The organism is Pseudomonas sp. GW822-FHT04H02, from assembly GCF_058800645.1.
In genome coordinates this window covers 1-330,381 of the sequence record NZ_JBXAMM010000007.1, presented here as the reverse complement: position 1 = coordinate 330,381, position 330,381 = coordinate 1, and the positions used below count along the sequence as shown (strand labels likewise).

At 61.3% G+C, this 330,381-nt stretch carries 301 protein-coding genes, 4 tRNA genes, 1 other RNA gene and 3 pseudogenes; 186 read left to right on the top strand and 123 right to left on the bottom strand.

Annotated elements, in window-relative coordinates; translation table 11 throughout:
- Positions 1 to 196: 196 nt before the first annotated feature.
- Together AC1RMG_RS28145 and AC1RMG_RS28140 are read right to left on the bottom strand one after the other, a co-directional pair.
- Positions 197 to 829, bottom strand: coding sequence for a LysE family translocator (locus tag AC1RMG_RS28145; protein WP_011060089.1), 633 nt, complete (start codon positions 827 to 829; stop codon positions 197 to 199).
- Positions 830 to 870: 41 nt separating this feature from the next.
- Positions 871 to 1,497 (bottom strand): alanyl-tRNA editing protein, encoded by a 627-nt coding sequence (locus AC1RMG_RS28140; protein WP_194237970.1) that lies wholly within the window; start codon positions 1,495 to 1,497, stop codon positions 871 to 873.
- An 89-nt stretch (positions 1,498 to 1,586) separates the two neighbouring features.
- On the opposite strand from AC1RMG_RS28140, the gene AC1RMG_RS28135 reads away from it, so the two are divergent.
- Positions 1,587 to 2,540 (top strand): LysR family transcriptional regulator, encoded by a 954-nt coding sequence (locus AC1RMG_RS28135; RefSeq protein ID WP_011060091.1) that lies wholly within the window; start codon positions 1,587 to 1,589, stop codon positions 2,538 to 2,540.
- A gap of 106 nt (positions 2,541 to 2,646) precedes the next feature.
- Here the strand turns inward: AC1RMG_RS28135 and AC1RMG_RS28130 are convergent, their stop codons facing one another.
- A complete protein-coding gene (locus AC1RMG_RS28130) occupies positions 2,647 to 3,054 on the bottom strand; it encodes a PA2817 family protein (protein ID WP_011060092.1) in 408 nt (135 codons plus the stop codon).
- Positions 3,055 to 3,140: 86 nt separating this feature from the next.
- Positions 3,141 to 5,588 carry an acyl-CoA dehydrogenase gene (locus AC1RMG_RS28125; RefSeq protein ID WP_493170786.1) on the bottom strand — a complete coding sequence of 816 codons (2,448 nt, stop codon included), beginning with the start codon at positions 5,586 to 5,588 and terminating at the stop codon, positions 3,141 to 3,143.
- Positions 5,589 to 5,802: 214 nt separating this feature from the next.
- Between AC1RMG_RS28125 and AC1RMG_RS28120 the strand changes: the two genes are divergently transcribed.
- From AC1RMG_RS28120 to AC1RMG_RS28105, 4 genes are all read left to right on the top strand, one after another.
- Positions 5,803 to 6,462 (top strand): transglutaminase-like domain-containing protein, encoded by a 660-nt coding sequence (locus AC1RMG_RS28120; RefSeq protein ID WP_011060094.1) that lies wholly within the window; start codon positions 5,803 to 5,805, stop codon positions 6,460 to 6,462.
- Between the two features lie 42 nt (positions 6,463 to 6,504).
- Entirely contained in the window at positions 6,505 to 7,128 is a 624-nt protein-coding gene (locus tag AC1RMG_RS28115) for a glutathione S-transferase family protein (protein WP_011060095.1), read from the top strand.
- Positions 7,129 to 7,260: 132 nt separating this feature from the next.
- Positions 7,261 to 8,193: an ABC transporter ATP-binding protein gene (locus AC1RMG_RS28110; protein WP_011060096.1), complete on the top strand. Its 933-nt coding sequence runs from the start codon at positions 7,261 to 7,263 to the stop codon at positions 8,191 to 8,193.
- Positions 8,190 to 8,969: an ABC transporter permease gene (locus AC1RMG_RS28105; RefSeq protein WP_011060097.1), complete on the top strand. Its 780-nt coding sequence runs from the start codon at positions 8,190 to 8,192 to the stop codon at positions 8,967 to 8,969. Before AC1RMG_RS28110 ends, AC1RMG_RS28105 begins: the two co-directional genes overlap by 4 nt.
- A gap of 53 nt (positions 8,970 to 9,022) precedes the next feature.
- Here AC1RMG_RS28105 and AC1RMG_RS28100 read toward each other — a convergent pair whose 3' ends face one another.
- Positions 9,023 to 9,538: a DUF2062 domain-containing protein gene (locus tag AC1RMG_RS28100; RefSeq protein WP_015634695.1), complete on the bottom strand. Its 516-nt coding sequence runs from the start codon at positions 9,536 to 9,538 to the stop codon at positions 9,023 to 9,025.
- A gap of 139 nt (positions 9,539 to 9,677) precedes the next feature.
- On the opposite strand from AC1RMG_RS28100, the gene AC1RMG_RS28095 reads away from it, so the two are divergent.
- The 12 genes from AC1RMG_RS28095 (at position 9,678) to AC1RMG_RS28040 (ending at position 21,161) form a co-directional block, all read left to right on the top strand.
- A complete protein-coding gene (locus AC1RMG_RS28095; protein ID WP_401156734.1) occupies positions 9,678 to 11,909 on the top strand; it encodes a DNA internalization-related competence protein ComEC/Rec2 in 2,232 nt (743 codons plus the stop codon).
- A 102-nt stretch (positions 11,910 to 12,011) separates the two neighbouring features.
- Positions 12,012 to 12,647, top strand: coding sequence for a MotA/TolQ/ExbB proton channel family protein (locus AC1RMG_RS28090; RefSeq protein ID WP_011060100.1), 636 nt, complete (start codon positions 12,012 to 12,014; stop codon positions 12,645 to 12,647).
- Complete coding sequence (locus AC1RMG_RS28085; RefSeq protein ID WP_152686047.1) at positions 12,644 to 13,072, top strand: ExbD/TolR family protein; 429 nt, start codon at positions 12,644 to 12,646, stop codon at positions 13,070 to 13,072. Before AC1RMG_RS28090 ends, AC1RMG_RS28085 begins: the two co-directional genes overlap by 4 nt.
- A complete protein-coding gene (gene lpxK, locus AC1RMG_RS28080) occupies positions 13,072 to 14,082 on the top strand; it encodes a tetraacyldisaccharide 4'-kinase (protein ID WP_015634697.1) in 1,011 nt (336 codons plus the stop codon). The genes AC1RMG_RS28085 and lpxK overlap by 1 nt, the downstream gene beginning before the upstream one ends.
- A 24-nt stretch (positions 14,083 to 14,106) precedes the next feature.
- Positions 14,107 to 14,292: a Trm112 family protein gene (locus AC1RMG_RS28075; RefSeq protein WP_011060103.1), complete on the top strand. Its 186-nt coding sequence runs from the start codon at positions 14,107 to 14,109 to the stop codon at positions 14,290 to 14,292.
- Complete coding sequence (gene kdsB / locus AC1RMG_RS28070; RefSeq protein WP_011060104.1) at positions 14,289 to 15,053, top strand: 3-deoxy-manno-octulosonate cytidylyltransferase; 765 nt, start codon at positions 14,289 to 14,291, stop codon at positions 15,051 to 15,053. Before AC1RMG_RS28075 ends, kdsB begins: the two co-directional genes overlap by 4 nt.
- Complete coding sequence (locus AC1RMG_RS28065) at positions 15,053 to 15,517, top strand: low molecular weight protein-tyrosine-phosphatase (RefSeq protein ID WP_041116777.1); 465 nt, start codon at positions 15,053 to 15,055, stop codon at positions 15,515 to 15,517. The genes kdsB and AC1RMG_RS28065 overlap by 1 nt, the downstream gene beginning before the upstream one ends.
- Positions 15,514 to 16,533: a UDP-N-acetylmuramate dehydrogenase gene (gene murB, locus AC1RMG_RS28060; RefSeq protein WP_011060106.1), complete on the top strand. Its 1,020-nt coding sequence runs from the start codon at positions 15,514 to 15,516 to the stop codon at positions 16,531 to 16,533. The genes AC1RMG_RS28065 and murB overlap by 4 nt, the downstream gene beginning before the upstream one ends.
- Before the next feature lie 242 nt (positions 16,534 to 16,775).
- Positions 16,776 to 17,246 carry a (2Fe-2S)-binding protein gene (locus AC1RMG_RS28055; protein WP_011060107.1) on the top strand — a complete coding sequence of 157 codons (471 nt, stop codon included), beginning with the start codon at positions 16,776 to 16,778 and terminating at the stop codon, positions 17,244 to 17,246.
- Entirely contained in the window at positions 17,243 to 19,558 is a 2,316-nt protein-coding gene (locus AC1RMG_RS28050) for a xanthine dehydrogenase family protein molybdopterin-binding subunit (protein ID WP_493170783.1), read from the top strand. The genes AC1RMG_RS28055 and AC1RMG_RS28050 overlap by 4 nt, the downstream gene beginning before the upstream one ends.
- Positions 19,558 to 20,553: an XdhC family protein gene (locus tag AC1RMG_RS28045; protein WP_019092974.1), complete on the top strand. Its 996-nt coding sequence runs from the start codon at positions 19,558 to 19,560 to the stop codon at positions 20,551 to 20,553. Before AC1RMG_RS28050 ends, AC1RMG_RS28045 begins: the two co-directional genes overlap by 1 nt.
- A complete protein-coding gene (locus AC1RMG_RS28040) occupies positions 20,550 to 21,161 on the top strand; it encodes a nucleotidyltransferase family protein (protein ID WP_125062682.1) in 612 nt (203 codons plus the stop codon). The genes AC1RMG_RS28045 and AC1RMG_RS28040 overlap by 4 nt, the downstream gene beginning before the upstream one ends.
- Before the next feature lie 50 nt (positions 21,162 to 21,211).
- On the opposite strand, the gene rne is transcribed toward AC1RMG_RS28040, so the two are convergent.
- On the bottom strand, positions 21,212 to 24,430 hold the full coding sequence (gene rne / locus AC1RMG_RS28035; protein ID WP_493170781.1) for a ribonuclease E: 3,219 nt from the start codon (positions 24,428 to 24,430) through the stop codon (positions 21,212 to 21,214).
- A 714-nt stretch (positions 24,431 to 25,144) separates the two neighbouring features.
- On the opposite strand from rne, the gene rluC reads away from it, so the two are divergent.
- The 3 genes from rluC to sppA are packed head-to-tail and all read left to right on the top strand — an operon-like array spanning position 25,145 to position 27,764.
- Positions 25,145 to 26,101, top strand: a complete 957-nt coding sequence (rluC, locus tag AC1RMG_RS28030) for a 23S rRNA pseudouridine(955/2504/2580) synthase RluC (RefSeq protein ID WP_011060111.1) — start codon at positions 25,145 to 25,147, stop codon at positions 26,099 to 26,101.
- Positions 26,091 to 26,753, top strand: coding sequence for an HAD-IA family hydrolase (locus tag AC1RMG_RS28025; protein WP_047284721.1), 663 nt, complete (start codon positions 26,091 to 26,093; stop codon positions 26,751 to 26,753). Before rluC ends, AC1RMG_RS28025 begins: the two co-directional genes overlap by 11 nt.
- Positions 26,754 to 26,774: 21 nt before the next feature.
- Positions 26,775 to 27,764, top strand: a complete 990-nt coding sequence (gene sppA, locus AC1RMG_RS28020) for a signal peptide peptidase SppA (RefSeq protein ID WP_368994754.1) — start codon at positions 26,775 to 26,777, stop codon at positions 27,762 to 27,764.
- A gap of 53 nt (positions 27,765 to 27,817) precedes the next feature.
- Here sppA and AC1RMG_RS28015 read toward each other — a convergent pair whose 3' ends face one another.
- A complete protein-coding gene (locus AC1RMG_RS28015; protein WP_053157011.1) occupies positions 27,818 to 28,396 on the bottom strand; it encodes a Maf family protein in 579 nt (192 codons plus the stop codon).
- Positions 28,397 to 28,501: 105 nt separating this feature from the next.
- Here AC1RMG_RS28015 and AC1RMG_RS28010 point away from each other — a divergent pair, with 105 nt between their 5' ends.
- The 20 genes from AC1RMG_RS28010 to AC1RMG_RS27915 all read left to right on the top strand — a co-directional run bounded on the left by AC1RMG_RS28010 (position 28,502) and on the right by AC1RMG_RS27915 (position 46,516).
- Positions 28,502 to 29,029 carry a YceD family protein gene (locus tag AC1RMG_RS28010; RefSeq protein ID WP_011060115.1) on the top strand — a complete coding sequence of 176 codons (528 nt, stop codon included), beginning with the start codon at positions 28,502 to 28,504 and terminating at the stop codon, positions 29,027 to 29,029.
- Positions 29,030 to 29,042: 13 nt separating this feature from the next.
- On the top strand, positions 29,043 to 29,225 hold the full coding sequence (gene rpmF / locus AC1RMG_RS28005; RefSeq protein ID WP_003179396.1) for a 50S ribosomal protein L32: 183 nt from the start codon (positions 29,043 to 29,045) through the stop codon (positions 29,223 to 29,225).
- Positions 29,226 to 29,228: 3 nt separating this feature from the next.
- Positions 29,229 to 30,239 carry a phosphate acyltransferase PlsX gene (gene plsX / locus AC1RMG_RS28000; protein ID WP_072451636.1) on the top strand — a complete coding sequence of 337 codons (1,011 nt, stop codon included), beginning with the start codon at positions 29,229 to 29,231 and terminating at the stop codon, positions 30,237 to 30,239.
- A gap of 126 nt (positions 30,240 to 30,365) precedes the next feature.
- On the top strand, positions 30,366 to 31,304 hold the full coding sequence (gene fabD / locus AC1RMG_RS27995; RefSeq protein ID WP_493170778.1) for an ACP S-malonyltransferase: 939 nt from the start codon (positions 30,366 to 30,368) through the stop codon (positions 31,302 to 31,304).
- A gap of 16 nt (positions 31,305 to 31,320) precedes the next feature.
- A complete protein-coding gene (gene fabG, locus AC1RMG_RS27990) occupies positions 31,321 to 32,061 on the top strand; it encodes a 3-oxoacyl-ACP reductase FabG (protein ID WP_232644436.1) in 741 nt (246 codons plus the stop codon).
- Between the two features lie 196 nt (positions 32,062 to 32,257).
- Positions 32,258 to 32,494, top strand: a complete 237-nt coding sequence (gene acpP / locus AC1RMG_RS27985) for an acyl carrier protein (protein WP_003175607.1) — start codon at positions 32,258 to 32,260, stop codon at positions 32,492 to 32,494.
- Positions 32,495 to 32,604: 110 nt separating this feature from the next.
- On the top strand, positions 32,605 to 33,849 hold the full coding sequence (fabF, locus tag AC1RMG_RS27980; RefSeq protein WP_011060119.1) for a beta-ketoacyl-ACP synthase II: 1,245 nt from the start codon (positions 32,605 to 32,607) through the stop codon (positions 33,847 to 33,849).
- A complete protein-coding gene (gene pabC / locus AC1RMG_RS27975; RefSeq protein ID WP_053149865.1) occupies positions 33,849 to 34,664 on the top strand; it encodes an aminodeoxychorismate lyase in 816 nt (271 codons plus the stop codon). The genes fabF and pabC overlap by 1 nt, the downstream gene beginning before the upstream one ends.
- A gap of 3 nt (positions 34,665 to 34,667) precedes the next feature.
- Positions 34,668 to 35,867, top strand: coding sequence for an endolytic transglycosylase MltG (mltG, locus tag AC1RMG_RS27970; RefSeq protein WP_493170776.1), 1,200 nt, complete (start codon positions 34,668 to 34,670; stop codon positions 35,865 to 35,867).
- Positions 35,868 to 35,886: 19 nt separating this feature from the next.
- Complete coding sequence (gene tmk / locus AC1RMG_RS27965; protein WP_011060122.1) at positions 35,887 to 36,519, top strand: dTMP kinase; 633 nt, start codon at positions 35,887 to 35,889, stop codon at positions 36,517 to 36,519.
- Positions 36,512 to 37,498: a DNA polymerase III subunit delta' gene (locus AC1RMG_RS27960; RefSeq protein ID WP_011060123.1), complete on the top strand. Its 987-nt coding sequence runs from the start codon at positions 36,512 to 36,514 to the stop codon at positions 37,496 to 37,498. The genes tmk and AC1RMG_RS27960 overlap by 8 nt, the downstream gene beginning before the upstream one ends.
- An 84-nt stretch (positions 37,499 to 37,582) precedes the next feature.
- Positions 37,583 to 38,368 carry a TatD family hydrolase gene (locus tag AC1RMG_RS27955; RefSeq protein WP_011060124.1) on the top strand — a complete coding sequence of 262 codons (786 nt, stop codon included), beginning with the start codon at positions 37,583 to 37,585 and terminating at the stop codon, positions 38,366 to 38,368.
- An 812-nt stretch (positions 38,369 to 39,180) separates the two neighbouring features.
- A complete protein-coding gene (locus tag AC1RMG_RS27950) occupies positions 39,181 to 39,819 on the top strand; it encodes a TetR/AcrR family transcriptional regulator (protein ID WP_011060125.1) in 639 nt (212 codons plus the stop codon).
- Between the two features lie 139 nt (positions 39,820 to 39,958).
- Positions 39,959 to 40,927 (top strand): GTP 3',8-cyclase MoaA, encoded by a 969-nt coding sequence (locus tag AC1RMG_RS27945; RefSeq protein ID WP_011060126.1) that lies wholly within the window; start codon positions 39,959 to 39,961, stop codon positions 40,925 to 40,927.
- Positions 40,928 to 41,027: 100 nt separating this feature from the next.
- A complete protein-coding gene (locus tag AC1RMG_RS27940) occupies positions 41,028 to 41,630 on the top strand; it encodes a DUF4823 domain-containing protein (protein WP_011060127.1) in 603 nt (200 codons plus the stop codon).
- 22 nt (positions 41,631 to 41,652) lie between these two features.
- Positions 41,653 to 42,216 (top strand): DUF1285 domain-containing protein, encoded by a 564-nt coding sequence (locus AC1RMG_RS27935; RefSeq protein ID WP_047284758.1) that lies wholly within the window; start codon positions 41,653 to 41,655, stop codon positions 42,214 to 42,216.
- Positions 42,217 to 42,286: 70 nt separating this feature from the next.
- Positions 42,287 to 43,000 (top strand): GntR family transcriptional regulator, encoded by a 714-nt coding sequence (locus AC1RMG_RS27930; RefSeq protein WP_410036368.1) that lies wholly within the window; start codon positions 42,287 to 42,289, stop codon positions 42,998 to 43,000.
- The gene (locus AC1RMG_RS27925) at positions 42,997 to 43,995 is read left to right on the top strand and encodes an ADP-ribosylglycohydrolase family protein (RefSeq protein WP_011060130.1); all 999 of its coding nucleotides are present in this window, start codon (positions 42,997 to 42,999) and stop codon (positions 43,993 to 43,995) included. The genes AC1RMG_RS27930 and AC1RMG_RS27925 overlap by 4 nt, the downstream gene beginning before the upstream one ends.
- Before the next feature lie 141 nt (positions 43,996 to 44,136).
- Complete coding sequence (locus tag AC1RMG_RS27920) at positions 44,137 to 45,603, top strand: purine-cytosine permease family protein (RefSeq protein WP_019094644.1); 1,467 nt, start codon at positions 44,137 to 44,139, stop codon at positions 45,601 to 45,603.
- The gene (locus AC1RMG_RS27915) at positions 45,596 to 46,516 is read left to right on the top strand and encodes a PfkB family carbohydrate kinase (RefSeq protein WP_493170773.1); all 921 of its coding nucleotides are present in this window, start codon (positions 45,596 to 45,598) and stop codon (positions 46,514 to 46,516) included. Before AC1RMG_RS27920 ends, AC1RMG_RS27915 begins: the two co-directional genes overlap by 8 nt.
- 26 nt (positions 46,517 to 46,542) lie before the next feature.
- Here AC1RMG_RS27915 and AC1RMG_RS27910 read toward each other — a convergent pair whose 3' ends face one another.
- The 3 genes from AC1RMG_RS27910 to AC1RMG_RS27900 all read right to left on the bottom strand — a co-directional run bounded on the left by AC1RMG_RS27910 (position 46,543) and on the right by AC1RMG_RS27900 (position 48,605).
- Positions 46,543 to 46,923 carry a Rho termination factor N-terminal domain-containing protein gene (locus tag AC1RMG_RS27910; RefSeq protein ID WP_493170771.1) on the bottom strand — a complete coding sequence of 127 codons (381 nt, stop codon included), beginning with the start codon at positions 46,921 to 46,923 and terminating at the stop codon, positions 46,543 to 46,545.
- Positions 46,924 to 46,976: 53 nt separating this feature from the next.
- Positions 46,977 to 47,303, bottom strand: coding sequence for a hypothetical protein (locus AC1RMG_RS27905; protein WP_011060134.1), 327 nt, complete (start codon positions 47,301 to 47,303; stop codon positions 46,977 to 46,979).
- Positions 47,304 to 47,387: 84 nt separating this feature from the next.
- Positions 47,388 to 48,605: an MFS transporter gene (locus AC1RMG_RS27900; RefSeq protein WP_493170769.1), complete on the bottom strand. Its 1,218-nt coding sequence runs from the start codon at positions 48,603 to 48,605 to the stop codon at positions 47,388 to 47,390.
- 211 nt (positions 48,606 to 48,816) lie between these two features.
- Here AC1RMG_RS27900 and AC1RMG_RS27895 point away from each other — a divergent pair, with 211 nt between their 5' ends.
- Complete coding sequence (locus tag AC1RMG_RS27895) at positions 48,817 to 49,296, top strand: GNAT family N-acetyltransferase (protein ID WP_011060136.1); 480 nt, start codon at positions 48,817 to 48,819, stop codon at positions 49,294 to 49,296.
- Positions 49,297 to 49,388: 92 nt separating this feature from the next.
- Here AC1RMG_RS27895 and AC1RMG_RS27890 read toward each other — a convergent pair whose 3' ends face one another.
- Complete coding sequence (locus tag AC1RMG_RS27890) at positions 49,389 to 50,441, bottom strand: NAD(P)-dependent alcohol dehydrogenase (RefSeq protein WP_011060137.1); 1,053 nt, start codon at positions 50,439 to 50,441, stop codon at positions 49,389 to 49,391.
- 180 nt (positions 50,442 to 50,621) lie between these two features.
- Between AC1RMG_RS27890 and AC1RMG_RS27885 the strand changes: the two genes are divergently transcribed.
- The gene (locus AC1RMG_RS27885) at positions 50,622 to 51,512 is read left to right on the top strand and encodes an AraC family transcriptional regulator (RefSeq protein WP_011060138.1); all 891 of its coding nucleotides are present in this window, start codon (positions 50,622 to 50,624) and stop codon (positions 51,510 to 51,512) included.
- A 169-nt stretch (positions 51,513 to 51,681) separates the two neighbouring features.
- Here the strand turns inward: AC1RMG_RS27885 and AC1RMG_RS27880 are convergent, their stop codons facing one another.
- Positions 51,682 to 53,346: an electron transfer flavoprotein-ubiquinone oxidoreductase gene (locus tag AC1RMG_RS27880; protein WP_011060139.1), complete on the bottom strand. Its 1,665-nt coding sequence runs from the start codon at positions 53,344 to 53,346 to the stop codon at positions 51,682 to 51,684.
- Between the two features lie 548 nt (positions 53,347 to 53,894).
- Between AC1RMG_RS27880 and AC1RMG_RS27875 the strand changes: the two genes are divergently transcribed.
- The 14 genes from AC1RMG_RS27875 to AC1RMG_RS27810 all read left to right on the top strand — a co-directional run bounded on the left by AC1RMG_RS27875 (position 53,895) and on the right by AC1RMG_RS27810 (position 65,470).
- Entirely contained in the window at positions 53,895 to 54,644 is a 750-nt protein-coding gene (locus AC1RMG_RS27875) for an electron transfer flavoprotein subunit beta/FixA family protein (protein ID WP_015634720.1), read from the top strand.
- A gap of 2 nt (positions 54,645 to 54,646) precedes the next feature.
- Positions 54,647 to 55,576 carry an electron transfer flavoprotein subunit alpha/FixB family protein gene (locus AC1RMG_RS27870; protein ID WP_011060141.1) on the top strand — a complete coding sequence of 310 codons (930 nt, stop codon included), beginning with the start codon at positions 54,647 to 54,649 and terminating at the stop codon, positions 55,574 to 55,576.
- A gap of 81 nt (positions 55,577 to 55,657) precedes the next feature.
- Positions 55,658 to 56,482, top strand: coding sequence for a substrate-binding periplasmic protein (locus AC1RMG_RS27865; RefSeq protein ID WP_053157134.1), 825 nt, complete (start codon positions 55,658 to 55,660; stop codon positions 56,480 to 56,482).
- A gap of 9 nt (positions 56,483 to 56,491) precedes the next feature.
- Positions 56,492 to 56,848 (top strand): DUF4398 domain-containing protein, encoded by a 357-nt coding sequence (locus tag AC1RMG_RS27860; protein ID WP_011060143.1) that lies wholly within the window; start codon positions 56,492 to 56,494, stop codon positions 56,846 to 56,848.
- Positions 56,845 to 57,657, top strand: a complete 813-nt coding sequence (locus tag AC1RMG_RS27855) for an OmpA family protein (RefSeq protein WP_011060144.1) — start codon at positions 56,845 to 56,847, stop codon at positions 57,655 to 57,657. Before AC1RMG_RS27860 ends, AC1RMG_RS27855 begins: the two co-directional genes overlap by 4 nt.
- A gap of 205 nt (positions 57,658 to 57,862) precedes the next feature.
- Positions 57,863 to 59,302 (top strand): aminotransferase-like domain-containing protein, encoded by a 1,440-nt coding sequence (locus tag AC1RMG_RS27850; protein ID WP_011060145.1) that lies wholly within the window; start codon positions 57,863 to 57,865, stop codon positions 59,300 to 59,302.
- Positions 59,303 to 59,379: 77 nt separating this feature from the next.
- Positions 59,380 to 59,880, top strand: coding sequence for a translation initiation factor 2 (locus AC1RMG_RS27845; RefSeq protein ID WP_174824061.1), 501 nt, complete (start codon positions 59,380 to 59,382; stop codon positions 59,878 to 59,880).
- 170 nt (positions 59,881 to 60,050) lie between these two features.
- Positions 60,051 to 60,305 (top strand): YkgJ family cysteine cluster protein, encoded by a 255-nt coding sequence (locus tag AC1RMG_RS27840; RefSeq protein WP_011060147.1) that lies wholly within the window; start codon positions 60,051 to 60,053, stop codon positions 60,303 to 60,305.
- A 43-nt stretch (positions 60,306 to 60,348) separates the two neighbouring features.
- Positions 60,349 to 60,957 (top strand): START domain-containing protein, encoded by a 609-nt coding sequence (locus AC1RMG_RS27835; protein WP_011060148.1) that lies wholly within the window; start codon positions 60,349 to 60,351, stop codon positions 60,955 to 60,957.
- Between the two features lie 143 nt (positions 60,958 to 61,100).
- Positions 61,101 to 61,334, top strand: a complete 234-nt coding sequence (locus tag AC1RMG_RS27830) for a hypothetical protein (protein WP_015634724.1) — start codon at positions 61,101 to 61,103, stop codon at positions 61,332 to 61,334.
- Between the two features lie 212 nt (positions 61,335 to 61,546).
- Positions 61,547 to 61,888, top strand: a complete 342-nt coding sequence (locus tag AC1RMG_RS27825) for a ribonuclease E inhibitor RraB (RefSeq protein ID WP_011060150.1) — start codon at positions 61,547 to 61,549, stop codon at positions 61,886 to 61,888.
- 440 nt (positions 61,889 to 62,328) lie between these two features.
- Positions 62,329 to 63,738: a circularly permuted type 2 ATP-grasp protein gene (locus AC1RMG_RS27820; protein ID WP_011060151.1), complete on the top strand. Its 1,410-nt coding sequence runs from the start codon at positions 62,329 to 62,331 to the stop codon at positions 63,736 to 63,738.
- A gap of 11 nt (positions 63,739 to 63,749) precedes the next feature.
- The gene (locus AC1RMG_RS27815; protein WP_011060152.1) at positions 63,750 to 64,700 is read left to right on the top strand and encodes an alpha-E domain-containing protein; all 951 of its coding nucleotides are present in this window, start codon (positions 63,750 to 63,752) and stop codon (positions 64,698 to 64,700) included.
- Positions 64,697 to 65,470 (top strand): transglutaminase family protein, encoded by a 774-nt coding sequence (locus tag AC1RMG_RS27810; protein ID WP_103289734.1) that lies wholly within the window; start codon positions 64,697 to 64,699, stop codon positions 65,468 to 65,470. The genes AC1RMG_RS27815 and AC1RMG_RS27810 overlap by 4 nt, the downstream gene beginning before the upstream one ends.
- Before the next feature lie 68 nt (positions 65,471 to 65,538).
- Here AC1RMG_RS27810 and AC1RMG_RS27805 read toward each other — a convergent pair whose 3' ends face one another.
- Positions 65,539 to 66,345, bottom strand: coding sequence for a c-type cytochrome (locus tag AC1RMG_RS27805; protein WP_065363428.1), 807 nt, complete (start codon positions 66,343 to 66,345; stop codon positions 65,539 to 65,541).
- Positions 66,342 to 66,791: a rhodanese-like domain-containing protein gene (locus tag AC1RMG_RS27800; protein ID WP_011060155.1), complete on the bottom strand. Its 450-nt coding sequence runs from the start codon at positions 66,789 to 66,791 to the stop codon at positions 66,342 to 66,344. Before AC1RMG_RS27800 ends, AC1RMG_RS27805 begins: the two co-directional genes overlap by 4 nt.
- A 609-nt stretch (positions 66,792 to 67,400) precedes the next feature.
- Between AC1RMG_RS27800 and AC1RMG_RS27795 the strand changes: the two genes are divergently transcribed.
- The 3 genes from AC1RMG_RS27795 (at position 67,401) to AC1RMG_RS27785 (ending at position 71,604) form a co-directional block, all read left to right on the top strand.
- A complete protein-coding gene (locus AC1RMG_RS27795; RefSeq protein WP_015634728.1) occupies positions 67,401 to 68,606 on the top strand; it encodes an acetyl-CoA C-acetyltransferase in 1,206 nt (401 codons plus the stop codon).
- 25 nt (positions 68,607 to 68,631) lie between these two features.
- Entirely contained in the window at positions 68,632 to 70,776 is a 2,145-nt protein-coding gene (locus AC1RMG_RS27790) for a 3-hydroxyacyl-CoA dehydrogenase NAD-binding domain-containing protein (protein ID WP_493170766.1), read from the top strand.
- A 105-nt stretch (positions 70,777 to 70,881) separates the two neighbouring features.
- Positions 70,882 to 71,604 (top strand): amidotransferase, encoded by a 723-nt coding sequence (locus AC1RMG_RS27785; RefSeq protein ID WP_015634730.1) that lies wholly within the window; start codon positions 70,882 to 70,884, stop codon positions 71,602 to 71,604.
- A 43-nt stretch (positions 71,605 to 71,647) separates the two neighbouring features.
- Here the strand turns inward: AC1RMG_RS27785 and AC1RMG_RS27780 are convergent, their stop codons facing one another.
- The 3 genes from AC1RMG_RS27780 to AC1RMG_RS27770 all read right to left on the bottom strand — a co-directional run bounded on the left by AC1RMG_RS27780 (position 71,648) and on the right by AC1RMG_RS27770 (position 74,395).
- The gene (locus AC1RMG_RS27780) at positions 71,648 to 72,619 is read right to left on the bottom strand and encodes a magnesium and cobalt transport protein CorA (RefSeq protein WP_019093266.1); all 972 of its coding nucleotides are present in this window, start codon (positions 72,617 to 72,619) and stop codon (positions 71,648 to 71,650) included.
- Between the two features lie 145 nt (positions 72,620 to 72,764).
- Positions 72,765 to 73,487: a lysophospholipid acyltransferase family protein gene (locus tag AC1RMG_RS27775; protein WP_493170764.1), complete on the bottom strand. Its 723-nt coding sequence runs from the start codon at positions 73,485 to 73,487 to the stop codon at positions 72,765 to 72,767.
- Between the two features lie 218 nt (positions 73,488 to 73,705).
- Entirely contained in the window at positions 73,706 to 74,395 is a 690-nt protein-coding gene (locus AC1RMG_RS27770) for a crotonase/enoyl-CoA hydratase family protein (RefSeq protein ID WP_011060161.1), read from the bottom strand.
- Positions 74,396 to 74,713: 318 nt separating this feature from the next.
- Between AC1RMG_RS27770 and AC1RMG_RS27765 the strand changes: the two genes are divergently transcribed.
- Positions 74,714 to 74,803: transfer RNA gene (locus AC1RMG_RS27765), tRNA-Ser, on the top strand.
- Between the two features lie 183 nt (positions 74,804 to 74,986).
- Here the strand turns inward: AC1RMG_RS27765 and AC1RMG_RS27760 are convergent.
- Complete coding sequence (locus tag AC1RMG_RS27760) at positions 74,987 to 75,256, bottom strand: hypothetical protein (protein WP_019093267.1); 270 nt, start codon at positions 75,254 to 75,256, stop codon at positions 74,987 to 74,989.
- Between the two features lie 894 nt (positions 75,257 to 76,150).
- Between AC1RMG_RS27760 and AC1RMG_RS27755 the strand changes: the two genes are divergently transcribed.
- From AC1RMG_RS27755 to AC1RMG_RS27740, 4 genes are all read left to right on the top strand, one after another.
- Positions 76,151 to 76,615, top strand: coding sequence for a hypothetical protein (locus AC1RMG_RS27755; protein WP_015634732.1), 465 nt, complete (start codon positions 76,151 to 76,153; stop codon positions 76,613 to 76,615).
- Between the two features lie 399 nt (positions 76,616 to 77,014).
- Positions 77,015 to 77,380 carry a glycine zipper domain-containing protein gene (locus AC1RMG_RS27750; RefSeq protein ID WP_015634733.1) on the top strand — a complete coding sequence of 122 codons (366 nt, stop codon included), beginning with the start codon at positions 77,015 to 77,017 and terminating at the stop codon, positions 77,378 to 77,380.
- 108 nt (positions 77,381 to 77,488) lie between these two features.
- Complete coding sequence (locus tag AC1RMG_RS27745; protein WP_011060168.1) at positions 77,489 to 77,650, top strand: hypothetical protein; 162 nt, start codon at positions 77,489 to 77,491, stop codon at positions 77,648 to 77,650.
- Positions 77,651 to 77,802: 152 nt separating this feature from the next.
- The gene (locus tag AC1RMG_RS27740) at positions 77,803 to 78,498 is read left to right on the top strand and encodes an HAD-IA family hydrolase (RefSeq protein ID WP_011060169.1); all 696 of its coding nucleotides are present in this window, start codon (positions 77,803 to 77,805) and stop codon (positions 78,496 to 78,498) included.
- An 83-nt stretch (positions 78,499 to 78,581) separates the two neighbouring features.
- Here AC1RMG_RS27740 and AC1RMG_RS27735 read toward each other — a convergent pair whose 3' ends face one another.
- Positions 78,582 to 79,328, bottom strand: coding sequence for a 3-oxoacyl-ACP reductase family protein (locus tag AC1RMG_RS27735; protein ID WP_011060170.1), 747 nt, complete (start codon positions 79,326 to 79,328; stop codon positions 78,582 to 78,584).
- Positions 79,329 to 79,451: 123 nt separating this feature from the next.
- On the opposite strand from AC1RMG_RS27735, the gene AC1RMG_RS27730 reads away from it, so the two are divergent.
- Positions 79,452 to 80,375, top strand: a complete 924-nt coding sequence (locus tag AC1RMG_RS27730) for a LysR family transcriptional regulator (RefSeq protein WP_011060171.1) — start codon at positions 79,452 to 79,454, stop codon at positions 80,373 to 80,375.
- Between the two features lie 36 nt (positions 80,376 to 80,411).
- On the opposite strand, the gene AC1RMG_RS27725 is transcribed toward AC1RMG_RS27730, so the two are convergent.
- From AC1RMG_RS27725 to AC1RMG_RS27715, 3 genes are all read right to left on the bottom strand, one after another.
- Positions 80,412 to 81,140: an aspartate/glutamate racemase family protein gene (locus tag AC1RMG_RS27725; protein ID WP_053150018.1), complete on the bottom strand. Its 729-nt coding sequence runs from the start codon at positions 81,138 to 81,140 to the stop codon at positions 80,412 to 80,414.
- A gap of 54 nt (positions 81,141 to 81,194) precedes the next feature.
- Entirely contained in the window at positions 81,195 to 82,736 is a 1,542-nt protein-coding gene (locus tag AC1RMG_RS27720) for an NCS1 family nucleobase:cation symporter-1 (protein ID WP_493170762.1), read from the bottom strand.
- A gap of 487 nt (positions 82,737 to 83,223) precedes the next feature.
- Positions 83,224 to 83,958: a phosphoadenylyl-sulfate reductase gene (locus tag AC1RMG_RS27715; protein WP_011060174.1), complete on the bottom strand. Its 735-nt coding sequence runs from the start codon at positions 83,956 to 83,958 to the stop codon at positions 83,224 to 83,226.
- A gap of 175 nt (positions 83,959 to 84,133) precedes the next feature.
- Between AC1RMG_RS27715 and thrH the strand changes: the two genes are divergently transcribed.
- Entirely contained in the window at positions 84,134 to 84,751 is a 618-nt protein-coding gene (gene thrH / locus AC1RMG_RS27710; protein WP_011060175.1) for a bifunctional phosphoserine phosphatase/homoserine phosphotransferase ThrH, read from the top strand.
- 336 nt (positions 84,752 to 85,087) lie between these two features.
- Here thrH and pabB read toward each other — a convergent pair whose 3' ends face one another.
- The 4 genes from pabB to rloA form a co-directional block, all read right to left on the bottom strand.
- Positions 85,088 to 86,431 carry an aminodeoxychorismate synthase component I gene (pabB, locus tag AC1RMG_RS27705; RefSeq protein WP_493170760.1) on the bottom strand — a complete coding sequence of 448 codons (1,344 nt, stop codon included), beginning with the start codon at positions 86,429 to 86,431 and terminating at the stop codon, positions 85,088 to 85,090.
- A 176-nt stretch (positions 86,432 to 86,607) separates the two neighbouring features.
- Entirely contained in the window at positions 86,608 to 87,594 is a 987-nt protein-coding gene (locus AC1RMG_RS27700; RefSeq protein WP_015634740.1) for an alpha-L-glutamate ligase-like protein, read from the bottom strand.
- The gene (gene rloB, locus AC1RMG_RS27695; RefSeq protein WP_011060178.1) at positions 87,594 to 89,126 is read right to left on the bottom strand and encodes an osmotic stress tolerance membrane protein RloB; all 1,533 of its coding nucleotides are present in this window, start codon (positions 89,124 to 89,126) and stop codon (positions 87,594 to 87,596) included. Before rloB ends, AC1RMG_RS27700 begins: the two co-directional genes overlap by 1 nt.
- A 5-nt stretch (positions 89,127 to 89,131) precedes the next feature.
- Positions 89,132 to 89,668, bottom strand: a complete 537-nt coding sequence (gene rloA, locus AC1RMG_RS27690; RefSeq protein ID WP_011060179.1) for a retropepsin-like aspartic peptidase RloA — start codon at positions 89,666 to 89,668, stop codon at positions 89,132 to 89,134.
- Between the two features lie 267 nt (positions 89,669 to 89,935).
- On the opposite strand from rloA, the gene AC1RMG_RS27685 reads away from it, so the two are divergent.
- The 6 genes from AC1RMG_RS27685 (at position 89,936) to prpD (ending at position 98,560) form a co-directional block, all read left to right on the top strand.
- Positions 89,936 to 90,658 carry a GntR family transcriptional regulator gene (locus AC1RMG_RS27685; protein ID WP_065363437.1) on the top strand — a complete coding sequence of 241 codons (723 nt, stop codon included), beginning with the start codon at positions 89,936 to 89,938 and terminating at the stop codon, positions 90,656 to 90,658.
- Positions 90,655 to 91,548 (top strand): methylisocitrate lyase, encoded by an 894-nt coding sequence (prpB, locus tag AC1RMG_RS27680; protein WP_011060181.1) that lies wholly within the window; start codon positions 90,655 to 90,657, stop codon positions 91,546 to 91,548. The genes AC1RMG_RS27685 and prpB overlap by 4 nt, the downstream gene beginning before the upstream one ends.
- Before the next feature lie 174 nt (positions 91,549 to 91,722).
- Positions 91,723 to 92,850, top strand: coding sequence for a bifunctional 2-methylcitrate synthase/citrate synthase (prpC, locus tag AC1RMG_RS27675; RefSeq protein WP_011060182.1), 1,128 nt, complete (start codon positions 91,723 to 91,725; stop codon positions 92,848 to 92,850).
- A gap of 201 nt (positions 92,851 to 93,051) precedes the next feature.
- Complete coding sequence (gene acnD / locus AC1RMG_RS27670; protein ID WP_493170758.1) at positions 93,052 to 95,646, top strand: Fe/S-dependent 2-methylisocitrate dehydratase AcnD; 2,595 nt, start codon at positions 93,052 to 93,054, stop codon at positions 95,644 to 95,646.
- A gap of 61 nt (positions 95,647 to 95,707) precedes the next feature.
- The gene (gene prpF / locus AC1RMG_RS27665; protein ID WP_015634743.1) at positions 95,708 to 96,898 is read left to right on the top strand and encodes a 2-methylaconitate cis-trans isomerase PrpF; all 1,191 of its coding nucleotides are present in this window, start codon (positions 95,708 to 95,710) and stop codon (positions 96,896 to 96,898) included.
- A gap of 177 nt (positions 96,899 to 97,075) precedes the next feature.
- A complete protein-coding gene (gene prpD / locus AC1RMG_RS27660) occupies positions 97,076 to 98,560 on the top strand; it encodes a 2-methylcitrate dehydratase (protein ID WP_053157060.1) in 1,485 nt (494 codons plus the stop codon).
- Positions 98,561 to 98,678: 118 nt separating this feature from the next.
- On the opposite strand, the gene AC1RMG_RS27655 is transcribed toward prpD, so the two are convergent.
- On the bottom strand, positions 98,679 to 99,632 hold the full coding sequence (locus AC1RMG_RS27655) for a DMT family transporter (protein ID WP_493170754.1): 954 nt from the start codon (positions 99,630 to 99,632) through the stop codon (positions 98,679 to 98,681).
- Between the two features lie 93 nt (positions 99,633 to 99,725).
- Here AC1RMG_RS27655 and AC1RMG_RS27650 point away from each other — a divergent pair, with 93 nt between their 5' ends.
- Complete coding sequence (locus AC1RMG_RS27650) at positions 99,726 to 101,150, top strand: aminotransferase-like domain-containing protein (protein ID WP_019093275.1); 1,425 nt, start codon at positions 99,726 to 99,728, stop codon at positions 101,148 to 101,150.
- Between the two features lie 48 nt (positions 101,151 to 101,198).
- Here AC1RMG_RS27650 and ppsR read toward each other — a convergent pair whose 3' ends face one another.
- Entirely contained in the window at positions 101,199 to 102,017 is an 819-nt protein-coding gene (ppsR, locus tag AC1RMG_RS27645) for a posphoenolpyruvate synthetase regulatory kinase/phosphorylase PpsR (protein WP_011060188.1), read from the bottom strand.
- Between the two features lie 174 nt (positions 102,018 to 102,191).
- On the opposite strand from ppsR, the gene ppsA reads away from it, so the two are divergent.
- The 8 genes from ppsA (at position 102,192) to AC1RMG_RS27605 (ending at position 110,319) form a co-directional block, all read left to right on the top strand.
- Complete coding sequence (gene ppsA, locus AC1RMG_RS27640; protein ID WP_041116859.1) at positions 102,192 to 104,567, top strand: phosphoenolpyruvate synthase; 2,376 nt, start codon at positions 102,192 to 102,194, stop codon at positions 104,565 to 104,567.
- A gap of 102 nt (positions 104,568 to 104,669) precedes the next feature.
- On the top strand, positions 104,670 to 105,659 hold the full coding sequence (locus AC1RMG_RS27635) for an alpha/beta fold hydrolase (protein ID WP_015634749.1): 990 nt from the start codon (positions 104,670 to 104,672) through the stop codon (positions 105,657 to 105,659).
- 247 nt (positions 105,660 to 105,906) lie between these two features.
- Positions 105,907 to 106,398, top strand: coding sequence for a ribonuclease E activity regulator RraA (gene rraA / locus AC1RMG_RS27630; protein ID WP_011060191.1), 492 nt, complete (start codon positions 105,907 to 105,909; stop codon positions 106,396 to 106,398).
- 25 nt (positions 106,399 to 106,423) lie between these two features.
- The gene (locus AC1RMG_RS27625; RefSeq protein ID WP_011060192.1) at positions 106,424 to 107,419 is read left to right on the top strand and encodes a zinc transporter ZntB; all 996 of its coding nucleotides are present in this window, start codon (positions 106,424 to 106,426) and stop codon (positions 107,417 to 107,419) included.
- Positions 107,420 to 107,482: 63 nt separating this feature from the next.
- Positions 107,483 to 107,728: a hypothetical protein gene (locus AC1RMG_RS27620; RefSeq protein ID WP_011060193.1), complete on the top strand. Its 246-nt coding sequence runs from the start codon at positions 107,483 to 107,485 to the stop codon at positions 107,726 to 107,728.
- 2 nt (positions 107,729 to 107,730) lie between these two features.
- The gene (locus AC1RMG_RS27615; protein WP_008048604.1) at positions 107,731 to 108,555 is read left to right on the top strand and encodes a mechanosensitive ion channel family protein; all 825 of its coding nucleotides are present in this window, start codon (positions 107,731 to 107,733) and stop codon (positions 108,553 to 108,555) included.
- A gap of 88 nt (positions 108,556 to 108,643) precedes the next feature.
- Complete coding sequence (gene sigX, locus AC1RMG_RS27610) at positions 108,644 to 109,234, top strand: RNA polymerase sigma factor SigX (protein WP_011060195.1); 591 nt, start codon at positions 108,644 to 108,646, stop codon at positions 109,232 to 109,234.
- A 107-nt stretch (positions 109,235 to 109,341) separates the two neighbouring features.
- Positions 109,342 to 110,319 carry an OmpA family protein gene (locus AC1RMG_RS27605; protein WP_011060196.1) on the top strand — a complete coding sequence of 326 codons (978 nt, stop codon included), beginning with the start codon at positions 109,342 to 109,344 and terminating at the stop codon, positions 110,317 to 110,319.
- Between the two features lie 76 nt (positions 110,320 to 110,395).
- On the opposite strand, the gene cobA is transcribed toward AC1RMG_RS27605, so the two are convergent.
- From cobA to AC1RMG_RS27565, 8 genes are all read right to left on the bottom strand, one after another.
- Positions 110,396 to 111,148, bottom strand: a complete 753-nt coding sequence (gene cobA, locus AC1RMG_RS27600; protein ID WP_041116862.1) for a uroporphyrinogen-III C-methyltransferase — start codon at positions 111,146 to 111,148, stop codon at positions 110,396 to 110,398.
- Between the two features lie 9 nt (positions 111,149 to 111,157).
- Positions 111,158 to 113,875: a nitrate reductase gene (locus AC1RMG_RS27595; protein WP_493170751.1), complete on the bottom strand. Its 2,718-nt coding sequence runs from the start codon at positions 113,873 to 113,875 to the stop codon at positions 111,158 to 111,160.
- The gene (gene nirD, locus AC1RMG_RS27590; RefSeq protein WP_015634753.1) at positions 113,875 to 114,192 is read right to left on the bottom strand and encodes a nitrite reductase small subunit NirD; all 318 of its coding nucleotides are present in this window, start codon (positions 114,190 to 114,192) and stop codon (positions 113,875 to 113,877) included. Before nirD ends, AC1RMG_RS27595 begins: the two co-directional genes overlap by 1 nt.
- Positions 114,189 to 116,642, bottom strand: coding sequence for a nitrite reductase large subunit NirB (gene nirB, locus AC1RMG_RS27585; RefSeq protein ID WP_125062697.1), 2,454 nt, complete (start codon positions 116,640 to 116,642; stop codon positions 114,189 to 114,191). Before nirB ends, nirD begins: the two co-directional genes overlap by 4 nt.
- A gap of 390 nt (positions 116,643 to 117,032) precedes the next feature.
- On the bottom strand, positions 117,033 to 118,703 hold the full coding sequence (locus AC1RMG_RS27580) for a bifunctional protein-serine/threonine kinase/phosphatase (protein ID WP_041116865.1): 1,671 nt from the start codon (positions 118,701 to 118,703) through the stop codon (positions 117,033 to 117,035).
- A 7-nt stretch (positions 118,704 to 118,710) separates the two neighbouring features.
- The gene (locus AC1RMG_RS27575) at positions 118,711 to 119,919 is read right to left on the bottom strand and encodes a nitrate/nitrite transporter (protein WP_493170749.1); all 1,209 of its coding nucleotides are present in this window, start codon (positions 119,917 to 119,919) and stop codon (positions 118,711 to 118,713) included.
- A gap of 344 nt (positions 119,920 to 120,263) precedes the next feature.
- Entirely contained in the window at positions 120,264 to 120,839 is a 576-nt protein-coding gene (locus tag AC1RMG_RS27570) for an ANTAR domain-containing response regulator (protein ID WP_015634757.1), read from the bottom strand.
- A 15-nt stretch (positions 120,840 to 120,854) separates the two neighbouring features.
- A complete protein-coding gene (locus AC1RMG_RS27565; protein ID WP_368994438.1) occupies positions 120,855 to 122,066 on the bottom strand; it encodes a CmpA/NrtA family ABC transporter substrate-binding protein in 1,212 nt (403 codons plus the stop codon).
- Between the two features lie 232 nt (positions 122,067 to 122,298).
- On the opposite strand from AC1RMG_RS27565, the gene AC1RMG_RS27560 reads away from it, so the two are divergent.
- The gene (locus AC1RMG_RS27560) at positions 122,299 to 123,318 is read left to right on the top strand and encodes a quinone-dependent dihydroorotate dehydrogenase (protein ID WP_011060197.1); all 1,020 of its coding nucleotides are present in this window, start codon (positions 122,299 to 122,301) and stop codon (positions 123,316 to 123,318) included.
- Positions 123,319 to 123,451: 133 nt separating this feature from the next.
- On the opposite strand, the gene rmf is transcribed toward AC1RMG_RS27560, so the two are convergent.
- Complete coding sequence (gene rmf / locus AC1RMG_RS27555) at positions 123,452 to 123,667, bottom strand: ribosome modulation factor (protein ID WP_015634760.1); 216 nt, start codon at positions 123,665 to 123,667, stop codon at positions 123,452 to 123,454.
- Between the two features lie 544 nt (positions 123,668 to 124,211).
- On the opposite strand from rmf, the gene rlmKL reads away from it, so the two are divergent.
- Positions 124,212 to 126,476: a bifunctional 23S rRNA (guanine(2069)-N(7))-methyltransferase RlmK/23S rRNA (guanine(2445)-N(2))-methyltransferase RlmL gene (rlmKL, locus tag AC1RMG_RS27550; protein ID WP_053150032.1), complete on the top strand. Its 2,265-nt coding sequence runs from the start codon at positions 124,212 to 124,214 to the stop codon at positions 126,474 to 126,476.
- A gap of 136 nt (positions 126,477 to 126,612) precedes the next feature.
- Positions 126,613 to 129,012: a sensor domain-containing diguanylate cyclase gene (locus tag AC1RMG_RS27545; protein WP_493170747.1), complete on the top strand. Its 2,400-nt coding sequence runs from the start codon at positions 126,613 to 126,615 to the stop codon at positions 129,010 to 129,012.
- 42 nt (positions 129,013 to 129,054) lie between these two features.
- Here AC1RMG_RS27545 and dacB read toward each other — a convergent pair whose 3' ends face one another.
- On the bottom strand, positions 129,055 to 130,515 hold the full coding sequence (gene dacB, locus AC1RMG_RS27540) for a D-alanyl-D-alanine carboxypeptidase/D-alanyl-D-alanine endopeptidase (RefSeq protein WP_015634763.1): 1,461 nt from the start codon (positions 130,513 to 130,515) through the stop codon (positions 129,055 to 129,057).
- A gap of 234 nt (positions 130,516 to 130,749) precedes the next feature.
- On the opposite strand from dacB, the gene AC1RMG_RS27535 reads away from it, so the two are divergent.
- On the top strand, positions 130,750 to 131,094 hold the full coding sequence (locus AC1RMG_RS27535) for a YggL family protein (RefSeq protein WP_011060201.1): 345 nt from the start codon (positions 130,750 to 130,752) through the stop codon (positions 131,092 to 131,094).
- A 190-nt stretch (positions 131,095 to 131,284) separates the two neighbouring features.
- Here AC1RMG_RS27535 and AC1RMG_RS27530 read toward each other — a convergent pair whose 3' ends face one another.
- A complete protein-coding gene (locus tag AC1RMG_RS27530; RefSeq protein ID WP_015634764.1) occupies positions 131,285 to 132,475 on the bottom strand; it encodes a benzoate/H(+) symporter BenE family transporter in 1,191 nt (396 codons plus the stop codon).
- 319 nt (positions 132,476 to 132,794) lie between these two features.
- Here AC1RMG_RS27530 and AC1RMG_RS27525 point away from each other — a divergent pair, with 319 nt between their 5' ends.
- The 3 genes from AC1RMG_RS27525 (at position 132,795) to AC1RMG_RS27515 (ending at position 135,700) form a co-directional block, all read left to right on the top strand.
- Positions 132,795 to 133,559, top strand: a complete 765-nt coding sequence (locus tag AC1RMG_RS27525) for a GntR family transcriptional regulator (protein WP_011060203.1) — start codon at positions 132,795 to 132,797, stop codon at positions 133,557 to 133,559.
- Between the two features lie 208 nt (positions 133,560 to 133,767).
- Positions 133,768 to 134,718 carry a LysR family transcriptional regulator gene (locus tag AC1RMG_RS27520; protein WP_015634765.1) on the top strand — a complete coding sequence of 317 codons (951 nt, stop codon included), beginning with the start codon at positions 133,768 to 133,770 and terminating at the stop codon, positions 134,716 to 134,718.
- A 148-nt stretch (positions 134,719 to 134,866) separates the two neighbouring features.
- Positions 134,867 to 135,700: a hypothetical protein gene (locus AC1RMG_RS27515; protein WP_015634766.1), complete on the top strand. Its 834-nt coding sequence runs from the start codon at positions 134,867 to 134,869 to the stop codon at positions 135,698 to 135,700.
- Between the two features lie 84 nt (positions 135,701 to 135,784).
- On the opposite strand, the gene guaD is transcribed toward AC1RMG_RS27515, so the two are convergent.
- From guaD to xdhA, 4 genes are all read right to left on the bottom strand, one after another.
- Positions 135,785 to 137,089 carry a guanine deaminase gene (gene guaD / locus AC1RMG_RS27510; RefSeq protein WP_041116876.1) on the bottom strand — a complete coding sequence of 435 codons (1,305 nt, stop codon included), beginning with the start codon at positions 137,087 to 137,089 and terminating at the stop codon, positions 135,785 to 135,787.
- 24 nt (positions 137,090 to 137,113) lie between these two features.
- On the bottom strand, positions 137,114 to 137,956 hold the full coding sequence (xdhC, locus tag AC1RMG_RS27505; protein WP_011060207.1) for a xanthine dehydrogenase accessory protein XdhC: 843 nt from the start codon (positions 137,954 to 137,956) through the stop codon (positions 137,114 to 137,116).
- An 85-nt stretch (positions 137,957 to 138,041) separates the two neighbouring features.
- Complete coding sequence (gene xdhB / locus AC1RMG_RS27500) at positions 138,042 to 140,441, bottom strand: xanthine dehydrogenase molybdopterin binding subunit (protein ID WP_183000801.1); 2,400 nt, start codon at positions 140,439 to 140,441, stop codon at positions 138,042 to 138,044.
- On the bottom strand, positions 140,434 to 141,888 hold the full coding sequence (xdhA, locus tag AC1RMG_RS27495) for a xanthine dehydrogenase small subunit (RefSeq protein ID WP_019095887.1): 1,455 nt from the start codon (positions 141,886 to 141,888) through the stop codon (positions 140,434 to 140,436). Before xdhA ends, xdhB begins: the two co-directional genes overlap by 8 nt.
- Before the next feature lie 266 nt (positions 141,889 to 142,154).
- Here xdhA and AC1RMG_RS27490 point away from each other — a divergent pair, with 266 nt between their 5' ends.
- The 7 genes from AC1RMG_RS27490 (at position 142,155) to AC1RMG_RS27460 (ending at position 154,175) form a co-directional block, all read left to right on the top strand.
- On the top strand, positions 142,155 to 142,814 hold the full coding sequence (locus AC1RMG_RS27490) for a GntR family transcriptional regulator (RefSeq protein WP_011060210.1): 660 nt from the start codon (positions 142,155 to 142,157) through the stop codon (positions 142,812 to 142,814).
- A 2-nt stretch (positions 142,815 to 142,816) separates the two neighbouring features.
- Positions 142,817 to 146,305 (top strand): chromosome segregation protein SMC, encoded by a 3,489-nt coding sequence (gene smc, locus AC1RMG_RS27485; protein WP_493170744.1) that lies wholly within the window; start codon positions 142,817 to 142,819, stop codon positions 146,303 to 146,305.
- Between the two features lie 257 nt (positions 146,306 to 146,562).
- Positions 146,563 to 147,417 carry a cell division protein ZipA gene (gene zipA, locus AC1RMG_RS27480; protein ID WP_047284900.1) on the top strand — a complete coding sequence of 285 codons (855 nt, stop codon included), beginning with the start codon at positions 146,563 to 146,565 and terminating at the stop codon, positions 147,415 to 147,417.
- A gap of 125 nt (positions 147,418 to 147,542) precedes the next feature.
- Positions 147,543 to 149,909 carry an NAD-dependent DNA ligase LigA gene (gene ligA, locus AC1RMG_RS27475; RefSeq protein ID WP_077933648.1) on the top strand — a complete coding sequence of 789 codons (2,367 nt, stop codon included), beginning with the start codon at positions 147,543 to 147,545 and terminating at the stop codon, positions 149,907 to 149,909.
- Positions 149,910 to 150,029: 120 nt separating this feature from the next.
- On the top strand, positions 150,030 to 151,196 hold the full coding sequence (locus tag AC1RMG_RS27470) for a zinc-binding metallopeptidase family protein (RefSeq protein ID WP_103289754.1): 1,167 nt from the start codon (positions 150,030 to 150,032) through the stop codon (positions 151,194 to 151,196).
- Positions 151,197 to 151,421: 225 nt separating this feature from the next.
- Positions 151,422 to 151,518: signal recognition particle sRNA small type (gene ffs, locus AC1RMG_RS27465), an RNA gene on the top strand.
- A gap of 1,580 nt (positions 151,519 to 153,098) precedes the next feature.
- Positions 153,099 to 154,175: a hypothetical protein gene (locus AC1RMG_RS27460; protein WP_493170737.1), complete on the top strand. Its 1,077-nt coding sequence runs from the start codon at positions 153,099 to 153,101 to the stop codon at positions 154,173 to 154,175.
- Positions 154,176 to 154,581: 406 nt separating this feature from the next.
- On the opposite strand, the gene AC1RMG_RS27455 is transcribed toward AC1RMG_RS27460, so the two are convergent.
- From AC1RMG_RS27455 to AC1RMG_RS27440, 4 genes are all read right to left on the bottom strand, one after another.
- Complete coding sequence (locus AC1RMG_RS27455) at positions 154,582 to 155,313, bottom strand: hypothetical protein (protein ID WP_493170736.1); 732 nt, start codon at positions 155,311 to 155,313, stop codon at positions 154,582 to 154,584.
- A 56-nt stretch (positions 155,314 to 155,369) separates the two neighbouring features.
- On the bottom strand, positions 155,370 to 155,537 hold the full coding sequence (locus tag AC1RMG_RS27450) for a hypothetical protein (RefSeq protein ID WP_493170734.1): 168 nt from the start codon (positions 155,535 to 155,537) through the stop codon (positions 155,370 to 155,372).
- Positions 155,538 to 155,881: 344 nt separating this feature from the next.
- Positions 155,882 to 156,508 (bottom strand): recombinase family protein, encoded by a 627-nt coding sequence (locus AC1RMG_RS27445; protein ID WP_493170731.1) that lies wholly within the window; start codon positions 156,506 to 156,508, stop codon positions 155,882 to 155,884.
- Between the two features lie 424 nt (positions 156,509 to 156,932).
- Positions 156,933 to 157,181 carry a helix-turn-helix domain-containing protein gene (locus AC1RMG_RS27440; protein ID WP_493170729.1) on the bottom strand — a complete coding sequence of 83 codons (249 nt, stop codon included), beginning with the start codon at positions 157,179 to 157,181 and terminating at the stop codon, positions 156,933 to 156,935.
- Positions 157,182 to 157,298: 117 nt separating this feature from the next.
- Here AC1RMG_RS27440 and AC1RMG_RS27435 point away from each other — a divergent pair, with 117 nt between their 5' ends.
- On the top strand, positions 157,299 to 157,607 hold the full coding sequence (locus AC1RMG_RS27435) for a hypothetical protein (protein WP_493170727.1): 309 nt from the start codon (positions 157,299 to 157,301) through the stop codon (positions 157,605 to 157,607).
- A 554-nt stretch (positions 157,608 to 158,161) separates the two neighbouring features.
- Here AC1RMG_RS27435 and AC1RMG_RS27430 read toward each other — a convergent pair.
- Positions 158,162 to 158,941 (bottom strand): helix-turn-helix domain-containing protein, encoded by a 780-nt coding sequence (locus AC1RMG_RS27430; RefSeq protein WP_493170725.1) that lies wholly within the window; start codon positions 158,939 to 158,941, stop codon positions 158,162 to 158,164.
- Positions 158,942 to 159,310: 369 nt separating this feature from the next.
- Entirely contained in the window at positions 159,311 to 160,603 is a 1,293-nt protein-coding gene (locus AC1RMG_RS27425) for a tyrosine-type recombinase/integrase (RefSeq protein ID WP_493170723.1), read from the bottom strand.
- Between the two features lie 435 nt (positions 160,604 to 161,038).
- Here AC1RMG_RS27425 and AC1RMG_RS27420 point away from each other — a divergent pair, with 435 nt between their 5' ends.
- A complete protein-coding gene (locus AC1RMG_RS27420) occupies positions 161,039 to 161,542 on the top strand; it encodes a GrpB family protein (protein ID WP_011060215.1) in 504 nt (167 codons plus the stop codon).
- A 53-nt stretch (positions 161,543 to 161,595) separates the two neighbouring features.
- Here the strand turns inward: AC1RMG_RS27420 and AC1RMG_RS27415 are convergent, their stop codons facing one another.
- Positions 161,596 to 162,462 carry a LysR family transcriptional regulator gene (locus tag AC1RMG_RS27415; protein ID WP_011060216.1) on the bottom strand — a complete coding sequence of 289 codons (867 nt, stop codon included), beginning with the start codon at positions 162,460 to 162,462 and terminating at the stop codon, positions 161,596 to 161,598.
- Between the two features lie 105 nt (positions 162,463 to 162,567).
- Between AC1RMG_RS27415 and AC1RMG_RS27410 the strand changes: the two genes are divergently transcribed.
- The gene (locus AC1RMG_RS27410) at positions 162,568 to 163,491 is read left to right on the top strand and encodes a DMT family transporter (RefSeq protein ID WP_183000930.1); all 924 of its coding nucleotides are present in this window, start codon (positions 162,568 to 162,570) and stop codon (positions 163,489 to 163,491) included.
- 55 nt (positions 163,492 to 163,546) lie between these two features.
- On the opposite strand, the gene AC1RMG_RS27405 is transcribed toward AC1RMG_RS27410, so the two are convergent.
- The 3 genes from AC1RMG_RS27405 to AC1RMG_RS27395 form a co-directional block, all read right to left on the bottom strand.
- Positions 163,547 to 164,440, bottom strand: a complete 894-nt coding sequence (locus AC1RMG_RS27405; RefSeq protein WP_065363450.1) for a DUF2167 domain-containing protein — start codon at positions 164,438 to 164,440, stop codon at positions 163,547 to 163,549.
- 131 nt (positions 164,441 to 164,571) lie between these two features.
- Positions 164,572 to 164,943, bottom strand: a complete 372-nt coding sequence (locus tag AC1RMG_RS27400) for a VOC family protein (RefSeq protein WP_493170719.1) — start codon at positions 164,941 to 164,943, stop codon at positions 164,572 to 164,574.
- 146 nt (positions 164,944 to 165,089) lie between these two features.
- Positions 165,090 to 165,404, bottom strand: coding sequence for a helix-turn-helix domain-containing protein (locus tag AC1RMG_RS27395; RefSeq protein ID WP_011060220.1), 315 nt, complete (start codon positions 165,402 to 165,404; stop codon positions 165,090 to 165,092).
- Between the two features lie 444 nt (positions 165,405 to 165,848).
- Here AC1RMG_RS27395 and AC1RMG_RS27390 point away from each other — a divergent pair.
- The 3 genes and pseudogenes from AC1RMG_RS27390 to AC1RMG_RS27380 all read left to right on the top strand — a co-directional run.
- A pseudogene (locus AC1RMG_RS27390) lies at positions 165,849 to 166,130 on the top strand (PAS domain-containing protein); the annotation flags it as partial.
- A gap of 174 nt (positions 166,131 to 166,304) precedes the next feature.
- Positions 166,305 to 167,414, top strand: coding sequence for a methyl-accepting chemotaxis protein (locus AC1RMG_RS27385; RefSeq protein WP_370059480.1), 1,110 nt, complete (start codon positions 166,305 to 166,307; stop codon positions 167,412 to 167,414).
- A gap of 18 nt (positions 167,415 to 167,432) precedes the next feature.
- The gene (locus AC1RMG_RS27380) at positions 167,433 to 169,151 is read left to right on the top strand and encodes a putative bifunctional diguanylate cyclase/phosphodiesterase (protein ID WP_493170716.1); all 1,719 of its coding nucleotides are present in this window, start codon (positions 167,433 to 167,435) and stop codon (positions 169,149 to 169,151) included.
- Here the strand turns inward: AC1RMG_RS27380 and AC1RMG_RS27375 are convergent.
- Entirely contained in the window at positions 169,124 to 169,894 is a 771-nt protein-coding gene (locus AC1RMG_RS27375) for a substrate-binding periplasmic protein (protein WP_011060223.1), read from the bottom strand. The two genes, AC1RMG_RS27380 and AC1RMG_RS27375, sit on opposite strands and share 28 nt — an antisense overlap.
- A 139-nt stretch (positions 169,895 to 170,033) precedes the next feature.
- Here AC1RMG_RS27375 and dnaX point away from each other — a divergent pair, with 139 nt between their 5' ends.
- From dnaX to AC1RMG_RS27350, 5 genes are all read left to right on the top strand, one after another.
- Positions 170,034 to 172,112 (top strand): DNA polymerase III subunit gamma/tau, encoded by a 2,079-nt coding sequence (dnaX, locus tag AC1RMG_RS27370; RefSeq protein ID WP_011060224.1) that lies wholly within the window; start codon positions 170,034 to 170,036, stop codon positions 172,110 to 172,112.
- Between the two features lie 66 nt (positions 172,113 to 172,178).
- Entirely contained in the window at positions 172,179 to 172,517 is a 339-nt protein-coding gene (locus AC1RMG_RS27365) for a YbaB/EbfC family nucleoid-associated protein (protein WP_015634779.1), read from the top strand.
- Positions 172,518 to 172,727: 210 nt separating this feature from the next.
- Positions 172,728 to 173,771 carry an NADPH-dependent curcumin/dihydrocurcumin reductase gene (gene curA, locus AC1RMG_RS27360; protein WP_011060226.1) on the top strand — a complete coding sequence of 348 codons (1,044 nt, stop codon included), beginning with the start codon at positions 172,728 to 172,730 and terminating at the stop codon, positions 173,769 to 173,771.
- 58 nt (positions 173,772 to 173,829) lie between these two features.
- Positions 173,830 to 174,432: a recombination mediator RecR gene (gene recR / locus AC1RMG_RS27355; protein ID WP_011060227.1), complete on the top strand. Its 603-nt coding sequence runs from the start codon at positions 173,830 to 173,832 to the stop codon at positions 174,430 to 174,432.
- A 102-nt stretch (positions 174,433 to 174,534) separates the two neighbouring features.
- Positions 174,535 to 175,683 carry an acyl-CoA dehydrogenase family protein gene (locus AC1RMG_RS27350; RefSeq protein WP_011060228.1) on the top strand — a complete coding sequence of 383 codons (1,149 nt, stop codon included), beginning with the start codon at positions 174,535 to 174,537 and terminating at the stop codon, positions 175,681 to 175,683.
- Between the two features lie 7 nt (positions 175,684 to 175,690).
- Here AC1RMG_RS27350 and AC1RMG_RS27345 read toward each other — a convergent pair whose 3' ends face one another.
- Both AC1RMG_RS27345 and fnrA read right to left on the bottom strand, forming a co-directional pair.
- Positions 175,691 to 176,239, bottom strand: coding sequence for an adenine phosphoribosyltransferase (locus AC1RMG_RS27345; protein ID WP_011060229.1), 549 nt, complete (start codon positions 176,237 to 176,239; stop codon positions 175,691 to 175,693).
- 81 nt (positions 176,240 to 176,320) lie between these two features.
- Positions 176,321 to 177,055, bottom strand: coding sequence for a Crp/Fnr family transcriptional regulator FnrA (gene fnrA / locus AC1RMG_RS27340; RefSeq protein WP_011060230.1), 735 nt, complete (start codon positions 177,053 to 177,055; stop codon positions 176,321 to 176,323).
- A 153-nt stretch (positions 177,056 to 177,208) separates the two neighbouring features.
- On the opposite strand from fnrA, the gene AC1RMG_RS27335 reads away from it, so the two are divergent.
- On the top strand, positions 177,209 to 177,688 hold the full coding sequence (locus AC1RMG_RS27335) for a hypothetical protein (RefSeq protein WP_493170714.1): 480 nt from the start codon (positions 177,209 to 177,211) through the stop codon (positions 177,686 to 177,688).
- Here AC1RMG_RS27335 and hemN read toward each other — a convergent pair.
- From hemN to ccoN (AC1RMG_RS27265), 14 genes are all read right to left on the bottom strand, one after another.
- Entirely contained in the window at positions 177,685 to 179,067 is a 1,383-nt protein-coding gene (hemN, locus tag AC1RMG_RS27330) for an oxygen-independent coproporphyrinogen III oxidase (protein ID WP_011060232.1), read from the bottom strand. The two genes, AC1RMG_RS27335 and hemN, sit on opposite strands and share 4 nt — an antisense overlap.
- A gap of 148 nt (positions 179,068 to 179,215) precedes the next feature.
- A complete protein-coding gene (locus AC1RMG_RS27325) occupies positions 179,216 to 179,899 on the bottom strand; it encodes a sulfite exporter TauE/SafE family protein (protein WP_053157107.1) in 684 nt (227 codons plus the stop codon).
- Positions 179,892 to 180,122 carry a cbb3-type cytochrome oxidase assembly protein CcoS gene (gene ccoS, locus AC1RMG_RS27320; protein ID WP_041116903.1) on the bottom strand — a complete coding sequence of 77 codons (231 nt, stop codon included), beginning with the start codon at positions 180,120 to 180,122 and terminating at the stop codon, positions 179,892 to 179,894. The genes AC1RMG_RS27325 and ccoS overlap by 8 nt, the downstream gene beginning before the upstream one ends.
- Before the next feature lie 21 nt (positions 180,123 to 180,143).
- The gene (locus AC1RMG_RS27315) at positions 180,144 to 182,594 is read right to left on the bottom strand and encodes a heavy metal translocating P-type ATPase (protein WP_011060235.1); all 2,451 of its coding nucleotides are present in this window, start codon (positions 182,592 to 182,594) and stop codon (positions 180,144 to 180,146) included.
- A 99-nt stretch (positions 182,595 to 182,693) separates the two neighbouring features.
- Positions 182,694 to 183,230, bottom strand: a complete 537-nt coding sequence (locus tag AC1RMG_RS27310; protein ID WP_011060236.1) for a FixH family protein — start codon at positions 183,228 to 183,230, stop codon at positions 182,694 to 182,696.
- 11 nt (positions 183,231 to 183,241) lie between these two features.
- The gene (gene ccoG / locus AC1RMG_RS27305) at positions 183,242 to 184,657 is read right to left on the bottom strand and encodes a cytochrome c oxidase accessory protein CcoG (RefSeq protein ID WP_019093855.1); all 1,416 of its coding nucleotides are present in this window, start codon (positions 184,655 to 184,657) and stop codon (positions 183,242 to 183,244) included.
- A gap of 393 nt (positions 184,658 to 185,050) precedes the next feature.
- Positions 185,051 to 186,028: a cytochrome-c oxidase, cbb3-type subunit III gene (gene ccoP / locus AC1RMG_RS27300; RefSeq protein WP_011060238.1), complete on the bottom strand. Its 978-nt coding sequence runs from the start codon at positions 186,026 to 186,028 to the stop codon at positions 185,051 to 185,053.
- Complete coding sequence (locus AC1RMG_RS27295) at positions 186,025 to 186,210, bottom strand: CcoQ/FixQ family Cbb3-type cytochrome c oxidase assembly chaperone (RefSeq protein WP_011060239.1); 186 nt, start codon at positions 186,208 to 186,210, stop codon at positions 186,025 to 186,027. Before AC1RMG_RS27295 ends, ccoP (AC1RMG_RS27300) begins: the two co-directional genes overlap by 4 nt.
- A 5-nt stretch (positions 186,211 to 186,215) precedes the next feature.
- Positions 186,216 to 186,824: a cytochrome-c oxidase, cbb3-type subunit II gene (ccoO, locus tag AC1RMG_RS27290; protein WP_011060240.1), complete on the bottom strand. Its 609-nt coding sequence runs from the start codon at positions 186,822 to 186,824 to the stop codon at positions 186,216 to 186,218.
- The gene (gene ccoN / locus AC1RMG_RS27285; RefSeq protein ID WP_011060241.1) at positions 186,824 to 188,266 is read right to left on the bottom strand and encodes a cytochrome-c oxidase, cbb3-type subunit I; all 1,443 of its coding nucleotides are present in this window, start codon (positions 188,264 to 188,266) and stop codon (positions 186,824 to 186,826) included. The genes ccoO (AC1RMG_RS27290) and ccoN (AC1RMG_RS27285) overlap by 1 nt, the downstream gene beginning before the upstream one ends.
- A 498-nt stretch (positions 188,267 to 188,764) precedes the next feature.
- Complete coding sequence (ccoP, locus tag AC1RMG_RS27280) at positions 188,765 to 189,706, bottom strand: cytochrome-c oxidase, cbb3-type subunit III (RefSeq protein WP_011060242.1); 942 nt, start codon at positions 189,704 to 189,706, stop codon at positions 188,765 to 188,767.
- Positions 189,703 to 189,933, bottom strand: coding sequence for a cbb3-type cytochrome oxidase subunit 3 (locus AC1RMG_RS27275; RefSeq protein WP_011060243.1), 231 nt, complete (start codon positions 189,931 to 189,933; stop codon positions 189,703 to 189,705). The genes ccoP (AC1RMG_RS27280) and AC1RMG_RS27275 overlap by 4 nt, the downstream gene beginning before the upstream one ends.
- A 3-nt stretch (positions 189,934 to 189,936) precedes the next feature.
- On the bottom strand, positions 189,937 to 190,545 hold the full coding sequence (gene ccoO, locus AC1RMG_RS27270; RefSeq protein ID WP_011060244.1) for a cytochrome-c oxidase, cbb3-type subunit II: 609 nt from the start codon (positions 190,543 to 190,545) through the stop codon (positions 189,937 to 189,939).
- Between the two features lie 10 nt (positions 190,546 to 190,555).
- On the bottom strand, positions 190,556 to 191,980 hold the full coding sequence (gene ccoN, locus AC1RMG_RS27265; RefSeq protein WP_011060245.1) for a cytochrome-c oxidase, cbb3-type subunit I: 1,425 nt from the start codon (positions 191,978 to 191,980) through the stop codon (positions 190,556 to 190,558).
- 99 nt (positions 191,981 to 192,079) lie between these two features.
- Between ccoN (AC1RMG_RS27265) and AC1RMG_RS27260 the strand changes: the two genes are divergently transcribed.
- The gene (locus AC1RMG_RS27260) at positions 192,080 to 192,775 is read left to right on the top strand and encodes an alpha/beta family hydrolase (RefSeq protein WP_161466693.1); all 696 of its coding nucleotides are present in this window, start codon (positions 192,080 to 192,082) and stop codon (positions 192,773 to 192,775) included.
- Positions 192,776 to 192,943: 168 nt separating this feature from the next.
- On the opposite strand, the gene AC1RMG_RS27255 is transcribed toward AC1RMG_RS27260, so the two are convergent.
- The 3 genes from AC1RMG_RS27255 to acnA form a co-directional block, all read right to left on the bottom strand.
- Positions 192,944 to 194,509: a methyl-accepting chemotaxis protein gene (locus AC1RMG_RS27255; protein ID WP_232644126.1), complete on the bottom strand. Its 1,566-nt coding sequence runs from the start codon at positions 194,507 to 194,509 to the stop codon at positions 192,944 to 192,946.
- 217 nt (positions 194,510 to 194,726) lie between these two features.
- Entirely contained in the window at positions 194,727 to 195,518 is a 792-nt protein-coding gene (locus AC1RMG_RS27250; RefSeq protein WP_368994235.1) for a CPBP family intramembrane glutamic endopeptidase, read from the bottom strand.
- A gap of 177 nt (positions 195,519 to 195,695) precedes the next feature.
- Entirely contained in the window at positions 195,696 to 198,437 is a 2,742-nt protein-coding gene (gene acnA, locus AC1RMG_RS27245; RefSeq protein ID WP_011060249.1) for an aconitate hydratase AcnA, read from the bottom strand.
- A 208-nt stretch (positions 198,438 to 198,645) separates the two neighbouring features.
- Here acnA and rlmM point away from each other — a divergent pair, with 208 nt between their 5' ends.
- Together rlmM and tusA are read left to right on the top strand one after the other, a co-directional pair.
- Entirely contained in the window at positions 198,646 to 199,719 is a 1,074-nt protein-coding gene (rlmM, locus tag AC1RMG_RS27240; RefSeq protein ID WP_015634804.1) for a 23S rRNA (cytidine(2498)-2'-O)-methyltransferase RlmM, read from the top strand.
- 192 nt (positions 199,720 to 199,911) lie between these two features.
- Positions 199,912 to 200,163, top strand: coding sequence for a sulfurtransferase TusA (gene tusA / locus AC1RMG_RS27235; protein WP_011060251.1), 252 nt, complete (start codon positions 199,912 to 199,914; stop codon positions 200,161 to 200,163).
- On the opposite strand, the gene AC1RMG_RS27230 is transcribed toward tusA, so the two are convergent.
- Positions 200,160 to 201,569 (bottom strand): MATE family efflux transporter, encoded by a 1,410-nt coding sequence (locus AC1RMG_RS27230; RefSeq protein ID WP_019093726.1) that lies wholly within the window; start codon positions 201,567 to 201,569, stop codon positions 200,160 to 200,162. The two genes, tusA and AC1RMG_RS27230, sit on opposite strands and share 4 nt — an antisense overlap.
- Positions 201,570 to 201,759: 190 nt before the next feature.
- Between AC1RMG_RS27230 and pdxB the strand changes: the two genes are divergently transcribed.
- The gene (gene pdxB / locus AC1RMG_RS27225; RefSeq protein ID WP_053157146.1) at positions 201,760 to 202,902 is read left to right on the top strand and encodes a 4-phosphoerythronate dehydrogenase PdxB; all 1,143 of its coding nucleotides are present in this window, start codon (positions 201,760 to 201,762) and stop codon (positions 202,900 to 202,902) included.
- 57 nt (positions 202,903 to 202,959) lie between these two features.
- Here the strand turns inward: pdxB and AC1RMG_RS27220 are convergent, their stop codons facing one another.
- Positions 202,960 to 203,139 carry a PA1571 family protein gene (locus AC1RMG_RS27220; RefSeq protein WP_011060254.1) on the bottom strand — a complete coding sequence of 60 codons (180 nt, stop codon included), beginning with the start codon at positions 203,137 to 203,139 and terminating at the stop codon, positions 202,960 to 202,962.
- Positions 203,140 to 203,398: 259 nt separating this feature from the next.
- On the opposite strand from AC1RMG_RS27220, the gene AC1RMG_RS27215 reads away from it, so the two are divergent.
- A complete protein-coding gene (locus AC1RMG_RS27215; RefSeq protein WP_162470467.1) occupies positions 203,399 to 205,162 on the top strand; it encodes an ABC transporter transmembrane domain-containing protein in 1,764 nt (587 codons plus the stop codon).
- Positions 205,163 to 205,365: 203 nt separating this feature from the next.
- On the opposite strand, the gene AC1RMG_RS27210 is transcribed toward AC1RMG_RS27215, so the two are convergent.
- The gene (locus AC1RMG_RS27210) at positions 205,366 to 207,294 is read right to left on the bottom strand and encodes a transglycosylase SLT domain-containing protein (protein WP_011060256.1); all 1,929 of its coding nucleotides are present in this window, start codon (positions 207,292 to 207,294) and stop codon (positions 205,366 to 205,368) included.
- A gap of 213 nt (positions 207,295 to 207,507) precedes the next feature.
- On the opposite strand from AC1RMG_RS27210, the gene AC1RMG_RS27205 reads away from it, so the two are divergent.
- The gene (locus tag AC1RMG_RS27205; protein ID WP_015634808.1) at positions 207,508 to 209,427 is read left to right on the top strand and encodes an ATP-binding cassette domain-containing protein; all 1,920 of its coding nucleotides are present in this window, start codon (positions 207,508 to 207,510) and stop codon (positions 209,425 to 209,427) included.
- A gap of 95 nt (positions 209,428 to 209,522) precedes the next feature.
- On the opposite strand, the gene AC1RMG_RS27200 is transcribed toward AC1RMG_RS27205, so the two are convergent.
- Positions 209,523 to 209,960, bottom strand: a complete 438-nt coding sequence (locus AC1RMG_RS27200; protein WP_493170708.1) for a universal stress protein — start codon at positions 209,958 to 209,960, stop codon at positions 209,523 to 209,525.
- Positions 209,961 to 210,060: 100 nt separating this feature from the next.
- Between AC1RMG_RS27200 and AC1RMG_RS27195 the strand changes: the two genes are divergently transcribed.
- The 10 genes from AC1RMG_RS27195 to AC1RMG_RS27150 all read left to right on the top strand — a co-directional run bounded on the left by AC1RMG_RS27195 (position 210,061) and on the right by AC1RMG_RS27150 (position 221,210).
- A complete protein-coding gene (locus AC1RMG_RS27195; RefSeq protein WP_015634809.1) occupies positions 210,061 to 210,498 on the top strand; it encodes a hypothetical protein in 438 nt (145 codons plus the stop codon).
- A gap of 555 nt (positions 210,499 to 211,053) precedes the next feature.
- Entirely contained in the window at positions 211,054 to 213,201 is a 2,148-nt protein-coding gene (fadB, locus tag AC1RMG_RS27190) for a fatty acid oxidation complex subunit alpha FadB (protein ID WP_011060260.1), read from the top strand.
- Between the two features lie 28 nt (positions 213,202 to 213,229).
- Positions 213,230 to 214,405 carry an acetyl-CoA C-acyltransferase FadA gene (fadA, locus tag AC1RMG_RS27185; RefSeq protein ID WP_011060261.1) on the top strand — a complete coding sequence of 392 codons (1,176 nt, stop codon included), beginning with the start codon at positions 213,230 to 213,232 and terminating at the stop codon, positions 214,403 to 214,405.
- Between the two features lie 98 nt (positions 214,406 to 214,503).
- Complete coding sequence (locus AC1RMG_RS27180; protein WP_019093731.1) at positions 214,504 to 214,740, top strand: DUF1653 domain-containing protein; 237 nt, start codon at positions 214,504 to 214,506, stop codon at positions 214,738 to 214,740.
- 114 nt (positions 214,741 to 214,854) lie between these two features.
- Positions 214,855 to 217,467, top strand: a complete 2,613-nt coding sequence (gene topA, locus AC1RMG_RS27175; protein WP_011060262.1) for a type I DNA topoisomerase — start codon at positions 214,855 to 214,857, stop codon at positions 217,465 to 217,467.
- A gap of 164 nt (positions 217,468 to 217,631) precedes the next feature.
- A complete protein-coding gene (locus AC1RMG_RS27170) occupies positions 217,632 to 218,156 on the top strand; it encodes a DUF6586 family protein (protein ID WP_410036388.1) in 525 nt (174 codons plus the stop codon).
- A gap of 50 nt (positions 218,157 to 218,206) precedes the next feature.
- On the top strand, positions 218,207 to 219,241 hold the full coding sequence (locus AC1RMG_RS27165; protein ID WP_493170705.1) for a hypothetical protein: 1,035 nt from the start codon (positions 218,207 to 218,209) through the stop codon (positions 219,239 to 219,241).
- Positions 219,241 to 220,257 carry a hypothetical protein gene (locus tag AC1RMG_RS27160; protein WP_152686066.1) on the top strand — a complete coding sequence of 339 codons (1,017 nt, stop codon included), beginning with the start codon at positions 219,241 to 219,243 and terminating at the stop codon, positions 220,255 to 220,257. The genes AC1RMG_RS27165 and AC1RMG_RS27160 overlap by 1 nt, the downstream gene beginning before the upstream one ends.
- Positions 220,258 to 220,260: 3 nt before the next feature.
- A complete protein-coding gene (locus AC1RMG_RS27155; RefSeq protein ID WP_493170703.1) occupies positions 220,261 to 220,818 on the top strand; it encodes a LemA family protein in 558 nt (185 codons plus the stop codon).
- Positions 220,819 to 220,976: 158 nt separating this feature from the next.
- On the top strand, positions 220,977 to 221,210 hold the full coding sequence (locus AC1RMG_RS27150) for a hypothetical protein (RefSeq protein ID WP_011060267.1): 234 nt from the start codon (positions 220,977 to 220,979) through the stop codon (positions 221,208 to 221,210).
- 106 nt (positions 221,211 to 221,316) lie between these two features.
- Here AC1RMG_RS27150 and sulA read toward each other — a convergent pair whose 3' ends face one another.
- Positions 221,317 to 221,790: an SOS-induced cell division inhibitor SulA gene (gene sulA, locus AC1RMG_RS27145; RefSeq protein ID WP_011060268.1), complete on the bottom strand. Its 474-nt coding sequence runs from the start codon at positions 221,788 to 221,790 to the stop codon at positions 221,317 to 221,319.
- Positions 221,791 to 221,800: 10 nt separating this feature from the next.
- Entirely contained in the window at positions 221,801 to 222,406 is a 606-nt protein-coding gene (gene lexA, locus AC1RMG_RS27140; RefSeq protein WP_011060269.1) for a transcriptional repressor LexA, read from the bottom strand.
- Positions 222,407 to 222,657: 251 nt separating this feature from the next.
- Here lexA and AC1RMG_RS27135 point away from each other — a divergent pair, with 251 nt between their 5' ends.
- Both AC1RMG_RS27135 and nagZ read left to right on the top strand, forming a co-directional pair.
- Positions 222,658 to 223,365 carry a TetR/AcrR family transcriptional regulator gene (locus AC1RMG_RS27135; RefSeq protein WP_011060270.1) on the top strand — a complete coding sequence of 236 codons (708 nt, stop codon included), beginning with the start codon at positions 222,658 to 222,660 and terminating at the stop codon, positions 223,363 to 223,365.
- A gap of 181 nt (positions 223,366 to 223,546) precedes the next feature.
- Complete coding sequence (gene nagZ, locus AC1RMG_RS27130; protein WP_493170788.1) at positions 223,547 to 224,545, top strand: beta-N-acetylhexosaminidase; 999 nt, start codon at positions 223,547 to 223,549, stop codon at positions 224,543 to 224,545.
- Positions 224,546 to 224,599: 54 nt separating this feature from the next.
- Here nagZ and AC1RMG_RS27125 read toward each other — a convergent pair whose 3' ends face one another.
- From AC1RMG_RS27125 to mfd, 3 genes are read right to left on the bottom strand one after another with little or no spacing between them, the layout of a single operon-like run.
- Positions 224,600 to 227,290 (bottom strand): DEAD/DEAH box helicase, encoded by a 2,691-nt coding sequence (locus tag AC1RMG_RS27125; RefSeq protein WP_015634816.1) that lies wholly within the window; start codon positions 227,288 to 227,290, stop codon positions 224,600 to 224,602.
- An 11-nt stretch (positions 227,291 to 227,301) separates the two neighbouring features.
- Positions 227,302 to 227,868, bottom strand: coding sequence for a CsiV family protein (locus AC1RMG_RS27120; protein WP_015634817.1), 567 nt, complete (start codon positions 227,866 to 227,868; stop codon positions 227,302 to 227,304).
- Positions 227,869 to 227,878: 10 nt separating this feature from the next.
- The gene (mfd, locus tag AC1RMG_RS27115; RefSeq protein WP_011060274.1) at positions 227,879 to 231,328 is read right to left on the bottom strand and encodes a transcription-repair coupling factor; all 3,450 of its coding nucleotides are present in this window, start codon (positions 231,326 to 231,328) and stop codon (positions 227,879 to 227,881) included.
- A 353-nt stretch (positions 231,329 to 231,681) separates the two neighbouring features.
- Here mfd and AC1RMG_RS27110 point away from each other — a divergent pair, with 353 nt between their 5' ends.
- Positions 231,682 to 233,145 (top strand): glyceraldehyde-3-phosphate dehydrogenase, encoded by a 1,464-nt coding sequence (locus tag AC1RMG_RS27110; protein WP_011060275.1) that lies wholly within the window; start codon positions 231,682 to 231,684, stop codon positions 233,143 to 233,145.
- Between the two features lie 114 nt (positions 233,146 to 233,259).
- Here AC1RMG_RS27110 and AC1RMG_RS27105 read toward each other — a convergent pair whose 3' ends face one another.
- A complete protein-coding gene (locus AC1RMG_RS27105; RefSeq protein ID WP_011060276.1) occupies positions 233,260 to 234,558 on the bottom strand; it encodes an MFS transporter in 1,299 nt (432 codons plus the stop codon).
- Positions 234,559 to 234,886: 328 nt separating this feature from the next.
- On the opposite strand from AC1RMG_RS27105, the gene AC1RMG_RS27100 reads away from it, so the two are divergent.
- Together AC1RMG_RS27100 and sthA are read left to right on the top strand one after the other, a co-directional pair.
- Entirely contained in the window at positions 234,887 to 235,861 is a 975-nt protein-coding gene (locus AC1RMG_RS27100) for an FAD:protein FMN transferase (RefSeq protein ID WP_401027843.1), read from the top strand.
- A 201-nt stretch (positions 235,862 to 236,062) separates the two neighbouring features.
- Positions 236,063 to 237,457: a Si-specific NAD(P)(+) transhydrogenase gene (gene sthA, locus AC1RMG_RS27095; RefSeq protein ID WP_011060278.1), complete on the top strand. Its 1,395-nt coding sequence runs from the start codon at positions 236,063 to 236,065 to the stop codon at positions 237,455 to 237,457.
- Positions 237,458 to 237,499: 42 nt separating this feature from the next.
- Here the strand turns inward: sthA and AC1RMG_RS27090 are convergent, their stop codons facing one another.
- Both AC1RMG_RS27090 and AC1RMG_RS27085 read right to left on the bottom strand, forming a co-directional pair.
- Positions 237,500 to 238,222 (bottom strand): glycerophosphodiester phosphodiesterase, encoded by a 723-nt coding sequence (locus tag AC1RMG_RS27090; protein WP_015634820.1) that lies wholly within the window; start codon positions 238,220 to 238,222, stop codon positions 237,500 to 237,502.
- Between the two features lie 50 nt (positions 238,223 to 238,272).
- The gene (locus tag AC1RMG_RS27085; RefSeq protein WP_011060280.1) at positions 238,273 to 238,860 is read right to left on the bottom strand and encodes a PilZ domain-containing protein; all 588 of its coding nucleotides are present in this window, start codon (positions 238,858 to 238,860) and stop codon (positions 238,273 to 238,275) included.
- A gap of 94 nt (positions 238,861 to 238,954) precedes the next feature.
- Between AC1RMG_RS27085 and AC1RMG_RS27080 the strand changes: the two genes are divergently transcribed.
- From AC1RMG_RS27080 to AC1RMG_RS27070, 3 genes are all read left to right on the top strand, one after another.
- Positions 238,955 to 240,205 (top strand): lipoprotein-releasing ABC transporter permease subunit, encoded by a 1,251-nt coding sequence (locus tag AC1RMG_RS27080; protein ID WP_047336178.1) that lies wholly within the window; start codon positions 238,955 to 238,957, stop codon positions 240,203 to 240,205.
- A gap of 7 nt (positions 240,206 to 240,212) precedes the next feature.
- Positions 240,213 to 240,896, top strand: a complete 684-nt coding sequence (gene lolD / locus AC1RMG_RS27075; RefSeq protein ID WP_015634822.1) for a lipoprotein-releasing ABC transporter ATP-binding protein LolD — start codon at positions 240,213 to 240,215, stop codon at positions 240,894 to 240,896.
- A 71-nt stretch (positions 240,897 to 240,967) separates the two neighbouring features.
- A complete protein-coding gene (locus AC1RMG_RS27070; RefSeq protein ID WP_011060283.1) occupies positions 240,968 to 242,212 on the top strand; it encodes a lipoprotein-releasing ABC transporter permease subunit in 1,245 nt (414 codons plus the stop codon).
- Between the two features lie 69 nt (positions 242,213 to 242,281).
- Here the strand turns inward: AC1RMG_RS27070 and AC1RMG_RS27065 are convergent, their stop codons facing one another.
- Entirely contained in the window at positions 242,282 to 243,643 is a 1,362-nt protein-coding gene (locus AC1RMG_RS27065) for a heavy metal sensor histidine kinase (protein WP_475264276.1), read from the bottom strand.
- Complete coding sequence (locus AC1RMG_RS27060) at positions 243,643 to 244,323, bottom strand: heavy metal response regulator transcription factor (RefSeq protein WP_041116967.1); 681 nt, start codon at positions 244,321 to 244,323, stop codon at positions 243,643 to 243,645. The genes AC1RMG_RS27065 and AC1RMG_RS27060 overlap by 1 nt, the downstream gene beginning before the upstream one ends.
- 157 nt (positions 244,324 to 244,480) lie before the next feature.
- Between AC1RMG_RS27060 and copI the strand changes: the two genes are divergently transcribed.
- Positions 244,481 to 245,032: a copper-resistant cuproprotein CopI gene (copI, locus tag AC1RMG_RS27055; protein WP_019093682.1), complete on the top strand. Its 552-nt coding sequence runs from the start codon at positions 244,481 to 244,483 to the stop codon at positions 245,030 to 245,032.
- A 68-nt stretch (positions 245,033 to 245,100) separates the two neighbouring features.
- The gene (gene queF, locus AC1RMG_RS27050) at positions 245,101 to 245,931 is read left to right on the top strand and encodes an NADPH-dependent 7-cyano-7-deazaguanine reductase QueF (RefSeq protein WP_011060287.1); all 831 of its coding nucleotides are present in this window, start codon (positions 245,101 to 245,103) and stop codon (positions 245,929 to 245,931) included.
- 61 nt (positions 245,932 to 245,992) lie between these two features.
- Here queF and AC1RMG_RS27045 read toward each other — a convergent pair whose 3' ends face one another.
- Both AC1RMG_RS27045 and pcrP read right to left on the bottom strand, forming a co-directional pair.
- Positions 245,993 to 246,256 (bottom strand): DUF4404 family protein, encoded by a 264-nt coding sequence (locus AC1RMG_RS27045; RefSeq protein ID WP_011060288.1) that lies wholly within the window; start codon positions 246,254 to 246,256, stop codon positions 245,993 to 245,995.
- A 122-nt stretch (positions 246,257 to 246,378) separates the two neighbouring features.
- A complete protein-coding gene (pcrP, locus tag AC1RMG_RS27040; RefSeq protein ID WP_011060289.1) occupies positions 246,379 to 246,999 on the bottom strand; it encodes an HAD superfamily inactivated hydrolase PcrP in 621 nt (206 codons plus the stop codon).
- A gap of 204 nt (positions 247,000 to 247,203) precedes the next feature.
- On the opposite strand from pcrP, the gene AC1RMG_RS27035 reads away from it, so the two are divergent.
- A complete protein-coding gene (locus AC1RMG_RS27035; RefSeq protein WP_011060290.1) occupies positions 247,204 to 247,890 on the top strand; it encodes an MlaA family lipoprotein in 687 nt (228 codons plus the stop codon).
- Positions 247,891 to 247,955: 65 nt separating this feature from the next.
- Here AC1RMG_RS27035 and AC1RMG_RS27030 read toward each other — a convergent pair whose 3' ends face one another.
- Positions 247,956 to 248,255, bottom strand: coding sequence for a PilZ domain-containing protein (locus AC1RMG_RS27030; protein ID WP_011060291.1), 300 nt, complete (start codon positions 248,253 to 248,255; stop codon positions 247,956 to 247,958).
- A 276-nt stretch (positions 248,256 to 248,531) separates the two neighbouring features.
- On the opposite strand from AC1RMG_RS27030, the gene rssB reads away from it, so the two are divergent.
- Both rssB and rssC read left to right on the top strand, forming a co-directional pair.
- Positions 248,532 to 249,716, top strand: coding sequence for a two-component system response regulator RssB (rssB, locus tag AC1RMG_RS27025; RefSeq protein ID WP_026020041.1), 1,185 nt, complete (start codon positions 248,532 to 248,534; stop codon positions 249,714 to 249,716).
- Positions 249,713 to 250,195 carry an anti-sigma factor antagonist RssC gene (gene rssC, locus AC1RMG_RS27020; protein ID WP_003218919.1) on the top strand — a complete coding sequence of 161 codons (483 nt, stop codon included), beginning with the start codon at positions 249,713 to 249,715 and terminating at the stop codon, positions 250,193 to 250,195. The genes rssB and rssC overlap by 4 nt, the downstream gene beginning before the upstream one ends.
- 73 nt (positions 250,196 to 250,268) lie before the next feature.
- Here rssC and tal read toward each other — a convergent pair whose 3' ends face one another.
- A complete protein-coding gene (tal, locus tag AC1RMG_RS27015; RefSeq protein WP_011060293.1) occupies positions 250,269 to 251,195 on the bottom strand; it encodes a transaldolase in 927 nt (308 codons plus the stop codon).
- A 177-nt stretch (positions 251,196 to 251,372) separates the two neighbouring features.
- Positions 251,373 to 252,392, bottom strand: coding sequence for a tRNA dihydrouridine(20/20a) synthase DusA (gene dusA, locus AC1RMG_RS27010; RefSeq protein WP_493170699.1), 1,020 nt, complete (start codon positions 252,390 to 252,392; stop codon positions 251,373 to 251,375).
- A gap of 102 nt (positions 252,393 to 252,494) precedes the next feature.
- On the opposite strand from dusA, the gene AC1RMG_RS27005 reads away from it, so the two are divergent.
- From AC1RMG_RS27005 to AC1RMG_RS26990, 4 genes are all read left to right on the top strand, one after another.
- The gene (locus tag AC1RMG_RS27005; protein WP_493170695.1) at positions 252,495 to 253,589 is read left to right on the top strand and encodes a site-specific integrase; all 1,095 of its coding nucleotides are present in this window, start codon (positions 252,495 to 252,497) and stop codon (positions 253,587 to 253,589) included.
- A gap of 85 nt (positions 253,590 to 253,674) precedes the next feature.
- The gene (locus tag AC1RMG_RS27000) at positions 253,675 to 254,727 is read left to right on the top strand and encodes a DNA cytosine methyltransferase (RefSeq protein WP_493170693.1); all 1,053 of its coding nucleotides are present in this window, start codon (positions 253,675 to 253,677) and stop codon (positions 254,725 to 254,727) included.
- A 12-nt stretch (positions 254,728 to 254,739) separates the two neighbouring features.
- Positions 254,740 to 256,725 (top strand): ATP-binding protein, encoded by a 1,986-nt coding sequence (locus tag AC1RMG_RS26995; protein WP_493170691.1) that lies wholly within the window; start codon positions 254,740 to 254,742, stop codon positions 256,723 to 256,725.
- A 5-nt stretch (positions 256,726 to 256,730) separates the two neighbouring features.
- Entirely contained in the window at positions 256,731 to 257,957 is a 1,227-nt protein-coding gene (locus AC1RMG_RS26990; RefSeq protein WP_493170689.1) for a PP_RS20740 family protein, read from the top strand.
- Positions 257,958 to 258,015: 58 nt separating this feature from the next.
- Here the strand turns inward: AC1RMG_RS26990 and AC1RMG_RS26985 are convergent, their stop codons facing one another.
- From AC1RMG_RS26985 to AC1RMG_RS26955, 7 genes are read right to left on the bottom strand one after another with little or no spacing between them, the layout of a single operon-like run.
- Complete coding sequence (locus AC1RMG_RS26985; RefSeq protein WP_325985732.1) at positions 258,016 to 258,279, bottom strand: pyocin activator PrtN family protein; 264 nt, start codon at positions 258,277 to 258,279, stop codon at positions 258,016 to 258,018.
- On the bottom strand, positions 258,276 to 258,809 hold the full coding sequence (locus AC1RMG_RS26980; RefSeq protein ID WP_493170687.1) for a hypothetical protein: 534 nt from the start codon (positions 258,807 to 258,809) through the stop codon (positions 258,276 to 258,278). Before AC1RMG_RS26980 ends, AC1RMG_RS26985 begins: the two co-directional genes overlap by 4 nt.
- Positions 258,806 to 259,225 (bottom strand): hypothetical protein, encoded by a 420-nt coding sequence (locus AC1RMG_RS26975; protein ID WP_493170684.1) that lies wholly within the window; start codon positions 259,223 to 259,225, stop codon positions 258,806 to 258,808. Before AC1RMG_RS26975 ends, AC1RMG_RS26980 begins: the two co-directional genes overlap by 4 nt.
- Positions 259,226 to 259,269: 44 nt before the next feature.
- Positions 259,270 to 259,596 carry a pyocin activator PrtN family protein gene (locus AC1RMG_RS26970; protein ID WP_306394115.1) on the bottom strand — a complete coding sequence of 109 codons (327 nt, stop codon included), beginning with the start codon at positions 259,594 to 259,596 and terminating at the stop codon, positions 259,270 to 259,272.
- A complete protein-coding gene (locus AC1RMG_RS26965; RefSeq protein WP_016966897.1) occupies positions 259,589 to 259,768 on the bottom strand; it encodes a hypothetical protein in 180 nt (59 codons plus the stop codon). Before AC1RMG_RS26965 ends, AC1RMG_RS26970 begins: the two co-directional genes overlap by 8 nt.
- The gene (locus tag AC1RMG_RS26960; protein ID WP_410036631.1) at positions 259,755 to 260,039 is read right to left on the bottom strand and encodes a DNA-binding protein; all 285 of its coding nucleotides are present in this window, start codon (positions 260,037 to 260,039) and stop codon (positions 259,755 to 259,757) included. Before AC1RMG_RS26960 ends, AC1RMG_RS26965 begins: the two co-directional genes overlap by 14 nt.
- A 9-nt stretch (positions 260,040 to 260,048) precedes the next feature.
- A complete protein-coding gene (locus AC1RMG_RS26955) occupies positions 260,049 to 260,633 on the bottom strand; it encodes a hypothetical protein (protein WP_093403721.1) in 585 nt (194 codons plus the stop codon).
- 378 nt (positions 260,634 to 261,011) lie between these two features.
- On the opposite strand from AC1RMG_RS26955, the gene AC1RMG_RS26950 reads away from it, so the two are divergent.
- Positions 261,012 to 262,415, top strand: a complete 1,404-nt coding sequence (locus AC1RMG_RS26950) for a DUF8370 family protein (RefSeq protein WP_161467322.1) — start codon at positions 261,012 to 261,014, stop codon at positions 262,413 to 262,415.
- An 18-nt stretch (positions 262,416 to 262,433) separates the two neighbouring features.
- Here AC1RMG_RS26950 and AC1RMG_RS26945 read toward each other — a convergent pair whose 3' ends face one another.
- Positions 262,434 to 263,165 carry a LexA family protein gene (locus AC1RMG_RS26945; RefSeq protein ID WP_161467323.1) on the bottom strand — a complete coding sequence of 244 codons (732 nt, stop codon included), beginning with the start codon at positions 263,163 to 263,165 and terminating at the stop codon, positions 262,434 to 262,436.
- Positions 263,166 to 263,244: 79 nt separating this feature from the next.
- Here AC1RMG_RS26945 and AC1RMG_RS26940 point away from each other — a divergent pair, with 79 nt between their 5' ends.
- The 5 genes from AC1RMG_RS26940 to AC1RMG_RS26920 all read left to right on the top strand — a co-directional run bounded on the left by AC1RMG_RS26940 (position 263,245) and on the right by AC1RMG_RS26920 (position 267,139).
- A complete protein-coding gene (locus tag AC1RMG_RS26940) occupies positions 263,245 to 263,505 on the top strand; it encodes a hypothetical protein (protein ID WP_161467324.1) in 261 nt (86 codons plus the stop codon).
- 328 nt (positions 263,506 to 263,833) lie between these two features.
- Complete coding sequence (locus AC1RMG_RS26935; protein WP_493170677.1) at positions 263,834 to 264,352, top strand: phage regulatory CII family protein; 519 nt, start codon at positions 263,834 to 263,836, stop codon at positions 264,350 to 264,352.
- Positions 264,345 to 264,569, top strand: a complete 225-nt coding sequence (locus AC1RMG_RS26930; protein ID WP_072444104.1) for a TraR/DksA family transcriptional regulator — start codon at positions 264,345 to 264,347, stop codon at positions 264,567 to 264,569. Before AC1RMG_RS26935 ends, AC1RMG_RS26930 begins: the two co-directional genes overlap by 8 nt.
- Positions 264,562 to 266,781, top strand: coding sequence for a virulence-associated E family protein (locus tag AC1RMG_RS26925; RefSeq protein WP_493170675.1), 2,220 nt, complete (start codon positions 264,562 to 264,564; stop codon positions 266,779 to 266,781). Before AC1RMG_RS26930 ends, AC1RMG_RS26925 begins: the two co-directional genes overlap by 8 nt.
- A complete protein-coding gene (locus AC1RMG_RS26920) occupies positions 266,774 to 267,139 on the top strand; it encodes a PA0613 family protein (RefSeq protein WP_161467326.1) in 366 nt (121 codons plus the stop codon). The genes AC1RMG_RS26925 and AC1RMG_RS26920 overlap by 8 nt, the downstream gene beginning before the upstream one ends.
- A gap of 525 nt (positions 267,140 to 267,664) precedes the next feature.
- Here the strand turns inward: AC1RMG_RS26920 and AC1RMG_RS26915 are convergent.
- Complete coding sequence (locus AC1RMG_RS26915; protein ID WP_493170673.1) at positions 267,665 to 268,030, bottom strand: hypothetical protein; 366 nt, start codon at positions 268,028 to 268,030, stop codon at positions 267,665 to 267,667.
- Between the two features lie 113 nt (positions 268,031 to 268,143).
- On the opposite strand from AC1RMG_RS26915, the gene AC1RMG_RS26910 reads away from it, so the two are divergent.
- The 23 genes from AC1RMG_RS26910 to AC1RMG_RS26800 all read left to right on the top strand — a co-directional run bounded on the left by AC1RMG_RS26910 (position 268,144) and on the right by AC1RMG_RS26800 (position 286,867).
- Entirely contained in the window at positions 268,144 to 268,488 is a 345-nt protein-coding gene (locus AC1RMG_RS26910; RefSeq protein ID WP_047287312.1) for a phage holin family protein, read from the top strand.
- 206 nt (positions 268,489 to 268,694) lie between these two features.
- On the top strand, positions 268,695 to 269,327 hold the full coding sequence (locus tag AC1RMG_RS26905) for a terminase small subunit (RefSeq protein WP_161467328.1): 633 nt from the start codon (positions 268,695 to 268,697) through the stop codon (positions 269,325 to 269,327).
- Complete coding sequence (locus AC1RMG_RS26900) at positions 269,308 to 271,323, top strand: phage terminase large subunit family protein (RefSeq protein ID WP_410036634.1); 2,016 nt, start codon at positions 269,308 to 269,310, stop codon at positions 271,321 to 271,323. The genes AC1RMG_RS26905 and AC1RMG_RS26900 overlap by 20 nt, the downstream gene beginning before the upstream one ends.
- A gap of 1 nt (position 271,324) precedes the next feature.
- Positions 271,325 to 271,531: a phage head-tail joining protein gene (locus AC1RMG_RS26895; RefSeq protein WP_047287306.1), complete on the top strand. Its 207-nt coding sequence runs from the start codon at positions 271,325 to 271,327 to the stop codon at positions 271,529 to 271,531.
- Complete coding sequence (locus AC1RMG_RS26890; protein WP_493170669.1) at positions 271,531 to 273,012, top strand: phage portal protein; 1,482 nt, start codon at positions 271,531 to 271,533, stop codon at positions 273,010 to 273,012. The genes AC1RMG_RS26895 and AC1RMG_RS26890 overlap by 1 nt, the downstream gene beginning before the upstream one ends.
- Positions 273,009 to 274,151 (top strand): head maturation protease, ClpP-related, encoded by a 1,143-nt coding sequence (locus tag AC1RMG_RS26885; protein ID WP_047287301.1) that lies wholly within the window; start codon positions 273,009 to 273,011, stop codon positions 274,149 to 274,151. The genes AC1RMG_RS26890 and AC1RMG_RS26885 overlap by 4 nt, the downstream gene beginning before the upstream one ends.
- Positions 274,148 to 274,492 (top strand): head decoration protein, encoded by a 345-nt coding sequence (locus AC1RMG_RS26880; RefSeq protein ID WP_493170667.1) that lies wholly within the window; start codon positions 274,148 to 274,150, stop codon positions 274,490 to 274,492. Before AC1RMG_RS26885 ends, AC1RMG_RS26880 begins: the two co-directional genes overlap by 4 nt.
- A 63-nt stretch (positions 274,493 to 274,555) precedes the next feature.
- Entirely contained in the window at positions 274,556 to 275,551 is a 996-nt protein-coding gene (locus AC1RMG_RS26875) for a major capsid protein (protein WP_493170665.1), read from the top strand.
- 2 nt (positions 275,552 to 275,553) lie between these two features.
- On the top strand, positions 275,554 to 275,868 hold the full coding sequence (locus tag AC1RMG_RS26870) for a head-tail joining protein (protein ID WP_306404401.1): 315 nt from the start codon (positions 275,554 to 275,556) through the stop codon (positions 275,866 to 275,868).
- A complete protein-coding gene (locus AC1RMG_RS26865) occupies positions 275,865 to 276,518 on the top strand; it encodes a hypothetical protein (RefSeq protein WP_493170663.1) in 654 nt (217 codons plus the stop codon). Before AC1RMG_RS26870 ends, AC1RMG_RS26865 begins: the two co-directional genes overlap by 4 nt.
- Positions 276,511 to 277,023, top strand: coding sequence for a hypothetical protein (locus AC1RMG_RS26860; protein ID WP_493170662.1), 513 nt, complete (start codon positions 276,511 to 276,513; stop codon positions 277,021 to 277,023). The genes AC1RMG_RS26865 and AC1RMG_RS26860 overlap by 8 nt, the downstream gene beginning before the upstream one ends.
- On the top strand, positions 277,020 to 277,613 hold the full coding sequence (locus AC1RMG_RS26855; RefSeq protein WP_493170660.1) for a phage baseplate assembly protein V: 594 nt from the start codon (positions 277,020 to 277,022) through the stop codon (positions 277,611 to 277,613). Before AC1RMG_RS26860 ends, AC1RMG_RS26855 begins: the two co-directional genes overlap by 4 nt.
- A gap of 64 nt (positions 277,614 to 277,677) precedes the next feature.
- Positions 277,678 to 277,878: a hypothetical protein gene (locus AC1RMG_RS26850; protein ID WP_493170654.1), complete on the top strand. Its 201-nt coding sequence runs from the start codon at positions 277,678 to 277,680 to the stop codon at positions 277,876 to 277,878.
- 4 nt (positions 277,879 to 277,882) lie between these two features.
- A complete protein-coding gene (locus AC1RMG_RS26845; RefSeq protein ID WP_072444073.1) occupies positions 277,883 to 278,209 on the top strand; it encodes a GPW/gp25 family protein in 327 nt (108 codons plus the stop codon).
- Positions 278,206 to 279,087 carry a baseplate assembly protein gene (locus tag AC1RMG_RS26840; RefSeq protein WP_493170652.1) on the top strand — a complete coding sequence of 294 codons (882 nt, stop codon included), beginning with the start codon at positions 278,206 to 278,208 and terminating at the stop codon, positions 279,085 to 279,087. Before AC1RMG_RS26845 ends, AC1RMG_RS26840 begins: the two co-directional genes overlap by 4 nt.
- Position 279,088: 1 nt before the next feature.
- On the top strand, positions 279,089 to 279,694 hold the full coding sequence (locus tag AC1RMG_RS26835) for a phage tail protein I (RefSeq protein ID WP_493170650.1): 606 nt from the start codon (positions 279,089 to 279,091) through the stop codon (positions 279,692 to 279,694).
- The gene (locus AC1RMG_RS26830) at positions 279,691 to 281,016 is read left to right on the top strand and encodes a phage tail protein (RefSeq protein ID WP_493170648.1); all 1,326 of its coding nucleotides are present in this window, start codon (positions 279,691 to 279,693) and stop codon (positions 281,014 to 281,016) included. Before AC1RMG_RS26835 ends, AC1RMG_RS26830 begins: the two co-directional genes overlap by 4 nt.
- Positions 281,017 to 281,119: 103 nt before the next feature.
- On the top strand, positions 281,120 to 282,283 hold the full coding sequence (locus AC1RMG_RS26825) for a phage tail sheath subtilisin-like domain-containing protein (protein ID WP_493170646.1): 1,164 nt from the start codon (positions 281,120 to 281,122) through the stop codon (positions 282,281 to 282,283).
- A gap of 12 nt (positions 282,284 to 282,295) precedes the next feature.
- Complete coding sequence (locus AC1RMG_RS26820) at positions 282,296 to 282,805, top strand: phage major tail tube protein (protein ID WP_493170644.1); 510 nt, start codon at positions 282,296 to 282,298, stop codon at positions 282,803 to 282,805.
- Between the two features lie 11 nt (positions 282,806 to 282,816).
- Positions 282,817 to 283,122, top strand: coding sequence for a phage tail assembly protein (locus tag AC1RMG_RS26815; protein ID WP_493170642.1), 306 nt, complete (start codon positions 282,817 to 282,819; stop codon positions 283,120 to 283,122).
- Positions 283,123 to 283,263: 141 nt separating this feature from the next.
- Positions 283,264 to 285,822 (top strand): phage tail tape measure protein, encoded by a 2,559-nt coding sequence (locus tag AC1RMG_RS26810; RefSeq protein ID WP_493170641.1) that lies wholly within the window; start codon positions 283,264 to 283,266, stop codon positions 285,820 to 285,822.
- Positions 285,823 to 285,831: 9 nt separating this feature from the next.
- Positions 285,832 to 286,677, top strand: coding sequence for a phage tail protein (locus AC1RMG_RS26805; RefSeq protein ID WP_493170639.1), 846 nt, complete (start codon positions 285,832 to 285,834; stop codon positions 286,675 to 286,677).
- The gene (locus AC1RMG_RS26800) at positions 286,652 to 286,867 is read left to right on the top strand and encodes a tail protein X (RefSeq protein ID WP_493170637.1); all 216 of its coding nucleotides are present in this window, start codon (positions 286,652 to 286,654) and stop codon (positions 286,865 to 286,867) included. Before AC1RMG_RS26805 ends, AC1RMG_RS26800 begins: the two co-directional genes overlap by 26 nt.
- On the opposite strand, the gene AC1RMG_RS26795 is transcribed toward AC1RMG_RS26800, so the two are convergent.
- Positions 286,864 to 287,334: a hypothetical protein gene (locus AC1RMG_RS26795; protein WP_493170635.1), complete on the bottom strand. Its 471-nt coding sequence runs from the start codon at positions 287,332 to 287,334 to the stop codon at positions 286,864 to 286,866. The two genes, AC1RMG_RS26800 and AC1RMG_RS26795, sit on opposite strands and share 4 nt — an antisense overlap.
- 80 nt (positions 287,335 to 287,414) lie before the next feature.
- On the opposite strand from AC1RMG_RS26795, the gene AC1RMG_RS26790 reads away from it, so the two are divergent.
- From AC1RMG_RS26790 to AC1RMG_RS26755, 8 genes and pseudogenes are all read left to right on the top strand, one after another.
- A complete protein-coding gene (locus tag AC1RMG_RS26790) occupies positions 287,415 to 288,458 on the top strand; it encodes a phage late control D family protein (protein WP_493170633.1) in 1,044 nt (347 codons plus the stop codon).
- A gap of 27 nt (positions 288,459 to 288,485) precedes the next feature.
- Complete coding sequence (locus AC1RMG_RS26785; protein WP_493170631.1) at positions 288,486 to 289,037, top strand: glycoside hydrolase family 19 protein; 552 nt, start codon at positions 288,486 to 288,488, stop codon at positions 289,035 to 289,037.
- The gene (locus AC1RMG_RS26780) at positions 289,034 to 289,555 is read left to right on the top strand and encodes a lysis system i-spanin subunit Rz (protein ID WP_493170630.1); all 522 of its coding nucleotides are present in this window, start codon (positions 289,034 to 289,036) and stop codon (positions 289,553 to 289,555) included. Before AC1RMG_RS26785 ends, AC1RMG_RS26780 begins: the two co-directional genes overlap by 4 nt.
- Before the next feature lie 533 nt (positions 289,556 to 290,088).
- On the top strand, positions 290,089 to 291,192 hold the full coding sequence (locus tag AC1RMG_RS26775; RefSeq protein WP_493170628.1) for a hypothetical protein: 1,104 nt from the start codon (positions 290,089 to 290,091) through the stop codon (positions 291,190 to 291,192).
- A complete protein-coding gene (locus tag AC1RMG_RS26770) occupies positions 291,193 to 292,116 on the top strand; it encodes a hypothetical protein (protein WP_493170626.1) in 924 nt (307 codons plus the stop codon).
- A complete protein-coding gene (locus tag AC1RMG_RS26765) occupies positions 292,113 to 293,489 on the top strand; it encodes a DNA cytosine methyltransferase (protein ID WP_493170624.1) in 1,377 nt (458 codons plus the stop codon). The genes AC1RMG_RS26770 and AC1RMG_RS26765 overlap by 4 nt, the downstream gene beginning before the upstream one ends.
- Positions 293,490 to 294,220: 731 nt before the next feature.
- A pseudogene (locus AC1RMG_RS26760) lies at positions 294,221 to 294,381 on the top strand (site-specific integrase); the annotation flags it as partial.
- 175 nt (positions 294,382 to 294,556) lie between these two features.
- Positions 294,557 to 294,853: pseudogene (locus AC1RMG_RS26755) on the top strand (phage portal protein); the annotation flags it as partial.
- A gap of 328 nt (positions 294,854 to 295,181) precedes the next feature.
- Here AC1RMG_RS26755 and AC1RMG_RS26750 read toward each other — a convergent pair.
- The 12 genes from AC1RMG_RS26750 to AC1RMG_RS26695 form a co-directional block, all read right to left on the bottom strand.
- The gene (locus AC1RMG_RS26750) at positions 295,182 to 296,213 is read right to left on the bottom strand and encodes a methyltransferase (RefSeq protein ID WP_125063429.1); all 1,032 of its coding nucleotides are present in this window, start codon (positions 296,211 to 296,213) and stop codon (positions 295,182 to 295,184) included.
- 1,922 nt (positions 296,214 to 298,135) lie between these two features.
- Positions 298,136 to 298,786, bottom strand: coding sequence for a hypothetical protein (locus AC1RMG_RS26745; RefSeq protein WP_125063430.1), 651 nt, complete (start codon positions 298,784 to 298,786; stop codon positions 298,136 to 298,138).
- Positions 298,787 to 299,282: 496 nt separating this feature from the next.
- The gene (locus AC1RMG_RS26740; RefSeq protein ID WP_236204140.1) at positions 299,283 to 300,182 is read right to left on the bottom strand and encodes a glycosyltransferase family 2 protein; all 900 of its coding nucleotides are present in this window, start codon (positions 300,180 to 300,182) and stop codon (positions 299,283 to 299,285) included.
- Positions 300,166 to 301,269, bottom strand: coding sequence for a glycosyltransferase family protein (locus AC1RMG_RS26735; protein ID WP_493170622.1), 1,104 nt, complete (start codon positions 301,267 to 301,269; stop codon positions 300,166 to 300,168). The genes AC1RMG_RS26740 and AC1RMG_RS26735 overlap by 17 nt, the downstream gene beginning before the upstream one ends.
- Complete coding sequence (locus AC1RMG_RS26730; RefSeq protein WP_493170620.1) at positions 301,266 to 303,338, bottom strand: glycosyltransferase; 2,073 nt, start codon at positions 303,336 to 303,338, stop codon at positions 301,266 to 301,268. Before AC1RMG_RS26730 ends, AC1RMG_RS26735 begins: the two co-directional genes overlap by 4 nt.
- Positions 303,339 to 303,363: 25 nt before the next feature.
- On the bottom strand, positions 303,364 to 304,386 hold the full coding sequence (locus tag AC1RMG_RS26725; protein WP_401021740.1) for a class I SAM-dependent methyltransferase: 1,023 nt from the start codon (positions 304,384 to 304,386) through the stop codon (positions 303,364 to 303,366).
- 29 nt (positions 304,387 to 304,415) lie between these two features.
- The gene (locus AC1RMG_RS26720; protein ID WP_493170617.1) at positions 304,416 to 306,605 is read right to left on the bottom strand and encodes a glycosyltransferase; all 2,190 of its coding nucleotides are present in this window, start codon (positions 306,603 to 306,605) and stop codon (positions 304,416 to 304,418) included.
- Complete coding sequence (locus AC1RMG_RS26715) at positions 306,598 to 307,290, bottom strand: 2OG-Fe(II) oxygenase family protein (protein WP_125063436.1); 693 nt, start codon at positions 307,288 to 307,290, stop codon at positions 306,598 to 306,600. Before AC1RMG_RS26715 ends, AC1RMG_RS26720 begins: the two co-directional genes overlap by 8 nt.
- A 5-nt stretch (positions 307,291 to 307,295) precedes the next feature.
- The gene (locus tag AC1RMG_RS26710) at positions 307,296 to 308,672 is read right to left on the bottom strand and encodes a polysaccharide pyruvyl transferase family protein (protein WP_493170615.1); all 1,377 of its coding nucleotides are present in this window, start codon (positions 308,670 to 308,672) and stop codon (positions 307,296 to 307,298) included.
- Positions 308,669 to 309,943, bottom strand: coding sequence for an ABC transporter ATP-binding protein (locus AC1RMG_RS26705; RefSeq protein ID WP_493170613.1), 1,275 nt, complete (start codon positions 309,941 to 309,943; stop codon positions 308,669 to 308,671). Before AC1RMG_RS26705 ends, AC1RMG_RS26710 begins: the two co-directional genes overlap by 4 nt.
- On the bottom strand, positions 309,933 to 310,748 hold the full coding sequence (locus AC1RMG_RS26700; RefSeq protein WP_410036398.1) for an ABC transporter permease: 816 nt from the start codon (positions 310,746 to 310,748) through the stop codon (positions 309,933 to 309,935). The genes AC1RMG_RS26705 and AC1RMG_RS26700 overlap by 11 nt, the downstream gene beginning before the upstream one ends.
- A gap of 281 nt (positions 310,749 to 311,029) precedes the next feature.
- Positions 311,030 to 311,680: an FMN-dependent NADH-azoreductase gene (locus AC1RMG_RS26695; RefSeq protein WP_475264180.1), complete on the bottom strand. Its 651-nt coding sequence runs from the start codon at positions 311,678 to 311,680 to the stop codon at positions 311,030 to 311,032.
- Between the two features lie 97 nt (positions 311,681 to 311,777).
- On the opposite strand from AC1RMG_RS26695, the gene AC1RMG_RS26690 reads away from it, so the two are divergent.
- Positions 311,778 to 312,638, top strand: coding sequence for a LysR family transcriptional regulator (locus AC1RMG_RS26690; RefSeq protein WP_493170611.1), 861 nt, complete (start codon positions 311,778 to 311,780; stop codon positions 312,636 to 312,638).
- A gap of 185 nt (positions 312,639 to 312,823) precedes the next feature.
- The gene (locus tag AC1RMG_RS26685; RefSeq protein ID WP_011060354.1) at positions 312,824 to 314,395 is read left to right on the top strand and encodes a sensor domain-containing diguanylate cyclase; all 1,572 of its coding nucleotides are present in this window, start codon (positions 312,824 to 312,826) and stop codon (positions 314,393 to 314,395) included.
- A gap of 3 nt (positions 314,396 to 314,398) precedes the next feature.
- On the opposite strand, the gene AC1RMG_RS26680 is transcribed toward AC1RMG_RS26685, so the two are convergent.
- Together AC1RMG_RS26680 and AC1RMG_RS26675 are read right to left on the bottom strand one after the other, a co-directional pair.
- Entirely contained in the window at positions 314,399 to 314,920 is a 522-nt protein-coding gene (locus tag AC1RMG_RS26680; protein ID WP_011060355.1) for a GNAT family N-acetyltransferase, read from the bottom strand.
- A gap of 35 nt (positions 314,921 to 314,955) precedes the next feature.
- Positions 314,956 to 315,531 (bottom strand): GNAT family N-acetyltransferase, encoded by a 576-nt coding sequence (locus AC1RMG_RS26675; protein ID WP_011060356.1) that lies wholly within the window; start codon positions 315,529 to 315,531, stop codon positions 314,956 to 314,958.
- 202 nt (positions 315,532 to 315,733) lie between these two features.
- On the opposite strand from AC1RMG_RS26675, the gene AC1RMG_RS26670 reads away from it, so the two are divergent.
- Together AC1RMG_RS26670 and AC1RMG_RS26665 are read left to right on the top strand one after the other, a co-directional pair.
- Positions 315,734 to 316,558: an arylamine N-acetyltransferase family protein gene (locus AC1RMG_RS26670; RefSeq protein ID WP_011060357.1), complete on the top strand. Its 825-nt coding sequence runs from the start codon at positions 315,734 to 315,736 to the stop codon at positions 316,556 to 316,558.
- A gap of 467 nt (positions 316,559 to 317,025) precedes the next feature.
- Positions 317,026 to 318,567: a nucleobase:cation symporter-2 family protein gene (locus AC1RMG_RS26665; RefSeq protein WP_011060358.1), complete on the top strand. Its 1,542-nt coding sequence runs from the start codon at positions 317,026 to 317,028 to the stop codon at positions 318,565 to 318,567.
- Between the two features lie 62 nt (positions 318,568 to 318,629).
- On the opposite strand, the gene AC1RMG_RS26660 is transcribed toward AC1RMG_RS26665, so the two are convergent.
- The 3 genes from AC1RMG_RS26660 to AC1RMG_RS26650 form a co-directional block, all read right to left on the bottom strand.
- Positions 318,630 to 319,217, bottom strand: a complete 588-nt coding sequence (locus AC1RMG_RS26660; RefSeq protein WP_493170610.1) for an SH3 domain-containing protein — start codon at positions 319,215 to 319,217, stop codon at positions 318,630 to 318,632.
- Between the two features lie 93 nt (positions 319,218 to 319,310).
- Entirely contained in the window at positions 319,311 to 320,468 is a 1,158-nt protein-coding gene (locus AC1RMG_RS26655; RefSeq protein WP_077934993.1) for an MFS transporter, read from the bottom strand.
- A gap of 524 nt (positions 320,469 to 320,992) precedes the next feature.
- Positions 320,993 to 321,068, bottom strand: a tRNA-Asn gene (locus AC1RMG_RS26650).
- A 270-nt stretch (positions 321,069 to 321,338) separates the two neighbouring features.
- Between AC1RMG_RS26650 and AC1RMG_RS26645 the strand changes: the two genes are divergently transcribed.
- The gene (locus AC1RMG_RS26645; RefSeq protein ID WP_011060361.1) at positions 321,339 to 321,572 is read left to right on the top strand and encodes a hypothetical protein; all 234 of its coding nucleotides are present in this window, start codon (positions 321,339 to 321,341) and stop codon (positions 321,570 to 321,572) included.
- Between the two features lie 6 nt (positions 321,573 to 321,578).
- On the opposite strand, the gene AC1RMG_RS26640 is transcribed toward AC1RMG_RS26645, so the two are convergent.
- Together AC1RMG_RS26640 and AC1RMG_RS26635 are read right to left on the bottom strand one after the other, a co-directional pair.
- Entirely contained in the window at positions 321,579 to 321,776 is a 198-nt protein-coding gene (locus tag AC1RMG_RS26640; protein ID WP_011060362.1) for a hypothetical protein, read from the bottom strand.
- A gap of 131 nt (positions 321,777 to 321,907) precedes the next feature.
- Entirely contained in the window at positions 321,908 to 323,104 is a 1,197-nt protein-coding gene (locus AC1RMG_RS26635; protein WP_011060363.1) for an amino acid aminotransferase, read from the bottom strand.
- Positions 323,105 to 323,441: 337 nt separating this feature from the next.
- Between AC1RMG_RS26635 and uvrB the strand changes: the two genes are divergently transcribed.
- Entirely contained in the window at positions 323,442 to 325,457 is a 2,016-nt protein-coding gene (gene uvrB / locus AC1RMG_RS26630; protein WP_011060364.1) for an excinuclease ABC subunit UvrB, read from the top strand.
- A 112-nt stretch (positions 325,458 to 325,569) separates the two neighbouring features.
- Here the strand turns inward: uvrB and AC1RMG_RS26625 are convergent, their stop codons facing one another.
- Both AC1RMG_RS26625 and AC1RMG_RS26620 read right to left on the bottom strand, forming a co-directional pair.
- Positions 325,570 to 327,120 (bottom strand): MDR family MFS transporter, encoded by a 1,551-nt coding sequence (locus AC1RMG_RS26625; protein ID WP_011060365.1) that lies wholly within the window; start codon positions 327,118 to 327,120, stop codon positions 325,570 to 325,572.
- A complete protein-coding gene (locus AC1RMG_RS26620) occupies positions 327,110 to 328,156 on the bottom strand; it encodes an HlyD family secretion protein (protein ID WP_041752090.1) in 1,047 nt (348 codons plus the stop codon). Before AC1RMG_RS26620 ends, AC1RMG_RS26625 begins: the two co-directional genes overlap by 11 nt.
- A gap of 232 nt (positions 328,157 to 328,388) precedes the next feature.
- Here AC1RMG_RS26620 and gltX point away from each other — a divergent pair, with 232 nt between their 5' ends.
- From gltX to AC1RMG_RS26605, 3 genes are all read left to right on the top strand, one after another.
- Complete coding sequence (gene gltX / locus AC1RMG_RS26615) at positions 328,389 to 329,870, top strand: glutamate--tRNA ligase (RefSeq protein WP_041117010.1); 1,482 nt, start codon at positions 328,389 to 328,391, stop codon at positions 329,868 to 329,870.
- A 279-nt stretch (positions 329,871 to 330,149) separates the two neighbouring features.
- A tRNA-Ala gene (locus AC1RMG_RS26610) sits at positions 330,150 to 330,225 on the top strand.
- 79 nt (positions 330,226 to 330,304) lie between these two features.
- A tRNA-Glu gene (locus tag AC1RMG_RS26605) sits at positions 330,305 to 330,380 on the top strand.
- Position 330,381: the final 1 nt, after the last annotated feature.

Genomic DNA, 330,381 nt, shown 5'->3' with positions numbered 1-330,381 from the left:
CGGGAATAGCTCAGTTGGTAGAGCACGACCTTGCCAAGGTCGGGGTCGCGAGTTCGAGTCTCGTTTCCCGCTCCAAATTCACAAGAACGCCGCTCATTGAGCGGCGTTTTTGTTTGCCTGCGATTCAACGCTGCAGCCAGTGCCCAGAAAAAAGGCCCGCCAGTACACCTGCGCGGGCCTTTGTCGTTTGCCTTGCCTACAGCGACAGCAGTAACCGCCCGGCGAACAGCAGCAGGATCAGCCCCATGCAGCGCTCGAACCAGTGCCCCAGGCGCATGAACAGCAAGCGCACCCGAGAGCTGGAGAAGAACAGCGCGACGATCACGAACCACAGCGCATTCACCAGGCACATCCAGGCGCCATATAGGGCCTGGATGCTCAGTGGGGTGGTGGCGCTGACCAGGGTGGTGAAGATCGCCAGGAAAAACAGGGTCGCCTTGGGGTTGGTGGCATTGGTCAGAAACCCCGTGGTAAAGGCTCGCAGCAAGGTCTGTTGGGGCTCATCGGTGGGCGCCTCGCCGGGAAGGCTGGTCTTGGCCTTGCTGCGCAGCAGGCTGATACCCAAGTACAGAATGTAGGTGCCGCCCAGTAGCTTGGCCGCGCTCAGCAACCAGGGCGTAGCGTGCATCAGGGCGCCCACCCCCAGCAGGGTGTAGAGCACGTGCACCGAGATGCCGGCGCCGATGCCCAGGGCGGTACAGACCCCGGTCATGCGGCCAAAGCGCACGCTCTGGCGGATGGTCACGGCAAAATCCGGCCCGGGAGCGACCACCGCGAGAAAGTGAACCAGGGCCAGGGCGAGGAACTCGCCAAGATAGTTGGACAGCATGCGGACTCCGCAAAGCAGGATGATTGAGCGGCAGGCCGTTTTCAGTCGAGGCTATAGCTGACCGAAAGGGTGCCTTTCTTGAGTGAGACCGCGGTGATGAGCACCGCGCCCAGCTGCTGCAGGTGGCTGACGTGGGTGCCGCCGCAACCATAGGCCGGCAGTTGGCCAAAGCTGATCTGGCGCGAACCGTCCGCCATTGTGCTATGCCGTTCCAGGTCGGCCTCTATCCACAGCGCAATCGCGTCCTGCACGCCGGCGCCGTCGATCTCCCGGGGCTGCTCTGCTGGTTTGAACGACACCCGGCCTTCACCTGGCCAGTGATGGGCCTTGATCGGTATCCAGCCCTGGCTTTGCACGAAGTGGCCGATCAGGTGCCCGGCGGAGTGCATGCGGCTGTTGAACAGGCGCGCGGCCTCATCGACCCGGGCCTCGAAAATGCCCGGCTCCAGCGGCTGGTCCAGGTAATGCACGATCTGCTCGCCTTCCTGGGCCACCCGCAGAACGGCGGCCTGGCCGATCCAGCCGGTATCGCTGGGCTGGCCGCCACCCTGGGGGTGGAAGGGCGTGGCGTTGAGGGTGACCGCGAATTGCTGTTCGTGGGGGATGCAGCTCAGGACCTCGACGGAGGTCAGTAACTGGTCATTGTCGTAATACAGGCGCCGCGTCATTTCTCTAACCCTGGAATTCAGTGTTTTTTTATTATGCGGCCTGGGCAATTGCGTGATAATCCGTTCGAAACTCAATGGACTATTGCGTCATGAGCATAAATCTACCCCTGCCTTTGCTGGCAGAAATGGCCATTTTCGTCAGGGTCGTGGAGACCGGCAGCTTCTCCGAGGCGGCACGCCAGCTGGGCTCCTCGCCTTCGGCGGTCAGCCGCAGCATCTCGCGCCTGGAAAAGGCCCTGGCCACCCGGTTGTTGCAGCGCACCACACGCAAGTTGCGCTTGAGCGACGGTGGCGAAGAGGTGTTCAAGCGTTGCAGTGAAATGGTCAGTGCGGCCCGTTCGGTGATGGAGGTCAGCGGCCAGTTCACCCACGAAGCCGAAGGCGTGGTGCGGGTCAGCGTGCCCAAGGCGGTGGGGCGTTTCGTGGTGCACCCGCATATGCCGGAGTTTCTGCGGCGCTATCCCCAGGTCGATGTGGAACTGCTGCATGAAGACCGCGATGTAGACCTGATCGACGACAACGTCGACCTGGCGATCCGCATCACCGACCGCCCGCCGCCCGGGTTGATCGGCCGCCAGCTGTTGCGCATCGATCACCTGCTCTGCGCCACCCCGCAGTACCTGGCCGAGCACGGTACGCCGGCCCATCCCCAGGACCTGCGCCAGCACAGTTGCATCTACCTGGGCGAGACCCCCAGCGATGCGCGCTGGAAATTCACCCAGGGCAGCAAGGCGGTCACGGTGGGGGTGCGCGGGCGCTATGCGGCCAACCACACCGGGGTGCGCCTGGATGCGGTGCTGCAACACCTGGGGATCGGCAGCCTGCCGTACTTCACCGCGCGCCATGCCCTGGAGCAGGGGCTGATCGTCCAGGTGCTGCCGGAGTGGACCTTCCTGGCCTCCTACCACGGCGGTGCCTGGCTGCTGCATTCACCGACCCGTTACCTGCCGCCCAAGTTGCGGGTTTTCATCGACTACCTGGTGGAGTGCCTGGCCAAGGAGCCGACCCTCAACCGCCCGGGCAAAGCGGAACGCCCGCTGTAGGAGCTGGCTTGCCAGCGAATTCTCTGACAGGCCGGCGCTAAAAGGCGCCCATGAAAAAGGCCCGCCGGGCGAACCGTGCGGGCCTTGGTTGCGCCGGGCGCAGTGATCAGTGCTTGCTGTCCTGGGCAGAAAGCGCCAGCAGCTGCTTTTCCTGGTTCCAGTCGAAGGGCTCGTCGTTCTGCTCGGCTTCGAAACGGCGCTCTTCCAGGGCCTGGTACAGGTCGATTTCTTCATCGGGCATGTAGTGCAGGCAGTCACCGGCGAAGAACCACAGCAGGTCACGAGGCACCAGGTGGGCGATCTGCGGGTAGCGCTGCATGATCTGGCACAGCAGGTCCTGGCCCAGGTACTGGCTTTCGATCGGGTCGATCGGCAGCGAGGCGCGCAGTTCGTCGAAGCGCTCCAGGAACAGCGCGTGGCTTTCCTCGGGCACCTGTTCGGCTTCACCTACGGCGACCAGGATGCTGCGCAGGTGGTCCAGCAGGACGAGATGATCGGCGACGATGTTGGACATGACAGGGTCCTCAAGAGCAAAACGGGCGCGGGAGTATATAGCTCCCGCGCCCGGTTTCATAATCGACCTGCCCCGAAGGCGGCCGTCTAGCGGGTCTTGCCTTCGCTCAGGGTCAGCTCCTCCTTGGCAAAATCATCCACATCGATGACCTTGCGCCGCGCCGCCTCGGCCTCGTGCAGGCTCTGGGCCTCGGCGGCCTGCAGCACGCCGGCTTCCAGCGCCGCGTCGATGGCCGATTCGCCGGCAGCCGGTTTGACCTGGCCGCTTTTCAGCGCTTCGTGGAGCTTCTTGTGCAACGGGTGCACGTCGCTCAGCAGGTTGCTGGCATGTTGCAGGGCGCCCACCGGGTCGTCCTTGGATTGCGGGCGGTAGCAGCCGGCAAGCACCGCTTCCAGGGCCGGATCGCCCTGGGCACGACCGATGATCGCCGCCACTTCGGCATCCAGCTGGTCCGATGGCCCGGTATGGCGACGGCCGAAGGGGAACACCAGCACCCGCAGCAGGCAACCGAACACCCGGTTGGGGAAGTTGCTGAGCAACTCGTCCAGGGCCCGTTCGGAATGCCCGAGGCTCTCTTCCATGGCCCAGGCGAGCAGGGGGCGCAGGTATTCCGGGGAGTCCAGGTCGTGGTAGCGCTTGAGCGCTGCCGACGCCAGGTACAGGTGGCTGAGCACATCCCCCAGGCGGGCGGAAAGGCGCTCGCGGCGTTTGAGTTCGCCCCCCAGCAGCATCATCGAGAAGTCCGCCAGCAGGGCGAAGGCCGCGGCCTGGCGGTTCAGGGCACGGAAGTAGCCCTGGCTGACCTTGTCTCCCGGAACGTGTTCGAAGTGGCCCAGGCCGAGGTTCAGCACCAGGGTGCTGGCGGCGTTGCTCACGGCGAAACCTATGTGCTTGAGCAGCAGGGCGTCGAACTCCTGCAGCGCCTGGTCGTGGTCTTCGCGACCGGCCAGGGCCATTTCCTTGAGCACGAACGGATGGCAGCGGATTGCCCCCTGGCCGAAGATCATCAGGTTGCGCGAAAGGATGTTGGCGCCTTCCACGGTGATGAAGATCGGCGCTCCTTGCCAGCTGCGGCCCAGGTAGTTGTTGGGGCCCATGATGATGCCCTTGCCGCCGTGCACGTCCATGGCGTGGCTGATGCACTCGCGGCCGCGCTCGGTGAGGTGGTACTTGAGGATCGCCGACAGCACCGAGGGTTTTTCCCCCAGGTCCACGGCGTTGGCAGTGAGCATGCGTGCACTGTCCATCAGCCAGGCATTGCCGCCGAGGCGGGCCAGAGCCTCCTGGATGCCCTCGAAGGCGGCGAGGGGCACGTTGAACTGCTCCCGCACCTGGGCGTACTGGCCGGTCACCAGGCTGGTGAATTTGGCGGCGCCGGTGCCCACCGCGGGCAGGGAGATCGAACGGCCCACGGACAGGCAATTCATCAGCATCATCCAGCCCTTGCCGAGCATTTCCTGGCCGCCGATGAGGAAGTCCAGGGGGATGAACACGTCCTTGCCGGAGTTCGGGCCGTTCATGAAGGCCGCGCCCAGGGGCAGGTGGCGGCGGCCGATATCCACCCCGGGGGTGTCGGTGGGGATCAGTGCCAGGCTGATGCCCAGGTCTTCCTGGTCGCCCAGCAGGTGGTCCGGGTCATGGGCCTTGAAGGCCAGGCCCAGCAGGGTGGCCACCGGGCCCAGGGTGATGTAGCGCTTTTCCCAGTTCAGGCGCAGGCCCAGGGTTTCTTCACCCTGCCATTGGCCTTTGCAGATGATCCCGGTGTCGGGCATGGCCCCTGCATCGGAGCCGGCCAGGGGGCCGGTGAGGGCGAAGCAGGGAATGTCGTCGCCCCGGGCCAGCCGCGGCAGGTAGTGATTGCGCTGTTCGTCGGTGCCGTAGTGCAGCAGCAGTTCGGCCGGGCCCAGGGAGTTGGGCACCATCACGGTGGAGGCCAGGTCGCCGCTGCGGGTGGCCAGCTTCATGGCCACCTGGGAGTGGGCGTAGGCCGAGAAGCCCTTGCCGCCGAACTCCTTGGGAATGATCAGGGCAAAGAAACCGTGCTCCTTGATGTGGGCCCAGGCTTCGGCCGGCAGGTCCATGTGCTGGCCGATCTGCCAGTCGCTGACCATGGCGCACAGCTCCTCGGTCGGGCCGTCGATGAACGCCTGCTCTTCTTCGGTCAACTGGGCCTTGGGGTAGGCCAGCAAGGTATTCCAGTCGGGGCGGCCACTGAACAGCTCGCCGTCCCACCAGACGGTGCCGGCATCGATGGCATCGCGCTCGGTCTGGGACATCGGCGGCAGAACCTTCTGGAACCAGCTGAACAGCGGCGCACTGAAATACTTGCGCCGCAGATCGGGCAGCAGCAGAGGGGCGGCGACCGCTGCCAGCAGCACCCAGAAAATCAGCAGCAGCCAGCCGGGGGCACGGCTAAAGGCGCCCATGGCCAAGAGGTAGATGGCGACCACGCCGAGGGCGGGCAGGGGGGCGGTACGGCGATGGGCCAGGTAGGCCACTGCGAGCACCAGAACCAGTATCCACAACAACAGCATATTCAATCCTCCGTGAAACCAGGGGTGAAATCACCCTCAGAGCGTAGTCGGCCTTCGACAGCGCGGGTGAGCAGGGCAGTGCGGGTGCAATGCAAGTCTGTATCTTGCGGGCCGGGCCCGGTTGATCGTGGGGGCCATGATCTTTGGCCGATACGTCGTTATCACTGGGGCGGACGCCTCGATAGACTCAGGCTTCCTCTCGGAGGTCATGCCCATGCACGAGTACCTGCGTCCCAGCCGCTTCATCGATAGTGACCACCCGGCGGTGGTGGAGTTCGCCGAAACTCATCGCGGTGCCAGCCGCGACCCCCGACAGCAAGCCGTCAGCCTCTATTACGCGGTGCGCGAGGCCGTACGCTACAACTTCTACAGTTTCAGCCGTGATCCCCAGACCTTGCGCGGCAGCCATGCCCTGGCCACCGGCGAGAGCTATTGCGTGCCCAAGGCCACCTTGCTCGCCGGTTGTGCCCGGCATTGCGGGATACCGGCGCGCATCGGCCTGGCCGATGTGCGCAATCACCTGTCCACACCCAGGCTGCTGGAGCTGCTGCGCAGCGATGTGTTCGCCATGCACGGCTACACCGAGTTCTATCTGCAGGGTCGTTGGGTCAAGGCCACGCCGGCGTTCAACCGGCAATTGTGTGAAATGTTCGATGTGGCGCCGCTGGATTTCGACGGCCTGGAGGACAGCGTTTTCCAGCCTTTCAATCGCCAGGGCGAACAGTCGATGGAGTACCTGGTGGACCACGGGCAGTTTGCCGACGTGCCGCAGGAGCTGTTTTTCGGCCACCTGGAAAAATGCTACCCGCACCTGTTCGACGCGCAGCAGCCGCAAGTGCTGGCAGACCTGCGCGGCGATTTGAGTCGCGGCTGATCAGGCGTAGACTGCCCCGGCATTCATTACTGAGGGATGGTCATGCTGAAGATCTGGGGTCGCAAGAACTCGTCGAATGTCAGGAAGGCACTCTGGTGCGCGCAGGAACTGGGGCTCGCCTATGAGTCCCTGGACGCCGGCGGCGCCTTTGGGGTGGTGGACACCCCGGCGTACCGGGCGCTGAACCCCAATGGCCGGATTCCACTGATTGAAGACGGCGACTTCGTGCTCTGGGAGTCCAACACCATCGTGCGCTACCTGGCTGCGCGCTACGCCGCCGATAGCCACTGGTACCCGGCCGACGTGCAACTGCGGGCCAGCGCCGAGAAGTGGATGGACTGGACCACCTCGACCTTCGCTGAACCCTTCCGGCATCTGTTCTGGGGCGTATTGCGCACCCCGGCCGAGCAGCAGGACTGGGCGCAGATCAACGCCGCCAAGGCCACGTGTGCCGAGCTGCTGGCGCGGGTCGATCAGGCCCTGGGCGAGCAGCCTTACCTGTCCGGGCAGGAGATCGGCGTGGGCGACATTCCCCTCGGCAGTTTCATCTACGCTTGGTTCGAGATGCCCATCGAGCGTCCTTCCATGCCCCATCTGCAAGCCTGGTATGAGCGCTTGAAACAGCGCCCGGCCTATCGCCAGGCCGTGATGACCGCGTTGACTTAATACCCACTATCGATACGGGTGACTGTACTTGCACGACGCAGGCACGCAACATGGCGGGCGTCCGGCGTCGTTGCAATCGGCTCGGGCCGCCCTTACTTATAAAATTCCCCCTTCTTGGTGCATGAATCCGATATGAGTTCCGCTCTGTCCATCCGGCAGCTAACCAAAACCTACGGCAACGGTTTCCAGGCCCTGAGTGGTATCGATCTGGATGTCGCCGAAGGTGACTTTTTCGCCCTGCTCGGCCCTAACGGGGCCGGCAAATCCACCACCATCGGCATTCTCTCGACCCTGGTGAACAAGACCAGCGGTACGGTGAGCGTCTTCGGCCACGACCTGGATCGTGAGCCGGCGGCGCTCAAGCGTTGCATCGGCGTGGTGCCGCAGGAATTCAACTTCAACCAGTTCGAGAAAACCTTCGACATCGTCGTGACCCAGGCCGGCTACTACGGCATTCCGGCGAAGATCGCCAAGCAGCGCGCCGAGCAGTACCTGACCCAGCTCGGCCTGTGGGACAAGCGCGATGTGCCTTCGCGTTCCCTGTCCGGTGGCATGAAGCGGCGCCTGATGATCGCCCGCGCGCTGGTGCATGAACCGCGCCTGTTGATCCTTGACGAACCTACCGCCGGGGTCGATATCGAGCTGCGCCGTTCCATGTGGAGCTTTCTCACCGAGCTCAACCAGAAAGGCATCACCATCATCCTCACCACCCACTACCTGGAAGAGGCTGAGCAGCTGTGCCGCAACATCGGCATCATCGACCACGGCACCATCGTCGAGAACACCAGCATGCGCCAGTTGCTCAGCCAGCTGCATGTGGAGACTTTCCTCCTCGACCTGAAGAACGACCTGAGCGTGGCGCCGCAACTGGCCGGCTATCCGACCCGGCTGGTGGACAGCCATACCCTGGAGGTCCAGGTGGACAAGGCCGTGGGCATCACCGCGCTGTTCGGCCAACTGGCCCTGCAGAACATCGAGGTGCTGAGCCTGCGTAACAAAACCAACCGTCTTGAGGAGTTGTTCGTGTCCCTGGTGGAGAAGAATCTGTCGAAGGTGGCGGTATGAGTTCGGAGTTCAAACCCAACCTGGTGGCGCTCAACACCATTGTTTATCGCGAAGTCCGGCGCTTCACCCGGATCTGGCCGCAGACCCTGCTGCCCCCGGCCATCACCATGGTCCTGTACTTCGTCATCTTCGGTAACCTGATCGGCCGGCAGATCGGCGACATGGGTGGTTTCACCTACATGGAGTACATCGTCCCGGGGCTGATCATGATGTCGGTGATCACCAACTCCTACGGCAACGTGGTATCGAGCTTCTTCGGCAGCAAGTTCCAGCGCTCCATCGAGGAGTTGATGGTCTCGCCGTTGTCGCCCCATACCATTCTCATCGGCTACACCTTGGGCGGGGTGCTGCGGGGGCTGATGGTGGGGGTCATCGTGACGCTGCTGTCGCTGTTCTTCACCACGCTGCAGGTGCACCACCTGGGCATCACGGTGCTGGTGGTAGTGCTGACCGCGACCATCTTCTCGCTGCTGGGCTTCATCAACGCAGTCTTTGCACGCAACTTCGACGATATCTCGATCATCCCGACCTTCGTGCTGACGCCCCTGACCTACCTGGGCGGGGTGTTCTACTCGATCAACCTGCTGCCGCCGTTCTGGCAGACGGTGTCCCTGGCCAACCCGGTGCTGCACATGGTCAACGCCTTCCGTTTCGGCATCCTCGGGGTGTCGGACATCAAGATCAGCATCGCCATTACCTTCATGCTGGTGGCCACCCTGGTGCTGTACATCGGTTGCGCACGGCTGCTGGTGAGCGGGCGCGGCATGCGTCAGTAAATGCCTTTAGTGCGTCATGCAAACGGCCTCCCTCGGGAGGCCGTTTTCGTTGGTCACTGCCGTTGCTGCTTGCGCCTGGACCATTGGCGCGCGACCCACCAGCGCCAATAGAGCATGGTCAGGCAATAGGCAGTGGCCCCCAGCACCAGCCCGGCCACCACCGAGCCGAGGAGGAAGGGTTGCCACAGGGTTGCCAGCTGGCTGCTGATCCACTCCCAGGTCAGCTCGTCGGGCAGGGTGCGCGGCGGCACGTTCATCAGCCAGGCCCCCAGTTGGTAGGTGCAGAAGAACACCGGCGGCATGGTGATGGGGTTGGTCAACCAGACCAGGCTGACACTGATGGGCATATTGCCGCGCAGCCAGATGGCCAGTACCGCAGCCAGCAACATCTGCATCGGAATGGGAATAAAGGCGGCGAACAGGCCCACGGCCATGGCCCGGGCCACCGAGTGTCGATTGAGGTGCCAGAGGTTGGCGTCATGCAGCAGGGTGCCGAGAAAGCGTAAGGACTTGTGTTCCCGGATGCTGGTCGGATCTGGCATGTAACGTTTGAATAAGCGCCGGGGCATAAGGCTTCTCGGTCGGGTCAGGCGACGATTATGACCGGATTCTAGTCGGCGAAAATTCAGACATTGTGACAAATGATAAAGCCGTGCTGCCCATCCTCGACTAAGCCAAGAGTATGAACTCCCAAGGAGGGGCGGGCGGATGAGTAGCGCAATGCTGGCGCTGGCTGCGGGGCTGCTGGCGCTGGGTTTCATGCCGGCCTTGCCCCCAGGCTGGCTGCTGCTGTGTATGGCGATACTGGCCTTGATGCTGTTGCCGTTTCGTACACATCCGGTGGCATTTTTCCTGTTCGGTTTCACCTGGGCCTGTGTCTCCGCGCAGTCGGCCCTGGATGATCGCCTGGCGCCGCGCCTGGAGTCACAGACCCGCTGGCTGGAGGGGCGGGTGAGCGGCCTGCCGGAGCAGGCGGGCGGCGTGGTGCGTTTCGAGCTGGAAGATGCCCAGGCCCGCCGTGAGCGGCTGCCCCGGCGCATGCGCCTGGCCTGGCGTGAGGGCCCGGCGCTCAAGAGTGGCGAGCGCTGGCGGCTGGCGGTCAAGCTTCGCCAGCCGATGGGTTTGTTGAATCCCCAGGGCTTCGATTACCAGGCCTGGCTGCTGGCGCGCCGTATCGGCGCCACCGGCACGGTCAAGGCCGGGCAGTTGCTGGCACCGGCCCCGCAGGCCTGGCGGCAAGGCTTGCGCCAGCGCTTGCTAGAGGTCGAGGCTCAGGGACGCGGTGCGGGGCTGGCGGCGCTGGTGATGGGCGACGGTTCCGGCCTGACGCGGCAAGACTGGCAGCTGTTGCAGGACACCGGCACCGTCCACCTGATGGTGATTTCCGGGCAGCACATCAGCCTGCTGGCTGGGGTGATCTATTTCGCGGTGGCCGGGCTGGCCCGCCATGGTCACTGGCCCGAGCGCTTGCCGTGGTTGCCCTGGGCCTGTGCCCTGGCCTGGCTCGGCGCCCTGGGCTACGGCCTGCTGGCGGGGTTCGATGTGCCAGTGCAGCGCGCCTGTGTGATGGTCGCCCTGGTACTGCTCTGGCGCATGCGCTTTCGCCATCTGCGGGCCGGCTGGCCCCTGCTGCTGGCGTTGAATGCGGTGTTGCTGGCCGAGCCGCTGGCCAGCTTGCAGGCGGGGTTCTGGCTGTCCTTTGCCGCAGTGGCAATCCTGATCTTGATCTTTGCCGGGCGCCTGGGGGCGTGGAGCTGGTGGCAGGGCTGGACCCGGGCCCAATGGTTGATCGCCATTGGCCTGCTGCCGCCGTTGCTGGCTCTGGGGCTGCCTATCAGCCTCAGCGGGCCGCTGGCCAATTTGCTGGCGGTGCCCTGGATCAGCTTTCTGGTGTTGCCGCCGGCTTTGCTCGGCAGCCTGCTGCTGCCGGTGCCTCATGTGGGTGAGGGCCTGTTGTGGCTGGCCGGTGGATTGCTGGACGGGTTGTTCCGCTTGCTCGGATTGATTGCCGGTGGGTGGCCGGCCTGGGTGCCGCCGCAGATCCCTCTGTGGCTCTGGAGCATGAATGCTCTGGGCTGCCTGTTGCTGCTGTTGCCCAGGGGCGTGCCCATGCGGGTTCTGGGTTGGCCGCTGTTGCTCCTGGCGGTCTGGCCACCCCTGGCGCGCGTGCCCGAAGGCGAGGTGGAGGTCTGGCAGCTTGATGTGGGGCAGGGCCTGTCATTCATCCTGCGGACCCGTGATCACGCCCTGCTGTATGACGCTGGCGCGCGGGTCGCCGAGTTCGACCTGGGAGAGCGAGTGGTAGTGCCGACCCTGCACAGGCTCGGCATCCGGCGGCTGGACCTGATGCTGCTCAGCCATGCCGACAACGACCATGCCGGTGGCGCCCAGGCGGTGCAGCGCGCAATGCCCGTGGGCGAGGTCCGCGGAGGCCAGCCCGAAGCCTTGCCCGCGGGCCTGCAGGCAAGGCCTTGCGACAGTGGGCTGAGCTGGGTGTGGAATGGCGTGCGCTTTCGCCAGTGGCAATGGGCGGCGGCGACCGACGGCAATCAGGCTTCGTGCGTGCTCCAGGTCGAGGCTGCCGGCGAGCGCCTGCTGCTCACCGGGGACATCGACGCCCGTGCCGAGCGAGCCTTGCTCGACAGCCCGCTGGCGGTGCGGACCCACTGGCTGCAGGCACCCCATCACGGCAGCCGCACCTCTTCATCCATGGCCTTGCTGCAACGGCTGGCCCCCGACGCGGTGCTGATTTCCCGTGGGCGGGGCAATGCCTTCGGCCACCCCCATCCTCAAGTGCTGGCACGCTATCGGCGCCTGGACATGGCAATTTATGACAGCGCCGAACAGGGCGCCCTGAGGCTGCAACTGGGGGCCTTCGGAGCGGCGCATGGCCTTCGCGAGCAGCGGCGATTCTGGCGTGAGCCGCCCGCAATGCCTTAAATAACCGTGGGTTATTAAAGCCTGTGAGCATGCGACATCACGGTCTTCGGTGCGTCCGGCCCCTATGTTAGAGTGGCGCACTTTTTCGAGGGGGCTGTCACTGTGTGGGAATTGGTCAAATCCGGCGGCTGGATGATGTTGCCGATCATTCTGAGTTCCATTGCTGCCGTGGGCATCATTGCCGAGCGTCTGTGGACCCTGCGGGCCAGTCGTGTCACCCCGCCCCACCTGCTGGGGCAGGTCTGGCGCTGGATCAAGGACAAGCAGCTGAACAAGGAAAAGCTCAAGGAACTGCGCGCCGATTCGCCCCTGGGCGAGATTCTGGCGGCGGGCCTGGCCAACTCCAAGCATGGCCGCGAGATCATGAAGGAATGCATCGAAGAGGCTGCCGCCCGGGTCATCCATGAGCTGGAGCGCTACCTCAACGCCCTCGGCACCATTGCCGCCATGGCACCGCTGCTGGGGCTGCTGGGCACCGTGCTGGGCATGATCGACATCTTCAGTTCGTTCATGGGCTCGGGCATGACCACCAACGCGCACATCCTCGCAGGCGGTATTTCCAAAGCACTGATCACCACCGCCGCCGGCCTGATGGTGGGCATTCCCTCGGTGTTCTTCCACCGCTTCCTGCAACGCCGGGTCGATGAACTGGTGGTGGGCATGGAGCAGGAGGCGATCAAGCTGGTGGAAGTGATCCAGGGCGACCGCGATGTCGATCTGGCCGAGGGCAAAGCGTGAAATTCCGTCGCAAGCCCCGGGAAACCGTGGACATCAACCTGGCGTCGTTGATCGACGTGGTGTTCATCCTGCTGCTGTTCTTTGTTGTCACCACCACCTTCACCCGGGAAACCGAGCTGCGGGTCGACCTGCCGGAAGCGGTCAGCGGCTCGCCGGCCGAAGACCAGCAGGTCAAGCAAGTGGATATCGCCATCAGCGCCGACGGCGTGTTTTCGGTGAACAACCAGGTCCTGCCCAAAAATGACCTGGAGACCTTGATCGAGGCCCTGCAGAAGGAGTCGGCGGGCGACACCAACCTGCCGCTGTCCATCAGCGCCGACGGCAAGACCCAGCATCAAGCGGTGATCACTGCCATGGATGCAGCCGGCAAGCTCGGTTTCAGCCACCTGCGCATGACCACCGTCGAGGCGGACCCGGCACCCTGATGGCACTTTCCGATCGCCTGCTCAATGCCTGGTACAACGGCCACCCCGCGCTGAAACTGCTGCGCCCCCTGGAATGCCTGTATCGCCGAGTGGTGACGGGCAAGCGCCAGCGCTTTCTTGCCGGTGAGGGGGCGATCTATCAACCACCTGTGCCGCTGATCGTGGTGGGTAACATCACTGTCGGCGGCACCGGCAAGACGCCGTTGATCCTGTGGCTGGTGGAGCACTGCCAGCGCCTCGGGTTGCGGGTCGGGGTGGTCAGCCGCGGCTACGGTGCCAAGCCGGCGCAACTGCCCTGGCGCGTCAGCGCCGAAGATTGCGCCGCGGTGGCCGGTGATGAGCCGCTGCTGATCGTCCAGCGCTGCGGCGTGCCGCTGATGATCGATCCGGATCGCGGCCGCGCGGTACAGGCCCTGCTGGCCGCCGAGCCGCTGGACCTGATCCTCTCCGACGACGGCCTGCAGCACTACCGCCTGGCCCGTGACCTGGAGCTGGTGCTGATCGATGCCGCCCGCGGCCTGGGCAACCGCCGCTGCCTGCCTGCCGGGCCGCTGCGCGAGCCGGCGGAGCGTTTGCAGAGCGTCGACGCGGTGCTCTACAACGGCGCAGTTGATGACCGTGACGAGGGGTTCGCCTTTCATCTCAAGCCCTCGGTGCTGGTCAACCTGCGCAGTGGCGAGCGTCGTGCGCTGGAGCATTTCGCCCCCGGCCAGGCGCTGCATGCGGTGGCGGGCATCGGCAATCCCCAGCGTTTCTTCAACACCCTTGAAACGCTACACTGGCGGCCTGTTCCCCATGCATTTGCCGATCACGCTCAATACAGTGCGCAGGCCTTGACCTTCACCCCGTCATTGCCGCTGGTCATGACCGAGAAAGATGCGGTCAAGTGCCGGGCTTTCGCGGCAGACGACTGGTGGTACCTGGCGGTCGATGCCCAGCCTTCGCCGGCCTTCGTCGCCTGGTTCGACACCCAGTTGATGCGCCTGCTGCCTGATCGTCTGCTGCCTTAATTCGCTTTTATCCAGGGAATCCTCATGGACACCAAACTGCTCGACATCCTCGCCTGCCCGATCTGCAAAGGCCCCCTCAAACTCAGCGCCGACAAGACCGAGCTGATCAGCAAGGGCGCGGGCCTTGCCTATCCGATTCGCGATGGCATCCCGGTGATGCTGGAAAGCGAAGCGCGCACCCTGACCACCGAAGAGCGCCTGGACAAATGAGCAGCGCCTTTACCGTTGTCATCCCGGCGCGCTACGCCTCCACTCGCCTGCCAGGCAAGCCGCTGCAACTGATCGCCGGCAAGCCGATGATCCAGTGGGTCTGGGAACAGGCGCGCAAGAGCAGCGCCGAGCGGGTCGTGGTGGCCACCGATGATCAGCGCATCGTCGAGGCCTGCCAGGGCTTTGGCGCCGAGGCGCTGCTGACCCGGGAAGATCACAACTCCGGCACCGACCGGCTGGCGGAAGTCGCCGCCCAGCTGGGCCTGGCCGCGGATGCGATCGTGGTCAACGTACAAGGCGACGAGCCGTTGATCCCGCCGTCGGTGATCGATCAGGTAGCGGCCAACCTGGCAGCCCACACCGAAGCGCGCATGGCCACCCTGGCCGAGCCGATCGAGGACGTGCAGACCCTGTTCAACCCCAATGTGGTCAAGGTGGTCAGCGACCTCAACGGCCTGGCCCTGACCTTCAGCCGCGCCACCTTGCCCTGGGCCCGGGATGCCTTTGCCCAGAGTCGTGAGCAACTGCCCGAAGGCGTGCCTTATCGCCGTCACATCGGCATCTATGCCTACCGCGCCGGCTTTCTTCACGACTTCGTCAGTTGGGGCCCGTGCTGGCTGGAAAACACCGAATCCCTGGAGCAACTGCGTGCCCTGTGGCATGGCGTGCGGATCCACGTGGCCGACGCCCTGGAAGCACCGCCTACCGGCGTCGATACTGCCGAAGACCTTGAGCGCGTTCGGCGCCTGCTGGAGGCCTGATGCGGGTTCTGTTCGTCTGCCTGGGCAATATCTGCCGCTCGCCCACCGCCGAAGGCGTGCTGCGCCGCAAGTTGCACGAGGCCGGCCTGGGTGACCAGGTGCAGGTCGCCTCTGCGGGCACCAGCGACTGGCACATCGGCAAGGCCCCGGACAAGCGCAGCCAGCAGGCTGCCTTGCGGCGCGGCTACGACCTGTCGGCGCAACGGGCGCAGCAGGTCGGCAGCGCCGATTTCGCTGCCTATGACCTGATCTTCGCCATGGACCAGAGCAACCTGCGCAACCTCAAGGCCCTGCAACCGGCCCGGGGCAAGGCCGAGCTGGACCTGTTCCTGCGTCGCTACGAGGGGGCGCTGGATGAAGTGCCGGATCCGTACTACGACGGCGAGCAGGGTTTCGAGCAGGTGCTGGACCTGATCGAGGATGCCTGCGACCGGCTAGTGGTCGAATTGAAGGGGCGGCTATGACCCTGGACATTCAGGCCGATGTGTCCCTCAAGCCGTTCAACAGCTTCGGGGTCGAGGTCAAGGCGAAGTGGTTTGCCCAGGCCCACAGCGATGACGAGGTACGCGAGGCCCTGGCCTATTGCGCTACCCACCAGTTGCCGCTGCTGGTGATCGGCGGCGGCAGCAACCTGCTGCTGACGGCGGATATCCAGGCCCTGGTGCTGCGCATGGCCACTCGTGGCATTCGCCTGCTCAGCGATGACGGGCAGCGGGTGGTGGTCGAGGCCGAGGCCGGGGAAACCTGGCATCCCTTTGTCCAGTGGACCCTGGAGCAGGGCCTGTCCGGGCTGGAGAACCTGAGCCTGATTCCCGGCACCGTCGGCGCCGCACCGATGCAGAACATCGGCGCCTATGGGGTGGAGATCAAGGACGTGTTCGCCGGCCTGACCGCCCTCGATCGGCAGACCGGCGAGCTGCGGGAGTTCGACCTGGCGCAGTGCCAGTTCGCGTACCGCGACAGCCTGTTCAAGCATCAGGCCGGTCGCTGGTTGATCCTGCGGGTGCGCTTTGCCCTGAACCGTGTCGATCACCTGCATCTGGAATACGGCCCGGTGCGCCAGCGCCTGAGCGAGCAGGGCATCGAACAGCCGACGGCCAGCGATGTCAGCCGGGCGATCTGCAGCATCCGCAGCGAAAAGCTCCCGGACCCTGCGGTGCTGGGCAATGCCGGCAGCTTCTTCAAGAACCCGGTGGTGCCGGCGGCACTGGCGGCGCAGATCAAGCAGTCGCATCCGGGGCTGGTGGGTTACCCCCAGGCCGATGGGCAGGTGAAGCTGGCGGCCGGTTGGCTGATCGAACAGGCGGGCTGGAAGGGCTTTCGCGAGGCGGATGCCGGGGTCCATCGCTTGCAATCGCTGGTGCTGGTCAACTATGGCGGCGCCAGCGGCCTGCAGTTGCTGGAACTGGCGCGGCGGATCCAGCGCGATATCGCCGAGCGTTTCAGTGTCGAGCTGGAGATGGAGCCCAACCTCTATTAGCGAGAGCCGGCTTGCGGTGGATAGCAAAAAGCCTTGCCTGGCTGACGTTCGGGCAAGGCTTTTTTGTTAATTGCGGCTTAACTTAGCAGGCTAAGAATCAGCTTTTTGCTGTTCCCAAAGGCCCGGTGAAGCCTGTCTTCACAAGAGAGCCCGATTAGCCTGAGCCGATCTGCGTGCACCGCAGCCGCGGTACTGCACGGCGGATGACTCGACCCCATCACTCAGAAAATGCGGGCGTGCCCATGATTACCCTGAAGCTCAACGGTCAAGATCATCAACTGGACGTCACCGAGGACATGCCGCTGCTGTGGGCTATCCGCGACGTGGCGGGCTACAACGGTACCAAGTTCGGCTGCGGCATGGGCCTGTGCGGCGCCTGTACGATTCATATCGACGGCGACCCGGCGCGCAGTTGCATCACGCCGATAGGCTCGGTGCAGGGCAAGAACGTCAGCACCATCGACAACCTGCATACCGACCCGGTAGGGCAGGTGGTGCAGCAGGCCTGGCTGGATACGGCGGTGGCCCAGTGCGGTTACTGCCAGGGCGGGCAGATCATGTCGGCCACTGCCTTGCTCAAGGTCCACCCCAACCCCAGCGACGAGCAGATCGAAGAGGCGATGCTCGGCAATATCTGCCGCTGCGGTACTTACAACCGGATCAAGACCGCGATCCGCCAGGCTTCCAGCCATCTGCAGGAGGCCAAGGCATGAACCGCCTACCGCAGGATTTTGCCCTGAGCAACCTCAGCCGCCGGGGCTTTCTCAAAGGTGTGGGGGCCACCGGGGCCCTGGTGCTGGCTGCGAGCTGGGGCTGGCAGGAGGCCTTTGCCGAGGACAAGAAATTCGGTGCCGACGGCATGCCCCACGGCTGGGTCGATGACCCCAAGGTCTACGTGAGCATTGCCAGCGACGGCAGCGTCACGGTGATCTGCAATCGCTCGGAGATGGGCCAGGGCGTGCGCACCAGCCTGAGCATGGTGGTGGCCGACGAACTGGACGCCGACTGGGCGCAGGTCAAGGTGCGCCAGGCACCGGGTGACGAGGTGCTCTTCGGCAACCAGGACACCGACGGCTCGCGCAGCATGCGTCATTGGTACGAGCCCATGCGCCGCTGTGGCGCGGCTGCGCGGACCATGCTGGAACAGGCCGCCGCTGCGCAGTGGCAGGTGCCATTGGCGCAGTGTCGGGCGCAGTTGCACAAGGTGGTTCACCAGCCCACCGGGCGTGAGCTGGGCTATGGCGCCCTGGCCGCTGCGGCAGGCGCCCTGGCGGTGCCTGCCCGGGATAGCCTGCGCCTGAAGCAGCCCGGGGAGTTCCGCTACATCGGCAAGGAGGCCACCCGGGCCATCGATGGCCAGGACATCGTCAACGGCCGTGCGGTGTACGGCGCCGATGTGCATTTCGACGGCATGCTGTTCGCGGCGGTGGCGCGGCCCCGGGTGTATGGCGGCAAGGTCAAGTCGGTGGATGACAGCGCAGCCTTGAAGGTACCGGGGGTGATCAAGGTCATGCCCATCGACAGCCGCCCCTTGCCTTCGGAGTTCCAGCCCCTGGGCGGCGTGGCTGTGGTGGCGAGCAACACCTGGGCGGCGATCAAGGGCCGCGATGCCTTGAGGATCGAGTGGGAGGATGGCGCCAACGCTGGCTACGACTCCATCCAATACCGCAAGCAACTGGAGGCGGCGGCGCGGCAACCGGGCAAGGTGGTGCGCAGTACCGGCAACCTGGATGAGGCCCTGAAGGGCGCCGAGAGCAGCCTGGAGGCCAGCTATTACCTGCCGCACCTGGCCCAGGCGCCGATGGAGCCCATGGTGGCCGTGGCGCGATTCCAGGACGGTCGCTGCGAGGCGTGGGCACCGAGCCAGGCGCCACAGGTGACCCGCGAGCGAATCGCCGAACGCCTGGGGATCGGCTTCGAGCAGGTCACGGTGAACGTCACGCTGCTGGGCGGCGGCTTCGGGCGCAAGTCCAAGCCCGACTTCATCCTGGAGGCGGCGATCCTGGCCAAGGCCTTTCCCGGCAAGGCGGTGCGGGTGCAGTGGACCCGCGAGGACGATATCCACAACTCCTACTTCCATACCGTGTCGGCGGAATACCTCAAGGCCGGGCTGAACAAGGACGGCCTGCCGGCGGCCTGGCTGCACCGCACCGTGGCGCCGAGCATCACCGCGCTGTTCGCCCCGGGGATGAATCACGAAGGCGCCTTCGAGCTGGGCATGGGCTTTACCAACATGGCCTACGCGATTCCCAACGTGCGCCTGGAAAACCCCGAGGCCGCGGCCCATACCCGGGTCGGCTGGTACCGTTCGGTGTCGAACATTCCCCATGGCTTCGCGATCCAGAGTTTTGTCGACGAACTGGCCCACAAGGCCGGCCAGGATCCGCTGCAGTACCAGCTCAAGCTGCTGGGGGCGGATCGTCAGATCGACCCCCGAACCCTGAGCGAAGAGTGGAACTACGGCGAATCCCCCGAGCGCTACCCCATTGATACCGGGCGCCTGCGCACGGTGCTGGAAACCGCAGCCAAGGCGGCCGGCTGGGGGCGCTCGCTGCCCAAGGGGCGCGGTCTGGGGCTGGCCGTGCACTACAGCTTCGTGACCTATGTGGCGGCGGTGATCGAGGTGGAAGTGAAGGACGATGGCACGCTGATCGTGCATCAGGCCGATATCGCCGTGGATTGCGGCCCGCAGATCAACCCCGAGCGTATCCGCTCGCAATTCGAAGGGGCTTGCGTCATGGGCCTGGGCAATGCGGTGCTGGGGGAGATCAGCTTCAAGGAGGGCAAGGTCCAGCAGGACAATTTCCATATGTACGAAGTGGCGCGCATGTCCCTGGCGCCGAAACAGGTGCAGGTGCACCTGGTGACGCCGCCGGGGGACGTGCCCCTGGGCGGGGTGGGAGAGCCCGGTGTGCCGCCGATTGCGCCGGCCCTGTGCAACGCGATCTTCGCCGCCACCGGCAAGCGCATACGCAACCTGCCGGTGCGCTACCAGTTGCAGGGCTGGCAGCAGGCGAGCGCCTGATGGACAGCGTCGACCTGAATGTCCTGCGCAGTGTCCTGGAATGGCGGCGCGCCGGGCGCGGCGTGCTGCTGTACAGCGTGGTGCAGACCTGGGGCAGCGCGCCGCGGCCACCCGGCGCCATGCTGGCCTTGCGCGACGACGGGGTGGTGATCGGCTCGGTGTCCGGAGGCTGTATCGAGGATGACCTGATCAGCCGCCAGGGCGATGGGCGCCTGTCTCGCCACGGGCCGCCGGTGCAACTGGTGACTTACGGCGTGACCCTGGAGGAAGCGGCGCGATTCGGCCTGCCCTGTGGCGGCACCTTGCGCCTCACCGAAGAGCGGGTTGGCGACCCGGCCTGGGTCGCCGAATTGCTCCAGCGCTGCGAGGCACACCAGATCGTGGCCCGGGAGCTGAACCTGGGCACCGGCCAGGTGCTGCTCAAGACGGCGAACCGCGGCGATGAATTGGCGTTTGACGGGGTCACCCTGCGGGCGATCTACGGACCGCGCTGGCGCTTGCTGCTGATCGGCGCCGGGCAGTTGTCGCGCTATGTGGCGCAGATGGCCCGCTTGCTGGATTTCGAAGTGCTGATCTGCGATCCGCGCCAGGAGTTCGTGCATGGCTGGGAGGGGCAGGATGGACGTTTTGTCGCCGGGATGCCCGACGATGCGGTGCTGAGCATCGAGCCCGACGAGCGCACGGCAGTGGTGGCCCTGACCCATGATCCGCGCCTGGATGACATGGCGCTGCTGACGGCGCTCGACTCCCGGGCATTTTACGTCGGCGCCCTGGGGTCCCGGGCCAACAGCCAGAAACGCCGGGACAATCTGGCGCTGCTGGGTCTTTCGGCGCAGGCCATCGAGCGCTTGCACGGGCCGGTCGGATTGCCCATCGGCAGCCATACGCCGGCGGAGATTGCCTTGTCGTTGCTGGCGGAAATCGTCGCGCTGAAAAATGGCGTCGAACCGCTGCAGAAGAAGCTCCCGGTGCGAGTGGCGGAGACGGTGAGGTGAGCCGCAAGCCTTGCGCGATCATCCTGGCGGCGGGGCAGGGCAGGCGTTTTCGCCAGGTGGCCGGGGCCGGGCAGGACAAGCTGTTGGCGCCCTGCCGCGGGCGTGACGGGGTGCAGCGGCCGGTGCTGGAGCAGGTGCTGGTGAGCCTGCCGGTGGACGTTGCCCGGCGAGTACTGGTGACCACGGCGGATCGACCCCAGGTGGCGGATCTGGCGCGTGCCTACGGTTGTCAGGTACTGGTGCTGGAGTCCGTGGGCATGGGGCATAGCCTGGCCGCGGCAGTGGCTGCCTGCGCCGATGCTCATGGCTGGATGGTCTGGCTGGGGGACATGCCCTTTATCCTGCCCGCCACCGCCAGTCGGGTGATGGAGGCAATGACCGAGGAGGGCATCAGCGTGCCGCGGCTGGGGGATGAGTTGGGTCATCCGGTGGGCTTTGGCCGGTCTTATGGCGCAGCGTTGCAGGGCCTGTCTGGTGATCGGGGAGCCCGGCCGCTGTTCGCTTCGGGGCGGGTGGTGGAAGTTCCGGTGACGGATCCAGGGGTGACCTGGGATGTGGACGTTCCGCAGGCGTTGCTGTTTCCGGATTGTCAGGTGCTCCAGGTATAAAAAAGCCCCGCCCGGTTACCCGGGCGGGGCTTTTTCATGGGCTGCTGGAATCAGACGAGAGGTTTAGGCTCGTGCTGTTCTTCCTCGGCATGCGCAGCGTGCTCGACAGCGCGCGGTGCTTGCTCGGCCACAGGGGCCGCTTCTTCCACTGCAGGTTCGGCCACTGGTGCCGGTGCAGTCTCTTCGGCTGGCGCAGGGGCGGCCTCGACCACCTCTGGCGCTTCTACCGGAGCAGGCTCGGCGGTCACCACGGCTTCAGCCGGAGCAGCAGCGGCAGCCAGCTCGGCTTCCTTCTGCAGGCGCTCGGCTTCACGCTTGCGGCGACGCACTTCGCGTGGGTCGTTCGGTGCACGGCCATTGCTGGTCAGGGTGCTGACCGGCGCGGCTTCAGCTTCGACAGCGGGTGCGGGCTCTTCGGCCACCACCGGTGCTGCAACCGGAGCCGGCTCTTCAACCTGGGCAGGCTGCTGGGCCGCTACAGGCTCTTCAACCACCAATGCTGGCTCGGCAACCGGGGCTGGCGCAGGGGCTTCCTGAACCGGCTCGATGGCCTTTTCTTCAACCACTGGCGCCTGGGCTACAGGTTCTGCTGCCGGTTGTTCGGCAACCACAGGCTGGGCTTCGACAACCACGGCCGGTTCGGCAGCCACTTCAACCTGAGCCTGCACTTCAGCCACTGGAGCCACTTCCACTGCAGGAACCACTGGGGCTTCTACCGGCGTGGTGGCTTCAACCACTGGGGCTTCCGGAGCCTTGTCTTCTACAGCGGCAGTCGCACGTTCGGCTTGCTGGTGAGCTTCGGCTTCAGCGTTGGCGCTGATGGCGGTGCTGGCAACCGCGGCAGTTACCGCAAGGCCGGCAGCCAGATCGGCGCTGCTTGGCTCTTCGGCGTTTTCTTCCGAGCCTTCGATCACATTGCCGTTGGCATCACGTTGACGCTCGCGACGGTTGCTGCGACGACGCTGGCCGCGGGAGCGACGACGTGGACGTTCGCCTTCGGCGTTGTCCTGGCCGTCTTCCTGCAGTTGCTCTTCGTTCGGCAGCGCTTCTTCTTCGCTGGCGGCAGCGGCTTGAGCCTGTTCGGCACGTGGTTGGCGCTCTTCACGTGGCGCACGTGGCTGGCGCTCTTCGCGAGGCTGGCGCGCCGGACGTTCTTCGGCAACAACGGCGGCGGTAGCAGCGGCTGCAGCTGGAGCGGCGTCCAGAGGCTCACGCAGTTCACGCACGCGTTCTTCACGCTCGCCACGTGGCTTGCGCTCTTCACGCGGGGCGCGTGGCTGGCGTTCTTCGCGCGGTGCACGGGGTGCGCGTTCTTCGCGGGCTACCGCTTGAACTTCTTCACGGGCTTCGCGAACTTCGCGTGGCTGACGCTCTTCCCGTGGTGCGCGTTCTTCTCGCGGAGCACGTTCTTCGCGCGGCTTGCGCTCTTCATCGCGGCGACCGTTACGGTTGCGGCTCTGCTGGCGGCCATTGCGACGCTGTTCTTCGTTGCTGCGAGCAGGGCGCTCGGTCACTGGCTTCTCGACCACGACCGGTGCGGCTGGCTCTTCCTTGGTAGCGAACAGGCTGACCAGGGACTTCACCAGGCCTTTGAACAGGCTTGGTTCGGCCACTGGAGCCGGTGCAGCTACAGGGGCAGCGACGACTTCGGTCGGAACCGGAGCGTTGGCGCGGGCCGGGGCCGTCTTCACTGCCGCTTCCTGGCGAACCAGGGTGCGGGTGGCGGCGGTTGGCTGGACTTCTTCGGCTTCGGCGGCGGCCGCTGCGATTTCGTAGCTGGACTGGTTGGTGTTGGCTTCCGGGCTGTCATCACGCAGGCGCTGAACTTCGAAGTGTGGCGTTTCGAGGTGATCGTTCGGCAGGATGACGATGCGGGCACGGGTGCGCAGTTCGATCTTGGTGATCGAGTTGCGTTTTTCGTTGAGCAGGAAAGCGGCGACCGGAATCGGCACTTGGGCGCGAACTTCGGCGGTGCGGTCTTTCAGGGCTTCTTCTTCGATCAGGCGCAGGATCGCCAGGGACAGCGACTCGACATCACGGATGATGCCGGTGCCGTTGCAGCGCGGGCAGACGATGCCGCTGCTTTCGCCCAGGGATGGACGCAGGCGCTGACGGGACATTTCCAGCAGGCCGAAGCGCGAGATGCGGCCGATCTGCACGCGAGCGCGGTCGGCTTCCAGGCATTCGCGGACTTTTTCTTCCACGGCACGCTGGTTCTTGGCCGGGGTCATGTCGATGAAGTCGATGACGATCAGGCCGCCGATGTCACGCAGGCGCAGTTGGCGAGCGATTTCTTCCGCTGCTTCCAGGTTGGTCTGCAGGGCGGTTTCTTCGATGTCGCTGCCTTTGGTGGCGCGGGCCGAGTTGATGTCGATGGACACCAGGGCTTCGGTCGGATCGATGACGATGGAGCCGCCGGAAGGCAGTTCGACCACGCGCTGGAAAGCGGTCTCGATCTGGCTTTCGATCTGGAAACGGTTGAACAGCGGCACGCTGTCTTCGTACAGCTTGATCTTGCTGGCGTACTGCGGCATCACCTGGCGGATGAAGGTCAGGGCTTCGTCCTGGGCTTCAACACTGTCGATCAGCACTTCGCCGATGTCCTGGCGCAGGTAGTCGCGGATCGCGCGGATGATCACGTTGCTTTCCTGGTAGATCAGGAATGGCGCGGAACGATCCAGGGACGCTTCCTTGATGGCGGTCCAGAGTTGCAGCAGGTAGTCGAGGTCCCACTGCATCTCTTCGCTGCTGCGGCCCAGGCCGGCAGTGCGCACGATCAGGCCCATGTCGGCGGGTGCCACCAGGCCGTTCAGCGCTTCACGCAGTTCGTTGCGCTCTTCGCCTTCGATGCGGCGGGAGATACCGCCGGCACGCGGGTTGTTCGGCATCAGTACCAGGTAACGGCCGGCGAGGCTGATGAAGGTGGTCAGGGCGGCGCCCTTGTTGCCACGCTCTTCTTTCTCGACCTGGACGATGACTTCCTGGCCTTCGCTCAGGACGTCCTTGATGTTGACGCGGCCTTCGGGGGCTTTCTTGAAGTATTCGCGGGAGATTTCTTTGAGGGGCAGGAAGCCGTGGCGCTCAGAGCCGAAATCGACAAAGGCAGCCTCGAGGCTTGGTTCGATGCGAGTGATGCGGCCTTTATAGATGTTGGCCTTTTTCTGCTCGCGGGCTCCGGACTCGATGTCCAGGTCGTAGAGGCGCTGGCCGTCTACCAGAGCAACACGCAACTCTTCGGGTTGAGTTGCGTTAATCAGCATTCTTTTCATGTAGTACCGTCGGTTTCCGGGCTGCCGGAAACGGCGTTCGGCACACACGACTTCTCACGGTCGGTGTCAGGTGCGTCAGGAGTGGTTGACCACTCGAGTGTCTAGCGAGGTTCGTCCGGGTAACTAAGAACGAAGTCGCGACTTACGCGTCCTGCTTGCTGTGGTGACTAAGGCACCGCTTAAGCAAAAGTCTGTCAGGAGGAGGAATCAACCGGCGACTGTGGACGAGATGAAGCGTCTTGATAAAGCCTAATGCTACACAGTCCGACGGTTGTGCATCTCCACCCTACACGTATCCCTGATAATTCGGGTGCTGCCGCGCGCAGAATCCGCAGCGGGTTGGCATTTACCGTGAACTCCGAAAGGGGAGGTCACGCATCATGGCTAAAGGCGTTGTTTCCGCAACTTTCGCTCGGGATCGTTTGTCGCTGACTGCACTTTGTGAACTGGCCGTTAATCGCTGCGTAAAAGGCGAGTAGTCACTCTGCTTTCTACGGGTTTCAGGCCTCATGTCACCTGCGCTTGTTACAACGCCGAACTCTTCCGTTAGATAGTGAAAACTGCGTAGGACGGCCTTGCGTCCTTATGAATTGCGTTGGTCAGGGCCGGCTGTTTGCCGCTGTTCCTCTGCCCAGCCGCTTTTGGCGGCGTTCGCGACTATAGCAGCAATCATTAAGTGCTTCAAATCCATAAAAAATTGTTATCATTCGCGCCATGACGACTACTGCCCCCTCGACTCCAGGCGTTCAATTGCTTGAGGTCTCGCCGGAATATGCCGGCCAACGTATTGATAACTTCCTTCTCGCCCGGCTCAAAGGCGTGCCCAAGACCTTGATTTACCGTATTTTGCGTAAAGGCGAAGTGCGAGTGAACAAGGGGCGGATCAAGCCCGAGTACAAGCTGCAAGCGGGTGATGTGGTGCGCGTGCCTCCCGTGCGGGTGCCCGAGCGCGACGAGCCGGTGCCGCTGGCTCAAGGGTTGCTGCAGCGCCTGGAAGCCTCGATCGTCTTCGAAGACAAGGCCCTGATTGTGATCAACAAGCCTGCCGGGATTGCCGTGCATGGCGGCAGCGGCTTGAATTTCGGGGTGATCGAAGCCTTTCGTCAGTTGCGCCCGGACGCCAAGGAGCTGGAGCTGGTGCATCGCCTCGATCGGGACACCTCCGGCCTGCTGATGATCGCGAAAAAACGCAGCATGCTGCGTCATCTGCATGCCGCGCTGCGGGGCGATGGCGTGGACAAGCGCTACATGGCGCTGGTCCGTGGCCATTGGGCCACGGCGGTGAAGCAGGTGCGTGCGCCGCTGCTCAAGAGCAACCTGCGCTCCGGCGAGCGCATGGTGGAGGTCAACGAAGAGGGCAAGGAGGCCTTGACCGTGTTCAAGGTGCTGCGCCGCTTCGGTGATTTCGCCACCATGGTCGAGGCCAAGCCGGTGACCGGGCGTACTCACCAGATTCGTGTGCACACCCTGCATGCCGGGCACTGCATTGCCGGTGACAGCAAGTACGGCGATGACGATTTCACTCGCGAGATCCGTGAGCTGGGCGGCAAGCGCCTGTTTCTCCATGCCTATATGTTGACGGTGCCGCTGCCCGATGGCGGCGAGCTGAAATTGCAGGCCCCGGTGGATGAGATGTGGGCCAAGACCGTGGAGCGCCTGAGTGCACCCTGATTACAAACTGCTGATCTTCGACTGGGACGGCACTCTGGCCGATTCCATTGGTCGGATTGTCGAGTCGATGCACGCATCTGCTGATCGTTCCGGCTTTCCTCGCCGCGATGACTACGCCGTCAAGGGCATTATCGGTCTGGGATTGCCAGAGGCGATTCGCACACTGTATCCGGAAATAGATGATGGGCAGTTGGTAGCCTTTCGTCAGCATTATGCGGATCACTACATTGCCCTCGAGGCCGAGCCTTCGCCTCTGTTTGCTGGTGTGGTGCAGTCTCTCGACGCCTTTCGGGATGAGGGATATCAGCTGGCTGTCGCCACCGGCAAGGCCCGGCGAGGGCTGGATCGAGTGTTGAAGGCCCATGGTTGGGAAGGGTATTTCGATATCACCCGGGCGGCCGACGAAACCGCCAGCAAGCCTCATCCGTTGATGCTGGAGGAAATCCTTGCTCATTGCGGGGTTGGGCCGCGGCAGGCTTTGATGGTTGGCGATTCGTCCTTTGATCTGTTGATGGCGCGCAATGCCGGAATGGATTCGGTGGCCGTGAGCTACGGTGCTCAGTCCATCGAGGCCTTGCAGGCATTCGAGCCGCGCTTGTCCATCGACCGTTTTCCTCAATTGCACGCCTGGCTGAGCCAGGGTGCCGATTAAGTTTTTGCTGGGGTAGCAGGCATGACCGACGAATGGAAGGCGCCGAGCAAGGCGGGCGCTGAAGGTGGTGATGATAAAAGCTGGAAACTGCTGGAGAAGACGCTGTTGGCCGGTGTCCAGGAGCAGCGTCGCTCGCGGCGCTGGGGCATTTTCTTCAAGCTGTTGACCTTTGTTTACCTGTTCGCGGCGCTGGCGTTGTTCACGCCGCTGATGACCATGGAAAAGAATGCCACTCGTGGCGGTAGCTACACCGCGGTGATCGATGTCACGGGGGTGATTGCCGACAAGGAATCGGCCAGTGCTGACAATATTGTCGGCAGCCTGCGTACTGCGTTCGATGATCCCAAGGTCAAGGGCATTGTGCTGCGTATCAACAGCCCTGGCGGCAGCCCGGTGCAGTCCGGCTACGTCTATGACGAGATCCGTCGTCTGCGGGCTTTGCACAAGGACACCAAGGTCTACGCGGTGATCTCGGATCTCGGGGCGTCGGGTGCTTACTACATCGCCAGCGCTGCTGACGAGATTTATGCCGACAAGGCGAGCCTGGTGGGTTCCATTGGTGTGACGGCGGCCGGCTACGGCTTTGTCGGTACCATGGAGAAGCTGGGGGTTGAGCGTCGCACCTATACCTCGGGCGAGCACAAGTCGTTCCTGGATCCGTTCCAGCCGCAAAAGCCTGAAGAGACCCAGTTCTGGCAGGGCGTGCTGGACACCACTCATCGCCAGTTCATTGCCAGCGTCAAGCAGGGCCGTGGCGATCGCCTGAAGGACAAGGAGCATCCGGAGCTGTTCTCCGGCCTGGTGTGGTCGGGCGAGCAGGCGCTGCAATTGGGGTTGATCGATGGCCTGGGCAATACCAGTTCGGTGGCGCGGGATGTGATTGGCGAGAAAGAGGTGGTGGACTTTACCGTCCAGGAATCGCCATTTGATCGCTTCTCGAAGAAGCTCGGTGCCAGCGTGGCAGAGCAGATCGCCATGTGGATGGGCTTTCAGGGCCCAACCTTGCGCTGATCGGGTGTTGCTCAATAAAAAGCCGGCTTGAGTGCCGGCTTTTTTATGGCGGCTCAGGGTGTCTCTACGCCCTCGGTCAGCAGCATGTCCACGAGGCGGATCAGTGGCAGGCCTATAAGGCTGGTGGCGTCGCTGCCGGCGGTGCTCTGGAACAGGCTGACCCCCAGGCCTTCGGCCTTGAAGCTGCCGGCGCAATCATAGGGCTGTTCGGCGTGCAGGTAGCGTTCGATGCGGGTGCTGTCCAGGGTGCGCATGTTGACCGTGAACGGGACGCAGTCGACCTGGCAGTGGCCGGTCTGGCTGTTGAGCAGGGCCAGGCCGGTGAGGAAGGTCACACTGGCGCCGCTGGCGTCCAGCAGTTGCTGGCGGGCTTTTTCGAAGGTATGGGGTTTGCCGATGATGCGCTCGCCGAGCACCGCGACCTGGTCGGAACCGATGATCAGGTGTGCTGGATGGCTGCTTGCCAGGGCGCGCGCCTTTTCCTCGGCCAGGCGTTTCACCAGGGCCGTGGCAGGCTCTCCGGGACGATGGCTTTCGTCGATGTCAGGAGAGCTGCAGGTGAAGGGCAGGCGCAGGCGGGACAGCAATTCCCGGCGGTAGGCCGAGCTTGAGGCGAGTAATAAAGGCAGCATGTGCGTCTCCTGAGGCAGGCCGGGAATTCTAGCGAGGCTTGCAAGTGACGGACAGGGCTGAATTTCCTTTGACATGGCCTGGGGCATCCCTATAATGCTGCGCCTATGTTGAATGACCCGATTCCACCTCACGTTGACCCGCGCAAATTGGCTGACCGTGGCACCACCCTTCAAGGTGAACTGCTGCTGGCCGATTTGGAGAGACTCTGCGACCCGCTTTCCGACAATGTCGGTACGGTGCAGGCTAAATTCGTTTTCGAGCGTGACGAGCGTAAAGCTGTAGTTATCCACAGCTCCATCGACGTCGAAGTCAAAATGGTTTGCCAGCGTTGTCTTGAGCTGGTCACCCTGCCGATCCACAGTGAGTGCAGTTACGCTGTGGTGAAGGAGGGTGCGAATACCCAGTCGTTGCCGAAAGGTTATGACGTGCTGGAACTGGGCGAAGATCCTTTGGATCTGCAGGCGTTGGTCGAGGAAGAGCTTTTGCTTGCCTTGCCAATCGTGCCTGCTCATCATCCGGAAGAATGCCAGCAGCCGGCGGGGCTCGATGAGCCCGAACCGAGCGAGGACGAGGTAACGCGGTCCAACCCGTTCAGTGTATTGGCGCAGTTAAAGCGTGACCCAAACGTTTAGGAGTTAATCAATTATGGCTGTTCAGCAGAACAAAAAATCCCGCTCTGCCCGTGACATGCGTCGTTCCCACGATGCTCTCGAGGCTAGCACCCTGTCCGTAGAAAAGACCACCGGTGAAGTTCACCTGCGTCACCACGTATCGCCAGAAGGCGTATACCGTGGTCGTAAAGTGATCGACAAGGGCGCTGACGAGTAATCCTTGTCCGCTCAAGTCATCGCGATTGACGCAATGGGCGGGGACTTCGGTCCCCGCAGCATTGTTCAGGCGAGTATTGCTTGTCTGTCTGCTACCCCCTCGCTGCACCTGACCCTGGTTGGTCAACCCTCCCTTCTTGAAGAACTGATTTCCGGTCAAACGGCTGTGGATCGCGCGCGCCTGACGATTACCCCTGCAAGCGAGGTGATCACCATGGACGAAAAGCCTTCCCAGGCCCTGCGGGGCAAGCCGGACTCTTCGATGCGGGTGGCCCTTGAGCTGTTGCGCGATGAGAAGGTCCAGGCCTGCGTCAGTGCCGGTAATACCGGTGCGCTGATGGCGCTGTCGCGTTATGTGCTGAAAACCCTGCCCGGAATCGATCGGCCGGCGATGGTGGCTGCCATCCCTACTCAGCGTGGCTATTGCCAATTGCTGGATCTGGGAGCCAACGTCGATTGCAGTGCCGAGCACCTGTTGCAGTTCGCCATCATGGGCTCGGTTGCGGCGGAAACCCTGGGCATCGTGCGGCCGCGGGTGGCCTTGCTGAATATCGGCACCGAGGACATCAAGGGCAACCAGCAGGTCAAGCTGGCGGCGAGCTTGCTGCAGCAGGCCCGCGGCCTCAACTACATCGGTTTCGTCGAGGGCGATGGGTTGTATCGGGGCGAGGCGGACGTGGTGGTATGCGACGGTTTTGTCGGCAACATCCTGCTCAAGTCCAGCGAGGGGCTGGCGACCATGATCGCCGCTCGTATAGAAGCCTTGTTCAGGCAGAATCTGCTGTCCCGGGCTGTTGGGGCGCTGGCCTTGCCGCTGATGCGCAGGCTGCAGGCGGATCTGGCGCCGGCGCGGCACAATGGTGCGAGTTTCCTCGGCTTGCAGGGGATCGTGGTGAAAAGCCATGGTTCTGCAGGCGTTCAAGGTTTCCAGAGTGCCATTCAGCGGGCGTTGATCGAGATCCAGGAAGACCTGCCGCGCCGCTTGCATGGGCGTCTTGAAGACTTGTTGCTTTAGGCGTTTTCCCTGTGGAGTGCTTAAATGTGACCGCTCAGTTCAATTGGCCATCCAACTGTCAGTTTCTTGCGTCCACCACGGTGTGACGTCAATTCTCCGACGACAAGATCATTAGGGGCTTGTTACATGTCTGCATCCCTCGCATTCGTCTTTCCAGGACAGGGCTCGCAGTCCCTCGGCATGTTGGCCGAGCTGGGCGCGCAGTACCCGCTGATCCTCGATACGTTCAAAGAAGCCTCCGATGCTCTGGGCTACGACCTCTGGGCTCTGACCCAGGAAGGTCCTGCAGAGCAGCTCAATCAAACCGACAAGACCCAGCCGGCCATCCTCACCGCGTCCATCGCCCTGTGGCGTGTATGGCTGGCCGAAGGTGGCGCGCGCCCGGCTTTCGTCGCCGGTCACAGCCTGGGTGAATACAGTGCCCTGGTCGCCGCTGGCAGCCTGACCCTGGGTGAAGCGGCCAAGCTGGTCGAGCGTCGTGGCCAGTTGATGCAGGAAGCCGTGCCGGCAGGGCAGGGCGGCATGGCTGCAATTCTCGGCCTGGAAGATGCCGATGTGGTCGCCGCCTGTGCTGAAGCCGCGCAGGGTGAGGTGGTCAGCGCCGTGAACTACAACTCCCCTGGCCAGGTGGTGATCGCCGGAGCCAAGGCGGCTGTGGATCGCGCCATTGAGGGCTGCAAGGCGCGGGGCGCCAAGCGCGCCATGCCGCTGCCGGTCAGCGTGCCTTCCCACTGTGAGCTGATGCGCCCGGCCGCCGAGCGTTTTGCCGAGTCGATCGCTGCGATCAACTGGCAGGCACCGCAGATTCCATTGGTACAGAACGTCAGTGCCGCTGTGGCCGCCGACCTGGACACCCTCAAGCGCGACCTGCTGGAGCAGTTGTACAAGCCGGTGCGTTGGGTCGAGTCGGTCCAGACTCTGGCAGCCAATGGCGCCACCGAGCTGGTCGAGTGCGGCCCGGGCAAGGTCCTGGCCGGCCTCAACAAGCGCTGCGCCGAAGGCGTGTCGACCTCTAACCTGAACACCCCAGATGCTTTCGCTGCCGCCCGTGCAGCGTTGGCCTGAACTAGGAGAAGCTTGCATGAGTCTGCAAGGTAAAGTTGCACTGGTGACCGGCGCCAGCCGTGGTATCGGCCAGGCCATCGCGCTTGAGCTGGGGCGTATGGGCGCCACCGTGGTGGGTACCGCCACGTCCGCTTCGGGTGCCGAGCGCATTGCTGCCACCCTCAAGGAAAATGGCATCCAGGGCGCCGGCCTTGAGCTGAACGTTACCAGTGACGAGTCCGTGGCTGCAGTCCTGGCCAGCATCACCGAGCAGTTCGGTGCGCCGGCGATCCTGGTGAACAACGCCGGGATCACTCGCGACAACCTGATGATGCGCATGAAAGATGACGAATGGTACGACGTGGTCGATACCAACCTGAACAGCCTGTATCGCCTGTCCAAGGGCGTTCTGCGTGGCATGACCAAGGCTCGTTGGGGTCGAATTATCAGTATTGGCTCGGTTGTGGGTGCCATGGGCAACGCAGGCCAAGTAAACTACGCGGCCGCCAAGGCCGGTCTCGAAGGTTTCAGCCGTGCCCTGGCCCGTGAAGTGGGTTCGCGGTCGATCACGGTGAACTCGGTTGCTCCAGGTTTTATCGACACCGATATGACCCGCGAACTGCCGGAAGCGCAGCGTGAAGCGCTGCTGACGCAAATTCCGCTGGGTCGTCTGGGCCAGGCTCAAGAGATCGCGCAAGTGGTCGCTTTTCTGGCATCCGACGGTGCGGCATACGTTACTGGGGCTACAATCCCGGTCAACGGCGGGATGTATATGTGAGTCAAATGTGACGGATTGCTTCAAAAAAATGTCATACGAGCTGTCTAAAATCCGTTATAAAGCTGCAATCAATTTATAGGCAGATGGCCAAAGGGTTTGAGGGACAAAGCTTTCAGTTGAAAAGCTGAAAAGCCTTTCTATACACTTACCCACTGGCCAGCTGCCTGAATTTGTCCATTAGGAGTGAAAACAAGGTATGAGCACCATCGAAGAGCGCGTCAAGAAAATCGTTGCTGAGCAACTGGGCGTTAAAGAAGAAGAAGTTGTTAACACCGCTTCCTTCGTTGAAGACCTGGGTGCCGACTCCCTTGACACCGTTGAGCTGGTGATGGCTCTGGAAGAGGAATTCGAGACCGAAATCCCTGACGAAGAAGCTGAAAAGATCACTACCGTTCAAGCAGCTATCGACTACGTTACCAGCCACCAGGCTTAATCGTTTGTAGTCGTCTTTTGCTGTCATGGAAAAACCGCACTGCCGTTACGGCGTGCGGTTTTTTCTTTAGGCCTGATACAAAGTGTCGTCATTAGAAAAAGGAGAGTGCTGTGTCGCGTAGACGCGTCGTAGTCACCGGTATGGGTATGTTGTCGCCACTGGGTACGGATGTGCCAAGCAGCTGGCAGGGCATTCTGGCTGGCCAAAGTGGCATCGGTCTGATCGAACACACCGACCTTTCTGCCTATTCCACCCGTTTTGGCGGCTCGGTAAAGGGCTTCAATGTCGAGGAATACCTGTCGGTCAAAGAGGCCCGCAAACTCGACCTGTTCATTCAATACGGCCTGGCAGCCGGTTTCCAGGCGGTACGCAACGCCGGTCTGGAAGTCACCGATGCCAACCGTGAACGCATCGGCGTGGCCATGGGCTCGGGTATTGGCGGTTTGACCAATATCGAGGAAACCAGCCGCATCCTGCACGATTCCGGCCCACGACGGATTTCTCCGTTCTTCGTGCCTGGCTCGATCATCAACATGATTTCCGGTTTCCTGTCCATCCACTTGGGCGCCCAGGGGCCGAACTACGCCATTTCCACTGCGTGCACCACCGGTACCCACTGCATCGGCATGGCTGCGCGCAACATCGCCTACGGCGAAGCCGACGTGATGATCGCCGGCGGTGCTGAAATGGCTGCCTGTGGCCTGGGCATGGGCGGCTTCGGCGCGTCCCGTGCACTGTCGACCCGCAACGACGAGCCGACCCGCGCCAGCCGTCCCTGGGACAAGGGGCGTGATGGCTTCGTCCTGTCCGACGGCGCCGGCGCACTGGTTCTGGAAGAGCTGGAGCACGCCAAGGCTCGTGGGGCCACCATCTATGCGGAGCTGATCGGCTTCGGCATGAGCGGTGACGCCTATCACATGACGTCGCCTCCCGCCGATGGTGCCGGTGCTGCGCGCTGCATCGCCAATGCCCTGCGCGACGCCAAGCTCAACGTGGACCAGGTGCAGTACATCAACGCCCATGGCACTTCGACTCCGGCCGGCGACCTGGCCGAGGCCGAAGCGATCAAGAGCGTGTTCGGCGATCACGCCTACAAGCTGGCGGTCAGTTCCACCAAGTCCATGACGGGTCACCTGCTGGGTGCCGCGGGGGCGATCGAGGCGATCTTCAGTGTGCTGGCAATCAACAGCCAGGCCGCGCCGCCCACCATCAACCTGGATGAGCCGGATGAAGGCTGTGACCTCGATTTCGTGCCGCACACCGCGCGCAGCATGGACATCGACGTAGTGCTGTCCAACTCCTTCGGTTTTGGTGGCACCAACGGCTCCCTGGTGTTCCGCCGGTTCTCCGAGTGATGCACAGCTGGGTCGACGGTCAGCCGGCTGACGCACTGTCGCTCAAGGACCGCGGCCTGGCTTACGGTGATGGTCTGTTCGAGACCATTGCCGTCAAATCCGGGCGCCCGCAGCTGCTGGAGCGGCATCTGCAGCGTCTGGCCGAAGGATGCCGGCGCCTGGCGCTGACGGCGGATCAAGCCCTGATCCGCAGTGAGCTGCAGGCTTATGCGGCGGCTTTGGGGGAGGGTGTGCTCAAGCTGATCCTGACCCGGGGCGACAGCCAGCGCGGCTATGCCGCCGATCCTGCAACCGCTGCACGGCGGATTCTCCAGGGCTCCGCATTGCCGGTGTATCCCCTGGCCCATGCCGAGCAAGGCATTCGTCTGTTTCCCTGTACCACGCGCCTGGCCGAGCAGCCGCTGCTGGCCGGCCTCAAGCACCTCAATCGTCTGGAGCAGGTTCTGGCTCGTGCCGAGTGGCGTGATGCCGAGCATGCCGAAGGCTTGATGCGAGATACCTCTGGGCGAGTTATCGAAGGCGTGTTCAGCAACCTGTTCCTGGTCAGCCAGGGGCGGCTGCTGACGGCTGACCTGAGTCGCTGCGGCGTGGCCGGGGTGATGCGCGCTGAAATATTGTTTCAGGCCGAGTCATTGGGCATCCCCGCGCAAGTCGGGGATATCAGTCTCGATCAACTGCAACAGGCTGATGAAGTCTTTGTCTGCAACAGTGTCTATGGCGTCTGGCCAGTGCTTGGCTGTGCCGGGATGAGCTGGTCGGCGGGTGCGCTCACCCGTAAACTGCAGGGCATTACCCGCGCACTACTGGATGCTTGATTCGTGAGACGTAAATTACTGCTCCTGCTGGAAACCGGACTGGTCCTGGCAGGACTGCTGTTGGGTGCGAGTGCCTGGAAACTGCACTCGGCCCTGGAACAACCGCTTAACCTGAGCCAGGAACAGTTGCTCGATGTTCCCGCCGGCTCGACGCCCACCGGCACCTTCAATCGTCTGCAAGCCGAGGGTGTGCTCGATGATGCCTTCTGGCTGCGCCTGTACTGGCGCTTCAATATGGCGGGCCAGCCTCTGCACAGCGGCGAGTACCGCATGACCCCAGGCATGACCGCCGAAGGCCTGATCGGCCTCTGGCAGCGCGGTGAGGTGGTGCAGTACAGCCTGACCCTGGTGGAAGGCTGGAATTTCCGCCAGGTACGCAGCGCCCTGGCCAAGAGCGAAAAATTGCAGCAGACCCTGACGGGGCTCAGCGACAGCCGGGTGATGGAAAAGCTCGGGCATCCCGGGGTTTTCCCTGAAGGGCGTTTCTTCCCTGACACCTATCGTTTCGTTCGGGGCATGACCGACGCCGAGCTCCTGGAAAAAGCCTACGACCGCCTGGACGATGTGCTGGCCAAGGAGTGGAGCAAGCGTGCCGACGATGCGCCTTACAGCGATCCTTATCAGGCGCTTATCATGGCCTCGCTGGTGGAGAAGGAAACCGGCGTACCCCAGGAGCGTGGGCAGATCGCAGGCGTGTTCGTGCGTCGCATGCAGATTGGCATGCTGCTGCAGACCGATCCTACGGTGATCTACGGCCTCGGTGAGCGTTACACCGGCAAGTTGACCCGGGCTCATCTCAAGGAAGCCACGCCCTATAACACCTACGTGATTGCCGGCCTGCCGCCGACGCCGATCGCCATGGTCGGACGCGAGGCGATCCACGCCGCCCTCAACCCGGTGCCGGGCAAGAGCCTGTATTTTGTCGCGCGGGGCGACGGCAGCCATGTGTTCTCCGATGACCTGGATGCCCACAACAGCGCGGTGCGCGAGTTTCAGCTCAAGCGTCGCGCCGATTACCGTTCCAGCCCGGCCCCAGCCGCCACGCCAGCGGTTCCCGAAGCGGCAGGTCCGGTGCCGGAGACGCCTGCAACCCCTGGCCCGGAGACAGCTCCGGCAAGCGCCCCGCAAGCTGCGCCCGAGCCGGCTGCGACTCCGGCTCCTGCCGAGCCTGTGCCCGAGCCCGCGGCGAAAAGCCCGCAATGACATTGATTAAGGACTGCCCGTGACTGGCTTGTTTATTACCCTGGAAGGCCCGGAAGGCGCGGGCAAAAGCACCAATCGCGAGTACCTCGCCGAGCGCCTGCGCGCTGCGGGGATCGAGGTGCTGTTGACCCGTGAACCCGGTGGCACGCCGCTGGCCGAGCGGATTCGCGATGTGCTGCTGACCCCGGTGGAAGAGGTCATGAATGCCGATACCGAGCTGTTGCTGGTGTTCGCCGCGCGTGCCCAGCACCTGGCAACGGTGATTCGCCCGGCCCTGGAGCGCGGTGCGGTGGTGCTGTGCGACCGTTTCACCGACTCCACCTACGCCTACCAGGGCGCGGGCCGCGGCCTGAGCCTTGCGCGCATTGCTGCGCTGGAGGATTTCGTCCAGGGCGAGTTGCGCCCCGACCTGACCCTGGTCTTCGACCTGCCGGTGGATGTCGGCCTGGCGCGAGCCAGTGCCCGTGGCCGGCTGGATCGCTTCGAGCAGGAAGGCCAGGCCTTCTTCCAGAAGGTTCGCGAAGCCTTCCTGGCCCGCGCCGCAGCGGCGCCGCAGCGTTATGTGCTGGTGGATGCGGCGCAGCCCCTGGCCCAGGTCCAGCAGTCCCTGGACAGCTTGTTGCCGCAATTGCTGGAGCGCGCCCGTGGCTGAAGTCTTCCCCTGGCAGGACAGCCTCTGGCAGCAATTGGCGGGGCGTACCCAGCATGCCCATGCCTACCTGTTGCATGGCCCAGCGGGTATCGGCAAGCGGGCCCTGGCCGAGCGGCTGATGGCGCGCTTGCTGTGCCAGCGCCCGGAAGGCCTGGACGCCTGTGGTCAATGCAAGTCCTGCCTGTTGCTGCTGGCCGGCAGCCACCCGGACAACTACGTGCTGGAGCCGGAGGAAGCGGACAAGGCGATCAAGGTCGACCAGGTCCGCGAACTGGTGAGCTTCGTGGTCCAGACCGCCCAGTTGGGGGGGCGCAAGGTGGTGCTGATCGAGCCGGTGGAGTCGATGAATATCAACGCCGCCAACGCCCTGCTCAAGAGTCTCGAGGAGCCTTCCGGCAACACTGTGCTGTTGCTGGTAAGCCACCAGCCCAGCCGGTTGTTGCCCACGATCAAGAGCCGTTGCGTGCAGCAGGCCTGCCCGCTGCCCAGCGAGGCCATGAGCCTTGAGTGGCTGGCCCAGGCCCTGCCTGATTGCTCCGAGGAGGAGCGGGTGGAGCTCTTGACCCTGGCTGCCGGTTCGCCGCTGGCAGCGGTCAGCCTGCAGGCCCAGGGTGTTCGCGAGCAGCGGGCGCAAGTGGTGGAAGGGGTGAAGAAGCTGCTGAAACAGCAGCAGTCGCCCACGCAACTGGCCGAATCCTGGAGTGCCATTCCCTTGTTGCTGCTGTTCGACTGGTTCTGCGACTGGTCGAACCTGGTCCTGCGTTATCAACTGACCCAGGATGAGCAGGGACTGGGTCTGCAAGACATGCGCAAGGTGCTGCAATACCTGGCGCAGAAGTCCGCCCAGGCCAAGGTGCTGAACATCCAGGACTGGATCCTGGCCCAGCGCCAGAAGGTCCTGAGCAAGGCCAACCTCAACCGCGTGCTATTGCTGGAAGCCTTGCTGGTGCAGTGGGCGGCCCTGCCTACCCAGAATTGACCCGCAGCGCCTAGACTCAGCGTTGTTTCCGCCCGGGCGCCACAACCCGGGCCTTTCATTGATCGGATGTAGTTGTAGCCTCCTATGCTCGTAGATTCCCATTGCCACCTTGACCGCCTCGATCTCGCCGCTCATGACGGCTCCCTGGATGCCGCGCTGGCTGCTGCCCGCCAGCGGGGGGTAGGGCACTTCCTGTGCATCGGTGTCAGCGCCGACAACGCGGCGGACGTCAAGGCCCTGGCCGATCGTTATGACGATGTCGACTGCTCGGTGGGCGTGCATCCGCTGGATGTGCAGCCCGGCGCAGCGCCGGCCCTGGACTGGCTGCTGGATGAACTGAACCACCCCCGGGTAGTGGCCATTGGCGAGACTGGCCTGGACTATCACTACGAGCCGGAAGCCGCCGAGCTGCAGCAGGAATCCTTCCGCCTGCACCTGCAGGCCGCCCAGCAGACCGGCAAACCGGTGGTGGTGCACACCCGCGGCGCCCGCGCCGACACCCTGGCACTGCTGCGCGAGGCGGCATTGCCCAATGCCGGTGTGCTGCATTGCTTCACCGAAGACTGGGAAATGGCCAAGGCGGCCCTGGACCTGGGTTTCTATATTTCCCTCTCGGGGATTGTCACCTTCCGCAATGCCGATGCCCTGCGGGACGTGGCCCGACAGGTGCCGGCCGACCGCCTGCTGGTGGAGACCGATTCGCCTTACCTGGCGCCGATCCCCTATCGCGGCAAGCCCAACCTGCCGCAGTACGTGCGCGAGGTGGCGGAGTTCCTGGCGATGCTGCGGGGCGAAAGCTATGAAGCCTTTGCCCAGCAGACCACGGCCAACTTCAAGCGCCTGTTCCCCTTGGCGCGGGTCAAGGGCTGAGCCTGGGTCGCACGGTGCACTGGCGCTGAATGGCGGGCAAAAAAAAACCCGGGTTCTGGGGGGTGAATCCGGGTTAAGACCATTAGGAGTAAAACTAAGGCACGCGGTCCTTCGGTACCTTGATCGGCGTTTCACTTGGGGGAGATGTCCCGCCGACAGTTGAAGTATTGATCACTATTGCATTCAGTCCAGTTGCCCCTGCTCGTTTTTTAAACAAATTTGGAATACGCGCGCTTCGCTTGAGTTCTCATTTGGGTTGCCTGTATCGCAGTTTTCGACGCGATCGCTGAATATCACCTGATTTTTAGCTGATAAGACTAAAAATAGCCGAATTTTCCTGAAAGTTGCCTACATAATCTGTTGCAGTTTGCTGTACCTGCCCGGCTGGCAGTTATCAACGCCATCGATACTTTCGGATTATTCTTCCGCTCTTATAGGGCTTCTCTGATGCTGTGGGACGGCAGTTGCATTGGCCCCCGCTGAGCGACGAATCAGCCGGGCAATGATGGAATTGCGACTTATCGAGGCCTTTGCGTCGCACGCAGGGCGTGGGGCAATCCAGGGTGCTGGGTGCGGGAAAAACCAGACTTCGCGGTCTGATCCGGAGCTTGGCGGCTGTGGAAGTTTGCTATTTGAACCCTGGCCCGGCCCCGTATTCACGGGATTTCCCTGGCTTTTGGCGCCTGTCTGGAAGGTTCTGACGGGGCGGCTTTTGCGCCAGAAACACCAGCAACGATGGATGATCCGTGCATTTTGGCGCAAGTTAGGCATAATACGCGGCTTCGATTTTGACCCCGAACAGACCTTTTCTTATGCAGAAAGAACCTCGTAAGGTCCGTGAGTTTCGTCGCCGCGAGCAAGAAATTCTCGATACCGCGCTCAAGCTGTTCCTCGAACAAGGTGAAGACAGTGTCACCGTCGAGATGATTGCGGATGCCGTGGGTATCGGCAAAGGGACCATCTATAAGCATTTCAAGTCCAAGGCGGAGATCTACCTGCGCCTGATGCTCGACTACGAGCGCGACCTGAACGAGCTGCTGCACTCGGCCGACGTCGACAAGGACAAGGAAGCCCTGTCCCGGGCCTACTTCGAATTCCGCATGCGTGACCCGCAGCGCTATCGGTTGTTCGACCGCCTGGAAGAGAAGGTGGTCAAGGGCAACCAGGTGCCGGAGATGGTCGAGGAACTGCACAAGATCCGCGCGTCCAACTTCGAGCGCCTGACCCTGCTGATCAAGGGTCGCATCAGTGAAGGCAAGCTTGAAGACGTGCCGCCATACTTCCACTACTGTGCCTCGTGGGCGCTGGTACATGGTGCGGTTGCGCTGTACCACTCGCCGTTCTGGAGCAATGTGCTGGAAGATCAGGAAGGCTTCTTCCAGTTCCTGATGGACATCGGTGTGCGCATGGGCAACAAGCGCAAGCGCGACCCCGACACCTCGAACAGCTAAGGCATTCAGCCGCTATATTGCGCCATCGACAAACTGTATGGCGCAGTGTCCGAGGAATATACTCAGGCATGGGACTTGCCAAAACCTGATTTTTGGGTCAGGTTTTGCCCGGTTCTCCCTTCCTACGCCGGAGTCATCCATGATCGTTGATCGTCAAGGCAGGCGCTTTCGCAACTTGCGGATCAGTCTGACGTCAGCCTGCAACTACGCCTGTACCTACTGCGTGCCCAACGGCAAGCGGCTGGTGGCCGCCCAGGACGAGTTGTCGGCCGAGGCAATGGCTCGCGGCGTGGCGTACCTGATGGAAGCGGCGGGCATCGAGCGCTTGCGCATCACCGGTGGCGAACCCCTGGTCAGTCCCAAGCTGGAAGCCTTCATGGGCGCGGTGGGGCGCATGGGGCTGGACGACATCAGCCTGACCACCAATGGCCAATTGCTTGCGCGCAAGCTGCCGTTGCTGGTGGAGGCCGGTATCCGCCGGATCAACGTTTCCCTCGATACCCTCGATGCGACGGCTTTTCGCAGCATTGCCCGTGGCGGCGACCTGGCCACGGTGCTCGATGGCATGCAGCAAGCCCGCAGTGCCGGTTTGAAGATCAAGGTCAACATGGTGCCGTTGCGTGGGCAGAACCTGGATCAGGTGATGCCGTTGCTGGATTACTGCCTGGAACGGGGTTACGAGCTGCGTTTCATCGAGCTGATGCGCATGGGCCACCTGGCCAATGATGGCAACGCTTTCCTGCAGCAGTTTGTCAGCCTGCAACAGTTGCTGGACCTGATCGGCCAGCGCTACGAATACCTTCAGGCCGATGCGCCGGTGGATGCTACCGCGGTGCGCTACGCCATTCCCGGGCACGGTCATTTCGGCGTGATCGCCAACGAAAGCGTGCCGTTCTGCCGCACCTGCTCGCGTTTGCGGCTGTCCTCCACGGGCTGGCTGCACGGCTGCCTTTCTTCGAGCAATCGTCACTATGTCGGCGACCTGCTGGACAAGCCGCGCCATCAGGCTCTGCCGGCCTTGCAGCGGCTGCTGGTCAAGGCCTTGGGGGACAAGCAGGAGCTGGCCTTTTCCGGTGGAGCCACGGTGATGAAGATCATTGGCGGCTGAGGCGCTTTGCCGACGAATTCCCTTCCTTGGCGGAGCTGGCGCGGAAGCTGCATCCCGTGGCCATTCGCCGGTTTTCCGTCACCGGATTTTGGAGGGTAGGATGCGTAGCCTGGTTTTGCTGCTGGCCTTTTTGGCACTCGGCGGCTGCATGAATGTCAGTGATATGGGCGAAGGGGTGCGCTATCACCTGAGCGATGCGGGGGTGCTCGATCACAGTGATACACGCCGCACCAGCTCGTTCCGCATTCAGCCGGATTCGTTCATTTTCATTGCCCAGGGGCATTTCGTACCGCCGGGTGGCGCTTATCCGCGGCCCAACGTGGTAGCCGAGGAAGCCTTCAACGGCTTTGTCGAGTATTTCCCCATGGTGCGTCGGGCCAAGGCGCCCGAGGGCCTGAATGAAGCCATGGCCGAAGCCCGGGAAGCGGGGGCGCACTATCTGCTCTACGCCCGTTTCGCCAAGGCCGATGACCGTATCGGTAACTCTGACGAGTGGCTGGATCAGGAAGCCGTGGACCGCCTGGGGGTGGATACCAGTACCATCCAGATCATGTTGATCGAAACCAGTACCCAGTACCTGATCGATTCCGCGCGGATTCGCAGCCGTGGCGGTTTACTGACGTTCCACGACAACAAGCCACAGGATCTGCTTGGTCCGCCGTTGCAGCAATACGCGCGCGGCCTGCTGGGCCTGAGCGACTGATTGATTGAGGGAGGAGAGCGGTATGAGTGGTCCAGGCAAGGCCAACGACCTGTTGGCGCAGATTCCCAAGGCTGAAAAAGGCTTGCCGCCGGTCCACCTGTGGAACCCCGACTTCTGCGGCGATATCGACATGCGCATCGCCCGCGACGGCACCTGGTATTACCTGGGTACGCCGATCGGCCGCAAACCCATGGTCAAGCTGTTCTCCACCATCATTCGCCGCGATGGCGATGACTATTTCCTCATCACTCCGGTGGAGAAGGTCGGCATCAAGGTCGACGACGCACCCTTCGTCGCCGTGACCCTGGAGGTCGAAGGGCAGGGCGAGGCTCAGGTGCTGCGCTTTTCTACCAACGTCGAGGAGCAGGTGGTCGCCAATGACGAGCACCCGCTGCGGGTGGTGATCGACCCCCTGACCCAGGAACCGGCGCCTTACCTCCTGGTTCGACACAATCTTGAAGCGCTGATCCATCGCAACGTCTTCTACCAACTGGTGGAGCTGGCGCAGACCCGCCAGATCGACGGCCAGAATTGGCTGGGGGTGTGGAGTTGCGGGGTGTTCTTTCCCATTGGTCTTGAACCCTGACGGGCGTTTCAGACGGCTGTAAGAAGATATTTCTTGCTCTGGCTCGGGCCTTTCATGTATCAAGCCGGACATGATCAAACATGTCCGATTCGATAAGAAAACAAGGGTGGTCGACGAGTTGATCCGGCGTATTGAAAGCGGCCTGTTGGAGGACGGCTTTCAACTGCCGGGCGAGCATCAGTTGGCCGAAGAATTCGGTGTCAGCCGTGGCACCTTGCGCGAGGCCCTGGCCGAGCTCAAGCGGCGCAACTACATCGCCACGCAAAGCGGCGTAGGCTCCATCGTCACCTTCGACGGTGTTGCCCTGGATCAGCATCATGGCTGGGCCCAGGCCCTGGCCGACAGCGGTGCGCTGGTCAACACCGAGGTGCTGCGCCTGGAAGCGATCCATCGCCCGGACCTCAAGCATCGCCTGGGCACCGACCAGTTCATCGCCCTCGATCGCCGGCGCCGCAGCACCGATGGCCGGGTGCTGTCCCTGGAGCGCTCTCTGATCCCGGCTTCCGGCGAGCTGGAAGGCCTGCCTAGGGTCGGCCTGATCGATGATTCCCTGACCATTACCCTGGCCGCCTACGGCTATATCGGCGAGCGCGGCGATCAGTGGATCGGCGCCGAGCCCTTGAATGCTGAAGATGCCCAATTGCTCGGACGTGCGCCGGGCGAAGTCTTCCTCAAGGCCCTGCGTACCACCTACGACCGCCAGGGGCGCTTTATGGAGCAGGTCGAAAGCCTGCTGGACCCGCAGCATTTTCGCATGCACCTGCAGTTCGGAGAGCCGCGGTGAATGCATTGCAGCGCGCCCTGGGCGCCTTCTACGGGCTGGCCCTGGGCGATGCGCTGGGCATGCCGACCCAATCCTTGAGCCGGGAACAGATCCAGCAGCGCTTCGGCGTCATCCGCACCCTGGAGGACGCCGGCCCGGACCAGCCGATTGCCGCGAACATGCCCCGGGGCTCCATTACCGACGATACCGAGCAGGCGATCCTGGTGGCTCGCCTGTTGGTCCGGGGGCAGGGCCGGATCGCTCCGGCGGCCCTGGCCCAGAGCCTGATCGAGTGGGAGGCGCAGATGCAGGCCAAGGGTTCCCAGGATCTGCTGGGGCCTTCCACCAAACGCGCCATTGAAATGATCCTCGCCGGGGAGTCCGTTGAAGAGGCGGGCCGCTATGGCACCACCAATGGCGCCGCCATGCGCATCACGCCGGTGGGCATCGCCGCCGATGTGGCTCGGCCCGAGACGTTTCTGCAGGCGGTGGTCGAGGCCTGCCAGGTGACGCACAACACCAGCCTGGGCATTGCCAGCGCGGCGGCGGTGGCGGCGGTGGTGTCCGCCGGAATCAACGGCCAGCCTCTGGCCGAAGCCTTGGCACTTGGTGTGCAGGTCGCCCGGCAGGCCCAGGCCCAGGGGCACTGGGTAGCGGGTGCCACCATCGGTGCTCGCTTGGACTGGACCAGCACCCTGCGTGTCGACGGCGATCGGGAAGGCTTTGCGCGGATGCTCTACGAGCTGATCGGCACCTCGGTGGCTTCCCAGGAATCGGTGGTGGTGAGTTTCGCCCTGGCCCGACAAGTGGCCCTGGGGCAATTGCCGGCCTTCGAGGCACTGTGCATGGCCGCGGGCCTGGGGGGCGACACCGACACAATCGCGGCGATTCTCGGTGCCATGCTCGGCGCTTGCCTGGGGATGGAGATCTGGCCTGGCGAACTGATCGGGCAGGTGCGAAAGGTCAATGAGCTGGACCTGCAGCCTCTGGTGGAACAGCTGCTGGCGCTGCGTTGAGCCGCCTTTAAGGTACAGGCCGCGGTGTGCGGCCATGTTGCCGATCGCTATGGAAAGCTATGACACGGCCAGGAATGCCGGGATGTTCTGTGACTTCCGAAATTGCCCAATACCCCTAACAACGGCAACAGGAGTTTTATCATGAGTTCATCCACGGCCGGATCAGGCGCCGGGCAATTGGAAACCCGCGGTATCGAGCCGGTTCCCGAGGCAGAGTGCGACGGGCACCCGCTGCAGCTGTTCTGGGTCTGGTTCGCGGCCAACATCAGTATTCTCGGCCTGCCCCTGGGGGCGACTCTGGTGGCGTTTCGCGGTTTGTCGATCTGGCAGGTGCTGCTGGTGGCCATCCTGGGGTCGGTGGGGTCGTTCGCCGTGGTCGGCCTGATCTCGGTAGCCGGCCGGCGCGGGCGGGCGCCGAGCCTGACCCTGTCCCGGGCAATCTTCGGGGTGCGGGGCAATATCGGCCCGACCCTGGTGTCGATGCTTTCACGGGTTGGCTGGGAGACGGTCAATACCACCACGGCGGCCTTCGTCCTGCTGTCCCTGAGCTCGATCCTGTTCCAGACCCCGGCCTCGGCCAAGGATGCGCCGCTGCTGACCCTGCTGTTCATCGGCATCTTCGTGCTGATGACCCTGAGCGTCTCCGGCCTGGGCCACGCCACCTTGCTGGTCATCCAGAAGTGGGCCACCTACGGCTTTGGTGCCCTGAACGTGCTGGTGGGCGGTTTCCTCTGCGCCACCATCGACTGGGCGGCGGTCTTCAATGCCGCGCCGGCCCCCATGAGTGCGATGATCATCGGCGTCGGCACCATGGCCGCCGGGACCGGGATTGGCTGGGCCAGTTCCGGGGCCGATATGTCGCGTTATCAGCACCGTTCGGTAACGGCCGGGCGCCTGGTGGCCTCGGCGGCGTTTGGCGCCGGCATTCCGCTGGTGTTGCTGATTACCCTGGGCGGATTGCTGTCGGTGGGCAACGACCACCTGGCCTCGGCAGTGGACCCGATCATCGCGATCCGCGACATGCTGCCGACCTGGATGGCGGTGCCCTACCTGGTCGCGGCCTTTGGCGGCCTGCTGCTGTCCAACAACCTCTCTGTGTATTCCGCCGGCCTCACCGCGCTGACCCTGGGCCTCAAGGTCAAGCGGGTCTATGCGGTGCTGGTGGATATCGTGGCGATCTTCCTCGGCTCGATCTATTTCATGCTGATTGCCGACAGCTTCTATGGCCCTTTCATCAGCTTCATCTCCCTGCTGGCGGTGCCGATCACCGCCTGGGTGGGGATCTTCGTGGTGGACCTGATCCATCGTCATCACTACAGCGCCGATGATCTGCTCAACGTCGGCCCGAGCAGCGCCTACTGGTACCGGGGCGGCATCGAATGGCGAGCCTTTGGCGCCTGGGTGCTGGCGATTGTGCTGGGCTTCGGTTTCACCACCATCGGCACCACTGCCGAAGACGTCTGGTTCACCGGGCCCCTGGCCGATTCCTGGCTGGGGCATAACGGCCTGGGCTGGATCGTCACCTTCCTGGTGGCCGGCGGCGGTTACGCTCTACTGGGCGGTGCCCGGGACCGGCGCGCGGCCTTTGTCGAGAACGCCAATGCCTAGGTTGCTGCACACCGGCCAGGTGATAGTCGACCTGGTGATGGCGGTAGAGCGCCTGCCGGCCTCCGGAGGCGATGTGCTCGCGCAATCTGCGGGCTTCGAGGTCGGTGGCGGCTTCAACGTGATGGCCGCCGCGGTGCGCAACGGGTTGCCGGTGGTCTACCTCGGGCGCCACGGGCAGGGGCGCTTTGGCGACCTGGCGCGGGCGGCGATGCAGGGCGAAGGCATACAGATGAGCCTGGAGCCCGGCAGGGGGGCTGATACCGGTCTGTGCGTGGCCCTGACCGAAGCCTCTGCTGAACGCACCTTCATTTCCCATATCGGCGCCGAGGGCGAATTGTCGGCCGAGGATCTGGCCCGGGTCCGGGTGGAGGCGGGGGATTACCTCTATGTCAGCGGCTACAGCCTGTTGCAGGAGTGCAAGGCACGGGCCCTGCTGGACTGGTTGCTGGCGCTGCCTCGTTCGATCCCATTGATGTTCGACCCGGGGCCGTTGGCCGGTTCGGCAGATTCACCCTTGATGGCGGCGCTGTTGCCACGGATCGACATCTGGAGCAGCAACCGCGCCGAGGCATTGCAATTGACCGGTACTTCGCAGATTGCCCAGGCGCTGGCGCAGCTCGAAAGCTGGTTGTCACCTGCGGCGTTGCTGGTGCTGCGTGATGGCCCCCGCGGCTGTTGGGTCAGCCGCCAGGGGCAGGCGGTGCAGGTGCCGGGGTTCAAGGTGGAGGCGGTGGACAGCAACGGTGCCGGTGATGCCCACGCCGGGGTCTTGGTCGCCGGGCTCGCAGCGGGCCTTGAGCCGCTGATGGCGGCTCGTCGGGCGAACGCCGCGGCGGCGATTGCCGTCACCCGGCGTGGCCCGGCCACCGCTCCGGGCAGTGCCGAAGTGGATGCCTTGCTGGCGCGCGGCTGAGTCAGCGGCGAGCAGTTGGCCGCCGGTCAGCCGGCCTTGCTCAGGGCTTCGATCAGCTCCTGCTTGCGCATGCGCGAGCGTCCCGGAATCTTCTTCGCCCGAGCTTCGCGCATCAGGCTGTCCTTGCTCTGGGTGCCCAGGGACGCCGCGCTGTTGCGGGCATGCCCCTGGCGCGTAGCCACCGCGCGCCGGGCCGACTCGCTGCGGGCCCGGGCCTTGTCTGCCGGGCTTTTGTCCCGACCGGAGCCGCCCGCCCGTTCACCGCCGCCGGACTGCTTGTTCACCGTGGCCCAGGCCCGTGCTTCGGCCTGCTCCGGCGAGAGCCCGCGTTCTTCGTAGCTGGCTTCGATGGCCGCGGCCTTGCGGCGCTGGGCCAGGGTGTATTTGGCTTTGCTTCCTCGAGTCATGACATCTCTCCTCAAGGCCCTGGCGCACAGGGCCTGCTGGATTGAACCGGCGGTTACTGGCTGCTGCCTTCAGAACCTGAGCCGCCGGTGGTGGTTTTCGAGCCGGTACCGGTCTTGCCACTGTCGGGTGTGCTGGAGTCCATGGTGCCGACACCGCCCTGGCGGCCGTTGTCGTTGCCCTGAATGCGCGGGTCGGTCCCGGTCGCCGGTGGCAATGAGCCTTCGTCCATGGCCGGTGGGTTGATGTTGATCTTCGGCGTGCCCTGGGTGGCCGGGGATTTCGGGCCTTCAACCGGGTTGGTCGGGCCGGTGGCGCCGGCCAGGGCAGCAGTGGACAGCAGCCCGGCCAGGGCCAGGGCGCAGAGTTGGACCTTGATCATGGTGTCGCCTCCATTCGTTAGAGTCGTTACCTGATATTGGTCCGCTGCCGGGGCCGGTTGGTGCCTGATGATCGACGAACGGTGTTATGCACCGGCTGCCATACGCCAGTGGCCCAGGCGCCGCCAGCCCAGGCGGCCAAGGCTGATCAGCCAGTTCAGCAACGCCACGCCGAGCACCGTGAACAGCAGCGCCTGGATGCCGGCTTCGACGATGATCCGCCCGGCCAGCCAGGGAAAACCGAAGACCCCGATGAAGTACGACAGGCTGAACAGCAGCAACGCCTGGGAGGTGCAGCCGGCTGGTGCTTCGTTGGCCGCCAGGCCATTGATCACCGAGTAGGTCAGGCCATAGCCCACCCCCAGGGTCACGGCAGCCAGCAGGTAGCTGGCGCTGCTGTCGACAGCAAATAAAAAGAGCAGGATCGACACCAGCATCAGCCCCGAGAGCAGGCAGGCGGCACGATAGGGATCGCGCTTGACCACGATCCCGGCGATCAGCAGGCGGCTGGCGATGGCGGCGCTCATGAAGCCGAGGAAGAACAGCGAGTAGTCGACGCCGCGGGAGGGGCCGTAGCTGGTCTGGAAGCTCGACAGGCCGCCGAATACGCAACCTCCCAGGCCCACCATGAGAATCGGCCAGACGGCGCGGGAGGACAGCACCTGCGCGGTGCCAGCCCAGGTGATGCCAGCCGCCGCGGTGCCCAGGTGGTTGGCCTGATGGCGCAGCCGGCCGCCCAGCCGCCAGAAGATCAGCACACCCAGCAGGCTGGCACCGGCGGCGATCAGAAAGGCGCTGGTCAGTGGGTAGCCCAGGGCACTGGCCAGGCGCCCCAGCAAGGGGCCGGAGCCGATTCCGGTCATCATGCTGCCCGACAGCAGTGCGAAGTAGCGGGCCCGTTGCGCGGGCTCCACCAGCATCGCCACGATGATCGGTCCCAGGGTATAGAACACCCCCCAGCCCAGGCCCAGGGTCAGGCCGAAGAAAAGCAGGCCGGGGCCGACCCCCGGGGTCAGGGCAAAGCCCAGGCTGGCCACCGCCAGCAGGCAGCCGAACACTGCCACCGAGCGCGCGGCGCCGAGGCGGTCCGAGAGGTGCCCGGAGCCGATCACCGCAACAAAGGTGCTGAGCATGGCTGTGGAAATCACCGTGCCGGCATCGTGTTCATTGCCGCCACGGCTGCCGATCAGCAGCGACAGGAGAAAGGTCGAGCCGTAGGACAGCGACAGCAGGTAGCTGCCCAGGCAGAACAGGCCGAATAACGGGGCCGAGACCCGGGACTGCTGCGGGGTGCACGCCGACATGAAAGTGCCTCTTTATGCTTGAAGTCATGTCGGGCTTTCTAACATGGCGCCTCCCGGTGTTTGTTGTGTTCCTGCAGGCCTCAGGGTTAGTCGGCAGCGGAGTAAGTGCCGTGCGCAAGGAACTGGGCCGGGGGGCTTGGCATAAATGGTCGTGCATGTATTTCTGCTGCCGTTCTAATATGGCCGCCTGATTCCAACAAGAGAGCCGTCGATGACCGTAGAAATCCGTCCTGCACTGCCCAGCGATGCCCCGCAGATTCTTGCGTTCATCACCGAACTTGCCGATTACGAGCGGGCCCGCCATGAAGTGATCGCCAGCGTCGCCGATATCGAACGCAGCCTGTTCAGCGAGGGGGCCACGGCCCATGGCCTGATCTGCCTGCGCGAAGGCGTGCCGATCGGCTTTGCGGTGTTCTTCTTCAGTTATTCCACTTGGCTGGGCAGCAATTGCCTGTACCTGGAGGACCTTTACATCACTCCGGAACAACGGGGCGGCGGGGCGGGCAAGCAACTGCTGCGACATCTGGCGCAGATCGCCTGTGACAATGATTGCGGGCGCTTCGAATGGAGCGTGCTGGAGTGGAACGAGCCGGCGATCCAGTTCTACAAGTCCCTGGGCGCCCAGCCTCAGGAGGAATGGGTCAAGTACCGCATGGATGGCGAAGTGCTGCGCGCCTTTGCTCGCGGCTGACCTCCGCTGGCTCGTGGAGGAGCCGGCGTGCCGGCGAAGGCGCACGCCATCGGCGCCCCCGGCGACCAGCCATGCTTTGACGGTGTCGAGAATCAGCCTTTCAAGGTTGCCATGTCGATCACGAAGCGGTACTTCACATCACCCTTGATCATGCGCTCATAGGCTTGATTGATCTGGCGGATGTCGAGCATTTCGATATCGCAGGTGATGCCGTGCTCGGCGCAGAAGTCCAGCACTTCCTGGGTCTCGGCAATGCCGCCGATCAGCGAGCCGGCCAGCACCCGGCGGCTCATCACCAGCTTGCCGGCGTGCAGCGCCGGGTCCACCGGTTCGATCAGGCCCACCAGGATATGCACGCCATCGAAGCGCAGGGTGTCGAGGTAGGGGTTGAGGTCGTGGGGCACCGGGATGGTGTCCAGGAGAAAGTCGAAGTGCCCGGCCACCGACTGCATCTGCGCCGCGTCGGTGGATACGATCACATGGTCGGCACCCTGGCGGCGGGCTTCTTCGGCCTTGCTCGCGGAGCGGGTGAACAGGGTCACTTCGGCGCCCAGGGCCTTGGCGAACTTGATGCCCATGTGGCCCAGGCCGCCCATGCCGAGAATCCCTACCTTGTCACCGGGCTTGACCCCGTAATGCTTGAGTGGCGAGTAGGTGGTGATGCCGGCGCAGAGGATTGGCGCGGCGCTGGCCAAGTCGAGTTTCTCCGGAATGCGCACCACAAAGTGCTCGCTGACCACGATGCTGTCGGAGTAGCCGCCCATGGTGTTGCTGCCATCGACCCGGTCCGGGGTGGCGTAGGTCATGGTCGGGCCTTGCAGGCAGTATTGCTCCAGGTCGGCGGCGCAGGCCTCGCAGTGGCGGCAGGAATCCACCATGCAACCAACGCCCACCAGGTCGCCGACCTTGTGCTTGCTGACGTTGGCGCCGACGGCTGTGACCTTGCCGACGATCTCGTGGCCCGGCATCAGCGGGTACACGGCGATGCCCCATTCGTTGCGGGCCTGGTGGATGTCGGAGTGGCAGACGCCGCAGTAGAGGATCTCGATGGCGACGTCGTCCGCACGCGGACTGCGGCGCTGGAAGCTCATGGGGGCGAGGGGAGTGGTGGCCGATTGGGCGGCATAACCGATGGCGGTGTACATGGTGGACCTCGCAAAAGCATTGACGATTGAGGCGTGGCATTCTCGGCGTCGGGCCCTGGGCCAACCATGGCGATTCCTCGGCATGTCATGCCTATTCCTCCGGCATTGGCGGTTTTCACGCGGCATTGGCGTACAGACCTGCGATGATGTTTTCGTCCCTTTTTCCGTGAAGTTTTCCCCATGCTGCTGACCCGCCATCTGGACGCCAACGCCACCCTGGTCTCGCTGATCCAGCCCCTTGCCAGCCGTGACGGTTTCGTTGCCACCGCCTTGCCCGGGGTCCAGGTGCTGCGGGCCAGTTGCGACGTGGCGCGGGGCCCGCAGATCTATGAGCCGAGCCTGATGATCATTGCCCAGGGCAGCAAGCTGGCCTACCTGGGCACGCGAACCCTGGAGTACGGTGCCGGGCATTACCTGATCCAGGCCCTGTCGGTGCCCTTCGAGTGCGAAACCTTCGCCTTGCCCGATGCGCCGCTGCTGGGGGTTTCTATCGCCATCGACCGGGCGGTATTGAGCGAGCTGGTGCTGGCCATGGGCGTCACCGAAGGCCGGGCGGCTTCGGCGCAGACCCTGGAGTCGATGACCTCGGCTGTGCTCGACGACGCCATGCGTGGTTGCGTGGAACGCTTGTTGCGCTGCCTGCACGATCCTCTGGAGTGCAAGGTCATGGGCCCTTCACGGGTGCGTGAGTTGCTCTTTGCCGCTTTGCGCGGGCCCCAGGCCGATGCGTTGCGGGCGCTGGTGGAGCAGCAGGGGCAGTTCGCCCGGGTTGCGGCTTCGCTCAATCACCTGCACGAGCACTACACCGAGCCGTTGAACGTCGAGACCCTGGCCCGCTGCGCCAACATGAGCACCTCGACCTTCCACGAGCATTTCAAGCGCAGCACCCTGCTGTCGCCGGTGCAGTACCTCAAGCGCCTGCGCCTGCTCAAGGCCCAGCAGTTGCTGCTGGGAGAGGGGCTGGGCGTGGCCCAGGTGGCGCATCGGGTGGGGTATCAAAGCACTTCGCAGTTCAGTCGCGAGTACAAGCGCTACTTCGAACGCAACCCGGGCGAAGAACGCGCCGCCTGAAAACACCGCGCCCCTGGTAGGAGCTGGCTTGCCAGCGAATGCGCCCTTGGGCCGGAGCAAGGCTTGGGCGGCTCTTCGCCGGCAAGCCGGCTCCTACAGGTGGCGGTGTCGCTGAATCCCGGGCATGAAAAAGGCCCCCATAAAGGGGGCCTTCTTTTATCGCACCGGCTTACATGTTCGGGTAAGTCGGGCCGCCGGCGCCTTCCGGAGTGACCCAGGTAATGTTCTGGGCCGGGTCCTTGATGTCGCAAGTCTTGCAGTGCACGCAGTTCTGCGCGTTGATCTGGAAGCGCTTCTCGCCATCTTCCTGGGTGATCACCTCATACACGCCGGCCGGGCAGTAACGCTGGGCAGGTTCGTCGTACAGCGGCAGGTTGCGGCTCAGCGGGATGCTCGGGTCGGTCAGCTTCAGGTGGCAAGGCTGTTCTTCTTCATGGTTGGTGCCAGAGATGAACACCGAGCTCAACTTGTCGAAGCTGAGTTTGCCGTCGGGTTTCGGATAGTCGATCTTCACGCAGTCCTTGGCCAGCTTCAGGCAGGCGTAGTCCGGCTTGGTGTCGTGCAGGGTGAACGGCAGTTTGCCGCCGAAGATATTCTGGTCCATCCAGTTGAAGCCCGCGCCGATGATCGGGCCGAACTTGTGCATGGCCGGGCCGAAGTTACGGCTGGCGAACAGCTCTTCATACAGCCAGCTGGCCTTGAACGAATCGACGTAGCTCTTGAGTTCGTCGGCGCCTTCGGAGCCGGCGAACAGCGAGTCGGCTACCGCATCGGCGGCCAGCATGCCGGACTTCATGGCGGTGTGGCTGCCCTTGATCTTGGCGAAGTTCAGGGTGCCCAGGTCGCAGCCGATCAGCGCACCACCCTTGAACACCATCTTGGGCAGCGAGTTCAGGCCGCCCTTGCAGATGGCGCGGGCGCCGTAGCTGACGCGCTTGCCGCCTTCCAGGTACTGCTTGAGCACCGGGTGATGCTTGAGGCGCTGGAACTCGTCGAACGGCGACAGGTAAGTGTTGGCGTAGGACAGGTCGACGATCAGGCCCACTACTACCTGGTTGTTTTCCAGGTGATAGAGGAAGGAGCCGCCAGTGTTCTCGTTGCTCATGATATCCAGCGGCCAGCCGGCGGTGTGCACCACCAGGCCAGGCTGGTGCTTGGCCGGGTCGATTTCCCAGATTTCCTTGAGGCCGATGCCGTAGTGCTGGGCGTCGGCGTCGCTGTCCAGGTTGAACTGCTTGATCAGTTGCTTGCCGATATGGCCACGGCAGCCTTCGGCGAACAGGGTGTATTTGCCGCGCAGTTCCATGCCGGGGGTGTACATGCCCTCTTTCGGCTGGCCTTCACGGTCGACACCCATGTCGCCGGTAAGAATCCCGCGGACTACGCCGTTTTCGTCGATCAGGGCTTCCTGGGCGGCAAAGCCCGGGTAGATTTCCACGCCCAGGTTCTCGGCCTGCTGGGCCAGCCAGCGGCACAGATTGCCCAGGGAAATGATGTAGTTGCCTTCGTTGTGCATGGTCTTGGGCACAAAGAAGTCTGGAACCTTGGTGGAGGTTTCGCCGCTGCGCAGGACATAGATGTCGTCGCGGGTGACCGGGGTATTGAGCGGGGCGCCCAGTTCCTTCCAGTCCGGGAACAATTCATTCAGGGCCCGTGGTTCGAACACGGCACCGGAAAGGATGTGAGCACCGACTTCGGAGCCTTTTTCAACCACGCAGACGCTGATTTCCTTCCCGGCTTCAGCGGCCTTCTGCTTAAGGCGGCAAGCGGCGGACAAGCCTGCGGGGCCGGCACCGACGATGACCACGTCGAATTCCATGTATTCGCGTTCCACTAGGCTATCTCCTACTCAAGGCTCAACGGTTTTTTCTAATTGGAGGTTTGGCGTTGCATCCCCGCTTTCTCCCATCGCGCATGGGGGGAGAAGGGGAGGACGGCCGACCTTTCTCTCTGGGCGGCGCATTATATCTACACCACTCTCAGCGTCCAATACAAACGTTTGTTTGAATTTGCCGCAGCCCAGATAAATCAAAGAAGCGCGGCTTATAAACGGCTATTTTGCCGTATTGACCGGAAAAGGCGTTCCGGTCAAGATACGGTCGGTTTTGCGCTCGCCGTAGGCTGACTGTTGGTTTCAAGAGCACCTCTAAAGACAGGGCAAAGGCAGTAAAGGTGACGCGCGCGCAACTTGAAAGTGCGCAGTCTACACGCCGCGATAATGAATGACTCGTCGGTCACCACTGACGAACGGTCATCACCCCGTGAGCAAGGTCAACCTTTTTGTGCGCCAGCGTTTTTGGAGGTGCCCTTGTGCCGATGAGCATCAACCGCCAGGTTCTCGCCTAGGCGACTTTCTTTTCACCGGAGAGTAACGAGGAATCCATGAAGGTTCTTGTAGCTGTCAAACGAGTGGTCGACTATAACGTCAAGGTTCGCGTCAAAGCGGACAACTCCGGCGTCGACCTCGCCAACGTCAAGATGTCGATGAACCCTTTCTGCGAAATCGCAGTGGAAGAAGCCGTACGCCTGAAAGAGAAAGGTGTAGCGACTGAAATCGTCGTCGTCTCCATCGGTCCTGCTACTGCTCAAGAGCAACTGCGTACCGCCCTGGCACTGGGTGCCGATCGCGCGATCCTCGTCGAGTCCGCTGAAGAGTTGAACTCCCTGGCCGTGGCCAAGCTGCTCAAGGCCGTGGTCGACAAGGAACAGCCACAGCTGGTGATCCTCGGCAAACAGGCCATCGATAGCGACAACAACCAGACCGGCCAGATGCTGGCAGCCCTGAGCGGCTACGCTCAAGGCACCTTCGCCTCCAAGGTCGAAGTGTCCGGCGACAAGGTCAACGTCACCCGTGAAATCGACGGCGGCCTGCAGACCGTTGCGCTGAACCTGCCAGCCATCGTCACCACCGACCTGCGTTTGAACGAGCCGCGCTACGCGTCTCTGCCAAACATCATGAAAGCCAAGAAGAAGCCGCTTGAAACGCTGACTCCTGATGCTTTGGGCGTTTCCACCGCCTCCACCAACAAGACCCTGAAAGTCGAAGCGCCGGCTGCACGCAGCGCGGGCATCAAGGTCAAGTCGGTGGCTGAACTGGTCGAGAAACTGAAAAACGAAGCGAAGGTAATCTGATCATGACTATCTTGGTAATCGCCGAACACGATAACAAGGCGCTGGCTCCGGCCACCCTGAACACCGTTGCCGCCGCCGCCAAAATCGGTGGTGACGTGCATGTACTGGTAGCCGGCCAGGGCGTTGGCGCCGTGGCTGAAGCCGCGGCCAAGATCGCTGGCGTGGCCAAAGTGCTGGTGGCCGACAACGCCGCCTACGCTCACCAACTGCCGGAAAACGTTGCGCCGCTGGTGGCCGAACTGGGCGCTGGCTACAGCCACATCCTGGCAGCCGCTACTTCCAACGGCAAAAACATCCTGCCGCGGGTTGCCGCTCAGCTGGACGTAGACCAGATCTCCGAAATCATCTCGGTAGAAAGCGCTGATACCTTCAAGCGTCCGATCTATGCCGGTAACGCCATCGCTACCGTGCAGTCCTCGGCTGCCGTAAAAGTCATCACCGTGCGTGCCACCGGCTTCGACGCCGTTGCCGCTGAAGGTGGTTCGGCTGCAGTCGAAACCGTGGGCGCCGCTCACGATGCCGGCAAGTCGAGCTTCGTTGGCGAAGAACTGGCCAAGTCCGATCGCCCTGAGCTGACCGCAGCCAAGATCGTCGTTTCCGGCGGCCGCGGCATGCAGAACGGCGACAACTTCAAGCACCTGTATGCCCTGGCCGACAAGCTGGGCGCTGCTGTCGGCGCTTCCCGCGCTGCGGTGGACGCAGGTTTTGTGCCCAACGACATGCAGGTCGGCCAGACCGGCAAGATCGTTGCGCCACAGCTGTACATCGCCGTCGGTATCTCCGGCGCGATCCAGCACCTGGCGGGCATGAAGGACTCCAAAGTGATCGTCGCGATCAACAAGGACGAAGAAGCGCCAATATTCCAGGTAGCCGACTACGGCCTGGTCGCGGACTTGTTCGAAGCCGTACCTGAGTTGGAGAAGCTGGTCTAATCCGGCGTCTTCACTTATAAAGAGCCCGGCCTTTTGGCCGGGTTTTTTTATGTGTGTTTTTTGCCGGGGGAGGGTTTCGCCATGGATCTGCGCCGCATGAGTGGCTGGCCAGTGCTGTTGGGCCTGACGTTGTTGCCATCGTTGTCGATGGCGGCGGGCAAGTGCGAGCGTCTGGTGGTCACTGGCAGCCCCGATGCACCGCCTTACCTGTGGCGTGACCCTCAGGACCCCAAGCACCTGATGGGTGCCAGCGCCGACCTGCTGCAGCAGGTGGCCGGGGAGCTGGGGCTGAAGGTCGAGGTGCTGTATGCCGGCAAGCGCTCCGAGGCGCTGGACGAGGTACGCACCGGGCGCATGGACCTGCTCGCCGATGCACCGCTGACCTTCAATGAGCTGGAATCGCTGGACTACATCCACCCGGCGCTGGTGCAGAACGACTATCTGGTCTGGACCCGCAAGGATTCGACCCTCAGCTATACCCAGCCGGGAGACCTGGCAGGCCATCCCGGCGCCGTGTCGGAAAAGGCCCGACTGACTCAGCCCTTTGTCGCCATGGCCAAGGAGCATCTGCAACTCAAGCGCCTGCCGAATCTGACCCAGGTCTTCCAGACCTTGCTCCTGGGGGAGGTGGACTATGTGCTGGCGCCTCGCTACGCAGGCATGGCCATGGCCCAGACCCTGGGCATGACGGCGGATCTGGCGGCGTTTCCCCAGCCCATCGACAAACCGGGGCTGTTCCTTGCGCTGTCCCATAACTCCGCCTGCAATGACCCATGGTTGCGCGGACAGTTGGCCAAAAAGATGACAGAATTGCCCGCGTCCGGTCTGACGGAGACCTTGCTGCAGCGCAATCTGGAGCGCTGGAAGGCCCAGTTGCAGCAACCCGTCAGCAGCCCAAAACAGTAGGAATCTTGTGTGACTATTCGACCTCTTTTCGCCGCCATGGCTGTTCTCGCCCTGGCGGGTTGTGCAACCGATCCGGCGCCCATCGAGCAGATGCGCCTCACCGCGCAGACGCTGGAGCAGGCCAAGGCCGTGGGGGCTTCTGCCGAGGACATGCCCGAGTTGAAACTGGCCGAAGACAAGTTCTCCCGGGCACAGGGCAACATGCAGGATGAGTCCTACAAGAAAGCGCGGATGCGCGCCGAACAGGCCGAACTGGATGCGCGCCTGGCCGAAGCCAAGGTCCTGACCCGCAAGAGCCAGGAACAGGTGAATGCACTCAATACCCGCATCACTCGCCTGCGCAAGCAACTGGGAGATGCCCAATGAATCTGTCTACCCGGATCATCGGCAGTGCAGTACTCCTGGCATGCGCCGGACTCTATGGCTGCGCTGGCCAGCACAGCGAAGAAGCCCTGCAGCAGGCCAGTAACGACTTCCAGAAGGTCAAGGAAGACTCCAACGTGCTGCGTATCGCGCCCAAGGACGTGATCCGTGCCGGGGAGTCCCTGGCACGTGCCGATCGCCTCTCCACCTATTGGGGCAGCGGTGGCGATGTGGAGCATTACGCCTACCTGAGTCGGCGCTACAGCGAAATCGCCCGTGAGCATACCGAACAGGCACTCAATAACGAGCGTGCGGCCAAGCTCGAGCTGGAGCGCCAGCGCCTGCAACTGGCCCTACGCGAAGCCAAGTTGCTCAGCGTGCAGCAGCAGGGCAAATGGCTGGAAGAACAGATCATCAGCCTGGCCACCACCCAGACCGATCGCGGTCTGGTGATGACTCTGGGGGATGTGCTGTTCGATACCGGCGAAGCGGAACTGAAGAACTCGGCGAACCGCACTGTGCTCAAGGTGGTGCAGTTCCTCCAGTTGAACCCCAAGCGCGTGGTGCGCATCGAGGGTTACACCGACAACACCGGCGAGCGCCAGAGCAATCTGCAGTTGTCCAAGGACCGCGCCCAAGCCGTGGCGGATGTGCTGGTGGACCTGGGCATCGATGAAAAACGCATCCAGGTCGAAGGCTATGGCGACGACTATCCGGTGGAGGCCAATGCTTCTGAGCGGGGAAGGGCGCAGAACCGTCGGGTAGAGATCGTGTTCTCCGACGAAAAAGGCCAGTTGGGCGCTTCTCGCTGAAGCTGCGCCAGTGCCACGGAAAAACCCGACGCCTGGCCCGCGTCGGGTTTTTTTATGCCTGCCAAGAGGTTCACAAAAACCCTACAGTTATGCTTTTCACTGCCCCGTGTCCTCGACTATTGTAGAAACTGTCCCAGTACACTTCTAAACTGTGCCGGTATTGTTTCACACAAGAATAAAACGCCGTGAAATCGAGTGCTGCGCCATGACCAATCTCTTGCTCTATCAACGTATCGCTCAGCAACTGGCTGAGGATATTCGCCGTGGTGTCTACCAGCCGGGGGAGCGCGTACCGTCGGTACGCAAGATGAGCTCGCAGCTCAATGTCAGCCACGCCACGGTACTCCAGGCCTACGCCAACCTCGAAGACCAGGGGCTGATTCGCGCGCGCCCGCAGTCGGGCTACTACGTGCACCAGACGCCGGCGCTGACCGCGCCCACGCCGGATATCGCCCGGGTCGAGCGCCCGGGGCTGGTGACCCGCAGCAGCATCATTCAGCAGGTGCTGGTGGAGTCCCGTCGCGAAGGTGTGTTTCCGTTGGGGGCCGCAGTGCCCAGCGTTGACTATCTGCCAGTGCGGGCGCTGCACCAGCAGTTGGCCAAGGTCACCCGGTTCCACAGCCCCCGGGCATTCAGTTACATGTTCAGCCCGGGCTTCGAGCCACTGCGGCGTCAGGTGGCCATTCGCATGCGCGATGCCGGGGTGGTGGTCGACCCGTCGGAAGTGGTGATCACCCACGGCTGCGTCGATGCCCTGCAGATGTCATTGCGGGTACTGACCCGGCCCGGGGACCTGATTGCTGCGGAGTCGCCGACCTACTACGGCCTGCTGCAACTGGCGGACTTGCTGGGGCTCAAGGTCATCGAGATTCCCAGTGATCCGTCCACCGGCATGAGCCTGGAAGCCCTGCAACTGGCGGCCAACCAATGGTCGATCAAGGCCCTGGTGCTGACCACACGCCTGAGCAATCCCCTGGGCGGCACCATGCCCGAGGAGCGGCAGAAGCAGTTGCTGCGCCTGGCATCGGATTTCGATATCCAGGTGGTCGAGGACGATATCTATGGCGAGTTGATGTTCGAGGTGGGGCGTACCAAGGCCCTCAAGGCCTATGACCGCCTGGATCGGGTGATCTACTGTTCGAGCTTCTCCAAGACCTTGTCTCCCGGCGTGCGCATCGGCTGGATGATTGCCGGCAAGTACCAGCAGGAGATCCAGCGCCTGCAGACCTTCAGCACCCATTCTGCGTGCAGCGTCACCCAGATGGGGGTTGCGGCCTACCTGGAAAACGGCGGTTATGACCGGCATTTACGGTACATCCGCCAGGAATACCGGAAGAATCTCAGCGCCTTTCAGCTGGCGGTGCAGCAGTACTTCCCTGAGGGCACGCAGATCACCCGGCCCAACGGGGGCTTCATTCTCTGGGTCAGCCTGCCGGGGCGGGTCAACACCCAGGAGCTTCATGTGCGAGCCTTGCAGCAGGGCATCAGCATCGCCCCGGGGCTGATCTTCAGCAACACCGAGCAGTTCAACCACTGTGTGCGGCTCAACTGCGGTACGCCCTGGAATCGCGAGGCCGAGCGGGCCCTGATGACTTTGGGAATGCTTGCCAGCCAGTTGTGCCAGGAGGCGGCGGGCGGATTTTAATCAGTGTGGCCCTGTGCTTGTCATGGGGCCTGCAACAAGCGAGCATAGAGGACCTTTTGTCGATCTACCTGTCTTTCATGAAAGCCTTTCTACCTGCCCTCTGGTTAAGTGTCTGTCTGTTGGGAACCACCTTCGTGGCTCCTGTCCAGGCGGCTTCCTCCCAGGACAAGCCGGCTGCCGGGGCGGCCCATGCCACTAAGGCGGCCCCTGCCAAGAAGGCTCCGGCCAGCAAGGCCAAGCCTTCGGCCAGTGCCAGCAAGAGCAAGTCCGCGGCCAAGAAGGCGCCCGCCAAGCCCAAGTCCAAATGGGCCTATCAGGACATCAAGAAGCCGTTGCCCAGCGCCAAGGTGGACTTGAGCCTGCCGCCGGAAATGGTCAAGCACCTGCAGCCGGTGGGCAGTGTGCCGCTACCCAAGCGCGAGCCGCTGCTGCCGCAGATGTTTGGCGAGAAGCCCAAGGAAAGCAGCCCGTTCCAGCTCAACGGCCGCTTGCTCAGCAATGAAATGCAATTGCAGCTGCGCAACGAGGAACGTCGGGATATCGAAGGCGCGGCCCTGGATTTCGAGTTCAAGCAGTAAATTCTTCATCCTCTTCTGTGACGGGTTGGCTCGACACTTTGTCGGAGACTGATCAGTCACGCACGGTTGTGCGTCAAATCCGTTCTTTGAGTAATTTTAAACGGCTGTTTTAGCGGTTACTCTTGGCGGGCGTCATTCAACACTCTGCTTGTCGCAAGGAGCTTTTCCTCATGAACTGCCGTGAAGGTTGTGGCGCCTGCTGCATCGCCCCTTCCATCAGCACCCCGATTCCCGGAATGCCCCAGGGCAAGCCGGCGGGAGAACGTTGCCTGCATCTTTCTGTCGAACACCTGTGCGGGCTGTTCGGCCTGCCGGAGCGGCCGGCGGTGTGTGGGGCGTTCCTGGCGGATCCCGAGGTGTGTGGCGAAAGCCGCGAAGAAGCCATCCGCCTGATTGGCTGGTGGGAACAAGTGACCGCGGCATAGAGTGTTCTCAATGAACGGAACTTCAACAATAAGGAATAAGACAATGGGTTCGCTGCAACGAATGGCTGTGCTCTGTGGTTTAACCGTGCTCTTGTCGGCAACGGCCCACGCCGAAGACTGGCAAACCGCCAAGGATGAAGACGGCATCAAGGTCTCCTTGAGTGAAGTGGCCGGCTCCAAATACAAGGCCTACCGTGGTGTGACCACCATGAAGACCTCCATCGCCAAGCTCCGCGCGCTTCAGGAAGACGTGGCGGGCGCCTGCTCCTGGATCCATGAGTGCAAGACCCAGAAACTGCTCAAGCACGAGGGCGATCAAAGCTGGACCTACACCCAGTTCAACACCCCGTGGCCAGTCACTGCCCGTGATTCGGTATTGCACATCACTACCAGCGAAGCGGCCGACGGCAGCCTGACCCGCAAACTGGAGGGCGTGCCCACCTACATCCCTGAAGAGAAAGGCTTCGTGCGGGTGGCCCAGGTCGAGGGCTACTGGAAGTTCGTACCCAAAGGTGCCGACCAGGTGGAAGTGACCTACCAGGTGCACACCGAGCCGGGTGGCAGCGTGCCGTCCTGGCTGGCCAACAAGTTCGTGGTGGATGCGCCGTTCAACACCCTGAAGGCACTCAAGGCTCGCGCCGAAAAGCCTTGATCGGCTGAGTTTTGCCAGCATTACCAGGGCCGCCTTCGGGCGGCCTTGTCATTGCTGTGTTCCGGCAGCGCGGTGGAACGATTGTCCGTTGCTCAGGGTCGAGATGTTGTCAGCCCACTCATGGGGCTATCGAGGAGGCACTGATGCAAAAGTGGCAAGTCACTTTCGTTGACGATCATGGTGTCCAGTCCGTCGAGCATTTCGACTGCGACCAGCAACCGACGATGGAACGCGCCGCACAACTGGTGCGGGCCAAGTTGTTGCCAGTGAGTGCCGAACTGGACCTGAACGATCTGGACGGGCGCACCGAGGATCCCACCCTCAAGAGCCTGAAAGAGCAGAACAGCATTCAGATTCTCAGTATCACGCCGATCTAGAGAGGGTAGAGCGCGCTTCGCAGCAATTTCTGGCGACGTCCAGAGCAAGGCGCTAATCTGCAAACGAGATCAGCGAATTCTTCGCTAGGCTCTGATCTTGTCAGCTCCATGCTTGTTTCCTGACGACCCGCCCCGGGTCGTGATGCCGGTCCCTTTGGCCGGCGGTTCGGGAAACACGGAAAGTCTATCCATCGGTTTGAGGAGGACGTTTCATGAGCACAGCCGTTCAAGAAGACATCAGCAGCAGTGTGCTGCGCCGCATGAAAGAAGGCGGTTTCGACTTTTCACGATTCCATCCCATCGAGTTCTACGCCATTTTTCCGGATGAGGAGCGGGCACGCAGGGCGGCAGGACATTTTCGCGGTGAATCCTTGAATGCCCAGGTCAGCGTGCGTGACGACGGCGCCTGGTACCTGGAACTGAGCAAGGTGATGTACGCCACCTATGGCGGCATCGGGGATTTTGAACAGGACTTCGAGGCGGTGGTCGAGCCCCTGGGCGGCATCATTGAGGGCTGGGGAGTGAAACAGGAGATCCGTGGACGGCTGGTATAGCCTGCGCTAGATATACCGAGACAGACAATTGGCTGGCCCCTGGGCCGGCCAATTGTGTTTTCAGGGCCCGCACAAGGTAAAAAAAAGCCACCCGAGAGGGTGGCTAAAAGGGAAGACCGGTCAGGAGAGGGAACCGGTCGGGAGAGCCCGGACCCGGTTGTCATCGGCGTCATCAAGGTTGCAGCAGCGACTTCATCAGGCTTGGCGAAGTGTTTGCTCGATGGACGCGATTATCCCCAGCGGCCAGCGGGCAGTGAAATCAACTCTGACTATGCTGGTGATAGCCAAGACCGATGCCAGCCATGGCCGGGGCAGGGGCGGTCCGCATGCATCGGTTATGCGGGCATCGGCCTTGGGCTGCAACGGACTGATTTTGGGGCGCTTGTGCCGAAGGCACAGGGCTGGCGAAGCCCGGGTGTGCAGGTGACAGGGAGTACGGCATGAACCACAGCGCTGTTGATGAAATGCATGGGGCCGACGGCCAGGTTCGCGAGCATTACCGCGAGTTCGCCCGCTGGCTGGCCAATACCCCCGACGAACTCCTGGCCCGCCGCCGTCGCGAGGCCGACCTGCTGTTCCACCGTGCCGGCATCACCTTCACCCTGTACGGCGATGAGCAGGGCACCGAGCGGCTGATTCCCTTCGATACCATTCCCCGCATCATCCCGGCACGGGAATGGCGGATCATCGAACAAGGGTGCATTCAGCGGGTACGGGCGCTGAACCTGTTTCTGGCCGATCTCTACCACCAGCAACGAATCATCCGCGCCGGGATCATTCCCGCCGAGCAGGTCCTTGCCAATCAGCAGTACCAGCTGGCCATGCAGGGCCTGGACCTGCACGGTGATGTCTATGCCCATGTCTGCGGAGTTGATCTGGTACGCGACGGCGACGGCCGCTACTGCGTGCTCGAGGACAACCTGCGCACCCCCAGCGGCGTCAGCTACATGCTCGAAGACCGCAAGATGATGATGCGCCTGTTTCCCGAGCTGTTCGCCGCCCAGCGCATCGCGCCCATCGACCATTACCCGAACCTGTTGCTCGATACCCTGAAAAGCTCCAGCCCCCTGGACAATCCGACGGTGGTGGTACTGACCCCGGGGCGCTTCAACAGCGCATTTTTCGAGCATGCGTTCCTGGCGCGGGAGATGGGGGTGGAGCTGGTGGAAGGTGCCGACCTGTTCGTGCGTGACGACCGGGTGTTCATGCGCACCACCGCCGGCCCGCAGGCGGTGGATGTGATCTACCGTCGCCTCGACGATGCCTTCCTCGACCCCCTGGCGTTCAACCCCGATTCCCTGCTCGGCGTGCCCGGCCTGTTGGCAGCCTACCGCTCGGGCACTGTGGTACTGGCCAACGCCATCGGCACCGGGGTGGCCGATGACAAGTCGGTGTACCCCTATGTCACCGAGATGATCCGTTTCTACCTGGACGAAGAGCCGATTCTGCAGAACGTGCCGACCTGGCAGTGCCGCCGGCCCGCCGAGCTGTCCCATGTGCTGGCCAACTTGGCGCAGCTGGTGGTCAAGGAAACCCAGGGTTCCGGCGGCTACGGCATGCTGGTGGGGCCGGCGGCCACGGCGGCGCAGATCGAGGAGTTCCGCGTACGGATCAAGGCCCGGCCCGAGGCGTACATCGCCCAACCGACCCTGGCGCTGTCCACCTGCCCGACCTTTGTCGAAAGCGGCATCGCCCCGCGGCATATCGATCTGCGGCCCTTTGTCCTTTCTGGTGGTGAAACCCGTGTGGTGCCCGGTGGTCTTACCCGTGTGGCCCTGCGTGAAGGTTCGTTGGTGGTGAATTCCTCACAGGGCGGCGGGACCAAGGACACTTGGGTGGTCGAGGATTAAGGAAGCCTGCCATGTTGAGTCGAACCGCTTCGGACCTGTACTGGATGTCACGCTACCTGGAGCGCGCGGAAAACCTGGCGCGGATGCTCGATGTCAGCTATTCCCTGTCGCTGATGCCCCAGGACGGGCGCGGCGATGGCCTGCACGAGCTGGCCATGCCACTGCTGATCACCGGCACCCTGGAGGATTACCACGCCCGCCACCAGGCCTTGCACGCCGAGCAGCTATTGCAGTTCTTCGCCCTGGACCCGGCCAACCCCGCCAGTATCTACAGTTGCCTGGGATCGGCCCGGGCCTGCGCCCATGCCGTGCGCGGGCGGATCACCGCCGACATGTGGGAAAACGTCAATGCCACCTGGCTGGACATCCACCAGATCGCCAGCCAGGGCCTCAGTGCCTATGGCATGAACCGCTTCTGCGAATGGATCAAGGAGCGCTCCCATCTGTTTCGTGGCGCCTCCTACGGCACCATCATGCGCAACGACGCCTTTCGCTTTATCCGCCTGGGAACCTTCATCGAGCGCGCCGACAACACCCTGCGCCTGCTGGACGCACGCTACGAGATGGCCGGCGACCAGGCCGATGCGGTGTGCGACGGCACCGCCCATGCCTATTACCAGTGGAGTGCGTTGCTGCGGGCCTTGTCTTCCTTCGAGGCCTACACCGAGGTCTATCGCGAGGCGCCCGGTGCCCGGCATGTGGCCGAGCTGCTGTTGTTGCGCGCCGACGTGCCGCGCTCGCTGCGGGCCTGTACCGAGGAGATCGACCAGATCCTCGCCAGCCTGCCCGGCGACAACGGGCGCCCGGCCCAGCGTCTGGCGGCGCAGATGGATGCACGCCTGCGCTACATCGGTATCGATCAGATTCTCGACGAAGGCCTGCACGCCTGGCTGACCGACTTCATCCCCCTGGTGCGCCAGTTGGGCAACGCGATTCACCGCTCTTATCTGGAGGCGGCATGAGACTGTCCGTGAGCCATGAAACCGCCTATCGCTACGCCGATCCGGTAGGCGCCAGCATCCAGTACCTGCGCCTGACACCCCACGACAGCGAGCGCCAGCAAGTGCTCTGCTGGCAGCTGGATCTGCCACGACCGGTGCGTGCGCAGCGGGACCCCTTCGGCAACATCCTGCACGTACTGACCCTGGACGAGCCCCACGAAGCAGTGATCATCGGCGCCCGTGGCCAAGTGGATATCGATGAGCTGCGCGAGGCCGAGCATGAATGCCAGTCGCCCTTGCCGTTCCTGCGTTTCACCAGCCTGACCGAGGCGGATGCTCAACTGCGCGAGTTCGCCGGCCGGCAATGCGCAAGGCGGCGTGATCGCACAGGGTTGATCGACCTGATGCATGGGCTGCACCAGCTCATGGCCTACACGCCTGGGGCAACGGACGTGGCCACCAGCGCGGCGCAGGCTTTCGCCGGGCGCGCCGGGGTCTGCCAGGACCACACCCACGCTTTCCTTGCCTGTGCCCGTAGCCTGGGCGTTCCGGCACGTTTTGTTTCCGGTTATCTGTACCGCGAGGACAGCGGGCAATTACTTGGCCACGCCTGGGCCGAAGCCTGGCTGGAAGGCGCCTGGTACAGCTTCGATGTGACCCACCAGCTGGCGCGGCCCGAGCGCCACCTCAAGCTGGCGGTGGGCCTGGACTACCTGGATGCCTGCCCGGTGCGCGGCATGCGCCGGGGCGCCGCCGGTGAGCAGATGCACGCCAGGGTGCTCCAGCAGTAACACGCGTTTTCGCTAGGCGCCGGCTGCCGGCGAAGGCGCCAGAGGTGGCAAAGGCGATGTCGCAAGGCTCAGGGAACCTGCTTGCGCCCCGCCATGTGCCTGAGATACCCCAGCAGCAGGTCCAGCTCCTGATCCGGCAGCACGTTGTTGTTGAACCCGGGCATCTTCGCCTGGGGCCAGCGCCTCATGCTTTGCGGATCGCGGATATAGCGCTTGAGGAAATCGCCGCTGAAATACTCGGTAGGGCTGTAGGGGATATTCAGGTCCGGACCGAACTGTGAATCGCCGGCACCGTTGAGCCGGTGGCAGGCCAGGCAGTTTTTCTGGAACAGGGCAAAGCCCTGGTTGATCGGATCAGTGGCCGCCAACTGCGGATCCGGAAGCAGGGTCGGGAAGCGCTGCGCCACTGGCTCCAGGCGCTGGATGCGCGCCACCTGGAACGGCCATTGCTCCGGGCTGATATGCCCGGCGGCAGGGTCGGTCCACACCAGATAGAAAGGCCCGGCGCTGGGTTTGTCGGCAGCCAGCGCAGGCCAGGGCCGGCTCGGGTCCTCCACGGCCAGCCAGGCCTGGGCGCCCTGGCGTTCAAGCAGCGGCGCGGCGCTGAGCTCCGCGGCAAAGCCGTCCAGGGCCACGGCTTGAAGATGGTCTTCGGCCTTCAGGCCCTTGAGCAGGGTCGCCATGGGCACGGCGCGGTACTGCATGTCGCGCTTGTAGGACACATCGTCCTTGATGGTAATGGTCTGGGCCTGGGGGTGCCTTAGCAGTTCCTCGGTCTGCCAGGTGTGGCTGGCGGAGCCCAGGTCGATCAGCAGTTGCGCGGCGTGCAGCGGGCTGCTCAGCAGCAGGGCAGCGCCAAGGAGGAATACTTTCAATTGATGGCCGTCGGGTCGTCGTCAGTGGGTTCGTCGCCGGGAAGCACGTCGTCCGGTCGCGACACATGGTCGAACAGGGCGTCCCGGAGCTCTTCGTAGTTGCCGCCGTTCACGATACCGAAATAGCCGTGCTTGACCAGCGTGTCTTCGGCTTCAAGGGCGTGCTGGTTGGTGTCGCTGTAGATCACCACGGTGGCGTTGGGGTCCAGCACCACTTTGCGCAACTGGTAGGCCAGGCCCTCGGCGCTGATGCCGGTGCCGTCCTCCAGTTCGAGATTGACCTGCAGCGAGTTGTGCACATTGCCGGCGGCAAAGTCGCTCTCGTTGCGCAGATCGAGGATCAACGCCCCATCATTGATTTCGTCCACCGCGCGGTTGACGTCGATGATTCCGGCGTGAGCGTGAAAGGCGCTCAGGAGTGTGGCGAGTGCAATCCAATGGCGCATGAGTCTTCCCCTTGGTGTTCCTCAGGAAGACTGGCACACAAGTCCGTGCCCCGGTAGGAACCGGGGCCAATTTTCCGTCTCGTTGATCGAGCAGCCACAGATCAGCCGATCACTTTGGTGAGATTCGGCAAGATCAACAGCAGTGTGGTTGCGAAAAGAATGAGCCCCGCCTGACGTACTTTCGAATGCTTGAACATGGCTGAATGCCTTTTGTTGTTATTCCTGAGCGTCAATGCATGCCGGTGGGTGAACTCCATTACGAGTCACTATGAACCGGCTATGTGTCCTTTTTCTTACTTGCCCCAGTGCAGAATCCGTCTGGAACTTCCTACAGTTTCTACCTTAGGGGCCTTGAATCCTCTGGCTTAGATCCAATTCATATGAATTTATATTTCTGATTTATTAAAAGGCTATATATCGGCCCGGGCGTGCCTTGGCCGCCCTCTGGCTAGACAGCTCGCGACCCTTCATCGGCAGAGCCCTTAGCTGCCTACCGTTCGTCTGAGCGTCGGCGTCAAGGCGGCTGAGCGCATCGGTCATTGAATCCGACGCTGCCGCGCCTAAGGTGGGAGCTCGACATTTTCCCCTGCACAGCGGTTCGAGGACTTCATGACCCAAGCTTTGATATTTGATGCGTTACGCACGCCCCGCGGCAAAGGCAAGGCCGATGGCGCCCTGCACAGCGTGAAACCGGTGAACCTGACCGCGGGCCTGTTGCGCGCCCTGCAGCAGCGCTGCGAGCTGGACACCAGCCAGGTGGACGACGTGGTCCTGGGCTGTGTGACGCCCATCGGTGATCAGGGCGCCGATATCGCCAAGACCGCGGTCCAGGCTGCGGATTGGGATGTAAGCGTGGCCGGGGTGCAGATCAATCGCTTCTGCGCTTCCGGGTTGGAGGCAGTCAACCTGGGGGCGATGAAGGTGCGTTCCGGGTTCGAGGAACTGGTGGTGGTTGGCGGCGTCGAGTCCATGTCGCGGGTGCCCATGGGCAGCGACGGCGGGGCCTGGGTGCTGGACCCGGAGACCAACCTGCACAGCCATTTCACCCCCCAGGGGATTGGCGCCGACCTGATCGCGACCCTGGAAGGCTTCTCCCGGGAGGACGTCGACCGCTTTGCCCTGCACTCCCAGCAGAAGGCCGCCCGCGCCCGGGCTGGCGGGGCCTTTGCCAAATCCCTGGTGCCGGTGCAGGACCAGAACGGCATCGTGCTGCTGGACCATGACGAGTTCATTCGCGCCGATTCGACCCTGGAGGGCCTGGGCAAGCTCAAGCCGAGTTTCGAGATGATGGGGCAGATGGGCTTCGATGCCACGGCGCTACGGGTCTACAGCCATGTGGAGCGGATCGACCATGTGCACACCCCCGGCAACAGCTCGGGCATCGTCGACGGCGCGGCGCTGATGCTGATCGGCTCCGAAGCCAAGGGCCGCGAGCTGGGGCTCAAGCCCCGGGCGCGGATCGTGGCCACGGCGGTCACCAGCACCGACCCCACCATCATGCTCACCGGCCCGGCGCCGGCCACCCGCAAGGCCCTGGCCAAGGCCGGGCTGCGGGTCGAGGACATCGACCTGTTCGAAGTCAATGAAGCCTTCGCCTCGGTGGTGCTCAAGTTCATCAAGGACATGGCCATCGACCCGGCCAAGGTCAATGTCAACGGCGGCTCCATCGCCATGGGCCACCCGCTGGGGGCCACCGGCTGCGCGATCCTCGGCACCTTGCTCGATGAGCTGGAAACCCGGCGCCAGCGCTATGGCCTGGCGACCCTCTGTGTCGGCGGCGGCATGGGTATCGCCACCATCATCGAACGCCTCTGAGCCCCGACTTCAAGGAATCCCTTTCATGACCGATGCCATCCGTTACGAAAAAGGCCAGGACCAGATCGTCGTCCTGACCATCGATATGCCGGGCCAGAGCGCCAACACCATGAATGCCCTGTACCGCGACGCCATGGCCGGTGCCGTAGCGCGCTTGCAGGCCGAGCAGGAATCGATTGCCGGGGTGATCATCACCTCGGCGAAAAAGACCTTCTTCGCCGGCGGTGACCTCAATGAGCTGATCAAGGTCGGCAGGCCTGAGGCCAAGGCTTTCTACGACATGGTGCTGGCCCTCAAGGGCCAGCTGCGAGCCCTGGAAACCCTGGGCAAGCCGGTGGTCGCTGCAATCAATGGCGCGGCCCTGGGCGGCGGCTGGGAAATCTGCCTGGCCTGCCATCATCGCGTTGCACTGGACGATAAATCGGTACAGGTCGGCCTGCCGGAAGTCACCCTGGGCCTGTTGCCCGGCGGCGGCGGGGTAGTGCGCATGGTGCGCATGCTGGGCCTGGAAAAGGCTCTGCCCTATCTGCTGGAAGGCAAGAAAGTGCGCCCGCAGCAGGCGTTGCAAGCAGGCCTGATCGATGCCCTGGCGACGGACCGCGACGACCTGCTGGCCAAGGCTCGGGCCTGGATCCTCGCCAACCCGGGCGCGCAGCAGCCCTGGGATGTGCGCGGCTACCAGATCCCTGGTGGCACGCCGTCGAACCCGAAGGTTGCGCAGATGCTGGCCATCGCCCCATCGATTCTGCGGACCAAGACCCAGGGTTGCTTCCCCGCGCCGGAAAAGATCCTCTGCGCTGCCGTCGAAGGCGCCCAGGTGGATTTCGACACCGCGCAACTGATCGAGACCCGTTACTTCACCGAGCTGACCACAGGCCAGGTGGCGAAGAACATGATCGGCACCTTCTGGTTCCAGCTCAACCAGATCAATGCCGGCAGCTCACGGCCACAGGGCGTGCCGCCGCAGGTCACGAAAAAACTCGGGGTGCTTGGCGCCGGCATGATGGGCGCGGGCATTGCCTATGTCAGTGCGGTGGCGGGTATCGAGGTGGTGCTCAAGGACATCAGCTCCGAGGCGGCCGAGAAGGGCAAGGCCCACTCGGCGGCGCTGCTGGAGAAAAAGGTGGCTCGCGGGCAGTTGAGCCGCGAGCAGCGGGACGCCACCCTGGCGCGGATCCGCACCACCGCCGAGGATGCCGACCTGGCCGGTTGCGACCTGATCATCGAGGCGGTGTTCGAGGATCGCGAGCTCAAGGCCAAGGTCTCCCGGGCTGCGCAGCAGGTGGTCGGCGGTGACGCGGTGATCGCCTCCAACACTTCGACCCTGCCCATCACGGGCCTGGCTACGGCAGTGCCGAACCCGGACAAGTTCATCGGCCTGCATTTCTTCAGCCCGGTGGAAAAAATGCCCCTGGTGGAAATCATCAAGGGGGCGAAAACCAGCGATGAAACCCTGGCCCGCGGCTTCGACTTTGTCTTGCAGATCAAGAAGACCCCGATCGTGGTCAATGACAGCCGTGGCTTCTTCACCTCCCGGGTGTTCGGCACTTTCACCAACGAAGGCATCGCCATGCTCGGCGAGGGCATCGCGGCGCCGATGATCGAGACCGAAGCGCGCAAGGCCGGGATGCCGGTGGGGCCGCTGGCGATTTCCGACGAGGTTTCCCTGAGCCTGATGAGCCATATCCGCCAGCAGACTGCCAAGGACCTGCAGGCCGAGGGCAAGCCGGCCATCGAACATCCGGCATTTGCCGTGATCGACCTGCTGCTCAACGAATACAAGCGCCCGGGCAAGGCGGCCGGTGGCGGTTTCTACGATTATCCGGCCGGTGCCCAGAAGCATTTGTGGCCGCAGTTGCGCACGCGCTTCTACAAGGCCGATGGGCAGATCTCGCCCCAGGATGTGCGGGATCGCCTGCTGTTCGTCCAGGCCATCGAGACCGTGCGTTGTGTGGAGGAGGGAGTGTTGCACTCCACGGCGGACGCCAACATCGGCTCGATCTTCGGCATCGGCTTTGCCGCCTGGAGCGGGGGCGCCCTGCAGTTCATCAATCAGTACGGGGTGCAGGATTTCGTCGCCCGTGCGCAGTACCTGGCCGAGCAATATGGCGAACGTTTCCGGCCGCCGACGCTGCTTCTGGAAAAGGCTCGCCTGGGCCAGTTGTTCTGACGCCGACAGGCGCTCAATGAGCTGATCCGGGGCTTGCCTTGCCGTGGTATTTCAAGGCAGGCTCTGGACTGTTCATTATTGCCATCGCCTTGTCAGGAATTTTTTATGTCGCTACGCATCTGCATTCTTGAAACCGATATCCTGCGTCCCGAACTGGTCGATCAATATCAGGGTTACGGGCAGATGTTCCAGCGCCTGTTTTCCCAGCAGCCCATCGCTGCCCAATTCAGCGTCTACAACGTGGTCCAGGGGGAGTACCCCAGCGATGACCTGGAATTCGACGCCTATCTGGTGACAGGCAGCAAGGCCGATTCGTTCGGCACCGATCCCTGGATCCAGACCCTCAAGACCTACCTGCTGGGGCGCTACGAGCGTGGCGACAAGCTGTTGGGCATCTGCTTCGGCCATCAGTTGCTGGCATTGCTGCTGGGGGGCAAGAGCGAGCGCGCGAGCCAGGGCTGGGGTGTCGGTACCCACAGCTACAAGCTGGCGGCCAAGGCGCCGTGGATGAGCCCGGTGGTGGAGGAGCTGACGCTACTGATCAGCCATCAGGACCAGGTTACTGCCTTGCCGGAGAACGCCACGGTGATCGCCTCCAGCGATTTCTGCCCGTTCGCGGCCTACCATATCAATGATCAGGTGCTGTGCTTCCAGGGCCACCCCGAGTTCATCCACGACTATTCTCGCGCCTTGCTGGACCTGCGCCAGGAGTTTCTCGGCGAGCAGATCTACCAGAAGGGCGTGGCCAGCCTTGAGCACGACCATCACGGCACCACTGTGGCGGAGTGGATGATGCGTTTCGTCGCTCACAAGCCCGAGGCTGCCTGAACCCGGCCATGGCCCTGCCGCAAGGCGCAGGGCCGTCGCTCCTTCAGAGCCAGCCGGAACGCTTGAAGCTGGCCCAGAGGCCGACACAACCCACGCTGATAAAACCCAGGACGCCAAAGTAGCCGTAGTGCCAACTCAGCTCCGGCATGTTCTGGAAGTTCATCCCGTAGATCCCCGCCACCGCCGTCGGAAACGCCAGGATCGCGGCCCAGGCGGCGAACTTGCGTTGCACGATGCTTTGCCGTGAAGCCTCCAGCAGTACGCCGATCTCGATGGTCTGGCTGGCGATATCGCGCAGGGTCGAGAGGTCTTCCATCTGCCGGGTGACGTGAATCTGCACATCCCGGAAGTACGGCCGCATGTTCTTGTCGATAAAGGGAAAGCTGAGCTTCTGCAGCTCTTCGCTGATCTCCACCATGGGCGCTACATGCCGGCGCAGGCGCAGCACGTCGCGGCGCAGGCCGTGCAGGTGCTGGATGTCCCGTTCGTTCAGCGAGTCGCAGAGGACGTTGCGCTCCAGCTCGTCAATTTCCGCGTGGATGGCTTCGCTGACCGGCTGGTAGTTCTCGGTAACGAAGTCCAGCAGGGCATAGAGCACGAAGTCTTCACCGTGCTCCAGCAGCAGCGGGCGCGCCTCGCAGCGCTGGCGCACGTAGCCATAGGAGGCCGAGTGGCCGTTGCGCGCGGTGATGATGTAGCCGTTGCCGGCAAAGATGTGGGTTTCGATGAACTCCAGCTTGCCCTGCTCGCGCACCGGCGAATAGGTGACGATGAACAGCGCATCGCCGAAGGTTTCCAGCTTCGGCCGGCTGTGCTTTTCCAGGGCATCCTCGATGGCCAGTTCATGCAGGTTGAACTGGCGCTGCAGGTTGGCCAGCTCGTGGGCGTTGGGTTCCTCCAGGCCGATCCAGACGAAGTGGCCGGGCTTGGCGGCCCAGGCGGCCCCTTCGTCGAGGCTGATATCCGTGACTTTTTTTCCGCCGCTGTAGACGGCGGCAGCAACAACTCTACCCATGGTTCCGGTTCACTTCTTCTTATCAAGGGGGCGGTGACAGATAAGGTGCAGCTTAGCCTGCAATGCACCATCAGAGTCACTGGCCGCGAGGGAGTTCGCGGACAAATAAAAGCCCGCGCAAGGCGGGCTTTTTGTGGCGCCGGGGTCAGGCGGCCTGCAGTTGGCGGTCCATGCTGGCGATGCATTCGCGCATCTGTTCGCGGCACTGGGCGATCAGCAGGGGCATGTCGTCCAGGGTCAGCCCGGCCGTGGGGATGGCCGGCAGCGAGCGGATCAGGATTTTGCCGCTGTTCCAGCGATCCAGGCGTATGTGCTTGATGTAGCTGCTGACGCACACCGGGACTATGGGCACGCCTGCGGCGATGGCCATCTGGAATGCACCTTTCTTGAAGGGCAGCAGCTCTTCCCCGAGGTTGCGGGTGCCTTCCGGGAAGACCCAGATCGAGGTGTCCTTGTGCTGCAAGGTGTGGGTGGTGGTGAGCATCGAGCGCCGGGCCTTGTGCGGGTTGCCACGGTCGATCAGCACGTTGCCTGCCAGCCAGAACAGCTGGCCGAACAGCGGCACCCATTTCAGGCTCTTCTTGCCGATGCACACGGTCCTTCGCGGCACCACGTTGCCGAATACGAACAGGTCGTAGTTGGACTGGTGGTTGGCGATGATCACGCAGCCCTGGGGTTTGTCCATCAGCGGGCCGACCTCGGCCTTGACCCGCAAGCGCAGGATGCACATCGCCGGCCAGGCGTAGAGGCGGGCGCACAGTCGGCTGTTGTCCGGGTTGAATGGGCGGCACAGGCCGAGCAGCAGGCCCAGGCTGCCTGCCAGGATAAAGTGCAAGCTCATCAACGACATACGAAGCAGATACAGCATCTAAACGGCCCACCCGGGGACAAAAGGTGGCGCAGTGTACGGATGTGCACTGTTTTCGGCAATTGCCGTTCTCAGCCGGGAGATGGGCGATGTTTAAGTACATGTTTCCAGCAATGGCTGGCGATGGTGATCTAGAGCGGTCGCGGCTTGTTGGCAAGGCATGCGGTAAAAAGCCCGGCGCGAAGGCCGGGCTGGTTCAGGTAGCAAATCCGCGGGTTTCAGCCCAGGTGCTCCTGGTCCTGGATGATCGCGTTGTCCAGGGCATCCAGCAGTGCCTTGCGCACCTTCAGCTTGGTGTTCTTGTGCGCCACCATGTTGATCTTCTTCAACTGGCGTGCAGCGGCCAGGGCGGCGCCTTGCAGTTCATCGGGCGCTACCACCTTGTCAAGGAAGCCGGCATCTACCGCGCTTTGCGGGTCGAACATCTCGCCATTGATTACCGAGCGATGCAAAGCCGAGCGACGCAGGCGGTCACGGGCCAGCTCGATACCCGCGTGGTGCATGGTCATGCCGATCTGCACTTCATTGAGGCCGATGCTGAAGGGGCCTTCGACACCGATGCGATAGTCCGCCGACAGCAGCAGGAACGCGCCCTTGGCCACCGCGTGCCCCGGGCAAGCGACGATCACCGGGTAGGGGTGGGAAAGCAGGCGGCGGGCCAGGGTCGAACCCAGGGTTACCAGAGCCACGGCCTCCTTGGGGCCGGCTGTCATGACCTTGAGGTCGTAGCCGCCAGAGAGAATCCCCGGCTGGCCGGTGATGATCACCACCGCGCGATCGGCGGTAGCCTGATCCAGCGCCGCATTGAAGGCGGCAATCACGTCCGGGGAGATGGCATTGACCTTGCCATTGCTCAAGGTCAGGGTCGCGATACCGTCTTCGAGATGGTAGGAAATCAACTCACTCATGACGCAATTCCTTGTATTGAAGTGCTGCAGAAGTTACCCACCACGGTAGCTGCGGTAAAGCGCCATGACTGACTGGTGAGTCAGCCCCGAGGTCGCTAAGGGCCCTGCATCACACAGCGGGTAACGCATGGTTTCTTCTATAGGGTTGTGGGCAAGGCTGAAGAATGGCCGGTTTGCCTTATTGCATGGGGGGCTGCATTGCCCTTGGCCGGGGATCGAGCTTAAGCGCATGAAAATTCTGAAAAAAAAGTTTGCCATCTGAAAAGCGATCGACTACATTAGCGCGCCTCGACAGACTGAATCGGTTTGAAGAGATACGGTGAAGTGTCCGAGTGGCTTAAGGAGCACGCCTGGAAAGTGTGTATACAGGAAACTGTATCGAGAGTTCGAATCTCTCCTTCACCGCCACATTCTACAAACACAAACCCCTGACTTTCCTAAAGAAAGTCGGGGGTTTGTGGTTTTTGGCGTCTGAAAAATGGCCCGATGGAGCGGGTAGGGGGGAGTTGTGTTGGGTTGACCCGGGGCAGCCTGTAGCAGGCTCTGGTGCGTGCTCATTCGGCAAACCACGCACCAGCTACGCCTGAAGGGTTACCACTGGCCACTTATGAGGCAGCCGACGATTTCCCAACCGCTGTATTCCCACCAGGAATATCGGCTATCGGAGCAGCTTCTGGCCAGGCTGGCCATCTGGATTTCGCCCGCTGCTTTTTGGGTTCCGAAAGGGGTATCAGTAGAAGCTGTCACCTGATTGACGGTCTGCGGAGCCTTGATCGGGGTCGGATGTACGGAAGCGTTCGCGACAGTTGCGGTGAAAGCGATCGTCGCGGATACGGCCAGAGCAGTTATGGACTTTTTCATGTTCGAATCCTTTCAGTCATCTGACAAGCGGCTTATGCCTGAGCCTGACCTGCCTTTATCAATAGCCTGAACAGATCGGGCGCGCGCATGGTGTGACGCCAGGAAAGCCTAGCACCGCGTTATTTCCCGCACAGTCGCTCAACGGCACTATTGACAAAGATATAAAAAACTGGGTTTTTCAGATGGTGGCGGCAGGTGAAGTAATGAAGAGCTTGAGCACATGCTTCCGGGCTGGTCTTTAAAGCTTTAATGCCAGCTGTAGTAACCCGACGACAACCGGCCCATTTTCAGCCTTTACGTGCGTTCGGGAGGTGGAGCGATCCATCGTCGCCCATGGCGTGCAGCCACTCGTCGGCGCCTGTCTGTTTTGAACGGCGGGTCGGCAAATGACTGTCTAGTCTGAATTGCCGTGACGAGCAGTATTTTCCAGGCAATCAGGAGCTTGCCGGTACTGGTCGGTTGTTGGAGGGGGCTGGGTATGAGGAGTCTTGCTTATATTGAAGACAACGGGGATGAGTTCCCAATCAACAACTTGGTGCGTTGCGGTCAGGCTGCATTCGAAGCAGAGGTTGAATCTTCTGGCACAGTTGTCAGCAAGAGAAAGGCGGCGGTGCCTGTAGCCAGCAACAAGATGTTTTTCCCCAGGGCGTTGCCGAAGAGAAGGTAACGCAGGATGCAGGCGGCCCCGCTTTATGCGGGGCTTTTTATTGCCTGGAGGTTTTTCAGGGGAAAGATTGGCGAGGTCCCATTGTTCGCCAGGGAGCTTTTTGGGCTATTTGTTAAGATGTTTTTCTATGTGTTTAGGAATTTTCTTATCTCAATTTGTTATAAGCGGCGATATGTTCCTTATCCCGATTCAAACGGGGCTGCGCATCCAGCGATGATGCCTTTTATATGAAACGCGATAAGGAAATAAACGTGAAAGCCATTTTCAAACTCCTCGCATTGTCCACGCTTGTTGCCACCGCCGCAGGTTGCACCAGCTACAACATCAGCCAGCCATCTTCGCCAATCGACAGTCAGGTCAAGGCTGACCTGAAGGCGGATGTAGCAGTGGGCGAAGCGATTTCCGGTCAGTCGTCGGTCAACATTCTGTTTGGTTTCCTGAAGTTCGGTGGCGATAGCCAGTTTGCCGACGGTGTGGCTTACGGTGGCGATGGCGGTGGCGCACTGGGTGGCCTGGGCCTCGATCCGGTCAGTGCGGTCAAGTCCGCTGCGGCTTTCAAGGCAGTCAAGTCTTCGGGCGCCGATCTGATCGTTGCTCCGCGTTATGAAGTGAGTGAAGAAAACTACTTCGTCTTCAAGAAAGTCTCGGTCACGGTCAAAGGCAATAAAGGCAGCATCCGCAGCATTCGTTGAGTGCAACTGAGTTCGAGCCTCTGTGGCGGAGATCGGGGCGTTGCACTGGTAACGTTCCAAGGCGTTGCCTGCCAGCGGCCCGGTCTGAACATTTTCGGTAAGGTGAGCTGAAGATGCCTCGGGATAGGTGAAGCTCAAGGTCTGTTGGTGTTGCTCCCACTGACAGGCTCTTTTCACATAATCTTCACATCTGCCTGAGTAGGCTCGAACCATCCGTTAAAAGCAGCATCCCTAGCCCGTTCCCCAGCGGGCTTTTTTTTGCGCGGGCATAAAACTCTTTTAAAATCAGCTGTCCAAGGCACCTGGGAGCAACCCGGGTGTGGCCGCGATAGCTCGAATTGGCCAGCGTGGCACTGGGCTTTCTTGTCAGTCCGACAGTCTTTCTTTGAGGTTCAAGTCATGCGTTTAACTCTACCTGCCCTGGTTGTGGGACTTCTGCTGGCTCAAGGCGCTATGGCCGGCGATGGCACTGCAGCCATTGGTGGCGGGCTTGGCGGCGCGTTGGGCAATGTGGTCGGGCAGAAGCTCGGTGGCAGTACCGGTGCGGCAATCGGCGCGGGTGTTGCCGGTGCGGCAGGCAGTGCGGCCGGGGCGCGCAAAGGCAGCCGGGCCAAGGCGGCCATCGGTGGTGGCCTGGGTTCGGCCGGTGGCTCGCTGATCGGCAATCGCCTGGGCGGTAGCACCGGCTCGACCGTCGGTGCCGGTATCGGCGGCGCGGCCGGTGGCGCCCTGGGTAGCAGCATGGGTCACAAGAAGCGTCACTGATTCTGCCTTGCCTGAAGAAAACCCGGCCCTGCGCCGGGTTTTTTGTGTGGCTTGCCCCAGGCTTCGCCATACTCAAGGCTCTGAGTCCCGATGTTCAAGGAGACGATCATGCCCCGCGAGACGCCAGGCCAGGCACAGCCCGCTTCCGACGAGCCGGAGGTGATCAACGACCCCGGGAATGAAGACCCCGGTTCATTGCAGGACGATGCACGCGTACCTCTGCAAGAGGCGCCGGAAGGCGACAAGAGCCCGCCTGGTGCAGCCGACTAAGGTCCGCAGCAACCGCCGTCCAGCCCCCTCGGTTGCTCCCGACCCAAGCCCGCCGCTATGCTGCTGAATCCTTTAATTGATGAATTGCCAAGAAGAACTGGCCGTACCTGAGCCGCTCCCTGGAATGTACTTTTGCTAACGGATCAGATGCGATGAATGCACAGTTGAACGATTTGGGGCCGATCAAGGCCGTCATTTTCGACATGGACGGCTTGCTCCTGGACACCGAGGGCATCTACACCGAGATCACCCAGTTGATCGCCGAGCGTTATGGCCGCACCTACGATTGGACCATCAAGCAGAACATCATCGGCCGGGGAGCCGGCGACCTGGCGCGCTATGTGGTCCAGGCCCTGGACCTGCCCATCAGCGCCGAAGAGTTCCTGGTGATGCGCGAACCGTTGATGCGTGAGCGCTTTCCCCGAGCCCAGGCCATGCCCGGGGCCCAAGAGTTGGTGCGGCACTTGAAGGAACACCGGATCCCCATTGCCGTGGGCACCAGTTCGTCGCAGATGTCGTTCGGCGAGAAAACCACCCGCCATGGCGACTGGTTCGCGCTGTTCGACACCATCGTCACCGCCGACGATCCGGAAGTGACGGCGGCCAAGCCGGCGCCGGATATCTTCCTCACGGCTGCCCGCCGCCTGGGGGTGGCCCCGGCCGAGTGTCTGGTGTTCGAGGATTCGCCGTTTGGCGTGACCGCGGCCAGGGCCGCTGGCATGAGCGTGATCGCAGTGCCCGATCCGGCCATGGCCGATAGCAAGTTTGCCCATGCCCACGGAATCATCCGTTCCCTCAAAGGCTTTCAGCCGGCTGCCTGCGGCTTGCCCCACCTGCACTGGGACTGATGGCTGAGCGGTAGCAAACCGCTGTTTTAAAGGCACTGAAAAACGGGCCGCCGGTCACCGGCGGCCCGTTTTTTTGTGGGGTATCAGGCGCCGAAGCCACCGTCGATGGTCAGGCTGGCGCCGGTGATATAGCCCGCTTCGGCGCTGGCCAGGTAGGCGACGAAACCGGCGACTTCTTCGGCATGGCCATAGCGACGGATAGCCATCAGGTCCATCAGGCTCGCGGCGAAGTCACTGTCCGCCGGGTTCATGTCGGTGTCCACCGGGCCGGGCTGGACGTTGTTGATGGTGATGCCCCGCGGGCCAAGGTCCCGGGCCAGGCCCTTGGTCAGGCCCACCAGTGCGGCCTTGCTCATGGCGTAGGGGCCGCCACCGGCGAATGGCATGCGGTCGGCGTTGGTGCTGCCGATGTTGATGATGCGGCCACCTTCGCCCATGTGTCGTGCGGCTTCCTGGGTGGCGATGAATACGCTGCGCACGTTGATGGCCAGGGTCCGGTCGAAGTCCTCCAGCTTGAACTCGTCCAATGGCGCAATGGCCAGCACCCCGGCGTTGTTGACCAGGATATCGAGTCGGCCAAAGGCCTTGACGCTGTCGTTCACTGCGCGGCGGATGGCCTCGGCGTCGGCGCTGTCGGCGTGGATCGCCAGGGCCTTGCCACCCTTGGCGATGATGCTGTCCTGCAGGGCCTGGGCCTTGCTCGCCGAACTGACGTAGGTAAAGGCGACGCTGGCGCCTTCTGCCGCCAAGCGCTCGACAATGGCTGCGCCAATGCCACGGGAACCGCCTTGGATCAAGGCTACTTTGCCGCTGAGGTCATATGTGCTCATGTGCTTCTCCAGAGATTCAAGGCCGGGTGCCTTGTGCTTGGAGCGAGTATCTGCCGCTGATTAGCCTCTGTGTAGCCGGTAATTTCTATACTCTGTGTAAACCAGAAGTTTAGAGTGGCCTCTATGGAAGCCTTTAGCAGTATCGAATGTTTTGTCCGCAGCGCTGAAGTCGGCAGCTTTGCCGAGGCGGCGCGGCGGCTCGGCCTGACCCCGGCGGCGGTGGGCAAGAGCGTGGCCAAGCTGGAAACCCGGGTTGGTGTGCGCCTGTTCCAGCGCAGCACCCGGCGCTTGACCCTGACCGAGGCCGGCCGCCTGTTTCTCGCGGAAGTCGCCGACAGCCTGCAGACCATCCAGAACGCGGTCAGCACCCTGGCCGATGCCCAGGGGCGCCCGGCGGGGACGCTCAAGGTCAGCATGGGCACGGTGTTTGGCGGGCTGTACATAGTGCCGATGCTCGGCGCCTTTTTGCGCCGCTACCCGGATATTCATCCCGACTGGCATTTCGACAACCGCCAGGTGGACCTGATCGGCCAAGGTTTTGATGCGGCCATTGGCGGCGGTTTCGAATTGCCCCAGGGAGTGGTCGCCCGGCGGCTGTCGCCGGCTCACCGGGTGCTGGTGGCAAGCGCCGATTACCTGCGGGGGCGGGCACCGATCAACGGGCCCGAAGACCTGCGGCATTGCCGGGGGATTCTTATCCGCTCCCCCCAGACCGGGCGCATCCGCACCTGGCAGATGACCGGTCGGGGAGGGCTGATGTGCCCGCTGGAGCTCAAGGCCAGCATGACCATGAGCGATTCCGAGGCCGCCTGCATCGCCGCGGCCCAAGGGCTGGGCCTGGCCTTGGTGAGCATGCCGTTTGCCGTCAATTACCTGCGTTCCGGGGCCTTGCAGCGGGTGTTGCCGGACTGGTACGTGGACGATGGCTTTACCTCGATCTACTACGCCGAGCACAAGATGCTCCCGGGCAAGACGCGGGCCTTCGTCGACTTCGTCATTGAGCAGTTCGCCGAGCAAGGCCTGGCTCAGGCCTTCAGCGCCTTGTAGGAGCCGGCCTGGCGACGACTCTATGTACCGCCGGCCTCAGCGCCCCGCCCGCAAGGGCCAGCCCTGCACTCGCTTGGGCCGGGGCGTGGCATAGGTGCGTACCTTGGAGGTGGATAGCCCCAGACGCACCAAGGACTCGGCAATGGTCACTGCTGCCGTTACTCCGTCCACCACCGGCACCCCGGTGCGCAAGCGAATCTGTTCATCCAGGCCGGCCATGCCCCCGCAGCCCAGGCAGATGACTTCGGCCCTGTCCTCGGTCACCGCCCGTTCGGCCTGGCGCACGATGGCTTCCACGGCGCGCAGCGGGTCTTCCTCCAGCTCCAGTACCGCCAGGCCGCTGGCCCGCACCGAGGCGCAGCGGTCATAAAGGCCGGAGAGCTTGAGCCGGTCTTCGATCAGCGGCACGGTGCGGTCCAGGGTGGTGACCACCGAGTAGGCGTGGCCAAGGAACATGGCAGTGCTGGCGGCGGCGTCGGTGATGTCCACCACTGGCACGTTCAGCAGTTCCTGCAAGCCTTCGCGGCCGTGCTCGCCGTAGCCGGCCTGGATCACCGCGTCATAGGGCTGGTCGTAGGCCAGCACCCGGTCCATTACGGCGATGGCCGCCAGGTAGCTTTCGAAGTTGCCTTCCACCGATTCGGCGCCGAAGTAGGGAGTCAGGCCGATGATCTCGGTACCCGGCGCTGCCACGCTTTGTGCCTGGTGGGCGATGGCCTGGGTGATGGAGTCGGTGGTGTTGACGTTGACCACGAGAATTCGCATGAGGGTTCCTTGCAGGTTGGGCAGTTCAGGCCCGGCGCGCCGGGCCGGGCAGGTTCAATGGCTGACGTTGTCCACGGCGATGCTTTCGCCGCTGACGTCCGCGTAGCCAGGTTGGCGCTTGGCGATGATCAGGTAGAGCATCCCGGCGATGCCGGCGCCGATCAGCCAGGAGAATGGCGAGACGCTGGCAAAACCCGGCACCAGGGCCAGCACGATGGCGATCAGCGCCGCGGGAATAAAGGCCCCCACTGCCCGCAGGTTGACCCCGTGGCTGTAGAAATAGGCGCCTTGCGGGTCTTCGCTATAGAGCTGCGGCACGTTGACCTGGGCTTTGCGCAGGATCCAGTAGTCCACCATGATCACCCCGTACAGCGGGCCGAGCAGGGCGCCCAGGCCGGAGAGGAAATACACGATCACCAGCGGGCTGTTGTACAGGTTCCACGGCAGGATCAGCACCGCCAGCGCCGCGCTGATCAGCCCGGCGCGGCGGAAGGTCAGGTACTTGGGCGCCAGGTTGCTGAGGACGAAGGCCGGGGCGACGAAGTTGGCCATGATGTTCACCGCCACGGTCACGATCAGAAAGGCCAGGCAGCCCAGGACCAGGGACAGTGTGTTGGGGATCGAGGCGATGATCTCCGTGGGGCTTTCGATGACCCGGCCATTGATCTGGAACTGCGCGCCGCACAGCAGCACGGTGATGGTGGCGAACACCAGGATGTTCACCGGCAGGCCCCAGAAGTTGCCGACCTTGATGGTCTTGCGGCACGGCGAGGAGCGGGCGAAGTCGCAGAAGTTGAGGATCAGGGTGCCGTAGATCGCCAGCCACAGGGCGCCGCCGGCGAAGATCTGCCGCCACATTTCGCTGCCGGTCAGAGGTTCGCGGATCGACCAGGCGATCTGCCCGTCGGCCTGGGTGTACATCCAGGCGGCCAGGCAGGCCACGGTCAGCAGGATGATCGGCCCGGCGAAGGCTTCGTAGCGCCGGATCATTTCCATGCCATAGGCGAGGATCGCCAGTTGCACCAGCCAGATCACCAGGAAGCAGGCCCAGCCCAGGGTCGAGAGGCCGAGGATCGAGTTGTGGTCGTAATCGGCGAAGCCCGGATGGATGGCCGTGAGCAGCACGCGAAACACCACCGAGGCCAGGTAGGTCTGGATGCCGAACCAGGCGATGGCGATCACCGCCCGGATGAGTGCCGGAATCTGCGCGCCATGGATGCCGAAGCTGATGCGGCTGATCACCGGGAACGGCACCCCGGTCTTCTGCCCCATGTAGCCGGACAGGTTCATGAAGAAATACACCAGCGCCGCGCCTATCCCCAGGGACAGCAGGATCTGCCAGCCGCCCAGGCCCAGGGCGTAGAGGCCGATGGCGAAGGAGTAGTTGGCGATGTTGTGCACATCGTTGGTCCACAAGGCGAAGATGCTGTAGCCACCCCAGCGCCGGCCTTCGACCTTGGTCGGTGCCAGGTCGCGGTTGTGCAGGCGTGGGCTGAGCGCGATGGGGGCCGCATCGGCGACCGGTTGTTGGACGTTGTGCGAATGCAGCGAGGAGGGCAGATCCAGTGCGATGTTGTTGGAAGGGCTGGTACGCATTCCGGCATGCTCCTGACTCCGGCCCTGGATGACTGTGCTTGAGCGAGGGGGCTCGACAATCTTCGTCACAGGGGAGGAATCACTGGGTTCGGGGCATCTGCAGCTTGAGTCGTGGGTCAGGCGTGCGGACGGTTAGTGTATGTATGTTTTGGTTTTTTTGTATACAAAACATACATCCACTAAAGCCACTTCTGTGCCAATTTCACGACTATGAAATTGGCTGCTGATTTCGTTTTGTTATGGGTTATTCCTAACCTTCTGAAAAGACGAGATTAAAAATTGACCGTTTGAACAGGTATTTATTTTTCGCCAGGCACGGCTTGGCGCCCAATGGATATCGGCGCAGGAAAGGCTTGTAACCTTTTGGGGCGGGGAATCTTTGAAGTGCACACAAAAATGGCACCGACGGTGACATTATTGTGTACAGGTTTTGCTGCGGGTTGGCTTTCAGTGCGGACGTCCTTCAGGCGCGCCCGCAGGGAAGGTGTCAGGCTTTGCTGATAATGTTGCCGGCGTGTAAGCCGCATTCTTTCTGGGTGGCTTCCTCCCACCACCAGCGGCCTTCGCGCTCGTGCTGGTTGGGCAGTACCGGGCGGGTGCAGGGCTCGCAGCCGATGCTGATGAAGCCGCGTTCATGCAGGCTGTTGTAGGGCAGTTCGAGCATGCGGATGTAACCCCAGATCTCCTCGCTGCTCATTTGTGCCAGTGGGTTGAACTTGTACAGGGTGCGCTCCGGCGTGGAGAAGGCTGTGTCGACTTCCAGCACTGCCACCTGGCTGCGGGTACCCGGGCTCTGATCACGGCGCTGGCCGGTGGCCCAGGCGCTGACGGTGGACAGCTTGCGCCGCAGCGGTTCGATCTTGCGGATACCGCAGCACTCGCCATGGCCGTCCTTATAGAAGCTGAACAGGCCCTTTTCCTTGACGAAGGGTTCGAGCTTGCTGTGGTCCGGCGAGATCAGCTCGATCTGGATCTTGTAGTGTTCACGCACCTGATCGATGAAACGGTAGGTTTCCGGGTGCAGGCGGCCGGTATCCAGGCTGAACACCTTGACGTTCTTGTTCAGCTTCCAGGCCATGTCCACCAGCACCACATCCTCGGCACCGCTGAAGGAAATCCACAGGTCATCGCCGAACTGGGCGAAGGCCAGTTTGAGAATGTCCTGGGCAGACTTGTTGGCATAGGTCGCGGCGAGTTCAGCGACGTCGAACGATGGGGTCATCAGGGCGGTTTCCTACAGGTCGGTGGCGCTGTGCGCTCTATAGGGGGGCGATCTTAACAAAATCCACACCGCCCTGGCGCGCTCCTCTGCGTTGCGCCTGTGCAGGCGAATCGCTAGAGTTCGGCAGTCCTTTTGCTCGCTCAATTTAAATAATCAGAACCAATGGGAGTGTCTTGTGGAAATTGCCTGTCTCGATCTGGAAGGTGTACTGGTCCCGGAAATCTGGATCGCCTTTGCCGAAAAAACCGGGATTGAATCCCTCAAGGCGACCACCCGGGATATTCCCGACTACGACGTGCTGATGAAACAGCGCCTGCGGATTCTCGACGAACACGGCCTGAAGCTTTCGGACATCCAGGAAGTGATCGCCACCCTCAAGCCACTGGACGGCGCGGTGGAATTCGTCAACTGGCTGCGCGAGCGCTTCCAGGTGGTGATCCTTTCCGACACCTTCTATGAATTTTCCCAGCCCCTGATGCGCCAGCTGGGCTTTCCGACCCTGCTTTGCCACCGCCTGATCACCGATGACGGCGGCCGGGTGACCGGCTATCAGTTGCGCCAGAAAGACCCCAAGCGCCAGTCGGTGCTGGCCTTCAAGAGCCTGTACTACCGGGTGATTGCGGCGGGGGATTCCTACAACGACACGACGATGCTCGGTGAGGCGGATGCTGGCATCCTGTTCCACGCCCCGGACAACGTGATCCGCGAGTTCCCGCAGTTCCCGGCGGTGCACAGCTTTGCCGAGCTGAAGCAGGAGTTCATCAAGGCTTCCAATCGTCCCCTGAGCTTGTAAACCGGTTCGCCGGCGAAGAGACCCTTGGATTTTGCGCAAATCCTGCCGACGCCTTCGCTGGCAAGCCAGCTCCTACGGGGGGAGAGCGACGCGCTCTTGTAGGAGCCGGCTTGCCGGCGAAGGGACCCCTGGATTTTGCGCAAATCCTGCCGACGCCTTCGCTGGCAAGCCAGCTCCTACGGGGGGAGAACGGCGCGCGCTTGTAGGAGCCGGCTTGCCGGCGAAGAGGCCTTTGGATTTTGCGCAAATCCTGCCGACGCCTTCGCTGGCAAGCCAGCTCCTACGGGTGGGAGAACGACGCGCGCTTGTAGGAGCCGGCTTGCCGGCGAAGAGGCCCTAAAGCCCCTGCAATGTCTCCAGCAACACCCGCACCTTGGTGATGGACTCCTGGTATTCCTCCTGCCAGTCGGAATCCGCGACTATTCCGCCGCCGCCCCAGCAACAGATCTGCCCATCCTTGGCCAGCAGGCTGCGGATGGCGATCGAACTGTCCATTTCTCCGCGCACGTCCAGGTACAGCAGCGAACCGCAGTACAGCGCACGCCGCGTGGGTTCCAGCTCGTCGATGATCTGCATCGAGCGGATCTTCGGTGCTCCGGTGATCGAGCCACCGGGAAAGCTGCCGGCGATCAGGTCCAGGGCGTCCTTGCCGTCCGCCAGCTCGCCAGTGACGCTGCTCACCAGGTGGTGCACGTTGGGGTAGCTTTCCAGGCTGAACAGCTCCGGTACCCGTACCGAGCCTATGCGGCAGGTGCGCCCCAGGTCGTTGCGCAGCAGGTCGACGATCATCAGGTTTTCCGCCCGGTCCTTGGGGCTGGCCAGCAGCTCGGCGGCATTGGCCGCGTCCTGCGCGGCATCCCGGCTGCGGGGGCGTGTGCCTTTGATCGGGCGGGTTTCCACCCGGCCCTGGCTGACGTGGACGAAGCGCTCCGGCGACAGGCTCAGCACCGCACCGCCTTCCGGCAGCCGCTGGAAACCCGAGAACGGGGTCGGGCAGGCGGCGCGCAGGGCGCAATAGGCCGCCCAGGGATCCCCCTGGTACTGGCCGCGAAAGCGTTGGGCGAAGTTCACCTGGTAGCAGTCGCCGGCCTGGATGTAGTGCTGGATGCGCTGGAACGCCTGGCGGTAGTCCTCGGCGCTCAGATCAGCCAGCATGGCGCCGGTCAGCTTGAATGCCGGCTGCGACGCGGGCAGCGGCTGGCTGAACAGTTGAATCAGGCGCTGGCGCTCGGTGGCATCCAGGCTGGGGTGGAACACCAGCTGGCTGGTGCCTGCCTGGTGGTCGTTGATCAGCGCCCAGGCATACAGGCCAAAGCGTGCGTCGGGCAGTTGCAGGTCATCCCGGGCCTGGCTTGGCAGGCGCTCCAGATGGCGGCCGAAGTCATAGCTGAGGTAGCCGATCAGGCCGCCGGCGAAGGGCAGTTCATAAGGAGCGGGCAGTTGCGCCGGGCCCAGTTGTCCCAGGTTGTCCCGCAGGCGCTGGAGAAAGCCCCTGCCGCTTTCTGCGGCGGCCACGGTCAACTGCGCCAGGGGCCAGGCGCTGAGCAGGTCATAGCGCCCGCGCTCGGCGCTGGGCCGGCCGCTGTCCAGCAGCACGGCGCCGGGGGCGTGTTCGATTGCCGCGAAATACTCGGCGGGGTTGGTGCGGTAGGGGAGCGGGTGTACGGAGCAGGTCAACATGCGGGGCAAATCAGCCATCGGAGCGCGGCTGGCGATTGTATGCCTCTGCAGGAGTTGCTCCTAGAGGGGATGTCGGTGTTTGCCCGGTTCGTGGCGTATTCACCGACCTGCAGCTGCTGCCGCAGGCTGCGAAAAGGCCCGCAGGACCTTCCGTTCGCACCCTGCGGCAGGCGCTATCAGCCTTCCACGGCAGGTATATGGCCAAACAGTTCCTGGGCGAAGCGTACCCGCTCCTCGACGCTTTCCTCGATGCCCTGGGCCTTGAGCTCCTCAAGGTGGGCTTCGATGGCGTGGGTGCGCTGGGTCAGGCCGCAGTCGTTGGCGATCTGGATGTTCAGCCCCGGCCGCGCGTTGAGTTCGAGAATCAGCGGGCCCTTGTCCTGGTCCAGCACCATGTCCACGCCGATGTAGCCCAGGCCGCAGAGTTCGTAGCAGCCGGCCGCCAGCTTCATGAAGCCGTCCCAGTAGGGCAGTTGCACGCCGTCCACGGCGTTGGTGGTGTCCGGGTGCTTGGTGATGATGTTGTTCAGCCAGGTGCCGCGCAGGGTCAGGCCGGTGGCCAGGTCGACCCCGACGCCGATGGCGCCCTGGTGCAGGTTGGCCTTGCCCCCGGACTGGCGGGTCGGAAGGCGCAGCATGGCCATCACCGGGTAGCCCATGAGCACGATGATGCGGATGTCCGGCACGCCTTCATAGCTGATGCTCTTGAAGATCTGGTCCGGGGTCACTCGGTACTCGATCAGCGCCCGGTCGCGGTGGCCGCCCAGGGAGTACAGGCCGGTGAGGATGCTGGAGATATGGTGCTCGATCTCTTCGTGGCTGATGATCTTGCCGGACACCGTGCGATAGCGGCCCTCGAAGCGGTCGGCGATCACAATGATCCCGTCACCTCCGGCGCCCTGGGCCGGCTTGATCACGAAGTCGTTGCGCCCTTTGAGGATCTCGCCGAGCTTGTCGATTTCCTTCTCGGTGGAGATCACCCCGTACAGTTCCGGCACATGGATACCGGCCTTGATCGCCCGTTCCTTGGTGATGATCTTGTCATCGACGATGGGGTACAGGCTGCGCTTGTTGTACTTGAGCACGTAGTCGGCATTACGCCGGTTGATACCCATGATTCCCCGCGCTTCGAGGGCTTTCCAGGTCTTCCACAGGCCGAACATCAGGAGTCGGCCTTGACGAAGGCTTTGAAACGCACCAGCTCCGTCAGGCGGTAGCCGCGGTAGCGACCCATCGCCAGCATGAAGCCCACCAGGATCAGCAGCATCGCCGGGAAGGTAAAGACGAAGTAGGTGAGTTCCGGCACGCTCATGATCAGGTGCGCCAGGGAGGCGGCGAACAGGGTGCCGATGGCGACTTTCATCGCATGGCCGCCGCCGCGCTCTTCCCAGGTGATGGACAGGCGTTCGATGGTCATGGTCAGGATCACCATCGGGAACAGTGCCACCGATAGGCCGCGTTCCAGGCCCAGCTTGTGGCTGAACAGGCTGATGGCGGCGATCAGCACCACGACGAAGGTCAGTACCACCGAGAGTCGCGGCAGCATCTGCAACTTCAAGTGTTCGAGGTAGGAGCGCAAGGACAGCCCAAGCGCGGTGATCACCGTGAACAGCACGATGCCAAAGCCCAACTGGGTCTCGCGGAAGGCCAGGGCGATCAGCACCGGGGTGAAGGTGCCGAGGGTCTGCAGGCCGATCAGGTTGCGCAGCACCAGGATCACCAGCACGCCGATGGGGATCATCACCATGATCATGAAGGTCTGCTGGGTCTGCAGCGGCAGGCCGTACAGCGAGTATTCGAGGAAGTTGGCGTCGGTGTTCTCGTCGGTCAGCTTGGCCAGGCGAATGGCGTTCATTTCGCTGTTGTTGAGGCTGAAGGTGACGTTGGCTTTCTTGCCGCCATCGACGGTGATCAGGTTGTCGTCGCCGGTCCACCACAGCAGGCGGTCGCTGGGCATGCCCTGCTCACCGGTTTCCGGGTTGAAGTACAGCCAGTCGGTGCCGTTGAAGCTGCGCAGCCAAAGCTCCGGGGTCTGCGGCTGGTCGGCCACCAGGCGGATGGTGTGGACCTTTTCCACCGGCACGTGGGCGATGGACAGCAGCAGCTCGACAATCTTCGCCTTGTTGGTGCTGGACGGATCGCCGGCCAGCAACAGCTTGGCGTTGTCATCATTGGCGTTGTTGACCCGCTTGATGGCTTCGCTGATGAAGGTCTCGACGTCCGCCGAATGCTGGCGGATCGGCGCCAGCAGGGCGTCGGCGGCGATCTTTTCCGGGCCTTCCACGGCCATGCTGTCACGGAAGGTCGGGCCCTTGACCTTGGCTTTCTCAGCGCTGTAGCGCTTGGTCAGCACCAGGCGGTAGTACAGGGTCTGGTTGCCCTTGGCCCGGCGCGCCGACCAGGTGACCTTGCGGTTGCCGTCGACGCGGTTCACCGCCACCCCGTAGTTGTTGGAAATGAAGCTCTCGTTGAGGCTCACGTAATCGCGGCTCAGGGGCGGCACGAACATCTGGATCTTGATCGGGTCCTTGCCGTTGGCGACGAACTCGACCTTGGCATCGATGTTCCACAGATCGTCGGTAGCGTCTTCGGTCACCGGAATGCCGAGCACGAAGATCTGATAGGCCGTGATCGAAATGCCCAGCACCACCAGGATGGCGATCAGGACTTTCAGATGAAGGGTAAGAGAGCGCATTGGAATTACTCTGCGGTATGAGCGTCGGTGGCGCAGGCGGGTTTGCCAGCAGCGTATTTAAGACTGGGGTCGACCAGCGCATCGAAGCGTTTCAGGGCTTCGGAGCCGATCAGGAGCGGGTATTGGAATGCGCTGCGGTCGGTCAAGTTCACTTCGATGCTGCGCAGGGCGCTGCCCATGCAGACATCCAGGGCGATGACCGGCCGTGCGGTGTAGTTCTTGTCCTCATCGGGGTCGTAGTCGCCGGCACGGCGCTTGATCTTGCTGACCCGGGCCAGAGGCCGTTCGATGGGATGGGAATGGGCGGCGTCGATCGCCAGGTAGAAACGCACCCAGGACTCGCCATTGCGCTTGAAGCGCTTGATGTCGCGGGCACTCAGGGAAGCGGTCTTGGCCCCGGTGTCGAGCTTGGCCGCGACCTCCAGGTCGATGCCGGACAGCCGAGCGTATTCATTCAAGCCGTAGACAGTCTTGCCGGCGGCGGCGCTGATGCCGGGCAGGGCAAGCAGGCAGAGCAGTAGGGGAAGGGCCTTGAGTCTCATAGATCCTGATGGGCATGGGTTCTTCAGTTCAAGGCGACCGGCATTGCTGCGCAAGCTCCCTCGTATGCGTGCCATAAAAAGATGACAGGCCAATGCGGGCGGCATTCTAGCATGCTGGTTTTATGGCGCCAGCGCCGGGGGCGGGCCTTTTGTCTTGCTCTGGCGCTTAGGGTTATTAGACGATTGTCGACAATCTCTATTTTTCCTTTGACTGTTTTCGGTGTATTGGCTAATTTTTGCCTCATTGATTTTAAAGGTGTCGACAATATGCTGGGTCAACTCGAACACCCGATGCAGGCACAGGACGATTCTGAAACCCTGTCCGAAAACGTCTTCCGGCGGATCCAGGCGGCCATCGTCAAGGGCGAGATCGCCCCGGGCAGCAAGATCTCCGAGCCTGAACTGGCGCGCACCTACGGCATCAGTCGCGGCCCGCTGCGCGAGGCCATCCACCGCCTGGAAGGTCAGCGCCTGCTGGTGCGGGTGCCCCATGTCGGCGCCCGGGTGGTGTCCCTGAGCCATGCCGAGCTGATCGAACTCTACGAAATCCGTGAGTCCCTGGAAGGCATGGCCTGTCGCTTGGCGGCCGAGCGCATGACCACCGAGGAAATCGACGAACTGCGCCGGGTGCTCGATACCCACGAACGCGATGCGGCGTTCCAGGCCGGCGTCGGCTACTACCAGCAGGAAGGGGACTTCGACTTCCACTACCGGATCATCCAGGGCGCCGGCAACCGCACCCTCACGCAGATGCTCTGTGGCGAGCTGTATCAACTGGTGCGCATGTACCGCATCCAGTTTTCCGCGACCCCCAATCGCCCGCACCAGGCCTTTGCCGAACACCACCGGATTCTCGATGCCATTGCCGATCGCGACGGCGAACTGGCCGAGTTGTTGATGCGCCGCCACATCGGTGCCTCGAAACGCAATATCGCGCGTCACTACCAGGACAGCGCCCATCAGACAGCCACTCCACGAGGTGAGTCATGAGTTCCAACAAGAGCACTCCAGGCCAGCGTTTCCGCGATGCGGTCGCCAGCGAACAGCCGTTGCAAGTGGTCGGCGCGATCAACGCCAACCATGCCCTGCTGGCCAAGCGCGCCGGTTTCAAGGCCATCTATCTGTCGGGCGGCGGGGTCGCTGCCGGCTCCCTCGGCGTGCCTGACCTGGGCATTACCGGTCTGGACGACGTCCTCACTGATGTGCGTCGTATCACCGACGTCTGCGACCTGCCGCTGCTGGTGGACGTGGACACCGGTTTCGGTTCGTCGGCCTTCAACGTGGCGCGTACCGTCAAGTCGATGATCAAGTTCGGCGCCGCGGCGATCCATATCGAAGACCAGGTCGGCGCCAAGCGCTGCGGTCACCGCCCTAACAAGGAGATCGTTTCCCAGCAGGAAATGGTCGACCGCATCAAGGCCGCGGTGGATGCCCGTACCGATGACAGCTTCGTGATCATGGCGCGCACCGACGCCCTGGCGGTGGAAGGCCTGGAGTCGGCCCTCGAACGCGCCGCGGCGTGCATCGAGGCCGGCGCCGACATGGTGTTCCCGGAAGCCATCACCGAGCTCGAGATGTACAAGATCTTCGCCGATCGGGTGAAAGCCCCGATCCTGGCCAACATCACCGAATTCGGCGCCACACCGCTGTACACCACCGAACAGTTGAAATCCGTGGATGTTTCCCTGGTGCTGTACCCGCTGTCGGCGTTCCGTGCCATGAACAAGGCCGCAGAAAACGTCTACACCGCGATCCGTCGCGACGGTACCCAGCAAAATGTGATCGACACCATGCAGACCCGCATGGAACTGTACGAGCGCATCGATTACCACAGCTTCGAGCAGAAGCTCGATGCGCTGTTCGCGCAGAAGAAAGGCTGAATCAATCCCTGTGGGAACGAGCTTGCTCGCGATGGCCGTCAGCGATAACGCGCAGCCCCTGATTCGCTGGGGCGCGCGGGCCCGGATCGCGAGCAAGCTCGCTCCTGCACTGTCGGGGGAGCCCCGACCCGTGAAGTTGCCAAGTCCCTAACAAATTCAAGATTGGAGAGAGCAATGGCCGAAGCAAAAGTATTGAGTGGTGCAGGTCTGCGCGGCCAGGTGGCCGGGCAAACCGCGCTGTCCACCGTGGGCCAGGCCGGTGCCGGGTTGACCTACCGCGGCTATGACGTGCGCGAACTGGCGGCCGATGCGCAGTTCGAGGAAGTCGCCTACCTGTTGCTGTACGGCGACCTGCCGACCCAGGAACAACTGGCCGCCTACAGCGCCAAGCTGAGCAAGCTGCGCGATCTGCCACAGGCGCTGAAGGAAGTGCTGGAGCGCATACCGGCCCAGGCCCATCCGATGGATGTGATGCGTACCGGTTGCTCGTTCCTGGGCAACATCGAGCCGGAGAAGGACTTCTCCCAGCAGCACGACGTCACCGACCGCCTGCTGGCGGCCTTCCCGGCGATCATGTGCTACTGGTACCGCTTCAGCCACGAAGGCGTGCGCATCAATTGCGTCAGCGACGAGCAGACCATCGGTGGCCACTTCCTGCACTTGCTGCACGGCAAGAAGCCCAGTGACTTGCACGTCAAGGTGATGAACGTCTCGCTGATCCTCTATGCCGAGCACGAATTCAATGCCTCCACCTTCACCGCCCGGGTCTGTGCCTCGACCCTGTCGGACCTCTATTCCTGTGTCACCGCGGCCATCGGTTCGCTACGCGGCCCGCTGCACGGCGGCGCCAACGAAGCGGCCATGGAGCTGATCGAGCGCTTCCAGAGCCCCGAGGAGGCGACTGCCGAGTTGCTGCGGATGCTCGAGCGCAAGGACAAGATCATGGGCTTTGGCCATGCGATCTACAAAGACAGCGACCCGCGCAACGAGGTGATCAAGGGCTGGTCGCAGAAGCTGGCTGACGAAGTCGGTGACAAGGTGCTGTTCCCGGTGTCCGAAGCCATCGACAAGACCATGTGGGAGCAGAAGAAACTCTTCCCCAATGCCGATTTCTACCACGCCTCGGCGTACCACTTCATGGGCATCCCGACCAAGCTGTTCACACCGATCTTCGTCTGCTCGCGCCTGACCGGCTGGGCCGCCCACGTGTTCGAGCAGCGTGCCAACAACCGCATCATTCGTCCAAGCGCCGAGTACATCGGCGTTGAACAGCGCAAGTTCGTGCCAATCGAGCGCCGCTGACCGGGAGGGCGCCGGTACTGTTGATTGAATGCACCGCAGCACCTGCAGGAGCGAGCTTGCTCGCGATAGCGATGGACCAGCCGACAGCGATGTCGGACCTGATTCAGTCATCGCGAGCAAGCTCGCTCCTACAGGGGATAGATGCCCATTCAACACGGTGCCAGGCGCTCCCTTTGAAACTACCGTGACCGAGCCCTGACCATGAACAGTGAATTTCGCAAGACGCTGCCCGGCAGCCAACTGGACTATTTCGACGCCCGGGCGGCGGTCGATGCGCTTAAGCCAGGCGCCTACGACAGCCTGCCCTACACCTCCCGCGTACTGGCGGAAAACCTGGTGCGCCGTTGTGATCCGGCAACCCTCAACGCTTCCCTCGGCCAACTGATCGAACGCCGCGACGACCTGGACTTCCCCTGGTTCCCGGCCCGCGTGGTGTGCCACGACATTCTTGGCCAGACCGCACTGGTGGACCTGGCCGGCCTGCGCGACGCCATCGCCGACCAGGGCGGTGACCCGGCGCTGGTCAACCCGGTGGTGCCGACCCAGTTGATCGTCGACCACTCCCTGGCGGTGGAGTGCGGCGGTTTCGACCCGGACGCCTTCGACAAGAACCGCGCCATCGAAGACCGGCGCAACGAAGACCGGTTCCACTTCATCAACTGGACCAAGAAGGCCTTCAAGAACGTCGACGTGATCCCGCCCGGCAACGGCATCATGCACCAGATCAACCTGGAGAAAATGTCCCCGGTGATCCAGGTGCTCGACGGTGTGGCCTTTCCTGATACCTGCGTCGGCACCGACAGCCACACCCCCCACGTGGATGCGCTGGGGGTGATCGCCATCGGCGTGGGCGGCCTGGAAGCCGAAAGTGTCATGCTCGGCCGCGCCTCGTGGATGCGCCTGCCGGACATCATCGGTGTCGAGCTCACCGGCAAGCTGCAACCGGGCATCACCGCCACCGACATGGTGCTGGCGCTGACCGAGTTCCTGCGCAAGCAGAAAGTGGTGGGGGCCTGGCTGGAATTCTTTGGCGAAGGTGCCGCTGCGCTGACCCTGGGCGACCGCGCCACCATCTCCAACATGGCTCCGGAATACGGCGCCACGGCGGCGATGTTCTACATCGACCAGCAGACCATCGACTACCTCAAGCTCACCGGCCGTGAAGACGAGCAGGTGCGTTTGGTAGAGAGCTACGCCAGGCACACTGGGCTGTGGGCCGACAGCCTGAAGAGCGCACGCTACGAGCGCGGCCTGCAGTTCGACCTGTCGTCGGTGGTGCGCAACATGGCCGGGCCGAGCAACCCGCACGCCCGGGTCGCCACCAGCGACCTGGCGGCCAAGGGCATCGCCGGGCAGTGGTCCGAAACCCCGGGGCAGATGCCGGACGGCGCGGTGATCATCGCCGCGATCACCAGTTGCACCAACACCAGCAACCCGCGCAACGTGATCGCCGCCGGCCTGCTGGCGCGCAACGCCAACAAGCTGGGGCTGACCCGCAAGCCGTGGGTCAAGTCGTCCCTGGCCCCGGGTTCGAAAACCGTGGCCATGTACCTGGAAGAGGCCGGCCTGGGCCATGAGCTGGAGCAACTGGGCTTTGGCGTGGTGGCTTTTGCCTGCACCACCTGCAACGGCATGTCCGGTGCCCTCAACCCGGTGATCCAGAAGGAAATCATCGACCGCGACCTGTACGCCACCGCCGTGCTCTCGGGCAACCGCAACTTCGATGGGCGCATCCACCCTTACGCCAAGCAGGCGTTCCTGGCTTCGCCGCCGCTGGTGGTGGCCTACGCCATTGCCGGCACCATCCGTTTCGATATCGAAAAGGACGTGCTGGGCCTGGACGCCAACGGCCGGGAAATCCGCCTCAAGGACATCTGGCCGAGCGATGAAGAGATCGATGCGGTGGTCAAGGCGGCGGTCAAGCCGGAGCAGTTCCGCAAGGTCTACATCCCGATGTTTGCCATCCACGAAGACACCGGCCCGAAAGTCGAGCCGCTGTATGAGTGGCGCCCGCAGAGCACCTACATCCGCCGTCCGCCGTACTGGGAAGGGGCCCTGGCCGGTGAGCGCAGCCTGACCGGGATGCGCCCGCTGGCGGTGTTGCCGGACAACATCACCACCGACCACCTGTCGCCGTCCAACGCCATCATGGCGGGCAGCGCGGCCGGCGAGTACCTGGCGAAAATGGGCCTGCCGGAAGAGGACTTCAACTCCTACGCGACCCACCGTGGCGACCACTTGACCGCTCAGCGCGCGACCTTCGCCAACCCGAAGCTGTTCAACGAAATGGTCCAGGAAAACGGCAAGGTCAAGCAGGGCTCCCTGGCGCGGATCGAGCCGGAAGGCAAAGTGACGCGGATGTGGGAAGCCATCGAAACCTACATGCAGCGCAAGCAGCCGCTGATCATCGTTGCCGGTGCCGACTACGGCCAGGGCTCGTCCCGCGACTGGGCAGCCAAGGGCGTGCGCCTGGCGGGGGTGGAAGCCATCGTCGCCGAAGGCTTCGAGCGCATCCACCGTACCAACCTGGTGGGCATGGGCGTGCTGCCGCTGGAGTTCCTCGCGGGCACCGACCGCAAGACCCTGGGTATCGACGGCACTGAAACCTACGACGTGATCGGCGCGCGCACGCCTCGGGCGCAACTGACCCTGGTGATCAACCGTAAGAACGGCGAGCGGCTCGAGGTACCGGTGACCTGCCGCCTCGACACCGCCGAAGAGGTATCGATCTACGAGGCGGGCGGGGTGCTGCAACGCTTCGCCCAGGACTTCCTGGAATCGGCAGTAGCCAGCTAAGCAACGTACCGGGGGCGGGCCGCAAGGCGCCGCCCCCGGTCATTATCGGGACCTGAAATTCATGGCATTCGTAGCGCAGATCAAGATTCCCGCCACCTACATGCGTGGCGGCACCAGCAAGGGCGTGTTCTTCAACCTGCAGGACCTGCCCGAGGCGGCCCAACTGCCGGGCGCAGCCCGTGATGCCCTGCTGTTGCGGGTGATCGGCAGCCCCGATCCCTATGACAAGCAGATCGACGGCATGGGCGGCGCCACGTCCAGCACCAGCAAGACGGTGATCCTGTCCAGGAGCATCAAGGCCGACCACGACGTCGACTACCTGTTCGGCCAGGTGGCCATCGACAAGGCCTTTGTCGACTGGAGCGGCAACTGCGGCAACCTCTCGGCGGCAGTGGGCTCCTTCGCCATCAGCAGCGGCCTGGTGGACCCGGCGCGCATTCCGCAGAACGGCGTGGCGGTGGTGCGCATCTGGCAGGCCAATATCGGCAAGAGCATCATCGCCCACGTGCCGATCACCAACGGCGAGGTCCAGGAAACCGGCGACTTCGAGCTGGACGGCGTGACTTTCCCGGCGGCCGAAGTGCAGCTGGAGTTCCTTGACCCTGCGGCCGAGGAAGAGGGTGCGGGCGGTTCGATGTTCCCCACCGGCAACCTGGTGGACGACCTGGAAGTGCCCGGTGTCGGCACCTTCAAGGCGACCCTGATCAATGCCGGGATTCCGACGATCTTCGTCAACGCGGCAGACATCGGCTATCGCGGTACCGAGCTGCAGGGCGATATCAATGGCGACCCCAAGGCCCTGGCGATGTTCGAGACCATCCGCGCCCATGGCGCCCTGCGCATGGGCCTGATCAAACACCTGGATGAAGCCGCCCAGCGCCAGCACACGCCGAAAGTGGCCTTTGTCGCCGCGCCTGCGGACTACCAGGCCTCCAGCGGCAAGGCGATCAAGGCCGGGGACGTCGATCTGCTGGTGCGGGCCATGTCCATGGGCAAGCTGCACCACGCGATGATGGGCACCGCTGCGGTGGCCATAGGTACCGCAGCGGCGATTCCCGGGACCCTGGTCAACCTGGCGGCCGGTGGTGGCGCGCGCAGCGCGGTACGTTTCGGCCATCCCTCGGGCACCTTGCGCGTCGGCGCCGAAGCCACCCGGAGCGGCGGTGACTGGACGGTGGTCAAGGCCATCATGAGCCGCAGCGCGCGGGTGCTGATGGAAGGCTGGGTGCGAGTGCCCGGCGACAGTTTCTAGGAAGAGAAGCGCTTGCTGTGGAGGGGCTTGCTGTCCAGCGGGAGCAAGCTCCCTCGCCACAGCCGCTGGTTGTGATTGAATCGCTGAGCAGGCGCAGACCTGCGATGCCGTTATTGACCTGAACCTGTCACTGAGGAATCGACACCACCTACCATCCTGTACTGGAGTGAAGCGCACATGAGCAGCAACGTTGACCTGAACAACCGTCCCGATTACGACCAGGTCCTGCAGGACATTGCCGATTACGTCCTGGATTATTCCATCGACTCCCGAGAAGCCCTCGATACCGCACGCAATTGCCTGATGGACACCCTGGGCTGCGGCCTGCTGGCCCTGCGTTTTCCCGAATGCACCAAGCACCTGGGGCCGATCGTCGAAGGCACCGTGGTGCCTTTCGGTGCCCGGGTGCCCGGCACCAGCTATCGCCTCGACCCGGTGAAGGCGGCCTGGGACATCGGCTGCATCGTGCGCTGGCTGGACTACAACGACACCTGGCTCGCGGCCGAATGGGGCCACCCCTCGGACAACCTCGGGGGAATTCTCGCGGTGGCCGATCACCTGTCACAAAAGCGCGTGGCCAATGGCGAAGCGCCGCTGACCATGAATGATGTGCTCAAGGCCATGATCATGGCCCATGAGATTCAAGGCGTGATTGCCCTGGAAAACTCCTTCAACCGTGTCGGCCTCGATCATGTGCTGCTGGTGAAAGTGGCTTCCACCGCAGTGTGCGCCAAGCTGATGGGGGCCAATCGCGAGCAGTTGCTGGCGGCACTGTCCCAGGCCTTTGTCGATGGCCAGGCGCTGCGTACCTATCGCCATGCACCCAATGCCGGTTCGCGCAAATCCTGGGCGGCGGGGGATGCCTCCAGCCGTGGAGTGCGCCTGGCGGATATCGCCCTGCGTGGCGAGATGGGCATTCCCGGCGTCCTGACGGCGCCGCAGTGGGGCTTCTATGACGTGCTGTTCAGCCATACCAACAAGGACCTGGCACTCAAACCCGAGGGCCAGCGGCAGTTCAGCCTGACGCAGAAATACGCCAGCTACGTGATGGAAAACGTGCTGTTCAAGATCAGTTTCCCGGCAGAATTCCATGCGCAAACGGCCTGCGAAGCGGCGGTGACCTTGCATCCTCTGGTGCGCAACCGCCTGCACGAAATCGACCGCATCGTCATCACCACCCATGAGTCGGCGATCCGCATCATTTCCAAGGTCGGGCCGCTGGCCAATGCCGCCGACCGCGACCACTGCCTGCAATACATGACCGCCGTGCCCCTGGCCTTCGGCACCCTGGTGGCGGAGCATTACGAGGACGATTTCCATGCCGCGCACCCGATCATCGATCAGTTGCGCGAGAAGATGCACATCGTCGAAGAGCCTCGCTACACCCGTGAATACCTGGAGGCCGACAAGCGCTCCATTGCCAATGCGATCCAGGTGTTCTTCAAGGACGGCTCCAGCACCGAGCAGGTCGCGGTGGAATACCCCATTGGCCACCGGCGCCGCCGCGCCGAAGGCATCCCGCTGCTGGAAGACAAGTTCAAGGCCAACCTGGCCACGCGTTTCACGGCCCAGCGTGCGACGCAGATTTTCCAGCTGTGCAAGGATCAGGCGCGGCTTGAGGCGACGCCGGTGCACCGGTTCGTCGACCTGCTGGTGATCTGAAACCCACCCTTGTAGGGGCGAGCTTGCTCGCGATGAACGTCAATGATGACGCGGGCTCGCTGGGCGGACGCGGTGTCCTCAAAGCCTTCGCGAGCAAGCTCGCTCCTACAGAATCTCTTTAGCGTCGGGCGGGCTTTCCGGACAGCCATTTGTCCAGGGGCAGTTTGGTGATGGCGAAACCGCCGAGCAAGGTCGAGGAATACAGCAGCAGGTCCCGGGACAGGCTCTGGCCTTCGTACCAGGCGCCGATGATCACCGCGAACACCGGAAAAATGATGAACACGAAGGACAGGATCACCGGGTTCAGTCGTTTCAGCAGGAAAAAATAGACAATGAACCCACCCACCGAAGCCGCCAGCCCCAGATACAGCAGGGCGCCCCAGGAACGCGGGCTGATGGTGGAAAAGTCCGGGTGCTCGATCCCCAACCCCGCCAGGCACAGCAGTAGACCGGCGATGCCGATCGGCAAGGTGTTGTAGGTGATGACGCTGATGGCGCTGCCGTGTTTCTTGGTGACCACGTAACACAGTGCATGCAGCAGCGCCGCGCCGAGAATTGCCATTACTCCCGAGAGTTCATTGTGGTCGCTGAGCAGGCCCTGGCCGCGAATGATCTGGAACAGGCTGGCAAAGCCGATGGCGATGCCGAGCAGTTGCGCCAGGTGAATCTTCTCCCGCAGCAGCAGGGCGGAAAAAATCAGGATGAACACCGGCATGCAACTGAACAGCAGCGCGGTCAGGCCGGAGGAAACGTGCACCTCGCCGTAGTTGAGCAGGGTGTAGGGCAGGCTGAAGTAGCACAGGGTGACGAATGCCAGGAAGCCCCGGCTGCCCTTGGGAAACATCAGCGGCTCGCGGCGCAGCCAGGCAAAACAGGCGAACAGCGGAAAGGCAATCAGAAAGCGCAGGCCGGCGGCGGTCAGTGGCGGCACGCTTTGCACCGCGATCTTGATGCCCAGCCAGGTGGTGCCCCAACTCAGGCAGACAATCAGGAACAGGGTGCAGGTCACCAGGGTGGCAAGCCAGGGGCGGGGCAGGGCGCGGGTGTCGGATATGACGGTGCTGGTATTCACGCTGGCATTCCTTTCGTGATGGGCAATTGACCTCTATATTGGGCGAGTCATTTGCGGTAATTGAGCCCTTGAGTAACGCTATTGGTGAAAATGATGGCTGTCAAAGTAAGTATTGATACAGTGTCAATGATGCGTTCCGCACTGCAGGAAGGGGTGGGCGCCAAGTACAAGCGACTGGCCGAGACCCTGGAAAAGGCCATTGCCGACGGTACGCTGGCCCCCGGTAGCAAGCTGCCGCCTCATCGCCTGCTGGCGGACAAGCTGGGCGTGACCATTGGCACCATCAGCCGCGCGTACGCCGAGCTGGAGCGCCTGGGACAGGTGGTGGCACGGGTCGGCGATGGTACTTATGTGCGCCAGGACGGTTTGCAGCGCCAGCGCGACAGCGGCTTTCGCAACGTCGCCGAGGAGCCTGAGGCGCTGTTCGACATGAGCCGCAACACCCATATTCCCGGCCAGGAAAACCATTTCATCGCTCAGGGCTTGCGGGCATTGGCAGAAGATCCTTTGGGTCTGCAGCAAATCGCCCGTTACAGCGCCGAGGCCGGTCTGGCGCGGTATCGCGCCGCGGGTGCGCGCTGGCTGACCCAGGATGGCCTGCAGGCGGATCCCGAGCAGGTGATTTGCGTCAACGGCGCCCAGCACGGCTTGCATGTCGCCTTGCTGGCACTGCTCAAGCCCGGCGATACCCTGGCCACTGAACACCTGACCTATCCGGGCCTGATCAGCACGGCGCGAATGTTGGGCATCAAGCTCCTGGGGTTGCCGATGGACGCACAGGGGCTGTTGCCGGAGGCCCTGGACGAAGCGTGCCGGCAGCACCGCATTTCAGCGCTGTATTGCACCCCGACCCTGCAAAACCCCACGGCTGCGGTGCAGTCCGCTGCGCGGCGCGAGGCCGTGGCGGAGCTCTGTCGCCGGCATAACCTGTTGATTCTGGAGGATGAAACCCACGCCGTGCTGATGGAGCGGCGCCCGGCGCCCCTGGCCCATTTCGCAGCGGAGCGCACGGTGCTGATCAGCAGCCTGAGCAAGGCCGTGGCGTCAGGGCTGCGGGTCGGTTTTCTGCATGCGCCGTCGCCCCTGGTGGGACGTTTGGCCGCAGCGGTACGCGCCACCTGCTGGATGGCCACGCCTTTGCCGCTGGAGCTGGTAGCGGGCTGGATCGACACGGGAGTTGCCGAGCGCCTGCGTCAGCAGCAGATGGCCGAAATCGCCCGGCGCAAGGAGCTGGTCACGGAGGTGTTGCAGGGGCTGGAGTGGCGCAGTCCGGAGGGTTGCCCGCATTTCTGGATCAGGGTTCCGGAGCCGTGGCGTGCCTCTGAAATCGAGGCGGATCTCAAGCATCAGGGATACCTGGTGGCCACTGCCGAAGCCTTTGCCGTGGGCCAGGCGGCGGTGCCGCAATTCGTCCGGGCCAGTGTCTGCAATACCTCCGCGGATGATCGTCGGCTACAGGACGGCTTTGCCGCGTTGGCCGCGGCCTTGAAGCAGGAGAGTGGGCTGTCCCGCTGGTAGGGCGGCAGGCGAGGGGCAGTGCAGGCCTCGCCTTCGGTCGCGCAGAGGTTACTTGAAGCGCCGTTCCACGCCTTTTTCCACGAGGATCTTGGCCGAGATCTCTTCCACCGAGAAATGGGTGGAATTGATGTGGGGGATGTTTTCGCGGCGGAACAGGTTTTCCACTTCGCGCACTTCGAATTCGCACTGGGCGTAGCTGGAATAGCGGCTGTTGGGCTTGCGCTCGTTGCGGATCGCGGTGAGGCGGTCGGGGTCGATGGTCAGGCCGAACAGCTTGTGCTTGTGGGCGCGCAGGGCATTGGGCAGCTGCAGGCGCTCCATGTCTTCCTCGGTCAGCGGGTAGTTGGCCGCGCGGATGCCGAATTGCATGGCCATGTACAGGCAGGTCGGGGTCTTGCCGCAACGCGACACGCCCACCAGGATCAGGTCGGCCTTGTCGTAGTAGTGGGTGCGGGCGCCGTCGTCGTTGTCCAGGGCGAAGTTCACCGCCTCGATCCGCTCCATGTAGTTGGAGTTGTGGCCAATGGAGTGGGATTTGCCGACGGAGTAGGAGGAGTGTTCGCTCAGCTCCTGTTCCAGGGGCGCGAGGAAGGTCGAGAAGATGTCGATCATGAAACCATTGGAGGTCGCGAGGATCTCACGAATGTCCTGATTGACGATGGTGTCGAAGATAATCGGGCGATGGCCGTCTTTTTCGGCGGCTATATTGATTTGTTGTACCATGGCCCGCGCTTTTTCCATGCTGTCGATATACGGCCGCGTGAATTTGCTGAAGGTAACGTTTTCGAACTGCGCCAACAGGCTCTGGCCGAGGGTTTCCGCTGTGATGCCGGTACCGTCGGAGATAAAGAAAGCAGATCGTTTCATTTGCGGCTTGGGCCTTAAGCTAGTGACGATTCTTGGATATGATAGGCGCGATTTGTCGGCCGGGAATGGCCCGCATTCTCACTTATTTTCCAGGTCCAGGCCATATAGCGGGCAAACGCTCCCTGGAGCAGCCGGCTTCTGAGCTTTTCCAACACAGTTAGTGGAGAGATCACCTTGGTAGAGTACGTAGTTTCCCTCGATAAGCTCGGCAAACACGATGTTGAGCATGTGGGGGGCAAGAACGCATCCCTGGGCGAGATGATCAGCAACCTCGCAGGTGCGGGCGTATCGGTCCCTGGTGGCTTCGCCACGACAGCTCAGGCTTATCGTGATTTTCTTGAGTTGAGTGGTCTGAACGACCAGATTCATGCGGCGCTCGATGCGCTGGATGTCGATGACGTCAACGCCCTGGCCAAGACCGGAGCGCAGATCCGTCAGTGGATCATGGAGGCCGAGTTCCCCGAGCGCCTCAACACCGAGATCCGTACCGCCTTCGCCGCACTGTCGGCGGGCAATCCCGACATCGCCGTGGCCGTGCGTTCCTCGGCCACTGCCGAAGACTTGCCGGACGCCTCCTTTGCCGGCCAGCAGGAAACCTTCCTCAATATCCGTGGCGTGGACAATGTGATTCGCGCTGCCAAGGAAGTGTTCGCCTCGCTCTTCAACGACCGCGCCATTTCCTACCGCGTGCACCAGGGGTTCGACCACAAGCTGGTGGCCCTGTCTGCCGGTGTGCAGCGCATGGTGCGTTCGGAAACCGGCACTGCCGGCGTGATGTTCACCCTCGACACCGAATCGGGCTTCCGTGACGTGGTCTTCATCACCGGCGCCTATGGCCTGGGTGAAACCGTGGTCCAGGGCGCGGTCAACCCGGACGAATTCTACGTCCACAAGAACACCCTTGAAGCCGGTCGTCCGGCCATCCTGCGCCGCAACCTGGGCAGCAAGGCGATCAAGATGATCTACGGCGACGAAGCCAAGGCTGGTCGCTCGGTGAAAACCGTGGACGTGGACGCCGCCGATCGCGCGCGTTTCTGCCTGACCGATGCTGAAGTCAGCGAGCTGGCCAAGCAGGCGATGATCATCGAGAAGCACTATCAGTGCCCGATGGACATCGAATGGGCCAAGGACGGCGACGACGGCAAGCTGTACATCGTCCAGGCCCGTCCGGAAACCGTGAAGAGCCGTACCCAGGCCAATGTCATGGAGCGCTACCTGCTCAAGGAAACCGGCACCGTGCTGGTGGAAGGCCGTGCCATCGGCCAGCGCATTGGCGCCGGCAAGGTGCGGATCATCAAGGACGTGTCCGAGATGGACAAGGTCCAGGCCGGCGACGTGCTGGTCTCCGACATGACCGACCCGGACTGGGAGCCGGTGATGAAGCGCGCCAGCGCCATCGTCACCAACCGCGGCGGCCGGACCTGCCACGCAGCAATCATCGCTCGCGAGCTGGGCATTCCGGCAGTAGTGGGTTGCGGCAACGCCACCGAGCTGCTGAAAGATGGCCAGGGCGTGACCGTTTCCTGCGCTGAAGGCGACACCGGTTTCATCTTCGAAGGCGAACTGGGCTTCGACATCAAGCAGAACTCGGTGGATGCCATGCCGGAGCTGCCGTTCAAGATCATGATGAACGTCGGCAACCCGGACCGTGCCTTCGACTTCGCCCAGCTGCCGAACGCCGGCGTGGGCCTGGCCCGCCTGGAGTTCATCATCAACCGCATGATCGGCGTGCACCCCAAGGCACTGCTGAACTACGCCGGGCTGCCACAAGAGATCAAGGACAGCGTCGACAAGCGTATTGCCGGCTACCACGATCCTGTGGACTTCTACGTCGACAAGCTGGTTGAAGGCATCAGCACATTGGCTGCGGCGTTCACACCGAAGAAGGTCATCGTGCGTCTGTCGGACTTCAAGTCCAACGAATACGCCAACCTGATCGGTGGCAAGCTCTACGAGCCGGAAGAAGAGAACCCGATGCTGGGCTTCCGCGGTGCTTCGCGTTACATCAGCGAATCCTTCCGTGACTGCTTCGAGCTCGAATGCCGCGCCCTGAAGCGCGTGCGCAACGAGATGGGCCTGACCAACGTCGAAATCATGGTGCCGTTCGTGCGCACCTTGGGCGAGGCCAGCCAAGTAGTTGATCTGCTGGCTGAAAACGGCCTCAAGCGCGGCGAGAACGGCCTGCGCGTGATCATGATGTGCGAACTGCCGTCCAACGCCATTCTGGCTGACGAGTTCCTCGAGTACTTCGATGGTTTCTCCATCGGCTCCAACGACCTGACCCAACTGACCCTGGGCCTGGACCGTGACTCGGGGATCATCGCCCACCTGTTCGACGAGCGTAATCCTGCGGTCAAGAAGCTGCTGGCCAATGCCATTGCCGCCTGCAACAAGGCTGGCAAGTACATCGGCATCTGCGGCCAGGGGCCTTCGGACCACCCGGACCTGGCCAAGTGGCTGATGGAGCAGGGCATTGAAAGCGTTTCGCTGAACCCGGACTCGGTACTGGAAACCTGGTTCTTCCTGGCTGAAGGTCAGGGCGCGGCGTAATCGGTGAGTGCAGAGCCGGTCGGTCGCAAGGCTGGCTGGCTCTTGAAGATTCAAGCAGGGCGTGCTTCTTCTGGATGCCGCCCTTTTTTGTGCAAGAAGAATATGCAAAGCAGCAGCAACCTATTTCCGGTCGCCTTGATCAGTGCCGAGCGTCGAGGCGACCTCAGCGAAGATGTCTATCGCTTGAAGCCCGGCAACAGTCCCGACCCTTCCGTGGAGTTGGCCGTCACCCGCCTGGGGCTGGCCGATGAGCCTGAAGCCCGGGGGATCCCCGTGGTCCTGCTGCATGGCAGCTTTTCCAATCGACGTTTCTGGTATTCGCCCAAGGGCATCGGGCTGGGGGCCTATCTGGCCCGCGCAGGCTTCGATGTGTGGATTCCTGAAATGCGCGGTCACGGTTTGTCGCGCCGCAATGCCGACTACCGCAAGAACCGTGTCGCCGACTACGCTCGGTACGATTTGCCGGCAATTGCCGCCTTCGTCCGTGAGCAAAGTGCGCAGGTTCCCCATTGGATCGGTCATTCCCTGGGCGGCACTACCCTGGCGGCGGCGTTGGGCGGGCAATACCTGGGTGATGCGGGCGTGGCTTCGGCGGCGTTTTTCGGTACCCAGATCAGCCGTACCTACTGGCCCTTGAAGATCCCGATGGTGGAGTGGGGTGGGCGCCTGGTGATCAAGCGCTTTGCCCAGTTGTCCGGCTCGCGGCTCAAGCGCGGCCCCGAGGACGAGCCCATCGGGCTGGCTCTGGAGAGCATGCGCTGGCATGGATTGTTTGGTCGTTTCGGCGATGCCGACAAGGATTGGTGGGCGGGCCTGGCGCAGGTTACGGTGCCGGCACTGGCAGTCAGTGCCGCAGGGGATCATCAGGATCCGACCTGGGCCTGTCGCAAGTTGTTCGAGCAGTTGGGCAGCGAGCAGAAACAATTTGTCTGCCTGGGGCGCGAGCAGGGATTCAGCGGTAATTTCGGTCACGTCGAGATGCTGGTGAGCAAACCGGCGCAGACTGAGGTCTGGCCGCTGGTCGCGTGCTGGCTCAAGGATCAGCAGGCTCCATTGCTGGTTTCTGTTGCCGAACCCGTGGCTGCGGTTTGAGGCGAAGGCTCTGACAAGGGCATTTCGCTCGATAGCGCTTGCGGCTAAGATATGACGCATTGCGCTTTTCTGGTCACATTCAGTTATTGAGTCGGCTTTCCGTTCCGCTCGCCTGGCTGCGAAAATACGGGGCAGGCGGGTTCGCTCATCAGGCCTTGCAGGTTAAACATCTGCGGTCTGGGCGCGTATCTATATAAGGCAGCACCGACACCTTCGATCGTGTTCTTTCTGTTACAGGAGTTTCTCGATGAACCATTACCTCACTCCCGACCTGTGCGACGCCTACCCGGACCTGGTGCAGGTGGTAGAGCCGATGTTCAGCAATTTCGGTGGTCGCGATTCCTTTGGCGGTGAAATCGTCACCATCAAGTGCTTCGAGGACAACTCGCTGGTCAAGGAACAAGTGGAACTCAAGGGGCAGGGCAAGGTGTTGGTGGTGGATGGTGGCGGCTCGCTGCGCCGCGCCCTGCTGGGCGACATGCTGGCCGAGAAAGCCGCAAAAAACGGTTGGGAAGGATTGGTGATCTACGGTTGTATCCGTGATGTGGATGTCATCGCCCAGACCGATCTTGGCGTCCAGGCCCTGGCCAGCCACCCGATGAAGACTGACAAGCGCGGCATCGGCGACCTCAATGTGGCGGTGACCTTTGCCGGTGTGACTTTTCGTCCTGGCGAGTATGTCTACGCCGACAACAATGGCGTGATCGTTTCGCCAAGCCCGCTGAAAATGCCTGAATAAACAATCGACCTGACAAGGGATGCGGATGTTCGAGGAAGAAAACGCGCAATGGGGGCTGGTACATGCCCTGGTGCTGGATGGTGAAGGCGGTGCGCGTTCGATTGCCCGGACTGAGCTCGACGACCTGCAACTGCAGGCCCATGAAAGCCTGTGGCTGCATTGGGATCGCAGTCATCCGCAGACCCAGACCTGGTTGCGTCGCTCCAGCGGCCTGAGCGAGTTCAGCTGTGACCTGCTGCTGGAGGAAAACACCCGGCCACGCCTGCTGGCGCTCCCGGACTCGGAGTTGCTGCTGTTTCTGCGGGGTATCAACCTGAACCCGGGGGCCGAGCCGGAAGACATGGTCTCGGTGCGGATCTTTGCCTCTGCCCAGCGTGTGATTTCATTGCGCCTGCGTCAGTTGCGCGCCACCGATGAGTTGCTGGTGCAGCTTGCCGAGGGCCGAGGGCCGAAGACGTCTGCCGAACTCCTCCTTTATATGGCCGAGTACCTGACCCACAAGGTGCAGAACCTGGTCAGCGACCTCTCGGAAGTGGTCGATGGCGAGGAAGAAAAACTGGATGCCGACGAACGGTATACCCCCGAGCACGGCAGCATTTTGCAGATCCGTCGGCGGGCTGCCGGGCTCAAGCGCTTCCTGGCTCCGCAGCGGGATATCTTCGCCCAGTTGAGCCGGATAAAACTGCCCTGGTTCGCCGTGGATGATGGTGATTACTGGAACGAGTTGCACAACAGTCTGACCCGTTACCTGGAAGAGCTGGAATTGACCCGAGAGCGCGTGGGGCTTGTGCTGGAGGCCGAAGACCGGCGTTTGAGCGTGCGCATGAATCGCACCATGTACCGCTTCGGGATCATTACCGGGATCTTCCTGCCGATGAGTTTTCTCACCGGCCTTTTGGGGATCAACGTTGGCGGCATTCCGTTCTCGGCCAGCCCTTATGGTTTCATCATCGCCTGCCTTTTATTGTTGGCGGTGGCCGTGGGGCAATGGTGGTTGTTTCGTCGTTTGCGCTGGGTGTGATGATGCTTCATGTGACCCGAATAAATCTGATCGCGTCTTTTTCAGACATCACCAGAGGTGCGTATGCACGATCCGTTTGAACAGTCTTTGCGTGACATGCTCAAAGCCTCGCCATCGAGCCGCGATGACGATGCCTGCCTGGGCCGCGTACTGAAAACCGCCAACCGTCAGGTGGGGGCGGGGGATCTGTTCAGCCTTCTGGGCCGCTGGCTGCCGGCGCTGATGATCGCCTTGAATAACGGATCGGCTCATATTGCGCCGGTTTCTCGTCGTAAATCTTCTGCTCGCACTGCTGATAAGGCTGATTGAATATGGAACTGGATCTCTGGACGCAGAGCCTCGTCACGGCGATGACCGCCTTGTGGACCAAGGTGGCGAACTTCATTCCGAACCTGTTCGGCGCGTTGGTGGTGCTGTTGCTGGGCTTCGTGGTGGCCAAGCTGCTCGATACCCTGCTCTCGAAATTGCTGGCCAAGCTGGGCCTGGATCGCCTCATGGGCGGCACCGGCCTGACCAAGTTGCTGTCTCGTGCGGGTTTGCAGGTACCCATCTCGACCCTGATCGGCAAGATCGTCTATTGGTTCGTTTTGCTGATTTTTCTGGTTTCTGCTGCTGAATCCCTTGGCCTTGAGCGAGTTTCGGCTACGCTCGATATGCTTGCGCTGTATTTACCGAAGGTTTTCGGTGCTGCGCTGGTGCTGCTGGTGGGGGTTTTGCTGGCGCAACTGGCCAATGGCCTGGTACGCGGCGCCGCAGAAGGCGTAGGCCTGGATTACGCCAGCGGCCTGGGGCGAATTGCCCAGGGGTTGGTGATCATCATCAGTATTTCCGTGGCGATCAGTCAGTTGGAGGTCAAAACCGACCTGCTCAACCATGTGATCGTCATTGTATTGATTACCGTTGGTCTGGCTGTTGCGCTGGCCATGGGGTTGGGAAGCCGGGAAATTGCCGGGCAGATTCTTGCGGGAATCTATGTGCGTGAGTTGTATCAGGTTGGGCAACAAGTACGTGTTGGTGAGGTCGAAGGCCAGATCGAAGAGATTGGCACGGTTAAAACTACATTGCTGACCGATGAGGGTGAGCTAGTCTCTCTCTCCAATCGGATCCTGCTGGAGCAGCATGTAAGTAGCCGCTAACCCGGCAAACCCTGCTAATGTATGCCGCCGCAAAATGCCCGTCATCGGGCTGCGGCGGACATTGACCTGACTGTCGGCACGACTCGTTTTGAATAAAACCCAATCGCTATCCACGCGCTATGACCCCCGTGAGCTCTCTGATGAGGAGTTGGTTGCGCGCTCACATACGGAGCTGTTTCACGTAACACGCGCCTATGAAGAGTTGATGCGGCGCTATCAGAGGACCCTATTTAATGTTTGTGCACGTTATCTGGGGAACGATCGGGATGCGGATGATGTCTGTCAGGAAGTGATGTTGAAGGTGCTGTATGGCCTTAAGAACTTTGAGGGTAAATCGAAGTTCAAGACATGGCTATATAGCATCACGTACAACGAATGCATCACGCAGTATCGCAAGGAGCGGCGCAAGCGTCGGTTGATGGACGCTTTAAGTCTTGACCCCCTCGAGGAGGCCTCTGAAGAGAAGGCGCCGAAACCTGAGGAAAAGGGCGGACTTGACCGCTGGTTGGTGCATGTGAACCCGATTGATCGGGAAATTCTGGTGCTACGATTTGTCGCAGAGCTGGAATTTCAAGAGATCGCGGACATCATGCATATGGGGTTGAGTGCTACAAAGATGCGTTACAAACGTGCTCTTGATAAATTGCGTGAGAAATTTGCAGGTATTGCTGAAACTTAGTTCGGCGCAAATATCTCTTACGTCTAGGTGAGTTCTGATAGACTTACCGCCGAGTTGTCCCCCGGTATGTGGGACTGCTTTACAATCACCAGATGGGGATTTAACGGATGAAACTGAAAAACACCTTGGGCATTGCCATTGGTTCTATTGTTGCCGTGACTTCGTTCGGCGTTCTGGCGCAAGGCCAAGGCGCGGTCGAGGGTGAACTGTTTTACAAAAAACAGTACAACGACAGCGTTAATCACGTTGAAGACGGCTTCAACCCAGGCGCATCGATCGGCTACTTCCTGACCGACGATCTGTCGTTGAACGCCACCTACGACAAGACCAACCACACCCGTTCCAACGACGGTACTGGTAACCAGAAAATCAAAGGCGACAACTTCGGCCTGAACGCTCAGTACCACTTTGGTACCGTGGGTGACGCTCTGCGTCCATACGTTTCCGGCGGTGTTGCTCACAAGAGCATGACCAACGTTGAGGCCGACGGCCACAGCGGTCGCGACCAGTCGACTTTCCTGACTGCAGGCGCTGGTGTTAAGTGGTACATCACCGACAACCTGTTCGCCCGTGCTGGCGTTGAAGCTGACTACAAGCTGGACAACGGCAAGTGGGACTACGCTCCTACCATCGGTCTGGGTGTGAACTTCGGTGGCAGCGGCGGCAAAGTCGCTCCAGCTCCAGTAGCACCAGCTCCAGCTCCAGAGCCAGCTCCAGAAGCTCCAGTTGCTGAAGTGGTTCGTGTTGAGCTGGACGTGAAGTTCGACTTCGACAAGTCGGTCGTCAAGCCTAACAGCTACGCTGACATCAAGAACCTCGCTGACTTCATGAAGCAGTACCCACAGACCACCACCGTTGTTGAAGGTCACACTGACTCCGTCGGTCCTGACGCTTACAACCAGAAGCTGTCTGAGCGTCGTGCAAACGCCGTTAAACAAGTTCTGGTTAACCAGTACGGCGTTGGCGCTAACCGCGTTCAATCCGTTGGTTACGGTGAGTCCCGCCCAGTTGCTGACAACGCAACTGAAGCTGGTCGCGCAGTTAACCGTCGCGTAGAAGCCTCGGTAGAAGCTCAAGCTAAGTAATTAGTCTTGTAGCTTGGAAAAACCCGGCCTAGGCCGGGTTTTTCTTTACCTGCGATTTGCCTTCCTGGCGCGAGAGTCAGGCCAGTTGCACCTGGGTTTCAGAGGTAAGGGCCGTGACCGACGCGGTTGCCGCGACTGCCCCGATAACCAGGATTGCCGGGCTCTTGAGGGCGAAAACCTGGGCGTCGCGTTCCATGTTCGCCAGTACGCTGCGACATTCGCGCTGCTGCGGCAGCGAGGCGTTTTCAATCATCGCCACCGGCGTATCCGCCGCCAGTGCACCACCGAGCAACTGCTCGGCAATCTCCGCCAGCTTCGCCACGCCCATGTAGATCACCAGGGTCGTTCCGCTGTGTGCCAGCGCCTGCCAGTTCAGTTGGCTGTCGTCCTGCGTATGAGCAGTTACCAGAGTCACGCCTCGAGCAACGCCGCGTAGGGTCAGGGGAATATCACAGCGTGTGGCACCTGCCAGGCCGGCGGTTATGCCGTTTACCAGCTCCACTTCGATGCCCCGTGCCTTGAGCCACTGTGCCTCCTCGCCGCCACGCCCGAAAATGCTCGGGTCGCCGCCTTTGAGGCGCACTACGCAGCGGCCCTGTCGGGCGTAGCGCAGCATCAAGCGGTAGATAAAGGCTTGGGGCGTCGAGCGACAACCGCCGCGCTTGCCCACCGGAATCACACGCGCCCCGGGGCAATGCTCCAGCACGGCAGGGTTCACCAGGTCATCGATCAGCACCACATCGGCCTCACCGAGGGCGCGTACGGCCTTGAGGGTCAGCAGCTCCGGGTCTCCGGGGCCAGCGCCTACCAACCAGACTTTTGCATTCATAGGGTTTCCTCACTCCAGGGCGACGACAGGTTGCACGCAAGCCGCGAGCAGGCGCTTGATCTCCGGCACGCAGGAGCCACATTGGCTGCCGCAACCCAGTTGCTGTTTCAGTTGTTCCATATCCAGGCCTTGCGCGATTCCGGCGCAGACCGCGCTGTGGCTGACGTTCCTGCAATTGCACAAGATGCGTTCCCGTTGTCCGCCCAGGCCGCTGGCGTCTGGCGGTGCACTCATCGGCGCCAGCAGCCAGCGCCTTAGTTGTTCATCGGCGCGGCCTTGCTGCCACAGCTCGTGCAGCCAATGCTGTGCCAGGGTTTCCCCGGACAAACGGATGGCGATAATTCGCCCCTGTTCGATCCGCACTCGCTTGCCGATGGCCCGGCGCAGGTCGTCGTAGGCCAGTACCGGGCCTGTGTCGAGCTGCAATTGCCGGTCGATGGCCTGAAGCAGTGCCGCTTGTGGTGCTTGCGCATGGGCGGCGCGAATCACCAGTGCCGGGCGCTCGCGACCGGTCAGGCTGAGGCTGACATAGGCCAGAGCCTGGCAAAGAGGGCGCAGGGCCCGGAAATGCGCCTGCACATCACCTTCAATCAGCACGAACAGTTGCCAAGGCAGTAGCACCGGTTCCAGGCGCACGCCGCTGTGCTTGAGTTCCGGCTGTTTGGACAAGGGGTCGAAGGCGGGCTGGGTGACGGCATTGACCCCGCCCTTGAGGAAGCGATCGCCGAAGTGCATGGGCAGGAAGGCTTGCCCGGGGCGCACGCTGTCATCGCCGGTCACCGCCACGATTACGCTGCCGCGCCGGCTCTTCAGGTTCACCAGTCCTCCATCTCGCAGGCGTTGGCGCCGCAGTTCGTCCGGATGCAGGCTCAGCAAGGCTTCGCTGACATGGCCGAACAACTGCGCCGCAGTGCCTGTACGGCTCATGCCGTGCCATTGGTCGCGCAGGCGGCCGGTGATCAGGGTCAGGGGGAAGCGTGCGTCCCGCTGCTCCTTGGCTGCTACATAAGGGTCGCTGACAAAACGCGCACGGCCATTGGCGGTGGGAAAGATCCCGTGTACATACAGGCGCTCAGTACCCTGCGTCGCGCCTTCAGGGAAGGGCCATTGTTGTGGGCCGAGGCGGTCGAGCAACTCGTGGCTGAGGCCGCTCAGATCCAGGTCGCGGCCGCGGGTCAGGCTCTTGTATTCATCGAACACCCGGGCGGCGCTATCGAAGGCAAACAGGCTCGGCAGGCCGGGGCGCAGGAATCGCTCCAGGCGTTGAGCAAAATCCACGGTGATCGCCCAATCCGCTCGGGCCTCGCCGGGGGCGGCAACGGCCTGGCGGACATGGGAAACCCGGCGCTCGGAGTTGGTCACCGAGCCTTGTTTTTCGCCCCAACTGGCGGCTGGCAGTAACAGGTCGGCGAATGCCGCGGTTTCGGTGGTGGCAAAGGCTTCCTGCAGAACCACGAAAGGGCAGTTCAGCAGCGCCTCGTGCACTCGGTTCTGGTCCGGCAGGGATTGCGCCGGGTTGGTGCAGGCGATCCACAAGGCCTTGATGCGGCCGCTGCGCATCTGTTCAAACAGCTCCATTGCGCTCAAGCCAGGGCTGGCGGGCAGTTGCTCCACGCCCCAGTAGGCGGCGACTTCGGCGCGGTGATCCGGGTCGGCAGCCTCGCGGTGTCCAGGCAGCAGGTTGCTCAAGCTGCCGGTTTCGCGCCCACCCATGGCATTGGGCTGACCGGTGAGCGAGAAGGGGCCTGCACCGGGGCGGCCGATTTGCCCGGTGGCCAGGTGCAGGTTGATCAATGCACTGTTTTTCGCGCTGCCGGCGCTGGACTGGTTCAGGCCCATGCACCACAGGGACAGAAAACTTGGCGCATTGCCCACCCACTGGGCGCATTCCTGCAATTGCTCGAGGCTGATGCCGCACAGCTGGGCCACCATCGGCGGGGTGTAGTCGCGGACCAGGGCCTTGAGCTGCACCAGGCCCTCGGTGTGTTGCTGGATGAAATCCCGGTCGATCCAGTCCTCCCACAGCAGCAGGTGAAGGATGCCGTGAAATAAAGCGACATCTGTGCCGGGCAAGATCGCCAGGTGCAGGTCAGCCAGGTCGCAAGTGTCGGTACGACGCGGGTCGATCACTATGACTTTCATCTGTGGGCGTTGGCTTTTGGCCTGTTCCAGGCGACGAAACAACACCGGATGGGCGTAGGCCATGTTGCTACCGACGATCATCACGCAGTCGCTTTGCTCCAGATCCTCATAGTTGCACGGCGGCGCGTCGGCCCCCAGGCTGCGCTTGTAGCCCACCACCGCCGAAGACATGCACAGCCGGGAATTGCTGTCGATGTTGTTGGTGCCCACCAGGGCCCGGGCCAGTTTGTTGAAGGCGTAGTAGTCCTCGGTCAGCAGTTGCCCGGAAATATAGAACGCCACGCTGTCCGGGCCGTGCTCGGCGATGGCCTGGGCGAACACCCCAGCGGCATGTTCCAGGGCGCTGTCCCAGTCGCAGCGGTTGCGGGCCAGGGCCTTGCCCAGGCGCAGTTCCGGGTACAGCGCGCGGGCCGCGTGGTCGCCGGTCAGGTGCAGGCTGGCGCCCTTGCTGCACAGTTTGCCGAAGTTGGCCGGGTGCGTCGGGTCGCCACTGACCCCGAGAATATGTCGGCCGTCATGCTCGATCAGTACCCCGCAGCCGACCCCGCAGTAGCAGCAGGTCGAGGCCGTGCTCTGGCGCTCCATTACCCGGCATCCTGCAGGGCCAGCAGCACCCGGCCGCTTTCCACTCGGGCCAGATGCTGGTGGGCGCAGCCGTGGTCTGGGGCCTGGGCCTGCCCGGACTCCAGATCGATCTGCCAGTTGTGCAGCGGGCAGGCTACCCGTTTGCCGTAGATCAGCCCCTGGGATAGCGGCCCGCCCTTGTGCGGGCAGCGATCGTCGAGAGCGAAGACTTGATCATCGCTGGTACGAAAAATTGCGATATCGCCCTTGGGGCCCTTGATGATGCGCGAGCCCAGGGTGTTGATTTCTTCCAGGGCGCAGATATCCAGCCAGTTCATGCCGGCACCTCCAGTTGTTTTACGGGGATCGACTCGAACTCTTTTTTCAGCTGCGGCTCGGCCAGGCGCTGTTGCCATGGGTCCTGCTCGAAGGACAGGGAGAACTGCAGGCGCTCGTTCAGCGCCTTGCGCCGCTGCGGGTCTTCCAGCACGGCCTTTTTCACGTGTTCCATGCCGACCCGTTGCAGGTAGTGCACGGTGCGTTCGAGGTAGAAGGCTTCTTCGCGGTACAGCTGGAGGAAGGCGCCGTTGTATTCGCGCACTTCTTCGGCGGTCTTGAGCTTGACGAAAAACTCCGCCACCTCGGTCTTGATCCCGCCGTTGCCGCCGATGTACATCTCCCAGCCCGAATCGACGCCGATGATGCCCACGTCCTTGATCCCGGCTTCCGAGCAGTTGCGCGGGCAACCGGAGACCGCCAGCTTGACCTTGTGCGGCGACCACATGTTGAACAGGTCGTGTTCCAGCTCGATTCCCAGCTGGGTGGAGTTCTGCGTGCCGAAACGGCAGAACTCGCTGCCGACGCAGGTCTTCACGGTGCGGATGGATTTGCCGTAGGCGTGGCCGGACGGCATGTCCAGGTCTTTCCAGACTCCTGGCAAGTCTTCCTTGCGGATGCCCAGCAGGTCGATGCGCTGGCCGCCGGTGACCTTGACCATGGGCACCTGGTACTTGTCGGCGACATCGGCGATGCGTCGCAGCTCGGACGGATTGGTCACGCCGCCCCACATCCGCGGCACCACCGAGTAGGTCCCGTCTTTCTGGATGTTGGCGTGGGCCCGTTCGTTGATCAGCCGCGATTGCGGATCGTCCCGGGCTTCCCCCGGCCAGGTGGAGATCAGGTAGTAGTTCAGCGCCGGACGGCAAGTGGCACAGCCGTTAGGGGTGCGCCAGTTGAGGTAGCTCATGGTGCCGGCGATGGTCAGCAGGTGCTGGTCGCGGATCGCCTGGCGGATCTGCCCGTGGTTCAGGTCGCTGCAGGCGCAGATGGCTTTTTCGCTTTTCGGCTTGACGTCCGCCGCGCCGCCCACGGTATTGATCAGGATCTGTTCCACCAGCCCGGCACAGGAGCCGCAGGAGCTGGCGGCCTTGGTGTGCTTCTTGACCTCGTCGACGCTGAACAGCCCCTGTTCCTGAATGGCCTTGACGATGGTGCCCTTGCACACCCCATTGCAGCCACAGACCTCGGCAGTGTCGGCCATGCTCATGGCCTTGTCCTGGCCCTGATGGCCGACGTCGCCCAACGCGTTCTCACCGAACATCAGGTGGTCGCGGATCTCGCCGATGGCCTGCTGCTCGCGGATCTGCCGGAAGTACCAGCCGCCATCCGCGGTGTCGCCATACAGGCAGGCGCCGACCAGCACGTCGTCCTTGATCACCAGCTTCTTGTAGACCCCGCCAATGGGGTCGGCGAGGGTGATGGTTTCGGTACCGTCGCCACCCATGAAATCCCCGGCGGAAAACAGATCGATGCCAGTGACCTTCAACTTGGTGGACGTCACCGAGCCCTGGTAGCGGGCGAAGCCCAGTTGGGCCAGGTGGTTGGCGCAGACCTTGGCCTGTTCGAACAACGGCGCCACCAGGCCGTAGGCGATACCGCGGTGGCTGGCGCACTCGCCGATGGCGTAGATGCGCGGGTCAAAGGTTTGCAGGGTGTCGTTGACCAGTATCCCGCGGTTGCAGGGCAGGCCGGCCCGTTCCGCCAGCTCGGTGTTGGGACGGATGCCGGCGGCCATCACCACCAGATCGGCGGGGATGATCTCGCCATTCTTGAACTGCACCGACCCGACCCGACCATTGCCGGCATCGATCAGGGCCTGGGTCTGTTCGCACAGGCGGAACTTCAGGCCGCGGCTTTCCAGGGCGTTTTGCAGCAACTGGCCGCTGGTCTGGTCCAGTTGTCGCTCCAGCAGCCATTCGCCGATATGCACCACGGTCACATCCATGCCGCGCAGCTTGAGGCCGTTGGCGGCCTCCAGCCCCAGCAGGCCGCCGCCGATCACCACCGCATGGGTGTGAGTCCTGGCCGTGTCGATCATCGCCTGGGTGTCGGCAATGTCGCGATAGCCGATCACCCCCTGCAGGTCCTTGCCGGGAATCGGCAGGATAAAGGGCGTGGAGCCGGTGGCGATCAGCAGACGGTCATACTCGGCTTCGCTGCCGTCCTCGGCGATCACCCGGCGCCTGATCCGGTCGATCTCTACCACCTTGCGGTTGAGCAGCAGCTTGATGTGGTGGTCCAGGTACCAGTCCAGGTCGTTGAGGACGATGTCCTCGAACGTCTGTTCACCGGCCAGCACCGGCGACAGCAGGATGCGGTTGTAGTTGGTGTGGGGTTCGGCGCCGAAGACCGTGATGTCGTACAGCTCATCGCTCAGCTTGAGCAGTTCTTCCAGGGTGCGGACCCCGGCCATGCCGTTGCCGATCATCACCAGTTTGAGTCTTTTCATGGGCTTCTCCGGAGCTCAGGCAGGGTCAGTGACGCCTGGCTCGACAAAATGCGCGCAAACAAAAAAGGCGTCCCGTCAGTGGCCTGACGAGGACGCCTTTGTCCGATCCCGTTCTCTCGGGAAGCCTGCCTTCGTCGTTGAAGGCCGGGCTTTATGTCTGTTGCCTGACGCAATGCAGCGCCTGTGCCAAGTGGCCGAGGTGCTGGTTTTATTGAGCTTTGATGAAGGTTCTGTGCGTGCTGATCTCGGCTGTTGCACTGAATTGAGACGCTATGCCCTGTTTCGGCTCTTTGTGGCAGATCGGGTCGCGTTTGGATCAACGGCTCCTAGGGACGCAGGGGCCTGAGGTTTGTCGGGAGTTTGAGGAGCAAGGCCACCCACCCGATGGCCTCAGTGATGCAGCAGTGACAGCAACAAGATCAGGTTGAGCAGCAAGGCGAGCAGGGCGATGCCGCGCCAGACTTTCAGCGGTTCGCGTTCCAGTAATGGCCGCGATCTGGTGCTCAAGCTGCGGCGTTCGCCCTGTTCCAGCGCCAGCAGCCATTCTTCGGCAGTTTCGTAGCGCTGTGCCGGATCGGCATTCACCCCGCGCTCTAGGCTTTGTGCCAACCATTCCGGCAGGTCCGGGCGGTAGCGGCCGGGGTTCGTCGCTGCGCCGAAACGCGGGCGCTGGAAGGCTTCGATCTCGCCGTGGGGGTAGTGCCCGGTCAGCAGGTAGTACAGGCTGACGCCTACCGCATAGAGGTCCTGTTGCGGGCCGGGAGGTTCACCGTCGAAGGCTTCCGGGGCGATAAAGCTCGGGGTGCCGGGTAGCAGGTGTGCCGGGTCCGCCGAGAGGCCGGGGCAGTACGCCAGGCCGAAATCCAGTACCCGCAGTTCGCCATCGTCCCCCAGCAGCAGGTTGTCCGGTTTGATATCCCGGTGCAGGATCTGCCGCCGGTGCAGCAGACCGATTGCGCGTAGCAGATGCTCGGCCAGGGGCTGCCACTGGGCCAGGGGCAAGGGGCCGTTCTGGCGAAGCAGTTGTGCCAGGGTACGGCCCGGGTATTCGCGCATCAGGTAGTACAGGTGCTGGCGTGAAGTTGCGCTGTGTACCTGGGGAAAGTGACGCCCGGCAACGCGGCGCAGCAGCCATTCTTCGCATAGCAGTCCCTGGCAGGCCGTCAGGTCGTTGTGCAGGGCCGGGGGCAAGGTCTTCAGCAGCCAGGTTTGTTGCTGTTCGTCGTGTACCCGATACAGCAAGGCCTGCTGGCTGTGGCTGAGCAATGCCTCGACTTGCCAGCCCTCGAAGCGCTGGCCGGGTTTCAGCGGCGGCGGCAGGGGCCATTGCTGCAGCTGCAGCAGGGCGTCACCGAGGCTGCTTTCGCCGAGCTCATCGACTCGCACCAGCAGCGCGCTGGCGTTGTCCTGGCTGCCGGCCAGGTGGGCGGCGCGGACCAGGGTCTGTACAGCGCTGTCCGGGTCCGTCTGGTCACGCAGAATGGCAGCGATGGCGCTGTCGCCCAGGGTGGCCCAGACTCCATCGCTGAGCATCAGGAAGCTTTCGCCCTGGCGCAGTTCGCCGTCGAGGAAGTCCAGCACCAGATGTTGGTCCAGGCCCAGGGCACGCTTGAGCACATGCTGCATGCCCGGTTGCTCCCAGACGTGGTCCTGGCTGATGCGTTGCAACTGCTGCCGGTGCCAGCGGTAGACCCGGCAGTCGCCGACATGGGCCAGGGTGAAGCGCCGGCCCCGCAACACCAAAGCGCTGAGGGTGGTGAGCAGTGGCTGGCCGCCGCCGTTGGCCTGGAGCCAACGATTCTGGGCGACCAGCAGGCGTTCCAGGGCTTGGGCCACAGCCCAGGTTTGCGGGGTGGCGTAGTAGTCCAGGGCCAGGGCCTGCACGCTTGAACGGGCGGCGAGGCCGCCGTCGGCGCACTGGCTCACACCGTCGGCGATGGCGAACAACAGGCCTTTGCTTGCGGCCAGGTCCGGCGCCGGGGTGACCCGGCGCAGGGCGTCCTGATTTTCCGCCCGCGGTCCGGTGGCGCTGGCCTCGGCGTGGCTCAATTGCAGGCCCATGACGCCCTCAGACCCGCGCCGCAGTCACGGCGGCGGAGCCCCAGGTGGTTCTCCAGCGGCGCTTGACCCCGTGCAGGCCGAACCAGGCCAGGACCCCGAGGCTGGCGAACAGCCACAGCGCCAGTTGATAGCTGCCGGTGCTCTGCTTGATCGCACCCATGCCCGCCGCCAGGGCAAAACCGCCGATGCCGCCGGCCATGCCGATCAGCCCGGTCATGACCCCTATTTCCCGGCGAAAGCGCTGCGGCACCAGTTGGAATACCGCGCCATTGCCTGCGCCGAGACCGAGCATGCAGACGAACAGCGCCAGCGCCGCATAGGAACTGGGCAGGTTGAAGCCTACGGCGGCGATGCACACCACCGCCACGCTATACATGCCGAGCAAGGTGCGAATACCGCCGAAACGGTCGGCCAGGGCGCCGCCCAGAGGGCGCATCAGGCTGCCGCCGAAGACGCAGGCGGCGGTGTAGTAGCCTGCGGAGATCGGGCTCAGACCGTACTGGTCGTTGAAGTAGCCGGGCAGGGCGCTGGCCAGGCCGATGAAGCCGCCGAAGGTCACGCTGTAGAAGAACATGAACCACCAGCTGTCACGATCACCCAGGGCCTTGAAGTAGTCGGCCATGGACTTGGCCTGGGGCCGTTGGGGGGCGTTCTTGGCGAGCCAGGCGAACAGCGCCAGGGTCACCAGCAGGGGAATCAGGGCGAGGCCGAACACATTGCTCCAGCCATAGGCCGCTGCCAGTACCGGTGCCAGCAGGGCGGCGAACACCGTGCCGGAGTTGCCGGCGCCGGCGATGCCCATGGCCTTGCCCTGGTGCTGCGGCGGGTACCACTGCGAGGCCAGGGGCAGGGCCACGGCGAAGGAAGCCCCGGCCATGCCGAGGCATACCCCCAGCAGCAGCGCCTGCTCATAGCTGTGGATGCCCAGCTTCCAGGCCATGAACAGCGCGCCGATGACGATCACCTGGCCGATCAGGCCGGCGGTCTTAGGTGACAGGCGATCGGCCAGCAGGCCCATGATGAAGCGCAGTACTGCGCCGGCGAGGATCGGCGTGGCCACCATCAGCCCGCGCTGTTGGGTGCTCAGGTGCAGATCGGCGGCGATCTGCACTGCCAGGGGCCCTAGCAGATACCAGACCATGAAGCTCAGGTCGAAATACAGAAAGGCCGCGAACAGGGTCGGGGTGTGGCCGGATTTCCAGAAGCTTGAATTCATCGCGCACCTCAGCTGATAAGAGTCGTTGGAGTCGTCATGAGCTTGCAGGTGGAGCGCCGCCACGGCCGCGCCACCGACCCCGGTCAGTGGGGCCAAAACGAAAAAACGTCGGCACCCGGCTCGTTGAGGGCGAGCAGGGCGCGCGACGTCTTTGTCGTAGGTGGGGCAACCGCCGTTGGTTACCGGTGTGGATCTGATAGCAAGAGCCGCGCCAACCTGCGGCCGATGCTGGCTCGCATGGGCAGGTTCGCTGTAGGAGCTGGCTTGCCAGCGAAGGCACCCTCAAGACTGGCGCAAGGTTCAGAGGCCTATTCGCCGGCAAGCCGGCTCCTACGGGGCGCAGGTCAGCCCAGCAGTTCCTGCATGGCGATGATCTGTTCCGCGACCTGGATCAGCTTCTGCTGTTTGCTCATGGCCTGGCGACGCATCAGGGTGTAGGCCTGTTCTTCGTCGCAGTCCTTCATCTTCATCAACAGGCCCTTGGCCAGTTCGATGCGCTTGCGCTCGGCCAGTTGCTGGTCCCGGGCCTGGAGTTGCGCGCGCAGGGCCTGGTCGCTTTCAAAGCGCGCCATGGCCACGTCGAGGATAGGCTGCAGGCGCTGGACCTGGATGCCCTCGACGATGTAGGCGCTGACCCCGGACTTGATCGCCTGGCGCATTACCCCCGGATCGTGTTCATCGGTGAACATCACGATGGGCCGGGGTTGATCGCGGCTGACCAGCACCACTTGCTCCATGACATCGCGGCTGGGTGACTCGGTATCGATCAGGATCACGTCCGGACGCACTGTTTCGACGCGGCCCGGCAGGTCGATGGTCAGGCCGGATTCGTCAATCACCTCGAAACCGGCTTCGCTGAGGGCGGCCTTGAGCCTTCCGACTTTTTTCGCGGTGTCGTTGATCAGCAGGATACGCAGCATGTTCGCGGGCTCCGATCAGCGCTGGGCAACAAGGGGAGGGGTGCCGTTCATCGCATGCAGGCGGAAGCTGCGGGCATAGGCGGCAGGCTCAGAGCCGTCCCACACCTTGCCATCGATCAACTGGCTGCTGCGCATGTCCTGGCCCCAGGCGGCGATGCCCAGCGCGGTGGCGGCTTCGCGGTATAGCTCCAGCTGCTGCACGTGGCGCGCGACGCCCAGGTAATCCGGGTCTTCCCGCAGCAGGCCCCAGCGCCGGAACTGGGTCATGAACCACATGCCGTCGGACAGGTAGGGCAGGTTGACGGCGCCATGATGGTGAAAGCGCAGGGCGTGGGGGTCCTGCCAGCGATTGCCCAGGCCGTCGGCGTAATCCCCCAGCAGCCGCGGCTCGATGCAGTCCAGCGGTGCATTCAGGTAATCGGCAGCGCTCAGCAACTGGGCGGTGCTGCGGCGGTTTTCCGGGCTTTGCTCGATAAAGCGGCTGGCTTCGAGAATCGCCATCACCAGGACCCGGGCGGTGTTCGGGTATTGCTCGACGAAGGCGCGGGTGCAGCCGAGGACTTTTTCCGGGTGATCCGGCCAGATCGCCTGGCTGGTGGCCAGGGTGAAACCCTGATCCTGCTGCACTGCACTGGCGCTCCAGGGTTCGCCGACGCAGAACCCGTCGATGCGCCCGGCCTGCAGATGAGCCACCATCTGCGGTGGCGGCACCACTACGCTGTCGACATCCTGCAGCGGGTGGATACCCTGGCTGGCCAGCCAGTAGTACAGCCACATGGCGTGGGTACCGGTGGGGAAGGTCTGGGCGAAGGTCAGTCGTGCCCGGCTTTGGTGCACATGGCGGTCCAATGTCTCAGGGCTGGTCACCTTGAGGGCTTGCAGTTCCCGGGACAGGTTGATGCTCTGGCCGTTCTGGTTCAGGCCCATGAGCACTGCCATGTCACAGGGGTTGGTGCCGCCGATACCCAGGTGTACCGCGTAGATCAGTCCATACAGGCTGTGGGCGGCGTCCAGCTCGCCGCTCACCAGCTTGTCCCGCAGGCTGGCCCAGGAACTCTGGCGCTTGAGGTTCAGGGTCAGGCCGTAGGGTTGGGCGAAGCCTTGAGTGGCGGCGACCACCACTGAGGCGCAATCGGTCAGGGCCATGAAGCCCAGGTTGATGGCGGACTTTTCCGGGGCATCGCTGCCGTTGACCCAGGCCAGCGGGGTGTTGGGGAGATCGTTCATGACGTGGCACCTTGCATAAAAAAGCGTCGTACCCGCCGACCGGATGAGGCCGGGGCGGGTGACGACGCCATTGTCCTGGGACCTCAGCCGCCCTTGGCCGAGGTCTGCATGCACATGAGAGTGCAAGGCATATGCCAGCCCGGCGGGGATTTCACTTCGCGCCTCGCCTGCAAGCCCCGGGGCCGGCTATAATCGGCGCCCTATTTCGCCGCCAACCGAGTTCATCCCGCCCATGTATACCCTGGCCCGCCAGCTGTTGTTCAAACTCTCCCCGGAAACCTCCCACGATCTGTCCCTGGACCTGATCGGCGCGGGCGGGCGTTTGGGCCTTAACGGGCTGTTGTGCAAGGCCCCGGCGCAGATGCCGGTCAAGGTCATGGGCCTGGAGTTTGCGAACCCGGTAGGGCTGGCTGCGGGCCTGGACAAGAACGGCGCAGCCATCGACGGCTTCGCCCAATTGGGGTTTGGTTTTGTCGAGATCGGCACCGTCACCCCACGCCCGCAACCGGGCAACCCCAAGCCGCGGATCTTCCGCCTGCCTCAGGCCGAGGCCATCATCAACCGCATGGGCTTCAACAACCTGGGGGTCGACAACCTGCTGGCACGGGTCGCGGCCTCGCAATACAAGGGCGTGCTGGGGATCAATATCGGCAAGAACTTCGACACCCCGGTGGAGCGGGCGGTGGATGATTACCTGATCTGCCTGGACAAGGTCTATGCCCATGCCAGCTATGTCACGGTCAACGTCAGCTCGCCCAATACCCCGGGCCTGCGCAGCCTGCAATTTGGCGAGTCGCTCAAGCAACTGCTGGCGGCCTTGAGCCAGCGCCAACAGGAACTGACTGCGATCCACGGCAAGCGTGTACCGCTGGCCATCAAGATCGCTCCGGACATGAGCGACGAGGAAACCGTGGAAGTGGCCCGCGCCCTGCTTGAAACCGGCATGGATGCAGTGATCGCCACCAACACCACTTTGAGCCGTGAAGGCGTCGAAGGCCTGGAGCATGGCGCCGAGGCCGGCGGCCTGTCCGGCGCACCGGTACGGGAAAAGAGCACCCACACGGTCAAGGTACTGGCTGCTGAACTGGCCGGCCGTTTGCCGATCATCGCCGTGGGCGGCATCACCGAAGGCAAGCACGCGGCTGAGAAGATCGCTGCGGGCGCCAGCCTGGTGCAGCTGTATTCGGGGTTCATCTACAAGGGGCCGGCGCTGATTCGCGAGTCGGTGGATGCCATCGCGGCCATGGGCTGAGAGGGAGGGACGGCACGCGGGCATAAAAAAGGGCTCCTCGAAGGAGCCCCTGGGCCGAAGCCCGCCGCCCGGATGGGGCGTGCGTGGTTAAGTCGTCATCTATTCAAGTTTTAGGTGTCGGAATGTGCCCTGATCAGCCGACAGCGCGAAGTTCGTTGAGTCTGTGGATGCCCGCAGTGCCTGTCATACCGTCCCAGTTGTCGCCGCGTCCTTCTCGCCAGCCGTTAATCCAGGCTTGGCGTACCGACGGTAGAGTAAATGGGCAAAGCTCACGGGACTTGCCATTAACGCCATACTGATATCCGCGTAAAAACGCTTTTTCCAACGGATCACGCTTTAGTCTTCTCATAGGGTGTTTCCCTCACTTGTTGACTGCTTTATGTCCCGTCGACCTTCGTTGAGGTCGGGCAGATTGCTTCTGCCGTTGGTGCTCGCTGCCGGCGTCGCGAGCCTTGATGTTGACGCCGTTGCGGCGCCAACCTGTGTTGAGTTCTAACCAATAGGTCACAGCAAGTGAATGATCGTTTTGTCATAAGGACGTAACGATAATGCTGTCCAGGCCATAAGCCTGGGGCGGTTTTGTATCGTGCCTGTCACGCAAAGCCCCCTGTGATCAGCCTCTCACTAGATGATGAGGTTAATGCTTTAGTGAGAATGTCGAACGGTTGCACTCAACTACTATTCGACGAAGGGTCGACTTATGTCATTTTGTTGCCCTGACTTTTTATCTGTCCCGGCCTCTAAGCTCTTTTGCCCTGCAAGAAAGCCAGCCTGCCGGGGTGGGACGGCGCAGTTTCGCGCCACACGAGCGCTCTTGAAGAAAAGCGCTTGATTGAAAACCGAACGGGCGATGCGTTGCCCGTTCACTTATTGCTAAAGGCCCTGGTATTCCCATGTCGGATCGTTACGAAATCTTCCTCACCTGTCCCAAAGGCCTTGAAGGCCTGCTGATCGAGGAAGCCGTCGGGCTTGGCCTTGAGCAAGCGCGTGAGCACACTTCTGCCGTGCGCGGCATGGCCGACATGGAGACGGCCTATCGCCTGTGCTTGTGGTCGCGCCTGGCCAACCGGGTGCTGCTGGTGCTCAAGCGCTTCCCGATGAAGGACGCCGAGGATCTCTACCACGGCGTGCTGGATGTCGACTGGCAGGACCACATGCTGGCCGACGGCACCCTGGCCGTGGAGTTCAGCGGCCATGGCTCGGGCATCGACAACACCCACTTCGGCGCCCTGAAGGTCAAGGACGCCATTGTCGACAAGCTGCGCACTCCGACCGGCGAGCGCCCTTCGGTGGACAAGCTCAACCCCGACCTGCGCATCCACCTGCGCCTGGACCGCGGCGAAGCCATCCTCTCCCTGGACCTCTCCGGTCACAGCCTGCACCAGCGCGGCTACCGCCTGCAGCAAGGCGCCGCGCCGCTCAAGGAAAACCTGGCGGCGGCGATCCTGATCCGTTCCGGCTGGCCGCGCATCGCTGCCGAAGGCGGCGCCCTGGCCGACCCGATGTGTGGCGTGGGCACCTTCCTGGTGGAGGCGGCGATGATTGCCGCGGACATCGCCCCCAATCTCAAGCGTGAACAATGGGGCTTCACCGCCTGGCTCGGCCACGTGCCGGCGCTGTGGCGCAAGCTGCACGACGAAGCGCTGGCCCGGGCCCAGGCCGGCCTGGCCAAGCCACCGCTGTGGATCCGCGGCTACGAAGCCGACCCGCGTCTGATCCAGCCCGGCCGCAACAACGTAGAGCGCGCCGGCCTGAGCGAGTGGATCAAGATCTACCAGGGCGAAGTGGGCACCTTCGAGCCGCGCCCGGACCAGAACCAGAAAGGCCTGGTGATCTGCAACCCACCCTACGGCGAGCGCCTGGGTGACGAAGCCAGCCTGCTGTACCTCTATCAGAACCTCGGCGAGCGCCTGCGCCAGGCCTGCCTGAACTGGGAAGCGGCGGTGTTCACCGGCGCCCCGGACCTGGGCAAGCGCATGGGCATCCGCAGCCATAAACAGTACTCGTTCTGGAACGGCGCCTTGCCCTGCAAGCTGCTGCTGATCAAGGTCCTGCCGGATCAGTTCGTCACCGGCGAGCGCCGCACCGCCGAGCAGCGCCAGGTGGAACGCGAGCAGGCCCAGGCCGCCGCGGACGAAGCACCCGTGCGCCAGTACAACAAGAATGGCAACCCGATCAAGCCGGCCCCGGCTCCTGCTCCCGTGGTCGAACAGGCGCGCCTGAGCGAGGGCGGGCAGATGTTCGCCAACCGCCTGCAAAAGAACCTCAAGCAACTGGGCAAGTGGGCCAAGCGCGAGGGCATCGAGTGCTACCGTGTCTACGATGCCGACATGCCGGAATACTCCCTGGCCATCGACCTCTACCAGGATTGGGTGCACGTGCAGGAGTACGCGGCGCCCAAATCGGTGGACCCGGAAAAGGCCCAGGCACGTCTGTTCGATGCCCTGGCGGCGATTCCCCAGGCGTTGAATGTCGACAAGAGCCGGGTGGTGATCAAGCGTCGCGAGCGCCAGAGCGGCACCAAGCAGTACGAGCGCCAGAGTGCCCAGGGCCAGTTCACCGAAGTTCGTGAAGGCGGGATCAAGCTACTGGTGAACCTTACCGACTACCTGGATACCGGGCTGTTTCTCGATCACCGGCCGATGCGCATGCGTATTCAGCAAGAGGCGGCGGGCAAGCGTTTCCTCAACCTGTTCTGCTACACCGCCACCGCCAGTGTGCACGCGGCCAAGGGCGGCGCGCGCAGCACCACCAGCGTCGACCTGTCGAAAACCTATCTGGACTGGGCACGCCGCAATTTCTCGCTCAACGGTTTCTCCGACAAGAACCGCCTGGAGCAGGGCGATGTGATGGCCTGGCTGGACAGCTGCCGTGACGAGTTCGACTTGATCTTCATCGACCCGCCGACCTTCTCCAACTCCAAGCGCATGGAAGGGGTGTTCGACGTGCAGCGTGACCAGGTGCAGTTGCTGGACCTGGCCATGGCACGCCTGGCGCCGGGGGGCGTGCTGTATTTCTCCAACAACTTCCGCAAGTTCCAGCTGGATGAAAACCTCGCCGCGCGCTACCAGATCGAGGAAATCACGGCGAAAACCATCGATCCGGATTTCGCCCGCAACGGCAAAATCCACCGTGCCTGGAAAGTCACCGCACGCTGATGGCCGGATATGTCCCCGAGGCCTGTTTTTTCAGGTTTCGGGGGCTGTTTAGCGCTGGTCAAATTAGTGGCTAATAGCTATAACTCACACTTGGTCCGGATGATGCCCAAACTCGCTGGCGTGATGAGTTCTGCTTATGCCTCTGCATGTTGTACGCCCGAAAATCCTGGGTTTCATAAGTGAAGAGGTATCTGCCTGGCTGGTGGCGGTGCTGGTCCTGGTTGCGGGCGGCATCCTCACCGGGCTCTTGGCGTGGTCCACCTACAGCCTGAACAAGCAGCAGGTGCGCCAGCGCTTCCAGTTGCTGGCCGGCGAACGCTACAGCCGCATCGAAGAACGCTTTCAAGACCAGGAACAACGCCTGGACGGCTTGCGGCGCTTCTTTGTCAATTCCGACCTGGTGACCCGCCAGGATTTCGATGGCTACGCCAAACCCTTGTTGCGCCGCACCCAGGCCTATGCCTGGGCGCCTCTGGTGAGCCGCGCCCAGCGCCCGGGGTTCGAGCAGTCGATTCGCGATCAGGGGCTGCCGGGGTTTTCCATTTTGCAGTTGAATGCCACGGGCCAGATGGAGCCGGCCGGCGAGCACGATGACTACGCGCCGGTGCTGTACAGCCAGACCCAGAGCCCCCTGGGGTCGCCCCTGGGTTACGACCTCCTGGCTCAACCCCTGCGCCGAGCCACCCTGGAACGTGCTCGGGAACTCAATGGCCTGGCGGTCTCTCCGCCTTTGCAACTGGTGGCCGTGGACCAGGCCTATGCGCGAGGGGTGCTGCTGGCGGCGCCGGTCAGGCGCGCGCAGGATGCTTCCGCCCCCCAGGACCGGCCCTACGGCTATGTTCTGGCGATCATCAGCCTGCGGCAACTGGTGGCGGACGGCCTGCCGGTTCCTGCCAGCGATAACCTGTCGGTGAGGATTCTCGACCTGTCCACCGAGGGCCAGCACGAGGTGCTCTACGAGTCGAACAACCCGCCCATCAGCAGCAGCCTGACCGCCAGCCGCCTGCTGCGCCTGGCGGACCGGGACTATCAGGTGGACATCCGCCCCAGCGCGGCCTTCCTGCACGCCAACCATTCAGCCCTGGGTAGCCTGGTGATTCTTGGCGGCATGCTCAGCCTGCTGCTCAGCGCCTTGCTCTACGTCCTGGTCAGCCAGCGTCAGCGGGCTCTGGCCCTGGTGGAGCAGCGCACCGAGGAGCTGCGTAGCAGCGAGCAGGCGTTGCGCGGCACCCACAGCCAGTTGCGCTGCGTGCTCAATGCCGCCACTCAGGTAGCGATCATTGCCACCGACCTGCGCGGAGTGATCAGCACTTTCAATGCCGGGGCCGAGCAGATGCTCGGCTACAGCAGCAGTGAGGCGGTGGGGCACCTGACCCTGGAAAGCCTGCACCTGCCCGAAGAGCTGGAAAGCTGGGCCCAGAGCCTCACCCAGCGTTACGGCAAAGCCATCCCGGTGTCCCAGGCGATGTTGGTGGAAGAGGGCATGGCCGGCGGGCATGAGGCCCGGGAATGGACCCTGGTACGGCGTGACGGCAGCCATCTGCAAGTCAACATGCTGGCCACCCCGGTGCTCGACGACCAGGGGTTGTGGATCGGCCATCTGGCCATCTGCATCGATATCACCGAACGCAAGCGCGTGCATGAAGCCCTGGCCGCCCGTGACCGCTTGCTGCAGCGGCTCAGCGCCCACGTTCCCGGCGGGATCTATCAGTTCAAGCTGGACGCCGACGGGCATACCAGTTTTCCCTATGCCAGCGATGGCCTGCGCGAGATCTACGAGATCGAGCCGCAACTGCTGCAGCAGGATGCCGAGGCGGCATTCGAGCGCATCCATCCTGAGGATGTGGAGCGGGTGCGTGAGTCGATCCGGGTTTCGGCGCAGCAGCTCAGTCCCTGGCGCGAGGAGTACCGGGTCTGCCTGCCGCAGCGGGGGGTGCGCTGGATGCGCGGTGCAGCGAGCCCGGAAAGCCTGCGGGGCGGCGGTGTGCTCTGGCACGGCTATATATCGGATATCTCCGATCTCAAGCGGGTCGAGGAGGAACTGCGGGCATTGTCGGTCACCGACTCCCTGACCGGTATCCACAACCGGCGCTATTTCCAGGAGCGGCTACAGGCCGAGATGCACCGCCTGGAGCGAGGTGGTGGCGTCATGGCGGTGATCATGCTGGACATCGACCATTTCAAGCGGATCAACGATCAGTACGGTCACGGTGTGGGGGATCAGGTGCTGCGCGGGTTGTGCGAGCGCATCGGCCGGCGCCTGCGGCGCATCGACGTCTTCTGCCGTCTGGGGGGAGAGGAGTTCATGGTCCTGTGCCCGGACACCAGCGGCCAGCAAGCGCTGATTCTGGCGCAGGAGCTGTGGCACGGTGTGCGCAGTTCGCCGATCGGGCCGGTGGAGAGTGTCACCGCCAGTTTCGGTATCGCCAGTTGGCGTGCGGGGGAGGGTGCAGATGAGCTGCTGCTGCGGGCCGACTCTGCGGTCTATGCCGCCAAGCAGGCGGGGCGGGACCGGGTCCAGATGGAGCTGCCGTGAACACTGGCGGCGCGCAAGGCTTGCCGCCGCCAGCGTCGCCGCTTACAGCACCGAAGCGCTGGTCGCCAGTTTCGGCTGGCGGTACAGGTCCAGCAGGACCTGGTCGAGTACCGAAGAGGCGCCGAATGGCCGTGGGTCGTTGAGGATTGCCACCACCGCCCAGGTATTGCCGTTGTCGTCGCGGCTGTAGCCGGCGATGGCGCGTACGGTGTTCAGGGTGCCGGTCTTGATGTGCGCCTCACCAGACATGGCGGTGCGCTTGAGGCGCTTGCGCATGGTGCCGTCCATGCCGGCGATCGGCATCGAGCTGATGAACTCGGCGGCGTAGGGGCTCTTCCACGCCGCTTGCAGCAGGCCGGCCATTTCCCGGGCACTGACCCGCTCGGCACGCGACAGGCCGGAACCGTTCTCCATCACCAGGTGCGGCGAGGTGATGCCTTTCTTCGCCAGCCATTGGCGCACCACACGCTGGGCCGCTTTGGCGTCGTCGCCATCGGCTTCGTTGCGGTACTTGGCCCCCAGGCTCAGGAACAACTGCTGGGCCATGGTGTTGTTACTGTATTTGTTGATGTCGCGGATGATTTCCGCGAGGTCCGGGGAGAAGGCGCGGGCCAGGACCTTGGCATCCTTGGGTACCACGGCCAGGCGATCCTGGCCCTGGATGCTGCCGCCCAGCTCGCTCCAGATCGCCCGCACCGCGCCGGCGGTGTAGGTGGCGTGGTCCAGCAGCGACAGGTAAGTCTGGGAACTGCAGCCATCACCCAACTGCCCGCCGACGGTCACGATCACGCTGCCATCGGCCTGGGTGACGGGGTTGTAGCGCACGTCTCCGGTGCACTGCTTGGTGTTGACCGCCTTGACCTGGTTGTCGATGCGGATCTTGGCGATCGGCGGCTCCACCGAAACCAGGACCCGTCCTGAGTCATTGCGGGCAACGAAGCGCAGGGCCTTGAGGTTGACCATCAGGGCGTCCGGCTTGACCAGGAACGGCTTGTTCTCGTCGTTGCCATCGTCATTGAATTCCGGCAGTTGCGGCTGCACGAAGAAGTTGCGGTCCAGCACCAGATCGCCAGTGACTTGCTGTACGCCATTGGCCCGCAGGTCACGCATCAGCAGCCAGAGCTTCTCCATGTTCAGCTTGGGGTCGCCGCCGCCCTTGAGGTACAGGTTGCCATTGAGGATGCCGCCGCTGAGGGTGCCGTCGGTGTAGAACTCGGTTTTCCACTGGTGGGTCGGGCCGAGCATTTCCAGGGCCGCGTAGGTGGTCACCAGTTTCATGGTGGAGGCCGGGTTCACCGATACATCGGCGTTGAAGATGGTCGGGGTGCCGGGGCCGTTCAGGGGAATCATCACCAGGGACAGGGCGTTATCCGGAAGTTTGCTGGCTTTGAGGGCTTGCTGGACCTTGGGGGTCAGGGTGGTGTTGACCGGGGCCGCGGAAACGGGGAAGGCCAGGGGGAGAAAAACACTGGCCAGCAACAGAGGACGCAACGATTTGATCATATGAAATGGAACCCTGCAGTCGAGGGGAAAAAAGGCGAGGGCATGCAGATAAAATCCCTCAGTGGTCATGAAAGTGTCGGCATTATGCCCCAAGGTATAGCGGCTTGTGCCGTGCCACGGGCCGCTGGGGCGGTATTTTTTTTACCAATGGCAGGGTTGCATCCTCATAGAGTCAGGCAATCGCCTGCCTAAACTGGTAAAGTGCCGCCCGTTATTACTTATGAGGATTGTTCCATGGCCACTAACCGTTCCCGCCGTCTGCGCAAAAAACTCTGCGTAGATGAATTTCAGGAGCTGGGTTTTGAGCTGAACCTGGATTTCAAAGAAGGTCTGGCTGACGAAGCTATCGACGCTTTCCTCGACGCATTCCTCAAAGAAGCGATGGAAGCCAACGGCCTGGGCTATGTAGGCGGAGATGACTTCGGTCTGGTTTGCCTGAGCAAGCGCGGTTCCGTCAGCGAAGAGCAACGTGCCACCGTTGAAGCCTGGCTCAAGGCGCGCACCGAGCTGACCACCGTTGAAGTCAGCCCGCTGCTGGACGTGTGGTACCCGGACAACGCGATCAACCCAGTCGCGTGATGTCATGCATGAGCGACCCGTCCGGGTCGCTCATGCGTTGTTGCCCCAGGGCAACCTGTCGATTTTCCCCTTTGTATCCTTGCCTCTGCCACGGGCCAGCCCCGGGGGTTGTCGTGGGCGCCGTTCGCCGGCAAGCCGGCGCGTGAGCGAGCGCCGGTCGGTGTAGAAGCCGGCTTGCCAGCGAAGCCCTTCAGGCGCTGCGCCAGTTCAGGATCATCAGGGTCACCACCCCGGCAACAATTCCCCAGAACGCCGAGCCGATGGAGAACAGCGTCAGCCCCGACGCCGTGACCATGAAGGTGATCAGCGCCGCTTCCCGTTCCTTCACTTCGCTCATGGCGATGCTCAGGCCGTTGATAATCGAACCGAACAGCGCCAGGGCCGCGATGGACAGCACCAGCTCCTTGGGCAGGGCGGCGAACAGCGCCGCCAGGGTGGCGCCGAAGACCCCGGCGATGCCGTAGAAAATCCCGCACCACACCGCCGCGGTGTAGCGCTTGCTGTGATCCTCATGGGCATGGGGGCCGGTGCAGATGGCGGCACTGATGGCCGCCAGGTTGATGCCATGGGAGCCGAAGGGCGCCAGCAGCAGCGAGGCCAACCCGGTGGCGGTGATCAGCGGCGAAGCCGGGACGTTGTAGCCGTCGGCCCGCAGCACGGCGATCCCCGGCATGTTCTGCGAGGTCATGGCCACCACGAACAGCGGAATGCCGATGCTGATGGTGGCGGCCAGGGAGAAGTGCGGCGTGGTCCATACCGGGGTCGCCACTTCCAGGTGAAAGCCGCTGAAGTCCAGCAGGCCCATGGCCCCGGACAAGGCCGTACCGATCAGCAGCGCAGCCAGTACCGCATAGCGCGGCGACAGGCGCTTGACCACCAGGTAGGTGAGGAACATGCCCAGCACCAGGCCGGTGCGGTGCTGGGCGGCGACGAAGATTTCACTGCCGATCTTGAACAGGATCCCCGCCAGCAGGGCCGCCGCCAGGGACGCCGGGATCTTTTTCATCAGCCGCTCGAAGCTGCCTGTCAGGCCGCACAGGGTCACCAGCACGGCGCAGGTGATATAGGCGCCGATGGCTTCGCCGTAGGTCACTCCGGACAGGCTGGTGATCAGCAGGGCGGCGCCGGGGGTCGACCAGGCGATGGTGATGGGGGTGCGATAGCGCAGGGAGAGGCCGATGCTGCACACCGCCATGCCGATGGAAATGGCCCAGATCCACGAGGAAATCTGACCGCTGGTCAGCCCTGCGGCCTGCCCGGCCTGGAACATCAGCACCAGGGAACTGGTATAGCCGGTCATCATGGCGATGAAGCCGGCCACTATGGCAGACGGCGAAGTGTCGGCCAGAGGGCGTAGCTGCGCGGGAGTGGCATCGGACATTACTGCTGTTCCTTGTTCTTGAAAGACGCAAAAAACCACATCCGGCGCGCATTGATCGAGGCGGGCTCGAGCAATGGGCCAGTAATGAGGTTCAAGGTCCAAGCCTAAACTTAAAAGTAACTTTGCATTGCAATACAGCCGTGACTACAAATAGCCGTACAGTCGTTGAACAAGTCGCGGGCCCGACAACACTTTTTGCTAGTGATGGCCATGGGTTGTGTACAATGTGCCCCTGTTTTAACGCGATACTTGCCAGCGACCCACCGTGGCGTATTAAAGTCACGCTGAAATCGCCGCAGTCCTCCCGACCCGAGTGCCCATGAACGAACAGTTGCAACCTCTCAAGAAACAACCGCGAGCAGGCAAAGCCGGTCGCAGCGGAACCCAGGACGATATTGTCTACGCGCACATCTTTGAGGCCATCCTCGAGCAGCGCCTGGCGCCGGGCACCAAATTGAGCGAAGAGGCGCTGGGGGAGATTTTCGGAGTCAGTCGGACCATCATCCGTCGCGCGCTGTCGCGCCTGGCCCATGAAGGCGTGGTCCTGCTGCGGCCCAACCGTGGCGCGGTCGTCGCCAGCCCGAGCGTCGAGGAAGCCCGCCAGGTATTTCTCGCCCGGCGCCTGGTGGAGCGGGCCATTACCGAACTGGCCGTGCAGCATGCCACTGCCGAGCAGTTGCTGGAGTTGCGGCAGATGGTCAACGAGGAACGCGACAGCTTTTCCCGCGGCGATCGTGGTGCCGGTATCCGCCTTTCCGGGGAGTTTCACCTGAAGCTGGCGGAAGCGGCGAAGAATGCCCCGCTGATCAGCTTCCAGCGCAGCCTGGTGTCCCAGACCTCGCTGATCATTGCCCAGTACGAAAGCGGCAACCGTTCGCACTGCTCCTACGATGAGCACACCCAACTGATCGATGCCATCGAAGCCCGGGACGGCGAGCTGGCGGTGAACCTGATGATGCACCACATGGACCACATCGACAGCAAGCTCAACCTCGACGAGGAAAGTGCCTCGGACGACCTGCATGCGGTGTTCTCGCACTTGCTGCAGACCAAGAAACCGGGGCGGCCAAGCGCCAAGCTCTAAGCTGCAAGCCTTGCGTTTCAAGCAATCCCTCGCTTCGTGTGCTGCACGGAGCGAGGGATTCTTGTTTCTGCGGCCCCTTGCCGGGCCTTGGCTTGGGCATTTTGTTGCGGTTTTTGTTTCAGATTGTATACAGTGCCTGCTTCGAGGCGCATGGCCCGGCAGCAGTCGGCCAAGGCTCGCCTCTCGCCCTGCGAAAGGAGCCCGCGGCATGAGCGGCAGAACGCTACGTATTCATTCCTCCGCGATCCACTATTTCGACATGGTCCGGCGCTGCCGCTCGATCCGCGAGGCTGCCCGGCGCTTGAATGTCGCGTCCTCGGCAGTGAACCGGCAGATTCTCAAGATCGAGGACGAGATCGGCGCGCCGCTGTTCGAGCGCTTGCCCGGCGGCCTGCGCCTGACCATGGCCGGGGAGATTCTCAGCCGTCACGCCAACCTGGTGTTGCAGGACCTGGAGCGGGTGCGCCTGGAGTTCGACGCCTTGCGCGGCCTGAAAAGCGGCCACGTCGAGATCGCCACCGCCGAAGGTGCCACGGTGGATCTGCTGCCCTCGGTGCTCAAGCGCATGCGTGATCACTACCCGCAAGTGACCATCGGTGTGACCGTGCAGGGTTCGCAATCCATTCCCCAGGCCCTGATCAACAGCCGCGCCGACCTGGGCCTGGCCTTTGCTGTGCCACGGGCCGCGGAAATCCGCCAGTTGAGTGTCGGGCATTTCCGCCTCGGGGCGCTGGTCAGCCCGGACCACCCGCTGGCCGAGCGCGGCAGCGTCAATTTCGCCACCTGTGCCGAGCACGGGCTGATCCTGGCCAAGAGCGAGCTATCGATCCATCACCTGCTGGCGCCGCTGCACAAGCGTCTGGGCCTGCTGGACAAACCGCCGCTGCAGAGCAACTCCATGGAGCTGGCGCGGCAGATGGCCCGGCACAACATGGGGGTGGCGTTCCAGACCCGGGTCGGGGTCGAGGCGGATCTGCAAAAGGGCGAGCTGTTGCATATTCCCCTGAGCGACCAGGGCGGCATCTACAGCGACCTGGGGCTTTACGCCCGCAGCGGGCGCGACCTGCCCAGCGCGGTGGAGGCGCTGGCGCATTTGCTCAGTGAGGAGATCGCTCTTCGCGAACGGGCCGAGCGCGCCTTCGGCCAGCCGGTGCTCTGAGTCCGGCCTCCTGGGCCTGTGTTGCCATTTCGGCAGCGCCCTGGTCGATATTCTGTGCTTTGGGCGCTGTAGCGCTTGTGTCGATACTGCGTGCGGTCGGCAGCCAGCGAAGCTGCCTAAAGCCACACCGCCACAGGACATAATAAAAATGAAAAAGGCACTACAAGGCGCAACCCTGCTGATGAGCATGATCGGAGCAGGGGAAGCGGCCGCCCTCGAGTGGATGAACAACAGCGTCGGCTTTCGATACGGCAAGGAGTTCACCAACCCGAACAACCCGCACTACATCAGCAAGCGCATCTACAGCTTCACCCACGCCAGCGGTTACCAGTACGGCAGCAACTACCTGCACCTGGATGTGCTGCTCTCCGACAACGACGACCCGCGCAAGGGCACCAACAAGGGCAGCAGCGAGGTCTACGGGGTCTATCGCCACCAGCTCTATTCCTCCCGGGTATTGGATACGCCGCTGGGCACCGGCCTGATCAAGGACTACGCGCTGACCATGGGTTTTGACGCCAGCCGCAACAACAACCTGGGGTCGGCGAAAAAGCGTGCCCTGGTCTTCGGCCCGACCCTTAAGTTCAACACCGTCGGGGTGCTGGACCTGAGCCTGCTGTACTACAAGGAAAACAACCATTCCGGGATCCCCGGGGCCAAGGACCCGGATCACACCTTCGACGACACCTACCTGCTCAACCTAGCCTGGATGCGACCTTTCGAAGTCGGCACCCACGCTGCCAAGTTCCAGGGTTTCGTCAACTACACCGGGGAGAAGGGCCACGACTACAACTACCGCGACACTGCCCCCGAAACCCTGATGCGTACCTCGTTGATGGTGGCAGTGCTGCCGGGCAAGAACGTCAAGCCCAACCTGTATCTGGGTGTCGGCTACGAGTACTGGCACAACAAGTTCGGGGTGGACGGCGGCCGTGGCAGTCGCACCTCGACACCGACCCTGAACATGGAAGTGACCTTCTAGGCTCGCCCGCAGTCCGGGCCTGGATGCAGGCAAAAAAAATCCCCCGTACGCGTCTGGCGAACGGGGGATTTTCATTTTCCGGGGTTAGCGCTGGTGGACCTGCTGGCCGGCGGCAAAGGTCTGCAGCACGGTGCGATCGTCGCCCAGGGTCATCAGCACGAACAGGGTTTCGGCAATGCTGTTGGCTTGCTTGAGGCGGTAGCTGAGCAGCGGAGTGGCGTGGTAGTCGAGGACCAGGAAGTCGGCGTCGGTGCCCGGATGCAGGGTGCCGATCTTGTCTTCCAGGCGCAGGGCCCGGGCGCCGCCGAGGGTGGCCAGATACAGCGACTTGAACGGGCTCAGGCGCGCGCCTTGCAGTTGCATGACCTTGTAGGCCTCGTTGAGGGTCTGCAGCAGCGAGAAGCTGGTGCCGCCACCGACGTCGGTGCCCAGGCCGACATTGAGCTTGTGCTTTTCCGCCATCGGCAGGTTGAACAGGCCGCTGCCGAGGAAGAAGTTCGAGGTGGGGCAGAAGGCCACGGCCGAACCGGTTTCAGCCAGGCGTGCGCATTCGTCGTCGCACAGGTGCACGCCGTGGGCGAACACCGAACGCTCGCCGAGCAACTGGTAGTGGTCGTACACGTCCAGGTAACCCTTGCGCTCCGGGAACAGCTCCTTGACCCATTGGATTTCCTGCAGGTTCTCACTGATGTGGGTCTGCATGTAGAGGTCGGGGTATTCGGTCAGCAACTGGCCGGCCAGGGTCAGTTGCTCCGGGGTGCTGGTGGGGGCGAAGCGCGGGGTGACTGCGTAGTGCAGGCGGCCTTTGCCGTGCCAGCGCTCGATCAGCGCCTTGCTTTCCTGGTAGCCGGATTCGGCGGTGTCGGTCAGGTAGTCCGGGGCATTGCGGTCCATCATCACCTTGCCGGCGATCATCCGCAGGTCAAGCTTCTCGGCGGCGGCAAAGAAGGCATTGACCGACTGCGGATGCACGCTGCCGAACACCAGGGCGGTGGTGGTGCCGTTGCGCAGCAGTTCCTTGATGAAGATGTCCGCCACTTCATTGGCGTGATCCGGGTCGGCGAACTGGCTTTCGCAGGGGAAGGTGTAGGTGTTGAGCCAGTCCAGCAACTGCTCGCCATAGGCGCCCACCATGCCGGTCTGCGGCAGGTGGATATGGGTGTCGATGAAGCCCGGTGTGATCAGGGCATCGGGATAGTGCTCGACCTGCACCCCGGCGGGCAGCCCGGGCAGCAGCTCGCTGGCGTGGCCGAGGGCACTGATCCGGCCGTTTTCTACTACCAGCAGGCCGTCTTCGAAGTACTCATAGGAGGCTTCGATGCCGACTTCGGCCGGGTCGGCGATGCTGTGCAGGATGGCGGCACGGTAGGCTTTGCGAGTCAAAGGCATGGGGGATTCTCAGTGTGTGGCGTGTCAGTTTGCAGCCTGGCTGCGGCGTGATACCGGCAGCAGTTTGGCAATGGGTTCGGCACTGGCGCTGGGCTGGCCGAAATGGGCGTTATAGGTGGCGATGATCTCGCCGGCAATGGAGATGGCGATTTCCACAGGCAACTTGCCTTTGACTTCGCCGAGCCCCATCGGGCAGCGCATGCGCTGCAAGGTTTCGGCGTCGAAACCGCGGTCACGCAGGCGGTGTTCGAACTTGACCCGTTTGGTCTTCGAGCCGATCAGGCCGAAATAGGTGAAATCGTTGCGCTTGAGCAGGGCCGCGGTCAACTCCAGGTCCAGCTGGTGATTATGGGTCATGACGATGCAATAGCTGCCGGCGGGCAGGTTGTCGATTTCGTCCACCGGTTCTTCGCTGACGATCTTGCGTACTCCAGGGGGGATCTGCTCGGGAAACTCCTGCTCCCGGGAATCGATCCAGCGTACCCGGCAGGGCAGGCTGGCCAGCAGTGGCACCAGCGCGCGGCCGACATGCCCGGCACCGAACACGGCGATCTGCGCCTGCACCTGGCCCATGGGTTCGAACAGCAGCACCGTGGCACCGCCGCAGCACTGACCGAGGCTGGCGCCGAGGCTGAAGCGCTGCAGATGGGTCGCCTGCTTGCCGGCAGCGAGCATGTCCCGGGCGATCTGCATGGCCTTGTATTCCAGGTGCCCGCCGCCAATGGTGTCGAAGGCCTGGGTGGCGCTGACCACCATTTTCGAGCCGGCATTGCGCGGCGTCGAGCCGAGCTCCTCGATGATGGTCACCAGCACGCAGGGTTCACCCTGGGTCTGCAGGTCGGCGAGGGCGCTGATCCAGTTGTACATGTTCACCTCGACATCTTGGTTGTCTGTGTGGGCCTCTTCCTCGGCAAGCCGGCTCCTGCAGGAGCCGGCTTGCCGACGCGGGCCGTTACAGCGGCGCCAGCTCGGCTTGCTGATCCGTGGTCCTGGTCACTTGCAAGCGACGCATCTGCTCGCAGCCCCACAACACTCGCTCCGGTGTCGCCGGCGCATCGATCTGCGGCTGGTGGCGGTAGTCGCCGAGGCTCGCCACCGCATCCTTGATCGCGCACCAGGCGGCGATACCCAGCATGAACGGCGGTTCGCCCACGGCCTTGGAATGGAACACCGTGTCTTCCGGGTTCTTGCGGTTTTCCACCAGCTTGACTCGCAGGTCCAGGGGCATGTCGGCCACTGCCGGGATCTTGTAGCTGGCCGGGCCGCAGGTCATCAGCTTGCCCTTGGTGTTCCACACCAGTTCCTCGGTGGTCAGCCAGCCCATGCCCTGGATGTAGCCGCCCTCGACCTGGCCGATGTCGATGGCCGGGTTCAGCGAGGCGCCGACGTCATGCAGGATGTCGGTGCGCAGCATCTTGTACTCGCCGGTCAGGGTGTCGACTATCACCTCGGCGCAGGCCGCGCCGAAGGCGAAGTAGTAGAACGGCCGGCCCCGGGCCTGGGCACGGTCGTAGTAGATTTTCGGGGTCTTGTAGAAGCCGGTGCTGGAGAGCGACACCTGGGCAAAATAGGCCTGCTGGATCAGTTCCTCGAAGGTCAGGATATGCTCGCGGACCCGCACGTGGCCGTTGTGGAATTCCACATCTTCTTCGCTGACCTGATACTTGCGCGCGGCAAATTCCACCAGGCGGTTCTTGATGGTCTGCGCCGCGTTCTGCGCGGCCTTGCCGTTCAGGTCGGCACCACTGGAAGCGGCGGTGGGCGAGGTATTGGGCACCTTGTCGGTATTGGTGGCGGTGATCTGCACCCGGTCGATGTTCACCTGGAATACCTCGGCCACCACTTGCGCCACCTTGATGTTCAGGCCCTGGCCCATTTCGGTGCCGCCGTGGTTCAGGTGGATGCTGCCGTCGGTGTAGACATGGATCAGCGCGCCGGCCTGGTTGAGGAAGCTGGCGGTGAAGGAAATACCGAATTTCACCGGGGTCAGTGCCAGGCCCTTTTTCAGGATCGGGCTGTTGGCGTTGTACAGGCGGATGGCTTCGCGGCGCTCGGCGTACTGGCTGCTGGCTTCCAGTTCGGCGGTCATTTCCTCGAGCATGTTGTGCTCGACGGTCTGGTAGTAGTGGGTGACGTTGCGCTCGGTCTTGCCGTAGTAGTTGGCCTTGCGTACCGCCAGAGGGTCCAGGTGCAGATGGCGGGCGATGGCGTCCATCACCTCCTCGATGGCGACCATGCCCTGCGGGCCACCGAAGCCGCGATAGGCAGTGTTCGACGCCGTGTTGGTCTTGCAGCGGTGGCCGTTGATGGTGGCATCGCCCAGGTAGTACGAGTTGTCGGAGTGGAACATGGCACGGTCGACGATGGATGCCGAGAGGTCCGGTGAACAGCCGCAGTTGCCCGCCAGTTCCAGCTGGATGCCGTGCAGGCGCCCGCTGCTGTCGAAGCCCACGTCGTATTCGACGTAGAAAGGGTGGCGCTTGCCGGTCATCAGCATGTCTTCGACCCGTGGCAGGCGCATCTTGGTCGGCTGGCCGGTCAGGCGTGCCACCACCGCGCACAGGCAGGCGGGGCTGGCGGCCTGGGTTTCCTTGCCGCCGAAGCCGCCGCCCATGCGCCGCATGTCCACCACTATCTTGTTCATCGAGACGTCCAGCACTTCCGCCACCAGCTTCTGCACTTCGGTGGGGTTCTGGGTCGAGCAGTAGACGATCATGCCGCCGTCTTCGGTGGGCATCACCGAGGAGATCTGGGTTTCCAGGTAGAAGTGTTCCTGGCCGCCGATGTGCAGCGTGCCCTGGATGCGGTGCTCGGCACTGGCCAGGGCGCTGGCCGAGTCGCCGCGCTGGTGGGTGTGGCTGTCCAGCACGAAGTGGCGCTTGCGCAGGGCCTCGACCACGTCGAGCACCGGCTCCAGGTCTTCGTATTCGATGATCGCGGCCATGGCCGCCTTGCGCGCGGTTTCCAGGTCCCTGGCGGCCACCGCCAGCACCGGCTGGCCGACGAACTCCACGGTGTCGATGGCCAGCAGCGGGTCGCCGGGCAGCAGCGGGCCGATATCCTTGAGGCCGGGAATGTCCTCGTGGGTAATGGCGATGCGCACGCCTTCGAAGGCGTAGCAGGGGGCGGTGTCGATGCTGATGACCTTGGCGTGTGCCCGGTCCGACAGTCGCGCGTAGACGTGCAACTGGTTGGGGAATTCCAGGCGGTCGTCGATGTACACCGCTTCGCCGGACACATGTTTGTCGGCGCTGTCGTGCTTGACGCTGCGGCCGACGCCGCTGGTCAGGTCCTGGTGAAACAGGGCCGTGAGTTCGGCCTGGGTCTTCTCGACCTTGTGATGATTAGACATAAGCGGTCACCCGGGTCTCGATGTGCGGTGCATGCAGTTCGATGAAGTATTTGCGCAGCAGGTTCTGCGCGCTCAGCAGGCGGTATTCCTTGCTGGCGCGAAAATCCGAGAGCGGGGTGAAGTCTTCTGCCAGGGCGGCGCAGGCCCGCTCGATGCTCGATTGATTCCAGGGCGCGCCGATCAGTGCGGCTTCGCAGCTCTTGGCGCGCTTGGGGATCGCCGCCATGCCGCCGAAGGCGATGCGCGCATCGCTGACCACGCCGTTGTCGATGCGCAGGTTGAAAGCCGCGCAGACCGCGGAAATGTCGTCGTCCAGGCGCTTGGAGACCTTGTAGGCGCGGAACAGCCGTTCGGCGCTGGCCCGGGGCACGATGATCTTCTCGATGAACTCGCTTTCCTGGCGGGCGGTGACCCGGTAATCGATGAAATAGTCTTCCAGGGCCAGGGTGCGGCGCACTTCGCCCTTGCACAGGACGATCTGCGCGCCCAGGGCAATCAGCAGCGGCGGCGAGTCGCCGATGGGCGAGGCGTTGCCGATGTTGCCGCCCAGGGTGCCCTGGTTGCGGATCTGCAGCGAGGCGAAGCGCTGCAGCAGTTCGCCGAAGTCCGGGTACTCGGCGCGCAGGGCGTCGTAGCAGTCGGTGAGGGCGGTGGCGGCGCCGATTTCCAGGCGATCGTCGAAGTGCTCGATGCGCTTCATCTGGGCAATGTTGCCGACGTAGATCATCACCGGCAGGGTGCGGTGGAACTGGGTCACCTCCAGGGCCAGGTCGGTGCCGCCGGCCAGCAGCCGGGCTTGCGGGTAGGCGTCATAAAGGTCGGCCAGATCAGCCACCGTCAGCGGCACCAGGCAGCGCTTGTCGCCACTGTTGAGCTCACCGGTGTCCTTGGGCGCAATGGCCTTGAGGCGGCTGATGGTCTCGGCCTGGCGCGCATCGAACTGATCGCTCTGCCCACCACAGCAGGCCTGCTCGGCGGCGGCGAGGATCGGCCGGTAGCCAGTGCAGCGGCAGAGGTTGCCGGCCAGGGCTTCATGGGCCTTGTGGGCGTCGGGCTGGCTGCTGTTTTTCTGCAGGGCGAACAGCGACATGACGAAGCCCGGGGTGCAGAAGCCGCACTGCGAGCCGTGGCAGTCGACCATGGCCTGCTGCACGCTGTGCAGTTGCCCCTGGTGCTTGAGGCCTTCGACGCTGATCAGGTGCTTGCCGTGCAGGGAGGAAACGAAGGTCAGGCACGAATTGAGGCTGCGATAGCGAATGCTTTCGCCGCCTTGCGCATCCGTCTGCAACTCGCCCACCACCACGGTGCAGGCGCCGCAGTCGCCGCTGGCGCAGCCTTCCTTGGTGCCGGGCTTGCCCAGGTGCTCGCGCAGATAGTTGAGCACGGTCAGGTTGGGGTCCAGGGCATGCTCGCTACGGAGTTCCTGGTTGAGTAAAAACTGGATCACGGAAGGCCTCGCAGACTCATTATTGTTGTTAACCGACGTCAGCCGAATTTAGTCATGTCTGACTTTTCGGTCAATGATTTTCTGACTTCAAGGTCAGGAAATTTTCGACTCCAACAATTCAAGTATGAACGGCTATGGAAAATTGCTCGGATCACGGTCAATTTGCTTATTTCGTGCCAAATTCCGCCCCTTGGGCACTCCGCGATGAAGTGGCAATTGCGCTACACTGCGCGGCTTGTGCCGATTAAAGATTTTGAAGGAAAACCATGACGTTCAAGGCGCCGGACAGCCTCGCCGAGCAAATTGCTCACCACCTCGCCGAACGTATCATTCGCGGGGATCTCAAGCCTGGGGAGCGCATTCAGGAACAGAAGGTCACCTTGGCCCTCAATGTCAGCCGTGGTTCGGTCCGCGAGGCCTTGCTGATCCTCGAGCGCCGCCATCTGATCGCCATCCTGCCGCGCCGTGGTGCCCATGTGACCGAGCTCACCGAGCACAAGGTCCGCAGCCTGTGCACGCTGATGAGCGAGCTGTACATCCTGCTGGGGAACTCGGTGGCCAGCGGCTGGACACAGCAGAGCGACATGACGCCATTCCTGCAGATCCAGCAGCGCCTGGAGAGTGCCTACGAACGCCAGGACATCCGTGCCTTCGTCGAAGACAGCTTCAGCGTGATGCGCGCGGCTTATCCGTTCGCCAACAACCCCTACCTGCAGGAGACTGTCGAGAACCTGCAGCCGGCCATGAGCCGCGCCTATTACCTGGCGCTGGACCAGCGCAAGGCGTCCATGAGCGAGTACCTGGCGTTGTTCGAGCAATTGCTGGCCGCGGTATTGGCCCGTGACCTGGTGCAGATCCGCCAGGTGCTGACGGCCTACGCCGAGCGCAGCAGCGATCTGGTGGTATCTGCGTTGGCGGATGCGTAAACGTGCGACTCAAGTGCATCAAGCTGGCGGGGTTCAAGTCCTTCGTCGATCCGACCACGGTGAACTTCCCCAGTAACATGGCGGCGGTGGTCGGGCCCAATGGCTGCGGCAAGTCGAACATCATCGACGCCGTGCGCTGGGTCATGGGCGAAAGTTCGGCGAAGAACCTGCGCGGCGAGTCGATGACCGACGTCATCTTCAACGGCTCCACCAGCCGCAAGCCGGTGAGCCAGGCCAGCATCGAACTGGTGTTCGACAACTCCGATGGCACCCTGGTGGGCGAGTACGCCGCCTATGCGGAAATCTCCATTCGCCGCAAGGTGACCCGCGACAGCCAGAACAGTTATTTCCTCAACGGCGCCAAATGTCGCCGTCGGGATATCACCGACATCTTCCTCGGCACCGGCCTGGGGCCACGCAGCTACTCGATCATCGAGCAGGGCATGATCTCCAAGCTGATCGAAGCCAAGCCCGAGGATTTGCGCAACTTCATCGAGGAAGCCGCGGGCATCTCCAAGTACAAGGAGCGCCGGCGCGAGACGGAAAACCGCATCCGCCGCACCCACGAGAACCTCGCCCGCCTGACCGACCTGCGCGAAGAGCTGGAGCGTCAGCTCGAACGCTTGCATCGCCAGGCCCAGGCCGCCGAGAAGTATCAGGAGTACAAGGCCGAGGAGCGCCAGCTCAAGGCGCAACTGTCGGCCCTGCGCTGGCAAGCCCTGAATGAGCAGGTGGGCCAGCGCGAGTCGGTGATCGGTAGCCAGGAAGTCAGCTTCGAGGCCCTGGTGGCCGAGCAGCGCAACGCCGATGCCGCCATCGAACGCTTTCGCGACGGGCACCACGAGCTCTCCGAACGCTTCAATCTGGTGCAGGGGCGCTTCTATTCGGTGGGCGGTGACATCGCCCGGGTCGAGCAGAGCATCCAGCATGGCCAGCAGCGCCTGCGGCAGTTGCAGGACGACCTCAAGGAAGCCGAGCGCGCGCGCCTGGAAACCGAGTCGCACCTGGGGCACGACCGCACTTTGCTGGCGACCCTGGGGGAAGAACTGGCCATGCTCGAGCCCGAGCAGGAAGTCACCGCCGCCGCAGCCGAAGAAGCCGCCGCGACCCTGGAAGAAGCCGAAACCACCATGCACGGCTGGCAGGAGCAGTGGGACGCCTTCAACCTGAGTTCCGCGGAACCGCGGCGCCAGGCGGAAGTGCAGCAGTCACGCATCCAGCAGCTCGAAGGCAGCATGGAGCGGCTGTCCGAGCGCCAGCGACGCCTGGGCGAGGAGCGCGAGTTGCTTTCGGCCGACCCGGAAGACGCGGCGATCCTCGAACTCAACGAACAACTGGCCGCCAGTGAGGCGACCCTGGAAGATCTGCAAGCCAGCGAGGAGTCCCAGGTCGAGCGCCTGGAACAACTGCGCCAGCAATTGCAGCAGGCGACCCAGGCACAGCAGCAGGCCCAGGGTGAATTGCAGCGCCTCAATGGCCGGCTGGCCTCCCTGGAAGCCTTGCAGCAGGCCGCGCTGGACCCTGGCACCGGCACTGCCGAATGGTTGCGTGAGCAGCAGTTGGCCGAGCGTCCGCGCCTGGCCGATGGCATGCATGTGGAAGCGGGCTGGGAGCTGGCGGTGGAAACCGTGCTTGGCGCCGATCTGCAGGCGGTGCTGGTGGACGATTTTACCGGCCTTGACCTCGCGGGTTTCCAGCAAGGCGATCTGCGCCTGCTGAGCCAGCAAGGCGATGCAATGCGCATCCCCGGCAGCCTGCTGGACAAGGTGGAATCCACGGTGGATCTGTCGCCTTGGCTGGGTCAGGTCAAACCGGTGGAAAACCTCGAACAGGCCCTGGCCTTGCGGGGGCAACTGGCTGCCGGACAGAGCCTGATCAGCCGCGATGGCTACTGGGTCGGCCGGCATTTTTTGCGGGTGCGCCGCGCCAGCGAAGCGGAAAGCGGCGTGCTGGCCCGGGGCCAGGAAATCCAGCAATTGACCCAGGAGCGCGATGAGCGCGAAGCCAGTGTCGAGGCCCTGGAAAGCCAGTTGCTCAACCTGCGGGCCCAGCAGCGCCAGCAGGAGAACGGTCGCGAGCATCTGCGCCGTCTGCTGCAGGACGAAGCCCGCCAGCAAGGTGAGCTGAAGGCCAAGCTGTCTGCCGGCAAGGCCAAGGCCGAACAACTGACCTTGCGGCGTACCCGTCTCGATGAAGAGCTGGTGGAGCTTGGCGAACAGCGCGAGCTGGAACACGAACAGATTGGGGAGGCGCGCCTGCAATTGCAGGACGCTCTCGACAGCATGGCCCTGGACACCGAGCAGCGTGAGCTGCTGCTGGCCCAGCGCGACAGCCTGCGCGAGCGTCTTGACCGGGTGCGCCAGGAAGCGCGCCAGCACAAGGATCACGCCCACCAGTTGGCAGTGCGCATGGGCTCGCTCAAGGCCCAGTACGATTCCACCCGGCAGGCTCTGGAGCGTCTGGAGCTGCAATCCGAGCGTCTGACCGAGAAGCGCGAACAACTCAGCCTCAACCTGGAAGAAGGCGAGGCGCCATTGGAAGAGTTGCGCCTGAAGCTCGAAGAGCTGCTGGAAAAGCGCATGACCGTGGATGTGGAGCTCAAGACCGCGCAGATCGCCCTGGAAGATGCCGACCGCGAACTGCGCGATGCCGAGAAGCGCCGCAACCAGGCCGAGCAGCAGTCGCAGTTGATTCGTGGTCAGTTGGAGCAGCAGCGCATGGAATGGCAAGCCCTGACCGTGCGCCGCAAGACCTTGCAGGAGCAACTGCTGGCCGACGGCTACGACCTGGACGGCGTGCTGGCGACCCTGACCGCAGAAGCCAGCGAGCAGGCCGCCGAAGAAGAGCTGGAACGGATTGCCGCACGGATCCAGCGCCTGGGCGCAATCAACCTGGCGGCCATCGACGAGTATCAGCAGCAGTCCGAGCGCAAGCGCTATCTGGATGCCCAGGATGCCGACCTGGTGGAGGCCCTGGAAACACTGGAGAACGTGATCCGCAAGATCGACAAGGAAACCCGTAATCGATTCAAAGATACCTTTGATCAGATCAACGGCGGTTTGCAGGCACTCTTTCCAAAAGTTTTCGGTGGCGGCAGCGCTTATTTGGAACTGACGGGCGAAGATCTACTCGATACAGGGGTAACGATCATGGCGCGTCCTCCGGGCAAGAAGAACAGCACCATTCATTTGCTCTCCGGTGGCGAAAAGGCATTGACCGCATTGGCCCTGGTATTTGCCATCTTCAAGTTGAACCCGGCGCCGTTCTGCATGCTCGACGAAGTTGACGCACCGCTGGATGACGCTAACGTTGGACGCTACGCGAGATTGGTTAAAGAGATGTCGCAGACCGTGCAGTTCATCTATATCACCCACAACAAGATCGCCATGGAAATGGCTGATCAGTTGATGGGGGTAACGATGCACGAACCCGGTTGTTCGCGCCTGGTAGCCGTGGATGTCGAGGAGGCGATGGCGATGGTGGACGCTTGAGTCCGGGCGACTGAGGCGACTGTAGGGGGCAAGTAGGGGGGATTTTTCCCATTACCCAGCTGGCCAATCGATATATTGGCCCTAGCCGTTGCGACAGACGGTGTAAAGTTGCCTTTGGTCGTGCTAGTTTAATGTCAATTTTTCCTATGCGTGGGCAAAACGCCATTCAGAACATAGAGTTGGCGCCACGTTTTAAAGCGGTTTGCAGATTGTAAACCCCTTATTTTTCAGCATTTTTTATAGAGGCACGGGATTACATGGAAATCGGTCTGCGCGAGTGGCTGATCGTCATCGGCATTATTGTTATCGCCGGTATTCTTTTTGATGGCTGGCGGCGTATGCGCGGCGGCAAGGGGAAGTTGAAGTTCCGTCTTGATCGAAGTCTTTCCAATCTGCCGGACGATGAAGGCAGTGCCGAGCTGCTGGGCCCGCCCCGCGTTCTGGATACCCATAAAGAGCCGCAGCTGGACGAGCATGACCTGCCGTCGGTCAGCATGCCTGCCCGCGAACCGCGGGAAAGCTCTTCGTCCAAGCGCGGCAAGCGCGGTGGCGAGCCGCATCAGGGCGACCTCAACCTGGACCTGGATCTGGACAGTGGCCCGAGCTTCAGCAGCCGCGACGATGATTTCCCGGCTGAGGAAAGCAAGTCCGCGAGCCACAGCGACAAGGACCAGCCGCAAGCCGAAGAAGTGCTGGTGATCAGCGTGATCTGCCGCGACGCTGCCGGCTTCAAGGGGCCGGCCCTGTTGCAGAACATCCTGGAAAGCGGCCTGCGTTTTGGCGAGATGGATATTTTCCACCGCCACGAAAGCATGGCTGGCAACGGCGAGGTGCTGTTCTCCATGGCCAACGCGGTCAAGCCGGGCGTGTTCGACCTGGACGATATCGACCACTTCAGCACCCCGGCTGTCAGCTTCTTCCTCGGCCTGCCGGGCCCGCGTCACCCCAAGCAAGCCTTCGACGTGATGGTGGCGGCGGCGCGCAAGTTGTCTCAGGAGCTCAATGGCGAGCTCAAGGACGATCAACGCAGCGTCCTGACTGCCCAGACCATCGAACACTACCGCCAGCGCATCGTCGAATTCGAACGCCGCGCCCTGACCCAAAAGCGCTAAGCTCCTGAAGCCAGCCCCTCCATGTAGGGGCTGGCTTGTACAGGAACTGGCTTGCCAGCGAAGTCCTTGCCCCAATCTTCAGATCGAGCAGCCTAGGCTGCTCTTTTGCTTTGTGAGAGAACCCCATGACCGCCGCCGAAACCCGCATTCTTGAGCTGCGCGCTGAGCTGGACCAGCACAATTACCGCTACCACGTACTGGATGAACCCAGCATCCCGGATGCGGAATACGACCGGCTGTTCCGTGAGCTCAAGGCCCTGGAAGCCGAGCACCCTGAACTGGTGACCAGCGATTCGCCAACCCAGCGTGTCGGCAGCGCAGCGCTTTCGGCCTTCACCCAGGTGCGTCATGAAATCCCCATGCTCAGCCTCGGCAACGCTTTCGAGGAAGTCGACATGCGCGAGTTCGATCGCCGGGTCAACGAAGGCCTGGACCTGCCGGCCGGTGATCTGTTCGGTGGCGGCGCGGCGGTGGAGTACAGCTGCGAGCCCAAGCTCGATGGCCTGGCAGTCAGCCTGCTGTACCAGGATGGCGTACTGGTACGCGGCGCCACCCGTGGCGATGGCACCACCGGTGAAGACATCAGCGTCAATGTGCGTACCGTGCGCAACATTCCCCTCAAGCTGCAAGGCAGTGGCTGGCCGGCAACCCTGGAAGTGCGCGGTGAAGTGTTCATGTCCAAGGCCGGCTTCGAGCGCCTGAACGCTGCGCAACTGGAAGCGGGCGGCAAGACTTTCGCCAACCCGCGCAACGCAGCGGCGGGCAGCCTGCGCCAGCTGGATTCGAAGATCACCGCCAGTCGGCCCCTGGAGTTCTGCTGCTATGGCCTGGGCCAGGTCAGCGCGGACATCGCCGACACCCATATCGGCAACCTTGAACGGTTGAAGCAGTGGGGCATGCCCATCAGTCGTGAACTGCGGCTGGCCAAGGGCATCGACGAATGCCTGGACTACTACCGCGAGATCGGCGAGCGGCGCAATGCGTTGCCTTATGAGATCGACGGCGTGGTGTTCAAGGTCAACAGCATCGCCTCCCAGCGGGAACTGGGTTTCCGTGCCCGGGAGCCGCGCTGGGCCATCGCCCACAAGTTCCCGGCCATGGAAGAGCTCACCGAGCTGCTGGACGTGGAGTTCCAGGTTGGTCGTACCGGCGCCGTGACGCCGGTGGCGCGCTTGCAGCCGGTCAAGGTGGCCGGGGTCACTGTATCCAACGCTACTTTGCACAACATGGATGAAGTGGCGCGCCTGGGCTTGATGATCGGTGACACGGTGATCATCCGCCGTGCCGGCGACGTGATTCCGCAAGTGGTGCAAGTGGTGACCGAGCGTCGTCCGGAGAACGCCCGCCCGGTGCAGATCCCCGAGAGCTGCCCGGTCTGTGGTTCCCACGTAGAGCGCACGCAACTGGTCAAGCGCAGCAAGGGCCGGGAAACCGTCAGCGAAGGTGCGGTGTATCGCTGCGTTGGCCGGCTGGCCTGCGGGGCCCAGCTCAAGCAGGCGATCATCCATTTTGTATCCCGTCGTGCCATGGATATCGAAGGCCTGGGGGACAAGACCATCGAACAGTTGGTGGACGAGAACCTTATTGCCTCGCCGGCTGATCTCTACAGGCTCAGATACGAGCAGATCATCGACCTGGAAGGCTTTGCCGAGGTGTCCAGCAACAAACTGCTCAAGGCCATCGAAGACAGCAAGCGTCCGGCCCTGGCGCGCTTCATCTATGCCCTGGGTATCCCGGATGTCGGCGAGGAAACCGCCAAGGTCCTGGCACGCTCCCTGGGCAGCCTGGAGCGGGTTCAGCAGGCACTGCCGCAAGTGCTGACCTATCTGCCGGATGTCGGTCTGGAAGTGGCTCACGAAATCCACAGCTTCTTTGAGGACAGTCATAACCAGGAAGTCATCGGTTCCCTGCTGGCGGCAGATCAATGCGGCCTGGTGCTGCAGGATCAGGGCGAACTGGGCGCCGAATTCGCCGCCAGCACCACCCTGGGCGGCATGCTCGACAAGCTCAACATCCCTTCAGTAGGCCCGGGCGCCGCGCAGAAACTGGCCGACAAGTTCGGCTCACTGCAAGGCGTGATCGAGGCCGACTGGCTGGACATGCGCCAGGCGCTGCCAGAGAAGCAGGCCAAGGCGGTGCGTGAATTCTTCGACAACCCGGCCAATGCACAACTGGCCCAGGCCATCGAACAGCAGCTGCAGGCCTTTGGCATGCATTGGCAAAGCGAGAAGAAGGTGGTTGCGGGCCTGCCGCTGGCGGGGCAGACCTGGGTGCTTACGGGCTCCCTGGAACTGATGAGCCGCGACGTGGCCAAGGACAAGCTGGAAAGCCTTGGTGCCAAGGTGGCGGGTTCGGTCTCGGCGAAGACTCACTGCGTGGTGGCCGGCCCCGGCGCCGGTTCCAAACTGGCCAAGGCCAACGAACTGGGGCTCAAGGTGCTGGACGAAGAAGCCTTCGTGGCTTTCCTGACCGAGCACGGCGTCCCGACCTGACCTGTAGCCGCTGCCGTGCCTTCGGGTGCGCCTCGTCGCCAGCGGCGCAGTGGTACGAATCTTGGAACCCCACAGGCTTGCCCATGATCTAGTCTTGGCAAGCCCCAGGGAGGATTCGCCATGTACCGCTTCTTCGAGCAGCTCAGTTCCCGGATCGCCGCACCCTTCGTCGGCGACCGTTCACGTAATAGCAAACTCTGGTCCTGCCGCTGCGGGCAATCGCTGTTCTTTCGCAACAGCCAGTGCCTGGCCTGTTCGGCACTGCTTGGCTATGCACCGCACCTGGGTCTGCTGTCTTCCCTGCAGCCCGGGCCGGCGGGCGATACCTGGGTGCTGGATGCCAAGCCCGAAGCCGGCGCCTTCAGGCGTTGCGCCAACCTCGATACCCCGGCAGCCTGCAACTGGCTGCTGCCGGCGCATCTGACCGACAGCCTGTGCGTGGCCTGCAAGCTCAATCGCACCATTCCCGACCTGTCCATAGCCGAGAACCCGGAGCGCTGGCGCAAGGTGGAAATTGCCAAGCGGCGGTTGGTGGCGCAATTGCTTGACCTGGGGCTGCAGGTGATCCCCAAGGGCGAGGATGAGCAGGCCGGGCTGGCCTTCGATTTCATCGGTGTCGATCTGGAGGGCAGGGCGCCGGTTACCGGGCATGCCAACGGCCTCATTACGCTGGATATCAAGGAAGCCGACGACGCCCACCGGGAAAAGATCCGTGCCCAGATGCATGAGCCTTACCGCACCCTGCTCGGGCATTTCCGTCACGAAGTGGGGCATTACTACTGGGACCGGTTGATAGCCAACAGCCCCTGGCTGGAAGCCTTTCGCAGCCTCTTCGGCGATGAACGCTACAGCTACGCGCAAGCTCTGGAGCGGCACTACCAGAAGGGCGCGCCGGCTGGCTGGCAGCAAAGCCATGTCAGCGCCTACGCCACCATGCACCCCTGGGAAGACTGGGCGGAGACCTGGGCTCACTACCTGCACATGGTGGATGCAGTGGACACCGCCTTGGGTTTCGGCATGAGCGCCCGGGACGTCGACCTCGACTACCAGCCGTTTCCCTTGAGCAGCCTCTATGATCCGCAGCATCCAGGCGGGCCGGCGTTCCTGGCTTTCGTCAACGCCTGGATCGAACTGGCGGGCATGCTCAACGAACTGTCCCGCAGCATGGGCCAACCGGATTTCTACCCCTTCATCCTGCCGCCCGCGGTGATTGCCAAATTGCATTTCATCCACCTGGTGATCCAGCAGGAAGGCGGCCGCGCCGACGAAGTCCTGTCCCTGGACTGATCCTCTCCGTCCTGTAGGGGCGAGCTTGCTCGCGAAGGCCCCAGCGCGATTTCCCTGATGCACCGCGATGCCTGTTTCGCCAGCAAGTTCGCCCCCACGGCAGGTGGGCCACGGCCAAGTGCTTGAAGCCCATCGAATTTTAATCTGCAGCCAGCGGTTGTAAGTTCGACTCAGATAGGTACAATGGCGCGGCTCGCCGTCAGGCGAGCGTCGTTATGGTGACCCCATCGGTCCCCCCGCAACGATTACCCGTGAACCTGGTCAGAGCCGGAAGGCAGCAGCCACAGCGGGAACATTGTGTGCCGGGGTGTGGCTGGTGGGGTTGCCTCCAATCCCTAAATCCTTGATTTTATAAGGATTTGTCAGTCAAAAATCTCGAAGTGTGACAGCGTTTAGGTACACCTAAGTGTGCACTGTGCTGGGCATTCTATCTAGGCACCATTCTTATCCCAAGCTCTTTTAGGTCCTCGATCTCGGTATTGGGTTCGTCTCGTGCTGCCTGCGACCTACACTCGTTCCTATTTCCCGGGGGCGTCTGAGTGTGGGCTAAAAAAAAGAGGCGCTTGAAAGTACCTACGCATCATGGCATTTTGCCCTAAGTGCCAGTGCACAGGGATTGTCATGCCAATGTCTTTATCCACATACCACGGAACCCTTAAGAGTACGTTGGGGGGGGCGCTCGGAGTATTTGATCCCATCTTCAATTGCGATATGCAATCTGGGGTGGTGCCGATGTTTGATAACTCGGGGGTAAGCTAATTGGATAGAGCTTACTGTATTAGTCTTAAGCGAGAAGTTAGTGCCAAAGAGGCAGTCGAGCTCTACTTTCGGCAAGTAATCACGCGAAAGGACGATTTTGCATGTTTGGACTCGACTTGTAGAGCGAGGTATGTTTGTGCGAATTTAGGGCGATCAATCTACAAAGTTGACCACTATTTCAAGACTGCTCGTGGGTCTGAAAGGCATTTTCCGGGCTGCTCATTTGAGCCGAAATATGTAGCTCCAGTTCTTACTCTGTCAGGAAAGGGTAGAAGAGAAAGAGCCTCTATAACTGATGCAGCAGAGATTGTGTTTGAGACAAAACGTCGTAAAGGATATTTCGGTGTTCCTTCTCGTGCAGGTAATTTCCCTATTGATAAAGTCATAATTCTTCGTTACGTGTCTCGGGGGCGACCAGTAGGAAGTTCGGGGGTTGCTAATCCGAAGTGTTATTCGATTGAAGCACTTTTAAGTGGGGGGTGGCCCCTTGGTCGAGGCCTGGCTATTGATGGGAACTCGGGTACAGTTAGATCTCTCTTCGTTCCGATAGATAACCAGTCTCCTAACATTTATAGAAGGCATGTCTATTGTGGCTTGGCTGTCAATGTCGATACCTGTGATAAGTATTTCCACTTTAAATTTGGTAGAGGCTTCTCAGTCCCGCACAAGGGAGCCCATGTTGTTGTTAGGCTCTTGGGGGGCGCTGTCTCAGATTCGATTAAGCAAGCGCCTTCCTATTATAAAATGCTCCTAGAAAAGATTTTGAAAGTGGCTAAAGGCGTGAGTAAGCGTCCGGCAGAGCCGTTTTTCTTGTATGTGTTAGGTGTGCCCAAATACGATCAGTCTCAAGGTGTCTGGAGGCTAGATGTTGAAAGTTTAGATCACATATATATGGAAATGCGATGCCGTCGCTCTGATCTTATAGCGAATATACACCGTGACCCGGACCTTAATGAGCACTACTTCGTATGATGTCTATTGGCGCGTCTAGTGCAGGTGCTAAGGTGTGGTTATGGCTAGTATGAGTTGTGCGTTGTTGTATTAGAGGTTGATGCGCTGCTTGTGCAGTCACTGCTGTGAGTAATGTTTGATGGTTTGTGAAGTTTACGATGAGCAGAATAATAGCGATGGGGGCGGTCGAAAGTGGAGTTCCAACAAAATGAAGAACGTATTAATCAAGAGTGGGTTACCCTTAATGCCATAAGGGGTATGATCAAGATCGCTACAAAAGGCGACATGGCAAAAGGAACATATGATAATTCACTTGATCTCGGTGGTGAGCTATATCCAGAGTTGCTGGGGCCTGAAAATAGTCTGCTCAGGAGGCAGCGTGAGAGTGAAACCGCGCGTGAGTACAGGCAGCGAGCTGAGCTAGAATCAATTGAGTCAAATACAAAGATTACGGCGCTAATTTTGTTGGAGGCTGAAATAGAAAAGTTGTCTCGATTGCTGGATGTGGCAAAAAGAGATAGTCATAAAAAAGAACAGACAGATCAAATAAAAAAGCGTCTTAATTTGCTTAAAAAAGCCAAGGAAGAACTTTCTCCTGCGTCGCATTCGGAGAATAAGTTAATATTTCGGGATGCATATAATGTCGAAAGAAATATGCCTGTGCTCGGAAATGGGCTTGGGAAAAAAGACTTTATGCTTCCCGATGGAAATTTTTTGCGCTTGCGAGTGCTGCATCCTGATCGACCTGAGCATATTACGGGGGCGGATATAATATATGAAAGACACGACCCGATAACGGATTTGACAAGCGTGGTAATGGTCCAATACAAAATTTGGGACAAGAAGGCATTGTATCTTTCTGATGATAGAATGAAAGCTCAGATTGGCAAGATGGAAGCTTTTGGGTGCAAGCGAGGACTGTGCAAAGAAAGTAGTACTGCAGCCCATTACCGTTTCCCTTATTGCTCCAGTTTCTTGCGGCCTACAGACAAGTTACAATCCGCTGATCAGAAATTTATTTCCAGTGGTGAGCATTTGCCTATATGCATGATTGAAGAGTGCAAAAGTAAAGGGGCTCGAGATGGAGAGAAATTAGAGTACGATAATATTCGCACTGTTTCTTTGTCTGGGGAGTTGTTCGAGGAAATGTTCAATCGAGGGAGGATTGGGTCTAGGTTGCTTACTCAAGAAGAATTGGTTGAAATGTATACCGATGCATCCGTCATAGATTCTAGTGAAACGGTTGTTATATATGCACAAGAATTTTAGTGAATTTATTTGTGTGATGCATAACTGTTGATGTTCTCCAGCCCTGTTTAAGTGACTGTGTTAGGAGTGTATGTCGCCCATTCTCAGGTTTTATTGACGCCTCTAAGGTTTTTTGTGAGATCGAATTAGGAAGATCTAAGTGTTTGGGGTTTGATTCTGCTGATGAGTGGTTAATCGAGTATTCTGGTATTTTTGCAGATGAAAAGACAAGCTGGTTGGTGGGTTTAAATTGTTCTTGTGAAGGGCAGTGGGATACTATCTGAGCTAATAAATAGTTTTTTTTCGTCGCTGATGTCAGTTGCCGTATGTATTAGAACTTGTATGCTCATTTGCAAGGGCATACGCCTATGTACTGAACTGGCACGCAAACTACGAAATACAAGCCCTCTACCCAAGCTGCAAGCATTCACAGGTGTGGGTAGTTAATCTGCCACCAGTTGAACAAAGCAACACATATGCTCATGCCACCCAATACAAAGGGAGTAATGTGGTCGAAGAACCAAGGCGATACAATCGCGCCTCTGGCGAAAACATACCATTTGACTAGCGTTGCAACGAGGCGAGAAGGAGTTGTCGTGAATGCTTGACCACCACTCTGATGGTGCTCATTTCCGCCCACCGTGTAGTGAATGTAAAAAGAATAGCGAATTTCGTTTCTCGTTCTGCTGTCCAGCTTTCGAACTATCGCGAGTTTGTCTGGGAGGGCTGTGCCCTTTGGTGGGGGGGGGCTCTCGTGATGAGTCATCTTTCCCTTGGGATTGAAGCTGATGAGTTTGAACTCGCCATCAACAGTGCCGGGTGACTTTTCAATCAGCTCCAAAACATGATTTCGCATCTCTTTCTTGCCTAGACGCTTGACGACTCCGATGAGCGCCTTCTCATACAGGTCGTGCATTGGAAGATCAAAGCGGAAGCTGCCTTCGGGAGTTCGTTGATACAGCCTCAACCACAGATAGGCATTGATACCCGCCAGAACCATCCAGACGTTTTGAACGTTTTTCTTGAGTCTGATCTCATTCCCGAGCAGTTTGAAAGTCGAAAGGTCAGCGCCGAAGTACCACAGCAGCAGGACTACAGTTGAAAAACCGATCAAGTAGCCTCGGGCTTTGTTGAAATCTGGCGTATCCGTTTCACCCACGTTTTCCCCTCCAAGCTGCCCACGTAAAAGAGCATGGGCAATTCTCGCAAAGCAACTCAGCCGGCTGGCTGACCAAAATGCTGCGTAATCTTTTTCAACACAGAGTCGGGGGCGTTGAATGTGAGTTTCCCGTCAATGAGTTTCACTTCTGTTTGAGCAAGCTCTTCCTCGCTCAGGAAACCAGCTATCTTTTCTTGCGTCAGCCGCAGTACGCTGGCACCCAAGTCAAAATTCCCACTTCTACGGATAGGCATTGTTCCTCAACTCCGCGATAAATGAGCCACTACTGTAGCATCATTTTTCTCTGCTTCTTGGACGGCCAAGGCACGCCAGAAAATCTACCATGCCCCGCCAAAATTTTCGGTGCACTTCGATAGTGGTTTGGTTTGTCACTGGCAAAAAATAAGCTGGCGACCTATCCGGGGTGCTTAGCTAAGTGCGAGGGGGGGCGAATGAGGGTCGCAGCTTCTCTAAAATAAGTTGAAGCGTTCTCAAACACAGATACGACAAAGCCCCGCGTTGGCGGGGGGGGGGGGGCGTCGTGTAAACCTTTACAGAGAGTCGCGGGTTATGCAGCCTTCGTTTCTTTCTTGATCCTGTAGACGGTGGCAACACCACAGCCAGCAAGCTTGGCGACTTCGTCAGCGGACATTGTTGGATGCTTCCGCATCAGCGACTGAACTTCTTCCCACTTGGCAGTATTCTTTCCTTTTCCTTTTGGCTTCCATTCAGGGTCAGCAGCTTTCTTGTTCTTTAAACCCTGCATGATACGCGCCACACGCTTCTCTTGATCGAGTCTGGCCATGGTGGCCATCAGGTCAATCAACATGTTGTTGATCACATCCATGATTTGCCCCGTGATGCCCTTCGCTTCAACCAACATGTGACTGGTGGGAAGATCAGCCACAACCAGCCGAAGCCCCTTGGCCTTGATAGTGGCCTTAAGAGTGTCCCAGTCCGCTTGTGAAAGGCGACTCAAGCGGTCTACAGACTCGACCAATAGCACGTCTCCACTCTCGGCAGTGTCGAGCAGAGCAAGCAGCTCAGGACGGTTGAGCTTGGTGCCACTGATGTTCTCGGCGTATACGCCAACGATTTTCAATCCCTTCTCACCAGCGAACAATTCCAATGCGACTTTTGCACGGTTGGCATCTTGGTCTTTGGTCGATGCACGGAGGTAAAGGTGAGCGTTCATTGAAAGACTATCCTTTGGTCTTTAATTCGATAGATCAATGATAATTGAATCAAATAGATATCTCAAATAGTTATTTGATAGTAGCTCATGGGCGACTATCGAACTACCGGATAGGTCTACTTCTTTGATAGCTGGGGATCAGGTATGGAGGGGGCGTGAGGGCATCAACCGACACCCTCGCAGAAGTGTTACTTACCCTTTTTCTTCGGGGCTGGCTTAGGGATCGTCTCAACTGTGGTTGTCTTAGGACGTCTCTTAGCCTCTTCAATAGGAATGAACTGCCCGTTCCCAGAGTCTCGGCCGCGCTTATTAACCATGTGCTACTCCTTAATGGCTTATCGCCACGCTGGCGACACCATCAACGCTAGCTCAGGCCAGTACTTCCGCAAGGGGGGCTGGCCGGGGGATGTGAACTGTAGCCCTGTCAGTCCTCTGGCAATGACTTTTCAAACTCTACAATCAGGTCTTGCAAACCAATTCCCAGAACCTTGCACAGGTCGCGAAGCTGGACGATATCCAAGCGACGTGTACCGCTTTCAACGTCACTCATGAACGACTGAGGGCGACTCAGGGCCTTCGAGCACTGGACTTGCGTTAGGCCAGCAGCTTTCCTGTACTTCTTTAGCAGCGACAAAAGCGCAGCGTGTTCGGGTCTATAGATTGTCTTTGACATGGCTGACTGGCTACGGGTGGGTAGCCTCTCAACCTATATCCGGTTTTCAGATATCTGAATTTCAGATATTGTCGATCACAGGTACACACGCCATTCATCGACCGAACAAGGACAATCATGAACGACCAGTTCTACTTTCTCAGCAGCCAAAAGAAGACTACAAACCACATTCTGCACCTGCTGCTCTGTATCCCGACTTTTGGTCTATGGCTGATCGTGTGGTTCTTTGTTGCTTCGAGCAATCAAAGCCACAACAAGAGGCTCGATAAGCAGATCAATCAGATCATGTACTACAAGACGCAGGGTCTGAGCGATTCCGACACCTACCGACAGATCAAGTCAGATAAATTGACCAGTGATGTCATTCAAGGAAGGGTGATATTCGTGGTCCTGGTTGTTGTGTTCCTCTACTTCTACCTGCGCTAGTTGTCCCGCACTGAAAGCGGAGTTGGTTGGGATAATCTCCTCGCTCCGCTGAATTGAGTGTTTGCACTGAAAGCTGGGCTTTCAAAAATTCATCCTGTAAGAGCGGATCACCACTGACCTATCGGTCGTGCGCAGCACCAATAAAAACAACACCGATCAGCTCTTGCCTTTGATCTTGACTATTGTTGGTGCCGAATGGTTAGCGGCAGCTAACGATAGTGTTCCTCTCAAGCCCGGCTTGGATGATTGCCCGTCAAGGCGGCAAGCCTTGGGTTGAGGGGATGATATAAATATCATTCATCCCCAGCTATGAAAGCTGAGTCAGCTTCAAGCGTCGCTTACGTGGATCACTCTCGTTGCTTCGCATAACCAGATCAAGATCAAGAGCGTAGAAGTGTGTTGATATCATTTTATTATCAGCGTGCTGATCCAGAATCGGGACGATACGGCGATTCAACCATTTCATACTCCGCATGTGAGTAGCTCTACCAATGCTTCGCATTGAGAAGTGCTTCTATATACATGCGGCCGATATTCCCCCCTTCGTACTAGTACTACGCGGCCTGATTCTCTTCACGCCAACGGCGGATGGTCTTAGCAGTTACACCAACTTCACGTTCGATAGCCTTGACGGCTTTACCATGTGCAAGCATCTGAAGAACGAGCTCCCGCTTGGGTAGGGCGACCACAACAGCCCCCATAGACATATCAGGATACTGGCGCTCGTATTCTTCAGCCGTAGCGTATTCAGTGAAGGTGCGTAGATCCTGGTGCAGCTTGGCAAGTTCTTCGGGGCTTGGCGTAATCAGTTTTTCCAAGTCTTCCCACTGGCAGGACTTGCGAGGTGGTTCAATACCATCCATCTCATACCGTAGCGAATCCGGGCGACATTTCATCATGCGAGGAATTGCCAACTCAGCGGCTTTTACGTAACGGCGTGCTTGGCGCTCCCCAAGGTCGAGAAAGTCTTCAACTGCTTTGTTGGTGATCTCTGGTAACCATTCTAGGACAGTGATAATCCGTCTTACGCTCAGCGGTTTGGAGATTCCACCCTGACCGATTTCTCGGTCATGCCAATCAAGCCGAGCGATGCCTTCGATGATATCCATAGCGAACAATGGGTACGCTCGACCATAGTCATCGAGTCGCATCAGAAAGCCGGCAAATGGGTTCGCTATAACTTTCGGTGGGCGCCGGGTAACCTTGTCAACCTTTGGCCCCTTGGACTTGATCGGTTTGAACTTCTTTTCAAGCCATTGATCAGCATTGGCGCCCATTCTGGCGCTCATGGTGTCAAGTTCTACGGCGGATAGTAGTTGTGGCGTATTGCTCATGGATTGTTCTCCTGTTCAAGTTCATTGCGATAGGCGTTACCTCGGGTATTGCCGGTTAGGGTTTGGGTAAATCGCAGGCGTTAAAAAGCCCCCTTGCAAGGCACCTGTTCGGTGGTCGCGGTGGAGGCTTCTGAATGTCTGTCTACCTACTGGGTAGGCGGTGTATTATACATGATTTCGATGATCGGTCAAGGTCTGGGGTTGACGGGGCCGATTTCATCAGAAACTGATTTTCACGGTGAGGAACGCCCTTTGTTTGGTACAGACCATCCATACGCCCTGTAAACATTGGGTTTGTTGCGTGGAGCGGCATGGATGCGGTCAATGCTGTGGGCAGTTTCATCGGGGTTTCCGGTAGGTTATTCGTGATTAATGAATGTGTCTCAACGCCTCGGCCATTGCCTTGATCGGAGTCCTGCTACCATAGATGCCGAAGGTGACGGAGCTGTCTTCATGCCCCACCATTCGCTTGATCAACGAGTCTTGGACGCCAGCGTCACGCAGGTCATCAATGAATGTGTGGCGGAAACTGTGGAAGGTCTTGCGGGTATCCGTAATTCCGCATTTTGTCTTGAGCCTGCCGAACCATTTTGAAACGGCATGGCCGAGCTTTCCCCGTACTGGCTCAAGCTCAGGGAACAACCGGTCTATCCCGCTGGCCTTGATCGACTCAACATGCCGCAGCAGGCCAAGTTCGAACAAAGTGGGGTGGAGGGGCAGTAAGCGTCGGCTGCTGGAGTTCTTCAAGTTCTGACCCTCGTTGCTGTCATCGATCCGAATACATTGAATTCCTTGTTGCTGGATGAAGTCATCGGCGCGCAGCTGACATAGCTCTTCCAATCTTGCACCCGTGTAGCGGCCCAGCAATGGTATCCAGTACCGCCAAGGGTATTTATGAGACTCCGCCTTAAGCCCATCCAGATTGAGCAGGGTCGTCAGGTCGTGTTGTTCAAATGAAAGTCGTGCGTCCTTGGCTGATCCTGTCTTTACCTTCAGACCTGCTAATGGATTGTCCGCGATGTAGCCATTGGCCTTGCACCAGTTGAGAAAGGCAGAGAGTTTGCGTAGCCGGTTGTTCACCGTTACCGCAGAGATCGTCTTGTATGTGCTAGCTGATTCGACAACCTGTCGCAGGGTCTTACCTTCGAACTCGGGGCGTAGGCCAAAGTATTGAGGGCATCGGCTCAGCCGTTCCTTCAGTAGTCGGGCTTGCTGGATATCGAAGTCTTCGGCGGGCATGTCACCCATCAACTCGAATAAATCGCGTAGAGCGCGCTCCACCTCGAAGGTGCTGACAGTTCGCCACGTGCCGCCACGTTTGCCTTCTTCTATATAGAGCTTCGACAGACTAGACAGTGTTGGGCCATTAGCGGCCGATCTCGTTGGCTTGGCTATGGCTTGGTGTGAGCTGCGTATTGAGAACGGGGTAGGGCACGTATCTCTCCATCCAGTGCAAAGCCTACGCAGCGTTGGGATGTCTGCCAGAGGGTGTTCGGATAGATGTCCGTGTACCTGCTGGGCAAGGGAAGCAGCGAGGAACAAGGCGCTCTGACGCTCGCGAATGTTCAAGCTCAAACGCAATGTGTGACAGCGTGGGAACAGATGTTTTGGAAGGCGGAGATTCAAGTAATAGAAGGCGCCGCGACGGACAATGTAGGTCATGTGTGACACTCGTGTGTGACAGCAATGTGTGACAGTGCTGGCTACACCCCGAGTTTTTGACGTCTTTCAGTGGTGTGTTCCGCACCTGATTCCAAGTGCGAGAGTCCCCGAGCAAAACCCCGTCAGCCCAGACGCAGTGAGCCTTTCAGCGAACTGCGAAGCATGCTTGCATGCCACCCTGGTCAGAGCCGGAAGGCAGCAGCCACAGCGGGAACATTGTGTGCCGGGGTGTGGCTGGTGGGGTTGCCTCCATAACGCTCCTCGTTGGTCCTCAACGAGATGAATCAAAATTCCTGCCAACCTTCGAGCTCGTGCAGCATTTCTGTTGACGTGCCGTTGTCGTGCGCCTTGTTTGTGGTTCGCCAATCCCTGTGTCCTGTTGGCTCGGGCGGCGGGCTCCTGGAATATCCAACGCCTTTGCATCAAGGAGTGGTCATGGCGCTAACCAGTAAGATCTCCCTCTATGACGATCATTGGCCTGCGGCATTTGCAGGGGAGAAGGCGCGCATAGCCAAAGGCTTCGGCTGCGAGCTGATGGATATTCATCACGTGGGGAGCACTGCTGTTCCAGGATTGGCGGCCAAGCCGGAAATCGATCTGCTGGTGGTGGTCGCGGAGCAGGTGGATGAAGCCGCGCGCAATGCCTTCATGGCGACCCTGGGGTATGTCCGGGGTAGCAATCTGTCCCCCGGGCATCATTTTTACCGCCGCGATGTAGAGGGTATACGCACCCACAAGGTGCATGTCTGTGTCGCCGGTCATGAGCAGGTGGGGCGCATGCTGCGCTTTCGCGATCTGTTGCGTCAGGACAGCGGCATCCGCCAACAGTATCAGGATCTGAAGTTTCGGCTTGAGGCCAGCAATCGCGAGGGCATTGGCGAGTACCTTGCGCAGAAGGCCCCCTTTATCGACGCCCTGATGGGGGCTCAGTCATCGTGACTGCCTCGTTGTGCCCAAATGCTCGGTGTTGCCTGCAAGGTTGCTGCGGGCTGTCAGGCCCCCAGCTGCTCCCGCAGCAACTGGGCAAAGGCGTCCCTGGCGCCATGGTGTTGTACATCCTTGTGCCAGACAAAACGGTTATCCACCGGTAGCAGGTCGTCGAAGCGCTGCACGCTCAGGTTGGCCGATTGCGAATAGCGCTCCAGCACCCCTTCCGGTATCAGCGAGACCCCGGCCCCCACGCTGACGCAGCCGATGATGGTGCCCCAGCTGGCATAGCCGGTGATGGGCAGGTTCAGACCGTGCCTGCCCAACCAGTTTTCCAGGGCGCGGCGATAGGGGCAGCCCGGCGGCCACATGAACAGGTTGTGGTGCTGCAAGTCGCTGGCGCTGCGGATAGGGGCGCTGTTTCCGCTGGAGATCAGCACCAGGGGTTCGTGGTAGAGCACGGTCTGTTGCAGTTTGGCCGGCAGGCTGTCGATGGCCACCAGGGCGCCGTCGATGCGTTGGTGCAGCAGCTCTTCAAAGAGTTGCGACCAGGTTCCGGTCACCAGCTCCACGCTCACCTTCGGATAGCGCTTGTGGTATTGCGCCAGCAGGGGAGGCAGGCGCCCACCGGCGCATGACTCGATCGAGCCCAGGCGCAACAGGCCGCTGGGTTCGGCCTGGTTGTCCACCGCACGTTTGGCTTCATCCACCAGGGCCAGGATGCGTTCACTGTAGCCGAGGAAGATTTCCCCGGCGGGGCTGATCCGCAGGCCGCGTCCGACCCGGGTAAACAGCTCGGTGCCCAGCTCGCCTTCCAGCTGCTTGAGGCGGTTGGTGATATTGGACGGCACGCAATGCAGTTGCTCGGCCGCTCGGGCAATGCTGCCGGTGCGGGCCACAGCCTTCACCATTTTCAGTTGGGTCAGTTCCATTGCTCATTTCCAGTGAGGAATAACATCAGTATCGGTTAATTGTGGTGAGTTGTGCAGGGCGGGACACTGCAGGTCCTCTTCTTGCCTCTGGATATCTGTGTCGTGATGCTCTCGCCCCTGTTCAAGCTGGTGCTGGCCACCGCTGCGGTGATTCTGTGTTGGGCCTATTCGCCGGTGGGCATCCATATCGGCCTGGAGGGCTACAGCCCCGGGCACCTGGCCTTGCTGCGGTTCCTGATTGCCTCGCTGTTCATGGCCGCAATGGCGCTGGTGCTGAAGATCTCCCTGCCGCGCTGGCGCGACCTGCCCTGGTTGCTGGTACTGGGTTTCTTCGCCATCGCTTTTCATCACGTCAGCCTCAACTACGGCCAGCAAGGGCTGAGCGCCGGAGCATCCAGCGTGCTGGCGCAGTCCGCGCCGATCTTCAGCACGCTGATCGCGTTTTTCTGGCTCAGGGAGCCGGTCAGTGGCTGGCGTTGGCTTTGTGTGGTGATCGGGCTGTTGGGGGCGGTGCTGGTGGTGGCCGGTGACAAGGGCCTGGGGGCGATCGAGCCGCGAGGGCTGCTGGTGCTTCTGGCGGCGTTTTCCTGGGGGCTGTACTTCGTCTTGCAGCGGCGCTTTTCCGGGCGTTATGGGGTGTTGACCACTGTCTGCTACATGGTCTGGGGCGGTACGCTACTGCTCTTGGTGTATGCCCCCGGGCTGACGCAGGCGGTGGCCCAGGCATCACTACGGGTGAACCTCGCGGTGCTATTGCTGGGGCTGTTTCCCAGTGCACTGGCTTACCTGGCCTGGGCCTATGTGCTGGCACGGGTCGAGGTCAGCCGCGCGTCGATCGCCATGTACCTGATTCCGCCGGTGGCGATGCTGCTGGCCGCGACGGTGCTGGGCGAAACTCTGCAGTCCAGCGTGGTGCTGGGGGCGGCAGTGGTGCTGGGTAGCGTGATGGCGATGCAATTGGACGGGCGTTGGCGTCGGCGCTTGTCGGCGACACCTGCCAATGAGGTGCCTGCCGGGCAAGGCCGCTAGTACCGGCCTTGCAAGTGACAGCGCCGCGCAATGGCGGGGCGCTGCCGGGCGGGATTCAGCTCTTTTTCTTGAACAGGCGGCCGATGAAGGCGGCAAGGCCCAATACCCCCAGGACGATGAATTTCTTGCCGGCCAGGAGCAGTACGCCGAGCTTGGCGAAGAGCCCGGCCTTGCTGGCGAGGCCGCCGGCCACCAGGGCGGCGAGGCCGTAGGAAGCCAGTTTGTCGGTGCTCGGGTTGTAGTCGGCGTAGCGGTTGCCGTCGGTGAAGTTGGTAAAGGCCAGCACCTTGGGAATCTCGCGCTTGATGGTGTCCAGGTCGTCCATTGAAGCCACGGCATTGAGTTCCAGCACGCCTTCGCGGCCCAGCACGCGGATGCTGTAGTTCAGGGTGTGGCTCTGGGCGCCTTCGGCCTTGAGTTCACGGGCCCAGTACATCTTGTGCGATTGCGCGTCATAGCTTGGCTGCTCGGCCCAGCCCAACAGGTGAATGGCGCCGTAGCCCTGTTCCTGGCGCTGCTTGTTGTCTTCCTCGTCCGCTTCCTGCATCTGCTTGAGCAGGTCCTGGTAGTCGATCTTCGCGGCGTCGTCGTCGGAGATGTGCCCATCGTTCTTGTAGCTGATGATCACGCCCCAGCCTTCGGCGGACAGCGGGCTGACGGCGCTGGGCACGATCATGCCCAGGGTGGTGAAGCCAGGTGGATTGCCCCAGCCCTCGGTGAGCAGCTTCTCGGTGTCCTTGGGGTTGAGGTAGTAGAACTCCTTGCTCAGATCGAGGCTGGCGATATCCCCGGGCAGCTTGACGTTGCCGTGGCGTGGGGAGAGCGAGGCGAGAAACTGTTCGGCGGTCTGGGGTTCGGCGTCCTTGCTCTCGGGCGCGGTGGCGGCGCTGGCAAGAAAGGGCATGGCGCAGAGGGCGGCCATGGCCATGAGGAGGCGCAGGTACTTCATCGTATTCCCTTACATTTTGTGACAAGTTGGCGGGGAGGATAACGATGAGTGCCGGGCGGCTCAATGTGGCGGCCGGTTTTATTTTGCTGCAGGGTCGGGCGCCGATACGGCGCTGTTTCAGGGCTGGCGACTCAGTCGATGGTCAGGTACAGCACCCGCAGGCGGTGGCCGTCCGGGTCGAGGGCCACCAGGGTGTAGCCGAAATCCATCTGGGTCGGCGGCTGGGCGATGGTCATGCCCAGGGCTTGCAAGTGCCGATGCAGTTCATCCACCGCTTCGCGGCTGTCCACGGCCCAGCCCAGTTCGCCGCCACCGCCGGCAGCCTGAGCGCTCGGCTGGACAGTGTGTCGGGACCAGAGGCCAAGCTTGATCCCCGAGTCGAGGATGAACAAGGCGAAAGTCGGGCCGGATTCCACCGGCGGTTTATCCAGCAAGCGGCTATAGAACTCTGCGCTGAGGGCAGGGCTGTCCACGTAGAGCAGGAAATAGGTGTTGGTGATCATGGCGACTCCAGAGGCCTTTGGATGGTGCGTTGGGCGCAAGCTTAGGGGGCTGGCCTGTCAGTTCCTGTCAGGAGTCGTCGATTGAAAAAGAGGCCGGCTTATCGGTGTCGATAAACCTGCCTCTTGGAGTTGATTTGTTGCGGGGCTCAAGGCTTGGACAAGGCCTGGTCTACCGCTGCTATCAGCTTTCCCAGATCCTTCGGGGTGGCTTTGTGAATGACACCGAACAAATAAGCCCGCTGTTCCTCTTCGTCGCCCAGATCGGCGAAGAAGGCTTTCAGCTTCACTCCCAGTACTTCGGCTAGCAGAAATAGAGCTTCAACGCTGGGGGTGTAGGTGCCGGTTTCGAAGCGGCTGATGGTTTTTGGGTCAAAACCGGTTTTTTCACCTAGTTCAGCCTGAGTAAGCCCCGCTACCTTTCGATAGCGCTTGATGGCTGCACCCAAACTTGAAATTTGCATCGCTCAATTCCCATTTAGAATCAAGAACTTAACGATAAATATTGGCATTAGACAACACCATGGTTCATCACCTTGCTTTGCAAAATGTGATGCATTTCGTAGAATCGGCGCTTCGGACAGGTATTTGGTGATCTAGTTTCAGAAGGCTGGTTTATGAAACAAGAAATCATTGCATTTCCCTTGTTCACCTAAACCAAGGACTTGGCAGAGGCTCGAACGTCTCGTAAATCCCGCCAACGCTCCGTCCGCCGTCCCCACCTGACGCCTCATCTGATCCTAGTTGATCTCCGTCGAATCGATGGTCAACTGCCGCGCAAACCGCTGTACGGCTGCAATCAGGGCGAACCTTCCGATTGAGCCGTACCGCCAGGAAAGTACATCGCGAATCAGCCTCTTGCCGGGTGCCGGTAACTGTTGATCGCAGGCTGTCTATGGAGTTCTAAAGTGCGTCTCAATTTGCCGGTCACCTCTGTTGAGCAGACCTTTCCCGACCAGCAGCGGCTCATATCCGCCACCGACATCAACAGTCACATCACGTACTGCAACGCCGAGTTCGCAGCGATGAGCGGTTTCAGCCAGGCCGAACTGATCGGCAGCACCCATAACCTGGTTCGCCACCCGGACATGCCGGCGGCGGTGTTCGAGTCGATGTGGGGTTACCTGAAGGCTGGCCAGAGCTGGATGGGTGTGGTGAAGAACCGTTGCAAGAACGGCAATTTCTATTGGGTCAGCGCCTATGTCACGCCGATCCTGGAGGACGGAAAACTGGTGGGCTACGAGTCGGTGCGGGTCAAGCCAAGCCGAGAGCAGGTCAGCCGCGCCGAAACCTTGTATGCGCGCCTGCGGGCCGACAAGGCGCCGGTTTGCGCCTGGCGCCGCATCGAGGCCGCAGCCCGGCCCTTGCTGCTGCCGGTGGCGGTGGCGGTAGGCTGCCTGGCCGCCTTCCACTGGCTACCGACGCTGGCCGCCCAGGGCCTGACCGTCGCGGGTTTCGTGGCTGTCGGGCTGCTGGCCCAGCGCCGCCTGGGGCAGCAGCTCAAGCAGATTGTCAGTAGCACACCGAATACCTTTGCCGATCCGATCTGCGCCCTGGCCTACAGCGAAGCACTGGGGCCGGCGGCGCAGTTGCAGATGATCCTGATCAGTGAGGAGGCGCGCCTAAAGACCGCCCTGACCCGCCTCAGCGATCTGGCCCGGCAGATGGCTACCGCAGCGGCCGATTCCAGCCAATTGTCCAGCCGCACCGAGTCGGCGCTGCTGGAGCAGCGGGCGGAAACCGACATGACCGCGGCCGCCATGACCCAGATGGCTGCTTCAATCACCGAGGTCGCTGAACACGTCCAGCACACCGCCAGCGAAGCCCACACCGCCAACCTGCTGGCTCGGCAGGGCAGCGAGGTGGCCGGCACCTCGCGGGATGCCATCCAGTTGCTGGCGCGCACCGTGACCCAGATCAACCAGGCCGTGGGCGATCTGGCCGGGCAGACCCAGGAGATCATGGTGGCGGCGAGCATGATCCAGGCGATTGCCGACCAGACCAACCTGCTGGCCCTGAATGCGGCCATCGAGGCAGCCCGAGCTGGTGAGCAGGGCCGTGGTTTTGCCGTGGTCGCCGATGAGGTGCGGGCCCTGGCCGGCAAGACCCGCGAGTCGACCCAGCAGATCCAGGGCATCATCCAGAGCCTGCGCGCCGGGGCCGACGAAGCCGTGCAGATCGCCAGCCTGGGCATCGAGGAGGCGGAGCAGGGCGTGCAGCAGGTGGTCCAGGCCCAGCAGGCGCTGCAAGGCATCGGCGCGGCAGTGGAGCGCATTACCGATATGAGCCAGCAAATGGCCGCGGCATCCCAGGAGCAGTCCCATGTAGCCGAATCGGTGTCCGAACAGATCAACAGTGTCGCCGTCACTGTGCAGCGCACTGCCGAGAATGCCAGCGCCGGAGTGGTTCGCGGCGCCGAGCTGGAAAACATCTCTTCCGGGTTGCGTGCCCTGGTCGAGCGGTTCAACCGCTAGCGACAGTGAGTTCGACTCATGGATGAGAAATACCGCAGGGCCGTCGATGCCGCCGCCATCTTCTCCGAGACGGACCTGGGCGGCAGCATCACTTATGTCAACGATCTGTTCTGCCAGGTCTCGGGCTACAGCCGTGAAGAACTGATCGGCGCCAACCACCGCATGCTCAGTTCCGGGCTGCATCCGCCGGAGTTCTTTGCCGAGTTGTGGCAGACCATTACCCAGGGCCGGGTGTGGAAGGGCGAGATCTGCAACCGCGCCAAGGACGGCAGCCTGTACTGGGTCGACAGCACCATGGTGCCGCTGGTGGATCAGCGCTCCGGGCAGGTGGTGCGTTATGTGTCGATCCGCTTCGATGTCAGCGAAAAGCGTCAGCTGTTGCATTCGTTGCAATGGCGGGTCGGCCACGACGTGCTTACCGGGCTGCCCAACCGGGCCTTTCTCTCGGACCTGCTGCACCAGGCTCTGGATTTCTCCCGGGCGCAGGATATTCCCCTGGCGGTCTGCATGCTTGATCTGGATGGCTTCAAGGCGGTCAATGACGGCTATGGCCACGCTTGTGGCGACCTGCTGCTGGTGGAGGTGGCTGCGCGGCTGCGCTCGATCATCCGCGGCGAGGACGTGGTGGCTCGCCTGGCCGGCGACGAGTTCGTGCTGATTTTACGTTACGTGCGCGACATGCTGGAGCTGCGCGCGGCGTTGCAAAGAGTATTGGCGACCATTTCCCAGCCATACTCGATCCAGGGCAAGGATATCAACGTCTTCGCCAGTATCGGCGTGACCCTGTACCCCACCGACAACCACGACGCCGACACCTTGTTGCGCCACGCCGACCAGGCCATGTACGTGGCCAAGCAGAGCGGACGCAACCGCTTCCACCTGTTCGATGTACTGCGCGACCGTGAAGTGATGGTCACCTATCAGACCGTCGAGCAGGTGCGCCAGGCCTTGCTTGCAGGCGAGTTGCGCCTGTACTTCCAGCCCAAGGTGAACATGCGCACCGGTGAGGTGGTGGGCTTCGAGGCGATGCTGCGCTGGCAGCACCCGCAGCGCGGCACGCTGGGGGCCCAGGAGTTTCTGCAGCAGGTGGAGGAGACCGACCTGATCGTCGAGATCGGCGAATGGGTCATGGACCAGGTGATGACCCGCCTGCAAGGCTGGCAGCAGGCGGGGCTGGGCTGGCCGGTGAGCCTGAACGTGGCGGCCCGGCATTTCCAGCGCCCGGACTTCGTCGAGCGGCTCAAGGACATGCTCGATCGCTATCCGGATGTGTTGCCGGCGTTGCTGGACCTGGAAATCGTCGAGTCGGTGGCCATCGACAATATCCAGCGGGTCAGCGATTGCCTCGATGCCTGCCAGGGATTTGGCGTGCAGTTCTCCCTGGGGGACTTCGGCACTGGCCATTCGTCCCTCAGCTACCTCAAGCGCCTGCGCACCCAGACCATCAAGATCGACCGGCTGTTCGTGCGCGACATGCTGCACGACGCGGACGATCAGGCGCTGATCCAGGCGTTGGTGGGGCTGGCCCAGGCCTTTGGCCGGCGGGTGGTGGCCGAGGGGCTGGAAAGCCTGGCGCATGGCGAGCGCTTGATGGCCCTTGGCTGCGACGTCGCCCAGGGGGATTTCATTGCGCCGCCAATGCCCGCCGAGGCGGTGCTGGATTGGGTGCGCAGCTTCGAGCCACCGCAGGCATGGCGAAGCGACGAGCTTCAGGGCGAGGCGATGTCGGGAGGCTGAGCGTCGTCCTGGGGGCCGACGTAACGTTGGATGATGGCGTCGATCTCGCCGGACATCTTCATCCGCAACAGGGTGCGCAGGATGCGCTGGGCCGGCACTCTCGGATCGTTGCGTACATAGCAGCCGACGGCCTGCTCCTGCAGCACCGCGACGCTGTACAGCGGGTTGCCGGTGGCCTGGGTCTTGTTGAACCAGTCCAGGGTCCACTGGCTGGCGATGGCGTAGCGGTAACGCCCGACCACCAGTTTCTGCAGCACCTGCTCCTCGTTGCGGGCGTCGTCGCGTATCAGCTGGTTGGTATCGAACAGCGGCTGCAAGGGGGTGTAGGTATAGCTGAGGACGGTGCCGATATGCTGGCGCGACAGTTGCTGCAGGTTGACCGCCGAGGGCTCCGGATGGGTGCTCACCAGCAGGTTGCGCTGGATGAACAGCGGCACGCTCCACAGGTAATCCCCGGAGAGGTTCGGCAGCCAGGCCTGGGCCGCGTAGCAGCGCACGTCGACTTCGCCCTGGGCCATGGCGTTCTGCACCCGGGCCCGGGCCAGGACATGAAACTGCGCCGGGGTACCCAGGTGCCGGGCCAGGCTGTTCATGGTGTCGAAAAGGATGCCATCGGTGGGCTGGTCGCCTTCGACCTCGATGGCCGGCATGGTCCAACTGTCGGCGATGGCAAAGCGCAGGGGCGGCTCTGCGGCTTCCAGGCTGGCGCTGAAGAGAAACAGGGCGCACCAGGTCAAACGCATACAGTCTCCAGGGTGTCGGCGGGCGAGCAATCCTTTGCAAAATGCAAGCTTAGACAGATTAGACGAGCGCGCCGGATGCAATTTCGCCCTTGCTCCGCTAGCATTACCGGCTTCCGCTTTCCAGTTGCGACGGTTTTCGATGAGTTATCAGGTTCTTGCACGTAAATGGCGTCCGCGCTCGTTCCGCGAAATGGTCGGCCAGACCCATGTGCTCAAGGCTCTGATCAATGCCTTGGACAGCCAGCGGCTGCACCACGCCTACCTGTTTACCGGCACTCGCGGGGTGGGCAAGACCACCATCGCGCGAATCATTGCCAAATGCCTGAACTGTGAAACAGGTATCACTTCCACGCCCTGTGGCACCTGTTCGGTGTGCTGCGAGATCGATGAGGGGCGCTTTGTCGACCTGATCGAGATCGACGCCGCGAGCCGGACCAAGGTCGAGGATACCCGTGAATTGCTGGATAACGTGCAATACGCACCGAGCCGCGGGCGCTTCAAGGTCTACCTGATCGACGAAGTGCACATGCTCTCCAGCCACTCGTTCAACGCCCTGCTCAAGACCCTCGAAGAGCCGCCGCCCTACGTCAAGTTCATCCTGGCGACCACTGATCCGCAGAAGCTGCCGGCGACCATCCTCTCGCGCTGCTTGCAGTTCTCCCTGAAGAACATGACCCCGGAACGGGTGGTGGAGCACTTGAGCCACGTCCTGGGCGTGGAGAACGTGCCGTTCGAGGATGACGCCCTGTGGCTGCTGGGCCGCGCCGCCGATGGCTCGATGCGCGATGCCATGAGCCTCACCGACCAGGCGATTGCCTTCGGTGAAGGCAAGGTCATGGCGGCCGATGTGCGGGCCATGCTCGGCACCCTCGATCACGGCCAGGTCTATGACGTGCTGCATGCGCTGATCAACGGCGACGCCAAGGCGTTGCTGGAGGCGGTGCGGCATTTGGCGGAGCAGGGGCCGGACTGGAACGGCGTGCTTTCGGAAATTCTCAACGTGCTGCACCGGGTGGCGATTGCCCAGGCATTGCCGGAAGGGGTCGACAACGGGCACGGCGATCGTGACCGGGTGCTGGCCCTGGCCCAGGCCCTGCCTGCCGAAGACGTGCAGTTCTATTACCAGATGGGCCTGATCGGTCGACGCGACCTGCCGTTGGCGCCGGACCCGCGCGGCGGCTTTGAAATGGTCCTGCTGCGAATGCTGGCCTTCCGCCCAGCCGATACCGCGGATGCACCGAGACAGCCGCTAAAGCCAGTGGGGATCAGCCAGGCCACAGTTGATTCCGCCCAAGCCGTGGCGGCGCCGGCACCTGCCGTGCCTGTAGCGACCGTTGCCCCGGCTCCGGTTGTGAGTGCTCCAGTGGCGCCAGCACCTGTTGCCGCGCCCGAACCTGTCGCGCCCCCTGTGGCCGAAGCGGTCGCTGTCGAACCCGAGCCGGTGGTTGCCGAAGCGGTGGTCGACCTGCCCTGGAACGATCCGGTGGAGCCACAGATCGAACAGCAGCCAGCGGTCGAGCCGGTGCTGGAGGTGGCCGCCGAGCAGCCTGAGCTGACGCCGATGCCGACCCCGACGCCGGACAGCGTGGTGCCGGACGCGCCGGAGTGGGTCAGCGCCCCGGTGCCGGAACCCACGGTGGCGGAGGTCGACGCCGCCACTCCGGGTATCGACCTGGACGACGAGCCGCCGCTGGACGAGGACTATATCGAGCCGGACATGGATTCGGCCTACAGCTACCTGGACGAACTGGCCAGTGAGCACGCAGCCGATCCGGCGCCGGAACCCGAGCCCGAACCTGCTGCCAAGCCGGCCACTGGCCTGGCCCTGGAATGGCTGCAACTGTTCCCGAAACTGCCGATCTCGGGCATGACCGGCAGCATCGCCGCCAACTGCACCCTGATGGCCGTGGACGGCGACCATTGGCTGCTGCACCTGGACCCGGCCCACAGCGCACTGTTCAACGCCACCCAGCAGCGTCGCCTCAACGACGCCCTGAACCAGTACCACGGGCGTACCCTGACCCTGGCGATCGAGCTGATCAAGCCCGAGCAGGAAACCCCGGCCCAGGCTGCATCACGGCGCCGTGCCGATCGTCAGCGCGAGGCCGAGGAGTCGATCCATGGTGATCCGTTCATCCAGCGGATGGTCCAGGAGTTCGGTGCAGTGGTGCGCCACGATACTATTGAACCTGTCGAGGCCCTGGCGGCTCAGGGCTGATCATTCAAAGGGCGCCGGGCCAGGGGCCGGGCGCCGTTTCCATCCCCGTACTTTGAGGTAATTCCCATGATGAAAGGTGGCATGGCCGGCCTGATGAAGCAGGCACAGCAGATGCAGGAAAAAATGGCCAAGATGCAGGAAGAACTGGCCAATGCCGAAGTCACCGGCAAAGCCGGTGGCGACATGGTCACCGTAGTCATGACCGGCCGTCATGACATCAAGCGCGTGAGCATCGACCCGAGCCTGCTGGAAGGCGTCAGCGAAGATGACCGTGAAGTGCTCGAAGACCTGTTTGCCGCTGCGGTGAACGACGCCGTGCGCAAGATCGAGTCCAACAGCCAGGAAAAGATGTCCGGCATGACCGCCGGCATGCAACTGCCTCCAGGCATGAAATTGCCGTTCTGATTCGCGCAAGCGCATCGGATGGACTACATAAAGCCAGGCCTTGAGCCTGGCTTTTTTTTGCCCTGGCGATCAGCACTGCGCGGTGGGTAGCAGCCGGCTGGCCGATGAAGGCCACAGCAGATCCATCTGCAGAAACATCGAACGTGATGCTATTCACAGGGTCTGCAACCTATACCCTTTCATTCAACCTTCCCTAAAGGAGTGTCCATGATGCCGCAAACATTGACCCTCAATCAGCGCGTGGTACTGGTCTCTCGGCCCGAAGGCGCGCCGGTCCCGGAGAATTTCCGCCTGGAGCGGGTGGCCTTGCCGGAACTGGCTGATGGCCAGGTGCTGTTGAAGACCCTCTACTTGTCCCTGGACCCCTACATGCGCGGGCGCATGAGTGATGCCCCGTCCTATGCGGCGCCAGTGGAAATAGACGAGGTCATGACCGGCGGTGCAGTGAGCCGGGTCGAGCGTTCGCTCAACCCCAAGTTCCAGGAGGGCGACCTGGTGGTGGGCGCCACTGGTTGGCAGAGCCACTGCATTTGCGATGGCCGCAACCTGATCCCGGTGCCCTCTGGCCTGCCCAGCCCTTCCATGGCCCTGGGTGTGCTCGGCATGCCCGGAATGACCGCCTACATGGGGCTGATGGACATCGGCCAGCCCAAGGCCGGGGAAACCCTGGTGGTGGGTGCGGCCTCCGGCGCCGTGGGGTCGGTGGTGGGGCAGGTGGCGAAGCTCAAGGGGCTGCGGGTGGTGGGCGTGGCCGGTGGCGCCGACAAATGCCGCTATGTGGTCGAGGAGCTGGGTTTTGATGCCTGCATCGATCACAAGAGCCCCGACTTTGCCGACGAACTGGCCCAGGCCTGCTTCAAGGGCGTGGACATCTATTTTGAGAACGTCGGTGGCAAGGTCTTCGACGGGGTACTGCCCCTGCTCAACCCCAGGGCGCGTATTCCCCTGTGCGGGCTGATCGCCCAGTACAACGCCCAGGCGCTGCCGCCGGGGCCGGATCGCCTGCCACTGCTGCAGCGCACCTTGCTCACCAAGCGGGTACGCATCCAGGGCTTTATTGTCTTCGACGACTATGGCGACCGCCATCCGGAGTTCATCAAGGCCATGGCGCCCTGGGTGCGCGAAGGCAAGGTCAAGTTCAAGGAGGACGTGGTCGAGGGACTGGAGCAGGCACCAGAAGCCTTCATTGGCCTGCTGGAGGGGCGCAACTTCGGCAAGCTGGTGGTCAAGGTCGCCCCGGACGCGAGCATTTGACGCTACCCCGAGGCGCGGGTATAAACCGCGTCTCGTTGTTTTTGTCGGACCTTTGCCCATGAGCTTCAGCCCCCTGATTCGCCAACTGATCGATGCCCTGCGTACCTTGCCGGGCGTGGGTCAGAAAACCGCCCAGCGCATGGCCCTGCAACTGCTCGAGCGTGATCGCAGTGGCGGCTTGCGCCTGGCGCAGGCCCTGAGCCAGGCCATGGAAGGCGTGGGGCATTGCCGCCAGTGCCGGACCCTGACCGAAGACGAGCTGTGCCCGCAGTGTGCCGACCCGCGTCGCGACGACACCCTGCTGTGCGTGGTGGAAGGGCCGATGGATGTGTACGCGGTGGAGCAGACCGGCTATCGCGGGCGCTACTTCGTGCTCAAAGGCCACCTGTCGCCTCTGGATGGCCTGGGCCCGGAGGCCATCGGCATTCCGCAGTTGCTGGCGCGTATCGAGGAGCAGGGCAGCTTCAGCGAAGTGATCCTGGCCACCAACCCGACGGTGGAAGGCGAAGCCACTGCACACTACATCGCCCAACTGCTGACCAACAAGGGCCTGATCACCTCGCGCATCGCTCACGGCGTGCCTCTGGGCGGCGAGCTGGAGCTGGTGGATGGCGGCACCCTGGCTCACTCCTTTGCCGGTCGCAAACCCATAGCGTTGTAAGGCTGCGGAAGCCGGCTGACTGGCGAAGGATGCGCCACGCATTCTCTTGAAAACCAAGCAAGCGCTTGGTAAGTTCCTTCGACCCTTCAGAGGAGCTTGCCGATGTCTGCCTGCCAGGAATACTTCGACCCCAGCCACCAGTTGGTCCGCGACAGCGTGCGACGTTTCGTCGAGCGTGAAATCCTTCCCCAGATCGACGAGTGGGAGGAGGCGGGCAGTTTCCCCCGTGAGCTGTACCTCAAGGCCGGGGCCGCCGGGCTTCTGGGCATCGGTTACCCCGAGGCCCTGGGTGGCAGCCATGAGGGTGATCTGTTCGCCAAGATCGCCGCCAGCGAGGAGTTGATGCGCAGTGGCTCCGGCGGCCTGGTGGCGGGCCTCGGCTCCCTGGATATCGGCCTGCCGCCCATCGTCAAATGGGCCCGCCCCGAATTGCGTGAGCGGGTCGCACCGCTGGTGTTGTCGGGGGAGAAGATCAGCGCCCTGGCGGTCACCGAGCCCGGCGGCGGCTCGGACGTGGCCAACCTGCAGACCCGCGCCGTGCGCGATGGCGATCATTACCGGCTCAGTGGCAGCAAGACCTTCATCACCAGTGGCGTGCGCGCCGACTTCTACACCGTTGCGGTGCGCACCGGCGAACCTGGCTACGGCGGTATCAGCCTGTTGCTGGTCGAAAAGGGCACGCCGGGCTTCACTGTGGGTCGGCAGTTGAAAAAGATGGGCTGGTGGGCCTCGGATACCGCCGAGCTGTTCTTCGACGATTGCCGGGTGCCGGTGGGCAACCTGATCGGCGCCGAGAACATGGGCTTTGCCTGCATCATGGGCAACTTCCAGAGCGAACGCCTGGCCCTGGCCCTGATGGCCAACATGACCTCACAGATGGCCCTGGAGGAAAGCCTGAAGTGGGCGCGCGAGCGGGAGGCGTTCGGCAAGCCCATCGCCAAGTTCCAGGTGCTCAAGCACCGTCTGGCGGAGATGGCCACGGCCCTGGAGGTTTCCCGGGAGTTCACCTATCGCCAGGCGGCGAAGATGGCCGCCGGCAAGAGCGTGATCAAGGAAATTTCCATGGCCAAGAACTTCGCCACCGATACCGCCGACCGTATTACCCACGATGCGGTGCAGATCCTCGGTGGCATGGGCTACATGCGCGAAAGCCTGGTGGAGCGCCTGTACCGCGACAACCGCATTCTGTCGATCGGCGGCGGCACTCGCGAGGTGATGAACGAAATCATCAGCAAGCAGATGGGGCTGTAGGTGCAGGCTAGCGTTCGGTCAGGGAAAACTGGGTCAGGCAGAAGGTCGGGATCCCCATGTCCTGCAGCTTCTGCGAGCCGCCCAGTTCCGGCAGGTCGATGATCGCCGCGGCTTCATAGACCTTCGCCCCCATGCGCCGTACCAGATTGGCGGCGGCGATCAGGGTGCCACCGGTGGCGATCAGGTCATCGATCAACAGCACCGAGTCGCCTTCACACAGGCTGTCGGCGTGGACTTCAATGAAGGCTTCGCCGTACTCGGTCCGGTAGCCCTCGGCCAGGATGTCGGCCGGCAGCTTGCCCTGTTTGCGGAACAGGATCAGCGGCTTGTTCAACTGGTAGGCGATGATCGAGCCGATCAGAAAACCCCGTGCGTCCATGGCGCCGATGTGGCTGAAGTCTTCTTCGACATAACGCTGGGCGAAGCTGTCCGCCACCAGGCGCAGGGCCCGGGGAGACTGGAACAGGGGGGTGATGTCGCGGAAGATCACGCCCGGTTTCGGGAAATCGATGACGGGGCGGATCAGGGATTTGATGTCGAAGGAATCGAAGGCCATCTTCAGGTGTCCTGGCGGGCAAATAGGCCGCGCCAGTATACCCGCGACCGAGCCGCCTGGCTCAGCCGCACAGGCTGTGGATCAGCCCTCCACCGAGCCGCCGGCGAGGGCGCAGAGCTGGATCGGATCGAGGATGTGCACTTCCTTGCCTTCGGCGGCAATCAGTTCGTTCTGCTGGAAACGGGTGAACACCCGGGACACGGTTTCCACCGCCAGGCCCAGGTAGTTGCCGATTTCGTTGCGCGACATGCTCAGGCGGAACTGGTTGGCCGAGAAGCCCCGGGCGCGGAAGCGCGCGGACAGGTTGACCAGGAACGTGGCGATACGCTCGTCAGCGGTCTTTTTCGACAGCAGCAGCATCATTTGCTGGTCATCGCGGATTTCCCGGCTCATGACCCGCATCAGCTGGCGACGCAGCTGTGGCAGTTGCAGTGCCAGCTCATCGAGGCGTTCGAAGGGGATTTCACACACCGAGGTGGTTTCCAGCGCCTGGGCCGAGACGGGATGGCTTTCGGTGTCCATGCCTGACAGGCCTACCAGCTCGCTGGGGAGATGGAAACCGGTGATCTGTTCTTCGCCGCTGTCGCTCAGGCTGAAGGTTTTCAGGGCGCCCGAACGCACGGCGTACACCGAGTCGAAGCCGTCACCCTGACGGAACAGGAATTCGCCTTTTTTCAATGGGCGGCCACGTTTGACGATTTCGTCCAGCGCGTCCATGTCTTCCAAATTCAGCGAAAGTGGCAGGCAGAGGGGTGCCAGGCTGCAATCCTTGCAATGGGCCTGGTTGTGAGCGCGCAGTTTAACTGGCTCGGACATTCTAGAATCCTTGTGGGAAAACACACATAAGCCGTAAGGGTAACTCACGGGAGGAGGTTCCGGCCAGTCCGTGCCGTATTGACTGTTAGTCGTAAAGCTATCCTTTTATGGGTCGATAACCTGTTAACGAAAGTAACTTGGAAGGCTGAAATTATGTCGTCCGTTGGCGCTATTACTAATGGCAGCAATAACTTGCAGTCACTTCAAGAGCCCTCGACAAGTCAGGTTGACGAGCAACTAAGAGTTTCTCCATTAGTTGCAGAGCCAGTGATCGGGGAGGGCGTCAAAGTGTCGCTGTCTGGCGCCGGCCTGAACAAATCCGCCGCCGCCAAAGGGCGTGACAGTGATATCGAGGAAAGCGGCCTGCCGGAAAACATTCAGCAGATCCTCAAGATGATCAGAAAATTGCAACAACAGATTGCCGAGACCCTCGTCCAGCTCCAGGCGGTCATGGCCGACAAGCACCTGAGCCCAGAAGAAACCAAGGTCCGGATCGGCAGCCTGCAATCTGCCCTGGCAATACTCAACGGCGGTTTGCTGACCGCCAATGCCTCCCTGGCCAAGGCAATGAAAGAAGCGGGCTTGAGCCCTGAGCAGGTGATGAAGGCTGCATCCTTGCTCATGAAATCCTAGATCACCCGGGAAAACCGCTGGCGGTTCTGCTGGCCCAGGTATGCATCGAACACCATGCACACCGAGCGCACCAGTAGGCGACCGGCTGGCAGCACGATGATTGCTTCGCTGCCAAGTTCAATCAGGCCGTCGTCGGCCATCTCTTCCAGTTCCGGCCAGAGTTCATTGAAGTAGCCGCGAAAGTCGATATTGAAAGCCTGTTCGATCTCTTCGAACTTAAGACTAAAGTTGCAGATCAGTTGCTGAATAACTTCCCGGCGCAGACGGTCATCGGCGTTGCATACCAAGCCGCGACTGGTGGCCAGTTGTGCGCCAGCCAAGGCATTTTGATAGTGCGTCAGGTCGCTGCTGTTCTGGCAGTAGAGATCGCCGATCTGGCTGATGGCTGAAACACCGAGCCCAATAAGGTCGCAATGACCATGAGTGGTGTAGCCCTGGAAGTTGCGTTGCAGGGTGGACTCTTCCTGGGCAATGGCCAGTTCATCATCGGGCAGGGCGAAATGGTCCATGCCGATGTAGCGATAGCCGGCAGCCGTCAGCTGTTCGATGGTGCGTTGCAGCATCTGCAGCTTTTCCGCCGGGGCAGGCAGTTCGCTGCCGTTGATCCGCCGCTGGGGCATGAAACGCTCCGGCAGGTGGGCGTAATTGAACACCGAGAGCCGGTCCGGTTGCAGGCTGATGACTTCTTCCACGGTGCGGGCGAAGTTTTCCGGGGTCTGCTTGGGCAGGCCGTAGATCAGGTCGATGTTGATGGAACGGAACTGCAGGGTGCGGGCCGCTTCGATCACCGCCCGGGTTTCGTCCAGGCTTTGCAGGCGATTGACCGCGCGTTGCACTGCCGGGTCCAGGTCCTGCAGGCCGATGCTGACCCGATTGAAACCCAGCTCCCGCAACAGGCCCATGGTCGACCAGTCGGCTTCCCGGGGATCGATCTCGATGCCGTAGTCGCCGGAGTCGTCGTCCAGCAGATTGAAGTGCTTGCGCAGCAGGGCCATCAGTTGGCGCAGTTCATCGTGGTTGAGAAAGGTCGGGGTGCCGCCGCCGAAATGCAGTTGTTCCACCCGCTGGTTGGGGGCCAGGTGGCAGGCGATCAGTTGCATCTCCTGTTCCAGGCGCTGCAGGTAGGGCAGGGCGCGGCTGCGATCCTTGGTGATGACCTTGTTGCAGGCGCAGTAGTAGCAGATGTTGGCGCAGAACGGGATGTGCACGTACAGCGACAGCGGGCGCTGCGCCTTGCGGCTGTCGCGCAGGGCGTGCAGCAGGTCGAAGGCGCCGACCTGGCTGTTGAACTGCACTGCGGTCGGGTATGAGGTGTAGCGCGGTCCCGCCAGGTCGTAGCGGCGGATCAGATCTGTGTCCCAACGAATGGCGTCGAGCATGCGGGAATTCCCCCGGATAGGCTGGCAGTGTTCGCGAGTCTAGGAGGTTCAGGCCAGGGCCATCTTGACTTGTATCAAGGGTGTTCGGGAGCCGCCGGAGCAGTGCCGACGAGGCGTGCAGGCCCGGTTGCCGGCCGCCTCCCCGGGGTCAGTGGCCCATCAGCCAGTGCTGGTGAGGGCCGGGCAGGGTCCAGATGCCGAAGAGAATGACCAGCACGCCGCCAGCCATGCGTACGCTGCGCTGACGCAGCAAGGCGGTGATCCGTTCGGCTGCCAGCCCGGTGGCCAGCAGCACGGGCCAGGTGCCCAGGCCGAAGGCCAGCATCAACAGCGCGCTGTCCAGGGCGCTGCCCTGGCTCGCCGACCACAGCAGGGTGCTGTACACCAGGCCGCACGGCAGCCAGCCCCACAGCGCCCCCAGGAGCAATGCACGGGGCAGGCTGGAAACCGGCAACAGGCGGCTGGCCAGCGGCTGGATATGCCGCCACAAGCCCTTGCCAAGGCCTTCGATGCGGGTCAGGCCACTCCACCAGCCGGCCAGGTACAGGCCCATGGCAATCAACAGCAAGCCGGCCAGCACTCGCATGAACAGCGCCAGCGGACTGTTGGCCACAGCCCAGCCCGCCAGGCCCAGCAGCAGGCCGGCCAGGGCGTAGCTGAGGATGCGGCCCAGGTTGTAGGCCAGCAGCAGGCGCAGGCGTCGGCTGCGCTGTTCCGGGGGGATGGCCAGCGTCAGGGCGCCCATCAGGCCGCCGCACATGCCCAGGCAGTGGCCGCCACCCAGCAGGCCGAGGATCAGCGCAGAGACCAGCAGAGGGGCCAGTTCAAGCATGAGGCGGTTCCGATTTTCTGCCGGGGTCGGCTTCGCTGCTCGGTTGGCCCTTGGCCTCATCCACCGCGGCGGTGTGGCTTGGGTCCTGGTCGTCGAACAGGATGCTGTGGGCCGGGCCGTCGAGATCGTCGTACTGGCCGCTGTCCACCGCCCAGAAGAAGATGTAGATGGCGATGGCCACGATCAGCAGGGCGGCCGGGATCATCACGTAAAGAGCTGGCATCTGGACTCCAGGCCCGGCGGCTCAGGCCGGCAACGGGCGGGTTTCGGGGGCGTCGGCGCTGTCGGCCGGCCGCGGCATGCGGGTCAGGCGCAGGGCGTTGAGCACCACGGTCAGGGAACTGATGGACATGCCGACCGCCGCCCACACCGGAGTGATCCAGCCGAGGGCGGCGAACGGCAGCATCAGGCCATTGTACAGCCCGGCCCAGAGCAGGTTCTCGATGATCACCCGGCGCGTGCGGCGGGCCAGGCTGAAGGCCTGCACCAGGGCATCCAGGCGATTGGACAGAAGTACCGCATCGGCGCTGGTCTTGGCCAGGTCAGTGGCCGAGCCCATGGCGACGCTGATGTCGGCGGCGGCCAGCACTGGCACATCGTTGACCCCATCGCCGAGCATCAGCACCTTGCGGCCCTGCTGGTGCAGCTGTTGCAGCACTTGCAGCTTGTCATCGGGGCGCAGGCCACCCCGGGCTTCGTCGATCTGCAGTTCGGCAGCGACACTGGCGACCATCGGCGAGCTGTCCCCGGACAGCAGCAGGGTGTGCCAGCCACGGGCCTTGCAGGCCGCCAGCAGGGCCGGAGCATCACTGCGCAGGCGGTCGTCCAGCACCAGCCAGGCGAGAGCCCCCTGGCTGTCACCGAGCAATAGCCATTGGCCGGCTTCATCGGGCATGGGCGGAACGGTACAGCCACTGAGCTGGCAAACGTAGGCTGGTTGCCCGATGCGCAGACGCTGATCGCCCACCAGGCCTTCCAGGCCCAGGCCGGGGCTGCTGGTAACTTCCTCGGCGGCCACTGGGGCACGGCCGAAAGCCCGAGCGATCGGGTGTTCGGAACGGTTTTCCAGGGCTGCGGCCAGGCTCAGGCAGTCATCGCTGGACAGGGCCCCCAATGGCCGGATGGAACGCAGCGCCAGCCGCCCTTCGGTGAGGGTGCCGGTCTTGTCGAAAATCACTGTGTCGATCTGGTTCAGGCCTTCCAGTACATGGCCGCGGGTCAGCAACAGGCCGAGCTTGTGCAAGGTGCCGGTGGCGGCGGTGAGGGCTGTTGGCGTGGCCAGGGACAGCGCACAAGGGCAGGTCGCCACCAACATGGCCAGGACGATCCAGAACGCCCGTGAGGCGTCTAATTGCCACCACAGCAGCCCGATGGCGGCCGCGGCGATCAGCGAGAACAGCAGGAACCACTGGGCTGCACGATCGGCAACCTCCGCCAGCCGCGGTTTCTCTGCCTGGGCCCGGTCCAGCAGGCGCACGATGGCCGATAGCCGGGTGTCCTGGCCCAGGGCCTGGACCTGCACTGTCAACGCACCTTCGACGTTCAAGGTACCGGCGGTCACCCTATCGCCCAGGCCACGGGGCTGCGGCAGGTATTCACCGGTGAGCAGGGATTCGTCGATGCTTGATTGGCCGTCGAGGATCTTGCCGTCTGCCGGCAGTACTGCGCCGGGATGCACCAGCACCCGGTCGCCCAGGCGCAATTCGCTGAGCAGGATGCGTTCACTCTGGCCGTCTTCATCCAGGCGCAGGCAGGAAGCTGGCAGCAGATTGACCAGTTGCGCGGTAGCCGCCGCGGTGCGCTCCCGGGCCCGGCGTTCCAGGTAGCGGCCGGCGAGCAGGAACAGGGCGAACATGCCGACGGCATCGAAATACAACTCGCCAATGCCGCTGATGGAGGTCCAGATGCCGGCCAGGTAGGCCCCGCCGATGGCCAGGGACACCGAGACGTCCATGGTCAGGTGGCGGGTGCGCAAATCGCGCATGGCGCCCTTGAAGAACGGTGCGCAGCTGTAGAAGACGATGGGCGTGGTGAGAAACAGCGCGACCCAGCGCAGGATCGTATGCAGCTCGGGGCTCAGGTCGATGTTGAATTCCGGCCAGGTGGCCATGGTCGCCATCATGGCCTGGAACCACAGCAGGCCGGCGACGCCCAGCTGGCGCAAGGCCAGGCGGTTTTCGCTGGCCAGTTGCTCGGAGGCGCGATCCGGCTGATACGGGTGGGCGGCGTAGCCGATGTGGCGCAGCTCGCTGAGCACCTGGCTCAGGGGCAGTTGGCTGTCGGCCCAGCGCACGTGCAGGCGGTGGTTGGACAGGTTGAGCCGGGCTTCGGCCACCGCTGGCAGGCTGCGCAGGTGTTTTTCGATCAGCCAGCCGCAGGCGGCACAACTGATGCCCTCCATGAGCAGCGTGGTTTCCGCCAGCTCGCCTTCGTGCCGGACAAAGGGCTGCTGCACGTCGGCGCGGTCGTACAGCGCCAGTTCGTCCACCAGTTGCACGGGCAGGGCTTCAGGGTTGGCCGAGGCCTCGCTGCGATGGCTGTAGTAGTGCTCCAGACCGCCAGCGACTATGGCTTCGGCCACTGCCTGGCAGCCCGGGCAGCAGAACTCCCGGGGTTGGCCAAGCACGACGGCGGTGAACCGGCTACCGGCAGGAACCGGCAGGGCACAGTGGTAGCAAGGCAGTGGCGTGGTCATCGGCGGTCTTTGTAGTGTGGGAAAAACTCATCGCCGGCGCACCGGTCCCGCTGCAAGGGCAGGGGAGGCGACGGGCCGGCGATGTACGGCAGGTACTGCTCAGTTCAGGTCTTCGGCACCTTGCAGGGGCTCGTCGCCCAGCAGCAGGTCCTTGTCATGGCTGACCTGTTCTTCTTCGAACATGCGCCAGGTCTTGTCGCCCTCGACCCCCAGCAGTTCGACGAAGCGCCGCCCTTCGACCTGGTCGGTCAACTGGCCGATGTAGCGCCCGTGTTCGGTTTCGCTGCGGGCCAGGGTGATCTTGCGGTCCTTTTCCGGCTGGGTGGGCGAGATCAGGTTCAGCTCCAGGGTCTTGGGCTGGCTGTCACCGCTCAGGCGCAGTTCGACTTCGCCGGTCAGCTCATCGAGGTGCACGTTGGCGCGCATCTTCAGGGTCTGGGCCAGCAGCTCGCGGTCCAGGGAGCGGTTGATGCCCTTGCCGGCCTCGTAGTAGTTGTCGTTGACCAGGTTGTCCGGGTTGTTCACGGCAATGGTCACCATGGACAGGGTCAGGGTCACGGAACAGGCGAGGATGCCGATGATGATCCAGGGCCAGAGGTGCTTGTACCAGGGGCTTGCGGCGGTGGCTGCGGGCATGATCACTTCTCTTAACGAATTTGTGGGCCGATGAACCGGCTCTTGGCTTCAACATGGACGCTGTCATCGTCGGCATCCTTGAGGATGAATTTCACCTCGTTGGTGGTCGATGGCAGCTGTTCGGGAGCAATCGACAGCTCCACCGGCATGCTGACGATATCGCCGGCCACCACGTGGATTTCGCGCTTGCCCTGCAGCTTCAGGTCCGGCAGGCCGGAGGCGTCCAGCACATAGGTGTGATCGCGCTGGTCCTTGTTCATGATCTTCAGGCTGTAGACGTTTTCGATCCGGCCTTCGGCGTTTTCGCGGTACAGCACCCGGTCCTTGCTGACATCGAAGCCCACCAGCGAACGCATGAAAAATGCCGCAACCAGCAGGCTGATCATGGCCAGCAGCACCAGGGCATAGCCGATCAGGCGCGGGCGCAGTTTATGGGTTTTCTGCCCCGAGAGGTTGTGTTCGGTGGTGTAGCTGATGAGCCCGCGGGGGTACTCCATCTTGTCCATGATGCTGTCGCAGGCGTCGATGCAGGCTGCGCAGCCGATGCATTCGATCTGCAGGCCGTCACGGATGTCGATGCCGGTGGGGCAGACCTGGACACACATGGTGCAGTCGATGCAGTCGCCCAGGCCCTGGGCCTTGTAGTCGGCGCCTTTCTTGCGCGGGCCACGGGCTTCGCCACGGCGTGGGTCGTAGGAAACGATCAGGGTGTCCTTGTCGAACATCACGCTCTGGAAGCGTGCATAGGGGCACATGTAGATGCACACCTGTTCCCGCAGCCAGCCGGCGTTGCCGTAGGTGGCCAGGGTGAAGAAGCCGACCCAGAAGTAGGACCAGCCATCGGCCTGGCCGGTGAAGAAGTCGATGACCAGTTCGCGGATCGGCGAGAAGTAGCCGACGAAGGTCATGCCGGTGACGAAGCCGATCAGCAGCCAGAGGCTGTGCTTGCTGAATTTGCGCAGGAACTTGTTGGCGCTCATGGGCGCCTTGTCCAGCTTGATGCGCTGGTTGCGATCGCCTTCGGTGACCTTTTCGCACCACATGAAGATCCAGGTCCAGACACTCTGCGGGCAGGTGTAGCCGCACCAGATGCGGCCGGCATAGACGGTGATGAAGAACAGGCCGAAGGCGGCGATGATCAACAGGCCCGAGAGCAGGATGAAATCCTGGGGCCAGAACGTGGCGCCAAAGATGAAGAATTTGCGTTCCGGCAGGTTCCACCAGACAGCCTGGTGGCCGCCCCAGTTGAGCCACACGGTACCGAAGTACAGAAGGAACAATCCGGCGCCGCCAAGCATGCGCAGATTGCGGAACAGGCCGGTGAAGGCACGGGTGTAGATTTTTTCCCTGGAGGCGTAGAGGTCGACGCTGTTGGTCGCGTTTTTGGCAGGCGGGGTAACGTCTTGTACGGGAATCTGGTTGCTCATCATTGCATCCCACGGCAGTGGAAAAATGCCTCGGTCGATGCGTGCCGACCGCGGTCAAAAGGGGTGTTGCAGTGGCGCAATGATACGCCTGTAGCTCTAGCGCAAGGGTGCGACCTTTGGTCGCGTTGGGAGAAATCAACTGATGGTGTAATGACTTGAATCAATTGACTTGTGGATTATGGACCCTTTTGCACGTCGCGCCGTTCAATTCTTCCAGGGAGTGAGCAGGCGTACGCCGCAGCTCTCGAAGTCCGCCATATTGTCGAATCCTGGCTACCGGGTTGCTGGAAAGGGTGATCCGCCGTCGAGCGTCAGCCGATGCCAGGCGCAAACAAAACGGCCCCGCCAATGTTGATTGGCGGGGCCGTCGGGTGTTGCTTTCAGGCGTCGGTCTTACTCGGCGTCGGCCTGCTTGTCACCGTGGGACAGGCTGTAGACATAAGCCGCCAGCAGGTGAACCTTGTCGTTGCCTTGCAGTTGTTCCTGCGCTGGCATCACGCCTTGACGGCCGTAACGAATGGTCTGCTGCAGTTGGGCGAAGCTCGAACCGTAGATGAAGGCTGCCGGGTGAGTCAGGTTAGGCGCGCCCATGGCTGGGGTGCCTTTGCCTTCCGGACCGTGGCATACCGCACAGTTGGCGGCGAACAGCTTCTGGCCGTTGACCGGGTCGGCCTTCAGGCCTTCCGGCAACTTGCGGCCGTCGAGGTTGGTCAGGACATAGGCGGCAACGTCACTGACGCCTTGTTCCTTGATCACGTCCAGCCAGGCCGGCATCACTGCGTGACGGCCGCCCATGATGGTGGTCTTGATGGTTTCCGGCTCGCCGCCCCAGCGCCAGTCGGCGTCGGTCAGGTTGGGAAAGCCATAGGCGCCCTTGGCGTCGGAACCGTGGCAGACCGAGCAGTTGGATGCGAACAGACGGCCACCCATTTTCAGGGCTTGCGGGTCCTTGGCCACTTCCTCGATAGGCATGGCCGCGTACTTGGCGAAGATCGGACCGAACTTGGCGTCCGACTTGGCCATTTCCTTTTCCCACTCGTGGACGCCGGTCCAGCCGGACTGGCCGTTGGCGAACGGGGTCTGCTTCTCGTTATCGAGGTAGTTGTAGCCCGGCAGAACGCCTTTCCAGTTGCCCAGGCCCGGGTACAGCACCAGGTAGCCCAGGGCGAAGACGATGGTGCCGACGAACAGCATGAACCACCATTTCGGCAGGGGGTTGTCGTACTCCTCGATCCCGTCGAAGGAGTGGCCGACCGTCTCGTCGGTCTGCTCGGCGCGCTGGCCCTTGCGGGTCGACAGCAGCAGCCAGGTCAGGGCGAAGATGGTACCCAGACTGAGGACTGTGACGTACAGACTCCAGAACGTAGTCATTCTTTGTTACTCCTAGAAGCTTGCTCGACGTGCTTGATGGCGTCGGGATCATCCGCGAACGGCAGCAAGGTTGCGTCTTCAAACTCGGACTTGCGCTTGGGGCTGAACACCCAGAGCGCCAAACCGATGAAGGCCACCATCACAACAAGGGTGCCCAGGCCACGAATCATCCCGATATCCATCTAGATCACCGTTTGCTTTTGATGATGGTGCCCAGGCCTTGCAGATAGGCCACCAGCGCGTCCATTTCGGTTTTGCCCTTCACGGCATCCTTGGCACCGGCGATGTCTTCGTCGGTGTAAGGGACGCCGAGCGTGCGCAAGACTTCCATTTTCTTCGCGGTGTCTTTGCCGTCGAGCTTGTTTTCTACGAGGAACGGATAAGCCGGCATCTTCGACTCGGGCACCACGTTGCGCGGGTTGTACAAGTGCGCACGCTGCCAGTCATCGGAGTAACGACCGCCCACTCGGGCCAGGTCCGGGCCGGTACGCTTGGAACCCCACAGGAACGGGTGGTCCCAGACGCTCTCACCAGCTACCGAGTAGTGACCATAGCGTTCGGTTTCAGCGCGGAACGGACGGATCATCTGCGAGTGGCAGCCGACACAGCCGTTGGCGATGTAGACGTCGCGGCCTTCCAGTTCCAGTGCGGTACGCGGCTTCATGCCTTCCACCGGCTTGTTGGTGACGTCCTGGAAGAACAGCGGGACGATCTGGGTCAGGCCGCCGATGCTGACGGCGATGACCATGAAGAAGGCCAGCAGGCCAATATTCTTCTCGACTACTTCGTGCTTCATCAGTGAGCTCCAACTACAGCGATCTGAGCAGCGGCTTCAGCTTCAGCCGGGTTCGAGGCGCGAACGGTACGGAACACGTTGTACGCCATGATCAGCATGCCGGTGGCGAAGAACGCACCGCCCAGAGCACGGACGATAAAGCCCGGGTGGCTGGCTTGCAGCGCTTCGACGAAGGAGTAGGTGAGGGTGCCGTCATCGTTGATTGCACGCCACATCAGGCCCTGGGTGATGCCGTTGACCCACATCGAGGCGATGTAGAGCACGGTACCGATGGTAGCCAGCCAGAAGTGGGTGTTGATCAGGCCGATGCTGTGCATCTGCTGACGACCGAAGACTTTCGGGATCAGGTGGTACAGGGCGCCGATGGAGATCATCGCTACCCAGCCCAGAGCGCCGGCGTGTACGTGGCCGATGGTCCAGTCGGTGTAGTGCGAGAGCGAGTTGACGGTCTTGATCGCCATCATCGGACCTTCGAAGGTCGACATGCCGTAGAACGCCAGGGACACCACCAGGAAGCGCAGGATCGGGTCGGTGCGCAGCTTATGCCAGGCGCCCGAGAGGGTCATCATGCCGTTGATCATGCCGCCCCAGCTTGGCGCCAGCAGGATGATCGACATGGCCATGCCCAGGGACTGGGCCCAGTCCGGCAGCGCGGTGTAGTGCAGGTGGTGCGGACCGGCCCAGATGTACAGGGTGATCAGCGCCCAGAAGTGCACGATGGACAGGCGATAGGAATAGATCGGACGCTCGGCCTGCTTGGGTACGAAGTAGTACATCATCCCCAGGAAGCCGGTGGTCAGGAAGAAGCCCACGGCGTTGTGGCCGTACCACCACTGGATCATCGCATCAGTCGCGCCGGCATAGGCTGAGTAGGACTTGAAGAAGCTGACCGGCAGGGAAGCGTGGTTGACGATGTGCAGCATCGCGGTCACCACGATGAAGGCACCGTAGAACCAGTTGCCCACGTAGATGTGCTTGGTCTTGCGCTTGGTGATGGTGCCGAAGAATACCAGGCCGTAGGTGACCCAGACGATCGCCAGCAGGATAGCCAGGGGCCATTCCAGTTCGGCGTATTCCTTGGTGGTGGTGTAACCCAGTGGCAGGGTCACGATCGCGCCGACGATCACCGCTTGCCAACCCCAGAAGGTGAAGGCCGCGAGGCTGTCGGAAATCAGTCGCGTCTGGCAGGTTCGCTGCACGACATAGTAAGAGGTGGCAAACAATGCACATCCACCGAAGGCGAAGATCACCAGGTTGGTGTGCAGCGGGCGCAGGCGTCCAAACGTCGTCCACGGCAGACCGAAGTTCAACTCCGGCCATACCAGTTGTGAGGCGATGAAGACACCGAGCCCCATGCCAAGGATCCCCCAGACCACCGTCATGATGGCGAACTGGCGGACTACCTTATAGTTATAAGCAGTCGGACTGATTGCTGTGCTCATTCTAAGGTTCCACGGTTTGGGTGTTTTATTAGGGATAAAAATCGGTCGCAAGTATGGAGAAAGCAGGGGGTCATTGCAACGCGCTATGACCTGGGTCAATGCGTTCCATGCCTGATTCTGCGGCCTTTCCCTATGCCGAGTAGGGACAAAAAATTGCCCTCGGACAAGCTGTCGCCATGGACAGGAAACGGGGGGTGTCAGGTCGGTTGTAACCGGGTGTGTGGAAGCTGATGGATCAGCTGACAGGCGGTAAGAGAGTCGACAGCCGGTATAAACCAGCCTTTGCGGCCTGTCATCGAGCAGAAGCTTCGAACGTCACGGATACCGTTGGCCTGTGACCAGCCCGTGCCAGTCCCCATCGGGGCAAGCTTAGACCTGAATCAGATGAGTGCAAACGCGCTGTGGGAGAGGGTGCGACACTTGGTCGCAAAGGAGCGGGAGGTTGAACCACGAGCGGCAAGCTGCAAGTCGGGAACCCGCAGCTTGCCGTGACTCGTCTTACTGGGTGTTTTCAGCCTGTGGCTTGTTGCCGTGGGAGAGGCTGTAAACGTAGGCGGCCAGCAGTTGCACCTTGTCATTGCCGAGCAGTTCGCTCTGCGCTGGCATGTGGCCCTGGCGACCATGGCGGATGGTCTGTTGCAGTTGGGCCAGGCTGGTGCCGTAGATGAAGCCGGCGGGCTGGGTCAGGTCGGGCGCGCCCATGATCTGGGTGCCTTTGCCGTCAGCGCCGTGGCAGGCTACGCAGGTGGTGCTGAACGCTTGCTGTCCGGCTACCAGGTCGGCATCGCTGTCGGCTGGCAGGGGCAGGCCGGCCAGGTCATGGCGAACGTAAGCTGCCACGTTCTTCACGCCTGCTTCCTTGAGCACTTCGCCCCAGGCCGGCATGGCCGCCATGCGGCCGCCCATGATGGTGGCCTTGATGGTGTCGGCGCTGCCGCCCCACCGCCAGTTGTCGTCCGCCAGGTTCGGGAAGCCGAAGGCACCCTTGGCGTCGGAACCGTGGCAGACCGAGCAGTTGGAGGCGAACAGGCGTCCGCCCATTTTCAGCGCTTGCGGGTCCTTGGCCACTTCTTCCACCGGCATGGCCGCGAATTTGGCGAAGATCGGACCAAACTTCACGTCCGCCTTGGCCATCTCCTTTTCCCATTCCTTGGTCTGGGTCCAGCCGTCTTCATAGCCCGGCAGGATGCCTTTCCAGTTGCCCAGACCCGGGTAGAGGATCAGGTAGCCAACGGAAAACACCAGGGTCCCGGCGAACAGCAGGAACCACCATTGCGGCAGGGGGTTGTCGTACTCCTCGATGCCATCGAAGGCGTGGCCCATGGTCTGGTCGACACTGCCCTTGGTCTCGCCCTTGCGGGTGCCGACCAGCAGCCAGGTCAGGCCGATCAGGCTGCCAATGGTCAGTACGCAGATCCACGTACTCCAGAAGGTGGTCATGGCCGAATGCTCCTTGTTGCAGGCTCTTGAGGTTGAGCGTCATCAGTTGTGTTACCGGCCGGTGCCGTGCCCGGCATCGGGTCATCGGCGAAGGGCAGCAGGCGGGCCTGGGCAAACTCGGGATTGCGCTTTGAGTTGAACACCCAGATCGACAGGCCGATGAAGGCGATCATCACCACCAGGGTCCCGAGGCCGCGGATCATGCCGCTATCGAGTTCAAAACCCATGGCTCACCTCTTGCTCTTGATCGAAGTGCCAAGCACTTGCAGGTAGGAGACCAGGGCGTCCATTTCGGTCTTGCCCTTGAGCGTGGCGGTGGCGCCGGCGATGTCTTCGTCGGTGTACGGCACGCCCAGGGTGCGCATGACCTTGAGCTTGGTTTCGGTGTGGCTGCTGTCCACCGGTGCGGTCACCAGCCATGGGTAGGCCGGCATCTTCGACTCGGGCACCACGTTGCGCGGGTTGTACAAGTGCGCACGGTGCCAGTCATCGGAGTAGCGACCGCCCACCCGGGCCAGGTCCGGACCGGTACGCTTGGAACCCCACAGGAACGGGTGGTCCCAGACGCTTTCACCGGCCACCGAGTAGTGACCATAACGCTCGGTCTCGGCGCGGAACGGACGGATCATCTGCGAGTGGCACTGTACGCAGCCTTCGCGGATGTAGATGTCGCGGCCTTCCAGCTGCAGGGCGGTGTAGGGCTTCATGCCTTCCACCGGCTTGTTGGTGACGTCCTGGAAGAACAGCGGGACGATCTGGGTCAGACCGCCGATGCTCACCGCGAAGACCATCAGCAGCATCAGCAGGCCGACGTTTTTCTCAATCGTTTCGTGTTTCATGGCGGACTCCTCAGGCCATCTGCGCAGCGGCGTTGACTTCGGCTGGCACTGCGGCACGCACGGTGCGCCAGGTGTTGTAAGCCATCAGGAACATGCCGCTGAGGAAGATCGCACCACCCACTAGTCGCACGATGAAGCCTGGGTGGCTGGCCACCAGGGTTTCGACGAAGGAGTAGGTGAGAGTGCCGTCCTCGTTGACCGCACGCCACATCAGGCCCTGGGCGATACCGTTGACCCACATCGAAGCGATGTAGAGCACGGTGCCGATGGTAGCCAGCCAGAAGTGGGTGTTGATCAGGCCGGTGCTGTACATCTGCTCGCGGCCGAAGACTTTCGGGATCAGGTGGTACAGCGCGCCGATGGAGATCATCGCTACCCAGCCGAGGGCGCCGGCGTGTACGTGGCCGATGGTCCAGTCGGTGTAGTGGGAGAGGGCGTTGACGGTCTTGATCGCCATCATCGGACCTTCGAAGGTCGACATGCCGTAGAACGCCAGGGATACCACCAGGAACCGCAGGATCGGGTCGCTGCGCAGCTTATGCCAGGCGCCCGAGAGGGTCATCATGCCGTTGATCATGCCGCCCCAGCTTGGTGCCAGCAGAACAAGCGACATCACCATCCCTAAGGACTGAGCCCAGTCCGGCAGCGCGGTGTAGTGCAGGTGGTGCGGACCGGCCCAGATGTACAGGGTGATCAGTGCCCAGAAGTGCACGATCGACAGGCGATAGGAGTACACCGGGCGCTCGGCCTGCTTGGGTACGAAGTAGTACATCATCCCCAGGAAGCCCGCGGTCAGGAAGAAGCCCACGGCGTTGTGGCCGTACCACCATTGCACCATCGCATCGGTCGCACCGGCATACACCGAGTAGGACTTGGTGAAGCTGACCGGCAGTTCCAGGTTGTTGACGATATGCAGGATGGCCACGGTGATGATGAACGCGCCGAAGAACCAGTTACCCACATAGATGTGCTTGGTCTTGCGCTGCATCAGGGTGCCGAAGAACACGATGGCGTAGGCCACCCAGACAATGGTGATCAGAATATCGATCGGCCATTCCAGTTCGGCGTATTCCTTGGAGCTGGTGTAGCCCAGTGGCAGGCTGATGGCCGCCAGGAGGATCACCAGTTGCCAGCCCCAGAAGCAGAACGCGGCGATTTTCGGCGCGAACAGCGTGGTCTGGCAGGTGCGTTGCACCGAGTAGAACGAGCTGGCAAACAGCGCACAGCCGCCGAAGGCGAAGATCACCGCGTTGGTGTGCAATGGCCGCAGACGGCCGAAGCTGGTCCACGGTAAGTCGAAGTTGAGTTCGGGCCAGACCAACTGGGCAGCGAGAAAAACCCCGAGCCCCATGCCGACGATGCCCCACACCACCGTCATAATGGCGAATTGGCGGACCACCTTGTAGTTGTAGGCGGTACTGATAGAAGTGTTCATGGTTCCCCATCCACGGTTCAGTTGAAGTGAAAGCGACTGCGCACGGCAAGGCGCGCTCACTTCGTCTGGAGTTATAGGCAGACTAAAAGCGAGGCAAGCATGAGCAATGAGCACAAGGCCAGTATTGACGGGGGTCAATGGGCGCAGTGTGTGCGGGAACGGGGCTGGTTGTGGGATGTCGCGCAGGGCGTCGAGGCGCAGTCGGCGCCGACGCTGATCCTCGCCCATGGCGCCGGCGCGCCCATGGACAGTGGGTTCATGAATGACATTGCTGTACGCCTTGCGGGACATGGGGTGAACGTCTTGCGCTTCGAGTTTCCCTACATGGCCCAGCGGCGCCTGGACGGCGGCAAACGCCCGCCCAACCCGGCGCCCAGGCTGCTGGAATGCTGGCGCGAGGTGCATGCCCTGGTGCGACCTTATGTCACTGGGGTGTTGGCGGTGGGCGGCAAGTCCATGGGCGGGCGCATGGCCAGTTTGCTGGCTGATGAACTGCAGGCCGATGCATTGGTGTGCCTGGGCTATCCGTTCTATGCCGCCGGCAAACCGGAAAAACCGCGGGTGGCGCATCTGGCCGATCTGTCAGTGCCGAGCCTGATCGTGCAGGGCGAGCGTGACGCCCTGGGCAATCGCCAGGCGGTCGAGGCCTATACATTGGCAGCCAGTATCGAGTTGTACTGGCTAGCGGCCGCTGATCACGATCTCAAGCCCCTGAAGGCCTCGGGTTTCAGCCATGAGCAGCATCTGGAATCTGCGGCGCTCAAGGTTGCTGCCTTCCTGAAAGCGCTGAGCTGATCCTGCAGGAGCGAGCTTGCTCGCGAAACGTTCACCCGGCCTTCGAATTTGGAGCGCGGTGAAGATTTATCGCGAGCAAGCTCGCTCCTACGGTTGTCGGGTGGATTTGCGGGCATAAAAAAACCGGAAGCCTTGGCTTCCGGTTTTTTGTTGCCGGCCCTAGGGGGCTTAGCGGTTGAAGCGCTCCACCAGCGAGTACTGGGTGTGTGCGGTGCGGGTCAGCGCTTCGCTGAGCTCGGCCGAATGCTGGGCCTGCTCCGAAGTCTGGTCCGCCAGTTGCGCGATGGTGCTGATGTTGCGGCTGATCTCTTCGGCCACCGAGCTTTGCTCTTCGGTGGCGGCAGCGATCTGGGTGGTCATGTCGGTGATGTTGGCCACCGCTTCGCTGATGCCCACCAGTGCCTGGTCGGCTTCCAGAACCCGGGCCACGCCTTCTTCGGCCTGACGATGACCGGCGTCCATGGTCTGCACGGCGGTGGCGGCTGTCTGCTGCAGCTTGGCGATCAGGGTATGGATCTGCCCGGTGGACTCACTGGTGCGCTGTGCCAACTGACGCACCTCGTCGGCCACCACGGCAAAGCCGCGGCCCATTTCACCGGCGCGGGCGGCTTCGATGGCTGCGTTCAGGGCCAGCAGGTTGGTCTGGTCGGCAATGCCTTTGATCACGTCGACAACGCCGCCGATTTCGTCACTGTCCTTGGCCAGTTGGGTTACTGTCAGCCCGGTTTCGCCCACCACCACCGACAGGCGCTGGATGGCTTCGCGGGTTTCCCCGGCGATATCGCGGCCACGGCCGGTCAGGCGATTGGCTTCCTGGGTTGCGTCGGCGGTGCGTTGCACGTGGCTGGCCACTTCCTGGGTGGTGGCGGCCATCTGGTTGACCGCGGTGGCCACCTGTTCGGTCTCGACCCGTTGGCGCTCCAGGCCGCTGGAGCTGTTGTGGGCCAGGGTGTCGGACTGGCGGGCCTGCTCGTTGAGGTGCTCGGCCGTGTCCTGCAGGCGGGTCAGGCAGGTCTTCAGGCGCGCTTCCTGGCTCAGGATCGACATCTCCAGGCGGGCCTGGGCGCCGCGGCTGTCGGTGTACATCTGAGCGATCAGCGGGTCGGAGGTGGTCTGCTCGGCCAAGCGCAACAGGCGCTTGAGGCCGCGCTGCTGCCAGCTCAGGCCCAACAGGCCCAGGGGCACCGAGAGCGCGGCGGCCAGGGCGAAGCCCCAGTGGGAGTTGAGCCAGGCACCGATCATGAAGCTCAGCTGGCTGACCAGGATGAACGGCAGCCAGTCCTGCAGCACCGGTAGCCACTTGTCGCGCTTGGGAATGGCCGACTTGCCGGTGTTGATGCGCTGGTAAAGCGCTTCGGCGCGGCGCACCTGTTCGGCGGTGGGCTTGACCCGTACCGATTCATAGCCCACCACCTGGTTGCCTTCGAACACTGGGGTCACATAGGCGTTGACCCAGTAGTGGTCGCCGGTCTTGCAGCGGTTCTTGACGATGCCCATCCATGGCAAGCCTTGTTTCAAGGTGCCCCACATGTGCGCGAACACGGCCGCGGGCACATCAGGGTGACGGACCAGGTTGTGCGGTGCGCGAACCAGTTCTTCACGGGAGAACCCACTGATCTCGACAAAGGCGTCGTTGCAGTAGGTGATCACGCCTTTGGCGTCGGTGGTGGAAATCAACCGTTGTTGAGCCGGGAAGGTACGTTCGCGCTGAGTGACAGGCTGGTTATTACGCATGGTTTTTCAATCCGCAAGGCTTTGATAGGTTGTCGGCCGCTTCAACCGATTATTGAAATTATTTTTCAATAATCGGCTCTGGGTCTCATTGGCAGAATGTGTCGCTTGCAAAAAGCGCCGGCAGGTTTCAGCCGGCGTTGGCGAGGGGCTAATCATTGACCTTCTTCCTTGGCAGTCAATAGTCCTGAAGTACTGGTTTGGTAAAACAGCTGGCGGGTTATCCGGCCAGCATCGGGTAGGTGAAGAGGCCGAAATGCAACAGGTTGAGACCGAAGTGAGTGGCTATCGCCGCCCCCAGGCCGCCAAAACGATAGGCCAGACCGTAGCCGACGCCGGCGATGCCTGCCAGTAGGGTCCATTGCCACCCCGCGCCCAGGTGCACCAGGCCGAACAGCAGCGCCGCGCACAGCAGCGCCAGGTTCTCGCCGTAGGGCAGGGCCTTGAAGCGCCGGCTCAGGCCACCCTGGATATAGCCGCGGAACAGCGCCTCTTCCACCAGGGTCACCAGCAGCAGGTTGTTCAGCACCCAGAGCCACGCCTGCTCCGGCCATTTCGGCGCCCAAGTGATCATGCCCATTAGCAGCGCGCCGCCCAGTGCGGCTACCGCACACAGAGTCAGAGCCGCGGCGGTGGCATACAGCGACAGGCGCAGTGAGCGCCGCCCGACTATCCACGGGCATACCAGCAGCAGCCAGAAGCCGATCAGCGGCTTGTCCTGGTTCAGGTACAGGGAGAAGGGCACGGCATCGTCGGTGAAGCGTTGCGGGTCGATGGCCCGGCCATTGTAGAACCCGGGCAGCCAGTGCATGGCCAGGGCCAGAGCGAGCACCACGAACAGGCCGTGGCCCAGGTACTGGCCGACGCGGCTGCGTTGCTGGCGCACGGCAAAGCCGGCAGCCAACAGCAGCAAGATCGACAGGGCGGCCAGCAGGCCCAGTTGCCCGTAGCTCAGGGCCAGTGCGTAGCCAATGGAAAGAAGTGCCAGGTACATCCATGGCAGAGCAGTCATGGGGAATCCTTGTTGCGTAAGAATGGGTATTGCAGAGACGTAGTACTGCGCCGGATCTGTAGTCGCCATTGCGACCGGTGAGTCAGATTTGGCGGGCGCGCAGTATAACCACCTCGTCCTGGCACGGCAGCCCAATGCAAAACACCGCCCGAAGGCGGTGTTTTTTTTCAGGCAGCGTCAGGAGGCAATCAGTTGCCGCAGAACGTAGTGCAGGATCCCGCCGGACTTGAAGTATTCCACTTCATTCAAGGTGTCGATGCGGCACAGCACCTCGATCTTCTCCTGGCTGCCATCCTCACGGGTGATCACCAGGGTCAGGTTCATCCGCGGCGTCAGTTCCGTACCGCTGAGGCCGAGAATGTCCAGGGTTTCCTTGCCGGTCAGCTTCAGGCTCTTGCGGTTCTGGTCCAGCTTGAACTGCAAGGGCAGGACGCCCATGCCCACCAGGTTGGAGCGGTGGATACGTTCGAAGCTTTCGGCGATCACTGCCTTGACTCCCAGCAGGTTGGTGCCTTTGGCCGCCCAGTCGCGGCTCGAACCGGTGCCGTATTCCTGGCCGGCGATCACTACCAGCGGCGTGCCGTCGGCCTGGTAGCGCATGGCTGCGTCATAGATCGCCAACTTCTCGCCGGTGGGAATGTACAAGGTGTTGCCACCTTCCTCGCCGCCGAGCATTTCGTTGCGAATGCGGATGTTGGCGAAGGTACCGCGCATCATCACTTCGTGGTTGCCGCGCCGTGAGCCGTAGGAGTTGAAGTCCCGCGGTTCCACGCCCTTGTCCCGCAGGTAGCGGCCAGCCGGGCTGTCGGCCTTGATGTTGCCGGCCGGGGAGATGTGGTCGGTGGTCACCGAGTCCCCCAGCAGGGCCAGTACCCGGGCGCCGCTGACATCGGTGATCTGCGGCAGCGGGCCGGCGATGTCATCGAAGAACGGCGGGTGCTGGATATAGGTGGAGTCGTCCTGCCACACATAGGTGGCGGCCTGCGGCACTTCGATGGCTTGCCACTGTGCATCCCCGGCGAACACTTCGGCGTACTCCTTGTGGAACATCCGAGTGTTGACCTGGGCCACGGCGTCGGCGATCTCCTTGCTGCTGGGCCAGATGTCCCGCAGGTACACCGGCTGGCCGTCCTTGCCCTGGCCCAGAGGCTCGCTGCTGATGTCGATGCGCACCGTGCCCGCCAGGGCATAGGCCACGACCAGGGGCGGCGAGGCCAGCCAGTTGGTTTTCACCAGTGGATGCACCCGGCCCTCGAAGTTGCGGTTGCCCGACAGCACCGAGGCCACGCTGAGGTCGGCCTGCTGGATGGCTTTCTCGATCGGCTCCTGCAGCGGGCCGGAGTTGCCGATGCAGGTGGTGCAGCCGTAGCCCACCAGATCGAAGCCCAGTTGGTCCAGGTAGGGCGTCAGGCCGGCAGCCTTGTAGTAGTCGGTCACCACCTTGGAGCCTGGGGCTAGCGAGCTCTTGACCCAGGGTTTGCGTTGCAGGCCTTTTTCCACGGCCTTCTTCGCCACCAGGCCGGCGGCCATCATGACGCTGGGGTTGGAGGTGTTGGTGCAGGAGGTGATGGCCGCGATCACCACGGCACCGTTTTTCAGGCGATAGGTCTGGCCGTCGTACTGGTAGTCGGCTTCGCCCACCAGGTCCGCGTTGCCCACCGCCACACCACCGCCACCTTCGCTTTCCAGGCGGCCTTCTTCCTTGCTGGTGGGTTTGAACTGCAGGTCGAGGAAGTCAGTGAAAGCCTGGGCAACGTTGGGCAGTGCAACCCGGTCCTGCGGCCGTTTGGGGCCGGCGAGGCTGGCCTCCACGGTGCCCATGTCCAGCGCCAGGCTGTCGGTGAATACCGGCTCCTTGCCCGGCAGGCGCCACAAGCCCTGGGCCTTGCTGTAGGCCTCCACCAGTTTCACCAGTTCGTCGGGGCGCCCGGACAGGCGCAGGTAGTCCAGGGTGATGTCATCCACCGGGAAGAAGCCGCAGGTGGCGCCGTATTCCGGTGCCATGTTGGCGATGGTGGCACGGTCCGCCAGGGGCAGGTCGGCCAGGCCGTCACCGTAGAACTCGACGAATTTGCCGACCACGCCTTTCTTGCGCAGCATCTGGGTCACCGTCAGCACCAGGTCGGTGGCGGTGATGCCTTCCTTGAGCTTGCCGGTGAGCTTGAAGCCGATGACTTCGGGAATCAGCATCGACACCGGCTGGCCGAGCATCGCCGCCTCGGCTTCGATCCCGCCCACGCCCCAGCCCAGTACGCCAAGGCCATTGATCATGGTGGTGTGGGAGTCGGTACCCACCAGGGTGTCGGGGAAGGCATAGGTGCGGCCGTCCTCGTCCTTGGTCCAGACCGTGCGCCCCAGGTATTCCAGGTTGACCTGGTGGCAGATGCCGGTGCCCGGCGGTACCACGCTGAAGTTGTCGAAGGCGCTCTGGCCCCAGCGCAGGAAGGCATAGCGCTCGCCGTTGCGTTGCATCTCGATATCGACGTTCTGCTCGAAGGCGCTGCTGCTGGCGAATTTGTCCACCATCACCGAGTGGTCGATCACCAGGTCCACCGGTGACAGCGGGTTGATCCGCTGTGGATCGCCACCGGCCTTGGCCATGGCGGCGCGCATCGCGGCCAGGTCGACCACCGCCGGCACCCCGGTGAAGTCCTGCATCAGCACCCGTGCGGGGCGGTACTGGATCTCGCGGTCGGAGCGGCGCTCCTTGAGCCAGGCCGCGATGGCCTTGAGGTCGGCGCCGGTGACGGTCTTGTCGTCTTCCCAGCGCAACAGGTTTTCCAGCAGGACTTTCAGCGACATGGGCAGGGTGTCTATATCACCCAGGCTCCTGGCGGCGTCCGGCAGGCTGAAATAGTGATAAGTCTTGTCGTCGACTTTTAGGGTCTTAAGGGTTTTCAGGCTATCGAGGGATGGCATTGAATGACTCCTTGTGGCCCGCACGGCTACGGGCCTGTGATACGGACAGAGAGTTAACCTAGCTCTGTTTGGGGCTTATAGCTAATCACTGGACTGCTGGGCTCAGTCCAAGGTTCCGAACTCGGTTATCATGCGCCGGTTTTCGTGACAGGCTTTGCTACAGGGCAGGTTTGCGCATCGATTCATCGCCATTTGCCCAGGAGATTCAATGAACACCCTGTTTATCCATTGCCGGCCCGGCTTCGAGGGCGAAGTCTGCTCCGAGATCGCCGACCACGCGGCCCGGCTGAATGTCGCCGGTTATGCCAAGGCCAAGCCCAGCACCGCCTGCGCCGAGTTTATATGCACCGAGGACGACGGGGCCCAGCGTCTGATGCAGGGCCTGCGCTTCCCGGAGCTGATCTTTCCCCGGCAGTGGGCCCGGGGCGGCTTCATCGACCTGCCGGAAACCGATCGTATCAGCGTGATCCTTGCCTACCTGGCCAACTTCCCGCAGTGCGGTAGCCTGTGGCTGGAAGTGGTGGACACCAACGATGGCAAGGAGCTGTCCAACTTCTGCAAGAAGTTCGAAGCACCCCTGCGCAAGGCCCTGACCGCGGCCGGCAAGCTGGTGGATGACGCGACCAAGCCGCGCTTGTTGCTGACCTTCAAGAGCGGTCGGGAAGTCTTCGTCGGCCTGGCTGATGCCGGCAACTCGGCCATGTGGCCCATGGGCATTCCACGGCTGAAATTCCCCCGGGAAGCGCCGAGCCGCTCGACCCTGAAGCTGGAAGAGGCCTGGCACCATTTCATTCCTCGGGACCAGTGGGACGAGCGTCTGCATGGCGACATGACCGGCGTCGACCTGGGGGCTGCCCCGGGCGGCTGGACCTGGCAACTGGTCAACCGCGGCATGCTGGTGACCGCCGTGGACAACGGCCCCATGGCTGAAAGCCTGATGGACACCGGCCTGGTGCAGCACCTGATGGCGGACGGCTTTACCTACAAGCCCAGGCAGCCGGTGGACTGGATGGTCTGCGACATCGTCGAGAAACCGGCGCGCAACGCCGCGCTGCTGGAGACCTGGATCGGCGAGGGGCACTGCCGCGAGGCGGTGGTCAACCTCAAGCTGCCGATGAAGCAGCGCTATGCCGAAGTGAAGCGCTTGCTGGAGCGCATCGAAGAAGGCTTCAAGGCCCGGGGCATTCGCGTGGCCATTGGCTGCAAGCAGCTGTACCACGACCGCGAGGAAGTCACCTGCCACCTGCGGCGCCTGGATCTGAAAAAGCCCAAATCGGCGTAGTACCCGCAACACCGCCCGCTTCCTGGTCGGAGCCGGCTTGCCGGCGAAAAAGGCCCCGCACTGGTGCAAGGCGTGAGGATGCCTTCGCTGGCAAGCCAGCTCCTACGGCAGGATCGGGGCCGTGGAACGACAGCAACAGATGAACCGATGGCGGTATTGCGCGACAATGCCGGCCAGTTTCAGGAGTGATTCATGAGCCAGATTATCGATACGCCGGTTGACGGCACCCTCGACGCCACGGGCCTCAACTGCCCGGAGCCGGTGATGATGCTGCACCAGCACATCCGCGACCTGCCGCCGGGCGGGCTGTTGAAGGTGATTGCCACCGACCCCTCCACCCGCCGCGACATTCCCAAGTTCTGCGTGTTTCTCGACCATGAACTGGTAGCGCAGCAGGAAGAGGCAGGTACCTACCTCTACTGGATCCGCAAGAAGCTCGATTAACCCGCCGAGCGGCTGATGCGGATCTGCTTGCGCGCGCTGCGGGTCAGGCGGATCGACAGCATCAGCGCCGCGCAGCTCAAGCCCACGATCAGGCCTTCCCACAGGCCGCTCGGGCCCCGCGCCGGGCCGAACCAGTCGGTCAGGCCCAGGGCGTAGCCCACCGGCAAGCCAATCCCCCAGTAGGCGAACAGGGTCAGGATCATGGTCACCCGAGTGTCCTGGTAGCCGCGCAATGCGCCGGCCGCCGTGACCTGGATGCCATCGGAAAACTGGAACAGCGCCGCATACACAATCAGCATCGAAGCGACCTGAATCACCATCGGGTCGGTGGTGTAGATGGTGGCGATGGGCTCACGCAGGAAGAACATCAGGCTCGCCGAAAGGCAGGCGTAGGCCAGTGACGTGGCCATGCCGACGCCGGCGCTGAAGCGCGCATTGCGGGGTTGCTGGCGGCCCAGGGCCTGGCCGACCCGCACGGTCACCGCCATGGCCAGGGAGTAGGGAATCATGAACATCAGGGCGCTGACGTTGAGGGCGATCTGGTGCCCGGCCACCACCGTGGCCCCCAGGCTGCCGATCAGCAGGGCGATCACCGCGAAAATGCTCGATTCGGCGAACACTGCAATGCCGATGGGCAGGCCGATGCTCAGCAAGCGCCCGATCATCGCTCCTTGCGGCCAGTCGAAGCGGCTGAATAACTGGATCTTGCGGTAGGCCGGTGCCCAGAAAATCCAGCCGGCCATGCCCAGCATCATGGCCCACATCACGATGGCCGTGGCCCAGCCGCAACCGACGCCGCCCATGGCCGGTACACCGAAATGGCCATAGATGAAGATGTAGTTGATGGGGATGTTCAGGGCCAGGCCTCCCAGGCCGATGACCATGCTCGGCACCGTGCGGCCCAGGCCATCGCTGAGGCAGCGCAGCACGTAGTACAGCGCTACCGCCGGCAAGCCACTGGCGATGCCGTGCAGGTAGCCCATGCAGGGCTTGATCAGTTCCGGATCGACATTCATCAGGTGCAGCACCGGCTCGGCACTGATCAGTATCAGCAGGGCCGAGATCCCGGCCACCACGGCGAGCCACAGTGCCTGGCGCACCAGCGGGCCGATCTCGTGCAGGTTGCCGGCGCCGAAGCGCTGCGCCACCTTGGGCGTGGTGGCCAGCAGGGTGCCGGTCATCAGCAGGAACACCGGAATCCAGATCGAGTTGCCCAGGGCGACGGCTGCCAGATCTCGCGGGCCGACCCGGCCGGCCATCACGGCATCGACAAAGCCCATGGCGGTGGTGGCCACCTGGGCAATCATGATGGGCAGGGCCAGTACCAGCAGGTCATGCAGTTCACGGCCGACCCGGGCAGGGCGGCTGGTGGCGGTGGCGGCAGGGGAGTCAGTCACGGAATTCACGGGGCGTAGCGTCCATAGGTGGTATTGCGCAGGACGCGACAGTCTACGCGTTGACATCTCAGTCAGGAAAACATCCCGTGTTGTGGATTTGTAAGCGCCGGGGGTGGTGAAAATGCCGGTTGGCGCGCATGCCGCGCTAGCCCGGCCTGGCATCTGCGCCTACACTGCGGCTCCGCCAGAGGAGCCTGCCATGTTGATTGTTGCCGACGAAAATATCCCCCTGATCGAAGAGTTCTTTGCCGGTTTCGGCGAGATCCGGCGTTTCCCCGGGCGCGCCATCGACCGGGCGACCGTGGAGCAGGCAGATGTGTTGCTGGTGCGCTCGGTGACTCAGGTCGACCGCCAGTTGCTGGAAGGCAGCCCGGTGCGGTTTGTCGGCACCTGCACCATCGGCACCGATCACCTGGACCTGGAGTATTTCCAGCAGGCCGGGATCACCTGGTCCAGCGCCCCGGGCTGCAACGCCCGGGGCGTGGTGGACTATGTGCTGGGCAGCCTGCTGACCCTGGCCGAGATCGAAGGCGTGGACCTGGCGCAGCGTTGCTATGGCGTGGTCGGTGCCGGTGAAGTGGGCGGGCGCCTGATCGAGGTGCTGCGTGGCCTGGGCTGGAATGTGCTGGTCTGCGATCCGCAGCGGCAGGCGGCGGAAGGCGGCGACTATGTCAGCCTGGAGCAGTTGCTCGAGCGTTGCGATGTCATCAGCTTGCACACACCCCTGACCAAGAGCGGGCAAGACTCCACCTGGCACCTGCTGGATCGCCAGCGGCTGAACCGGCTCAGGCACGGCACCTGGCTGATCAACGCGGCCCGTGGCCCGGTGGTGGATAACCGGGCCCTGGCTGAGGTGCTGCGCCAGCGCGAGGACTTGCAGGCGGTGCTGGATGTCTGGGAGGAGGAGCCGACGGTGGATGCTTCCCTGGCGGACCTCTGCGTGCTGGCGACGCCGCATATCGCCGGTTACAGCCTGGACGGCAAGCAACGGGGCACGGCGCAGATCTACCAGGCCTACTGCCGTTTCCTCGGGCAGGCCGAGCAGGTCAGCCTGTCGGCCTTGCTGCCGGCGCCCTGGGTGCCTCAGGTCAGCCTGAATGCCAATGCGGACCCGGCCTGGGCCCTGGCGATGATCTGCCGTGCCGTGTATGACCCGCGTCGCGACGATGCGGATTTTCGCCGTAGCCTGTCGGACGATGTAGCTCAGCAGCGCAGCGCCTTCGATGGTCTGCGCAAGCATTATCCGGAGCGTCGCGAGATCGACGGCCTGGAAGTGCGCATCCAGGGCGAGTCCGCGGCCTTGAGCCGGATCGTCCGTGCCTTGGGTGCCCGGGAAGCCTGAAACCGCGCATAAAAAACCCGGCCGCAAGGCCGGGTCAAGAGGACGTGAGGCTGTGTGTCAATCTTGCCGAGCAGGCTTGACCAGTCGCTTTTCCAGTTCGCGGCAGGCGTTCTGGATCATGTCTTCAGTAATAGGTACTTCGCGACCCTGGGCGTCGATGATGGCACACCCCAGAGACTGGTTCGGCTGGGTACGGATCACTTGAATCTTGTCATTGCTGCTGTGTTGCAAGGACATGGCCTGTCTCCTCATCAGGTTGTGTGCTTACTCTAGAATGGCCGGGTGACCAAGCTGTTACAGACCGCCGCGAGGGCTGGCCCGGCGACTTCACTCCAACAGAAATGCCCGGGGAGTGCCAGCCACGGATTAGACCGATAATCTCTAGGCTCTAGTGTCAGCGGTCATAATCAACCTGACTCATTGTGATTTACCAAAGTTCCTGCGAATTCATCTCGTTGCCGTTGCTGCAACGAACGGCTCGCCGGTGCGTCAATGGATGAACAGCATGCTTTCTTCTCGTCACCGCCGGGCGCTGCATCTGGCCAGCCGCTTTGTCGCTCCCTACCGTTGGCAGGCGCTGGGCGCCTTGCTGGCACTGATAGTTACCGCCGGCATTACCCTGTCCATGGGGCAGGGCATTCGCCTGTTGGTGGACCAGGGCTTCATGACTCAATCGCCCCATCTGTTGAACCAGTCCATCGGCCTGTTCCTGCTGCTGGTGCTGGCGCTGGCGGTGGGTACCTTCGTGCGCTTTTACCTGGTGTCGTGGATTGGCGAGCGTTGCGTGGCGGATATCCGGCGCCAGGTGTTCAATCACCTGATCTACCTGCATCCCGGGTTCTACGAAAACAACCGCAGCTCGGAAATCCAGTCGCGCTTGACCGCGGACACCACCTTGCTGCAATCGGTGATCGGGTCTTCGCTGTCGCTGTTTTTGCGCAATGCGCTGATGGTGCTGGGGGGGATCGTGCTGCTGTTTGTCACCAACCCCAAGCTCACCAGCATTGTGGTCATCGCCTTGCCGCTGGTGCTGGCGCCAATCCTGATCTTCGGTCGGCGGGTGCGCAGCCTGTCGCGCCTGAGCCAGGACCGGATTGCCGATGTCGGCAGCTATGTCTCGGAAACCCTCGGCCAGATCAAGACGGTCCAGGCCTACAACCACCAACCCCAGGATGAACGGCGGTTTGCCGTGACCGTGGAGCAGGCGTTCGACACGGCGCGCAAGCGGATTGTCCAGCGTGCCTGGCTGATCACCCTGGTGATCGTCCTGGTGCTGGGGGCGGTGGGGGTGATGCTCTGGGTCGGTGGCATGGACGTGATTGCCGGGCGCATCTCCGGCGGCGAGCTGGCGGCATTCGTCTTCTACAGCCTGATTGTCGGCAGTGCCTTCGGCACCCTGAGCGAAGTGATCGGCGAGTTGCAGCGCGCGGCCGGCGCGGCGGAGCGGATTGCCGAATTGTTGCGGGCGGACAATATCATCCAGCCGCCCGCCGACGGGCTGGTAAGCCTGCCGGCGCGGGTGCGGGGTGATCTGGAGCTGGACGGGCTGCGGTTTTCCTATCCGTCGCGGCCCGACCGCTTCGCGATCGATGGTTTGAGCCTGAGCATCCGGGCCGGAGAGACTCTGGCGTTGGTGGGGCCTTCCGGGGCCGGTAAATCCACCCTTTATGATCTGTTGCTGCGCTTCTACGACCCGCAGCAGGGAAGGATCCTGCTGGATGGCGTGGCCCTGACCCAGCTCGACCCGCTGGACCTGCGTCGCTGCTTCGCCCTGGTTTCGCAAAGCCCGGCGCTGTTCTACGGCAGCATCGAGGAGAACATTCGCTACGGCAATCCCGAGGCGACCCTGGCCCAGGTCCAGGAAGCGGCGAAGATCGCCTATGCCCATGAGTTCATCGAACAGATGCCCGAGGGTTACCAGACCCACCTGGGGGATGCCGGGCTTGGCCTTTCGGGCGGCCAGCGTCAGCGTCTGGCGATAGCTCGGGCCTTGCTGGTGGACGCGCCGATTTTGCTACTGGACGAAGCCACCAGCGCCCTCGACGCGCAAAGCGAGCACCTGATCCAGCAAGCCTTGCCCAGCCTGATGAAGAACCGCACCACCCTGGTGATCGCCCATCGCCTGGCCACGGTGAAGAATGCCGACCGGATCGCGGTCATGGACCAGGGCAGGCTGGTCGCGGTGGGTACCCACCAGCAACTGATTGCCAGCAACCCCTTGTATGCGCGCCTGGCGGCCCTGCAATTCAGCGATGGCTGAGCCCACGCACCCCTGAGCCCTGTAGTCGCTGCCGAGCCTGCGAGGCTGCGCACGAGCACGTAGTCCTCGCCAACGTAGCGAGCGCTTTACGGCCACTTCGCGCCCGGTCGCAGGCTCGGCAGCGGCTACAGGTATTGGGGGGTGTTAGGGGAGATACAAAAATGCCCGCATTGCTGCGGGCATTTTTTGTTGTGGGTCGGTGCTTACTGATCGTCGAAATAGCGTTCGTGCCAGTCCACCAGGGGCTGCGGCGAATTGAGCTTCTGGCCGTAGATCACCGAGTAGGACAGTACGTTCTGCACGTACTGGCGGGTTTCGTCGAAAGGAATGCTTTCCACCCAGACATCGAAACTCAGGTGGTCGGCCCCCTTGAGCCACTGGCGCACCCGCCCGGGGCCGGCGTTGTAGGCGGCGGAAGCCAGTACCCGATTGCCGTTGAACTGGCTGTGGACCTGGCTCAGGTAGGCGGCGCCCAACTGGATGTTCTTGTCCGGGTCCAGCACTTGCTGGGGCGAGGCCAGGGGAATGCTGAACTTGCGCGCGGTTTCCTTGGCGGTGCCGGGCATCAGTTGCATCAGGCCGCTGGCGCCGACGCCGGAACGGGCGTCGTCCATGAAGGCGCTTTCCTGGCGGGTAATGGCGAACACCCAGCTGGAATGCAGGCCGCGAACCTTGGCTTCGCGCACCAGGGTGTCGCGGTGGGCCATGGGGAAGCGGATGTCCAGGTCATCCCAGTACTGGGCCTGGCTGATGGTGCGAATGGCCGGGAAGTACCATTTCAGGTCGTAGGCCAGCTTGGCCTGGGCAACCATTTCGTCGCGGTTGAAATGCCGGCTGACGTGGTACCACTCGCGGCGGCCGTCGACGATCTGCCCGCGGGCATGCAGCTCCAGGGCGCGGCGTACACCCGGGGTGTTGCGTACCTTGTTGATCACGGCTTGGCTGAGCATCAGCGGCTGGTTATTGAGCTGGTAGGGCGCCTTGGCGTGATCGGCGGCAAGGAAGCCGTAGAAATCCCGCTCCCGGGCCAGGCCCTTGAACAATACCTGGGCCTGAGGGTTCTTCGGTTCGGCCAGTTCCAGGCTACGGGCCTGCCAGTAGCGCCAGCGGTTGGTGGTGGCCAGGTCCTGGGGTAGCTTGCGGGTCAGCTGGTAGGCGTCTTCCCAGCGCGCCAGGCGCAGCAGCAAGCGCAGGCGCCATTCGGAGACGGTGTTGTCCCGCAGCTCGGGATCGTACTTGGTCATCACGTCCAGGGCGCGGCTGTCGAAGCGCCGTGCCAGGGTCAGGCCGATCTCGCGGGCGATGGCCACTTTTTCGTCACGGGAAAAGTGCATGCTGCTGGCATAGCCATCCAGCAGGGCCATGGCCTTGTCCGGATCCTGGCGCGCCAGGCGGCGCAGGCCGAGGCCAACCACGTCGGACATGGCTTCATCGGCAGGCTGGAAGCGCGAGGGCTGGCTCAGCAGTTCGGGTTTTTGCGCCACGTCCACCAGCAGGCGGCCCTGGGGCGCCAGGGTGGTCATGCTCTTTACCAGGCTGTTGGCCAGGGGGTAGTTGCGGGCCTCGGCGGCCAGTTTGGCTCGCTGCCAGCGCTTCTGTTCGGTCAACTGGCCTTCGGCGGCCCATTGGGCGAACAACGCGTCGCAGGCAGCAGGTTGGGATTTGCCGGTCAGCCAGAGCTTCTCGGTGGCGGCGTAGCCTTCGGCCTTGAGGTTGTGCCCCAGCTGGTACTGGCCATTGAGGCAGTCCAGTTCGGTGAAGTTGAGTTTCGGATCGTAGTACTTGGTGAAGGTCGCCCAGTCGCCGCGTTCGGCCAGCCAGCGCAACCAGCGCAGTTTCATCCAGTTGGCCTGGGGCAGGTCGCCATGTTCGGCGAGGAACTTCTCGATCTCGGGGTTGCTGGCGGATTTCAGCCGGGCGGTGAGCTCGTCGTAGGCCAGGTAGGGCTCCAGCGGATAGTCGCGCAGCGCATCGGCATAACGGAAATAGGGGCCGGAATCGCCTTTGGCCAGGGCGCGCTTGGCTTCATCGTAATACTGGCGCTGTAGAGTCAGGTCTGCCGCCTGGGCGCAGTGGACGGCTGTGGTGGAAAGAAGCAGGCAAGATAAAACACTGAAAAGGCGACTGCGCATGAGACATCCGGGCAGAGAAATCATGACAAGTGCCGACAGGGCCAACACTGATTGCTCACTAGCTTAGCCTTTTGCCAGCAACCGGTGAAAGCTTTGCCGGCCTGCTGGCATCAGTTGGCAACAAATGTGCCGCGAGCGCCCTCGTGGGCGAAATACCCGGCCTTCTGCGGGCTCAACTCAGGTAGAATGCGCGCCCGGTTTTTGGAGAAGAACATGACCCTGCTCAAATTCAGCGATGTGTCCCTTGCTTTCGGCGCCATGCCGTTGTTGGACAAGGTGTCCTGGCAGATCGCCCGTGGTGAGCGGGTGTGCATCATCGGCCGTAACGGTACTGGCAAATCCAGCATGATGAAGCTGGTCAAGGGCGATCAGAAGCCCGACGACGGCTCCGTATGGCGCGCACCCGGTCTGAAGATCGGCGAATTGCCCCAGGAATTGCCGGTGGCCGACGAGCGGACCGTGTTCGACGTGGTCGCCCAGGGCCTGGACGGTGTCGGCGAGTTGCTGGCCCAGTACCACCACCTGAGCCAGAACATCGTCACCGACGCCGATCTGGAAAAACTGATGCACGTCCAGCACGACCTCGAAGCCCGTGACGGCTGGCGCCTGCAACAATTGGTGGACAGCACCCTGAGCCGCCTGCAGCTGCCGGCCGACAAGACCCTCGCCGAGTTGTCCGGCGGCTGGCGTCGTCGCGTGCTGCTGGCACAGGCCCTGGTGTCCGAGCCGGACCTGCTGCTGCTCGACGAGCCCACCAACCACCTGGACATTGGTGCCATCGCCTGGCTGGAAGAGGCGCTGAAGGATTTCCAGGGGGCGGTCCTCTTTATTACCCACGACCGTTCCTTCCTGCAGAACCTGGCCACCCGCATCCTCGAACTGGACCGCGGCGGCCTGATCGACTGGAACGGCGACTACGCCAGCTTCCTGGTGCACAAGGAAGCCATGCTGGCGGCGGAAGAAACCGCCAACGCGCTGTTCGACAAGCGCCTGGCCCAGGAGGAAGTCTGGATTCGCCAGGGCATCAAGGCCCGGCGCACCCGCAACGAAGGCCGCGTGCGCGCCCTCAAGGCGCTGCGTGTCGAGCGCAGCGAACGTCGCGAGCGTACCGGCAAGGCCAATATCCAGCTGGAAACCGCAGACAAGTCCGGCAAGCAGGTGATGGTGCTGGAGAACGTCAGCTTCGCTCACCCGGACGGTCCGTTCCTGGTCAAGGACTTCTCCATGGTCCTGCAGCGCGGCGACCGCATCGGCCTCTTGGGCGCCAACGGTACCGGCAAGACCACGCTGCTCAAGCTGATGCTCGGTGGCCTGGTGCCCAGCAGCGGTAAGGTGGAAGAGGGTACGCGTATCGACGTGGCCTACTTCGACCAGTTGCGCCATCAGCTGGATCTGGAAAAGACCGTGATCGACAACGTCGCCGAAGGTCGCGACTTCATCGAGATCGATGGCCAGAGCCGCCACGTGCTGAGCTACCTCGGCGACTTCCTGTTCAGCCCGCAGCGTGCTCGCACGCCGGTCAAGGCGTTGTCTGGCGGCGAACGTGCGCGGTTGCTGCTGGCCAAGCTGTTCAGTAAACCGGCCAACCTGCTGGTGCTCGATGAACCGACCAACGACCTGGATGTAGAAACCCTCGAACTGCTGGAAGAGGTGCTGCTGACCTTCCAGGGCACTGTGCTGATGGTCAGTCACGACCGGGCATTCCTCGACAACGTGGTGACCAGCACCCTGGTCTTCGAAGGCGAAGGCAAGGTGCGCGAGTACGTCGGCGGCTACCAGGACTGGTTGCGCCAGGGCGGTTCGCCGCGGTTGCTGGGGGTGACCGAGAACAAGTCCGGCAAGGCCGAGCTGAATTCTGCAGTGGTGGCACCGGTACAGGCGGCTCCGGCTCCTGTCCAGGAAGCGCCGGCGGCGAAAAAGAAGCTCAGCTACAAATTGCAGCGCGAGCTTGAGGCTTTGCCGGGGCAGATCGATGCCATGGAGCAGCAGATCGCCGGGGTCGAGGCGGAAATGGCCGACGCTGGTTTCTATCAGCGCCCGGCGGCGGAAACTGCAGCGGTAATTGCCCGCCTTGAGCAGTTGAATGCCGAACTGGAGCAGATGGTCGAGCGCTGGGCCGAACTGGATGCCTGAGTGACCGGTTGCTGATAAAAAAGCCCGACTGCAGAGTCGGGCTTTTTTTCAGTGCGCTTGCCAGCTTTTGGGAGCCGGCAACCCTCGGGGCGGGTTCAGCGTTTGACCAGGTGCACGGCCAGCACGTCGCAAGGCGCGCCGTGCAGGACATCATTGGCGGTGGAGCCCAGCAGCAGGGCCAGGCCATGTCGGCCGTGGCTGCCGACCACGATCAGGTCGCATTCCTGTTCCTTGGCCAGGTGATGGATTTCCTGGCGCGGCTGGCCGTAGGTCAGGTGGCTGTATTCCTTGGTCAGCTCCGGGTACTTGTTGATCAGCTGATCAAGACGCTCCCGGGCCTGGTCGAACTGTTGCTGCTGCAACTGCGAAAGATCCATGGGGACGTCGCCCCCGAAGGCCATGGCCATGGGTTCGACAATGTGCACCAGGGACAGCTTGGCTCCATTGCTCACCGACAGCTCGCGAGCACGGTGGATAACAGGATCGCACTCTTCGGTTAGATCTACGGCGACCAGAATATGGTGGTAGGGCATGAGGTGCTCCTCCTGAGGGTTGCAATAGCTTCAAGTATGGCTGGTTTCAAGCGGGTTGGTTTGACCCAGGTCCCGCTCATCAAAAATCGAGAGTACAGATATGACGGTCTGGATAGTGGTGTCAATCCTTGCGGTAGTTCTCAGTCCGCTGGCGTGGTTGCGACCTTCTCGTCGCCAGAGCGGGTTGATCGCCTTGCGCATGGAGGCGCGACGCATGGGCCTGGCCATGCAACTGGCCCCTCAGGAGTGGCCGCACTGGCTGGGCCAGGAGCCGCCCAACCCTTGCCCGCAGTATCACCGGCCACGGCGCAGCGGGCAGCCTGTGTGTTGGAGTTATTGGCAGATCGCGCCGGGCAACTGGGTCAACCAGTGGCGCGAGCCCTGTGTCGATGAGCCACTGCTCAAGCACTTCCAGGCCTTGCCGGCAGGGGTGTTCAAGGTCGAGGCGGACAAGCAGATGATCGCCCTGTACTGGAACGAGCGTGGCGAGGTCAGTGTTTTGCAGGATATTGCCTCGGTGCTCAAGGCGTTGGCCTGAGTCATCCAGGGGAAGGTGCGCGCGGCAATCGCGGGCAGCCGGCAATAAAAAGCCCGATATCAGCATCGGGCGGGGATGGCCAGGCAGGCCGGTAATCTCGTGGCTGCCACCCGGGGTGGCCTCTTGCAGAATGGGGCGGTGCCCCTGTCGCACAAACTGTGCGGCTTCTTCAGATATTTTCCCAGCGTAGTCGCTCTTTCTCCCATTCAGTGGGAGATTTAGGGCGCATTTTCTAAATATAGATCCTATGAATGGTTATGAATGCAGGGGCGTGTTGATCGTCCAGGGAGCAATGGAGTGACCGCAAAGTCGCGTTTCAAACAGCATTTTGGACGATTGACAATTGCTGGATTTTCCCTGAATGTGGCGTACCCAAATCAAACGGGCGTATGAAATGAGCGTTTGCATCGCAGGCGGCTCTATACAGAATCCCGACTATCGCGTTGGCGGGTGTGCCTGGCGGATTGGCGTTAGCATCGACGGTGACGTTAGTGCCATGCCAGAAGTCAGCGTCCGACGTGTACTGTTCAGCTTCCATATCGTGGAGATCAGTTGATGATTTACGAAGGTAAAGCCATCACGGTTAAGGCTCTTGAAAGTGGCATCGTCGAATTGAATTTCGACCTCAAGGGTGAGTCCGTCAACAAGTTCAACCGTCTAACCCTGAACGAATTGCGTCAGGCTGTTGACACCATCAAGGCAGATGCTTCGATCAAGGGCGTGATCGTCAGCAGCGGCAAGGACGTGTTCATCGTCGGCGCCGACATCACCGAGTTTGTCGACAACTTCAAGCTGCCGGATGCCGAGCTGGTGGCAGGCAACCTCGAAGCCAACAAGATCTTCAGCGATTTCGAAGACCTCAACGTGCCAACCGTTGCCGCGATCAACGGCATCGCCCTGGGCGGCGGCCTGGAAATGTGCCTGGCGGCGGACTACCGCGTCATGGCTGCCAGTGCCAAGATCGGCCTGCCGGAAGTCAAGCTGGGCATCTACCCGGGCTTCGGCGGTACCGTGCGCCTGCCGCGTCTGATCGGTGCCGACAACGCCATCGAGTGGATTGCCGCCGGCAAGGAAAACCGTGCTGAAGACGCGCTGAAAGTTGGTGCCGTCGACGCCGTGGTTGCTCCCGACAAACTCAAGGACGCCGCTCTGGCCCTGGTCAAGCGCGCCATTTCCGGCGAGTTCGACTACAAGGCCAAGCGCCAGCCTAAGCTGGAAAAGCTCAAGCTCAACGCCATTGAGCAGATGATGGCTTTCGAAACCGCCAAAGGTTTCGTGGCCGGCCAGGCTGGCCCGAACTACCCGGCACCGGTCGAAGCGATCAAGACCATTCAGAAAGCCGCCAACTTTGGCCGCGACAAAGCCTTGGAAGTAGAGGCCGCCGGCTTCGTCAAACTGGCCAAGACCTCTGCTGCGCAAAGCCTGATCGGCCTGTTCCTGAACGATCAGGAACTGAAGAAAAAGGCCAAGGCCTACGACGAAATCGCCAAGGACGTGAAGCAGGCCGCCGTACTCGGCGCCGGTATCATGGGTGGCGGCATCGCCTACCAGTCGGCCTCCAAAGGCACGCCGATCCTGATGAAGGACATCAACGAACACGGCATCGAGCAGGGTCTGGCGGAAGCCGCGAAACTGCTGGTGGGCCGCGTTGACAAAGGCCGCATGACCGCCGCGAAGATGGCTGAAGTGCTCAACGGCATTCGTCCGACCCTGTCCTACGGTGACTTCGGCAACGTCGACCTGGTGGTTGAAGCCGTGGTCGAGAACCCCAAGGTCAAGCAGATCGTGCTGGCTGAAGTGGAAGGCCAGGTCAAGGAGGACACCATCCTGGCGTCCAACACCTCGACCATTTCCATCAGCCTGCTGGCCAAGGCCCTCAAGCGTCCGGAAAACTTCGTCGGCATGCACTTCTTCAACCCGGTGCACATGATGCCGCTGGTGGAAGTGATCCGTGGCGAGAAGTCCAGCGAGCTGGCGGTAGCGACCACCGTTGCCTACGCCAAGAAAATGGGCAAGAACCCGATCGTGGTCAACGACTGCCCGGGCTTTTTGGTCAACCGCGTGCTGTTCCCGTACTTCGGCGGTTTCGCCAAGCTGGTCAGCGCCGGTGTGGACTTCGTGCGCATCGACAAGATCATGGAGAAATTCGGCTGGCCAATGGGCCCGGCGTACCTGATGGACGTGGTCGGCATCGACACCGGCCACCACGGTCGTGACGTCATGGCCGAAGGCTTCCCGGATCGCATGAAGGACGATCGCCGCTCGGCCGTGGACGTGCTCTACGAAGCCAAGCGCCTGGGCCAGAAGAACGGCAAGGGCTTCTACGCCTACGAAACCGACAAGAAGGGCAAGCAGAAGAAGGTGGCCGATCCGTCGGTGCTGGAAGTGCTCAAGCCGATTGTCTACGAGCAGCGTGAAGTCACCGACGAAGACATCATCAACTGGATGATGATCCCGTTGTGCCTGGAAACCGTTCGTTGCCTGGAAGACGGCATCGTTGAAACCGCTGCCGAAGCTGACATGGGCCTGGTCTACGGCATTGGTTTCCCTCCATTCCGTGGCGGTGCGCTGCGCTACATCGATTCCATCGGTGTTGCCGAGTTCGTTGCCCTGGCCGACCAGTACGCCGATCTGGGCGCGCTGTACCACCCGACCGCGAAGCTGCGTGAAATGGCCAAGAACGGCCAGAGCTTCTTCGGTTAAGCGCCCACACTAGAGCGAGAGTGAACATATGAGCTTGAATCCTAGAGACGTCGTGATTGTCGACTTCGGTCGTACTCCGATGGGCCGCTCCAAGGGCGGCATGCACCGCAACACCCGCGCCGAAGACATGTCGGCGCACCTGATCAGCAAACTGCTGGAACGCAACGCCAAGGTCGACCCGGCGGAAGTCGAGGATGTGATCTGGGGCTGCGTCAACCAGACCCTGGAGCAGGGCTGGAACATCGCACGCATGGCGTCGCTGATGACCCAGATCCCGCACACCTCGGCCGGCCAGACCGTCAGCCGCCTGTGTGGCTCGTCCATGAGTGCTTTGCACACTGCCGCGCAAGCGATCATGACCGGCAACGGTGACGTGTTCGTGGTCGGCGGCGTCGAGCACATGGGCCACGTGAGCATGATGCACGGTGTCGATCCGAACCCGCACATGTCCCTGTACGCAGCCAAAGCCTCCGGCATGATGGGCCTGACCGCCGAGATGCTGGGCAAGATGCACGGTATCACCCGTGAGCAGCAGGACGCCTTTGGCGTGCGCTCCCACCAGCTCGCCCACAAGGCGACTGTGGAAGGCAAGTTCAAGGATGAAATCATCCCGATGCAGGGTTACGACGAGAACGGTTTCCTGAAACTGTTCGACTACGACGAAACCATCCGTCCCGAGACCACCCTGGAGAGCCTGGCGGCCCTGAAGCCGGCGTTCAACCCTAAAGGTGGTACCGTGACTGCCGGTACTTCGTCGCAGATCACCGACGGTGCCTCGTGCATGATCGTGATGTCGGCCCAGCGTGCCCAGGACCTGGGTATCCAGCCGATGGCGGTGATTCGTTCGATGGCCGTTGCAGGTGTGGATCCGGCCATCATGGGCTATGGTCCAGTACCGGCCACGCAGAAAGCCCTGAAGCGCGCGGGCCTGGGCATCAACGATATCGACTTCTTCGAGCTCAACGAAGCTTTCGCTGCACAGGCCCTGCCAGTGCTGAAAGATCTGAAAGTGCTCGACAAGATGAACGAGAAGGTTAACCTGCACGGCGGCGCGATCGCCCTGGGTCACCCGTTCGGTTGCTCCGGCGCACGTATCTCCGGGACCCTGCTCAACGTCATGAAGCAGAATGGCGGCACCTTCGGGGTGTCCACCATGTGCATCGGCCTTGGCCAGGGTATCTCGACCGTCTTCGAACGCGTTTAAGCGTTGGGTTGATGGAAGCCGGGGCCCAGTGCCCCGGTTTTTGTTTTTCTGAAGATTTGTTTGTCTTTATTTTGAAAAAATTGCACGAGGGCCAGAGCATGCAGTTACAACCCGGGCTCTATCAGCATTACAAGGGGCCGCAGTACCGCGTTTTCAGCGTGGCGCGGCACTCGGAAACGGAAGAAGAAGTGGTGTTCTACCAAGCCCTGTATGGGGATTACGGCTTTTGGGTGCGGCCCTTGAGCATGTTCCTGGAGTCGGTCGAAGTTGACGGCGAGCAGGTCCCGCGCTTTGCTTTGGTGCAGGCCGAACCCAGTCTTTTTTCACCGGCATGAGTACAGGTCGCGCAGTACCCTGCGCTTGACCTCACCCTGTTGCCACTATATATAGCGGTGCCGCGTCAGGCGCCAACCGCCTTTCACTTCTCGAATTCAGGAATTTTCTGATCCATGGGCAAATCGCTGGTCATTGTGGAATCCCCGGCTAAGGCCAAGACCATCAACAAGTACTTGGGTAACCAATACGTGGTGAAGTCGAGTATCGGCCATATCCGAGACCTGCCCACCAGCGGTTCGGCAAGTGCCGCCAAGGAGCCAGCCGCCAAGCGTGGCAAGGCCGCTGCGGGCGAAGCCCCGGCTCTGTCGCCGAAGGAAAAGGCTCGCAAGCAGCTGGTGTCGCGCATGGGCGTCGATCCCGAGCACGGCTGGAAAGCCAAGTACGAAATCCTCCCTGGCAAGGAAAAGGTCATCGAAGAGCTGCGCCGCCTTGCCAAGGATGCCGACACCATCTATCTCGCAACGGACTTGGACCGCGAAGGGGAGGCCATTGCCTGGCACCTGCGGGAAGCCATTGGCGGTGATGACAGCCGCTACAAGCGCGTGGTGTTCAACGAAATCACCAAGAAGGCGATCCAGGAAGCCTTCTCCCAGCCGGGCGAGCTGGACATTGATCGAGTCAATGCCCAGCAGGCGCGACGCTTCCTCGACCGCGTGGTGGGTTACATGGTTTCGCCGCTGCTGTGGGCGAAGATTGCCCGTGGCCTGTCTGCCGGTCGCGTGCAGTCGGTAGCCGTGAAGCTGGTGGTGGAGCGCGAGCGTGAGATTCGTGCCTTCATCCCGGAAGAATACTGGGAAGTACACGCTGACCTGGGCACTGCCAAGGGCTCGAATGTGCGTTTTGAAGTGGCCCGTGAAAACGGTGAAGCCTTCAAGCCGCTCAACGAAGCACAGGCCATGGCCGCCCTGGAGAAGCTCAAGGCCTCGGCCTACAGCGTCGCCAAGCGTGAAGACAAGCCCACCAGCAGCAAGCCATCGGCGCCGTTCATCACCTCCACGCTGCAGCAGGCTGCGAGCAATCGCCTGGGCTTCGGGGTGAAGAAGACCATGATGATGGCCCAGCGTCTGTATGAAGCCGGCTACATCACCTATATGCGTACCGACTCCACCAACCTCTCGGCCGATGCCGTGGCGATGGCGCGTACCTATATCGAAGACGAGTTCGGCAACAAGTACCTGCCGGCTTCGCCCAATGTCTACAGCAGCAAGGAAGGGGCCCAGGAGGCGCACGAAGCGATTCGTCCGTCCGATGTGAATACCCACCCAAGCAAGCTGTCGGGCATGGAACGTGACGCTGAGCGCCTCTACGAGCTGATTTGGCGCCAGTTCGTCGCCTGCCAGATGCTGCCGGCGCAATACCTGTCCACCACCGTCAGCGTCGCCGCTGGCGACTTCGAGCTGCGTGCCAAGGGTCGCATCCTCAAGTTCGACGGTTACACCCGGGTCATGCCGCAGATGGCCAAGCCGGGCGATGACGATGTGCTGCCGGAAATGGCCCAGGGCGAAGTGCTGAAGCTGATCAAGCTCGATCCGAGCCAGCACTTCACCAAGCCCCCGGCGCGTTACTCCGAAGCCAGCCTGGTGAAGGAAATGGAAAAGCGCGGCATTGGTCGTCCTTCGACCTATGCGGCAATCATTTCGACCATCCAGGATCGCGGATACGTGACCCTGCACAACCGTCGTTTCTATTCGGAAAAGATGGGCGACATCGTCACTGAGCGCCTTTCCGAGAGCTTCTCCAACCTTATGGACTACGGCTTCACCGCCGGCATGGAAGAGAACCTCGATGACGTGGCCCAGGGCGAGCGCGACTGGAAGAACGTCCTCGACGAATTCTACGGCGACTTCAAGAAGAAGCTCGAAGTGGCCGAGGGCGCCGAAAGCGGCATGCGCGCCAACCAGCCGGTAATGACCGATATCCCATGCCAGACCTGCGGCCGGCCGATGCAGATCCGTACCGCCTCCACTGGCGTGTTCCTCGGCTGCTCGGGCTACAGCCTGCCACCCAAGGAGCGTTGCAAGGCCACCGTCAACCTGGTGCCGGGCGACGAGATCGCCGCGGATGACGAAGGCGAGTCCGAATCCCTGGTGCTGCGCGGCAAGCATCGTTGCCCGATCTGCAGTACGGCGATGGATGCCTACCTGCTGGACGAAAAGCGCAAGCTGCACATCTGCGGTAACAACCCGGATTGCGCCGGCTACGAGATCGAAGAGGGCAGCTACCGGATCAAGGGGTATGAAGGCCCGAGCCTGGAGTGTGATAAGTGCGGCAGCGAGATGCAGCTCAAGACCGGCCGTTTCGGCAAGTTCTTCGGTTGCACCAACCCGACCTGCAAGAACACTCGCAAGCTGCTGAAAAGCGGTGACGCGGCGCCGCCGAAGATGGACCCGGTGAAGATGCCCGAGCTCAAGTGCGAGAAGGTCAACGACACCTACATCCTGCGCGATGGCGCTTCGGGCCTGTTCCTGGCGGCCAGTCAGTTCCCGAAAAACCGCGAGACCCGTGCGCCGTTGGTGCTGGAACTGATCCCGCACAAGGATGAGATCGATCCCAAGTACCACTTCCTCTGCGAAGCTCCGCAGAAGGACCCGGACGGCCGCCCTGCGGTGGTGCGTTACAGCCGCAAGACCAAGGAGCAGTACGTGCAGACCGAAGTCGACGGCAAGCCGACCGGCTGGCGTGCCTTCTACGACGGCGGTAAATGGAAGGTCGAAGACAAGCGCTAAGTGCTTGGCCTGCCGAGGGCTAGCTTCTCGGTGTAGCGACCAACAGGGCCGCATGACTCCTTCAAGGGGGCATGCGGCCTTTCTTTTGCTTGCGGCAAGCTGGAGTGATCCCTGAAACTGTGCCGTCTGCATCTGGTTCTCTTTTCGCAGTGGAGGCTGCCCATATGGCCCACGAGCTCTATACCCGTACCAATCAGAAAATCTACTTTGCCGGTCTGTCGCTCGAAGCCCTGGCACGCGCTGAGGAAGGGCGGGCCATGAATGCCCAGGCGCAGGTCCAGGCGGGGCGCGAGTCGGTGCTGTTCCACCTGTACGGGGCCTTGCTGGGGCTGTGCCATGAAATTGCCGGGTTCTATCGGCTGCCGCAGGCCAATGCGGCCCGGGTCGAGCAGATCCTCAATCGTGAAGTGCTGCAAAGCATTGCCATTCCCGAGCTGGCAGAGCTGTTGGAATTGGCGCACAGCCCGCAAACCTGGCTGGCGCAACTGCTGTCTGCTTACAGCGAGCTGTTTCAGCCGCCACAGGCGCCGCACAAGCCCAAGGGCGACGTAACCCAGCCACTGATTATTGCGGTCAATCTGGATGAAGAGGAGCCCGAGCAGGCACTGAGTCGGGAAGAGCTGGAAAGCTGGCGGCAGAACCTCAAGGCCCTGGCCATTCGTTTCAGGGATGGCCTTAACGAGTGTTGATCCTGAGCGCTGCTTGATGGGGGGCGTGACTATTTGATCAAGGAAGATTCATGCTGTTCTTCTTGCGTGACCAGGCGCTGCTTCGCCTGCTGAACGATTGCCGGGTGCGAGTGGTTCGTGCCCAGTCCAATACTGACTTGTTGGAAGTGCTCGACAGGCTGGAGATATTCCCCGGCGGTCTGGAATTCGACCATGTGCAGGCAATAACGCTTCTGGTCCTGGCGTTTGCCTCCCTGGCTGTCGCGCTGCTGATGGACGGCATGGGCGGGATGTTCTGGGTGTTTCTGGCTCTGTGTTTCTTTAGCTATTACGTCAGCAAAGGGGCCTCTGGCTCCTTGACTGATCTGGCGGCAAGCATCGTGCGCAAGTGCGTAATGTTTCATCATGGCTTGAGCGAGTCCGACAGCAGTGCCGACTGGCGCCTGAAAAGGCTGAACAACGAGTTCAGCGATTACCAGCGGGGTAATGAGCGACGTCATATCCAGGACTCGCTCCTGGGTGTCTACCAGGGGCCTCGCCAGTCCTTGGCGTTCGAGTATCACCATCTGCAGTACGTCAATTCCAGGCAAGAGCCTGGTGCCGGCGGCAGCTATCGCACTGTCTACGACACGTACAACCGCTACAGCCTGGTGCTGGATTTCCCGTGGGTGACAGAGATTACGGTTCGCTCCAGTCCCCTGGAAGTGTCATTGGCGGGGCAGCCGTTCAAGACCGGTCGCGACGATTTCGACCAGGTCTTTGTACTGCGCGGTAATGATCAGGCCTGTTGCGAACACTTCGCCAGGCCAGCAACCCTGGACCTCCTGATGGAGCTTTCACGCCACCTTTACCGGGTCAATCTGGAATTTTCCAGTCAAGGGCGGCTCTGTCTGAGCTTTGATAATGCGGACATCATTGCCCATGCCGATCCGGGCTCGCTGAGTGACCTGGCGGTCTTTCGCGAGCGGATCAAGGCGGGTATCGAGTTGCCGAAGCTGTATTCACTGCTGGAGCTGGTGCATCGGTTGGCGCAGTTGCATGACAGCCATGCTCTTGCTGCTGTTCCAGATGCTCCTGAGGCTGGCAACTTGATCAAGGAAATGTAATGCAGTTTCTCAAGCACGATGCCGAGTTGGTGAAGTTGTTGGCCACTAGCAATGCAGAGGTGGCTCGAGCCAGGAGCAACGAGGATCTATTGAGGGTCATCGCCAGGCTCCAGTCCTTCAGGGGAGGGTTGGATTTCGATCATGCCCAGTCCTGGCTGCTGTTGATGCTGGCTATTGTGTCGGCGATCCCGGCCATGGCGGGTGTGGAGCTGATGTGGTTTGCGACGGCCTGCCTGGGTTTTGCCACCTTGTATACCTGGATGGGTCGTAAAGCCGTGTTAGACGAGTTGCCGCAGAAAATAGCCCGTAAGTGTTCATTTCTCAGTAACGGCCTTTGGGACCCGGGCGGAACCGCCGATGAGCGTTTCACGCAACTGAGCAGTGAGTTCGACGACTATGATCGCGGCAATGACAGCCGCCGTATCGAGGCTTCAGCCAGGGGGACCTACCAGGGCCCGCGGCATCAGTTGTCCTTTGTCTTTCACCATCTGCGTTATGTGAACTCCCACTACAAACGCAAATCCGATGGCGAGAGCGAGCGGGTCTATGAGAGTTTCGATCGCTTCAGCCTGGTGGTGGACTTTCCTTGGGTCAGAGGGGTGATGGTGCGCAGTGATCTGCCAAATACCAAGAGCAAGAAGCGCAAAGTCTTTGAGACCACTTCCGATGACTTCAACAGAAGCTTCAATTTCACCGGTGATAGTGAGCTGGCTTGCGCGAAGTTCGCAACGCCCACCACCCTGGCTTTCTTGCTGGAACTTCGTCGGCGGCTGAAAAAGGTGAATCTGGAATTCTCCAGCGAGGGCCATTTATGTCTGAGCTTCGATGATGCCGAGGTCATGGCCTACAAGGATCCGGGCACGTTTGACGATCTGCCGAGCTTCTACGCCAATATCGAGCAGGGCCTGCCGTTGCCTAACCTGTTTCCGGTGCTGGCCTTGGTGCATGAGTTGGCGGAGCTGCACGACAACAATTTCGATCTTCCGCTGAAGGTCACTGATGAAATGGAGCAGTAGAGTATGGAGTTGTTGCTGGTCATCGCGATTGCCTTGGGCGTTCTTGCCTATGTGCACTACAACAAGATTGTCGGTGCGCATAACCGTGCCCAGCGGGCCTGGTCGGATGTGCTGACCTACCAGCGCCAGAGGATCAGGGTGCTGGACATGCTGGAGCCGCAAGTGGCTGGCTTCCAGGCCTACGAAAGCCAGTTGCTGGAAAAGATCGTTGGGCTGCGTAGTGCCATTGGTAGCTTGCCATCCGCAGCCGACGGTGATGCGCTCAAGTCGGTAGACCAGGGCACCAAGGCTTTGCTGGGCGGTTTGAATCTTGCGTTTGAGGCCTACCCCGACCTCAAGTCCGTCGAGTTGTTGAGCAACCTGATGCGCGAGGTTGCCGAGCAGGAAGGCAATATCGGTGGGGCGATTACCCTGTTCAACCTGAATGTGGAGCACTTCAACAACTCCATTCAGATGTTTCCCGGCTCCCTGGTCAATCGGTTGGTCCTGAAGAAGTCGCTGATCACGCCGTTTTCCGACAGCCAGGCCTCGGCGGGTTTTGAATACAGGCCGAATTTTTGAAGGGGGCTGGCGCGGGCTTGGGGTCGGTGTGGCTAGGTGTTGATTGCAAGGATCGGGAAGTCATTCCTGTTGAGGGGTAACGACCCTCTTGCAAGATCCTGAGCGGGGCGGGGGTGATGACTGATATAATCCCGCCCTTTCGTGGAGACCAGACCTTTATGCCAACGTCCTTTCTAGAAATTGTCGAGTTGCCAGACGGCCGTATCGAGCTGCGCAGAGCTGAGGACGAGGGTTCTCTGGTTACTTTGGATTTCTCCGAGGATGCCAAAGCCTTTCTGCAAGGTCAGCACGTGGAAGTGGCCAAGGCCATGTTGAGCGTCGGCGTACAGATGGCCGGTCGACTGGTTGAAGGTGAAATTGACAAGGAAGATGGCCCGCGGGTTCTGCACTAAGCCCGTCTATCGGGTTTCTCCGGTCATCCGTCGCATTTGTTCCGGCTTCTCAATCCTGGAGAAGCCTTGTGTCATTCAAGCGTAAATCCCACGCTTTCCCGGTGTTTCATCCCAGGCGAATATTCAGGCTCTGCGCATCGCCAGTACGTGCGGCGCTGATCAGCTGTTGCCGGGCGCTGGCGCTCAACGGGTTCAACCAGCTGACTACGGTATGACTGCGACCCAGGCGCAGGGCCTCGCAGGCGAGCTGTTGCGGGCTCTGATTACCCCGGGGGTGCAGCAGCAGGATCCCCTCGCGATTCAGGCCGGCGTCCCGTAGCCAGCTTTGGGTCAGGCTGGAGGGCGGGGCGATCAGTGTCAGCCAGCGCGCGTCCTGGTCCTGGCTGAGTTCCCGAAGGATCGGCGCCAATAGGTTCAGGCAGTTCCCGGCGGCGCCGCGTAACGACAGCTCGCTGAAGGCTTCTGGATCTTTGTTCCAGGGCGATTCGACCACTTCCTTGAGGGCGGGCGCCAATGGCTGGGCCAGGAACGCCTCGAACAGTGGCAGTTGTGCTTGCTGTGGTGTGTGGGGGAACTGCATGGAGCCTCCTTTAGCGGCGAATGACGCCGACACTCAAGCCTTCGATCACCAGATCCTGATCTTTCAGGTTGACTTCGATGGGGGCGAATTCAGGGTTCTCGGCAATCAGCCAGACCTTGCTGCCTTCGCGCTTGAAGCGCTTGACCGTGACCTCATCACCGATGCGCGCCACCACGACCTGGCCATTGCGGGCCTCGCGAGTGGTGTGTACCGCCAACAGGTCACCGTCGAAGATGCCGATGTCCTTCATGCTCATGCCATGGACGCGAAGCAGGTAGTCGGCGCGAGGGTGGAAGAAGGTCGGGTTGATATTGCAGGACTCTTCGATGTGCTGCTGGGCCAGGATCGGTGCACCGGCAGCGACACGGCCAATGATCGGCAGGGTATCGTCGGCCTTGGCTTCGAAGCCGGGAATGCGGATTCCGCGGGAGGCACCCGGGGTCATCTCGATGGCGCCTTTGCGGGCCAGGGCCTTGAGGTGTTCCTCAGCGGCGTTGGGCGATTTGAATCCCAGTTCCTGGGCAATTTCCGCACGGGTGGGCGGGTAGCCGTTGTCTTCGAGGCAGCGTTTGATAAAAGCCAGAATCTCAGCTTGGCGTGGCGTCAGTTTTAGCATGTCGATCGCTCTGTCTTTTTATACAGTGACTGGGATTATATACAGTGAACGTCGCTTGGCAATCCTCCTTTTGCCTGTGGCGGCCGAGCGGTTGTCATCCGGGGGCCGCAATCCTGCGCCGAAGGCTGGCTACAGTGGCCGGCAGGTGTGATTAAATAGCGCGCCGGACGGCTTGCGCAGAGGCCGGCAGGCTTGACATTGCAAAGCCTGAAACGTATGTTTCAAACAAGTGTTTGTCAGGCGGAGTAGCCATGGCCCAGTCGGAAACCGTTGAACGCATTCTCGATGCTGCCGAGCAGTTGTTCGCGGAAAAAGGTTTTGCCGAAACCTCATTGCGGCTGATCACCAGCAAGGCCGGGGTCAACCTGGCAGCGGTCAACTATCATTTCGGGTCCAAGAAGGCCTTGATCCAGGCGGTATTCTCGCGTTTCCTCGGCCCGTTCTGCATCAGTCTCGATCGTGAGCTTGAGCGCCGTCAGTCCAGGCCGGAGAACAAGCCGAGCCTGGAAGAGCTGCTGGAAATCCTCGTCGAGCAGGCCCTGGTAGTGCAGCCGCGCAGCGGTAACGACCTGTCGATCTTCATGCGTCTGCTGGGGCTGGCGTTCAGCCAGAGCCAGGGGCACTTGCGGCGTTATCTGGAGGACATGTACGGCAAGGTGTTCCGCCGCTACATGCTGCTGGTCAACGAAGCGGCGCCGCGTATTCCGCCCATCGAGCTGTTCTGGCGCGTGCACTTCATGCTCGGTGCTGCGGCGTTCAGCATGTCCGGGATCAAGGCGCTGCGGGCTATCGCCGAAACCGATTTCGGGGTCAATACCTCCATCGAGCAGGTGATGCGCCTGATGGTGCCGTTCCTCGCCGCGGGCATGCGTGCCGAAACCGGCGTCACCGACGAAGCCATGGCCAGCGCCCAGCTCAAGCCGCGCAGCAAATCGGCCCCGGCAGCCGCCAAGGCCTGACCCACGGGTGGGCGCGACAGCTTACATCCGCTAAGCTAGCCGCCCATGCCGATTCTCGTTCTATATCCCGTGCCTTCCCTGCGCCGATGCTGCTCGGCCCGGCTGCATCCATGCGGATGCGGCTCGATCAGCGTTGCCTGGAAGCCATCGTAGTGCTTAAGGAATTTCTATGACTGCTGGCCTGCAAGGCTCTTTGATGGTGGACGTCGCCGGTACCTGGCTGACGGCCGAAGATCGCCAACTCCTGCGCCAGCCGCAGGTCGGTGGGTTGATCATCTTTGCCCGCAATATCGAACATCCGCGCCAGGTGCGGGAGCTGTGCGCGGCGATTCGGGCGATTCGCCCGGACCTGTTGTTGGCCGTGGACCAGGAGGGCGGTCGGGTGCAGCGTCTGCGTCAGGGCTTTGTGCGCCTGCCGGCCATGCGTGCCCTGGCCGACAATCCGAATGCCGAGTACCTGGCCGAGCAGTGTGGCTGGGTCATGGCCACCGAGGTGCTGGCGGTGGGGCTGGACCTGAGCTTCGCCCCGGTACTGGACCTCGATCACCAGCGCAGCGCGGTGGTGGGCAGCCGGGCGTTCGAGGGCGACCCCGAGCAGGCGGCGTTGCTCGCCGGTGCGTTTATCCGCGGTATGAACAGCGCCGGCATGGCCGCTACCGGCAAGCACTTTCCCGGGCACGGCTGGGCCGAGGCCGACTCTCATGTGGCGATCCCCAATGACGAGCGCAGTCTGGATGAAATCCGTGCCAAGGACCTGCTGCCCTTTGCTCGTCTGAGCAAGCAGTTGGCGGCAGTGATGCCTGCGCACGTCATCTATCCGCAAGTCGACCCTCAACCGGCCGGCTTCTCGCGCTACTGGTTGCAGGACGTCCTGCGTGGCGAGCTGCAATTTGACGGGGTGATCTTCAGCGATGACCTGTCCATGGCCGGCGCCCATGTCGTCGGGGACGCGGCAAGCCGGATCGAAGCGGCGCTGACCGCCGGTTGCGACATGGGGCTGGTATGCAATGACCGTGCTGCCGCCGAGCTGGCCCTGAGTGCCGTGCAGCGCCTCAAGGTGCAGCCTTCGCCACGCATCGCGCGAATGCGTGGCCAGGCCTTCGCCAATATCGAGTACAAGCAGGATCCGCGTTGGTTGGCGGCGCTGGGTGCCCTCAAGGATGCCCAGTTGATCGACTGACGACTTTGCAAGGGGGTTCTGGGCAATTCTGGATGCCCCCGCACGTGGCCGGTCTCAGCGGCCGCCCTTGTTGTCTGGTAGCGGCGCGAACAAGGCTTCGATGTCGTCGCTCTGCAGCTTCCAGTCACCGGCCTTGCGCCCATCAAGCACGCCTGCCGCCAGGTCCGATTTTTCCTGCTGCAGGTGCTGGATCTTTTCTTCCACCGTACCTCGGGCAATCAGCTTGTAGACGAACACGGGCTTTTCCTGGCCGATGCGATAGGCGCGGTCGGTGGCCTGGCTCTCGGTGGCCGGGTTCCACCACGGGTCGTAGTGAATCACCGTATCGGCTTCGGTCAGGTTGAGGCCGACACCACCGGCCTTGAGGCTGATCAGGAAAATCTGCAGTTTGCCGCTCTGGAAGTCCCGTACCGGAGTGCGCCGGTCCCGGGTCTGGCCGGTGAGCAAGGCGTAGGCGATGTTGCGCCGTTTCAGCTCGGCCTCGATCAGGCTCAGCATCGAAGTGAACTGCGAGAACAGCAGAATCCGCCGGCCCTCTTCGAACAGTTCTTCAAGCATTTCCATCAGGCTGTCGAGCTTGCCTGAGGAGCTACCCCGTGTGGGTGGCGAGTCGTTGACCAGGCGCAGGTCGCAACACACCTGGCGCAGTTTGAGCAGGGCTTCAAGAATGATGATCTGGCTGCGCGCCACACCTTTGCGGGTGATTTCGTCGCGCACTTTCTTGTCCATGGCCAGGCGCATGGTTTCGTAGACATCACGCTGCGCCTCGTTGAGCTCGACCCAGTGGATGATCTCGGTCTTGGGCGGCAGTTCGGTGGCCACTTGCTCCTTGGTACGGCGCAGCAGGAAGGGCTTGATCCGGCCGTTGAGGTGCTGCAGGCGCACCTCGCTGGCGTGCTTTTCAATCGGTACCCGGTAGTCACGGTTGAAGCTCTTGGCATCGCCGAGCCAGCCCGGCAAGAGGAAGTGGAACAGCGACCAGAGCTCCCCCAGATGGTTTTCCAGCGGCGTGCCGGACAGGCACAGGCGCTGCCGGGCATTGAGTTCCCGAGCGGCCTGGGCGGCCTTGCTCGACGGGTTCTTGATGTACTGCGCCTCATCGAGGATCAACACATGCAGGGGCTGGGCCGCCAGCAGTTCGATGTCCTTGGGCAACAGCGCATAGGTGGTCAGCAGCAAGTCATGGTCGCCCAGCTGGGCGAAGTGTTTCTTGCGCCCGGCGCCATACAGCGCCAGTACCTTGAGCTGCGGGGTGAAGTGCGCGGCCTCGTCCAGCCAGTTGGGAATCAGGCTGGTGGGCATTACCACCATGCAGGGGCGGTCCAGGCGCCCGGCGTTCTTCTCGCTGAGTATGTGCGCCAGGGTTTGCAGGGTCTTGCCCAGGCCCATGTCGTCGGCCAGGATGCCGCCCACTTCCAGCTGGCGCAGTGACTGCATCCAGCTCAGGCCTTCGAGCTGATAGGGGCGCAGGGTGGCGTTCAGGCCCTGGGGCGCCGGCGCCGAGTAGTCTCGGATGTCCCGCAGGCGCTGGGCGAAGGTGCGAATGTGTTCGCCGCCTTCCCATAGCAGTGGCAGGTCCTGCAACGGGTTGAGGCGGGTGGCGTCGGCGCTGCTCAAGCGCAGGGTGGTATCGCCGGGTTCTTGCAGATAGAACTCGCCCAGGGTTGCCAGTACCGGCTTCAGGCGGCCATAGGGCAGTGCCACTTGCAGCGGGCCATGCAGGGAGTTGGGCCGATTGGGAATGTTCACCAGGATCAGCTCGTCGTCGCGGCGCTTGGCCAGGCGCTCCGGATTGAGGATCTCGGTGTGCGAGCGCATCAGGTTGAGCAAAATCGGCAGCAGGCTCAAGCGCTCGCCGTTGACGATGATCCCCAGTTCCAGGTCGAACCAGTCGCGGCCCGGGGCCTCGTCGACACTGGCGTACCAGTCGTCCACCGCCGTCAGGTCGAAGCCGAAGCCTTCGTCGATCTGCAGCTCCCAGCCCTGGCTGCGCAGCTTGGGCAGTTCGTTGAGGGTGAAGGTCAGCCAGGCGCTGTCGTTGACCATCTCGAACAGCTCGCCGGCGCTTTCCGGCAGTGCCTTGCTCTGCCGGGTGGCGATCTTGAAGCCCAGGCCTCGCAATTGCTCGCGCCAGCCCTGTTCCAGCTCGGGCTGGCGCTTGATGCGCAGGCTCTGGTGTTCCTGGCGGATGATCACATCGGTGTTCTTCTGCCCGCTGGCGTATTCGCCCCTGTAGTTGAACGACAGTGCGGCGCGGTGCTGGATGTAGCGCTGCATCTTGCCGTTGCGCGGTTCGAAGGCGCTGAACTCGATGCTTGCCAGCCACAGCCGCGGCACCGGGTGCACGTCCTCCAGCAGTACCTGGGGCAGGGCGGCGGGGCGACGGCTGTCGAGGACTGCGGAGAGCTTTTCCAGCAGTTCGGCGTCCTGGGCCGCCGCCGGGTAGGCCAGGGTTTCCTCCACTTGTAGCAGCACCGCAGCGATGTGCTTGCAGTTGCTGCGTACTGGGCAGGTGCAGTGGGCGTCGATCAGCAGCAGGTTGCCCTTGCTCGATTCGCGCAGGGTGATGGTCTGCCGGTACATAGTGCCACCGGAGCCTTCGCAACTGGCGGTGATAGCGCTGTCTCCGGCCGTGGCGATGCGCACGCGTTTTTCCAGGGCGTAGCGCCGGCCACGCTCCAAGGCTTGTTCCTTGAAGCGGTTGACCCAGGAGGGGGCCAGGGGTTTGGTCAGGGGCGGGGTCATAGGGACTTCGATCAGTCCGGAATTTCAGTTGGAGCGGGGCGCGGTGCCGGTGCGGTCAGCGAGGTGATCTTGATCAGCAGCGCCAGGTGGCCGTTGTCCAGGTAGTTGAGCTGGCCATTCTTGGTATGGCTCTGCTGTTTCAGGCGCTCGCTGCTGGTGACCAGGCCGTTGCTGTCGATCTGGTTGACCCAGAAGTCCGCGTCCACATCGGTGAAGCGCCCGAGCTTCAGGCTCAGGGTGCCTTCGATGGGGAACTGGCCGAACTGTTCCGGGCCATCGCTGAGGGCAACCTTCACCGGGGTTTCCCCCAGGGTCTGTTGCCAGGCCTTGTGCAACAGCACGCTGTAGCTGCCGCTGGCGCCGAGCTTTTCCACGATGCTGCCCAGGGCCGGGGTACGCAGGCTGTCCGGGCTCAGCCGTTGAGCGCCGGCGGCCCAGTCTTCGGGGGCTGCACGGCTGACGATCAGCGGCTCGGCGTTCTGCCGTACGAGGATCATTTCCACCTGGTACAGGTCATCGGCAAAGGCCGTTGGCGCGACCAGGGCCAGGAGCAGGGTCAGGGAGCGGAACAGGCGCATGGGGCGTCCTTCAAGCAGATTTCGGGGTGAGGCGCTCAAACAGTGCCTCCAATGTATTAAAGCGCTCTTCCGGGCGCTCCATCGGCACCATGAACTTGAACAGGGTTGCGCCTTCGAATTTGTAGCGTTTGGGCTGGCCCTGGATCAGTTTGATCAAGGCCAGTGGGTCCACTGGTGTATCTGCGGCGAACTCGATGCGGCCGCCTTGTGGGCCGCCGTCGACCTTCTTGATCCCCAGTTGCTCGGCCTGGAGTTTGAGCAGGGTCAGGCGGATCAGGTTCTTGGTCGGCTCCGGCAGCAGGCCGAAGCGGTCGATCATCTCCACTTGCAGGTCCTTCAGGCCGTCCTCGTCGGTGGCCGACGCGATGCGCTTGTAGAGGATCAGGCGCGCGTGCACGTCCGGCAGGTAGTCCTCGGGAATCAGTGCCGGCAAGCGCAGGTTGATTTCCGGGCCGCCACCCAGTGGCTGGTCGAGGTTCGGTTGTTCGCCCTTGCGGATGGCCTTCACCGCGCGTTCGAGCATTTCCATGTAGAGGGTGAAGCCCACGGCCTGGATCTGCCCGCTCTGGCCGTCGCCCAGCAGTTCGCCAGCGCCACGGATCTCCAGGTCGTTGGTGGCCAGGACGAAGCCGGCTCCCAGGTCCTGGGTGTTGGCGATGGCCTCCAGGCGTTTTTCCGCGTCCGGGGTGATCTGCTGGCGCGGCGGTGTCAGCAGGTAGGCGTAGGCCTGGTGGTGGCTGCGCCCGACCCGACCGCGCAACTGGTGCAACTGGGCCAGGCCGAACTTGTCGGCGCGCTCGATGATGATGGTGTTGGCGCTGGGCACGTCGATGCCGGTCTCGATGATGGTCGAGGCGATCAGCACGTTGAAGCGCTTGTGATAGAAGTCGCTCATCACTTGTTCGAGTTCGCGTTCGCGCATCTGCCCGTGGCCGATGCCGATCCGCGCCTCGGGTACCAGTTCGGCCAGGTCGGCGGCGCATTTCTCGATGGTCTTCACGTCGTTGTGCAGGTAGTACACCTGGCCGCCACGCAGCAGTTCGCGCAGCAGGGCCTCTTTGACCGTGCTCTTGTTCTGCTCCATGACGAAGGTGCGCACCGACAGGCGCCGGGCCGGCGGGGTGGCGATGATCGACAGATCGCGCATGCCCGAGACGGCCATGTTCAGGGTCCGCGGGATCGGCGTGGCGGTCAGGGTCAGGATGTCGACTTCGCTGCGCAGTGCCTTGAGCTGCTCTTTCTGGCGCACCCCGAATCGGTGTTCTTCGTCGATGATCACCAGCCCCAGGTTCTTGATCTTTACATCGTCCTGCAACAGCTTGTGGGTGCCGATGACGATGTCGATCTTGCCTTCGGCGAGGTCGGCTACCGCAGCATTCACTTCCTTGGTGGACTTGAAGCGGCTCATCACTTCCACGGTCACCGGCCAGTCGGCGAAGCGGTCGCGGAAGCTGTTGTAGTGCTGCTGGGCGAGCAGGGTGGTGGGCACCAGGATCGCCACTTGCTTGCCGCCGTGGACCGCGATGAAGGCAGCGCGCATGGCCACTTCGGTCTTGCCGAAGCCCACGTCGCCGCATACCAGGCGGTCCATGGGCTTGCCCGACAGCATGTCCTCGCGCACCGCTTCGATGGTGCTCTGCTGGTCCGGGGTTTCCTCGAAGGGAAAACCGGCACTGAAGGTGGCGTAGTCGGCCTTCGGGTCAGCAAAGGCATAGCCTTCGCGGGCGGCGCGGCGGGCATAGATGTCCAGCAGTTCGGCAGCCACATCGCGTACCTGTTCGGCAGCCTTGCGCTTGGCCTTCTGCCAGGCTTCCGAGCCCAGGCGATGCAGGGGCGCGAGGGCGTCGTCGCTGCCGGTGTAGCGGGCGATCAGGTGCAGGTTGGCCACGGGCACATAAAGCTTGGCGCCCTCGGCGTATTCCAGGGTCAGGAACTCGGCGGCCTGGTTGTCGATTTCCAGGGTGGCCAGGCCCAGGTAGCGACCGACGCCATGGTCGATATGCACCACCGGCGCACCTTCACGCAGCTCGGTGAGGTTCTTGATCACCGCATCGTTGTTGGCATCGGCGCGCTTTTCCCGGCGCCGACGCTGCATTACTCGCTGGCCGAACAACGGGCTTTCGGCCACCAGGGCCAGGGCCGGATCGTCCAGCACCAGGCCTTCGTCCAGCGGGGCGATGGTGATTGCCAGGCGTTCCTTGCTGGCGACGAAGTCCGGCCAGCTGTCGACGGTCTTGGGCCGCAGCTTGAGGCGCTCCAGCAGCTCCAGCAGCACTTCCCGGCGGCCGGCGGATTCGGCGGTGAACAGCACTCGCCCGGGGAACTCGTCGAGAAAGCCCGAAAGTGCTGCCAGCGGCTGGTTGGCCTTGGCTTCGATGGCCAGGTTCGGCAGCTCGTGGGCCGGGAAGCGTTCGCGGCCGACACCGGTCTCGATGTCCTGCTGGCTGGCCACCACTCGCGGCCAGTTCTTCAGCCGGGCGAAGCAGTCTTCCACGGGCAGGAACAGTTCGGCCGGGGGCAGGAGCGGGCGCGAAGGGTCGACGCGGCGCTCTTCATAGCGGTTGCGTACATCGTTCCAGAAGTTTTCCGCGGCCTGTTCGATGCCCGGCAGGGAAAACACCTGGGTGTCCTGAGGCAGGTAGTCGAACAGGGTCGAGGTCTCTTCGAAGAACAGCGGCAGGTAGTACTCGATACCGGCCGGGGTAATCCCGCTGCTCAGGTCCTGGAAGATCGGGCAGCGGCGGAAGTCCACATCGAAGCGTTCGCGAAAGCGCGCCTTGAAGCGGGTCACCGCTTCTTTCTGCAGCGGGAACTCCTTGGCCGGCAGCAGGCGCACCGAGTCGACCTTGTCGATGGAGCGCTGGTTCTCCGGATCGAAGGTGCGCAGGGTCTCGATTTCGTCGTCGAACAGGTCGATGCGATAGGGCAGCTTGCTGCCCATGGGAAACAGATCGATCAGTGCGCCGCGCACGGTGAATTCGCCGTGTTCGTAGACGGTGTCCACGTAGCGGTAACCACTGGCTTCCAGGCGGGTGCGCATCTGTTCCACATCGAGCTTCTGGCCGACGTCCAGCACCAGGCTGCTGCCCAGCAGGAACTGGGTGGGCGCCAGGCGGTGCAGGGCAGTGGTGATCGGCACCACCAGCACGCCATGTTCCAGCTCCGGCAGCCGATAGAGGCTGGCGATGCGCTGGGAAATGATGTCCTGGTGCGGCGAGAACAGGTCGTAGGGCAGGGTTTCCCAGTCAGGAAAATGCAGCACCGGCAGATCCGGGGCGAAGAAGCTCAGCTCTTGTTCCAGCCGGTCAGCGCTTTGGCTGTCGGCAGTCAGCAGGAGGGTGAAGCGCTTGGCAGCGCTGGCGGCTTCGGCGATGGCCAGGCTCAGGGCGGCACCGGGCAAGTTGCCCCAATGCTGTTTGCCGGCGGCGGCAGGGAGTAGCGGTAGACGCAGGACGGGCACGGACGGTCAAGCTCCAAGCGTTGCGACAAAGTCGGTAATTGTAACGGCCCCGGGCAGCCACTGTCAGTGGCTGATGCGTCTAATACGCTGGTTGGGGAAAATGTAGTGGCTATGACAACAAAATGCGCTTCTTGACCTGAAATGTAGTGCCGATTGTGGCTGGTGTTACGGAGGGTTACAGACAGGCTGGTGTGATGTCCAAAAAATTGACGCTGCTGGAAGCCGCGGTTTTACTGGTCTCCAGCACAGTGGTGTTTTTTTGCAAGGGCTTTTTGTTACGTTCCGCACGACAGGCGCGCATTGCTACGACAGGAACTGGGCGGCATAATGTAGCCCCTTTTTTCTGCCCCTACATGTGGAAGGTTCCCGTGACTCAGAAGCCCGACCAGTGTCTTGGTGAATGGATCGACCGTGAAGCACTCGCAGAAGCGATGATTCCGCTTATCGGTCAGCTCTACCGCAATAACAACGTGGTGAGCTCGATCTATGGCCGCAGCCTGATCAACCAGTCTGTCATCGCGATTCTCAAAGCTCACCGCTTTGCTCGCCACCGTTCCTCCGACGATAGCGAACTCTCCGTCCACGAAACATTCCCTCTGCTTAAAGCCATGAGCGAGCTCAAGCTCGGCGCGGCATCGGTAGACCTGGGCAAGTTGGCGTTCAAATTCCGTAACGAAGGCAATGGCCGCAGCGCCGAGCAGTTCGTTCGCGAAGAAATGGCTGATGTGGTTGGCCAGCAAAATGCTTCGGCCCGCAAAGGCACTGACGTAGTCCTGTACGGCTTCGGTCGTATCGGCCGTCTGCTGGCGCGCATCCTGATCGAGAAAACCGGTGGTGGCGACGGCCTGCGTCTGCGCGCCATCGTGGTGCGCAAGGGCGCCGAAAACGACCTGACCAAACGCGCCAGCCTGCTGCGTCGCGACTCGGTGCACGGTTCGTTCAACGGCACCATCACCATCGACGAAGAAAACAACACCATCACCGCCAACGGTAACCTGATCCAGGTCATCTACGCGAAGAACCCGACCGAGGTGGACTACACCCAGTACGGCATCAAGGACGCTCTGCTGGTGGACAACACCGGTGTATGGCGTGACGCCGACGGTCTGGGCCAGCACCTGGCCTGCCCGGGTATCGATCGCGTTGTTCTGACCGCGCCAGGCAAAGGCAAGCTGAAGAACATCGTTCACGGTATCAACCACAACGAAATCACCGCTGACGACAAGATCGTGTCCGCCGCTTCCTGCACCACCAACGCCATCGTGCCGGTGCTGAAGGCTGTGAATGACAAGTTCGGCATCATCAACGGTCACGTCGAAACCGTTCACTCGTACACCAACGACCAGAACCTGATCGACAACTTCCACAAGGGCGATCGCCGTGGCCGTAGCGCCGCGCTGAACATGGTAATCACCGAGACCGGTGCTGCTACTGCTGCTGCCAAGGCCCTGCCTGAGCTGGCCGGCAAGCTGACCGGTAACGCGATCCGCGTTCCGACGCCAAACGTGTCGATGGCCATTCTCAACCTGAACCTCGAGAAAGCCGCCACCCGTGAAGAGATGAACGAGTACCTGCGCTACATGGCGCTGCACTCCGACCTGCACAAGCAGATCGACTTCGTCAACTCGCAGGAAGTGGTGTCCACCGACTTCGTGGGCTCGCGTCACGCCGGTGTGGTCGACGCTGAAGCGACCATCGTTCAGGACAACCGCGTTGTTCTGTACGTCTGGTACGACAACGAGTTCGGTTACAGCTGCCAGGTAGTGCGCGTGATGGAAGACATGGCCGGGGTCAACCCGCCAGCGTTCCCACGCTAAGCGACTGCTGAAATGAAAACGCCCCGACTTGTCGGGGCGTTTTTGTTTGTGGCTTGCGCCGGCAAGCCAGGTCGGCGCAACCGTAGGAGCTGGCTTGCCAGTGAAGCTTTTGTCTCAGGCGCCGCGCGCTGTTGCCGCTTGCGCGGTACGCAGTTCGTGGCGATTGCCGCGGAACAGCACCAGGGTGGCGATCAGCCCCAGCACCGCCGCGCCACTGAGCCAGATGCCCGGAGCTGCCTGATTGCCCAGGACGTGGATCAGGTAGGTACAGGCCGCCGGGGTAAAACCGCCGAAGGTCGCGGTGGCCAGGCTGTAGGCCAGGGAGAAACCCGTGGTGCGCACTTCCACCGGCATGATTTCAGTCAGGGCCACCACCATCGCGCCGTTATACGAGCCATAGAGGAAAGACAGCCACAGCTCGACGATCAGCAGGTGGCTGAAGCTGGGGTTGGCCACCAGCCAGGACAGTGCCGGATAAGCCGTGAAGATGGCCAGGATGGTCGCCCCCAGCAGCAGCGGCTTGCGGCCGATCTTGTCCGACAGTGACCCCATGACCGGCAGCCAGAAGAAGTTCGACAGACCGATGCACACGGTTACCAGCAGGGCGTCGAAGTCCGACAGGTGCAGTTCGGCCTTGCCGAAGGTCGGGGTGTAGGCGGTGATCAGGTAGAAGGACACGGTGGTCATCACCACCAGAGCCATGCCGGCGATGACGATGCCGAAGTTCTGGCCGATGGAACGGACGATTTCCTGCAGCGAAGGGCGATGCTTGCGGGCCTGGAACTCCGGGGTCTCTTCCAGGGAGCGACGGATCATGAAGATCGCCGGAACAATCATGCAGCCCACCAGGAACGGCACGCGCCAGCCCCAGTCACCCATTTGCTCGGGGCTCAGCCAGTGGTTCAGGCCTACGCCCAGCAGGCCGGCGAAGACCACTGCGGCCTGTTGGCTGGCCGACTGCCAGCTGACGAAGAAGCCCTTGCGGCCCGGCGTGGAGATTTCGGCCAGGTACACCGACACCCCGCCCAGCTCGACGCCGGCGGAAAAGCCCTGCAGCAGGCGACCCAGCAGCACCAGCAAGGGCGCGGCGACGCCAAGGGTGGCGTAGCCCGGCACGCAGGCAATCAGCACGGTGCCCGCGGCCATCAGTGCCAGGGTAATGATCAGGCCTTGGCGACGGCCGTGACGGTCAATGTAGGCACCGAGAAAAATCGCTCCCAGGGGGCGCATCAGGAAGCCCGCGCCAAAGGTCGCCAGGGACAGCATCAACGAGGCGAAGGCGCTGTCCGCAGGAAAGAAGGTCTTGGCAATCGCCGTGGCGTAGAAGCCGTAGACCATGAAGTCGAACATCTCGAGAAAGTTGCCGCTGACAACGCGAAAGATCGCCTTGCCTTTGCCCGTGGTCGTGGACATTTTTTTCACTCACTTTGGCTGTCTTGTTAGCAATCCCTGGTCGTTATGCGTCCCTTACTGCAAAGTCGGGGCTCGAGGCTGCACGCTGAACAGTTTTGTAACGATATGTGTATGAAAGCCATCCGGCAACAAAAACTCTTGGGGTGGCAGGGCGGCTCTAGATCAAGGTTCTGCCCGTAGCCAAGGAGGTGGGACGCCGGGCAGGCGGCCTCCGTCTGTCGCATAATGGCCATTTGCACTGTCAGCTGGCCCAGCAGGGCGGTTGATCGGGAGGAACACCTTGTCGGGTAAGCAACGATCGCGATGGAGCGCTTTGTACGCCGCGCTGGTGCTGTTGGCCGGTTGTGGCGGCGAGCGCCTGGAAAGCCTCTCCGGGCCGACCATGGGCAGCACCTGGTCGGTGCAGTATGTGCGCCACGCCCAGGGGCCGGCGCCGTCGCTGGTACAGGCTGAGGTCGAGGGGATTCTGGCCGAGGTCGACGGGCAGATGTCCACCTATCGCAGCGATTCGGACATCGAGCGTTTCAACGCCTTGCCCGCCGATAGCTGCCAGCCGATGCCGGAGCCGGTGTTGCAGTTGGTGCGAGTGGGTGAGCAGTTGTCCCGGGACAGCGATGGCGCCTTCGACCTGACAGTGGAACCGCTGCTGGATCTCTGGGGTTTTGGCCCTCAGGGGCGCGAGGAAAAGGTTCCCGGCGCGTCAGCCCTGGCTGAGGTGCGGCAGCGGGTAGGGTACGCTCACCTGCGTATCGAAGGGCAGGAGTTGTGCAAGGATGCGCCGGTGGAGGTGGATTTCAACAGCATCGCCGCCGGCTATGCGGTGGACCGCATCGCTGCCCGGCTCACGCAACTGGGGATCGACAGCTTCCTTGCCGAAGCCACCGGTGAGCTCAAGGCCGTGGGTCGCAAGCCCGACGGCTCACCATGGCGGATAGCCCTGGAGGAGCCGCGTGATGACCAGCAGGTAGCCCAGCGGGTGATCGCCCTGGATGGTTTTGGCGTTTCCACTTCCGGCGACTACCGTAATTACTTCGAGCAGGACGGCCGGCGTTACTCCCATACCTTCGATGCCCGGCTCGGCCAACCCATCGCCCACCCGTTGGCCTCGGTAACGGTGATTCATCCTTCGGCGTTGATGGCCGATGGCCTGTCGACGCTGTTGCTGATACTCGGCCCGGAGGCGGGCTGGGACTACGCGGAAAAACACGGCATCGCCGGATTTTTTGTGATGCGCAGCGCTACAGGTTTCGTCACACGCAGCAACCCGGCTTTCGATGCGCTGCTGGCCGGGCAAAAACAATAACGTGGTGCGCTGTTGCGCAGCCTGTAGTGCAGGCAAAAGTAGCCTACGACGCGACCAAGGGTTAATGTGCGCGGCGTTGACGCTTCTATAGACTGTGCCCGGGTTCGTAACCGAGCCAAATTGATCCTTCATGCCGCTGGCCGCGGCATGATTTAGCCGGAGACGCCAGAAGGGTGTCTCGGCCTGTTCTGAGGAGTACGCATGGCTGTCTACAACTACGACGTAGTGGTGCTGGGCTCAGGCCCCGCTGGAGAAGGTGCGGCGATGAACGCCGCGAAAGCAGGACGCAAAGTGGCGATGGTCGATAGCCGTCGCCAGGTCGGCGGCAACTGCACCCACCTGGGTACCATCCCGTCCAAGGCCCTGCGTCACTCGGTCCGGCAGATCATGCAGTTCAACACCAACCCGATGTTCCGGGCCATTGGCGAGCCGCGCTGGTTCTCCTTCCCGGACGTGCTCAAGAGCGCCGAGAAGGTCATCTCCAAGCAAGTGGCCTCGCGTACCGGCTACTACGCCCGCAACCGGGTCGATGTGTTCTTCGGCACTGGCAGCTTCGCCGACGAGCAGACCGTGGAAGTGGTCTGCGCCAACGGCGTGGTGGAAAAGCTGGTAGCCAAGCACATCATCATTGCCACCGGCTCGCGCCCCTATCGCCCCGCGGATATCGATTTCAGCCACCCGCGTATCTACGATAGCGACACCATCCTCAGCCTCGGCCATACCCCGCGCAAACTCATCGTCTATGGCGCCGGGGTCATCGGTTGCGAATACGCCTCGATCTTCAGTGGCCTGGGGGTTCTGGTGGAGCTGGTGGACAACCGCGGCCAGTTGCTGAGCTTCCTGGATTCGGAAATCTCCCAGGCCCTGAGCTACCACTTCAGCAACAACAACATCACCGTGCGCCACAACGAGGAATACGACCGCGTTGAAGGTGTGGACAACGGCGTGATCCTGCACCTCAAGTCCGGCAAGAAGATCAAGGCCGACGCCTTGCTCTGGTGCAACGGCCGTACCGGCAATACCGACAAGCTGGGCATGGAGAACATCGGGGTCAAGGTCAACAGCCGCGGCCAGATCGAAGTCGACGAGAACTACCGCACCTGCGTGCCGAACATCTACGGGGCCGGTGACGTGATCGGCTGGCCGAGCCTGGCCAGTGCCGCCCACGACCAGGGTCGTTCCGCGGCCGGCAGTATTGTCGACAACGGCAGCTGGCGCTTCGTCAACGACGTGCCGACCGGGATCTACACCATTCCCGAGATCAGCTCCATCGGCAAGAACGAGCAGGAACTGACCCAGGCCAAGGTGCCTTACGAGGTGGGCAAGGCGTTCTTCAAGGGCATGGCCCGTGCGCAGATCGCCGGCGAGCCTCAAGGCATGCTGAAGATCCTGTTCCACCGGGAAACCCTGGAAGTCCTCGGCGTCCATTGCTTCGGCTACCAGGCTTCGGAGATCGTGCACATCGGCCAGGCGATCATGAGCCAGCCGGGCGAGCTCAACACCCTGAAGTACTTCGTCAACACCACCTTCAACTACCCGACCATGGCCGAAGCCTATCGGGTAGCGGCATACGATGGCCTCAACCGGCTTTTTTGAGCGGCTCCGGCCGGTGGCCTGAGCCGGCCGGGGAGACCGATTTCAGCGATTCTCGAGGGTGGCGCTGGCCAAACCGGGAAAGTCTGTAATCAGGCTATCTACGCCGAAGTCGGCGAGCCTGCGCATCAGCGCAGGCTCGTTGACCGTCCATACCGACACATGCAAGCCCTGGCGCTGCGCCCGTTGCAGACGCTCTGGGGTGCACAGCGTCCAGTTCAACGCCAGAATCTCGCAGCCATAGCTCTGGGCGACCTTCAATGGGTCGAGCCAGGCGTATTCGGCTACCAGTCCGCGGGACAGGTCCGGGGTCAGCTCCACGGCGGCCTTCAATACTTCCCGAGAACTTGAGGTCACGGTGACCTTGTCCAGCAGGCCGAAACGCTGGGCCATTTCGCGAATCGCCAGCACCGTGGTGGCGGCGCGGGTGCGTGAGGCGCTTTTGACCTCCAGCTGCCAGTGCTCGAAGTCGCATTTCTCGAACAGCTCTTCCAGGCGCGGAATGGGGCAGGGGTTGACCCAGCCCGGGCCGCCCTTGCGCGCGTCGTAGGTCACCAGCTCGGCGGCGGAATGCTCCACCACTTTGCCGCGCCGGTCTGTGGTGCGCTTGAGGGTCGGGTCGTGGATCACCATCAACTCGCCGTCCATGGACAGGTGCAAGTCGAGCTCGCAACGGCGCACGCCGTGCTTGAGGCACTCCTGAAAGCTGGTCAGGGTATTTTCCGGTGCTTCGCCTTTAGCGCCGCGATGGCCATAGATCAGGGTCACAATTGCTCCTTCACGGATGTTGTTCCTTAAGAGAGGGTCGGGCGTACTGCTCAGCCGGCGGCGGGGTCGCTCTGCTCCCGGGCCTGGCGGCGTTGCTGGGCCTGTTTCTGCAGGATATAGCGCGCCAGCAGCTGGCGTTGGGCATCGGTCAATGCTTCGAACTCGGTGCCGATCTCGAAGGTGCCAAAGCTCTGGGGCTCGCAGTGGGTGACCTTGGCCCGCAGCAGCAGGCCCAGGGCCTGCGGCATCAGCAACAGCTTCACCGCCAGATGGCTGCCGGTTGGGTAGCACTGGTGATGGCTGAATTCGATGCCGCCCTCGGACAGAATGACCCGCTGCGGCTCGCCGAACTTGCCGAACACCGTTTGCGCCACCACCTGGCTGAGCAGGTCGATGCGTTTGTTCATGGCCTTGAGGTAGCTGGCCAGGGTGCGATCGCGCTCGCTGACCTGGCGCAGCAGATGCTGGGATTCGAACTCGCTCAGGTGCAGTTCACTGAGCAGATTGAACAGTGGGGACTCATCCTGCAACACTTCCTTGCTCGCCGCGTCGAGGGCGGACAAGGGGCTAATTTCCAGTGCGATCGTGTCCTCGATACGGTAGTATTCGCGGCGATCTTCTTCATCTAATGTCGACATGGCGAACCCATGGTAGAGGCAGTGGTCTGAGTGTAAAGCTGCTTACCAGGCCCCGCCACAAGGACGTCTTCTTTTCCTCTGCACAAGCCCCGACATGTTCAGACCTCTGTTTGCTTTTATCGGCACGCGTTACACCCGTGCAAAGCGTCGCAATCATTTTGTGTCATTCATTTCCCTGACTTCGATGATCGGACTCGCCCTTGGCGTGATCGTGATGATCGTGGTGCTGTCGGTGATGAACGGCTTCGATCATGAGATGCGCACCCGCGTGCTGGGCATGGTGCCCCACGCCACCATCGAATCCGGCGAACCCATCAGCGACTGGCAAAGCCTGGCCGACAAGGTCAGGCAGAACCCCAAAGTGCTGGCGGTGGCACCGTTCACCCAGATGCAGGGCCTGTTGACCAACAATGGCCAGGTGCAGAAGGTGCTGCTCAATGCCATCGACCCTGAGCAGGAGCGGCAGGTGTCGATCATCGACCACTTCATGCAGCAGGGGCAGTTGGACGCGCTGGCGCCCGGTAGTTTCGGCATTGTCATTGGTGACAAGGCGGCAACCAAGCTGGGTGTCGGCCTGGGAGACAAGCTGACCTTCGTCGCCCCGGAAGTCACGGTGACCCCGGCCGGGATGTTCCCGCGGATGAAGCGTTTTACCGTGGTGGGCATCTTCCATGTCGGCGCCGGCGAGATCGACGGCTACCTGGGCCTGACCAACCTCCAGGACCTGGGTCGCCTGCACCGCTGGAAGGCGGATCAGGTACAAGGCCTGCGGCTGAAGTTCGACGACCTGTTCCAGGCCCCGCGCACCGCCTGGGAAATCGCCCAGCAGCTGGGTGAGAACCACTATTACGCCCGCGACTGGACCCGTACCCACGGCAACCTGTACCAGGCCATCCGCATGGAAAAAGCCATGATCGGCCTGTTGCTGCTGCTGATCGTCGCGGTGGCCGCGTTCAACATCATCTCGACCCTGGTGATGGTGGTGAACGACAAGAAGGGCGATATCGCCATTCTCCGCACCCTGGGGGCGACGCCGGGAACCATCATGGCGATCTTCATGGTCCAGGGCACGGTGATCGGCGTGGTCGGCACCTTGATCGGTGCTGTGCTGGGGATGCTGGCGGCGCTGAACGTGAGTGCCGCGATTTCCGCCCTTGAAGGCCTGATCGGCCACAAATTCCTGAATGCCGACGTGTATTTCATCGACTACCTGCCGTCGCAACTGATGGCCGAGGATGTGTTGATGGTCTGCGGCGCGGCATTGGTCCTGAGTTTCCTCGCCACCCTGTATCCAGCCTGGCGTGCGGCGCGCACCCAGCCTGCGGAGGCGCTACGTTATGAGTGAGTTGGGCATGAGTGAAAAAGCAATCCTGAGCTGCCGCGACCTGGGCAAGTCCTATGAGGAAGGCCCGGAATCGGTGGTGGTCCTGTCTGGCCTGCAACTGGAGCTGCACCCGGGTGAGCGAGTGGCCATCGTCGGCACTTCCGGCTCGGGCAAGAGTACCTTGCTCAACCTGCTGGGCGGCCTGGATACGCCATCCAAGGGCAGCGTCTGGCTGGCGGGCGAGGAGCTTTCGGCGCTGGGCGAGAAGGCCCGCGGCCAGTTGCGCAACCGCGCCCTGGGCTTCGTCTACCAGTTCCACCACCTGCTGCCGGAGTTCACCGCGCTGGAGAACGTCTGCATGCCGCTGCTGATTGGCCGCACGCCGATCCCGGAAGCCCGTCAGCGTGCCACCGCGCTGCTGGAGCGGGTCGGGCTCGGCCATCGGCTGGAGCACAAACCGGCCGAGCTGTCCGGTGGCGAGCGCCAGCGGGTGGCCATTGCCCGGGCGCTGGTGAACAAGCCGGGGCTGGTGATGCTCGATGAGCCCACCGGCAACCTCGACTCGCACACGGCGCAGGGAATTCAGGACCTGATGCTGGAGCTCAGTACCTCGATGCGCACCGCCTTCCTGGTGGTGACCCACGACATGAACCTGGCTCGACAGATGGACCGCGTACTGCACCTGCAAGAAGGTCACCTGGTCGCCATCTGATGCGCCCGCACACGGCGTCGGCGGCTGGGCTGTCGATGCCGGGTCATTAATCTTTTCAGGGTGCCTTGCCCATGTTCAGACCTTTATCGATCTTTATCGGCACGCGCTACACCCGCGCCAAGCGGCGCAATCGTTTTGTCTCGTTCATTTCCATGACCTCGATGATCGGCCTCGCCCTGGGCGTGTTGGCGATGATCGTGGTGCTGTCGGTGATGAACGGCTTCCAGCGGGAAATGAGCTCGCGCATCCTCGGCATGGTGCCCCACGCCACTATCGTTGGGGTCAAGCCCATCGATGACTGGCAGCCGGTGGCCGCGGCGGCCCTGAAGAATCCGGAAGTCACCGCCGCGGTGCCCTTTACCGAGATGGAGGGCATGCTCTCCTACAAGGGGGCGATGCAGCCGATCCAGATCAGCGGCATCGATCCGGCCCAGGAAGGCAAGGTGTCCATCGTTGCCCAGCATATTGTCCAGGGCAGCCTGCAAGACCTGAAACCTGGCGAGTTCGGCGTGGTGATCGGCGAGATCACGGCCCGGCGCTTTCGCCTGAACGTCGGCGACAAGCTGACCCTGATCGTGCCTGAAGTGAGCACTGCACCGGGGGGGATCACCCCGCGCATGCAACGCCTCAACGTGGTTGGGGTGTTCAAGGTGGGGGCCGAGCTGGATGGCTCCATGGGCCTGATCCATGTGGCCGATGCTGCAGAAATGCAGCACTGGCAGCCGAACCAGGTGCAGAGCGTGCGCCTGGCGGTCAAGGACCTGTATGCCGCGCCAAAGGTCTCGGCGGATATCGCCAAGGGCCTGGGGGCGGACTTCCGCGCCGATGACTGGACCCACACCCAGGGCAGCCTGTTCAGCGCGATGAAGATGGAAAAGACCATGATCGGCCTGTTGCTGCTGATGATCGTGGCGGTGGCGGCATTCAACATCATCGCCACCTTGATCATGGTGGTGAATGACAAGGGGGCGGACATCGCGATCCTGCGCACCATCGGCGCCACACCACGGCAGATCATGGCGATCTTCATGGTCCAGGGGACGGTGATCGGTATCGTCGGCACCCTGATCGGTGGGGTGCTGGGGGTAATCGCGGCACTGAACGTGAGTGAGCTGGTGGGCTGGCTGGAAAGAATCAGCGGCCAGCAGATCTTCAGCTCCGATGTGTATTTCGTCAGTAACCTGCCTTCTGAACTGCAGGGCGGCGACGTGGTGCTGATCTGTGGTGCCGGCTTCGTTCTGAGCTTCCTGGCGACCGTGTATCCGGCCTGGCGCGCGTCCAAGGTCGAGCCGGCCCACGCTTTGCGCTACTCCTGAGACCCGCTTTCGCCGGCCGCCGGCTCCTGTCCGATTGGTGCAGGAGCCGGCTGGCCGGCGAACAGTCCTTCAATCCTGCCTTGGCAACTCGATCACGAAACGGGTCCAGCCCGCTGCCGATTCGCATCGGATCTGCCCGCCGTGGGCACGAATGATCGACTGAGTGATCGCCAGCCCCAACCCCGCATGTTCACTGCTGCCTTCGCGCCGTGCCGGGTCGGCCCGGTAGAAGCGGTCGAACAGGCGCGGCAGTACATCCTTGGCGATCCCTTCGCCGGTATTCTCGATGCTCAGGCTCAGGTGCCCGGCACTTTCGTAGATGCGCACCTTGACCGCGCCGCCGGCCGGAGTGAAGCGCAGGGCATTGTCCAGCAGGTTGGATAACGCCCGGCGCAGCATGCTGCGGTCCCCGGCAAAGCCGGCCTGGCCTTCACGGGTCAGTTCGATCTGTGCGTCTTCGGCCAGGGGGCCATAGAACTCCAGCAGCATGTCGGTTTCCTGGGCCAGCTCCAGCGCTTCGCGCCTGGGTGTAAGCAAGCCGTGGTCGGCCTTGGCCAGGTACAGCATGTCGTTGACCAGTTGCGCCATCCATTGCAGCTCCTCCAGGTTGCTGTGCAGGGCTTCGCGATAGTCCTCCAGCGGCCGGGGGCGGGTCAGGGTGACCTGGGTGTGGGTCAGCAGGTTCGACAAAGGGGTGCGCAGTTCGTGGGCGATGTCGGCGGAAAATGCCGAGAGGCGCTGAAACGACTCTTCAAGACGGCCCAGCATGGCGTTGAAGCTGCTGGCCAGTTCCGCCAGCTCGGCGGGCATCTGTTCCTGGGGCAGGCGCTGGGTCAGGGAACTGGCGGAGACCCCGGCGGCCACCGCGCCCATGCGCCGCAACGGGCGCAGGCCACTGCGGGCGGCCCAGGCGCCGAGCAGGGCAGTGGCCAGGGCCGAGAGGCCCACGGTGAGCCAGATCAGGTGTTGCATGCGCTGCAGAAAGTGCTGGTGATGGGTGATGTCGAGGATCAGGGTCAATTGCGGCGAGGCCGCCTGGCCGGGATTCAGCGCTGCTGTGTAGAGACGGTAGGCGGTGCCGGCCTGCTCCAGGCTGCGCAAGCCGGCACCGCCAGGCAGAGAGGCGGGCAGGTCGGGGGCGCTGTCGAACCAGAGCTGGCCATTGACGTCGCCGACTCGTAGCTGCAGGTCCGGCTGGTGGCTCAGCTCGTCCTGCAGTCTGGCCTGGCGCGGGGGGAAGTCCCCGGCCTCGTTGACATCCTGCAAGGCGCTGCGCAGGGCCAACAGCTTGCCGTCCAGCAGTTGCTGATCCAGTTCGATGAAATGGGCTTCGCTGGCGCGGCTGAACAACACCCCCGCCAACAATGAGACCACTGCGGTGCAGGCGGCGAACAGCAGCGCCAGGCGCCCGCTCAGGGACAGGCGGCGCATCAGGCCTGGCGCTCTTCGAGCACGTAGCCCATGCCGCGCACGGTATGGATCAGTTTGTTCGGGAAATCGTCGTCGATCTTCAGGCGCAGGCGGCGGATGGCTACTTCGATGACGTTGGTATCGCTGTCGAAATTCATGTCCCAGACCTGGGAGGCAATCAGCGACTTGGGCAGGACTTCGCCCTGGCGCCGCAGGAGCATTTCCAGCAGCGCGAATTCCTTGGCGGTCAGGTCGATGCGCTGGCTGCCGCGTTCTACCCGGCGGCGGATCAGGTCCAGGCGCAGGTCTGCCAGTTGCAGGCTGGTTTCCTGGGCCACGGCGCTGCCCCGGCGCAGCAGGCTGCGGACCCGGGCCAGCAGTTCGGAGAAGGCAAAAGGCTTGACCAGGTAGTCGTCGGCCCCCAGTTCCAGGCCGTGCACCCGGTCTTGCACGGCATCCCGGGCGGTGAGGAACAGTACCGGCATCTCCAGCCCGGCGCTGCGCACCGCCTGGAGGATCTGCCAGCCGTCGCGACCCGGCAGCATCACGTCGAGAATCAGCAGAGCGTAGTCGCCGGTCAGGGCCAGGTGCTGGCCGGTGCTGCCGTCGGCCACCAGTTCGGCGTTGAAGCCGGCCTCGCTCAGGCCCTGGCGCAGGTAGTGGCCGGTTTTGGGTTGGTCTTCGACGATCAGCAGTTTCATGGTGGGACTCGTGGCGGTTGGAACCCGGGCTTTATACCGTGCAGCAGGCCAGGGCAGTGCAAGCTGACAAAGTTGTAATCTGCATGTCAGCTGGCTGGCAGCGGCAGGGCTCTAGAGTGTGCCACAGGCTGAATCCCGATCTTGTTGGAGTCTGATGATGAGTATGCAAAACCTGTTGTGGCGAAGCCGGTCGATCCTGGGGGGCTGCCTGATGCTGTTGAGCGCACCGCTCTGGGCCTCGCCGGCCGGCTCCTACGATTTTGGCCAGCCGGCGCCTGCGGCCAAGGCCACTCGCAGTGTCGAGGTGGTGATGGGGGACATGTCGTTCAATCCCAAGGCCCTGGAGATCAAGGCCGGCGAGACGGTGCGATTCGTGCTGATCAACAAGGGGCAGTTGCTGCACGAGTTCAATCTGGGCAACGCGGCCATGCATGCCGAGCACCAGCAAGAAATGCTCAAGATGCAGCAGAGCGGCATGCTCACCCCGACCGGCATGAAGGCGATGGATCATGGAGCCATGGGCCACGGCTCAATGGCAGGCATGGACCATGGCATGCAGCATGACGATCCCAACAGCGTGCTGGTGGAGCCGGGCAAGCAGGCGGAACTGACCTGGACCTTCAGCAAGAGCGGCAACCTGGAGTTCGCCTGCAACATTCCCGGGCACTACCAGGCCGGGATGGTGGGCAAGCTGACGGTCACCCCATAGGCATCCGGGGCTCAAAGGCGGGAGCAAAGGCTGATAGAATCCGCTGATTCTTCAGTCAGGTTTCCGCCATGCATCCCGCAGCCGAACATTCGCCGCTGGGCAAGTCCAGTGAATACGTCTCCACTTACACCCCGTCCTTGCTGTTCCCGATTCCCCGGGCGGCAAAATGGGCCGAGCTGGGCTTGAGTGCCGATACCCTTCCTTATAAGGGCGTGGACTACTGGAACTGCTTCGAGTTGTCCTGGCTGCTGCCGTCGGGCAAGCCGGTAGTGGCTATCGGTGAGTTCAGCATTCCCGCCGATTCGCCGAACATCATCGAATCCAAGTCGTTCAAGCTGTACCTCAATTCGCTGAACCAGACGCCGTTCGATGATCGGGCGACCCTTGAGGCCACCTTGCGCACTGATCTGTCGGCTGCTGCCGGCAAGCCGGTAGGCGTGCGGATCCGCAGCCTGCAGGAGGTCGAGGCCGAAGGCGTGGTGGCGCTGCCTGGGGTGTGTATCGATGATCTGGATATCAGTGTCGACAGCTATGAGCACCCGCGCCCCGAACTGCTGCGCTGCGATGCTTCGCGCGTGGTGGAGGAGAGCGTGCACAGTCATCTGCTCAAGTCCAACTGCCCGGTAACCAGCCAGCCGGACTGGGGCAGCGTGGTGGTGCAATACCGGGGCGCGGCTCTGGATCACGCCAGCCTGCTGGCCTATCTGGTGAGCTTCCGCCAGCACTCGGACTTTCACGAACAGTGCGTGGAGCGGATCTTTCTCGACCTGCAACGCTTGCTCAAGCCGGAGAGACTCACCGTGTATGCGCGTTATGTGCGCCGCGGTGGGCTGGATATCAACCCTTACCGCAGTACCGAAACCGCGGATTTCGCCAATCACCGGTTGGTACGCCAGTAAAAGCAAAGCCCCGCTTCGAGAGCGGGGCTTTTGCTTTGTGGGGTTGGCTACCGGGGGTTGCTCAGATGCCGATGTTGCCCAGGGTCTGGACGATATTGCGCAGGGTTCCGGCAATCGCCGGGTGCTCCAGTTCGAAGCGTTCCACGGCCAGGTTGACGCCGTCGGCGAGGCTGGCGTCCTGGGTGCCGGTCTCCAGTTTGAGTTGCAGTTCGATCTGCTGCATCAGTTCTTGCAGATTGTTGCGCTCGGCTTCGGAAAGCGGTGGGTTCTGTTCCAATTGCTCGCGCAGGGTGTCGAGTTGTTCTTGCAGTTCGCGGGCAGGCATGGCGTTCTCCCTTTATTGATAGGCACAGGGATGGACCGCGCTGTCGAGTCAAAGGTCCATGCCCACGGCTTAGAGTAATCCACTCCCAGGCGCTGTGCATGATCCTGATCAACAGGCTTATGTCAGGGTTTTTCACCCTTGAGCCGGCGCAGTTCGATGTCCGCCAGGCAGGTGTTCAACTCCCCCAGATGGTCGATGACCGAATGCACCCCCAGGCCGAAGAGCTGCACCGTGGCCTTGCCACGCTTGAATTCCCGTTCCTGCTGGCTCAGGGCCTGCCATTCGCTGGGGGTCATGCCGCACAGGGAGCCGCAAGAGGCCAGGCCGATGGTCCAGAGGCCGGCATTGAGGCCCGACTGCAGCAGTTGGGGTTCGCCGCTGACCAAGACACAGCCGTCGATGCCTTTGACGTTGAGCGCCATCAGCGCCTGCCAGCAGGCATCGGGTGCAGGCCAGGGGGCGGGGGAGTGAGGTGCCGGCTTGATCCAGTCCGGCAGGATGGCAGCCAATTGGCGGCTACTGGCGGGGAGCAGTTGCTCCAGCCAGGCGCAGGGGATGCCTTGCTGATGCAGGCGCCGCAGCGTTTCCAGTGCGCCAGGTGTGGCTTGGGCTTGCTCCGGATCAGGTTTGTCCGTGGCTTGCTGGCGCATCCGCGCGCCGAAATCCACCAGGCAGCCACTGAGGCCGAAGAGTACGGCAGTCAACGGGCGTGCGGGTTGCACTGAGGCGTCGGCGTGGGGCATGTCAGCGTCCTTGAAATACCCTTGGAGGCTAGCGGCAGAACATGACATGCAGGTGACAGTACGGTGAATGGCAGCAAGGTTGGCTGAACCCCGGCTGAAGACGGTTTGCGGTGATGCTGCCTAAACCGGCATATCCGCTTTATACTCCTGAACTTATCCTCAGGGCATAGCCCCACGAGAGAACAATCGAAGGAGTTTCCTGCTATGCGCTGGAGCCGTTATCTAGTTCCACTATGTATGAGTGCCGGTGTGACGCTGGCTCCCCTGGTTGCCCAGGCGGCCGAAGATGATCCATGGGAAAGCATCAACCGTCCCATCTTCACCTTCAACGATACGCTGGATACTTATGCCCTGAAGCCTCTGGCGCAAGGCTATCAGGCCGTCACTCCGCAGTTTCTGGAAGATGGCATCCACAACATGTTTCGCAACATCGGTGATGTCGGCAACCTCGCCAATGACATCCTCCAGGCCAAACCTGGTGCTGCCGGTGTCGACACTGCGCGACTGTTGATGAACACCACCCTGGGCCTGGCGGGCTTTTTTGATGTCGGTACCAAGATGGGCCTGCAGCGCAATGACGAAGACTTCGGCCAGACCCTCGGTCATTGGGGCGTGGGCAGCGGTCCCTACGTGATGCTGCCGTTGCTGGGGCCAAGCACCCTGCGTGATGCGCCGGCCAAGTATGTCGACAGCTACACCGAACCCTACCGCTACATGAATGACATCCCCGCGCGCAACATCACCATGGGTGTGGATGTCGTCGATACCCGTGCCAGCCTGCTCTCGGCGGACAAGCTGATTCGCGGTGACAAATACACCTTCATTCGCAATGCCTACCTGCAGAATCGCGAATTCAAGATCAAGGACGGCAAGGTCGAAGACGACTTCTAGGCTCGACTGTCCTGCACAAACTGAAAAGGCGGCCTGATGGCCGCCTTTTTCATGGGTTGGAATCTTTACTTCATTTTAAGGATTGTAAGTCCAAGTTTCTGGCCACCACCTTCTTGTGGGTTGACCCATACCACTTCCGTCTCTGCTTCCAGCCCCCTGAGGGCTGCGTGCTCTGAGTCGATACGTACACTCAACTGATCGCCGACCTGGAACGAACGTGGTGCCTGCACCTGCATGCCGCTGCTGGAAAGATCGATGCAGACCGCTTCGATCACCTGCCCCTGATGGATCAGCGTGACCTCTGCATCCACCCGCATGCGGATGTAATCGCGCTTTTCGCTGTAGTCACGCTGGTTTTGGTTCATGGGTTCCATCCTGCGATTGAGTTGCGGTTTTAGCGGTTTTTATAACTCCCGGTGATTTGCGGTGTAAAGACGTCAGGCGACCATCGGCATGAGCTTGAAACGCCCCGCGGATGGGAGTACCGTCTGCGCCTTAGAAGGGCACCTCTGATGGTCGGGCGTGCAGGGCTCAAGGTCCTGGCCGGGCTTGCAGAGTGGCTAGAAAGCGAATCCAGTAGCGTGCCTCAAGCCCCAGGCCAGAGCACCTACGCCAACCTAATTCTGGCGCCGTTTGCCCACATGCAAAAAACCAGTGCCACGCTGCTGATAATCGATGACGACGAAGTAGTGCGCGCGAGCCTCGCGGCCTATTTGGAAGACAGTGGCTTCAGCGTACTGCAGGCCGCTAACGGCCAGCAGGGTCTTCAGGTATTCGAGCGCGACAACCCCGATCTGGTGATCTGCGATCTGCGCATGCCGCAGATGGGCGGTCTCGAGCTTATCCGTCAAGTGACCGAACTGTCCCCGCAAACCCCGGTGATCGTGGTTTCGGGTGCGGGCGTCATGAACGATGCGGTTGAAGCCCTGCGCCTGGGCGCGGCGGACTACCTGATCAAGCCGCTGGAAGATCTGGCCGTGCTCGAGCACTCGGTGCGCCGCGCCCTGGATCGTGCTCGCCTGTTGCTGGAAAACCAGCGTTACAGAGAGAAGCTTGAAGCCGCCAACCGCGAGCTCGAAGCCAGCCTCAATCTGCTCCAGGAAGATCAGAACGCCGGTCGACAGGTGCAGATGAACATGCTGCCGACCAGCCCCTGGTCGATTGACGAATTCAACTTTGCCCACCAGATCATCCCGTCGTTGTACCTGTCGGGTGATTTTGTCGACTATTTCCGTGTCGACGAGCGCCGGGTGGCCTTCTACCTGGCGGATGTTTCCGGTCATGGTGCGTCGTCGGCCTTTGTCACCGTGCTGTTGAAGTTCATGACCACCCGTTTGCTGTTCGAGTCCAAGCGCAATGGCACCTTGCCGGAGTTCAAGCCTTCGGAAGTGCTAGGCCATATCAACCGTGGCCTGATCAGTTGTAAGCTGGGCAAACACGTCACGATGGTCGGTGGAGTCATCGACGAGGAGACTGGCTTGTTGACCTATAGCATTGGCGGGCACTTGCCGTTGCCGGTGTTGTACACCCCCGACAGTGTGCGTTATCTGGAAGGGCGTGGTTTGCCGGTGGGCCTGTTCAACGAGGCCACCTACGAAGACCACATTCTGGAGCTGCCGCCGGTGTTCAGCCTGACGCTGATGTCCGATGGCATCCTGGACCTTTTGCCCGAGCCTACACTCAAAGAGAAAGAAGCAGCCTTGCCCGAACGGGTGAGGGCAGCGGGCGGCAGCCTGGATGGCTTGCGGCAAGTTTTTGGATTGGCCACGCTAGGGGAGATGCCGGATGATATCGCCCTGTTAGTGTTGAGCAGGAACCTTCAATGAGTACCGGTAGAATCCAGTTCGCCGAGCAGGATGGCACCTTCGTCCTGAAGTTCGTCGGTGAAGTGCGCCTGACCCTGTGTTCGGCGCTGGATGCGACTATTGAGCGGATTTTCACCGCGCTGAATTTTTCGGCGATCGTGATCGATCTGACAGAAACCCGCAGCATCGACAGCACCACCCTGGGCCTGCTGGCCAAGCTCTCGATCCTGTCTCGGCAGAAAGTCGGTCTGTTGCCCACCGTCGTCACCACCCACGAAGACATTACCAGGCTGTTGCAGTCCATGGGCTTCGATCAGGTGTTCAACATCGTCGATCGCCCGATTCCCTGTCCGGAATGCCTGACCGACCTGCCGTCCCAGGACCAGTCGGAAGAAGTGGTACGGGTCAAGGTCCTGGAGGCGCACAAGATCCTCATGGGCCTTAATGACTCCAACCGTGAAGCCTTTCACGATCTGGTGAATGCCCTGGAGCGTCACTGATCGACTGAAACGCTAGCGCACAAAAAAGGGCGAACCTGTGAGGGTTCGCCCTTTTTGCGTTGACGCGAAGCGATCAGAGCTTTGCAGCCAGCAGGGCTTCGAGCTTTTCCTGGTCGCGGGCGAACTGGCGGATGCCTTCAGCCAGCTTTTCGGTGGCCATGGCGTCTTCGTTGGAGGCCCAGCGGAACTGCGCTTCGTTCAGGCTCTGGCGAGCTTCACCAGTCTTGCCCGGGCTCAGCTTGCGTTCCAGCTTGCCGGTGTCGGCGGCCAGCTTCTCAATCAGGTCCGGGCTGATGGTCAGGCGATCGCAGCCTGCCAGTTGCTCGATCTGGTTGAGGTTGCGGAAGCTTGCCCCCATGACCACGGTCTTGTAGTCATTGGCCTTGTAGTAGTTGTAGATGCGGGTAACCGACTGCACGCCCGGATCGTCAGCGCCCTGATAGTCGTTGCCGGTAGCCTTCTTGTACCAGTCGTAGATCCGCCCTACGAATGGAGAAATCAGAAACACCCCGGCTTCGGCACAGGCCACGGCCTGGGCGAAGGAAAACAGCAGGGTGAGGTTGGTCTGGATGCCTTCGCGCTCCAGCTTTTCGGCGGCGCGGATGCCTTCCCAGGTAGAGGCGATCTTGATCAGCACCCGATCACGGCCGATGCCGGCCTTGTCATACAGCTCGATCAGCCGATGGGCGCGCTTGAGCATGGCTTCGGTATCGAACGACAGGCGGGCGTCCACCTCAGTGGAAATACGGCCCGGAATGACCTTGAGAATCTCCTGGCCTACAGCCACGCCGAAACGGTCGCTGGCCAGGCCGACATCGCCTTTGCAGTCGTTGACGCAGGCATTCAGCAGATCGGCATAACCCGGGATGGCCGCAGCCTTGAGCAGCAGCGAAGGGTTGGTGGTGGCATCCACCGGCTTGACCCGGGCGATGGCGTCGAAGTCACCGGTATCGGCCACTACGGTGGTGATTTTCTTCAGTTGTTCCAGCTTGGAAGTCATGAGCGTGCTCTGTCCTATGGGTCTGACGACATTACCCGAGCGCTGTCAGGCGCTCAAGGGCGCGGAATGCTAACTACGGCCCCAAAGTCCGTGACCTGAAAACAGTCGTTTGAATGCTGGGGCACTGTCCAGTAGATACGATGCCAAAAGCCCGGCCAGGTTCAACCCGGCCGACGCTTAACGTCCTTCCAGCAACTGTCCGGCCTGATCCAGCAGGGCCAGCGGATCCTGGGTCTTGTGGATATCCACCGACAACAGCTGGCGGAACTTGCGAGCACCGGGGAAGCCCGTGCCCAGCCCTAGGACATGGCGCGTGATGTGGTGCATGGCGCCACCGGCAGCCAGGTGCTCGGCAATATAGGGGCGCAACCGGGCCAGCGCCTCGGCCCGGGAAATCACCGGCTCAGTGCTGCCAAACAGCTGCTGGTCTACCTCGGCCAGCAGATAGGGGTTGTGATAGGCCTCACGGCCCAGCATCACCCCATCGAAAGTCTGCAGATGTTCATGACAGGCCTCGAGGGTCTTGATCCCACCGTTGAGGATGATTTCCAGCTGTGGGAAATCCGCCTTCAATTGCGCCGCCACGTCGTAGCGCAGCGGGGGAATGTCCCGGTTCTCCTTGGGCGAGAGGCCTTCGAGAATGGCGATTCGTGCGTGCACGGTAAAGCTGCTGCACCCGGCTTCCATGACCTGGCCGACGAAATCGCATAGCTCGGCATAACTGTCGCGCCCGTTGATACCGATCCGATGCTTGACCGTCACGGGAATCGACACCGCATCGCGCATGGCTTTCACGCAATCGGCCACCAGCGCCGGATGGCCCATCAGGCAGGCACCGATCATGTTGTTCTGCACCCGGTCGCTGGGGCAACCGACGTTGAGGTTGACCTCATCGTAGCCATGCTCCTGGGCCATGCGCGCGCACGCCGCGAGATCCGCCGGCGTGCTGCCCCCCAGCTGCAACGCCAGAGGGTGCTCGGACGGGTGGTAGCGCAGGAAGCGCTCGTGATCACCATTGAGCAGCGCACCCGTGGTGACCATTTCGGTGTAGAGCAAGGTGTGTTTGGACAGTAGGCGCAGGAAGAATCGGCAGTGACGGTCCGTCCAATCCATCATCGGCGCCACGCTGAAGCGGCGAGACGGCTCAGCGTGGGAGTGGCTAATATTTACGGGCGCTTCAGGTTTTTCGAGGTTCATTGATACTGATCTTTTATACAACGGTTTTTGCCCATTTTTCCTTGTTTTCCGAGGTTGGTTGCTACAATGTAGCAATCGACATCGGCAATGTAGCAACTGGAAATGGGCACGATCACAGCACGTAAGCGCAAGGACAACTCGACAGCCTACACGGCGCAAATTCGGATCAATCGGGATGGCAAGACAGTTTATCAGGAAAGCCAAACCTTCGACCGTAAGCAGGTCGCTCAGGCATGGATCAAGCGCCGGGAGACTGAGTTAGCCCAGCCAGGTGCTATTGAGCGAGCCAGTAGGAAAGGGATGACTATCAGAAGGATGATCGAGCAGTACCTGGATGAGTACGAGAAGATCCGGCCGTTAGGGAAGACAAAGCGTGCCACCTTGAATGCAATCAAGGATACCTGGCTGGGCGATCTCGACGATTCGGTACTCACCAGTCAGAAGTTGGTGGAGTTTGCTCAGTGGCGGATGGGGCAGGAGGGTGGTGGCGTGCAGGCGCAGACGGTTGGTAACGACTTGTCGCACTTGGGGGCAGTGTTATCCGTAGCGCGGCCGGCTTGGGGCTATCAGGTTGATCCGCTGGCTATGCCTGACGCTCGTAAAGTGCTACGCAAGCTCGGCATGGTCAGCAAGAGTAAGGAGCGCAACCGTCGGCCGACGCTGGAAGAGCTGGATAAGCTTATGGCGCATTTCTTCGAAATGCAGGCGCGTCGCAAGGCTCACATCAATATGCCGAAGATGATCGCTTTCGCCATCTTCTCGACACGTCGGCAGGAAGAAATCACGCGGATTCGCTGGGACGATCTCGATGAGTCTCGACAGGCCGTCCTGGTGCGGGACATGAAAAACCCCGGACAGAAGATTGGCAATGACGTGTGGTGTCATCTACCTGATGAGGCCAGGGCGATTCTGCACAGCATGCCCAGAGTTGCGAGGGAGATTTTTCCTTATAACGCCAAGTCGGTCTCGGCGTCCTTTACGCGAGCGTGCCCGATGCTTGGGATTGAAGATCTGCATTTCCATGATTTGCGACACGAAGGGGTGAGTCGGCTCTTTGAGATGGGCTGGGACATTCCGCGGGTGTCGAGTGTGTCGGGGCATCGAGACTGGAACTCGCTCCGAAGGTATACGCATTTACGCGGCCGGGGTGACGTTTACAAAGACTGGGCCTGGCTTAAAGCAATAATTCAGTCGTGATTTTAAGTGCACAGATCTCAATGTGTTGAATTGAGTGCCTCTGCTGAATGTGGTATAAATCCGTAATTTTTGAGTAGGTTTTTTAATGGAAGCTTCAGTCGCTGATATGGCTATAGTAAAAAAGAAGACTGAAGGCAATGGTCCCTCATCTAATTCACATAAAGTTGTCAGTTTATTTTGTGGCGCTGGTGGCCTCGATCTAGGATTTACCAACGCTGGTTTTGAAGTTTGCTATGCGGCTGATTATGACGTAGCGGCAATCAAAACATACAATAGAAATCATCCTGGCAATCTTGGGCGCGTCGTTGATTTGTTGGCCACAACTGTAGAGCAGCTATGCGATTCTATCGTTGAGGCATGTGGTGAGAATCCGGAAATTTCCGGAATTATTGGCGGACCTCCTTGTCAGGGCTTTTCTCGCGGCAATGTTGGGCGTCATGCAGAAGATCCACGAAATCAATTGGCGCTCAAATATGCAGCTATCGTAAATTCGTTTTATGAAAAATTTGGCTTGAAGTTTTTCGTGTTTGAGAACGTGCCGGAGATACGGGCTCAGAAGAATAAAAGTTTTTTGGAAGGGTTGCGTAAAGAGCTTTCGCAAAACTTTAATATTTATGAGCAAGAACTGAATGCCAGTAACTACCAAGTGGCTCAAGCTCGCCGGCGTCTATTTATAGTTGGTGTGTGTAAGAGCTCTAGTGTTAGTGAATTTAAATTTCCAGCGCCATCTCCTTTGAAGGAAAAAGTCGTTGGTGACGTCATTAGGGATTTGCCCGATCCCGTTTATCTGTCTAGCAAGTTGGTTGCAGAGTCGATTCCGTATCACCAGAATCATTGGACATCCCAGCCGAAATCAAAGCGATTTGAAACTGGTGTGATGCCCGTCGGCGGACGTTCATTTATTCAATTGGATTGGAAGAAACCAAGTAGAACCGTGGCTTATGGAAATCGTGAGATACACGTGCATCCAAATGGTAAGCGTCGTCTAAGTATTTATGAGGCTATGCGGCTACAAGGTTTCCCTTTCAAATATGTTCTGGAGGGAAACATGAGTCAACAAGTCAAACAGGTTTCCAATGCTGTACCACCTCCGGTCGCGGAAAGAATAGCACAATCCATCATGGAACAAGTATTGTAGGACGAGACGGTTATGGAAGACCTCGGTAGAAAAAGTAACTTTTCCGAAGAAGAGTTAGAGCTTCGGGAACAATTGTCGAAAACGAAGTTTTACGACGAGCCTGTGGTGGCCACGCTAAAAACAAATGAGCGTGTTTTTGCTAGAATCACAGACGGCATCTATCGAGAGCCCGCTTCAGCGCTGCGTGAGTTAATCGCGAACTCGTATGATGCAGATGCGACAGAGGTCAGGGTTTTTACTGATGCTCCACGATTTTCAAAAATAGTTGTTCGAGATAATGGTCATGGTTTAGATGAAAATACCTTGGCGCACATTATCTGTAATATCGGCGGTAGTTTAAAGCGTAGTAAAGATGGTAAGTTTCACGATGTAACTAGTGAGGCTGATAAGAATTTAAGCCCCGGCGGGCGGCGATTGATCGGTAAACTAGGCATCGGTTTGTTTTCTGTATCGCAAATTACCCATCATATTGTCATCGTTTCGAAGATCAAAGGTGCTAATAAGCGCCTGGTTTGCGACATTATTCTACGTCCTCAGTCCGAGGTTGTTGCTGATATCGATGAAGATACCTATGTAACGGGTAAGGCTGAAATTACATACGTACCGGCCGAAGATGTTGATCATTCCGGCACTGAAATTACGTTACTTAAAGTTCGTCCTTTTGTTCGAGAAAGCTTGCAGTCTAAACTACTTTGGAATGCTATACAGTATGAACGTCAAGCAGGTGAGGGGGAAGACGAGGCTGAGGAAGTAGAATTTGACCTTGAGGAAGAGTTAAAAGAGCTACCTCGGGTTCCAGACTTTCATATTGGTGAAGTAGACCCTGCCGACTCCGAGAAACTCATTACTACGGCAAAACTACCTTGGTTGCCTGGCGATAGGCCTTTAGATCGGTTTAAAAAGCTTGTATCGGAAGTTACTCAGCTGACGGTAGACGCGAAGCGAGGTAATGTAAAGCTGAAGGAGTGTTTGGACGAGTATCTGAGAATGATATGGTCGATTAGTCTTTCGGTTCCAGTCCAATATATCGAAAAGCACCCTTTTGACGTTAAAGCGTCCGACAATGTTGATGTCTATTTGATTAGCAATGGGGGGCGAGGCACTGCAGCGACAAAGATTGAGCTGGCGGAGTCTGAAACAATCGAGTCTAAACTGGGTTTTTCAGCTAAGCGCACTGAAAGTGAACTTCCGTTTTTTGTAATTATTGATGATGTAGAGTTGCGTAGGCCAATTTCTATCGCAGGAGAGGCAGATAGAAAGAAGGGCCAGCTCATGTTTGTGGGTAGTGCTAACCCCTCGCTAAGCAGCGTCCCTGAGAGCTACAGGGGTGGCGAGCTTGAATTTGAATACTACATGCTCTGGAATCATAAAGTTGTTCCGCTGGAGCATAATGGCTGTCTAATTCGTATCAATGGCGCCAATGGAACTCTTTTCGATAAATCGTTTTTGGAGTATCAAATCTCGGAGCAGACTAGGTTGCGACAGCTTACCGGTGAGGTTTTTGCGGTAAAAGGTCTTGACTCTGCTTTAAATATTGATCGCGAATCTTTTAATATTGCTCATCCGCATTATCAGTATTTAAAAAAGTGGATGCATAACGCGCTTAGACAATTCATGAGCAAAAGTAAGGCTCTGAATAAGGATGATGCAACAGTAAAGAACAAAGCGAAAATTGATGAGATTAAGGCGAACATAAACTCCATAGTCGAGTATTTTACAGAGACTAAAAAAGTTAGTTTTTATTCATCGGTAAAAGGTGAGCAGCCTTCGCTTTTGGATGAGCCGGGGTCGGTAAGTGTCGATCGAAGTGTTGTGTTCTCGTCGGCTCGACCGGTTACTAGCACAGAAAAGGCGAGGATGGGGCTGCATGAGGAAAAACTTGTCGCCGTCGCTAATATTCTAGAATCATATGGTCTGTTATCGAGTTTGAGTCCTTCGGAAGTAGAGAAGCTTATAAGTGCTATTGGTAAAATCTTTCTCTTGGATATTAAGAAATGATAGGCATGGATCGCGGTGACGAGCTGGAGTCAGATCTTGGTTATGATGATGTTGCTCATGCCAAAGTTTCTTTAAAGACAAAGTTTTTACCTTGGCATAAGCCGAGGAAGCAATACATTAGAAGCAATCAGTGGAATAGTGTGATAGTTAGTCTCGTTGATGCATTGGATCTTAAAACTAAGGCAAGGTCGTTGGAATACCTAAGCCTTCCTGGGCCAGACCTGCTTGATGTGCGATCACTTTATACTGCTTGTGCGGATAAGGAAGTTAGTATTAGGTTTACCGGCCTTAACGCCATTGCGGTTGAGGATAAAGAGTCAACAATGGATCAGCTTATATCTCTGGATGAGCTGCGCGGTCTGAAATATATAGATCCCTCATCCGATGTATATCGCGATCAGTTGGAGCGCTTATCGAATAGGAATTCAATTGCTTATCAGAAAGTTATTAAGCAGGCATCTACGTATGATGTAATTAATATTGATTTGTGTGGGAGCTTTTTGGAGTCCCCTCCTAAAGAGAATGAAAGTAACTACTATAAAGCTCTGTTTGAGTTGTTGAGGTATCAAGCAGATAACCGCACTGAGGATTGGTTGTTTTTCATTACTACCCGCACAAATCGAGATATGGTACATGCCGAGACTTTTGAGCGTTTTGTGAAGGTTTTGGAAGATATTTTTGATATTGATCAGGCTGTTTATGATAAGTGTAATGACCTGAAAGTGTTCGGCGAAGGTGTACTGGTTGGTCGGCGAATAGATAAATCTAAAGTTGGCCCGGCTTCTTTTAGTAATTTGGTTAGTGCAGGTATTGGCAAATGGGTTTTGAGCGCCTTGACGGCTGAGACTCCTGCATACAAGTCGAAGATGCTGAAGTTGTTCGGCTACAACGTATTGCTCGATCCGGAATCGACGTGCGATATGATCTCTTTCGGATTTTGGTGTACTAAGATGCCGACGAAGGCGCTTGATGCTTTTGGTCTGGCTGGTGGTGTTAATCTAAATAGCGAAGATGCCGATACCACAATAAGTAAATGTCGTTTATCCGTCATTGACTCGATTTCGAAGATTGTAGACGTGGATCAGTACCTTGCAAATGATGAAGCTTTTGAAGAGGTCCTTCGCTCATCTGTAAATCTGATGAGGTCCGCGCGATATGATGTGGATAGCTATGAAGCTTGGGCTAGAGACGAGCACGTTAAAGTGAAGCAATTATTAGCGGTTCGCGGTTAGTTCTGTAAGAGCAGGGTGTAGACGTTTCAGTCTATACCCTGCTTATAGAGGCCAGTCGTTATCTTCCCATTAGCTTCTCGTGATCTGATTTGGCTTTCGTTCTTTGACGATCAATGTAGTTTGCTAAATCCACCAAATGTACGCCCAGTGCTGCTTTTTGAGATTCTGCCCCCAATCGAACAATTGGTATATCTATCTCGCCCGACGAGCACTTCAGTTTGAATTTTTCAATCGTCAAACCCATGTAGTCAGTACACACTTGACCGATTGGTATGACTGCTTGTCCTTGATACTGCGCCATCAGTAAAAAGAGTGTGTTCATGATCTTTCCTGCCGATTATTCATCGCCAGAGACATGTGGCTAAGTCTCAGAGAATCTAAAATGGGCCTCTTTCGTGCTTGCCATAGCTTTGCTGTGAACTTTGCTCTATCTGCGTAATGCTTGCGGGATGGGCTCGACCTGGTTGTCCGAATGTACGTGTTGCGGTTTGCACAGTGCTGCGGTGCTTCTGGTATCGGTAGCTTTTTCTCGTATTCGGTTCGTTCGTCGCTGTTAGGGGAGGGCTTAAACTCCACAATAGGCTGCGCGGGCGGGCGTTCCTGAGTGATGAGCTTTGCATCAGGGTTGACTGCCTCGCGCAGCTTTTCCTGGGGTGTAAGCGCCTCGGTGGTGCTGCAGCAAAGAACAGTAATGCCTGCTGCTACGCACCAGAGGCTCTTTGTTTTTTGCGCGTCGACGCTGGCAGCGTTACGGAACAAAGCGGTCATGGCTTGGGCGGTGGGCTGAGCGTGCGGCATGCCGCTTTCCTCCGGTTTTTGATAGGGGGCTGGTCCATCGATCTGCTGGCTCATGCGGCTTTCTCCTGTGCTGCTGGCTCCACTAGGGCTGCCATGGCCAGGGCTTGATCGCGCAGTGAGCGCGAGTCTCTTTCGAGCTTTTTCCCTGTTTTGAAGGCGCTGAAGGTATCGGCGGCGATGCGCAGCAGATCTGCTATGGCCAGTAAGGTCTGCCGATGTGCTGGTTTGAGGGTTTGGCTGTCCTGCAGGCGTTCGTGGAGTTCCGCAAGCCGTTGGTTGTCGGCTTGCACGAACTTGAGGGCGGTTGTCAGCTCGCGCAGGGTTCTCGCGTTGTCCGCTTCGGCAATGGCTTTGCCTTCCTCGATCCCGGCCTCTCGGCCATTGCTCCGGCCAATCAGGTAGCCGGCCCAGTAGAGCAGGGCGACGGTGAGTATCAGGCCGATCAGGGCAATGATCTGTATGTGGGCCATGTGGTGTGCTCCGGTGGGTTTGGCTGGTGGTGGCAGCCGTTGGGTTATTGGTCGTGATCGTTGGTGTCGGCCTGTTGCTTGGCGTGTTCTTCATCTGCCCGGTAGGCGCGGATGTCGATCAGTGCGGCAACGTGGCGGATGTGTGCGTACTTCGGGGCCTTGCGGCTGCTGTCCAGGGTGGTGACGGGCAGTTGAATGCGGCCACTGCTGATCTCGGCGGCGAACGACTGTTCGTTGAGGTTGCGGAAGTACTGCACGCGGATCTTTTCCAGCGGGATCAGTACGTCGCCGAAGGTGCGATACAGCAGTTCGACGGTGGCGGTTTCCGGTGCTGGCATCAGGCGCAGCGGGGTCTGGTTGGCGTTACTCATTGGCTTGCTGGCTCTCCATGCGCTGGCGGCGTTTCGGGTGGTTCCAGGTGATCAGGCAGTGGGCTTTGGTCAGCTCGCGCAGATGCTCGGGTACCTCAAGGAGCGCAGCGTTGCGCTCCTCTTTGGTCCGTAAGGCAATGATCTGGCGGGCGTACTCCCTAGGCCACGTCACGGCGATCTGCCGGGATAGCGGGCAGGGCGAGGCCCAGTTGCTCGGCGAGCCAGGGAATGCCGATCTGTCGAACCCGCGTTGACTGGCTGTATTGCAGGCCCAGCTCCGGGTGGAACCATTTGCCTTCCTTGGTTCCCAGGTACTCACGGTCGCGCATTGGATAGGCCGGCAGTCGCTCGGCGTTGAGCAAGCCTTTCTCTTGCATCAGGCCGATCAGCTGCGGTCGTGTGATGCCGAAGTAGCGGGCCGTTTCCTTGAGGTTGCGATCCATGGTGGCCTCCTAAGCAGCGTGCGCGGCGGGAGTCGCCAGCGCTGCCAAGTGAAGGATGGATTCGCAGACATCCTGGTACATCTGCACGTCGCTGCCCGAGACGGTGAAGCACTTGGTCCGTGGGCTTTTGATGCCGATGCTCAGGATAACGGTGACGCCCTTGCGCGTTCGGGTGCGGTGCACGGCCAGACGAATCGGCAGTTCAAACCCGAGATCCAGATCGAGGAAGCCACCCAGGCACACCACACCAAACACCTGCTCGCGCTGTTGGGCGCTGAAGGCTCCGAACACGCGCTCGGCGTGCCGTGGTGGAGCCAGCTCGGCGTTAGGATCGATTGGGCCGTTGGCGATTTCTTCGATGAAGTCAGCCAGCTTCAGGTGGGCTTTCTTGTCGTTGGCCAGCGTCAGCGTGTGGCGTTCGCTGCCGACCTCGACAACAAAAGTGGTGTCTGCCGGGTTGCGATCAACCTTCAGCCGAAGCTTCAACGCCGTGCGCTGTGGTGAATCGCGCAGGGTGTGGTGGAAGGTTTCGCTCAGGTTGACCTGGGCCTTGAGCAACTGAAGTGTGCGGTTGTCGACTCTGAACTTGCTCATGCCGCGTTACCTCCATCGTTCGGATCGAAGGGGGTGGGAACTGCGCGTTGTTTAGGTTTCGCCTTGGAGGGGACAAAGGCGCATCCGAGTTCTTTTGCCAAGCGGCGAATCTCGAAGACTCGGAAGGGATTGGCGGCTGGATGGACGTGCAGGGATGCTGTGGTGTGCATGGTGTTGTCTCGCTCTGTGGTGGGAGAGTGAGCACAAATATCAATTGTAGGTTTATTTTTGTCAACAACTACTGGTTGATTTGTATGTGGATCAATAGGATAGCCACGATAGTTGCCGGGTCTTGAGCGAGAGAAACAGCCTTAAGCTTGCGTAGCTTAAGTGGGTAGTGGCATTGTGATTCTAAATTTATTTTGCTCAAGGATCGGCATGCCAACTTCTTTATCAAAGTACCTAAAAATCCCCCATAAAAAAATCGATGAGCTTGGTGCCTTAGATCCTGTTTTGGATTTGGATACTCGTTTATTTTTAGATCCGCATCTTTTAAAGCATGCTGAAACTCCAGAGTTCAAAGATAGCTATGGAAAGCTTCAGGCACGTTTTTTAGAAATCGGTAAGTTGTTGTTGGCTAGTACGCAGAAGGAAGATGTATTCTGGAGAGCAGCAGACAAAAAAATGCGTTGGCATGAAGTTAGAGGGTTGTGTATAGGCTATTCATCATCGGGAACTGCGGGGAGCGGTATCGGTCCGGAGCTGAGGCGTCGTGTTTTAGTTACGGCTAAAACAATTATTGAGGCAGGGAAAAACGATCCTGAGTTATTCGAGCTTGTAGGATTGTTTGAAGGTAATTTTGGTCCTGATAGAATAAGTGATATGACGGCCAATATTATCGAGGAGGATATACTTGCATATTCTAGAAGTATTTATAAGTTAATTCTTCCTCTTGGATGGTCGGGAACCCTAGACAAAAAAACAGGGTTGCCACAAAATCCTTTTACGAAAGAACCGATTCTTTTGGTGCCAAAAGAACTTTTGAGAGACTTGCCAGCTGCATTTGATTGGACAGGAAGTGATGAAATAGGCGTTGGCAGTGAAGACTTAAAAGAAAAACTGAATAAGCTTGTTGGTAACTCGTGGCGGTCACTTACTATAATCAAAAAGTCTGAATTAAAAGAGTTGGTATTCAAATATCCTGACTTGATGGATGACTTAATAAGTCAGTACACTGCTAAGGAGGTTCAGCCATACGATTTTGAAGAGGATAAGACCGGAGAGTATATCTGGTATCGAAAAACTCAAGATGCTACTCAAGATAACCCTCTCAAGCTTGAACTAAGCGCACATCCAACTATTGATGAGGTTGAAGCCTTAGTTTTAAAAATATGTGAGAAATTTAAAAGCCTGGTTGAAAATAACGGGTTGAATACATTGTTTTATAATAATAATGACGAGGCCAAAAACGAATCTGCAGTTCAGTTGGCTTTTTATGGTGTTGCAGATAGCTATTGCGAGGCGAATAATATAATGATCGCTAGAGAGTCTAATTCTGGAAGAGGTCCAGTGGACTTTAAATTTGGATCGAATGCGGCCAATAGCGTCTTGGTGGAGGTTAAAAAATCCACAAATAGCAGTTTGACGAAAGGCGTTGAAAAGCAATTGCCTGAATATATGAAGTCAGAAAAATCCAGGCGAGCGATTTACCTTATTATTGATGTCGGAACATCTAAGACTCAACAAGTAAAACTAAATGCCCTTTATCACAAGATCAAAGGTTCGGCGATTAAAATATTTCATATTGATGGCTTTTTAAAACCAAGTGCTAGCAAGCTTTGAAAGAGTAGTTGTCGATTTTTACTCGGGGATGAAAGATCCTATTACTTTGCCACAAATATGAGTATCCTCCGTGATATCAATGATTGGATATTGCGGATTGATCGGTAGTAGAAACTGTCGACCAGCATCTTCTACTAAAATTTTAAATGTTGCCTCATTCGTCCGCGGTACTCTGGCAATCACACGATCCCCAGTCCTTATTGCCGCCTCCGGATCAACAAAGATAATGCACCCCGTTGGATAGCTACGACCAGGACCGGAGTTCGTCATGGCATCACCGATAACCTTCAGGGCATATCCATTATTACTGATCGGGACAGGACACGAGAGCCAAGAGTCTGCATCATAGGCTTCGAAGTTTGAGGTCGCCTCACACCACGCGCCAGCCTGTACCCAGGAAATCAGTGGAACCTTGCCGAAGCGCTGGTTGATTTCTCTTGCGTTGCTTTCATCTCCGACGACCAGGTGGCGAACGTTACTTTCACCTGTCTGGTCCTTCGGTAAAACGCCGTATTCCAGCCATTCCCGGCGAACCTTTAGCCATGAACATAGTGCAGCCATGCTGTCTGCTTCAGCCATAGCTTCGCCATTCAGCCATTTACTAATCGCCTGTGGGGTTTTATTTATCCCCATGCTTTTCAACTGACGATGGATGTCCACTCCACGACCCCGGTTTCGTACTCCGGCATCGTTGAGAGCTTCGTGTAGGCGCTCGCTAAAAGCTGCGCGTAGTGAGTTTTTATCAACCATGAGTTGAGAGTGTCATAAGGCTTGCACAATAGTCAGTTGATATGTAATATCAATCTGAGGTTGATAAATGGAGATTGTCATGTTGAACCCCGCAGACTTTCCGAACGCTATTGCGTTCGCTTTTGAAGCCGTAGGCGGCATCGGGGCCGCCGCCAAGGTTTGCAACAGAAGCTATCAGGCGTTAAACAAATGGCGCTTGGCTGCGTGCTTGCCACGAACTGATTATACCGGTGAAACGAATTACGCTGAGCTGTTGGCCACAGCTGCGAAACAGAATGGCAATACCTTCCAAGCTGCTTGGCTGTTGAATGCTTCGACTCCTCATAGAAATGCAGCATAGCTAGAAAAAAGGCGGCCAAAGGCCGCCCAGTTCCTCCCGGCACACACCACCACAGTGTCGCCGGGTCGCGGTTTAGGTAGGCGCGCACACCACATGCAAAAACGTCTACTTCAACCGCGCTTTCAAGGCTCGGAAGCCTTGGGTTGCTGCCTTCTCCACCACAGATTGGGCAGCTGTTGCGCCAGAGGTGAACAACGGATTGTTCGCCTCGGCACGGTGCCGGTGTCGGTCTTGCGGACCTAGCCGGCGTTTGGGCCCTTACAAGCCACGCGGCAAATGTATCACCACTGCATGCCGCGCGGCACTGGCAACTTTTAGGATTAATGCCATGAGCCGTATTGCTCTGAACTGCATTGAGCGGGCCAAGCGGGAAGTTTTGCCGCTCGATCTCGCGCTTTACCATGCTGCCCGGGACTATCCCGGTGGCGCCTCTGCCATCGCCGCCACCACCGGCCGCAACCCGACCACGCTGCAGCACAAGCTGTCTCCAACCCACCCCAGCCACAGCATCAACATTCAAGAATTCGGCGAGATTCTGGAGCTGACCAAGGACCGGCGCATTCTCGATGCGGTGCATGCCTTGGTAGGGGATACGATCTGGCAGGAGTTGGCCGAGGCTTACACCAATGACATGCCGGAGACGCTAACCACGGGCATCGCGGTGTATTTCCGTCAAGTTGCCGACCTGGCCGACACCTGGGCCAAGAGCATCGGCGATGGCGTGGTAAGTGATGCCGAGTTGGCCGAAATCCGCCTGCAGGTGTTTCGCGGCATACAGGGGCTGCTGGGCATGTTTAACCGCGCCAGTTACGTCAACCAGACCACTCGGGGGACGGACCATGGCTGACATTGCGGATTTTGCCAACGATCTGGTGCAAGAGCGCCTTGATCAAGCGCTCGCGGCGCGTCAGTTGCTGAGACCTGAGCTGGCGGCGCATTCCTTCCTCATCTGCGAAGACTGTGACGGTCCTATTCCCGAAGCGCGCCGCTTGGCGCAGCCCGGATGCACCTTGTGCGTGACCTGTCAGGAGATCGATGAAGTGCGGAGGGCACGACATGCTTGATGAGGTTTTGGCGCAATTCGCCGATTACGGCCTGGAGCCCGCGCAGCCGCTGGTGTTCGGCAAGCTCACCCGCTGCAAGACGGCGCAGGATAAGGGCAAGGAGAAAAACGGTTGGTATGTGGTGCATGAGCACTACACCGAGAAGGGCGAAACCCTGATCTTCGGCAGCTTTGGCGACTGGCGTTCGGGTGTGACGCAGAAGATCAAGGTCAAACCCGGGCGGATGAGTGCCGAGGAGCGTGAGGTGATGCGAGCCCGGCAGGAAGAGGCGAAACGCCGGGCGGCGGAAGTCGCCGCCAATGCAGCGCGTCGTGCGGCAAAGCGTGCCGCCGGGTTGTTCAAGCGTATGCCGGAGAAGGGTAAAAGCACCTACCTGGACCGCAAGCAAGTGGTGGGCTTCGGCGTGCGCTATGCACCGCGCTCGGGGGCGTTCCTGGTGCCTATGAGCAACGTACGCGACCAGATCGTCGGCTTGCAGGTGATCTATCCCGAAAAGCAGGAAGACACCGGGCGCGACAAGTCCTATTGGCCCTATGGCTTGTCGAAAGAGGGCGCTTTCCACCTGATCGGTCCGCACCCTGAGCCCGGCGAGCCGGTGCTGGTGTGTGAGGGCTACGCCACTGGCGCCAGCGTGCATATGGCGACCTCGCTGACCGTGGCCATCGCCTTTGATGCCGGCAATCTCATGCCGGTGTGCAAGGCGATGCGTGAGCGTTTTGCCGGGTGCCCGATCATCGTTTGTCGGGATGATGACTGGAAGACCAAGCGGGCCAACGGTGAGCCATGGAACCCCGGCAGAGAGCGTGCTGAAAATGCGGCAACGGTGGTCGGCGGCCAGGTGGTGGCCCCGATCTTTTCCGGCGAGCGGGAGATCAAGTGGACCGACTTCAACGATCTGCACTGCGCCGAAGGTTTGGACGCGGTGCGTCGACAGGTGCTGGCGGTGGTCAGGCCACCCGCCGCGGGCGGCTGGCGGGATCTGTTGGCCCGCAGCGACAGCGGCATGCTGATCGCGCACATGCAGAACGTTGAGCTGATCCTGAGCAACGATGAGCGCTGGGCCGGGGTGATTGGCTTCTGTTCGTTCAGCGCCAAGATCGTCAAGCTTCGGGTACCGCCCTATGGCGGCGACACCGGCGACTGGGCCGACATCGACGACATGCTGGTGATGAAGTGGCTCGCGCAGCAGTACAACCTGCGGGTCAAGGTCGGCAACGTGATCGAGGCAGTGAGCGTGGTGGCGCACTATCGGGCGTTTCACCCGGTACGCAATTATCTGCGTGGCCTTGAGTGGGACCGCGTGCCCCGGCTCGACTCCTGGCTCACCGAGATCATGGGCGTGGAACCGACCGACTACAGCTCAAAGGTCGGCAAGCGCTGGATGGTTTCGGCGGTGGGCCGGGTGATGGCGCCGGGTTGCAAGGCGGACTCGGTGATGATTCTGGAGGGTGCTCAGGGCGCCGGTAAGTCGACGGCCATGAGCATTCTCGGCGGTTCGTGGTTTATGGACACGCCGTTTACTCTGGGCGACAAGGATGCGTTCCAGGCGATCCGGGGCAAGTGGATCATCGAACTGGGGGAACTGGACAGCTTCAACAAAGCCGAGTCGACCAAGGCCAAGCAGTTCTTCTCGGCCTCGGTGGACACCTACCGCGAGAGCTACGGCCGCAGAACCATGGATGTGCCACGCCAGTGTGTTTTCGTGGGCACCACCAACCAGGATGAATACCTCAAGGACGCCACCGGCAACCGGCGTTATTGGCCTGTGGCCTGCACCAAGGTCGACCTAGAGCAACTGCGGCAGATCCGCGACCAGCTCTGGGCTGAGGCGATGTTCTGCTATCAGGCGGGTGATATCTGGTGGGTGATCCGTGATGAAGCGCCGTTGTTCGCCGAGGCGCAGGAAGAGCGCTTTGTGGTGGATGAATGGGAGGTGCCGATTCTGAAGTGGTTGGAGGAGTCGCATCTGGGGGAGACCACCACTGGCAGTCAGATCCTGGCTGAGGTTCTGAAGATCGATCCTAGCCATTGGGACAAGCCAGCGCAGATGCGCGTCGGCTCAATCATGCATCGCCTGGGGTGGCGCAAGAAGCGTATGCCGGCGTTGACTAAGAGCGGCGTGCGCCCATGGGCCTATCAGAAGCCGACCGGCTGGGGGCGCGGATCTGCATTGCAGGTGGCGCCGATGGAGGAGGAGCCTTGCTTTGATTAAGCGAATCGACGAGATGCTCAAACTCTGGGCTCAGGATCTGCACATGCCCACGACCCTGGCCATCGGCACCGCAGGCGGCGGCAACATGATCGCCATGCTGATGGAGTGCAAAGGCGAGCTGATACGGGGCACCCGGGGCAGCCGGGTGCTGCTGGATGAATCGGCCGATATCGAGCTGATCGTCAACAAGCACCTGCCGCCCGAGCTGGCCCTGGTGGTGATGGAGCATTACTGCAATCACGACAGCCTGCTTTCGCAGAAGATGCTGCACTGCGGCTGTAGTGCCAGGACGTACTACCTGCGTTTGCATGAGGCTCACGTGTACATCGACGGCTTGCTCATGGGGAGGGCTGCTTGAGCCTTACCCTGGCTGCGTCTGCTGCTGTCCTACTGGCTCGCCTTGTCCGACTGCGTTTTAACGCAGCAGGACAAGCGCGGGCCTTGTCATTCGTGGGCTGTCCTACTGTCCAACCTCTCAGCGCGTCATGCGCACACATGAGCGCAGCGGGCACACATTACGCGCCGTGGGCGCGCACGCGTGCCTTTCAATTTCTTCTTACAGGCGAGAAAGGAAAGATAGAGGTAGGACAGTAGGGCAGAGCTTTGTATTTCGGGGCCTGTAGCTGTCCTGCCTGACTCACTATCAGTGGGACAGGCAGGACAGCGCCAAAGGCGCTGATAGCCGAAATAAAGATATTCGCCGACATTGCCTAGGCGTTCACTAGACATTCACCGGGTGGCGTTAAAACAGGGTTGCTGCCAGTAAAATCCACCTGTAAAAAGTAGCCATCTTCGATAGGTGCGACCGCAGAGAGCGGCAGGCACCCACACACCAAACCCGGCCCTTGCGCCGGGTTTTTGCGTTTAGAGTTTACGGAGTTGCCTACGGCAAGTTTTTCTTCTTGTCCTCTAGCTGGAAGAAAACAATCACGGATAGGGAGGCTACTGAGAAAACGATAAGGCTCATGAAATTCATCAACAAGAGAAAAACATCGAGCCGAGTCATTGGGTCGTTACTGATGACGAACTCCACCAATTTCCATATTCCTGTCGACACCAGGACTAGGCAGGAAAAATACACCCACCCTCTGTATAGCTTGTGCCCTACCCATGCCCAGAACCTTCGGAATTTTTCTTTGGCTTCACCCGAGGCTTGCACCCAAGCCAATACAAATGCGGGTAAGCCAACGAAGGCAATCAGTAATCCAGTAATGCTGATGACAATACTTATTAGATCAAAAGCTCTCATGTACACCCTCTGAAAGAAATTTCCGCAATTCCATGTGATGACGCTTCGATATCCATGTATGCGGGCAACTAGCGTTCCACTCCATGGCACAGATGCCGAATCGGGAAAATGGTATGACAAATGAACAACAAGCGCTGGCAGAGATGCCTATCTGGCTAGTGATCGTCCTTGCCCTTGTGGGCGGTGTCTCCGGGGAGATGTGGCGGGCAGACAAGGAAGGGGCGCGAGGTTGGGCATTGGTTCGGCGTCTCGCGCTACGGTCCGGTGCCTGCATCGCCTGCGGGATGGCGGCGATGATGTTGCTGATTGGTGCAGGTCTGTCGGTGTGGACGGCGGGCGCCTTTGGCTGCCTGACGGCGATGGCTGGGGCGGATGTTGCCATTGGCCTTTACGAGCGGTGGGCGGCGAAGCGGATCGGGGTGTGCAAGGTGCCGCCTGTCACTGAGGATCGTGGGTGATGCGCTAGAGGGCACGTAATACGGGGCTTTCAGGCTTTTGCACCGACTTGGTGCGCGAAAAAAACGCCGGGGACCCTGGGATGCTCCCGAGGACACGGGGTCGGGAACCCGCGGGACTTCGTTAGCGGCAGGGCTGCCAGCTTACTGAAATTCAATCCATTGAAATTGAAAGGTTCGATTGAAAAGCCGTTGAAAAAGGAGGGCTCATGACAGAACCAACCTACCTGTCAAAGAGCGCCTTCGCGGCTCGTATCGGCAGGTCGCCCAGCTACATCACCTGGCTCAAAGACAACAACCGGTTGGTGCTTTCGCCGGATGGCAAGAAGGTCGATGTCCTGGCCACTCAAGCCCTCATTGCTGAAACCGCAGACCCGAGCAAGGCTGCTGTCTCGGCTCGCCATCAACAGGATCGTGTCCAGCGCGATGTTCACAGCCAACTCACCCCACTTGCCGAGCCGACTTCCACGGCTGCGCCGCAGCCATTGGCTACCGCGCCGGGCAAGCAGCCAGACTTTCAAAAGGCTCGCGCTCACCGCGAGTACTATCTGGCACAGCTGGCCGAGGCGGAATTTAACAAGGTCCAGGGCTCGACCGTGGAGGTCACAGCGGTGCAGTCCGGCGCCTACAACGCCGGCCGCATGCTGCGCGACACGCTGCTGGGTATGCCGCCGCAGCTCGCGCCTGAGCTTGCCGCGATGACCGACGCCTGGGAGATCGAAAGGCACCTCACGGCAGCCTTGCGCACACGGCTGGAAGAGGCCAGCCGCATGTCTGCGGAGGACTTTGGCCACACCCTTGAAACCAACTGGGAGGTAGTCAATGAACCTGGCCAGACCTGACGGCGCGGAGGTTTACCGCGAGGCTTACTTTCGTGGTCTGCAGCCTGACCCGGATGTGTGGATTGATGAATGGGCGGATGAGTACATGCGCATCCCCCGCGACACCGGCGCCGCAGAACCGGGCCAGTACCGGACCTCTCGCACCCCTTATGCCCGGGAGCCCATGCGTTGCCTCTCACCGGCTCACCCCTGCAAGCGCGTGGTCACCATGGTGGCCTCTCAGTTGATGAAAACCCAGATCGCCTTGAACTGGATCGGCGGCCTGATCCACATGGCGCCTTCTAACATCCTGACGTTGCTGCCCAGCCTGGGCCTGGCCAAGCGGGTGTCTTCACGGATCGGCAAGACGATCAAGGCCACGCCGGTGCTGCGCGAGCGAGTGGCGTCCAGTCGCTCGCGGGATTCGCGCAACACCATGGACACCAAGGAGTTTGAAGGCGGGTCGCTGTACGTGACGACGGCGGGGTCTGCCGCCAACTTGGCGGAGCTGTCGGCGCGCTATGTGTACGGCGATGAGGTGGACCGTTGGGAAGTGGACGTCGGCGAGGAGGGCGACCCTATCGAGCTGGCGGAAACCCGGGGCAGTACCTTCGGCCGCAACGCTAAGTTCTATTTCTCCAGCTCGCCCACGATCAAGGGGGCCTCGCGGATCAGCGATCTGTTCGAGTCCAGCGACCAGCGTTACTACTACGTGCCCTGTCCGCATTGCGGGCACCGACAGGTGCTGGAGTGGGAGCGCTTGCTGTACTCGGCGGACTTCACCATGGCGCATTATCAGTGTGCCGGGCCTGAGTGTGACGTGCTGATCGAGGAGCATCACAAGGGTTGGATGCTGGCCCAGGGCGAGTGGCGTTCGCATGCCCAGGGCGATGGCGAAACGGTAGGTTTCCACCTCAATGCCTTGTACTCGCCACCTGGCTGGATGGACTGGCGCACGCTGGCGCGGCAGTTCGAGAAGGCCAAGAAAGCCCAGGCCAAGGGCGATCTGGAGCCGATGCAGGTGTTCTACAACACCCGGCTTGCCAAGGTGTGGGATAGCGCTCAAGAGCAGACCAAGGCCCATGTGCTGCGGGACCGGGCACGCCTTGAGAACTACTGCCTCGGGTCGATGCCAGCCGGTGTGCTGATGCTGACCGCAGCTGTCGACGTCCAGGCCAACCGCCTGGAGCTGATGGTGATGGGCTTCGGTGTCGGCATGGAGCGCTGGGTGATCGACCACCAGGTGATCTGGGGCGATCCGGCGAACGAACAGACCTGGGCGGTGCTGGATGAAAAACTCAAGGCGCGTTACCGGCACCCTTGCGGCGTTGGTCTGGCGATCCTTGCTGCTGGCGTCGACTCGGGCGGGCATCACACAGATGAGGTTTATCAGTTCTGTCGGCTACGTCGTTGGCGCAACGTCTTCGCCATCAAGGGCGCGAGCAAACCAGGCCGGCCAGTGATCGCTCAGCGGCCGTCGATGGTGGACGTGACCTGGAAGGGCCAGACCGAACGCAACGGCGCCGAGCTGTGGTTTGTCGGTACCGACACGGCCAAGGACTGGATCTACAACCGCTATCCCTTCGAGAGCGGGCCGGGTGCCTTGCACTTTGCCAATGACTTGCCCGATGAGTTCTTCGACCAGTGTGTGGCCGAGAGCAAAGTGGCGCGTTACGTCAAAGGCCACAAGCGCATTGAGTGGGTCAAGGGCAAGGCCGACCGGAACGAGGCACTCGACCTGATGGTGTATTGCCTGGCGATGGCGCATTACCTGGGCATCAATCGCTACCTCGAATCCGACTGGGACCGTGTGCGGCAGGCCATGGCCCAGTCCGGGCTATTCGATGAAGTGGCAACTGCTGCACCTGCGCAGGTGGAGTCTGTTTCTGATGAGCCAGAACCGGCTCCAGTCGTTGAACCGGTACTTCAGCCGACCGCCCCGGCGGTCAGGCCCCAGCCAGCAGCTCCACCCCCTCAACGCCGTATGTCTACTAGCGGCTATCTGAAGAGACGCTGATATGTCCTTTACCCAGAAACACCTCGACGCTATCGAGGGCGCTATCGCTCGCGGTGAGAAAACTGTGCGCTATGGCGACCGTACCGTGGAGTACCGCACGGTGGATGAACTGCTCAGGGCCCGCGAGGAGATCCGGGGCAGCTTGAGTGCAGCCGCCGGACCACGCGCCCGCGTGATCCGGCTTTTCCATGGAGGCAAGGGACTGTAATGGCTCGCCACTTTCCGACGCTGACCCGTAACGGTTTCTTGCTGCCGTCCAATATCAAGGCCAGTTACGAGGGCGCCGGAGAGGGGCGCCGTTCCTCAGGTTGGGATGCCCCCGACAACGGCATCAACACCATCAACACCCCGGCCTTGCGCAACCTGCGCTCGCGCTCCCGGGCGGCGGTGCGCAACGACCCGTATGCGTTCAACGTGATCGACAAGCGGGTCAGCAACCTGATCGGCACCGGGATCAATCCCAGGCCACGGACGGCTGACCACGACCTGCGCGAGCTGCTGCAGAATTTGTGGGAGGACTGGGTGGATGAGTCGGACGCCGATGAGTTGACCGACTTCTATGGCCTGCAGGCCCTGGCGGCTCGAACGGTCGAGACGTCGGGCGAGTGCTTTGTACGCCTGCGTCCTCGCAGTCTGAATGAAGGCTTGGCGGTGCCGCTGCAATTGCAACTGCTGGCGCCGGAGTTCGTGCCCCATGACAAGTTTGAAAGCACCCGCGACGGTAATGTCATTCGAGCGGGGATCGAGTTCAACGCCATGGGCAAGCGGGTGGCGTACTGGATGTATCGCTCGCACCCGGGGGACTCCTCGTCGTTGAACGGCGGTTACAACCAGCTGGTACGGGTGCCAGCGTCCCAGGTGCTGCACATCTTCGAACCGATAGAGCCGGGCCAGCTGCGCGGTGTTCCGCGTTTGTCGCCGGTGCTCAAGCGCCTGCGCAGCCTCGACAACTACGACGATGCGGTGTTGTTCCGGCAGGAGGTGGCGAACCTGTTCGCCGGTTTCATCTCGCGGCCGACGCCCGAGACGGGGCCGGCGCCGCGAGATCCAGTCACCGGCCAGCCGCTAATGGCGGATCGGGATGGCTTCACGCCGATGGTGGCGCTGGAGCCGGGGACGATGCAGGAGCTGGGGCCTGGTGAGGAGGTCGAGTTTTCCAAGCCGCCGGACGCGGGCAACAACTACCCCGACTTCATGCGGCAGCAACTGATGGCTGCCGCAGCGGGTACCGGCACGCCCTACGAGATCCTCACGGGCGACATGCGCGAGATCAACGACCGGGCGCTGAGGGTGGTGCTCAACGAGTTTCGGCGCCGCCTGGAGCAATTGCAGTTCGGCGTTTACGTGCACCAGCTGTGCCGCCCCGTCCGGGCGGCCTGGATGGATATGGCTGTGCTCTCGGGCGCGTTGCAACTGGAGGACTACGCGCAACGGCGCCGTGATTACCTGCGTACCCGTTGGGTGCCCCAAGGCTGGGCCTACATCCAGCCAGTGCAGGACGTTCAAGCCCGACGCATGGAAGTGCAGGCCGGCTTTGCCTCGCGTAGCGAGATGGTGCTGCGTACGGGTTACGACGCGGAAACGGTCGACGCCGAGAACGCGGCGGATCAGGAAAGGGCCGAGCGCCTAAAACTCAACTACAGAACTCACGAAGTCGTCGATCCTGTCGACGACAAGGAGCAACCATGAGCAAGAAAGCGCAGGTGCGCGTTTACGACAAGGCCGGCAAGCTGGTGCCGGTCAAGGACCAATCCTGGTACACCCTGCGGGCCAGCGGCGAAGCCGAACAGCGCAGCATTGAAGTCTTCGTGTATGGCGAGATCGGTACCTGGGGCGTGACGGCCAATCAGTTTGTGCAGGATCTGCGGGCCCTGGACGACGGGGCGTCTCCGGTGATCGCCGCGTTTAACAGCATCGGCGGTGACCTGTTCGACGGCCTGGCCATTCACAACGCGCTGTCGCGGTTGGGGGAGCGCTGCACCGGCCGTATCGATGCCCTGGCCGCCAGTGCCGCCAGCGTTGCTGTGTGCGGCGCTCACCGGGTGGTGATCGCGGCCAATGCCATGCTGATGATTCACAACCCCTGGACCTACGCCTCGGGCGATGCCGAGGACTTTCGCAAGGTGGCCCAGGTGCTCGACCAGACCATGGAAGCCATCATTGCCGCCTACAAGGCCAAGGCGCCGGACATCGATGAGGAGGAGCTGCGGCGCCTCGTTGATGCCGAGACGTGGCTGACGGCGAATGAAGCCGTCGCCTTGGGCCTGGCGGACGAGGTGGGCGACGGTGTCACGGTCAAAGCTTGCCTGGGGCAGGGCGCCGCGCTGCAACGCTTTCACAATGCGCCGGCTGAGCTGCTGGCCCAATTGGATGAAGCGCCGCAGCCAGATCCGCAGGTGCCAGCCGATCCGCCAGAGCCGGCTCCGGTGGTGGATGCCGCGCAACTTGCGCTGCTGGTCACCCAGCGCTGCACGGCTGCCGGTATCAGTAACCTGATCGAGCCGCTGTTGAAGTCCACCCAGCTGGAAAGCGAGGCCGTTGTCCAGGCGGGTTTGACCCGGGCCAAAGCCATCAACGATCTGTGCGTGGCGGCCCGTTTGCCTGAGTTCAGTGCCGAGTATGTGGCGGCCGGTCTGGATGCCGCCGCTGTGCGGGCGCGGCTGTTCGACAAGCTGGTGGGCAGCGGCAAGGGTTTCGAGATCGACAACAGCCTGCCGCTTGAAGCAGATCCACCACCCAAAGTGCAGGCCAAACAGATTGACCAGCCCTCCATCTGGGCCGCTCGCCAGGCCGCACGAAACCCATCCGCAAAAGGAGCTAGACCATGACCATTCAACGTGAACCGATGCATGCGGGTGAATTCCTGCTGTCCGAAGGGGCCGGCACCATTTCCCGCGAATCCATCAACGTGGCGGCGGGCCCAGCTCTGGAGCCGGGGCAGATCCTCGGCCTGGTAGTGGCTACCGGTGAGTTTGCCCCCTACAAACCGACCGCCGAGGACGGTAGCGAAAACGCCCAGGCCATTCTCTATGGCCCCTTGGGTGAGTCGGATGTGGTTCGTCGCGGCCGTGCTGTGGTGCGTTTGGCCGAGGTCAGCGAAGCGCACCTGACCGGCCTGGACCCAGCCGCCGAGAAGGCCCTGGCGACTCATTTCGTGATCGTCCGCTAAGACGATTCACCCTCGTTTACCGAGCCCGCCTTTGCGGGTTTTTTGTTTTCTGGAGATTGCTTCATGGCTGATATTGAGATTTTCAACGACGACGCGTTTTCTGTTTCTTCGCTGACGGCGGCGATCAACGATCAGGAGTATCTCCCGGGTCGTATCGGCAGCCTGGGCCTGTTCCAGGAGCAGGGCATTACCACCCTGACGGTGCAGATCGAGAAGGACGGCGACACCCTCGCCCTGGTCCCTGCGGGCGAGCGTGGCACCTCGGGCCTGGTGGTCGGAGGTAGCAAGCGTAACCTGATCCCGTTTAACACCGTGCACCTGCCGGAACGCTTTGCCATCAAGGCCGACGAAATTCAGGGCATCCGCGCTTTCGGTACCCGCAGTGAGCTGCAGTCGGTGCAAGACGTGGTTAACAAGCGCCTGGCCAAGTGCCGTCGACAGTTGGACGCCACCCACGAATTCCAGCGCATGGGTGCCTTGAACGGCCAGATCCTCGATGCCGACGGCAAGACGGTGCTGTTGGACATCTACAAGACCTTTGGGGTGACTCGCAAAAAGATGCCAATGGGGCTCAACGACCCTGCCACTGAAATCCGCGTCAAATGCGGCGAGGCCCTGGACCTGCAAGAGGATGCCTTGGGCAGTATCACCAGCACCGGAGCACGGGCGTTTTGTGGCAAGAACTTCTGGAACAGGCTGATCGTCCACGAGAAGGTCGAGCAAACCTTCCTCAACACCCAGCAGGCTGCAGCACTGCGGGGGGATGCCCGCGAGAGCTTCGAGTTCGGTGGCATCGTCTGGGAGCGCTATCGCGGCAAGGTTGCTGGGGTTTCCTTTGTTCATGACGACAAGGCGCTGCTGATTCCCGAGGGCGTGCCGGATCTGTACATCTCGGTGTTTGCCCCGGCCGACTACATGGAGACGGTCAACACCGAGGGCCTGCCGTACTACAGCAAGATCGAGCCGATGCCGTTCGGCAAGGGCATGGCCGGCGAAGCGCAGTCGAACCCATTGCATCTGTGCACGCGACCATTGGCGCAGATCCTGCTGGAGATGTAGCCGTGGGCATTCGCGAGTTGGTCGCCGATGTTGACGATGCGGTATTCGAGGCGCTGGGGGACACGGCCTACATCGAGGGGCGCGAGGTGCTGGGGATGTTCTCGGCGCCTTGGCTGCAACCCAAGCTCGGCAAGATGAATACGGGCCTGCGCGAGCCACATCTGGTGATCCGTGTATCGGATGCCGAGGGGGTAGAGGTACGTCAGCAGGTGCGCATCGATCTGCCCGCGCACGATGGAGGTGGCCTGTACACCTTGATTCTGATTGAGCCAGGAGGCGATGGCCTGGTCAGTCTCATTCTGAGGATCAATCCATGAGCATCGGCAGCTACGCTCGGCAATCAGCCAGCGAAGGCATGATCACGCTGCAGCCCTCGGCCGTCGATCTGCAAGCGTTCAAGGACTTTGCGGCCGTGGTGCCCAAGGCAGCGGCAGCGGCCCAGCGCCGGGCGATCAACAAGACCTTGCGTTGGTTGCGGACCTACATCGCCAGGGCTGTCAGCAGCAAGGAGCGCATTGCGGTCGGGGCGGTTCGCCAGCGTTTGCGGGCTTACCCCATCAACAGCAATGGCCAGGGCAAGCTCTGGTTCGGCATCAACCCGATTGAGTCGAGCCGGATCGGTCGAGCCCGCCAGAATCGGTCGGGTGTGTCGGTCGCGGGGCGGCGCTATCAAGGGGCCTTCTTCAAGAAGGTCTATGGCAGCCAGGCGGACATCTGGATTCGGACTGGCAGCAAGCACTTCGACCCGAGCGACTACCCCGAAACAAGGGAGGGAAAGCGGCGCTCAGGCTTCATCAACGAGAACGACAACCGCTTCCCCCTTGCCAAGGCAAAGGTGTCGCTGGATGACGTGCGGCCGATCTTTGATGAGTGGGTCAGGCGGGCTGATGAAAGGCTGCTGGAGATCCTCGAACAGGAACTGAACTTTGAGCTGCAGAAGTATCTGCGAGGTGGCAAACGTGCCTGATGAACCTTTCAGCCTGGACCAGTTGTACAGCGCGATAGAGCGACACATTCGTGATGCCATCCCCGGCTTGGCCTATGTCGCGGTCATGCCCGATCTGTTGGATCGTGTGGCGATCCCGGCGGTGGTGATTGAGTTGGTGGAGCTGGAGCCAGGTAGCGATCAGATGACTGGCGAAACGGCGCTGGATGCTCGCTTTGAGGCGCGAGTAATCGTGGGGTCTGAACTACCCCAGTGTCAGCAGCAAGCGGCCTTTGTTGCTTCGCAGATTGCGGTGCTGTTGCGCATGCAAACCTGGGGTGTCGAGGTGGCCGCTGCAGAGTTTGTGCGGTCCGCCCAGGACTGGACCCGGCCAGAGCTGGATGGGTACGCGGTCTGGGTCGTGGAATGGACCCAGGGGATATACCTCGGCAAAGAGGAATGGCCGTGGCCGGATCAGCCGGCGGGTGTCCTTGAACTCAACCTGGGAGGGGATGCCCCGGGTGTTCGTGTCGAGGTTCAGCCATGAGCGGCTACGTTTCAGCTGCTCACGACCGCATGATCGCGGGCCTGATCATCCCTTGCAGTGTGGTCGGCGTGGATCTCGCTGGTGGGCTGGTGCGGGTTTCCGATGGTGCCGGCTGGACTAGCGCCTGGGTCCGCTGGCACAGCCAGGCCGCAGGCAAGGCCCGGCACTGGCGGGCGCCGAGCCTGGGTGAGCAGGGCGCCTTGATCAGTCCCAGTGGTGAACCGGCACAAGGCACGTTTGTGCCCGGCTTGTATGGCAACGCCGGTCCGCAGCCCGACAACCGCGACCACGTCGAGGTCTGGCGCTTCGACGATGGCGGCTCGTTGGTTTACGACTGGCAGGCCAAAAGCTACAGCATCAACCTGCCCGGCGGCACGGTGACCATTCAGGTCGGCGGCAGCTCGGCGGTGGTGACGGATAGCAGCATTACAGGTAAGGCCGACACCATCACGCTGACCGGGCAGATCACCTTGAATGGCGACGTGCAAATCAACGGCGCGAGCTTGAAGCACAACGGGGTGAATGTTGGATCGACCCATACCCACTTGGGTGTGATGCCGGGGCCGGGTTCAACCGCGCCGCCCCAGTGATGCTTCCCGCCATTGCTAACCAACCCAACCGCCGAGCGCGGTTTTTTTGTACCTGGAGAACAGCATGTCCACACCCAAAAAACTCACCGATGAGTCGGCCAGCTCCGGCCCTTCGGTGTTCCGCGACACCCTCTACACCTCCCGGGTGCTGATCCTGCCGGACGGCCGCCAGTTGGCCGTGGTCCAGGGGCGGGTATCCGCTGACGCTGGAGACAGCGCCGCGCGGGAGTACCTGAGCAAGCACCCGGATCTGCAGCAGGAGTAGCGCGATGATCGGAATGGATCGCCGCACCGGCCAGCCGCTGTCGGGCATCGAGCATGTGCGGCAGTCCATCGAGGACATCCTGACCACGCCGCTGGGCAGCCGTCGGATGCGGCCGGAGTACGGCAGCAACCTGCGCCGCTACGTCGACTTGCCGGTGACCGGCGGGTGGAAAAGCGCGGTGCAGGCCGAGGTGGCTCGGGCGCTGTTGCGCTGGGAGCCACGCTTGAAGCTGGAGCGGGTGCGGGTGGTAGCGGTGGTGGGCGGCCAGATCAGCTTCGAGCTGGTCGGTCAGTACCTGGGCAATAACGCGGTTTTGGAGGTAACGGCATGAGCATGCTGGACTTGTCGGTACTGCCGGCGCCGCAGGTGCTGGAAGCCTTGGACTTTGAGGAGTTATATCAAAGCAAGCTGGCGGCCTTTCGCCGGCACATGGGCGAGAACTGGACGGCCAACCTGGAGAGCGACCCGGTCACCAAGCAGCTGGAGCTGTCAGCCTACGGGGATATGCAGCTGCGGGCCCGGGTCAACGACGCGGCCAAGGCGCTGCTGCTGGCCCACGCCAAAGGCTCGGACTTGGATCACCTGGCGGCCAACGTCAACTTGCAGCGCCTGGTGATCCAGGCCGGTGACTCGCAGGCGGTGCCGCCGGTGGAGGAGGTCAAGGAAGCCGACGACGCTCTGCGCGAGCGTGTCCAGTTGGCATATGAGGGCCTGACCACGGCTGGCCCGCGTAACAGCTACATCCTGCATGCGCGCAATGCCTCGGCCCTGGTGGCTGATGCCGAGGCCGAAAGCCCGTCGCCGGCCTGCGTGACGGTCACAGTGTTGAGCCTGGAAGGCGACGGCGCGGCCGCTCCCGAGCTGCTGGCGACAGTCGCGGCCGCCCTCAACGATGAGGACGTGCGGCCGCTGGGGGATCGGGTCACCGTGCAGAGTGCCCAGGTGCTGCCGTATCGCATTGACGCGGTGCTGCACATGAAGGGCCCGGGGCCAGAGAGTGACGCCGCCCTGGCCGAGGCTGAGCGCAAGCTGGCCGCCTGGGTCAACCCGCGCCGGCGCCTGGGCATCGAGGTGGCCCGTTCGGCCATTGATGCGCAACTGCATGTGCCTGGCGTGGCTCGGGTCGAGTTGACGGGGTGGCAGGACATCGCCCCGACCAGGGCCCAGGCGGCGTACTGCATGGGCTACAGCGTCACGCTGGGAGGCTGACATGACCAGCCTATTGCCGATCAACAGTACGCCGTTGGAAAGGGCCCTTGAGGCTGCGAACGCCGGCGACACCTCGATTGTGCTGCGCACCTTGTACAACCCCGCGACCTGTCCGGTGCATCTGTTGCCGCAATTGGCCTGGGCCTGGTCGGTGGATCGCTGGGACCCGCGCTGGTCCGAGACGGTCAAGCGCAACGCGATACGTGCGGCCCACTTCATCCATGCCCGCAAGGGCACCATCGGTGCGCTGCGTCGGGCGGTGGAGCCGCTGGGCTACCTGATCGAGGTGGTCGAGTGGTGGCAGACGGTCCCCCAGGGCGAGCCCGCGACCTTTGCGCTTAAGGTCGGTGTGCTGGACACCGGCATCACCGAGGAAATGTATGAGGAGCTGGCCCGGCTCATCGATGACGCCAAACCTGTCAGCCGGCACATGGTCGACCTGGCCATCAGCCTAGAGATCTCCGGGCTGATCAACTTCGGCGGCTATGTGGATCAAGGCGAAGTGATCGACGTTTACCCCCCAATCTCTCGCGATATCGAAGTGACCGGCCGTTTCGGCCAGGTCGTGTGCATTGATGAAATAGACACTCTGGACGTGTACCCATGATCGATTCCAATAGTCAGTTCTTCGCCATCCTCACGGCGGCGGGCGAGGCAAAACAGGCCAACGCTACTGCGCTCGGTGTGCCCTGGACCTTCAAGGATATGGCGGTGGGAGATGCCAACGGCACCGACCCTATCCCGAGCCGGACCCAGACCAAGCTGATCAACGAATGGCGCCGGGCGCCGGTCAATCAGGTGCGCACTGACACGACGAACCCCAACCTGATCATTACCGAGCAGGTGATCCCTGCTGATGTTGGCGGGCGTTGGATCCGTGAAGTCGGCCTGTACGATGCCGACGGTGACCTGGTGGCAGTGGCCAACTGCGCTCCAAGCTTCAAGCCCCTGCTGGCCCAGGGCACCGGCAAAACCCAAATCATCCGCATGAACTTTATTGTGTCGAACACCGCGCAGATCGTGCTCAAGATCGATCCGGCGGTGGTGCTTGCGACCCGGCAATATGTTGATGATTTTTTCGGGGCAGTCCTGCCGGCGAACAAGACCCCGGGGACTTACCGGCAGGTCACCATTGATAAGCGGGGCATCGTTGTCAGCGGAACGAATCCGACGACTCTGGCGGGGAATGGCATCACTGATGCCTTTACCAAGCCTGAAACCACATCAGCCATTCAGCAGGCCATCGCTGGCTTGGTGTCCTCGTCACCGGCGGCGCTCGATACGCTGAAAGAACTGGCCGATGCGCTGGGGAATGACCCCAACTTTGCTGCCACCATGACCAATGCCATTGCCAAAAAGGCAGACAAGGCAGGGACGCTGGGCGGGTATGGCATTGCTGACGCATACACGAAAGACGAAGTGAACCGCTTGATTCCTGCACCGCCTGGGCAGGCGACCGAGGCGATGAAGGGGATTGCAAAGGTGGCAACCAAGGGGCAGGTTGCAGAGCTTGCTGATGATCAGACCATCGTTACGCCGCTGAAGCTTGCACCATTGGCTAACAAGGTCGCTACGCTAGAAGGCGGCCAGGTGTTCACCCGTCCGTTTAAGTCTAACCAGCTTGTGATTAGCGTAGGGGGGGAAGGCTATGTACCCCATGGCCTGGGTCGCCTGCCCGAGTTGTGGTCCTGTTATCTCGAATGTGTAGAGCCAGAGCATGGATACTGGGTCGGGGCTTTGCTGAACATCGCGAGCGTAGCGCCGGACAACGCTTATCAGCTCGGGGTGTCTGTAGTTCCCGATGCTGTGAATCTCAACTACAGGTTCGGAACCCAGGTTGGAGTGTTCTTCGTCCTCGATTGGAGTTCGAAAACGACAAAAGTCATTACGCCGTCGAAGTGGCGGCTTGTCATTAAAGCATGGGCATAACCCTTTAACGCCTGGTCTTGTCGGGGCGTTTTCATTCTGCGCTTCGGCGCCAGTTCCACCCACGGCCTCGCACATGCGGGGCCTTGTCATTTCTGGAGACTCTATGAGCTTTTTTCACGGCGTTACCGTCACCAACGTCGACACCGGCACGCGCACTATCTCGCTGCCGTCGTCCTCGATCATCGGCCTTGTGGACACCTTCACCGAAGGCCCCGACTTCAGCGCCAAGGCCAACGACTTGTTGCTGATCACCAACGAGCGCGAAGCCATCGCGGCCTGGGGCCCCGATGCGGCCATCACCAAGGCGTGCAAGGCCATCTACCAGCGCGCCAAGGCGGTGATCGTTGCATGCGGTGTGGCCAAGGTTCAGGACGCCGCACAGCAGACCTCGGCGATCATCGGCGGGGTGCTGGCCAGCGGTAAGCGTACCGGGCTGCAGGCACTGCTGGACGGCAAGAGCCGTTTCAATGCCCAGCCGCGTTTGCTGGTGACCCCCAAGCACAGCGCCAATCTGCCGGTCGGCACAGCCCTGGTGGCCCTGGCCGACAAGCTGCGGGGCCTGGCGATCCTCGACGGCCCCAACACCACCGACGAGGCGGCCATGGAGTACGCCAAGAACTTCGGCGCCAAGCGGGCCTATCTGGTCGACCCGGGCATTCAGTACTGGGACACCGGCGAGAGCGCGACCGTCGATGCGCCGGCCTCGGCCTGGGCAGCGGGCTTGTTCGCCTGGACCGACAACGAGTACGGCTTCTGGGCTTCGCCGTCGAACAAGGAGTTTGTCGGCCTCACGGGTACTACCCGGCCTATTGAGTTCCTCGACGGGGACGAGACTTGCCGGGCCAACCTGCTGAACAACGCCAACATCACCACGATCATTCGTGATGCGGGCTTCCGTCTGTGGGGCAACCGCACGCTGTCGAGCGATCCGAAGTGGGCGTTTGTCACCCGGGTGCGGACCATGGACATCGTCATGGACGCGATCCTCTACGGGCACAAGTGGGCGGTCGACCGCTCGATCACCGCCACCTATGTCAAGGACGTGACCGAGGGTCTGCAGGCGTTCATGCGCGACCTGAAGAACCAGGGCGCGATTATCAATTTCGAGGTCTACGCGGACACCGAACTCAACACCGCCAGCCAGCTGGAGCAGGGCAAGGTGTACTGGAACATCCGCTTTACAGACGTGCCGCCCGCCGAAAACCCGAACTTCCGCGTCGAGGTCACCAACCAGTGGTTGACCGAAGTCCTCGATTCCGCCGCTTAAGGAGCCGCAGCAATGGCAATGATTCCCGAAACCCTGGCGAACATGAACCTGTTCGTCGATGGCATCAGCTTCCAGGGTGATGTCCCGAGCCTGACCCTGCCCAAGCTCACGCTCAAGACCGAGGAGCACCGGGCCGGCGGTATGGACCTGCCGGTGGAGCTGGACATGGGCATGGAAAAACAAGAAGCCGGCTTTACCACCACCGGTGTGCGCCGCGAGTCGTTGAAGCTCTTCGGCCTGGCCGACGGCACCGCCTTCAACGGGGTGTTCCGGGGCGCTTTCAAGGGCCTCAAGGGCAAGGTCACCCCGGTGATTGTCACCCTGCGCGGCATGCTCAAAGAGGTCGATATGGGCGACTGGAAGGCCGGCGACAAGGCCGAAATCAAGCACAACGTGGCGTTGACTTACTACAAGCTCGAAGTCGACGGCCGCCTCATCTACGAGATCGATGCGCTGGGCATGAAGCGCGTGATCAACGGCGTCGACCAGCTCGCCGCTCAACGTTCGGCCCTTGGCCTGTAAGGAAAACAGCAATGACTCAAGCATCGAAAAAGACACCGGTCTGGATGACCCTGAGCGCCGAGAGCGTGGTCGTGACCCTCACCAAGGCGGTGGAGATGAATGGCGTGGTCTGTGACAAGGTCACCCTGCGCGCACCCACCGTGCGCGATGTGCGCGCCGCTAACACTGCCGCTGGCAGTGACGACGAACAGCGCGAACTCATGCTGTTCTCCAGCCTGGCCGAGGTCGGCGCCAAGGACCTGGAGGGCATGACCCTCAAGGATTATCAGCGCCTGCAGGCCGGCTATTTTCGCCTGGTGCAAGACGACGAACTTTGACCCGGCGGTGATGAAGATGGCGGCGAAGCGGCTCGCGAGCGAGCTGCATTTCTCCGCCGAGGAAATCATGACCATGAGGTTTTCCGACATGGTCTGGTGGCTCACGGACTGAGCCCTTCAACTCGGGCGTAGGGGGATCGGATGGCAAGCAAACTGGCGTTAGGGCTGGTGATCGGCGGCGCCGTCAGTTCGACGGTGGGGGCCGCCTTCAAGACGGTTGAGGGCCGGATCAAGAAGCTGGAGGAACAAGGCAGCAAGGCCAAGGTGCTGAAGAACACCATCGGCGAAACCATGCGTTTGCGGGACGAGTGGAAGAAGGCCCACGACACCGGCGCGGCCTCGGCGGCTGGGTTGCTGCGCAAGTTGGAGGGCAACCTGAGTAGCCTGCAGAAGCAAGGCATCCAGGTCAGCAAACTGCGCCAGGAGTATCAGGCACTGGGCCGCGTGGCCAGGGGTGCAGATCTGCAGCTCAGGGGGCATCAGCAGATCCAGCAAGGCAAGGAGGGCCTCAAGTCCGGAATCGGCCAGGCCGTGGCCGGGGTCGGTGCGGTGGCCATTCCGACCAAGATAAGCGCGGACTATCAGGCGATCATCCGCGACATTGCGATCAAGGCCAACGTGGCGAACAAGCCAGAAGAAGCCCAGATGACCCGCGCGATCATCCAGACATCGCAAGACACCGGGATGGGGCGCAATGAGGTGGCCGATCTGGTGAACCAATTGGTCGGCGCCGGCATGGAGCTGGACAAGGCGTTGTCCTATGCGCCAGTGGCGGCCAAGTTTGCGGTGGGGCAGGGCTCGGGTGGTGAGGACACCGCCAAGATGATCCAGGCGCTGGAGCAGAACGCCAAGATCAGCGACCCGAAGGTTATGGAGAAGGCCCTGGAAGCCATCGCCATGCAGGGCCAGGCGGGCAGCTTTGAGGCCGCCGACATGGCACGCTGGTTCCCGCAGCTACTGGCAGGCATGGGCAAGATGGAAATCACCGGCATGGATGCGGTGAGTCAGCTGGGCTCGATGCTGCAGGTCCAGATGAAGACCGCCGGCGGCTCCGATGAGGCGGCCAACAACCTGAAGAACTGGATGGAGAAAATCGGTTCCAGTGAAGTGGTCAAGGCGTACAAGGATGCCGGTATTGATTACCAGGCCTCGCTGAGCACTGGCGTCCAGAAAGGCATGTCGACCCTGGAGTCGAGCTTCGAGCTGGCCATGAAGTACATCAAGGCCACGGATCCGGCCAAGGCCGCGAAGATGGCCGAGGCCCAGGCGAAGATCAGCAAGGAAGCGGACCCAGTCAAAGCCAAGGCCATGCTCAACGCCTTGGAGCAGTCGTTGCGCACTGGCGATCTGTTCGCCGATATGCAGGTCAAGGCGGCGTTGACGGCGTACTCGCAGAACCGGGAGCTGTACGAGCAGCTCAAGAAAGACTCGCTGAGCGCCAGTGGCATTCTCGACAAGAACCTGGCCGAGCGCCGGGAAACCTCTTCCCAACTGTGGGCCGAAACAGCTCACGCGATGAACGATGGCATGCGGGCCGTGGGGGATGCTCTGCGGCCGGCAACGGATGCGGTGGCCAAGCACATCACCACCGTGGCGAAGTCGCTGACCGGTCTGGCGGAGAAAGCCCCGCCCCTGGTGATTGGGATCACCGCCCTGGGCGCTGGGCTGGTCGCGCTGAAGAGCGTGGTGTCCGCCTTCAAGATCGGAAAGGGCTTGCTCAATGTGGCCCGGGGTTCGTTGATGGGTAACCCGAATGTGATTCAGCGGGTGTTTGTCACCAACGCCGGTGGGTTGGGGGGAGGCGACTACGACCTCGACGGTGGTAGGGACAAGAAAGGCGGCAAGGGTGGCAAGGGGGGGAGTGCAGGACGGGCGGGAAGGTTTGGTCGTGTCGGTCAGGCCCTCAGGAATGTCTTCAGTCGTGGCGGTATGGGACGTGTTGCCAAGGGTGCTGCGAGCCTAGGGTCGGCGACCCTGAAAGGGGCAGGTTCCCTATTCAAGGGACTAGCGCCAGCGATTAAGGGGGTGGGATTGCTGTCGGTGTTGAGCGCCGGCCTCAAGGTTGCTGATACCTACCAGAATGCCAAGACCCGTGATGAAAAGGCCGAAGGATATGGCGGTGCGGCGGGAGGCTTAGCAGGCTCGTTGGTGGGGGCAAAAATGGGGTTGGCCGCTGGTGCCGCACTCGGCTCCATCGTGCCTGGGCTTGGTACGGCCATCGGTGGGGCAATCGGTGCCGCCATCGGGGGAACGGCTGGTTACTTTGGCGGGGATGCTCTGGGCTCATATGCCGGCAAAGCGATGTTTGGTTCCGACGATTCGCTCAAGCGAATGCCCGCAGCGGGGCCGCTGATGATGGTCAACGCTGGCAAGGACATCCCGCCGGTCCTGGGTGACATTGCGAAATCGTTCAAGACCGGACAGACACCCCCGATGATGGGGCAGGTGGTGCGCTCCATGGGGACCGGCACTCCGTCGGCAGCTGTGCCGGCAATGCTCAAGGCGCCAGAGCCTGCGAAGCAGGTGCCCAAGGTCGACCAGCAATTTGCTTTCTCGCCGAACCTGCAGGTCACGGTGCAGGGGGACGTTAAGGACCCAGCTCAGGTGGCCCGGGAGGTTGAGCCTTACATGCGCCGGATGTTCGACGAGTACAGCCGCCAGGCTGCGGCTCGTCAGCTGTCGGACGAACCACACGTTTAAGGAGGTGCCATGGCGTACATGGAACAACTGCAGTCAGGGTTCCAGTCCCTGGTCGAGGCGGGGGAGGCGGGCCGCAGCAGTGCGGATGGCATGCTGACCCCGCTGAACGGAGCCATTAGCGAGATTACCGGCGCCGCCTCTGAGCTGGAGAGCATCCCGTTTGTGGGGCCTGAGATGGGCGCCAAGCTGCAGCGGACCTTGCGCGGCATCACCGCCGCGCAGTCCGTGGTCGGTGAGGTGGCGGCCAAGTACAGCCAGGCCGTGTCGGCGGCGGGGCAGATCCAGCAGCGGCTCGGTACGTTGCAGGAGCAGACCGCCAAGGCCAGCGCGGCGATCAACCGGATCGGTGGGCAGGTCAGCCCGTCCCTGGGCAGCATCCTTCCGACCGGTTCATTCGGTGGCCTGGGTACTCCGGCCGCCGCGGCGGTGAAGCCGTTCCCGCACTTGCTGATCATTCAGCCGTTCCGGGTTGCCGGTGAAGCCTTTTACTTCAACCTCGACACCGCAGCCTTTGAAGAACTGCGCCGTCAGACCGGTTTCCGCTGGGCCGGCCAGGAACGCCTGACCCGCAGCATCGCGCAGCAGGCGGTCGGACAGGGCGACGACAAGATCACACTCAAGGGCGCGGTGTTTCCGGGGTTCAAGGGTGGACTGGGTCAGTTGCAAAAACTGCGCAGCATCGGGCGCCGCCTGCAGCCGCTGAGTCTGACCACGGGCTATGGCGAAGTGCTGGGCACCTGGTGCCTGACCAGTCTTGAGGAGGAGCAGAGCCATCTGCTGGCCGGGGGCATCCCGCGTAAGCAGGGCTTTTCAATGGAGTTTGTGAGCTATGGCGACGACATGCAGAACGTCTGACGGGGATCTGCTCGACACCCTGTGTCACCAGTATTACGGGCACCTCAATGGCAGTGTCGAAGCGGTGCTGGATGCAAACCAGGGGCTGGCCGATGAGCCCCAGCCGTTCCGGGCTGGGGTGCTGATCGTGTTGCCGGAGCTGCCGGAGCTGCCGGCGGTGACGGAGGCCGCGCTGCAGTTGTGGGATTAGCCGGCGGCCTTGGCGCATTCCTTGGCGTTGGCCTGGTAGGACGTGTTGTCTTCGGAGTACTGACGAGCATCTTTGAAAATCATGCCCTGCCAGGATGAAGCCGCGTCGATTGCGGCGGAACGGCATTTAGCGAAGGGGGCAAACAGCGATCCGAAGCGGTCGCTTTCGTCCATTAACTTTTTCAGCGCAATGGCTTGATCGCGAGCTTGTTTGCCGTCCATAGCTCCGGACAGCGCCAGGGTTTGGCCGTGTTCTACCGTCTTGTTAAGGCGCTTGAGGAACTCGCGGGCTTCCTCGGGCTTGATCTTCTTGGCTGCTTCCTGAGCTGCAATGGCTTGCCTGCCGCGCTCTGCGGCTTCGGCGCTCACCGGCGCATCGTCACCCAGGTCTATAACTCGCAGTTTCTGTTCGGCCTGTGCCATCGAGGCGGCCAACAGGCACAGCGTCAATCCGAAAATCCTTTTCACTTTCTCAACTCCTGTAGGGGCAACGGCTCGGGATTCTATGAAGTCCCCGTCGCTGTGTCACCCAGGGGGAGGCTTATTGCATGACGCCTGTATTCCGAATCGTTGCGGACGGCAAGAACATCACCGCGCTGATCAATGACCGACTGTTGACCCTGCGCACCTCGGACAAGCCCGGCATGGAGTCGGACGAGTTTGAGCTGCGCATCGACGACCGCGACGGCGCGGTGGCGTTGCCCAGCCGGGGCGCGAGCATCGAGGTGTTCATGGGGTACGCCGGCCAGTCACTGACCCGCCTTGGGCGCTACATGGTGGACGAGGTCGTGGTCACGGGCCCGCCTGATTCTATCGAGATCCGGGGCAAGGCCAGCGACATGCGCGGCAGTGGCAAGACCACCCGCAGCGGGAGCTGGGAAAACGTCCCGCTGCAGCAGATCGTGCGCGATGTGGCGACCCGCAATGGCTGGCAACCGGTGTGCCCGGTAACCACCAAGGTGCCTCGGGTCGATCAGCTCAATGAATCCGACTTCAACTTCATCACACGCCTAGCCAAGCAGTACGACTGCACGGCCAAGGTGGCCGATGGCAAACTTCTGGTGCTGCCCCGGCAGGCCGGGCAGAGCGCCAGCGGCAAGGCCCTTGGCACCGTCACCATCACCCGCCGCGACGTGAGCCGCTATCAGTTCCGTCTGGGGGACAAAAGCACCCACAAGGCGGTGCAGACCAAGCACCAGGACAAGAAGAGCGGAAAGCTGCGGGTCGTCGACCTGGGCAACGAGGACTCACCGGACGGCCTGCCGCCGGTGCACACCGACCGCCACATCTACCCGAACAAGTCCGCTGCCGAGCAGGCTGCCAAGGCGCGTCTGGCGGCGTTCAACCGCAGCACCGCCGGTGTGCGCCTGGAGATGCCGGGCCGAACCGACCTATTCGCTGAACGCATGATCAATGCCCAGGGCTTCAAGGTCGGCCTCGATGGCGAGTACCTGGTGGACTCGGTCGAGCAGGTGTTTACCCAGTCCGGGTGGAGCACCACGGTCGAATGCAACGGCGGCAAGAAGGGTAAGGCGAAAGCCAAAGGCAAGAAAAAGAAAGAAACCAAGCCGCTCAAGGTTGTGCAGCTTTAAACCCCATCATCACTGGAGAAATCAGGCATGACCATCACCGCGCAGCAGCTGCTGCAGATCCTCCCCAACGCCGGCGCTAAAGTCGGCGTTTTTGTTCCTGCTCTCAACGCCGCCATGAGCAAGTACGGCATCGTCACCCGCCTGCGCATGGCGGCGTTCATCGCGCAGATCGGCCATGAGTCCGGCCAGTTGCGCTGGGTTCGCGAGCTTGGCAGCGATCAGTACCTGAGCAAGTACGACACCGGCACCCTGGCCAAGCGCCTGGGTAACACCCCCGAAGCGGACGGTGACGGCCAGAAGTACCGGGGCCGGGGGCTGATTCAGGTCACGGGCCGGGCGAACTATGAAGCCTGTAGCGAAGCGCTGTTCAGCGATGCTCGACTACTCAACACCCCCGAACTGCTGGAAACCCCGGTCTATGCTGCGCTGTCGGCGGGTTGGTTCTGGCAGCGGGCAGGGCTGAACACCCTGGCCGATAAAGGCGACTTCCTCACCATCACCAAGCGCATCAACGGAGGAACCAACGGCCTGGCGGATCGCGAGGCGCTGTATGAGCGTGCATTGAGGGTGCTGCCTTGAAGGCCCCGGGCTGGCTGCTGCCGGTCCTGGCCCTGGTGCTGGGGTTTGCCCTGGGTGGTTGGCTGGCCTGGACGTGGCAGGCCAACGCCTACGGCAAGGATCTCGCTGATCAGGCCGAGGCGTACAGCACTGATCGCGAGCAGGCCGCCACGGCGGTGATCAACTGGCAGGAAACCCAGCAGGATGCCCGCCGGGCGCTGGAGGATCGCCTGCAGGCGAATGACGAAACCCACTACAAGGAATTGCACGATGCTCAAACGAACCAGGCTCGCCTGCGTGATCAGTTGGCTACTGCTGACCTGCGGCTGTCAGTCCTACTCAACACCGCCGCCTCGGGTGGTAGCGGTGGGGTGTCAGCCACCGCCGGCACCTGCGGCGTGGTTCATGGAAGAGCGCGAGCCGAACTTGACCCAGCGGCTGCTCAACGAATTGTCGCCATTGCCGGAGACGGCGACCAAGGATTGATTGCCCTGGCGGCGTGTCAGAACTACGTCAAAGAAATCGTTTCAAGGAAGTGAAAAAGGAGTGGGGCCAGATGCGTCAACATTAAGCCCGGCCGCAGCCTCTGCAATTTCAGCCAAGGTCCTTGAGCGTGCGCTACCACGTGTTTTCTGTACGGAAGAGATATGGGTCTTTTGGAGGCGTTCTTGCACCGCCTAAAGTGGGTGTTCAGCCTTCGTCAGTTGGCGAGTGATGGAAGAAAAAAAGCCTCAGAACCTCATCGGCATCCACCTCGCACAGATTTTCGCGGGTGATGCGACAAACATTCGGCATTGCGAGCACCCGCCTGGTCATCAATCTGTTGCTGATCGAGGAGAACCCCTTGAGCGCATGGCGGTTGCGCTGGTGTTTTTTGTGAAAGACGTTTGTTGATTTTAATAACGAAAATTGAGCTCGTTACGGGGGGGAGGGCTAGGATTTGCAGTGACGTCTGCTGTGGAGGCGGTTAGTATTCTTGCTTCGAATGGCGAGTTAAAGATTTGACTCGCATTGAATTTTGTGCTTTGGGGTGTGCATCTCATTGCAATTTCGTTTTGGTATGAGGCAGAAAATGGGCTCCGTGGAAATTAAATACGCTTCTTTGGATACGTTATTTCTTGACCCCCTGAACCCAAGGCTTGGCCGAAATGTTGCGAAAGCTAATGTCAAGCAAGAAGTAATTCTTGATGTGATGAGCGACTGGACTCTAGATGAGCTTGCTATCTCGTTTATAGAGAGTGGTTTTTGGCCTCAAGAAGCTTTGATAGTTGTTAGAGAGCCTATCTATGGAAGTGAAGAGTTTGTTGTTCTTGAAGGTAATAGGCGCCTTGCTGCTCTCAAGAAGTTAAAGCAAGCTGTAGAAGGGCAGGCAAAAGAAAAAAAATGGAAAGAAATTGCTGCCTCTGCGAGTAAGTTGCCAAAAGATTTTTTTGATCGTATTCCATATATCTGCGTAGCTAGTAGAACGGATGTTTCCGCATTTTTAGGGTTTCGTCACGTTACAGGTATAAAGGAGTGGGATCCCGCAGAGAAGGCTCAGTTCATTTCCTATCTTATTGAGAAAGAAAAACTTTCTTATGAAGAGGTTATGAGAAAGATAGGGAGTAAGACGCCGACTGTTAGAAGCCACTATATAGCATATAAATTATTGCTTCAGTTGGAGGATACGGAAGGTGTTGCAATTGAAAAGATTGAGGATAAGTTTAGTGTTCTTTATTTGTCGCTGCGCACTGCGGGTGTTCAAAAGTATCTAGGGATTGATATTAAGGCAGAGCCTGACAAGGCTAGAGTTCCTGTTGCTCAAGATGCTGAGCAGAAGCTCTATAACTATGCCAAGTGGATGTTTGGAGATGAAGGTAATCCTCCGCTGTTTTCTGATTCTCGAAATATTGACAAGTTTGGTAAGGTGCTGCTTAGTGCAGAGGCTGTAACATATTTGGAAACTAGCCAAAATCCAAACTTTGATTTTGCGCTTAAAAAAGCTGGAGGCGATACTGCTGAGGTTATTAGTCTTCTCTCTCAGGCTGGTGACAATATAGAGATATCTTTCAGCACTCTTCATATGCATGGAGATGACAAGGATGTCCAGTCAGTTGCAAGGCGATTAGCTTTGCATCTGGTTCAAATAACTAAGATATTTCCCGATCTTAAGGTGTTGGTCGAGGAAAAATTATAAATGCTTGCGCTTCCAGATAAAGGAATAAGTAATAGTGTTAACGTTCATAATTGTGATGCGTTAGCGGTAGCTGATTGGTTATTGGCTTCGTCTCTTTTTTGCGAAGAAGATGTTTCTAGATCAGACGTTTCAGATATTTTGATGGAGAATTTGACCTACTCTGATCAGGACTTTTGTCAAGAATTCATTGCTTCTGTTTGGGCGTTGCTTGAATCTTTTTCTTCAATAGTTAATAGTCCTGCGTTAAGAGTTGAGTCAAGAGCTATTCGGTTTCAGTCTGACTGGAAGAGCGATCGTGCGTTAGCGTATTGCCTTACGGCCTCACTAAGGGGGATTTATGAAACCTGGTCGAAAGCACATTGTGGTGACTATTTGACGCAAGGACTAATCTTGGAAGAGTTGACTAAGATTTCTCTTGCAAATCATCATCCAAATATTAAATTCAAGTCAACTGGGTGGAGTGGGATAAACACTAACCAAGACTTTTCGAGCCTGGTTTCACAAATTTGCCAAGATACTAATTTTTCTGAGCAGAATTTAGATCTTTGGGATAATGGATATATTAAAGATATGGGGTTGGACGTATATGGCTACTTCCCTGGTCATGGGAGAAGGCCTAGTGCGCCGTTCATGATGTTTCAGTGTGCGTCAGGAAGTAACTGGAAGGGTAAAAGAAAAACTCCTGACTTAGATGTTTGGTCTAATATTATGAACGTTTATTCAAAGCCAATTCGAGGTATGTCTGTTCCATTCTTGATTAATGAAACTGATTTTCAGCAGAGTTTGATTCTTATAGGTGGTCCTCTAATTGATAGGTCTTTATTGTTGTCCGGTCTGGATGGGAATGTTGATTTGCCCAATGACTTGCAGGTAATGATTGATGGTTGGGTTGATGTTAAAGTTGAAAAGCTCGAGAAGTTATGAGTAAGCGGTTTAAGTTTGTTGATCTCTTTGCTGGCCTAGGTGGCTTTCACCTTGCTGCTGAAGCTCTTGGTGGTGAGTGTGTTTTTGCGTCAGAATTAAAGTTGACGCTTCGGGAAAATTATCTTGTTAACTTTGGCACTTATCCTGCTGGAGATATTAGTAAAATAGATCCGAGTTCTATTCCATCACATGACCTATTGTGTGCAGGATTTCCTTGCCAGCCGTTTTCAAAAGCAGGAGGCCAAAAGGGCTGGAAAGATACCACTAGGGGGACATTGTTTTTTGTAATTGCACAGATTCTAGAGCTTAAAAAGCCTCAGTATGTAATTTTGGAGAATGTTGCAAATTTCTTTAAGCATGATGGTGGGAATACTTATGCTCAGGTTATAAGTACACTTAAAGAACTTGGGTATGAAGTAAAGTCTGAGAAGCTTTCACCCCATAGATATGGTGTTCCTCAACATAGAGATAGAATGTATATAGTTGCTTCTTTGAAAGGGCTTGAGGGGTTTAAATGGCCTGAGCCTACAGATGAGGTAACTCATATTTCTGATGTTTTGGAGCAGGAACCAACTCTTGGAAAACTTTTGCCTGATCGCGTAGTTGAGTGCTTAGGCGTGTGGCAAGACTTTATAGAAGCGCTTCCAGCTAGTATTAGTATTCCTTATTATCCTATATGGAGTATGGAGTTTGGGGCGACTTACCCAATTGATAAGCCTATTGAGAAATATAAGGTTAAAGACCTTTGGGGGTTTAAAGGTAGCTTTGGTATAAGCTTAAATGGTATGTCGCGAGAGCAGATCAAGGCTGCATTGCCAAGCCATGCTTTAAGATCTGTGGGGTTTCCAAAGTGGAAGGTCAGTTTCATTGAGCGAAATCGTAATTTTTATGAGGCTCATAAAGAGCACCTTGTAGGGTGGTTGGACCGTATTAAGGTCTTCCATTCATCTCTACAGAAGTTGGAGTGGAACTATAAAGAGGGTGAGCGAAATGTTTGGAGTCATTTAGTTCAGGTTAGGGCGTCAGGGTTGAGAATAAAAAAGCCTGATTTTTCCCCAGCATTGGTTGCGGCCTCTGATAGTCAAATCCCTATTGTTGCTTGGAAAAAACGCTATCTCTCTGTGCGGGAGTGTGCGCGACTGCAAAGTATGAATGATTTGAAGCTTCCTGAGTCTATGTATGATGCATATGAGGCTTTAGGGAATGCAGTGAATGTTAAGCTGGTAAAGCTAATTATTGGGAATTTAATAGAGCTGGATGAGTTGGTTTCCTTGGGGGCTTTGTCTTCTATTCCAGTGGTGGAAAGGAGGTCTAAGGTTTTTCATTCTATTGCTGATACGATAGAGCATGTTAAAGGTCTGGAGCAAAGATGAGGGGTATTAATAGATATGTGCCCAGCGATCATGGAGGCCATTCCTTTTTTGGGCAGGACGTAGTCGTGGGCCTTCACGATTATCTGTAAGTAGCTGTTTGGTTTCTAACTCTCTTTTACTGATGTATGGGGTCTTTATATGAACCCAGAGTCGAAAATTGAGAGGAAAGATATTTATATTTTTAATAAATGGTCTTTCCGATAGAAATCGGCAAACTCTTTCTTAAACTCAATATAGCGCTAATTGTCTTTAAGTTAGGGCGTAGAGGATTGAGGTTTAGGGCAAGGCGGGGGGGCGCTATTGGCCATCTTGTGCCTTCCAGCACTGTGTTGTTTGCCATAATTACTGGCCTACGGTGGTCTACGCAGGTACAGGACGAGGTTCGAATCCCGATCTTCTCTGGAGTTTCTTTGATTGGATGGATTTTGATCAAAAAAATGACCGGATATCTAGCACTTCCTTTTTCTCTGCTTAATTTTTGCTACAGCAAAGATATAGTCTCCGCTAGGTAACTGAAATTTAAGTGTTTTTTTGCTAAGTGCGCCCAATCCATCATCGGTGCAACGCTAAACCGCCGGGACAGCGTAGGGCTTGAGTTTACTGGGGCTGTAGCTGAATTCTGGACCATTTTGCTCTACGTGTTTAAGGCGTGTTTTGGGGCGTTTTCAGGCGTTTTTAAAGGCTCGGTGGTACGATGTACCACCCAAAAACTGACGCGTACCACTTTCCATATGGCGACTATCAGGGCAAGAAAACTGGCAGATGGGAGCGTGAGCTACACGGCTCAGATCCGCATCAAGCGCGACGGAGTGCAAGTTTACCAAGAGAGCCAGACCTTCGCCCGAAAACAGGCCCACAGGCCTGGGGGCGTAAGTGCGAGCTGGAACTGGATGGCCGCAGGATCTTCGACCATCTGAAGTGTTGGCTCAATGGCAGATGCTACGAAGTGCCGATATCTATGGATGGTTTGGCCAACATCACTGGGGCCAGTGTGTATCTGCAATTGGGGGAGTAGCATGCAGGCCCGTACCCTAATCCTGAACAAACTATTCAGCCGTAAGTAATAAGACAACGGTTGTCACGCTGGTTTCATCCTCTATATGACCGAAGCGGTCCAGGGGCAAGAGCGTATCAAGTAGTTTGACGCTGTGCTGAAGAGCTCGAAAGGCTCTGGCAACTTCCGCAACCTATTTGTCTATGCGCCCTCCAAGAAGAAAGACGTTATCCAGCTGATGCCTGTCAGCGAGGTGGCGGCTAGGTACGAGTTCAGCTCGATCAAGAGCATCAGTTGTGATGACTTGCTTGAGGCCTTGAGTATCGCACCGCAGTTAATGGGCATCGTGCAGCTGAGTGGTTTTGAGTCGTGGGGGGAGGTGCTGTAATTTAGGTAGTGAACGAGCCTGAGCTGTTATAGGTGGGCCCGCGTAGTAAATGAGGTGATGAGTTACTGCATCACATCAGCCCGACGCTGAATCACTCCGAATACTTAGCTTACGATTTTATATTTTTCTCTGTAGCTCTCTATAAGGCGGCTTAAGTTAGCAGGCTTTCCTAGAGTGATCTTAAAATTTGAGCTGGAGATTCAGAAAGCTGTACGGCAAGCGCAGTGGTCTCGAGAGAAGTCGAAAAGCAGGCTAATGATGTGAGTAACTCTGAGCAGTTGATAATTCAATTGCTCAGAGCATATAAGTTTTAGTTCGGACTGCGAAGGCACTCGATATAATTCATATCGAACCCGCGCGAGGGAAGGATGCTTTCAATACGCAGGCCCGCTTGAGAACATAGTGATTGAAAATCTTTGGTGCTTCTTACTTGCCCGGGCGTCCATACTCGTTGTTCAAAGTTTCGTGTATGAATGAATTCGGGGTTGTCGAACGAGTCGGAAAACTCTCGATCCAGCAGTCCTTCAATAATTACCAGGCGAGAGTCAAGACGCATCGCCTTTGCAATGGAAGTCAATATCTGAATGACGTTGGAGTTGTCCCAGTCATGCAATACGTGCTTGATAGTATAAACATCATGTCCGGGTGGAATCGCGCCGAAAATATTGGTTCCAATGAATTGGCAGTTTTCTAATTCGAGCGACTGAATGTGTCGATCGGCATTGATTTTATTTGATGGCTGATCGCAGATAATACACGATAATTTTTCGTATTTTGACGCCAGCGCGCATGCAAGGCTACCCGTGCCGCCCGCTACATCAACTAGGCTTTTTGCGTCTCCAATAATCAACTCTTCGACAATGTCCGGTATAAGCGATTGATTAGTCACGCCGTGCATGAACTCCACAAAGACCTTGCTGGCTTCGGGGTTTTTGTTGTAGTAATCCCATATTGTATCTTTATGAGCTAGTTTGAATGCATTGTCACCCGTCAGAAAGTGCTCTTCAAGTTTAATGGTTGCTGGGGCTAACTGCGCTCCCCATACTAGCAGATAAGGCCTGAACCATGATTTTGAAGCTTTCGTGAGTTGTAACCCTTTTCTGGCTATTAAATATTTTTCATCCTTTTTACGGATGAACTTGAGCTTCGTGGCAAGCAACAGCAGGTCATTGAGAATGTCCGATTTGGCTTTGCTAAGTTGATTCAATTCGTCGAGAGTTTTTGGGCCGGCAATTAAAAATTCGAAAATCTCGATTTTTGTCAAAAAATACAACGCATGTGCGGCATAGGATGCCTGAATCAACTCAAAGCAATTCAGCTCGTTTAGCACGGATTTTGCCATTAGGCTGTCTCCTGACTTCCGGGTTGTCATCGAAAATAAAAACTATGGAACAGCAGAATCATTCCTCTGGAATGGGCATGATATCTGCCGATCCAGACAGCTTGCAAGGCAAGTGTGGCCGGCATACTACGGGATTTTTCAAAAAAACCACATGACCTGCGCATATTAAATAACATATCGCTTGACTAACCCTTTCCGGCTGTCCCTAAGGCTCTAACTCATGAGAGGGTGGAGCTCCCTTGAAAGCTACAAGGAGTTACTCCGAAGCCTGGGGTGCTGTGCACCAAGACAGGCAGGAGCTGGGTTAGGCAGCGATTTGCTTGCTTATAGCCGAATCGTTAATACGACGAGCACCTCAGATGTTTCTGGAGGAGTGCTCCCATGCTTCCACCGGGACGAGGCGTTAAATCTATGTGTTCAGCAGGAACGAGAAGAGGATTTTCAGATTTACAAGGTGCGCAAGGTTTAATAGCCATTCCTGAATGAAGAATTGTTGGTCGCATACAGCACGATAGAGCGAATGTTACGGAGGTTGGGCCAGATGTGCGCCATGTATAGCGAGAGTGCCAAAACGACTAATAGCGTTGAGTCTGCCACTGCACTTGCTGGAAGGAGTCTATTTGCCTGTTTCGCCCCATGCAGCCCCTTGGGGTGGAAGTTGACTAACTTCAGTGATATCAAAAACGTTATCGTTATTATTGGCGTCCCCTATGAATCATAGGTTACGCTCTACACAATTGACTTGCAGGTGGGCTGGGCAATGAAGTAAGCGAGCTCCGTATCTATGCGGCCGCAGATCCAACTTTTAAGAAAATAGAGATCCTTAGTGTCAGGGGCGGCAGCAGGGCCTGATCAAGGCTAACGTCTACTAGGTCAGGTCTGTCTGCAAGCCACTGGCGTCGGTCAGCAGCTAGTCGGGACAACTCCAACCTATTCGTTCTGGCCACTGCTGTAATTGCTGATAAGTTGCGCTCGAAGTCAGTATGGAACTTGCTCGTAAAGGCCGGCCATACAAATGTAAGGATCGCAACACCGAATTAACCGAAGACTATGACGGCAATGTCACTATGGTGAGGGGCCTCAATGATCTGTTCATTCCGATTATCCGGGCGTGCGAATGCCCATTATTTCAGGGAGTCAGAAGCGAGTGCTGATAATCAGTTGCTCGATCTTGGAGCCCCGAAGAGATCGAAATAATGATTGTTGATGCTGACGTGCTACATGGCGTATTCGGAGCCGTGATTTGTTTCACCGTAGAGATCGGCGTGCTTCACCTCCTGGCGCGCACCGCCTGCCTGTGGGTCAAAAGGATCTCTTTTTCTGCCCCCTGCAACCCAGTTAAGTCGGAACCGGCCTGCGGGCTTTTGAGTTACTCTGAGGTGGGAGAAGCCTGGGGAACCCCGCGAAAGTAGGAGCGTTTTAGCGTTTGCTGATAGGAGTATAGCCAGCCGAGTCTGAGAAGAGCTTCGGGAAAAGGATTAGTTTTTTATGAGGCCATTGAAAAAGGGGGAGGGACTGGGCTTGAGACCTAACTTTCAGGAGGGTAGTTAAAGCTAGATTGAAGGTGGTTTTTTTGTCAAATATTAAATTTAAAGAATTTTATAAGATTTAAAATTAACTTGCCAGCAGTTAATTTTTATCAGTGACCTGAAAGCCGTGCATTACAAGGCTTTCAGCGGTGTTAGTGAAAAACTAACCGTCCTAAACTTTTTCTGATTGGATAACATGAAGCTATGGGTGGAACTTTAGTGTTACATGCACTGAAGTCGCATACGGAGTCTCGCACTCCAACCTTCATCACCTTCATTGAGGCGCACTCATCCACTGAACATAAGATGTTGCTGTGTGCGGATGGTGTCGGGATTGGAGCAAAGTAGGCGACAGGTTCAAGTGCCATAGCAGCTGAACCTGGCGGAGGGGGCTCAGGGAGTGACGGTGAAGTAACGCCCATGGCCATCGTTACCGCAGTAACTGGTTGAGACGGCCTGTGTTTCTTTTAGGACGCCCGTACCGCTGAGTTTGACTAGGTTGATGGCGCACTTGGAGGACAAGGCGCTCTGCTTGCTAAATTCGAGACTCGCCTCGTAATCCTTCCCGGCCTTTGGGACGAACTGAATGGTGGGGGGATAACAGTGGCCGTTATCGGTTTTGTAGTTAATGTCGATCAACACTGGCTGGTTTGCGGGAATTACAAATTCGTCGTAGCCCAGTCTGTCGAATTTAACGGCTTCTGTATGTGCGGTGGTGGGTATGCCAATTACGCGGTTCTGGTAGTCTTCAATCTTCATTCCTAGCACATCGGAGTCGCGCCAAAGGATGTAGCGCTGTTTTGGATCATGGTGACGTGTAGCGATACTTCCCTGCAAGCGACCATTTTCGGGATGGTTGTAATAGGCTTCGCAGGTTTTTCCGGGGATGTAGGAGGCCGGTTTTTCCGGTGCGGAGAAGATACGGATACGAGCACTGTTAGTGGGGTCGTACTTAGCCGCTTCGGTATCGTTGCGTAAATTAGTCTTTTCATAGCTGCAGCCGGTCAGTAATAGAGCACCTGCTGTGAGTAAAAACCACTTCATGATAAAACACGCTCCTTGTTGTGAATGCCAGTTTTGCCTGATGTGAAAGGGCATAAATTTACCTGGGGGGAGTTCTTCCTCTGATTTAGAGAGTTATTACTTTGGCGTCCGTAGTTTAAGCTCGGTACGTATATTGCTTAGTGAAGGTATTTTGCCATGAGATGTGGAGGGGGAATAGCAGTAAACAGAAGTGCCAGCAGCGTGTAACCTAATTAGATTTACGTGCAGTGGTAAGAAAGTGGTACGTGAGGCGTGCGCATTCTTTCTAGGTCTTTCAAAATAAGAGCCTTAGAAATAAACGGTCCAATCCATTATTGGTGCCACGGAAAAGCGCCGGGAAGGTTCTGAACGGGAAGGGCTTGAAGCGGTAAAGGGCATGGGATGTTTGTCGCTTTGCGGGGCAACCGCCTGTGGTCATGGCGGTTGTCGGGGTGACGAATTGGCGCAGTTTATCAGGAAGTGCCACGCCGACGTTGTGCTCTGAGCCATTGCCGGACTAGCGAGGTTGTCCGAGTATCCGTCCCAGCTGCGCCAGCCAGTGGTAGCCCACCACGAAACTGAATCGTAGCCAGACACCCGCGCAGATGCTCCAGGAGAGGACCCGGGGATAGTCCTCACGAAAAAACTTGCCATAGAAGCGGATCATGCCCCGGTGCTTGTGCCATTCGACGAACACCGGGCGGGTGCGGCTGCAGGCGCCCCAGGCGTGAAAGATCCTGGCCTGGGGTACGAAGCAGACTTTCCAGCCTTCCTGGCGAAAGCGCATGCACAGGTCCAGGTCCTCGCAGTGCAGGAAGTAGCCTTCGTCCCAGCCGCCGACGCTGTCCAGGGCTTCGCGCTTGACCAGCATACAGGCGCCGGAAATGGCTTCTACCTGCGTCGGACGGCTGGGCAGGGGCTCGCGGTGCAGAAGAAAGTCGGAGAACAGTCGCGGCGAGAGCCAGGCCAGGCCCGACAGGTTGAGGGCGCGTACTATTGCCCGCCGTGGAGTGGGGAAGACCCGACGTCCACCGGGCTGTTCGCTGCCGTCGAAGTTGCACAACAGGCCACCTGCCATGCCCAGATCGTGGGTGTGGCGCAGGGCGTCGATCATTCCTTGCAAGGCGCCCGGTTGCAATACGGTGTCGGGGTTGAGGAACAGGATGTGTGGCTGCTCGCAGTGACTGGCGCCTAGGTTGCAGGCCGCAGCGAAGCCGGTGTTGCTTGAGTTGCGCAGGATGAGCAGGCGTTCATCGGCAGCGAACCGGGTGGCAACCTGTTCCAGGCTGCCGTCATGGGAGGCATTGTCCACCAGCACCAGCCGGTTGATGTCCTGGGCCAGCACCGAGATCACGCAGTCCTCCAGCAGAAGGCCGGCGTTGTAGTTGACCACCACCACATCACAGGAACGCGGCATGGGCCCCCTCGAAGCGTTTTGCCCAGGAGTTGGCTTCGCGGAACTTCAGGGTCTCGGCCAGGGGCTCGGTAAACGTCAGCGCCTGGTGGATCACTCGGGAGATGTCGTCGAGGCTGTCGCTGAGAAACACTCCCGGAAGGTGGCGCCTGGTGCCCATTTCGCCGAATGCGGTGCTGACCACTGGCAAGCCCAGGGCCCGGTACTCGTAGTATTTGATCGGGTCGACGTAGCGGGTGATGTCGTTGCACTTGAACGGGATCAGGCCGACATCGAACTCGGCCATGGCTTGCAGCGCGGCCTCGTGGGACAGCGCCGGCAAGCACCGGATATTGTCCGGCAGTGCCCTGGGCGAAGGTCCGTGCTGGGGGCCGATCAGGCGTACCTCGGCCCCGGGAAAGGCCACGGCCAGGGCAAGCACGAATTCCCAGTCGAACCACTTGGCGAGGGTGCCGATGTAGCCGAACACCGGCCGTGTTCCATGTGCTGCGCGCCGGGACAGGGGCAGGGCGGGCAGGCGTTCGCTGGCGCAACCATTGAGCAGCAGCCGGGTATCGACCTGTTGCCGTTGCCAGTAGCGCTGCAAAGTCGTGCAAGAGGCCAGGGCGGTGACCACAGCCCGGGCGGTCTGGTGCTGGCGCCGGTGCATGGCACGGCGCGACCAGCCGCGATAGAACGCCGGTACGTTGTCCATGACGTCATAGAAACTGCCGGCGAAGATCGGTTCCTGCAGCAGTTGCAGGGCCAGCCTCGAGGGTTTGCCGATGCCGAGCTGGGTCGGTGCCTGGGCAAAATGGCGGATCTGTAGCTTGAGCTCCTGCCAGAACAGGCGATTGACCCAGCCCGAGCCGGGCAGGGGCTCTATGGGCAGGGCCCGGGGCCTGGCCAGGGTCAGCCAGTCCGGCACGGCGACGGTCGGGCCCTGGTATGGCGGGCGGGTAAGCAAGTCGGCCAGTACCGGCAAGCGCGTGGGATAGGGTTCGACCCACAGCACGGGGGCCTGGGTGGCCGCATGGAACTGGCGCACCAGTTCATGGGGGCGTTGCGCGAAGCTGTGCCAGCTGACCGGTGACAGATAGACCAGCCTCATGATGGCTCCCTGGCGGTGTGGGGAGTCCAGGGTCGGCCCCATTTCGCCTCGTACAGGGCCTTGTTGCGCTCAAACAGTTGTTGGCGCTGGCTGCCGGGCATCTGGCTGAACGAGGCAGAAAGATGGTGATGAATGAACACGTCTTCGGCAAAGGCGCAGGACAGCCCTGCTTGCTCGACCCGGCGGCAATAGTCGTCGTCTTCGAAAAAGCCCAGGCCGAAGGCTTCATCCAGGGCCCCGACGCGCTCATAGGTCGACCTGGGCATCATGACCGCGAAGAAACCGAGGGTGGCGCAGGGCACCACCTGGCCGGCATGGCGCCAGGTGTATTGGCGGGCGCGGCCAGGCATCTCCTCGAGGCTGCGGTAGCTGATCCCGATCTTCGCTTCGTTGCCGATGTTGTTGGTTACCGGCCCGATCAGGCCGAGCCCCGGGTTGCGTTGCAGGTGGCGGCGCAGGGTCTGCGCCCAGCCAGTGGTGACCTCGGTGTCGTTGTTGAGCAAGACCAGGAACTCGCCCCGAGCCCGGGCCAGGCCCTGATTGTTGGCCGCGGAGAAACCCAGGTTGCCGGGGTTGAGGATGAGCGAGTGAGCGCTGTCGCTGGCCCACTGCCGAAGGAACTCGACGCTGCCGTCGGTGGAGGCATTGTCGACGACAATGATCTCCAGGTTGCGGCCCAGAGCATCGGCGGCCAGGCTGGCCAGGCAGGCACGGGTAAATGCCAGGTTGTTGTAGGTCACTACTATCACGCTGATCAGGGGCCCGGTTTGCTCGCCTTCCACCAGGGCCTTCAACTGTTCTACCCGGTGCTCCCAAGTCTGTTGTGCGGCGAATTCCTGGCGCTGGCGGGAAGTGCTGTCGCAGGCAGGTTCCTGCAACGCCTGGGCGATGGCTTCGATAAAGGAGGGGGTATCCCTGGCAATGGATACCTGCTGGCCGAACTCCTGCAGCTCGGGCAGATCCACCGCCACCACCGGCTTGCCGGCACTCAGGTATTCGTAGACTTTGACCGGGTTGGTGGCCAGGGTCAGTGCCTCGATGCGAAACGGCAGGATGCAGACATCGAAGGCCTGCAGGTAGGCGGACAGCTGTGCGTAGGGGATTTCACCGGTCAGCCTGACGTTGGCATGGCGCTGCAGGCGCGCACCAACCCGCCCGGTATCTGCGCCTATCAGCAGGATCGTGCAGTGCCTGAAGGCTTCGGCGATGGCGGCCAGCAGATCCACATCGAACCACTGGGCGAGCGCCCCGTAGTAGCCGATCACGGGACGGCCTTGCGGGTCTTGATAACACTGGGCCGGGGGCTTGGAAAAATAGGTGAAGTCGGCGGCATTGCGCAATACGGCGCGTTGCCCGGTGCTTGCAGGCGGGCAGTGCCGACTCCAGTGGCGTTCCAGCCACGCCGAGGCAAACAGCGTGATATCGGCCTCGCGCAGCAGCTCATGCTCCAGTTGCAGCAGGTCCGGGGCGTTGTTGCCGAAGCCCTGATGGTCGTCCATGCAGTCATAGACCAGGCGGCTGGCCGGCAGCGCCCCGGCCACGGGGGCCCAGAACGGGTGCTGGACCAGGGAGATCACCTGGCTCGAATGGGCCCAGCTCAATAACTCGCCGATGCTGCGACGCAACTGCTGGACCACGGCCTCTTGCGGGGCAGCGTGGTAGAGGAGCGGGGCTGTGCGTGCAAACAGCCGCACTTCGAACAGCCGCCCTCGGTCATCCAGCGGGCGCAAGGTAAAACCGTCGCGAGCGTCGTCCTCCAGGCTGGCCGAGACATAGAAAACCCGGCGTCCGCTGGTGCTCAAGCCGCGGGCCAGGTGCTGGGGACGCTGCTGGCGGAAATCCCAGTCGATGGCACCCCAGACCACGTAATCCGGCCATTGCGGGTCGGCCGCCGGTAGCACGCTACAAGCGGGTACGAAACTCTTGGCGGCCCGCTGATGCCGCCGCAGGGCCCGCCAGCCAGGTCCCAGCACGCCGTGATACAGGCGCCGGATCAAGGCTTTCAGCAGGTAAGGCAGCGGCAGGCGGTGATAGACGCGGCGCCAGCGCTGGAACAGGGCGGTGCTCATTGTCGCGCCCCGGATACAGAGCGAGTCAAGGCACGGACTCCGACTGTTTCGGGGTCGCGGCAACGATCACGAAATCGCTGTTCAGGGTGCCCGACTCGATCAGCCCGTCTTCGATGTCGAACAGCATCCGCAGCACCCGCATCGCCTGGGGATCATCGGCCTTGAAATTGCCGGCGATGCCATGCAGCAGAAATTGCAGCAGGGTGCCGCCGCAGGTGTTGAGGGCCTGGATCTGGAAGTGCTGTTCCACCACCTTGAGGATGTCCTGGGAGCGCACCGCCTCGGACGGATCAACCTTCACCACCTCTTGTGGATCAGGGAGCGGTACGTTGTTCTGCACCTGACCGTAGGAACCCTGGACGAAAGAGCGGCGCATGGCCGGGGGAATCAGGGCGAAGGCATGGCTGATGGCTGCGCACTGGGCCTGGTCAAAGGCAAAGTGATTGGCGCCGACATACTCGTTGAAGAACAGCCAGCCGTCCGCCTTCAAGGCCTGGCGGACATTGGCGCAGACCTTTTCCAATTGGCGAATGTGATGCAGTGAACCGTTGAACCAGACGGCGTCGTAATGAGCGCTGGGCAGTTGCACCCGCTCGACGTCGGTAAGGCTGTAGTGCAGGGTCCGGGCCCCCAGCGCCGCCGCTTCTGCCCGGGCGGTGTCCAGCGCCGCCGGGGCGATATCCACGGCGTCGCAGTCCTGGAAGGCCTGGAGTTTGTAGAGCTCGCGTTCCAGGGTACCGGTGCCGCAGCCGATGCTCAGCATACGCGGCACCGGTAACCGGCCCGCCAGAAAGGTGTTCAGGCAATAGGGTACCCAGTGAGCATGACCGCTGCCGGCCGTGGCCTTTTGCTGATGGCGTTGTTGCACCGCAGGCACTGCCAGCCAGTAGACATCCGCAGAAAACGCATCCGAGCCGGCCTGGTTCTGTGACCAGTGCTCGGCGGTCTGCGCCTTGCGCTGCTCCTCGCTCATGTCGTCCGGGGGAACATGGGCTGCGACTGCCCGACCACTGAGCTGTTGAATTATTTTTTTCAGCACGTTCGGCATCTTCCTTGTGGGTGTATCGGGCTGCAGATTCAGTCGGTGAGCTTCATTCCCGTGGCGTCGGCGTTCGCTCTGCGGCGTGCTTGACGATGGGGTTGCCAGGGCCCCCACTTGCTTTCGAAGTAGGCCTGGTTCTTGTCCCATAACCGCTGGTATTCGCCGCTGGCGATAAGGGCCTTGAACGAGGCCTGGCCGTAGTGGTGGATGTAGCTATCCTCGGCGCATACGGTGCGCAAGCCGGCGGCCTGGACTCGCCGGCTGTAGTCGTCGTCTTCGAACATGCCGATGCCAAAGGCTTCATCCAGCCAGCCCACCTGATCCAGCACTTCGCGGCGCATCGCTACGCAAAACATGGCCAGCATCGGGATGTCGAAGCAGCGCCCGCGGTACTGGCTGGCGCGCCGGTCGGCGAAGTCCTCCATGTCGTCGAGGTCCTGGTAGTCGATGCTGACCCGGGCCTCGTTGCCCACCGCATTGGTGGTCGGCCCCACCAACCCCACCTCCGGGTCGTCGAGGTGGCGCAGCAGGGGCGCGAGCCAGCCCTTGGGCACCACGGTGTCGTTGTTGAGCAGGACCAGGTAGTGGCCCTGCGCAAGGCGCAGGCCCTGGTTGTTGGCGGCGGCGAAACCCAGGTTCTGTTCGTTGAGCACGATGCTCACATTGGGTTCGCTGCGGGCCAGGTAGCGCAGGTAGTTGCGGGTGGAGTCCTGCGAGGCGTTGTCGACGATGATCAGTTGCAGGTTCGGGTAGGCGCAATTGCGCAGCAGGCTGTCGATGCAGCCGCGGGTCAGCTGCACATTGTTGTAGGTGACGATGATTACCGAGACCTTCGGAAACAGTTCGACCAGCGCATCGCGCGTGTCTTCGAAGCGTTGCCGCCAATCGTTTTCCCTGGCCAGTGCCAGCCGTTGGTTCCAGCGCTGCAGATCGGTTTCCCCAAGGGCTCTTTCGATCTGCGTGACAAAGGCAGACGGCCCGTCGGCGAAATACAGGTAAGGCTCGTAGATCTGCATCTCCAGCAGCGGCACTGCGACCACGGGTTTGCCGGCGCTGATGAACTCGTAGAACTTCACCGGATCCACCGCGTGGGTCAGGTTGTAGAGGCGAAAAGGAATGATGCAGACATCGAAGTGGTACAGGTATTGCGGCATCTGCGAGTAAGGCTTGCGGCCCAGCAGGTGGACATTAGGCAAGCGGTCGAGGCCGGCCAGGTCACGGACGAACACATCGCCAATGAGCACCAGATTCCACTCTGGTCGTTGCCGGGCGATGGCCGCCACCAGCTCAAAATCGACCCATTCGGCCAGGGCACCATAGAAGCCGATGATCGGGCCTTGAAGCTCCTCCAGCAGAGTATTGGGTGTACAGCATCGGGCAAAGAAGTCGAAGTCCACCCCGTTTCTAACCAACTGGCAGCGACGGCTGGTACTGGCCCATTTGTCGTACAGCACGGAGGCGGTGACGGTTACCAGATCAGCCTGCTTCACCAGTACCTGTTCCTGGTCCAGCAAGGGCTGACCGATGTTCGGGAAGTCCTGCCATTCGTCCATGCAGTCGTATTGCACGGGCCAGCCGTATGCCTTGCGCAGGTGCAGGGCCAGGCGCGTCCAATAGGGCAGGTGAACCACCGACACCGCCGTCTTGATCCGGTAGTCGCTCACCAGGGCCTGCAACGCCTCGGCATTGGCGCGCAGGTTGCCTTCGGTGATGCAGGTGGCGTAGTAGTCCTGCCGTGCAAGCCCGCGCAGGGTGACTTCGAAGACCCCGGGAGCGACTGGGTGCACCGCATAGGGCCGCTCTGCTGTGGGTAGCGGCGAAAGGATTATGTAGAACACCCGATAACCCTGGATAGCGAACTGCGTCATCAGTTGCTGTGGTCGCTGGAACCTGGCGGACCAGTCGATATTGGCAAAGCACAGCAGGTCAAAATGCTGAGCAGCAGAGCCGGGTGCTGAGTCCTCCACGATATCGGGCTCCAAGGGGGTGGAAGCTGGCAGAGGCTGGACGAGAGAGGGCAGGTGAGTCGGGTACTCGCTCTCGTCGTTGATCACCCCGTGCCGCAGCAGTTGCATCAGCATGCGCAGGGGGCGGGTCAGGCGCCAGGAACGCGAGCGCCGCATATGTTCGATATGCGCCAGGGCGGCATCGCGCTGAAGGATGGCCTGTGCGTGCTCGAGCCGCAGCCGGGTCGACTCCTGCTCCTGCGAGTGGGACTTAGTCATGAGCGGGCTCATAGTTGTGCAGTGGGCTCTGGTCGCCACTGGGCCACATTGAGCTGAGGGAGCCGGGCCGGTAGAAGGTCACGGTCATGCTGCGCCGTGATGTCCGGCAATTGGCTACCACCTGCGTCACCGCATGCCAGGAGTTCTCGGCGCGTACCAGTACTGCCGATGTGCCCACCAGGGGCGGGATCACCGCGACCACATCCGTGGGGTCGGCAGAGCCCAGGATATTCAGGCAGCCACCGTCCTCGATGTTCCAGGAATCGTTGAAGTACAGGATATGGGTCACCAGCTTGTCGCCCAGGTCCGGGTGCGGGCCGAGGCAGGCCTGCGGCCCGTAGTGGAAGACATTGACCTCCATGGGAGCGTTTCTGAGGTCCATGTCGGTGAGCGTCGACAGCGCCAGGCGATAGTCCGGTGCGGTCAACTCGCTGGCCAGCTTGCGCCAGGCCGGGCTCAGGTGCTGCTCGTGGATAATGCGCCCGGTGCCCATTTCCACCAGTTGCCGCGCCTGGTACTCGTAGTCCTTTTCTCCGCCATAGCCGGACACCGTCTTGAAGGAGTCACGGGGATAGGTCGCTACCAGGGCCGCGGCGTCCGCGGGCGAATACAGTTCGGTGATCCGCCCCCAGCGAAAGGGCTGAGTGTGCAAGGGGGCTCTGGTCAGCATTGGCAGATTCAGCATCGTATTCATCTTCCCAATAAATGTTGCAGGCGGCGCCGCAGGGAGCGTAACGGCGCGGTGAGGCGATAGGAGTTGGAGCGATGGATTCGACCCAGCTCGGCATCGACCCGACTGGTGAGTTCCGTTTGGTGGCGGCGTAGTAGCGTCAACTGCTGTACCTGGATTTTCAGCTCATCCAGTTCGGCCTGTTTGCTCAGGCACGCCTCGCGCCAGTCCTCTCGGGTTTCCTCCAGCAGGCCGGGCAGGGCTTGCCAGAAGCGGTTCAGCACCTGGCTGGTGGGGCGCGGGCCCTGGGCGACCAGTTCGGCTACCCGGTCCCAATGGCGCTGTACTTGTTCCTGCGCGGCGATCACCTCGGGGCAGGGCCCCGTTTCGCTCAGGTGTTGCAGGAACCATTGGGGATCGATGGGCTGTTCGGCGGGCAGGGGGCGGATCCCGCGGTATGCGCGCAAGGCGGTGTACTTGCCCTGGTTCAGGTTGGCCGAGCAGAAGGCCGGTACGCCGAAGGCCAGGGCGGTGATCGCCAGGTGATAGCTGTGGCCGATGATGCCCTGGGCCTGGGCCAGGATCTCCGCCAGCAGCAGTGGCTCTGGCCAGGCCGGCAGGCGCACGGCCCGTGGCAGGTCGGCCCCGAGAATCGACTCATGGTCCCCGAGCACCGGGCCGATGGGCAACAGCAGCAGCTGCCACTGGCTGAACAGCGCGTTGTGGGTTTTCCATAGCTGGAGAAAGCTCTCCAGGCCGGCAATCGCATGCACCACCAGATAGGGCCCGGTCAGGCCGGCCTGGGCACAGAGTTGGCGATAGGCCGCCGAGGGTTGCTGCCGGTCGATCAGGCTGGGCAGGCCAAAGGCGGTATCCGGCAGTACCTCGACCTGGGCCTGCTCGCTCAGCGCGGACAGGGTGTTTGCAGACAGGGTGTCACGCACCCGGACGTGGGGGCTTTGCTCCAGGGTCAGCCTGACCAGGGGGGCCGCCCAGGATGGAATCGGGTTGCAGTGCATGCCGGGGGCGTTCCAGATCAGCGGCACATTGTGTTGCAGGGCCATCAGCGCAGGCGACAGCCAGTACCCGGTGGGGTGGTGGATCTGCGGGTCGGGCGGGTAGTAGTCGGCAGCGATGACCTTGTCGAAGCGAATGATGAAGCCGCCGCCGATCAGCACTGCGTCCAGGCTATCGATGAGCTGGGGCAGTTCACTCACCGAGGTGACGGGGTAGGGCCATTGCGGCGTGCTGCGCGAGTGATAGGAGAACGCGTGCAGGCGCACCTTGCCCAGGCGCGCCTGCAATGCTGCTTCGGTAATGAGGGGGAGCAGCAGGTCGCCGTAGTTGGCTACATCGAAGGTGCCGAATATCGCGACTTGCCATTGCTTGTCGCTCATGAACGCTCCTCGACTGCCAGGGGCTGCTGCGATGGGCGGGGGGCAGGTTCGATGTGCAAGTCGACGATTCCCAGGAAGTGCTTGTTGCCCGGCAAGGTGTCGAACGCCAGGAGGGCCACCTGCTTTTCAATCAGGTGGGAGGTTTCTTCCGTTTCGCCATTCATCAGCTTGAGCGTGATGTGGTAGCGCCCGGCCGCCAGGTTGGCGGCGAATCGCAGGCACACCGAGGCGCTGCGCCAGCCTTGCCGGGACTCGCCGCATTGCAGGGCGACGTTGACCCCGCTGACCACCAGCAGCCGGGCTTCCTGGATGGTCAGGCTGATATTGGGGCGGGCAATGGCGTCGCTGACCTGGGCATCGATGGCGATTTCGATCATGTCGCCGTGGGCAAAGCTTGAGTACAGCGCCCCGGTATTGCTGAACACGGCTGAGGTGATCCGCCCTTCAGGGGTGCCGAAGGCCATGCCGTGCTCCGGGTTGAGCGGTGTCTTGGCGCTGACCTGGACGGCGCCCGCGCTGGCCCAGCGGCGCTGTTCGTCACGCATGTCCAGCAGGTACAGCTCGGCCATCGCCTCCGGTGCACCGCTGGCGCGGATTTCGCCGTCGCGCAGGTAGAGGGCACGGTTGCAGAAACGCTTGACCATGCTCATGTCATGGGACACGAACAGCAGGGTCGTGCCTTGTCGGGTCAGGCGCTCCAGGCGTTCCAGGCACTTGAACTGGAAGGAAGCATCGCCGACGGCCAGGGCTTCGTCGACGATCAGGATATCCGGCTCCACGCACACCGAAACGGCAAAGGCCAGGCGCACCAGCATGCCGCTGGAATAGGTCCTGGTGGGCTGGTCGATGAATTCGCCGATGTTGGCGAAGGCGGTGATTTCGTCGAAACGCGCCTCGATCTCCGCGCGTTTGAGGCCCAATACCGCACCGTTGAGGTAGACGTTCTCGCGGCCGCTGAACTCGGGATTGAACCCCGAGCCCAGCTCCAGCAGGGCGGCGATCCGCCCATGGCTGGTCACGCTGCCCGTGGAAGCTGTGCTGGTGCCGCAGATCAGTTGCAGCAAGGTCGACTTGCCGCTGCCGTTGCGGCCGATGATGCCCAGGGTTTCGCCCTTGCGCACTTCCAGCGCAACGTCCTTCAAGGCCCAGAATTCGCGATAGCGCTGCTTGCCGCGGGGCAGCAGCAGTTGCAGCAGGCGGTCGCGGGGCTGGTCGTAGATCGGGTAGCACTTGCCCAGGCCCTGGGTCTTGATCGCCAGTTCAGAGCACATCGGCGAACCCCGGGCGGGTTTTTTCGAACCACGCCCATCCCAGGAAGGCCACGCCGAGCGCGACGCTCAGCTCTATCAGCCACAGGCCGAGATCGGGCACCACGCCCCAGATCAGCACGTCGCGGGAGGACTCGATCACCAGGGTCAAGGGGTTCAGGTAGAGCCAGTGCCGGTAGGCCTCAGGCAGGGCGCTCAGCGGATAGAACACCGCCGACATCAGCAGCAGGGCCGACATCAGTACACCGATGACCTGGCCAACATCCCGCAGGTAGACCCCCAGGGAGGCGAGGACCCAGGACAGCCCGAGGGTGAACAGCACCAGGGGCAGCAGCACCAGGGGAAACAGCAGAGCGGTGGGCGGCGGCAGGCCGAAGGCCAGGAGGTGGAACAGCAGCCAGACGGCAAAGCTCACCAGCGTGTGGAACAGCACCGCCCCGAGCATCACGCAGGGCAGCATGTCCAGGGGGAACACCACCTTCTTCACATAGTTGACGTGGCTCAGGATCAGCCCGGGGGCTCGGGTGAGGCATTCGGAGAACAGGTTGAAGACCATCATCCCGGTGAACGCCAGCAGGGCGAACTGGGTGTTCGAGTCGTTGTCGGTTCCCCAACGCACCTTGAACACCACGCTGAACACGAAGGTGTACACCAGCAACATGAGCAAGGGGTTGAGAAAGGACCAGAGCAGGCCGGCGATCGAGCCGCGGTAGCGGCCTATCACTTCGCGTTCGATCAGTGCCCGCAGCAGCTCGCGATGACGCCAGGGCCTGAAGGTGAAACGGTGCAGCGTGGTACTTCCGGTCAACTCCCGCTCCTTGGGCCAGCTTCCAGCACCACCCCATGCTCGACAAGGGCATGGGTGAACGGGTGGTGATTCGAAGCGAAGGATTTTGTGAATTGTTTATAGACCCGAAATGCAGGAAGTGAAGGTGTCGTTACAGCTTTTTTTGATGAGCGGCGGGCGCAGCCGGATAAGTGGCAAGACACCCGCGAGGGTAATGCTCACTGCGGATGCCTGGGCTCGGCGGTAAAGAGCAAGGTGGGCCAGGCGGGCAGGCTCCTGCGCGGCGCCGGCCCGGGTATGGTTCAGTACTGGCGGGCCGCCAGTTGCTGCGCCAGGGCCTGTGCCTGCTCGGCGGCCGCCTGTCGCGAGGCCTGGTCGATGTCCGGGCCGAGGATGGTCTTTTCCACGATCAGCGAGTGCTGGTTGGCAATCCCGATGAAATTCAGCCAGGCCTCTATATAGGGCTTTTGGAAATCGAATGCCGGCGCTGGTGTGCTGGAGCGGGAAGAAAAGTCCAGGCCCCGGGCGTAGGCCGCCACCGCCGTCTTGTTGCGCAGCAGGCCTTGCAGGCCGTTCTCGGGGTCGAAGCTGAAGAGGATGCCCTGGTGGGAAACCAGGTCGATGAAGTGCTTGAGCTTGTAGGGAATGCTGAAGTTCCACAGGGGTATGGAAAGCACCAACAGGTCGGCCTGGTGCAGCGGCTCTGCCAGCGCCTGGAGCCGGGCCCAGGCCCGCTGTTCGGCATTGCCCAGGGGCTGGCCGGCCAGTTGCGCATATTTGGCGTCCATGGCCGTCTGATCGAGTTCCGGCAAATCGAGGCTCCACAGGTCCAGGGTGGTGACCTCGGTGTCCGGCCGTTGCTGTCGGTAGCTCTGGATGAAGCTGTGGGCGAGTTCCAGGGAGGCGGAGCGGCGCAGGCGGGGCGAGCATTGAATGTGCAGGAGCCGGGTCATGGACGAATCTCTTGGGGTTGGGATGACCGTCATTGCAACATAGCTTGTTTTTAAATATAAATTGTCGATTCAATCCTTATTGATTTCATTCTGAAATATGTTCGATGCCCTGCTATTGCGCACCTTTGTTGCTGTTGTCGATGAACAAGGGTTCAGCCGTGCGGCCCTCAAGCTGCACCTGACCCAGTCCGCGGTCAGCGGCCACCTGCGGCGCCTGGAACAGCAGGTCGGCAAGCCGCTGCTCCAGCGCACCACCCGCTCGCAGCAGCTGACTGCCGATGGCGAGCGGTTGATGGCCTATGCCCGGGCGATCCTGGCGTTGAATCGCGACGCCTGGACCGAACTGACCCGGGTGCCGTTCCACGGGCGCGTGGGGGTGGGCCTGTCCGAGGATTTTGCCGACCCCCGGCTGCTGCGTGCGCTGCAGGATTTTGCCGGGCGCTACCCAGGTATCCGGCTCGATGTGCAGGTTGGCATTCCCGGTACGCTGCTGGATCTGCTGGCCCAGGGCAATTTGCAATTGGTGGTGGGCTCGCTGTGCGAAACTGCCGAGACTGGCCGCCTGCTCTGGTCCGAACCGCTGGTCTGGGCCGGGCTGGTGCAACCTGCCGGGCTCTTGCCCGACCCCTTGCCCTTGGCGCTGTTTCCCGAGCCTTGCCCCTACCGGGCCGCGGCCCTGGGCCGGCTGGCCCAGGCCGGCATTGCCCAGCGCACGGTTATGCTTTGCAGCAGCAATTGGGCCCTGCGCGCCGCCGTGCTGTCCGGGTTCGCCATAGCACCCATGGCGGCCAGCCAGTTGGGGGCAGGGCTGTGTGCCCTGGGGGAGGAATACGGTTTGCCACCGTTGCCGGATGCGCAGTACCGTCTGTTCACCGCGCCCGAAGCGGACCAGACTGTGCTGGCGGCGCTTTCCGAGGTGTTTGTCGAATATTGCTCGAGCCGTCGATCGGCACTTTAAGCATTGCTCGCGGTGGCCGATAACCCCAGGGTGGAGCCGGGCCGTTCAAGGTTGCTGCCTGAGCTCCCGGCCCGGGTCAGCGGCCAGAAAACCTATACTGTGCAGGGCGCTGGCCGTTCAGCCAGTCTCGAAAACAACCAGGGACCCGCCCTGTAGCCCAGGCCACTCCCGTCAGGACGACCCTTTTGCCTGTTCCCATCTACGATCCTCATCATCCCCCTGGCGGAACCCTGAAGCGTTTGCCGCTGCTCAAGGCCGCGGTGGCCTTCATCGCAACCGTGTTTCTGTGCCTGTGCGGGCTGTTGTACCTGCAACTGGAACAGTCCTGGCGTCACGACCTGATGCAGGCGGAAGTCAATTCCACCAACCTGACCCGGGCCATCGCCCAGCAGGCCGAAGACACTTTCATGGAAGCCGACCTGGTGCTGATGAGCCTGTCCGAATGGATCCAGGCCCTGGGCGATGGCCCTGAACAGCAGCCCCGCTTGCAGGGCATATTCGCCCGGCGGGTGCAGGCCCTGACCCAGCTCAGCGGGGTATTTCTCTATGACCGGGACGGTCAGTGGGTGGTCAGTTCCTTTGGTGATTCGCCCCATGGCAACGATGTGGCAGACCGCGACTACTTTCGTTTCCATCAGCAGAATGCTTCGTTGCTGGCTCACATCAGCCCGGCCATCCGCAGCCGGGCCAATGGCGAATGGATCATTCCCATCTCGCGGCGGCTCAACGATAGCCAGGGGAATTTCCAGGGGGTGCTGATGGCGGGCATCAAACTGGCGTATTTCGATCAGTTCTTCACCAGTTTCAACATCGACGAGCAGGGCGCCATGTTCCTTGCCCTGTCCGACGGTACGCTGATTGCGCGGCGGCCGTTCGAAGAGCGGCAGATCGGTGCTTCCCTGGCCCGCGGCGAGATCTTCAGCAAGTACTTGCCCGAGGCCACCACCGGCAACGCCATGATCACCTCGATTGTTGATGGGGTGACGCGCCTGTACGGCTATCGGCAGTTGCAGGCCTATCCCCTGGTGGTGGCCGCGGCCAACTCCAAGGATTCGGTGCTCAAGGGCTGGTATGCCTCGGCCTACCAGTCCACGGCCATCGTCGCCCTGGTGCTGCTGGGGGTCGGCCTGTTCGGCTGGGTCTTCGTGCAGCAGGTGCGCAACAACGAGCGGATCGAGGCAGATCTGCGCGAGGCCCAGGAGGCCCTGGAGGTGATCGCCACCCATGACAGCCTCACCGGCCTGGCCAACCGCCGCTTGTTCGAGCGCGCCCTGACCGTGGAGTTTGGTCGTGGTGCGCGGCAACGCAGCCCGTTGAGCCTGGTCATGGTCGATATCGACTATTTCAAGCGCTACAACGATACCTACGGGCATGTGGCGGGCGATCACTGCCTGACCGAGGTGGCCCAGGCGCTCAAGGGCTGCTGCCAGCGCAAGGCTGACCTGGCTGTGCGCTATGGTGGCGAAGAGTTTGCAGTGTTGCTGCCCGACACCGACATTCATGGCGCGCTGGCCATGGCCGAGCAGATTCGCCGCAGTGTCATGCAGCGCAACATCGCCCATTCCGGCTCACCGGTGGGCTGCGTGACGGTCAGCCTGGGCTGCTACGCCTTCGTGCCGACGGGCCGCGACAGCATCGAGATGTTTATCGAAAGGGCCGATGCGGCCCTGTATCAAGCCAAGGCCACGGGCCGCAATCGGGCCATGGCGCTGGCGGCGGACCATGTGGGGGAGCCGTTGCAGCGCTCCGATCGCTGACGGCTACCAGCGCTTGCAGAACACCTGGTTGGCGTAGGCGTTGCCGCCAAACTCGTAGGCGGTGCTACCGGCGCAGACGTAGCCCTGGGCCTGATAGAAGGCCTGCGCCCTGTGGTTCTGTGCCCAGACGGCGAGCCACAGGCAGGGCCTGTCGCTGGCTTGCAGCCGTTCTTCCACCTGTTGCAGCAGCGCCTGGCCAACGCCTTGCCGATGGGCATGGCGCTGCACGTACAGGCGCACCAACTCCATCCCATCGGCCAGGCCGGCAAGCGGCGGCCGGGTGTTGCCGGCGATTTCCGCGAAGCCCAGCAGGTGCCCGTTACGCTCGGCCAGCAACAGGCTTCTGTGGGGATCCTCAAGGCGCTGGCGGAACTGTTCCGGGGCGTAGACGCTCAGGGCTTCCTCGGCCAGGTCGCTGCGCATGCCATCGGTGGCATAGGTGTCGAGAAAGACCTGGGTGGCCAGGCCACTGATGCACAGCGCGTCCTCGCGCTGGGCTGGGCGTAGGGTGAAATCGACGGGCATGGCTACATCCTTGTGGGGCTTGTAAGGGTGAGGCCTCAGGCTTGGCTGAGGCGTTGTTGCAGACGCTGGCGCACGGCGGGCCACTCGTCGTCGATGATGCTGAAGCGCACGGAATTGCGCTTGCGTCCGTCGGGCATGATGCGCTCGTGCCGCACTATGCCTTCCTGTCGGGCGCCGAGGCGCAGGATCGCCGCGCGGGATGTGTGATTGATCTCGTCGGTCGTGAACTGCACCCGCACGCAGTTCATGTCGTCAAAGGCATGGCACAGCATCAGGTACTTGGCCTCGCTGTTGACGAAGCTGCGCTGCCAGCGGCTGGCGATCCAGGTGCTGCCGATCTCCAGCTTGCGGTTGTGCCGGTCGATCTTCCAGAAACGCGTGCAGCCGATGACTTCGCCCGTGCTCCTGAGCACGGTAGCGAACGGCAGTACGCTACCGGCATCACGGCCCTCGAGCGCCACGTCGAGGTAGCGTTCGACGGTGTCGGGGGAGGGCACTACGGTGAAAGGCAGGTTCCACAGCTCACCGTCCCGGGCGGCGTTGACCAGGGCGTCGGCATCACTGCGTTGCAACGGGCGCAGGATGATTCGCGGGCCTTCCAGTGAGTGCATGGCGCAGAGTTCTCCAGCGGGAGCGACGGGGCGCTTATTACAGAGTCGCCCTCGACGCTTGGCAAGAGCCAATCCGGGGCCAATGCGATAAAAAATATCAGCCGAATTGATTGTCCGGGCCTGCCGCTTCTGGCTTATACATAACGCCGACCTGCCGGGGCCTGTCGCGACCCTGGGCGACCCTCATTTCAAGGATTTGTGCATGAGCCAGCCGCACCTGATGAACTTCGACCTGTACCTGCAGCAACTGGGCTACCCACAGGCGCCAGCGCCGACCCTGGAAACCCTGCGGGAGCTGCAATGGCGCCATGTCTGTCGTTTTGCCTTCGAAAGCCTTTCGACCCTGTTGCGGGTTCCGGTACCCATCGACCTGGCCTCGGTGGAGCGCAAGATTCTCCACGAGGGGCGCGGCGGCTACTGCTATGAACTCAACCAGGCCTTCCTGGTGCTGTTGCAGCACCTGGGTTTCGATGCCCGGGGCATCACCGGGCGGGTGGTGATGGGGGCGCCGGAAGATGCGCTGACCGCTCGCAGCCACCGTCTGGCGCTGGTGCACCTGGAGGGCCAGCGCTACATCGTCGATGTCGGCTTTGGCGGCATGGTGCCCACCGCTCCCTTGCTGCTGGATACCGAGCAAGAACAGGCAACGCCCCACGAGCCGTATCGCATCACCCTGCGCGAAGGCAGCTACACCTTGCGCGCCAAGGTCATGGATGAATGGCGGGCGATGTACGTTTTTGACCTGCAACTGCAGGGCGATGTGGATTACGAGATGGGTAACTGGTACGTCTCGACCCACCCGGACTCTCCTTTCCTCGGCCAATTGAAGGTGGCGCTGATGGGGCCGGGAATACGCCGCACCTTGAACAATGGCAGCTACGCCCTGCATCGGATGGGGCAGCCCAGCGAGCGGCGGCAGATCACCGATGCAGGGGAACTGATGAGCCTGTTGCAGGACGAGTTTGCCCTGCGCCTGCCGGCCCACCCCGAACTGCCGCGGGTTCTCGAGCAGTTGCTAGAGGCCTGATTTCACGGCTTCCCCAACAGCGAGGCGGTGTCCGCGGTTCCGGTCGGTTGTCGACACGGCCGTCCAGGTGCAGTTGCCGCGTTTGCCGTCGCCGGCCCGGCCAACGGTAGGGCCGTGTTGCACCCAATGTGTACAAGATCCGGGTTCCGGCCAACGGATCGCACCCTACGAGCAGCAGATAAGCCGATCCGCAACGGGATCGGCTTTTTTATCCTGTTTTTTCAACCAGTAGAGCAGCCCTCAAACCTTCGGTTGAAGAGCGGCGGATCGGCCCTGGGTTGGTTTCAACGAGGGCTCTGGGCCGCCTTTACAGGCCGGCACGGAGTCAATATCCGAGTGCCTTGCGCGCAATAGCCCGGGTTGATGGGTGGGGAAATTCAGAATGGAAAACTGTATACAATCCTATGGACAGTTGTCTTGGATGTTGCATACAGTGTGCCCATAACAAAAACAGGGAACCCCACACCATGAATACCCCCCAGGTTTCACAACAGCGGCCCGAAGACGAAAATTTGGGTGTTGGCGCAAACATGGCTTATGGCCTGCAACACGTGCTGACCATGTATGGCGGCATCGTTGCCGTGCCACTGATCGTCGGCCAGGCGGCTGGCCTGTCGCCTTCGGAGATCGGCTTGCTGATCGCCGCTTCGCTGTTCGCAGGAGGGCTGGCAACCTTGTTGCAGACCCTTGGCGTGCCGTTTTTCGGCTGCAAGCTGCCGTTGGTGCAAGGGGTGTCCTTCGCGGGCGTGTCGACCATGGTGGCGATTGTTACCAGCGGCGGCGAGGGCGGTTTCCAGTCGATTCTCGGTGCGGTGATCGTCGCCTCGCTGATCGGCCTGCTGATCACACCGGTGTTCTCGCGGATCACCAAATTCTTTCCACCGCTGGTCACTGGCATCGTCATCACCACCATCGGCCTGACGCTGATGCCGGTGGCGGCGCGCTGGGCCATGGGTGGCAACAGCCGGGCCCCGGACTTCGGCAGCATGTCGAACATCGGCCTGGCGGCGGTGACCCTAGTGCTGGTGCTGCTGTTGAGCAAGATCGGCAGCGCGGCGATTTCCCGTCTGTCGATTCTCCTGGCCATGATCATCGGTACGGTGATCGCGCTGTTCCTGGGCATGGCGGACTTCTCCGGGGTCACCCAAGGGCCGATGTTCGGCCTGCCCACGCCATTCCACTTCGGCATGCCGACCTTTCATGTCGCGGCGATCCTGTCGATGTGCATCGTGGTCATGGTGACGCTGGTGGAAACCTCGGCGGACATCCTCGCCGTGGGTGAAATCATCCACACCAAGGTCGACTCCAAGCGCCTGGGCAACGGCCTGCGCGCCGACATGCTGTCGAGCATGATTGCGCCGATCTTCGGTTCCTTCACCCAGAGTGCCTTCGCCCAGAACGTCGGGCTGGTGGCGGTCACCGGCATCAAGAGCCGCTTCGTGGTGGCCACCGGCGGGCTGTTCCTGGTGATCCTCGGCCTGCTGCCGTTCATGGGGCGGGTGATTGCCGCGGTGCCGACTTCGGTGCTGGGCGGCGCCGGTATCGTGCTGTTCGGCACCGTGGCGGCCAGTGGCATCCGGACCCTGTCCCGGGTCGACTACCGCAACAACATGAACCTGATCATCGTTGCCACCTCCATCGGCTTCGGCATGATCCCGATTGCCGCGCCGAGCTTCTATGATCATTTCCCCAGCTGGTTCGCCACCATCTTCCACTCGGGCATCAGCTCCTCGGCGATCATGGCGATCCTCTTGAACCTGGCGTTCAACCACTTCACCGCGGGCAACTCCGACCAGCAGTCGGTGTTCGTCGCCGGCACCGAGCGCAGCCTGCGCTTCCAGGACGTTGCCGTACTGCGTGAGGGTGACTACTTCAGCGGCGGTAAGCTGCACGATGCCGAGGGCAATGAAGTGCCTCTGGTAGGAGAGGAGCCGGGCCACTCACCGAACCAGGCCGGCGATGGTTCGCAGCCGAGCCATGCGCGCGGCAGTGTCGAGGCCACTCACTGAAGTCGAGTACCGCGGCCATGAAAAAACCGGCGCCCTCAGGGCGCCGTTTTTTTTGCTGTCGGTTATTCCAGGTTGTCCAGCGGCTTCAGGGCCTGCAGGGCGTCGGGGTTGTCCTGGTACTGCTGGCGCAAGCTGGCGAGCTGCTGATCATGGCCTGTGCAGACCTCATTCACGGCTTTCTCCAGGAAGACCCGGCGTTCCTCGTCGTAGGCCTCCTCGCCGGCAAAGTGCTCGCAGGCTTCGTGGCGCTGGATGAATGCAGCCACCTCATCGGGAAGCTCGGCGCCGCTTGCGCCATAGTGCTTGCCCAGCAACAGGCGTTTTTCCTCGACCCAGCCGGTGTAGTCCTCGCCGTCCTTGGCGATGTACATGACCTGGGCCCAGCCTTCTCCACTGGAGGCGTACACCGTCAGGCCATCACCGGGAATCACGTAGAGCTTCTTGTTCAGGCAGGTGGCATTCGGCCCGCTGTGAAAGTGCAGCCGCCCCTGGCCTATCACCTTGGCTTCCAGGGGCGGGCGATATTCGCCGGCTTCCAGGGAGACGTTGTCGCTGAGGGTGGCGCAGTCCACCGGGGCTTCGGCCAGGGCTGGCAGGGGCAACAGGGAAAGCAGGCCGTACAGGGGCAGGAGGCGCAGGGGTCGGTCCATCGCGAGGGGATCCATGAGGTGGGAGTGCGGATCGCGCGATGGTAATGACAAAGATGCGGCCTGTGAATGATCACGGGCCGCATCCGCGGTATTTCAGTCGGCAGCCTTGCTGAGTTGCCCCTGGCGTACCAGGGACAGGGCGAAGACCACCACCACTGCGGCGGCCGCCGCCAGGGTCAGGGGCAGCCCATAGCTGCCGCCGCTCATGGCCGCGCCGCTGAGCAAGGGGCCCAGCAGGCTGCCGATGCCCCAGAGCAGCCCGGCGCTGGCGTTGGCAGTCACCAGGTCGGCGCCGCTGAAGGACTGGCCGATCAGCACGATAGCCAGGGTATAGATGCCGCCGGCCACGGCGCCGAGGATGACCAGGCTCGGCCAGAGCAGGGTGGACGTTTGCATCAGCAGTGGCAGGGCAAGGCCGATCAGCAGGGCAATGATGCCGCAGCCCAGGTAGATCCCGGGGCGCCCGAGCTTGTCCGAAAGCCAGCCGAGGGGGAACTGGAACGCGGTGTCGCCCAACAGAATGATGGTCACCATCAAGGCCGCGAGCTTGATGCTGTAGCCATGGGTGGCGGCGTACACCGGAAACAGCGACAGCACCACGCTGTCGAAAAACGCGAAGAACAGGATGCCCACGCACAGCGCCGGCGCGATGCGGATAAAGCCCAGTACCGAAAAGGTGCGACTTTCGGCATGCAGCGGCTGCTGGTCTTCCAGGGGCAGGATCAGCCAGACCACTGCGATCGCCACCGCATAACCAACGCTGACGATGCCCAGCACGGCGGGCCCCTCGGTGCCCAATAGCGATACCAGGCCCGGGCCCAGGAGCTGGAAGAAGGTGAAGCAGGTGGTGTAGACCGCTACCAGGCGTCCGCGGGTGGCGTCTTCGGCCATTTCATTGACCCAGGTTTCCCCGAGAATGATGATCAGCCCCGCCCCCAGGCCCATGGCGACCCGCGCCAGGCCCAGGCTGTAGAGGCTGGCCCCGGGCAGTTCCAGGGCGGCCACGCTCAAGGCGCACAGGCTGAAACACAGCAGGTAGATCTGGCGCCGGGTCAGGCGCTGGCTCAGGGCATTGACCAGGAAGGCCGAGAGCATCATGCCTGCGGCGGGCAGCGCCGACATGATGCCGATCTGGTTGTTCGAGGCCCCGGCCTGATACAGGCGCAGGGCAAGGATCGGCACCGTGGAGCCGATGCTCAGGCCGACAATGGAGATGCCCAGGATCAGGGCGGCTAACAAGGCTTTGTTCATGATCAAGACCTGCGCCTGAAGCGTCAGGCGCCAAAAAAGACAGTTATTGCGGGCGCTGCAGGACATCGCAGGCCGACGTGCGGGCGATTGCCGGGCAGATGCCCTGGTGGAAGCAGAGGGGCTAGCGAGGTGGCGCCGGATTCAATCGCGATCAGCGTGGGCCCGGGTGCGGGGAGAAGGTGAAGGCAAACAATACGCTACGGCGTCGACGGTTGATCGCACAGTCAAGTTGGGCAACAGCCAGGGTTGCCGAAGGGCTCATCAAGGGGGAAGGGCACGGTGACTGTGCGGGCAGGAACATCACGGGGTCTGACTGCTTGGATAAAGAGGCGCACAGCCTACGTCAGGCCTTTGCGGCAATGCAACCGGGTTGGCGAAGGAGGATTCCAGGCGTGCATGAAACGTCTATCCGCATGTCGGGATGACAGGCGGATCAATCATTTGCAAGGGGGATACTGCTTGAGCTGATTTGCCGCAGGAGCAGGGCGCTCTCATGAGGATCAAGGCAAATCAGTGTAGGAAGATGGCTCCACGACCTGGACTCGAACCAGGGACCCAGTGATTAACAGTCACTTGCTCTACCAACTGAGCTATCGCGGAATGCGCCGTATCTTACTGATTCAGAAAGGGAAGTCAACAAGTCGAGAAATATTTTTTCAGGGCGACGAGGATCTGAATGAAAGGCTGGCAGGACTTTGCGGGATTTATCGGTCTGCACGTCTCTGGCGGATCCGATAGGGGCTACCATGGCGCCCCGGAAGTGGTTTCACGCGCTGCCGGCCTTCAGCCGCATAGGTACGCCTTTATGATCTGCTTCGATTTATCCCAGCATCCTTCTATCTGTTTCGCGCTGTGCTGCGAGGTGCTGTCATGAGCATCGAGCAGATCAGCCTGCCCAAAGGGGTCGGCCCCCAGGCCGGCAAGTTGCTGGACGCCATCACCCAGGCCGGATCGGCGATGGATTTGAACCGTGCCGGCGGCAAGGCCGAAGGTTTTGTCCTGGGGCTGGAGAGTGCCAAGGCCATCAAGAGCCAGGTGGCCGAGGCGCTGTACGTGGCGTTCGACGATGCCGCCAGCCAGCGCCTGGCTCAATTGCAGGGGTAGGGCGGTTCAGCCGCCGAAGGTCAGGGTGCCAAGCATCAGCTTGGCCATCAGCGAGGTTGCGGCCAGTTGCACCAGCCACAGGGCCAGTCCGCCAAGGAATACGCCCAGGGCAATTTGCAGCACCAGGCTCTTTTCGCGTTTCTGCGAGCGGGGCAGGTAATGCTCCAGTTCGTCGCGGTCGGCCCGCAGGTCATCGTTTTTCATCGGGATCTCGCTCAGCAAGGGGGGCATAGGCTCACAGTCTAGAGGCTGTGGGGGCGGGCAGGGCAGCGACGTATCGCCAACGAAAAAGGGGAAGCCTGCCGGCTTCCCCTTTTCGTTGGCGCTGTCGTGTATCAGATCACTTGCAGGATGGCCTGGGTCACGACATGGATGTTGTTCTGGTTCAGCGCGGCGACGCAGATGCGGCCGGTGTCCAGGGCGTAGATGCCGAATTCGTTGCGCAAGCGGGTCACTTGCTCAACGGTCAGGCCGGAGTAGGAGAACATGCCGCGCTGGCGACCGACGAAGCTGAAGTCGTGCTCAGGGGCGCCTTTGGCCAGCAAGTCGACCATCTGGGTGCGCATGCCGCGAATCCGCAGGCGCATTTGCGCCAGTTCCTGCTCCCACTGGGCGCGCAGTTCCGGGCTGTTCAGCACGGCGGCGACGATGGTTGCACCGTGGGTCGGCGGGTTGGAGTAGTTGGTGCGGATCACGCGCTTGACCTGGGACAGCACGCGGGCGCTTTCTTCCTTGGAGCTGCTGACGATGGACAGGGCACCAACGCGCTCGCCGTACAGCGAGAACGACTTGGAGAACGAGCTGGAAACGAAGAAGGTCAGGCCCGACTCGGCGAACAGGCGCACCGCCGCGGCGTCTTCGTCGATGCCGTCGCCAAAGCCCTGGTAGGCCATGTCGAGGAAGGGTACGAGGTTTTTCGCCTTGACCACCTCCAGGACGTCTTTCCAGTCCTGTGGGCTCAGGTCGACACCGGTCGGGTTGTGGCAGCAGGCGTGCAGCACCACGATCGACTGGGCCGGCAGGGCGTTCAGGTCTTCCAGCAGGCCAGCACGGTTCACGTCGTGGGTGGCAGCGTCGTAGTAGCGGTAGTTCTGCACCGGGAAGCCGGCGGTCTCAAACAGGGCGCGGTGGTTTTCCCAGCTCGGGTCGCTGATGGCGACCACGGCGTTGGGCAGCAACTGCTTGAGGAAGTCGGCACCGATCTTCAGGGCGCCAGTGCCGCCAACGGCCTGGGTGGTGACCACGCGGCCAGCGGCCAGCAGTGGCGAGTCGTTGCCGAACAGCAGCTTCTGTACCGCCTGGTCGTAGGCGGCAATGCCGTCGATCGGCAGGTAGCCACGGGAAGCATGTTGGGCGGCGCGAATCGTCTCGGCTTCGACAACGGCGCGCAGGAGCGGAATGCGTCCCTCCTCGTTGCAGTACACGCCCACCCCAAGGTTGACCTTATCGGTGCGGGTATCGGTGTTGAATGCTTCGTTGAGGCCCAGGATAGGATCGCGTGGTGCCATTTCGACAGCGGAGAACAGGCTCATTTTTACGGCGGCTCTGAATGGAGTGTGGAGGGACGTGTCGCGCTCCAGCCGAATGCACTAGAGCGGTGCACAAACGGGGAGCTAGTATAGAGGCCATCATCGCGTGGGGCGACAGGCTATTGACCTTTTGCGCCAAGTTTTTCGCTTTATTTTTCGACCGTTAGTCTTATTGCAATAACCAGGGTGTCAGCGGGTGTAGGACCTTTGCCTTGAAAGCTGTGGTAATCGGCTCCACATCAAGGATATTCCGGTTTTTTTCCTCGGCGACATGGGTCGTACGCGGTCTTTCCTGTTCCTGTACGGTATTGCCGCGCACGAATGATCCCAGAGGTACGTTATGTCTGAATTCCAGCTAGTCACCCGCTTCCAGCCCGCCGGCGACCAGCCGGAAGCCATTCGCCTGATGGTCGAAGGCATCGAGGCCGGGCTGGCCCACCAGACCCTGCTCGGTGTGACCGGTTCGGGCAAGACCTTCAGCATCGCCAACGTGATCGCCCAGGTGCAGCGCCCGACCCTGGTGCTGGCGCCGAACAAGACCCTGGCGGCGCAGCTGTATGGTGAGTTCAAGGCCTTCTTCCCGAACAACGCGGTGGAGTACTTCGTTTCCTACTACGACTACTACCAGCCCGAAGCCTATGTGCCGTCCTCCGACACCTTTATCGAGAAGGACGCCTCGATCAACGACCATATCGAGCAGATGCGCCTGTCCGCGACCAAGGCGCTGCTGGAGCGCAAGGACGCCATCATCGTCACCACGGTGTCGTGCATCTATGGCCTGGGCAGCCCGGAAACCTACCTGAAGATGGTCCTGCACGTGGATCGCGGGGACAAACTCGATCAGCGCGCCCTGCTGCGCCGCCTGGCGGACTTGCAGTACACCCGCAACGACATGGATTTCGCCCGCGCTACCTTCCGTGTGCGTGGCGATGTGATCGACATCTATCCGGCGGAGTCGGACCTGGAAGCGATCCGCATCGAGCTGTTCGATGACGAAGTGGAAAGCATCAGCGCCTTCGACCCCTTGACCGGTGAAGTGATCCGCAAACTGCCGCGCTTCACCTTCTACCCCAAGAGCCACTACGTGACCCCGCGGGAAACCCTGCTGGACGCCATCGAAGGGATCAAGGTGGAGTTGCAGGAGCGCCTGGAATACCTGCGCTCCAACAACAAGCTGGTGGAAGCCCAGCGCCTGGAGCAGCGCACCCGTTTCGACCTGGAGATGATCCTCGAACTGGGCTACTGCAACGGCATCGAGAACTACTCGCGCTACCTCTCGGGGCGTCCGGCTGGCGCGGCGCCACCTACCTTGTACGACTACCTGCCGGCGGATGCCTTGCTGGTGATCGACGAATCCCACGTCAGCGTGCCCCAGGTCGGCGCCATGTATAAGGGCGACCGCTCGCGCAAGGAGACCCTGGTTGAGTACGGCTTCCGCCTGCCATCGGCTCTGGATAACCGGCCAATGCGTTTTGACGAGTGGGAAGGGGTGAGCCCGCAGACCATCTTCGTTTCCGCCACTCCGGGCAACTATGAGGCCGAGCACGCCGGCCGCGTGGTGGAGCAGGTGGTGCGCCCCACCGGGCTGGTGGACCCGCAAGTGGAAGTGCGCCCGGCCCTGACCCAGGTGGACGACCTGCTGTCGGAAATCACCAAGCGTGTGGCCGTGGAAGAGCGGGTACTGGTGACCACCCTGACCAAGCGCATGGCCGAAGACCTTACCGATTACCTGGCCGACCATGGCGTGCGTGTGCGCTACCTGCACTCGGACATCGACACCGTGGAGCGGGTGGAGATCATCCGCGACCTGCGCCTGGGCACTTTCGATGTGCTGGTGGGGATCAACCTGCTGCGTGAGGGCCTGGACATGCCGGAAGTGTCCCTGGTGGCGATTCTCGATGCCGACAAGGAAGGCTTCCTGCGTTCCGAGCGTTCGCTGATCCAGACCATCGGCCGGGCCGCGCGTAACCTCAATGGCCGGGCGATTCTCTATGCCGACCGCATCACCGGCTCCATGGAGCGGGCGATTGGCGAGACCGAACGCCGTCGCGACAAGCAGATCGCCTTCAACCTGGCCAATGGCATCACCCCCAAGGGTGTGGTCAAGGACGTTGCCGACATCATGGAAGGCGCCACCGTGCCCGGTTCGCGCAGCAAGAAACGCAAGGGCATGGCCAAGGCCGCGGAGGAAAACGCCCGCTACGAAAACGAACTGCGCTCGCCCAGCGAGATCACCAAGCGCATTCGCCAGCTCGAAGAGAAGATGTACCAACTGGCCCGCGACCTGGAGTTCGAAGCCGCGGCGCAGATGCGCGACGAGATCACCAAGCTGCGCGAGCGCTTGCTCACCGTCTAACGACGCTCGATCCCTCGTAGGAGCCGGCTTGCCGGCGAAGAGGCCCTCAAATCCTGTGCAAGGGTTGGGAGTCTATTCGCTGGCAAGCCAGCTCCTACAGGCAATTCGTGGGTCAGTGGGCTTCGCCGGCCTTGAGGCCCTTGGGCAGGGCCTTGGTCAGCAGGATCGCCAGCATGCTGATGCCCAGGGCAATGCCGACGAAATGGAAGGCGTCGTTGTAGGCCATGATCTGTGCCTGCTGGTGGGTGATTTCGCTGAGCTTGCCCAGGGCTGCGGTCTCGCTGCCGAACTTCTCGGTGAGGGTTGCCAGGCGTTCCGCCACCTGGGGATTGCTGGGCACAACGGCTTCGCGCAGGTAGTCGAAATAGGTCTTGGTCCGGGCATCCAGCAAGGTCGCCAGCAGGGCAATGCCGATGGCGCCACCGAGGTTGCGCAGGATGTTGAACAGGCTGGAGGCCGATCCCGCGTCCTGGGGCTGTATATAAGCCGTGGCGATCAGCGAGATGGTGACCATGATCAGCGGCTGGCCCAGGGCGCGAATGATCTGGATCTGGTTGAACTGCGGCCCGGCAAAGTCCGGGTTGAGCACCCCCGACGAAAAACTCGCCAGGCCGAACAGGCCAAAGCCCAGGGTGCACAGCCATTTCGGTGAAATGAACTGCATCAGCTTGGGCACCAGGGGAATCAGGAACAACTGCGGCACCCCCATCCACATGATCACTTCGCCGATCTGCAGCGCGTTGTAGTTCTGGATCTGCGCCAGGTACAGCGGCAGCAGGTAGATCGAACCGTACAGGCCAACGCCCATGCCCAGGCTGGAGATACTCGACAGGCCGAAGTTGCGATTGCGCAGGATGCCCAGGTTGATCAGCGGGTTGGGCCTGGAGACCTGGACGATGACGAAGGTGACCAGGCTGATCAGGGCGATGCTGCCCAGGGTGACGATCAGGCTCGACTCCAGCCAGTCCTTGCGGTGGCCTTCCTCAAGAAATACCTGCAGGCAACCCAGGCCCAGGCCGAGGGTGAGAATGCCGGCGTAGTCGGTGCTTTTCAGCAGTTCCCAGTGAGCTTCCTTCTTTTCCAGGCCATACAGCAGGCCCGCGATCATCAGCAGGCCCGGCGGCACGTTGATATAGAAGATGTACTCCCAACCCCAGTTTTCCGTGAGCCAGCCGCCCAGGGTCGGGCCGATGGAGGGGGCGAAAGTGGCGGTCATGGCGAACATGGCCATGCCCTTGGCCCGGTGATGCTCGGGGAGCTTGATCAGGGTCAGGGTGAACGCCAGGGGGATCAGGGCGCCACCGGTAAAGCCCTGCAAGGCGCGGAACACGATCATGCTTTCCAGGCTCCAGGCCATGGAGCAGAGCAGGGAGGCAATAAGAAAGCCCACCGAGACCCAGACCGCCAGGCGCCGGGCCGAGAGCAGCTGCACCAGCCAGGCGGTGAGGGGGATCATGATGATCTCCGCCACCAGGTAGGAAGTGGAGATCCACGAGCCTTCCTCCAGGGTAGCGGACAGCGCGCCCTGGATGTCCTTGAGCGAGGAGTTGGTGATCTGGATGTCGAGCACCGCCATGAAGGCGCCGAGCATGGCACTCATCACCGCGATCCAGTCGCGCCGGGTGGGTTCGCCCACCGGACGCAGCAGTTGATCACCGGCCATCGACGGGGTCTTTGACGTTGACCTTCACGGTTACCGACATGCCGGGGCGGATCTTGCCCCGCAGGGGATTGTCGGCCGCGAAGGTCAGTTTGACCGGAATGCGCTGTACCACCTTGGTGAAGTTGCCGGTGGCATTGTCTGGCGGCAGCAGGCTGAATTGCGCGCCGGAGGCGGCGAACAGGCTGTCGACCCGGGCCTGGATCGGTGTATCGCCGTAGGCGTCGAAGGTCAGCTCGGCCTTTTGCCCTGGCTGCATGTGGCCAATCTGGGTTTCCTTGAAGTTGGCCTGGATCCAGATGTCCTGGTCCGGAACGATCGACAGCAGATAGGCGCCGGCCTGCACCACCTGGCCATTGCGTGCGGCGCGCTGGCCGATGAGGCCGCTGATGGGGGCGTGGATCTCGCTACGGGTCAGGTTCAGTCGTGCTTGCGCCAGGTCGGCCCGGGCGTTGGCGATCTGTGCATCGAGGCGCTTGATCTCGGCGTTCAGGGCATTGACTTGCTGGCGCTGGCCCTGCAGGTCGGCTTCGGCCTTGGCCACCTGGGAGCGGGCGATATGGTTGTCGGCGGAAAGGGTAGTGACCCGCTCCTCAGAGACGTAACCGGGCTTGCGCAGGGTCTGGGCCCGAGACAGGTCGATCTGCGAGCGGCCCAGGCTGGCCTGGCTCGACGCCACCTGGGCCTGGCCCGCGGCAATCAGGCTGGCTTGCTGGGTCAGCTTGCTCTGGGCCTGCAGGCGTTCGGCCTCGCGGGTATCCAGGGCGGCCTGGGCGCGGTCCACCGCCAGTTGGAAGTCCTGCCCTTCCAGGCGTACCAGCAACTGGCCCTGTTCCACATGCTGGTTGTCCTGCACCAGCACTTCTTCGATTCGCGCGCTCAGTTGGCTGGAGACCCGGGTGATCTCGCCCTGCACGTAGGCGTTGTCCGTGGTCTCGTAAAAGCGCCCGTGGAACCACCAGTGGGCAAGAAAACCCAGGGCAATCAACAGGACCAGGGACAGAAAGACAAACAGGCGACGCTTGAGTTGGGCTGGCATGGGCTGGCTGTATTCAATAAAAGTGTAAGGAGATCTATCAGCGGGCGAATCTGGCATATAGCCACTGGGCGGTAAATGCCATGGGCTGATTATTGGCCCTTCAACCGGCTGGCAGCGGCCTGGAGTCGCAACCTTGGCTTAAATGCCCTCCTCACTGGAGCGGGGCTGCCGTCGCCTGTTACCATTCGCCCCCTGTTTTATTCCTCGTTTTTCTTTCCTTTCGAGACATGCCATGACCACCGTCCGCACGCGCATCGCGCCATCGCCTACCGGGGATCCCCACGTAGGTACCGCCTACATCGCTTTGTTCAACTATTGCTTTGCCAAGCAGCATGGCGGTGAGTTCATCCTGCGTATCGAAGACACCGATCAGTTGCGTTCGACCCGGGAGTCCGAGCAGCAGATTTTCGACGCCTTGCGCTGGTTGGGCATCAACTGGAGCGAAGGCCCGGACGTTGGCGGCCCTCACGGTCCGTATCGCCAGAGCGAGCGTGGCGACATCTACCAGAAGTACGCTCAGCAACTGGTGGACCTGGGCCACGCCTTCCCGTGCTTCTGCACCGCCGAAGAGCTGGACCAGATGCGTGCCGAACAGATGGCCCGTGGCGAAACCCCGCGCTATGACGGCCGGGCCCTGCTGCTGTCCAAGGAAGAAGTGGCCCGGCGCCTGGCGGCCGGCGAGCCTCACGTGATCCGCATGAAAGTGCCTACCGAAGGCGTCTGCGTGGTGCCGGACATGCTGCGCGGCGATGTCGAGATCCCGTGGGATCGCATGGACATGCAAGTGCTGATGAAGACCGATGGCCTGCCGACCTACTTCCTGGCCAACGTGGTCGACGACCACCTGATGGGCATCACCCACGTGCTGCGCGGCGAAGAATGGCTGCCGTCGGCGCCCAAGCTGATCCTGCTCTACGAGTACTTCGGCTGGGAGCAGCCGCAGCTGTGCTACATGCCGCTGCTGCGCAACCCGGACAAGAGCAAGCTGTCCAAGCGCAAGAACCCGACCTCGGTAACCTTCTACGAGCGCATGGGCTTCATGCCGGAAGCCATGCTCAACTACCTGGGCCGCATGGGCTGGTCGATGCCGGACGAGCGCGAAAAGTTCTCGCTGCAGGAAATGGTCGACAATTTCGACCTGACGCGGGTGTCCCTGGGGGGGCCGATCTTCGATATCGAGAAGCTGTCCTGGCTCAACGGCCAGTGGCTGCGTGACCTGCCGGTGCAGGAGTTCGCCAGCCGGGTGCAGACCTGGGCGCTGAACCCCGATTACATGATGAAGATCGCACCGCACGTACAGGGCCGGGTCGAGACCTTCAGCCAGATCGCACCGCTGGCCGGCTTCTTCTTCGCCGGTGGCGTGAACCCGGATGCCAAGCTGTTCGAGTCCAAGAAGCTGTCCGGCGATCAGGTGCGTCAGCTGATGCAATTGATCCTGTGGAAGCTCGAAAGCCTGCGTCAGTGGGAGAAAGACAGCATCACCGCGACCATCCAGGCGGTGGTTGAGTCTCTGGAGCTGAAACTGCGCGATGCCATGCCGCTGATGTTTGCCGCCATTACTGGCCAGGCCAGTTCGGTGTCGGTGCTCGATGCCATGGAAATCCTCGGTCCGGACCTGACCCGTTTCCGTCTGCGCCAGGCCATCGATCTGCTGGGTGGTGTGTCGAAGAAAGAAAACAAGGAATGGGAAAAACTCCTCGGCGCCATCGCCTGAGGCGTTTTTGCCCAAGGGCAGCCGACAGGGGCGGGGAGCTTTTCGACTACGCTTGAAACTCAAGCGCCAGGCGGGTTGATTGCGGCTTCTGGTGGTTCTTTGAGGCTTGCGGCGAGTGTTTTGTGCGACTCGCCGCAGGCGCAGAGGGCCGCAAAACCCCGGGTTTTCCGGGCGGGGCGGTAAGTGATTGTTATCCCGGCAAATTTTTTTTCAAAAAACGGAAAAAAAATTGACAGCCTTCCGATCGCCCCTTAAGATTCGCCCCGTCCTCAGCGATGAGGGGCTATAGCTCAGCTGGGAGAGCGCTTGCATGGCATGCAAGAGGTCGACGGTTCGATCCCGTCTAGCTCCACCAAATTTGCAGTTCAAGGCCTGGCCACACCGGCCTTGAATCGATCGGTACTCAGCACCGGTCAGTTGTCAGAAGGGTTTGCGTCCCCTTCGTCTAGTGGCCTAGGACACCGCCCTTTCACGGCGGTAACAGGGGTTCGAGTCCCCTAGGGGACGCCAG

Bases quoted from the DNA above. Each gene is read 5' to 3' on its own strand.
- AC1RMG_RS28145 (WP_011060089.1), bottom strand. From the start codon at position 829: ATGCTGTCCAACTATCTTGGCGAGTTCCTCGCCCTGGCCCTGGTTCAC.
- AC1RMG_RS28140 (WP_194237970.1), bottom strand. From the start codon at position 1,497: ATGACGCGGCGCCTGTATTACGACAATGACCAGTTACTGACCTCCGTC.
- AC1RMG_RS28135 (WP_011060091.1), top strand. From the start codon at position 1,587: ATGAGCATAAATCTACCCCTGCCTTTGCTGGCAGAAATGGCCATTTTC.
- AC1RMG_RS28130 (WP_011060092.1), bottom strand. From the start codon at position 3,054: ATGTCCAACATCGTCGCCGATCATCTCGTCCTGCTGGACCACCTGCGC.
- AC1RMG_RS28125 (WP_493170786.1), bottom strand. From the start codon at position 5,588: ATGCTGTTGTTGTGGATACTGGTTCTGGTGCTCGCAGTGGCCTACCTG.
- AC1RMG_RS28120 (WP_011060094.1), top strand. From the start codon at position 5,803: ATGCACGAGTACCTGCGTCCCAGCCGCTTCATCGATAGTGACCACCCG.
- AC1RMG_RS28115 (WP_011060095.1), top strand. From the start codon at position 6,505: ATGCTGAAGATCTGGGGTCGCAAGAACTCGTCGAATGTCAGGAAGGCA.
- AC1RMG_RS28110 (WP_011060096.1), top strand. From the start codon at position 7,261: ATGAGTTCCGCTCTGTCCATCCGGCAGCTAACCAAAACCTACGGCAAC.
- AC1RMG_RS28105 (WP_011060097.1), top strand. From the start codon at position 8,190: ATGAGTTCGGAGTTCAAACCCAACCTGGTGGCGCTCAACACCATTGTT.
- AC1RMG_RS28100 (WP_015634695.1), bottom strand. From the start codon at position 9,538: ATGCCCCGGCGCTTATTCAAACGTTACATGCCAGATCCGACCAGCATC.
- AC1RMG_RS28095 (WP_401156734.1), top strand. From the start codon at position 9,678: ATGAGTAGCGCAATGCTGGCGCTGGCTGCGGGGCTGCTGGCGCTGGGT.
- lpxK (WP_015634697.1), top strand. From the start codon at position 13,072: ATGGCACTTTCCGATCGCCTGCTCAATGCCTGGTACAACGGCCACCCC.
- AC1RMG_RS28075 (WP_011060103.1), top strand. From the start codon at position 14,107: ATGGACACCAAACTGCTCGACATCCTCGCCTGCCCGATCTGCAAAGGC.
- kdsB (WP_011060104.1), top strand. From the start codon at position 14,289: ATGAGCAGCGCCTTTACCGTTGTCATCCCGGCGCGCTACGCCTCCACT.
- AC1RMG_RS28065 (WP_041116777.1), top strand. From the start codon at position 15,053: ATGCGGGTTCTGTTCGTCTGCCTGGGCAATATCTGCCGCTCGCCCACC.
- murB (WP_011060106.1), top strand. From the start codon at position 15,514: ATGACCCTGGACATTCAGGCCGATGTGTCCCTCAAGCCGTTCAACAGC.
- AC1RMG_RS28055 (WP_011060107.1), top strand. From the start codon at position 16,776: ATGATTACCCTGAAGCTCAACGGTCAAGATCATCAACTGGACGTCACC.
- AC1RMG_RS28050 (WP_493170783.1), top strand. From the start codon at position 17,243: ATGAACCGCCTACCGCAGGATTTTGCCCTGAGCAACCTCAGCCGCCGG.
- AC1RMG_RS28045 (WP_019092974.1), top strand. From the start codon at position 19,558: ATGGACAGCGTCGACCTGAATGTCCTGCGCAGTGTCCTGGAATGGCGG.
- rne (WP_493170781.1), bottom strand. From the start codon at position 24,430: ATGAAAAGAATGCTGATTAACGCAACTCAACCCGAAGAGTTGCGTGTT.
- rluC (WP_011060111.1), top strand. From the start codon at position 25,145: ATGACGACTACTGCCCCCTCGACTCCAGGCGTTCAATTGCTTGAGGTC.
- sppA (WP_368994754.1), top strand. From the start codon at position 26,775: ATGACCGACGAATGGAAGGCGCCGAGCAAGGCGGGCGCTGAAGGTGGT.
- AC1RMG_RS28015 (WP_053157011.1), bottom strand. From the start codon at position 28,396: ATGCTGCCTTTATTACTCGCCTCAAGCTCGGCCTACCGCCGGGAATTG.
- AC1RMG_RS28010 (WP_011060115.1), top strand. From the start codon at position 28,502: ATGTTGAATGACCCGATTCCACCTCACGTTGACCCGCGCAAATTGGCT.
- rpmF (WP_003179396.1), top strand. From the start codon at position 29,043: ATGGCTGTTCAGCAGAACAAAAAATCCCGCTCTGCCCGTGACATGCGT.
- fabD (WP_493170778.1), top strand. From the start codon at position 30,366: ATGTCTGCATCCCTCGCATTCGTCTTTCCAGGACAGGGCTCGCAGTCC.
- fabG (WP_232644436.1), top strand. From the start codon at position 31,321: ATGAGTCTGCAAGGTAAAGTTGCACTGGTGACCGGCGCCAGCCGTGGT.
- acpP (WP_003175607.1), top strand. From the start codon at position 32,258: ATGAGCACCATCGAAGAGCGCGTCAAGAAAATCGTTGCTGAGCAACTG.
- pabC (WP_053149865.1), top strand. From the start codon at position 33,849: ATGCACAGCTGGGTCGACGGTCAGCCGGCTGACGCACTGTCGCTCAAG.
- AC1RMG_RS27955 (WP_011060124.1), top strand. From the start codon at position 37,583: ATGCTCGTAGATTCCCATTGCCACCTTGACCGCCTCGATCTCGCCGCT.
- AC1RMG_RS27950 (WP_011060125.1), top strand. From the start codon at position 39,181: ATGCAGAAAGAACCTCGTAAGGTCCGTGAGTTTCGTCGCCGCGAGCAA.
- AC1RMG_RS27945 (WP_011060126.1), top strand. From the start codon at position 39,959: ATGATCGTTGATCGTCAAGGCAGGCGCTTTCGCAACTTGCGGATCAGT.
- AC1RMG_RS27940 (WP_011060127.1), top strand. From the start codon at position 41,028: ATGCGTAGCCTGGTTTTGCTGCTGGCCTTTTTGGCACTCGGCGGCTGC.
- AC1RMG_RS27935 (WP_047284758.1), top strand. From the start codon at position 41,653: ATGAGTGGTCCAGGCAAGGCCAACGACCTGTTGGCGCAGATTCCCAAG.
- AC1RMG_RS27930 (WP_410036368.1), top strand. From the start codon at position 42,287: ATGATCAAACATGTCCGATTCGATAAGAAAACAAGGGTGGTCGACGAG.
- AC1RMG_RS27920 (WP_019094644.1), top strand. From the start codon at position 44,137: ATGAGTTCATCCACGGCCGGATCAGGCGCCGGGCAATTGGAAACCCGC.
- AC1RMG_RS27915 (WP_493170773.1), top strand. From the start codon at position 45,596: ATGCCTAGGTTGCTGCACACCGGCCAGGTGATAGTCGACCTGGTGATG.
- AC1RMG_RS27910 (WP_493170771.1), bottom strand. From the start codon at position 46,923: ATGACTCGAGGAAGCAAAGCCAAATACACCCTGGCCCAGCGCCGCAAG.
- AC1RMG_RS27905 (WP_011060134.1), bottom strand. From the start codon at position 47,303: ATGATCAAGGTCCAACTCTGCGCCCTGGCCCTGGCCGGGCTGCTGTCC.
- AC1RMG_RS27900 (WP_493170769.1), bottom strand. From the start codon at position 48,605: ATGTCGGCGTGCACCCCGCAGCAGTCCCGGGTCTCGGCCCCGTTATTC.
- AC1RMG_RS27895 (WP_011060136.1), top strand. From the start codon at position 48,817: ATGACCGTAGAAATCCGTCCTGCACTGCCCAGCGATGCCCCGCAGATT.
- AC1RMG_RS27890 (WP_011060137.1), bottom strand. From the start codon at position 50,441: ATGTACACCGCCATCGGTTATGCCGCCCAATCGGCCACCACTCCCCTC.
- AC1RMG_RS27885 (WP_011060138.1), top strand. From the start codon at position 50,622: ATGCTGCTGACCCGCCATCTGGACGCCAACGCCACCCTGGTCTCGCTG.
- AC1RMG_RS27875 (WP_015634720.1), top strand. From the start codon at position 53,895: ATGAAGGTTCTTGTAGCTGTCAAACGAGTGGTCGACTATAACGTCAAG.
- AC1RMG_RS27870 (WP_011060141.1), top strand. From the start codon at position 54,647: ATGACTATCTTGGTAATCGCCGAACACGATAACAAGGCGCTGGCTCCG.
- AC1RMG_RS27865 (WP_053157134.1), top strand. From the start codon at position 55,658: ATGGATCTGCGCCGCATGAGTGGCTGGCCAGTGCTGTTGGGCCTGACG.
- AC1RMG_RS27855 (WP_011060144.1), top strand. From the start codon at position 56,845: ATGAATCTGTCTACCCGGATCATCGGCAGTGCAGTACTCCTGGCATGC.
- AC1RMG_RS27850 (WP_011060145.1), top strand. From the start codon at position 57,863: ATGACCAATCTCTTGCTCTATCAACGTATCGCTCAGCAACTGGCTGAG.
- AC1RMG_RS27845 (WP_174824061.1), top strand. From the start codon at position 59,380: ATGAAAGCCTTTCTACCTGCCCTCTGGTTAAGTGTCTGTCTGTTGGGA.
- AC1RMG_RS27840 (WP_011060147.1), top strand. From the start codon at position 60,051: ATGAACTGCCGTGAAGGTTGTGGCGCCTGCTGCATCGCCCCTTCCATC.
- AC1RMG_RS27835 (WP_011060148.1), top strand. From the start codon at position 60,349: ATGGGTTCGCTGCAACGAATGGCTGTGCTCTGTGGTTTAACCGTGCTC.
- AC1RMG_RS27830 (WP_015634724.1), top strand. From the start codon at position 61,101: ATGCAAAAGTGGCAAGTCACTTTCGTTGACGATCATGGTGTCCAGTCC.
- AC1RMG_RS27825 (WP_011060150.1), top strand. From the start codon at position 61,547: ATGAGCACAGCCGTTCAAGAAGACATCAGCAGCAGTGTGCTGCGCCGC.
- AC1RMG_RS27820 (WP_011060151.1), top strand. From the start codon at position 62,329: ATGAACCACAGCGCTGTTGATGAAATGCATGGGGCCGACGGCCAGGTT.
- AC1RMG_RS27815 (WP_011060152.1), top strand. From the start codon at position 63,750: ATGTTGAGTCGAACCGCTTCGGACCTGTACTGGATGTCACGCTACCTG.
- AC1RMG_RS27810 (WP_103289734.1), top strand. From the start codon at position 64,697: ATGAGACTGTCCGTGAGCCATGAAACCGCCTATCGCTACGCCGATCCG.
- AC1RMG_RS27800 (WP_011060155.1), bottom strand. From the start codon at position 66,791: ATGCGCCATTGGATTGCACTCGCCACACTCCTGAGCGCCTTTCACGCT.
- AC1RMG_RS27795 (WP_015634728.1), top strand. From the start codon at position 67,401: ATGACCCAAGCTTTGATATTTGATGCGTTACGCACGCCCCGCGGCAAA.
- AC1RMG_RS27790 (WP_493170766.1), top strand. From the start codon at position 68,632: ATGACCGATGCCATCCGTTACGAAAAAGGCCAGGACCAGATCGTCGTC.
- AC1RMG_RS27785 (WP_015634730.1), top strand. From the start codon at position 70,882: ATGTCGCTACGCATCTGCATTCTTGAAACCGATATCCTGCGTCCCGAA.
- AC1RMG_RS27780 (WP_019093266.1), bottom strand. From the start codon at position 72,619: ATGGGTAGAGTTGTTGCTGCCGCCGTCTACAGCGGCGGAAAAAAAGTC.
- AC1RMG_RS27775 (WP_493170764.1), bottom strand. From the start codon at position 73,487: ATGCTGTATCTGCTTCGTATGTCGTTGATGAGCTTGCACTTTATCCTG.
- AC1RMG_RS27770 (WP_011060161.1), bottom strand. From the start codon at position 74,395: ATGAGTGAGTTGATTTCCTACCATCTCGAAGACGGTATCGCGACCCTG.
- AC1RMG_RS27760 (WP_019093267.1), bottom strand. From the start codon at position 75,256: ATGAAAAAGTCCATAACTGCTCTGGCCGTATCCGCGACGATCGCTTTC.
- AC1RMG_RS27755 (WP_015634732.1), top strand. From the start codon at position 76,151: ATGAAACGCGATAAGGAAATAAACGTGAAAGCCATTTTCAAACTCCTC.
- AC1RMG_RS27750 (WP_015634733.1), top strand. From the start codon at position 77,015: ATGCGTTTAACTCTACCTGCCCTGGTTGTGGGACTTCTGCTGGCTCAA.
- AC1RMG_RS27745 (WP_011060168.1), top strand. From the start codon at position 77,489: ATGCCCCGCGAGACGCCAGGCCAGGCACAGCCCGCTTCCGACGAGCCG.
- AC1RMG_RS27740 (WP_011060169.1), top strand. From the start codon at position 77,803: ATGAATGCACAGTTGAACGATTTGGGGCCGATCAAGGCCGTCATTTTC.
- AC1RMG_RS27735 (WP_011060170.1), bottom strand. From the start codon at position 79,328: ATGAGCACATATGACCTCAGCGGCAAAGTAGCCTTGATCCAAGGCGGT.
- AC1RMG_RS27730 (WP_011060171.1), top strand. From the start codon at position 79,452: ATGGAAGCCTTTAGCAGTATCGAATGTTTTGTCCGCAGCGCTGAAGTC.
- AC1RMG_RS27725 (WP_053150018.1), bottom strand. From the start codon at position 81,140: ATGCGAATTCTCGTGGTCAACGTCAACACCACCGACTCCATCACCCAG.
- AC1RMG_RS27720 (WP_493170762.1), bottom strand. From the start codon at position 82,736: ATGCGTACCAGCCCTTCCAACAACATCGCACTGGATCTGCCCTCCTCG.
- AC1RMG_RS27715 (WP_011060174.1), bottom strand. From the start codon at position 83,958: ATGACCCCATCGTTCGACGTCGCTGAACTCGCCGCGACCTATGCCAAC.
- pabB (WP_493170760.1), bottom strand. From the start codon at position 86,431: ATGTTGACCTGCTCCGTACACCCGCTCCCCTACCGCACCAACCCCGCC.
- AC1RMG_RS27700 (WP_015634740.1), bottom strand. From the start codon at position 87,594: ATGTTCGGCCTGTGGAAGACCTGGAAAGCCCTCGAAGCGCGGGGAATC.
- rloB (WP_011060178.1), bottom strand. From the start codon at position 89,126: ATGCGCTCTCTTACCCTTCATCTGAAAGTCCTGATCGCCATCCTGGTG.
- rloA (WP_011060179.1), bottom strand. From the start codon at position 89,668: ATGAGACTCAAGGCCCTTCCCCTACTGCTCTGCCTGCTTGCCCTGCCC.
- AC1RMG_RS27685 (WP_065363437.1), top strand. From the start codon at position 89,936: ATGCTGGGTCAACTCGAACACCCGATGCAGGCACAGGACGATTCTGAA.
- prpB (WP_011060181.1), top strand. From the start codon at position 90,655: ATGAGTTCCAACAAGAGCACTCCAGGCCAGCGTTTCCGCGATGCGGTC.
- prpC (WP_011060182.1), top strand. From the start codon at position 91,723: ATGGCCGAAGCAAAAGTATTGAGTGGTGCAGGTCTGCGCGGCCAGGTG.
- acnD (WP_493170758.1), top strand. From the start codon at position 93,052: ATGAACAGTGAATTTCGCAAGACGCTGCCCGGCAGCCAACTGGACTAT.
- prpF (WP_015634743.1), top strand. From the start codon at position 95,708: ATGGCATTCGTAGCGCAGATCAAGATTCCCGCCACCTACATGCGTGGC.
- prpD (WP_053157060.1), top strand. From the start codon at position 97,076: ATGAGCAGCAACGTTGACCTGAACAACCGTCCCGATTACGACCAGGTC.
- AC1RMG_RS27650 (WP_019093275.1), top strand. From the start codon at position 99,726: ATGGCTGTCAAAGTAAGTATTGATACAGTGTCAATGATGCGTTCCGCA.
- ppsR (WP_011060188.1), bottom strand. From the start codon at position 102,017: ATGAAACGATCTGCTTTCTTTATCTCCGACGGTACCGGCATCACAGCG.
- AC1RMG_RS27635 (WP_015634749.1), top strand. From the start codon at position 104,670: ATGCAAAGCAGCAGCAACCTATTTCCGGTCGCCTTGATCAGTGCCGAG.
- rraA (WP_011060191.1), top strand. From the start codon at position 105,907: ATGAACCATTACCTCACTCCCGACCTGTGCGACGCCTACCCGGACCTG.
- AC1RMG_RS27625 (WP_011060192.1), top strand. From the start codon at position 106,424: ATGTTCGAGGAAGAAAACGCGCAATGGGGGCTGGTACATGCCCTGGTG.
- AC1RMG_RS27620 (WP_011060193.1), top strand. From the start codon at position 107,483: ATGCACGATCCGTTTGAACAGTCTTTGCGTGACATGCTCAAAGCCTCG.
- AC1RMG_RS27615 (WP_008048604.1), top strand. From the start codon at position 107,731: ATGGAACTGGATCTCTGGACGCAGAGCCTCGTCACGGCGATGACCGCC.
- AC1RMG_RS27605 (WP_011060196.1), top strand. From the start codon at position 109,342: ATGAAACTGAAAAACACCTTGGGCATTGCCATTGGTTCTATTGTTGCC.
- cobA (WP_041116862.1), bottom strand. From the start codon at position 111,148: ATGAATGCAAAAGTCTGGTTGGTAGGCGCTGGCCCCGGAGACCCGGAG.
- AC1RMG_RS27595 (WP_493170751.1), bottom strand. From the start codon at position 113,875: ATGGAGCGCCAGAGCACGGCCTCGACCTGCTGCTACTGCGGGGTCGGC.
- nirD (WP_015634753.1), bottom strand. From the start codon at position 114,192: ATGAACTGGCTGGATATCTGCGCCCTGGAAGAAATCAACACCCTGGGC.
- nirB (WP_125062697.1), bottom strand. From the start codon at position 116,642: ATGAAAAGACTCAAACTGGTGATGATCGGCAACGGCATGGCCGGGGTC.
- AC1RMG_RS27580 (WP_041116865.1), bottom strand. From the start codon at position 118,703: ATGGGCCTGCAATTGAGCCACGCCGAGGCCAGCGCCACCGGACCGCGG.
- AC1RMG_RS27575 (WP_493170749.1), bottom strand. From the start codon at position 119,919: ATGAATTCAAGCTTCTGGAAATCCGGCCACACCCCGACCCTGTTCGCG.
- AC1RMG_RS27570 (WP_015634757.1), bottom strand. From the start codon at position 120,839: ATGCTGCGTATCCTGCTGATCAACGACACCGCGAAAAAAGTCGGAAGG.
- AC1RMG_RS27565 (WP_368994438.1), bottom strand. From the start codon at position 122,066: ATGAACGATCTCCCCAACACCCCGCTGGCCTGGGTCAACGGCAGCGAT.
- AC1RMG_RS27560 (WP_011060197.1), top strand. From the start codon at position 122,299: ATGTATACCCTGGCCCGCCAGCTGTTGTTCAAACTCTCCCCGGAAACC.
- rmf (WP_015634760.1), bottom strand. From the start codon at position 123,667: ATGAGAAGACTAAAGCGTGATCCGTTGGAAAAAGCGTTTTTACGCGGA.
- rlmKL (WP_053150032.1), top strand. From the start codon at position 124,212: ATGTCGGATCGTTACGAAATCTTCCTCACCTGTCCCAAAGGCCTTGAA.
- AC1RMG_RS27545 (WP_493170747.1), top strand. From the start codon at position 126,613: ATGCCTCTGCATGTTGTACGCCCGAAAATCCTGGGTTTCATAAGTGAA.
- dacB (WP_015634763.1), bottom strand. From the start codon at position 130,515: ATGATCAAATCGTTGCGTCCTCTGTTGCTGGCCAGTGTTTTTCTCCCC.
- AC1RMG_RS27535 (WP_011060201.1), top strand. From the start codon at position 130,750: ATGGCCACTAACCGTTCCCGCCGTCTGCGCAAAAAACTCTGCGTAGAT.
- AC1RMG_RS27530 (WP_015634764.1), bottom strand. From the start codon at position 132,475: ATGTCCGATGCCACTCCCGCGCAGCTACGCCCTCTGGCCGACACTTCG.
- AC1RMG_RS27525 (WP_011060203.1), top strand. From the start codon at position 132,795: ATGAACGAACAGTTGCAACCTCTCAAGAAACAACCGCGAGCAGGCAAA.
- AC1RMG_RS27520 (WP_015634765.1), top strand. From the start codon at position 133,768: ATGAGCGGCAGAACGCTACGTATTCATTCCTCCGCGATCCACTATTTC.
- AC1RMG_RS27515 (WP_015634766.1), top strand. From the start codon at position 134,867: ATGAAAAAGGCACTACAAGGCGCAACCCTGCTGATGAGCATGATCGGA.
- guaD (WP_041116876.1), bottom strand. From the start codon at position 137,089: ATGCCTTTGACTCGCAAAGCCTACCGTGCCGCCATCCTGCACAGCATC.
- xdhC (WP_011060207.1), bottom strand. From the start codon at position 137,956: ATGTACAACTGGATCAGCGCCCTCGCCGACCTGCAGACCCAGGGTGAA.
- xdhB (WP_183000801.1), bottom strand. From the start codon at position 140,441: ATGTCTAATCATCACAAGGTCGAGAAGACCCAGGCCGAACTCACGGCC.
- AC1RMG_RS27490 (WP_011060210.1), top strand. From the start codon at position 142,155: ATGACGTTCAAGGCGCCGGACAGCCTCGCCGAGCAAATTGCTCACCAC.
- zipA (WP_047284900.1), top strand. From the start codon at position 146,563: ATGGAAATCGGTCTGCGCGAGTGGCTGATCGTCATCGGCATTATTGTT.
- ligA (WP_077933648.1), top strand. From the start codon at position 147,543: ATGACCGCCGCCGAAACCCGCATTCTTGAGCTGCGCGCTGAGCTGGAC.
- AC1RMG_RS27470 (WP_103289754.1), top strand. From the start codon at position 150,030: ATGTACCGCTTCTTCGAGCAGCTCAGTTCCCGGATCGCCGCACCCTTC.
- AC1RMG_RS27445 (WP_493170731.1), bottom strand. From the start codon at position 156,508: ATGAACGCTCACCTTTACCTCCGTGCATCGACCAAAGACCAAGATGCC.
- AC1RMG_RS27440 (WP_493170729.1), bottom strand. From the start codon at position 157,181: ATGTCAAAGACAATCTATAGACCCGAACACGCTGCGCTTTTGTCGCTG.
- AC1RMG_RS27435 (WP_493170727.1), top strand. From the start codon at position 157,299: ATGAACGACCAGTTCTACTTTCTCAGCAGCCAAAAGAAGACTACAAAC.
- AC1RMG_RS27430 (WP_493170725.1), bottom strand. From the start codon at position 158,941: ATGAGCAATACGCCACAACTACTATCCGCCGTAGAACTTGACACCATG.
- AC1RMG_RS27425 (WP_493170723.1), bottom strand. From the start codon at position 160,603: ATGACCTACATTGTCCGTCGCGGCGCCTTCTATTACTTGAATCTCCGC.
- AC1RMG_RS27420 (WP_011060215.1), top strand. From the start codon at position 161,039: ATGGCGCTAACCAGTAAGATCTCCCTCTATGACGATCATTGGCCTGCG.
- AC1RMG_RS27415 (WP_011060216.1), bottom strand. From the start codon at position 162,462: ATGGAACTGACCCAACTGAAAATGGTGAAGGCTGTGGCCCGCACCGGC.
- AC1RMG_RS27410 (WP_183000930.1), top strand. From the start codon at position 162,568: ATGCTCTCGCCCCTGTTCAAGCTGGTGCTGGCCACCGCTGCGGTGATT.
- AC1RMG_RS27405 (WP_065363450.1), bottom strand. From the start codon at position 164,440: ATGAAGTACCTGCGCCTCCTCATGGCCATGGCCGCCCTCTGCGCCATG.
- AC1RMG_RS27400 (WP_493170719.1), bottom strand. From the start codon at position 164,943: ATGATCACCAACACCTATTTCCTGCTCTACGTGGACAGCCCTGCCCTC.
- AC1RMG_RS27395 (WP_011060220.1), bottom strand. From the start codon at position 165,404: ATGCAAATTTCAAGTTTGGGTGCAGCCATCAAGCGCTATCGAAAGGTA.
- AC1RMG_RS27380 (WP_493170716.1), top strand. From the start codon at position 167,433: ATGGATGAGAAATACCGCAGGGCCGTCGATGCCGCCGCCATCTTCTCC.
- AC1RMG_RS27375 (WP_011060223.1), bottom strand. From the start codon at position 169,894: ATGCGTTTGACCTGGTGCGCCCTGTTTCTCTTCAGCGCCAGCCTGGAA.
- dnaX (WP_011060224.1), top strand. From the start codon at position 170,034: ATGAGTTATCAGGTTCTTGCACGTAAATGGCGTCCGCGCTCGTTCCGC.
- AC1RMG_RS27365 (WP_015634779.1), top strand. From the start codon at position 172,179: ATGATGAAAGGTGGCATGGCCGGCCTGATGAAGCAGGCACAGCAGATG.
- curA (WP_011060226.1), top strand. From the start codon at position 172,728: ATGCCGCAAACATTGACCCTCAATCAGCGCGTGGTACTGGTCTCTCGG.
- recR (WP_011060227.1), top strand. From the start codon at position 173,830: ATGAGCTTCAGCCCCCTGATTCGCCAACTGATCGATGCCCTGCGTACC.
- AC1RMG_RS27350 (WP_011060228.1), top strand. From the start codon at position 174,535: ATGTCTGCCTGCCAGGAATACTTCGACCCCAGCCACCAGTTGGTCCGC.
- AC1RMG_RS27345 (WP_011060229.1), bottom strand. From the start codon at position 176,239: ATGGCCTTCGATTCCTTCGACATCAAATCCCTGATCCGCCCCGTCATC.
- fnrA (WP_011060230.1), bottom strand. From the start codon at position 177,055: ATGTCCGAGCCAGTTAAACTGCGCGCTCACAACCAGGCCCATTGCAAG.
- AC1RMG_RS27335 (WP_493170714.1), top strand. From the start codon at position 177,209: ATGTCGTCCGTTGGCGCTATTACTAATGGCAGCAATAACTTGCAGTCA.
- hemN (WP_011060232.1), bottom strand. From the start codon at position 179,067: ATGCTCGACGCCATTCGTTGGGACACAGATCTGATCCGCCGCTACGAC.
- AC1RMG_RS27325 (WP_053157107.1), bottom strand. From the start codon at position 179,899: ATGCTTGAACTGGCCCCTCTGCTGGTCTCTGCGCTGATCCTCGGCCTG.
- ccoS (WP_041116903.1), bottom strand. From the start codon at position 180,122: ATGCCAGCTCTTTACGTGATGATCCCGGCCGCCCTGCTGATCGTGGCC.
- AC1RMG_RS27315 (WP_011060235.1), bottom strand. From the start codon at position 182,594: ATGACCACGCCACTGCCTTGCTACCACTGTGCCCTGCCGGTTCCTGCC.
- AC1RMG_RS27310 (WP_011060236.1), bottom strand. From the start codon at position 183,230: ATGCCCGCAGCCACCGCCGCAAGCCCCTGGTACAAGCACCTCTGGCCC.
- ccoG (WP_019093855.1), bottom strand. From the start codon at position 184,657: ATGAGCAACCAGATTCCCGTACAAGACGTTACCCCGCCTGCCAAAAAC.
- ccoP (WP_011060238.1), bottom strand. From the start codon at position 186,028: ATGACTACGTTCTGGAGTCTGTACGTCACAGTCCTCAGTCTGGGTACC.
- AC1RMG_RS27295 (WP_011060239.1), bottom strand. From the start codon at position 186,210: ATGGATATCGGGATGATTCGTGGCCTGGGCACCCTTGTTGTGATGGTG.
- ccoO (WP_011060240.1), bottom strand. From the start codon at position 186,824: ATGAAGCACGAAGTAGTCGAGAAGAATATTGGCCTGCTGGCCTTCTTC.
- ccoN (WP_011060241.1), bottom strand. From the start codon at position 188,266: ATGAGCACAGCAATCAGTCCGACTGCTTATAACTATAAGGTAGTCCGC.
- ccoP (WP_011060242.1), bottom strand. From the start codon at position 189,706: ATGACCACCTTCTGGAGTACGTGGATCTGCGTACTGACCATTGGCAGC.
- AC1RMG_RS27275 (WP_011060243.1), bottom strand. From the start codon at position 189,933: ATGGGTTTTGAACTCGATAGCGGCATGATCCGCGGCCTCGGGACCCTG.
- ccoO (WP_011060244.1), bottom strand. From the start codon at position 190,545: ATGAAACACGAAACGATTGAGAAAAACGTCGGCCTGCTGATGCTGCTG.
- ccoN (WP_011060245.1), bottom strand. From the start codon at position 191,980: ATGAACACTTCTATCAGTACCGCCTACAACTACAAGGTGGTCCGCCAA.
- AC1RMG_RS27260 (WP_161466693.1), top strand. From the start codon at position 192,080: ATGAGCAATGAGCACAAGGCCAGTATTGACGGGGGTCAATGGGCGCAG.
- AC1RMG_RS27255 (WP_232644126.1), bottom strand. From the start codon at position 194,509: ATGCGTAATAACCAGCCTGTCACTCAGCGCGAACGTACCTTCCCGGCT.
- AC1RMG_RS27250 (WP_368994235.1), bottom strand. From the start codon at position 195,518: ATGACTGCTCTGCCATGGATGTACCTGGCACTTCTTTCCATTGGCTAC.
- acnA (WP_011060249.1), bottom strand. From the start codon at position 198,437: ATGCCATCCCTCGATAGCCTGAAAACCCTTAAGACCCTAAAAGTCGAC.
- rlmM (WP_015634804.1), top strand. From the start codon at position 198,646: ATGAACACCCTGTTTATCCATTGCCGGCCCGGCTTCGAGGGCGAAGTC.
- tusA (WP_011060251.1), top strand. From the start codon at position 199,912: ATGAGCCAGATTATCGATACGCCGGTTGACGGCACCCTCGACGCCACG.
- pdxB (WP_053157146.1), top strand. From the start codon at position 201,760: ATGTTGATTGTTGCCGACGAAAATATCCCCCTGATCGAAGAGTTCTTT.
- AC1RMG_RS27220 (WP_011060254.1), bottom strand. From the start codon at position 203,139: ATGTCCTTGCAACACAGCAGCAATGACAAGATTCAAGTGATCCGTACC.
- AC1RMG_RS27215 (WP_162470467.1), top strand. From the start codon at position 203,399: ATGAACAGCATGCTTTCTTCTCGTCACCGCCGGGCGCTGCATCTGGCC.
- AC1RMG_RS27210 (WP_011060256.1), bottom strand. From the start codon at position 207,294: ATGCGCAGTCGCCTTTTCAGTGTTTTATCTTGCCTGCTTCTTTCCACC.
- AC1RMG_RS27205 (WP_015634808.1), top strand. From the start codon at position 207,508: ATGACCCTGCTCAAATTCAGCGATGTGTCCCTTGCTTTCGGCGCCATG.
- AC1RMG_RS27200 (WP_493170708.1), bottom strand. From the start codon at position 209,960: ATGCCCTACCACCATATTCTGGTCGCCGTAGATCTAACCGAAGAGTGC.
- AC1RMG_RS27195 (WP_015634809.1), top strand. From the start codon at position 210,061: ATGACGGTCTGGATAGTGGTGTCAATCCTTGCGGTAGTTCTCAGTCCG.
- fadB (WP_011060260.1), top strand. From the start codon at position 211,054: ATGATTTACGAAGGTAAAGCCATCACGGTTAAGGCTCTTGAAAGTGGC.
- fadA (WP_011060261.1), top strand. From the start codon at position 213,230: ATGAGCTTGAATCCTAGAGACGTCGTGATTGTCGACTTCGGTCGTACT.
- AC1RMG_RS27180 (WP_019093731.1), top strand. From the start codon at position 214,504: ATGCAGTTACAACCCGGGCTCTATCAGCATTACAAGGGGCCGCAGTAC.
- topA (WP_011060262.1), top strand. From the start codon at position 214,855: ATGGGCAAATCGCTGGTCATTGTGGAATCCCCGGCTAAGGCCAAGACC.
- AC1RMG_RS27170 (WP_410036388.1), top strand. From the start codon at position 217,632: ATGGCCCACGAGCTCTATACCCGTACCAATCAGAAAATCTACTTTGCC.
- AC1RMG_RS27165 (WP_493170705.1), top strand. From the start codon at position 218,207: ATGCTGTTCTTCTTGCGTGACCAGGCGCTGCTTCGCCTGCTGAACGAT.
- AC1RMG_RS27160 (WP_152686066.1), top strand. From the start codon at position 219,241: ATGCAGTTTCTCAAGCACGATGCCGAGTTGGTGAAGTTGTTGGCCACT.
- AC1RMG_RS27155 (WP_493170703.1), top strand. From the start codon at position 220,261: ATGGAGTTGTTGCTGGTCATCGCGATTGCCTTGGGCGTTCTTGCCTAT.
- AC1RMG_RS27150 (WP_011060267.1), top strand. From the start codon at position 220,977: ATGCCAACGTCCTTTCTAGAAATTGTCGAGTTGCCAGACGGCCGTATC.
- sulA (WP_011060268.1), bottom strand. From the start codon at position 221,790: ATGCAGTTCCCCCACACACCACAGCAAGCACAACTGCCACTGTTCGAG.
- lexA (WP_011060269.1), bottom strand. From the start codon at position 222,406: ATGCTAAAACTGACGCCACGCCAAGCTGAGATTCTGGCTTTTATCAAA.
- AC1RMG_RS27135 (WP_011060270.1), top strand. From the start codon at position 222,658: ATGGCCCAGTCGGAAACCGTTGAACGCATTCTCGATGCTGCCGAGCAG.
- AC1RMG_RS27125 (WP_015634816.1), bottom strand. From the start codon at position 227,290: ATGACCCCGCCCCTGACCAAACCCCTGGCCCCCTCCTGGGTCAACCGC.
- AC1RMG_RS27120 (WP_015634817.1), bottom strand. From the start codon at position 227,868: ATGCGCCTGTTCCGCTCCCTGACCCTGCTCCTGGCCCTGGTCGCGCCA.
- AC1RMG_RS27110 (WP_011060275.1), top strand. From the start codon at position 231,682: ATGTGGAAGGTTCCCGTGACTCAGAAGCCCGACCAGTGTCTTGGTGAA.
- AC1RMG_RS27105 (WP_011060276.1), bottom strand. From the start codon at position 234,558: ATGTCCACGACCACGGGCAAAGGCAAGGCGATCTTTCGCGTTGTCAGC.
- sthA (WP_011060278.1), top strand. From the start codon at position 236,063: ATGGCTGTCTACAACTACGACGTAGTGGTGCTGGGCTCAGGCCCCGCT.
- AC1RMG_RS27085 (WP_011060280.1), bottom strand. From the start codon at position 238,860: ATGTCGACATTAGATGAAGAAGATCGCCGCGAATACTACCGTATCGAG.
- AC1RMG_RS27080 (WP_047336178.1), top strand. From the start codon at position 238,955: ATGTTCAGACCTCTGTTTGCTTTTATCGGCACGCGTTACACCCGTGCA.
- lolD (WP_015634822.1), top strand. From the start codon at position 240,213: ATGAGTGAAAAAGCAATCCTGAGCTGCCGCGACCTGGGCAAGTCCTAT.
- AC1RMG_RS27070 (WP_011060283.1), top strand. From the start codon at position 240,968: ATGTTCAGACCTTTATCGATCTTTATCGGCACGCGCTACACCCGCGCC.
- AC1RMG_RS27065 (WP_475264276.1), bottom strand. From the start codon at position 243,643: ATGCGCCGCCTGTCCCTGAGCGGGCGCCTGGCGCTGCTGTTCGCCGCC.
- AC1RMG_RS27060 (WP_041116967.1), bottom strand. From the start codon at position 244,323: ATGAAACTGCTGATCGTCGAAGACCAACCCAAAACCGGCCACTACCTG.
- copI (WP_019093682.1), top strand. From the start codon at position 244,481: ATGAGTATGCAAAACCTGTTGTGGCGAAGCCGGTCGATCCTGGGGGGC.
- queF (WP_011060287.1), top strand. From the start codon at position 245,101: ATGCATCCCGCAGCCGAACATTCGCCGCTGGGCAAGTCCAGTGAATAC.
- AC1RMG_RS27045 (WP_011060288.1), bottom strand. From the start codon at position 246,256: ATGCCTGCCCGCGAACTGCAAGAACAACTCGACACCCTGCGCGAGCAA.
- pcrP (WP_011060289.1), bottom strand. From the start codon at position 246,999: ATGCCCCACGCCGACGCCTCAGTGCAACCCGCACGCCCGTTGACTGCC.
- AC1RMG_RS27035 (WP_011060290.1), top strand. From the start codon at position 247,204: ATGCGCTGGAGCCGTTATCTAGTTCCACTATGTATGAGTGCCGGTGTG.
- AC1RMG_RS27030 (WP_011060291.1), bottom strand. From the start codon at position 248,255: ATGAACCAAAACCAGCGTGACTACAGCGAAAAGCGCGATTACATCCGC.
- rssB (WP_026020041.1), top strand. From the start codon at position 248,532: ATGCAAAAAACCAGTGCCACGCTGCTGATAATCGATGACGACGAAGTA.
- rssC (WP_003218919.1), top strand. From the start codon at position 249,713: ATGAGTACCGGTAGAATCCAGTTCGCCGAGCAGGATGGCACCTTCGTC.
- tal (WP_011060293.1), bottom strand. From the start codon at position 251,195: ATGACTTCCAAGCTGGAACAACTGAAGAAAATCACCACCGTAGTGGCC.
- dusA (WP_493170699.1), bottom strand. From the start codon at position 252,392: ATGAACCTCGAAAAACCTGAAGCGCCCGTAAATATTAGCCACTCCCAC.
- AC1RMG_RS27005 (WP_493170695.1), top strand. From the start codon at position 252,495: ATGGGCACGATCACAGCACGTAAGCGCAAGGACAACTCGACAGCCTAC.
- AC1RMG_RS27000 (WP_493170693.1), top strand. From the start codon at position 253,675: ATGGAAGCTTCAGTCGCTGATATGGCTATAGTAAAAAAGAAGACTGAA.
- AC1RMG_RS26995 (WP_493170691.1), top strand. From the start codon at position 254,740: ATGGAAGACCTCGGTAGAAAAAGTAACTTTTCCGAAGAAGAGTTAGAG.
- AC1RMG_RS26990 (WP_493170689.1), top strand. From the start codon at position 256,731: ATGGATCGCGGTGACGAGCTGGAGTCAGATCTTGGTTATGATGATGTT.
- AC1RMG_RS26985 (WP_325985732.1), bottom strand. From the start codon at position 258,279: ATGAACACACTCTTTTTACTGATGGCGCAGTATCAAGGACAAGCAGTC.
- AC1RMG_RS26980 (WP_493170687.1), bottom strand. From the start codon at position 258,809: ATGAGCCAGCAGATCGATGGACCAGCCCCCTATCAAAAACCGGAGGAA.
- AC1RMG_RS26975 (WP_493170684.1), bottom strand. From the start codon at position 259,225: ATGGCCCACATACAGATCATTGCCCTGATCGGCCTGATACTCACCGTC.
- AC1RMG_RS26970 (WP_306394115.1), bottom strand. From the start codon at position 259,596: ATGAGTAACGCCAACCAGACCCCGCTGCGCCTGATGCCAGCACCGGAA.
- AC1RMG_RS26960 (WP_410036631.1), bottom strand. From the start codon at position 260,039: ATGGATCGCAACCTCAAGGAAACGGCCCGCTACTTCGGCATCACACGA.
- AC1RMG_RS26955 (WP_093403721.1), bottom strand. From the start codon at position 260,633: ATGAGCAAGTTCAGAGTCGACAACCGCACACTTCAGTTGCTCAAGGCC.
- AC1RMG_RS26950 (WP_161467322.1), top strand. From the start codon at position 261,012: ATGCCAACTTCTTTATCAAAGTACCTAAAAATCCCCCATAAAAAAATC.
- AC1RMG_RS26945 (WP_161467323.1), bottom strand. From the start codon at position 263,165: ATGGTTGATAAAAACTCACTACGCGCAGCTTTTAGCGAGCGCCTACAC.
- AC1RMG_RS26940 (WP_161467324.1), top strand. From the start codon at position 263,245: ATGTTGAACCCCGCAGACTTTCCGAACGCTATTGCGTTCGCTTTTGAA.
- AC1RMG_RS26935 (WP_493170677.1), top strand. From the start codon at position 263,834: ATGAGCCGTATTGCTCTGAACTGCATTGAGCGGGCCAAGCGGGAAGTT.
- AC1RMG_RS26930 (WP_072444104.1), top strand. From the start codon at position 264,345: ATGGCTGACATTGCGGATTTTGCCAACGATCTGGTGCAAGAGCGCCTT.
- AC1RMG_RS26925 (WP_493170675.1), top strand. From the start codon at position 264,562: ATGCTTGATGAGGTTTTGGCGCAATTCGCCGATTACGGCCTGGAGCCC.
- AC1RMG_RS26915 (WP_493170673.1), bottom strand. From the start codon at position 268,030: ATGAGAGCTTTTGATCTAATAAGTATTGTCATCAGCATTACTGGATTA.
- AC1RMG_RS26910 (WP_047287312.1), top strand. From the start codon at position 268,144: ATGACAAATGAACAACAAGCGCTGGCAGAGATGCCTATCTGGCTAGTG.
- AC1RMG_RS26905 (WP_161467328.1), top strand. From the start codon at position 268,695: ATGACAGAACCAACCTACCTGTCAAAGAGCGCCTTCGCGGCTCGTATC.
- AC1RMG_RS26900 (WP_410036634.1), top strand. From the start codon at position 269,308: ATGAACCTGGCCAGACCTGACGGCGCGGAGGTTTACCGCGAGGCTTAC.
- AC1RMG_RS26895 (WP_047287306.1), top strand. From the start codon at position 271,325: ATGTCCTTTACCCAGAAACACCTCGACGCTATCGAGGGCGCTATCGCT.
- AC1RMG_RS26890 (WP_493170669.1), top strand. From the start codon at position 271,531: ATGGCTCGCCACTTTCCGACGCTGACCCGTAACGGTTTCTTGCTGCCG.
- AC1RMG_RS26885 (WP_047287301.1), top strand. From the start codon at position 273,009: ATGAGCAAGAAAGCGCAGGTGCGCGTTTACGACAAGGCCGGCAAGCTG.
- AC1RMG_RS26880 (WP_493170667.1), top strand. From the start codon at position 274,148: ATGACCATTCAACGTGAACCGATGCATGCGGGTGAATTCCTGCTGTCC.
- AC1RMG_RS26875 (WP_493170665.1), top strand. From the start codon at position 274,556: ATGGCTGATATTGAGATTTTCAACGACGACGCGTTTTCTGTTTCTTCG.
- AC1RMG_RS26865 (WP_493170663.1), top strand. From the start codon at position 275,865: ATGAGCATCGGCAGCTACGCTCGGCAATCAGCCAGCGAAGGCATGATC.
- AC1RMG_RS26855 (WP_493170660.1), top strand. From the start codon at position 277,020: ATGAGCGGCTACGTTTCAGCTGCTCACGACCGCATGATCGCGGGCCTG.
- AC1RMG_RS26850 (WP_493170654.1), top strand. From the start codon at position 277,678: ATGTCCACACCCAAAAAACTCACCGATGAGTCGGCCAGCTCCGGCCCT.
- AC1RMG_RS26845 (WP_072444073.1), top strand. From the start codon at position 277,883: ATGATCGGAATGGATCGCCGCACCGGCCAGCCGCTGTCGGGCATCGAG.
- AC1RMG_RS26840 (WP_493170652.1), top strand. From the start codon at position 278,206: ATGAGCATGCTGGACTTGTCGGTACTGCCGGCGCCGCAGGTGCTGGAA.
- AC1RMG_RS26835 (WP_493170650.1), top strand. From the start codon at position 279,089: ATGACCAGCCTATTGCCGATCAACAGTACGCCGTTGGAAAGGGCCCTT.
- AC1RMG_RS26830 (WP_493170648.1), top strand. From the start codon at position 279,691: ATGATCGATTCCAATAGTCAGTTCTTCGCCATCCTCACGGCGGCGGGC.
- AC1RMG_RS26825 (WP_493170646.1), top strand. From the start codon at position 281,120: ATGAGCTTTTTTCACGGCGTTACCGTCACCAACGTCGACACCGGCACG.
- AC1RMG_RS26820 (WP_493170644.1), top strand. From the start codon at position 282,296: ATGGCAATGATTCCCGAAACCCTGGCGAACATGAACCTGTTCGTCGAT.
- AC1RMG_RS26815 (WP_493170642.1), top strand. From the start codon at position 282,817: ATGACTCAAGCATCGAAAAAGACACCGGTCTGGATGACCCTGAGCGCC.
- AC1RMG_RS26810 (WP_493170641.1), top strand. From the start codon at position 283,264: ATGGCAAGCAAACTGGCGTTAGGGCTGGTGATCGGCGGCGCCGTCAGT.
- AC1RMG_RS26805 (WP_493170639.1), top strand. From the start codon at position 285,832: ATGGCGTACATGGAACAACTGCAGTCAGGGTTCCAGTCCCTGGTCGAG.
- AC1RMG_RS26800 (WP_493170637.1), top strand. From the start codon at position 286,652: ATGGCGACGACATGCAGAACGTCTGACGGGGATCTGCTCGACACCCTG.
- AC1RMG_RS26790 (WP_493170633.1), top strand. From the start codon at position 287,415: ATGACGCCTGTATTCCGAATCGTTGCGGACGGCAAGAACATCACCGCG.
- AC1RMG_RS26785 (WP_493170631.1), top strand. From the start codon at position 288,486: ATGACCATCACCGCGCAGCAGCTGCTGCAGATCCTCCCCAACGCCGGC.
- AC1RMG_RS26775 (WP_493170628.1), top strand. From the start codon at position 290,089: ATGGGCTCCGTGGAAATTAAATACGCTTCTTTGGATACGTTATTTCTT.
- AC1RMG_RS26770 (WP_493170626.1), top strand. From the start codon at position 291,193: ATGCTTGCGCTTCCAGATAAAGGAATAAGTAATAGTGTTAACGTTCAT.
- AC1RMG_RS26765 (WP_493170624.1), top strand. From the start codon at position 292,113: ATGAGTAAGCGGTTTAAGTTTGTTGATCTCTTTGCTGGCCTAGGTGGC.
- AC1RMG_RS26750 (WP_125063429.1), bottom strand. From the start codon at position 296,213: ATGGCAAAATCCGTGCTAAACGAGCTGAATTGCTTTGAGTTGATTCAG.
- AC1RMG_RS26745 (WP_125063430.1), bottom strand. From the start codon at position 298,786: ATGAAGTGGTTTTTACTCACAGCAGGTGCTCTATTACTGACCGGCTGC.
- AC1RMG_RS26740 (WP_236204140.1), bottom strand. From the start codon at position 300,182: ATGCCGCGTTCCTGTGATGTGGTGGTGGTCAACTACAACGCCGGCCTT.
- AC1RMG_RS26735 (WP_493170622.1), bottom strand. From the start codon at position 301,269: ATGAGGCTGGTCTATCTGTCACCGGTCAGCTGGCACAGCTTCGCGCAA.
- AC1RMG_RS26730 (WP_493170620.1), bottom strand. From the start codon at position 303,338: ATGAGCACCGCCCTGTTCCAGCGCTGGCGCCGCGTCTATCACCGCCTG.
- AC1RMG_RS26725 (WP_401021740.1), bottom strand. From the start codon at position 304,386: ATGCCGAACGTGCTGAAAAAAATAATTCAACAGCTCAGTGGTCGGGCA.
- AC1RMG_RS26720 (WP_493170617.1), bottom strand. From the start codon at position 306,605: ATGACTAAGTCCCACTCGCAGGAGCAGGAGTCGACCCGGCTGCGGCTC.
- AC1RMG_RS26715 (WP_125063436.1), bottom strand. From the start codon at position 307,290: ATGCTGAATCTGCCAATGCTGACCAGAGCCCCCTTGCACACTCAGCCC.
- AC1RMG_RS26710 (WP_493170615.1), bottom strand. From the start codon at position 308,672: ATGAGCGACAAGCAATGGCAAGTCGCGATATTCGGCACCTTCGATGTA.
- AC1RMG_RS26705 (WP_493170613.1), bottom strand. From the start codon at position 309,943: ATGTGCTCTGAACTGGCGATCAAGACCCAGGGCCTGGGCAAGTGCTAC.
- AC1RMG_RS26695 (WP_475264180.1), bottom strand. From the start codon at position 311,680: ATGACCCGGCTCCTGCACATTCAATGCTCGCCCCGCCTGCGCCGCTCC.
- AC1RMG_RS26690 (WP_493170611.1), top strand. From the start codon at position 311,778: ATGTTCGATGCCCTGCTATTGCGCACCTTTGTTGCTGTTGTCGATGAA.
- AC1RMG_RS26680 (WP_011060355.1), bottom strand. From the start codon at position 314,920: ATGCCCGTCGATTTCACCCTACGCCCAGCCCAGCGCGAGGACGCGCTG.
- AC1RMG_RS26675 (WP_011060356.1), bottom strand. From the start codon at position 315,531: ATGCACTCACTGGAAGGCCCGCGAATCATCCTGCGCCCGTTGCAACGC.
- AC1RMG_RS26670 (WP_011060357.1), top strand. From the start codon at position 315,734: ATGAGCCAGCCGCACCTGATGAACTTCGACCTGTACCTGCAGCAACTG.
- AC1RMG_RS26665 (WP_011060358.1), top strand. From the start codon at position 317,026: ATGAATACCCCCCAGGTTTCACAACAGCGGCCCGAAGACGAAAATTTG.
- AC1RMG_RS26660 (WP_493170610.1), bottom strand. From the start codon at position 319,217: ATGGACCGACCCCTGCGCCTCCTGCCCCTGTACGGCCTGCTTTCCCTG.
- AC1RMG_RS26655 (WP_077934993.1), bottom strand. From the start codon at position 320,468: ATGAACAAAGCCTTGTTAGCCGCCCTGATCCTGGGCATCTCCATTGTC.
- AC1RMG_RS26645 (WP_011060361.1), top strand. From the start codon at position 321,339: ATGAGCATCGAGCAGATCAGCCTGCCCAAAGGGGTCGGCCCCCAGGCC.
- AC1RMG_RS26640 (WP_011060362.1), bottom strand. From the start codon at position 321,776: ATGAAAAACGATGACCTGCGGGCCGACCGCGACGAACTGGAGCATTAC.
- AC1RMG_RS26635 (WP_011060363.1), bottom strand. From the start codon at position 323,104: ATGAGCCTGTTCTCCGCTGTCGAAATGGCACCACGCGATCCTATCCTG.
- uvrB (WP_011060364.1), top strand. From the start codon at position 323,442: ATGTCTGAATTCCAGCTAGTCACCCGCTTCCAGCCCGCCGGCGACCAG.
- AC1RMG_RS26625 (WP_011060365.1), bottom strand. From the start codon at position 327,120: ATGGCCGGTGATCAACTGCTGCGTCCGGTGGGCGAACCCACCCGGCGC.
- AC1RMG_RS26620 (WP_041752090.1), bottom strand. From the start codon at position 328,156: ATGCCAGCCCAACTCAAGCGTCGCCTGTTTGTCTTTCTGTCCCTGGTC.
- gltX (WP_041117010.1), top strand. From the start codon at position 328,389: ATGACCACCGTCCGCACGCGCATCGCGCCATCGCCTACCGGGGATCCC.